Source organism: Rhodococcus sovatensis, from assembly GCF_037327425.1.
GTDB classification, from domain to species: Bacteria; Actinomycetota; Actinomycetes; order Mycobacteriales; family Mycobacteriaceae; genus Rhodococcoides; species Rhodococcoides sovatense.
The window spans coordinates 4,142,448-4,603,820 of record NZ_CP147846.1 but is presented as its reverse complement, the minus strand read 5'-3'; the positions used below and the strand labels follow the sequence as shown (position 1 = coordinate 4,603,820).

Below are 461,373 nucleotides of genomic sequence, written 5' to 3'. Positions count from 1 at the left end.
ACCGAGACGGTCGATACCGGTCCGGTCCAGGTAACTGCATACTGGCCGTCGACGCCGGGTTGGGCGGCTGCGTCGAGGATCGCGGGCGCGTCTGCGTACTGCGTCGGTATCTCGCTCGGCGGCACAGTCCAACATCGAGGCGTCACCGCGGAGACCCCGCCCGCGTCGAGATCGACGAGGAACGCCCGAAGCGCCATTGCGGCCTGGGGGTTGCCAGGTACGTCGCCGACGGCCGGTCCTGGAGCTGGTGCGGTGGTGGTCGGCGACGGCGTAGTGGTTGTGGTTGTAGGTGTGGACGGGGAGTCGGTGGGGATTCCCTGTTGGCCGTCTCCCGCGCACGCGGTGAGCGTCAGGACTGCCCCCAGCAGTCCGACACCCGTGAAAGCGATACTGCGAAGCGAAATCATGTACTTGCGGACCTTCCCCACTTGGTCATCTCCCCGATGCGCATTTAGCGACTACGCTAGCCGACTGTGGAACCCGTCTATCGATCTGTCATCGGCATAGCCCGTGTGGTATTCGCCTTCGAGGGCCTGAAATTCCAGGTGGAGGGCGAGGAGAACATCCCCGCCAGCGGGGGAGCGGTCATCGCCGTCAACCACACCGGGTACCTCGACTTCACCTACGCCGGATTGCCCCCGCGAAGAGTCAAGCGCTACATCCGTTTCATGGCAAAGAAGGAAGTTTTCGACAACAAGATCTCCGGCCCCATCATGCGGTCGTTGAAGCACATTCCCGTCGACCGTGGCGCGGGCGCCGAGTCCTACAAGGCCGCTGTGTCGGATCTGCGAAAAGGTGAGCTCGTCGGTGTATACCCCGAGGCCACCATCAGTCGAAGCTTCGAGATCAAGGAATTCAAGTCGGGTGCGGCGCGCATGGCCATCGAGGCGGGCGTTCCCATCATCCCGACAGTCATCTGGGGTGCGCAGCGAGTGTGGACGAAGGGATTCCCGAAGCGGCTCGGACGCACCAAGACTCCGATCTCGATCGCAGTGGGTGCACCCATCGATCCGGACGGTCCGCCGGATGAACTCACCGAGAAGCTGCACACAACGATGAAAGAAATGCTGCTGAAATTGCAGGAAGGGTACGAGCACGAGCCCGGTGCCTACTGGGTGCCTGCCCGGCTCGGTGGAAGCGCGCCGACGCTGGCGGAAGCCGACAAGCTCGACGCTGCTGACGGTGCTGCCCGAAACGCTGCGCGCGAGGCCAAGAAGGCGGAGTAGTGGAGCTTTGGGGCGAGCTCGTCCGGCTGTCCTCGGTCGCCGAACATCATGTTCCGGAGCTTCGGCGGATCCTGCGCACGCCGGAGGTGTTCGCCCGTTGGGGTGACGAGGGCAGCTCCGAGAACTGGCCGTTCGACGATCTCGAGACGGTCAAGTTCGCCGTCTTGGAAGACGATGCTGTCGTCGGGATGATCCAATACGGCGAAGAATCCGACCCGATGTACCGGCACGCTTCGATCGATGTCTTTCTCGACCCGGCGGTGCACGGGCGCGGCGTCGGACGCGACTCGGTGCGGACAATCGCACGGTACCTCCTGCACGATCTGGGGCATCACCGACTTGTCATCGATCCCGCAGCCGACAACGCCGCAGCCATTGCCTGCTACGCGGCCGTCGGATTCCAGCCTGTTGGCGTCATGCGCGGGTACGAACGCGACGCCGGAGGCGACGATTTTCACGACGGGCTGCTGATGGACCTGTTGCTGGGCGAGCTGCGCTGAACCCCGCGCACACGGCATCGGTGCTGGTAGAAAAACCGCACCGAATGTGGTGTTCGAACGCACCAGGATAAAAGCCGCATTTCAGATGCGCAATAAACTACCGTCGGTTCCATGCAACTGACTCGCTTCAGCGATCTGGCCCTTAGGGCGATGATGTTGCTGGCCGCGGCCGGACCCGACAGACGATCGACGACCGGTTCCATCGCAAAGCAGGTCAATGCGTCGGAACATCACGTCGCGAAGGCGATAACGCGGCTGGTCGGACTCGACTGTGTCCGTGCGGTTCGCGGACGTAGCGGTGGACTGTTTCTCACCGACACCGGACGGTCGATGCAGGTAGGGCAGTTGATCCGCCGGCTCGAAGGTGACCGTGAGGTAGTCGACTGCACTGGCGGACAACCCTGCCCGCTCCTCGCTGCGTGCAGACTCCGCCGGGCGCTGGCCGATGCCCACGAAGCGTTCTACTCCGAACTCGATCGATACACGATCGAGGACCTGGCCGCATCGCCGTTTCTACAGCTGACGATAGCGACTGCTCCGCAGCCCTGACGGGCTCCACCAGCACCAACGAAGGGAACACCCATGTCCGTTTACTATCCCGCAGCACTCGACAGCGACCTCGAACCCGAGCACGCCGACATGATTCGGGCGACTTTGCCCCTGGTCGGCGCAAATATCGACACCATAGCGAGTGCCTTCTACACCCGCATGTTCCAAGCCCGCCCCGAGTTGCTGCGCAATCTCTTCAACCGCGGCAATCAGGCGCAAGGCACGCAGCAGCGAGCGCTGGCGGCGTCGATTGCAACGTTCGCCTCTCATCTGGTCGATCCGGATCTGCCGCATCCCGCCCAGATGCTGTCGAGGATCGGACACCGCCACGTGTCGTTGGGTATCACCGCCGATCAGTACTCGATCGTGCACGAACACCTCTTCGCAGCCATCGTCGAAGTACTCGGCGCCGAGACCGTGACCGCGGAGGTCGCTTCGGCATGGGACCGCGTCTACTGGATGATGGCCGACACGCTCATCGACTTGGAACGTCGGCTCTACGAGGATGCCGGGGTCAGTGCAGGCCAGGTCTTTCACAGGGCCACGGTGTCGAGGCGGGTGGACGACCCGTCGGGCGCAGTCGTGATCGGCGTGATCGCCGACTGGCACCTGAGCGATCAGGATCAACCAGGTCGATATGTCTCCGTCGGAACAACTCTGCCCGACGGTGCCAGGCAGATTCGCCAGTACAGTCTCGTCACTGTCGTTGCGGACAACGAACTGACCTTCGCCGTCAAACCCGTTGCGGCTTCCGAGGGTTGCCCTGCCGGAGAGGTCTCGACGTGGATCGCGGACAACGTGCGTCCCGGCGACAAGCTCGATGTCAGCATCCCGTTCGGAGACCTGCCGACCGCCGAAGTCGGTTCCGTACCAGTGGTGTTGATCTCGGCTGGGATTGGAATCACCCCGATGATCGGTATTCTGGAGCACCTGCGCCACGCGGAATCGGATTGCGACGTAATGGTCCTGCACGCGGATGGCTCGCCGAGTACCCATCCACTGATGCAGCGTCAACGGCAGCTGGTCGACGCTATGCCGAACGCAACGCTGGAGCTGTGGTACGAACAACCGGACCAGGACGAGTCGGCACATCGTGGTCGGATGGATCTATCCGAGGTCGCTGTGCCTGCGGACGCATCGATCTACCTGTGCGGGAGCAGCGGATTCGTCAAGGCGGTCCGTGCACAACTCACCGCGCTCGCAGTCGATCCCGCTCGAATCCATTGCGAACTCTTCGCACCCGACGAGTGGTCGCTGTGCTGAGGTGATTGGTCTGCGGCCCCCCCGGGTGACCGAATGTCTGTTTCGGTCACTTCACGCGCCGAATGCGCACCTTTCAGCCCAGGCGCAAGTTGCAACCCGCGCGCTGGCTGGAACCTGCGCGGGGCCGAGATCGCACCCGGACATCGGTAAGCAAACGAGCAACTACGACGTCGACGCGTGCCACACCAACGCCGCCGCGAGGGCACCGATCCCGTTGAGTGACCAGTGCAGTGCGATGGGCGCGATCAGCGACCCGCTTCGGTTGCGCAACCAGGTGAAGACGAGGCCTGCCGCAGCCGTCGCCAACACCGCAGCGACGATGCCGACGATCTGACCGAACAGGCCGCCACCGAGAAAGTTGCTCAATCCGACGTTGCCTGCGGTCAGACCCAGGGAACTAGCAATGTGCCATAGCCCGAACAGCAGAGAACCGGCCGCGAACACTCCGCGGGCGCCGTAGATGCGGCCCAGGGTGCCGTGCAATACACCGCGAAAGGCGAGTTCCTCGGGTATGACGGTCTGCAGCGGAATGACGATCATCGACGCCACCAGGGCGGCCGAGACCGTCGCGTATCTGTCGGCCATGAAGAACGGCCTTGTGATCGGCAGTAGTGCACCGATCGCAACGACGGTGACGACCAGGCCGACGGCGGCGAGGGCATAGATCGATCCGGTCTTCCACTGTTTCGGTGACAGGCCGAGTTCGGCCCAGCCGAGACCCCGTCGGCGGGTCAGCGCAACGAGGACCATTGCGGCGATCGGTACCGTCGCGACGCTGGCCCACACCGTCGTGAAGTGTGCGATGAGATTGGTCACCACCAGCACCAGTACCACGACGGCAACGTCGAGATAGGCGTGAAAGCCGCGTAGACGGCCCGTCGCAGCGGCGTCCTGTCTCATGAGCATCCGACCTAGTGTACGGCGGAAACCTGAGAGATCAGTTGATCTGCGACCCGGCGGGCACGTGCAGATCGGAAGGCCGGAACAGTCGCTCGGCGCATTCGTCCAGGTGGTGCTGGTCTTGTACGAACTCGTTGCGAAGTGCAGACACAATCTTCGAGACGATCTGGTTCATGGACTCTCTCCTCACTCGTCGTTACCCCTGTATGAGTGCCGGGGGAGGCGAGCAGTAACAACTTTTCAGCGAGGAGGTTCCGGACTCCTGGTCGTGGTGGTGGTAGTCGTGGTGGTGGTCTCGTCGGTGGTCGTGCTCGTGGTCGTCGTAATAGTGGTGACCTGAGTAGTGCTGGTGAGTTGCGTCGTCGTTGCCGTCGCAATGGTCGTGAACTGCGGCACGGGGGTGGTCACGGCCGGCACAGGTTGCACGGGCACAAGGCGAGCGCCGGTCGAAGGCAAAGGCGGTGCGACGGGAGCGAGAGACACACTCGGTGGTTGGACGGCGGAGGACAGGGCCGCGGGTTGGGTAGGGAGGGTCGGAGAAGACATGGGCGCCTCGACGACGTCGAACTGCGCCGGAATCGGTGGAGTGCTCACTGCTGGTTCGATCGCGAGAATCCCGACCCCGGCGCCGACGGCGAGCAGGGCTGCACCAGCCCCGGCGACCCACACCCCGCGCTTCGAGCGTCGAGCTTGCGTTGGGAATCCTGCGCGATCGAGCGGATCGATTCGGGTGGCAAGGGCGACGAGTTCGACGTTCGCGTCCACAGCTCCGGTGATTCGATCGCGCAGCCAGAACGGGGTGATCGCCAATGGGAAGAGGCCGAGGAGGACTGCGGCCTGGAACTTTCGCTCCTTGATATCGCTGCAGGTCGCGCACTTGTCCATGTGCCGGCCGATTCGCTTGCGCCACAGCGGGGTGAACTCTCCGTCCCACGATGCGAGCAGCTCGTCGAGACCGTCGCATGCGTTGCCTCGCTCCTGGGCCACCAGCAGTACGGACAGTGACCGTTCGAGTTGTGCGCGCGCACGGGAGGTCAGCGTGCTTGCCTGGTTCATGCCGACGCCGAGGACGGCAGCGACCTGAGCGTTGTCCAGATCGTGGCGGATGCTCAGCTCGAGCACCTCGCGATCTTTCGGGCTCAGCCCCGCCGCGGCCGCTGCGACCAACGCACGAATGTCGCGTTCCTCGGCGGCAGAGTCGGTCTCGTGCGGCGCCTCGAGGTCGAAACTGTCGTCGAGCGGCACACTTCTCTTGGTCAGGCGGAGATGACGTAAGCACTCGGAGCGGACGATGGCATACAACCACGGCCTGAAACGATCGGGGTCGCGCAGCTGCGTGATGCGCTGCGAAGCGATCAGCAGAGCGTCGTGGACGACGTCCGCGGCGGCATCGGTGTCCCGCAGCATGCCGCAGGCGTAGGTGTACAGGTGTTGGGCATACCGGTCGTAGGCCTCGCCGAGCGCAGAAAGATCTCCTGCGACGAGGGCAGCGACGATCGGGGCATCACCGAACTCCGAGCTGCGCGCGTGCGCACCGTCCATCACCGTCACCTCCAGAACCCGGCTGCTCAGTCTAAACGGGCCGTTGGAAAAAAGTTGTTACTGATTCCCAACCCGCTTACTCCTACCTTCGAACGCGGCAACCGGCCGCAGGAGTAGAAGGACCGACAATGAACATCAACCGCACTGTTGTCTGCAGCGGATTCGCCGGAATCGCCGTCGTACTGATTGCCGGCTGCACGTCGACGGCGTCCACGCAGGACTCCGTGGACGCCGCGGCATCGTCCGTCGCCTCTGCCGCCAACGTGGCTGCCTCGTCGGCGAACCAGGCTGCCGAGCAGGCTCGCACGGCGATCGAGGAGGCCACCGAATCCGCAACCCAACTGCGACCTGACTTGGGCGGAAGCTTGGAAGTCGACGTCGAGGTCGGAGACTGCATTCTGGCGTCGGGAACCTTGGACGACGCGGCCGCACTGCCCGCGCCGTGTGGCACTCCGGCGTCGAACTACCGGGTGATCGGCAAAGCCCCCACCAACGCCGAGTGTGTGTCCGACGCCGACAGCTACTACTACGAGGAACTTGCCATCGGCGGCGAGCAAGGCGCGCTGTGCCTGGACGTGGATTGGGTGATCGGTGAATGCATGGACATCAGCGGGGACATCGCACAGCGCGTTCCGTGTGACGGTGGCACCGCACCGCGCGAGCGCGCGACGGAAATCGTCCTCGACGCGGTGGACGCGGATTCCTGCCCCGACGGCGGCTACGCGCACCCGGAGCGAAAGTTCACCGTCTGCACCGAGACGCTGACCAGCTGAGTTTGCTTCGGCGATGGTGGGGTCGCTCCGCTCCAGTGGCGCACTTAAGTGCACCTGGATGCACTCAACCGTGTCACTGGCGCGGAGCGCCCCCTGAGCCACTGGCGCGGAGCGCCCCTAGTCCACTGGCGCGGAGCGCCTCGACTACCGCGGCACGGTCGCGCGCCGCAGCCCGCGCAAGGCGGGTACGACGGCGACCGCGAAGATGATCGAAGACCAGGCAGCGGCCTTCAGCAGCGATGCACCGGCAGGCTCACCGAGCGAGAGAGCTGTCATCGCCTCGATAGCGCAACTCATCGGCTGGTTCTCCACCAACGGTTGCAGCCAGGTCGGATACGCCGCGAGCGGAACGAAACCGGGGTTGAAGAACATCGCCAGCGAGCACAGCAGCGAAACCGATTCCACAAGTAGGGTTTTGCCCAGCGTGAACGACGCGGCGATGACGGCAGTGGCGAAAGCGATGCCGAACATCAGGGGCACCGCGACGAAGGCGAGAGCGGAGAACAGGGACCCGGAGAACCGGAAGCCCAGCAGCAGACCGAGGCCGGTGATGAGCATCGTCGTGGACAGAATCCGCACTCCTTCCGACGTCACCCGTGTGGCGAGACCCGAGGCGCGGTGGATCGGCAGAACCCAGAACCGCGCGAGAATTCCCGCATCCCATTCTCGTCCGAGCGTCACTGCCCCGGCCACCGCACCGAGCATGGCGCTCAGCAGCGCGGTCATCGGCACTGTGCCGTGCAGCGAGTCGTGGCCTGCGAACGCGGAAACCTGTCGGCCCAGAACGATATCGAGAATCACCAACATCGACGCCGGGTAGACGATCGACTGCACGAGAGACATCGGATTGCGGAACAGATGCAGCAGCATTCTCTGGCTCTGAATCAGAGTTTGCGGAACGAACACCGCTGCAGAGTTTTCCGTCGTTGTCATGAGCGTCTCGCATTCAGCAGCAGGGACAGTGGAATACAGATCACGAGCAGGGTCAGCAGCCACAGCAGCGCAGGGGTCACGCTCGCGCTGGTGGCAGTGCCGTCGGCCAGATCACGCAACGCAGTGGTGAACTGGGACACCGGTTGGTTGCGGACGAAGGGTTGCACCCATGTCGGAAACTGTTCCAACGGTGCGAAACCACTCGACAGCATGCCGAGGACCAGTTGCGGCAGGATCAGGCTCTGGGTTGTCGCCTCGGGGTTCCTGGACGCTGTGCCGATCACGTCCGCACCGAGGATGAGTGTGACAGCGATGATCGCGACGAAGCCGATGAACATCGCTGTGTCCGTGATACTTCCAGCAAATCGGAAGCCGATCACGTAACCGCATCCCAGCGCGAACGTCAACGATACGACGCACTTCGCCATCCCGGACGCAACCCGTGAACCCAACGGCACCAGGCGGGCAATGGGCATCGAAGCGAACCGTCGGTTGATGCCGTCGACGGCGTCGGTTGCGGCGAGAAACGCGACGGATATGGCGGTGAAGGCGATGGCTTGCAACACGATCAACGGCATCAGGAACTGGCCGAAGTTGTCCACCCCGTTCCCGAACATCGAAATCACCTTTTGTAGCGGAACGTAGAAGCTGACGGTGAAGACGATCGGAGCGATGATCGCTGTAATTGCCTCACCCCCTCGGGCGGCGCCTCTCAGAGTCCGCGCGGTCAGAACCCACCACTGTGTCGTACTCGAACGCACCGGCGCAGTCACGACGCCACTGCCGCAACTGCGGGTCGGCCGGTCAGAGAGAGGAAGACTTCGTCGAGGGAGGGGCGTCTCAAGGCGATATCGACCAACTCGATCTCGGAGTCATCGAGCCGTCGGAGTACCTCGGTGAGGGTGCGGGCGCCGTCGGGTGCCGGGATGGACACGCGATCGGTGCCGGACACGACGATCTCGTTGGCGCACATCGACTGCAGCACATCCGCAACGACGGCAAGTTCATGCGGGTGTAGTGGGACCACCTCGCAGAAGCTGCCTCCGGTGCGTGCTTTGAGTTCGGCGGATGTGCCTTCGGCGACGACGGTTCCGTGATCTACGACGACGATGCGGTCGCTGAGGACGTCGGCCTCCTCCAAGTACTGTGTGGTGAGCAAAGTGGTGATGCCCTGGTCCGCGAAGCCGGCCACCAGGTCCCACACGACTTGCCTGCTTCGTGGGTCGAGCCCGGTGGTCGGTTCGTCGAGAAACACGACCTGAGGGGGAACGACGAGCCCGCACGCGATGTCTATCCGGCGTCGCATCCCTCCCGAGTAGCGACCGACCCTGCGGTCCGCGGCGCCTGTCAGGTCGAACTCGCCGAGAAGCTCCTCTGCCCGCCCCTTCGCCACATGCTTCGTCAAGCCCATGAGGCGAGCGAACATGACGAGATTCTCGTAGCCGGTGAGGGTCTCGTCCAGCGACGCATGTTGCCCGGTCAACATGATCGACGCCCGGACGGCGGCGGCTTCGGAGACGACGTCGTGACCTGCCACGCGGACGATGCCTGAATCGGGCGTGACGAGGGTTGCCAGTACACCGACGGTGGTGGTCTTTCCTGCTCCGTTGGGACCGAGAACTGCCAGCACCTCTCCTCGTTGGGCGGCGAAGTCGATGCCGCGCAGGGCTTCGACGGCGCCGAACGACTTGCGCAGCCCTGCTACTTCGATGGACAGTTCGGTGGTCATGCGATTCTCCGTTCTACGGTGGGCGAGAGATGGTTCAGAAGAGCCGACGAAAGTGTCTGCGCAGCAGCAGGTTCCAGCATCCGATCGTGCACGGCGTCGACGGAATGGTTGTCGATGCGGCCAGTGACGAACGGGATCCAGCCCGCTGCCGCGGTGGAGGGCCCTTCCTTGCGCGATGCGCTGAAGAACAGCACGTCGCCGTCGTAGACGGGCGGTCGGTAGCCGCTCAGCAATCGGAGCGCATTGTCATACGACCGGGCGAGGCGTTCGATGTGCTCAGGCTGCACGACGTCCGTTCCGATCGTGTCCCGCACCAGCTGTGTCGCTTCTTCTATCGAGATATCGTCATGCACGGTGTCGAGGCCGAGGACCGGGGCGAACTCTCGAAAGAACTCGACGGGATCGAGCGTCGGAGGCGGTGCGAGTTCGCTGGAGTCGATGTCGGAATCGAGCATCGCCAGCATCGACACGTCCTCGTTGTACTCACGCAGTCTGGCCGCAACGCCGTGCGCCACGAATCCGCCGAAGGACCATCCCAGCAGGTTGTACGGCCCGTGGGGTTGCACCGATTGGATCGCCCGAACGTACAGATCCACCATCTCGTCGAGCGTGGACGGAGGATTCGTCGAATGCCTCAGATCCGGAGACTGAATTCCGTACACGCTGCTACCGCTCCCGAGCGAGGCTGCGAGCCCCGCGTAGCACCAGGCAAGCCCTGAGGTCGGGTGTATGCAGAACAGCGGCGACGCCCCGGGCTCCACTCGCAGTGGGATGATCATGTCGAACGGATGCGCCGACCGTTCGCTCTCGTCCGCGCCGCGAGAGGAGATCCGCGCTGCGAGTCCGGCAGGCGTCGGCGCTTCGAACAGATCACGCAGCGAGACAGTAGATTCCGACGAGATGTTGATTCGCGACACGACGCGAGTGGCGACGAGCGAATTGCCGCCCAGGTCGAAGAACGAATCGTCGATGCCGATGGTGTCGATCGCCAGTACGTCGATGAAAGCGTCGACGATGCAGGCTTCCAGTGACGTCCGCGGAGCGCGGTAGCGACGTCGCCGACCGGAGAAGTCCGGTGCGGGCAGGGCCCGTGTGTCGATCTTGCCGACCGGCGTCAGAGGGATCGTGTCGAGGATTTGAACGAGTGTCGGGACCATGTAGCCGGGCAGCCGTTCGGTAGCGTGCCCGCGCACGAGCTCGGTGTCCAGGGAATCGGAAGACGGCAGCACATAGGACACGAGAACCGTTGCACCGGAGGGTCCGCGAACACCCACGGTGACGGCGAACTCGACGCCAGGTACCTCGGTGATCACCGCATCGACTTCTCCGAGCTCGACGCGGAACCCGCGGATCTTGACCTGGAAGTCGGCGCGGCCGAGGTAGTGCAACCTGTCTGCCTCCCACCGTACGACGTCACCGGTCCGGTACATCCGTGCTCCCGCTTCGCCGGGGTGGGCCACGAAGCGTGACGCGGTCTGCTCGCTTCGGTTGCGATATCCCCGCGCCACAGCAGGTCCCGCGAGATACAGCTCGCCGGCAACACCGTCGGAGACCGGACGCAGCCAGCTGTCGAGCACGAGGATCGACGCGCCGCGTATCGGCACCCCGATATCAGGGTGTGACTTGGGATGCAGCGGAGCTGAACCCGTTGCCCAGATCGTGAATTCGGTCGGCCCGTAGTGGTTGAGCATGATCCGTCCTGCGGACCACCGATCCACGACGTCGTGGCTCACCGCTTCGCCTGCGACCGCGAGGACCCGTACGCAGTCGGCTGGTTCGACGGTGGCCAGGGCTGCCGGCGTGATCACCATGTGCGAGACCTGCTCGGCGACGACGAGTGCGGCGAGGTCGTCGCCCGCCATGACCGTCGGGGGCGCGATGACGAGGGTGGCGCCGTTGCCGAAGGCCATCAGAGCCTCGGAGATGGAGGCGTCGAAGCTCGGTGATGCGAAGTGGAGAACACGTGCGTCGGCCGAGACCCGAAACTCTTCGGTCTGTGCGGCAACGAAGTTCGCCAGCCCGCGATGCGAGACTTCGACGGCCTTGGGGATGCCGGTCGAACCGGACGTGAAGATCAGGTACGCGAGGTTGTCCAGGTGCGGCACGGCGGGTACCGAAGTGCGAACGGCGGGGTGCACCGCTGCGGCGTCGATCCAGATCATGTCGGTCACGAGGGTAGGGAGAACCCCGTCCACCGTCAGTCCGGTACGGGCGCCGCAGTCGACGAGCATGCGAGCGATGCGATCGGCGGGCAGTGACGGATCGATCGGCACGAAAGCGGCTCCGGTCTTGGCAACCGCCCACATCGCGACGATGGACTCGATCGAACGCGGGATCGCAATGGCAACAACCGCTTCCGGCTGGACCCCATGATCGAGGAGAACGTGCGCGAGCCGGTTCGATACGACGTTCAGCTCCCGATACGTCATCGTGACGCCCTGGAATGTCACGGCTGTCCGGTCAGGGTGGCGCAGCGTCGTTGCGCGAAGGATCTCGGAGAGAGTCCTCGGGAGCACGCCGTGCCCACCGTGGACGACGGTGGTCGAACCAGCTGCCTCGAGTGCGGTTACGGAAAGCTCCGGTTCGGCCGAGAGGCGGCTCAACAACGCCACGCAGCGATCGACGAGTGTGTGTGCCCTCTCGTCGTCGATTGCGTCGACGAGATACTTGAGCGTGATCTGGATGGATTCGCCCGGGATGATCAACAGAGACAACGGATACGGGGTGGCATCGGTGCCTTCGGCGTCGAGAACCCGCATACCGGCGAGATCGAGGGATTGGGCCAGCGCGGCGCGGTCGACCGGGTAGGACTCGAATACAGTGATGGTGTCGAACAATTCCGGCAACCCAGCCACCTCGTGGATTTCACTGAGTCCGATGTACTGGTGGTCGAGGAGGGCCGACTGTTCCTGTTGTACGCGGGTCATCAGTTCTGCGACGGTCTCTCGCGGGTCCAGTCGGACACGCACGGGCACGGTGTTGATGAACAACCCGACCATGTCCTCGACGCCGGGCAAGGCAGGCGGGCGACCCGACACCGTCCCACCGAATACGACGTCGGTACTGCCGGTCATCGTCGCCAACATGACGGCCCAGACTGTCTGGATAGCGGTGTTGATCGTGATCCCGTGCGATCGCGCGAGGCCGTGCAGAGCAGCCGTCACTTCGACTCCAAGTGGTCGAGACTGCTCCCCGGCCGCCGCCTCGGCGGTGAGCCGGCCGGACGGCGCGATCAGGGTGGCTGACTCGACCCCGGTCAGTGCAGTCCGCCAGGCGAGACGGGAGGCGGCCCGGTCCTGTTCGGCCAGCCAGCCCAGGTACTCGCGGTACGACCGGGCTGGGCGTAGGCCACCGACTCCGTCGAACGCCGCATACAGGCTCAGGAGTTCCTGCACCAGCAGCGGCGTCGACCACCCGTCGAGCAGAATGTGGTGGTTGGTCATCAACAGTCGGTAGCCGTCGTCGTCGGTGCGGATCAGCGCGAATCGAATCAGCGGGGGATCGCTCATGTGGAAGCGCGTCGAACGGTCGAGTTCGAGAATCTCTGCGACAGCATGCTCTGCATCGTCGACGCTGCGGAGATCTGTTTCGGTCCAGCTGACTTCGAGTCCGTCGAGCACGATTTGCCGAGGTCCCGAATCGGAGTCGCGGAATGCAACTCTGAGATTGTCGTGGCGATCGACGAGTGCCTGCGCAGCGTCGTGCAGCCGCGAAGCATCGACGACGCCTGCGAGCGTGAGCACGGACTGTACGACGTAGCTGTCCGGACCTTCGGCGTCGAACATCGCATGGAACAGCAGGCCCTCTTGCAGCGGTGACAGTGGCCAGATATCCGTCAGGGTAGGAAATTCGCGTTCCCAGGACTCGATGTGCTGCTGAGTGGTCGAGACCAGCGCGAAGTCCGACGGTGAATGCCGAACAGTGTTCTCATCGGCCACATGGGAGGCGAGTGCGGACAATGCACGCAGCCACAGCTGGCCGAATTCGTCGATCTCAGCAGAATCGAAAAGACCTGTTGCATAGGCGAATGTGGCAACCAGTTCGGAAGTCGTGCCGTCCGACTCGGCGATAACGTTGATGTCGATCGCAGCGGGCAGCGCCATGGTCTCGTCCTGGCGCGAGCTGAAGCGTTCCGGCATCCAGGGTGAGTCGGAGGCGGTCTGCACCCGGCCGAGGTAGTTGAACGACAGTTGCGGCGCGATGTCGATGTCGTCGACTCCGGCGAAGTGACGCAGGATCCCGTGGCCGATCCCGTGGTCCGGGATGGACGCCAGTGTCTCCTTGACTGCTTTCAGCGCGGTCCCGGCCGCCGACCCCCCGGCGAACGCGTCGGCGATGTCGATGTCGCCGATGTCGAATGCCACAGGGAAGACCGTGGTGAACCAGCCGACCGTGCGGGCGAGGTCGGAGCCTGGAACGACCTGCTGTTCGCGGCCGTGGCCTTCCAGCGTCACGACGGTCGTGCGCCGTTGACGCCAGACACTGACGGCCATCGCGAGCGCAGTGAGCAGTCCCTCGTTGGGGCCGCAGCGAAAGCGGTCGGGGAGAACGGTCAGCAGGGTTTCGGTCACCTCGGCTGGGACGGTCACCGAGATGTCGGCGCGAGTTGCGGTGACGTCGAGGTCGGGGTCGAGTGCACGGGAGCCGAGCATGGGATCGGAAGTCTGTGCGACGGTGGACCACATGTCGGTTTCCGGAAAACGGTTCGGCGCATGCGCGACGAGTCCGTGAGCCCACCTGCGCAGTGACGTGCCAGTTGGCTGGAGGGTGCCGCCGCTCGCCGCAGTAGCGAAGTCCGGCAGTAAGATTCGCCATGACACCCCGTCCACCGCAACGTGATGCAGGACGATCCACATCTTGTTGCCAATCCTTGCGAACTGGACCACGTGACCCGCCGCAGGGTCGAGACGGTCCGCAGCGCGGTCGAGTGCAGCGTCTAGATCACCGCAGTCGACGGTGTACATGGACGTGGTGTCGACCGATCCGACCGGCAGGATCTCGTGGGATTCGCGGACTCGTGACCGCAGCGCGTCGTGGTGGTCGATCACATGAGCTGCCGCCGCGATCACGGTCTCGTCGGGGATGTTGTGGGGAAGCGTGATCAACACCGCCTGGCTGTAGGTCCGAAAATTCCCGGAGCGCAGCATTTCTGCCACGATCGGAGTGGTGGGGACTGTGCCGGTTCCGCCCCCGGGCAGCTCGACGAGTACCGGTGCCGACTCCGCATCCGTCGCAGCCTCCGCGATTCCAGCGACCGTCTTGCGCTCGAATACGTCGCGAGCGGTGAAGATGAGCCCTGCGGCCCTGCCGCGGGAGACCAGCTGGATGGAGACGATGCTGTCCCCGCCGAGGGCGAAGAAGCTGTCTTCGGCGCCGACCTCGTCGACCCCGAGGACCTGCTGGAACAGGGTTGCGAGTGTGCGTTCGCGTTCTGTCGAGGGGACGCGCGAGGGCGAGTGCGCCGTGAATGTCGGTGTGGGCAGGGCCTTTCGATCGACCTTGCCGACGGGGGTCAGCGGCACCGCGTCGAGAACCATGATCGATGACGGAACCATGTATGCAGGCAATGCGCCGCTGAGGCGGGCCGTCAGCCGCGACGTGTCGAGTGGACGGGTGGAAACGACGTACGACACGAGAACCGTTGCGCCGGAGTCGGTGGTGTGGCCGACCGTCATGACGAAGTCCAGTGGTGCGCCTTCGGACGTGGCAGCGCTCGCCAGGGCCGCGTCGACTTCGCCCAGTTCGATACGGAACCCACGGATCTTGACCTGGAAGTCGCTCCGACCGACGTATTCCAGTTCGTCACCGTTCCACCGCACGAGGTCACCGGTGCGATACAGACGGGCCCCAGGGTCGGCAGGATTGGCGACGAAACGCGTCGACGTCACTGCAGGCCGGTCATGGTAGCCGCGTGCGATGCCGGCGCCCCAGAGGTACAACTCGCCCGTAGTGCCTGCAGGGACAGGTTGCAGCCATCGATCGAGCACGAGGGCGGAGGTACCGCGGATGGGTCCACCGATGCTGACCGGCTTCTCGGCCGTCATCGGTGTACTGAATGTAGAGGTGACGGTCATCTCGGTGGGCCCGTACCCGTTGAACATCTGCCGGTCGCCTGCCCACCGGGCACGAAGCTCCGGCGGGCAGGCGTCGCCACCGACGACTACATGGGTCAGGCCGGGTAGGTCTGTGGGGGTGAGCGTGCCGAGAACAGCAGGGGTGACGTCGATATGCGTGACGCTGTGCCCGCGAAGCAGTTCCGTCAGGTCGTCGCCGCCGAACACTCCGGGCGGAACGACGACGGCGGTGGCCGCGGCACCGAACGTCAGCAGCAGTTCCGACAGTGATGCGTCGAAACTCGGTGAATAGCCATGTGTCATCCGGGATGTCGACGAGAGTGAAAGGCGGTCGATGCCGTCGGATATCAGATCGGCAATACCGCCGTGCGTGACGACGACGCCCTTCGGCGCTCCGGTCGAGCCGGAGGTGTAGATGACGTAGGCCGCGTTGCGCGGGTCGATGGTGCCGCGTCGATCGGAGTCCGTCACCGGATTCGACGAGTAGGGAAGATCCCGATCGACGTATTCGGCATCGACGATCGTTCGTGCGCCCGAGTCCGCCAATAGGTAGTCGATCCGCTCGCGTGGGTACGTCGGGTCGATCGGCACGAACGTCGCTCCGGTCTTGGCGACCGCCCACATCGCGAGGATGGACTCGTAGGATCGCGATATGGATACGGCGACTGCGCTTTCCGGGCGAACACCATGTTCGATCAGTGCCCGTGCGAGGCGGTTGGAACGCTCGTCGAGTTCGCGGTAGGTGTAGTTGCCTGAGTCCGAGACGACAGCGATCCCGTCCGGTCGCAGTGCCGCAGCCTCGCCGAGGATGTGCGGCAGCAGACGCGGCGCACGTGAGGAGGGCCCGCGATGGACCGCTGCGCCGTCGGTCATCGCCAATCGGGATACCGGAGCGTAGGGGTCGGTGAGAAAGCGGTCGAGGAACTTCAGGAACGCGGCGTGGTGCCGGGCCAGTTCGGCGGTCGAGTACAGGGTGGAGTTGGCCTGGAAGTCGATGTGCATCGTGCTGCCACCGATGCCGGGGTAGACGTTGACGAACAGGTCGTCGATGATCCCCGAAGTCATCACGTGGAGTCGACCGACGAAGGTACCGAGCATGATTCGGGTGTCGAACAGCATCATGTTGACCGACGGACCGAATCCGGACGCGTCGACGCCGAGGTCGCGGGCGATGTCCTCCTGGCGGTATCGCTGACGCCGCAGGGCACCGGTGAGTTCGAGTTGCGCGTCACGCACCAGGTCGGCAACCGAGGTGTGCCCGTCGCAGCGCAGCCGGAGCGGAACCACGTTGGCGACCATGCCGCCGGACCTTCGCAGCGCCGCCGTCGTACGCGCCGAGACGGGCAGACTCAGGGTCACCTCGATACTGCCGGTGGCTCGCGCAAGGTACGCGCCGAACGCCGCGACCGTCACCGGTGCGACGCCTGAGTTCAACTCACTCGCGAGCTGCTCTAGCCGTGCTGCTGTGACGGTGTCGAGTTCGCCGCGCTGCAGCAGCGGATGCGCGAGGGCCGGAGCCGAACGCCCGGCGAGGCTGACGGGGTCCGACAAACCGGCGAGGTGGTCGTTCCAGTAGTTGCGATCTGCGGTGAACCGGTCCGAGCCGCGGTACTGCCGGTCGGCGTCGACGATGGCGTGCAGCGGTTCCGCTGTGGACGCCGATGCGTCGGCGCCGCCGGTGTAGAGCTCTGCGCACCGCTTCAGCAGGGTCATCGCGCCGTAGCCGTCGAGTGCGATGTGGTGGATACGCGAGTACCAGTAGACGTGTTCGTCGCCGACCCGCAGCACGGCCATCGTGACCAGACGGTCGGTGAAGAGGTCGATCGGCGCGCTGTACTCCGCGCGCATCCAGGCGTGGGCCGCAGCGATCGGATCAGGCTCGTCGCGCAGGTCCACCGTCGGCATCGATTCGTCGACGTCGGGATCCACAGTCTGCATGGTCACGCCGTCGACCTCGACGAGTCGGAGGTACCCGGTGCCGAACTCGCGGCCGGCCGTCATGGCCGCGTCGACCAGGCGTCGGGTATCCAGATTGCCGTGGACTTCCACGAACTGGGCGATGGAGACCGGGACATCGCCTGCCAGGTGCTGTGCGAACAAGATCCCGCGCTGGGCGGCCGAGAGTGGGAACACGGCGGCTGTGGAGGGGGAGAAGTTCATGCGTATGACGCTCGTCCGTCGAGGCGTCCGAAGACAGGCACCCTCGAGGTGATCGTGAGGCTCCCCGGGTGAGGGGTTGCCCACCCTAGGGTGGTGTGTGCAGGGGTTGCACCTGCCGCCGAGGCACTCTGCTCCGCGAGTCGCACGCCACCTAAGGCACAATGGCGACGATGCCTGACACCGCTCGTACCCAGCCCCGCCTTGTCGCCAGCGACGTCGACGGCACTCTTCTCGATGTACACGAGAGGGTCACCGAGCGAACCCGTCGCGTCGTGCTGTCGCTGGTCGCCGACGGTACCCCGTTCGTCCTGTCCACCGGACGCCCGCCGAGGTGGATCTCACCCGTCGTCGACCAACTCGGCTACGCACCGATGTGTGTCTGCGCCAACGGTGCGGTCATCTACGACAGCGGCACCGACCGAATCCTGGATGCGCAGACACTGTCGAGCGAGACGCTGCACTGGCTCGCCGAGATCGCATACGTCGCGCTCCCCGGGTGCGGACTGGCTGCCGAGCGCGTCGGTGCCAGCGCTCACGACGCCGCGACGCCGCAGTTCGTCAGCTCGCCCGGATACGAGCACGCGTGGCTCAACCCGGACAACACCGAGCTCTCGCAGGAGGAGGTGCTCGACGTCCCGGCCGTCAAGTTGTTGATCAGACTCGCGAGTGCGTCGAGTGGCGCCATGGTGGCCGCTCTGGAACCGCTCATCGGTGGCCGAGCAGATCTGACGTTCTCCACCGACAACGGACTGATCGAGCTGTCTGCGCCTGGCGTGAGCAAGGCGTCGGGACTCGCCATCGTCGCCGAACGGTTGAACGTGGTCCCCGCCGATATAGCCGCATTCGGCGACATGCCGAACGACGTGCCGATGCTGAAGATGGCCGGCCTCGGCGTCGCGATGGGCAATGCGCACCCGGCAGCTATCGCGGCCGCGAACGAAGTCACGACAACCAACGCCGACGACGGAGTGGCTCGGGTCCTCGAACGCTGGTGGTAAATCGCTGGCGCAGCGACACCCGATACAACTAATTTTGCGGAATGCCTATCCGCTTTCACGTCACGTCCGTGGCCAATCGTGAGTCGATCCAGATGCACGGCCTCGACTACCGAAAGATGGGCGCTGCCCGCGGAATCGCCGGTAGCCGACGGGCCGAGCAGAAGGGTTGCTTTCTCTCGAGCGATCCCGGGGAGCGGGACTGGTTCGTCCGGATGAACAACACCGGTGGCCCGGTCGACGTGTGGGAGGTCAGTGGAGTGGAGGACAACGAGCTGACCGTCTCGCCCGAGGGGTTCTACTACCGCCCAGGAATCGTCCCCGTCGATCGAATTCGTCTCGCGCAGCGCGACATTCTCTGAAAAGACGAATCGAGCGGCGCCCCTTGTCGGGCCGCCGCTCGATTCTGTGTTCGAGACGTTACGGTGCCGGTGCGGGCTCAGGTGCCGGTACAGCTTCCGGTGCTGGAGCTGCTTCGACGGGCGCCGCGACTGCGCCGTTCTGCATTTCCTGCTCGTAGGTGTCGTTGTAGGTCTTGATGACCGTGGTGACGATGCCGGTGAGCTCGTTGAAGATCAACGATCCGTTCTCGAAATCGGTCCGCAAGCCCTCGGGTACCGGGTATTCGTCGGTGGTGGGGAGGCCGAGTTCGCCGTTCTCTCCGCCGAGTGTCATGAACTGCTCGAAGATCTTGCCGATCACTGCAACTGCTTGTCCGGCAAGTGAAGTGAAGATCGAACCGTTGGCGAACTGTGCGGCTTCGCCGCCGCCCTTGACCTGGACGAGCCCGCTGACGGGTGTGCCCAATGTTCCTGTTTCGCCGCCGGACGCCAGCCACTTCTGCGCCACCGGGTTCGAGCTGGCGAGACGCACGAGTTCGTCGACGAGGCTCGGAATGTTCTGTCCCGGAGTGTTGCTCGCGTCGGTGCGAGGCGAGGACGGTGTCGAATCGCTCGTCAGGTCGTCGCCTGTCGTGTCCTCGCTGGGCGATGGAGCTGTGTCGACGCTGCCGCCGCCGAGGTTCGCGGCCGCGATCTCGCGGATCTCGCCCATCTTCGCGTAGGCCCCGTCTCCCGGGCATGCGGTGTTGCCGACGTCGCGGTGGGCGAAGATCACGGGAAGGTCGACGCTCTGTCCTTGGCCGACGAAGGTGAAGTCGGTGCCCTCGGAGGTCATCGTCGTTTCACCCTCGGGGTCGAGACCTGCTTTGCCCAAACGCCATCCGAGGAACTTGCCGACGGATTCGAGTGTCTCGTCCGACGGGGACGCCGAGGAGTAGTCACCCATCATCGCGATGCCCATGGTGTTCTCGTTGAATCCACCGGCGTGTGCACCCTGGACGGCCCGGTCGAGTCCACCTGCGCGGCCTTCGAAGATCTGGCCGAACTTGTCGACGAGCACGTTGTACCCGACGTCGCACCAACCGAGGGTCTGAGCGTGGTAGGCGTAGATGGCACGCACGATCTCGGCGGACTCGGACTTGGAGTAATCGTTGCTTCCTGCGGTGTGGTGAACCGTTGCGCCACCGAGGAAGTCGTCGTATGTCGGGGTGGCGCACCGGATGGACTCGTCGGCGCCCCACTGTGCGCGGGAGATGACCTTGGGCCCGGCGTCGCCTGCGACCGGCGTTGCGATGTCCGCCAATGCGGAGTCGGCGGGGGAGCTGCCGGGCTGGATAAGTACCGCGCTGATGTCCGACACGGCCTCTGCGAGAGGGGTTTCCTGCTGGCGCAGCGGCTTGGAGACCGAAGCCGGCGTGTAACCGAGCTCCGGCGCGGGGGCCGGTGCTACCTCAGGCGCGGGGGCCGGTGCTGCCTCGGGCGCGGGGGCCGGTGCTGCCTCGGGTGCCGCGGCAACCTCAGGTGCCGGGGCCGCCACAGTGCGCGGTGTCAGAAGGAGTTGAACGGCCTTGGTGGCGCCGACGAAAATCGGCTCGGTGCCCTGCTTCTCCGCCGTCGGCGCTGCGTCGTTCGCGCCGGTGTCGATGGGTTCCGTCGCGATCCACGGGCCCCAGGAGCCGTCGTCGAGTTGGCGGCGCACTTGCGCCACAGCACCGTCGAGGGCCGTCGATGTCAGAGCGACCATGCTGAACGGCTCGTCCTGCTTCAGCTCCTTGACGACTGCGCCGAGCGGGGCGCCCGGGTCGTCACCGGCAGGCGGAACAACCGGGGCGGCCACATCGGTGCGTTCGAGACCGGGCACCGGCGCCTGAGCCGACGGACTTGTCGGTGACGGGACGGTGATGCCCGGAATCTCGGGGATCTCGAAGGGCGGGATGGTGATGTTCTCCGGCAGTGGCAGGTACTTCAGATCGGACAGACGCAGGTCCGGCAGCGGCAGACCCGTCAGTTCCTGGAGCGGAATGACGATGTCCGGTGCCGCGCTCAGCGCTGTCTCGACGATCTTGGTCGGCACTGTCACAGGGGTGGTCTCGTTGGCCGTTCGAACATCGGTTGACGCGGAGTCGCCGGAGATGCTGTAGACCGCCACGGGACTCGCGACGGCCAGCAAGGCGACAGCGCCGAGAACGATCGACGGCTTCGTTCGACGGTGCAAGGCGGTACTCCCTGGTAGTAGGTGCGGGTTGGCCTGTTGATACCTGGCCGCCCCGCGAAGCATCCTGCGACTGTGCGACGCGAATTGCTTCCGTTCAGTTCTGTGTGTCGGCGAGTTGTGATGCTGTTGTGACGTATGTGACTATCGAGACTGCGTTCGAGTCACACCAGTAACACCAACCCCATCCGACACAAGGCTAAACCTTAGCTTGAGAGTTAGCCATACCGGGGATTGACTGTGAGTGCGGCGAGTCGCGGGGGAGGCATAGGCTTCGTTTTCGTGACTGTCCACTTCATCGGTGCCGGCCCTGGTGCCGCCGACCTTCTCACGCTGCGTGCCGTGGAACATCTCCGCAGCAGTCCGGTCTGCGTCTATGCAGGTACATACATCGACGAAGCGATCCTGGCGCACTGCCCACCGAATGCTCGGCTGGTCGATACCGCACAGCTCGACCTCGACGCCATCACTGCGGAACTCGTCGGCGCCCATGAGCGAGGTGACGACGTCGCGCGTCTGTGCTCGGGTGACCCATCTCTCTACTCGGCGCTCGCGGAGCAGTCTGCACGACTCGATGCGGCAGGCGTTCCATGGGACGTGACGCCTGGAGTCCCCGCCTACGCAGCTGCAGCAGCCACCCTGCGCGTCGAACTGACCGTCCCCGAGGTCGCGCAGTCCGTCGTTCTGACGCGCACGCAGGCGCGCTCCACGGCTATGCCGAGTGGTGAGTCGCTGTCGGCATTCGCAGCAACCGGTTCGACGCTGGTGCTGCACCTCGCGATCACGCGCGTCCGAGTCCTGGCCGAGGAGCTGACGAGTCACTACGGCGCCGACTGCCCGGCGGCCGTCGTGTTCCACGCGAGCAAGCCGGATCAGCTCGTGTTGACGGGAACCCTCGGCGACATCGCCGGACAGGTCGAGTCGGCCGGTCTGCGGCAGGCAGCGGTCATCCTCGTCGGACCTGCTGTCGGCAGAACGCCTGGCGTGGAATCGCATCTGTACGACGCGGAACGAGTTAGAGGGACCCACGCATGAAGATTCACCTGGTGGGGGTCGGTGGTGGGCATCCGGACCAGATCACGGTCCAGGCCGTCGCCATGCTGCATGAGGTCGATGTCTTCCTCGTGGCCGACAAGGGCGGGGATGTCGGTGACCTGGCCGAGGCGCGGGCCGAGATCTTGCGGCGTCACGTCCTGGGTGAACCCAGGGTGATCCAGGTTGCCGATCCCGAGCGTGATCGACGACCCGCCGACTACGGCGCCGCAGTGTTGGACTGGCATGAGGCCAGAGCGCGAGCCTACGAGGAAGTCCTGCTCGGTCTCGCGCCCGACACCACCGTCGGATTCCTGGTCTGGGGTGATCCTGCTCTCTACGACAGCACCATCCGCGTGGTCGAGCGCGTACGAGACTTCGGAAATCTGGACTTCGACTTCGATGTGACTCCGGGCATCAGCAGCGTGTCGATGCTCGCGGCAGCACATCGGATAGTGCTCAATCGGATCGGTGGACCGATCGTGATCACGACCGGTCGGGCTCTTCTGAAGGATGTCGAGGCAGGAGCGGACAACATCGTCGTGATGCTCGACGGGAATGTGACGTGCCGCGAGCTGGTCGGAACCGGTAGATGGGGCATCCACTGGGGCGCCAACCTGGGAACAGGCGATGAACAGTTGGTGTCGGGTCCGCTGGACGAATGCATCGAGGAGATCGAACGCGCGCGTGCGGCGCTCAAGACGAAGCACGGCTGGGTGATGGATACGTACCTGTTGCGACGCCTCGCCGCGGGTGGGTAGTTACGCAGGGCGGCAACTGTCCATGCACGGGCGGGTCGCGCGCACCGTATACCCTGGTTGCCCGTGACTGCCGTAACTGAACCGACTGCTTCTTCCGACCCCTCCGCGACCGGCCGATACGACCTGATCGTGGTCGGTTCGGGGTTCTTCGGGCTGACCGTGGCGGAGCGCTCGGCGTCCCAGCTGGGCAAGCGAGTCCTCGTGCTCGACCGCCGCCACCACCTGGGCGGCAACGCCTACTCCGAGGCCGAGCCGGAGACCGGCATCGAGATCCACAAGTACGGCGCTCACCTGTTTCACACGTCGAATCAGCGGGTCTGGGACTACGTCACCCAGTTCACCGAGTTCACCGGCTACCAGCATCGCGTGTTCGCGCTGCACAACGGCCAGTCGTATCAGTTCCCGATGGGGCTGGGCCTGATCTCGCAGTTCTTCGGCAAGTACTACTCACCCGCCGAGGCACGTGCGCTGATCGAGGAGCAGTCCAGCGAATTCGACGCGAAAGATGCGCAGAACCTCGAGGAGAAGGCGATCTCGCTGATCGGCCGTCCGCTGTACGAGGCGTTCATCCGTGACTACACCGCCAAGCAGTGGCAGACCGATCCGAAGAACCTGCCTGCCGGCAACATCACCCGCCTGCCGGTGCGCTACAACTTCGACAACCGCTACTTCAACGACACCTACGAGGGCCTACCGGTCGACGGGTACACGGCCTGGCTCGAGAAGATGGCGTCGAACGAGAAGATCGAGGTCAGACTCGACACCGACTGGTTCGATGTCAAAGCCGAGCTCGTGGCCGAGAGCCCGAACGCGCCGATCGTCTACACCGGCCCGCTCGATGCGTACTTCGACTACTCCGAAGGCAGACTCGGCTGGCGCACACTCGATTTCGAAACCGAGGTTCTCGAGACCGGTGATTTCCAGGGCACCCCGGTGATGAACTACAACGACGGCGACGTCCCCTACACCCGCATCCACGAGTTCCGTCACTTCCATCCTGAGCGTGACTACCCGGCGGACAAGACGGTCATCATGCGGGAATACAGCCGCGCGGCCGAGTCGGACGACGAGCCGTACTACCCGATCAACACCCCGGACGATCGCGCGAAGCTCGAGGCGTACCGCGACCGCGCCAAGGCCGAAACGGTCGCCAACAACGTCCTGTTCGGTGGGCGTCTCGGCACCTACCAGTACCTGGACATGCATATGGCCATCGCTAGCGCGTTGAACCTGTACGAGAACACGCTCGCACCGCATTTCGAGACCGGCGCTTCGCTGGCGGGAGACAAATGACAGCCAAACACTTGCTCGACGACGGTGTCGCCGACATTGCGCCCGTGCTCGGTAAGTCGCTGCTGCAGCGGGTGCTGCTGCCGCGCTCGGGCGAGCCGCTCGACGTACGAACGCTGTACCTCGAGGAGGCCAAAACCAATGCGCGACGGGCACATTCACTGTCCCGTACGTCGCTGGCCATCGGCGCCGAGTCCGAGGTGTCGTTCTGCACCTACTTCGGTGCGTTTCCCGCGAGCTACTGGCGCCGCTACAGCGTCCTGAAGTCGGTCGTCCTGCGTGTCGAGGTCTCCGGCCACTGCCGTATCGACGTCTATCGGTCCAAAGCCGACAGCTCACGTATCCACGTCGAGGGCCGCGAAGCCGTCGACGGTGACGCCGCGCAGGAATTCGACATCGATCTCGGACCGTTCGAGGACGGCGGCTGGATCTGGTTCGACATCACCTCCGACTCCGAGGTGGTACTCGAGAGCGCGGGTTGGTACGCGCCCGTCGAAGCCCCCGGTGAGGCGACGGTTGCCGTCGGAATCCCGACGTTCAACAGGCCGACCGACGCAGTCAAAGCGCTTGTCGCACTGAGCTCGGACCCACTGGTGCTCGACGTGATCAAGGCCGTCATCATGCCCGACCAGGGCACCCGCAAGGTCAGGGACGAGCCGGGCTTCGCCGAGGCCGAAGCAGGTCTCGGGGGCATACTCGCAATCCACGATCAGGCAAACCTCGGTGGCTCCGGTGGATACAGCCGAATCATGTACGAGGCGCTGAACAACACCGAGTGCCAGCACATTCTGTTCATGGACGACGACATCGAGATCGAGCCGGACTCGATTCTCCGTGCGCTCGCGATGTCGCGATTCGCGAAGGTTCCCACGCTCGTCGGCGGCCAGATGCTGAACCTGCAGGCGCGCAGCCACCTGCACGTCATGGGCGAAGTGATCGACCGGAGCAACTTCATGTGGACCGGTGCTCAGAACGTCGAGTACGACCACGACTTTGCCGAGTACCCACTGCGCTCGAGCAAGCTGCTGCACCGCCGCATCGACGTCGACTACAACGGCTGGTGGATGTGCATGATTCCGCGTGTCGTCGCGGAGGATCTAGGTCAGCCGCTTCCGCTGTTCATCAAGTGGGACGACGCCGAATACGGTTTGCGCGCACGAGTAGCCGGCTACCCGACGGTCACGCTGCCCGGTGCTGCGATCTGGCACATGGCATGGAGTGACAAGGACGATGCCATCGACTGGCAGGCGTACTTCCACCTCCGCAACCGTCTCGTCGTTGCGGCGCTGCACATGCCGGGCAACGGGCGCGGTCTCGTGCTCGACACCGTCAAGGCGACCGTCAAGCACCTGCTGTGTCTCGAGTACTCGACCGTCGCCATCCAGAACAAGGCGATCCGCGACTTCCTCGAAGGACCCGAGCACATCCTCGAGATCCTGCCGACTTCGCTCGGCGAGGTACACGCGTTGCGCAAGACCTACCCCGACGCCGTCGTGGTCGGTTCCTCCACCGAGCTACCGCATCCGTCGGGTGAGGAAGTGGGAGCCGTCGGACTGCCGACGAACCCGCTGTCGAAGATCAAGCGGCTGGCCACCGGCCTGATTCACAACGCGAAGCCCGCGCACACCCGCCACCACGAGCGCCCGCAGCTCAACGTTCCGACGCTCGATGCGCGCTGGTTCCTGCTGTCACAGGTGGACGGCGTCACTGTCACCACCGCCGACGGCCGAGGCGTCGTCTACCGGCAACGTGACCGCGACAAAGCTGCCGCGTTGCTCAAGGAAGCCATGGCATTGCGCGCGGAGTTGTCGCGGCGATTCCCCGAGCTCAAGGGTCGCTACCGCGACGCCGTCCCTCACCTGACCAGTAAGGAAACCTGGGAACGTGTCTTTCGTTACGAGGCGTAAGAACCAGACCGAATCGGCCGCCGAGGTTCGCATCCTGTCGAAGATCCAGTCGACGGTCGGTGCGCAGCCGGGTGCAGTGACGATCGCGAGGGGCATGTCGCATTTCGGTGAGCACGCACTCGGTTGGGTTGCGATCGCAGGTATCGGGGCAGCGCTCGACGCCCCGCGCAGGCGCCAGTGGGCAGGCGTCGCGGTCGGCGCAGTGGGTTCGCACGCCGCATCGATCGTCATCAAGCGGCTTGTGCGTCGGCCGCGTCCGAACGATCCGTCTGTGCGGATCAACGTGTCGACCCCGAGCAAGCTGAGCTTTCCGTCCTCGCATGCCACGTCCACTACGGCGGCCGCCGTACTGCTCGGCCGACTGACCGGGCTACCCTTGCCTGCGGTCCTGGTACCTCCGATGCTGCTCTCGCGGCTCGTTCTCGGAGTGCACTATCCGACAGATGTACTCGCAGGATCCGCGCTCGGCGCCCTGTCCGCAGCCGCCGTGTGCAAGTTCGAAGGAGACAAATGAGCGAGGAAGCCCCCCCAGCCGGAGCACCACCGAAGAACCTGTTCGACGGTGTGATCAAGGCGCTCCGTCCGCGTCAGTGGGTCAAGAACGTACTCGTGCTCGCGGCCCCACTCGCTGCCGGTTCGGTGACCGATCCCGACGTCTTGCTGTCGGTCGGTCTGGCATTCGTCGTCTTCTGTTTCGCCGCGTCGGGCGTCTACCTCGTCAACGACGCAATGGATGTCGACGCCGATCGCGCTCACCCCACCAAACGATTCCGTCCGATCGCTGCAGGGATCCTGCCGGTCAAGCTTGCCTATGCGATGGCTGTCGTCTGTATTGCGTTGGCGGTAGGACTTTCGTTCCTCGCCAACTGGAAACTCGCGCTGGTCATCGGCGTGTACATCGCGATTCAGCTGGCGTACTGCTTCGGTCTCAAGCACCAGGCCGTGCTGGACATCTGCATCGTCTCGTCCGGATTCCTGCTTCGCGCGATCGCCGGTGGAGTGGCCGCGTCGATTCCGCTGTCGCAGTGGTTCCTGCTGATCATGGCATTCGGTTCGCTGTTCATGGCTGCAGGCAAGCGATACGCGGAGTTGCAGCTGGCCGAACGTACCGGCGCGAAGATCAGGAAGTCGCTGGAGAACTACACCACGACATACCTTCGATTCGTCTGGACACTCTCGGCGACCGCTGTCGTGATTTGCTATGGGCTGTGGGCTTTCCAAGAAGACGCTGGGACCAGTTCCAACTGGTTCGCCATCTCGATGATCCCGTTCACGATCGCGATCCTTCGCTATGCGGTGGACGTCGACGGTGGAGAAGCTGGTGAACCCGAAGAGATCGCGCTCGGCGACAGGGTGTTGCAGGTGCTTGCACTCGCGTGGATCGGAGTAGTCGGTGTCGCAGTTTACGTCGCCGGGTAGTGAACACAGGACGCCGGACGACATCACGGACAAGCCTCGACAGGAGCTGACCGGACGTCGAGTCTCGGCGTCGATCTTCGGCGTCGGTGTCGTCGTATCGGCACTGCTGTTTCTGTACGGCGCATGGGAACGACGGTGGATCGCCGACGACGGACTCATCGTGCTGCGGACGGTCCGAAACCTCCTCGCAGGCAACGGCCCGGTGTTCAACGCCGGCGAGCGGGTGGAGACGAACACCAGCACGATCTGGACTTACCTGGTCTACGCGGGCAGCTGGCTCAGCGAGGCCCGCCTCGAATACGTCGTGCTCACGATTGCGCTCGTACTGTCGACCGCTGCCGTCGCCATCGCGATGTTCGGGACCTATGCCCTGCTCGAAGCCCGTGAGCGTGGAACTGAATTCGGCCGAAACGGCGCCCGCGCTGGGCGCGCGGTCATCTACCTCCCCGCCGGAGTCCTGGTCTACATCGCCGTGCCGCCGGCCAGGGACTTCGCGACGTCGGGGCTCGAAACCTGCCTGGTCATCTTCTGGATCGCGGCGCTCTGGCTGCTGATGGTCCGCTGGGCCACCCGAAAGGTCCGCACACCCGAACTGTTGTTGCTTGCGTTCTGGGGAGGCCTTGGGCCGCTGGTCCGTCCGGAACTGGTCATCATCGGCGGTCTCGCGCTCGTCATGATCTTCCTTGCCCCGCAGACGTGGCCCAGCCGCATCGCGGTGTTCGCCGTCGCAGGCGCCACGCCGGTTCTCTACCAGATCTGGCGAATGGGGTACTACGGACTGCCGTACCCCAACACTGCCGTGTCGAAGGACGCCGGTGGCGCCAAGTGGTCGCAGGGCCTGAACTACCTGTGGAACTTGCTCGGCCCCTACATGCTGTGGCTTCCGTTGGTCCTGTTACTGATTGCCGGCATCGCCACTTCTCTTCGATCGACAGCTCATCGCACGACAGGACCGGTGCCCAGGACCGCGGGCGAACTGCAGCGTCGTCTGCGCACACCGAGCGCGGTCGTCGTCTTCGTTTTCGTCAGCGGAATTCTGTCGCTGCTGTACGCGGTGCGCGTGGGTGGCGACTTCATGCACGGCAGGACGCTTCTGCCCGCACTGTTCACACTGTTGCTTCCGGTTGCCGTCATTCCGCTGACAATTCCTTCCAAGAATTCCGATATGCGGCAGATCGTTGGTTTCGCGGTCGGCGCTTTCGTGTGGATCGTGACGGTGATCTGGGCGTTCTTCGCGGCGAACACCACGGGTATGCCGGAGGGCTCGATCGTCGGAAAAACGGGAATTGTCGACGAGCGAGCGTTCTATGCGCTCAATACCGGGCATGCCCATCCGATTCTGGCGTCGGACTACCTCGACTATCCGCGTATTCGTCCGATGGTGGAGACGATCGACAACACTCCCGACGGTGGTCTGCTGTTGCCGAGCGCTCAGTTCACCTACTGGGACGTCGTGCCGCCACCGTTGCCGATCCCCCCTGGTGGGGCCGGTCACACCGTGTTCTTCCTGAATCTGGGCATGACGAGCATGAACGTGGGGCTCGACGTTCGAGTCATCGATCAGATGGGTCTGGCGTACCCGCTCGCTTCGCACACCGAGCGCCTCGAGAACGGGCGAATCGGGCACGACAAGAATCTGTATCCGGACTGGGTGGTCGCGGACCTCGGTTTGGTCGGGGTGCACCCGTACCTGCCCTGGTACATGGACGAGGACTGGGTGACAGAGGCGCGAGCTGCGCTGGCGTGCCCTGACACGCAGGAATTGATTGCCTCGTACCGGGCGCCGCTGACGAAAGAATTGTTCGTCAGAAACGTCAAGCGGTCGCTCTTCTATGCGGGATATCGTTTCGACCGCGTCCCCGAATACGAATTACAGCGATGTGGTCTCGAGCCGCCGATCGTGGAAGGTGATAATTGAGCGCTGCTCTTTCGAATCGCTGCTGTTCCGAAACGCTGCTGTTCCGAAGTTGCGTCGATACCGTTCTGTCTCCAAGATGGGATATCTCGTTTGCGTAACGGAAGTCGCCTTCGGGTCGATGTATGCGAAAGATATGTGTGACTGCTCTGGCTCTCGCGCCGGGTTCATACCGCTGAAACGGGTGCGCTGCAGGTTCTGCGGCGTACCGACACTGCTGAGAGGTCAAATGCATGCTGGGTAGAAAGAACAAGAGTGCCAGGGGGCGCTTCCGCCGGATACTCACGTCTCTGGTGATGGCTGTGGCTCTGCCGCTCGGTCTTGCAGTGGTCGGGACGGGTGCGACGGCCAATGCGGCGTTCGATCCGGGTGCTCAGGACTTCTGGACCGACTCGAGCATGGGTCCGATCAAGAGCCGGATCTGGCGTGCGGCCGACGGCAACACCAACCGTGTCGTGTACCTGCTCGACGGACTGCGTGCCACCAACGACATCTCCGGCTGGGAGCACGAGACCGACGCCGGTGCGTACCTCGCATCCTGGAACATCAACGTCGTTCAGCCTGTCGGTGGACAGTCGAGCTTCTACTCGGACTGGTACGCACCCTCGAACTTCAACGGCCAGCAGACGACGTACAAGTGGGAAACATTCCTCACCCAGGACCTGCGTAACAACCTGCAGAACCGGCTCGGCTTCAACCCGAACCGCAACGGCGTCGTCGGCATCTCGATGGGCGGCAGCGCGGCACTGACTCTGGCTGCCTACCACCCGGAACAGTTCTCGTATGCGGGTTCACTCTCGGGCTACCTGAACATCTCGGCACCGGGCATGCGTGAGGCGATGCGCCTCGCACTCCTCGACTCGGGCCGCTACAACATCGACGCCATGTGGGGACCGCCGTGGAACTCGGCGTGGTTGCGCAACGACCCGTTCGTGTTCGCACCTCGCCTTCGCGACAACGGCACTCGTGTGTGGGTCTTCGCAGGCAGCGGACTGCCCGGTGGCCTCGACCAGCCGCGTAGTTTCATCGACTACTACAACACCGGAAATGCGATGGGCCTCGAGGCAATCGCGCTGGCGAACAGCCGCGCCTTCCAGATCCGGATGGCGAGTATCGGTGCGAACAATGTCACATACGCGTTCCCGAGCGTCGGAACCCATCAGTGGGGTTACTGGCAGGAACAGGCTCACATCATGGCGCCCGACCTGAGCGCCAACATCGGCTGACAGATCCGGCAGATCCCCCGCTTTCCGCACTGTTTGTGAGAATTCACTGGTTTGACAGGGTGGTCTGCGAGGGCCTCTCAGGATATGGTCACAGTCTGGTATCACCCCGAAGCAAGTCTGGGATGTAGATCACAGTTTTGCTTCGGAGTAGTCGGTTGCAATAGCCTCCCTTGTGCGCGTCTTCTGTAGAGCCTCGGCTCTATGGTCTGCGTGGGAAAACTGAAAACACTTCACTACGGCCCGACGGGGCCGAAGACAGCCCTGTTGGAATGCCGGGGGCCGCGAATCGCGGAGACCGCAGAATGACGAGAGAGAGCACGATTTCATGCGATTTGCCGGCCTCATGAGCAAGCCGACACTGTCCCAGCGATGGCGGCAGCGCCTCCTCGGCGTCGGTGCAGCCGCACTCGTCGTTCCTATCGCAGCCGGCGTCGTCGGTGGCGCGGTAGCGGTAGCAGCCCCCAGTGCGATCGTGCACAAGGCTCCCGCCGGTGGACGTGAGGATCTGTTCGTTCCGTCCGAGATGGGTCCGATCAAGGTCCAGGTCCAGTGGGCGGCTCGCGGCGGCAATGCTGCGCTCTACCTACTCGACGGACTGCGTGCCCGCGACGATCGCAATGCGTGGACGTTCGAGACCAACGCACAGGACCAATTCGCCGGCGATGACGTCACACTCGTCATGCCGGTCGGTGGCCAGGCCAGCTTCTACAGCGACTGGTATGCCGCGTCGAACTTGAACGGCCAGGAAGTCACCTACAAGTGGGAGACGTTCCTGACGCAGGATCTGCCCGCATTCCTCGAGGGCTACGGAGTCTCGCGCTCCAACAACGCCGTTCTCGGAATCTCGATGGGCGGTTCCGCGGCACTGACGCTGGCCGCGTACCACCGCGATCAGTTCAAGTTCGCCGGTTCGTTCTCGGGCTACCTCAACATCTCGGCACCCGGCATGCGCGAGGCCATTCGCGTCGCGATGCTGTCGCAGTCCTGGTTCAACGTCGATTCGATGTGGGGACCTCCGTGGAGCCCGGCATGGTTGCGCAACGACCCGTTCGTCTTCGCACCTGATCTTCGCGGTCTGTCGCTGTACGTGTCCGCTGCATCCGGCCTGCCCGGTCAGTACGACAAGCCGCGCGCGCCGATCGACTTCTACAACACCGCCAACGGCATGGCACTCGAGGCATTGGCTCTCGCCAACAGCCGCGCGTTCCAGGTCCGCCTGGCGACGCTCGGAATCCCGGCGACCTTCAGCTTCCCGAGCAACGGAACGCACAGCTGGGCGTACTGGTCGGCCGAGCTGTTCAAGGCTCGCGGTCAGATCCTCGAGGCTCTGAACGCCTGATCTTCACCTGAAATTGCCAGACCCACCGATGCCGCCCTGCTCTCGTGCAGGGCGGCATCGGTGCATTTTGGACATCGGTGCTTTTTGAGCAGCGGTGCATTTCGGACACGGGTTGCGGTAGGCGACGAGCGTGAACCGCCTTCTTTCACAATTGCATCACCTGTCACAGCGAGCCTTGGCCGATACGACGTCGTTGCCGTGTAGAAAGACATCTACAGAGGTCTGCGAAACATCTTCACTCGGCGAGAGAACCCGCAGTAAAAGAAAGAGAGTCACCATCATGCGCACTGGGCTTGCTCGATTCGGCCGGCGCGGCGCGGCTGGAGCAGCCGCCAGGCGGACGGCAACGGCCGCAGTGATCGCCGCAGCACTGATCTCACCCTTCGGTGCGGCGGGTATCGCTCAGGCTGCACCAGTGGCGCTCGCGGCGCCGACACAGACGCAGGCACCGTCCGCGGCCACAGTCACCGCAGTGGACTGGCTGTCGGATCGTCGCGTCGCGCTGTGGATCGAATCGCCGTCGATGGGCACCCCCATCCAGGTTCAGCTCCTGCTCGCTCGGGACTGGAACATCAATCCAGCGGCGGTGTTCCCGTCCGTGTGGATGCTCGACGGTCTGCGCGCGACGGACCAGGAGAGCGGGTGGACGGCCGAGACCGACGCCGAGTCCTACTTCGCGGACAAGAACGTCAACGTCGTTCTTCCGGTAGGCGGACAGTCCAGCTTCTACTCCGACTGGGTCGACCAGGACAACGGCAAGAACTACCAATGGGAGACGTTCCTGACCAAGGAACTGCCCCCCATCCTCGAGAACGACTGGCGTACCAACCAGACCCGCGGAGTCGTAGGTCTGTCGATGGGCGGCACAGCGGCCATGTTCCTCGCCGCACGCAACGAAGGCTTCTTCAAGTTCGCCGGTTCGTTGTCGGGCATGCTGACGACCACTACTCTCGGTATGCCGCAGGCTATTCAGTACGCGATGGCCGACGCGGGCGGATACAACTCCAAGGCAATGTGGGGTGCGCCGACCAACGATCTGTGGGCTCAGCACGATCCATATCTGCTCGCCGAGAAACTGCGGGGCGTCAGCCTCTACGTATCGAGCGGCAACGGCGTCGCCGGACCGTATGATCCGCCGTCGGGAATTCCCGGGGTCAGCTCCAACTACGCGGGCATGGGTCTGGAAATTCTCTCGCGTCTCACGTCGCAGACATTCGCTACCAAGCTCAACAAGCTCGGCATCCCCGCGCAGGTCGTGTACCGCCCCTCGGGACTGCACACGTGGGAGTACTGGCAGTTCGAGCTGAAGCAGCTCTGGCCGCAGCTCGCCAGTTCGCTCGGTGTCGAGGTGGACAAGCCGTCGTGTAGCGTCTCCGGCGCGATCGGGAACGCCTCGGGAGCCAACTCATGGCTCGGTGACTGCTTGACGGCGGAGTACAACGTCGCCGGCGGCCGCGCTCAGGACTTCCGCTTCGGTCGCGTGTTCTTCAATGCCGACGCCGGTGCACAGGCCGTCGCGGGCGCAATCGGTGGCAACTACCAAGGCTCCGGTGGACCCGCAGGGGCGCTCGGATTCCCCACGACCGGTGAGTTCGGAACTCCGGACGGTCGCGGACGTGGCAATGCCTTCCAGAACGGCATGATCTACTTCACCCCGCAGACCGGAGCGCACGCAGTTCGGGGAGCAATTCTCGACGAGTGGGCACGGCAGGGCTACGAGGGCGGTCCGCTCGGCTACCCCGTTCTCGACGAGGTGCCCACGCCGTCCAAGCCTGGTGCGGTGCAAGGCTTCGAGATCGGCGCGATGTATCACAGCCCGGACCTCGGAACCCACGCGGTGCAGGGAATGATCCTCGGCAAGTACGGCCAACTCGGTTGGGAGAACGGCTCACTCGGCTTCCCGAAGACAAGTGAGATCGGACCCATCAAGGACGGCGGCCGGTTCAACGAGTTCGAGGGCGGCAACATCTATTGGAGTCCGCTGACGGGCGCGTGGGCGATCCGCAACGGCGAGATCTTCGACGCGTGGAAGAGCGTCGGCTACGAAGGCGGCCGTCTCGGATACATCACGAGCGACCAGTTCGACATGGACGGTGGCGGAATCCAGCAGAACTTCCAGTTCGGCATCATCACGGTGAAGGACGGGAAGGTGACCATCGCGCCGTGATCGATGAGAGCCCGCTGGGAATCTGCTCAGATTGTTCTCAGCGGGTCGCTGTACCGTCCCCGATGACCTTCGACGCCGAACGACTGGACTGATGATGCGAACTTCTCTTGCCCGGACGCTGTCCCTGGCAGTACTGAGCGTCGCCGCCGGTGGCCTTCTGGTCGCGTGTGGTAGCGACGACTCGACGGCCACAGGATCGCCGTCGACGACGTCGACCACCACCACCGCCGCTGCGACAACGACCGCCGAGTCGACGACGGAAGCGTCGGCCACCTCGTCAGCGCCGACGACGAGCCCGGGGGACGCCGCTACTGCGCCACCCGAGCAGCCTCAGCCGGTGCCCGAGGGCTTCCCGGGGCCGACCGAGGCTCCGGTGGACGACCGTGGCCAGGCCTTCCTGGATGAGCTGGAGAAGAACGGCGTCACCGTTGCAGGCAACGGTGAAATCGCGATCTCCACGGCTACATACATTTGTTCGGCGCAGTCACAGGGTGTTCCAGCAGACGAGATCTCGACGTTCGTGACGGCAAATGTCGGTGTCGAAGCCAGCGCATCAGGCACTCAGATGTCTGCTGAGCAGGCCGGAGAGGCCGCACAGATCTACATCACGGCGGCCCAGAACACCCTGTGCAAAGCTTGATGGTTGTCTGAGATGGCCAACTCCACCAAGAGGAAGCGGCGACTACTACCGAAACTGCTCGCGGTAGTCGTCATACTCGGGCTGATCATCGTGGCGCTGTGGTACCTGCTGGCAGGCCGACTACCCCGCGAGATTCCGTCACCGCTGCCGGGGCCTGGTCCCGACCAGCCGCAGTCGCAGCCCGCCGATTGTGCCGACGTCTCTGTCATCGCGATCCCCGGCACCTGGGAGTCGGCTACCGGAGACGATCCGTACAACCCGACCGCCAATCCGGTGTCTTTGCTACTGAACGTGACCAAGCCACTGCAGGCGCAGTTCGACGCGGGCCGGGCCAGTGTCTACACCGTCCCGTACGTGGCGCAGTTCTCCAATCCCATTGCGCTCCCGCCTGACGGTCAGCAGTCCTACAACAACAGTCGAACCGAGGGCGCGAACGTAGCCAAGGCAGAGTTGGCTCGCGTCAGCGATCGATGCCCACTCACCAACTACGTCCTCGTCGGTTTCTCGCAAGGCGCGGTGATCGCGGGCGACATAGCTGCAGAGATCGGGTCGGGCAACGGACCGGTGGCTGCAGAGAGGGTTCTCGGTGTCACGCTGATCGCCGACGGACGTCGCGACGGTACATCCGGCGTCGACATCGGTCCGCCAGTGGACGGCGTCGGTGCCGAGGTTGCTCTCGGTGGTCTCGATCTGCCCGGCATCACCATGACCGGACCGCGGCAGGGTGGCTTCGGAGCGCTCGACGACAAGGTCAATCAGATATGTGCCGCAGGCGATCTCATCTGTGCTGCACCGTCCGAAGGTCTGTCGCTTCGGAACATCCCGCAGAGCATCGGGATTCTCGCCGGCGCGGCGGGCAACCCAGTGCACGCGTCGTACAACACCTTCGTGGTCGATGACGCCGGGACCACCTCGACCCAGTGGACCGCGGGTTGGGCGGCGGGGCTGATCTCGTCGGCTCCGGAGATTGCACACTCGTAGAGAACACCCATGTAGTTCTCACAAGGTCTCCTCGGAGCAACTGGGTATTGGCCACAAAGGTGCTGTCACTGGACCCCGCGAAGTGTATTCCCACGTGGCGAGCAGATAGAGTGGCGCCTTGACCCAGGCTCGAAAGGCGCTGGAATCCAGCCGCACCTGCACCGAGGAGACCTATTCATGAGTTCCGCCCAGGCCCCCGATCTGCCCGCCGAAGGGCATGTGACGGCGCTGCGTAAGTTCCGTTTCGCCGCAGGCGGGGAGGGCAACGCGGAAGAGGGCGGAGCGCGCAAGTTCATCAAGCTGGCGCAGCAGGCGGAAGAACTCGGCTACGACAGCTTCATGATTCCGGATCATTTGGGTAACCAGGTCGGCCCGATCGCCGCGCTCGGTGCGTTGGCAGTGGCGACGGACAAGATCAGGCTCGGTACCGCGGTTCTCGCCAACGGCTTCCGGCACCCGGCGATTCTGGCGAAGGACGCCGCGACCATCGACGTGCTCTCCGGCGGTCGTTTGGAACTCGGACTGGGCGCAGGCTGGATGCGCGACGAGTACGACAAGGCTGGGATCGAGTACGACCGGCCGGGCATCCGCATCGAGAAGTTGGCCGAAAGCCTCGAGATCCTCGACACGTTGCTGCGTGGCAAGGAATGCAACTTTCAGGGCAAACACTTCACCATCACCGGACTCAAGGGCAGCCCACGCCCGCGGCAGGGACCGCGTCCGCCGATCTGCGTCGGTGGTGGTGGTCCGCGAATGCTGGCGCTCGCCGCCAAGTATGCGGACATAATCTCCGTAGTACCGAGCACCACGAAGGAGGGCAAGCTCCAGCTGTCGGGAATGACGCTGGAGAAGACCCTCGAACGTGTCGAGCTCATCCGTAAGGCTGCAGGCGATCGTTTCGACGAGATCGAGCTGAACTGGGCTATCACGACAATCGTGGTCACCGACGACCGCGAGCAGATGGCGGAAATGGCACTTGCCGCGCTCGACAACGGTTATCCGCCGAACGTCGACGTCGATGTGAAGTTGAGCGTCGAGGACATTTTGACGTCCCCATATCTGGCATTCGGGACATACGAGGAAATTGCCGATCAGATCCGTAACGTTCGCGCGCGTACGACGATGTCCTATGTCGGGGTTTTCCCCACTCAGATGGAAGCGTTCGCTCCGGTCATCGAGCTGTTGAAAGGCGAGTGACCGAAGGACGTGTCGCCGCCGAGTTTCGCCGCAGCACGGTGGAGCATGGTGGAGACAGCTCGAACTGATCATTTGGATAGCTACCAGCTAGTAATATTCACCCCGCTCGGCGCGAACGTGAGTCGAAGAGATGTCGGGGCGCGGGTTCGCTGATCCGGGGCGCCAGCCTCGGAGCGCGGCACAACGCACACCGTCGGAGGAGATTGAACACAATGAGCCACACATTCGATGACTACATCGATGAGAACGGCCACATCACCATTGCCGAGGGCAAAACGCTCGTCCGCCATGTCGAGGTGAACGTTGCAAAGAATGCCGACACGCTGGCCTACCGGTTCATGGATTACTCCCGCGAGCGTGACGGTGAGGCACACGAGCTGACGTGGGCTCAGTTCGGCACACGCCTCCGTGCCGTCGCAGCGCGGCTGCAGCAGGTGACCAAGCCCGGTGATCGGGTCGCGATTCTGGCGCCTCAGGGCCTGGACTACGTCGTCGCATTCTTCGGTGCGATTTACGCGGGCACCATCGCCGTTCCGCTGTTCGATCCCGACGAGCCCGGTCATACCGATCGCCTGCACGCTGTACTCGGCGACTGCGAGCCGACGGCCATCCTCACCGCCACCAGCTCCGCTGCAGGCGTCCGTAACTTCTTCCGGTCGCTCCCCGCGGCACAGCGCCCCCGCGTCATCGCCGTCGACGCGATTCCCGACAGCGTCGGCGAGACCTGGGTCGAACCGATGGCCGGGCTCGACGACATCGCGTACCTGCAGTACACCTCCGGTTCGACGCGCACACCTGCCGGTGTGGAGATCACGCACCGCGCGGTGGGCGTCAACGCCCTGCAGATGGTCGACAGCATGGAGATCAATCACGACTCCCGCGGCGTCACCTGGTTGCCGATGTTCCACGACATGGGCCTGCTCACCGTCATCCTTCCGGCGCTCGGCGGCAAGTACATCACCATCATGAGCCCGCGCGCGTTCGTGCAGCGTCCGTGGCGCTGGATCAAGGAACTCGCCGCAGTCTCCGACGGTGCAGGCACGTTCGCTGCGGCCCCGAACTTCGCCTTCGAGCATGCTGCGCAGCGCGGTTTGCCGAAGAACGGCGAGAGCCTGGATCTGTCGAACGTCATCGGCCTGATCAACGGCAGCGAACCCGTCACCACGACGTCCATGAAGAAGTTCAATGAGGCTTTCGGGCCCTACGGATTGCCGAAGTCCGCCATCAAGCCGTCCTACGGTATGGCTGAGGCGACCTTGTTCGTCTCCACCAGCAAGCACGCCGACGAAGCCAAGGTGGTCTACGTCGATCGGACCGAGCTCAACGCGGGCCGTTTCGTCGTCGTCGACCAGGACGCACCGGGAGCGATCCCGCAGGTGTCGACTGGTCAGGTCGCGCGTAGCCAGTGGGCCGCCATCGTCGATTCCGAGACCGCCACCGAGGCGGCGGACGATCACGTCGGCGAGATCTGGTTGCACGGCGAGAACATCGGCAAGGGCTATTGGGGCCGAGAGACCGAGACCTCGGAGACTTTCCACAACAAGCTGGTCCACCGCAATCCTGAGGGCTCGCATGCCGAAGGTGCTCCCGAGGGCGGCAACTGGATGCGTACCGGCGACTTCGGCGTCTACCACGACGGCGAGCTCTACATCACCGGACGCGTCAAGGACCTCGTCATCGTCGACGGCCGCAACCACTACCCGCAGGATCTGGAGTTCTCGGCTCAGGAGTCGAGCAAGGCCCTGCGCCCAGGCTTCGTCGCTGCGTTCGCCGTCCCGCTCAACCAGCTCCCCGACATCGTGTTCGAGTTCAGTGGAGCTGCGTTGACCAAGGATCCCGAGGACAGTGCGGAGCAGCTGGTCATCGTCGCCGAGCGTGCGCCCGGCGCGGGCAAGGCCGATCCGCAGCCGATCGCCGACGTGGTCCGCACCGCGATCTCCGCGCGCCACGGCGTCACGGTCCGCGATGTCCTGCTCGTCCCGGCCGGTTCGATCCCCCGTACTTCCAGTGGCAAGATCGCGCGCCGCGCGTGCAAGGCCGCCTACATCGAGGGCACCCTGCGCGGCGGTTACCAGCAGACCGCGTTCCCTGACGCGGAACTGCCCGACTGACGTCTGCGCGTCCCGTAATCCTTCGACACGTAACTTGGTGAGTGATGGCTGAACAAGAATCCGACAACATCGAACCTGTCGAAGCCGAGGGCGCGGACATGACCGTCGCCCAGCTCCGCGACTGGCTGCGGAACTGGGTGGCGGAGGCGACCGGCCAATCGGCCGACCTGATTTCCGACGACCGTCCGATGGAGGAGTTCGGACTCTCCTCGCGCGACGCTGTGGCTCTGAGCGGTGAGATCGAGGAACTCGTCGGTGTGACACTGACTGCGACGGTCGTATATCAGCACCCGACCATTGCGTCTCTCTCGAAGATCATCATCGAGGGCGAGCCCGACACTCCAGCCGACGACGTCGACGACGCCTTCTACCTGCGTGGAAACGCTCACGCCGAATCGCACGACATTGCCATCATTGGCATGTCCACGCGGTTCCCGGGCGCAGGCTCGACTCCCGAAGAGATGTGGACCCTCCTCAGCGAGGGCCGTGACGGTATCTCCGATCTGCCCGAGGGGCGTTGGGAGGAGTTCCTATCCGATCCGGCGATCAAAGCGTCCGTCGACAAGATCGTCACCAAGGGCGGCTACCTCGACGACGTCAAGACGTTCGACGCCGAATTCTTCGCGATGTCGCCCAACGAGGTCGTCAACGTCGACCCCCAGCAGCGCCTCGCGCTCGAGCTCACCTGGGAGGCGCTCGAGCACGCGCGCATTCCGGCCAGCTCCGTCAAGGGTGCCCAGGTTGGTGTCTTCATCGGTAGCTCGTCCAACGACTACCAACTCCTTGCGGTCAGCGACCCCAATGCGCATCCGTATGCACTGACCGGAACGTCGACGGCCATCGTCGCCAATCGCGTCTCCTACTTCTACGACTTCCGCGGGCCGTCCATCGCCGTCGACACGGCATGCTCTTCGTCGTTGGTCGCCGTGCACCAGGCTGTGCGCAGCCTGCGCACCGGTGAATCCGATCTCGCCCTGGCCGGTGGGGTCAACATGCTGCTCGCACCACCGATCACTGTCGGATTCGGGCAAATCGGGATGCTGGCCGCGGACGGCAAGATCAAGGCGTTCTCTTCGGACGCGAACGGCATCACACGCTCTGAGGGCGGCGGTCTCGTCGTGCTCAAGCGGCTCGAGGACGCCAAGCGCGACGGCGACAACATTCTCGCCGTGGTGGCCGGCTCTGCTGTCAACCAGGACGGACGGTCCAACGGTCTTCTCGCGCCCAACCCGGACGCGCAGGCCGATGCGCTTCGTACGGCTTACCGAGACGCGGGCATCGCACCCTCGGGCGTGGACTACATCGAAGCGCACGGCACCGGAACCATTCTCGGCGATCCCATCGAGGCAGACGCGCTGGGACGGGTTGTCGGTCGTGGCCGCGACGCGGACAAGCCTGCATTGCTAGGTTCGGCGAAGACCAACTTCGGCCACCTCGAATCTGCCGCTGGCGCAGCAGGTTTGATCAAGATCGTGCTGGCGATGCAGCAGAATCGACTACCGGCGTCGTTGAACTACGCAGGCCCCAACCCGTACATCGACTTCGACAAGGCGCACCTGAAGGTCGTGTCCGAAGGTGCCGAGTGGCCGCGCTACACCGGCAGGGCTGTGGCCGGCGTGTCCGGCTTCGGTTTCGGTGGTACCAACGCCCATGTGGTGGTGCGTGAGTACGTCGCTGATCAGGAACCAGGCGTCGACTCTGATGCGGTGGATCCGGATGCCGTTCTGGTGGAGGGTGTTTCGGAATCTTCGTCGGAACACTTCGTGCCCGAGGTGGAGACGACGGACCCGGTTGCGGAGGCCGAAGCGATTCTCGAGGACGAGCCCGCCGCTCCCGAGACTGTCGTTCTTGCGGTGTCTGCTGCGCTTCCGTCGCGTCGCAAGCGCGCTGCATCGGATCTCGCCGACTGGTTGGAGACCGAAGAAGGCAGCACGACGCCTCTTGCGGACGTCGGTCGTGCGCTCGCCACGCGCAACCACGGTCGTTCGCGCGCTGTGGTTCTCGCGTCGACGAGGGCCGAGGCGATCACCGGGTTGCGTGCCATTGCGGCAGGTAAGCCGGGCCAGGGTGTGTTCTCCGCCGACTCGCCGGCGTCGAACGGTGCAGTCTGGGTCTTTTCCGGCTTCGGTAGCCAGCACCGCAAGATGGCGTCGACGCTGTACCGGACCAACAAGGTCTTCGCTGCTGCTGTCGACGAGGTCGACGAACTGCTGATCGACGAGGCGGGCTACTCCATCAAGGAGATCATCCTCGACGACTCGCAGACGTACGAGTTCGAGAACTCCCAGGTCGGCATCTTCGTCATTCAGATCGCCTTGGCTGCAACGCTTCGCGCGCATGGGGCGGAGCCCACAGCGGTCATCGGGCATTCGATGGGCGAGGTGGCCGCGGCGTACGTCGCCGGCGGGTTGAACCTGGAAGACGCAGTTCGCATCATCTACGCGCGCTCACGACTGTTGGCCGAGGGGCAGGATGGCGTCACCGAGGCTACCGAGGGCGCAATGGCGCTCGTCGAGTACACGGCGGACGAGGTCAAGACTCTCACCGACCAGTTCCCCAACGTCGAGCCGTGCGTCTACGCCGCGCCGACACACACCACCGTCGGTGGACCACGCGCCGAGGTCGAGGCTCTCGTCGAGATGGCCGAGGCCGCAGGCAAAATGGCCCGTCTGCTCGACGTCAAGGGAGCCGGCCATACCGCCGCGGTCGACGTGCTGCTCGGCGAACTGGCCGCCGAACTGGCCGGAATCGAACCGGGCAAGCTCACTGCCGGGGTCTACTCTTCGGTCGATCGCGAGGCGCACTATCGCGTCGGGCATGCGGCGATCCACGGTGTCGATTACTGGACCAAGGGTATGCGTCACCCGGTCTGGTTCACCCAGGCTGTCAATGTCGCTGTGGGCGATGGGCATACGACGTTCGTCGAGCTCGCGCCCAACCCGGTGGCCCTGATGTCGGTCGCTGCCACCGCATGGGCGGCGGGTGTCGCGGACTCGACCCTGATTCCGACGCTCAAGCGTAAGGAAGACGAGTCCGAGACGTTCCTGGCGGCGCTCGCACAGCTCTACGTTCACGGTCACGCGCTCGACCTGACGACCCTGTTCGACGACGGTGGTTACGCGGCAATCCCACGAACGGCTTACCTGCGCAAGGAATTCTGGCTGCAGACGCGCGTCAACTCCAGCGGAGACGGCCGGATCCCCGGTTCTCGCGTTGCCTTGCCGGACGGCAGGCACGTGTGGGAGGTCCAGGCGTCGGCCGTGGAGTCTCTCGATGCTTTGGTGAAAGCTGCTGCTGCACAGGTTTTCTCGGGTGTCGAGCTCGGGGCGTCCGTCACGCACGCCGCGGTTCCCGCCTCTGGCACTTTGGTGACGACGTTGACCTCCCACCTCGGTGGAGCGTCGGTTCAGGTCCATGCACATTCGGGATCGTCGTTCGTCTTGCTGCACGAGGCCGTCATCGCCTCGGATGAGGCGTTGCCGGAACCTGTTGTTGCCCTGGAAGAACGCTCCTCGTCGCCTATGGAGGAGTTGCCGGAGGTCGTCGAAGATTTCGGCGATCGCTGGGATTCCAATGGCAACCAGAAGCTCGAAGATCGGTTGGCCATCATCGTCGCCGAGTCCATGGGGTATGCGCCCGAGGATCTGCCGCCCGAGATTCCGTTGATCGAGCTGGGGCTCGATTCGCTGAGCGCAGTGCGCATCAAGAACCGCGTCGAGTACGAGTTCGACATCCCCACGGTCCAGTTGCAGGCTGTGCGCGACGCCAACTTGCTCGAGGTCGAAAAGTACCTGCGTTACGCGCTGGAGAATCGCGACGAAGTTCAGGCTTTGGCGGACAAGCAGGCCGCGGAGAAGGAAGCCGAGAAGGCCGCCGAGGCCGGTGCTGCTGCGCGAGACCAGGCCTTGGACACCGCGGTCGCTTCACCTGAGGTGACCACGCCGAGTGCGGAATACCAGCCGGCGCCGTCGACAGCTCCTGCTGCCGAACAGACGGACTTGGGCGGCAAGGAAGCGTTCGCCGAGGCTGCCGGCTCGGACGTTCCACCACGTGACAATGCCGAGCGTATGACGTTCGCGACGTGGGCAGTGGTCACCAAGGAGTCGGCGAAGGGAATCTTCAACATCCTGCCGATCCTCGACGACGAGACCGCCGAAAAGTTGGCCGCACGGCTCACCGAGCGGGCCGGCGGCGAGATCACGTTGGACGACGTCCTCGACTCCGAGACCATCGAGCAGTTGGCCGACAAGGTACGTCCGCACCTCGAAGGCGGCGAGATCGACGGTCTTGTGCGCAATCTGCGGCCGCGGCCGGAAGGTTCCACCGCGACACCGGTCTTCGCTTTCCACTCGGCCGGAAGCTCGACCGTCGCGTACGAGCCGCTGCTGCGTAAGTTGCCGGCCGGAACGCCGATGTACGGACTCGAGCGTGTCGAGGGTCCGATATCTGTCAGAGCTGCCGAGTACGTTCCGCTGATCAAGGCTATCCAGCCAGAGGGGCCGTACGTGTTCGTCGGCTGGTCGCTCGGCGGCATCCTCGCGTACGAGGTCGCGCGTCAGATGGAGGAGGAAGGAATCGAGGTGGCATACGTCGGACTGCTGGACACAGTCATGCCGGGTGTCGAGATTCCGGACACCAAGGAAGAAGTACGACGCCGGTGGGAGCGGTACGCGCAGTTCGCCAAGAAGACCTACAACGTCGACTACCCGATTCCGTACGACAAGCTCGTCGAAGCCGACGACGAGGGGCAGATCCGCATCATCACCGATCTGGTCAAGCTCAGTGGGGCCAAGATCCCCGGCGGCATCATCGAGCATCAGCGGACGTCGTGGTTGGACAACCGGGCGATCCAAACCGCTGAGCTCAAGCCCTACGGCGGACATGTGACGTTGTACATGGCCGACAAGTACCACGACGACGCGATCGCACTCGAGCCCGCCTACGGCTCACGCGAGGCGCACGGCGGATGGGCACCCGTTGTGAAAGATCTCGAGATCGTGCAAATCGGAGGCGACCATCTCGCTGTCGTGGATGAGCCGTACATTGGACGGATTGCGGCACACATGACGAAGAAGCTCGATGAGATCGAGTCGCTGAGAACCGGAGTGTAGATCTTGACTGGTACCACCGCCGAAAAGTTGGCCGACCTGCGGACCAACCTCGAACTCGCCAAGGAACCGGCGGGTGAGATCGGCGTCGCCAAGCGCGCCAAGAAGGGGATACCGAGCGCCCGCGAGCGTGTCGACATGTTGCTCGATCCGGGCAGCTTCGTCGAGATCGGTGCTTTGGTGCGTGCACCGAACGATGCATCGGCGTTGTACAGCGACGGTGTGGTCACCGGGCACGGCACAGTCGACGGTCGGCCGGTCGCAGTCTTCTCGCATGATCAGACCGTGTTCGGCGGAACCGTCGGTGAGATGTTCGGGCGCAAGGTCGCCGGGATCATGGACTTCGCCATCAAGGTCGGATGCCCGGTCATCGGCATCAACGATTCGGGCGGTGCCCGGGTGCAGGACGCGGTGACCTCGCTCGCCTGGTACGCCGAGCTCGGGCGTCGCCACGAACCACTGTCCGGCTTCTGCCCGCAGATCTCGGTGATCCTCGGAAAGTGCGCGGGCGGAGCGGTATACGCACCGATCAACACCGATGTCGTCGTCGCCACCGAAGAGGCGTACATGTTCGTCACCGGACCGGACATCATCAAGTCCGTCACCGGTGAAGAAGTCAGCCTGGAAGATCTCGGTAGCGCCCGCAAGCAAGCCCAGTACGGCAATGTGCATCACGTCGCAGTCGACGAGAAGGCCGCGTTCGACTGGGTGCGCAATTACCTGAGCTACATGCCGTCGAGCTGCCAGGAAGAGCCGCCCGTCGTGAACCCGGGTCTCGAACCCGAGGTAACAGAGTCGGATCTGACGCTCGACAAGATCATGCCCGACGCCGACAACGCCGGCTACGACATGCACGACATCATTCTGCGTCTGTTCGACGACGGCGACTTCCTCGAAATGTCCTCGGAGATAGCGCCGAACGTCATCACCGGTCTGACACGAGTCGACGGCACATCGGTCGGCGTCGTCGCCAATCAGCCGATGTTCCTCTCGGGTGCACTCGATGCCGACAGCGCCGACAAGGCAGCGCGTTTCGTGCGAATCTGCGACGCATACGGCATTCCGCTGGTGTTCCTCGTCGATACGCCTGGGTTCCTCCCCGGTGTCGATCAGGAAAAGGTCGGCGTCATCAAGCGCGGTGGCCGATTCCTGTTCTCGTACATCGAGGCATCGGTCCCCAAGGTCACCGTCGTCGTCCGCAAGGCATACGGCGGCGGCTACGCGGTCATGGGTTGCAAGCAGCTCGGTGCGGACATCAACTTCGCTTGGCCCACAGCACGAATCGCGGTCATGGGCGCCGAAGGTGCCGTCAACATCATCGGCCGCAAGCAGATGGCCGAGGCAGGCGAAAACGCACCAGCCGTCCGTCAGCAGCTCATCAACTTCTACAACGAGCACGTTGCGACCCCTTGGGTCGCCGCCGAGCGTGGCTACATCGACGCCGTCATCGAGCCGTCGAGCACGCGCCTCGAGCTCCGGAAGGCGTTGGCACTGCTGAAGGACAAGAAGGTGTTCAAGAATCCTCGGAAGCACCACCTGTTTCCGATCTAGGAATGCCCTGATCGCTCGGGCCCGCCCGCTGGTCGCTTGCCCGCCCCTGATCGCTTGAATGGTCCATTCATACGAACAGATAGCGTGGATGCGTCATTCACGCGGTGGGTCGCTGGACCGGTCATCGCTTGAATGGTCCATCCATACGGTCAGATAGCGTGGATGCGTCATTCAAGCGGGTCCGAGTCGCAGATTGGGGCGCGGTCGGGCGAGCGCGCGCTCGTACCCGGCGCGAAGGTCAGCCAGCACCCCTTGGGGGTCGTCCCTGATCTGCTGCGGAAGGTGCGAGACCATCACCGCTCCCGCGCGTTCCATGTTCGCTCTACATTTCATCGTCTTGGCGTGATCGGGCGGGCTCAGATGGAATGCGAACGAGTCGATCTGCCAACCGAACGCAACCAGATCGATCCATCCGTCGGGGCGCGCGAGGAAGGTGCCGTCCGCGGCGAACACATCCCGATTGTGCACCATCTGGGGCAAACCTGATGTCGCATAGAGCTTCTGGGCTTGGACTTCAGCTGTCGTCTGCCATGAGCATGGGACCAGCTTGACCTGATTTTGCCAGGGTGATGGGACCACCTGGATTGCCAGTTATGGGACCACCGGCGCGCCTTGCCGGTGGTCTCGTCGTTTGCTCGTTCGATCGTCTGTGACAGCACCAAGCACGTCACGGAGGTCGGTGAGCATGGCTTTTCGGGAGATCAGTGTGAACGAAATCAGAGAAGTACTGCGGTTGTGGCTCGGGACGCCAGCATTGCCGGCTCCCGGTTCACGCAAGATCGCCGAGCATGCCGGGGTGGACCGTAAGACCGTCCGTCGGTACGTCGAGGCAGCCCAAGGAGGTGGCCTCAAGAGAACCGACACTGCCGCTGCGGTGAACGATGATCTCATCGCCGCGGTCGTCGATGCTGTCCGTCCCGACCGACCGCACGGTCACGGCGCGGCATGGGAGCAGCTCGTGCCCCATGAAGAGCAGATCACCAAGTGGGTGGCAGGCGATGGTGAACAGAAGCCGCTCACTATCACCAAAATCGAAGTGCTGCTTGCCCGTAAGGGCTGCGTGGTGCCGTATCGGACGTTGCACCGCTTCGCCACCGAGCGGTGCGGTTTCGGCCGCAAGAACCTGACGGTCCGCGTCGTCGACGGTGACCCGGGGATCGAATGCCAGGTCGACTTCGGCTACCTGGGGATGCTCACAGACCCCGAGGACGGTCGCGCTCGCAAGGTCCACGCCCTGATTTTCACCGCGGTCTACAGCCGGCACATGTTCGTGTGGTTGACGTACTCGCAGACGTTGGTGGCGGTGATCGCCGGCTGCGAAGCAGCGTGGAAGTTCTTCGGCGGAGTCTTCGCGGTCCTGATCCCGGACAACCTCAAACCCGTTGTCAACGAGGCGGACCCGATCACTCCGCGATTCACCGATGGCTGGCTCGACTACAGCAATCATGTCGGGTTCATTACCGATCCAGCGCGGGTCCGGTCGCCGAAGGACAAACCGAGGGTCGAACGCACCGTGCAATACGTGCGCGGTAACTTCTGGGCCGGTGAACGATTCACCAGCCTCGCGCAAGCGCAGGAGGCGGTGGTCCGCTGGTGCGCCAGCACCGCGGGCATGCGCATTCACGGCACGACCTGTGCACGGCCGCTGGAAGTGTTCGAGGACTTTGAACTGCCGGTATTGCTGCCGGTTCCGGCGGTCTACGACGTGCCGATCTTCAAGGACGTCAAGGTCCACCGCGATTTCCACGCCGAAGTCGCACGCGCGTTGTATTCGCTGCCGCAGCAGTGGATCGGATCGACCTTGTCGGTGCGCGCGGACACCGAACTGGTGAAGTTCTATCACCGCGGCACCCTGGTCAAGATTCACCCCCGTCAGCCTCCAGGTGGCCGCAGTACCGACCGCGACGATCTCCCCGAACACAAAACCGACTACGCCTTGCGCGATGTCGCCTCACTCATCGCGAAATGCACCTCACACGGGCCGAACATCGGCATCTACGCCGAACGAATACTCGATGACCCACTGCCGTGGACGAGGATCCGCAGTGTCTACCGACTTCAAGGACTGGTCCGCCGCTACGGAGCCGAACGGGTGGAACAGGCCTGCGCGCTTTCGCTCGATCTCGATGTCGTCTCCGTCACCAAGATCGCCTCGATGCTCGAGCGCGCCACCGAATCCACCACGCCGGATCTACCGAAAGCAGTCGGACAATCATCAACGCGGTTCTCCCGCGATCCAACCGAATTTCGTTCTACTGCAACCACTTCACTGTCCGTCGTAGACGGCAGCACCGCACCTTCGGAGGGACGCCCATGACCACCACTCGCACCGCAGGCACGACCGAACCGGTCGGCACCGACCTCGTCCGACTACTCAAAGCCCTCAAACTCGGCGCGCTCGCCGACACCTTGCCCGAACGCGCTGCTCTGGCCCGCCAACACAAGCTCAGTCACATCGGATTCCTCGAAGTACTCCTTGCCGACGAAGTGAATCGCCGCGACTCCCGTTCGGCGATGCTACGGGCGACCAAGGCGGGGCTCGATCCGGCGATGGCCTTCGATTCCTGGAACGCACTCGACGATCTCCGGTACGACCGGACACTGCTCGGCGATCTGACGTCACTGCGCTTTCTCGATGCCCACCAGTCCGCGATCATCCTCGGGCCGGTCGGGGTCGGCAAAACTCATCTGGCAACAGCATTGGGACACATGGCAATCCGAAGACGACACAGTGTGCTGTTCGCTCGATCGGACAAACTGTTCACCAGGCTACGAGCAGCGCGACTCGACAACACCGTCGACGCCGAAATCCGGCGACTGACCGCAATCGAAGTCCTGATCATCGACGACTTCGCGCTGCGACCACTCGACGCCACCGAGACCAGCGACTTCTACGAACTGATCGTCGAGCGCCACCGGAAGAAAACCACGATCGTCACCTCGAACCGCGAGCCATCAGAGTGGCTGACCATGACCGCCGACACCCTCCTCGCCCAGTCAGCCATCGACCGACTGACCTCCGCTGCGCACACCCTCATCATCGAAGGACCGTCCTACCGCCAACGCACCCGCCCCGGAACAGTTGACGAAAACACCGACAACACGCATCCTCAATAACGCGCCACGGTGGTCCCTACCCTCTGGCAATCAGGTGGTCCCATCAACCTGGCAAGCGACATCAGCAACGGAGTGCGCGTCATCGGCGAGCTGGCGCGCTGCCATCCATCCAACGGCGCCATACTGCCGCGGGCCTTCGTTCAGTTCGCGAACGATCGCGTCGAGAGTCGTCGACCCGCGCTGTATCGCTTGAGCGAAGAGGCGTATGCAACTTTCGGTCGACCGCAACGACCGTGCGGTGTCGACGAGCGCACGAGGCAGGGGTGCGACGAGCAACCGAGCGCGGCGTTCTGGATCGGGCAGACGAGTCGTCCGCTCGACACGAACGAACGAGGTGGATGCCCGACGCATCGACGACGGCACGAGGATGTGTACGTCGCTGCCGACCCGATCGAATCCATGCTGCATCACTGCTGTGCCGCCGGTGAGCATGCTTCGCTCGCCCCCATACAGGAGAGCCGCCGAAAGCTGTTGTACTACATTGGGATTGCCGTTCTGCAGTAGAACGACTCCCGGGAGTATTCGACGCCATTTGCCGTCGTCGGCGGTCCTGGCTGTAATCGATCCGTCTGATACCCCGCACTCCCGGAGCGCCTTGCGTGTGATCACCCCGTTCACGGACGCGCCGTCGAGTATCTCTCGCTGTGTTGCCCATTGTCCTCGTTTCATGGGCAGACGGTGTCACGGGTTGTCGCCGATCCGACTTCACCCACCAGGAGAAACAGAATGTCTGTGTACAACGGCTCAGGCTGTGGACAACCTGTGTGAAAACCGCGCGGCAGGTTCAGCGATGTCGGTGCAGAGTGCTAGGGCGATGGCCCGCACGACCCACCGCTTGGATGGACCACCCACGCTATCTGACCGTATGAATGGACCATTCAAGCGGTCAGGGGGCCGGCGACCCACCGCTTGGATGGACCACCCACGCTATCTGGCCGTATGGATGGACCATTCAAGCGGTCAGGGGGCCGGCCGACCCACGCGAACAGGTGGCCGGCCGACCAAACCCGGCGACCTACTGGTCGAACACCCTCAAGTTCCCGGGCGTCCAGAAGCCCGACCTGGTGACTTCACCGGTCTCGATGGTCGCTGGTACTGCCTGGGGGTAGTACGGGTCGTAGCGCTCGAGGGAGCCCCAGTCGCGGGCCCAGTCGCGATTCAGGTACGTCGGCACCGTCACCGGCTTGGCGAGGAGTTCGCTCCAACCGAGGGGGCCGCCGTTGTCGCCGGCCTGCCAGGTGTCGGTGGAGCTGACGGCCAGAGGACGGTCGGGGAGGATGCGGTAGCCCGGAACCTCGGCGACGCCGTACTCGTGGTCGAAGGGACGCTGGCACGGGAACTGCAGTCCCACAGCCCAGTCGAGCAGTACTGGCTGCTCGCTCCCGATCAGGTCGTTCAGCTTCTCCAACTGCGGAACTCGTGGCGGAGTGAATGCGAACCACTGGTCGCCGGTGAGGTTGGGGTCGTTGGCGACGATACGGACGGCATCGGCGTCGTCAGGCAGATCCGCGATCGGGATGCGGAGGTTGCGCCATGACGGTGCCGGGCCGATGTCGCGGGGCAGGTAGGTGCCTTTGACGTCGACCGATCCGTTGGGTTGACGCGTTCCGTACTCGACGAGGAGTGACTGTCCGTAGGTCAGTGCTCCGGTGTCGTCGTACGAGAGGATGCGACCGGCGGCCGAAACCACGATGAGCGGGGCGTCGTCCGAGCGCTCCGGAAGGGAGTACCAGCTCGACGTCGCCGATGCCGGTTCCTGGATTCCGGGCTGGTAGGAGCCGAGGACCGGAGTGGTGGCGGGGTTGAGTCCGAAGGGTAGTGCCGCGGTCGAGCCGTTGACGCCCTGGGCGCCGATGCCACCACCGGTACCCGAATTTTGGCCTTCCTCGAATGCCGGTCCGACGCTCTGCTGGTCGGTATTGCCCTGTCCGGGTTTGACTTCCACCGCGTCTGCGCTGAGGTCGGTGGGGACGCCGTTCGGGGTGAAGTTCGATGGGTCTTCGCCACCGAGTGGTCCGGTTTCGGGGTCGAAGGCCGCAGGAATCGGATCGAGAATGCCTGCATTCGGGTTCGGTTCCACGAGAACATCGTTCGCGAGTCCGCACGAATTGCCGGTCAGGGATTGAATATTCGATCGCGCAAGCGAGTACGCCGGGTACTGCGACACGGCCCCCTTGACCAGCGACAGGATTTCGAACAGCACCATCAGGCCGGCGATGACGGTCAGCGGAGCGGCCGCGAACTTCTTGATCCGCCTGCCCCGTTCGCTGGTAGCGCGCGGTTGTGGTGGAGCGTAACCCTCGCGGAGATACTGCCATCCGGCCAGTGCCAGAGCGGCGGCGAAGAGGATGAGGAACAGTGTGTTGGACTGGTTGCCGCTCAAGGACACCGTCTTGTCGAACCACGGCACGCCGTAGCTGGAGACGTACCAGTATCCGTTGATGCCCGAGAATGCCAGTGCGAGAACGAACATCAGCCCGGCGAGGAATACCGTCCTGTTTCGCCGCGACCTCAGCGCGCTCGCCGATATCGCCACTGCGGTGAGGGCTGCCAGACCGCCCGCGATCCCCGCGTACGACCCGAAGTGGTGTGTCCACTTGGTCGGGTTGAACATCATGAAGAAGATCGTTCCGAATACGACGCCGATCAGCCGCCAAGCCGGTCCGTTCGCGATGCCCGGTACGCGTCTGCGACGCAACAGGATGAACAGCGTCGAGAACAGGCACAGCAACATCACGAGGAACGCGAAGCGACGTGCGACGGATCCGTCGACAGTTTGGACGAAAAGGTAGTAGTAACGCAGGAAGTCTTGGTACCACGCCTCACTCGGCCCGATTGCCGTCCGCACTCGCGTCGACTCGATGACGGTGGCGTAGGTCTGGTCGGCGAACACCACGACCAGAACCAGGAAGCCTGCTGCAGCCAACGGCGCCAGCAACGGGAGGGTGCCGACGAGTCGGTGGCGGCGAACGACGATGCGTGCCATCGGCCGCGCACCTGCCAGGAGGGCGGCGACACACATCAGGCCCGTCGGCGCCGATGCGAGGGTGAAGGCTCCGATCAAGAATGCCGACGCCGCGGGAAGCAGCCTGCCAGTTGCGATTGCGCGCTCGATCGAGCACCACGTCAGAAGCGCGCCGAGAGCCACGATCGGTTCGGGGCGAAGCCCGTTGTTGTAGGGCAGCCAGAACGCCAGGAAGACGAGTCCGCCGGTCCATAGGGCAACATTCGACTTGCGGACGGCGCGGCCGAGGCGCGGGACGACCTCACGGCTGATCACCATCCAGCAGAGCACCCCGGCGATCAGAGCGGGCAGTCTCATCCACGGGCTTGCGGTGGAGACCTTCGCGAACACGGCCAGCACGTCGTAGTACCAGCCGAACGGGGCCTCGGGGACGCCGAACCAGCGGAAGTAGTTGGCCATGTAGCCGGATTGGTCGGACGCCCGTGCCATTGTGAGCAGGTAACCGTCGTCGGACGTGTTGGCTCCGACGAAGTGCCAGCCGATCAAGGCACCGACGACGGTGACGTCGACGCCGGTGAACTTCCACCAGTGCGACGGGAAGAAACGTCGGTGACCGCGCCCGTCGATGCCGTCGAGTCGTCCCAGCGCGCCCATCGCGATGATGGTGCAGACGACCGCGAGGATCATCGCGAGCAGCTTGAGAATCGTCGGGCTCGACGAGAACCGCGAGTCGACGTCGATCGTGACCGACATGCCGGACGGGGCCGCACCGGTGAGGTCGGTGAAGAGTCCGACGATCTGGGGCCGGAGGTCGCCGTCGAGCCGGCCGACGCGCTGAGCGCCCTGCTCGTCCGTCAAGCCGGTGAACTCGGCGGTCGTGTAGTCGATGTTGGAGACGATCTCGATGGAACTACAGCCGGGGCCCTCGACATCGGCACGCGGTGCGGAGGCCACGACCACGTTGCGGTCCAAGACGTCGACCGAGCCTTCGCTGACGCGCACGAACAGACTGTTGAGTGCAGCTCCCTCACCCTGAGACGGCGCGGTCGCGAGCAGTAGTCCACCCTGCGGCGGGAGCTGGGCGACGGCCGAGCACGGGATCGTCGCGGAGAAGTCGATGGGTGCCTGCGACACGAGCGGTGCGTCGACGTCCTCGATGACACCGGCTTCGGGCCACTGAATGGTCGAGGTGGTCTGCACGACCGGAAGAAACGGCGTGAGGATCGCCAGCAGGGCGCCTACAAGGCCCGTGACGATGGCGATCAGTCGTGTCGTGCGCACCTGAGAGCGCAGATCGACCGGTGAACCCTTCGCCGGAGGAACGGAGGGCACGGCGGATGAATCTGTCACGGCGTCGGGCACGATTGTCGATGTTATGCGAGCGTGATCAGAAGAGCACATATGCCTGGTCCAGACCGTCGGCCCGGACCAGGCATGGAAACCGGGCGCTCAGTCGTTTTTGATCGGTCCGGGGCTGAACAAGCCCGAGCGCGTCTCCTCGGTGACGGTCACTTCCGCAGGGGTAGCGTCCGGGTCGAGTGGTGTGTATCTCTCGATCGAGCCCCAGTCGCGGTCGTAATCGTTCTTCAGATAGGACGGCAATGTCTGGGCTCCGAGCAGCTGCTCGGTCCAGCCGAGCGGTCCACCGCCGATCCAGTCCTGCCACGCGTTGGTCGACTCTGCGCCGGTGCGGTCCGGGAGGATGCGGTACTCGGGCACCTCGGCGACGCCGTAGCGATGGTCGAACGGGCGCTGGCAGGGGAAGGCGAGTCCGACGGCCCAGTCGAGCAGGACGGGCGCGTCCGAGCCGACGACGTCGTTCAGCGATTGTGTTTTCGGCACGCGCGGAGGCGTGATGGCGGCCCACTGATTGCCTGCGAGATCGGAATCGTCGACGACGATGCGAATGGCGTCGGCTTCCGGAGGGAGGTCTGCGAGAGGTACGCGCAGATTCCGCCACGACGGCGCAGGACCGATGTCCGACGGCATGACGCGTCCCAACGCCCGGACGTCGGTGCCCTCTCGGACGCCGTACTCGACCTCGACGCTCTGGCCGGGCGTGACGATCCCGTCCGAATCGACCGAGCGGATCCGGCCTGCGGCGGCGATGGTGATCAGGTCACCGTCGCCCGGGAGGCCGTACCAGTCGGTCGTCAGCGATGCCGGTTCTTCGGTGCCGAAGCTGCCGAGGACGGGCGTGGTGGCCGGGTCGAGACCGAACGGCAGCGTCACGGTGCTGCCGTTGATGCCGGCGTTTGCCTCGGTGCCGCCTGCGGTTCCGGAGTTGTTGGTGGAGACGGTGGTGCTGCCGTCGGTCGGCGCGACCGAGTTGGCTGCGCCTTGGGTGGATTCCTCGGCGTCTGCCGTCAGATCGGAGGCGACGCCGTTGGGTGTGAACCCGACGTTTCCGCCGACGCCCAAGGGGTCCGATACATCCGAAAGGGGTTGCAGCAACGATGCATTCGGATCGGTCTCCACCAGAACATCGTTCGCGAGTCCGCACGCGTTTCCGGTAAGGGAGTCGATGTTCGAGCGTGCGATCGAGTAGGCCGGGTACTGCGCCACCGCACCCTTGAGTAAGGAAAGTACCTCGAACAGCACGACACCGCCTGCGACGATGGTCAATGCCGACGGCGCAAACCTTCGGCGCTTCTTGGTGGCGGGTGTTACGTACGGCATCCGAATATGTTGGTACGCAGCGTAGATCAGGGTCAGTACGGTCAGTCCGAGGAAGACGGTCGAGAAGCCCTTCCCTGCGACGGATGGCGGCTTGTCGAACCACGGAACGCCGTAGCTGGAGACGTACCACCAGCCGTTGGAGCCCGTGAAGGCCAGTGCCGTCAGGAACAGCACGGCAGCGGTGAACAGAGTCCGATTGCGCGGTGACCTGATGGTCGCGGCCGTGACACTGACGGCGGCCAATGCTGCGACCGAGCCTGCGAGACCGGCGTAGACACCGAAGTGATGAGTCCACTTGGTGGGGGTGAACATCATCAAAGCCAGTGCGCCGATGATGATTCCGAGAATACGGCGGGACGGTCCGATCGCTGTGCCGGGGATTCGTCCGTTCTTGCGCAGCATCACGAAGACCGATACCGCGACGCACAGCAGCATCACGAACACGCCGAACCGTCGGGCGAGGGAGCCGTCGGGAGTGATCATCATCAGCGAATCCCAGCGGATTCGTTCGTCGAACCACGCCACGTTCGGGCCGACGGCCGAACGAACCCGTGTCGCTTCGAGGACGGAGGCGACGGTTTGGTCGGCGAAGATCGCGATCAGAACTGCGGTTCCCGACGCCAGCAGCGGTGCGATCAGGGCGGCGAACCCAACGAGTTTTGCGCGACGAACGAGGATTTGCACGAGCGGTCGCGCGCCTGCCAGGAGTGCGGCGATGCAGATGAGGCCGGTCGGACCGGCGGCGAGGGAGAAAGCGGCGATCAGTAGCGCTATGGCCGCGGGCAGCAGGCGTCCGGTTGCGATGGCTCGTTCGATGGAGCACCAGGTCAGCAGCGCGCCGAGGGCGATGACCGGTTCCGGGCGAAGGCCGTTGTCGTAGGGCAGCCAGAATGCGAGGAAGACGAGGCCGCCGGTCCACAGTGCGACTTTCGACGAGCGGACGGCACGGCCGAGGCGCGGGACGACCTCACGGCTGATGACCATCCAGCACAGGATTCCGGCGAGCAGGGCAGGCAACCGCATCCAGACGCTGGCTGTGGAGACCTTCGCCAGCGCGGCGAGCATGTCGTAGTACGGCATTCCGAACGGTGCTTCGGGGACTCCGAACCAGCGGAAGTAGTTGGCCATGTATCCGGCGTTCTCGGACACCCTGGCCATGTTGAGCAGGTAACCGTCGTCGGATGTGTTGGCGCCGATGATGTGCCAGAGCAGCAGTGTCCCGATGACGATGGCGTCGACGCCGGTGATCTTCCACCAGCGGGCGGGGAGGAAACCGCGTGCGCGACGACCGTCGATTCCGTCGAGTCGATGCAGCGCGAATAGCGACATGACGATGGCGAGGGCGCCGACGATCATCGCGAGCAGTTTGAACAGGGTCGGGCTGGACGAGAACCGGGAGTCGATCTCGGCGGTGACGCTCAGGCCGGGGGTAGCCTGCTGCAGGTCGGTGAAGATACCGACCATCTGTGGTCTGACGTCGCCGTCGACGGTGGTGGACTCGCCGTCGACGCTGACCACTGTGCGTGCAGAGTTGCTGTCCACCGTAATTGCGCAGTCACCGGTAGCGGGGGTCTCGGCAAGAACCCGGTCCCGGAGAATCACCGCGAGGTTCTGCTCGTCGGTGACTTTGACGACGAGTCCGCGGCTTTCGACCCCCGGCGCCCCTGACGGCAGCGTGGAAACGAGAGTGCCAGGTGCGTCCGTGCATGGGATCGACGCCTCGAGGTTCAGCGGCGTGTAGGACACCAACGGAGACTCGACGCTGCCGAAGCTCTCCGACGGCCATGAGATGGTCGCGGTCGATTCCTCGACGGGAAGAAGCGGCGTCGCGAGGGCAAGGATCACCCCGATCAACCCGGTGAGAAAGGCAACTGTCTTGGCTGTACCGATGCGAGCAGTCGTCAACTCGGGTTTGGAACGCACCCGATCATGTTAGGGGAGGCGGGAGTGGGAGCTTGTCCGAGGGAGTTAGGGAACGAGGGAGCGCACGTCCCAGATCCAGACGCCGTCGTGGTATTCGGCGTCGAAGCCGAGCAGGGCGTTGACCGTGTTGCGCAGTGCGACGCTGTTGCGGCCCGGCTGCAGCACTACGACGTCGGCAGACCAGAACTGGAGATCGGCGCGAGCGTCGGCCTGTTGCTCGGTGGTGATCTCGGGAACTGTTCCCGAGTTGCGGACGGATCCGAGCAGCAATGCGGTCGGGCGGTCCACGGCGCCGTACTTGGCTGTTCTTTCCTCGGTGTCGCTAGGCCCTACGAAGTAGCCGCCTGCGAGTGGGAAGCTCATATTGGCCTCGATCTGCCATCGCAGCGGCCTCGCATCCTCTGGACGCGGCAACGGGACAGTCACGACCGAGCCGTCGTCGACATAGTTCTTCCAGTCACCGCTCGCGAAGAACTGCGGCGTCGCGGTTCTTTCCACTGCCTGCAGCGGTGTCGGAAGCAGCGGGACGAGCGCCAAGGCCAACGCGATGGACCACGCTGCCGGGATCGGTCGCAGCCCGCGCTTGAACGCTGCGTCTGTCGCCAGCACCAGCAGTAGGGCAAGTGCGGGCACTGCGGCGAGCGCGAAACGCGTTTCCAGGACCGACTCGACGAGTGGCGTGTCGGCGAGCCATTGCCAGGGCAGTTCGATCTCGGTGTTCTTCTTGCCGATGATCAGCTCGGATCCGAGCGAGACAACGATGACGGCGGCGGCTGTTGCTGCGGCGGCTCGCGCGCACGCCACGCGCCAGAGCCACACAGCTGCCACGAGCGCGAGCACGAGGAGTGGCCACCCGAAGTACGCATTCTCCTCGGTGGCGTTGATGCGAACGTTCTGACCGGGCGTCGTGACCCCGCCGACCGACTGCGTCGGGAACTGAGTGAGTGCTTTGGCGTCGTTACCCATTGCGCCGTGTTCGAGGAACGAATAGCTTTGCGGCCCGAAGAACTGCCAATACAGCGGGAAGGCGACGAGTGCCAGCGCCAGAACGGCGGCTATCGAGAGACTCTTCCAGGAGTTCTTGACGGCGGGCCAGAAGCTCCGCGGTCGGCCGGCGTAGTAGACAAGCGCGAACAGTCCGAAGGCGATCGCGAAAATCAGCAGTGGTTCCTCGCCGAGCATGATCTGCAGCGCGACGACGAGACCGAGTGCAATGGTCTTCTTGGTCGTCGGACCTGTACGCGCGATGCTGACGACCAACGACGCAATGACGGGCAGCAGGAACAGAACGACGAAGTTCGGGTGTCCGTTCGCGTGAGAGATCATGCCGGGTGCGAAGCCGCACAGTGCGCCGCCCAATGCGGACGCGCCGCGCGATGCGCCCACGGTCCGCGAGAACAGCCAGTACCAGGCATAGGCGGTGCCGGCGAGCCCTATCGTCAGCGCGATTGCCCAGGTGACGGTGGGGCCGAACAGCAGCGTGACGGGCGCCAACGGAATCGACAGCCCGAACATGGCGGTGTTGGCCATGAGATTCACGCCGAGTGGGTAGTTCTGCAGATCGCTCCACAGTGGGTTCTCGAGGTGCACGACCGAGTGCGCGGCAACGGCGAAGAACCACTCCCACATCGCCTGGTCCTGGCCACTGTTGTAGAGGTAGCCGTTCGACAGATTCCGCCACTGTCCCTGCAGGACGAACAGGGCGACGACGGTGAAGGCAGAGGCTGCCGCAACGTCGGCACGGTTGACCCCGCGTACACGTGCCGCAACGGACCCGATTTTCGACGAGGGGGCCGTCCCCGGCTGCTCGAGAATAGTCTGGTCGGTGGTGATCATCGGGTTGAACGTTACGTGAACGTTATGTGATTTGCCTATGTGGAACGAGTGACCAGCGCAAATGGCCCGATGTCGGTCACCTCGAACCGTGGATCCTCGAACAGCGACTCGTCGAAGGTGACGGTGTATCGCCGCACATTGGGATCGTTCGGGTACACATCCTCGGCCAGCCTCAGGGTGTAGCCGTCGGCGCCGCGGCGGAACAGGAAGGCGTCGGGAGCCGGCCACTGGCTGGTATCGAGTGCTTCGATCAGTTCGTCCGGGGTTTCGAGTGCTGCCCATTCGGCGATTGCTGCCGACCGCTGGTCGAACTGAGCGAGTGGATTGGCGTAGTGGGACGTCAAACCCTGGAAGCCGAAGTAGGGGTAGTAGCTCAGGAACGACGTGTCCGCAGTGAGCACGATTGTTTCGTCCCGTTCTCGGCCCAGTTGCTCGGTGATCGCCTGGTCCACTTCGCCGTAGTACGACACGGCGCTCGGTGGACGCTTGTCGGCGCGTACCCCGTCACCGTCTGTGTCCGAGTACGCGACAGTGATCTCCGCTTGCAGTACCTGGGGGATGTTCTGCGCGAATGCCAGTGCGCCGACGGTTGCGAGAACAACTGCTGCGACCTTGAAGCGCGTCGGCTCGTTGATTGCCTGGTATATCGCTTTCGATCCCTCGACGAAGCCGAAAACTCCTGCGGCGCCCAATAATACGATCAGTACCGCTTCGAGTCGGAACGACAGCAGCGTGGTGCCGGCGACGGTGGCCGCCATCGACATCAGCGTCCACAGATACACGGCGACGACGCCAAGTCCGAGTGCCTGCGCACGCCTCGACGTCGCGGACCGGACCGCCAGCCACAGCGTGCCAACCATGCAGAGGGCGCCGAGCAATGAGAACTCGAGCATCGGGAAGGGAAGCGCTGCACCGGCTTCGGGGAGGTAGTGCAGCGCAGTCCCGGAGGTCGACGGGGTGCCCGTCACGAAGTCGACGAGGTACGGAAGCCACACTGTGAGCGCTATGACCCCGGAGATGGCAGCGATGGCGACGAGCCTGACGAGAACCGGAACGGCGGCCCGCCATGTCCCGTGTGCGCGAACGTTGAGTACGGCCGATACGACGGCCATGAGGGTGACCGCGAACGCCGCCATCCCCAGATAGAGGGTGTAGAACGTCGCAGCTAGGCCGAGGAACAATCCGGTACCGACGACCGCGCCCCAGCCCCAGTTGGTGGTTCGCTTGGGTTCGCTCCTACCCCCAGACCGCTTGAATGGTCCATTCATACGATCAGATGGCGTGGATGGACCATTCAAGCGAGCGGAGTAGACGGACACCGGCCTATTCAGCGCACCCCACGCGAGTAGGAGAGCCGGCGCGACGAGCAGGGCGATGACGGCGCTGTATGCCTCTGGAGATGCGTACGCGACGACCAGCGCGGTGGTCACGGCGCTGACCGCGACGGCCAGGTCCGTCCGAACGAGCTGCTTCCAAAGCGTGAACGCCACGACCGCCGTGACTGCGAGGAACCCGATTGCGAACGGCTTGAACACTTCCCAGCCGTCCATGCCCAGGAGATTTCCGACGCGTCCGCCGATCCAGAACCAGCCTGCCGGGTAGAACGGTGGGATGTCGGCGTACGTCATGTCGCGCAGCGCGGCCGAATCTGTCAGTCGCGTCAGGTATTCGGTGCGAAACTCTTGGTCGACCGAAATGCCGAACAGGTACAACTTGGTCGCCGCCAAGGGCATACCGAGTGTGACCGTGACGAATCCGGACAGCCCGAGCCACGTCAGAACCTTCGCCAACCATTCCAAGGTCCCGCGGCGATACAGAACGATCGCCGCGGCGAACGCTATGGCGCAGACGACCTGCCCGAGCGACGTCAGTGCGCGAGTGACGTTGGACGAGTTGAACGCCGGCCACTCGACGAGGGAGAAGGCGTACAACCCGATCGACGCAACAATGGTTGCGACGAGAGCGGCCAGTGCACCGTCGACGGCCGTCCCGAGCGCTCGTTTCATCTAGATAGGGAGTTTGCGGAAGATCGGACGCGGAACGTGCCGCAGTGCGATCATCACGAAGCGGAAAGGTCCCGGTGCCCAGACCAGATCCTTGCCCTTCTGCGATGCGGCCACCGCCAGTTTGGCGATGTCTTCCTTGTCGACCGTCAACGGAGCTTCCTTGACGTGCGCGCTGAACTTGGTGCGCACCATTCCGGGGCGGATCACCGTCACGCGAGGGCCGAACTCGCGCAGAGCTTCTCCGAGGCCGAGGTAGAAACCGTCGAGACCCGCTTTGGTCGATCCGTACACGAAGTTGGAACGACGTACACGCTCACCGGCGACCGAGGACATGACGATGATGCGTCCGGAGGCCTGTGCCTTCATCTTCTCGCCGAGCAGTACGCCCACCGACACCGAAGCGGTGTAGTTGATGTTTGCCGTCAGGACAGCTTTGCGCTGGTCCTGCCACAGCTCCTCGGCGTCGAAGTCCACCGCGAAAGCAACGATGGCGACGTCGACATCGCCCTTGGACCACGCTTCGTCGATGACCTTCGGGTGCGAGGCCGTATCGAGTGCATCGAAGTCGATGACGTCGACGGACTTCGCGCCCTTGGCGGTCAGCTGGGCGACGGCGCTCTCGCGCAGCGGGTCGTTCGGCAGCGCGGCGAGTATGACTCGAGCCGGTGACTTCGACAGGTATTCCTCGGTGATGGCGAGACCGATCTCGCTTGTTCCGCCCAGAACCAGGATCGTCTGGGGGTTGCCGACGGCATCTATCGTCACAGTAATTCCAGCCTTCTTGCCATATCGGAGGCGAAAACGCCTGTGGGGTCGACGGATCGGCGAACCTTGATCCACTCGTCGATCCGTGGGTACATCGAATGGAACGTTTCGGCGGTGGTGCGCGAATCCTTCGCTGTGTACAGACGACCGCCGAATTCGAGGACGCGCTTGTCGAGTTCCCGGACCATCTCGTTGAGGCCTGCTTTGATCGGGAAGTCCATCGCAACATTCCAACCGGCCATCGGAAAGCTCAGTGGCGCTTTGTTTCCCGGACCGAACAACTTGAAGACGTTCAGTGCCGAGTACTGGCCGGAACGCTGGATGAACCGGATGATGTCCTTGAACTCTTCGAGAGCCTCGGTGGGAACGAGGAACTGGTACTGCAGAAATCCCTTGGGCCCGTAGCCGCGGTTCCACTCGCCGATGAGATCGAGGGGGTGGTAGAACTGCGTCAGGTTCTGGACCTTGCCGGTGTAGTTGCCACCCATGCGGTAGTAGGCCTCGCCGATCATGCTCATCGACAGCTTGTTCAGGCCGCTGATCGGGAAGACATCCGGCACTGTCAGCAACTGCGGCGCGTCGAACTTGAGCGGGTCCTTCTGCAACTTCTTAGGGAGCTCGTCGAACTTCGCCAACGAGCCACGGGTGATCGTCGCCCGACCGAGCTTGGGCGGCCCGCTCATGACGTCGAACCACGCACTCGAGTACGTGTAGTTGTCCTCGGTGCCGTCCTGATGAGCCGCGACGGTCTCGTCGAGAGTCTCGGTACGAATGCCGTCGTTGATGAAGTAGGCCGACTCGGTGGCCGTCATCTCGATGGTCGCGCGCAGGATGATGCCGGTCAGACCATTGCCACCGACCGTCGCCCAGAACAGTTTGGCGTTCTTGCCCGACGGTGTCAGATGGCGGATCTGTCCGTCCGCGGTGAGCAGTTCCATCGAGCGCACGTGGTTGCCGAAGCTGCCGGCGCTGTGATGGTTCTTGCCGTGGATATCGCATCCGATTGCGCCGCCGATGGTGACCTGACGCGTACCGGGCAGGACCGGAACCCACAGACCGAACGGCAGCGCGGCCCGCATCAGCTGATCGAGACTGACGCCACCGTCGAGATCGACGATGCGCGTTCCCGCGTCGATGCTGTGGATGCGGTTGAGTGCCGTCATGTCGATGACGAGGCCACCGGAATTCTGAGCGTTGTCACCGTACGAGCGGCCGAGGCCACGTGCGATGACACCGCGCTGCAGGTAGGACGGCTTGCTGTCGTTCTGCTCTGCAACCTGCTTCACCGCGTTCGCAATGAGCTCGGGGTCGGAGGTCGAGAGCACCTCACCGGTCGAAGGCGCGGTGCGCCCGAAACCGGAGATCGTGCGGGTCTGCGTGGGTAGCGGCGCAGTGTTCCGGGCCTGTGGTTCCAGGGGGAAGAGTGCGTCGTCTGCTGTCGTGGACATCGGTGTAGAGGGTACCCGCTGCGCGGCGGGGTCTAAGGGGTGCCCGGTGCGGGTCGACGGCTAGTCTCGATGATCGTGCCCACCTCGCAGAACGACGACTGGTCAGCAGAAGACGAAGAGTTGCAACACCACGTCCCGCTGCCCGTCGAGTTGCCGCTGACGGAAAACATCGCCGACGAAGCCCTCGACCTCAAGACTCAGATCATCCGCTTCTTGGCGACGGGTGTGCTGTCGGCAATCGTCGACCAGGGCGTCAACCTGCTGCTGCATTTCGTGTTCGGCGTCGGCGTCACGCTGGCCAAGGCGATCGGCTTCGTGCTCGGCACCACAACGGCGTACTTGATCAACCGTCGTTGGACGTTCAATGCTGCGCCGTCGCGTGCGCGCTTTGTCGCAGTGGTCGCGTTGTACGGAGTGACCTTTGCCGTCCAGGTCGGCATCTACACATGGCTCTACCAGGCATTACCCGACGGTTTTTGGTACGCCAACGTTGCCTTCGTCATAGCTCAGGGCACCGCGACGGTCATCAACTTCATCGTCCAGCGGTTCGTGATCTTCAAGATTCGCTGATCTGCCTGCCCCAGCGGCCCTGTCGCTGGACCGTGCCCTGTCGCTGGAACGTGCGCAACCAGCCCCGAGCCGCACCGAACGACTCATTCGGTCACCACCACGGCTGATCGCGCACCTTTCAGCCCACGCCCACGTTGCAACCTGCGCCCCGGCTGGAACGTGCGCAACCAGCTCCGAGCTGCACCGAACGACTCATTCGGTCACCACCACGGCTGATCGCGCACCTTTCAGCCCACGCTCACGTTGCAACCTGCGCCCCGGCTGGAACGTGCGCAACCAGCTCCGAGCTGCACCGAACGACTCATTCGGTCACCACCACGGCTGACGCGCACCTTTCAGCCCACGCTCACGTTGCAACCTGCGCCCCGGCTGGAACGTGCGCGGTCAGTCCTGGAACTTCGGCAGATAACCGGCGGCGATGGCGTCGGCGAGTGAGGGTGCCGCACGGTCCTTGTCGGAGAGTTGGTACTCGAGCGGGGATCCGTCGCGTGCGAGGGTCGGCCAGTCGATACCCAGATCAGGATCCAACGGATCGATGTCGCGGTCCAGGGACGGGGTGTACTCGATCGAGCACAGGTACATCACCGTCGATCCGTCCTCGAGCGACAAGATCGCATGCCCCAACCCTTCCGGCAGATACACCGCACGCCGATCGACATCGTCGATGAGCACACTGTCCCACTGCCCGAACGTCGGCGACCCCACCCGCAAGTCGACGATCACATCCAGGAAGGCACCCGTCACCGCAGTGACGTACTTCGCCTGCCCAGGCGGGGTATCGGTGAAATGGATCCCACGCAGCACCCCGGCCGCGGAGACCGAACAATTCGCCTGCTCCAACGTCAAGGGCCGACCGACCGCGTCGGTGAACGCCGAGGATTTGAACCACTCGAAGAACACACCACGATCGTCACCGAACTGACGAGGGGTGTACTCGTACGCACCAGCGATCTTCAATTCACGAAAACTCATTGCTCACTTTTCTCACTGACGGCGGTCGAGGAGGTCGAGCAGGTACTGCCCGTATCCGGATTTGACGAGCTTCTCCGCCCGCTCGCGGAGTTCGTCGTCGCTGATGAACCCTCGACGCCACGACACTTCCTCCGGCGCCCCGATCTTGAGACCCTGACGCTGCTCGATGGTGCGCACGTAATTGGAGGCATCGAGCAGCGAATCGAAGGTACCGGTGTCGAGCCACGCCGTCCCACGCGGCAGCACCTGCACCGCCAACCGGCCCGCATCGAGATAGTGCCGGTTGACGTCGGTGATCTCGTATTCCCCCCGCGCCGACGGCTGCAGATCCCGGGCGATGGCCAGGACATCGTTGTCGTAGAAGTACAGACCCGGCACCGAGTAGTTCGACTTGGGGACCTTCGGCTTCTCCTCCAACGACACCGCCCGCCCGGACGCGTCGAATTCGATGACGCCGTACGCACTGGGGTCCTTGACCTCGTAGGCGAACACCGCGCCGCCCTCGATCGCCTCGAACCTACCCAACTGCGAGCCCAGCCCCGGGCCGTAGAAGATGTTGTCACCGAGCACCAACGCAGCACCCTCGGACCCGATGTGATCGGCACCGAGGACGAACGCCTGAGCGAGACCGTTCGGGGTGTGCTGGACCTTGTAGGTCAGGTTGATGCCGAACTGCGAGCCGTCACCGAGCAGACGTTGGAACTGCTCCGAGTCCTGCGCAGTGGTGATGATCAAGATGTCACGAATGTTCGCCAGAATCAGCGTCGACAGCGGGTAGTAGATCATCGGCTTGTCGTAGACCGGAACAAGCTGCTTGCTCACACCCATCGTGATCGGATGAAGACGCGACCCGGTACCGCCCGCCAAAATGATTCCCCGCATACCCCGCAGTCTCCCAGATCGACCCGAACAGCGCGCGGTCACTGCCATGGCTTGAACAGGACCGAGCTGGCCGCGAGCATCAACAATCTCGTACCGATCCCCATTTGAAGTCCCCCGAAGTCGACGAAACGCCAACACGGTGCTCGGACAAGGACGGCTCGACAGCAAGGTCGGCTCGAAAGCGACCGTGCGGCTAAACTCCACTCCCATGAGACTGCTCGTGACCGGGGGCGCCGGGTTCATCGGCGCGAACTTCGTCCATCTGACCGTCGCCGAGCGTCCTGACGTCGAGATCACCGTCCTCGACGCCCTCACGTACGCGGGCAACCGGGCATCGCTCGCCCCCGTCGCAGACAAGATCGATTTCGTCGAAGGCGACATCGCCGACAAGGACCTGGTCGACGACCTGGTGCAGAAGACGGATCTAGTCGTCCATTTCGCCGCCGAATCACACAACGACAACAGCCTCGCGAACCCTTGGCCGTTCGTGCACACCAACGTCATCGGTACCACGACGTTGCTTCAGGCCGTGCGTGAATATGACGTTCGCTACCACCACATTTCCACCGACGAGGTCTACGGTGACCTCGAACTGGACGATCCGGCGCGCTTCACCGAATCCACCCCGTACAACCCGTCGAGCCCCTATTCCTCGACCAAGGCGTCGAGTGATCTGTTGGTGCGGGCGTGGGCGCGATCGTTCGGCGTACGCGCGACAATCTCCAACTGCTCCAACAACTATGGCCCATATCAGCACGTCGAGAAGTTCATTCCACGGCAGATCACGAACATCTTGTCGGGCCTGCGCCCGAAGCTCTATGGTGCAGGGCAGAACGTACGTGACTGGATCCATGTCGACGACCACAACAGCGCCGTCTGGACCATTATCGACAAGGGCGCGCTCGGCGAGACCTACCTCATCGGCGCCGACGGTGAGAAGAACAACCGTGAGGTTCTCGAGACCATCCTCGAAGAGACCGGGCAGGCCGCCGACGCTTTCGACTTCGTCACCGACCGCCCGGGCCACGACCTTCGATATGCGATCGACTCCACCAAACTGCGCACCGAACTGGGCTGGACCCCGCAGTACGTCGACTTCCGTAGCGGACTGAAAGCGACTGTCGACTGGTACCGAGACAACGAGAACTGGTGGCGGCCGCAGAAGGATGCGACCGAAAGTGGTTACGCCCGAACGGAGTCCGTGCTCTCCTAGCTTTTCGACATACGGTGACGCAGCAGTAGGTAGACTGCGCGGCGCATGAACGAGGTAGCGAGGGCCTTGACGTTGCCGAGTCGAATATCCATCGCGGACAGAAGGCCTGGCTCGGCAGCTCCGAGCGAACGGTGGAAGTCGGCCGCTTGTCGCGCCTGCTGGGTCGCGAGTTCGACGCTCCACTGACCGGAGTTGATGCGGAACGTGGCCAGCGGCCGCTCGATGGCGACAACGTCACCCTGTAGCGCGACGCCGATGAACGTGGCCTGATCGATGAGGTACGGGTGGCTGTTGTCCCACAGGCCGATCTCTCGTAGCGCCGACAACTTCATCATGACGCAGCCTGGCTCGCCGAAGATGTTGGCGCCCGCGCGTACTGCAGTCCGGGCAGCGACGCGCCCCGATACGAGCCCGGACAATCCACCGAGCCCGCGGGCGGCGATCACCGTCTTTCCGTTCGCGTCGATCAACGTGCGTTGTGACGCCACGAGAACGGCCGACGGGTGCTCGTCGAACGCTGCGACCTGAGCTTCGAGCGAACTGGGAAAGATCGTGTCGTCACCGCAGACGAGCTTGACCAATTCGCCTGTCGCCTCGGCAGTGACGCGATCCCAGTTCCGTTTCGCACCACCGCCTGTCTCGGTCGTGAGCACTCGAATGCGCGAATCGTCGTACTTCTCCACAACGGCGAGTGTCTCGTCGGTCGAAGAGTGATCGGCGATGACGAGTTCGAAGTCGGTGAACGTCTGATCGAGAATGGATTCGATTGTCTCCCCGATATATTCCGCGTTGTTGTATGCGGGTACGACGACTGATACACGAGGGCTCATGTGGTTGTCTTTCTACGAAACGAAAAATCCCGATAGCCGAAGAAGCTGGCGACGGCCATGATCGCGGTGACGACCAATTGCGATGGGATCGGTGGGAAGTGCAGAAGCGAAACCGCCACGGTCATCAACGAGATGTTCGCGACGAAGGCGCCGAAGTTGACGATGAAGAATCGCACCAGATCTTTGAAGAAGTGTCCTCTGACTCGGAACACCAGGTATCGGTACATTGCGAAGGCGCACAGTACATTACAGAGGTAGCCGAGGACAATTGCAGCGTGATAGCCGTACTGTTCACCGATCAGCAATTGGAAGACGATGAACCAAGCGGTACCCAGTGCGGTGTTGACGCCGCCAACCAGCAGAAACGCGAGTGCCTGATTCTTGATGATCCGCATCAGCGGGCCGGGTGAGCCGGACATGCCGGCCGGCGGCGGAGGTGTGTGCGATTCGGTCATCGCCCTGCCGCCAAAGCCTGTCGAGTCGCATGCAACGTCGACGCGATACCGGCGGGCAATGTCCTGTGTGTCCGTCGATCGATGTCGGTGAGCACGGTCGACCGCAACCGAAGGTCGCGGCCTTGAAATGCGGCGAGGGGTGACGCGGCGAGGACGACGTTAGGACGTCGACGAAACACGGTGCGGCACGCCCCGAGGATCGATCCGATGGTGACAGCGGAACCCGAGGCGTAGATCTTCGTCATCGGCGACGAGGATCGCGGCGGCGGTAATTCCAGTGTGTCAGCCACCATTTCGGCGGCGTCCGTGACGAAGAGATAGTCGCGGAGAGTGTCCATAGGAACGTAGATCGAAACCGGGGACGCCATCAGATACCCGCGGCACAGATGCGAGATCAGTCCCTGCGGCTTACCGAGGTTCTGTCCAGGACCGTACAAATTCGCGAAGCGTCCGATGACGACGTCGATTCCTGTTCGAACGCCGAAGTCCTGGGCGATCGCCTCGGAGTCGAGCTTCGCTCGGCCGTAGTCGCCGAGCGGAACCGGTTGCGTCGCTTCGTTGTGTGGCGCACCCGTCGAGCCTGCATAGACGCCGCCCGCCGACGATGCGAGAAAGAAGGTACCGTTGCCGCGGCGTTCACCGGCCACGGTGCTCACCTTGGTGAGAATGTCGGTGACGAGTTCGTTTTCGAGTGCGAATTGGTCTGCCGTCGTTCCGTTGACGCCGGCGCCGGCGGCCCACACGATGTTCCACGAGTCTTCACCGGTGACGTCGAAGAAGTCGGTACATTCTTGCAGTAGACGCGATTTCGCCGATTCATGATCTGCCCACGGGATGGCACTCGTTCGGACTCGGTGTCCCCGGCGTCGAAGTTCCCGGGCCACCGAGGAACCGAGAAGCCCTCCGCTTCCGATGACCCAGGTGCAGTGCGTGCTCACGTGGGTGTTGTGTGTTCTGGTGGCTCGGGCCGAGTCGCGGTACGGCCGAGCGGCCCGTCGGCCGGGTCGGCGACGATGAGGTAGGGCGGTTTGCCCATGGCTGTCTTGACGTTGACGCCGACGTATTCCGCGACGACGCCCAGCGAGAACAGGGTCGCTCCGAAGCCGAACAGCAAGATGACCATCGTCGATGCCCAGCCCTGTACTTCCGTGCCCACGTCGAACAGCAGATACGACGCCAGCACCCACAGTACGAGCACGAGACCGAGAATCGCGAAGGCGACGCCGATGAAGCTGACCAGCCGAAGACCCTTGGTGCCGCTGGACAGAACCATGCGCCAGAAGTGCGAGAGCAGTGTGCGTACGTTGTAACCCGAGCGTCGGCCGTGCTCCTCGCGCAGCTCGACCGGACTGGTGGTGACCTCGCCTGCGATCCACCCGAGGGCGACGTCGAGGTAGGCCTCGGAACCTGCGTAGGCGGCGACGGATCGGCCGACCTCACCGAGGACGAGTCGGTAGCTCTGGTAGCTGACCGTGCTGTCGGCGCCCATTGCCGTGGCGATGAGCCACTTCGACCCCCGCGATGCGGCGTTGCGCCACAAGCCGTGCGGTGCGGCGTTGGTCGGCTTCGCGTAGACCACCGACGACTGACGATCGAGGGCTGTGTCGAGTAACCCGCCGATGTCGGCTGGGTCGTGCTGTCCGTCCTCGTCCATCGTGACGATCCACTCGCCGCCGCTCGACGCCATACCGGCGAGGGTTGCGGGATGCTGCCCGAAGTTTCGGCTGAGCCACACTCCCCGCACGAACGAGTGGTCACTCACGAGTTCGCGAATGACGTCGGCCGAGCCGTCGGGTCCATGATCGAACACGAGGAGTACTTCCTCGACGACGAGCGGCCTGCCGGACGGTGAGTACGTGCGTGAGGTCAGCGGAAGGATCTCGTCGATGAGGGCCCGCAGTGTCCGCTCACCCTGGTAGACCGGCACCACGATGGAAATGCGGTGCGCGGCGGGGACAGCGTCGGACGGGTGGGTCACGGGTTGAAAGCCTATCTGTTCGCTGCGGAACTGCTCGATTCCACTGTCACATCTGCGGCAGTGTCCTCGGCCGGAGGGGACTGCGCCGGTCGTGCCGGGCGACGGCGTCGCGCATCCAGTACGACCAACGTGAGCAGTAGCAGAACGCCGCCGGCCATCCCGACGAACCCTAGCTTCTGGCCGGGGGGCCGGAACTCGATCGCCAGGTCTGCGTCCGTCGTGCCCGGCGGGAGGTCGACGTAGAGAAAGATGTCTGCCAGCCCCTTGGTCTGGAGTGGCTCACCGTTGAGAGTCGCGGTGTATCCGGGCCAGGCCAGGCGCGCGAAGACGACGCTTCCGCCATCTATCGAGGTGACGCGAACGTGCTCGGAATCGGCGCTGGACGACTCCGGAACGGCGGTTGCGTCGACCGTCGCGACGATGCGACCGGTGTTGGCCGGTATCAATCCGTTGATACGTTCGAGGACGTACGTCTGACGCGCGGAGTCAGCGGTCGGTGGGGTCACCCACTCCCACCCTGCGGGAGCATCACGCGCGTCGGCCAGCGGGTATTGATTCTTCTGGAGTACGACGCGGTCCAACCGCATCAGGTCGGCGAAGGTCTTGCCGGTGTAGGGCTCGATCAGGAACAGGCGTCGGAACGCGTCTGAACACGTCGAACCCTCGTGCTCGAAGCACAGCAGGTTGGAGAAGTCCTCGTAGCCGACGGGTGTGTAGGCGTTGACGTAATCGAGGCCCATGATCTTTGCAGAGTTTCCGTAGACCTGGGAGTGCCAAGGGAGCTTGGGATCGTCGGCGCTGTCTGCGCTGGTCTCGGTCAGTGTGCGATTGCCGAGTTGGAGCGTCGCTCCCTGCCACTGAGGGAAGCCGGCGTCCGCTTCCGACTGCGAGGTCGGGAGCCACCACTTGTCGAACGGCGGATCGTAGGAGGCCACCTGGTACATCGCGACGGGGGCGATCGTTGCGATGAGCAGGGCGGCAGCAGCCCGCGTCGAAAAGCGGTAGGCAAGAAAGACCACGAGGCCGCCGACGGCGATGATCAGGAGTCCGGACACGACGTGACGGCCGAACAGTTCGGGACCGGACGATCCGGCGCGGAGCACCAGAACGAACGTCAAGAGCGACGCGGCAAGCAGACGCGGGCGCAGACGATCGAGTGTCCCGTAGCGACTGAGAAGGACCACTACGAGGATCAGCGCGACGATCGCAACGAACGGCAGGATGCGCGCAGGCCATCGGATGGGTCCGATATCGCTCGGTCCTGCAGTGAAGACGAGGGCGAACACGAGGAGGATCAGCGGCGCGGTGAGCTCGCGTAATGAATCGGGAACCCGCCGCCACGCGATGAACGCGAGTGCAGGGATCAGAAACCACGCGATGTAGGTGACCGGTGAGGCAGTCGTCTCGCCCGTCCACGACTCGATGCTGGTCACGGACGACGGGATGCTGGCGGTCAAGGTCTCGGACCAGGGAGCCGTCAGGAAGTTGTCGTTGAAGGTGCCTTCTTCACCGCTGCGCCACGTCACCGACGAGGTCAGCAGGCCGGGAAGGAACGTGATAGCCCCGCATGCTGCCGCTGCGATACCGACCGCCGCGACGCGGGCAGCCGGCCGCCACAGTCGCTGGTGAACGTATTCACCGATCGCCACGGCCCCGATCATCACTCCGGCCATGACTGCGGCGTGCACGTAGCCGACGCTGATGGCCAGGTACAGGAACGCGAAGGGAACGATCGGACCCGATCGACCGCGTGCGTAGGAGACCGAACTGGCCCACGCGTTCATGATCCACGCAGTGCCCATCAGCGCAGTGACCCACGAAGTGTTCTCGAAGAACAACGTGAAGCCGACGAAGGGAGCCGAGGCAGCGGCGACCGCCGCCCACGCAGGCCGGGCGCCGTAGACGAGTGCAACGCGGTACACGCCCCACGCGAGCACGATCGAAAATGCCAGTTTGACGACCGTCGCGAGCAAGGTGAGGTTGTCGATCGATGGCGAGATGTAATTGATCGCCATCTGAACCGGATTCCACAGACCACCCTGGCCCTCCACCGGATAGTTGCCTGCCATCCATTGGTCGAGTACCAGCGACGGGAACTGGCCCTCGCGCATGATCCGACCCAGCTGTAGCCAGTTGGGGACCGCGCCCGACTCCGTGTCGTCGATGTAGAAGAACCGCGGATCGACGGCGAGCACGAGGCCGTAACCGATCACTACGACGACGGCGATCAGGGCGCCCCACGCGAGACGCTCCCTGCGGCTGCCGAGCATGAAAACGTGCGTGCGCTCTGTTCGGCTGAGGGTCACTTCTGCTCCGTGAGTATGGATGAAGACACCCGACTGTATCCCGCAGTGCCGTACAGATCCGAAACGACGCGGCGCTGCGTGCGTTGGGGTGTCTCGGCGGCGGCCTGTGCGACCATGGACGGTGGCACGGAGTACGCACGGCTTCGGCGCCGCACTGCACATGGCTCGATTCGAAGAGACTCGAGCGCGAAAGATGGGGTATCTCCAGGTATGGACGGCACTGCACTCAATCGTCGGGACGCGCCGCAGAACGGGCTGACAGGTCGCGGTGCAGCCGGTTCCGACGCGCTGACGGCTCAGCGCTTGCTGTTCGACGGGCCATCTCCTCTGGTCAGCGCCGATATGTACGCAAACGTTGTCAAAGGCAACGCGGAGCGGGCTCGCCATTTCGCAAAGCTCGCCAAGCGGACCGTCGTCGAGACCAACAGTTACTTCGGTCGTTTTCCGGCCAGCTACTGGCAGCGGTGGACCGAGGTCAACGAGGTCAGGTTCGGCGCAACCGTCACCGGTTCGGCACGCATCGACGTCGTTGCCACCGACTTCAAGGGTCGCAAGCGCACGGTCGCGAGCACCACCGTCGACACCGAGGGCCAGGCCAGCCGGATCGTCGTCCCCGCCAAGGTCCAGCAGTTCCTCGACGGCGGGGCGTTGTTCGTGCGGTTCACCACCACGTCGGGTGAGCTGACGGTCGAGGATGCGGATTGGACCGTCGACGCGCCCGCGGCACTCCGTCCTACCTCCGTCGTCATCTGCACGTTCAATCGCGCCGACGACTGTGCCAACACTGTCGCGGCCATGGCCGACGATCCGATCGCACTGCACGGCGTCGACAACGTGTACGTCGTCGACCAGGGCACCGACCAGGTTCAGACGCGGCCGCTGTTCCAGCGCGTGGCCGCCGAACTCGGCGCCAAGCTCGTCTACATCACCCAGCCCAACCTCGGAGGTGCGGGCGGTTTCACGCGCGGACTGTTCGAGGTCCAGGGCAAGGGCGGAGACCCGGCCAACGTCGTGTTCATGGACGACGATGTCCTGTGCGAACCGGAAGCCATCGTTCGGATGAATGCCTTCGCCAACAAGACCGTCGAGCCCGCGATCGTCGGCGCGCAGATGCTGTATCTGCTGCATCCCGATCGAGTACACGTCGGCGCGGAGGTTGCGAACCTGCAGAAGCTCGAAGCTGGTCTGCACGTCAAGAACGCGATCTCCGACAAGAGTGCATTCAAGAAGAAGCAGGACGTCCGCGTCGACGCCGGCTACAACGGATGGTGGTCTTGCCTGATCCCGTCCGAGATCGTCGCGCAGATCGGGTATCCACTGCCGCTGTTCTTTCAGTGGGACGACATCGAGTACGGCTACCGGGCCCGCGCCCACGGTTTCGCGACCGTCACGTTGCCGGGTGCCGCGGTGTGGCACGCGGACTTCGCATGGAAGGACTGGGACGAATGGCACCGGTACTTCAATCTGCGCAACGGAATGATCACTGCCGCACTGCATGCCGGTCTCGACGGTAGGAAGCTGGCGCGCCAGTTGAGCACCGATCTGTTCCGTTACCTGGTGTCGATGCAGTACGGGATGGCGTTCACTTTGATCAAGGCCATCGAGGACTTCCTCGTCGGGCCGAGCAAACTGACCGACGGCGGCATGGATGCGGCGTCGGCGATTCGGCGTGACCGGGCCGCATACAACGAGACAAAGCGCTACAGCGCCAACGCAGTCCCCGATATTCGGCCGGCGGACATGGTCATCACTTCCGCGGGCCCGAATCCGCAGAAGAGTCTCGAATGGGCCGTGCTGGCCAAGCGGGTCGTCAATCAATGGCGAGGCAGGCTTCATCCAGGACCTGTTGCGATCTCGGCCGACGACGCGCATTGGTGGCACGTGTCGCTGTTCGCGCATGCCGTCGTCACCGATCGGTCACAGGAGGGTGTGCGAGTTCGTAAGCGCGACAAGGAGGCTGCGGTCGTTCTGCTCAAGCGCGGCTTGACTGCGCTGCGACGACTGCGCACCGAAACCGAGGTTGTTTCGGAGTCATACCGGTTGGCGACGCCGGAATTGACGAGTCGGGAGAACTGGGCGCGCCTGTACTCCGTCGACGAATAACGTCTCGGTGGGCAGCGGTCGAGTAGGTACGGTCGGGGCGGCAAGTTCGGTCGGAGTCTTCGCGTTCGTCCTCGGTGTGCTGGGCAGTTGGGTTCCGTCCCTCTGGTACGACGAGGTCGCGACGGTGTACTCCAGCCGGAGGTCCATCGGCGAGCTCCTCGATTTCCTGCGGTCCACCGACGCCGTCCACGGGGGCTACTACTTCGGTATCCACCTGTGGGGCAGTGTTTTCGGGTTCTCCGAATTCTCGGTTCGATTGCCGAGCGCGATTGCCGTCGGGGTGGCCGCCGCAGGCGTGGTGACCCTCGCCGCCCGCTTTTCCGATCTCGGTGCGGCGGTGTTCTCCGGCGTGGTCTTTGCGCTGCTCCCGAGGGTGACGTGGGCTGCGGTCGAAGCGCGTAGTTCCGCGCTCACGGCCGCGGCGGCGGTGTGGGTGACAGTTCTTCTGCTCGTGGCGTTGTCGTCACGGTCGCGCCTGTGGTGGGTTGCGTACGCGGTCGTGCTGACGGTGTCGATCGTGTTGTTCGTCTATCTGGCGACAATCGTCGTGGTTCATTTCGCAATCCTGCTCATACTCAGGCGCTTTCGGGTGTCGATGCTGCCCTGGGATTTGGCGGTTCTTGCTGCGCTGGCCGTTGCTCTGCCATTTCTGCGTGTAGTGCAACGCCAGGCGGGCCAGGTCGGGTGGATTCCGCCGCTGGATTCCAACTTCGCTCGCATCGTGTTCGAGTACCAGTGGTTTCTCGGTACACCGATGTTCGGTGTTGTGTTCGGGGTCATTCTCGTTGCTGCGCTGGTGTTCACCGTGCGCAGTCGTGAACGGCCTTCCTCCGAAGGGACCGCGTGCATCGCGATCGCACTCGTGTGGATAGCCGTACCGATGGCGATCATGGTTGCGTACTCGCTCGTGAAGTCGCCGATATATCTGGACAGGTATCTGACGTTCACTACTCCCGCGGTTGCACTCCTCGGCGGGATTGCCCTGGGGCAGCTTCGTGCGGTGCGCTGGCTGCCGTACGTTGCCGTCGCTGCACTCGCGCTCGCGCTGATCCCCGGATATTCGAGTCAGCGTCTCTACGGGGCGAAGCCGCTCGGAATGGACTTCAGCGAGGTGAACGATTTCGCGAAGGCGAACATCGGACCCGGTGACTGCGTGCTCTTCGGCCGAGCCGCATGGAACCCGTCGTCGCAGCGACTCGTCGAAGACGTAGACCCGAGTGCGTTCGCGAACGCGCAGGATGTCGGGCTCGCTATCGACGCGGCCGAATCCGGCCAGCTCTGGGACGTCGAGAAGCCGTTGTCGGACGTGCAACTCGACACGTGCACCGTGCTCTGGTACTTCACCGATCGTGAACGCGACGAGGTCGAGAACCTCAGGCTGACGTCGAACGACAAGTGGGCGCTGCAGCCGTACCACTTCGAAGACTCCAGCGAATACGCGTTGCTGTCCTCGCGTGGCTTCCGAATCGACAGCCCAGTGACCTTCGATGGGACGCAGGTCGTTCGGCTCGTGCGCTAGGGGGCTCCGCCCCCACTGGCGCGGTTAAGTGCACCCAGGTGCACTCAACCATGCCACTACAGCGACGGCGCCTTCCGAATCCGAACCACGACCTGCTCGTTGTCCGCGGTGTATCCGAGGTAGTCGAACTCCGTTCCGGTGCGACCGACGAACTCGGTCCACGCCCGGTACTCGTGGTTTCGCCAACCTGGGAAGTTGAAGTACTCGTCGAACACGATGACCGTACCCACGGCCAGACGATCGGCGACGAGGTCCAGGACCGTCACCGTCGACGAGTACAGGTCGGCATCGAGATGCAGAAACGCCAACTTGTCCTTGCGGCTCTTCAGGAACTGCGGCAGCGACTCCTCGAACATCCCGGGGACTATCTCAGCGCCCGGCACCGTCGGGACGTTCTCCTGCTCGAATAGACCTTTGGGAAACCCGGTACGCCACGTCTCCGGTAGCCCGGAGAAGACGTCGAACCCGGCGACGACCGTGATGTCCTTCTTAGACGCCATCTCCTCGGCGATGATCTCGAGGGTGGTGCCACTGGCGACGCCGAATTCGAGCGCCATTCCCGGAACGGACACCTCGCCGAGTGCGAAGCGCAACGTTGCGTGTGGGCGAAGGAATGTCGGGGCCTTCGGCATGACCTCTTCCGCGAACTCGGCGCTCTGCGCGGCGGCCTCGACATCGGACGCGTACGGGATGTCCCGCCGCATACGCATTTCGAGTCCTCGAATGAACGCGTGGAGATCATCGATCTCGCGTCGTTGGCGTTCTAGGATCTCGAGCAGCTTTTCCTGCTGATGTCCGGTCTGCTCGGCGAGCTGCGCGGTCTGCTTGTCCAGAACCTCACCGATTGCGCGTTGCAACTTCTCCCGCGCCGAATGCCGAATCCGATCCGTCAGCTTCCGAGGTTCCGTCATGCGCACACGGTAGCCGAGGAGTCCGGCGCGCGTCCTAACGGCTCGTTCCGCAGAGGTTCATTGCAGGGTGCGCCTCCGGCGCAGTGGCACGATTGAGTGCACCAGAGGAACCTTAACCGCGCCACTGGGGGCGGAGCGCCCACCTTGCCACTGGGGGGCGGAGCGCCCACCTCAGCGCCGAAAGTGCTCCCGACGCCCGAGCCGGCGAAGCCGCAGCCACTCCGCCAGACCCTTGGGATTGTGAGTGGTCACAAGGAAGAACCAACCGAACCGAATCCACTCCTGCGGGAGGAGCTTTCGCATCCCGGGCTGAGACATGAGATAGCCACGGTTCCGGTAGGTGAAGTAGCGCTTGGTGGGGTCGTCGGGATACTGGGTGTGCATCCGACCCCCGAGGATCGGCTTGAACTCGTCGGCGCCGTTCGGGTGGACGTACGCAGCGGTCAGACAGGTACCGAACTTGAGCCCCGAACGCTGCAGCCGACGATGAACCTCGACCTCGTCGCCGCGCACGAACAGCCGCAGATCCGGTACCCCGACCGCATCGATCGTCGACGCCTTGAACAGGGCACCGTTGAACAACGACGCGATACCTTCGAGCAGATCGTCGTCCGGATTACGCGGATCGATCAGCTCGGATCGCAGCCGACGCCACTCGACGCCGCGTCGCAACGGGAACGCGAGCCGATCCGGGTCGTCGATGTCACAGACGACGGGGGACACCTCGTCGAGGTCGTGCTTCAGCGCGCAGGCATACAGCGTTGCAAGCACATCGGGGCCCTCGGGACGCCCGTCGTCGTCGGCGAGAAAGACCCAGTCCGCGCCGAGCGAGAGCGCGTAGAGGATGCCGAGGGCGAATCCGCCGGCGCCCCCAAGATTGTGATGCGACCCAAGATACGTCGTCGGAAGCTCAGCCGATTCGACGAGTTCGCGAACATCGTCTTCGTGGGCATTGTCGACGACGACGAGGTGGTCGAGCGGCCGGCTCTGGTGCGTGATGACATCGAGCGATCGAGCCAGCAATTCGCGACGCTTGTGCGTCACGATCACCCCGATGATCTTCTCACTCACCCGCGTCATCGCCCGGTCGTGCTGCATTCTCTGGTCGTTCCGCAGGCTCCACTGCTGCATTTTCTGGTCGTTCCGCAGGCTCCACTGCTGCATTTTCTGGTCGTTCCGCAGGCTCCACTGCTGCATTTTCTGGTCGTTCCGCAGGCTCCACTCCCGCATCCCGGGCGAGCTCTTTCAGAATCGTCGCCACATGATCGCCCGCATCGTCACCCTCGTACGCGCGCACGACGTCTTCGATGCCGCCTTCCTGACGGATCTGGCCGTGGTCGATCCACATCGCGCGATCGCACAGCTGGGCGAGGAACTCGTTGGAATGGCTGGCGAAGACGAGGATGCCGGAGCGCTTGACCAGCTCCTGCAGGCGAATACGCGCCTTCTTCATGAATTCGGCGTCGACGGCCCCGATGCCCTCGTCGAGCAGCAGGATCTCGGGATCGATGCTGGTGACGACGCCCATTGCGACGCGCACGCGCATACCCGTCGAGTAGGTCCGAAGCGGCATGTCGAGGTAGTCGCCGAGTTCGGTGAAGTCGGCGATCTCGTCCATCTTCGCGAGCATCTGCTTGCGCGTCTGCCCGAGGAACAGGCCGCGGATGATGATGTTCTCGTAGCCGGAGATCTCGGGGTCCATGCCGACGCCCAGATCGAACACCGGCGCGACGCGGCCGCGAACCGAGGCGCTGCCACGCGTCGGCTCGTAGATGCCCGATAGCAGACGTAGGAGCGTCGACTTGCCTGCGCCATTGTGCCCGACGAGTCCGATGCGGTCGCCGTCCTTCAGGTTCATCGTGATGTCGCGGAGGGCTTCGACGACGACGACGTCGGAGCTGTTCCGGTCGATCGCTCCACCCGCTTTGCCGAGGAAAGCCTTCTTGAGTGAGCGCGTCTTGGCGTCGAAGATCGGAAAGTCGACGCACGCGTTGTGGGTGCTGATGCTGACGGACATGAGATGAGCCCCTAAACCCAGTAGGGCACGCGGGCCCGGTACTTCTTGAGAGCGAGAATGGTCAGCACCCATCCGACAACCGTGCAGCCGATGACGATGTACCAGTGGTACAGCTGCTGCGGCTCACCGATCATCGGTGCGCGCACGATATCCAGGTAGTGGAACAGCGGATTGATCTCGACGATCCTGGCCCGCTCGGCAGCCTGCCCGCCCTGGTTGACCAGGCCCTGCGTCGTCCACACGATTGGGGTCATGAAGAACAGCAACGTGACCATCGACTGGAGAATCGGCGCGATGTCGCGGTAACGGGTGGCCACGATGCCGAAGAGCAGCCCAACCCAGATCGCGTTGACGATCAGCAGCGCGAACGCCGGTATCGCAGACAAATCCGACCAGCTGAACGACGGCCGGAAGATCGCGATGATGATGACGTACACGATCAGGTTGTGCGCAAACAGCAACACTTGACGCCACACCAGTCGATACACATGCACCGACAGCGCCGAGGGCAACTGCTTGATCAGCCCCTCGTTGGCGACGAAGACGTCTCCGCCTTCGAGGATCGCGGCGCTGATGAAGGTCCAGAGGATGAGCCCGACGGCAACGTGCGGTAGGAACGTCTTCAGGTCCATGTTCAGCAGGACGGAGTACAGCAGGCCCATAGCCGTGGCCTGAACTGCTGTGGCGATCGTGATCCAGAACGGTCCGATCACCGACCGGCGGTAGCGCTGCTTGATGTCCTGCCAACCCAGGTGCAGCCACAACTCGCGCTGCGTGAAACCCGTCTTCAGATCGCCGAATGCACGTTTGAAGGTGTACGAGTCCGAAGCGGGAACGGTCACACGCTCTCCTGCTTCGTTCTCGGGATTCTTTGCTGGTGCCGACACGACGGTCGACCTTACCCGCACCCAACACGTCGTTCCGCAGGCTCCACTCCCGAGCTGCCTGGGGTCGTTCCGCAGGCTCCACTCCCGAGCTGCCTGGGGTCGTTCCGCAGGCTCCACTCCCGGCCCTACAGATACTGCCCGGTACCGCTGCCGCCGGTGTGGCCCACACCACCAGGATTGATCGTCACGCCAGGAGGAAGAGCGCCCTGTCTCATCTGCTCCAGCTGGGCGCGCGCGGCCATCTGTTGGGCGAACAGCGCCGTCTGAATTCCGTGGAACACACCTTCGAGCCAGCCGACGAGCTGGGCCTGCGCGATGCGAAGCTCGGCATCCGACGGGATGGAGTCCTCGCCGAACGGAAGTGCTAACCGTTCCAGCTCCTCACGCAGCTCGGGTGCGAGTCCCTGCTCGAGTTCGCGGATCGAGGACTGGTGGATGTCCTTCAACCGGGTCCGGCTTGCGTCGTCGAGAGGAGCTGCGCGAACCTCTTCGAGAAGCTGCTTGATCATGGTCCCGATGCGCATGACCTTCGCTGGCTGTTCGACCATGTCCGAAAGGGAAGTTTCGCCGCTTTCGGCTCCTTCGCTGCCTGCTGCGCGTGCCGCGGCGGCGGTTGCCTCTTCACGGCTGAGTGCGAGAGGCTGTCCGTTCGGGCCGATCACAACGACATGGTCACCGGCTTCGGGATTCGACTGCGAGTCCGATTGCGTCATACCGCCATCCTTGCGTGTTGTGCGGGATTGCGCGACGAGCGGGGCCGATTATCCTGTTCAAGTCGGGTATGGAGGGAAGTTGCGCGTGCTAGACAGCAGTACGGTCGAGCCCAAAAAGGGATGTGGAACACACGCTTACGAAATCGGCGCTTAGAGTGTCCGGCATGGGGTACGACGTCGCACGGGTCCGAGGGTCTATTCCCTCCCTTGGCGACGGCTGGATCCACCTCGATCCGCAGAACGGGATGCAGATCCCCGACCGTGTGTCGACTGCCGTGTCCACAGCGTTTCGTGGAAGTGCGCCGACTCACACTTCCGGTCACATGTCCTCGCGACGCAGTGCGGGCCTACTCGACGCGGCGCGGGCGGCCATCGCCGATCTCGTCGGTGGAGACCCGGCCGGTGTGGTTCTCGGCCCCGACCGCGGGACGTTGCTCGCATGGCTCGCGGAGTCGCTGTCCTCGCGACTCGGCCTCGGAACCGGCCTCGTGCTGTCGAGGCTCGACGAGGAAGCCAACGTCGCCCCATGGCTTCGTATTGCCAGCCGCTACGGCGCACAGGTCCGGTGGGCCGAAGTCGAGATCGATACGTGTGAACTTCCGAGCTGGCAGTTCGAGGAACTGATCACCACCACGACGCGGCTCGTCGCCATGACTGCCGCGTCGTCGATCGTCGGCTCGGCCCCGGATGTACGGGTGGCGGCGGATCGTGTGCACGCTGTCGGCGGCCTCATCGTCGTCGACGCCGGGGGCGCGGCACCGTACGCGCACGTCGACATCGAAGCACTGGCTGCCGACGTCGTGGCCGTCCAGGCGTCGGCGTGGGGTGGGCCTCAGGTGGGTGCATTGGTCTTCCGTGATCCGAGCCTACTCGACCGGATCCCGTCGATGTCGCTCAATCCGCTCGCCAAGGGCGCCGAGAGGCTCGAGATGGCGGGGCACCAGTACGCGTTGCTGGCCGGGGTCGTCTCGTCGGTCGACTACCTTGCCAATCTCGACGACGCCGCGACGGGCACCCGACGCGAGCGACTGCAGCTGTCCATCGGGTCGTTGCAGGACTACCACGATCGACTCTTCGACTACCTGTTGCGTTCGCTCGGCAAACTCGACCACGTCATGGTCCTCGGTGATGCGCCGAGTCGAATCCCGACCCTCAGCTTCACCGTCGCCGATACATCGGCCGAGAAGGTCGCCGAGCATCTCGCACAGAACCGTATCGGCGTCGTCAGCGGAATACACAGCGGCAGCAGGCTTCTCGACGCCTTGGGCGTCAACGAGGAGGGCGGCGCCGTCACCATCGGACTTGCTCCGTACACGACGCGGTACGAAATCGATCAGCTGGTGAAGTGCCTCGCTGCTCTGACGTAGCGGTTACGGCACCCTCAGGATGACCTTCCCGATAGCATCGGCGTCGAGCAGTCTATGTGCCTCTGCCGCTTCGGTTATGGGAAGTTCGGCGTGAACGACCGGGCTTACGACGCCTTCCTCGATCATCGGCCATAGTCGTGCCGTCATGTCGGCGACTATGTCCGCTTTGCTCGACGGACCCGTCTCGGGGCGTCCGCGTAGCCCTGCTGCGTGGATAGTTCCGCGTTTGCCGAGCAGTGCACCGAAGTTCAGTTCGCCCGTCAGTCCGCCCTGCATACCGATGGTGATGAGGGTGCCGTCCATGGCCAATGCTTCGACGTTGCGCGGCAGGTACTTTGCGCCCATGTTGTCCAGAATCAGGTCTGCACCGTGGGTGCTGCCCCGGAGAACCTCGACGAAGTCCTGCTCTTTGTAGTCGATCAGAATGTCGGCACCGAGCGAGGCACAGAAGTCGAGCTTTGCCCTCGAGCCTGCGGTGACGGCAACGGTTGCTCCGAGTGCCTTCGCGACCTGGATTGCGTGTGTGCCGATTCCGCTTCCGCCGCCGTGCAGGAGGACTACATGCCCGGACCGAAGGCCGCCGTACATGACGAGGTTGGACCATACGGTCGACGCGACCTCCGGAAGTGATGCTGCCGCATGGAGATCCAGGGCTCCGGGAATGGGAAAGAGCTGTGTAGCCGGGACGGCCACTTGCTCGGCGTAGCCGCCTCCGGCGAGGAGTGCGCATACGCGATCGCCGACTTTCCAGTCGTAGACACCCTCGCCGAGTTCGGAGATGATCCCGGAACATTCGAGCCCCAGGGTCTCGCTTGCTCCAGGCGGTGGGGGATAGAAGCCCTGGCGCTGCATCAGGTCGGCACGGTTGACCCCCGCGGCGGCGACGTCGACGATGACCTGTCCGCGTTCGGGCCGCAGATCCGGCACCTCGGTCCACCGCATCACGTCGGGGGTTCCGAACTCTGTCAGGGTGATTGCGTGCATACGACCCACCTTATGCGGCGTCGATGCTAGATATCCCAGAGGTTGATCCCGAAGTCCCTGGCGTGCTCGTCGATGGCCGTGAGCTCCTCGGCTGTGAAGTCGAGGTTCTCGAGCGCACCGACATTGTTCTCGAGCTGCCGGACGCTCGACGCACCGATCAGCACGGATGTCACCCGTGGATCACGCAGCGCCCAGCTGAGAGCTAGCTGTGCGAGAGACTGGCCTCGTGCGGAGGCAATGGAGTTCAATCCCCGCAGGTGCTCGACGTGCTCGTCGGTGAACCAGTCAGGGTTCAAGGACTTCCCCTGGGTGGCGCGTGAGCCCTCGGGAATTCCGTCGAGGTACTTGTCGGTGAGCATTCCCTGCGCCAACGGTGAGAACGCGATGGCACCCGCACCGACCTGCTCGAGGGTCTCCAGCAAACCGTCCTCGATCCACCGGTTGACCATCGAGTAACTGGGCTGGTGGATGAGCAGCGGAACGCCTGCGGCTTTCAGGAGTTCCGCCATCTTCGCGGTGTTCTCCGGCGTGTACGAGCTGATGCCGACGTAGAGTGCTTTGCCCTGGTGCACGGCGCTGATCAGTGCGCCCGCGGTCTCTTCGAGTGGGGTGTCGTGGTCGGGGCGGTGGCTGTAGAAGATGTCGACGTAATCCAGCCCCATTCGTCCCAGCGACTGGTCGAGCGAGGACAACAGGTACTTACGCGAGCCGCCGAATCCGTAGGGGCCGGGCCACATGTCCCATCCGGCCTTGCTCGAGATGATCAGTTCGTCGCGGTATCCGGCGAAGTCCTCACGCAGAATCCGACCGAAATTCTTCTCCGCACTGCCGTAGGGCGGGCCGTAGTTGTTGGCCAGATCGAAGTGGGTGATTCCCAGGTCGAACGCTCGCCTGAGCACGGCACGCTGGCCATCGAGGGGAGCGTCGTCGCCGAAGTTGTGCCACAGCCCGAGCGAGATCGCCGGCAGCTTCAGGCCACTACGGCCGGTGCGGCGATACTGCATCGACTCGTAGCGAACATCGGAAGCAACGTACGGGGTATCAATGTGTGGTTCAGGCATATATCGAGACTATGCCGAGCCCGGCGATTGGACGTGGAGGACTCGGAGCTACTCATCGGTAAGCCGAGTGCCTAATATGGTCGGGTGACGGCCGAACGATCCTTTGGTCCAGGGGGGGACCCGCAGTGGCTCGATGCTGCGGAAATGAGAGCGTGGCGTGCCTATGTCGACGGCGGCCAACGACTGATGGGGGTACTCAACAAGGATCTGCAGGATGCGCACAACCTGACGATGGCCGAATATCGCATCCTTGTGATGTTGTCGGAATCGTCGGACGGATCGTTGCGAATGAGCGAGCTGGCCGACGGTGTCCTGTCGTCCCGTAGCCGACTGACGCATCAGATTCGACGGATGGAATCCGACGGCATGGTCGATCGCAGCACATGCGTCGACGACGGGCGAGGCGTGCTGGCGGTCATCACCGCCGAGGGCAGGCGTCGCCTGACGGAAGCAGCTCCGACGCATGTGGTCAGCGTCAGGAAGCATCTGGTCGACCTGCTGACGGAGCGCGAGCTTGCGGTTCTCGGCGACATCTTCGAGAAAGTCGACGCCGCGATGGAGAGATCCGACAACAAGGGCTGATTGGCCTCGCCGTGCGCGGAGCGTTTAGTATCTCCACGTACAAGCGAGACCTGGAAGCGTGGCAGAGCGGCCTAATGCACTCGCCTTGAAAGCGAGAGTGGGTAAAACCACCGTGGGTTCAAATCCCTCCGCTTCCGCCAAAAGTGCTTTATTCGAACCCGATCCGTACGCAAGTACGGGTCGGGTTTGTTCGTTGTGGAGGAACCTGAGCACCACAGCGTCTTCGCGGTCTCGCTGCTCCTGTAAGAACTCACGGACACCGCGAGGTGCAAGTCCCTCGGTGCCGGTGGCCTGCAGCTCTCCAATCGTGCCGCCGAGTGCTCGACCAGCGCGAGCCTTGCGCTTCTCCATTAGGACATCGTCCTGCCGTGCGATCAGCGCGGCGAAGGGCTGTTGAATCTCAGCGTCGCTGACGCTGCCGTCGTCGTCGATGTAGATGCGCCTGAAGAAGCCCTGGTTGAGCATCCGGCGGACAGGAGGCTTCCCAGCTTCGTAGTGACGGTGACACGTCTGTGCGGCGCTCAGAGCCCGTTCGAGGAGGTCGACGATCTCCTTCCGGGATTTCCCGGCAGCTGCCAGTGATTTCTCTGCTGCATTCAGTTCCCGCGTCAGGCGCTGCATCTCTGTCTTGAGCATGTCGAGCGGTATCGCGCCCGCGTAGTGGGCTTCGAGCAATTTCGTCCGTTCTCGGTCGACTTGTGTGACCTTGAGCGTGGCGAGCCGGACATCGTGCTCGGTCGCCTTGATGTGATCATCTAATTCCGATTGCACCAGGCCACGGATCCGATCGGCAGTATCGTCGGAAATCTGCACGTGCTTGTAGTACGTCTCGATGCCGCGCTCAATTGCAACCATCTTGACGTAGCCGCGTGGGCACGGGTTGCGCTTGTCCTTCTTGCCCATGCAGAAGAAGTACTCGTAAGTGCCGCCGCGTCCCGTATTGCGCGAATAGACCATTCTTTCGCCGCAGTGGCTGCACCAGATCGAACCCTTGAGGTAGTGCGGGTGCTTCCTGTCCTTTTCACCCGCGGTGTTGTGCGCGGTCATGACATCTTGGACTCGTAGCCAGGTTTCCATGTCGATCAGCGGCTCGTGCGTTCCCTCGTGATAGATGCCCTTGTAGGCGATGACACCGACGAAGTACGGATTGATCAACAGTTTGTGAAGTGACCCGATTGACACGGGCCGACTCGGAATTTTCGGAGTCGGTTTGGTTCGTAGGCCGCGGGCTTCGAGTGCGTCGGCCAGTGCCGACAAACTCCAGTCACCGGTGGCGTATTCAGTGAATGCCCACCGCATATGCGGTGCTCGATTGGGATCTTGTTCGACCCAGCGAATGTCGGAGATGCCCTCGATGCGACGTTTGTTGAGATACCCGAGCGGAGCACGTCCTGGGGTACCTCCTGTGGCAACTTTGCTAGTCAGCCCTTTCACGACTTCGGTTGCGAGGTTGTTTGAGTAATAGCTGGCCATGCCGCGCTGGATCTGCAGGTTGAGCTTCCCCTGCGGGGTGTCATCGATGTACTCGGAGACGGAGACCAGTGCCGCTCTCGTTGCCTCCAGTCCTGTGTCGACGAAGTAATCCGCCTTCGGGCTACGGCTGAGCCGGTCGAGCTTGTGCACGATGACGTGCGTGACGCCGAGGCTGTCGAGTTCGGCGAACATGCGTTGGAATTCCGGTCGATTGACAGTGGTTGCAGATCGACCAAGTTCGACATATTCGCCGACGACCTGAAGGCCGAGTTCTTCGGCTCGGCGTTTGCAGGCGTCCCGCTGGAACGGGATCGAGTAGCCCTCAGCACCGCCACCGACGCGGGCTTGCTCTTCGGTGCTGACGCGGACGTAGATGACGGCACGGCCACGCTTGACCCGTGACGCCGACACTGCCGGTGTCACTATCTCGCTGTCCGAGGTGGGTCTGTTTGCGCGAAGCTGGTCGACGATCGAGGAACGCGCACCCTTGTAGAGGCTTGCCGAGCGCACTCGCGACAGCGAGCGTTCGGAAACCGTCGACTCCGAATTGAGCCCCTGCTGCGTCTCGTCGTAGGTCGGTAGTCCATCGTCTGGATTCCTACTCATGCGGCTACTCCTGGGAATGCGGTACTGGGCGGTTCGGAAAGGAAGTGACCCGGCAGGGTATCGGGCGCGGGCGTGTCTGGGAAGGCGTCGACATAGTTCAGAACGGAGGGTTCGTCGAGGTCGGTCGGCAGTCCGAGGGCGACCATCCGTCGGCGCATGGCGTTGACGGAGATGTGGAAGGCCATGGCGAGCGATTCGGGGGTTCGCAATCCGTCGCCCCACAGGTGGTAGACGGCGCGTCGGCTCATCAGTAGGTTTGTCGCGAAGTGGTCGCAGACGGATTCGATCTCTGACGGCGTCAGACGTTTGTACACGGTCGTGTGCGCAGCGCCATTGTCGATGATGTGTTTGAGTTCATGCGCCAGCGTAAAACGTTGTCGTGAGGTGGTTTCACTGGGATTGAGCCAGACGACCCACCTACCCCGTTCGTAGCGTGAGACTCCAGATGGGCACTCATTGATCGACGTACCCGGGCACGGTCGACGCAGGATCGTCATTCGTGTGAGGCTTGTGATGTCCGCTTCGCGGATAGCCCGATGTTCGGCTTCCCACGTTCGAGCCAAGCGGCTGGCTTGTCGTTCGGCGACTCGGAGCGCTTGGTAATAGCTGATCGTGAAGCGCGGCATCATGTCTCGCAGCCGCCTCAGTGATGGTGTCGATAGTCTATTGTCCAATTCCCCCTCCCTTCGTTTCGTATTTCTCTCCGATATGCTCGTCTGCTCTAGTGCGTGTGTTCGTCGGCATTCTCGGTGCGCATGGTGTCAACGATGGCTTCGACTTCGGCGATCTGCGCGGGCGTCAGGTCCTGGTACTTACTGCGGAAGTACGTCGGCAGGCTCGGTAGTGGCCGACGGACGGTCAGCCAGTGCGCTTCATAGAAGCGCTCGACGTCGACATCGAGCGCGTCGGCTAGGACGCGCATCTTGTCTTCGGTGATATCAGCGACCGAGCCGTCTTCGATTCGGCGGATATTAGATCGATCGAACCCGCACTTGGCGGCCAACGCGTACTGAGACAGTCCCGCATCGGTGCGGAGTTCTTCGAGAAGCAATGCCAAAGGCGTGCGGGTTGGTGATCGATCTTTCATAGTGATGGTTTCCTTCTCATCATTTTCTCAGGTTCCCGATTTCGGGGCAAGAGCAGACCCGTTGTGGAATAGGCAACGGGCAGTGGTTATCTGGTGAATATGTGCACGCCCTCCTCTCCTTCGATGACGTCCCATTCCATGCGCATGCTCGATTCCAAGTCGCTGTAGTCGATCGACAGGTACGGCCCGAGTCCGGTGCGTTCCCCGAACTTCTCGATTTCCTCCGGCCAGCCCATGTCGTCGACGAACTGATCGACGAAGGCCGTGAGTGTTGCGTACGTGCCTCGGTAGCAATCGTCGAAGGTGTCGAGGCTGGCGTCTTCGGTGCCGACGAGTTCGACGTAGGCGGCATAGGCCTCGCCGTGCTCCTGGATGCCTTCGGCGATGGCGTGCACCGTTTCGATGCGGTCGTACTCGCCGACTTGAAACTGGTAGAAGCCTTCGTAGTCATGGATGGCGTACTCCTCGGCGCCGGGATCCTGCGAGTTGGCGAGCATGACGGCGATCTTCTCGTTGATTTCGTCGATGCCGAGACGGGCGTCGATCCACTGTCCGTGCAGTTCACCGTTGTTGTAGTCGCTCAGTGACGCGACGTAGATCAGGGGCGCGGTGCGAGCCACCCGTTCGGTCTCGGCTACGTCGGATGGGTCGTTAGTATCAGTCTTCGGTGTGATGTTGTGTTCCATGGTTCGTGTGTTCTCCTCTATTCAGTTATGTTGTTATGCTGGGCTATTCGTGTGCGAGCCTGTTCGGCATAGTCGGCGTTCAGCTCGATGCCGACCCAGTCGCGGCGGTGCTTCTGCGCGGCAAGTGCCGTCGTGCCTGAACCCATGAACGGGTCGAGTACGATGCCCGGACGCCACCGCCAGCTGGAGCAGGTACAAGACGGTTGCAGGGCGCCGACGCGCAGCATGCGGCCGTTCACCGGTTGCTGCGTGCGTCGCCACGGCGATCCGCAGGCAACGCAGACTCGTTCGGGGCAGCCAGCGAGGATGGCGCGTTCGGCAAGCGCCAGTGGATAGGTCGCGAAATGCGCACCCTTGTATCCGGCTGTCGGGATCGTCCAGACGTCACCTGGTGACTTGCCGAGTGGGTGTGCGCTGACGCCGCGCCGCTTCATGGCGTCGAGTCCGAGATTCCGGTCGACGCCGCCACCGATCGGCACGGCCGATACGGGTGGATAGCCGACAGTGCTCTTCCGGTGCGCCCGCATCCGCTTGTCCACTGGGGCTACGCGAATGGCGTCGAGGTCGAAGTAGTACGTGGGGGAGCGCACCAGGAGCAGGATCGTCTCGTAGGTGGTGCTGAGCCGATCCGTCACGGACGACGGCATCGGATTCGGCTTGGCCCACACCACGACGTTCCTCACTAGCCAGCCGTCATCGGCGAGTGCAAGCGCCAGTCGCTGCGGGCCAAGCAGCAGGGACTTACGCGCGGCACCCTCCTTCGGGTGCGCCGCGTAGCTGTCCCCGATGTTGAGCCAGAGCGAACCGCTCGGCGTCAGGACGCGTTGCAGCCCCTGGGCGACGATGCGAAGGTTCTTGACCCAGTCGTCGACCGATTGCTCGGCGCCCAGTTGATCGGGATGGCCGTAGTCGCGGAGCCCGATGTACGGCGGTGAGGTCACGATGCAGTCCACGCTCGCGTCGGCAAGCTGGTTGAGCACGTCGCGGACATCGCCGACGATGATCGTATTGGTTTTCATGAGTCGTTGCCTCCTTTCATGGTTGGTGGTGTGGTCTCGATCGGCAGCAACGCGTCGAGCGCATCGGCGTCGGTTGCGACGGCAAAGAGTGCGCGTTCGGATTGCGCCATCCGGCCGACGATCTGGCGGACCCCCTCTGCCCGGCGCTGGTTGGGCACAATCCAAATGACCTTTGGAAAGACGCCGCTGCGGGCTTGTTCGCTCCCCGAGCGCCAGTACGCGACGTACCCCTGGCACTTCGCTCGGAGTGTCACGAGACTCTCTGTGGCCATATCCTGTTCGACGAAGAAGGCATCCTCGTACTCCGCATCGGCAATCCGGAGGAAAGCATCCGGTCGGATGACGACGGTTCCGCCATGCGGTGCCGGATAGCGCCGCCAGCACGTCGGTTCGGGATCGAAGCTCAGTAGCTCATGCCGATCGCTCGGCGTGGTTGCTTCACTGAGTCGTACGTACAGCTCGGTGATGGCCAGGACGTGTGCAACGAACCGTTCCCCCGGTTCGCCTCTGTTGCGGCGGGGTTCGGTGCCGTCGATCCGCGCCAGCACACCCGATCCTCGCCCCCGCAAGCTGTAGACGAAGCCCTGCGATCCGGCATGCAGTCCGCCGATCTGCCGATCCAGCCGCCCGATGTGGCCGTGGTCGGTCAGTCGCTTCAGGACCGATCGGCATCGGCGGGCCCGCGTGACCGGCGACCCGTCAGTGAAGTGGAGGCGACGAACATGCTCACCGGTGGCCAGACGGAAGCTGTCGAGCGTCCGCAGTACGGCGATGTCCCGATCCGACAGTGCCGCCGCCCGATTTCGCCGCCTCGGTGATGGCGCACTCATACCCAACCCCTAGGAGGAGCGCTGAGATTCGCCGCCAGTTTTTGCGCAATGCCGCAGGCCAGCAATGGTTCTGGCTCGACGCGAACGGTAGGCCGACCGGTAGCCCGCTGCGTGGGGCGCCCCGTCGTCATGACGGCCCCCGACGCTGACGTCCAATTCCTGCATCCGGTTCAGGTCCTTGCCATTTGGCGAGGAGTTCGGCATCGACTACCTGACCCGACTGCCCGAATCGGTGGCTGCTCATCTCACGGACAGCGGCAGCAGTGGTGCGCCTGCGTGGCAGCGCGTGGGTCTTGAAATGCGGGCTTCCTGGCTGGGAGCGAATCGATGCGACCGCTTCGTACTCGCCCAGACGCAGCAGATCCTCCGGCGTGACGCTCGGGCTATCGATCCACCCGGCCAGTGTTCTGGCGTCGTCCTTGCTCGGCGCGAACGTGATCTTGCTGCGGGCGTTGGCGGCGACTGCTGCGCGGAGTTGGGGTGAGAGCTGGGTGAGATTCTGGTTTGCCAGTGACAGCCCGGCCACCCCCGCCCCGCGGATCGTCGCCAGAACGTCGGCGAAGTCCAGGCCACCCGTGAACAGTTGCCATTCGTCGACGATGATCGAAGCAAGCCTGCGATCGCTGCCGACGAGTCGGCTCCTCCGCTGGAGTGCACCCCACAGCTGCCCCAGGAGCAGAGATCCAGCTATTGCCGTGGCTTCCGTGCCGAGGACACCCCGGTTGAGAGAGATCAGCACGATTCCGCCGGACTTCAGTGCTTCGTCCCAGCTCCACCCAGGGTCGGCCTGCCCGAGCATTCGGCGGATGCTTGTCCGCGAGGTGAACCCTCGTAGCTTGTTGAGAATCGGCGCGACGACTTGACTCCGTTCCGAATCGCTCAGATTGTCGAACCACGCCAGCCAGGGTGCGAGCACCATGGGATCGCTCACCTGTTGAGCAATTCGTCGCCGGAAGTTCGTGTTCGTCAGCAACGCCGGAACATCGATCAGGGTGCCGCCCGGCATCTTCGCCGCGAGGATCAGCCCGTGGAGCAGTACATCGGCACTCCGGGGCCCGAGCGCAGCGCCGTGCAGCTGATGGAACAGCCCGACGATGTCATCGGCGCGGCGCTCGGCATCGGCAGGATCACCGGCGAGGACGTTGCTGCCGACCGGATGTGCGGTCTCACCCGCGTCGATCGCGACGACGCGGTGGCGGTATGCGGGATCGAGTCGTTCCATGATGGCGTCACACAGTTCGCCCTTGGGTTCGATGACGACCACCGGACGTCCGTTGGCAATGTCCGACAACGCGATGGATGCCAGCAAGTTCGACTTGCCGCTCCCGGTGGGCCCGATGACGAGCAACCCCGTCGGAATGGCGGCGGTCGGGAACATCACCGGAGCGTTCATCGATGCGGCATGGAGACTGCTGCCGAGCAGCCGACCATCTGTTGGGGACGTCGGCGATGCCGGATCGCCGATCGGGAGGGCGCGGTCGGTGCCGTCGATGGGCAGCGCCAACATGACGGCAAGCTCGCTGGCGCTCAGGATGCCGCCCCACAATCCGGTGCGAAGCGAGTTGAGCGCGTCGGCAGTCTGCGCGGTGGCTCGCCCGACGTGGAGGTGTCCCTCGGCGCTATCGGCGAGTTGGACGGCGCGGCGGAGTCCGCCGAGTGCCACTGCTTCGGCCGTCGTGCCGATACGGCCGCGCACCGCAAACAGTGGTTCACTAGCCTTCTTTCGCCACTGTGACGAATCGAGAGCTGACGGAGTACGCCGCTGCGTCAGGCCAAGTTGCTCGGCAATGCTGAACTCACCAGGCTTGACCTGCCGTTGCTGAGCGGGGCCGATGATCCACTGCAGCACCAACGCGTGCTTCTTGGCGCTGCGGGACAATGCTGCGCCCACTGCTCGACTGACCTCGACGGCCATGTCGGTACGAAGTGAGGCAGACGCGCTCCGCAAAGAAATATCCGCAGCGCGAGAAATCGTCGGTCGCTCGATGTCGTCAACCTGTCGGATCACCAGGCCGGGGACGGCATCGGCCTGCTGCCGCGCGAAGCTGGCCGACAGCGGCAGATCGAGTCCCATGAAGTACCGGGTGTCGCCGCCGATCTGCCACTGCTCGATCACGATCAACGGGGTTCGTCGCAGGATGCCGATTCGCGGGCGGGATGCCAGCGGTCGGACGAAGCCGGCGACGGTGTCGATCGTCATGCCGCGCGGCATGAACAGCTCCCACCATTGCAGCTCACGCATGATCGTCCTCCTTGCCGTCCGACGTCGGCTGCGCGTCGGAATTCCGCCGTGTCTGGCGCTCCTCTTCTTCGATCTGCTGACGGGCGATGGCGATGCAGGCCCGGGCGATCTTGCGGAGCGCGGCGGTATTTTCGTCGTTTCGGACGGCACGAATACGGACAGCTTCGTGCCGTTTCGACGGATCTGTGCTCATGGTCTTCTCCTCTCGTATTAGGTTGGTGGAGAGCGCATCCAGCCCGAACCCGGCTGATTTTGGGTGCACGAAAGACACCTCCCGTCGATCTGAAAGATCGCGGAGGAGCTGTTCGTGGTGGGGATGGGGCCCTCACCCGCCGAAGCGGTGTTCGGGCTGGATGCGGTGATGACGATGCTGAACTGGCGGACTGGTCGCTGCTACGACGGTCATTCGTGCACGCTGCGAGGTGTGCGCGAATGCCCTGGTCGAGAGCGAATCTCTCAGTGGCTCAGTCGACACGGGTCATGCTGTGACCCGCTCGTCTCCTGAATCACTATGCGGGGCAGCGTATGACCCGTCAAGGGGCGTTGTCCATTCCGCAATACCGGCCGGTAGGCCACGTCATCTAGAGCGCTGTAAACGCTTTGATGACGAGCAATCCGACAAGCGCGGCCACGACGATGAACATGAGAACCGGCTTGACCTTGTTCAGCGTCACCTCCGCCGCCATGGCGATGACCCACAGGAACGCCAGCCCGACGACGATCCACAGCACGACGTCGTCGAGGTCGGCGGCGGCACTGTCGAGCGACTGGGCAAGCACCGCGGGGGTCATCGGTTCTCTGTCCTACCGCGTGCGGCATCTTCGCGGGCGACACGAAGCATCTCGCGAAGGGCATGTTCCGACACGGCGTGGAGCTGCCGTTCGGCGTTGGCTTCTTCGCGCCGAATACGACGTCGTTCCTCGCGGACGGTCGCCACCCTGTTCCGATGATCTGAGAGGGTGGCTGCCGCCAGCCACACCAGATCGGCGATCAGGAAAACGACGAGCGCCACCACCAGCGAGAGGGTCATTCGCCTGCCCTCCGAATCCGACGGGCGGAGTCGACGAGAATCTCGGCAGTCTGCACGGTGGCGAGGTCGGCAATCGCGGCCAACCGCCCGGAGGCGTGCGGGACCATCTGCGACAACGTGTTCTCCGTCTGACTGAGCTGCGCGGTGGCGACGAGAGCCGAGGTGGCGACGGTGTTCATCGCGCGAATCTGGTCCTGTTGCAGTTCGACCACGGCGTCGACGTGCGCAAGTTCGACCGTGGTCGTGGCGTCGAGCTCGTCGAGCTTGCGCTCGACCCACCGTGCGGTTCGAGCCGAAGGCCGCTGGTTCCTATCTGGTTGAAGCGAAGACATAGTAAAGACTCCTTGTTGTTTGGTGAGATCTGTTAGTCGATGAGTCGGCCGAAGGTTCTGTATTCGTCGATTCCGCCGTCGGCCGCGTAGTAGACCCGGCAAGGCACACCGAGGTCGTGCAAAACGCGATCGAGTTCTTCGGTAGTAGCGACGATCTGTGCTCGCGTCTCGTTACCTAGCACCATCCGCGTGACCCGCGTCTGTTCGATCGACATGCGAAAGACCTTCCTTGTGTAGGTACTGCTCGTGAGCGGTGTATCTCCAGGCGAGGAGGACCTGCTCACACGTCAATCGAAGCAATCGAGAACTTTTAGACCGCAAGTTTTCGCCGCAGTGCGGCGACTCGTGGCCACTACTTGCTCGCGTTTCGCCTGGTCAAGACGGAGAAAAAGAAAAACCCACCTTGAAAGTTTTCAAGGTGGGTGGTGGCGCAACCAGTGTGGATGGTTGTGGGCTAGCTTGAGCGTACGGCGGGTCTGTTCGGGACGCGTGTAACCCGCGAGGGCTATTCGGCTTCCAGTACATCGTCATAAGTTGTCAACGACTCGTACCAGCCCTCTAGCCGGCTTGCCTCAGTTGATTCCTCATAAGGACGCTCATCGGATCTCGCTTTGAAGTCCGCGAAGATGCTTCGTAATGGGCGTGGAATCGTGGGATTGTTTCCTGCCAACCACTCAATGTCCCGCTCGTGATCGAACACCTCAGGCTTTCGCAGGATGAGATCGATCGCGGCAAGCAGAATTTCTGCTCGGAGAGCGACCACTGTTCGCAGCGGCTCCCCAGTGCCCGATAGCTTCGACTGTGCCTTCAGATCCAGGCACCACTCCAAGTAGTACCCAGACAATCCGGCTGAATTCGGAAGGCGCCCGTGAAAGTCGTGTGAATAACGACGGGTCCATGCGAGAAACAGATCACGGTAGCCGACAATAAGTTCGGTGAACTCGACTGTCTGCTCGTTCTGATCGAAATCTCGGGAATTGAAATACTCACTGGTAAAGTTCATGCTTGCACCTACTTCGGATAGTAGGTTGCGCCTTTACTATATAAACATATTCTAGCTAAAATTGCAATAGCATTCTTAGCATTGTAGAATTCGACCGTGATGGCCAACAGTACGCTCGGGCGCGGTGGTATAGAATCGCGTCTGCTCGAAGATTTAAAAACTTTCGTCAAAAGCAAGAATGACAATAGTTTGAATCCAGAGACGGTTGCTCAGTGCGAGGGTATTCTGGGGTTTTTGAGGGACTTCGACTTGCCGGAACAAGATGAAGCGCATGTCGCATGTCTCACGGTCCGAAAAGCACTCATGGTTGACTTGTCAAGTGATATCGGGTTGGTAAAGACCTCGCGATTCACGGATGACCAGCTGAGACTACTCTCGTACACGTTCTTTGGTGCAGATAGTAATGAGAATGTCCCATTTAGGGTGCGTCAAAGGCAATGCCAAGATCTTCTTGAGCAATGGGATTTTGCAGCGGTGAATTTTCATCACCAAGTAAGGTCTGAAAAGTATGCGCGTGTGACGCAGGATCGTCTTGTTGCTTTGGGGAATATACGTCACAAGGACGAAAAGCTCGCCCAGTCCGCTCTGGGTCGTCTTATACGCGAGTCCCAGGATGAGGTACGGCAAGAGCGGTTGCTGGCAGCCAACCCACCCGCTGAGTGCGAAGTCGCAGGCCAGCTCTTAAAATCGTCACCCAAGATGGCTCAGATCTCGATAAGGTATCGCGTGCAGGCCAATTCGGAGAATCTTGGTCCAGTCCGCCTTTTCATTGACTACAACGTTGAGGCTACTGCTGACGGCGACGTGCTATCGGGCCTACGACTCTCCCTTCGCGCTGGCTCGCGAGAGCTGGCCGTCCACGAACTGGAACTTCAACTTAAGGGGGATCCGGCAGGTCTTCGGGTAAAGCATTTCGAGTGGCGAAGCCATGAGGAAGACCCACGGCAGAATCTTCGGATTCACGATGCAGAGCAGGCGTTGCGGCGGCACGGGCTCGTTGTCGCGAATGTGGGTCGCGAAACTGTCGTTGACGGTGTCTTGTATTTGCACCTTGTCATAGCGGCAATAGCAGTCAAGGTGAACACCTTTGTCCGCGTGGCGCAGGCTGATCCTAAGGCCGACTGGAACTTACATATCGACGCAGGGCCCGAGGACCTCCTTCAGATCTTGATCAGAGCGGAGAACCTCAGTGTCGAGACCATGGTCGATATGGTGATTGCGGCAAACCTGCCAAGCTATGTGACGTATGTGCAATCATCAACAATCATTCTAAACGCCAACCACCCGAACGGTATCGATGCTGGTAGTGATAATATCGCAAGGGGTGGAATCAATGTCGGAGCGTACGCGCCAAAGACTGTGTCGTTCGCACTATTCACTGTTAAACTAGATCGGCATGTGCAGTTCGGTAGGTTTGGAAACTATCGGCTGACGTTTGTCGGGGTGGCAAGGCCGTTTGGATTCAACGAAACATATAACACAACCTCTATTGGCGTGCATATTGAAAATCTTGGGCAGAACTGATCTGAACGCGTTTAAATCCGTATCGATGGTTGGAAAAGGGGCACTATATTTCATGGGTAGCTATAGCGCTGTATACCCGTCCGACGGAATCTGTTAGCGAATGTCTACTTCGGACGCCAAAACCCATACAGCTACAACTCCCTGCCCCTTCGTGCACCACCCGTCGAATCCGATGCCTACGCTCTGCTCAGGCACGGAATCCGGCATGCGGTAGTTGCGTACCTTCTTGCTGCTGGAGATGAACGGGATCAGGCGCATCTCCGCGATTCCGCAGTCGCCGTACTCCAGCGTCACGTCGAGACCCTTAGTTGGTTGTTCCGTCTCGACGTGCAGCATGTGCCCGTACTGACGGACGACGGTGCGATAGGTGTACGCGATGGTGACTGGCGCCTGGTCTCGAACTGCATCAGGACCCAGGTTCACTGAGTACGTCTGACTCCCCGTCTTTCCGGTGCGACGGATCGAGCGCTCCTCGCCGTTGATGCTGAACTGCACAAGCTCGAATGCCTCTCGACTCCCGGCGTCGAGGCCGATCTTCGGGTTGATGTGCCAGATCGACGTCGATGTCGAATCGTCGAGCAGTTCTTCGTAGTGCTTCTCGTCGGAGACTGCTGAGAAGCGACGGATCGCGTGAGCGGGAACGACGGTGTACTCATGGCGAGCAGTCAGCACGAAGAGCGGAGGTTGAGACGACGCTCCATGCCCTGTGTCCATAGGTAGAGGTGACAAGTTCATGCTGATGGTGGTGTCACGCCACCGCTCGGTTGACCCGAGAATCGCTTGATCACGGACATCGGCGTAGATGTCTTCGGCGAAGTCCCGGTCGCCCAGACGCAAGGTCAGCGCGTTTCGAGCGAGTTGGTCGAGGAACTCGTCGGTGGCGATGACCGAGAGGTTGTCGATGTTGTCGGCGAACGCCTGGATCACAGAATCGCGCAGCGTTGGCGCCAGGCGTGCCATGACGCGGAGCATGACCTTCTCGATCAACTTCTCCAGCACTGCCCCACGGTCGCCGTCAATCCACCGATCCAGTGCAATGCCGATGATCCCAGCCACCAGGAGCGTGCCGCCGATCTCGCTGAGCGGGAAGAGTGCGAGTAGCCCGAGGCCGGATTGGCCGGCCAAGTAGCTGTCGAGGACCATCAACGCGACACCGAAAACCGCCAGCGCGAATGCGCCGAACAGGAGCTTGAGGTTGACGAGTCGTTGATGAGGATCGCGCATGTACTGCCTGCATTATAGCAAGCATGATCGCGTTTGAGTATACGAAAAAGGCAGAGCGACAACAGAGTTCGTGATGAAACTTGGTACGAACTCTGGAGCGCCCTGCCCTCGCCTAGCAGTTGGATCAGTTGCCGCCGCTGAAGTTTCCTCCGCTCATGAGTGCACCTCCCCTTCTCTTGCAGTACCCATCGACCGGACGGAGCGCCGCTGGAAGCAATATCCTAAATTGGGATATTCGATCCCGCAAGGTGCGCTTGTCCGGTGGAAAAGTCGATCTACTCGGCCGAGTACCAGCAGCTCTGCGCCCTACTCCGCCAGCTGCGGCTCGATGCTGGGCTGACACAGGTTGAGGTCGCGAAACGTCTCGGCGAGCCGCAGTCCTTCGTCAGCAAGTACGAGTCGGGGGAGCGACGGCTCGACGTCGTAGAGTTGCGCTACGTGGCGAAGTCTCTCGGGGCGACTCTTCGCATGATCGTGGAAGCTCTCGACTAAGCGAGTTGGGCCATGAATGACTGGCATCCGAGTCACCAACCGGTGCTGCTGACCTTCTGTCAGCTGGTCTTGTGTGCAACCTCGTCGGCTACTTCGACCGGCATGGTCGGGAATGCAATGTCGAGTGGCAGCCTGTCTTCAAAGCACTACAGTGCCACTTCTCCGTATCGGGAATCCACCGCAGGAATCAACGTCACTCAAAAGTCCATCGATGCGGACGTAATGCTGTGCGTGCCAGGCAAGCGTGCGTTGATGCTTGAGTGTAAGTGGAGTCCCGTCGGCGCGTACGTCGGACGCGACGGGTATCACCAGGCATCTTCCTATCTCGTTGAAGCGAGAGCAGGCATCGCCGCCGATGCTTAGTCGTTCGTAATTGGCCCTGCCGAGGTCGTACCTACTTGCAGTAGCGCGGCACTAGACTGGCCCGGGGGACAGGCAATTGTAGGCTCGGGCAACATCGACCACGTTGCTAAGCTGGTGTGGACTGTCGTGAAACAACCTGCTTTCCGATCGAATTGATCATCCCTTTGGTCTATCAGTATATTGCGCAATTGGCTCGCTAGATTTGAGCGGATCGCAATTTATTCTGCACATGTTCCATAGGCTGAAGAAATCAGCTCTTCGGGCGTGGCTCCATTTGGACAACCTTCAATAATGCGACTAGATCGCGGGGATATATTCTGCATCAGCCCCAGAAGGTGGGTGGAAATTCTTGGCCGCGAATTACTAGTCGTCGTTGGCCTGAATCCTATTTCGTTCAGAATTTCCTCGGACAGCATCTGACCGGAGTTTAAAACCCACGGTGGAATCGATCAGTTTGTAGTGTAGTTTATCCACTGTATCAGTTCTGGAAACCGGGAGATCCAAAATGCGCATCAACTTTCGTAGATCCGCGGCACGAAGATTCGAACTAGAAAGTATGTCGCTTGCCTCATCGCGCGACAATGCTGATTGCAAGGTGGATGCGATTTTGGCTAGCCTAATCGCCACATCGGTATCAGCATTGCCGAGGTCGGTTCCTTCCTTGGAAGGTACAGTATAGTCTACTGCGAGGCGAGCCCGTCCGTCGAGCAGTGCCTTAATGTCACTGTCAGTCAGCTTCTTTAAGAATGTTGCCACGAGATCGATGAGCGTCCGCTCTGCACTTCGTGCCATGTCTAAAGTCCCGCCCGCGTGACTACCTCGTCGACCAATCGGCGTAGTTCGTCGATAACTTCTTCGGTACTCGCATATCCGTCTAGAATAAGCGGCACATTGTCTGCAGCGGCATTCGCAAGTTTTGTTTTGGTGTCGCGGAAGTATGAATCAAAAACATACAATCCCAACTTCTCTGTCTGCGCTATGAACGGACGTTGCGCAGAAATGGGCTGTTCACCATAGAACTGCACCATCGTGAAGATCACACCCAGTATGGCCGGGTCAATGGCCAGGTCCGCGTTCTCTTGGTCGAGGTATTCATTGTGTTCTCTGACGAGTTGACGGAGGCTTCCCACGAGATAGTCGGTACCGAGCGTCGAAAGGTAGTCGGCTTTGGACGGTACGAGAATCTGATCGCTCGCTATTATCGCGGTTTTAGTCACAATGTTAAAGTTTGGCGGGCAGTCGATCAAAATTACATCGTAGTCGGCAAACGCCGGTCGCGCTAGACCTTCAATGAGCCTGCGATGAACTTTGAGATACTTACGCTTAGCCTGAGCTAGATTCGATGCGTTTAGTTCCGTTGCCAGTTCTAGGTCAACATTAATCAAACCGAGGTGGGATGCAATAAAATGGAGAACACCGCCATTCTTCGGAAGTCGTGCGTTCACAGCGGTAGGCTTCAGGATGAGCGATTCGAGGTCGATCGGGGCGCTGCTATCTTCACCGAAAGCGTCGAACCACTGCTTGATCGTTTTATCATGCTGAAGCTTGCTGGACCAGTAGTCAGGTTGCACAAACGAAAACGTTAAACTAGCTTGGGCGTCTAGATCGATAGCTAGTACTTTCATTCCTCGCTGTGCTAGTTCTGCAGCAATATTCGCAGTAAGAGTTGTCTTGCCGACGCCACCCTTATAATTTATGATCGATATCGTCGGCATGTTTCCCTTCCGGACTAAACTCAAGCTGTATGTGTTCGAAAGAGGATCGTACCTCGTCAGACTGCGGGCTGAGTGGGAATCTTGAGCCTGCTTCGGATCGCTTGCCGGGACGGCAGTGGTGACCTCGGACGAGCGTGGCAATTCCTCCCAAGCTTGGGAGCGCCTGGTCGACGTTGATGTCGGTGCTTCGGGCTGTGCTCATTCATTCAAACGGGTGATCGACACGGTAATTGACCGTCCGTACCATCGGTCGATGACATGTATGCCGCAGTCCTTGCCACCGGTTGAGCACCTGACATTCGTGTGCCCAATGACTGTGAGCGTCGCTCGTCGAGCGGTTACACGATGAGTGGGGATCGCCCGGAAGTCAGTCTTGGCGGTCGAATCAAGCTGGCAACAGTGTCATGGGTATTCGCGATCGCGTCGTGCATCGTGGTGGCGTTTGTCGACTTTGGTCTGCTGATATCGATATTTCTCTCCGTACTACTCGCAGGCATTTCTCTTGTATTCTGGATAAAATACTTCCGTGGGTCGATTGACTCCTATATGCGAACACGTGCTGACCATCGAGGGCTTCCACCATTTGTTGCAAACCGGGAATTCCTTGATGGTGTTGCCAAGCTGGACATTTCTGAGCTACAAGCGAGCACTTTCCTTCAAATGGTCGATCCACAATCAGGCCGAATCGAGCGCATATCTGAATCCGTGGAACAGCATGTTCGGTCGGTAACAATCAACACATCCCTGACAGTGTTACTACCTAGCTCTGGTGCGGCGCAGCAATCACACCGTTCGCCTACGGTCGGACAGGAAGATAATGCGCACTTAAAAGTTGCCAATAACAACTACGACGATTTTCGTGAGTATCTTGTCCTTCCTCTCGTTCTCCAGGGGCGCGGAAGACTCTTGGATAATTTCAGAGTTCATGATGCTAACGAAAAGCGAATTTCTACACTGACGTACCAGGATGCCTTGATGTGGCAAGTCGCCATAATTCGCAAATTTGTTCGTGACGGAATAGGGAAGAAAAACTTTGATGCGCATTACGGCGCGATCGAGGCTAAAGTAATAGGGATCTTGTCTAGTCATAATTACTCTAATGCTGACGATGCGTTGGCGGTTGAAAGTTCTTTGATTGCACTGAGCGTTGCATATGACGATAGACGGCGCCTGCTTCTTGCCGCTGCGCGAATCGTGCTTGCCCTTTCTGAGTATTACGCGGGGTGCGTGATGGTCCCCATGAGTTCGAGACCTACCTATGCCAAATTTGCTTTCGAGAGACGAGAAATCCCCCACGTTGTCGAGCAAAGGCCACGAGGAAAGCTTGTCGGCTGGTTCTCTCCTGAGAACCTACGCGACGGCTTTAGGGCGGTTTTGGGAGTTAGGCCCAGCAGCGTCCAGCATCCGCTGTCCTACGTTGACCGCGCGAGAAGCTACCACGTGCAAGTGCGGGGTCCGGATGGAACCTATTTAGGCCGACAGAGAATTGTGGACTCACGCACTGGTAAGACTGCAGCCTTTCCCAACAAAGTCATGCGAGCCAGATATGGACAGCGATACTCGCATCTATATGTGAGGAATTCGTGGCGTGGTTCGCAGTTTTATTATGAAAGCACCTTTTATGAGAGACCGCCTGGGTCCGTTGCGGTGTCAGCCATGTCCTCAGTAGCCGCGACGTTTCTCATCGCGCTGGTTGCTCTTTCGTCGATGGGGATGACGTCTGTTCCTTTTGGCGCGGCTGTTACCACCCTCCTGGCGGTGCCGGCCGCGATTGGAGCATGGTCCGGTCTTGATCAATCCCGAACCATGGTGGGTGGCGTGCTAGCTGCTCGCGTATCTGCGCTGGTGACTATCGCCGCATCGTTCCTTGCCATACTCATCTACTCTCTGTTGCCGCACACTGAGTTTGGTACGGACGCGTCGTTATCCGAGCGGGCCGGTTACGCTTGGTGGGTTGTCGCCTTCTCCATCTCTGGGCTCAACGCGTTAGCGACGAGCGGGTCGTGGTCGTTGAGAACGATCGTCTACAGGCACTTCGTTCGGCGGTAAACTAAGTTAGGCTCGTCGGGTCAGCCTTGTGCAATAAGAGAGGAAAGATTAAAATGGTAACAATAGATAACTCTAAATGGCAACAAGCCAAGGAAAGTTCGGATAACGATATAGATGATCGAGAAAAAGAATTCTATGATAATTTGCCCTCTTCGTGGGTGATTCCTGGGATTGCCACCAGGGATGCTGAGTTGAAGATAAACCCAGTTTCGGAATTTCTACTTCCGCACGACCGGTACGACTCAATCTTTGATTTCCCGGATGCTGAAGACAATGAAGCGGATGAACGTAGATCGGCGATCGAAGGCGATGAAGATCTTCTCTCTGGACTTTCCGACCTAGAGCGAAGCTTTGTGATGCATTGGGCGCAGCTCGGGTCAGCTGAAGCTGCTGTGTCGAAGTTGTCACTGAAGTTTTCGGATGGAGGGCTCGAAGACTTCATTGAACAGATTAGTCAGAAAATGGAACCTATTCTGAGGGAAAAACGCCTGAACCTGTAGGAGCACCAAAAGAGACGGTCAATATCTTATTTGTGCCAATTTGTCGTGAGAACGGAATCTTCGCCGCGACCAGAAAGTTCTGTAGCCCGCCGAGCGCCGCAGAAGCGGCGTCATCCGTAGTCATGCCTATCCGGTCACCGGGCTTTGCATTCGCCCGCCGAGTCGTCGACACGTCCGTCATTGAGGATTTATTCGACGATCGTTTGTACTGCGCCTCGATAGCATTTCTACGGACCATGTCGTCAGCCATCCCTTGGAACCGAGTGATGTGATACCGAACTGTAGAGTGTCTGTCAGCAGCTTCATCCACGAGATTGGAAGATACTAAGTGGCCACACGAACCTTGATTCAGCTTACCGATGACATCGACGACAAAGAGATCCCAGACGGTACCGGAGAGAACATCACGTTCTCTGTGAACGGGGCTGAGTACGAGATCGATCTCAACGACAAGAACGCGAAGGAATTTCACCGGAAGCTCGACTACTACATCGGGTACGGAACGAGGACGGGTGGAAGAAAGGTCCGTAAAGCCTCCAAGGGTGCGGGCGCGAACGCCGTCGCTCCGAAGCGGGACGCTGCTCAGACTCGCGTCATACGGGAATGGGCGCAAGCAAACGGATACGACGTCTCGCCGCGTGGACGCCTACCTTTGAGCGTGGAAGAAGCATTCGACGCTGCCCATTGATTCATAGGTGTGAGCACATCCAACGTCGCGACCGTGAGTCATACCAACTTGCTAATCTGCGCGTAAGCTGCGCCTGACCCGTAACACGCGACGTCTCCTCGCCAGCATCCAGACTATTCAAGATGATCGGTAGATATCGTTATGACAGTCTCATCGGCTCCCACCTTGGACGTGGTCTTCTCCTGCACTGGTACGGCGGCTGACTTCGCTGCTATTGCTGTTACTCACGCGGTGCTTGTCGAAACTGGATCGACAACGCTCGTCGAGGGACACGCGTTTCGACGCAGCGCACTGGTGCGCACTGTGGTGGAAAGCCGGACTCATGATGCGGACCCTCAGCATTCGATCACCATAAAGTTCGCCGATCCAGCAATTGCTGATCTAGTGCTGGAGGGCAATGCTGAAGTGACGTTCCACCTAGCCGACTCAAGTGCAACCTGACGTCAACGTCAGTCCGTACTCCGCTGAGTTCGCTGTTCCAGTCACTGCACTTCGTACCCCAACGCCCGACGGATACCCAACGCCTCGTCCAAACTCGGCTCCTGCACGATTCCATGCAGCTGCAGGAGCATCCCGTCGCCAGTCCGTGTAATTCGAGAGAGATCAGGAAGCTTGGGCTCGTCGATTGCCACCGAATTGGCAAGGTACGTCACCCATCCGACGGGTATCTCCTTGGCCTTGTGGTTGATCTTCTGCGCAGTTCTGAACGAGTGCGTTATCGCTGAGCCGTACTCAGGTTGCCACGCCTCGACGAGTGCCATCAGCGACTGTTGCACGATGTTCTCGTCGATCGCAGCGGGATCCGCACGATTGGGGTGCGGAAACTTCAACAGGATGTGATTGCTGACCCGACTCGACTCAACGCCACACCGAACGCGGTAGTCGATAGGACGATCGCGGTGGAGTCGTGTCAACACCGACGAGAACCCACTGCCAGGCATAGTCGCGCCGCGGTCATTTCGGAGGACACCTGCCCCGAGTAGCGAGGCAAGGGCATCGAGGTCTGTCGGCACAGGCAACAGGTCGTCCGGCCCGTCCGCCCCTCCCTCGGGGTAGAGGTACCAATCCGAGTAGACGTCGGGAAGCGCGGGGATCCTGCTGAGTGAATCAAGCAGGCGTTCAGCGCATCTGGTCGGAGTTTCCTCACGTGGGCCCCACGAAACGGTCACGACGATCTCATCAGGCATCCGGCGGACTCCTCCTGTGTTATTTCGGTGGGGCATAGACAACCTCGATGTCGCCGAAGCCAGCATCTTGGAGCATGTTGCGGATGGTGTCGGCTGCCTTCTCTTCAGCAATCGACCATTCTATTGGCGTGCCATCCGCAGCTAACAGTTGGCGTTCCGCTTGTGCCACGAGTGAATCAGCGCCCTTGAAGTACGGCTTCCATTGGCCGTCCTCATCGATGTGGTGTTCATATCCGGGACCTTTCGCGTCTTTGAGCGTGTCGTCGCCGAATCCATCGAAGGCAACTCCGTCGACAACGTACTCGGTCCCAGGTGGACTGCCGGTCACCTGCTCCTGGTACTCCGCAGCCCGCTCTGACATGTGGTGATTTCTCGGTTACCACTGCCCCGGGCCATCGTCCGAGCGAAACACATCCGGGACCTTGGACAAGATCTCGTCGATGGACGCGATACCACCGAACTTCTCCAGCAGCAGCGCGATCACCGCAGCGCCCGTGATGACGCCGGCTGCAACGAGCGCTGCCGTCGCGGCCTCCACCGCTACCCCCAGGCCGATCAGGGCGAGCGGAGCAAACCCGTACATGCCCTGGTCCGACTGACGAAGCGAGGTCGCGGCTGATTCCACTGCGGCGGCCGACGCACTATCCGCTGCGCCCAGCCCAGCTACTCCGGCCGAAATCGACGACGACCATTCAGCCAGCTTCACTGCCGCATTCTCCGCAGTCGGATCGAGTGGCATGAGCGACCAGTTGTCGGCAACGAGGATGCCGTCGGCTTCGGCCAAGGCGGCAAGATGCAGCAGTCGCAGACGCGCCGTATCGATATTCACGAGGCCGGTCGTCACGGCAGTACGGATTCGTCGGATACCGTCCGCCGCGGCCTGGGCGTCGGTCGAGACAGTAGCGATCTGTGCACTTGCGGCGTCGTGGGCGCCCCCACTCCACGCTCCGCTACCGGCCATACCCACGACCCGGGTACTGAGGCGTTGGTTCTGGTCGGCGAGACGCTCCGCGATGTCATCGAGCAGCTTCGTCTGCGCAGCAGCGGCCGCCGGATCCCACGTCGTGATCGCGGTCCGTCGGTAGTTCATTCGTCGAAGACTTGGAGTGAACGGGCGAATGCGTCGTCGGTCTCTTCGTAGCCCGCCGCTGCAGCCGACACATTCTCGGCGTAGTGCCCCAGTTCGCTAGCGATTCCGGCAAGGGCGACGGCAACCCGTCCGTCCGCAGCGCCCATGGCAGCCGCCAGCAATGAACCCGTGACCAGATCAGCCGCGGGTGCGAGGTGCTCCGCGACGACATCGCGGCTGATCGCCTCACTCACCTGTTCGCACTCAGCCGACACCGCGCGGAGTTCGTCCGGGCGGACGGAAAATTCATCCGACACCGTGACCGCCGGTCTGCCGGAGCGCCCGTTGCCCGCGCACCGGGAGATGTGTACTCATCGCTGCGCAGCGGCTACGACGGACGCTTGCAACGTCATTGCTCATCGAGCACAGATCGTCCCGACGTCCGCTGGAACAGACGTGCCTTGCAAGCACCAAGCGGACACGCACCACCGCAGCGACGACTGCTGGGTCATCTGGGTCGAATCCAGCCTCGATGGCGGCTTCGCGTACCTCGTCCGTACTCAGTTGGACGCAGCAGAGCCGGAGTCGGTTCCATCCGAGTTTGGCGGGGGTCCGTGGCAGCAGACATCTGTCGCGCCGCTCGGACATTCAGTCGGCTCGATACGTGCGTGGATCAGTTCATGGCGGTACGAAACGCTCCCGCGGGGCGCAGCCTGTCCGTCGGCAATTGCCAAGGAATCCAGGCAGAGCGCCTACTTGGCCGGTTCTACGCCCAACTTCTCGGCGATCTTGGGAATCAGCAATACCGAAACAGCCAGTACAATGGATGGGAAGAAGGTAGGCACACCCATGTCAGTAGTCAGCCATGTGCCAGGAGTTGCACTCCACCAGACGATGAAAGCTACAACGGCGATGAAGACTGTCGTTACCGGTTTGTTCTTCATCTTAGCTTTATCGCCAATGGATCGGCGTTTGTGTGCTTCCGTGACGGATAAGTACGCGTATACCACCGTAATCAGGATGCACGCGGCAAGAAGAGTGAATTCGTAATACCAGGCATTCGTGAGTACGTTGGCGAAGCCAGTTCCGAATACGAATAGTGCAATGACTTCAGCCGGAATCCATGCCTCAAGCGACTCGAGAAATTTGGCGCTGCCGCCTACCTGTTTCTTCAGCGTTCCTTCGGGAGCGGCGTCACCGTCGGCTTGGTCGTAGGCAATCGTGTCGACAACCACTGTGGGACGGTGATCTGGGGTACCGCTGCTGTCCTGGACCGTTCGAAGCGCTGCCCTTACGCCCATGGTTGCGAGTGCCATAGCTGTGACCTTCTGTCCTGATCGTGACCGATGTCGGAGTGACCGGGTCTTTTGGTCACCTACTGTCACGACTGGACCGTCAGGCCACCATTGCTGTATCGGACCACAAACTGGGCGATCGGCTCAGCATTTCTGTTGAACACGGGAGCTGATTCATTCAAACGGATTATTGAAAGCAATTTGTGTTGCTGACAAACTTTCGCCAAATCCGGAGATTCCGAAGCGCTTCGTCGCTTTTGGGACTCATCTAGCTCTCTATCGAGTTACGGACCTTCAGAATCCGAGGTCGCGTCGACGAGGCTCGCACTCGATCTGAAGTTGCTCTTCTGCCCGCCCCGAAGTGGCCGACACATCGCCGACGCCTGGTCTAGTGAGGTTGGGTCAGTCAGCTAGGCAGCTCTAAGATGACGCCAGTCTTGGAGTTCGGCAACGTGATTCCTGTTGAAGCCAAATTTCTTAGCGACTTCCGCGGTGCCGCCGTTGCTTCTCACCAGCCAGCTGAACAGGGTGCCGTGCATGGCACGAAAACCGCCAGGCTCGTTCCTGCGCCACTTCGACATCTGGATCTGAAGCGATCGATATCGGGAGTCATCGATGTAGTCGAGTTCGTGTGCGCGATAGATGAGAGCCGCGACGGACACACCCCACGAGGCCTTCAGTGACACAAAATGCCGCATGTTGGGCTTGTCGACCATCGCCGCGTCGAAGTCTGCTCGTGGAAACAACATCGCACCAGCGAATCGGTTGGCCTCGGATTCCACATGGTCGTGACGACTTGTGTGCATCGCAAGGTGCCCGATCTCGTGTGCCAAGCTGAACCGAATTCGGTCACCGGGGACAGAGGGATTGAGGCCGATCACGGGCACACCCTCCACCCAAGACGACAGGCCGTCTACACCGTCCAGGCCAAAGATCGGAATGAGGCAGATCCCTGCCCTCTCCGCCGCGTCGGTCAAGTTCTGAATCGGCCCGGACTCCTCCCTGTCTAGCAGTGACCGAACCTCCGCCGCGACATCTTCCACGGTGTCAACGCTTGTCGGGGCAGCGAGCCTCTGGAGGTTGCTCGCGGGTGCCTGCGGGGTGGCCGCCTGCAGATCGCGGAAAACCTCTCCCGCTAGCCGAATCAGTTCCTTCGCTCGCTTCTTTGAAGCCACGGACGTTGCTGCTCTCGTGCGATGCAGCGGCTCTGACATATCAGGTAGGACCAATCGATCATCGCTGTAGCCGATAGTGTCCAGACTGCCCGTGAACGTGCGACGGCCACTCTCGATTGCTGAGATCATGGCCGTCGAGAGTCCCAGACGTTCAGACATATCTGACTGCGTGATTCGCTCGATTTCCCGGAACGCCTTCAGGCGGTTCATTCATCACTCCCGGCCTCGTCGCCCACGTCGCCGACCTCGTCCCAGTTCGTTTCGCTGCCCTGGTCGAATTCGCCCTCGGTCGGTGTTGAAGCGGCGGCGGACGGCCAGTACCCAATGGCTTCTAGTGCGCCGTCCGGAAGAAGTCGACGGCTGCCCTTCTTCGCGTAAGACTCGCACCACGACAAAGTCAGTCCGGTCTTGCTGAACCTGTATACAAGAAGCTTCACGCCCGACAGGACGCGCCGAACATCAAGGTCCAAAGTCGGATCAAGCTGCTCCTGCTCGATCCGCAGAGCTTTTTCGCTTCGAATCAACAAGTCCGTATTGAGGGTCGTGTCGGTGACGAGGACCCGGCCCATGGAGACGTAGGCATTACTGAGATCGAAGCGGTCCTCCTTCACGACGCGGCTTTGAACGATTGACCTGAACAACTGCGCCTTGGCCAGCACAGTCATGGGCCAATCATGTTCGGTCACAAAGCTCCGGGCATACATCGCGGTCTCGTCGTACGAGTCCAGCATGATTCCCGCCAAGTCGTTGACCTGTGCCATCTCCATGCCAAGAATCTTACATCACGCGTAGAATTTGCACACGCATTGTAACTTTGGGTCGTCTGAACGAATGACAGAACAGGCGAACCCTGGAAGGATCGGCGACACACAGGACCATCGACACACTCGGGACACGTTTCCCGTCAACTGGTCGTTACGGAAGGCACGGCAACCTGCAGGGGAGTGCAGCCTGAGTCTGCATCTCGGACGGCATACCGGGCATCCGTCGCGCCAGCGTCGACAGGGTTGACTGTCACACAGTAACCTCGCCAAATGAGAATCTTTTTCAAAGACCCGAGGTGCGCCGAGTTTGAAGCTTTCGGGTACAACTCGGCACGCTTTTGGTTTCTTGAGGTAAGACGTGAGGTCGAATCCGGATTGTGTCTTGCTATGTCTCACTGTCATGTTCCGTACCGTTCTATGCGCAACGGCTAGCCAAATTGATCTAAAGAGCGCTTTCACCAGGCCCGCAATCATGCGATAATGGAGATAACATGATTACTCGTATCGTGATAAATGGATATCGTCTGTTCCACCAGTTTGAACTTGAACCAAACGCGGGAACAAACATAATCGTAGGCGACAATGAAGCTGGAAAGTCCACGCTGCTCGAAGCAGTATCACTTGGTCTCACCGGCCGGCTAAATGGCCGGTGGGCACAAGATGAACTGAATCCTTACTGGTTCAATCAGACACTCGTGTCCAGATATTTCGAGTCGCTGGGAACTGGTACGCCATTACCTCCTCCAGAGATTTTGATCGAACTGTATCTAACGGACGAAGACGACAATCTGCAATCCTTGCTCGGTGTCCACAACTCACGGCAAGACAAGCTCCCAGGGGTACGTATACACATCTTCCCCGCCCCGGAGTTCAGTGAAGAATTTGCTGATTACATGAAAGCCGAAAACCGCCCTGACATATTACCCACCGAATGGTACACGGTCGAATGGAAGAACTTCTGTGATGAGAAACTGAGTCGGCGCCCAAAGCACCTAGGTGTCGCAGTGGTCGACTCGCGAACAGTTCGCTCTAGTGCCGGTGTCGACTACCATACGCGTGAAATGTTGGCAGATTTCATCGAGCCAAAAGAACGAGCTGCGGTTGCTGTGGCGCACCGAAGTGCTCGTCATCTAATTAGTACTGAGACGCTTCTGCCAGTGAATGAGCGTATAGCCGAGAAGAGCAAGACGCTTCATGACAAAGCTATTGGTCTTCATATGGATCAATCGGCCAATGCGTCGTGGGAAAACAGTATTGTTCCACAGGTCTCCGATGTGCCATTTGCTATGGCTGGTCAAGGTCAGCAGGCAGCGATCAAGGTGGCGCTCGCGATGAACCGATCAGCTGAAACAACGGCGTATGCGCTCATCGAGGAACCTGAAAATCACCTCTCCCACACGAGTCTCACGAAGCTCGTGTCTCGCATCGAGACACTTGCTGGTCAACGGCAGATCTTTCTGACGACGCACAGCTCATTTGTTCTGAATCGCTTGGGCTTAGACAAACTCGTCCTGTTGTATCAAGGCACCAAAGCGACTTTCGACATGCTCCCTGCTGACACTGTGCGGTATTTCAAACGGCTATCTGAATCACCCCGGCGTGTCCGGAGACTTCGTTCTTTGGGAAGGATGGAGTCATGTCGTCAGGATCGCAGAAGAGGTACCCGCCGGAGTTGCGTGAGCGTGCGGTGCGGATGGTCGCCGAAATCCAGCACGAACACACCTCGGAGTGGGCGGCGATCGAGTCGGTCGCGGGCAAGCTCGGCATCGGGACCGCGCAGACCTTGCACAACTGGATCCGGAAGGCTCAGACCGATACCGGCCAGCGCCCCGGCGTGACCAGTGAGATGGCGGCGGAGATGAAGAAGCTCCGTGCAGAGAACCGAGAACTCAAGCGCGCCAACGAAATACTGAAGTCGGCGTCGGTTTTCTTTGCGGCGGAGCTCGACCGCAACAACAAGTGATCATCGACTACATCGAAAACAACAAACAGGAGTACGGCGTCGAGCCGATCTGCAGGGTGCTCACCGAGCACGGCTGCCCGATCGCGCCGTCCACCTACTACGAGGCCCGCAGTCGTGCAGCATCGAAACGAGCCGTACGTGATGAACAGCTGAAGGTCGAAATCAGCCGGATCCATGACGAGAACTACTCGGTCTACGGCGCACGCAAAGTCTGGCTGCAATTACGACGAGAGGACGTCGATGTGGCCCGCTGCACCGTTGAACGACTGATGAGCATGCTCGGCCTCGAAGGGGCGCGACGTGGCAAGAAGAAGCGCACCACCATCGCTGACCCACAGGGGCAGCGGGCGGATGATCTGGTGCAACGCAAGTTCAACCCAATCGGACCAAATGTGTTGTGGGTAGCGGACTTTACGTATGTCTCGACGTGGTCGGGGTGGGTGTATGTGGCGTTCGTGATCGATGCCTACTCCCGGCGAATCCTCGGGTGGCGGACTTCGACCAGGATGACCACCCCTCTGGTTCTCGATGCGATCGAACACGCGATCTGGACGAGACGACGGGACGGCATCACAGACCTGTCGGGACTGATTCACCACCACGACCGCGGCTCGCAATATACCTCGATTGCCTTCACCGAGCGGCTGACTGAGGCCGGCATCGATGCCTCGATCGGAACGACCGGGGACAGCTACGACAACGCCCTCGCGGAGACGATAAACGGCCTGTACAAGACCGAACTGATCAAGCCGCAGGGACCGTGGCGAACGGTCGAACACGTAGAAATCGCCACGTTGGAATGGGTGGACTGGTTCAACCACCGCAGACTGTACGAGCATTGCGGAGACATCCCACCAGCGGAACTCGAGGCCCTCTACTACGGTGAACACGGAACTCAGCGCATCGCGGAGTTCTCAAACTAGAAAGTCTCCGGACACGCCGGGGTGATTCAATCAGGCTACGACACGATGCGGCTTGTGCTGGCCGAGAAGGTCGTGCTGGTTGAAGGTCCATCCGATGAGATGCTGTTCGAGCATGCCTTCCGTATGAAACATAACGGCAAGATCCCTATGGATCTAGGCGTCGACGTTGTCTCTATGGCTGGTGTGTCCCTGAAGCGTGGCCTGCAACTCTCTGCTGCGCTCAAACGCAAGGTCGCCGCGATACGTGACAACGACGGGAAGTCGCCCGAGCATTGGCGTGAACCGTTAAAGGACTTGCTCGAAGATGATGTCCGTGAGGTGTTCATCGGCGATCCGGCTGACGGCAAGACTCTCGAACCACAGTTTCTAAAGCTGAACGTGGATTCAGAATTGCGTACATTATTTGGGATCACGGACGATAACAAAACCACCGGGGACTGGATGTCCTCACACAAGACCGATTGGGCGCTCAAACTCGAAGAGTCCGATCTAACGGTCAACTACCCTCAGTACTTGGCGGATGTGGCAGGTCCCCGATAGTCGGGCCACCGTGTTCTAGAGCCACGGTGTGATTGATTTCAGTCGATCTCGCAACCCTCGACCGGTTGGTGGTTGTGGGTGCATTGGGCAGCGTACTCGGACGGCGTGAGGTAGCCGAGTGATGAGTGCCGGTGTCGATGGTTGTGGTCGTCTTTGAAGTCCTCGATCACCACCCTCGCTTCGAGAAGGCTCGTCCAGTGATTGCGGTTCAGGCACTCCTTCCGTAGTCGGTTGTTGAACGATTCGATGTGTCCGTTGTTCCACGGCGTCCCCGGCGGGATGTAGGAGATACCGACACGGTCGCGACAGAACTGTTGCAGCACATGCGAAATGAACTCCGGACCGTTGTCCATTCTCAGGACCATCGGCGGTCCGTCCCACAGCGCGAACGTCTTGTCGAGCTCGTCGGTCAGTCGTTGCGCGGTGATCGAGCGCTCCACGATGTTCAACAGGGACTGCCGGGTGTGTTCGTCGATCATCGACGCGATCTTGATCGCTTTCCCATCCACCGTGGAGTCGAACTGAAAATCCATAGCCCACACCACTTTCGGCGCATCGGCTTCGATCTGCGGGCAGGAGCTGATGCCGGCGCGTTTGCGGGGATGATAGATCCGAACCTGCAGACCCTCCTCCTTCCAGAGCCGGTGCACCTTCTTCTTGTTCACCGACATGCCCTGGTCGTGCCTCAGATGCGCCCAGGCGCGACGGAAGCCGTGCAGTGGATGCGAGCCTGCGTATGTCCGCAGCGACGCCCTCAGGGCCGCGTCGGGATCCGCGGGTGTGTCGGCGATCGGTGTTCGTGCGTAGGTGGAGCGGGCAAGCCCAACAGCTTTGCACGCCAGACGTTTCGACAGACTCATGGTGTTGACGAGCATGTCGACGGCGCGGCGCTTGGCGGCTGGGCTCAGAATTTTCCCTTCGCTACCTCCCGCAGTGCGTCCTTCTCCAGCTCGGCCTCGGCGAGCAGGCGTTTGAGCTTGCCGTTCTGCTCGCGCAGCTCCTTGAGTTCCTTCGCGGCATCGGTGTCCATCCCGCCGTACTGACGCCGCCAGTTGTACAACGTCGCCGCCGACACCTCGAGCTCCGCCGCGATCTCCTCTTGCGTCTTGCCTGCAGCGGTCAGCTCATCGGCACGGCGCAGTTTGCGCACGATGTCCTCGGCAGAGTTGCGCTTCCGTCCAGCCATGTTCTCCATCGTCCTATCCGCCCACTTCAGGGGCAACAAGACTCTAAAACGAGATGGCCCCGTTCACCGGGGACACGCCACAGTCAGTGTGTAGGTCAGTACGAGTCGGCGGCGGTCACTCCGGCCGTTCTTACACGCATCCACGATCGACTGGGTCTTACCTGATCCGGCTACCGCGAGCGTGGCTATGTTCATGAGACGAAGTCGACCGCATCTGGCGTGTCCCCGGTGAACGGGGCCATCTCGTTTTAGAGTCTTGTTGCCCCTGAAGTGGGCGGATAGGACGATGGAGAACATGGCTGGACGGAAGCGCAACTCTGCCGAGGACATCGTGCGCAAACTGCGCCGTGCCGATGAGCTGACCGCTGCAGGCAAGACGCAAGAGGAGATCGCGGCGGAGCTCGAGGTGTCGGCGGCGACGTTGTACAACTGGCGGCGTCAGTACGGCGGGATGGACACCGATGCCGCGAAGGAACTCAAGGAGCTGCGCGAGCAGAACGGCAAGCTCAAACGCCTGCTCGCCGAGGCCGAGCTGGAGAAGGACGCACTGCGGGAGGTAGCGAAGGGAAAATTCTGAGCCCAGCCGCCAAGCGCCGCGCCGTCGACATGCTCGTCAACACCATGAGTCTGTCGAAACGTCTGGCGTGCAAAGCTGTTGGGCTTGCCCGCTCCACCTACGCACGAACACCGATCGCCGACACACCCGCGGATCCCGACGCGGCCCTGAGGGCGTCGCTGCGGACATACGCAGGCTCGCATCCACTGCACGGCTTCCGTCGCGCCTGGGCGCATCTGAGGCACGACCAGGGCATGTCGGTGAACAAGAAGAAGGTGCACCGGCTCTGGAAGGAGGAGGGTCTGCAGGTTCGGATCTATCATCCCCGCAAACGCGCCGGCATCAGCTCCTGCCCGCAGATCGAAGCCGATGCGCCGAAAGTGGTGTGGGCTATGGATTTTCAGTTCGACTCCACGGTGGATGGGAAAGCGATCAAGATCGCGTCGATGATCGACGAACACACCCGGCAGTCCCTGTTGAACATCGTGGAGCGCTCGATCACCGCGCAACGACTGACCGACGAGCTCGACAAGACGTTCGCGCTGTGGGACGGACCGCCGATGGTCCTGAGAATGGACAACGGTCCGGAGTTCATTTCGCATGTGCTGCAACAGTTCTGTCGCGACCGTGTCGGTATCTCCTACATCCCGCCGGGGACGCCGTGGAACAACGGACACATCGAATCGTTCAACAACCGACTACGGAAGGAGTGCCTGAACCGCAATCACTGGACGAGCCTTCTCGAAGCGAGGGTGGTGATCGAGGACTTCAAAGACGACCACAACCATCGACACCGGCACTCATCACTCGGCTACCTCACGCCGTCCGAGTACGCTGCCCAATGCACCCACAACCACCAACCGGTCGAGGGTTGCGAGATCGACTGAAATCAATCACACCGTGGCTCTAGAACACGGTGGCCCGACTATCGGGGACCTGCCACTGGCGCTGCGTCCAAGAAATTGCCACTTTTGCGGACACCATTTTTGACTCTGCACTTGGTTTCCCGCCCACTGTTTCGAGACAAACTCGCAGCTCCGAGCACGATGGCGTATTCGCCATCGCCCCGGAGCATGTCGATGCGTATGTAGAGACGTACCGCCCTGCAGCGCTACGGCAGACAATCGCCACCGCTATTCCGGGAGGACATGAAGCAGCTAACTTCGGAGTGTCAAAGGGTTTGACTCACGAACGTGTGCTCATCTTCCCGACAGGACCGATCAAGGCGTTCCTCACCAAAGGGACACTCCTCACACCCAAATCTGCATGCGGTCTGTACGTCGGGGTCACGCGTGCAGTCTTCAGCGTCACGTTCGTCACCGACAAACCCGACAAAATCGGATTTCCCGTCTGGACGCCTCTTGGATAGCGGATCGGTTTGTGACGCACAGCCGACCACTTTTCTTGCAGACGAACTCGACGACCGGGCGCTCCGGTTTGTCGCCCGCGCCATCATCATCGCGGAAGGTACCCGTGCGGTCGTCGCTGCCGAGCAGGCCGCAGCAGAGCTGAGCGACCGGCAACGCCCAGCAGCTTAAAGCCGCATTTCAGACCACTTATCCAGCATCCGACGCGTCTGAGTCGACAGGTTTGAATGCCATGCACTTACCTCCGCCAAGTGAAAATCATTTTCAAATAACAGATGTGCGTCGAGTTTGAACTTTTTAAGTCCAACTCGGCGCACTTTTGTTTTCCAGAGGTCAGAGGGGTTCAAATCTCGCTTGGTGTTTTAGAAATTGGCGTCAATTAAACATTGATCTGAGTGGTGGCTCCGATTAGTTCCTGTCGTAGAGGTAATTGACATCTCTTAGAGGTAATGACGTTTTATATAGACCAAATCGATTAGATCTACGCTCGGCAATGAGATGCAAGTTCTTTCGCGCCCGTGAGCTTAAGACATACAAAAGCTTGCTCGCGCTATCCACGGGTCTCGGATCAGCGAAGTGCGGGACGATATCATGGAGCAATCCATAAGCTATGACCGTATCAAACTCCCCTCCCTTAACTCCGTGAATTGTCGAAACTGTGATGCCTGTTCGGTCTCGAAACACTCGACGGAACGCTTTTACATCTTGCACGTAAGCGTTACCCTCGTTAACTAGTCGAGTCACTCTAGCTTCCGAGCTCGCGAAGAATGCTTCATATTGATTTGTGAGCGTTACGAACAGGCTGTAGTCGATGTTCAGTAGCTCCATAATGGACTTGAAGTATTCGCGGAGGTAAGCGATGCCGTTTTCTTCGTTGATGGCAAGCGAGTTTGATGCGCGTAGGTAATCACGCCCGTCTAGGTTGGAAGTGTCTGCACCGCACGCATTAAGGTCTAGAAGTACCTCGTTTGCCCATCTGAGCCTGCGCACGTACATCTCTGGAGACGCGTGAGTGAGTGCAAGTTTGGCGACCTTGTACCAAAAGTTATCTCGGTCCCGGTCAAATGGCACAAGGCCAGGTCCATCAAATTCATACTCTGGTAGGTTTTGAACCAGCGTTCGAGTCATCGAGGCCAAGTGTATCCACCAAGGGGCGAGTATGCAGATCTCGCTTTGGTCGATTCCTAGATCTTTGACGCTATGATTTACTAATCTAGCAATCTCGGCGGCCAGGTCATCGACTTGAACAGTTTGATTGAGGGTAATCTCGCTGGCATAGTCTTTCTCGGGCGATGCAGCTACGATGGTCGTGCTGTTCGTATTGAAGTTTTCAAAGTAAGCTACGATCTTTTCAGACGATCTAAAATTCCTACTCAACTTGAGTGGTGTATAAGGTTTTTGTGTGAGAGTACTCAACTCTACGACGTCCATTGCGTAACCGCCAAGAGACGAAAATATCTCTTGGTTCGGATCGCCCACGATGAAGGAACGGGGCGTGTCCTTCCCGGCGCTTATGACTGCGGCTAGGATCTCGTACTGTATTAACCTTGTGTCTTGATACTCATCAACTGCTATAAACTCAAAAATGTTGCTCAAGATCTTCGCAATTGAAGGATTATCCTGCATTAATTCATGCGCGTATTTCAAGATTGATTCAAAGTCTAGTTGATTCGTCGACTTAAGCTCATCGAAGTACTCCGCTAGAACAGCGTCTATCTTAGAGTGCTTTTTGGAGTCAAGGCATGCGAGCTCATAACCTGCTCCAGTGTAATAGAAGTTACAGTCATAAGTAGTTAATCCCCTGCCGACGCATAGCCTCTTGAGGATCTCTTCAGACTCATAAGAGTTTATTACGCTGAAGCCAGCGACGAGGTCTGGGTGATACACACTGTAAGGCTTGATTATCCACTCAAGACAAAATGAATGAATGGTACCGATCCAAAGTTGCTCAGTGTCTACACCTAGTGTTGCAATCCGATCTTCAATCTCGTTCGCAGCCTTATTGGTGTACGTAATAGCTACGACGAACTTCTTGTGCGAATCCAAATCGCTCAATTCGCTAGCAACCTTGTAAGCAAGGGTTCTAGTCTTCCCGCTACCCGGGCAAGCGACCAGGAACACGTTACCGGGCGTCTCTATTGCTAAAGCTTGTTCGTCTGTCAGTGCACCGGACTCCCATATTAGTGGCATCAGTAAACTCCGAGCAGGTCATTGATTACATCGTTGCTCAAGAACGTCGCCGTGTGTTCCTTTATCTCCTCAAAATCAGTTTCCCCGCTATGAAACGATTCTAGATGAGTTTTATAGGTTTTGCCATCTACGGCAGTGCACGTACCGTTAATCAGTGCGAGCCCAAGTCGGTATTTCAAGATGTTGTACAGGGTTTGCGTTGAGAACTGCGGATGGGCAAACTGCAGTGCTTCGAGAATATATGTAGGGATTTTCGCGTCCTTGTCGACTTGTCCCCCAAGTAAGATCGCAAACCATCCTTTCTTGGCATTAGTAGCCATCCGTAGTATGCGTCGGCCATACTTCGCTACGTCAGCACTTCCTAGTTCAGACTTCGCAAGCGTAATCGTAGTCGGGTCGTCGTATACGTCATTGACCAGCTTCTTCACAAGGTCTGCGTTCCCCGCCTTTACAAGGTCGACTTCGAATGTGTGGTCTGCGTAGAAAGCTTTAATCCACTGATTTCCAGAAGTAAACGCTTCCATTGCCGCATGCCGTTTCTCTCCACTCTTATGAGAAGCTGCAACTTTCAGTTTGTACTTTTTAGTTGGCGCGTCATCGCTCGGATTGGAAGTAGTGTCCAGTATTGCTGCATCTTTATCGGTAATGATTGAGCAATTCTTGCGTACGCGCTTGTCATCGAAGAGTGATGCTACGTTCTCGAAGCCAGTGCTTCGAATATTAATCAAGCTCACGCCAAGCTCGTCGAGGCTTATGCCAAGTACATTTCTAATCAAGACTGGAATCAAAATCTCTTCTGCGTCCCCCTCTACGAGTATGACGCTTTTCGCAAACAATAGGTTGCTGCGTATCGCGTCTAAGTAGCGCTGGAGGTTTCGCACCTGCTTTGTCTCCAGTCCGTTTGCAGGTTGGTATGCCTCGCACGCTTTCCCCTCGCGGCCGAGAATGTTCATGCTACGAATATTGCTCACATCTGATATCTGCGTTGAGTGGGTCGAGTAAATCACTTGCGTATCGGGATAGTTGAGACGGTCAAACAAAGTCCGTTGGATGTGGGTGTGAATATGCGCCTCAGGTTCTTCAACCAGTAAAAAATTTGCGACGGATTGGTTAGCTTTCTGGTACTTGAACTCAAGTAGCTTCAGCGTTAGGTATATGAGATTCGCAGCACCTAAGCTGAGGTCGTGAACTGCACCTTCATGTTCCTCCCCGTGCTCACCGACGAACAGCTTCAGTGATTGAAACAGCCGATCGGCATCACCGGGAAGTTCCGATGATATTGATAACGACGAGGGTGAGTACGCAACACCCACTGTGTCCAGGATCATGTTCTGTACATCGTCACGAACTTCACCGACATCCGGCCACTTTTCGATCTCCTCATTTAATGCGTTCACCTTATCGGTGATTGATTTGAAATCGGTTGGGTCGATTTCTCCACTTTTGTGCTTGAGGAGAGTCTTTAGGGGGTTGGTTCGGTTGTTCTGAAAATCGGAGACAACATCGCGAAGTGCTTGTATATGCGTGAAAGATATTTCTCGTGCTACCGACAACTGCTTCGGCAATTGAACGCCCACTAGGTCGGTATCGATCTCACCGGGAAATTCGGCGAGATCAAAATCGCCCACAATATCTCTGTATACTTGAGGGTCACTGAAGTTTGCCGCACTCCGACCAGTGAAGACTGTTTCGTAATCCTCACTTGTGATGCTCTTACGAATGGCTTGCATGGCCAGTATGTCACCGTCGGACACTTCAGATAGCTTGATGCGGATTTCTTTTTTTGGTCGGTAGATTAAGTTGTATGTGGCCAGCTCGATAGGTGTAGTACCGAGGTTTCCTGCGCCGTGGACGAATAAGGCCTGAATCGACTCATCGGCTGAGACTTCTTCAAATTCGAGGCTGATGATTATCCAGTGGCCTCGCCAATCCGCTAGACCGCGATGAAAGTCGTCATCGTTGATTCGGTAGGCTGATGGCAACATGTTTGCATCTAGCAGGAGTCGTATAGCGCGAAACGCATTACTTTTGCCCGACCCATTCTCGCCGAGAACTGTATTAATCCCAGCATTAAACGTTAGATTGGCGTTGGCGAAGTTTCTGTAGTTTACGAGGCTGAGTTTCGATATGTGCATTTGGTCTCCGGTTATAAGAAGTTGACTTGCGATTGATTTGGAATTGTCTAGTTGAATCGCATGTTATCACGGCTACTGTGGTTCTAATTAGCGTTTCTCTGATTTTACAATGATAGCGAGTGTTCTACAAACGGAACATGCATAAAACGGAGGCATACTATGAACAACCCCAAATATCAAATACCCAATGAAGAGCACCTAGAACAACACCGCAAAGAAGGCCAACTAGCACAAGCGGAGCGCAGTCTCCGCACCATCGCCCGGGCAAACATCGCCATCGCTCGTGAGATGCAAGAGTCGGGCGACCTCGACCAGCTACTACCGACGCCTGTTCCCACCGTCGATCCGACTGTCGAAGCATCGAGTCTTCCGTTTCGCGAACACCAGCGCACTGCACCCTCCACGATGCGACAAACCCCGCAAGCTGACGGGTCAGACATCTACGCCTTCGAGGGTGGCTATCCATTCGCACTGATCACCGATCACGGATACGTCGCCTACCGCATCCCGGTGGAAGACGACCACATCCTCATGATCCCAGGCAAGACCGACTACCTGTACAACAGCTCAGGCGGCCGCATCCCTGCGTGGCGTATCACTCTCTCGTTGGCGCAGAGACCGTTGCTCGCGGCCTTTGACGCTGGTCGTGACACCGTCTCGGCCGAACTGGACGCAATGGAGCAAAGCGACCGGCAAGGCTCAGCAGCTTAAACCTGCAGTTCAGGCCATTTATCCAGCATCCGACGCGTTTCCGCCGACAGGTTTGAATGCCATGCACTTACCTCCGCCAGAAGTGCGTTGTCCAAGCCCGGTCTGCCCGCAAGGGTAGGCCGGGCTTGTTCGTATCTATCCGAGGTTCAGCGATTCAACGCGGTCAGCGAGCGAGTTCGCAGTCGGACGTCGAGAATGTTCGTCATGGCGCAGAGACACCGGGGTCCGGTGAGCAAGCTGAAGACCCGGCTGTGGTCCAATCCACCCTTCGCCAATGTCACGTCACTGGCGGCGGCGGTTGTCGCTGCCAGCGGCGTCCTCGACGCCGTCACGTCGAACCCAGGCGTACTCGGCAGTGCGTGGACGTGGTTGTGGACAGGCGTTGCTGCTGTAGCTGTGTCGATCCCGGCCATGTTGGGTAGCAGGTTCCCGCCGGTGTGCGCCCTCGTGGGTTGTTACTTGTTCATAGCGGTCACGGCCGTGCAGATGGCTGTCTCCACGCAAGGCATCGTCGCGATCAACAATCTGATCTTCTACCCCATGCTTGCGTGCTACCTGGGGTGGTGCTTCAGCCGGCTGATTGCGAGAACTGCCACGGGCGTTGCCATCACGGCATCGGGAGTAGCACTCGCGTTCAACCCGTCCAGCGCGCTCGTGGTGACGTGGATCAATTTGATGCTCGCGTCTCTGTTCTGTCTCGAGGCTGCGAGCTACTTGCATCGGCGGCTACAGCGACAGGTCGAAACGGATCCCCTCACAGGTGCGCTCAACCGCATCGGGTTTCGTCGGATAATCGCCAAACAATTGCGTGATTTCGAAAAGACCGCGGTGTCGCTTGCATTGGTCATAGTCGACTTGGATCACTTCAAACAAGTCAACGATCAGCACGGTCACCACGTCGGCGATCAGGTATTGGCTCAACTCGTCGCCGAGGTGCGCGCCAATGTCCGATCTACTGATGTGGTCGCCCGGATCGGCGGCGACGAATTCGTCATTGTGTTGCCAGGTATCGACGAGCGTGGTGCACGTGCGATCGTCGACCGACTTCACGCCGCTACGACGAGTTCCTGGTCGTCCGGAATTGCCTTCAGTCAACACGGCGACACTGTCGACACCGTTCTTGCGCGCGCGGACCTGGAACTGTTGGTCGCCAAACGTGCGTCGCGCTCTTCCGGTTGAGTTCCGTGGTCGACTTAACTTACGCGCAGTCTTCGATGCGTTTCGCAGAAGTTGCAGCAAACACTAGGTGACCATATTGCAAGACCCAGTCGCTCGATCGCTGCTTTCGTCGACGTTGTGATTTCGATCGACAGGTGTGTCGTCGAATGTCGCACTCGGACAGCGGTAGCCATGTGTACAGTGCCTGGTAGCCTCGCGGCCATGGCCGATGTCGACAACACTTACTTCGGAATTGCAGTATTCGAGCTCGGAAAAACCGACGGAATCGGTAAGTTCTATCGAGAGGATTTTTGCCTGGTTTATGCCGTCGACGAAGTGACCGCGAGATCAAAGCTCGAGGAGTGGGCGCGGGAAATAGAATATCCCGCGGGCATTGCCGGAGATCAGTCCTATGTTCGGTTGGTGCATGTTGTAGATGTGGCTCGAACGTTGCACGACCCGACCGGCGACCGCGATCCGACCCGCGACACTGTGGAACTCTATTCGCGTCACTTTGCGTCTTTGGAGACCTACACCGACCTCGAGATGCTGCTCGGCGGGCGCGATCCTTTGGACTCCGCGTAATCGACTTTCGCTAGTGGCTCGTGTTTGAAGTCGTTTTACGGGTCGCTTTCTTGAGGATTTCCTCCGGGGTTTTGGTCCAGACGAATGGTGTGGCGCGGGTGTTCCAGCCGTTGATGAACGCACGGATTTTCGATGTCAGATCGGTGACGGAGGTGAAGACGCCGCGGCCGAGTGCTTGACGTTGGATGACCCCGAACCACACTTCGACGAGATTGAGCCACGACGCTGATGTCGGAGTGAAATGGACTGCGATGCGGGGGTTCTCGGCTAGCCAGGCTTTGACTTCGGGGGTCTTGTGGGTGGCGTAATTGTCGGCGATCAGGTGCAGCTCCTGGCTGGGGTAGGCCCGTGCGACCTGTTTGAGGAACGCCAGGTATTCGGTACTGCGGTGGCGCGGTTTGCAGGAGGCGGTGACCTTGCCGGTGGCGATATCGAGTGCTGCGAACAGTGTTGTGGTGCCATGTCGTTTGTAGTCGTGGGTGTGCCTCTCGACCGAACCGGGCTGCATCGGGAGCATCGGTTGGGTGCGGTCGAGGGCCTGGATCTGGGACTTTTCGTCCAGTGACAATACGATCGCGTTCTCGGGTGGATCGAGGTACAGACCGACGACATCGTGGACCTTGGCGACGAGCTCCGGGTCGGTGGAATATTTGAACGTCTCCGCCCGCCACGGCTGCACACCGTACTCACGCCAAGCGTTGGCTACAGCGTAGAAACTTATCCCGAGATGGTCGGCTAGCAACCTCGAACTCCAATGTGTGACACCGAGTTTCTTCGGTGGCGGCATCAACGTCGCTGTCACGATCGCCGAGTGATCGAGCGTCCGCGGCCGGCCCGATCGATGCAGGTCCGACAGGCCGTCGATGCCTCGTTCGCCGTACCGTCCACGCCAGGTGATCACCGTCGGACGCGAAACGCCGCACCTGCGTGCGATCTCCGAATTCGACACCCCATCGGCGGCGAGCAACACGATCCTCGCCCGCAACGCCAACCCTGCAGGCGCGGTCGGTGCCCGCAAGATCGCTTCGAGCTTGTCCCTGTCGCCGTCGATCAACCCGAGAGGTGCGATTCGCATCCCTCATTTTCGCATCCCGACACTGTCAAACCAATTCAAACACGCGACACTAGCGCCACCGCTCGAGGGTCCGTTGGGAGTCGAACCGACGAACTTCGCCCGAAAGCGGGTCGGTGAATTCTAAGCCTCGATCCACCGATAGAACTGGAAGGTAGTGGGGTGTCGAACTGAAGAAAGTGCCCTCCGAGCTGGAAAGATTTGAGTTCTCACACAACAAATCGGACCGCTCGAGTAGGACACTTCCAGTGCGATCATCCCACACCTTCCATCCTGATTCCGCGAGATTCGACGACGACCATCTCGTGTCGTGTGCAGGCCTGGTGCCTGTGATGGCTCTCGCGGACCAGACCGGGCTGACCGATCTACTCGCGGAGAGGATCGCGATCACAACAACCAAGGTCTCGTCGGGTGCAGCGAACCTCGCACCGAAGCTGACCACACTGATCGCCGCGATGTGCGCGGGTGCCGACAGTATCGACGACATCGACCTCCTCCGATCCGGAGGCATGAAACATCTCTTCGGATCCGTCTACGCACCGTCAACTGTAGGAACGTTGTTGCGCGAGTTCACTTTCGGTCACAACCGGCAGCTCGAATCAGTCCTTCGTGCACATGTCATCGCTCTCGCCGACCGCACGAATATTCTGCCCGGGATCGCGGATCGGGCGTTCATCGACATCGACTCACTCCTGCGCCCGGTCTACGGGCACGCCAAACAAGGCGCCTCCTACGGTCACAGCAAGATCGCCGGAAAACAGATCCTCCGCAAAGGACTCTCACCGCTCGCCACGGTCATCAGCACCGCCGACTCGGCACCGGTCATCACCGGTATGAGGCTGCGAGCAGGGAAGACCGGGTCCGGTACCGGTGCGCCGCGGATGATCGCGCAAGCCATCGCAACCGCTCGGATGGCCGGCGCTACCGGGAAGATCATGGTCCGTGGCGACTCCGCCTACGGCAACAACCGCGTCGTCCGGACCTGTATCAACGCCGGTGTCGAGTTCTCGTTCGTGCTGATCAAGAACCGGCTCGTCCAGCAGGCCATCGACTCCATCGCCGATCATGCGTGGACGCCTGTGCGGTACCCAGGAGCAGTCCGCGACCCCGACACCGGTGGCTGGATCTCCGACGCCGAAGTCGCCGAAACCACCTTCACCGCTTTCTCTTCCACCGCACACCCCGTCACCGCACGACTGATCGTCCGGCGAGTCAAGGACGCCCGCTATCGTGACGCACTCTTCCCGATCTGGCGGTATCACCCATTTTTCACCAACACCACCCTGCCAACCACCACCGCAGATGTCACCCACCGGGCGCACGCGATCATCGAGACCGTGTTCTCCGACCTGATCGACGGCCCTCTGGCGCACATGCCGTCGGGATCGTTCGGCGCGAACTCCGCGTGGGTGCTGTGCGCGGCGATCGCCCACAACCTGCTCCGGGCGTCCGGGACTGTCGCTGGCGGCACGTTCACGAGGGCTCGAGGTGTGACTCTGCGTCGCAAGATCGTCAACATCCCTGCTCGCTTCGTCAGGCCTCAACGCACACCAACGCTGCATCTACCCCGGCGTTGGCCTTGGCTCGATGCATGGCTTCAACTGTGGCGCAGCATCATCGGGTCCAGGCCACCCACACTCGCGTGACTTCATCAACCCGCCACACCGACCCGAGGACCGACAATCGTGGAAAAGCTGGGCAGACCAGCGGTTCACGCAGCCCCATGGAACACCACAGACCGATCATCCTCCACCGACCGACACCCACTATCTCCGTCCATGGATCGAGGCTAAGGACCAAGAACGACAATGGGATCCCCGACTGCTTCGGCGGACTGTGCAAGATCGCCCGCATTCACACTGGTGTGCCACGCGTTGATCGCTGCTTCCAAGTTCACTCTCATCGCAAGAGTGTATGCGATACGCATATATCTGCTCGGACCAAACGGCGGATTCGAACCGCCTGGAATGCGCTTGCCGCCAAATGGTGTCCTCAGGGATCACCTCGCTGTCAACCGCTATTTCGCCCTATGAGCTTATGGACACGGACGGCAGCTGCGGCTTCATGAAGATCCCTGGGAACGGAGGGAACGCGTCTTGATCAGGAAGAGAGGATGCCCACGCAGTCAGAGTCTCAGCGTCAACGACGTCACATCGGGCCACCAGTGCATAGTCCCCGGGCTCAACACCTTCGAAGGTCGTTGTCCCGGTACCGGGTGACACGCGCACTGCGGCTTCGGACTGAAACGAGAATCCCGGCAAGTTTGTGACAGGTGGTGCTTGACCGTCGACGAAAGCGAACCCTCCTGAAAAGCAGTCGAGATCGACGCCCGCGTTGTTGGTGTATTCGACGGAAACCGTTGTCCCGTCCTGTGTGACAGAAAACGAAACGTCTCCGGCTTCGAAGGTTGCGGCCGACGACGGGGTGGCTACTGCGATGGAAAAGGACACCGCCAACGCTCCTGCGGCTGCTGTGTAAATCAATCTGCGGTTCACTTGCACTCCTCTGTTGTCGAATGTGTTTCGGTCGGCCAGCCTGGGCGAGCACGCTCTGGAGCCAATCCGCGCGGGCAAGTAGATTTCCGAGCGGTGAACGGACTCCCTCAGGTGCTCGGCCAATCGTTCAATGCCGCCTGAACAGCGTTGATTTCTTGGGTGATTCGGTTCCGGGATTCGAGATTAACTCGTTCGAACTGCAGCGCGAGGACGGCATCGGCTTGCTCTGCTGACCAGGAAAACGCAGCAACCAGCCGCCCGCGTGCATCCCTGCGATCACGGGCAGCATTGAGATGTCCGAACACAGTTGAGAGATCGTGCAGTGCGTGCTCGACGGCTTTCAGAACCTCTAGTCGCAGACCGAGGCTCTTTCGCTTGTCATCAGTAGAACCAAGCAGCATCCGTTGCTCCTATATCTGGACTGCGGTACTCACTCTGTGTGAGGCGTACACGAGTCCTGCGGCACCTCGCTCGCATCAGCGTCGATAACCATCAGATTGATCACCGGATGGTGAAATTGCCTGGGACCATATCGATCGAACGGCCATGTTCAGCATGATGCTCCCCGTTCCTCTCGCTTTTGTAGGCCGACAGAACCGAACTGTCGGTTCGTGTCAACTGGAACCATAGCGCGATCGAGCGCAGGAGCGCCACGCCTACTATCAAGCACGGTGAGTCGAATGCGTTGCCGTTAAGGGCGTTTCGAGCGTTCTGCAGTTGACAACTCGGCGCTATGACGAATCGCGGTGAGAATAACGGGACTGGAGTCGGTAACGGAACCGCAGTGTGTCGTTCGATAGAGACAATTTGGTCGAACACACGGGTATCCGCCTGATTGGGGTGCGGAAACTCCAAAAGAATGTGGGTGCATCCGTCTCGTCTTTGTCGAATAATTCGATTGCCTTGAACTTGCCGCGGTCAGATCTTCGTTCTCCAAACCTGGCCGCACGCATGGTTGGTCAGCGTTCTTTTGTGCCGATCCACCTTCGCACGTTCGACATGTCGTCGACACGGTCGATGAGCAACCCGCCTTGTCGGACTGCTTCGAACATTGAGAGGGTGCTGTGCGATTGCAACTACTAGAGATGGCAGTGTTGGCCCCCTTCAGGGCTCCACGGGCAACCGGTGGGCATTGGGGGTTGCGCGTGCGAGGGCATGATGCGACTGCGACTCCGAGAGCGGGTCGATGTTGGTACTCGACCGCCCCCGGGTGTGTATGGCACGTCTGAAGTGCTGTGACGTACGGCACTGTTAGACGTTGCTATTGCAACGTTGCGGATGTCGCGCTAGCTTGGTGACCATCGCTCGGTGTTGCAATAGCAACGCAGTTCATTTCGTCTTCGACGCCAGTGTGACGGCGGGCGCGGCTATAGCTCTGCTCTGGACAACGAAAGCCGTCTATACCCAAGAATGGAACGAGGAGTCCGATGTCCACTTCTGCACCAGCCAGGAAAAGTTATCGCTCCAAATTGATAGTGGTGACTGCGATCGCCGCATTCATGGCCTTTCTTGATGCAACGATTGTCAACGTCGCATTCCCCGACGTCAGAGATCACTTCCCGAGTTCGACCAGTGCAGACCTTTCCTGGATCCTCAACGCGTACAACATTGTATTCGCTGCCTTCCTCGTTCCCAGCGGCCGAATAGCCGACAGATGGGGACGTAAGAGGGTTTTGCTGCTCGGTATGGCACTATTCACCATTGGTTCGGGTGCGTGTGCCGCGGCTCCGTCCGTTGATGTCCTTACAGCTGCACGCGGATTACAGGCCCTCGGCGCAGCGGCAATGGTTCCTTGCGCTCAAGCACTGCTGATTTCGGCATTTCCGCGGGCGCGGATGGGCAGTGCGGTAGCCATCTTCGGGGGCACCGCGGCCTTTGCTGCGGGCGTTGGACCGGCGTGGCAGGTCCCCGATAGTCGGGCCACCGTGTTCTAGAGCCACGGTGTGATTGATTTCAGTCGATCTCGCAACCCTCGACCGGTTGGTGGTTGTGGGTGCATTGGGCAGCGTACTCGGACGGCGTGAGGTAGCCGAGTGATGAGTGCCGGTGTCGATGGTTGTGGTCGTCTTTGAAGTCCTCGATCACCACCCTCGCTTCGAGAAGGCTCGTCCAGTGATTGCGGTTCAGGCACTCCTTCCGTAGTCGGTTGTTGAACGATTCGATGTGTCCGTTGTTCCACGGCGTCCCCGGCGGGATGTAGGAGATACCGACACGGTCGCGACAGAACTGTTGCAGCACATGCGAAATGAACTCCGGACCGTTGTCCATTCTCAGGACCATCGGCGGTCCGTCCCACAGCGCGAACGTCTTGTCGAGCTCGTCGGTCAGTCGTTGCGCGGTGATCGAGCGCTCCACGATGTTCAACAGGGACTGCCGGGTGTGTTCGTCGATCATCGACGCGATCTTGATCGCTTTCCCATCCACCGTGGAGTCGAACTGAAAATCCATAGCCCACACCACTTTCGGCGCATCGGCTTCGATCTGCGGGCAGGAGCTGATGCCGGCGCGTTTGCGGGGATGATAGATCCGAACCTGCAGACCCTCCTCCTTCCAGAGCCGGTGCACCTTCTTCTTGTTCACCGACATGCCCTGGTCGTGCCTCAGATGCGCCCAGGCGCGACGGAAGCCGTGCAGTGGATGCGAGCCTGCGTATGTCCGCAGCGACGCCCTCAGGGCCGCGTCGGGATCCGCGGGTGTGTCGGCGATCGGTGTTCGTGCGTAGGTGGAGCGGGCAAGCCCAACAGCTTTGCACGCCAGACGTTTCGACAGACTCATGGTGTTGACGAGCATGTCGACGGCGCGGCGCTTGGCGGCTGGGCTCAGAATTTTCCCTTCGCTACCTCCCGCAGTGCGTCCTTCTCCAGCTCGGCCTCGGCGAGCAGGCGTTTGAGCTTGCCGTTCTGCTCGCGCAGCTCCTTGAGTTCCTTCGCGGCATCGGTGTCCATCCCGCCGTACTGACGCCGCCAGTTGTACAACGTCGCCGCCGACACCTCGAGCTCCGCCGCGATCTCCTCTTGCGTCTTGCCTGCAGCGGTCAGCTCATCGGCACGGCGCAGTTTGCGCACGATGTCCTCGGCAGAGTTGCGCTTCCGTCCAGCCATGTTCTCCATCGTCCTATCCGCCCACTTCAGGGGCAACAAGACTCTAAAACGAGATGGCCCCGTTCACCGGGGACACGCCAGGCGCTTGGTGGCCTGCTTGTGGACCTCATGGACTGGCGGCTTGTTTTCTTGGTCAACATCCCCGTCGGAATTCTTGCGCTGGGAGCAATTGTCTTCTGGGTTAAGGAGGACGGCGCGGAGGATGGTGCCTCACAGAAGATCCCCGATGTCCTGGGCGCAGTCTTCGCCGCAATATCAGTCGGACTACTTGCATTGGCAGTGACCAAAGCTCCAGAGTGGGAAGTGTTCTCTTGGAAAACCTTCGTTACTTTCGATCTCGCTGTGGTCTTCGGCGTCTGGGTGTACATCAGAAGTCGATCACATCCATCACCTATCATCGAACCGAGCTTGTTCCGGCACCGGTCATTTGCAGTGGGCAACATCGCAACGACCCTCTTCGCTGTCTCGTATTTTGGGACTATCCTCGCCAACGTCCTCTTTCTCACCGAGGTGTGGGGTTACTCGGTGCTCGCCGCCGGACTCGCTGTGTCTGCCCCGCCGGCTGCGGCAGTGGTGGTTGCCGGACCGGCCGGGCGTATCTATGACAAGTTCGGATCACGGGCAGTCTTGTTGCCAGGCGCGATATTCGCGGCGATCGGAACCTGGCTGTACTACCTGTTGGTAGATGCGCAACCGAACTATGCGGGGTCGTGGCTTCCGGCAGCAATCGTGTGCGGTGCAGGATTCGGAATGGTCTGGCCTGCTCTCGGGAGCATGTCCGTGTCGACAATTCCCTCGGCTGAGTATGCAGTTGCTAGCGGAGTCAACAATGCGACCCGCCAGGTCGGCGGCGTCGTGGGTGTTGCTATTGCGATCGCAGTACTGACCGACGCGACTCCGGTCGACGCGCTCAATCTGTTTGGCAATTTGTGGATAGCTTTTGCTGCAGTTGCAGCTGTAGCGGGCGCAGTCGCCGTTTCTACTACTAACGACCGTGTCGGTTCGTTCGCCACTGAATCCGATCAAGTCGAAGGTGTTGCAGGGTGAGTCCTGAGCGTGCGCAGGGCGTCGTAGTTGGCGCGGCGCTCGCGGCCTGTCCTCGACGTACGAGTTGAAGCAGTCCGAGATCGACCTACTCCCGCTCGAGCGATATGGTCTGCGAGTCCGAAACGGGTCAGAGTACGGTCGTTCCACTTCGATTGGGCGTGATCTCGGCGATGCGTCCCTGCGCGGGTAGGATCAGCGCCCTGAGACATTGGAACCAACCGTGCAGGAGATCTCGTGAGCTTCGCCGATCGGCTGAATCGGTTGTTTGCAACGGTTCGCGCGCCGGACGGTAGCTTCTATACCAACACCGAGGTCGCGCAGTGGGTGACGGATGCTGGGGGGCGTTTGTCTGCACCCTATCTTTCCCAGCTTCGTAGCGGTCGCAATCCGCGTCCGGCGTACGACATCGTGTCGGCGTTGTCAGCCTTCTTCGGCGTACGGCCTGAATACTTCAGCAACGAAGCTTACGCGTACCGGGTCGGTCCGAACGGCGCAGTGAGCGCGGAGGGCGCCAAAGCAGAGGGCGCCGTAGAGATTGCGCGGCGAAGCGCGGGTCTCTCGCTGGAGGCACAGTCGCGAGTGCTGAAGTTGGCCGAGCAGCTTGCTCGAGAGGAAACGGAACGTAGATTGCCTGACGAAACCTGACCAATCAAGGGTGCAATGAACGCAATAGCTGCGCTTGTTCATCCGACGGTCTTTGCGTAAGCACCAGATTGACCCAAGCGGCGGCCTGCCAGCCCGGAGGCGGTGCGAGATCGTGGGGATGCAGTGTTCCCTGGTCCCGAGGCAGGCGAAGCTCGAGCCAGTCTGCAATCTTCTTGGCTCGAGCTATCGGTGTCGATTCATTGACCTCATTGGACTTGATGCCGAATTCCTCGGAACCTGTGTCTGTGATCAGTGAACCGTACCGGGTTTCTTGCCGCTTCTACGCTTGCAACATCTCCGGGGGGAGTGCCGATTCTTGACTGTAGTAGACCTCCTCGAATTCGTCTGGTGTGAGGTAATCGAGTGTGCTGTGCAGGCGTCGCTGGTTGAACCAGTCGACCCATCCCATCGTGGCGAACTCGACATCGTCGATCGTCTTCATCGGGCCGTTCAGGAACGGACTCCTCTTCGATACCGCCTCGGTCTTGAACAACCCAATTGTGCTCTCCGCCAACGCATTGTCGTAGGCATCACCGACACTGCCGATCGATGCCGCAATCCCCTCGAGCACAAGCGTTTCCGCGAACGCGATCGACGTGTATTGACTGCCGGCGTCGCTGTGATGGATGAGCCCTGAGCCGACGCGGTGACCACAGTGATCTCGTCGCCACAGTGCCATCTTCAGCGCCGTGGTGACCATATTGGTGTCTTTCACCGTCGAGGCGTGCCAACCCACGATAGCTCGGGAGAAGCAGTCGATGACGAACGCGACGTAGACGAACCCCGCCCATGTTCTGGTGTACGTGAAGTCGGTGACCCATTTCCGATTCGGGGCCTCGGAAGTGAAGTCACGGTCGAGTAGGTCAGGGGCCCGCGTGGCATTCTTGCCACCCTGGATCGTGGTGCGATGCCGTCTGCCTCGAACGACGCCGGACATGTCTTCGTCGCCCATCAGCCGGTCGACCGTGCAGGCAGCGGCGCTATGGCCCTTCCTGCGCAGGTGACGGTACATCTTGCGCCGACCGTACAGCTCTTCCGGTTCGCCGACCGTGTCGCGGAGAGCGTCGGTGAGGTAGGCGTCGGAGATCGTGCGGGCCGATGGTGGTGCGGTTTTCCAGTTGCGATACGTACGTGGGGCGACCTGCACTCCGTGCTCGGTGAGCACGCGGCAGATCGACTCGACCCGGTAGTTCTCTGCACGCATCTGATCGATGAACTGGACTATTTGCGGCGGCGAGGGTCGAGCTCCCTCGCGAAGAAAATCGATGCCGACTTCAGAATCTCGTTGGCTTCCTTGAGATCTCGGTTCTCACGTTCGAGTTCCTTGATACGTTGCTGCTCCTCCGTTGTTGCACCGCGAGCTTGGTCGGCATCGATCTGAGCCTGGCGTGTCCAGAGCCGGAGTGACTCCGCGCCGACACCCAATTTCGGTCCGATCGCCTTGCACGCGCCGTACACGGAGTTGTACTCGTGGAGGTGGTCTAGGACCATCTTCACCGCACGCTCACGTTGCTCGGCCGGGTAACGCTTCGACATATGCTTCATCCTTCACAAAGAACGAAGCGGCATCAAACCCGGTACGGTTCACAGAGTCAGAAAGTCGAGTATTGCCACCGAGCGCGCCTCGGCTCGGCGGGTGACGGACCATCCTGCGACCCGGTCGGCCTGCTTCGTCATATCAGGTGCCACAAGGTCAATCTGCGCAAACAGAGCTTGTGAACGCTTCAAGTACCGCCACGCGCGGACGACAGCACCAGCGCTTTCCCAGGTCAAGCCGATGACGACGAGAACGCACGCCACTGCGGCAATCGCACTGCCAGCGTCGAAGACCGGCCGAACCGACCAATGTTTGTCGACGCGACTCGCCCAGATCAGGGCGGCCCTGGAGAGGGCGTAGCAGGCGAACAGGCCACTGCCAATTGCCAGGAGCAGTAGCTGTGGCCTCCACCGACTGCCGCTGCGCCGAAGTGTCCTGATCGAAATAGTTGTGATAGCGACGCAACCCGTCGCGCCGTAGCCGATAGTCAGCAGAAAGGCGCCGGCGATCCAGCCATCGGCGGAGTATTCGGAGGCGTACTCATACACCGATAGTCGGCTTCTTCTGCCGGCGGCGGCAAAGAGGACTGTCACGAGAACCGCAACTACGAGGCCCAACGCCAGCATGTAGCGCACGATGCGTCCTGGACTGCCTATCTCCGGGATAAGGCCGATGACCACGATCTGGGCTCCTGCTGTGGCGCTGACCAAAAACAGCAACTGAGCGAGGGTCGCCAGATTGGGCCAGCTTGTCACGTTGTCAAGCCACTCGGAGAGCGCCGGTACGTTGAACAAAGTTACGCGTGCAGCCAACGAGGACAGCACTATCGCGGCACCGAGCGATGGGGACAACGCTGGACTAGCTGCCCAGCGCGCAAGACGAACGAATGCCACAACCCAGAGCAGGACCGCAATCGCGATCAGAATCAACCTAAGAGCTCCTGCGTTCCACTGGCGGACAGGTCAGCTATGACTCTCAAGCGGTCCAACAACAGTGCCGCGAATCGTTCGGCCTCGAGTTCGCAGCGCTCGTGTGACGCTGCTCCGCAGGACCGTGACATGACCGTGCTTGGCTCGGATCTCAAGCTCGCAGTAGATCCGATTTCGGAGAAGAGCTTTCCGTGGCCGAGGACCAAGTGTCCAAGCTCGTGTGCGATCGTCCAATCCCGGGAGGGCAATCCGTCGGCTACCTCGAAGACATCCTTGTCCGGATACCGCAACCAGCGACCGAACACGCCCCAGGGCAACCTTGCGTTCCGTACCTCCACCGGCCGCGGCCCCGCGGTCGCTATAGCGACAACCCGTTCGATACTAGGATGACCGTCACCATCGGCGGCTTCACACAAAGCGGCGATTTTGTTCACACTTCTTCGCACTTTGTCCCAGAAGCGCACTTCCCGCACACGGCGTAGGTCCATCCATTTTCTCCTCGAGTGCGCGGGAGATCCGCGCTCTTGCAATTCTCTCGATCACTAGTGGAACTAGATTCTACTCGCTGGCCCCGTAGAGAGCCGCTGCAGTTGCAACGGAATCCAGCTGCGTCCGTCGTCGTTGTGATTTTCGATGGTTCGGTGCGAAATCGAATGTCCTACTCGGACATCGGTAGCCACCGCCTTTGGAGACCTACACCGACCTCGAGATGCTGCTCGGCGGACGCGATCCTTTGGACTCCGCGTAGTCGGCTTCCGCTAGTGCCACCGCTCGAGGGTTCTTCGCGAATCGAACCGACGAATTTCGCCCGAGAGCGGGTCGGTGAATTCGAGGGTCGACGCGAGGAGTTGGAGTGGGGCTGTGAAGTCGTCGACGGGTCGCTCGGTCGGCTGCGGGTAGAGGTCGTCGCCGAGAATCGGGATACCGAGCGAATTCATGTGTAGCCGCAGCTGATGGGTGCGCCCGGTCCGCGGCTGCAGCCGGTAGCGGCCGAGGTCGCCGCGTTGGTCGATGAGTTCGATCTGCGTTTCCGCATTCGGTTCACCGTCGACCTCGCGCGCAGCGAAGTCGAACTTCTCCTTGACGATGCGGCTGCGTACCGTGCACGGAAACTGCAGGGTCGAATCGGTGGGTGCGATCGCCTCGTACACCTTGCGAACTTTTCGGTCCTGAAACAAAGTCTGGTACGCGCCTCGGAGCGCTGGGTCGACGACGAACAGCACCAGCCCGGCAGTCACGCGGTCCAGCCGATGGGCGGGAATCAGATCGGGCAGATTCAGCTCCAGGCGCAGACGTACGAGTGCAGTCTGCAGAATGTGGCCGCCCCGCGGAATGGTCGGCAGGAAGTGCGGCTTGTCGACCACGAGCACGGCATCGTCGCAATGAACGATGGAAATATCGAACGGCACAACGGGTTCCACGGGTAAGTCTCGGTGGAACCACACTGCGTCACCAGGCACGTACGGAGACATGGACGTGAGCGGCCCCTGCATGTCGACGACGGCGCCTTCGTCGAGCATCTCGTCGATGCGGGTCACGGTCATGCGGGGGGAGGGTGTCGATCAGGAACTCGCGGACGGTGTGCCACTCGCCATCCGCAGGCATCCGAATTCTCGCGGGGTCGAGGCCGTGCCTCTTCGGCAGCGGCGGTTGCTGCCGTCGTCTCACCGAGTGAGCTTATCCGGCCGCGGAGTTCGCACTTGTGCAGGTAGAAACCGCGATTTCTCCTGCACAAGTGCGAAGTCGAGGACTACTCGCAGCCGATTCCGTCGTTGTCGCGATCCAGGTGCTGACCGTAGCCGTATTCACCGCGGTACACAGGTGCAGCGCCGGCATCACGGGCCTCGGTGCAGTTCTTGTACTCGAACGCACCAGGAGCCGGGGCAGGCCGCGGGGCAGCCTGAGGTGCTGGAGCGACCTGGGGTGCCGGTGCGATCATAGCCGGGCAGAACTGCGACGATCCGGAAGTGCAGAGGAAGTCGGTGACAGGATCGGCTGCGGCGACGGCGGGCATGGTCGCCATGGCTGCTGCGACGACGAAACCGCCGAGGCCGACACGAACGAGGGAGGACGAGCGAATCATGTGGAGCTCCTGACAATGTTCCCGGATCGCGACGAGATTCTCCGGATCCGAGGAGGGGTGAGGTTCGATCTTGCGGCCGCGGTCGTTGAACAGTCAATTGGTGTCATTCGTCTGAATTAGCGGGTTTGGATCGCACCCGAAGCGCGTATACGAACATATGAGCGAAAACGAGCAGGTCAAGCAGAACCCCGAGAAGGATCCCGAGAAGTGGGTCACCGGCGACGAGCCGATCACCGGACCTCAGGAAAGCTACCTGAACACCCTGGCGCAGGAGGCCGACGAGAAGGTCCCCGACGGCCTGACGAAGGCGGAAGCCTCGGAGATGATCGACAAACTGCAGGCCGAGACGGGCCGGGGATAACCATCCTCGACGGGTGACGACGCGGCGGGCAGGCAGGCCGACAATCGGGATATGACGTCCGCCCTCGACCGCGACTCCCGGCGCAAGCGCGGCAAGACGGCCAGGCGATCTACGCCGCTGGCGTCGCTTGCCGCGCTGACTGTCACCACGCGCGACCCGGTGGCACTGCTCGAGACGCAAGCCGCGACGCGTGTGCCCGAGTTGGTGCCTATTCGGTACGGCAGGATGGCCGCGTCGGAGTTCCCGTTCTTTCGCGGGGCCGCCTTGGTGATGGCCGACGACCTGTCGCGGTCGCCGTCCTCGGGCATCACCACTCAGCTCTGTGGCGACGCGCACCTCAGCAACTTCGGTGTCTACGCGACACCGGAGCGCCGAATGGCGTTCGATATCAACGACTTCGACGAGACCTATCGTGGCCCGTTCGAGTGGGACGTCAAACGCCTCGTCGCAAGTTTGGCCGTGGCAGCCATCTCCCGCGAATTCACCAGAAAGCAGCGAAGGCGAATCACCACTTCGTGTGCGTTGGCATATCGGGAGACCATCAGGCGCCAAGCGGAACTGGGCAATCTCGAGGTCTGGTATTCGCACGTCGAGATCACCGACGAGCTCGAAACCATCCAGCACGAGCTCGATTCCACGATGCGTAAGCGGACGAAAGATCTGATCCGGAAAGCGCGCTCCAAGAACCATATTCAGGCGCTAGACAAACTCACGACGGTGACGGACGGCCGTCGACGCATCATTGCGAACCCGCCGTTGATCGTCCCGGTGGAAGACCTCGTCGACGATGTCGCCGAAACCTACCGGCAGCTCGACCGCAGGTTGCAGTCCTACCGCGAGACCTTCCAACACGATAAGCAGCTTCTGCTCGACGCCTACCGACCGATTCAGCTCGCGCGCAAGGTCGTCGGGGTCGGCAGCGTCGGCACACGCGCGTGGATAATCCTGATGGAGGGCGCCGACGAAGGCGACCCGCTCTTCCTGCAGGCCAAGGAAGCCCAGGCGTCGGTCATCGCGTCGTACGTCGACGGACCGACCTTCGAGAACCAGGGTCGACGCGTTGTCGAGGGGCAACGCCTCATGCAGGCGTCGAGCGACATCTTTCTGGGGTGGGCTAGAGGAATGGATCCCGACGGTGCGACGCGGGATCTCTATCTGCGGCAACTACGCGACGGCAAAGGCTCCGCGGTGATCGAGGTGATGTCGCCGAGGGGGATGGAGTTGTACGGGCGGCTGTGCGGGAGGGTCCTGGCCTACGCTCACGCGAGGGCGGGGGATCGCGTCGAGATCGCGGGTTACCTCGGTTCGAGTTCCGCGTTCGAGAACGCGATGACCGAGTTCGCCGACGCCTATTCCGTCCAGAACACGTCCGACCACCGTGCGCTGGTCGATGCCATCGACAGCGGCCGGGTGGTCGCGCAGGCCGGAGTCTGAGTGCGCTGGAATGAATCGGTGGGCATCAGGCGTGAGTCCGGTGGCTTCGTGATCGGCTCGCTGCTGTTCGGGCTTGCGGCAGTACCTGGATACGGGCAGTGGGTCGGCACAGACCTCGACAACATCACGTACTTCGTCGGGTCGCTGTTCTTCACCGGGGCAGCATTCATTGCCCTGCGACTGAGCGGCCGCCCGGTACCGGACAGCGAGTCGGAGCGAGTCGAGCTGTACGACTGGTGGGCTGCTGCGCTCCAATTTGCCGGCACATTGTTCTTCAACGTCAGCACCGGAATCGCGATGGTCAGTGGTTTGACGTCGTCCGAGGCCGACAAATGGGTCTGGCGGCCCGACGTCTTCGGTTCGGCGGCGTTCCTGGTTGCGAGCGCACTGGCCGTCGTCGCGACGACCGAGACCGACAAACTGTGGGACCCGCACGCGCGGGACTGGCGCAGCACGTGGCTGAATATGATCGGCTCGGTCGCGTTCGGAATCTCCGCAGTCGGAGCCTTCGTCCGTCCCTCGACGGGTCAGCTTGCGGACGCCGAACTCGCGAATGTGGGCACATTCGTCGGTGCTGTCTGTTTTCTTGCTGCAGCCCTGCTCATGCGGCCTTTGGTACGAGTCCCAAACATTCGATAGAACTTTTGGTACGTCATTCGTTGCGACTACTGTGAGCGGTTCCACAGCTTGCGAGGGTCGATCTACTCGTGAGTTAGGTTGGGAAACGCGTGTTGTTCGTGTTGCGCCGGAATCGGCGCGGCGGGGGAGGATGGATAAGTAATGCACCGTCGAGTTATTGCAGCGCTGGGAACCAGCCTTGCGCTGTCGATACTGGGAACCGGTGTGGTGTCGGCCCAGCCGCTCCCCGGAACAGGCAGCTCGGATGGTGCCGCGTCGCCATCTGCGCAGGCAGCTCCGTCCCGGCCGGCCCGCATCGATCATGTCGACATGCTCACGGACCGCCGTGCAGCTGTATTCGTCGACTCGCCCGCGATGAACAAGATCGTCCAGGTTCAGGTTCTTCTCCCGGCCGCGCAGGCAGTGTCCCGGCCGACGTTGTACATGCTCGACGGCGTCAGTGCCGGTAAAGAGTCGAACTACCTCGAAAGCACCTGGACGCAGAAGACCGACATCGTCGACTTCTTCGCCGACAAGAACGTCAACGTGGTTCTTCCCGTCGGAGGTTCCAGTAGCTACTACACCGACTGGAATGTCCCGGATCCGATCCTGGGCATCAACAAGTGGGAAACGTTCCTGACGTCCGAGCTGCCACCCCTGATCGACGCACGGTTCTCCGGAAACGGCACCAACGCCATCGCGGGCGTGTCCATGGGCGCTCAGGGCGCGATGGATCTCATCACCCGTCACCCAAATCTGTACACCGGTGTCGCGGGGCTGAGCGGGTGCTACGACAACTCTCAGAACAACCTCAAGGACGCGGTGCGCGCAACTGTCGCCATGAACGGCGGCAACGCAACCAACATGTGGGGCGAGAACGCAGACTTCGGGTGGGTGGCACACGACCCGTCACGCAACGCCGAAGCACTCCGTGGCAAGGACGTCTACATCTCCGTCGGAACCGGATTGCCCGGTCCCTACGAGCTCGGACCCGGTGGAACTGGCTTGCAGGAAGCAGCTCAGGGCGGCCCGCTCGAGGCTGCGGCGCTGTACTGCACCACGTTGTTCGACACGCGGCTGCGCTCACTCGACATCGATGCCACCGTCGTCTACCGGCCCTACGGCATCCACCAGTGGCCCTACTGGCAGGACGATCTGCGTGAGTCCTGGCCGACGCTCGAACGGGCTCTCGGTATCTGACCTGGGGGCTTACTGCAGGATCGCACGGGTTTCGGCGGTAGCTGCGTACTTCAGGAATGCGTCGTTCTCGTCCGGGTCACCGATGGTGATCCGGACGCCGTCGCCTGTGAAGGCACGCAAAATGATCCCTGCTTCTGCCGCGCCCTCGGTGAAAGGCGTAGAACGATCACCGAGTGGCAGGAAGACGAAGTTCGAGTCGGAATGCGCTACGTCGTAACCCAATTCGATGAGGGCCTCACGTACCCGCTCTCTTTCTACGACGAGAGCGTCGGTGCGGGCCAGCAGTTCGTCCTTGGCTGCCAGTGATGCGAGTGCGGCCCGCTGGGCGACGGAATTGACGGCGAACGCGATGCGCACCTTGCCGAGAGCGGTGATGACCGACGGATCGCCGACGGCGTATCCCACCCGCAGCCCGGCGAGTCCGTACGCCTTCGAGAACGTCCGAAGGACCAGGACGTTGCGACGCCCGCGCGCGAGCTCGACGCCGTCGGTGTACTCGCCCTCGGGGTTCTCGCGGGCGTATTCGAAGTAGGCCTCGTCCAGTACGACGAGCACGTGCGGGGGAACTGCGTCGAGGAACCTCTCGAGGGCGGATCGCCTGACGACCGTGCCGCTCGGGTTGTTGGGGTTGCACACGAACACGACGCGGGTGCGCTCGGTGATCGCGGCGAGCATGGCATCGAGATCGTGGACGTGGTTGTCGTCGAGTGGGACCTCGACAGGAGTGGCACCCGCGACGCGCGCGATGATCGGGTACGCCTCGAACGAGCGCCATGCGTACACGACCTCGTCGCCGGGGCCGCACATGATCTGCACGACCTCCTGGCACAGTGCGACGGACCCGTTACCGGCAGCGACATTGTCGGGTTGGACGTTCAACATCGCGGCGATCTCGGCAACCAACTCGGTGGCGCGAATATCCGGGTAGCGGTTGACGGTTGCGACCGCTTCCGCGATCTTCTCCCGGACGCTCGGCAGCGGTCCCTGAGTGGTCTCGTTGCTGGCCAGTTTCATCGCACCGGGAAAGCTGCGGCCCGGAACGTAGGCGGGGATGGCGTCGAGGTCGGTGCGGATGCGAGCAGTCACAGCTCGTATTATGCGCTTCACCTTCATGTGGGATTGCTGTGCGTCCGGCGGTATTGGTGCGGGGGGCGCCCGACGGCACTATTTTGGATTCATGTCGGGAATCTTCACGGATGTGGCAGTGCTCCGAATCGATGTGGAACCGGGGAACGACCCGGACGACACCGACCAACCTCGCGCGGTGCAACAGAAGGTGCCGCTCACCGCTGTCGCACCCGAGGGCAACGTCCGGGGCGGGATCGTGGTGCTCCACGAGTCCCGGGAGATTCCGCCGTCGCTCGTGGCGCTGCTGCACTCGCTTGCGCTGGAAGGCTGGCTCGCGGTCGCGCCCGATCTTTTCCATCGCGACTCGGTCGCGGACGGCGAGGAGGTGTTCGGTGAGAATCTGTTCGCCGATTTCGACGCGACGTTCGACTGGCTCACCTCCCGCGGCGTGTATCCGGATTGTGTCGGGGTCATCGGGTTCGACGACGCGGGTACCGCGGCTCTGATCGTCGCCACCAACCGTCCGATCGGGGCGGCAGTCAGTGTCGCTGCTGCCGGGATCACCGAGCCACTGAACGCCGATGCCGTCGCGTTGGTCGATGCCGCGCCGTCGCTCCAAGCGCCCTGGCTCGGTCTGTACGGCGAGGATGACCCTCGGGCCCCTGCGGAGCACATCGAGAGGCTTCGTGAGGCAGCCACACGGGCGTCCGTGGCTACCAACGTCGTCAGCTACAGCGGTCGTCATCACCGAGCGGACGCGCCGCCATCACCGGGCAGCGCCGAGGACGGCGATCCGGGGACAGCTGCTCTGATCGAAGCGCAGACGAGGATCTTCGACTGGTTCGACTCATTCCTCAGGTGAACGGCCCCTAGGTCGTTCCGCAGGCTCCACTCCGGCGGTTGACCAGCCGTTTTGCGCTGACGGCTTCGGCGTGTGTAATCTCTTTCATCGGCGGTCCGAGAGGGCCGGCAGCCTAGGAGGCGTGCCAGAGCGGCCGAATGGGAGTCACTGCTAATGACTTGACCCTTCACCGGGTCCGGAGGTTCAAATCCTCTCGCCTCCGCCACGGTTGGTAGAGTTTTACCGGCTAGTTAGATGCTCGACCACAACAGAACACGCGCCCGTAGCTCAACGGATAGAGCACTTGACTACGGATCAAGAGGTTAGGGGTTCGAATCCCTTCGGGCGCACAGTTAAGACCCCTGAACTGCGAGAACGTGCAGTTCAGGGGTCTTTTTGGTGTATACGGTGCTTGGTGGCAACGCTTCGCTGGCAGGTGGGAGCGGGAGCGGAGCATGCTGGATCCGCCATCGCCCACCAGGCTAGGACAAACGCCGACGGCGTGAAGGCGGATGGATGTCTGTGGTCATCGATGCGCTGCCCTTCTCCGGTAGAGGTCGCTGTCTGCCTGCAACAGCAAACCGGTGAGTGCATCCGGTTCTGCCGGGCCGGTGGCAATTCCGAAACTGACTGGAACAGCATGTCCGGTCGTCAGGGGGTGCGCGAGCAGATGGGTCTGACTCCTGGCGCCGCGGACTATGGCGATGAACTCCTTACCGGCCAGACGGGCAAGCACCGCCGACGAGGGCAACAGCGCCCGCCATGCATCGATAAGATCGATCAGCCTTTGTCGTCTTGCCGAGGTGCCGCCGCTCACCTCGGCCATGTCGAGCTCGTTTACATCGAGGATGATGACGGTGACCTCTTCGTCGTGGATTTCCGCCTGTTTGATGAGGTCCGATGCTGCATGTGCGGCGCCTGCTCTATTCCATACCGACGTCAAGGGGTCGCGTAGGACTGCATCGAGCAGGGAACCCGCGAGCGAACCGAAGATCTCGGCTGTGGCGATGATGCAGGCAGGCCACAGAAGAAACCACAGAAATGGAGCTTCCGCCGGGGAAAGGGCAAGAGCTGCAACTGCCAGCGCCGCGATGGTCAGGCACAGACCACGGGCGGTCGATACGGTCGGGCAGACTCCGCGAATGTACATCGACACCATGATCAACGGAATCAACGACCAAGGCAGCGCAGCCAACTGGTCATGGGTCACAGCGGTGATCAGCGGTGCGATCACCAGGCACGCCAACGCAACCGCGTGCTGCCACGGTTGCACACGAGGCGAACACAACGTGACGACACCTAGCAGGCAGACGAGAGCTGCAAGCGCGTCACCTGTCGCACCAGAAGGTTTGCCGTCGTAGACATACGCCACGAATACCGAACTGCAATAGGCGATCAGCATGAACGCCAGAAACGGGAACAGAACCCGACGGTAACTGCGACAAAACTGCCGGTACTTTCTTGCCATCACGTTCAACGGATTGGTTCCACTCAGTCTGACCATCACGGTTTTCAGTGTGACAGTCCAACGGGGTTTGCCCGTCGCGGAATCGGTGCAAGGCCGATGGGCGTCATGTCGATTGTCTGAATGATTCGCGTGCACGAAAGGACTCGATACTTGCTGCAGCAAAACAGATCTCGACCATCTGCTAGAACTGGCCCGTATCTCGAAACGCCCCACAGGGCGCTGAACCAGCGATCCGATCGACCCACTTACTGCTCCTCGATTTCACCCCAGGAATCACCCGGTCGGGTCGAGCTTCACCATGGATTTCATACCGTGATGACCGATCTCGAGCACTCAGCCGGGGTTGGATGAGTTACATAAGTTGCTGATGTGACAAGAGGGGACTTCCATGAAATACCCATGCTGGACCACCCCACCCCGCAGACCAGTCCTTCTCAATGCACAGGTAGTAATTCTGACGGCCTTCGCATTGGTCTTTTCGGCTGGCGCGGCACAGGCGCAGAACACCGACCTGTCGGCCGAGATCGATACCACGACAGAGACGTTGCACATCGGGATCAATGCCGGCGAACCACTGCTGAATCCGACGTTGTCTATCCTGTTCCCCCCTGGAATAGCTGCTCTCGGGGAGCCAGAGATATGCACGGATCGATGGCAGGTCGAGGCGGTCGGGTTGGCATCGGTCGAGGCAGGAGACGGAACCGGTGCCCACATATTTCAGACCCGACGGTTCACCTGCCAACTGGACGGCATTGCCGAAAATTCCGCTGTTTCGGTGGCTGTACCGATCGAACTATCGACCAGCGCGGAGCAACTTCCGGTGACCGCAACGGTCGTCCTACGTGCTGGGACCATCGCACTCGACACCGTCGCCTTCCTGGCGTCGCCAACTGAAGCGGGACTCGTTCCGTGCGATCCAGAGGGTGTGTCGGTGGCAGGGATCCCCGGTCGAGAGGCGACATACAGCCATGCATATGGCGCTATTTCCGGCTCGGTGTCCAGTGAACCGCACAGTGATTCCACGGCGGTGCAACTCACCGGGATCGACTCATGTCATCAGTGGATCGAACGCACTGTGCCCGCTACGACAGAGGGTGAGTACTCGTTCCTTGGACTTCTGCCGGGAACGTACAAGGTCGGTATTCGTGACAGCTCGACCGCCGCAGCGGTAGCGCTCGACACCTCAAATATGACCATTGCGGACCTCGAGCTCTGACCGAGGCAGACCGCAAATCGACGACCGAACTAGAGCGAGGCTACTTCTCATGACCGTTTCCAATCTGGAACTTCCCTTCGACGTCCAACGTCGCGGATACGCTACCCAGCAGGTGCAGGACTACGTTCGTCGTCTGCACACCAAGTTCGAGAGAAATATCTCCAAGATCGACCAACAACAAACGCACATAGACAAACTTGAACGAGAACTCGACGAGCTTCGGTCGCAGCTTGCCGCAGCAACTGTCGAGCGGGACCAAATTTCTTCTGAGTTCGAAGAACTGACACAGAAGTCAACGGACGATCGCGCGGAGGCGAAACTCGCTCGAGAAAAACTCGCAACGGCGTTGGCGTCACCGATGACGGCGCCGCAGATAAGCGCGCGCCTGGAACAGATTCTAATCCTGGCGGAGCAGGAAGCAGCACAGATCTCGTTGCAGGCAGCTGCGGAGCGCAAAGACGCGCAGGCTGAGTCCCAAAAAATCCTGGCCGAGGCAACACGTGCGGCCGCAGAGTGTCACGCTGCCGCCGAAGCGGATGTGCGACAGGTCTACTCCGATCGCGACAAGCTGATGTCCGAGCTGACAACCATCAGTCAGCAACTCAGTGCGCTCGTCGCCGGAGGAGAAGCCAGCACCACAGAAGAGAATGATGTCGAGGAGAAGGCTGACACCAGGGGCCACTGAATCCGCGGGAGTTCAGGCAAGTAGTCCCATATCGCGTGCGGCCGAGAGCGCTTCGTCTCGGGTGTGTGCCTTCAGTTTTTTGTATACCGAGCGCAGTTGACTCTTGACCGTGTTTGTCGAGACGAACAGCTCCTGCGCAATGTGGTTGTGGCCCAAACCCGCCGCCAGTGCATGCAGCACAGCTCGCTCTCGTTCGGTTAGTACAACGAACGTGATCGGGACTCTGAACACCGGTTGGAGCCCAAGCGACAGGACGTACCGCGCTGCAGCGGATTGCTTGGGAGCCAACCGCTCCAGAGTTTCGATGTCGCTGCGAGGCATATACGCCAAACTTCGGTGCAGCTTCATGTGGTCGACAAGGCTGGTGGCGCGGGTCCACGCAGAGACCGCTGCGGCCTCGTCGTGTAGGCAGAGTTGGCTGGACGCCTCGATCAGGAGTGCATCGACCAACAAGCGTGGCGGCACCGAGGCCGCATTCGACAGCGTGCGTGCAGTCGAGATCGCCTGGGTGTGCCGACCGGTGAGGCCGTAGACCCGGGCACGGGCTACGGTCGCCCAGTCGTCGCTTCCCGCTCGCGCAGCAACTGCGTCTGCGTGATTGCCCCATCCACAGGCCAAGAGCAGGTCGATCTCGACGGCGGTGAGTAGCCAGCGCACCAACGAGGGCTTCTCGGTATCGGAGGGGCGGTTCATGTTGTGGCGACGCAGCTGATCGAGCGCGGGAGCTGGAATACCTTGCAGTAAAGCATAGTTCGAACGCACGTAAGATACCAACGGCCACAACTCGTCGCGGCTACCGACGGTGGACAATTGCGCTTCGGTGTATTCGGCGCGTTCGAGATCGAGTGCATCGAGCGCGATGAGCCCTCGGGCTGCCAAACCGGATGTTCGAATGACCGGCTCGAGCCATCCGTGAGTGAAGGGGTGAAGCCTCTTGCGAACCAACCATTCCTGAGCTCGATGGTGTTCACCGATCAGTGCCCAATTCAGGGCAGAGGTGCCAGCGGACCCCCGCGCAACCATGTTCAGCGCATCGGAACCGGAATCTCGATATGCCAGAGCGGCTTCGATGCTCGAATCATGCAGTTGACCCGCCAGCTGGAAGTTGATACTCCACTGGTAGCGGAGCAGGCCAAGTGCATCGATCTCGGTGTCGGGTGCGAGGTCGAGCATCAGTCTGCACAGTATCGACAGTCGGCGTGTAAGCACCTCAGCTGCTGCGTAGTCCCCGCTCATCCTGGCCAGAACCGAGTGCACGGTTCCTGCTACCAGCGTCTCGTGGGCTCCCCTGGACGCAGCCAACGTATGCAATCGGTCGACGGTGGCAGGCAGGACGAACGGTGTCTTTACCGGTAAAGCATCTACACCTGTCAGTAGCTTTCGACCGGCGCTGAGCAACGGTCGACCGGAAAGTCGGTCGACGGGCAGCGCGCGCAACGCAGCCCGCAGTGTCGACACGTCATGCGAGAACAGGACAACCCACTGCGCTTCGATGATGTCCATGGTCAATGTCCAGTCTTGGGCCTGCATGGCATGTCGCAGCGCATCCCGATAGCTGCCGTTGTCGTAATGCCAGCGCGCGACGTAGATCAACCGCGGGGTCGGATCGTTGTTCTCGTCCCGTTGCCGTTTCAGGATTGCCTCGCGCAGCGCCGGCGCGAACATCCACCTCCCGGATTCCGCGGTCGACTTGTCGATCATGAGGAGGCCGCGAGCATGGAGTTCAGCGAGAGCTGCATCTGTTCCGGGGCGCCGCGAGAGTGCATACGCAAGGTCGGCGTCTATCGACTCGGCGGCGGCGATCGCATCGATGAACCCGTGGAGGTGGCTGATTCTGTCGTCCCGGTAGATGCGGGCCTCGACGTAGACATCCAGCGATCGCGATACCGTCCGCAAGTAGTGGTCGCCGCGTGGTGCCGTTGTCACCATAGCGCGGAACGCGTTGGTGGCGAACTTCATCAGGCTGGGGATTCCCAAGGTGACCTTGCGGGCCACTTCGGCATCGTCGTGGCTGTGGTCGATATTTCGTGCCCTCAGGGCTCGTTTGGTGTCGTCGACTGAGAAGACCAAGTCCTGCTCATCGATGACCTCGTAGGAGAATCCCGTCTGCGCGACCTTGCCCAGCCAGTTCCGGCTCGCAGTGATGAGCACGATGTCCACGTCCTGGCAGAGCCCGAGCAGTTGAGTGATCTCTTCGTGCGTGAAGTTGTCTGATATCGGTGCGTCCATTCGGTCATGCAGGACGAGCACGATCGGGTTCTCGAGCCGATTCAACAGGGCAACTACCCCGTAGAACGGCGTGAGTTTTTCGTCTGGCCTGTTTCGGATCGGCCCGGGGACGTACCCTCGCATGTACAGCACCTGGGCGAGTTCGTTCCAGAGATCGGTGGCGCCCGTGGTTCGCGAGTGTGGGGGCATTCTGACTGCTGTTCGTGCGCGCTCGGAGTTCGAGCGAATCCACGCATCGACCAGCGATGTCTTCCCGAAACCCGGAGGTGCACAGATCAAGTGCAAGCGCGCAGGTGCATCCAACAGTGAAACCAGCTGGTGACGGCTGCCCGAATCCTCGGCACTGTCGCATGCCTCTGAGCGGGCCCGTTCTGGACCCGGCATTCGCCCCGCCTGCATTGTTGGTGACAACATCCTTCCGGTACTCCGTGCTGCCAAGTAGTTGAAAACTCAAGCTACCCTTACCGGAGACTCGAAGCTGACCGAAGGCATAATTCGTTGCCTGGTTGACGTACGGCTTCACCATGCTTTTCACCCGACGCCGAATGAACCGTACTCGGCGTTACATATACGCAGTTTTCACCCTGACGTTCATCCTTCGGGATGAACGAAATCCGACCATCCCGGTGGTTGGCTTCGTGTGGACGGAAGGTGGAGAGCGGTACATGAAAGCAAGCATTGGAATGTCGATTTCCGATAACGAGGTTCTCGGGGTGTTGATCGACGCGGACCTGGTGGCAACCGGCATCATCGACAGCGCGACGCATCCTCGATCAGCGAATGCAGTCAACGACATCGGTGAGCTCGCGGCAAGGCTGCGCGTTCGCGCCGAGCGGGCAGGCCTGCGCAGTGAGTCGATCGGACTCGTCGGCCTACATGCGCGTGATGCCGAACTGGCCCCGTCCACGCCAAGTGTCGAACCGATGAACGTCGTCTCTGTTGACATTGCAAGAGCCTTGAACTCGTATCTACTTGGCGTCAAGGCCATCTCGAGGAGATGCCTGTACGTGGTCGCGGTAACCGAGAACACCGGCCAGGTCGTGTACCTGATGGACTCGTCGGTCTCGATTGTTCTGGCAACAGCACGAGTGGTGAACACCGGAACAATGGTCGACGACATTCGCGCAGCATTCGAACGACTACACGACGAGGACATCGACAACATCGAGTGCATCGTCGCTTCGAATCCGACTCGGCACGCGGAAGCTGCGATCAACGAAGTCGCGCGGGGCCTGTCCGTCGAGCTCATCACCCTCGACGAACGAGTCGATCAGCACCGTGCCGTGGGCGCGGCAGTTTACGGATCCGCGAACCGGAGCGCTGCTTTCGCTGCCTCGACGCATGCTGGGGTGGCTGGGGCGCGGCGTCCGAGGCCGCGCTTTCCCCGCTACGCGTCAGTGTGGATCGCGGCCACAGTTCTCCTGGCCGGGGTTGGCGTGAGTGTCGCGCTGATGGGCGCAGCCGAACAGCGGCGGCTCGATATCGTCGCACCGCAGGAGCGCACCGTCGCACACTGCGCACACGGCGGTCCGCTCGGCCATGTGGCTGGCTGGCATCGGTCCGATCCAGACCCTCCTACCGAGGGAGATTCGGACTCGCGTGTTCCTCGACCTTCGGCGCCGCAGCCACCATGCTGACGGAGGGGCACTTGGCTCAGATGTTGCCGCAGTAGATTGCATTTTCCGCAGCGTCTCAACTGAAACGCCGGCTCAGCACAGTTTCGCGCCGCAGTGCCTTCAGCCTCGCGTGATTCGACTCAACTAGTTCGCCTAGCAAAGGTGATGTGTCGTGTCCGAGAGTCTTCGACCCCCTCTTCCGGGGGTAACGAACTATGACGCCGATCACATAGCGTCTGGATTTGTCCCACATCACATGTGTCGGCATCAATCCAAATGGAGAACCCATGACTTCAACTTCACCCCACGACGCGGTAGGTCGTACGGCTTCGGCGCCTTCTGTGGCACCCGGCACCAGCGTTCGCAAAGTAGCGATCGCGAGTGGAATCGGCACGACGATCGAGTTCTACGATTTCTTCATCTACGGAACTGCCGCAGCACTGGTGTTCCCGACGGTCTTCTTCCCCGCCCTGGGAGCGACTGCGGGAACCGTCGCCTCCTTCGCCACATTCGCCGTCGCCTTCATCGCCCGTCCCGCGGGCGCGGTGCTGTTCGGTCACTTCGGTGATCGAATTGGGCGTAAGAAGACGCTGATCTCAACGCTGCTGCTGATGGGTATCTCGACGTTCGCCATCGGCCTGCTTCCGGGTGCGGAGACTATTGGTGTTGCCGCCCCAATCATCCTGGTGCTGTTGCGGTTCGGGCAAGGCTTCGCAGTCGGAGGAGAGTGGGCCGGAGCGACCCTGCTGACGGCGGAGTACGCGCCCGCGAAGAAGCGAGGTTTCTACGGAATGTTCCCGCAGCTGGGACCGTCGGCCGCGTTCATTCTTTCAAGCGCGACGTTCCTCGTGACCGGAGCGGTCTTTGGCGATACCAACGAGGTGTTCCTCGACTTCGGCTGGCGAATTCCGTTCCTGTTCAGTGCGGTTCTCGTTCTCATCGGCCTGTACATGCGGTTGGCGATCGAAGAGACGCCGATCTTCCGTGCCAACAAAGAGGTCGAGAACCGGTCCGCTGCGCCTGCCAGGCTCCCCATCTTCGAAGCCTGGAAGGTCCAGAAGAAGGAAATCCTCCTCGCCGCAGGTGCACTGGCATCGCTGTTCTCCCTGTTTTACATGGGCACTGCCTACCTGACCAGCTACGGCACCAAGACACTCGGGTTCGACCGGCCGTTCGTCCTGTGGACGGGCATCATCGCCGCAGTCGTGTTCGGAATTGCGATAGGCATTTCCGCGACGTACTCCGACCGGGTCGGTCGACGGCGAGTCATTATGACCTCCTGCGCAATTGCTGTTCCGTGGGCACTGGCTCTGTTTCCTTTGCTCGATACCGGCAACGAAGTTGTCTACGTCGTGTCGATGTGCATCACTCTGGGAATCTTCGGGATCGCCTACGGCCCAACAGGTGCCCTGCTGCCGGAGCTGTTCGAGACACGCTTCCGTTACACCGGAGCCGGGTTGGGCTACAACCTCGCCGGCGTTCTCGGTGGCGCGATTTCCGCCGCTGCTCGCGGCGCCGTTGACCGCGCAGTATGGAAGCGTCGCAGTCGGCGTCATGCTCGCTCTCTTGTCGGTTCTAAGCCTCGGATGCACCAAGGCTCTGGTCGAGACCAGAGAAGTGAGCCTGGCCTGACGTTTTCGGACCAGCGGCTCGGGAAGGTGTTTCTCACACTTCCCGAGCCGTTGTTCACTACCCGACTGTTCGACCTCCGCGTGGGGGAGAACCGTTCGGGTCGGTTCGTCGCACCTAGGTGAATAGTTGCTGTCAATAGCCGCGTTCGACCCGCTTACTCTCCTCACCGCGACGAGACAACTTACGGCGATCTTCGTGCTGGCGGTCGGTGACGTGGTGTTCTTGCCAGCTGACGGAGCCATCGAGTCGGGTGAACCAATTTGCGTAGCAACCGATACCAGACAGTGCCGGCGTACCGGCGCAATTGAGAAGTGTGCGCTGGTATACGCATCTGTAGAAAATGGTCCCGTCGTCCACGTCGACTTGTACGTTGCTGATGAGGTGCGCCGAGCACGCTGCCAGGACACAAATACATCGACGTCGCATTGCCGGGGCATCTGTGTTTTTCCGACAGTCATAGTGCGTCGAACATGCCCGTGATTTGCGTCTTGACGAGTGCGGGGTCGTCCAGGGGGACGTCATGGGAGCTGCCCACTGCAGTAACGAGGTGCCGGTTGGGTGCCTGGCCGACGAAGAGCGCAGCGGCGGCGGTCCAGTTGCGTGCATCCGCCGACTCTGCTGGCATCGGTGTCTCCTCGGAAACGATCACCGAAACAGGGATGTCCTGTGGCCAGGTCATGGCGTGGAAGGCGGTGTGTACCGGTCCCCAGTTCTCCGCGGCGGCCAGAAATTGTCGTGACCGCCGCGTCGACGGAGCGGATTTGATTTCGGCGACCTCTTCCTCGTTGGCTGCAACGAGGCGTGCTATCTGGTCCGGTGTGAAAAACGGCGGGAGATTGGCGTCGATCAGGACTGCGCCGTCGACGATGTCTGGGTGAGTGTTCACGAGGGCGTGCGCGACTTCCCCTGCAATCGAGTGTCCGGCCAAGACGATGGGGCCGTCGGGGAGATCGAGGCTTTCGAGGCCGGCAGCCAGATCCTCGCCGGCTGCGGACGGGTCGAATGCCCCCTGTACGTCGTCGCTCTGTCCGGCCCCGGTTCGGTCGTACGTGACGATGGCCGCGCCCGTCGCGGCAGCAAGGTCAGGGACGATACCGTTCCAGTAAGTGGCGTCGTTTCCCCCACCGGCGTCGAGCACGATGGTTCCCCCGGCGCCGGGCGTGAGATAGAAAGCGAGATCGTGGCCGTCGCGTCGCACGATCTCCAGCCGGCCCAACGCTTGCGGGGTTGTGGAGGATGCCGCGCTGGTAGTGGGCGGAGGCGCATCGGACTGGGCCTCGGTGGCGGAACTGCAGCCGGCCACCCCGAGCACGACCACGAGAGCGGCGATGGCGGTAGTGGGGTGCGGGACGAAGGAGGTGTATCTGCGAAGCAAAAGAATCAGCCCATTTCTCGAAAGGTGTCACGCTGCTGCGCGATGGTTCAAGCACACCGCGAACGTTGTCTCGTAAACACGGGGCTAACCCCCTAACTGTCCCGGGTTAGCCCCACTTCTTGCCGCCGGCCGACCGGGTCTGCCCGGGTTCGTATCGGCTGTGGGTCGCTGACTTAGTCTGAGTTCATGACCCGCGACATCGATCAGTGTTCGGCAGTGTCGGATGCACGATGACTCAGCTGTTGCGAAACTGCGCGCGCACCGCCTCGTAGACCGAGGCATCCTGCGGAGTTCGACGTGGCGGGAACTGGCCTTTCACGCACTCCATTTCCCGGTCGCTGTTGCGGGGTTCGCTTGGCTTCTTGTCGCAACCACGATCGGAGTGCTATTCGCTGCCTCCGGCGTGGGTCTGCCCGGCGCGGCGGCATTGTTCGCCAGCATCGGGTGGGTCGCGGCACCGACCCGGGCTCTGAGCGCACAGTACCTTGGGCGCCCGGTAGCAACACCGCCGCAGACCGAGGTCCGTTCGGCCATGTCTGTATTTCGTGATCCGGCGTCGTGGCGCGCATTCGCCTACTCGGGCGTCGGATTCGCGTTGACCGGAACAACGTTTCTTGTCAGCAGCATGTTGCTCGCGATCGCCCTCGCTGCGTTCACGTTCCCGCTATGGCGATCGAATTTCATTGGCTTCGACGGTATAGCGTTCACGTCGAACTCCGCAGGTCCGACATTGTTCGTCGTCGGGGCACTGCTCTTGGTCTTGGTGTGGCCCGTCGTCAATCATGGCCTGGCCCGGGTGCAGTCATTCGTCATCGACGCACTCCTCGGCCCGACCCCGAGTGAACTTAGGCTCGCGGAACTTGCAGCATCGAGAGACGCGACCTTGGAGGGCGCACACACAGTACTGCGAAGCATCGAGCGAGACCTCCATGACGGCACCCAGGCTCGTGTGGTCAATCTTGCGATGATTCTCGGTGATGCGCTGGACCGGGTTCGTTCCGGGGCCGACCCCGCGATTATCGAGTCGCAACTGGCCTCGGCGGTTGAAGTCACGACCGAGACGCTGGCCGAACTCAGAGCACTGGTTCGAGGCATCCACCCGCCGGTCCTCGGCAGCGGCCTCGAGGCTGCTCTGCAATCAGCCGTGGGGAGGGCCGGACTTCCTGTCCGACTGCACGTCGACGTGCCCACACGGCCTTCGCCGATCGTGGAGAGTATCGCGTACTTCGCTGTGCTCGAACTACTTACGAATGTCCAGAAACACTCCAACGCGAGATCAGCGTCCGTCGACATAAGTCGCGGACCGGACGGACTCGTGGCGGAAGTAAACGACGATGGGCAGGGAGGCGCCCGCGTCGACGATCCTGCTGCGGGGAGAGGGACCGGTCTCGCGGGTGTACGTGAGCGAGTGCGCGCAGTGAATGGGCATTTCACGATCGACAGCCCCTCAGGCGGTCCGACGACCGCACGGTTCACCATCCCGGAAACAAGCGGTCGATGAAAATACTCGTTGTCGACGACAACACGATTCTCCGCGAAGGGCTCGCAGCACTCCTGACGGGGAGAGGTCACGACGTCGCCACCGCCGGAACCGGTGATGACGCAATTGCAGCCACAGATCGCGGCGGGGCACACGCCTTCGACGTCGTGGTCATGGACATTCGCATGCCCCCCACACACACGGACGAGGGCGTGCGGGCCGCAGTGAGCATCAAGGCGCTCAGGCCGGATGTGGGCGTTCTTCTTTTCTCGCAATACGCCGAAGTCCATTGGGCGCGAACCCTTCTGGAGGTAGCAACGAGCGGCGTGGGGTACCTGTTGAAAGACCGAGTTGCCGACGTCGGAGGATTTATCGACGCTCTTCAGCAGATCGCCGCAGGCAACGTCGTCTTGGATCCCGAAGTTGCTGCCGCTCTGGTCAATACCCCACGCACCACCGATTCGGACCTCGCACAGCTTTCATTCCGCGAGAGGGACGTACTGCGGCTGATGGCAGAAGGGCGTTCCAACGGAGCGATCGCTACCGCGTTGTTCCTCTCCAACAGCACGGTCGAGAAGCACATCACCACTGTGTTCAACAAGCTCGGCCTCGAGACATCACCCACGGGTCATCGACGAGTTCTGGCAGTCCTTCGATATTTGTCCACGTGATCGAGTGACTCGCAAAGTAAATGAGCTGCGACGGAGTAATGTTCCAGTATCCACGACGCGTGGCTCGCCAAGCGAACCAACTTCCTGCGCCCATCGGAGGCACAGTCCACGTCGGGCGTCGTGTGAGCCCTACCAGCGGTGCGCCCGAGCTGCTCCGATCGTAGATTGAACTTCCTCGCCACCGCGTGCGCAGACTAGAGGAGTCCCCTTTCTGCTTGTCCGCTTCGGAACGTGACGTGTTGCGTGATCGTGTGTAGTGGTCCTCGGCCGACAGGTCGTACCGCTCGGTCCGGATGAACGCCAGGCTTTCGGGGGAGGCGGACACCAGTCGACGTAGAAGGGGCGCGCTGGCAGCGGGCCCGAAGACCGCTTCTTCGAAGATCGAGAATCTCGTCGTCGAGCAACCTTGTGCAGTGATACCCCGATCGGCCAGAAGCGCAGCAATTTTCGGCCGCTACATCATCAGTCAGAAGCCAATCCGAGATGTCTTCTTCAAACCTCAGCAGCGCACAGCTGCGGAGGCCATGTCGACGGGTGACGATCGGGTGCGGGCTCGAGTCTCGATGATCGGCACCGGGAGTATCGGAGTGCACTGTCATGGGACCCCGGTGCTACGGGATCCGTACCTTCGGTGCCGATGCTGCTCTGCACCTGACAAAATGGACACCACTATGTTCTGGAATCTTCGTTGTGAGAGGCAACAGCTGTGAACACTTCCCACTCGCATCACACTGGGCAACGCTTCGCGTCGTTGGCGTGGGAGCTGGCGCAGGAAACTGGATCTGCTCCGACGGCCCAGCGCATAGTCGACCTGGCGGTAAAGACGATCTCCTGTTCCGGAGCCGCTGTGACCACTTTGCGCAGCGACGGGACCGTGAAGATCGTCGCCGGATCCGATTACGCCGTTCTGTCCGCGGCTGCACGCATCGCGGATCGTACCGGTCAATCATCGACCAAGGCCACGCTGAGCTCGAAAGCAACGACCGTCAACAACGATGTCGAGCATGATCCGCGGTGGGATGAGTATCGGCGTCTGATTACTGTAGATACCCCGATCCGTTCGACCGCCAGCTTCTATCTCGCGTTGGTCGGCGTCGAGCTCGGGGTGATGAGCTTCTACTCCCACCGGCCGCGGTTCTTCACCCCGGACGTACTCGACAATTGTGCGATCTACGCCGATCATGCGGCGGTCGCGCTCAAGGCGGCCCGGGCGGAGGACCGCAGCAACCAGCTGGCCCAAGCAGTGGTGTCGAACCGCGAGATCGGTATCGCAACCGGCATTCTCATGTCGCGCTACGCAATTGCCGAAGACGCAGCGTTCGACATGCTGGTGGTTGCGTCCTCGCACACCAACCGCAAATTGCGCGAGATCGCCGCGGAGACCGTCACGACCGGCGACATCCCATCGTGGCGGCCGAAACACACGTCACCGACTGTCGTCGATCCGAGCGCACGCCAGAGACCAGCGTCGACACATGTGCCCGGGTCGGGACAGTGAGCCCTCGAAGGCGGGATGGCGCGCTGCCCGATGTGGTGCTCGCGCAGCAACATTGACCGTCCCGTGGAACGATGCCCGCCACGAGAATTTCTCGAAAAAAAGTTGTACAACCATCTTGGCACTCTCGGCCTGGGAGTGCTAACTTCTGTTTTGCACAGTGAAGAGCAGCCCGCCACAGGGGCGGGTGCATCTGGGAGTTCAGGAGGTGGTTGCTGTGCTTCGCTTCGACCCGTTCCGAGACCTCGATTCGATTACGTCGGCGATGCTGGGTACCTCGAGCGGTTCCGATCGTGCACCTCGGTTCATGCCGATGGACCTGTACAAACTCGACGATCACTACGTGCTCAGTGCCGACCTTCCCGGTGTCGACCCGGGTTCGATCGACGTCGACGTCGACCGCAGTACTCTCACTCTCACCGCCCACCGCACTGCACCTGATACCGATGGGGTGCAGTGGATCTCATCCGAACGGTTCGCCGGAACGTATCGCCGCCAGATCGCCCTCGGGGACGGTGTAGACACCGAACGCATCGCCGCGTCCTACGACAACGGTGTCCTGTCGGTGACCATTCCACTCGCCGAACGCGCGAAACCCCGCAGGGTCGAGATCAGTGCAGGCGATAGCGGCGGTCAGCGGTCGATCGAGACGCAGCAGACCTGACCTGTCAGCCAGCCCCGGCTGATTCGTCGATGTTTCTTCGAAAACGGCACCGGCGACGAAAGGTCGGGCGATGACGACGGCGTCCAGCCGCCCCGGCAGGACAGTAGGCGCCTGCCGGGTCAGGTGGGCGGTGGCAGGTGACGACGTCCCCTCCGCCGCCCCCAGTGCCTCGATGAACCCAAGTACATCGATGAAAGAGTGACGAAAAGTGACGATGGTGGCAGAACGTCCCGGACTCGGGCAGGATAAAGGCAGCAACACTGATCCCGTCTACTGCGAGCGTGATCACACAATGATCGACTATGCGCTTCGGTGGGTGAACCACGGCGGCGGACCGGAAGAGGACATCGAAACCCGTTTCGGCATCGCGGCGCGCGAGTTCCACCGCGCCGTCATCGAAATCCTCGACCGCGAGCCCGGCAGTGTGTTCGGTCACCTCGGACTCAGCCCGGTCATGGTGACACGCATCAAAGCGATTGCGCGACGCCGTATCTGGGTTTGACGGGCTGATTCGCATAGTCGGAACACGTCTGTCGCCCCGCCCGGTCTCGCTGCTGCGGCTTGCTGTGTCTAGTCGTAGATGACGTCGGCTCCCGTTCGCCTCAGTTCTTCCAGGCCAGCTCGGAACTGGTGGAGGTATTCGGGGGAGTGTCCAACCCAGTCGAGCATCTCTCCGACTATTTTCACCGGGTTCGGGCTCCGGAAGGACTGAGTGGGGTTGCCGGGGAACTTCTTGTCGGTGACGTTCGGGTCGTCTTCGACGTCGCCATCCGGTTCGACGATGTACACACGGGGACCGCCCGGACCGGTCGCCATCTCTGCTGCGAGAACCGCGTTGTCCAATACTTTCGTCATGTAGACGTTGTTCGAGATGAGCTCGGAACGGTAGTTGGATCGATACCCCGGGGTGAGGAAGTCCCCGACCCCCAGGTCGGCTTTGGTGCCGTGGAAATAGGCACCTGATTCGTGTACCTGGAACTGTGGGGGTGTGTCCGCTGTGTCTGCCATCGATAGCCCCTTCGTGTGGTGATGTGCCGGGCGATTGTGCACGCCGTAGGGGGTCTTGCCGCAAGCCCCCATCCCGCAGTTACAGTGAAGAGGGATAGAAGCACAGCGCGTGGTGCGCGCCGCCCACCCCGCGCCGTCAGATCAGACCCGCCCGGTGGGCGGCGATCGCCGCCTGGACACGATTGTCTGCGTGGAGCTTGACCAGGATCGCGCTGACATGAGCTTTGACGGTGCCCTCCACCAGGTGCAGCCGCCGCGCGATCTGACCATTGGACAGGCCTTCCCCTAGCAGCGACAGGACGTCTCGCTCGCGGCTCGTCAGTCGCTCGATTCTCGACTCGATCTGCTCGAGGCCTGCCAGGTCGTCACGCACCTGGCCGATAACCCACTGGGCGATGGCCGGGGAGAGGTAGGCACCACCCGCCGCCAGTGCGTGCACCCCGGCTAGTAGCTCACGTGGGTCGCCTGACTTCAGCATGAACCCTTGGATCCCTTCGCCGATCGCCCGCGCGACGTATTGGTTCTCGCCGAACGTGGTGAGGATGCAGGCTGCCGTGTGTGGGACGGTTCGCCCGATCTCTGCGGCAGCGGAGATTCCGTCGAGAGCCGGCATGCGGATGTCGAGTAGGGCTACGTTCGGTTGATGGGCCTGAGCCAAGACAATGGCCTCTCGACCGTCCCGAGCCTGTGCCACAACCTTTACGTCGGGATCAGTCGAGAGAACAGCACGCACGCCCGCCAGAATCATCGGCTCGTCGTCCGCTAGCAGGACGCGGATCATCCTGCGTCTCCGCAGGGGACGCGCGCTATGAGTCGAAACCCTCCGTGGTGAGGCCCGGCGGACAACGTCCCACCGCACGCCCGCAGTCGTTCTTGCAGCGCCACGAATCCTGTCCGTGAGCCGGGACTGCGACGGAGCGTGGTGTCGGGTGGAGTGTTGGTGACCGTCACCTGAGTTTCCTCGGCGCTTCTATCGATCGTCACGGTGACGGCGGATCCGGGGGCGTGGCGTGCGGCGTTGGTGATGCCTTCCTGGACCACGCGGTGGATGCAGCGGGCCACAGGGAGAGCGGTATCTTCCGGACCGTTGCGCTCGAGGGTTACGTCCATGCCGGCTTCAGCCGCTCGCCGGATCAAGTCGGCGATGTCGGGGCTACTAGGTCCCCACGCCACCGGACCATCGCCGCGCAGCATTCCGATGACCGCGGCGAGCTGAGTGATCGCCGACGAGGCGCCAGCCCGAAGCGCCGAAGCCGCAGCTTGATGCGTCGTCGTCAGGGTGGTGTCCATCTCCATCGCACCGGCGCGTAAGGCGAGCAGGTTGAGCTCGTGACCCAGCGAGTCGTGCATGTCCTGCGCGATACGACTGCGTTCCTGCAGGCGAGCTCGCTGAGCCGCCTCATCGGCCAGCTCGTCCTGCTGGTGCAGGTACCGACCGCCGAGCCAAGGGGCGCCGCAAGCCAGGCCGATGACGAGAAGGGCCACGCTCCAGGACGACCCGGTGACAGCGCTGAGCGCGATTCCGCTGACGGCCCCCGCTCCGAGGATTGCCGCCGCCCCGCCGACGTCCCTGGCCCGTCGGCCAGCGACGCCGGCGACCGCCGCGGCAACGACGCACAGCGCGACGGTCCATGGCGGGACCACACCTTTCATGCTCTGCCCAGCGCCAAGACTCAGCATCACGCTTGCCACTAGCCACACCTGTGGGTAGACCCCGGCCGCGAGCACCCGCGTCGGCTGACTGTCATGCCCGCTCATGGCGACGATACTAAGCCCCGAAAACGGCCGATCACCTGAAGAGAGCGGAGCCTCACCGCCACCACGACTACGCCGATCGTGGTCGCGGCCCCAAACCAGATCATCAGGGCCGGCGAGTACAAGAGCAGCTGTTCGTGGGTGAGGTCGCGGCCCCCACCGATCCACGATCCCAGTAGCCGGGGCAGCGCAATCAGCAGTAGCAGCGGTACGAACCACGCGGCGAGTCGAAGCGCGGTCATCCACCACGGGCGACGGGCGGCCCCAGCAGCCCACGTCCCGGCACGTCTTACCGTGTACGCCCCAATTCCGATGCTGATCAGTGTCAGGGCGGCCAGTGCCAGGTCGATGTAGAGACGCGTCGCGGCAATCTGTTGCGGCTCCTTGCCTTCGAGGATCGTGGCGATCCCGTCGGCCAGGAGGTACGGACTCTCGTTGCCCAGGCCCAGGCCACTGTTGCTCATGATCGCGATGCCGTGCCCCGATGGCAGCAGCATCTGGTACGCCGTATACGTGAACCAGACGCCGCTGTGGCCCCATCTGCCCTTCTGGTCCCGATCCCAACCGAGGCCGTACGGTTGATCGTTCGGCGTCGAGCGCATGAGGTCGATGCTCTCCGGCGTCGCGAGACGTTCGCCATCGGTGGCTATCCCCTCGTTGTTCTGCATTATCAGCCACTTCGCCATGTCGTCAGCGGTCGTGATCACGCCGTCGGAGCCACTGACGAACCTCTCGGCCTCGGTCGCAGCGACGGAAATACCGTACAGATAGGTGTGCCCCTCTCTCACCCCTTCTGGCAGGTCATCGGGCGTCGTGTCGATGGAGGTGCTGTCGTTCATGGCAAGCGGATCGAGCACCTTTTTGCGGAGGTAGTCGGTGAACGGTTGCTGGCTCACCACCTCGACCAGACGAGCGGCCAGGTGATAGTTCGTGTTCGTGTAGTGGCGACGGGTCCCAGGCGCCTCCGCCAGGGTCGCGTCGCGGGCCCGCTGCTCCGCAGCCTCGAGACTGTCCGGTTGCGGCAAGCTCTTCTCGCGCAAGGTCTCGTCGCTGATACCCGAGGTCTGGTTCAGCAGCTCGCGGACGGTGATCTTCGAGCTGCCGGGATCGTCGACCTCGAAATCGGGCAGGTACGACTGCACCGGTTCGTCCAGCGCCATGTTCCCAGACTCGACGAGCTGCATGACGGCGAGCGCTGTGAAGGACTTGCTCACCGACGCCACCGGCATCGGGGTGTCCGCCGTCATGTCCGCACCGGTGGAGTCGTGCCCGTAGCCCGCAGCCAGGAGAACTTCTTCACCCTGGGTGATCGCAATCGAGACCCCGGGGTACCCGGACCGGTCGATGTAGTCGGTTACGTATTTCTCGATCTCGGACGGACTGAACGCGACGGGCGCTGCCCGCGCCGATTGCGTCGGTAGCAGGACCAAGGACACCACTAGCGTCGTTCCGAGTATGGCTTGGATGAGTCGAAGTCGCATCTTTTTACGCTACGAATTCGGTAGAGCCCGCACCCGACCCGAAAGTCGGTTGGTACCCCCGACCTTCGTCGGGGGTCGTTCCATGTTGGACGAGACTTCACCACTTCGGTGTCCGCACCGATGCACGGCCCGTTCAATGTGAGACAGATCATTTGGAGGCGAAAAGGGCCTGGTGGGGCGCCCGTTCAATCGGTCGTTGGTGCCCATCGGACATTTTACGGTGGTACGTTCCTGTCGTTGTGACCGAGCACAATTGGTTCGACATTGGAATGTCCATCGGTATCCGGTCGGGGGGTACTTCACATCAGGGAGACAAACTATGGGCTTCATCGCATCGATCATTGCTGACGTCATCTTTCAGCTGATCACCTCGGGCAGCGCCGAGAGTGGAACCACTGCCGCCAGTACCGTTCTCGGGGCCTGAAGTAGGAAGGCTGCGCCGGATGCACGCCGGCGCAGCCTGTTCCGGCACCTCGTGTGAAGATGGCAATGACATCATTCGAGGCTGACGATTGCTGCTTGATGAAACCCAGCGCCGGGCTGCCCTATTGAGTACGCGATTCCAGCTGTAGCCGGACGGTGGGGCTGGCTCTACTCCGAGTACAAGGTTCTGGCCTATGCCTTTGTCATCGTGCTCGGGGTCGAATAGAACTATGAAAAACCACTTCCGAGCAAGTGCGGCAGGAACATTGCTGGCAGCTACATTCCTATTGGCAGGGTGTTCGGTCGATTCGGAGCATCGAGCTGTGTCGTTCGAGTTCAGCGGGTCACGTTTGGACGTTGTGAATTCGAATGCAAACATGCCGGTCACCATCGCGGAGCAAGCAGGCAGTGAGCAGGTCGTCGTCACGGTGCAGACCGAGTCGATGGTCAAGAGTGCGAACACTCCAGCGTGGTCACTCGATGGCACCAGGCTGAACCTGGGGACGCCCTGTGGCGAGGGCATTGTCGGGTACTGCGAGGGCAGCTATTCGATCGTTGTACCGGCGGGGACCGAGGTTCACGTCAATGGTGCACCCGCGAAAACACGTTAGTCAGCCTTGTTCCTGCGCGCGTAGGTAGGCCAGAACTGCAGTAACTCTGCGGTTCTGGTCGCCGTTCGGCGGAATGTCAAGCTTCATCATGATGTTTCCGATGTGTTTGACGACGGCGGCCTCGCTGATGAACAGCGCTCGCGCGATGGCAGCGTTGGAGTGACCTTCCGCGACTACGAGTACGTCGCGTTCCCGTGCTGTGAGGCGCTGCAACGGGTCGTGACGTCGGCTGATCATCTGGCTGATGACAGCGGGATCGATCACGGTGGCACCGGACTGTACTCGGCGAAGCGTATCTGCGAAGTCTCGGACATCGCTGACACGGTCCTTCAGGAGGTAGCCGATCCCGGTCCCGCCTGTCCCGTCGAGCAACTCGGCGACATAGCTCTGCTCGATGTACTGACTGAGGACGACAATTGGCAGATTCGGCTTTTCCTGTCGAAGCTGTGAGGCTGCCGCAAGACCTTCGGAGCCGAAATCCGGTGGCATCCGTACATCTGTGATGACAAGGTCAGGATCATGTCGTCGGCAGGCTGCCAGCAGTTCCTGCGCTGATCCGACGGCCTCAACAGTCATGAATCCGTTGCGCTCCAACAACATCTGTAGACCCTCACGCAGTAGAGCGTTGTCTTCGGCGAGTACGACACGCAACTTTGTTGCGGGATCAAATTCGCTGCGGGACGGTGCAACACGACATCGGCTCGAGTGGCGGCGCTGTGCTTGCGGAGATATCGATTGCGATGCTCATTGGACTACTGCTCGGTGCGCTCGTCGCAACAACTGCGCTGGTCGGGCTTTGGATAGCAACGTTCCGCGTCTACGGCACGCCTGTGGTTGCAATTCCCTGGACACTATTGGGAGGGATCGCGGTGCTGGCGATGACACTTACTGCGGCCACCGCGGCCATCTCCACGCGTTCCGTACTGCGTGAAAGTGCTGTCAGGGCGGTCGGTGCCCCGGACTAGCACTGTTTTCGTCTCCTCAGGATCGGCCTGCTGGTCGAGGAGTGAACTCGACCCTTCCGGAAAAATGTGCCGTATGCCCTGTGTCCTCGGCTGCCGTTCAGCGTCCTCGTGCGAAGCGCGGGCGACGGTGCCTCCGCCGTTGCGTTTCGCCTCGTACATGGCGACGTCCGCCTCGCGGATCGCGTCGAGCAACTGTTCGGTGCTCGGGGGCGCACCACATGCTGGCACAATCGTCGCACCGACACTGAGAGTGACCGGTGGTGCGTCTGCTCGCGGTGACACGCTGGTCGGAAACGAAGTCACGATCTGGTCGACGGCAGTGCGCGGCCCGGTGACGATGGCGGTGAATTCTTCGCCACCGGTGCGCGCCACGATGGCGTCCGGTCCTACATAGCGAGTCAGTTGGTGCGCCACATCGGTAAGTACCGTGTCTCCGACGGCATGGCCGTAGTTGTCGTTCACCGATTTGAAGGAGTCGATATCGACCACCACTGCTGCAACGGTCGGGGCTGCACCGCCGAGGGGGACCAGTCCGCTGGCGAGTTCGTCGAGTCCGTCAGAGAGCCCGCGCCGGTTGTACAGGCCGGTGAGTGCGTCCCGGCGGGCCAGTTGGGATTGTCGAATCATTCGCGACCATAGCGCCTGCAGAGTTGCTGGTCCGCCCAGCGCAACAGTCACCACAATTTGTGCACGAACGACGATGGTCGCGACGGATTCGCTGCCGTCTTTCAGCGCTGCAAGGGTGAGTACTACGACAGTAGCGAGAACCACCCCACTGTGCACCGCCAGGCTTTTTTGGCCGAGCGCGAGCAGCAAGTACAAGCCTGGCGCCATCAGTAGAGGAGCAGCGACGAGCGCCTCCGACGGCGATGCCAGGAGCAGCAGAATCGCTACGATTGCCGCTTCGGCCCAAATACCGAAGAGCAGCGCAGCAAGTGAGCATCGGCGCACCTCGACGGTCATCCAGGCCACAGCCATCGCCGAGTTCAGCACGAGGATCGTTGCGACAACCCAGGCGCTGCCGTTGATGAAGATCTGGCTGTCGGTCAAGGCCACGGCGCCGATGACCGATGCGTTCGCGGTAGAGGCCGCGATCAGCCTTCTGGTCCGGACGCCCAGGAACGTGGCGGGGTTGGCTCGTGCGCGTGCCGTCGAGCTGGTGGGTGACACGGCTCCACCTCGCCGCCCGGTCCCGAATGTCGGGGGTATGAGTGTGATCACGCCCGCTCCGTCTCCTTTGAGCCGAGCTGGAGCTTTCGCCTGTTCGGTGAATGTACTGCTCTTGCTCGATGTGTCTCGATACTAGACTTAAGGCCACAATTGATAGCGTTAACGGGGAAAATGCTTAAACGAGGCACGCGGTACTCTTCACGCGATGGTATCGACCGATGCCGGCGCGCAGCCGGACCCGACCGCCCGGACCGCGGACGTCCCGAGCTCGGACCTCGCCGCGTCCGGCGAGCCGCGAACGAGGTCGAAGCGACCGGGTGGCCGTAGTGCTCGCGTACAGGAGCAGGTGCTTACCGCCACGCTCGCTCTGCTGACCGAGCGCGAGATCGACACCATTTCGGTGGCCGATATCGCGGCTCGTGCGAACGTAGCGGAGACGACGGTCTATCGCCGATGGGGTAGTCGTACCGGGGTGGTCAGCGAAGCGGTGATGAAGCTGGCAGTGGCCAACAATCCTCCCCCGCGAACCGGGAGTCTGGCCGAGGATCTCATGACGCTCGCCAAACAGGTCGCAATGCTGATCGGCCGTCCAGAGGTGCGGCGACTGTTACGTGCGGTCTATGCGCTGTCGGGTGACCCTGAGATCGACGAGGCTCGTACGGCCTTTTACGCTGCGCGTTTCGAGATTGCCCGGCACATCATCGAGCAAGCGCAGCAGCGGAACGAGATCGGTACCGATATCGATTCCGACGATGTGATCGAAAGTCTCGTTGCACCTATGTATTTCCGAATTCTTGTCAGCGGCCGTGAGGTCACCGAGGAGTTCGTGGAGCGGTGTGTTCGCGACACCCTGCTGCTTTTCGCCGGGAAGTAGCTGGCTCCCGTTGTGCCGCGGGTAGTTCGGCAGTTCAGGAGTTCTTTCGCCGATACATGTCGGCGTCGGACTCGACGAGAAGAGATTCAAGTAGTCCTCCACCGGGCGAGTAGGCGGTACCGATGCTTGCGTGCACGGTGCACAGCCGGGCGTCGATGTCGATGGGGCGAGTCATGCTCTCAGCCACCGTGCTCGCGAGCGTGCGCATTCTGGATTCGGCATCTGTTCCCCGAAGTACGATGACGAATTCATCTCCCCCCGTACGGATCACGATGTCGTCCGGGCTGGCCGCGTCGAGTATTCGGTGCGCGGCGGATTGCAGCACTCGGTCACCGAAGAGATGTCCGAAGCGATCGTTGACGCCTTTGAAATTGTCCAAGTCGACGACCACCACCGCAGTCGACTCCTGGGAGGGTCCTTCGGTCAGCTCTTCTTTCAATCGCGCGTGGTTCCAGAGACCTGTCAGCGGATCGTGCCGGGCGGCGTAGCGCGCTTCGGCCTCCCTCTTCTGGATGTCGTCGTGCAGCTGGGCGTGCTCGATGGCGAGTGCTGCGTGATCGGCGAACAACTCGAGGATCTCGCACTGTTCGGGACCGGGTCTGAGGCCATGGACGGGCAAGTCGACTGCGAGCATTCCGAGCCATCGCCCGGTAGACCCGTGTAGCGGCGCGAACAGAAAGTCCATTGGATGCCACGCGTTGGGGCTGTTCGAGTGCTGTCGCGTGCTCGTCCAGATCCCGTTGTCCATTTCCGTGACCGCGGGGTTCTCCGACCCGTCGATGAAGCGCAACCTGCCAAGCGGGCGGGAGGCCGCTGTCATGCGGGTCCAGAATTCCTCGGTTTGCACCGTGTTCATCAACGATCTGCGCGCATCTTCGTCTCCGACGACTGAGACCACCTCTGTGCATCCGTCTGCTCGAACGAAGTTCATTGCTGCAACCTCGAACCCGGCGGCATCGACCACGCCCTGCGTGATCGCGCCGAGTGTCGTAGTCAGGTCGAGACTGTGATGAATCCTCGACGTCACGCCATGCAGCGCACGAAAAGCCGCGACGTGCAGTGACGGCGGTAGACGTGCTGCTTTCCATGGGGACAAAGGGTCGTCTTTTCGTGGTGAACAATCGAGCATGTGCGGCGGACAGACTGAGTCAGCGTCCGAAGGGTTCCGATTGTAGGTGCTGAACCACGTTACGGTTGTGGAAACCCCCTCGCCGTCGACCTTCGGGCGGCCTCAGGCGGCGCCGTCCTCGATAGCGTGCAATACGACGGCTGCGGTCTCGCTGACGAGTTCGTTGTCGAATTGCGCTGTGGGGTTGGTCTTCTCGGTCAGAATTGTAATTACGACGGGTGAGCGTTCTGGCGGCGTGACGACGGCGATGTCGTTGCGAATCGGCCCGGCGCCACCTGATTTGTCGGCGACGGCCCATCCAGCGGGTGCGCCCGCGCGAACAAGGGGATCTCCGGTGGCATTGCCGCTCATCCAGTCGAGCAGAATCGAACGGTTGCTCGCGGTCGAATAGCTGGTTTGTTGCAGCGCAGTCATGCTCTCGGTGAATGCGTCTGCTGCTGTGGTGGTGTCGTCGATCGAGTCGGAGGTGATGGTGTTCAATCTCGGTTCGTAGTTGACGACTTGGGTAGTTGAGTCGCCGAGCCGTTCCAAGGCGTCGTCGAGGCCTTCAGGTCCACCGATACGGTCGAGTACGAGGTTCAGCGCAGTATTGTCGCTCTCGCGGACGGCTGCCTCGGCGAGTTCGGCGGCAGTCAGCCCGGTGTCGAGATGTTCGGTTGTCACCGGTGAGTAGCCCGCGCGGTCGATATCGGATCGAGTCCACCGCACGAGTTCGTCGCGGTCCTCGGTGGTGCTCTGCCGTAGAAACTCGGCAGCTGCGAACGCTTTGAGTGTCGACGCGAACCCGAATCGTTCCCCGCCGCGATAGCTGATCGTCTCTCCGGTCTCGGTATCGAGCGCGCTGACTCCGACTCTCGCGTCGAATCGTTGCTCGAGGTTGTGAATGTCAGTCGAGACATCGATTGGCGCAGGCTGGTACGTCCGAACGGTCGATGACGCCGGAGTAGGGCCGGAGGGTTGCAGTGGGGTGGATTGCGGTTCGGCACATGCAGTGAGCAACAACGCGAATGCGGCCGCCACAGGGGCGAATCGACGACTGGTGGAGCGCATATTCAGCGACTGCTTTCTTCAGGTATGTCGACATCGGCAGTGGGACAACGAAGATGAGGATCGCCTATGTATTGATCCTTCCGGTCGGGTGAAACCCTACCCGCGAATCGGAATGACGACGCTACTGCGTGTTGGAGCTTGATGTACGCATCGCCGGCCGCGAGCGCTGCGTGCATTCCGATCTCGTTCGAGGGCGCCCCGTTGAACCAAATCGATTCCTTGGCGCACTGTTTCCGTGCACGGCTTGTATTCGAACAGGTGTTCGAGTAGTCTTCGTGTTATGGGGATGCCGGGGGGCGATATGGACGAGTGGCGACGCGAGACCGAGTTGGGTGTGTCGAGCTTGCTGGTCGGCTTGTCCGATGCCCGGCGTGCTGAGAATGTTGCGTCGGCGGTCCTTGTGCGTCGGTTGTACGGTCTTGTCGATTTCCGGGTGTGTGCGGAGGCGGAGCTGTTCGATGCCGGTGGGGATGCCGATCTTGCGCGTGCGGAGAGGGCTGCTGAATGTGAAGCAGCGGTGGCGCTGTCGCTGTCTCGGACGGTCACGCGGGAGATGATCGTGGTCGGTAAGCAGTTGGCGTGGCGTCTGCATGGGGTCGATGCTGCGTTCGCTGCGGGTGATCTGGATTATTCGCGGGTGCGGGCGATTGCGTTGACGTTGGTCAAGGCCAGTGATGAGACGGTGCAGGCGATCGAGGCTGATGTGCTGGCTGCAGCGTATCGCTGCAATGCCAAGGCGCTGCGTGAGCGGGTGTGGAGTCGGTGGATCGACCATGACGACGCCGAGGCGAACGCGGCACGAAAGGCTGCCGAATCCGAGGAACGGTGCGCGAGCATCAAGCGATGCGATGACGGTATGGCGAGTTTGTTTGCGAAGATGACGGCGCTCGAGGGCGCCGAATGTGACTCCCTTCTCGAGGAGTTGGCCGGGACTGTGTGTTCGCGTGATCCGCGGAGCAAGAAGCAGTTGCGTGGGTATGCGTTGATTGCGCTGATTCACCGTGAGGATGTGATCGCGTGCCTGTGTGGCCATCAGGGGTGTGCGGTCGGTGGTGCTGCGGATTTGATGAAGCCTCGCCGTACGCATCTGCTGCAGATCATGATCAGTATCGAGTCGCTGCTCGGATTGTCCGGTGACCCGGCCACTCTCGGTGATGGGACCGTCCTCGATCCGGAGACCGCGCGCATGATCGCCGGTGATGCTCGATGGCAGGTCTTTCTCACCGAAGTGCTCGACGCTGCCCGGGCACAGGCGAGCCCCGAACCGGCCCCCGCCCCCGAGTCCGTGACTGAGACTGAGACCAAGCCTGTGCCTGTGCCTGTGGCCGAACCAGAGACCGAAACGGTGCCGGCACCGGAGACGGGAACCGACACTGACACCGCGGGCACTGGCACACCTGATTCAGCTCCCGCGCCTGAGTCTGGTGGTGGTGTCGCCAATTCCGGGTCGGCCGGTGGACCGCGTGCATTCCGGATCATCGCGCGGGGCCGGGTTCGTCCTGCCGCGTCGCTTCCCGATCCGGCACCCGGACAAACTCGTTCACCTGTGGCAGGTGCAGGGCGTGCACGGTCCTCCGCGGGAGGTGAGGTGGCACTGTCGGAGGCTATTGCTGCTTTCCTCGCCGCAGCCGCAGCGGACCCGTCACTGGCGGCGGGGAGTGACCCGGACGGTCACGGCGGTATGACCGAACCACCACCGGGGGCACTGACCTACCGGCCATCGGCAGAACTCGTCGCGCTCACGCGCGCAACATATTGCACGTGCACCTTCCCGGGCTGCAGTGTGCCCGCAGCCCGATGCGACATCGACCACATCGTCCCGTTCGACCACAACGACCCGGTCGCCGGTGGCTGGACGATCCTGTCGAATCTGCAACCACTGTGCCACTACCATCACCAAGCGAAAACACTGAAGCTGTGGGCCGCAGCACGATTGAACGGAGACGGGATCTTCTGGACCTCGTGTTCGGGTCTACGCAGGATCACACCCTCGACGTACGGCTCGGTGATGGTTCCCGACGATTTCGTCCACAACCGGCCCTCGTCACCATCACCGGACCCCGCGACCGATCACTACTACCAACACGTCGCTGACCCATGTGCTCCCGAGACGGCGGCAGCGGGATCTGTTCGCGAGCGACCCGCCGATGACCTCTACGAACCCACATGGTGGGAAACCAACATCGGCGAGAACAGCGAGTGGGGCGATCTGATCGACACCGACAGAGCAGCCTTCGTGCCCTCACTCGGCGACATCGCCCGACTCGAGGACCCCAGAGCCCGCGACGAAGCGATCTTCCTCAGAGAACGGTTCCTCGAACACCGAGCCATCGTCACAGCACGCGACCGCTACCGCTACCCACCATTCTGAACAGCCCCCGAACTCACCCGCCTGCGCCGCGTGCCGCAGCCGGGGAGCGGTGTGGCGTCCCGACTGCGGCACTGTCTACCGTGCGGCACTGTTTGCCGTGCGGCACTGTCTACCGTGGCCTACGTCATGCTGGGCTGGCGACTGAGAGTCGGTTCTCGGAGGCGGCGAGCGGATCGAAACCGTCCTGCTTGAGCAAAGTGTGGATGTTGCGCCGCCTGACCCCCATGTTTCCGCCGTCGTAGACCGGGAAGCAGAGGACATCTTCCATGATTGCGGCTATCGGGGTCAGGTTCGTGTAGGCATCGACACCGACCAAGCGCATGGCGTCGTAGACGACCTGAACCGAAGTTTCTGAGGCAAAGACCTTGACCTGGTTGGCAAGCTCGCGGTCTTTGCCACCGGTGCGGTCGAAGTGATCTGCGGCCTTCCACGCGAAGTAGCGGACGGCTTCGATCCGAGTCTTGATGTCAGCGAGCATGTACCCCGCATTCTGGTAGTCGATGACCGGCACAGGCCCGGAACGATGGTCGGTCTTGGCGAACTCGTAGGCATAGTCGAAGGCTGCGCGCATTCGACCTACGCACGCGGCACCGATCGACGAACAGGTCCAGGAGAAGGCCGTATTGACGATGTCGAGGCCGTCACCCGGGCTGCCGATCATGTTGGTCGCCGGTACTCGCACGTCGGTGAATTCGACGCGGGGAGAGTTGGTTGCGCGGTGCCCGATGGTGTCGATCATGTCGGTGATCTCGACCCCAGGTGTGCCACGTTCGACGACGATGACGGCGAGCGATTCCGACGGTGGCAGGCTGGGATCAGTTCGGCACACAACGCTGATGAGGTCGGCACCGTTTCCGTCCCACCCGGAAGCATTGGTTGTGTAGTGCTTTGCGCCGTTGAGGACCCACTCGTCACCGTCACGCCGGGCGAAGGTTCGAACCCCGACGGAAGGGTCGGGCGAATCGTAGTTGGCTCCGCCTGACACCTCGGTGTAGGCGATTGCTGCGAGTCGGGCAGTGCCGTCGCAGAACATAGGAAGCCAGCGCTGCTTCTGTGCGTGCGTGCCGAAGTTGATGATCGGGTTCAAACCGAGACCGGTACCCAGAAGCGCTGTGGGAACGTTGATGTCGACCCGTGCGAGTTCCTCGGCGGCCAAGCTGAAGGTCAGGTTGTCGAAGTACGCGCCGCCGTACTCGTCGGGAACCAGCCCTTTCACGAATCCGAGTCCTGCGAGCTGCTTGTAGATCGGTTCCAGTGCATAGAAGCGGTCTTCCGGTCGCGTCAGGGACGCGATCGCCGGTGCGACGCCGGAGAGTATGTCGTCGGCCACTTGACGCGCCATCATGCGTACAGCAAGTTGTTCAGGGCTGAGTTCGAAGCTCAAGGTCATCGGGGGCTCCTCGATGCTGTGGAAGAAGTGGACGGGCGACGTTGCCTCGTTCCAAGCATCTCTGGAGACCATCGGCTCGGTCTTGTATCCGACTGCACCGACCTCGGTAGAATCGTGCAGATTACGCGAGCAGCGTCTGTTGCCTGCGACAATCCAGTTGTGGCTGCGAGAACTGCATGGACTTGCGGTAGTCGGTCGGGCTGCAGCCGAATCGAGAGCGGAACGCTTTGGCGAGATGCGCCGAGTCGGAAAATCCCCACGTCGCAGCTATGGACGCGATGGAACGGTCGTTGTGGGCATCGGCCAAGTCCCGACGGCACGCTTCCACCCGGCGCTGGCGAACGAGGGTGCCGAAGGTGGTGTCGGAGCGTTCGAACAGGGCATGTAGGGCGCGCACCGACACTCCCAGGTGTCGCGCGGTATCCGCCGCCGTTACGCGACCGAATGGCAGGTGCGTCTCGATGTAGCGTCCGGCAGCGACCCGCAGCAGGTCGTCGGTGTCGTGGCCGCGTCGACTCTCCTGCTCTACAGCACCACCGAGCACCGCGCGCAATAGATCGACGTGCGCGGCGCCGATCATCTGCCGTTCGACCGAGGCGAACGACGAGTCACTGCGCCACGTCTCGAGCATCAACGCGCTGAGGAGACGAGCCGATCCGAAAGTGCCTCCGAAGCTGCGCGCGGTGGTGGACCTGTCGGGAGCTGTCACATCGGCGAGTTGGGCCTGCGGAAGTCGAAAAGACAGCACCCGCCACAGCGATCCCTCTTCCTCTGGTTCGACGAACTCCAAGCGATACGGGCGGGTTGAATCGACCACGGTGAACTCACCACGTGAGACCATGCACTGTCGGCCGTCCTGAGTGGTCAGACAGTGTCCGTCCAACTGCAAATTGACGAACACGACGTCTTCCGCCGTCCGTGCGACTTCGCGGTGTCCGTGCTCGATCCGTTGAGTGCACGAGGCAATTTCCGCGGCATTGCTACCGCCGACCTGATTCGAACGCACCCATCCAGGTAGTCCGGACGTTACCGAGCTTCGTTCGATGTGATCGCGAGACCTCCACGGTGCCAGCGGAGTGAAGGCCTGGCACAGTACGTCAGCCCAGTAGCTCATCTGATCAGGCATATCTAGATCTCGGGTAGTCCAAAAGGCAGTCACAGAGCGCTCCGCATCCAGTTTCAGGTGAGAAAACACTAGAACGCGGTTGTAAGGAGCGGGATGATTTTGCGTTACAAATTCCTTCCACAAGGCTCACGCCGAGGTGCCGGGCATTGAGAGTACAGATTTGTCCTCGAACGTCGATGACTTTCGGCCCTCACTCGTGACCATTCCGGCGGCGAGGATGGGAGAACGTGCATCGCTCGACCATCGAGCATGGCACTGCTCGAGAATCTGGAGGACATCTCATGAAAGCTGCTGTCGTCACCGAGTTCGGCGGGCCCCTGGTAGTGCAGGACATCCCTATTCCTTCTCCTGGACCGGATCAGGTCTTGGTGAAGATGGAAACCTGCGGAGTGTGTCATACCGATATTCATGCAGCACAGGGCGATTGGCCGGCGAAACCGACTGTTCCCTTCATTCCCGGGCATGAAGGCATCGGTGTTATCGATGCGGTCGGGTCACAGGTGTCGAAAGACCGAATCGGTGAACGTGTCGCAATCGCATGGCTCGGATCGGCCTGCGGCGAGTGTAACCATTGCGTGTCCGGGTGGGAGACGCTGTGTGAGAAGCAGCAGAACAGTGGCTATTCACTGGACGGTGCCTATGCCGAGTACGCAGTCGCCCACGCGCGCTACGTCGTTCGCGTTCCGGACGGAGTCTCCTCCTTCGACGCAGCACCATTGACGTGCGCCGGGGTGACCACATACAAAGCAGTCAAAGTCGGAGGCGTGACGCCTGCGCAACGTGTTGCCATCTTCGGCATTGGCGGACTGGGCCATATGGCTGTGCAGTACGCCAGGATCGCCGGCGGATTCGTCACCGCCGTCGACATCGACGATCAGAAGCTGGATTTGGCTCGCGAACTTGGAGCCGACCACACGGTGAACTCGTCGACCACCGACCCGGTGGAAGCGATCCAGGCGCTGGGCGGGGCCGATGTCGCGATCGTACTGGCCGTGGTCCCCAGCGTATTCGACCAAGCATTCCGGTCGTTGCGGCGAGGTGGGCGCCTGGTGTGCGTGTCGATGCCTGCGCATGGAGTGATCCCCGTGCCGATATTCGAAACGGTGGTGGGGGGCATCTCCATACTCGGCTCGATCGTCGGCACCCGGAAGGACCTACGCGAGGTCTTCGCGTTACACGATGCCGGGCGAACCACAGTCTCGGCTGTGTCGCGCAAGCTCGACGAGGTCAACGAGTGCTTCGACGACCTCCTCGCTGGGCGGGTGACAGCGCGGCTCGTATTCGAGTTCTGAGTTACCGTTGACTCTATGTGACCGAAAGTCGGGCTGTTCACTTCCATCGCCTTCTCGAGGTCTCCGTCCACCACATCACCGGTATGGTCATATCGGCTCCTCGAAACGACGAGCAGGCCGGTACCGCAGCCTGTAGCGCGCCACCGTGTCGTCGATTTCCTGCTGTTTGTGGGCCGTCAGAAGTGCGGGGTCGAGTCCGTGGCTGACCAACCGATGACGCTGGTAGATGGGCTTGAGCGCAATCATGAAGTAGACGAAGGGCAGCAGGAGGATCAGCGACATTCCTGCACGTATGAACAGCGGACCGGGCACGAGCAGACAAGCGCCCAAGAGTGGGAGCAGCGGGACGATGCACCGCGTGGCGTAGTGCCGCGTCGAACCGGGGCCAGTGATGTCGTTGATCACCCAGTCATTGAACTTCTCGGGTAGCGGCCGCCCCGCTATGTAGCGCGCGACCTGCCCACGATTGGGTCGAGGTGCGGGGGTCATCGTGTGGGATTCCTGTCGGACATAGGGGAGTAGTGCATTTCGCGGTGTTCGGCGCCGGTAGCAGCTCCACTCGTGTAGGTGCTCAGGCGCACTTTGAGCCAATTAAGTTCTTGCCGAAGCTCATCGGGGAGTTTGTTGCCACCGATGGTTGCGTACCACTGATCGATGAGGGTGAGTTCCTCGACCATTTCCTCGGACTGGATAGTGAGCGCCTCTTCGAGGTCGTCGTGGTCGAGGCCGAGTCCGGTGAGGTCGAGTGAATCGGATGTGGGGACGAAGCCGAGAGGGGTATGGGTGGCGTCGGCCCGTCCGTCGATTCGGCGCAAAGCCCAGTCGATGACTCGGAGGTTCTCACCGAAGCCCGGCCACAGAAAGTCTCCGTCGCCACCACGGCGAAACCAGTTGACGTAGAAGATCTTCGGAAGGGCTCTGGGGGAATTTGCGTCGGCCCCGATGTCGAGCCAATGCTGGAAGTAGTCACCGACGTGGTATCCGATGAAGGGGAGCATCGCCATGGGGTCGCGGCGGAGCACGCCGACAGTTCCTGTCGAGGCCGCCGTCGTCTCCGACGAGAGGATCGAGGCGAGAAACACCCCGTGCTTCCAGTCGAATGCCTCGGTGATCAAGGGAATGGTTGTGGAGCGTCTGCCGCCGAAGAAGATGGCCGAGATGGGTACTCCCTGAGGGTCGTTCCACTCCGGGGCAGCCGTGGGGCATTGTTCGATGGGCGTGCAGTAGCGGGAATTAGGATGTGCAGCAGCGGTTTTGGTGTCCGGAGTCCAATCATTGCCGCGCCAGTCGATCAGGTGATCGGGTGCCTGTTTCGTCATACCCTCCCACCACACTCCGCCGTCGTCGGTCAGTGCGACGTTGGTGAAGATGGAGTTGCCGCCGGCGATGGTGCGCATTGCGTTCGGGTTCGTCTTCATCCCTGTCCCGGGGGCCACGCCGAAAAAGCCTGCTTCGGGGTTGACGGCGTAGAGCTGCCCGCCCGCACCGAAGCGTAACCAGGCGATGTCGTCGCCGATCGTTTCTGCGGTCCAGCCGTCGAGAGTCGGTTCGAGCATCGCCAGGTTGGTCTTGCCGCAGGACGAGGGAAACGCCGCCGCGATGTAGCGGACATCTTTGGTCGGTGAAGTGAGCTTGAGGATGAGCATGTGTTCCGCCAGCCAGCCCTCGTCCCTGGCCATCGTCGAGGCGATACGAAGGGCAAACGACTTCTTGCCGAGTAGCGCGTTGCCGCCGTAACCGGATCCGTAGCTCCATATGGTCCGGGTCTGCGGGAAGTGGCTGATGTACTTGGTGTGGTCACACGGCCACGGCACGTCCTGCTGGCCGGGTGAGAGGGGGGCGCCTACAGAATGTAGCCCCTTGACGAAACGTGCATCGGTGCCCATGCGTTGCCAGACTGCGGTGCCGGTACGTGCCATCACGCTCATGGACACCGCGACGTACTCGGAATCGGTTATCTCGACTCCGAACTCGGATTCTGCCGAGTCCAAGGGGCCCATGCAGTACGCGACGACATACATCGTGCGTCCTGCCATTGCGCCCCGAAACTGCTCCGTCAACACGGTCGTCATGTCGACCGGGTCCATCCAGTTGTTCGTCGGGCCTGCACCGGATTCGTTGTCCGAGCAAATGAAGGTGCGATCTTCCACGCGCGCCACATCGTCTGGATCGGAGATGCACCGGAAGGAGTTCGCGGGTTCGCTCAGTTCGACGAAGGTGCCACGATCGACGAGAACAGCTGTCAACCGAGTCCATTCTTCGGAACTGCCGTCGCACCATTCGACACGGTCGGGAGTTGTGAGTGCGACGACCTCGTCCACCCATCGCTGCAACTCAGGGTGCGAGGTCGGTCCGCGGCTGAAGTCGAGATCGACGGTGCTCGCTGTAGTCATGGTGTGCTCCATTCGAAGGGGCTGTGGTGTGGATTTCCGGGCGGCGTGGAAGCGGGGACGGCCCGTCTAGGTCGGTAGGACGTCACCGGGAGCCGTCTGCAGCACCAGCGCGCGTGCACACGCAGCGAGTGCCGGTGTATCTATCCGCGAGAACATCTCTTTCCGGAGCGCGACGGACAGTCCCGCCAACGACGCTGCGGCTGCTGACATGACATCGGGACCGGCTGTGATCGCCCACTCGATCTCATCATCGAGGTGCTCCGGAACCCGCAGGTCGACCAGAATGTCGTTGTGTGAGCTCACACGCCTCAGCGAGAAATCCTGGGCGTCACGGGTGTTCCAGCTGGTGATGCTGCCGATTCCGCACTCGAGAAGCACCGGGCCCAGCAACGGTGCGCGTTCTGGGCACGCAATGACCACGCATCCACTGCCTCCAGGAACACCACGATTTGCGAGTGTGGACATCACGGCCGCCGCCAGCGCGACTGTGATCGCACCGACTTCGGTAGTGCACGTCACGTTGTTCGGTCCGTCGACGTCGGGAAGAAGGATTGCGCTCCTGGACGAGACCTCGTCGCGGATATGTGACGTACTCATGCCGCTGACCTCCTGATTGGCCGTAGACCTTCTGTTTTATTACTTTATAACTATACGATCTACTTAATTTCGAAAATTAGCAAGTAAATGGCCTGTGGCGTACCCGTCACAGTGCTGGGTTGCTAAAGTTCGCAAACAGCACAGTCCGTGCGGCCCAGCATGCAGGAGAGAGACCGTGACCCAGAAATTGCGAAAGCCGCTGAACCAGATGAAGGCCGACTTCTTCAAGACGCTCGGCCACCCGGCGCGAATTCGTGTCCTGGAGCTGCTCAGCGAGCGCGAGTATGCGGTGTCGGAGATGCTGCCAGAAGTCGGGATCGAACCCGCGAACCTTTCGCAGCAGCTGTCGATCCTCAAGCGCGCCGGTCTAGTTTCTGCGCGCAGGGAGGGGCTCTCCGTGTCGTACGTGCTCACTTCTCCCGACATCGCCGACCTATTGGCGACGGCGCGATCGATCTTGTCCACTGTTGTAGCCGGCCAGGCCGAGATGTTGGACTAGGGCTAATTGTTCTCTCCGGAACAGGATTGCCGCCGTTGGCGAGGTCATCTCAGAAAGAACGCGTCGACGAGCACGTACGCGGCGACGGCGAAGACCAGGTACGCGAACCAATGTTGAAGTCGGGCGGTATTGACGCGGGTTCCGAAGTGCCCGGCCAATACTGATCCCACAATTGCGGTCCCTGCGAACGCAGCCGTGATGGCCCAGTCGACGCTCGTACCGCTGAGGTGGGAAACCAGCCCGGCCGCGGAGTTGGCAACGATGATGACAAGGGAGGTGCCCACCGCAACGGACATCTCGATGCCGAGCATCAGCACCAGAACTGGGATGATCAGGAACCCGCCTCCCACTCCGAACAGTCCGGTCATGAAACCCACGGCGAGGCCCGCCGGGATGGCGCGAGGCGCGCACCGTCTCCAGTTGATTCCCGATCCTGCTGTGCTGCAGGCTGTTCCGGTACTTCCGCGATCGGCGAGCGTGCGGGCCCCGGCGGCAATCATCACGGCCGCGAATCCAGCCAGCAGAACCGATTCCGGAAGTAGTAACCCCACGGCACTGCCCGCGAAGGTGGCTGGAATGCCGGTCGCAGCGAAGACGCCGGCAAGACGCCATTCAACCTGCTTAGCGCGGAGCTTCGGAATCGCTCCCATCGCGGACGCCGCGCCGACGACGATCAGCGAGATGGGGATTGCTTGTTCCATCCCCATCTCAAGCGCAAACACCAGCACGGGCACCGCCAGGATCGAACCACCGCCGCCGAGCAGGCCGAGCAGTACACCGATCACGGCGCCGAATCCGAGCGCCAGCATCAACGTCATGGGAAAACTCTCCGCTCTTACCGATCTCTCCGAGATACCCCCTAGGGTACTTGACATACCCTAGGGGGTATACGACACTGTGTCTATCGCCCTCGCAGAAACTGGGCCAGCACTACGGAGGAACCATGATTCTCGAGCAGTACTACATCGAATGCCTCTCGCACGCGTCCTACTTGATCGGCGACGAAAGTACCGGACGAGCGATCGTCGTCGATCCGCGCCGCGACATCGCCGAGTACCTGGACGACGCCGTCGAGTACGGTCTCACCATCGAGGGCGTCATCAACACGCACTTCCATGCCGACTTCGTCTCCGGGCATCTCGAGTTGGTCGATGCCACCGGCGCGTGGATCGGTTTCGGTGAGGCCGCCGAAACCGACTACCCCATCCGTCGACTGCGACCTGTCCGAGCGGATCTCGCTCGGACAGGTCGAACTCGAGATCCTCTCCACCCCCGGACACACGTGGGAGTCGATCTCGGTACTGGTGCGTGAGAACCCGAGCGCCACCCCTACCGCCGTGCTCACCGGGGACTCCCTGTTCATCGGCGATGTCGGCCGCCCTGATCTGGTCAACCTCGGTGACGGATCCACAGCTGACCTCGCCAAAGCGATGTACCACACGGTGCACGACAAGCTGCTGACGCTGCCCGATCAGGTCACCGTCATGCCTGCCCACGGCGCTGGCTCGTCGTGCGGAAAGAACCTGTCCACTGATCTGACCTCCACCATCGGTGAGCAGCGTAGGACGAATCCTTCCGTGCAGCCGATGGATGAAGAAGCGTTCGTAGCGTTGGTCACGCACGGCCAACCGGCCGCACCGTCGTACTTCTCCGCGGACGCTGCCATGAACAAGGGCATGCACCCGCTCCTGTCCCGGGACCATGTCGTCCCAGAACTGACGCCTGCAACGGTGCGAGCGGAACTCGCGGCAGGCACCCGCGTACTCGATGCACGCAGCGTCGATGATTTCGCAGCCGGGCATCTACGCACATCCGTCAACGTCGGCTTCGATGGTCGATTCGCCGAGACCGGGGCATGGTTGCCGAGGTCGGCGCGAGGATTGTGCTCATCGCCTATCCGGGTGACGAACAAGAGGCAGCGATGCGTTTGGCCCGAATTGGTTCGGATCATGTGATCGGCTATCTCGGTGTCGATCGTGACGGGTTGTTCCCTGCGGAGCTGGCCGAGCTGGTTCGTAGCGCTCCGCGCACCACGGTTGACGAGCTCGATGAGTTGCTGGCCGTCGACGGAGTGACGTTGGTCGATATCCGTAACCCCGGTGAACGCGAGTTCGGCACCATCGAAGGGGCGGTCCCGATCCCACTGGCGCAGTTGCGAACCAGGCTCGAACAGGTTCCCACCGACAAGCCGATCGTTGTGCACTGCGCAGGCGGATGGCGCTCGAGCGTGGCTGCATCGTTGCTCCGCGCACAGGGTTTCGACCGTGTCTCGGATCTGCTCGGTGGTTACGACGCCTGGTCCGAGGCTCACGTCCCTGCCTGACATGTCCCTGCCTGACATGTCCCTGCCTGACATGTCCCTGCATGAAACCCGCCCTGCCAGAAACCAAGCCTGAGTCATGGTGACTCGCAACCTAGGAGAACTCGAATGTGCTATCCCGTTTCGTGCTCGACATGCGGCAAGACCGGCTGGGACGGCTGCGGCCAACATGTCGACGACGTCATGCGCTCTGTAGCTGTCGCTGACCGCTGTAGCTGCAGCGCGAACAACGTGCCCGACCACGATCGCCGACGAACCGTGAGGACACTGTTCGGTCGACCTAGTCGCTGACCTGGTCGCTGTGGTTCTCGGAGCCGGCTTTCAGAGACCTGCAGATGGTGTCGGCCCAGGCGTCGATGTCGTCGCGTGATCGGTCGTCACCGTCACCGGCGCGAATCATGCGGACAACCAGACGCTCGAACCGCGACAGCGTCGACCTGTCGAGCTTGCCTCCGAATACCCGGTGGTCGATCGCCCATGGTGCTTTGTCCCACTTGGAAGGTCCTGTTTCACTGGTATTCTCGCCGATCGGACCGCTCGAAAACAGCCACACGGGCCTGGTTTCGAGCTCGGTCTGCTCGCGCGCTACCAACGACCGGGCCTCGCGCAACCAGCGACCCATGTAGACGGCACTTCCGATGATGACAGCGTCGTACTCGGCGATACTATCGACATCTGCTGCGTCGCGGACTTCGACCGAAGTGTCATCGCCGACGACTCTGTCGGTGATGGAAGTGCCCAACCAGCGTCCTAGTTCACGTGTGGAACCGTGGCGGCTCGCGGTGGCGATCAGTATGCGCATCAGTGGTTTTCCTCGATGTAGGTCCTGCTATTCATTGCGGCCCGAGACGATCATCACGGGTATGTCGACTGTGTGCAGCACCGCTCGGCTTGTCGAACCCAGCAGTAGCGAAGTGAATCCTCCGCGACCGCGACTGCCCACGACGATCAGTTGCGCCGTTTCGGCGGCCTTGACGAGCTCCCTGACCGGCCTGTCCTTGGCGAGGACACGACGGATGGATACTTCGGGGTATTCTTCCTGCCATCCGGCCATGCTTTGAGCCAGAGCCACATCTTCGTCGTCTTCGATTCCGGCCCAATTGAATTCGATGCCTTGTGTGTATCCAGTGCTGAGATCGAGGTCACTCCAGGCGTGCACGGCCACGAGTGGAACCGAACGCAGTGACGCTTCTTCCAGTGCTGCCCTGATTGCCGGTTCGCTGGTGGCAGCTCCGTCGACACCGACGACGACAGGCCCTTCACGTAAGGGTTGATCAGCGGAGGGTGACCCCTTCACTACGACGACTGGGCACCGGGCGTGAGTGGCAATCGCGGTACTGACCGACCCGAACAATCCACCAGTGAATTCCCCGCGACCGTGGGACCCGACGACAACCATGGCAGCGCTCTCGGAGAGATCCATCAGCGTGTGCGCTGCAGGCCCCTGGCGCAGTGTCGTATCGATGGTCAGTGTTCGGCCCTGCGCCGCTTTGCGAGCGGTCTCGGTCGCTTCGACCAGCACAGCCGTCGCTGCCGATTTCTGGTGGGAGAAGACCCCAGCGCCGAGGTTCATCGCATCGGCGTAGGTCCCTTTGGCTAGAAACATCGAGGTCGCAATCAGTAGCGGTGCCCGGCGACTGATGGCGTCCTCCGCCGCCCAGCGCACCGCCTCCAATGAAGATGCGGACCCGTCGACACCGACGACTATTCGTGTGGCTGCGGTCATGGTCGGCCTCTCGTGTGTTGTTCGATGCGTCTCTTGATTTTCGACACGAGACCTGTATCTCGGCAGGGTCTTTCGTCCCGATTGCCAAGGGCTATCGGGACCGACGTCGGGACGATGGCGTCATCTCATTCCGATGACTCTCGCGCGATGATCATCGGACAGTCGACGAGGTGGGAGAGCGAACGACTGGTGGATCCGAGCAGGAGACCAGTGAAGCCGCCTCGTCCTCGTGACCCGACGACAATCTCCTGCGCTCCCTTCGACAGTTCGAGGAGCTTGCTTACTGCACTGTCCCGCACCACTATCCGCTCAACTTTCACTTCCGGATAGCGCTCCTGCCACCCAGCGAGGCTCTCCGCCAGGACCGTTTGCCCCGCTGCTGTCAGAGCAGACACATCGACGGGTTCGTCGGTGTCGTCGGGAAACTGGCGTAGCAGAACATGGTCTGCCCAGGCATGGACGGCAACGAGTTCGGCGCCGCGAAGCGAGGCCTCTTCGAATGCGACACCGATCGCATACTCGTTTTGCTCGGATCCATCGACACCTACGACGACCGGGCCGGACAGTGAACCGGACACCGGCACCCCGCGGACAATGGCCACCGGACAGTGCGCATGCGTGGAAACGCCGGCGCTCACCGAACCGAGCAACTCCGCGAAGTACTCGCCATTTCCGCGTGAACCCACCACAAGCATCCGCGCTTCCGACGCCCGTTCGAGCAGTACGGGAATCGCGGGGCCTACGATTGCTTCGGCGGTCACCGACAACGCTGCCGGATCGTCGACCGTCGCCGATGCGATCTTGGAGGCGGCCTCCAATATCTTGGTTGTCGCCGCTTTCATCTCGCTGCCCAGATTGGGTGGAATTGCGACGAGCGTCGTGTAGATGTTGGTGTTCTGGTACGCACACACCAGCACCAGTGGTGCCCCACGAAGTTCCGCGGCGCGGGCGGCCCATCGGACGGCGTCCAACGAGCTGCCGGATCCATCGACGCCGACCACTATCGGGGCGTTGCTGGTCATATGGACTCCTTCGTAGGGGCGGCGAATATCAGTGGACGGCGATTACTAGTGGACAACGAGCACAGGACATTCGGCGTGGTGAATGAGGTTTTGACTCACCGAACCGAGAATCGCTCCGGACAGGCGCCCACGCCCTCGACTTCCAACGACGATGATCTGCGCAGATGCGGACAGTGCACGCAGTTCACGTGCGACCGTCGAACCCGAAGATTGGGCTGTCACCTGAACGGATGGATACTTCTCGCGAAGCGGATCGACGATCTTCTGCAACCACGTGCGTTCGGCTTCGTACAGGTGGTGCCAGTCCACCGAGCCGCCGTAGTCGAGTTCGTCTTTCGCTCGGACCGCTCCGACATGCACTGCAATCAGAGCGGCACCGAGCGTATCGGCGAGTTCGAATGCAGCCGCCAATGCGCGCCGGGAAGGTTCGGAACCGTCTACTCCCACCACGATCGGAAGGGATTCTGATGGGTTCTCGTCGGTTCGTGGCCGCCACGCGAGCACGGGACACTGTGCGGCATTGACCATCTCGATGATGGAATAGCCGAAGGCGAAGTCGCGCAACGGTCCGGACTCGACGGAGGTGAGAACCATCATGTTCGCGCTGGCCGAGAGCGACTTCATAAGTTCTACCGACGATGCGTCCGATATGGAACTCTGCACCTCGATATCGGGGTCGAGTTCATTGACGAGTCGGACAGCTTTGTCGAGGTAGCCCTGGCCGACATGGTGAAGTTCGGAATCGAGCCCTTGGCGGGCGGCGAACACTGTGTCACCGAAGACCCACTCGACGCTGGGGAGTGCGTGGACAAGGTGGATACGCGAATGTTGAAGCTGCGCAAGTCGCACCGCCCATCGGACGGCTCCCGCCTCGTCCGGTGATCCGTCGATGCCCACGCAGATGCTGTTCGCGCGGGTCGAGGCTACTGGTTCGTTGCTCAAGATGATCTCCTCGGATCGGATCGCGCTGTCCAGTCCAGTCTGTAGCGCCGTGTGCATCCCGGGCAGAGCACAAAGTCCTCACCTCGCAGAGATATGGAGCGCACATTTCCCGTGCGTGGGCGATACCACCGAACGGGGCTATGTACTCACGGTGTGCGCTCGACGCTCGGTTGCCACTGCGGCAGCTGGAGCAGATACGTCCAGCGGTAGATGACGGTCCCGGCGAGAACGGACAGACAGATGGTCAAGGCAGTGATCATCACTGGCCCTGCACCGTGAATGGTCACATCGAGACCGAAGGCGACGGATGCGGTGATTACTGTTCCGAGGACGATCTCGTGAAGAAGATAGATCGGCAAGGTCAGGGAACCAAGACGTCGGAGCAGAGCCGACGAGCGCCAGTGTTGGATGTGCGTGCACACGACGACGCCGGTGATCACACCGACGACGCTCACAAGCGCTGCCACCGCAGTCGCCTGTGTCGTCGACGACACCACGAAGTAGAACGATACGAACGCGGCCGGCCACAGAATTGCAGACTTGGTCGTAGTTGCCGCCGCCACGCCGTGCACGACCGCGCGAAGGTGGAGTCCGACCAAGAAGAACAATAGGTACGAAACGATCTTGACCCAGGTCCAGCTGACTGCCTCGATCGTGGCGGGACCGAGAATGCTCAGCGCGGTCGCCGCAGCGAGTTGTAGTCGGGGGTCGACGCGCCGGAATGTCCGCGCTACTACTGCATAGACGATCAGAGCGTACAGAAACCACAGACCACTGCTTGGGTTGATCAGCCCGTACAGCAAGTTCATCGCGCTGGACGCCTCGTGAGTGCCGCTGATGTGGGGAAACACCGAAAACAGCGCGAACCGCAGAAGCATCCACAGGACATACAGGTACAGGAGTGGTGCAATCCGTTTGCGCCATAGTTGATTCCACGACAACTCGAGATCCCTGGTGGCGAAGAGGCCCGCCACGACAAAGAAGAGCGGCATGCGGATCGGTTCGAGTACGGCGTTGATATCGAACCACCAGGCGTCGGCGAGACCTCTGGTCGCCATGAAATTCACCGTGTGCAACAGCACTACCAGCGCGATGCACAGGCCGCGCGCGACGTCGATCCAGTCGACGCGGGCGGGCGCCGAACTATCAATGTTCATCGAACCGATTCGCAACCTTCCCTCCGGTGAGAGTAGATTCGCTCGTCGGAGCGGACGCATGCGACAACGCGATCTGCTGTCCCGTCTTCAGCCGTGTACTTGAATGGAGTTCGTCGTGTCCACACCTGCCCAGACGTCTGTCACCGAAGTCGAGGACACCTCGGTACTCAGCGCGTTGCGATCGCCCCGGCGTCTGAAGACGGAGGTGCTGGCTGGTCTTGTCGTCGCACTCGCACTGATTCCGGAGGCTATTTCCTTCTCGATCATTGCCGGCGTCGACCCACGGGTCGGTTTGTTCGCGTCGTTCACGATGGCGGTGACCATCTCGATCGTTGGTGGCCGTCCGGCGATGATCTCGGCTGCTACCGGTGCAATCGCGCTGGTGGTGGCTCCGCTGTCCGTCGAATACGGGCTCGACTACCTCATCGCGGCGGTCATTCTCGGTGGCATCCTGCAGATCGTGCTCAGTGTTCTCGGCGTGGCGAAACTGATGCGGTTCATTCCGCGGAGCGTCATGGTCGGGTTCGTCAACGCCCTGGCAATCTTGATCTTCACCTCGCAGCTGCCGTATTTGATCGGCGTTCCGTGGCTGGTCTATCCGATGGTCGCGGTGGGGTTGGTCATCATGTTCTTCCTGCCCAAGCTGACGACGATCGTTCCGGCTCCGTTGATAGCGATCGTGTTGCTTACGGCGGCCACCATCGTGTTCGCGTTTGGTGTCCCGGACGTCGGCGACGAGGGCGAACTGCCGTCGTCGTTGCCGTCGTTCCTGATCCCGGATGTGCCGTACACTCTCGACACGTTGTCGATCATCGCTCCGTTCGCGCTGGCCATCGCGCTGGTCGGGCTGCTCGAATCGCTGATGACCGCCAAGCTGGTCGACGACATCACCGATTCGCACTCGAACAAGACCCGCGAAGGATGGGGTCAGGGCGTCGCCAACCTCGTCACCGGCTTCACCGGCGGTATGGGCGGCTGCGCGATGATCGGTCAGACAATGATCAACGTGAAGGTTTCCGGCGCACGGACGCGTATCTCGACTTTCCTCGCCGGATTGTTCCTGCTGATCCTCGTCGTCGGACTCGGTGACATCGTCGCACTGATTCCGATGGCCGCGCTGGTCGCGGTCATGATCATGGTCTCGGTCGGGACACTGGACTGGCACAGCATCAACCCGAAGACGCTGCGTCGGATGCCCAAGAGCGAAACCCTCGTGATGGTCGCAACCGTGGCTGTCACCGTCATCACCCACAACCTCGCCTACGGCGTGGTCGTCGGAGTCGTGACCGCGATGGTGCTCTTCGCGCGACGAGTCGCGCACCTGACGGAGGTTGTCGACGTCGCCCACCCGGACGAGGACACCCGCGTCTACGCAGTGAAGGGGGAGCTGTTCTTCGCGTCGAGCAACGATCTGGTCTATCAGTTCGACTACGTCGGCGATCCGAACAACGTCGTCATCGACATGTCCGATTCCCACATCTGGGACGCATCCACCGTGGCCACGCTCGATGCGATCACCACCAAGTATGCAGCGAAGGGGAAGACCGCGACGATCGTCGGCTTGAACGCGTCGTCGACCGAGCGTCACGACCGTCTGAGCGGGAACCTGGGCAACGATCACTGATCGACAGCTCACGCGCTCGACTCGGCCATCGCGGGCTCGCGTACCGGTTCGGGTTGCGTGGTTCGGGACCGTGCCTGAATTACTGCGGCAATCAACAACGCAATGGCAGTTAGGCACTGCGCGCTTCCTGCCACCTGACGAAGTACAAACTCGAACGTTCCAGTGCGTGCGTCGATGCCTTCCAACAAGAAGTACGGGCCCGCTATGAAGACCGCGATCGAGCCCACGAGCATGGGCCGCCACGACCGATACTGCGGAGCGATGGCGAGCGGGATGAGGAGAACGCTGTAGACCCAGTGATGTGAGACCGCGAACGGGGCAGCGAGTAGCGAGGCCAGAGCCACGATGGCGAGAGCAACCATCGGCTCACCCGAGCGTGTGAACTGGCGCGCCGACCACGCGGCCGCGCACACCACGACGGCTGCTGCCGCAGCCCACAGTGCGTCTTTGACTATTCCGTCGGCGCCCAGACGCGCCAAGATCCCTGTGAATGCCTGGTTGCGAACGAAACCGTGCCCGCCGCCTCGTTCGGTGGCGAAGAATTCGGTGAGCCAGAAGTACACCGATGCGCCCGGCAGTAGCCAGAAGCCAAGCGCGGCAATAATTCCGACGGCAGCGACGGCGCGTACTATCGATGTCATATCGCGACGTACCAGGAAGAACAATCCGAACGCTGCTGGAGTGATCTTGATCGATGCGGCAAGCGCGATACCGATTCCGCGAAGACGCCGCGGGATCGCACCGGTGCAGTCTGCGACAACGAGCGCCATCAGGATGACGTTGATCTGGCCGAATCCGAAGTTGGATCGCACTGGTTCGAGCATCAGTGCCCCGCCGAGTGCGGCGGTGGCGATCAGAACGGGCCGGGCGACATCGAGCTTGCGTAACATCGACGCCAGTACCCACCAGACGAGCATGATGTTGACCGACGACCATACGAGCTGAAGGCTGACGCTGTCGAGCAACACCAGCGGAGCGAAAAGGACTGCCGCGATCGGCGCGTAGATGAAGCGCAGCCCGGATCGAGTGGGGAAATCCTCCGAATACAGCGGCATGCCGTCGAGGTAGGCGGCGCCTGCATCCTGAAAGACGGCGAGATCGATTTGGTGGACGGCCACCGCGTCCCACAACAAAGCGGCAGTCAGTACGACCGTGAGGACTATCCCGGCACCGGCGGCACCCGAGATGCGTCGACCAGTAGTGGAAACCCGGGTGGGCTTGGAAGGGGCGGGCTTGGGCACGCAGTCGTCTCCTCGCTGTGGTGTGCACCGGGGTGAATGCGGTCGGCGGTCGTTTGCGATGCCGCAAACAGTACATGTGTTCTCTAACGTAACAGTAGAGTTGCAATGATGCACATCCGCAGCGGGATGTAGTAGTCGGATGCGTCGTGACTAGAGTGGGACGGCCAGGGCAGACGATCGAGCCCTTTGGTAACAACGGCCCGGGGTTCGAACTGATCAGGCAAGAAAGGCAGCACATGGTGGAAGACCGCGATCTGCATATGCAGATCGGTGAAGTGGCGCAGCGAACCGAACTGTCCATTCGCACGGTTCGCCACTATGACGACGTCGGCCTGGTGACACCGTCGGCTCGTAGCGTCGGCGGATTCCGGCTCTACACCGAAACCGACATCGAACGTTTGCTCGTCATCCGACGGATGAAGCCGCTCGATTTCACGCTCGCCGAGATGAAGCAACTGCTCGAATCCTTGGACGCGTTGTCCGACAGTGCATCCGATGTCGACGCCCGTGCTTCCGCAGCTGCATTCGTACGGCAGTGCCACGCCAAGGCTGAGGAGAGCTGCAACAACCTGCGCAGGCAGCTCGCTTACGCCGAAGAGCTCACCGAGCTGCTATCGACGCGCGCTGCTGCCGCGCAGATTTGACGCCTGCCCGGATGTGACGCTCTAGAGCGTGTCTCTTAAATTGGGTCCGTTTTCGTTTTCATCGCCGGGCGGTGGTTGTGGTTGCGGGAGTGCAGAACTGCCGCGCACAGGACAACGCCCCCGAGGAATGTCATGGCGTACTTGTCATATCGAGTGGCCACACCACGCCACTGTTTGAGCCGCCCGAAGCCACGCTCGACGGTGTTGCGGTGCTTGTACATCGTCGGATCGAAACCCGGTGGACGACCACCGGCGGACCCCTTGTCGGCCCGTCGCTGCTTCTGGTCGCTGCGCTCGGGAATGGTGTGTTTGATCTTGCGGCGACGCAGTTCGGTGCGGGTACTGGGATGGGTGTACGCCTTGTCGGCGAGCAATCGGTAGTCCTGGTCCCCACCGGCAGCTCGGTGGGCATCGAGCAACGGCACCAACTGTGGATTGTCCCCGGCTTGCCCACCGGTCAGCAGCATCGTCACCGGCGAGCACGTCAGGTCGGTCAGTGCATGGATCTTCGTGGTGAATCCTCCGCGAGATCGACCCAACGCGTGGTCAGCGGGTTCGTCGACGGATTTCTTGTAATTCGACAAGGCCCCCTGTGAGAGTGTCGGCTCGCGCACCGGCCGCATGCTGATGCGCCCGGACGCTGGTCGAGTCGATCGAGAGCACCGCCCCGATATCGCCGTCGAGTTCTTCCGGGTCGAGACCGAACACCTCGGCCACCGCGGCAAGCATCTCGTCGTAGGTGCCATCGAAGGACCATCGGTGGTGGCGTTTCCACACCGTCTGCCACGGACCGAAGTCCTCCGGCAGATCTCGCCACGGACACCCGGTACGGAATCGGTATGCGATGCCCTCCAGAATTCGCCGGTGCTCGGCGAACCGCCGCCCACGTTTTCCCACGTCGGTGGGTATCACTGGCTCGACGATCTCCCAGAACTCGTCACTGATCACTCCCACGCGCGTCATCGAAATATCATCGCTGACAGCACCTCTCAAATTTGGGAGACACGCTCTAGCCGTCTACGACGACTGGAACGACGAGGGGCTGACGGCCCAGGCTCTGCTTGGCCCAGCGGGCAGCTTCCTGAACAATCCGTCTTTCGATTCTCTCCCTCGACGCAACACTGCTGTCGCTCTCTCGGGTGAGCGCTTTGCCGATCGCAGGCCCGAGCGCTTTGAAAGTGTTTGCGTCGTGGGCGAATCCGCGACCGATGAAATCGACGTCGTCGACCAGCAATCCGGTATCGGGGTCGACGATGGCAATGACAGTCAGGACGCCTTCGCTGCCGAGAAGGCGACGCTCGGCAAGGGAATCCTCGGTCACTCCGCCGACGGAGCTGGCGTCGACGTAGATCAGCTCGATCGGTGTGCGACCGGTGATACTGGCGACGCCGTCGTGCAGATCGATCACGCTACCGTTCTCGGCGATGAGCACACGATCTCGGGGGACTCCGGTGCGGATCGCGAGGTCGGCGTTGGCGCGCAGGTGCCGTGATTCACCGTGCACGGGAAGCACATTGGCGGGCTCGAGGATGTTGTAGCAGTACACGAGCTCACCAGCGCTCGCATGCCCGGAGACGTGCACCTTGGCGTTGCCCTTGTGGACGACGTGCGCACCCTTGTCGACCAGACCGTTGATCACTCGGTAGATGGCGTTTTCGTTGCCGGGGATGAGGCTGCTGGCCATCAGAACGGTATCACCGTCGCCGACCTTGATCTGGTGTTCACCGGAGGCCATGCGCGACAGTGCAGCCAGAGGTTCGCCCTGCGATCCCGTGCAGATGAGTGTAATCTTGTGCGCCGGTAGGCGATTGAGCTTCGGGAGGTCGACCACAAGGCCGTCCGGCACGGTCAGGTAGCCGAGATCTGTTGCAATCTTCATGTTGCGCACCATCGAACGTCCGACGAACGCAACCTTGCGTCCCTGCGCGTGTGCGGCGTCGAGGACCTGTTGGATGCGGTGGACGTGGCTGGCGAAGCTGGAGACGATCACCCGTCCCGACGTTTCGCGGAACACCTTCTCGATGGCCGGGACCAGATCTCGTTCCGAGACCATGAATCCCGGAACTTCGGCGTTGGTGGAATCGATGAGCAGAAGGTCGAGACCCTCCTCGCCGAGTCTGGCGAAGCCCCGCAGGTCCGTGATCCGTCCGTCCAGCGGGAACTGGTCCATCTTGAAGTCGCCGGTATGTAGTACAAGCCCGGCATCGGTGCGGATCGCGATCGCGAGCCCGTCCGGGATGGAGTGATTGACTGCGAGGAATTCGAGTTCGAAGGGGCCTTCCTGACGCGTCTCGCCGGCCGTCACCTCGACCAATTTGGTCGAGACCTTGAATTCTTCGAACTTGGCGGCCAGGAAGTGAAGCGTCAGCCTGGAGCCGATGACGGGTATGTCGCCGCGCTCGCGAAGGAGATAGGGGACACCACCGATGTGGTCCTCGTGGCCGTGCGTCAGCACAATTGCGATGACGTCGTCGAGCCGGTCGCGGATGAAACTCCAGTCAGGGAGGATGACGTCGACGCCCGGTTGATGCTCTTCGGGGAACAGCACTCCGCAATCGACGATGAGCAGTTTGCCCTCGTACTCGAACACAGTCATGTTTCGGCCGATCTCACCGAGACCACCGGTCGCGACGACGCGAAGATGTCCTGGCTTGGGTGCAGCGGTAGGCCGCGGCGCCGACTTGGCCGGTGACTTTCGTGAGCGTGAGGTTCTCGACATGAAACTCACGTTACGGGAGGGTCCGAATGCGACGTCACCCCAGGTCCGTGGACACCGCAATGCCCCATCGGGGCCTGAGGTGCACCCAATGGTGGCACTCGCCACAGTCGGCTAGGCCGATTTGCCTCAACTCTACTCTTGCGTAAGAGTAGTAGGCAGCTTCTACCTAGTCACTCCGCGCGAGCGCGGACCGCGAGATGCCCATCCGGCTCCGCGACACAAGCCCCTGGGCGCCCACCGATACACACCGGCGCCCTGCGCTGTCATGCCTGAAGAATTTTGAGCACGACCAATGATGAATGGAGAATTGTGAGTCACTCAGCAGCGAAAGCCTCACCGGTGCCCAGCCCCACCGAGGAGCGAATTCCGACGGTGATGAGGGCTCTAAGGTCCCCTCGGATGCTCAAGACAGAGGTGCTGGCCGGACTGGTCGTAGCCTTGGCTTTGATTCCTGAGGCCATCGCGTTCTCGATCATCGCCGGTGTCGACCCGCGAGTCGGGCTGTTCGCATCCTTCACGATGGCCGTATCCATCGCCTTCCTCGGCGGTCGTCCCGCAATGATCTCCGCCGCCACGGGCGCCATTGCACTGGTCATAGCACCGGTGGCGAAAGAGTACGGCCTCGACTACTTCATTGCCACAGTCATCCTCGCCGGCGTCTTTCAGGTCGTTTTCGGAGTGCTGGGCGTAGCGAAGCTGATGCGGTTCATTCCCCGCAGCGTCATGGTTGGGTTCGTGAACGCTTTGGCGATTCTGATTTTCACCTCGCAGTTTCCGGTTCTCATCGGCGTGCCGTGGATGGTGTATCCGCTCGTTACCGCCGGTCTGCTGATCATGTTCCTGCTTCCCAAGATCACCTCGGTCGTCCCCGCCCCTTTGGTGGCGATCGTGTTGCTGACGGCCGCCACTGTGGTCTTCGCGTTCAATGTTCCCAACGTCGGCGGTGAGGGTGACTTGCCATCGAGTTTGCCTTCCTTGCTTTTCCCTGATGTCCCGCTGAACCTCGAGACGCTGAGCATCATCGCTCCGTACGCGTTCGCCATGGCCATCGTCGGCTTGTTGGAGTCGCTGCTGACCGCCAAACTCGTCGACGACGTCACTGATACGCACTCGAACAAGACCCGTGAGAGCTGGGGCCAAGGCGTAGCGAACGTCATCACTGGCTTCTTCGGCGGCATGGGGGGATGCGCGATGGTCGGTCAGACGATGATCAACGTCAAGGCCTCCGGCGCCCGCACCCGAATTTCGACCTTCCTCGCGGGCATTTTCCTGCTCGTCCTCGTCGTCGGACTCGGTGACATCGTGGCGTTGATTCCGATGGCCGCACTCGCTGCGGTGATGATCATGGTCGCGATCGGAACGTTGGATTGGCACAGTATTCACCCGAAGACTTTGCAGCGCATGCCCAAGAGTGAAACTGCGGTCATGGTAGCGACGGTCGTGGTGACCGTCGCAACGCACAACCTCGCGTATGGCGTCGTTGTCGGTGTCGTCACCGCGATGGTGCTCTTCGCCCGGCGGGTGGCTCACCTTACGAACGTGACCAAGGTATCGGAGGAAGACACCAACAACGACGGGTTGGTCGATACCCGCGTTTACCTGGTGACCGGTGAACTGTTCTTCGCATCGAGCAACGACCTCATCTACCAATTCGACTACATCGACGATCCGAAGAACGTGGTCATCGATCTCAGTGGCGCCCACATCTGGGACGCATCGACTGTTGCGACGCTCGACGCGATCACCACGAAGTACGAGTCGAAGGGTAAGCACGCGGAGATCATCGGTCTGGACGCAGCCTCGGCCGCTCGCCATGTCCGGTTGACCGGGCGCCTGACCGGCGGGCACTGAAAAGAGACACCCTCAGGTACTGGCGAGTTGGCGGAGCTGAAGTGCGGTGTCGAGGGCGAGCCGGTGCCACGCGTGGCGTGGATCCCTGCCGGTCAGCTCGCGGGCACGACGGAGCCGGTACCGCAGAGTTTGCGGGTGAAGCCGAAGCGCGGACGCCGCGGCCGTGGCAGTCCCGGCGGATATGAACGCCGCCACGCCGTCGAGAATATGACCGTTGGCGGCCTCGGTCAGCGGTCCGAGTACGGCCCGCACTACCGCCGTCGTATCCGCCGTGGGTCGCGCCGTCAGGAGCGCCAGTAGCTGTGCATCCCCCTCGTCGAGCACGGACCGTTCCTGAAACGCATGAGCGGGAGCGGTGTCGAGCGCTTCCGACGCCACTCTGTAGGAGGCGCTGACTTCTCCGAGTGGCCTTCTCTCTACGAGGCACCCGTGCAACAGCAGCGTCCGGCACGCGTCGTCGACACTGCGGAGGGTGACGGTATTGGGAAGCAGCAAAATTGCGCGTCGATCGCGCCGGGTGCAGAGATGTGTCCGCTGTGTTGTTCCGAGCGTTGTCAGCAGCGCGTCGACGGTCTTGTCGGTGATCGGTGAGTCGATCGTCTGTGCGACGAGAAGGTGCGGGTGTGCCGGTAGCTCGATGCCGAGCTCGCGGGAGCGGTCGGCGAGGGCGCCGGGAGAAGTTCGACGGCCGACGACGAGATCGTCGAGCAACGTTGCCTGTGCTTGGTTGCGATTGGATGTAAGTTGTTCGCGCGCAGTGGTGTACGCCTCGGTGATCTCCTCGGAGATCGCGTCGACAGCCTCGAGTACGGTGACGCTGAGTTCGACGACGTCGGAGGGATCGAGGTCATCGAGGTAGGCCTCTCCGACGTGCCGCAAGAACACACTCGACGCGACTCGGTACGCCCGGAGTACGTCGGTCAACGGTCGTCCGTCCGATGCCCGCGCTGCGCCGATCGCGCGGAAGCGGCTCTGATCTCGTTGGTCGACCACCACGGATCCGTCCGACCACAGGGTGATCAGCCGCCGCAGCGACCAGAACGCGATGGCTTCGACATCAGCCAGTTGGGCCCCATGAAGATCTCGATATGCAGGGATCGACTTCCGGATCGCGTCGACGGCCGCCGCGACGACAACCGTCAGGTCTTGTTCGATGTGAGCGACGACGTTCTCGCGAGCACTGGCCATCGAGCTACACCCTGTCGTAACGAGTTTGTCATCTGATGACAAACAGTATCGTCAGTTCACGCCAATTCGTTGAGTTCTCCGTGCACCATGAGCACAGTCGAGGGTGACCGAGTGAAGGAGTGGGGTATGGACGCAGACGTGATCGTGGTGGGAGCGGGACTTGCCGGATTGGTAGCGACCGCGGAGCTCGCTGATGCAGGCAAGCGGGTCCTGTTGCTCGATCAGGAACCGGAGCAGAACCTCGGTGGGCAGGCGTTCTGGTCGCTCGGTGGTCTGTTCATGGTCGATACCCCCGAGCAACGGCGTATGGGGATCAAAGATTCGCCTGAATTGGCGTGGCAGGACTGGCTCGGAAGCGCGACATTCGACCGAGGAATCGACGATCCAGCGGGTGAGGACTACTGGGGACACCAGTGGGCGCAGGCCTACCTGAACTTCGCAGCAGGGGAGAAGCGGTCCTGGCTCCACGCGCAAGGCGTGCGGTGGGTTCCGATCGTCGGCTGGGCCGAGCGAGGCGGCTACCTCGCCGAAGGACACGGAAACTCGGTTCCTCGTTTTCATTTGACCTGGGGTACCGGCCCCGGCGTCGTGGCGCCGTTCGAGCGGAGGGTCCGCGAGGCAGCCGCCAAGGGTCTTGTGCGCTTTGCGTTTCGCCATCGGGTCGACGAATTGACCGACACAGCAGGCGTCGTCGACGGCGTGCGTGGCGCAGTCCTCGAGCCCAGCACGTCCGAGCGTGGCTCGGGGAGTACCCGCGTCGAGGTCGGCGAGTTCGATCTGCGCGCAGGAGCGGTGTTGGTGACAGCAGGTGGAATCGGTTCGAATCATGATCTGGTACGCGAGAATTGGCCTGCGCGATTGGGTGCGGCACCGAAGTCGATGATCTCCGGCGTTCCCGAGCATGTCGACGGCCGGATGCTCGGGATCACCGAGCGTGCAGGCGGTCGGCTCGTCAACAAGGATCGGATGTGGCACTACACCGAGGGCATCAAGAACTGGAACCCGATCTGGAAGAACCACGGAATCCGAATCATTCCTGGGCCTTCGTCGATGTGGTTCGATGCGCGTGGGCAGCGATTCCCGGTTCCGAACTTCCCCGGATTCGACACCCTCGGCACACTGAAAGCCATCCAGGACAGCGGGTACGACTACTCCTGGTTCGTTCTTACGCAGAAGATCGTCGAGAAGGAGTTCGCACTGTCGGGGTCGGAGCAGAACCCCGACATAACCGGCAAGAACCTCAAACTGGTGCTCGGACGAGTTCTGCCGGGCGCCAGCGAACCGGTCGAGGCCTTCAAGAAAAATGGTGAGGACTTCGTCGTCGCGGATTCCCTGCGTGAGCTCGTTGTCGGAATGAATAGGATATCCGGGGACGACCTGATCGACCTCGCCGATCTGCAGCGCCAGATCGTTTCTCGTGACCGTGAAGTCGACAATCCGTTCACCAAGGATCTGCAGATCTCGGCTATCCACAACTCCCGACGATCACGCGGCGAGCGAATCGCTCGTACTGCCGCGCCGCACAAGATCCTCGACCCGAAATCCGGTCCACTGATCGCAGTGCGACTGAACATCATCACCCGGAAAACGTTGGGTGGCATCCAGACCGACCTCGACGGGCGGGTCCTCGATACCGAAGGATCCGCTGTGCCCGGTTTGTGGGCCGCGGGTGAGATCGCTGGATTCGGCGGTGGCGGCGTACACGGCTACCGATCGCTCGAAGGTACCTTCCTGGGTGGCTGCATCTTCGGCGGGCGACAGGCGGGTCGGGCGCTGGCCGCGCAGGCGTGAGTCGCCTGGTCGAAGACTGTCGTCGCTGACGCCGAATTCGATCAGAGGGTTCGCAACGATAGTGCCTGACTGCAGGCGAACGCCGCAACCTCGGCAGAGACGGCGGCGATGAGTATCGACAGTGCTGTGTTCGGAACAACCAGAGCCAAAAGCCCGATCGCTACTGTTCCGACGACGTTGGCCGTCATTACAGTCCATAGCATCGGGCGAAGGGCGAATCGTATCGAGCCGAACCGCAGAATTGCTGCCCACGCGGCAACAACGAGCGCCACGACGACCAGCACGACGGGGCTGGTACCGAGGGGGTCAGCGAGCAGCGGTGCGAACATCGCAACCAAGATCGCGGTCGCCGCGCAATAGGCAGCGTCGAGACGAAGTGACATCGAACCAACCCGTCGACCGTTCATGTGCCCCCACTCCGATTGACCCGAAGACCTGCTCGATAGGTTTCCACGGATCTGCGCGGCATGCTGTTCATTGGACGGAAAAGGAGACCGCACGATGGAAATCGACACGAGTCGGCTCGCTGCACTCCCTGCGACCGCAGCGTGGAGGCATCTCGGACTCCGAGCCGGATTCGAGATCGCGCACTTCTCGACCAGCAACAGAGACGGCATGACCCGGCTGTGGGGAAACAGTCTGATCGTGGAAGACGGGGTCGGCTACGCAGTGACCTACAGCGTCAGCGTCGACGAGAACTGGAAGACCCGCGAGGCCACCATCGAGACACACACCCGCGTGGCGACGCGGACGACCCAACTCCTACGAGACGAGGGAGGCGGTTGGACCGTCGACGGGAGGGCCCGGCCGGATCTCGCGGGCTGCATCGATATCGATCTCGAAGCTTCCCTCGTGACCAATACCCTTCCCATCCATAGGCTCGTCGAGAATCCGGGTACGTACGCGGTGAAGGCGGCGTACGTGCAACTTGACTGCACGGCCGGTGTCTTGGATCAGACCTACGACATCCCGGTCATCGGTGCGTCCCGGTTTTCCTGCGCGTACACCGCACCTCGGTTCGACTTCACAGCCGACTTGCACTACGACGAAACAGGATTGATCCTCGACTATCCCGGACTGGCAACGCGCGAACCGGTTGGAGCCTGACTCAGATCGTCCGCAGATGTCGCTTGCTTCGCTGTTCGGAGATGCGTGCGAGTTCGTCGAGCGCAGACTGTGATCGGGGGTCGGCAGCTCGGTAGATGATGAGGCGAAGATCAGGGTCTCCGAGCGGGTTGAGTACGTCGAAGCTCACGGTGACGGGCCCGACGATAGGGTGGTCCATCGGCTTGTCGCCCTGTGCCCGTACCGAGACTTCGCGTGAGCGCCAGTAGCGCGCGAACTCGTCGCTGCCTTCTTCGAGTTCCTGGATGAGTCGTGCCAACTCGTCGTCGTGCGCATGACCCGCCCAGGCTGCACGCAGATCGGCGACAGCACCCCGGACGACGTCGTCGCGCTGCCCGTAGAAGCCGTCGAAGCGACTGTCCAGGAAACACATTCGCAGGACGTTGCGATCTTGATCGGATTGGTCACCGAGGTCGAGCAACAGCGTGGCCATGACGTCGTTCCAGGCCAGGATGTCGAGGCGATGGTTCAGGACCATGGCGGGCAGGGGGCTGACGTCGAGAACCAGCTGTGCAAGTCCGCTGGGCACGTTCGGGCGGGTGGATCGCTCCGGCAGTCGGTGCCCGGCGAGAGTGAATAGGTATCCGGTCTGATCGGTCGTCAGCTTCAGTGCGACGGACAACGACCGAACTACCTGCGGTGACGGCCGAACCTCGCGTGCCTGCTCCAGTCGAATCAGGTAGTCGACGCTCACTCCCGCGAGCGCTGCTACCTCTTCGCGTCGAAGCCCTGGTGTCCGCGTCGAACTGATGCGCGGCGGGAGCCCCACATCTGCAGGTTGTAGCGCTTCGCGCCGTTTGCGCAGGAATGCCGCCAGCTCCTGACGTGCGATGGATGGCGGCGTCTGATTCACGCTCTCCAGGCTAGGCGAGACTGCGGCAATCAGCCTGGTACTGAACTTCCCAGGATACTCACGCCCTTCCCCGAACATGGCGGAGAGGGCACGGTCGGTGGGACCGACACACCGACGAAAGGGCTGCGATGACAACTTTGGACGAGTACCGGTTGCTAGGACGATCCGGGCTACGCGTTTCACCACTATCGCTGGGAACCATGACATTCGGCGACGCTTGGGGTTGGGGAGCTGACAAGGAAACATCACAGAAGATCTTCGACGCATACGTCGAGGCCGGCGGCAATATGGTCGATACCGCCAGCATCTACACCGACGGCCAGTCCGAGCAGTATCTCGGCGAGTTCGTTCGGGGCCGTCGGGAGTCGGTGGTGATCGCGACGAAATATTCGGGAACACGCAATCCGACCGACCCCAATGCGGGCGGCGGCAATCGCAAGAGTCTGATCGGATCCGTCGAAGCCAGTCTCCGAAACCTCGGAACGGACTACATCGACCTGCTGTATCTCCACGCGTGGGATGGACTCACCCCCGCCGACGAGATCATCGCCGCGATGGGAGAGCTGGTCCGTAGTGGCAAGGTCCTCTACCTGGGCATTTCCGACACACCTGCGTGGGAGGTATCTCGAATGCAGACCATCGCCGAGCTTCGGGGTTGGCCCACGCTTGCGGCCCTGCAAGTCGAGTACAGCCTCATCGAGCGATCGACCGAACGTGACCTGATTCCGATGGCTGCAGAACTGGGTCTCGGCGTGATCCCATGGGCGCCATTGGGCGGCGGCGTGCTCACTGGCAAGTACACCACCGCGGACCTGATAGCTCCTGGGTCCGACGTCCCGGGTGGCACCCGCCGCGAACACGCGGTAGCGAACCGGACATTGACCGCCCGAGGCCTGGGAATATCGGACGTCGTCGCCGAGATCGCACGAGAAACCGGCCAGACCGCAGCGCGAATCGCCCTCGCCTGGACGCTCCAGAATCCGGCGGTGGTCAGTTCGCTGATCGGTGCCCGTACGCCAGAACAGTTGCAGGACAATCTTGGTGCGCTCGAGATCGAATTCGACGACGAGCACCTGCAGCGACTCGACGAAGCCAGCGCCGTGGATCTCGGATTCCCACACGAGTTCCTGATGAGGCCGATGGTGCGCGGCGTCGCGCACGGAGAAACCCGAACCCGTCCGCGTAGCCCGGTTCGCTGGTAGTTCGGTGCTGTCACCGTGTGTGTCGGAACAGATCCATGATCTTTCGTGCGTCGATCGAGTTCGGCCCTTGTCTGCGAAGTAGCGCGTCCAAGAGTAAACCGTCCATCGCTGCAGCGAATTCGGCTGCATCGGCTGCAGCGATACCGGTCTCTTCGATCACGGCGGTGATCAACTGGTCCCGGCCACGAACCAGCTCCGCTGCAAGTTCGGCATCGTGAAAGGAAGCAACAATCAGTTCGTACCGAGCCCGAGTCCGTCCCAGCTCCGGCTCGATCCATCGCGCAATTCGATCCTGCGGTGTCTCTCCGGGGCGAGGACGGTCCCCGCTGAGCAAGTGTCGCACCATGTTCAGAACCAGCCCATGCTGGTTGGCGAAGTGGTGACGCGCTGATCCGTGAGGAACGCCCGCCTCGTCCTCCACGCCCCGCATGGACCATCCGCGGAAACCGACTCGCCCGAGCAGATCGAGCCCGGCATCCAGCAGTGCGTCCCGAGTCGACTTCTCCACGCAGAGAAGATACCGTAGGTCAGAATTCTCCGCGTGGAGAAGTTTCTGGCGATGTCCTTTCGCATGGAGGTGGGATTTGGTAGTGGTCTTCGATGTCTTGCTTGTGCTGTGCATCGGTATGACGGCGTGGTTCGCGGCGTATGTGATCTATCGGCTGATATCCGAGGACTGACACCCTCGAATGTGACTGTCCCGGCCGGTGTGAAGCGCGAACCAGGGCTACCTTCGAGTCATGGCGACCGTGGATTTGATGGGTAAGGCGCTGGCAGCGCTGGCTGCAGCGGACACACCGATGACGATGGACATCGTTCACGGGCTGATCGATCCGGGTGAGGTAACCGATCCTCTCGCTATCTCCGAGGTGGCCGAACTGCTCGATCTTTCACCGCACACGCTGCGCTACTACGAGAGATGCGGTCTGATCGAGGTGGACCGCGATTCGCACGGTCACCGGCAGTACGACGCCGCGGCGGTGCGTAGGCTCGTATTTCTCTCGCGAATGCGCTTGTCGGGCATGCCTATGCGGGACCTGCAGCAATACGTCGATCTCGTCGACCGCGGGGACGTTACTGTCCCGGAACGGCTCGACATCCTCGTCGAACACCGCGACACCATCCGTCGGCAGATACGGGAGCTTCAATTATCCTTGTTGGCAACCGAATACAAGATCGCTACGTACGGGGGCGCCACGGGGCCCTAGCGTCACTCACGAAGCTGTCACTCACGAAGCTGCGAGAACTGCCTTGATGGACGCGTCGAGGATGTCGATTCCGTCGTGTAGTTCGTCCTCACTCGTCGTCAACGGGGGCGCGATTCGGAAGATGCCACCCATACCGGGTAACTGCACGATGTTGAGGTGCAGCCCGCGCTCGAGGCACGCAGTCGTCACAGCTTGGCCCAGGGCGTCGGCGGGGGCCTTGCTTGCCTTGTCGGTGACGAACTCGATCCCTCGCAGCAGTCCGCGGCCTCGGACATCGCCGACGACCTCGTAGGTATCGCGCAAGGCGTCGAGTCGATCCACGAGCTGCTCGCCCAACTTCGCGGCACGTTCGACCAGGCTTTCGCGTTCGATGACGTCGAGAACGGTGTTGGCAACAGTAGCGGCCAGGGGATCGGACGCATGCGTGGTGAGGAACAGGAACCCGCGCTCGCGACACGTCTCCTCGATGCTGTCCCCGGTGACGACGGCCGCCACCGGAAGGCCGGCGCCGAGTGTCTTCGACAGCGTCAGAATGTCCGGGACCACGCCATCACGCTCGAACGCATACATCTGACCGGTCCGCCCGAGACCGGTCTGGGCTTCGTCGAGGATGAGCAGCATCCCACGCTCGACACACAGCTCCTTCAGACGCGCGAGGTAGCCGAGAGGCGGATCGATGATGCCTCCGGACGACAGAATCGGTTCCACCAGGCAGGCCGCGAGAGCGCCGGTCGACTGTCTGTCCACCAATGAGAAGCCATATGCCAGTTCGGTTTCCCAGTCGTACGAGCCGTCGGAATACCGGAATTGTGGGCGATAGGAGTCCGGCGTCGGAAGTGTCAGGTTGCCCGGCATCGTAGGGCCGTACCCGCGGCGGCCGGCTGAGAAGGTTGCTGCTGCGGCACCGGAGGTCATGCCGTGCCAGGACCGGTCGAACGAGACGACCTCGTATCCACCCGTGTAGAGCTTCGCCATCTTGAGTGCAGCTTCGTTGGCCTCGGCACCGGTCGTCAGCAGCAGTGTCCTGCTCAGCTCCGCCGGCAGGGTTGCCGCAAGCTTCTTCGCCAAATCCACCACCGGCCTGCTCAACATTCCGCTGAACAGGTGGTCGAGTGTTGCCACCGACTCGGACACCGCTCTGACGATGTCGGGGTGCGAGTGCCCGAGCACCGCACTCATCTGGCCCGAGGTGAAGTCGAGGATTGCGCGACCCTCACTGTCGTACACGTACGCCCCTGCTGCGCGCTCGATGATGCGTGGGGTGAAGCTAGCGCCGTAGCGAACGAGGTGGCGATCGGCGTCGTCCCAGAAGCTGTCGGTGCTCACGGCGTCTCCTCGGTTGTGGTCGACCGGTGACGGCCGTAGTGCGAACGTCCACAGGATAGACCTGCGCGACGAACCTCGTAGGCACGAACGTCACGCCTCGCCAGACAATTCGGCGACGAGTGCTCGGATCGACGGGCTCGACTCTGCGCTACGACGCCACGCTGCATGAACCTCTCGCGTCGGTGGCCGCTGCAGTGCCAGTGCGACAAGATCATCTCCGAGGGGCGGGCGGGCGAGGCGGGGGATGAGGGCGACGACATTCGCGGATGCGACCAACGAGAGTTGGCTGGAGAAGTCGTCGACGAGATGTCGAACGTCAGGGGCCTCGGGAAGATCCGCGACCAGGCGTCGAAACCATTGGTGGCAAACAGTTCCCGGCGGACTAGTCACCCATTCATTGCCCTGTAGTGCAGCTGGAGTCAGCGGCACAGTGAACTGCGCGAGGGGATGCCGCCGATGCACGACGATGTCGCCGAAGTCGGTGTGTACGAGGCTCCGATCGAGCGAGAAAGGCATCGGTGCGGGCAGACCGTCCGCGTCGTGGACCAGTGCGACATCGGCGGATCCAGTATCGACGCTGTGCACGGCGCGATCGGGATCCTGTTCGCTAATTCGGATTTCGAGATCTGGACACTCGCTCGCCAGCCTGCCCACCGCCGACGCCAGGAGACCGCGAATGGCGGTCGAGAAAGCGACGACGCGCAGGGTGCCCCGCGGAGCGCCTTCGGCGACGGACCGCGCAGCCTCCGCGCACCGCTCCAGGGCGTCGAACACGTCGGGGGATGAGTCGACGAGGGCCTGTCCAGCCGGCGTCAGCACGACTCCTCGACCCGCAGGTGCGAGTACCTCGACTCCGACTTGGCGTTCCAATCGTTTGATTTGCTGCGACACCGCGGACGCGGTGAATCCAAGTTCGTGGGCTGCCCGCGCCATGGTCCCTAGAGCGGCAACCGAGCGCAGAGCGTGCAGTGCGGCAACTTCGATCATCAAGCAAGATTACGCAATATTGCGAAATAAGTATCGCTGGACCAGTGGTTTTAGAGTGCGCACAATCAGCGAATGAACAGTGAACAGCTCTTCGGATCCAACCTCGTCGCCATGGTCACGCCGATGGGTGCCGGGCACGGTCTGGATGAATCCAGCCTGGACCAGCTCGTCGAGCACTTGATTGCCACCCGGTGCGACGGCATCGTCGTGGCAGGCACAGCAGGTGAGGCACCCACGCTCACCGAGACCGAGACGGCGGCGCTGATCGAATCGGTAGCGGCGAAGGCGAACGGCCGAGCACGGGTGATCGCAGGAGTCGGCACCAACGACACTGCATCCAGTGTCGCGCGAGCTCGTCGGGCTCAGTCGGCGGGGGCGGATGCACTGCTGGTCGTCTGCCCGTACTACTCGCGGCCGACGCAGGCCGGAATCGTTGCTCATTGCATGGCGGTGGCGGATGCGACGGATCTGCCGGTGATGCTCTACGACGTCCCCGCGCGCGCTGGGACCGCGATGGACCCGGCGACACTCGTCGAACTTGCGGGACACCCGAACATTCGCGCAGTCAAAGACGCGAAAGGCGATCTGTTCGAGGCTATGTCGATGATGTCTCGGACTTCGCTCGACTATTACTGTGGAATCGACGAGCTGAACTTGCCGTACCTTGCCATCGGTGCGGCGGGGCTCGTCAGCGTCGTGGGAAACATCGTGGCAGAGCAGAACGCCGAACTCATACAACTGGTCCGTGACGGCGATCTCGAATCGGCTCGTCGTCTACAGCGGGGACTGCTGCCGTTCACCGATGCAGTCATGAGGACATCCCAGGGGGCAATCATGGCAAAGGTCGCACTGCACGCGCTCGGTATCATCGACGCTGCGGCAGTGCGACTTCCGCTCCTCGAGTCGCCGCAGGAGCACGTGCAGCGCCTAGCGGCGACACTCCCTCACCTGCCGATGACGTCCAGGCCGGCGCGCACGATCGAATCGGTGTCGATGCCGTGATACCGATAGACCTCGTCGAGCGACCCGACCTGACCGAACATGCTCACACCCAACGATATCGACGCGACACGGTTCACCGTCGACAAGAATGCAAGTGTGTGCGGGTGGCCGTCGAGCACCGTCACCATGGGTGTCGCGCGTTCTGCCGGGAAGAGCTGGTCGAGGATCCAGCTCGGGGCGTCGCCACGTCCGTTTCGTGCCTGCACTGCATCCCACAGAAGTCCGGGGCTCGTGATGCACAGGACGTCGGCCACGACGCCGATTCGGTCGAGTCTCGCCGCTGATTCCAGCGCTTCGGTCATCAGTGCGCCCATCGACACGATGGTGACAACGGCATCGGGTCGGCGAACGAGCGGATACCCGCCCGCGACCACCTGTCGTCGGCGACGTTCTCGCGCAGCAGGATCCGTCGGAACATCGGCCAATGTCTGATCGACCGGCCTCGTGGACAGCCGGAGATACGCGGAGGTGCCGTCGGGACGCCCGAGTCGCGCGATGCTGGCGAGGAGCGCCCACTCGGTATCGATCGCGAAGGCAGGCTCATAGCTGATGCATCCCGGCTGCTCGATTCCGATCGACGGAGTCTTGATCGACTGGTGTGCACCACCTTCCGCAGCAAGTGTCACGCCGGACGGTGTGCCGACGAGGATCGACTGGCCGCCCGCATAGATGCCGTACGACCACGGTTCGAGCGCGCGCTCGACGAACGGGTCGTACATGACGCCGATGGGGAAAAGCGGCTGTCCCCACCGGCTCCAGGTAGCGCCGAGCTCACCCATCAGCCCCACCAGGTTGGTTTCCGCGATACCGAGTTCCATGTGTTGACCGGCTGGATTCTCGCGCCAATGCATGATCGTTTCGGCATCGTCCTCGAACCAGTCGCGCCGCTCGGTGGGTGACCAGACACCGACTTTGTTCACCCATCCGCCGAGGTTCGTCGTCGAACTGACGTCAGGACTGACCGTGACGACGCGCTCTGCCGCGGCGGGCGCTTCGCGGGTCAGGTCCAGCAGCGTGCGGCCGAGCGCCGCTTGGGTCGTTGCCGTGCCTTTCGGTGTGCGGCCGATATCAGTAGGCACGGCAGGGGGCTCCGTCGGCGCAAGAGGATCGCGGTGCAGACGCGCGGCAGCGTCTGCGCAGATTCGTTCCGATGCACTACCGGTCGGGAACTTCGCCCACGGATCGGTTGTGCTCTTGCCGAGAGTGACTGCAAGCGAATCGTATTCGTCGACGGTCAGCAGCGAGGAGTGGTTCTGTGGATGACCTTGCGTCGGCAGGCCGAAACCCTTGACGGTGTACGCGATGATGACAGTCGGGCGACTATCGTCGATCTGGGCGTACGCCGCGCGAAGCGCAGGAAGATCGTGACCGCCGAGATTGCGGATCGCCTCGGTCAATGTTCTGTCGTCGAGATCTGCGATCAGCGCAGTGATCGCCGTCGAACCGGGGCCGTCACCGGGCAGCCTCACGCGTAATTCTTCTGCAGTGCAACGCAGCAGACGCTGATACTCGGGGTTGGGCATGTCCAGAATTCGGGTGCGCAGCGCATCACCTCCGGGGCGAGCGAACAACGCCTCGAGAAGCCCGCCGAACCTGACGGTGATGACCTGCCAGCCTGCGGCGTCGAACATCTTTTCCAACCGCCCCGCGGCGATGTTCGGGACGACCCGGTCCAGTGACTGGCGGTTGAGGTCGATGATCCAGACGATCTCGCCGAGATCCGCGATGCTCGGATCGAGTATGGCTTCCCACACTGCACCCTCGTCGAGTTCGGCGTCGCCGACAAGTGAAAACTGGCGTCCGCTGAACTTGTCGGTCGCTCCACCGAAGCTGGTCTCGACGTAGCGTCGCGACACGGCACCCCAGATGGGGGCAGTGGCGCTCGGATTGTCGTACGACACCCCAGTCGGGCTGTGGGGATACTCCGGTGGCGGTCTCGCGACGTCGTGGGCCGCCGAGATGGCGGAGACATACGCGCCCGAGATCGACATCGTCGGTGCCGCCCTCGGATCACCCGTCGGAGATCCCGCATCGGCCTTCCTGCGGCTCAACGCGACGTTGCATGCGGGCCTGCCCGCGTTGGTCGTCGAAGGTCTTCGGCGTACCTACCCCGATCTGGACCGCGTGGTGCGCGAACACGTCAACGCCGAAGGTCTCGCACTGCTCGAGTCGGTCAACGACCTCACCACCGTCGCCGCGGTCAGGAAGCTCGCGCGACACGATCTCGACAGGTACATCGACATCCCGTTGTCAGACCTGCTGGCCAAGCCCGAAATCCTCGAAGTGTTCGAGGAGATCCAGCCGGGACGTATTGCACCGGCCGTGCCGATGCTCGTAGTCCAGGCGGTCCACGACCAGATCATCGCGGTCGACGACGTCGATGGGCAGGTGGATCGCTACCTCGACAACGGGGCACACGTGACGTACCTGCGTGACCGGCTCAGTGAGCACCTGTCGCTGCATCCACTCTCGGCACCGCTGACGCTCGACTGGCTGCAGGACAGGTTCGACGGTCAGCCGTTACCGCCGTCGGGCATCACGACGGTCTGGTCGACGGCTTCGTCGTTCGGGGCAGTGCGCGATCTGTTCGCGTTGGCATGGTCGGCGACGTTGGCGTTGCTGGGTCGCCCGCTCTGACTCCAGTTGGTCGGGGAGGCTCCGCCTCCAGTGGCACGGTTAAGTGCACTGGGATGCACTTAACCGTGCCACTGCGGCGGAGCCGCACGGCATCACTGGTGCTGAGCACAACTAGGGTTTTCGCATGACCGACAAGACTCGCTCGCCGTGGCTCCTGCTTGTGCTCTCGTTCGGAGCAGGCGCCACCGACGCGTTCGCGTTCCTGGCTCTGGGTGGGATCTTCACCGCCAACATGACCGGCAACCTGGTGCTGGTCGGGCTCGTCGGACGGGACGACTACCTCGCCACATTGGTCGGAGCCGCGGTCTCCATCGCCGTGTTCTTCGTCGTTCTTCTGGTCGGATTTCGATACGCGCACACGACGACTCGATCACCCGTTCGCTCGACGAGAATGCTGCTCGGTGTGGCGGCGGGGGTCCAGGTCGCAAGTCTCGCGGCTTGGTGGATTCTGCACAGTCCGACCGATCCCATCGTCGTCGACGGACTCGTCGCGCTGTCGGCGGCGGCGATGGCACTCCAGACAGTCGTCGCACGCACATCCGCGGTGGGCGGTGGACTGTCGACGACGTTCGTGACCGGAACGATGGTGAACGTCGTCGACGACCTTGCCCGCGGTGACACCGAATACTTGGCGCTGCGGATCGGTGCTATCGCAGCGCTGGTCGCCGGGTCGTTCGCGGGAGCCGTGTCGATCTTTGCCGCACCGCAGCACGGCCCGATCGTGTCCGCGGTGACCGGCTGTATTGCGCTGGGGCTGGCCGTATTCGGAGTTCGCCGGTCGAAGCGCTGGACAAGCTAGCACCATTTTTGCCGAGCTGGCACAGGCGCCAGGACGTGAAAACCCGTGCTAGCTCGGTCGAAGAGGCCAGAACAGATCAGCCTCCGGGCAGCCGATCCGAACCCCAGCTACGTTCGATGTACCCGACCGTCGCCTCGATCTCTGCAGCGGGCACCTTCTCCGGCTCACCATGTTCGAGCGGATCGGTGTGAAAGATGTACAGCCGAGACGCGAACTGCTCGAACGGAAGTGAGCCCTCGCCCGCCCGTTCACCGTTGCTCGCCGTCCCGACGACGACGCCGTCTCCCCAGTCCTGACCGCTGTCGTTGTTCGGATTGAAGAAGTAGACCCGCATGACGGCATCCGGATCGAGTGCGATGCGCAGGATCGTGATGGCATGCCAACCGACGTACCGAGCGGCGCTGTCGGTGACGGCAATGCCCGCCGGTTGCGGGTGGACAAGAGGCTGGCCACCGTTGTAGTCCAAGTGATACGACGCGTAGAAGCCGCGCAGGAACTCGTCGAGATCGATCAGTTTCCCGGTCTCGACATCGACGTTGATGTTGAAGCCGCGCGCCGACCACCACCCGTGGAACTCGGGGTTGACCCAGCGATGCGGATCTCCCGGTCGACCTGCACACTGCCTGATCATCTCGGCGTAGATACGGTCGAGGTGCGGTACCACGAGCTGTGACACGGGATCGAGGTCTACCGGTGAGGACGTCGCGACTCCCCCCGAGCTGTCGTTGGACGAGAGTGGCTGCCCCTCGAAGTGCATCACGATCTCATCGTCGCGCGCGGCCCAGACGACCATCTGCAACAGGTAATCCGGGTCGTTGTACGCCCACATCGACAGTGCCCGTGCGGATTGACACGTCGGATTGTCGCCCTGCCCGATGCCGAGGGGTTGCCCGAGCATCGACAGCAAACCTCCGAGCAGTCTGGCCTCGGGTTCCGGGGTCGGTCCGAAGATGTCGAGCAGGCGCTGACGAACGTCGGGCGCGAGACGGAGAGCCAGTTGGCGCCACAGCGACGGAACGATCGGGGGCTGGTGCAAAATACCGCGGTCGAGTAGTAGCGCGATTCCGTACAGGCACTGCGCGGATTCAGGGTGCACTGCCTCGACGATCAAGCAGTGCACCAGCTCTGGATATCGCTGCAGGCAGGTCCGGCCGGTTTCGGAGACGCCGAGTGCCTCGCCGAGTAGGTAGGTGTTGTGCTCGATCAGGAAGCGAGCAAGCGTTGCGTGGTACGGCGACACGAGGCCGGTGTCGTGCATGGCACGCGCAAAACCGCGCGCCTCGAACTCCAGACCCTCGGCATCCATCGCGCTGAGACGCGAGCGGTAGACGTCGACGCCAGGATCCTCACGGCATGCCTCGGTCGGCCCGAACAGTGCTGAGATCAGACGATCGAGCCCTTGGCCGGATGCGCCGAGATCGACGTCGGGATCTTCTCGGTACACCGCGATGCGAGTGACCATCGCTTTGACGTGATCGACCTGAATAGGCCGCTGGCGCAACACTCGCCAGATCTCGTCGCCGAGTTCTCCGAGCACGCTGTCGTAGCCGATCTGGTCTGCGACGTACGCGAACAGATCACGAATCAGATGCGCTACACGGCCGAGCCGAACCCGCTCCGCCTCCGACGGCGACGAGAACAACACTTCGAGGTTCATCGCCAGAATCTGCGACAGGAAACGCTTGGCGTCCTCGGCGCTGATTGCCGGATGGACGTACTCGCCGGCGGCGATCGCGACCAACCGCAGCTCGCTGGTGGCCTCGAGTACGACCGTGTCGATGACGCCGCTGCGTAAACTCGGTCCGACGAATCCCGGCACTAGGATGTCCGGATGTGCCCAGTCGGTACCGGTGAACAATCCCGCTTCGTCGAGAACAGCAGCCCGGGAACGAACTTCGGCGCAGCCACCCGGTCGCGTCAACACCCGGTGAAGCGAGTCGAGGACTCGTCGCACCTTCGTGCCTTTGGAGAAATCCGGTGCGGCAGCCAATGCGTCGGTGGCGTGATCGAGCTGCGCAAGTCGAGTTACCAGCGCTTGGTCGACGGGCGCATCCAGTGTTTGCGACGGTCCGTTGTCGGCGTCCCCGAGATCTTGCCTCACACGTAGAAGTCCAGTTCTTCCTGGTGCTTCAACAGATCTCGCATTCGGTAGGGGTCGTCGCCGAAGAAGTACAGCAGCCCCCAATGGGTTCCGAACGCGGTCCGCTTGGTGACGGTCTCTTCGACGGGCGCGGACAGATCGTTCGTCTCGTAGTAGTCGTCCTCGGCGGTCGCTTCCGGAATCTCGAGATGGCTGACGACGCGTCGTCGCGGGTAGACGCCGAAGCATCCGGCGTGGCCGGTGGCATCGACGACTTCGCGTGGGAAGAAGGCGTCGATTTCCTCCTCGGTCGTCTTGGGGTCGAACGCCAAGGCGAGACCCTGATAGGCGTTGAATCCGTACGCCCGCTCCAGCAGCTCGAATACCTTGAAACCCGGTGGACGATAAGCAACCTCGCCGAAGTACATTTCACCGTCACTCGTGACGAAGTACTCGGGATGGATGAACCCGAATTCGATGTCGAAGGTCTTGATGAGCTTCTCGATCTGAGCGGTGATCTGCGGTCGGTATCGCTCTAGTTCCGGTGTGGCAGGAACGAACACCGAGTAGCCGAGCGTCACGTACTCGGAGATGTTGAGGAACTTGATCTTTCCGTTGTGGATCCAGGCCTCGACTGCGAATTCCCAACCGTCGAGGTGCGATTCCATCAGCACCGGGAATTCGTCGTCGGGAATCGAGTCGACCTCGTCGGGAGTCCTGATGACACGGTGTCCGAGGCACCCGGCCTTGTCGAAGGCCTTGAGGTGGATGGGGTCGTTGGGATCGCCGTCGAGCTTGAGCAGCGTCTGGTTGACCCGGCGCAGGAATCGGATGACGTCCTCGCGGTCGTGCGCTTCCTCGAAGATTCCGACGCGGATACCGCCCAGCTGCGCGCGTCGCTTCATCAGCGCCTTGTCGCGCAGCAACATTGCCTGGCCGAACAGTCGTGGGTTGCCCAGCAGTACGGAGTTGATCGCCCCCGCCCACTCCACCGTCTCCTCGTACAGCGGGATCGCGACGTCGACGCCTTTGCCCTGCAGCGTTTCGGCGATCTCCAGCGAACGATCGTTGAGGCGTTCGAAGTTCCACGGGAGGAAAGGAATGTCGTGCTCGGTGCAGTAGGGCTCGGCCCATTCGGGGGCCACTACCAGGTATCTACGGTCGAATGCGTCCAGTGCTTCCACTGCCGCCAGGCTCCAGCCCAGCAGTGCGACGTAGCCCTTGTCCGGATTCTTCTCCAGTCGTGTGGGCTGCGGCATACAAGTCCTTTCCGTCGGGGATCTTTCGGTCAGGTCGTCTTGTCCACCGTACAGAGGGGGCGTGAGGGTTCAGCCCAGGGCTCAGCCTCGGTTGATCTCCACGGCGCTCCGCACCAGGTCTTCGAACGCCGCGGTATCGAGGAGGTGACCGTGGTGGATGTCGATCGCTCGCCGCGTGCCTGCATCGAGGCTGGCGTTGAAAATGTTCGACGGATCCTCCAGCGAGGCACCCTTCGCAAAGGTCACCTTGACCTTGTCCTTGTAGGTCTCCACAGTGCAGATCAGGCCGTCGAGACTGAAGGTCGGCACACCGTCGGGATTGGACGCCTTGCGCCACTTGGCTTCCTCGACGACGCCTGGTGCTGCGGCCACGATCGAGTTACGAACCGCATCGACGATGTCGGTGCGCCAGTCTCCGCTCATGAGTTCAGAAGATGGGTCAATGCCTCCACAGGCGTCGAATGACGTATAGATTCGCGGCGAGCAGTGCCACGTAGGGCACGACGAACAAGATCGTGCCGACAGGCGACAGCGCCGCCACCCAGCTGTCGGGATCGGGATCAGCAGGGGGAACGACCAGGTCTGCCGTTCCGGCGTACACGAGGATCGCCATGCTCACTGCCGTCGCGACGTTTCCTGCCGTGGCAATCCATCGTCCGGCCCGAAATCTGGAGATCATCACCAGCGCGCCGATGCACGAGACCACCATGATGGGCGCGAAGATCACGAGACCGAACACGGCGTAGAGGTTCCAGTTGCTCAGTACCTCGGGTAGCAGTCCGTCACGACTACCGAGGATCACAACGGCGGGCGTGGTCAAAGCCAGCAGCAGCAGAGGCGCCAGCCCGACGCCGATCACCCAGCCGACATCCCGGACACCGCGAGTCGCAGGTTGGCGCCCCGTCGGCGTTTCGGGGTGTTTGTCCGCTTCGTGCACCTCACGAGACTGCCATATGCAACGGCGATAGACGTCTCCGTCTGGAACAATCGACGAGTACGGCCACCTCGTCGGCGATCAGGTCCTGGTTGACATCACGGGCCGCGGCAGATCGTCACGCGCCCGATTTCGTCGTCGAGTCGACGGATTCGATGCTGTACGCGCCAAACGCGACGATGGACGCGCCTGGCGAATCACGAAACTCGACTGACACAGTAGTGCGATGCCGAAAACGAGTGCTGGAATTCTCCCGTTCCGTCGCCGAGGCGACGTGGGGGAGGTGCTGATCGGCCATCCGGGCGGCCCGTTCTGGGCGCGGAAGGACGACGGCGCCTGGTCCGTGATCAAAGGCGAATACACGGACGAGGACCCGCTGGCCGCTGCCCGACGTGAGTTTCGCGAGGAGACCGGTATCGAGATTCCCGACGGCGAGGCAGTGGAACTGCCGAAGATCGTCCAGAAGGGCGGGAAAGTGGTGACCGTGTTCGCAGTCCACACCGACGTGGATGCTGCCGGGCTCGACACAGCAGGCTTCGTCAGCAATACGTTCGAGACCGAGTGGCCGCCGAGGTCGGGCCGTATGCAGTCGTTCCCCGAGATCGACAGGATTGCCTGGTTCTCGGTGGCGGAGGCGCGGGTGAAGCTCCTTTCGGCCCAGACAGTCGTGCTCGACGCCCTGCCACCGATCCCCGGGTATTGACGTACGGCGACCGCCCGTGCAAATCTGAAGGCCCGACCGAGCGATCGCTCGGTCGTTCCCCGAAGCCCCGAAGGAGCGCTTCTGTGTCGATCGATCTGACGTATTCGCCCGAGGTTCAGGCTCTGATCGACAAGACGCGAACCTTCGTTCGGAACGAGATCCTGCCGATAGAGGACAAGTTTCTCGGCAACATCGAGGACGCAGGCGGCGACGACCTGCGGGTATCGATGCAGCGCGCAGCCAAGGACGCGGGTGTCTTCGCTCCGCATGCGCCGGTCGAGTACGGGGGAGCGGGCCTGAACATGAGCGACCGCGCGCCTGTGTTCGAGGAGGGTGGCTACTCGCTGTTCGGTCCCGTCGCCCTCAATATCGGCGCGCCCGACGAAGGCAACGTCCACATGCTCGCCCATATCGCCTCGGCCGCGCAGAAGGAGCAATTCCTCGCGCCTCTCGCGGCGGGCGAGGTTCGATCTGCCTTCGCGATGACCGAACCCGCGCCCGGGGCCGGCTCCGACCCGGCGGCGCTGACGACCACTGCGGTCAAGGTCGACGGCGGGTGGAAGATCGACGGCCACAAATGGTTCATCACCGGTGCCGACGGCGCAGGCTTCTTCATCATCATGGCCCGCACGGCAGGCAAGCCCGGCGACCGCGGCGGCGCCACGATGTTCCTCGCTCCCGCCGACACTGCAGGGATCAAGGTCGGCCGCCACATCGGAACCCTCGACAAGGCCATGATCGGTGGCCACTGCGAGGTCTTCTTCGACAACGTGTTCGTGCCCGACGAGAACGTGCTGGGGGCCGCCGACGAGGGCTTCTCCTACGCGCAGGTCCGGCTCGGGCCCGCCCGCATGACCCACGTGATGCGATGGCTCGGTGCGGCTCGACGCGGGCACGACATTGCCGTCGCCCAGGTGGCGCAGCGTGAGGGCTTCGGATCGGTCCTCGGCGACCTCGGCATGGTTCAGAAAATGGTCGCCGACAACGAGATCGACATTGCCGCGACGCGAGCCCTGCTGGTTCAGGCCTGTTTTGCGCTCGATCAAGGTTCGCATGCCGGCAACGAGACCTCGATCGCGAAAACGTATGCAGCCGAGGCGATATTCCGAATCGTCGACCGCAGCATCCAGATGTGTGGCGGACTCGGCGTATCCGACGATCTGCCCCTGGCGCGACTCTCCCGGGAGGTACGTCCGTTTCGGGTCTACGACGGCCCGTCCGAGGTCCATCGATGGGCGATCGCCAAGCGAGTCGTCGGAGCAGCGAAAAAGGCGGCACGATGACCGAGCTCGCCGGAATGAACACGCCGGCGCTGGCGAAGTTCCTCTCCGACAACGGCGTCGTCCTCGTCGGCGACTTACAGGTCGAACTGATCAGCGGCGGACGGTCCAACTTGACCTTCAAAGCGTACGACGAGAAATCTGCGTGGGTGGTTCGCCGCCCCCCGATGAGCGGTCTCACTCCATCCGCGCACGACATGGCTCGCGAATGGGCTGTGACGAGCGCCTTGCAATCGACCGACGTCCCCGTCGCGAAGACCATCGCATTCGACTCCGAGGGTGCGGTATTAGGTGTGCCCACAACGGTTGTCGAGTTCGATCCCGGCAGGGTCGTACGAACGCGCGAGGACCTCGAGGATCTGTCGGATGCCGACATCGAGGCCAACACGAGTGAATTGATCCGCGTCCTCGGCCGACTGCACAGCGTCGACTTCGAGGCGGTCGGGCTCGGATCCTTCGGCAAGCCGGAAGGGTTCGTCGGTCGTCAGGTCAAGACCTGGGCGCGACAGTGGGAAGCCGTCAAGACACGGGAATTGCCTGATGTCGAACGCCTCCGTGACAAGCTCGCTGCCGCTGTACCGGCGCGCTCGGGGTCCTCGATCGTGCACGGCGACTACCGCGTCGACAACGTGATCCTGACCGAGGGAAGTCCGGGTTCGATTGCTGCCGTCGTGGATTGGGAGATGTCGACGCTCGGTGATCCGCTCACCGACGTCGCATTGATGTGTGTGTACCGGCAGCCGATCTTCGACGCTGTGCTGGGCGTGAGTGCCGCGTGGACGAGCAACCGCTATCCGTCTGCTGACGAACTCGCCGAACGCTACAGCCGTGAAACCGGAACCGAGTTGTCGGACTGGAACTTCTACCTCGCGCTGGCGAATTTCAAGCTCGGAGTCATCGGCGAGGGCATCACCCATCGGGCGCTCGCAGGATCCGACACCGGGTCCGGTGCAGCTGCCGCAGCGGAAGCGACCCACGAGTTCATGGCCGCAGGACTCCGAGCGATGGAGGGCAAGAAATGAAATCTGCACTGGTTACCGGTGGATCCCGCGGCATCGGCTACGGAATCGCGATGCGCATGGCCGAACTGGGGTATTCGTTGACGATCACCGCACGGGACTCGACGGCACTCGCCGCCGTCGCCGCGGGGCTCGAGGCTGCGGGTGCTCCGCGAGTGGTGACAGTGGCTGCCGACCTCGCCGATCGTGACGCCGCCGACCGAATCGTCGAGGCACACGCGTCGGCGTTCGGATCGATGGATGCGCTGGTGCTCAATGCCGGTGTAGGAACTGCAGGATCGATCGCCGACTATCCGATGCGCAGGTTCGACAAGACGCTCGACGTCAACTTGCGGGCGCCGTTCCAGGTTCTGCAGAATTCCATTCCGCTGCTGCGGCTCGGCGTCGAAGCGAATCCTGACGGTGGCGCCAAGGTCATCGCGCTCGCTTCCATGGCCGGTGTGTACTCGGAAGCGGGGTTGGCGGTCTACGGCGCGACGAAGGCAGCAATGCTCTCGCTCGTAGAGACCTTGAATGCCGAGGAAAGCGGAAACGGAATCAGCGGAACCTCCATCGCGCCCGGCTATGTCGATACCGATATGAGCGACTGGACGAAGGACAAGATCCCCGCTGACACGATGATTCGCGTCGGGGACATCGTCGAGCTCTCAGCCAGTGTGCTGAGACTGTCCTCGCGGGCCGTCGTACCGCGCCTGGTGGTCACCAGGGCGGGTGCTGGGTTGGGGGCCTGAGCCTTCCATCTACCCTCTCCGTCGGCCCGGGGCGGTGCGCGCAAGTACCGTCACGAGCGCGTCCACCGCCGCGGTGTAAGAACCGTCGCTCGGAGCCGAGAAGCCTACGAGCACTGCATCCGTGATGCTGGACAGCGCGTGCGGATGCCGAAACCACTGCAGTCCTTCCAGCGCAATTCCTACCTCGCCGGCCATCTGCAGAACCGTCTTTTCGGTTCCTTCCGGGAGAGTGAGGACGGCTTGTAATCCGGCCGAGATGCCCACGGTTCCGATGTGCGGAGCGCGCTGAGCGAGAGCGCGTGACAACTCGTCGCGGCGCCTGCGGTACTTCGACCGCATTGCTCGGACGTGGCGATCGTATGCGCCGCTGGTGATGAGCTCTGCGAGCGTCAGTTGATCCACGACGCCTACCGTCGCCTCGCGGACGCCCTTGATTGCGAGGATCGGGTCGTGAAGGTGCTCGGGAACGACCATCCACCCGACGCGGATCGCCGGGGACATACTCTTGGAGACCGATCCCAAGTACAACACCCGATCCGGGTCGAGAGCCTGCATGGCTCCCACAGGGTTTCGGTCGTAGCGGAACTCTCCGTCGTAGTCGTCTTCGATGACGAGGCCGTCGTGTGCACGGGCCCATCTGACGGCTGCCGTCCGCCGCGCAGGGTGCAGCGGAGCGCCCGTCGGAAACTGATGGCTCGGCGTGAGGACGACAGTCCGAGCAGCTGTCGATTCCAGTTGGTCTATGCGACATCCATTCTCGTCCACCGGAACGGCGATCGTCGCCCCGGTCTCCTCGAAGATTCTGCGGTGGAACGGCAGACCGTAGGATTCGAGCGCGATCGGAGCCGTGTTCTGCAGCCGCGTCAGGAACCCCGCTGCCTGTGTGAACCCCGAGCACACGAAAACTCGGCGTGGGTCCGCCACGACGCCTCGAGTCCGTGCGAGATATCCGGCAAGCGCGCGACGTAATTCGATGCGTCCGTGTGGGTCTCCCGGTCCGAAAGCGTCGACGGGCGCATTGCCCACCGCTCGCCTGGCCGCGGCAAGCCAGGCGGTTCGCGGGAAAGACGCTGCGTCGGGACGGCCAGGACGGAAGTCGAACGTCGGTCGCACCTGAGGCGGCACGGTCGAGGTAGGTAGGTCTGCCGTCATCGTTGCCCGGTGCGCGACACGAGTGCCGGATCCCTGTCGGGCTTCGAGCCAGCCTTCCGAAACGAGTTCGGCATACGTCTCTGCGACGGTGTTGCGGGCGATGTGCAGGTCTTTCGCGAGCGTGCGGTACGACGGCAGGGTCGTGCCCGGTTCGAGGCGACCGGATCCGACGGCCTCGCGCAGTGCCCGTCCGAGGGCAGCTTTGCGTGAACCGTCGGCAGCCAGGTTCAGGTGCAGATCGAATCCGGAATTGACCTCGTTTACCGGCATGGAATTGCACCTTACCGAAGGTCAAAGCAGGTCGTAGCGTCCTGTGCATGACAACACGAATCAACTTCGCCGCCGCGTCCCCTGCCGTCAGAAAAGCGCTCATCGCGCTGGATGTTTCGAGCCGGGACGGTATCGACCCCACGCTTGCCGAATTGATCAAGATTCGCGCTTCGCAGATCAACGGATGCGCGTACTGCCTGCACATGCACACCACGGATGCGCGCAAAGCAGGGGAGAGCGAGGAGCGGCTCGCGCTCGTCTCGGTTTGGCGCGATGCACCCAACTTTTTCGACGAGAGAGAGCAGGCCGTTCTGGAGTTGACCGAGGCCGTCACGCTGATCTCCGACGGTGGGGTCTCCGACGAGGTGTACGGGCGCGTCGCGCAGCATTTCGACGAGCACCGGATCGGTCAGCTGATCGCCCAGATCTTCACGATCAATGCCTGGAATCGAATCGGCGTGACGACACACATGATCCCTGGCGTAGGCAACGTCGACGCGTCGTGACAGCACCTCGATGCCGCGTCCTCGTGATGAATCATTGAGCTCAAGATAAGCACGTATTTGTGATCGTATTCTGTGCAGGTTGCACAGTTGAAAATCTATCTATTGCGCTTATTGCTGATTGGGGGTTGTGTCTTAGGTAACAGTGCAACCTGCAAGGAGGTCGACATGGACACAACCTTTTCCGCAGCCGTCGACGACACGCTCATTCAGATCGTCACACCGGAAGGTGTGCGTACCGAGCCGACCATGTACAGCGAGCTGGTCGGCGACATCACCACCGAAAAGCTACGCGACCTGTATGAGGACCTGGTCGTCGTGCGCCGCATCGATGCCGAAGCGACCGCATTGCAGCGCCAGGGCGAACTCGGGCTTTGGGCACCGATGCTTGGCCAGGAGGCCGCGCAGGTCGGTTCGGCCAGGGCGCTCGAGCGCGACGATTTCGTATTCGCCAGCTATCGCGAGCACGGCGTTGCATACTGCCGCGGGGTCGACCCGACGCAGATGCTTCGTTTTTGGCGGGGATCGACGCAATCCGGTTGGGATCCATACGAATACAACATGACGACCCCGGCAATCATCGTCGGCTCCCAGGCTCTGCATGCCACGGGATACGGACTCGGCATGAAGTTCGACGGAGCCGAGGGCGCCGTCATCACTTACTTCGGCGACGGTGCGACCAGTCAGGGAGACATCTCGGAAGCTCTCGGATTTGCGGCGAGCTTCGGAGCGCCGGTGGTCTTCTTCTGCCAGAACAACCAATGGGCGATCTCCGAACCGGTGACGGTGCAGACGCACATCACGATCGCCGAGCGCGGTCGGGGTTTCGGGGTTCCAGCATTGCGCGTGGACGGCAACGACGTTCTTGCCGTACTCGCCGCCACCAGAACTGCACTGGCGCGGGCGCGCGAAGGCAGCGGACCCACCCTCATCGAAGCCGTCACGTATCGGATGGGTCCACACACCACGTCCGACGACCCGTCGCGGTACCGTCCCGCCGCTCTCGACGACGAGTGGCGGCGGAAGGATCCGATCGACCGTATCGAACGGCTCCTCGAACGTGAGGGTGCGATGGACGAGTCCTTCCGTCAGCGCGTCAAGGAACGTGCCGACGCCACCGCAGCGGACCTGCGCCGTGGATGCCTCGGCACCGTGGAACCCGGCCCGATGTCACTGTTCGACCACGTCTACGCCGACCCGCATCCCCTGATCGCCGAGGAGCGTCGAGCGTATGCCGCGTACCTCGCCGGATTCGAAGGAGCCGTGAAGTCATGACCGCCACACTTGCCGCCCCGGCGACACTTTCAGCCTCCGCCGCACTCGCTGCCCCCGTGACGCTTCCGCTCGGCAGAGCCCTCAACGCAGGGCTTCGTCGAGCGATGGAAGACGACCCCAAGGTCGTACTACTCGGCGAGGACATCGGAAAACTGGGTGGCGTCTTCCGCATCACCGACGGGTTGCAGAAGGACTTCGGGCCCACTCGCGTCATCGACACTCCTCTGGCGGAGTCCGGAATCGTCGGCACCGCAGTCGGACTTGCTTTCCGCGGGTATCGGCCGGTGGTCGAAATACAGTTCGACGGTTTCATCTACCCCGCGTTCGACCAGATCGTCTCGCAGGTGGCCAAACTGCACTACCGCACCGGCGGAAACGTCAAGATGCCAATCACCATCCGCGTCCCGTACGGCGGCGGGATCGGTGCTGTCGAGCATCACTCGGAGTCGCCGGAAGGGTATTTCGCGCAGACCGCAGGACTTCGAGTCGTCAGCTGTAGCAACGCCGCCGACGCCAACGTCATGTTGCGGCAGGCAATCGCATCCGACGATCCGGTGCTGTTCTTCGAACCGAAGCGACGGTACTGGCAGAAGGGCGAGGTCGACGTCACCGCCTCGATCGCCGATGCGTATCCGCTGCACAAGGCGCGTGTCGTGCGTGCGGGCACCGACGCCACGGTCATCGCGTACGGGCCACTCGTCGCTACCGCATTGCAGGCTGCCGACGTCGCTGCAGGGGAGGGACGCTCGCTCGAGGTGATCGATCTGAGGTCGCTGTCGCCGCTGGATATGGACACCATCGCGGCGTCGGTACGCAAAACCGGACGCCTCGTCGTCACGCACGAGGCGGCGACGTTCATGGGAATCGGCGCCGAAATCGCTGCCCGCGTTCAGGAACAGTGCTTCTACAGCCTGGAAGCGCCAGTGCAGCGTGTCGGTGGATTCACCATTCCGTACCCGCCGGCAAAGTTGGAGGAGTACTTCCTTCCGGACGCCGACCGGATTCTCGACGCAGTGGACAGGAGCTTTCAGGGATGACGAATAGCTTCAGGCTTCCCGACCTCGGGGAAGGACTCACCGAGGCCGAACTGGTCACCTGGCTCGTCGAAGTCGGTGACACCGTCGAACTGAACCAGGTCATCGCCGAGGTCGAAACCGCAAAAGCCTCCGTCGAATTGCCGTCTCCCTACGCGGGCACAGTGACCGCTCTGCACGCGGAGGAGGGCACCACAATCGAGGTCGGCACCGCAATCATCGACATTGCGGATGGATCCGGCATCGACACTGCGGATGGATCCGACACGGCTGAGCGGGTCCCCGTGCTCGTCGGGTACGGCGTCGTGGGTGAGGGGGCCAGCCGCCGCGGGAGCCGAACTGTGACGTCCGCTCCCGATGCTCCTGTCGCAGAGAAGAGCTCGCGGCCACTGGCGTCGCCTCCGGTCAGGTTCGTCGCCAGACAGGAAGGGATCGACCTTTCCGAGGTACCTGCGACGGGCGCCCACGGAGAGGTGACACGCGACGACATAGCTGCGTTTCTGACTCGCGTCGAGGAGCCGCCGGTTGCGTCCGCCGAAGTCACGAACGAGACCCGCACCCCGATCAAGGGCGTCCGCAAGCACACGGCCGCCGCGATGGTGTCGAGTGCGTTCACGGCCCCTCACGTCACCGAGTTCCTTACTGTCGACGTGACGCCGACTGTCGAACTGCTGGAGAAGTTGCGCGCTACCAAGCACTTCCGCGACATTCGCTTGACGCCACTGGCACTCGTTGCCAAGGCGCTGTTGGTTGCGCTGCGGGCCAACCCGAGCTTGAACTCGGAGTGGGACGAGAAGAACCAGGAGATCGTGACGAAGGGTTACGTGAACCTCGGTATTGCTGCCGCGACTCCGCGAGGGCTGATGGTCCCGAACATCAAGAACGCGCACACACTCGGGTTGAAGGACCTCGCGCACGCCTTGAACGTGTTGACCGCTACGGCCAAGGACGGAAAAACAGGTCAGGAAGACTTGGCCGACGGGACGATCACGATCACCAACGTCGGCGTGTTCGGAGTCGATTCGGGTACGCCCATCCTGAACCCGGGTGAGGCTGCGATCCTGTGCTTCGGCGCGATTCGTCGACAGCCCTGGGAGTTCGAAGGTGAGATCGCTCTGCGTTCCCTGACGACTCTGAGCCTGTCGTTCGATCATCGACTCGTCGACGGCGAACAAGGGTCTCGATTCCTGGCCGATATCGCGTCGCTGTTGTCGGACCCGCTGAACCTGGTGGCACTCGCGTGAGCACCACGCCCGACGTCGTGATTCTGGGTGGCGGTTCGGGCGGCTACTCGGCCGCATTCCGGGCTGCGCAGCTGGGTATGAGCGTGACGCTGATCGAGAAGGACAAAATCGGCGGAACCTGTCTGCATCGCGGATGTATCCCGACCAAAGCGCTGCTGCATGCCGCGGAGGTCGCCGACACCGCACGTGAGAGCGAATCCGTCGGCGTCAAAGCACGTTTCGACGGTATCGATGTCGCCGCGGTACATGCGTACAAGGACGGCGTCGTCGGGAAGCTGTACCGGGGCCTGCAGGGTCTCGTGGCCTCGCACAAGATCGACCTTGTGACCGGATGCGGCCGCTATGTAGGTGGCCGAACCGTCGAGGTCGACGGACGCAGGATCACCGGCAAGACGGTCGTCCTCGCGACCGGTTCGCACTCCAAGGTTCTACCCGGCATCGAACTCGGTCCCCGAGTGCTGACGAGTGACCAGGCGTTGACACTCGACCGCGTCCCAGCCCGTGCGATCGTGCTCGGTGGTGGAGTCATCGGCGTCGAGTTTGCAAGCGTGTGGGCATCGTTCGGCGCCGAGGTGACCATCGTGGAAGCGTTGCCGAGATTGTTGGCGGCCGAGGACGAATGGTCGTCGAAACAGCTGACGCGTGCATTGAAGAAGCGCGGAATCACGGTGAAGACAGCGTCGCCCTTCGTCGGCGTGAAGGAAATGCCCGACGGTGTCACGGTCACACTCGAATCCGGCGAGACCGTGGACGCCGACGTGCTGCTCGTGGCGGTCGGACGAGGACCCAACGTCGAGCACCTCGACGGGGTTGCGCTGGACGGTGAATTCGTTGCAGTGGACTCGTCGTTGACGACAAGCGACGAGGGTGTCTATGCGGTCGGCGACATCGTTCGTGGTCCGCAGTTGGCGCACCGAGGTTTCCAGCAGGGAATCTTTGTGGCCGAGCATAGTGCGGGGCTGCACCCGAAATCTGTTCCCGAATCCTCGATTCCGCGCGTGACGTACTCCAACCCGGAAGTCGCTTCGGTCGGGCTGACGGAAGCGCAGGCCGTCGAACAGTACGGCGCAGCGGACACCGCGGTGTACGACCTCGCAGGCAACGGCAAGAGTCAGATCCTCGGGGCGTCGGGTGGGGTCAAGCTCGTCCGGGCAGGGGGGGGGCCGTCGTCGGGATTCACATGGTCGGTGCGCGGGTAGGTGAGCTGATCGGTGAGGCACAACTGGTCGTGAACTGGGGTGCATACCCGGAGGAAGTCGCTCACCTCATCCACGCACACCCGACGCAGTCCGAGGCGTTCGGGGAGGCTCATCTCGCGCTTGCCGGGAGGCCGCTGCATTCTCACGGGTAGGGGGCTCCGCCCCCAGTGGCACGGTTAAGTGCACTCCAATGCGCTTTACCGTGCCACTGGAGCGCCTACATCTCGAACACCTTGCCCGGATTGAAGATTCCGTGAGGGTCGAGTGATCTCTTCACGGACCTGTGCATGTCGAGAACTACAGGATCGAGTTCCTGCACAAGCCCGTGCATCTTCAGCAGCCCGACGCCGTGTTCGCCGGTGACGGTGCCGTCCAGCTCCAATGCCGCGTCGATGATGTCGGCAAAGGCAGCTTGCGCCCGTGTTCGCGCTTGCTCGTCGTCGTGCGAAGTGATCAGCAGCGGATGCAGGTTGCCGTCGCCGGCGTGCGCAATGTTGGCGATTGTCGTGTCGTATCGAATTCCGATCTGCTCGATCCGCGACAGCATTTCCGGCACATGCCGTTTCGGAACGCACACATCCTCGGTCAATACCGGCCCGAGGCGTTCCATCGCTGGGTACGCCAAACGCCGGGCCGCGAACAGGGCGTCGGCCTCCTCCTGGTCCGTCGACACCGCCGACCACGTTGCGCCCGCCTCGTCGAAGCACGACAGCATCTTCTCGGCCTCTTGGTCACCGACGAGGCCCGGTGTGTCGATCCGGCCGAGAAGCACGACGTTCGCTTCGATGGACAGCCCCATGTTCTTCCACGCGTCAACGGCGATGAGGCACTGTTTGTCGATCAGCTCCAGAGCTGACGGCGTCAAACCCGCTGCGGCAACCGCGGCTACGGCTCGGCCGGCGTCGACAATCGAGTCGAAGTAGCCGGCGATTGTCCGCTGCGGATCCTGCAGTGGGCGCAGCTTGACCGTGACCTCGGTGATGACACCGAGAGTTCCCTCCGACCCGACCATCAGGCCGGCCAGATCATATCCCGCAACCCCTTTCGCGGTTCTGCGGCCGAGTCGGACCAGTTCTCCGGTACCGGTGACGATCTGCATACCCATGACGTAGTCGCGGGTGACACCATACTTGACGCAGCACAGCCCACCGGCGTTGGTTGCGACGTTGCCGCCGATCGTGGACCACGGTGAGCTGGCCGGATCGGGCGGATACCAGAGCCCCTGCTCGGCACAGGCAGCGCGCAGGTCGTCGTTGACGACCCCGGGTTCGACGACGGCGTAGCGCTCGAGCTGGTCTATCTCCTTGATCGAGTTCATTGCGTCGAGCGCGAGAACGACGCACCCTTCGGTTGCATTGGCTCCCCCGGACAGGCCGGTACCAGCGCCCCGGGTGACGACGGCCGCACCGTGCTCCAGGCACGCCCGCACGATTGCCTGAACCTGTTCCGCGGTACGTGGTCTGACCACGGCTACTGGCGTTGCATACGGTGCCCATTCGGCCTCGTCGTGTTGGTAGGACGCGACGATGTCCGGATCGACGACGACCTGGTCGGCGGGCACGGACTTAAGCAATTGTTCGACGATCGGCATGCGCCGAGTTTATCTGTGAGCTACATCTCTACCAATGTAGATTTCCTCCATGAAAGCCGATAGATCATGGATGGATCTTCTGCTCGACGATGCGTCGACCGACGAGCTGGAGGCCCACCGCCGCGCCCACCCCGAATCCGAGTCCGACGCACACGCGGCCTTGCGCCTGCATGCTCAGCTGGACCAACGACGGCAACGCAGCGTCGAACTCGCCGCGCTCAACGACATCGCGGTCAGGTTGACCACGGTCCGGGACGATCGGCAGTTGCTCCAGGAGGTCGTCGACCAGGCACGGCGGTTGCTCGGAGTCGACCTCGCCTATATAGGTTCGGTCTACGAGGACGAATTCGTCATCGAAGTCACCAGCGGGGCGCTGACGCCGAATCTCGTCGGGCTCCGATTGGCTCAGGACGAGGGCCTCGTCGGGCTCATCGTCGGCGGTTCGTCTCCGTCGTGGACGCCGGACTATCAGAGCGAACCGGCGTTCCGCCACATCACCGGTGCCGACAGTGCTGCGCGGTCGGAGAACATGCGTGGCCTGCTGGGCGTGCCGCTACGGGTGGGCGAGCGCGTCATCGGTGCGCTGTTCGCCTGCAAGCGCCAGGAGAGACGATTCGCCGAGAGTGAGATAGCGCTGCTCTCAGCTCTGGCTGCGCATGCTGCGATCGCCATCGAGAACGTCCGGGCCGTCGAACGTCTGGAAGCACTCAACGCACAACTATCTGCGCGCACTGCAGAGTTGGAGCAGACGATGCAGTGGGACCGCACGTTGACGCAAGTCGTTCTGCAGGGTGGGGGAGTGCAGCGGTTGGTGCGGGAGGTGGCGTCGTTGTCGGGCCGGGCGGCGTACTTCGTTTCCGACGCCGCGGGTGTCCCCGGCCCCCTGCTCGAGCTCGCCCCCGATGTCGAACATCTCCTGGACCGGTGCCGCTCCGGCGAGGACATCGTGGTCGGCGACTCCGCGGTGGCGCACCGAGTAGCGGCTGTCGGGAGTTTCCTCGGAACGCTGGTCTCGGCTGGGCCTGACAGCCCTCGAATCCGATCACTGCTGGACCGCGCCGCGCCCGCTGTTGCACTGTCGCTGACCGAGGAGCGCGCAGTCGCCGAGTCTGCGCGACGGGGGCAGGACGCGTTTCTTGTAGACCTGCTCTCCCATCCGGCGTCGTCACCGGAGGACGAACGGCGTCAACTCAGGCTCGCCGGTCTCACTTCCGACGCGAGGTACTGCATCGCGGTCGTTCAAGGCGCGGCGAGCCGCGCCGAGATCACGGCACTCGAGTTCCCGTCGGGGACCGTGGTCGCCGAGCATGGCCAGAGGGTGCTGGTTGTGATACCTGCGGAGCACTCGGCCGCTGTGCGTGCGCCGTTCACGACGGGTGCCACGGTGGGAATCTCGGAACCTGCCCGCGGTTGCACAGGGCTGTCGAAGGCGTACGTGGAAGCCCAGCAGACGGTCGACGTCCTGACGACCCTCGGTCGGACGGGTGAGGTGTCCTCTGCCCGGGGTCTCGGTATCTACCGAATCCTGCTGAGCCACATGGCCCGTGAACACTTGGACGAGTTGACAGCCGAACAGCTGGGTCCGTTGATGGTGGAGCAGAACAAGCGTGGGGTGCCGTTGCTCGAGACCTTGTCGGCGTATCTTGCTCATGGGCGCCATCATTCGGCTACGGCCTCGAGTCTCGGAGTGCACGTCAATACGCTCTATCAGCGGCTCGACTCGGTGGATCGATTGATCGGCACGCAGTGGCGCGACCCGGACGCGGCATTGGATCTGCAGGTTTTGATGCGACTACGGCGAAGCGCCGAGCTACTGGGGAAGTGAGTCGAGGAATTCGATGAGCGCGGCCGAAACGGCCGAGGACGACGAGCCGGCACTGAAAGAATGATCCGGCCGGGTGCCCTATCGCTCCGGCGAAGAACGTTCTCTGAACTCTCGTGGGGTACAGCCGAACCGGGACCGAAACGCGCGGGAGAAGTGCGCCGGATCGGTGAAACCCCACGACGCCGCGAGCGCTCCGATCGTCGTGTGTGCGTTCTGCGACTCACACAGTGACCGTTTGACGCCATCGAGCCGCTGTATCCAGATCCACTCGCTTGCTGTGTACGGCTCACCGGCAAACGCCCGATGCACCGTGCTCAGCGATAGGTGGAGCGCTGCGGCTACCCGCGCCACGGTGAGGTCGGGATCGCGAAGACTCACCACCATCGCCCTCTTGATCTCGTCGAGACGTTGCGAAGCAGCGTACGGCGCGGGCTTCTCGACGCCGGTGAGTCCGACGAGCCCTGCGACGAGGATGTACTCGACGCTCTGCGAAACAGCCTCCGCAGACGCCGCACTCATGTCCACGTCATCCATGATCGACGAAATCATGCTGACCAGAAGCTTACCGGCGCCCTGACGTCCGGAGACCGCTCTCGCCGTCAGCGAACCTGTGTCGTGTACGAGCGTGCGCAACGTCGCGCCGGGTAGCCTGAGGACGTACTGGGCGAACGGGTCGTCGAAGTGCAGGCTGTACGGCCTTGTGCTGTCGTACAACGCGAAGTCACCAGGGGCGAGGATCGCCGTGCGATCGTCCTGCGCGATGATCCCCGTTCCTGACGTCTGCACGCTCACCAGAAAATAGTCCGCACTGGCGCGGGAGATACCGGCGGGCGTCCGCAGCACGTTCTGGGCCGTCGCGGACACTCGTGACAGTCCCAACGTCGCCAGATCGGTCGACTCGATGTGGCCCGAGATCACGGATTCCGCTCCAGGAACAGAACAGTCCAGATCGACGTACGTGCGGCTCACGGCTGCCGTCCAGAAGTCGATGCTGTCTGCCTGGTCGACCGAGTCCGTGCGTACCGCATCCGTCATGATCGGTTCCTTCCTCTACCTACATGGTAGAACGCAACGCGGCCGATCGTAGGAGACCGGTGCGATCGTGGCAGCCGACATACTCGAAGAATTGCTCGTCGGCGGAGGCCACTGTGACCTCGTGGTAGAGCCGAAGCGACGCTGCCGGACCCGTCGTCGACAGATATCTCAGTGCTGCGCCGAAGATATCGACGTGCGTAGGATGCGACTCCGCCCACGCTTCCAACTCCGCGAGCGAGCGCCACCAGCTCATCCCGAACGACTTGTCGGTGTCCTTCCCGTCCCCGTCGACGACCGTCATGTACCGGTTGGCGAAGCATCCGATGCTCAGGCCGTCGTCACGCAGGAAATCCATGCCGGCGCGCAGAACAGGTTCGACGTCTCGCAGATACATCTCTCGTTCGGCGCCCTCGGTGTCTGTCCAGTCCTGACCGGACCGAATCAGGCAGATGTTCTCGTGCGGAACGATGCTGACCTTGTTTCCGCTTCGGCGGATATCGGGCATGCCGACGGGTGTCATGGGATCAGTCTGGGAGAGCGGAATGCGATCCCGAACCCCACCCCAGTACGCATGTTCCTCGATGGTGTCGCTGAGGCAATCTGTCAGCGTGGCAACGCCTTCCATCCGTCCAGTGGAGGAGAAGAGTGTCTCGTATCGATCGACCGTCGGACGGATGATTTCGACGAAGCGGCCATCCTCGGCGGTCCAACCGATTCCCGTCGACTGGTACCAGCGGTCGAAGGCCGTTGTGTCGTCCCAGTAACCGATGAACACCGTTGTTTCGATACCCTCTTCGTCGATGTATCGGGCACGATCGCTGCGAGGTGGGCCGTCGACTCCCCACGGTGCATGACCGGCCGCGCCTTGAATGCCGAAGTACGCCATCACAACTCGTCTCGTGGATACAGGGAAGCGTGCGACATACGATGGGAACGGCGGTTCGTACGAAGCGGGTGTCCGGCGCGGACAGGTGCGCGGAACGACGAGATGGTCGGGGATTGCGGATTCGAGATCAGACATGCGCTGTGTCCTCGTCGCGTGCCAGCTGCTCGACGATTTCGAGTCGAACCTCGGCGGCTGTTTCTTCGGTGAAGTCGTAACGTGCGGTGTCGGCGGCCCCCGACACGACACGGTCACCGGGAGATTTGTTGAGCCACAGACGTGTTACGTCCGGTCGTGAGTAGTGACCGGCGGGATCGGCGGCAGCCTTGGCGATGGAGATCACGCTGGTGTCGATATCGGCGTACACCAGGCCCTCTTCGTCGTGAGCGAGGGGTTCGTGCATCAACTGACCGTCGGGGGCGAAAATGCGAGCGTGGCCGCCGCCCGCGGTGAGCATCGCGCGCTTGGCGTCGTCGGTGCACAACATGTCGATCATCTCGGGAGAGACCGTCGCGCAGGGACTGATGACGAAACAGCCACCTTCGACGGCGTAGATGCGGCTGGCAGCGGTGTTGACCTCGGGCCCGAGGGCGTAGGCGGCGCCGGTGTACAGCGAGAAACTGGGCCAGGCGCCGACATGGACTTGCTCGTTCTGCGCGTACATTGCGTACTTCGACAGCGGCTGGAGATGCTCCCAGCAGCACAGCGCTCCGATGCGTCCGAGGTCGGTGGCGTACACGGACAGGTCGGAACCGTCGCCCTCGCCGTAGACGGTGCGCTCGACGTGCGTCGGCTTGAGTTTGCGACGCATCGCGACGGTCTTGCCGTCGGCGTCGATGATCCACTGGGCGATGTACAGGCTGGCCTTGTACCGCTCGCTCAGGCCCATGACCACCATGATGTGGTTTTCCTTGGCCGCTCGAGCAATGCGCGCAGCTTCGGGCGTGCCGTACTCGAGCGAATTGTCGAAGTAGCGCTGGGTGAACTGGAATCCCCACGCCGGTGCGTCGAGCCAGATGTACCACGGGTATCCCGGCAGGTACGTCTCTGGGAATGCAACGAGCTCGGCACCTGCGCGAGCAGCGTCCTCGACGAGACTGATGGCCTTGTCGATGGATGCGTCGAGATCGAGGAATACGGGAGCTGCCTGGACGGCTGCGGCGCGGAATTCATGGTGGGTCACGGTGGGCCTTTCGATTGAGGAATGCCCTAGTTTTGCCTGCTGAGAGGCCTTCGGATGGCCCGACCGTGTCGAGTAATTTGACTCTCCGTCGCACGCTCCGGCGGCGAAACACGCAGGCAACTGGCACGAAACCTGGGCGATCCATCGCGGTGTGCGCATACGGACAACTTCTGTGCGCTCCACGACAAGTCTTTCGAGGCCGCCCTAGGTCAAGCTATGACCTAGGACACACTCGAAAGAAGGTCAGATGTGACATTGCAAGCAGCAGTTCTCTGGGAAGCCGGCCGCCCTTGGGAAATCGAGGACCTCGTTCTCGACGCCCCGAAGTACGGCGAGGTGAAAGTCGAATTGGCGGCCTCAGGGCTGTGTCACTCGGACGAGCATGTGCGTGACGGCAGCGTGCCGGTCGGGCTGCTGCCGTTCATCGGGGGTCACGAGGGCGCTGGTGTCGTCACCGAGATCGGTCCCGGCGTCAACTCGGTCGCGGTCGGTGACCATGTGGCTCTTGGTTTCATTCCTGCGTGCGGACGCTGCCGTGCCTGCGCGAACGGCCAGTCCAGCATTTGTGATCTCGGCGCTCACCTGCTCGAGGGCTACCAGGTTTCCGACGGGACCGCACGTCACCACGTGCGTGGTCAGGACGCCGGAATCCAATGCCTCCTCGGTACGTTCGCGCCGCAGACCGTCGTCAACGAAGCCTCGTGCGTCAAGATCACCGACGACATTCCTCTCGATAAGGCCGCGCTCGTCGGCTGCGGCGTCACCACCGGATGGGGCTCCGCCGTGTACGCCGCGGGAGTTTCCGCAGGAGAAACCGTCGTGATCCTCGGCATGGGCGGCGTCGGATGCGGCGCTGTTCAGGGCGCGGCACTCGCCGGTGCCCGCCACGTCGTGGTGGTGGATCCGTCGCCGTTCAAACGTGAGCAGGCCAAGATCTTCGGCGCAACGCACACCGCTGCCTCGATCGACGAGGCGCTGCCGCTGGTGAACGACCTGACCTGGGGTGCGCTCGCCGACAAGGTGCTCATCACGATCGACGTGGCGAGCGGGGCCATCATCGCGCCGGCGATGAGTCTGGTCGCGAAGGGTGGGACGTGCGTGAACGTCTCCGTCGGCGACATCGCCGCAACCGATGTGTCGCTGTCTCTGTTCGACCTCACGGCTATGCGCAAGACCCTCAAGGGCGCCTGGTTCGGTAACGCCAACATCCGGTTCGACATCCCGCACCTGCTGCGTCTGTACATGGAGGGCCAGCTGAAGCTCGACGAGATGATCACGCGCACATACACCCTCGATCAGGTGAACGACGGCTACGAGGCGATGCGCAACGCCGAGAACGTCCGTGGCTTGATCCTGTACTAGAAAGGCCCGAGAACATGACTGCAGTACACGAGGCAACGACTTCGCTGCCCCAGAACACCGCGACGCAACTCTTCGTCGCCGGCCAGTGGCGCGGCGCCTCGGACGGCGGCACGTTCACCGATGTGAACCCTACGACCGGACGGCCGCTCGTCGACATCGCCTCGGCAACGGCCCTGGACGTCGATGCTGCGGTTCGCGCGGCACGCGCCCAGCTCGGCGGCGAATGGGGATCGACTCCGGGCGCCACCCGCGGAAAGCTGCTCAATCGAGTGGCCGATCTCATCGAACGCGACGGTGATCTGCTCGCCCGTCTGGAAGCCCACGATGTCGGCAAGCCGGTGGGCCAGCCCACGATGCTCGACATTCCGAATGCTGCAGCGACTTTCCGACACTTTGCGGGTTGGGCCGACAAGGTTCAGGGCGCGACCATCCCGACGGCCGGTTACTTCGGGCAGCCGACGCACTCGTACACCGTCCGCGAGCCTGTCGGTGTCATCGGCGCAATCATCCCGTGGAACACCCCTCTGATGATCGCGGCATGGAAGTTGGCTCCCGCATTGGCGGCGGGGAACACCCTGGTGGTGAAGCCGCCGGAGGACGCGCCGCTGTCGATTCTGCACCTCGCGCGCCTGATCGAGGAGGCAGGTGTTCCCGCAGGCGTCGTCAATGTCGTTCCGGGACTGGGTGAGATCACGGGCGATGCCCTCGTCGAACACCCGGATGTGGACAAGATCAGCTTCACCGGAAGTCCGCGCGTCGGTCGGCTGATCGCCAAGAAAGCAGCCGATACGTTCAAACGCACCACTCTCGAGCTCGGCGGCAAATCGCCGCAGATCATCCTCGAGGATGCCGAGCTGGAGGCGGCGATCAACGGCACCGCGATGGGGTTGTTCTTCAACCAGGGGCAGGTGTGCGCGGCGGGAACTCGCGTGCTGGTGCATCGCTCGCTGTACTCGCAGGTCGTCGACGGGTTGTCGGCGGCAGCATCTGCGCAGGTGCTCGGCGATCCGTTCGACCCGGCGACGACGATGGGTGCTCTGGTCAACGCCAAGCAGCGAGATTCGGTTCTCGGATACATACAGGCCGGACGCGACGGTGGCGCACGCGTCGCAGCCGGTGGTGGACGTCCCGATCGTGACGGTTTCTTCGTCGAGCCGACGATCTTCGCCGACGCACACAACGACATGAAGATCGCCCAGGAGGAGATTTTCGGTCCTGTCGGCACTGTCATCCCGTTCGATACTCCCGAAGAGGCGATCACCATCGCCAACGCGACGGACTACGGACTGGCAGCGAGCATCTGGACACGTGACGTCTCACGTGCACACCTGCTGGCGGCTCAGGTTCGCTCCGGGGCTGTGTGGGTCAATGGGTGGGCAGCCATCGATCCCGCACTCCCATGGGGCGGGATGAAGACCAGCGGCACCGGCCGCGAGCTCGGCTGGGCAGGCATCGAGGCCAACACCGAGGAGAAGGTCGTCACGATAGTGCTCTGAAGACTCTGGCCACCCGTGCACGCTAGGGTGCACGGGTGGCGCGATGGGCGCGGGGTGACATTCCGTAAGCATCTTTGAACAGCTTCGAGAAGCTCGACGAGTCGATCAAACCGTGTCGGGCACAGATCGTTCCGATGCTCTGCTGTTCCAATCGTGGATCCACGAGATCGCGATGGCACTTCTCGAGCCTTCGGGACCGGATCCAACCTGCGACGGTGCAACCGTCGGATTCGAAGAGCTTCTGCAGATAGCGCGTCGAGATATGCAAGTGCGCAGCCATCGTCGCCGTCGTCAGATTCGGTTCCCCTAGCCTGTTCTCGATGACCGATCTTGCTTCCATCAGCAGCGTCGCAGCGGGTCCCTGATGCGGCGCTGCGTCGTCGAGTGCTGCCCGCAGCAGATCGAGCACGGCATCCTCGATCTTCGGACTGGTCGGTAGCGTGTCGGAGACGAGTCCGCGTCGCAGCCCAGCCAGAAATGGCGAGACCAACGCCCCGACCCCTCGATCGCCGTGGATTCTTCGCGCCGACACGGTTGAGAGATCGCGAGATCCCATGCGCAACAGATCTCGCGGAAACATCAGAACGAACATCGAGAACGTCTCGCCGAAGTGGAGGTCGTACGGTTCGCTGGTGTCATAGACGGCGAAGTCGCCCGGTGCGAGAACTGCCTGCCGGTCACGTTGAGCGACGACGCCGTGCCCGGTCACCTGCAGGCCCACCTTGATCAGACCAGGATCGGCGCGCTTGATCGTCGCGCGCGTACGTCGAACGTCGACTTCGCACCCAGCTACCTCGCTCAGTTGCATCGCGCCGAGCGTCGACGAGCACAGCCCACCCTCGAACAACGACGAACCGGTGGAGACGACGTCGAGCGGCACGAACGCCGTCGAAACGGAATCCCGCCAACGCTCGAAGTCCTCTGCCACCTCAGGTCACCTCACGTAGACGGTCGGTTGTCGATCAGGCGTCGCGCCTTGCCGATGGAACGTTCGAGTGCGGCGGGCGCCACGACGTCGACTTGGACGCTGACCCCGATCCGGTCCTTGACCAGCTTCTTCAGTGTTGCTTCGGCAACCGGATGGACCTCTGGTGAGGCACCCGGACGAGCCTCGACGAGTACTGTCAACGAGTCCATTCGGCCCGCGCGGGTGAGCACGCACTGAAATTGAGGGGCCAGTGCGGGAACCGTCAGTATGAGCTCTTCGATCTGCGTGGGGAACAGATTCACCCCACGCAGGATGATCATGTCGTCGGTGCGGCCGGTGACCTTCTGCATGCGACGCATCGTGCGCGCGGTTCCTGGAAGCAAACGCGTCAGGTCGCGGGTCCGGTAGCGGATGATGGGCATCGCTTCCTTCGACAGAGAAGTGAAGACCAACTCACCCTCCTCACCGTCGGGAAGAACTTCTCCGGTCACCGGGTCGATGACCTCCGGGTAGAAATGATCCTCCCAGATGTGCAGTCCGTCCTTGGTTTCGACGCATTCCATTGCGACGCCGGGTCCCATGACCTCGGACAGGCCGTAGATGTCGACGGCGTCCATGTCGAGGGTCTTCTCGATCTCCTTGCGCATCTCCTCGGTCCAGGGCTCGGCACCGAATACTCCGGTCCGCAGTGACGTCTTCGACGGGTCGATGCCCTTCTTGATCATCGCGTCGACGATCGTGAGCATGTACGACGGTGTGACCATGATGGCGTCGGGCTCGAAGTCCTCGATGAGCTGTATCTGGCGATCGGTCATGCCGCCGGACATCGGGATGACGGTGCAGCCCAATCGTTCTGCGCCGTAGTGCGCACCGAGACCACCGGTGAACAAACCGTATCCGTAGGCGACATGCACTTTGTCGGACGGCTTGACGCCACCCGCACGGAGGCTGCGTGCGATGAGATCGGCCCAGTTGCTGATGTCGTTCGCGGTGTAGCCGACGACGGTCGGCCTTCCCGTTGTACCCGAGGACGCATGGATACGCGAGACCTTGTCCTGCGGCACCGCGAACATCCCGAACGGGTAGTTCTCGCGTAGATCCTTCTTCGTGGTGAACGGGAACTTGGCCAGATCCGCGAGATCTTTCAGGTCGGTCGGGTGAACTCCCGCGTCGTCGAACGCTTTTCGGTAGTGCGGCACGTTGTCGTACGCGTGCTTCAGTGACCACTGGAGGCGTTCGAGCTGAAGTGCCGAAATGCGATCTCGCGACGCGAATTCGATGTCGGGTGTGTCGGTGGGGGCGGACAGCACACTGGTCATGGTTGCTCTCTTACGGTCTCAGGCGTCGAAGTCGACGGTGACGGTGTCGCTGAGTGGGAATGTCTGACAGGTGAGGACGAAGCCGGCAGCGACCTCGTTGTCCTCGAGCGCGTAGTTGCGACGCATGTCCACATCGCCGCACGTCACCTTCGCGCGACAGGTGCCGCAGACACCGCCCTTGCACGCGAACGGGAGGTCGGAGCGCAGCATCTCGGCGGAGTCGAGAATCGACTCGTCCTGCGGGAGTGTGCCTGTGACGCTTCGCCCGTCGAGGACGATGGTGACCTCGCTGCTCGGGCCGATGACGCCTGGTTCGCGGTGCTTCTCCTGCGGAGGCGGTATGTCGTCCACGTAGAACAATTCGTGGTGGATGCAGCTCTTGTCGACGCCGAGGTCGCCGAGTACCTGTTGCGCGTCGGTGACCATCCCAAATGGTCCGCACAGCCAGAAGTGGTCGATGTCGGGCGTCGGGACCACGGTGTCGAGGATGTCGCGTAGCCGCGCTGCATCGAGCCTACCGCTGAACAATTCGACCTCGCGAGGCTCACGAGAGAGGACGTGGATGACGTCGAACCTGCTGCCGTACTGGTCTTTCAGGTCTGCGATCTCCTCGGCGAACATCACCGTGCGTGTGCGGCGGTTGCCGTACAGCAGAACGACTTCTGCGTCGGGGTTCGCCAGAACGGACGCAGCGATGGAGAGCATCGGGGTGATGCCGGAACCTGCAGCGATGAGAACGTGCCTGCCGGCCACTGCCGGATCTGCGTGAAAGGTGCCGCTCGGACCCTGGACGTCGATGCGATCGCCGGCTCTGACGTCGTGGACGAGCCAGGAGGAGAAGAGTCCGTCGCTGACTTCACGCACACCGACCCGTGGGCGGGTACCTGCTGGTGCGCAGATGGAGTACGAACGCCGATGTTCGACGCCATCGACCGTGCGGCTGAGCATCAGGGATTGACCCGGGCGGAAATCGAATTCGTGAGTCAGGTGCTCCGGAACGTCGAACGTGACGGCGACGGCGTCGTCGCACAGCGATTCGACGTCGGCGACGGTCAGCGTATGGAACGCCTTCTTTCGGTTCGAGGTGGCGACAGCGTCGGCTGTGACAGTCATCAGATCTCCTTCACATGGTCGAAGGGCTCGAGGCAGCTGCCGCATCGGTATTGGGCTTTGCACAGAGTGGCACCGAATTCCGAGGTCAAGTGTGTTTTCGTCGAACCGCACTGTGGGCACGCGATGTGCCGGGGTTTGACCGTCAGGGTCAACGGGACCGGACCGCTCGTGCGGGTGGGGGCAGGGCCGGGTGTCGAGTAACCGGATTCACGGAGTTTGCGCAGACCCTCCGCGGAAATCCAGTCGGTGCTCCAGGCGGGGGTCAAGCTGGTGACGATTTCGACATCCGAGTAGCCGTTGTCGTGCAGCGTGTGTTCGATGTCGTCACGCATCGTCGCCATCGCCGGGCATCCCGAGTAGGTGGGAGTGATGGTGACGAGAATGCTGCCGTCTGCGCGCTCTTCGACGTCACGCAGGACGCCGAGGTCGTCGAGCGTGAGCAACGGCATCTCGGGATCCATGACCGTGGCAGCGATCTCGCGCGCGGTCCTTTCGAGTGTGGTCACCAGACTCCCTCCGGATGCGCTCGCGCCACGACCTGCATTTCCGCGATCAGCGGCCCGAACGCTTCGGTGTGGATTCCGCGCCGACCGCCGCGGCCGCCGATCGTCCCGACGGCCTTGCCGTCCGGCGCTTCCAATTCTGCCGCGTGCAGAACCTGAGCGAGCACGGAATCGAACTCTTCACGCACATCGCGGGGGTCGACGGCAACGCCCGCCTGCGCGAGCGCGATCTCCTCGTCGGTGGGGACGAACAGCTCGGACACGTACGGCCAGACCCGCGCGATGGCGTCGTGAACCCGTCGTCTCGATTCGTCGGTTCCGCAGCCCAGCGTCACGACCCAGCGAGCCGCGTAGTCGCGGTGGTACGTCAGTTCTTTGACGCCCTTGTCCGCGACGGCGGCGAGGACCGGATCACGTGAGACGCGGAGCCTGGTGAACACGGCCAAGCGCCACGTCGAGAACACCAACAGGCGAACCTGCGACTTTGCGAAGTCGCCGTTGTCGAGTTCGGTGAGACGTACGTTGCGGAAGTCTGCTTCGTCGCGGAAGAACGCAAGTGCGTCCTCCGGCGGTGCGGGGGAGGTCTCGGAGACGTACGGGACCACTGTGCAGTCTGCGGCCGCAGCGCGCGCCAGAAGCAACCGGGCCTGCCCGAGTAGGTCGAGTCCGACGTTCGCCAGCGCGACTTCCTCTTCGAGTTCCGGTGCGCGGGTGCTCCACTGGGCAAGGCGCTGTGAGCTGATCAGCGCATCGTCGCCGAGCATGAGGCAGTACGCAGCCAGGGCCTCGAGGTCGACGTCGTCGGGGACGGTGGTGTCGACGCCGGCAAGTGGGTCGTCGAAGCTCGTCCCGAATGCCCACTGCCCGTGTGTATCTTCGTTGACGAGGCCGTCGTAGGCGTTGTCGTGATCAGTCATGGGTATCAGGCCTTACATGTGGGGAACGTTGTCGGGGATCTCGTAGAACGTCGGGTGTCGGTACACCTTGTCTCCGCTCGGGGCGAAGAACGGGTCCTTCTCCGAGGGCGAGGAGGCGACGATCGAGTTGGACTTCACTACCCAGATGCTGACGCCCTCGTTGCGGCGGGTGTAGACGTCGCGTGCGTGACGCAACGCCATCTTGTCGTCGGCAGCGTGCAGGGATCCGACGTGCACGTGATTCAGTCCGCGCTTGCCGCGCAGGAAGACCTCGTACAGGGGCCAATCAGCCTTTACTGCAAACTTTGTCGGCTCGACGGGCACGTTCTCGGTCGGAACGGCACCGTGGCCGCCCTCGGCAGTGAACTGACTCATGACGCATTCCTTTCGGCAAAAGCGGTCGCGGCCTCGCGCACCCACGTGCCGTCTTCGTGCGCTGCCCGGCGATTGGCAAGACGTTCGACGTTGGATGCGCCGTTACCCTTGATCACCTGCATGAACTCGGACCAGTCGGGTTCGCCGAAGTCGTAGGATTTGCGCTCGTCGTTCCACTTCAGGTCCGGATCGGGGAAGGTGACCCCGAGTGCTTCGGCCTGCGGGATGGACATGTCGACGAAGCGTTGGCGAAGCTCGTCGTTGGTGTGGCGCTTGATGCCCCACTTCATGGACTGCTCGGTGTTGGGGGACTCGTCGTCGGGAGGGCCGAACATCATCAGTGCAGGCCACCACCAGCGGTTCACCGATTCCTGCACCATCGCGCGCTGCTCGTCGGTGCCGCGCATCATCGTCGCGAGCAGCTCGTACCCCTGGCGTTGGTGGAAGGACTCCTCCTTGCAGACGCGGATCATCGCGCGTGCGTAGGGTCCGAAGCTGCTGCGGCACAGGGGCACCTGATTGCAGATCGCGGCGCCGTCGACGAGCCAACCGATGGTGCCGACGTCCGCATAGGTCAGGGTCGGGTAGTTGAAGATCGAGGAGTACTTCTGCTTGCCCTCGATGAGCTTGTCCGTCAAGTCCGCACGATCCGCTCCCAGGGTCTCGGCGGCGGAGTACAGGTACAGGCCGTGGCCCGCTTCGTCCTGGACCTTGGCCATCAGAATTGCCTTGCGGCGCAGCGACGGCGCGCGAGTGAGCCAGTTGCCCTCTGGCTGCATGCCGATGATCTCGGAGTGCGCGTGCTGGGCGATCTGACGGATGAGCGACTTGCGATAGCCGTCCGGCATCCAGTCCCGCGGCTCGACTCGTTGCTCGGAGGCGATGGTCGCGTCGAAAGTTTCCTGTAGTGGTTCCAGGGCATTTGACGTGGTCATAGATCCTACTTTCATTACCGAATGATCGGTTGGTAACAAGTATGCACGGAAGTGACTCGGGGCACAAGGTGGGGGCTCCGCCCCCAGTGGCGCGGTTAAGTGCACAGGGGCGCGCATAACCGTGCCACTGAGGGCGGAGCCCTCGCGTGAGACTGAGGGCGGAGCCCTCGCGCACTACGAGGGCGGCCTAGCGTCCCGAGAACACCGGCTTTTCCTTCGCCAGGAACGCATCGACGGCAGCTTTGTGATCGGCTGTCTGCCCGAGGTGCTTCTGTGCCGCAGATTCCCGATCCAGCGCGTCGAACAGGCCCGACGCCGAGGCGCGGACCAGGGACTTGACCTGGCGATACGCCTCGGTAGGCCCGGCTGCCAGCTTCCTGGCGAGCGTCTCGGCGACGCCGAGGACCTCGTCGTCGGGCACGACGCGATGGACCAGGCCCCATTCCAGCGCCTGCTCGGCGGTCACCTTGTCGCCGAGCAGCATGAGCCCGACGGCTCGGCTGCTGCCCAGCGCCTCGACCAGCGCGTAGCTTAGGCCCGAGTCACTGGCCAACCCGATGCCGGTGAATGCCGTCGCGAACGACGACTTGGTCCCCGCGACGCGAATGTCCGCGGCCAGTGCGATCCCGAGGCCCGCGCCGACGCAGGCTCCCGGCACGGCAACGACGACCGGTACCGAGAGTTCCCGTAGCGAACGGATCAGCGGGTTGTAGTGCACTGCCACGGTGTCCATCGCGGTGGCAGGATCCGCCTCGAGCGCACCGACGTGCTCGCCGAGATCCTGTCCGACGCAGAAGTTCTTGCCCTCGGCTGTGATGAGAACGGCTCGGACCCCCACCGCCCCGTCGATGGCTTCCTGGAAGGCGACCTTGGTCGCGATGTCCAACGCGGAGCGCTGCAGGGTGATGATCGCCAGTCCGTCGGTGATGTTCAGTCGTACTGTCATGCGTTCGTCCAATCGTAGAATCCCTTGCCCGACTTTCGTCCGATCTCACCGCGCGCGACCTTGTCGCGGAGGAGCTGCGGTGGAGCGAATCGATCACCGAGCGTGGAGGCGAGGTGTTCGGCGATGGCCAGGCGTACGTCGAGTCCGACCAGGTCGGTCGACCGGAGTGGACCCATCGGATGCTTGTAGCCGAGTTCCATTGCTCGGTCGATGGATTCGGCGTCGGCGACGCCCTCCTCCAGCATGCGTATTGCTTCCAGTCCGAGACAGACGCCGAGCCGACTCGTCGCGAAGCCGGGGGAGTCGTTGACGAGGACTTCGGTCTTGCCCATCAATGAGACCCAATCCCGAACCTGCTCGACGACGGCCGGCGAGGTCGCAGGTGCTCGCACGATCTCCACCAGTGTCGACACCGGAACGGGATTGAAGAAATGCATCCCGATGAAGCGTGACGGATCCTGCAGTGCCGCTCCGAGTTCGGCGATGGAGATGGAGCTCGTGTTCGAAGCGATCACGGTTTCGGGGCCGACGACCTTCTCGACGAGAGCAAGGACCTCGACCTTGAGCGAGGGAACTTCCGGAACCGCTTCTACGACGAGGGCGAGATCGGCTGGGAGGTCTGTCGGCCCGGCGACGGTGGATACTCGGGCAAGGATCACCGCAGGATCCTCGCTGAGCTTGCCGCGTTCGTGCGCACGGTCGAGTCCCGTCGCAACCCGGCCGAGTGCAGCTTTCTGATCGGCGGCCTCGGCGATGACGACGGTCGAGCCGAGGGCTGCGAACACCTGGGCGATACCGGCACCCATTCGGCCGCCACCGACCACTGCCACCGTGGAAGGAACTGTCATTTCGTCTTCTCCAAGAATGCCGTCATGCGGCGTTGTTTGTCCTCGGTCTCGAACAGCACGGCTTGGGCGATGTCGTCGGCCCACGGATGTGAACCCGGTGCGTCGAGAATGGTCTTGGTCAGCTTCAACGCCAGCGGAGACTGCCTCACGATGCGGTCCGCCAGTGCGTGCGCCGAGTTCAGCGGGTCGTCGACGACCTCCATGGCCAGGCCAGACCGGAGCGCGGCATCGGCGTCGAGCATGCGGCCGCCGAGTAGAACCTGCTTGGCGACGGACACGCCGACGAGTGTCGGGAGTCGGTAGCTCGCGCCCGCCGCTGCCATGATCCCGAGCCCTGGCTCGGGATTGCCGAAAATGGCTGTCGGCGAGACGATTCTGATATCGCACGCGTAGGACAGTTCAGCTCCGCCGCCGAGTGCGTATCCCCGGATCGCTGCGATCGTCGGCAGGGGGAGGGAGGCGACTCGGTCGAACAGGTTGCGGTTGATGCCGCGCAGAGCGTCGTCTCGCGTCCGTGCCCGCAGCTCGTTGATATCGGCACCGCCCGCGAAGTGCTCACCCTTCCCGCTGATCACGAGAACGCGAGGATTCTGCTCGACGAGTCCGCACACCTCGTGTAGTTCGCCGATCATCTCCGCGTCGATGGCATTGCGCTGTTTCTCTCGCGCGAGGGTGACGACCACACGATCGGGGAGCTCCTGAACGACGAGCGTGTTCACGGCGCCTCGTCTGTCACCGGTACTACTCCGCGCACTGTTCGCTCCTTCGTCGGGTCACCCTTCATTAATAACCGAACATTCGGTCGTTGCGCAAGGGTTGGCAGTGTCGGTGCTGTGAAATCGTCCGACGCCTGCCAAGATGATGCTCATGACAACGGCACGCGCCCCGCGCAGAACCGGGCTCCCAGGGCGTCCGGGGTACGACCTGGATTCGTTGCTCGCCGTCGCGGTGAAGGTCTTCAACGACAAGGGGTACGACGGCACGTCGATGGAGGTTCTCGCCGGCCGTCTCGGCATCACGAAGTCGTCGATCTATCACCACGTATCGGGGAAGTCCGAGCTTCTCGAACTCGCGCTCTCGCGTGCATTGAACGCGCTGTTCGCCGTCACCACCGAGGAACGGGCTACCGAGGGACGCTACATCGACCGTCTCGAGTACCTGGTCAGAAGAAGCGTCGAGATCCTGGTCGGCGAGCTGCCCTACGTCACGCTGCTGCTCCGTGTACGGGGAAACACCGAGGTCGAGCGGCGTGCGCTGGCCAGAAGACGGGAGTTCGACGCCTTCGTGTCCGGGCTCGTCGTCGCCGCAGCCGACGAGGGTGACTTGCGCGCCGACATCGATCCGGCGCTGGTCTCGAGGCTGTTGTTCGGCACCGTCAACTCACTCATCGAGTGGTACAAGCCGCGAACGGGCGGGTCGGTGGAGGCACTGGCCGACGCCGTCGTTGCCCTGACGTTCGACGGTCTGCGCAAGGCCTGAGCCGACATCACCGAGCCGCGCAGGAGCGCCACATCGACGTCATCTCGGACCCGGACGCGAGAGCGAACGTCTCCGTGACCACGAAGTCGAACTGCTCGTAGAACGCGATGTTGTCCGGGGAGGTGCAGACGAGGTACGCGTCGACTCCGTCGCGGTCGCATCTGGCGAGTTGGTCCGTCATCAAGGCTGCTGCGAATCCATGCCCCCGCTGAGCCGTCGAACTGCCGAGGTTGGCCAGATACCAGTGCGGACGCGTCGGATGATGAGCATCGAGTGTCGATCTCACGCCGAGTGCGGCGCTGGTCCGTCCGCGAAGTATCGGGAGCAGTGACGGTAGTGCCCTCAGAGTTCGGGCGATCGACTGCTTCGAGCCGGGCGGGTCCCACACCGCTGCCGCTGCGATGTCGCCGGCGTCGGTCACGGCGTATCGAACACCGCCCCCGGCCACGTGAAAATGCCGTAACGACGCGTCGAAGTATCCGCTCAGCGCGGCGTGCCGTCGACCGCGATCGGGCCAGATGGTCGCCATCAGTGGATCCTCGCTGAATGCGTCCGCCAGCACCGAGGCGCAGAGCCTGCTGTCGGAGGCGTTCGCGGACAAGATTCTGCTGGTCACTTCCCCCTCCATCGCGTCATTCCGAACGGTCCGATCCAGTTATGGTGGATCGGGTGAATTCAAGACCAGTACGGGTGCAGGCGCAAGACGACCCCGTACCGCGGTGGATGCTGGTGGAAACCGTGCATCGAGGCCGTGCGTCGCTCGTCTCGCTCGGCGGTCGATCGAGAGACATGTCTTCGCTGCCTCGGGCGATCAAAGCAGTGGTGGGTGGCAGATCCTCGACGCGAGTTTGGGCCGAAGTCGTGCGATCCCTCGAACACGTGCGAGCCAGCGCTCAGAGTCTGGACACGACGGTTCCGACTGGCACGCGACGAACTCGTATCCTTCTTCATCCCGTCGTCGGCCGGGGCGCCCAAGTCCACGGGGTGCATCTGTGGGTCGGCGACTCGGAGTTCGACCCTCCCGGTTACCCGATGTACGACGCCCTTGCGGTGACCTTCGAGGCAGAACGTCGTTCGTTCGTCGCCGATCCGGAACTTCTGCAGCGCGTGGTGGGCGACGCGAGTATCGGCGGGCGCTCCAATTTCACTTCGCCCGAAGTGTTCCGCTACGTCGACGTGGACGACGCCATGGGTGCCATCGGTGCTCTGCTTTCGCCTGCACCCGAGGCCGGGCTCACGTGGAGCGGCCTGGCCACTGCCCCATTCCTCGCGAGGGGTCCGCGGCTGCATCTTGTGTTCACCGCCACCGGAGAGCAGTCGAGCTGGCTCGGGTTGGTGCACGCAGTCGAATCGGACTCCGTGGCCACCCCTCGGTTGGAATCGGCAGCCTTCACCGCGCTCGGCGAGGTGTCGCCGCAGGTAGCGCTGGTATTGATGGATATCACGCACAACCGACTCATCAGGTGGCTCACCGATCCGGTGCCCTCGATTCAGTGGAAGGGCATCGTCGACGACCGGGACACTCCGCACCCTGATGACGTGAAGCGGATCTTCGCGGCAGCATCGGGATTGTTCGCGGGGACGCACACGAGCGGCTCGGTCGACGGCATCCGGCTCCGGCGAATCGGTGGCGGATGGACGGTCGTCGACGCTCGTGGCGCGCTGCTGCCGAGGGAGAAGGGCGGGCCCGGGCTCATGCTGGTTCAGCTGGTGGTCGTCGGAACCAGCGATGATCCGGACCCCGTGCCTGTCGGGGACAGTGGTCACCCGAGTTTGTTGGACTGAATCCCTTCTTGACAATGCACCCCGGTCGGGGCGATGGTAATTACCGACCGAACGTACGGTGAGATGGAGATGCTGTGAGCAGACTGCTGGAAAGCTACGCCCAAGGACGATGGTTTACTGCGAGCGACGAGGGATCCCCGTTGCTCAGCGCACTCGACAGCACCGAGGTCGCTCGGATCTCCTCGACCGGGCTCGATGTCGCAGGCATGATCGAGTACGCACGTAGTGTCGGCGGACCGGCCCTCGCTGCACTGACCTTTCACGAACGCGCGGCCCTGCTCAAGCAGCTGGGCCTGACGCTGATGGCGGGCAAAGACGAGTTCTACGAAATCTCCACGCTGACCGGGGCGACGACGCGTGACTCGGGCGTCGATATCGACGGCGGCTTCGGCACCGTGCTGAGCTACGCCAGCAAAGCGCGTCGGGAACTGCCGAACGACACCGTGTACCTCGACGGCGACATCGAGCAGCTCGGCAAGAAGGGTACGTTCCTCGGACAGCACATCTACACCTCGAGGCGAGGTGTAGCAGTACAGATCAACGCATTCAACTTCCCGGTGTGGGGATTTCTGGAGAAGCTGGCTCCCGCGTTCATCGCCGGGGTGCCGTCGATCGTGAAGCCGGCGAGTCAGAGCGCGTACCTCACCGAGTTGGTGTTCCGACGCATCATCGAGAGTGGAATCCTGCCCGAAGGATCAGTCCAGCTGCTGTGCGGCAGCGCGAGGGGCATCATCGATCATCTCGGTGGCCAGGATTCCGTCGCGTTCACCGGGTCCGCCGACACCGCAGCGGTCCTCCGTGCACACCCGAACGTCGTCGGTGAGGGTGTCCACTTCACCGCCGAAGCGGACTCGCTCAATGCCTCGATCCTCGGTTCCGATGTCGCACAGACTGATCCGGAGTTCGACCTGTTCGTCAAGGGAGTATTCACCGAGATGACCGTCAAGGCGGGGCAGAAGTGCACGGCGATCCGCCGAGTCCTGGTTCCGCAGTCGATGGTCGATCCGGTTGTCGAGGCGTTGTCGGCTCGACTCGAGAAGGTTGTCGTCGGTGATCCCCGCACCGAGGGCGTCACGATGGGAGCGCTCGCCAGCATCGATCAGCGCGACGAAGTTCTGAAGTCCGTTCGTGCGCTGACCAAGTCCGCTTCGGTGGTCTTCGGTGATCCGGAGGCGGTCGACCCGCGCCCCGGTGCATTCATGGCCCCTGTTCTTCTGAAAGCTGGGGACGCGTCGGCTCCCGAACCGCACGAGATCGAGGCGTTCGGACCGGTGTCGACCGTGATCGGGTACGAGAACACATCCGATCTGCTCGACCTCGTTGCGCGCGGAAAAGGTTCGCTCGTCGCATCGTTGGTGACCAAGGATTCTGCGATCGCTCGCGAGGTGGTTCTGGGATCGGCTCCCTATCACGGCCGCATTCTGGTGTTGAACAGCGAGGATGCCAAGGAATCGACCGGTCACGGATCCCCGTTGCCCGTGCTCGTCCACGGCGGACCCGGCCGCGCGGGTGGCGGCGAGGAGCTCGGCGGCATGCGCGGAGTGCTGCATCACATGCAGCGCACAGCAATTCAAGGCACACCTGATGTGCTCACTGCAGTGGGCAACAAATGGGTGGCCGGATCGGCGCGCGTCACCGGCGACGTACATCCCTTCCGGAAGGACCTCGGCGAACTCGCGCTCGGTGACACCATCGTCGGTGGACCCCGTCAGGTGACCCGTGCGGACATCGATCACTTCGCCGAGTTCACCGGCGACACGTTCTACGCGCACACCGATCCTGAAGCGGCGGCAGCCAATCCACTGTTCGGCGGCATCGTTGCTCACGGCTACCTCGTGGTGTCGCTCGCTGCCGGTCTGTTCGTCGATCCAGCGCCGGGCCCGGTTCTCGCGAACTTCGGTGTCGACAACCTTCGGTTCCTGACACCGGTCAAAGCCGAGGATTCCCTGACGGTGACCTTGACGGCCAAGCTGATCACGCCGCGCCAGAGTGCCGATTACGGCGAGGTGCGTTGGGATGCAGTGGTCGTCAACCACGAGGGTGACCCGGTTGCTACCTACGACGTGCTGACGCTCGTCGCGAAGCCGGAGGCTGTGTCATGAGCATTCGAGTGGCCGTCTGTTACGGAGCGCCCGAGGACCCGGGTGCGTTCGATCGTCACTACGCCGATGTGCACGTGCCATTGGCTCGTGCAGTTCCCGGATTGATCGACTTCACCTGGGGCACGTTGGACTCGCTCGACGATGTGCCACCGCCGTACTACGCAATCGCCAGCCTGTACTTCGCGGACGAGGAAGCGCTGAAGGCCGGATTGGCGTCGACCGAGATGAAGGCCGCAGGCAAAGACTTGCGTAACTTCGCGACCGGTGGCGCCGTCATGTTCACCCAGACCGAGCGATCGGTGTTGCAGCCGTGAGCGATTCGACGATTGCTCGGCAGATGTTCGAGGCCGACGCCGCGTCACGCAAGCTCGGGATCGAATTGGTCGAGCTGTCACCGGGTCACGCGAGAATGTCGATGGTCGTCACCGAGGATATGGTCAACGGTTATGCCATCACACACGGCGGATACGTTTTCCTGTTGGCGGACACGACGTTCGCGATGGCGTGCAATTCTCACGACGACTCTGCCGTCGCGGCACGGTGCGACATCCGCTATCTCCGTCCGACGAAGGCCGGTGACGTGCTGGTCGCCGACGCCGTCGAGCGTGCGAGGTTCGGCCGCAACGGCCTGTACGACGTGTCGGTGACATGCCGAGATGAGCTGATCGCGGAATTTCGAGGCGACAGTCGCACCGTAGCGCGGTAGTCGGGTCTCCGGCAGTACGGTGAGTCGATGACCACCGCCGATCTGTCCGCCTTGGCGGACGCAACCGCCACCGCGGTGGGCGGCGCAGTGTCGGTGATGGATCCACATGGCTTCGTCATCGCGTACTCGTCTGTTCCGGGTCAGCCGATCGACGACGTGCGCCGCGACGGGATTCTCGGCAAGCAGGTCCCGGCCGAGTACATGGTGCATCACCTCGACCCAGACTTTCGGCGTAGCTCGAAAGTGCACGTGGTGGACGTTCCCGGAGTGCTACCGCGACTGGCGGTGGCCGTGTCGGGCGATGCCGAGTATCTCGGCTCCATTTGGTGCATCGCTACCGGGGTTTCTCTGCGTCCACCTGATCCCGGTGCAGTGGCGGCAATGACCCGTGCAGCAGCCGCAGCGGTGCCGCTGCTGCTGGCTCGGCGTCATCCGCCCGGAGCCGACAATCCACGGGTGCGTGCGTTACTTACCGATCCAGATACCGTGACCACGCCAGGAAGTCGCTACACGGTGCTGGAGGCGAGGATCGATTCTGTGCAACCGGACGCCCTCCTGGTGCAGCTGGCGGATCTGTTGGAGCTCACGTTCGGCAATGCACCGGATTCGGGCTGCGTCATCGAGGATCGCACTGTCTTGTTGGTGCTGGCGTCGGAGGACGAACGCGGGTTCCTCGACGCCGCCGAGGATGTTCGACGAAAGGCGGAGGCGGCGTTCGGTGTATCGGTGAACTTCGCGATCGGCGGCCCCGATGCCCGGCCCACAGTGGCACGCAGGCAGGCACACTGGGTGCTCGACGCGATCGGCGACGGCGTGACGACGACGACCTTCGAGCAGAATCGCGTGCCGGTCACTCTCCGTAGAGCGGGTGATGCACTCTCGGACCTGCCGTTGGCGATACCGGCCGTCGAGAAGATGCTCGCGTGCGACGCCGCCGAAGGTACCGAGTACGCAGCGACGGTGCTGGCGCTGTTGACGCATGAATCGAATGTTGCCGCCGCATCGGCGTCGTTGTATCTGCACGCCAACACCTTTCGTTACCGACTTCGGCGGACCAAGGACCTGTTCGGTCTCGATCTCGACGACGCGGACACTCGATTACTGGTGTGGATGTCGCTACGGTTCACGACCGGGCGGTGAGGACTTTTCCTGGATTGAGTAGGTAGTGTGGGTCGAGTAGTTCCTTGATGCCGCGCTGCAGTTCCGCTGCGACCGAATCGAGCTCGGTTTCGAGGAGATCCCGTTTGAGCAGTCCGACTCCGTGCTCGCCGGTGATGGTTCCGCCGAGCGAGAGCGCGAATGCTGCGATCTCGTCGAATGCCCGTTGTGCGGCCGTCAACGATGCCGGGTCCGTCGGATTCACGATGACCGTGGGATGAATGTTGCCGTCACCCGCGTGGCCGACGACGCCGATGACGATACCGATGCGCTCGGCAATGTGTCCTACTTCGTCGATCATCGCGGCCAGCTGCGAAATTGGCACGGACACATCGTCGACCAATGGCGAACCCAGACGCTCGAGCGCGGGGTACGCCAAGCGACGGGCCTGAACGAGTTGCTCCGACTCGATCTCGTCCTCGGCGACAGCAACATCCGTCGCGCCGGATTCGGTGCACAGCGCAGCGATGAGTTCCAGCTCCTGCACCGCGCCTGAGCCGACATCGGATTGGGCGATCAGTACGGCTGCGGCGTCGGTCCCGAAGTCCATGCGCGCGTACGCGTCGATCGCGGCGATGGTGGTGCGGTCCATCAGCTCGAACAGGCTCGGCGTGATACCCGCGGCGCGGATGCGCGTCACCGCCTCTCCCGCAGCGACGGTGGACGGAAAGGTCGCGGCCATCGTGAGCGGGGTGGCGGCAGGGAAGTCGAGGCCGACTGTGGCCTCGGTGATGATGCCGAGCGTGCCCTCGGATCCGACGAACAGGTCTGCCAGGGAGAGTCCGGCCACGCCTTTGACCGTGCGTCGACCGACGAAGGTGGCCCGGCCGTCGGCGAGCACGACGCGCAGACCACGGACGAATCGCGCAGTGACGCCGTATTTCACGCAGCACAGACCCCCTGCATTGGTGGCGATGTTGCCACCGATCGTCGACGCCTCCCAGCTGGACGGGTCGGGCAGATACGTCAAGCCTTGCTGTAGGGCAGCCTCCTTGAGCTCCTTGTTGGTGACGCCGGCTTGCACGACTGCAATGCGATTGACGACGTCGAGTTCGATGATCTTGTTCATGCGCCGGGTGTTGAGGGCAATGGCTCCGACGCTGGCATTCGCTGCTCCGGCCAGGCCGGTCAATGCTCCCTGTGGGACGACGGGAATGCGGTGCGACGATGCGATATTCATGATGGCCTGAACATCGGATTCCGTGGTCGGCAGTACCGCGGCCAGTGGCAGGGCAGATTCACAGAGAGCTGCCGAGTCGTGTCGGTAGCTCTCGAGGATGTCCGGGTCGGTCACCACCGCATCGGTGCCAAGCGCACGCATCAGTTCGTCGATGATCGCAGTGTCGAGTTCGGGGATTGCCGGCACAGCCATGAGTTCGAGTATGGCCTTCCGTCACTGTCGCTGTCTGCGTCGTTTCGGACGAATCGAACGGCACCGATCGGTAGTTTCCGACGAAATCGGTCATGCACCCCCGGTCATGATCGGTACCACCTTGACAAACCATCGTGTCGCCGGTCACAGTGATTACCGACCGAATGGACGGTGAGTTTCGGCCGGATTGTCGGTTGCCCGAATTCGTCGTTCTTTTACCCACGTCCCGCCCCACGACACTCCGAATTGCCGCTCTCATGTCCGAGAGCCGGAACCCGAACGAAACGAGACAAGTCGATGTCAACACAGGTCGAGACGCCCACCGGGGTGTCGCGTGAGCATCGCCGCGCCGCGATGGCCAGCATGGTCGGAACCACTGTCGAGTGGTACGACTTCTTCATCTACGCGCAGGCAGCGTCGCTGATCTTCGCCCAGTTGTTCTTCGCACCCATGGGGTCGTCCGGGCAGCTCGTCGCCTACGTCACCATCGGCATCAGCTTCGTCTTCCGCCCCCTCGGGGCCATCGTCGCCGGTTACTTCGGTGACAAGATCGGACGCAAGAAGGTCCTCATCGCGACCCTCACGCTGATGGGTGCTGCCACCGTGGGTATGGGTCTGCTCCCCACGTACGCGACCATCGGCATCTGGGCCCCGATCATCCTGATCGTGCTGCGCATCCTGCAGGGATTCTCCACCGGTGGTGAATGGGGCGGCGCGGCATTGATGGCTCTTCAACTTTAACCGGGCAACTCAGCAGGAAGTCTGAATACTGGCCCGCGCGGAGCGGGTCGTGTGAAACCGTATCCGACGGGCCGAGTTGTCAACGTTCCGGAACCCACATGCGGATCGCTTTACCTGTTTTACCAGTCGGTTGTAGCCTTCCGTTTTGGCGTTGGTGATGCCGGTGGTGATGAACGCGTTGATTTCCGGCCACCACGTGTCGACCATCTTGGCCAACGTGAGCAGCTCCGGGACCTGCGAATCGGCGCACCATGTGAAGAACCGCTGCAACCGATGCGATGTCCGATGCCGATCCCCACCATCGCGGACGGTCGAGAGCAAGGTCCTCAATTCCTCCTTCGCGATATACGCGGACAAGATCTGAGCACTCGGATCCTGCGCGTCGATTTCATTCCACATTCGAGCAAACCCTCTGTCCGACATACGTTCCCGGCCACGCAGAAGTCGACGTCTGTTCGCCCATTCCGGGTCGATCGCCCGCCCACGCCGGGACCGCTGATCCCACGTCACCCGCTGCCGAACCTTGGTGACGGCGTCGTTGGCTTTGGCGACAAGATGGAAATGATCGACCACCAGCACTGCGTTCGGCAACAGGTCCGGGGTGCGGACCGCGGAGGCGTAGACAGCGGCGGGGTCGATCGCGACGTATTCGATGCCGTCCCGAAACTGCGCACTACGAGCACGGAGCCAGCCCACCACTGTCGCCGACGTGCGACCGCTTTGCTGCCCGAGCAAGCCCTGAGAGCCGCTGATGTCGACGAACCCGGTGTCCCACGGATCGGTCCGCACCCATGTGCCTGTCGTGGTGCAGCGGTCCCATCGCGGCTTGCCGCGGCGGGTCTCATCGATTCCCAACACTCTCACCGGGTCGGGTTCGGTCAACATCCGCCCGGCCAGATCGACGAACCCTCGATGCGCAGTCGGCCAGGAGACGCCGTGACTGGTCGCCACTTCGGAGACCGATCGGGCAGCGTCTCCGATAGCCCATCCCATCGCGCGACCGAGCCGGCCGGTCACCCTTGCCCGCGGGGGTAGCTCGTCGACGCTCTCGGTGAACGATCCGCGCTGGCAATACTCCTCCCGGCAACGCCACCGGGTTTTGGTCCACTGCAACAGTATTGATACCTCACCGTACGGAATGTCTTTCGGTCTGGTGACCGCATGCCCCTTCACCGATGTCGACACCACGCCGCAACCCGGGCATGCCGCGGCCCGTTCGTCGTCGGTGAAGAACTCCACCAATCGCACGCCGATATCGTCGGTGGACACACGGTCCACGCGTACTCCGGGCAACCCGAACAGCACTGTCGTACTCTGATCCATGCCCTTGGTTCCTTCTGCAGTCGGAATGTGTCGCAACATCCAGACTTCAGGGGCCAAGGGCTTTCAGCTGGTAGACGCGCCGAACGAGCTCAGGACCAGGGTTGCCCGGTCAAGATCGAAGAGCCGCATTGATGGCCGTCGAACACGCGCCGAAGGGCAAGCGTGGAATCTACGGCGCAGCAACCCAGATGGGTGTCCCGCTCGGCATGCTCATCGCGGTAGGAACGTTGGCACTGTGCACCGGTTTGCTCAGCGAGGAGCAGTTCGAGGCCTGGGGCTGGCGCATTCCGTTCCTCATCAGCTTCGTGCTGATCCTCGTCGGCTTCTACATCAGGCGTCGCGTCGAGGAAACCCCCGTGTTCAAGGAGCTCTCGGAACGCAAGGAGCGCAACCACACTCCAGTCCGTTCGCTGTGGCGCACCAACAAGAAGCAGGTCATGCTGGCTGCACTGTCGTTCATCGGCACCAACGGCAACGGCTACATCATCGTCGGCGGCTTCATCGTGGCGTACTCGACGCGTGAACACGGCCTGGCCCGAGTCGACGTGTTGGTCGCCAGCCTGTTCGCGGCCGTCGTCTGGGGAGTGTTCACTTTGCTCGGGGCGCATCTGTCCGATCGCTACGCCCGGACCACCATCATGAACCTCGGCAACGCGGCAATGGTGTTGTGCGCCATCCCGTTCTTCCTGCTCGTCGACACCGGTGAGCTGCACTGGATCTACCTGGCCCTCGGTCTCTTCGCCGTCGGACTCGGCCTCTCCTACGGACCGCAGCCGGCGCTGTACGCCGAGATGTTCCCCGCTGCCGTCCGGTTCAGCGGCGCGTCCATCGGTTACGCCATCGGCACCGTGCTCGGCGGAGCATTCGTCCCGACCATCTCCGAGGCGCTGTTCAAGGCCACCGGCACCTCGATGTCGATCTCGATCTACCTGATGATCCTGGCGGCCATCTCCTTTGTTGCGACCTCGCGCATAAAGAACCGTAGAGACGAGGATCTGAACGTCTGACGTACAGCGCTACGAAGGCCCCGGAACCATTCACGTTCTTGGGTTTTCGTCGCGAATAAGACCAACTTACTGGGCTACCGGGAGTCGGTCAGTGAGCTGAAGCAGGCTATCGGTAAGTGTCTTCAACGACCACCACGGATCCGAACGACTTCGACGCACCACTGATCTGCATCGACTCCATGAGCCTAGACCGCACCGGTACTGCCCCGAAAACGACCGTATGATCCGCTGATCTGCCGACGTCTCGAGCGTGTCTCCCAAATTTGAGAGGTGCTGTCAGCGATGATATTTCGATGACGCGCGTGGGAGTGATCAGTGACGAGTTCTGGGAGATCGTCGAGCCAGTGATACCCACCGACGTGGGAAAACGTGGGCGGCGGTTCGCCGAGCACCGGCGAATTCTGGAGGGCATCGCATACCGATTCCGTACCGGGTGTCCGTGGCGAGATCTGCCGGAGGACTTCGGTCCGTGGCAGACGGTGTGGAAACGCCACCACCGATGGTCCTTCGATGGCACCTACGACGAGATGCTTGCCGCGGTGGCCGAGGTGTTCGGTCTCGACCCGGAAGAACTCGACGGCGATATCGGGGCGGTGCTCTCGATCGACTCGACCAGCGTCCGGGCGCATCAGCATGCGGCCGGTGCGCGAGCCGACACTCTCACAGGGGGCCTTGTCGAATTACAAGAAATCCGTCGACGAACCCGCTGACCACGCGTTGGGTCGATCTTGTCGCTTGCCAGGTTGATGGGACCACCTGATTGCCAGAGGGTAGGGACCACCGTGGCGCGTTATTGAGGATGCGTGTTGTCGGTGTTTTCGTCAACTGTTCCGGGGCGGGTGCGTTGGCGGTAGGACGGTCCTTCGATGATGAGGGTGTGCGCAGCGGAGGTCAGTCGGTCGATGGCTGACTGGGCGAGGAGGGTGTCGGCGGTCATGGTCAGCCACTCTGATGGCTCGCGGTTCGAGGTGACGATCGTGGTTTTCTTCCGGTGGCGCTCGACGATCAGTTCGTAGAAGTCGCTGGTCTCGGTGGCGTCGAGTGGTCGCAGCGCGAAGTCGTCGATGATCAGGACTTCGATTGCGGTCAGTCGCCGGATTTCGGCGTCGACGGTGTTGTCGAGTCGCGCTGCTCGTAGCCTGGTGAACAGTTTGTCCGATCGAGCGAACAGCACACTGTGTCGTCTTCGGATTGCCATGTGTCCCAATGCTGTTGCCAGATGAGTTTTGCCGACCCCGACCGGCCCGAGGATGATCGCGGACTGGTGGGCATCGAGAAAGCGCAGTGACGTCAGATCGCCGAGCAGTGTCCGGTCGTACCGGAGATCGTCGAGTGCGTTCCAGGAATCGAAGGCCATCGCCGGATCGAGCCCCGCCTTGGTCGCCCGTAGCATCGCCGAACGGGAGTCGCGGCGATTCACTTCGTCGGCAAGGAGTACTTCGAGGAATCCGATGTGACTGAGCTTGTGTTGGCGGGCCAGAGCAGCGCGTTCGGGCAAGGTGTCGGCGAGCGCGCCGAGTTTGAGGGCTTTGAGTAGTCGGACGAGGTCGGTGCCGACCGGTTCGGTCGTGCCTGCGGTGCGAGTGGTGGTCATGGGCGTCCCTCCGAAGGTGCGGTGCTGCCGTCTACGACGGACAGTGAAGTGGTTGCAGTAGAACGAAATTCGGTTGGATCGCGGGAGAACCGCGTTGATGATTGTCCGACTGCTTTCGGTAGATCCGGCGTGGTGGATTCGGTGGCGCGCTCGAGCATCGAGGCGATCTTGGTGACGGAGACGACATCGAGATCGAGCGAAAGCGCGCAGGCCTGTTCCACCCGTTCGGCTCCGTAGCGGCGGACCAGTCCTTGAAGTCGGTAGACACTGCGGATCCTCGTCCACGGCAGTGGGTCATCGAGTATTCGTTCGGCGTAGATGCCGATGTTCGGCCCGTGTGAGGTGCATTTCGCGATGAGTGAGGCGACATCGCGCAAGGCGTAGTCGGTTTTGTGTTCGGGGAGATCGTCGCGGTCGGTACTGCGGCCACCTGGAGGCTGACGGGGGTGAATCTTGACCAGGGTGCCGCGGTGATAGAACTTCACCAGTTCGGTGTCCGCGCGCACCGACAAGGTCGATCCGATCCACTGCTGCGGCAGCGAATACAACGCGCGTGCGACTTCGGCGTGGAAATCGCGGTGGACCTTGACGTCCTTGAAGATCGGCACGTCGTAGACCGCCGGAACCGGCAGCAATACCGGCAGTTCAAAGTCCTCGAACACTTCCAGCGGCCGTGCACAGGTCGTGCCGTGAATGCGCATGCCCGCGGTGCTGGCGCACCAGCGGACCACCGCCTCCTGCGCTTGCGCGAGGCTGGTGAATCGTTCACCGGCCCAGAAGTTACCGCGCACGTATTGCACGGTGCGTTCGACCCTCGGTTTGTCCTTCGGCGACCGGACCCGCGCTGGATCGGTAATGAACCCGACATGATTGCTGTAGTCGAGCCAGCCATCGGTGAATCGCGGAGTGATCGGGTCCGCCTCGTTGACAACGGGTTTGAGGTTGTCCGGGATCAGGACCGCGAAGACTCCGCCGAAGAACTTCCACGCTGCTTCGCAGCCGGCGATCACCGCCACCAACGTCTGCGAGTACGTCAACCACACGAACATGTGCCGGCTGTAGACCGCGGTGAAAATCAGGGCGTGGACCTTGCGAGCGCGACCGTCCTCGGGGTCTGTGAGCATCCCCAGGTAGCCGAAGTCGACCTGGCATTCGATCCCCGGGTCACCGTCGACGACGCGGACCGTCAGGTTCTTGCGGCCGAAACCGCACCGCTCGGTGGCGAAGCGGTGCAACGTCCGATACGGCACCACGCAGCCCTTACGGGCAAGCAGCACTTCGATTTTGGTGATAGTGAGCGGCTTCTGTTCACCATCGCCTGCCACCCACTTGGTGATCTGCTCTTCATGGGGCACGAGCTGCTCCCATGCCGCGCCGTGACCGTGCGGTCGGTCGGGACGGACAGCATCGACGACCGCGGCGATGAGATCATCGTTCACCGCAGCGGCAGTGTCGGTTCTCTTGAGGCCACCTCCTTGGGCTGCCTCGACGTACCGACGGACGGTCTTACGGTCCACCCCGGCATGCTCGGCGATCTTGCGTGAACCGGGAGCCGGCAATGCTGGCGTCCCGAGCCACAACCGCAGTACTTCTCTGATTTCGTTCACACTGATCTCCCGAAAAGCCATGCTCACCGACCTCCGTGACGTGCTTGGTGCTGTCACAGACGATCGAACGAGCAAACGACGAGACCACCGGCAAGGCGCGCCGGTGGTCCCATAACTGGCAATCCAGGTGGTCCCATCACCCTGGCAAAATCAGGTCAAGCTGGTCCCATGCTCATGGCAGACGACAGATCTCGCGGAGGATTCACCACGAAGATCCATGCACTGACCGACCTGACGTGCTCGCCGGTGACGATGCTGCTGACCGGTGGGCAAGCCGGGGACAATCCACAGTTGGTGCCGTTGCTCGATGCCCACCGAGCTGCCGGTGGGGACCAGGACTACCGATTGCTCGCCGACAAGGCGTACACCCATCCCAGTACCCGCACCGAACTGCGTCGCCGCAAGATCAAACACACCATTCCCGAGCGCAGCGACCAGAAGCAGCGACGGGCCGACAAGGGGTCCGCCGGTGGTCGTCCACCGGGTTTCGATCCGACGATGTACAAGCACCGCAACACCGTCGAGCGTGGCTTCGGGCGGCTCAAACAGTGGCGTGGTGTGGCCACTCGATATGACAAGTACGCCATGACATTCCTCGGGGGCGTTGTCCTGTGCGCGGCAGTTCTGCACTCCCGCAACCACAACCACCGCCCGGCGATGAAAACGAAAACGGACCCAATTTAAGAGACACGCTCTAGACGGTAAGCGTCGTTCGCGATTGGCAACCGTCTGCCGAGTGCGTGGGTGCGGCTAAAGCTCGGAAACAATCGAGCTGAATGCAGTCACAGGTCATCTACTTCACTTCTCGTCCACCCGCCGTGAATGGACCCGCCCCGTATCTGCTTCACCATCGAAGCGCACCAAGGTTGCTTGATCTTCCTTGTCTAACGGTTCGAAGCGAACAGACTCCGCAGTCACTTCTGAAACCACACCTCTCATTAGAGCTGCCTGCTTTCCAACTACGTATGTCTGGCCGTCCAACTCAAAGTTGATATCACGAATCAGTCGCAGTTCGGCTTCATCACCCACCTCAAATTTCACCCACTCGGAAGGATCCGAGCTTGGATCTCGGTCCACTTTAAAACCTGACCACGTCGCTGTTACCGATTCGCCAGACATGATCCTGTCGGCTTCCAATATGGCTAACGCCTGTTCCCCGGTGAATACTCTGGGGAACAGCAGGCGATCCGAAGTGTGTTTTTGCAACGAGCGAATGGCCTTAGCTAGCTTGGCGAATCTAGAGAAGTCCGGGTCTTGCTCCCGTTCACTGTCAATAGTTCCAACAGTAAATTTGCGCGGACCAAACGCCTGGGCTAGACCCATGATATTGGACCCGTGCAAATTTGCGAGAAACTCCAGACTGCTTACTATATCGTCAGGGCGCTTACCGCCCACATCCACAGAAATTTTGAAGTTCAGCGTTATTTCAGGATATTTCTTAGAGAGCATTTCAATCTCCACGAATCCTGGAGAATCGATCCATACTGTTCGCCGACCACCCTCTATGCCTTCAGTAACTTCCATTAGGCTTAGTTCCAGTTCTGCAAGAGGTCTACTTTCGGGAGTCAACATCGCGATGATCAATTCTCGCTCGGTCACGTTCTCAAGCCCCGAGGTCGCCGGGGAGAGCCTTAATAATCCATCCATCTCGTGACCGCCGAGTCCTCCAGGGAGATCCAATTTCACCTTAGCGAATCCGGCTGGCAAAGCGACTGGAGTTCCGTATTCGACAAACTTGCGGAAATCGGAAAGCGCGGAATCGTCACCTTGTATGGAAACGGTAAAATGTCCCGTCACCGGCTTTTCGATTGTCGCTGCGAGCGATCTAGCGATTATGCTGACATTAACCCACCCATCGTTTGAACCATATCCCGCTACCGCAACTAAGCCTGGCGGAGATGATTCTGCAATGGATTGACTTGGAGGCTCGGCGGTGAGCGAAAGCTCGTATCGATAGAACGGGTCATATTGGTTGATTAGGCGATACACATCTCTAACGTCGTCGATGATGTCGATGGGGGCCATCGGGTCGCCCTTGCTTCGATCGTGCCGTCCAGAAAGTAGGCCAACAAGACGATCCGTCTGCTCCTGCAGGCGCGCGCGTCCGTCACGCAAGTAATAATCAACCACCTGAGGATGTGACGCTGCCAAAAACTCGATGCGATTAAGGCCTACCCAGTGAGTTTTAAACGGGAGCTCTTTCGTCATCTTTGCAAACCATGCAATATTCCCCGGCGTGGGATTCAAAGGTAGAACCAACCACCACGACGTAATTGTCCAGCCTTGCTTCTTTGCTGTTTCCACAACCTGATTCAGCGACCGGCGAATTTTGCGCTGTTGACTGCTGTTTAAATTCTCTGCGTACCGTTTAACTTGGTATACATCACGACCCGAGAAATTTGGCGCGGTTGGCACGAAGACATCGATGCCACCGTCACCGCGTCCTGGTCGTACCTGGGTAGCTTCGAAGTTTTCACTACACAGAAGCATCGCGACGGCGTCCTCCACCGTTTCACCCGGCAATCGTGTCCACTCGATCAACGACATCCAGAAAGCCTCTCACGTAACCAACGTCATCAAGTGTCGCCAGCTCTCAGAGATCGGTCGTGATGCCGTCTATGTCCACCGAGCCGGGTTCTGGTTCGTTGCCATACACCGCGGGCGGTGTCCAGGAGGCTCGTAGTCGCCGCGCGCCCTGGTGCGATGGGCCGAAGGCGAAGAACGAGACGCGGGATGCGATTTGGTCGCGGATGAGTCGCTCCTCGAACAGCAGTCGTGCTACTGGGCGGAGCACCGCGTCGTCGAGTGCCGACCCGCGAAGCGGGCCCAGCGGGTCGACGGGGGTTTGAACGAAGAAGTGCGTCTGCTCGGATAGCAGTGCTGTGCCGAACAAACCGTCGGACAACGCGCGTCGACTAATCTCGGCAGCGGGGATCCCATTGACAGTCATCCCGCGCATTGTTGATCCGCGATTCTCCTGGATGGTGAGTGCCAGGTTCTCGTGGTGGCCGATGGTTGAGACGGTACGGGTCGACAGGGTATCGACTCGAGTCGTCAGGGCATAACCGGGGATCGCCAAGGGGATTTCCCCGGCTCGACTGTCGCGAAGGCGAACGAGCTCGGAATGAACGGCGTCGCTGTGTACCGAGGCATCGATGGTGACAGTCCTGCCGTCGTTGGTGATCTCGCGGGATCTGAAGACTGCCCGTCCCACTCGCACCCACGGTGCGAGTTCTTCTGCCGCAAGGTCCTGCAGCCGCCGATGGACGCGTTTGCGAAGGTCGTCGGGTTCAGACCACGCACTAGTGGTGTACAGATTGCGGGCACTTTGGACGAGATCGCGTTGATGCCCGTCCATGTCACCGCCCTCTTGCACGAAGAGGCATAGCCTCAGTCCGTGACGCTCAGATTCGAGGAATTCGGCGTGTGTTGCTGAGAACCCGTCGGCCATCCTGACGCCGTAGCGGGGGCCCCACATGCCGACATAGATCGCAGAACTGCGTACCCCAGCGAGATAGGCCTGTTCGGCGGAGATGTCTTGGGCTCCGAGCTCCTCCTCGAACATCACCGGTGTCGCGCCAACATCCTCGATGGCCGCTCGTACAGCTGCGCGTTCGTTTGGCATGTCGGTAATGAGGCTCGAGACGAACACACGTCTGCCGCTCGCCCACGCGCGGACATCTGCGTCTGAGGCAGGCAACGACGCTGATCTCAGGTCCATGAGAAGCGGTTCGTGGTTCATGCGCTCGAGTTGATCACAAATTACTCACTCGCGACAGACCGCATGTGTCCGGTGATAGTCGAGCTGCGCCGATCTGCGGTGGTGCGGCTCTGTCCGTCTTTATCAGGGGCAGTCAACTACCCTGACTCCTAGAGCGTGTCTCTTAAATTGGGTCCGTTTTCGTTTTCATCGCCGGGCGGTGGTTGTGGTTGCGGGAGTGCAGAACTGCCGCGCACAGGACAACGCCCCCGAGGAATGTCATGGCGTACTTGTCATATCGAGTGGCCACACCACGCCACTGTTTGAGCCGCCCGAAGCCACGCTCGACGGTGTTGCGGTGCTTGTACATCGTCGGATCGAAACCCGGTGGACGACCACCGGCGGACCCCTTGTCGGCCCGTCGCTGCTTCTGGTCGCTGCGCTCGGGAATGGTGTGTTTGATCTTGCGGCGACGCAGTTCGGTGCGGGTACTGGGATGGGTGTACGCCTTGTCGGCGAGCAATCGGTAGTCCTGGTCCCCACCGGCAGCTCGGTGGGCATCGAGCAACGGCACCAACTGTGGATTGTCCCCGGCTTGCCCACCGGTCAGCAGCATCGTCACCGGCGAGCACGTCAGGTCGGTCAGTGCATGGATCTTCGTGGTGAATCCTCCGCGAGATCGACCCAGCGCGTGGTCAGCGGGTTCGTCGACGGATTTCTTGTAATTCGACAAGGCCCCCTGTGAGAGTGTCGGCTCGCGCACCGGCCGCATGCTGATGCGCCCGGACGCTGGTCGAGTCGATCGAGAGCACCGCCCCGATATCGCCGTCGAGTTCTTCCGGGTCGAGACCGAACACCTCGGCCACCGCGGCAAGCATCTCGTCGTAGGTGCCATCGAAGGACCATCGGTGGTGGCGTTTCCACACCGTCTGCCACGGACCGAAGTCCTCCGGCAGATCTCGCCACGGACACCCGGTACGGAATCGGTATGCGATGCCCTCCAGAATTCGCCGGTGCTCGGCGAACCGCCGCCCACGTTTTCCCACGTCGGTGGGTATCACTGGCTCGACGATCTCCCAGAACTCGTCACTGATCACTCCCACGCGCGTCATCGAAATATCATCGCTGACAGCACCTCTCAAATTTGGGAGACACGCTCTAGTCCACGGCTGTGTGACCGCAGAGCTCTGAAGGAGGTTGACCTCGTTCGGGTGACTGTCGCCGAAGTAAGATCGGGCAACGCGTTCGCCGACGCCTCGTGTTCAGCTGTGCGCGTGCAACGGCCGTCCGGACAGTGCCATCATCGCTTCACCGAGTGCCTCGTTCTGCGTGGGGTGGGCGTGGACGAAGCTGCCGACCTCCGACGGCAGTGCCTCCCATGCGACCGCGAGTTGCGCCTCGCCGATCAATTCACCCACCCGGTCGCCGACAAGATGGACGCCGACGACCGGGCCGTCCTCGCGTGCGCGGATCACCTTGACTCCGCCTGCGGTGGAGAGAATCCGGCTCTTGCCGTTGCCGCCCAGGTCGTAGACCATCGACGTCACGGTGCCGTACTTCTCCTCCGCTGCCTTCTCGGTGAGTCCCACCGACGCCACCTCCGGATGCGAATAGGTCACGCGTGGAACGAGATCACCGTCGATGCGCGCAGGTGCGAGGCCGGCGATGTGCTCGGCGACGAACATGCCGTGCTGAAAACCGCGATGTGCCAGTTGGTAACCGGGCACAATGTCGCCGACGGCATAGACGCCATCGGCGCTGGTGAGCAGATTGTCGTCGACAGTGACGAAACCGCGCTCGGTGGCGATGCCCTGCTCGGCCAGACCGAGACCCTCGGTGCGGGGTCCGCGTCCGACGGACACCAGCACGAGATCGGCAGTGAGGATGTCCCCGGATGACAGTGCCACCGCGACGTCGTCGAAAGATTCGGTGACGGTCTCGACTTTGGTTCCGGTACGAATGTCGATGCCGCGCTTGCGTAGTGCTTTGGTCAACTGCTTCGAGGACCATTCGTCTTCACCCGGAACGATGCGATCGAGTGCCTCGACGACCGTGACCTTGGCGTCGAACGATGCCCAGATGCTGGCGAACTCGATTCCGATGACTCCGCCGCCCAGTACGACGACCGACTCCGGCACCCGGTCGAGCGACAACGCGTCGTCACTGGTGAATACCCGTGGCCCGAGTTCGATTCCCGGCACGGTGCGCGAATACGACCCAGTCGCGAGGACCAGCGAATCCCCGGTGATGCGTCGACCGTCCACCTCGACGGTACGAGGACCGACCACCTGGCCACGTCCGGAAACGATTTCGATGCCCGGACGCTTCAACAGCCCTTGCAGCCCGGAGTAGAGACCGGCGACGACACTGCGCTGGTAGTCAAGCGCCGCAGGCATATCCACACCGACCAACGATGCAGTGACCCCGACGTGCGCCGAGCCGCGCACCGCGTCGGCGACCTCGGCCGTGTGCAGCAGAGCCTTGGTGGGGATACATCCCCGATGCAGGCAGGTGCCTCCGAGCTTGTCTTCCTCGATCAGCGCTACCGACAGTCCGAGCTGTTCGGCGCGCAGAGCACAGGAGTACCCGCCGGAGCCGCCTCCGAGAACGACGATATCGACATCGCTCATCGGACGGCGCTCAGTGCGAGAACAGGATTTTCGATGTAGTCGGCGACGGTTCGCAGGAACCCGCCCGCCACTCCGCCGTCGCACACGCGGTGATCGAATGCCAACGACAGCTGCGCGACCTTTCGGACGGCGAGTGTGCCGTCGACCACCCATGGCCGGTCGATGATGCGTCCGATACCCAGGATCGCGGCCTCGGGGTGATTGATGATCGCAGCGGAACCGTCGACCCCGAACACTCCGTAGTTGTTCAGTGTGAATGTTCCGCCGCTCAGCCGTGCTGCGGGAAGCGATCCAGTTCGTGCGAGTTCGGTCAGCTCGGCCAACCGCTCGGAGAGTTCCTTCAGATCGGCCTTGTCTGCCTGCGGCACCACCGGAACCATCAGTCCGCGATCTGTCTGCGCGGCAATGCCGAGTCCGACGTTCTCGTAGCGAAGAATTTCGCCGGCGGCGGTATCGACCGTGCTGTTGAGCTCCGGGAACTTGGCCAACGCGATCATCGTCAGCTTCGCCAGCACCGCCAGCAGCGTCACCTTGACCCCGTCGATGGAGGCGTCGAGGTCGCGGCGTGCCTGGACGAGCGCGGTGGCGTCGACGTCGACCCAGACGGTCGCCTCGGGAATTTCCGCACGGCTGCGAGAGAGCTTGTCCGCGATGGTCTTACGAATGCCCGTGATGGGAATGCGGGTGATTCCGGCATTGGTGTGTGCGGGGGTGGCGAGGGCGCGTTCGACGTCGGCTCGGGTGATGATGCCGTGTGTCCCTGCGGTCTCGATGTTCTTCAGCGAGAGCCCGCCGTCCAGCGCCAGCTTGCGAACTATGGGTGAGAGCACTTTGGTTGCGGTGTGGTTCTGGGCCTCCGGCCCAGTGGCACGGTTATGTGCACCCTGGGACGCATTACCGTGCCACTGCGGAGTAGCTGCCTCGGATGCGTGTGCGCGGCGCCGACGCCGTCCTGCGGGCCCGTGGCCGGTGCCGTAACCAATCAGTACATTTCCCGAGCCGGCGCGTTCCTCTTCGCGGTACTGCTCGTGCGCTGTCGGGGTGCTTGCGGCATCAGTGACACTGATCAGCGGTTTCCCGACCGGCACCACGTCCCCCTCCGCGCCGTGCAGCACGGAGACGACACCCTCGAACGGGCAGGGAACCTCGACCGACGCCTTGGCTGTCTCTACCTCGACGACGACCTGATCGATCGTGACGGTATCGCCCGCCTTGACCTTCCATTCGACGACGACGGCGTCGGTGAGACCCTCGCCGAGGTCGGGAAGCATGAAGACCTGCTCGGTCATACCGATACCGCCGTGCTGAGGTCGGGGGTGTCGTTCCACTGCAGGCGCTCGATGGCGTCGAGGACTCGATCGGCAGACGGAAGGTGGAAGTGTTCGAGTTTCGGTGCGGGATAAGGGATGTCCAACCCACCGACCCGTAGAACCGGCGCATGCAGATGATGGAAGCACCGCTCCTGCACCCGTGCTGCGATCTCGGCACCCACTCCGGCGAAACTCTGGGCTTCCTGAACCACGACGCACCGGCCGGTCTTGCGCACCGAAGCGGCAACGGTGGCGTCGTCGAACGGACTGAGCAATCGAAGGTCGACAACCTCGACGCTCCGTCCGTCCTCGGCCGCGAACTCCGCTGCTTGCAACGCAACCGAGACGGTAGGTCCGTAGGCAAGGACTGTCACATCGGTGCCGGGGCGACGAACGACAGCGGTACCGATCGGCTCGTTTTTGGTCAGCTCGATATCGTCCTTGGAGAAGTACAGCCGCTTCGGTTCGAGAAAGATCACCGGGTCCGGATCCGCGATCGCCTCGCGCATCAGTGAGTACGCGTCCGCGACAGTCGACGGAGCCACGACCTTCAGCCCGGGGGTGTGCGCGTAGTACGCCTCTGAGGAGTCGCAGTGATGCTCGACGCCACCGATGCCACCCGCGAACGGAATTCGGATCACCATCGGAGCCGTCAACGATCCACGGGTGCGGTTCCGCAATTTGGCTACGTGCGAGACGATCTGTTCGAAGGCCGGGTACGCGAAGGCGTCGAACTGCATCTCGACGACCGGCTTGTACCCCGACATCGCCATTCCGATCGCAAAACCCACGATGCCCGACTCGGCAAGCGGGGTGTCGAAGCAGCGGTCGTCGCCGAAATCGCGCATCAACCCGTCGGTGACGCGAAAAACGCCGCCGAGTGTTCCGACATCCTCGCCGAACACAACGACCTTCTCGTCCTCGGTCAAGGCGTCGCGCAGGGCGGCGTTGAGCGCTCCCGCCATGGTCAGTGTGGTCATGACAGTTCTCCTGCTGCGATTTCGGCGGCGATCTGCTCGCGCTGGTCGAGCAATGCTGGGGTGGGGGTGGAGTAGACGAACCGGAACAGATCCTCCGGGTCGACGCTCTGTTCGACGTTCATTCCCGCGCGCAGTTCTGCGGCGTCGGCGTCGGCCGAGACCGTGATCTCGGTACGCAGCTCGTCGGTCAGAAGGCCCGCGCCGCCGAGGTAGGCGTCCAGACGGCTGAGTGGATCGCGGGCAAGCCATCCCTCGACCTCGTCGGCCTTGCGGTATCTGGTGGCATCGTCGGCATTGGTGTGTGCGTCCATGCGGTAGGTGTGTGCTTCGACGATCACCGGGCCCCGTTCCGCGCGAACGTAATTCACGGCTTCGTCCATGACGGACATCATCGCGATCGGATCGTTTCCGTCCACCTGTTCGCTGCCGATTCCGTAGCCGACGCCCTTGTGTGCCAGAGACGGCGCGGCGCTCTGCCGGGCCAGCGGAACGCTGATCGCAAACCCGTTGTTCTGCACCAGAAATATCACTGGAGCACGGAAGACGGCAGCAAAGTTGAGGGCTTCGTGGAAGTCGCCCTCACTCGTTGCGCCGTCGCCGCAGAAAGCCAGTGCGACGGTGTCGCGTCCCTGCTTCGCTTCGGCGTATGCGAATCCGGTGGCGTGCAACAGTTGCGTCGCAAGCGGAGTGCATTGAGGCGCAACATGATACTGCTTCGGGTCGTACCCGCAGTGCCAGTAGCCGGCGAGCATTCCGAGGAGTTCGACCTGGTTCACGCCTCGTGCGGCAAGGGCCATCGAGTCGCGGTACGTCGGGAACATCCAATCCTGCGGGCCCAGGCACAGCGCCGCCGCGATCTGGCACGCTTCCTGTCCGCGCGCAGACGGGTAGACCGCCAGTCTTCCCTGCTTGGTCAGCGCGGTTGCCTGCTGATCGAATCGACGGCCGTGCACCATCGAGCGGTACATCTCGAGCAAACGATCATCCGACGTGCGTGCGTATCGTGCTGCGCTCTCGACGTCGGTGCCGTCGGGCGCCAGATACTGCACCGGGTGATCGGCAGGCATGAACCGCTGGTACGACGCGGCCGCGTTCGTCTCGACAGTCGTCATAGAGCACTCTCCTGGTATCGACTTGGTACAGCGATTCTGGCGCAATGGGAGATCGATGAGTCGATTCGACGTAGGATTGCAGACGAATGGCGCAAATCGAGCCGAATTTGTGACAATCGTCGGGTGCAGTGCTGGAATGGGCGGGTAGGAGCGGACGTATGGACGACGTGAAAAATCGGGTCGAACTCGACGACGTGGATCGCCGAATTCTCGCTGAATTGACGGGCGATGGGCGGGTGTCGATGCGAGTACTGGCCGAACGGCTCAATCTGTCTCGCGCGCATACGTATACGAGGGTGGACCGCCTGAGGGATTCAGGAGTCATCGAACGCTTCACCGTTCAGGTCGATCACGCGGTGGCGGGCCTCGGTACGTCGGCGTTCATCGCCATGTCGATCAGGCAGGATTCGTGGCGTTCGGTGTCTGACAGGCTGCGGTCCATGGAGTTCGTGGACCACTTCAGTCTGCTCGGCGGAGATTTCGACGTTCTCGTTCTCGTGCGCACCCCGGACAACGAAACCCTGCGGCACGTGGTGCTCGAAGGACTCCAGGCACTCGACGGGGTGCGCTCGACCCGAACGTGGTTGATCTTCGACGAGGCGCGGGGTGGCTTGGGTTAGCCGACACCCCAGACCGGTTGGCAGTCGGGTCGGTAGTGTCGTCGACTGCGCAGTTCCAGCGATTGCAGAGTGCTCTGCCTATGAAGGGAAGCAACTTATGACAGATGATCGGACGACCGCAGGACCGCTCTGGGCGCTCGAAGGCGGAAGCCCGACGGTCGACCCGGAGGCATGGGTTGCTCCCACCGCGACGGTGGTGGGTCGCGTGCGCGTCGAGGCGTCGTCAGGAATCTGGTACGGCGCCGTGGTGCGAGCGGAGTTCGAGGACATCACGATCGGCGAGGGCAGCAATCTTCAGGACGGCGTGGCGGCGCACGTCGACCCGGGGTTCCCGTTGACGGTCGGCAAGAATGTGAGCGTCGGACACAACGCGGTGCTGCACGGGTGCACCATCGGCGACGGCAGCCTCGTCGGCATGGGCGCGATCGTCATGAACGGCGCTGTCATCGGTGAAGGCAGCTTGGTCGCAGCAGGCGCTCTCGTCCTCGAAGGCACGCAGGTTCCGCCGCGATCTCTGGTTGCGGGTGTGCCTGCCAAGATTCGTCGTGAGCTCACCGAGGACGAGGTGAGCCACAACGGGCTCAACGCTGCGGTGTACCGGGAATTGCTGAAGCAGCACCGATCCGCGAAGCCTGTGCAGTAGCGGCTCCGCCGCAGTGGCGCGGTTGAGTGCACCCCAATGCACTTAACCGTGCCACTGGGCGCGGAGCGCCCCGAAACAGGCCCCTACACGTTCAGGCGAGAATGATGCCGCGAGTAGGTGAAGTACAGGACCGTTGTCAGGGCCAGCCAGATCGCGAACAGCAGCCAGGTCTCCCAGTGCAGCGTCGAGATCAGGTACAGACACGCGAGGATCGATAGAACCGGCAGCACGGGGTACAGCGGCACTCGGAACCCGCGTTCCAGATTGGGTTCACGTCTACGCAGAATGATGACGCCTGCGGACACGACGGTGAACGCGACGAGCGTCCCCATGCTCACCAGGTCGGCGAGGAAGTCGAGCGGCAGCAGCCCCGCCATCAGTGCGACGACGATGGCCACGAGGATAGTGTTGGGGATGGGGCTCAACGTCTTCGGGCTTACGTCGGAGAAGATCTCCGGGATCATGCCGTCCCGACTCATCGCGAACAGCACCCGGGTCTGACCGTAGAGCGTGACGAGCGTGACCGAGAAGATCGACACGACGGCTCCTGCGGACAGAATGATCGATGGCCATTCCGAACCGGTGACGTTCTGCAGGATCTCCGACAGTCCGGCTTCCTGGCCTTCGAATTCGGTGTACTTCTGTGCGCCGATGGCCGCGAACGTGACGACCAGGTAGATGACCGTGACGACGATCAGCGCGGTGATGAGCGCGATCGGCAGTGTCTTTTTCGGATTCTCGACCTCCTCGCCCGCCGTCGACACGGCGTCGAGTCCGATGAAGGTGAAGAAGATCATGCCCGACGCGGCACCGATACCCGCAACACCGAAGGGTGCGAACGGCTCGAGGTTGGAGATGTCGAAGCCGAAAAATGCGATCACGGCGAACATTGCGAGGACACCGATCTTGGTGACCACCATGATGGCGTTGACGCGAGCGGATTCGCTGGTGCCGCGAATGAGCAGCAGGGCGCACAAGGCGACCAGAACGATTGCGGGAACGTTGATCCCGAATCCTAGGCCGTCACCGGGGGCGTGGCTCAGCACGTCCGGAATCTGAAAGCCGAACAGGCGGTTCAACAAATCGTTCAGGTACTGACTCCACAGCACCGACACGGCAGCTGTGGACACGCCGTACTCGAGAATGAGACACGCACCGACCAACAGCGCGACGAACTCACCGAGAATCGTGTACGCGTAGGTGTACGTCGACCCCGACGCCGGGATGCTCGACGCCAATTCCGCATAACAGAGGGCCGTGAGTCCCGCGGTGATCGCGGCGAGGATGAACGAGAAGATCACGGCCGGACCCGCCAACGGCACCGCGTTGCTGAAGATGAAGAAGATACCGGTGCCAACCGTCGAGCCGACGCCGATGCATGTCAGCTGGAACGTGTTCATGCTCCGCTTCAGTTGCGTACCACCGTGGTCGGATTCGAGGGCAGCGATGTCGCCGATCGGTTTGCGCCGCAGCAGTGAACTCATTGATCCTCCGTAGTGGTGCCGGCACGCAGTGAACTGCCGCGGGGTACGACGAGCATCGGCACGCGAGCGTACCGAATGATTTTCGACGCCGAGGAGCCGAGGAAGACGCGGGCCAACGGCCCGAGGCGGGACGAACCGACGACGAGGAGGTCGGTGTCGGTGAAGGCAGCTGCGTCGACGGATGCCTCCCAGCCGTTTCCGGCGACCGTTGCAGTCTCGACGACCAGACCGGGCCTGGACGATTCGAGAGCAGCTCGCGCTTGTCCGAGAAGAGCGTCGGCCTGTTCCTTCCACTGCGCGCTCACCACGTCCTCGGCGCCGTAACCGCCGAGGGGAGGGAACGTGGTGGAGGCGCGGGGTGCGAACGCGATGAGCCGCAGGGGGAGCGACCAGGCATCGGCAAGAGTCGACGCTGTTCGCAACGCGTCCTCCGATTGGGCCGTTCCCACGTAGGCGCAGCTGATGCGATCGAGGGACTTCACCGAATCTCTGGTGCCGATCGGTGCCAGCGCCAACGGCACGGCACAGGAATGCAGCAGTGAATCGGTCGTGCTGCCCGGTGCGAATCGCCCCGGTGTGCCTGTCGTGGAACCCAGTACGACGATGTCCGCGTGGTACTGCTTCGCTGCCTCGTTCAGCCCGGCGCTTTCGGCCGTGTTGCTGGTGTAGAACGCGGCGGGGTCGGCAGGGGTGAGCCCCAACTCGCTGATCGCGCTCTCCGCAGCCTCCACGGCGGCGACGCCCCGCTCGGCGAGCCAGCGCTGGTACTCGGCGTCGACCCTTGCCATCGACGGAAACGGCCATGACTGCGGGAGAACCGTGCAGGCTTGCACGGCGACGTCACCCGAGGCCGCAAGCCTCGCGACGAGCGCAAGTGCGTCGCGTCCCGAGTCATCGGGAACCCACCCGACCATCGCACTGATACCGATCCCCATATGCGCCTTTCGTGGGACGAGCAGCAAGATCAGATCAGTATGAGACCGATGCTTCTCTCGCGCAGCGGAAGCGCCAGAGCATGCGCGACGGGTGTCTTACGTGTTCAGCGTTCGGGTCGAAGAAGGCCGGTCAAGATGTGTGCCTGCTCGAGCAACAGGGTGCCGAGCTCCTTGTGGCGTTCCGGTCGGAATCGTGTCTCGACGCCGGTCAGGCTCAATGCCCACGCGGGCTTGCCGGTGCGATCGAACACCGCCGCTCCGATTCCCCAGCTGCCCTCGACCAGTAGCGCCGGATTGACGGCATATCCGGTTTCGCGGGTCGCGTCGATTCGTCTCGTCAACGCCTCGGGCGAATGCTCCGGTCCCCACTCGGGCTGCAGGTCGGTTCGCTTCAGATAATCGACAATCTCGCGATCGGGGAGGTGCGCAAGTATCACCATTCCCGCTGATGCCACTCCGAGCGGAAATCTGATGCCCTCGTACAGGACGTGGGAGCGCAGTGGGAAGCTCCCGTCTTCGCGAAGCAGACACACTGTCTCGTCGCCGCGGCGCGCCGATAGAAATGCGCTCTCACCGCTGACTGCGGAAAGCGTGTGTACGACGCGTCGCGCCTGGTCGGTGATGTCGTATCGGCCCGCCGCGGCGGCCGATCCGAGCAGGTACATCTCCGGCCCGAGCGTCCATCGACCGCTCGCAGCATCTCGATCGAGAAACCCCTCGTCCGCCAGGGATGTCAGAAGGCGATGCGCCGTCGGACGAGCCAGCTGTGTGGCGCGCGCCAACTCGGTGGTGGATCCGCCATCGGGCTCGGCCGCTCCGACAGCACGCAGAAGCGCCGCAGTGCGGGCTATTACATTCGGGGGAACGTTCGAGGCCACGGCCTGACTGTAGCAAGCGTCCATTCAATGAACGCATCAACTTCGATGGTTCGCCATGCGATCACTTCTGCGTCGATTCTCCGCATCCCCTTCCGGCAATCCACAGTTCAACGTCTACTGAGTGCAGTGATGCAGCGCGTTCGCTGTGTGGACAGAGAAGGAGGCTTCAGTGGCAGGGAAGGTGTACGAGTCAGCGGCATCCGCCGTGGCAGACATCGGTGACGGCTCGAGCGTGGCGGTCGGGGGCTTCGGGCTCTGCGGGATTCCCGACGCCTTGATCCAGGCGATCGGGGAGACCGAGGCAACTGATCTCGAGGTGTTCTCCAACAACTGCGGTGTCGACGACCACGGCCTGGGAATTCTGCTTGCCCTGGGTCGAATCCGACGTGTGACCGCGTCGTACGTGGGGGAGAACAAGGAGTTCGCTCGGCAGTACCTCGCGGGTGAACTCGAAGTCGAATTGACTCCGCAAGGCACGCTGGCGGAGCGTATGCGCGCCGGCGGCACCGGGATTCCGGCGTTCTTCACTCCTGCCGGAGTGGGAAGCCCCATCGCGGACGGGGGAATGCCGTGGCGGTACAACACCGACGGCAGTATCGCGATCTCGTCCCCGCCGAAGGAGACTCGCGTCTTCGGTGCCAAGCGCTACGTGCTCGAAGAAGCGATCAACGCCGACTACGCGCTGGTGCACGCCGAGGTCGGCGACACCGAGGGCAATCTGGTGTTCGACAAGACTGCGATGAACTTCAATCCGCTCGCTGCGATGGCAGGCAAGATCACCATCGCCCAGGTCGAGCGCCTCGTCGAGCCCGGTGAGATCGACCCGGGTGCAGTACATCTACCCGGTGTCTTCGTTCAGCGCATCGTAAGCACCGGACCCCAGGACAAGCGCATCGAGAAGCGCACGGTCAGCGTAGGAGGACAGGCATGACCACAGCGGTAGCAGGCTGGACCCGTGAGCAGATGGCCGAGCGGACAGCGGCCGAGATGGTCGACGGTGAATACGTCAATCTCGGAATCGGTTTGCCCACATTGATTCCCGGATATCTGACGTCCGAAGTCCGAGTCGTCCTGCACTCGGAGAACGGCATCCTCGGAACGGGCCCGTACCCGACCGAGGAGAACATCGACGCGAACCTCATCAACGCGGGCAAGGAAACCGTCACCGTCAACTCCGGTGCGGCATTCTTCGATTCGTCGTTGTCGTTCGGAATGATTCGCGGCGGTCACATCGACACCGCAGTGCTCGGCGGGATGCAGGTATCGCGTGCCGGCGATCTTGCGAACTGGATGGTTCCGGGCAAGATGGTCAAGGGTATGGGCGGTGCGATGGACCTCGTGCACGGTGCGCGCCGCGTCATCGTCGTCATGGAACACACCGACCGTGAGGGCAACCCGAAGATTCTCGACGCCTGCACGTTGCCACTGACGGGTCAGGGCGTCGTGAACCGAATCGTCACCAACCTGGCCGTCATCGACGTCGTGGGCGACGGGACATTGGCGTTGGCCGAGCTCGCGCCTGGCGTGACGAGAGAGCAGGTCGAGGCAGCGACGGGCGTTCCCCTGGCCTGAGGGCCTTGTCTATCGTGCGGGGATCTCGAACGACGGACTCGGTGTATGGGCCGTGTCGGTACTGAAGGTGATGGTGACCGGCCCTGCACCGGTGTCGATGTCGACGTATGGATCGGCCACGTTCGGGCCTTGGAATCGCCAGCTGGCCACCTGGTGAGTGACGGTTCCCGATGTGGGGAACGAGGGATCGTAGTCGGCCGGTGATGAACGAACCGGCCGCTTCTGCCACGATGGCGCAATGGCTGAAGCACCGAGAACCGAAGGTCCGCTGGCAGGGCTCGTCGTCGCTGACTTCTCACGCGTTCTCGCCGGCCCGTACGCGACGATGATGCTCGGCGACATGGGGGCCGAGGTGATCAAGATCGAGCGACCCGGAGCCGGTGACGACACCCGATCCTGGGGTCCTCCGTACGATTCGAGCGGAACCGCAACCTATTTCGCGTCGGTGAACCGAAACAAGAGTTCGAGGTCGATCGATCTGAAGTCCGACGCCGGACTGACCGTGGCTCGCGAGATCATCTCCGGTGCAGACATTCTGATCGAGAACTTTCGATCGGGAACCATGGATCAACTCGGGCTCGGGTATGCGGCGCTGTCGGCCGAGCGGCCCGGTTTGATCTACTGTTCCATCACCGGATTCGGTACCGGGGGAGGGGCCGCGCTACCGGGATACGATCTGCTGGTCCAGGCCGTCGGAGGTCTGATGAGCGTCACCGGGCCCGACTCACAGACTCCGACCAAGGTCGGCGTCGCGATGGTGGACATCGTCACAGGTCTACACGCACTGGCTGGGATACTTGCTGCGCTGCATCATCGTTCGCAGTCAGGCGCCGGCCAACACGTGCACACGAACTTGATGTCGTGCGTGCTGTCCGCGCTCAGCAATCAGTCTGCCGCGTACCTCGGCAGCGGAGACGTGCCGACCGCGATGGGCAACAAGCACCCGTCGGTGGTCCCGTACGAGGTCTTCGAGACTGCGGATCGTCCGCTCGCCCTCGCAGTGGGCAACGACAAGCAGTTCGCCGCTCTTGCGGACGTCGTCTCGCTGCCGTGGTTGGCAAGCGACTCGCGCTTCACCGGCAACTCGGCGCGCGTGCAGAACCGTGATGCCCTGGTCTCGGAGTTGACCGCGCGATTTGCGACCCGATCCGCCGACGACTGGTACCGGGCGCTGTCTGAACGCCACGTTCCGGCCGGCCCCGTCAACTCCCTCGACGAAGCGTTCGCCTTCGCGGAAGCGCTGGGATTGAATCCGCGAGTGCAGGTTCCGGGCGCTGCGAGCGCAGGTGTGCGTAACCCGATCGACTTCTCGGCGACGCCCGTCGGCTACCGTCTGCCGCCACCGACGATGCCTGGCTAGGGTGGAGGCATGTTCGTCAATTCCGCCTCGACCTTCGTTTCCGATGCCGTTCGCGGCTTGATCGCCTCCACCGGCGACATCGCGTGGCACGCAGATCCAGGATTCCTGACGCGACGTGAACCCCTACCTGCAGGGCAGGTCGCACTCCTGTCGGGCGGAGGCAGCGGTCACGAACCGATGCACGCGGGATTCATCGGCGCCGGGATGCTCGCCGGAGTGTGCCCCGGATTGATCTTCACCTCGCCGAACGCGCTGCAGGTTCACCGAGCATCCAGAGCGGTCAGCGTCGGCGGTGGAGTGGTGCACATCGTCAAGAACTACACCGGCGATGTGATGAACTTTCGTATTGCGCGAGAGTTGTTGCACGAGGATGGTATCGAGTCCGATTTCGTTCTGGTCGACGACGATGTCGCCACCGAACGCGCCGACGGTGACGGCCCAGGTCGGCGTGGGACCGCCGCGACCGTGGTCGTCGAGAAGATCTGCGGGGCTGCCGCCGAGCGCGGGGACTCGATGGAGCAGGTGGTCGAGATCGGTCGCCGGGTCGCCGCCAACGCACGAAGCATGGCCGTCGCGCTACAGCCGTCCGTGCTGCCCGGATCCACCGAGTTCTCGTTCGACCTGCCCGACGGTGAAATCGAGATCGGTATCGGAATTCACGGCGAACGAGGTACGACGCGGGTCCCGAAGATGTCTGCCCAGGACATCGTTGCGGCGCTGGCCCAGCCGGTCGTCGACTCGCTCGGCCTCGAACGGGGCGAATCCGTCATCGCCTTCGTGAACGGGCTCGGTGCGACTCATCCGATGGAGCTGCACCTGTTGTATGGAGAGTTGGCAGAGCTGTTGGCCGACAAAGGAATAGACATCGCACGACCGCTCGTAGGAAGCCTGGTCACCGCGCTGAACATGGGTGGTGCGTCCATCACGCTCGTGCGCATCGACGACGAGATGCTCGAGCTGTGGGACGCGACCACCACCGCGCCCGCATGGCCCAATGCTCTCGCTAAAGAGGCGCCGACATTGGGTGCCCGGGAGCGGTTCGGTCCGAGTTTCGCTCCGAGCGACAGTGATTCATCTCAGGACAGGTTCGTATCCTCCTGGATCGCATCGTGGGTCGAGCGAGTGCTCGCCGAAGAACCCGCGCTGACCGAACTGGACCGGCGCGCAGGTGACGGCGACTTCGGCACCAACATGGTCTCGGCCCTGGAACAGCTCGACCTCGCCAGCATCCGCGAAACCTACTCCGCGCAGACGGTATTCGAGGCAGTATCCGAGGCATACCTGGGGCACGCAGGAGGAACCTCCGGCGCACTGTTCGGAATCTGGTTCCGGCAGTTCTACACCTGCCTCGAATCGGTGGACCTCGAATCGATCACCGCCGCCGCTCGCGGCGGTCTGGACACCATCACCGACCTCGGCGGTGCGCGCATCGGCGACAAGACGATGGTCGACGCCATCGCCCCGGCAGTGGAGGCCCTCGAAGCCGCAACAGATCTGGAAAAAGGTCTACGCGACGCAGCCGCTGCCGCGACAGCCGGGGCTCAGGCAACCGAGCAACTTACCGCCAACAGAGGCCGCGCGTCGTACGTAGGTGACGCGGCTCGAGGCGTCGTAGATCCCGGTGCGCTGGTGATGGCGTGGTTCTTCGAGGCGGCCTCAGAGGCCCGGTGACAAGAAGATCCGGGCGATAGCTTCGAGGCCGGCTTGGTCGTCTGCGTCGAAACGGTCCGGGATCGGGCTGTCGAGGTCGAAGACGCCGACGAGGGTGTCACCGTCGTACAGCGGAACGACGAGTTCGGATCGGGTCGCGCCGTCGCACGCGATGTGGCCTTCGAATGCGTGGACGTCGGCAATGCGCTGGGTCTCGCGGGTCGTCGCTGCGGCACCGCACACACCCTTGTCGAGTGCGATGCGCACGCACGCGGGTTGTCCCTGGAACGGCCCGACGACGAGTTCGGTGCCGTCGAACAGATAGAACCCGACCCAGTTGACGTCGGGCAGTGCGTGGTAGACGAGCGCGGAGATATTCGCGGCGTTGGCGATCCGGTTCGGTTCGCCAGCGCTGAGGGCGGCAGCCTGCTGCGTCAGTTGCGCGTACTGCTCGGTCTTCGTGCCCTCGAGGGCGGTAGCGGTGAACGACATATGGGGGAGTCTATTTCTTGACCGGCTTCCGTCGACCACTCAGGCGTCCGGCTGCGAAGCCGACGGCGAACAGCACGAGCAGGATCAGCCACAGTGGCGAGGTGATCCTCAGCCAGAACAGCTCGATGGTTGTGCTGTATCGATTCTCGGCGATGAACACTGCCGCGAGGATCACCAGCAGAATCGGTACCCAATGCGTCTTCAGAAAGCTCAGAATTCGATCTTTACCCGACATACCTCAGGAAATTACCCGGTCAGCGGTACTCTGCGGCTCCGAACTGCCAACCCGAGTACGACGAGATACGCCGACATCCCGGAGACCTGTATGCGCTGCGCGATCCCGAGACCGGACGAGCCGGGCAGGTTGTCGGCGATCATCAGCCAGGCAGTGGCCAGTGACGTGACGGCGAGGACGGTCAGACCCATGGTTCGGAGCAGCGGCAGCGTTCGATAGCGGTATGCCGCAGCGGTGAACGCGATCATCGCGGTGAAGACAGCGAATACCGCGATCGTGCTGGTCAGCGCATGAATGTGGTGTAGCTGCGGGAACAACCCACTCGGCTCGACAGGGCAGGACGGGTCGTTCGCGGCGACACATTCGATCGGAAGCTGTGAGTCAGCGATCGTTGCCGCGCCGAAGATTCCGATCGCGATCCAACCGGTGATCGTCAGTCGTCTGCGCATGAACGCGGTGAGACCCAGGGCCGCCGCTGCGATCAGCATGATTCCGGTCAGCAGGTCCGCGGTGCTGAAGAAGTGACGGTACGGCTGGTCCGCTGCATCGAGCTCGCTGAGAAACGACACCGCCGGATCGAGGCCGGTGTCGAGAAAGAACTCGGCAACCCAAGCGGAGTACAGAACCCCGGCGATGACCAGAAGCACGGTTGCCGTCCACGGTGCCCATGCTCTGCCGGCGCTCCGTTCCTGACCCACCAGCACCACAGTAGTAGGGGTGGTTGGACCGGACGATTCCCATGGTGTGCCCGGGGGCTGCCTGCTGGTGACCGAATGAGACATTCGCTCCGCCCGGGGGTGACCGAATGAGACACTCGCTCCCTGAAGTGACCCAATGAGACATTCGCACACTCAGAGTGACTGAACTAGCCATTCGCTCACCTGAAGTGACCGAAACAGACATTCGGTCACCAATTAGGGCCCGATCACCCAGCCCCCGACCACCCCAGCGCCCGGAGCACCTTGTCTGCTGCATCGGCGACCGGCTCGTGTTCCCACACCCGCACGACCGTCCACCCTTCGGCTTCGAGGCGTTCGTCGGTGTTGCGGTCGCGGGCGACGTTGGCGGCCAGTTTGTCTGCCCACCACTGTGCATTGTTGCGGGGTTTGGTGGCGTGTTCGGGGCAGCTGTGCCAGAAGCACCCGTCCACGTACACGGCCACTTTCCGTCGAGGAAAGACCAGGTCTGCCCGACGCCTCAGGCCCTTGAAGGGTGCGCGGTCCACGAAGTACCGGGGCCCGCGGCGGTGGAGTTCGCGACGAAGCGCGACTTCCGGTTCGGTGTCGCGGCGGCGCTGCTTGCTCAGGCGCGCACTGGTCGCAGCATCGGTCGACGGCCTGGACATAGCGCGAAACTACCCGTCTTCGCTGTCCTCGGGTTCGGACCAGGTCGGTGCGAACTTGTTGCGCCGCTCGACCTCCCCGTGCACTACCGCGGTGAACTCCTCGAACGAGAGCGTTTGGGAGTCGGTCGGTCTGCCGTTGCGGGGAGGGGACTCGTCGACGTCGAAGAACCGGACTTCACCGTCCGTGTCGTAGAGCCCGATGAACACCTTTTCGAACAGGTCGTATCGAGTGTCCTCGGCGCCGAGATCGACCCACATCTTTCCGGTGCCGCCGACGACTGCTCGCTTGCCGCGCCCCGACCTCTTCGACAACGTCGTGACGTGATGGGCGAACGACGACTTACCGATGTCACTGGCCTTGGATGCGTCGCCGTCGTCGCAGGTGAAGAACGGCTCGAACATGACGGCGACGAGCACGCTGTACGGCTGGCGTTGGTGCAGCACCATCGCCTCACCGCGTAGCTCGTGATCGTTGCGGACGATGTTCTTGGTCCAGCGGCCGAATTTGCCGGTGCGGGGGCTGAAATCGCGGAAACTGTACGTTTTTATCGACACGCAGAGAATCAACCCGAGCGTCGGATCCAGTGCTTTGACATCGAGCCTCTTGCGGCCCTTCGCGACGTCGACCTGCGCTTCCTGCCCGACGCCCATCGCGTCGGGAGTGATGTTCGGATAGTGCGGCCGCAGGGCGTCGGCGACGGTTTGTGCGAGGTGATTGGACAACCGCTGCGCGTAGTTCTTCTTGTCGCTGCGATCGGCGTCGGGCGCAGGCTTGACCCCCGCCAGCGCGAGTGGTCTGGCCAGCGCAGGCGGATCGGGGAACAGCTGATCGCTCATGCGGCTCTCGGGTTCGGGTGCCCACCCATGCGGTCGAGGTGCGATTCGACGTCGTCGAGGAACCCGGGCACGAAACGTAGATTGCCCATCTGCGCGCGCTTGAGGAAGCCCGCCGTGGCGCGGGCCGACAGCAGCCGCGAGTCGTCGAGAAAATCGCTGAGGTTCTCGTACGGTTCGTGGACCGGCCATGTCGAACGATGCACCCGGAACGCCTTGCCCTTCGCGCCCCACGCAGCGGCCGGCCACGCCTGGCCGGGGAGAAGCGGGACGTCGTCCGAGTGGTCGTGCGGTTGCGGGTGTTCGAGCTGTGATGCCACCCACGACGCCATGCGCACACTCACTGCGTTCCCGACGAGCTTCCAGCGGTGCCCAGCGCGGACCCCGGGTAGCGACAGTGCCGGTGCGGTCCAATCAGGATCGAAGCCCTGTAGCCGCTCGGCGCCGACGATCCCGGGCGTCACGATCTCCCCGGAAGGAAGCCGAACTGCCGGGGGACTGGCGATGCCGATCGACGAACCTCCTTTGAGCGTCGGGACCGCGTTGACTGCCCAGCCGAGACCACGCGTGCCCTCGGTCCAGTAGAAGCCGCACGGCTGCTCGGACGGGTCGCCGTCGGGAAGAGGTCCCTCGTCCTGAGCGAACAGTATTTCGCGTGGATCCTCGGTACGAGAGGCAAGCATGAGCACCCGCTGGCGGCGCTGTGGCAGCCCGAACGACCGTGCGTCGACGACGCGGTATGCCCACATGTAGCCGAGGTCGGACAAAGCGTCGGTGATGTGCCTCATCGCCGCGCCGCGGCCGAGCTGCAACATGAAGGGAACGTTCTCGATGAGTAGCCACCGCGGGCCGTTGCGGCGTTTGACGAGCCGGAAGACCTCGTCGACCAGTCCTGATCTCGCGCCGGTGATGCCTGCCGTCCGGCCGGCCTGCGACAGGTCCTGACAGGGGAATCCGGCCGCGACGAGTTCGGTGCCCGACGGCAGAGCACGCAGCTTGGTGACATCGCGATGCAGCGGAACATCGGGGAAGCGCGCGCCGAGAACGGCGCCGGCGCCGGGGTCGATTTCGCACAGCAGTTCCGTCGACCAGCCCTGCCCGGAGAGCCCCAACTCGAGCCCGCCGATCCCGGCGAACAGCCCCACCATCGATCGCGAACCCACGCGCATCCTTCTCTCCCGAAGCCAAAACTCTGTGCAGAACGTTACTCGAGAACTCCGACAGGTTTCGCCAACCACGCGGCCAGCCGATCGCCACTATCGGTCAATCGTCTAGGAGGGCCCGTTCGATCTCCGGCGGAAGCCCATGGACAGGACGGTCTGCACGCTGCGGCGGCAGCATATCGGTCCGGTCGTCGCGCAGGCTCGACTCGCGTCGCATCCACTCCCAGGTGTCTTGGACGGTACTGCCGATCGGTCGGCAGTCGAGGCCTGCTCGAGCGGCTTGGGAGGTATCGCTTTCGAGAAAGCCCGCCCATTCGCCCGTCTGTGGAACCCAGCACGGAAGGTGTGTCCACGGTTGCGCTCCAGCGCCAGCCAGACGATCGAAGTCGATCCACACCAGTTCGGCCTCCGACGCCGTGACGTCGATGCACGCCTGGAGCAGCTCGGCAGTCGTGGCGTGCCCGGATGGGCTGATGACGTCGTATGCCCCACAGAGCCCCGACTCCAGTCCGGAGAGAACGAACGACGCAGCATCTCGCGCGTCGACGTACTGCAGCGGTCGGTCCGGGACACCGGGCGCAACGATCCTCCCGCCCGCTGCGATGCGTTGCAACCACCACGGCAGGCGGCCGATGTCCTCGTGCGGTCCGAGGATCAACCCGGCGCGAGCCAGAAGCGCGTCCGGAAACGAGGCCAGCACACCGAGTTCAGCCCCACGCTTGGCAGCGGAGTAGTCGTAGTCGGAGTCGGAGGTCGATTCGGCATCGACGACCGGCGAGCATTCGTCGACGTGCTGCCCCCATCGGTAGACGGACCCACTCGACACGTACGCATACCGGTCGACGTGGTCTTTCAGGACGGCTGCGCTCTCGGTAGCGACGAGCGGAGGACCCGCCCAGGTGTCGACGACGAGGTCCCATCGACGGTCGTCGACGGCATCGGCGAGCGCCACGGGATCGGTGCGGTCGAGGTGGAGTACGTCGGCGCCGGCAGGTGCGACTCCGGTGTGTCCGCGGTGCAGCACGGTCACTTCCCAGCCGCGCGCAAGCGCATCGTCCACGACGACGCGACCGACGAATCGTGTGCCTCCCAGCATCAGCAGCTTCATGGGCGCCATCGTCCAGTCCGCGCAGCGTCCACTGCAACTGTTTCGGCCAGCAGCAGAAGACCCGACCTTGACATCAACATTGGTCGAGGTTCGACGATGGAATGCGACCGAAGGAAAATCGGTTGGTCCAAAGGCTGTCGGGGTGGAACCATGCATTCCACAGCAGATGAGGAGAACGTCAGTGTCCACGGGTGTGCTCGAAGATCGAACGACAACCCTCGATGAGTCGAACCCCGACACCCGGCAACCGAGTTCGCTGGCCCGGCTACTGCCGTTCCTACGGCCGTACCGGTGGCACTTCACGGGATCGATCGTCGTCGCGCTGATCGCCACGCTGACCGGCTTGGTGATCCCACTGGTATTGCAGGGTGTCATCGACGGGCCGATCACCGACGGCAATTTCGCCGGCGTCTGGTGGCCGGCTGCGCTCGTGCTGTTTCTCGGAACGGTCGACGCGGTCGGAATCTGGGTCCGTCGCTATCTGGTGTCGGCTCCGTCGAGTCAGTTCGAAATCTCAGCTCGTGCAGCGGTCTTCGAGAAGTTGCAGAGACTGTCGGTCTCGGCGCACGAGAGCTGGGAGTCGGGGCAGCTGCTCTCTCGGGCTATAGCGGACCTCTCGTCGCTGCGTCGGTTCGTCGCCTTCGTCGGCCCGTTCATCATCATCAACACCGTGACTTTGATTGTCGGCTTGGGTGTTCTGTTCGTGCAATCCTGGCAACTCGGACTGATCATGGCAGTCACGTCGGTCCCGCTTGTGATCGTCTGCACGCGATTCGAAACTCTCTACCGCGTCGTCGCACGTGATGCGCAGGATCAGGCAGGCGACGTCACCACGACCGTCGAGGAGTCCATTCAGGGCATCCGGGTGCTCAAGGCCTTCGGCCGCAGCGCACATCTTTCACGCCGGTTCCTGCGAGAGGCAGCAACGCTCCGCGGTACCGAGATGAAGAAGGTTCGCTACCTCGCCATCGTGTGGGAATTGATCGTCGGCATCCCGCCCGTCGGCATCGGCGTCATGCTGGCATTTGGGGCGTACTCGATCGTGCAGGGCACCATGACTGCCGGAATGCTCGTTGCCGCCATGGCGATCGTGGCGTTCCTACTCTGGCCGATCGAATCGTTCGGATTCCTTCTCGCCGAACTCAACAACGCTCGCACCGCGGCAGATCGCTACTGGGAGATCATGGATACCCCGGAGACGATCACCGAGCCGAAGCAGCCGGTTCCACTGCCCCGTGATATCCGTGGAGTCCTCGAATTTCGAGGCGTCGGTTTCACGTTTCCCGACGCCTCGTCGCCGCTTCTGACCGACGTCGATTTCCGGGTCGAACCGGGTGAGACGGTCGCGTTGGTCGGCGTCACCGGGAGCGGAAAGACCGCGCTGACCAACCTCGTTCCGCGGCTGTTCGACGTGACCTCGGGGTCGGTGACGATCGACGGCGTCGATATCAGGACGCTCGCTCTGGCGGATCTGCGGTCGGTGGTGTCGGTAGCATTCGAGGACCCAGTGCTGTTCTCGGCCAGCGTCCGAGAGAACATCGCACTCGGCCGTCCTGAGGCGACCGACGCCGATGTCGACGAAGCGCTCGGTATCGCACATGCACGCGAATTCGTCGAGACGCTGCCGTGGGGTCTGGACACTCGTATCGGAGAACAGGGAATGAGCCTGTCGGGTGGACAGCGCCAGCGGTTGGCGCTGGCACGTGCGGTACTCGGCAAGCCTCGCATTCTCGTGCTCGACGACCCGCTGTCGGCGCTCGACGTGGGCACCGAAGCGCTCGTCCAGCAGGATCTGCGACGAGTCCTACCGCATTCGACGACAGTGCTCGTCGCGCATCGGCCGTCGACTGCCGCACTCGCAGACCGAGTGCTGTACTTGGAGAACGGAAGAATCGTGGAACAGGGTACGCACGAGCGTCTTCTGGCAACCTCGGCGAAATACCGTCACGTGATGGGATCGATCGATGTCTGAGAAAGAGGTGCCTGAGAAAGAGGTGGCGGAGAAAGAGGTGGCTGAGAAAGATTGGCGTGGAGTAGGAAACGAAGATTCCACCGTCGATGCCACAGGCAACCTGATTCTTGCGGGCAGGTCGAGGCGACTGTTGATGTCGCTCGTTCGGCCGTATCGGAAGCAGGCTCTGCTCGCACTCGCGATCATCCTCGTCGACAACCTCGCTTTCGTCGCGGGACCGTTGTTCATCGCATACGCGCTCGATCACGGCATCTCGGCGGCGGTCGACGGGAATTGGGCACCGCTGGCGTGGACGGTGTTCGGCTACATCGCATTCGGAATCCTCGGAGCGATCACCACGTACACCTTCCTGATGGTGTCGGGCCGCCTCAGTCAGGCGATTCTGTTCGATCTCCGTGGCCGAGTGTTCAGCCATGCCCAGCAGTTGAGCCTCTCGTTCCACGAGAAGTACACCTCGGGACGACTGATCTCGCGGCTCACCAGTGACGTCGAATCGCTGCAGACGCTACTCGAAAGTGCTCTCAACGACGCCTTGTCCGCCATCCTGTCCATCGTCAGCATCGCCATCATCCTGGTGTATCTCGATGTGCCCCTTGCTCTGATCGTGTTGGCGGGTTTCGTGCCGCTGGTGCTCGTCACGCGGTGGTCGCAGCGCCAGCAGCGTGCAGGCTATCGGCGAACACGTGTCGCGATCGCAAAGGTCGTCGTGCATTTCGTCGAGTCGATGGGCGGCATCCGTGCGGTGCAGGTGTTCCGTCGTGAGACGCGGAACAACTCGATTCTTGCCGTCGAGGACACCGAATACCGGGATGCGACGACGTCCGCGCTGCGTGGAATGGCGAGCTACACCGGCATCGTCAGATGGATCGGCAACGTCACGCTCGCGATCATCCTCGTGTTCGGTAGCTATCGAGTGATCAACGGTCACATGGATATCGGTGTTCTCGCGGCCTACGTTCTCTACCTACGGCGGTTCTACGGTCCGCTCGACGAGTTGGCCCAGGTGTTCAACGCCTACCAGTCGGCCGCGGCTGCGCTCGAGAAGATCTCGGGTGTCCTCGAGGAGAAGCCGTCGGTGCAGGCGCCGACGGATCCGACAGTGCTCGACAGCGCGCGAGGCGACATCGACTTCGATGGCGTTCAGTTCGCGTACACCGCCGACCGTGTCGTGCTGCCCGAGTTCTCTCTTCACATTCCGGCCGGCCAAGTGGTGGCGATGGTCGGTGCGACCGGAGCCGGAAAGTCGACTCTGGCGAAACTTCTCGCCCGGTTCTACGACCCGACCTTCGGTTCCGTCAGCCTCGACGGCATCGACCTACGCCGGCTCGACGACGAGAACATGCGTCAGCACATCGTCATGGTGACTCAGGAATCGTTCCTGTTCTCCGGTTCCATCGCCGACAACATCAGGCTCGGCAAGCCGTCGGCGACCGACGCCGAGGTGGCCGCTGCCGCGGAAGCCGTCGGGCTGACGGAGTTCATCGCGACCTTGCCGGACGGAATCGACACCGATGTTCGCAAACGCGGTGGACGGCTCAGCTCGGGTCAACGCCAGCTCGTAGCGTTCGCCAGGGTGTTCCTCGCGGCGCCCGCGGTGATCGTGCTCGACGAGGCAACGTCGAGCCTCGACATTCCAAGCGAACGGCTGGTTCAACGTGCTCTCGAGACGATTCTGCAGGGAAGGACCGCGCTGATCATCGCGCACCGATTGTCGACCGTCGCCATCGCGGACCGTGTGCTGGTGATGGAGGACGGTGCAATCGTCGAGGACGGTTCGCCTGCAGATCTCATCGCGGTGGACGGGCGGTTCGCGGGACTACACGATGCCTGGGAGCTGAGTTCGGCCGGACCCACCGTGAGTGGGTAGTCACGTCGGACGGAACTCCTGCGGGCGTGGATGCGGTTGGCGCATAATTACCTGGCCAGACGGCACAAGCTCAGTTTGTTGCCGCCGTCCCCGGACGCGAGGCCGCGCGAAAGCCGTCGCGAACGCCGCGCCGACCGTCGCCGCTTCCGGTGTGATCCTGGCGTTGACGTTCGCCTCGCTCATGCTGACGGGGCTGGCGAACCTGGCCGAGCTCGGCTTCGGCGTCGCGGTGGGAGTGTCGATCGCAGCTCTGCTGATGGCGCGCTACTCGTGCCGAGCCTGTCGGCGCTGCAGGGTCGGGTGTTCTGGTAGCCGATGCGCCGGTCGCCTGCCGTGTGTGAGTAGTGACGGCGGGCGGTTTCTACCAGGGCTTGATCGGCGGCTTGACCCACATGATTTTCTCGTCCACGTGCTGTGGCGACGCGGACGGGTGCGTCGGGTTGGCCGACGCCCATGCGTTCTTGCTGTCGAGCAGTTCCGCGGCCATCGTCCACGTCTCCATGCTGCTCGGGGGAGTGATGTCGGCTGCCCTCGCGAGCTTGCGTCGCACCGTGTCTGTCAAAGCCAGCAGTTCGGGGCCGTCGATGCCCCGCTCCCAGATGTAGCGCGCGAGTGCCGTCGCCTTGTCCTGTCGACTTTTCGCGGCCTGTTCGGAGTGCGCGAAGTCGAAGCCACCTGCAGTCACACGGCCAGCGTAGTGAGCGTGAGGAGTTCAAGACAGACGTCCACGTGTAACGGACGTCACGATAAACCGGCAAGAAACTCGACGTTTCGCTGTTGAACCCCGCCCAGTCGGGGTAAGCCTGGACCGCTGACAGGAGAAAAGTCAGCACCGCTTGATCTGTCGGCTCTGCTGTCGCTTACCGTAGTCGAGTGACCACTCCAACATCGGGTGTAGAACGCGCCTCCACCCCAGACCCGTCGAGCCTGCCCACAGCGGCTCCAGCTTCGTCGACGCAGTCCTGGCCGGCGATCCTGACGTGGCGAGCGCACGATGCTCCTCGGATGGAGTCGGTTCGCGTCCAGCTCAACGGCAACCGCATCAAGGCCGCCGGGCGGATCATCGGCGCTGCTTGCTCGGAGCACCCGGCGTTCAGCGCGTCGTATGACCTGGTGACGGACGAGAACGGCGTCACCCGACGGCTCTCGCTGCGCACGTCGATCGCGGGCGGCGAGAAGCAGGCATCGGTGAGTCGCGATGACGAGGGCTACTGGATGATCGAGAACTCGGCCAATCACCAGCGCTCCACCTACAACGGTGCACTCGACGTCGACGTCGTGCTGAGCCCGTTCTTCAATACCCTGCCGATCCGCCGCCTCGGGTTGCACACCGATTCGACCGACGTCCAGGTCCCCGTGGTCTACGTGAACCTGCTTGATCTGAGCATTCAGGAAACAGCGCTCACCTACAGCAGCGGCGCCGACGGAATTCATGTTCTCTCGCCGGTATCGAGCTCCTCGGTGACCGTCGACGCCGACGGATTCGTCCTCGATTACCCGGGGCTCGCCGAGCGGATCTGACGCACGACGCCACCTAGTCTCCCGGCCGCCCGGAGCTTCTCCAGCCAGCCGGGTTCGCCCGGCTCGACGTCGATGATGTCGAACCGCTCGTGCTGCTCGTAGCGGGTCCGCGCAGCATGCCCGGCGGTGACGAGTGTCTTCGTAGACCGTTCGGTGACCAGTTCCTCGCGCGCCCTGGTCAACAGCGCCAAGGCGTCGTCCAATGCATCGGTGAGTGCGTCGGCGTTGCCTTCGCACATCGCCCGGACCAACTCGGGTGACGACGACGCCACCCGAGTTCCGTCGCGAAACGAACCTGCGGCCAGCCCCATCGCCAGCGGGCTGACTGCACCGACGGACGCCAGCGCCTCGGCCAGTAGATGAGGCAGATGCGAGATGCGGGCGACGGCTCGGTCGTGCTCGTCGCCGACGGTCGGCACGACGACCGATCCGCAATCCAGCGCCAGAGCGGCGACCTCGCGCCAGACGTCGGGGTCGGCACCGTCGTCGACGGTCACCACCCACACCGCGTCGCGGAACAGATCGGGATCCGCGGCGGACCAGCCTGATCGGTTGGTACCTGCCATCGGATGCCCGCCCACGTACCGGGCCGTGAGCCCGTGCCGTGCCACTGCGTCGCCGACCTCGACCTTGACGCTGACGACGTCGGTGATCGGATTGGTGGGCGCGTGTTCGGCGATGGCGTCGAGAATCGAGTCGACGGCGGGCATCGGCACCGCGATGACGATGAGAGCGCCGGACTCGGCGGCCCGTGTGAGTGCCGCGGTCAGATCGGTGCCGGTGTCGTACCCGGCGTCGGCGGCGCCGGCGATCGCGTCGGCCGAGCGGTTGTATCCCCACGCGGTTCTGCCAGCGCGAACAGCCGCTCGAAGTACGGATCCGCCGATCAGTCCGAGCCCTAGTACACAGACGGGAGCAGTAGTCACCCGACCAGGTTTTCACACGGGCAAGCAGGGTCGAACGCGGTGGACTTCATTTTGAGGTAGTCCGGCGACTACCGTTGCGCGCATGGCTGCACAGCGCGGGAGTAACAACTCCGCCAAGGCGAAGAAGTTCGACGGTCCGGATAGCAACGCATTCGACGACCTGGAAGGCTTCGGCGTCGCAGTGGTCCGTGAAGACGGCAAGTGGAGAGTGACACCACTTCCATCGAGTGCGCTGACGTCTTTGGCGGCCGCCGAGACCGAACTGCGTGAAATGCGGAGTTCGGGAGCCGTCTTCGGTTTGCTGGACGTCGACGACGAGTTCTTCGTCGTCCTTCGGCCTGCACCGTCGGGCACCCGTCTTCTACTGTCCGACGCCAGTCTTGCAGGCGAGTACGACATCGCCGCGGATGTGCTCGACGAACTGAACATCGACATCCCTGATTTCGATCCTGACGAGCTGGACGACGTCGAGCCGTGGCCCGAGGGGGACATGGGCCTGCTGGCCGATCTCGGGCTTCCTGAGGCGGTAATGGGCATCATCGTCGCCGAGACCGACCTCTACCCGGACGAGCAGCTCGGTTCCATCGCGCAGCGCCTCGGATTCCCCGACGAACTCGGAGCTGTCCTGGACAAGCTTCCTCGATAGCGGTGACGGACGTCGAGTTCATCCGTGCCGCTCTGGCCGCTGCGGGCGACGCCTCCGAACTGGATGTACCGGTCGGCGCTGTCGTGTTCGACGCAGACGGCCGTGAACTGGCCAGGGCTGCCAATGCCCGAGAAGCTACGGGCGATCCGACGGCGCACGCCGAGGTCTTGGCACTACGCGCCGCCGCGTCCGTGCACGGTGATGGTTGGCGACTCGAAGGCTGCACGCTCGCCGTGACCCTCGAGCCGTGCACGATGTGTGCTGGTGCGTTGGTCCTGGCCCGCGTCTCCCGAGTCGTGTTCGGCGCATGGGAACCCAAGACCGGCGCCGTGGGTTCGCTGTGGGACCTTGTGCGCGATCGACGACTGGCGCATCGGCCCGAGGTCCGCGGCGGAATTCTCGCCGACGAGTGTGGCGCCGTCTTGCGTGAGTTCTTCGACGCGAAACGCTTATGAATTTCTCATGTTTATCAGTCCTACTCCAGGGTAAGTACCGTGCCAGGGAACGCGAAAACTAGCGTTCTGTACGGCGCATCCTCAGGAGGCAATTATGGGACTCGACGACAAAATTGGTAACAAGGCCGAGGATCTGGGCGGCAAGGCCAAGGAAGCTGCCGGTTCGGCCACAGGTGACAAGGATCTCGAAGCAGAGGGCAAGGGCGATCAGCTCTCGTCCGCAGTGAAGGATGGCGCGGAGAAGGTCAAGGACGCCGCCTCCAACATCAAGGACAAGCTCACCGGAAACTGATTGCCGCGCTCTGAGCAGGCGATTTAGTCTCGGGCCGTCACTGCGGTACAGTTTTCGGCGGTGGCGTGTCCGAGCGGCCTAAGGAGCACGCCTCGAAAGCGTGTGACGGGTAATCCCCGTCCGAGGGTTCAAATCCCTCCGCCACCGCCAAAATCTCCCCACCCGATCCGTCGGGTGGGGAGATTTTTTTGTGCTGGGGGTTGCGGCCCTAGGGACCGAATGTCTCATTCGGTCTCAATTCCCGCCGCCCGCGCAGGTTCCAGCCAGTGCGCAGGTTGCAACGCGTGCCTGGGCTGGAAGGTGCGCGTGGCGCCCCGGGCTGGAGCGAACGACTCATTCGGTCACCCCAGCATTCGGTACCGTCGCAGACGTGGAAATCCGGCCCCGACGAACCGACGACCTTCCTGGCTGTGTACGGATGCTGGCGGAGGTCCACGAGTACGACGGCTACCCGAACCGCTGGCCCGACGAGCCGGCGAAGTGGCTCGCGCCCCCGAACTCCGTCGCAGCGTGGGTTGCTGAGCACGACGGGCGCCTGGTCGGCCACGTGGTCCTTACCGGGCGGGACGAACAATTGTGGGTGTCGCGTCTGTTCGTCGATCCGAGTGCGAGGGGATCGAAAGTCGGAGAGGCCCTACTGCGCCAGGCCCGCAGCCGCGGTGTGCTGATGCTCGACGTCGTCGAATCCTCCGAGCGGGCCATCGCGCTGTACGAGCGCACCGGTTGGACGATGGTCGGCCGACGAGACGCCGACTGGCTCATGTCCGACGGAACCAGACCGACAGAGCGGATCTACACCTCGAATTAAGGCTGCCCTCACGCGGAAGTGACGGCCGTGCGATAAAAGAGTTGGCGCCGACGCCGGGAGACGCCTACCCTTCCTAGGGTGGCTAGGAAATATGCCACTGTCACTAGCAAGGAGGGCAATGGCACGCGCTGGGCTCACGGTTGCTCGTTTGACCGAAGCGGCAGCGGACATGGCCGACGACGTCGGATTCGAGAACGTAACCGTCCTCGCGTTGGCGCGTTCTTTCGGCGTCAAGGACGCAAGTCTGTATTCGCACATAAAGAACCTGCGCGATCTGCGTCAACGGGTCGCGGTCGCATCGCTGTCCGAACTCGCCGATTGCGTGTCCGACGCAGTGGCCGGTCGTGCGGGGAAAGATGCACTGGTGGCTTTCGCCGGTGCGTACCGTGATTACGCACGCGAGCATCCCGGCCGATACGCGTCGACGCAGTTCGAACTCGACTCCGACGCCGTATTGGCCAGTGATGCACGCAGGCACTCGCAGATGTCGAGGGCGATCCTTCGTGCGTACAGGCTGCCCGAGCCCGATGAAACCGATGCAGTTCGATTGTTGGGCAGCACGTTTCATGGATTTATCGCGTTGGAGGCGTCGGGCGGATTCAGTCACAGTCCACCGCGCGAATCCGAACAGTCGTGGCAGCGTGTGCTGGATGTTCTGCATCACGCGCTCGAAAACTGGCCGTCACATTGACTTTCGGCCCAAGGAGGAGAAATGGAACCCGTAACCGAGAAAGAGATCCGATCATCGTTCGTCAACTGTTCGAAGGGTGACGCGAAGCGTCTGAACGTTCCGCGGAATCTCGCTGAAACAGACTGGGAAGAGCTCGATTTCCTCGGCTGGTCCGATCCGTCGTACGCCGGGCGGAGCTACATTGTCGTACCGCGCGAGGGCGAGCTGATCGGTGTCGCACTCAAACATGAAACCGGTGGTTCGGACCGCGCCCAGATGTGCACCATCTGTATGACGACGCATTCACGCGGAAACGTCTCGCTGATGACCGCCAGCAAGGTCGGCGATTCGGGGCGCAAAGGGAATACGGTCGGCACGTACATGTGTACCGACCTCGCGTGCTCGCTTTACGCGCGTGGCAAGAAGACGCCCGCTCTGGGAAATCGCTACCGCGAGAACCTCACTCCCGAAGAGCGGGTCGTCCGCGCCCAGGAAAACCTGAACGCGTTCGTGGAGCGGTTGTACACGTAGAGTTGGAACCATTTTTCTCGAGCTAGTACACCGAATCACGCGTGAATTCCGGTCCAAGCATTGCAAAAACGGTGCTAGCTCGCCGCCTCAGCAGCTCCCTTGCCCGGCGGCGTCGAGGCCGCGCAGGATTTCCTGCTGGTCCTCGGGCGGAAGCGTCGACCAGCTCGAATTGGCTTGCAGCTGAGCGGAGATACCGTCCGCAGACTGCTGTCTCGAGACTGCTCCAGTAGCAGCCAATGCGTCGATCGCGGAGATGAACTGCTCGCACGTCTGCGTGTACAGCTGCTCACCGTGGGGCATATCGGATCCAGTAGGGATTTGCGCCTCGTCCGGTATCGCCGCCGCTTCGGACCCCACCGGCGGTGCAGCGGAGACGGGCGGAACAGCGGAGGTGGACGCAGGAGGTTCGACCGTCGTGGACATAGACGACGTCTCTTGCGTCGATGCGGCGGTGGTCGACGAGCTGTCATCGGTGGTGGACTCGTCGCTGCACCCTGCGAGCAGGGCAGCGACTACGACTCCGACAAAGACCATCCGCTTCATGGGCAACTGTGTACCAGAAGTCATCCGAGGGTGGCCGCGTGGGCTGCGATAACGTCGATGGTCGTCCGCCATGCCATCGATCCTTGATCTGTGAACGCGCTGTGCCCTGCACCCGGCACGATGATCGCTTCGGCGGTGTCGCCAGCAGCGGTCGCGGCGTCCGCGTACGCGGTGCTCTGGTTCACTGACACCGTTCGGTCGGCGTCACCGTGTATCGCAGTCACCTCGACGCCGATCGGCAGGTGCTCGATGGGAGAGGCCAGCTGATATCGGTCGGGAACCTGCTGGGGCATACCGCCGAGAAATGCGGGCACCAACGTGTCCCCGCCGATGTTCGCTGCGCGCGCCATGTCGAACACTCCGGCCATGATGGTCGCGGTGCGAGGCATGATGCGTGGCGTCGCGCCGGGGGCCGACGCATCCAGGGTGTGCCGGCCGGCGAGCCACGCGGCAAGTTGACCGCCCGCAGAGTGCCCCGCAACGTGCACACGATCGAGATCGAGCCTGCCGCCGGCTGCTTCCTGCACCGTGTTTGCAAGCGCCTCGGTCGCATTGTCGACATCGGCGAGAGTGTCGCGGAAATTGCCGGTACCCCGGCGATATTCGATATTCCACACTGCGATTCCGCGGTCCGCCACCGCCTGCGCGATCGGATCGAAATAGGTCATGCCGAACTGCTGCTGCCACCCACCACCGTGGACCATGACGACTACCGGGATCTTGTCGGCTCCGTTGTCCGGCAGGTACAGGTCGCCCACATTGTCTTCGCGATCCGGGCCGTAGAGAAGCCGGATCGGCCGGTCGGACAGCGCCGGGACGAGGGCGGGAGAAGGCGTCGCGATGGGCGGGGGACTCGAATGGACGACGGTGTTGGAGCATCCGAGGAGAACGACGAACGTAGCCAGCAGAACCAGAAAGCGGGTCGATCTCACCGATCGCCACCCGTCCAGGCGAGAAGATCCGTCATGGACCAGGTGTTGATGACACGGTCGGCCGGGACCCCGCGGTCCTCCGCGCGAAGGCAGCCGTACCCCTGCCAGTCCAATTGGCCAGGGGCATGGGCGTCGGTATCGATGGCGAACAGGCAGCCGCGCTCGAGCGCGATGTCGATCAGACGCTCCGGCGGATCCTGGCGTTCCGGCCGGGAGTTGATCTCGACGGCCGTGCCGAACTGTGTGCAGCCTTCGAATACCACCTCGGCGTCGAACTTCGATTCCGGTCTTGTTCCCCGTCCTCCCTCGACGAGCCGGCCCGTGCAGTGGCCGAGCACATCCACGTGTGGGTTCGCCACGGCTTTGACCATTCTTCGCGTCATCGTGTCCGAGTCGGCTCGAAGATTCGAATGCACGCTCGCCACAACGACATCCAGCTCGGCCAGGAGCCCTTCGTCTTGATCGAGAGAACCGTCGTCGAGGATGTCGACCTCGATGCCGGTAAGGATCCGGAACGGTGCGAGTTGCTCGTTGAGCTCGGCGATCACGTCGAGTTGCCGACGCAGACGTTCGGCGGTCAGACCGTTGGCCACCGTCAGCCTGGGGGAGTGGTCGGTGAGCGCGCAGTACTCGTGGCCGAGGCGCTTGGCAGTACGCATCATCTCGTCGATGGGACTGCCGCCGTCGGACCAGTTGGAGTGCGTATGTAGGTCACCTCTCAGCGCGGATCGAAGGTCGTTCTCGCCGATCGGTTGGGCCTCGTCACGCTTCTCGACGAGGTACTCGGGCACATCTCCGGCGAGCGCCTGCCGGATGATCAGTGAAGTCTTGGCGCCGATTCCAGGCAGTGCAGACCAGGAGTCTGTGCGTTGCCGTTCGGATCGTGCTGTCTCGCTGAGGGATTCGACCACATCGGCAGCCCGTCGATACGCCTTGACGCGGTGGGTGTCCGCGCGTGAACGCTCGAGCCAGTAGGCGATCTCGCGGAGAGCTTGGATCGGGTCCATGTACCTATTGTCCAGCAGTGGTGTGTGGGTCGATCAGCGGAGTGTTCGGCTGCCAGTCGTACACCACCGCAGTCCGCAGGACAATGTCCTGTAGCGACCTCCGCCGTCGATCAACCGCAACCCACAACAGGCCGAACGCGAACAGGACGCACAGGAACGCGCGCAGCGCCGCGAGGGGCCACCGCACAAGGCCGTGCCGTGGAGTGACCAGCCGAATACCCATCATGATCGCGCCGACGGTACGGCCGGAGCTCGCCCAGCACACGGTGAGATAGAGCATCGACAGTCCGATCAGGACCGACACGGACAGCTTCACAGCGGGGGATTCGAAGCTGAACGATCCTGGATCGAACAGCAACTGGAGAAACATGGATCCGACGTAGGCGGAGCCCATCAGTGCGCAGACGACGAGCAAGTCGATGACGGCTGCGGCGCCTCGGGTGATGATTCCGGCAGGACGCAACTCGTCGGGCAGCATCTTTTCCGGGTGGGGATTTCTCACGTCGACGCCGGACCCGGTTCGCGGCCGAAGAGCCTCCCGACGAAATGGGACACCGCGTCGTCTGCCTGCATGCCCTGACTTCTGACTCCTCGAACCGCCTCGGCGGACAGCGAACCTGTCGAGTCTCTGATGATGTCAGGGAGGTCGACGCCGTCGATGACGAAGTTCGCGAGTGCGATCAGGTCGACACGTGAGATGGCGGTGTCGAGGTCGACTCTGGACACCTGGCGGTCGAGGTCGACGGTGTCCACGACCGCATCGAGGTCGACTCGCCTGATGACGGCGTCGATGTCGACGCGGCGGACTGCAGCGTCCAGATCTACTCGGGCGACAGCTTTGTCGAGGTCGACTCGCTCGACAGCCCGGTTCAAGTCGACGCCCTCGATGATGGCGTCGATATCGACGTTGTCCCGGATCAGACGCGTCAAGTCGATTTCCTCGAGTGCAGCGGCAACGATCTTCACGACGATTGCGCGCAACAATGCGTCGGCGACGACGGTTGCCGTCGCGATGGTTCGTTCGCCGCGCGCGGCCAATGCACGCAGTGGGGACCCGAGGCCGGGGATTCGTGTGAGTGCGCGGGCAGTGCCTGCAGCTGTGGCGACCACGCCGACGGCCACGTCGAGTAAATGAACTTCTTGGGGCATCGGCCTCACCGCCTTGTCAGGTCAAGTGATCATTCCAGTTCGGCGACTGTCGTGTGCATGCAATTCGGCGGACAAATCTCTCAGCAAAATGCCAGGAGCTGAATCCTGCATGGACTTGAAGGTGCAACTAGCATTGGCGGGCATGACAAGGAAATGGTGGACAGTCGGCGCAATCGTCGTCGTGCTGGTGGCACTGGGAGTTACGGTCGGGCCTTGGGCCTACGGAAAGTTCATCGCCGACAGTGACGCACCTGCGGCAACGGTGTCCACCTCGGGAGCGCAGGCGGCATCGACCGACGACATCGACGGCACTTGGACCATCGCCGAGGGAGATGCGTCGAACATGACTGCGGCGGGATACACCGTCGCCGAGGTTCTCAATGGCGCCGACGTCACGGTCGTCGGGACGACGGCGGATGTCAGCGGTGAGGTCACCATCGAGGGCAACTCGCTTACCGCAGGCGAAGTCACGGTGCAGACCAACTCGATCACCACCGACAGTGACCGTCGCGACAGTCAGTTCCGCGGCAACATCTTCGACACTGCGACATACCCGACCGCGACCTTCACCTTCGACTCGCCCGTCGACCTGTCCTCGCTTCCGAAGGACGGGACGACGACAACGGTGACGGCAGAGGGCACTCTCACGCTCAAGGATCAGACGCGCCCGGTGTCGGTCGAGATCGAGGTCCTGCAGTCCGGTGACACCCTGATTGCGTCGGGAAGCATCCCCACAACGTGGTCGGACTTCGGAATCGAGCCGCCGTCGCTCGGATTCGTCACGGTCGAGGGCTCCGGATCCGTCGACTTCCTGATCAACTTGACCGAAGAGTAGTTTCCGTCGTTCGCTCTCCGCTCGGCGACCACCCCGGTGGACCAAGGACGAATCCACACCGCTCACGCCACGACCGCGATGCCGCTACATCCCTTGCGATGGAGCGGTATTCGTGTGTCTGGAGTGTCCAAATGTTGTAGGTGTCGACCGGCTTGGTCAATCCGTAGTGTGGGCGTTCGATCTCGTCCGCGTAGCTACCGAAGATTCGATCCCAGATGATGAAGATGCCGCCGTAGTTCTTGTCCAGGTACTGCGGATCACGTCCATGGTGAACCCGATGGTGCGACGGGGTGTTGAATACGAATTCGATTGCGCGCGGGAGCTTGTCGATACGCTCGGTGTGTACCCAGAACTGGTAGACGAGGTTGATCGAGAATCCGACGAACACCATCCACGGGGGGATCCCCAGTAGTGGGAGCGGAAGCCACATGATGATCTCGCCGCTGTTGTTCCACTTCTGCCGCAGCGCGGTGCTGAAGTTGAAGTACTCGCTCGAGTGGTGGGCTTGATGTGTCGCCCAGATGATGCGAGTTCGGTGCGCGAGCCGGTGGTACGCGTAGAAGAGGAAGTCGACACCGAGAATCAAGATCACCCACGTGTACCAGGCGTCGGCAGGGAGATGCCATGGTGCGACGTACACATAGAGGGCCGTGTACCCGAAAAGTGCGAGGGTCTTCCATGCCGTTGTCGTCGCGATGGATACGACTCCCATGCCGAGGCTCGCTCGGGCGTCGGCACCCTTGTAGCTGCCCTTCGTCCCTTCCTCCAGCTTGATCGCGGCCAGCCATTCGATGGCCAGCAGCAGAGCGAACGCGGGGATCGCCAGCGCCACCGGATCTCGTAGAGGTTCGGGAAGCGTGTTCCAGGCAGAACCGACCCACTCGACCATCGGACAACTCCTCTGCGTGACACCTGAGGTTCAAGTGTAACGCTCCAGGGGTGTCTGGGGCCACAGTTGGTTGCCGGGTAGTGACAGTCTGTTTGGGTCACCGGGAAAGGGGTCACCCACCGTCAGCGGGCGGCATTCTTGATGAACTCTTCTACCCCGACCGCCGGCGCCGTACCCGCGAACCACCCGCCGCGGACGTGGCGGCGCGTGGCCTTGTCGTCGGTGGCGCGGGCGGCGGAGTGCCAGAGATACGCGTCGTGCAGGATGACGTCGCCTCGCTCCACGTAGACGGCCACCTGGCCGGGGATCTTCTCGAATCCGAGGGGCATCGGGAAGGGTGGAGTCATCGAGGAACGCCCACCGGTGGGGCGAGCGGTGTCGGGAACCGTGACGCCGTTGATGTTGCGGTACGGCGCGGGCGTCGCCCATAGATGACTGCCGGGGACGACGCGAAGGAATCCGTTGGCCGGGCTCGTGCCGTCGATGTGAAACGTGAATGCCGTCGAGGGCCAGACGTCGAGACTCGGGCTTGCCTGCCAATCCGAATGCCAGCCGATCCGGGTGTAGCCGGATTCCTTGCCGGGACGTGCGTCCTGGTAGACGACTCCGAATTGTTCGCTGTCTCGAAGCCAGATCTTCTCACCCAGGACGACTCTCAGCACCTGGAGCAGCTGCGGGTCTTCGGCGGCGGAGCGAACGGCGGGGGACAGTTCGTTGATGTACTCGACGTAGTTTGCGAACTTGTCGGCTTTCGCCACCTCGTCGAGGAAGACCGTCGAGCCGTATCGGCTGGGTAGTTCGCCTGCGACGACTTTCGACTGCGCGTCGACGCACTCGCGTTCCATTGCGTCCTGCTGATCGTCGGTCAGAAGATTTCGTAGGACGGCGTACCCGTGCATCGAGTAGAACCACGCGATGGCTTCGGTGTCGGAAGCGTCGAAGACGCCGTACTCGTTCACGCCGAAGGCGCCATGTAATCGATCATGCACAGAAGCTAGTGCCGAGGCGGCAGTTCCGCAGCGCGAGATTCGCCTATTTCCTATTCAAATGGTAGGAATTAGGGTGCCCATATCGGTCGGAGGAGAACGCTGTGCACATTACCGCCAAGGCGGACTACGCCGTGCGAACTCTGCTCGAGCTCGCGGCTTCGGGTGATGCACCAGGCAAAGCCGAAGCCCTCGCCGCCGCCCAGAACATCCCGCACAAATTCTTGGAATCTGTTCTCTCCGATCTGCGCCGAGCGGATCTCCTGCGTAGTCGCAGGGGTCCCGACGGCGGCTACTGGCTCGCGCGTCCTGCAGCGGAGATTTCCGTCGCCGACGTGATCAGGGCTGTAGAGGGGCCTCTCGCATCGGTGCGGGGTCGGCGGCCCGAGGATGTCGACTATCTCGGCCCGGCCGAACCGCTGCAGTTGGTGTGGTTGGCGGTGCGGGCCAACATGAGGGCGGTGTTGGAGGGTGTGTCGCTGGCAGACATCGTTGCCGATGAGATCCCGGCCTTCATCGCCGAGTTGACCGCCGATCCTGCGGCATGGAGCCGACGCTAGGTGTGATCCGACACCCCGTCGGGACGATTGTGTGACGTAATCGACAAGATTGCACAACCGTGCAACATTGCAGAACTCTGCAAGTTCCGTAGCGTAGAGCGCGTGACCGTCAACCCGTCAGGCCTTCGTGATCTGAAGAAGGCTGCTACGCGCGATGCGCTCGGGCAGGCTGCTGTGAAGCTTGCCAAGGACCGTGGGCTCGATTCCGTCACCGCCGACGCCATCGCCGCCGAGGCGGGGGTCTCCACTCGGACCTTCCACAACTACTTCGCCAACAAAGAAGAAGCAGTTCTGCATCACATCGAGGTCTCGGCGCTGGAGTGGTTCGACATGCTGCGGGCCAGACCCGTCGACGAGCCGATCTGGACATCGCTGCGACACGTGGCGGTCCAGATCGTTACCGATCCGGAGCGCGACCTCGCAGAGACATTCGTTGTCGCACAACTCGTCGAATCGACCCCTGGCGTCATGGCACGCAAACTCGAGGTTCATCACTCGCTGACTCGTGTCCTCGGCGAGGCCATCGCCGAGCGGACTGGTACCGACATCGACACCGACCTGTTTCCGAACCTCGTGCAGGTGGCTGCGGGCAGTGCTGTCACGGCTGCTCTGACGATCTGGACCAACAACCCGTCAGGAGATCGCTCACCCAAACAGCTCGTCGAGGACGCATTCGACCAACTGCAGTCCGGACTTCCCGACCCGCGCGAACAAAAAAGCAGCAAACCGAAAAGCAGTGCGCCGAAAACCAGGCCAACCGAAAACTTACCGAGGAGCTGACCAGTGGCCACCTATTTGTATCGAATCGGAAAGTTCGCCTTCCGGCGAAAAGGCATCGTCCTAGCCCTGTGGCTGGCAATCCTGGTCCTGGCAGGTGTGGGTGCGGCGACGCTCTCCGGCCCGACGGCCAACTCTTTCAACATTCCGGGGACGCCCGCGCAGTCGGCGCTCGACCTGCAGAGCGAACGATTCGGCAACGCCGAGGACCCGCTCACCGCGGTCTCGGCCAACTACGTGTTCGCCGCCCCTGACGGCCAGAGCCTGGACACACCCGCGTACACCGCGGCGATCGACGCCACCATCGCCGAGATCGACAAGATTCCCGACGTCTCACCATCGGTGAAGCCCGATGGCCAGAAGCCGCTTGCCAATCCGGTTGCAGGCAACACGGCCATCGTCGATCAGTACAACAAGCTCGCCGAAGAAGACGGCACGGCGCCCGACGTCGCCGCCGCGAACGCTGCAGCGCTCTCGCCCCTGAGCCCGAACGGCAACATCGGTACTGTGAGCGTGCCCATTTCCGTCGAGGCCGCCGACGTCACCGATGCGCTGCGCACGTCCCTCGACGATGCGGCTCAACCGGCTCGCGACGCGGGTCTTACCGTCGAACTCGGCGGAAGCGTTGCGCAGGACGCCGCTCCACCCGGTGGCACATCTGAGCTCGTCGGGTTGGCCGTGGCTGCGATCGTTCTGTTGATCATGTTCGGATCTGCGGCCGCAGCGAGCCTTCCGCTGATCACCGCGATCGTCGGAATCGGCATCAGTAGCCTCGCCATCACCACCGCGTCCGGCTTCTTCGACCTCTCGACGTTCACACCCGTCCTCGCGGTGATGATCGGCCTGGCCGTCGCGATCGACTATTCACTGTTCATTCTTGCTCGATATCGACACGAGCTGACGCTCACCGATGACCGCGAGGAAGCGGTCGCTCGGTCCGTCGGAACCGCAGGTTCGGCCGTCGTATTCGCGGGCGCAACCGTGCTGATTGCACTCGTCGCGCTCCGCGTCGTCGGGATTCCGTTCCTGTCGCAGATGGGCTTGGCAGCAGGCTTCGCTGTGCTGATTGCTGTTCTCATCGCATTGACGTTCCTGCCTGCGATGCTCGGCCTCTACAAGGGCAAGGCGTTCGCCGGCAAGCTCAAATTCGTCAACACCACCGACCCCGAGGATCCGAACGCGGCGCCGACCAACGGTCTGCGGTGGGCGCGGTTCTTGGTCAAGCGTCCAGCGATCGGCCTCATCGGCGGCATCGTGCTTCTCGGTGTCATCGCAGGCCCGACGACCGGCCTGTCGCTCGCGCTGCCGAGTATCGCCACGTCGGACCCGTCGACGTCCGTTCGCAAGGCCTACGACCTCGAACAGGAAGGCTTCGGGCCGGGCAAGAGCGGACCGCTGCTGACGATCGCCGACGCCACCGATGTGGCCGACGCCGATCGCACCGCAGCGTTCGGCCAGGTCGTCGACGCGATCTACGAACAAGACGACGTCGCCAACGCGCAGATCATCGCTGTCAACGAAGCCGGTGACACCGCGCAGATCCTCGTCACACCGTCCAGTGGTCCCAACAGTCAGGACACCAAAGACCTCGTTGCCAACATGCGGGCCGCGGAGTCCGGCGTCAAAGAAAGCACTGGCGTCTCGTACGGCGTGACGGGCCAGACTGCGCTCGAACTCGACGTGTCCGAGCGACTGCAGGACGCGCTCGTGCCGTACCTGGCCGTCGTTGTCGGACTGGCGTTCGTACTGCTGATGCTGGTGTTCCGATCGATTCTCGTGCCCTTGACGGCGACGATCGGCTTCCTGCTCAGCGTGCTCGCCACGTTCGGTGCGACCGTGTTCATCTTCCAGGAAGGTGGACTCGGACTGATCAGCAATCCGCAGCCGATCGTCAGCTTCATGCCGATCTTCCTCATCGGCGTCGTCTTCGGTCTCGCGATGGATTACCAGGTCTTCCTGGTATCGCGAATGCGTGAGGAGTACGTGCACGGCGCTGCCGCCAAGGACGCAGTCGTGAACGGCTTCAAGTACGGCGCACGCGTCGTGACGTCCGCTGCGGTCATCATGATCTCCGTGTTCGCGGCATTCATGGCCGAGCCCGACTCGTTCATCAAGTCGATCGGATTCGCGTTGGCTGCGGCCGTGTTCTTCGACGCCTTCATCGTCCGCATGGTCATCATCCCGTCGGTGATGGCTCTACTCGGCGACAAGGCCTGGTGGTTGCCGAAGTGGCTGGACAAGATCCTTCCCGATGTCGACATCGAAGGCGCGAAGCTACAGAAGTCGCAACCGAAGCACCGCGAGGACGCTACTGCGCAGGCTTGACCTGCCGCTGATGGCCGGAGATCTCGTATGCCCGACAAATTGTGGAGACTGTTACCCATGTGTACGAGTAATCTTCGGCCATCATGCTGATCCCGCTGCTCAAGACTTATCTGGCCCCGTACAAGCGCGCGATCGCCGTACTCGTCGCGTTGCAGTTCGTGGCCACCGCCGCCGCACTGTATCTACCGAGTCTGAATGCGGACATCATCGACAATGGTGTCACCCGCGGAGACACGAACTACATTCTGACGACCGGCGGCTGGATGCTGTTGGTGTCGTTGGTGCAGATCGTGTGCTCCGTGGCGGCGGTTCTGATCGGAGCCAAAGCTGCGATGGGCGCAGGCCGCGACCTACGCAAAGCCATCCTGCACCGCGTCGGGACGTTCTCTGCGCGGGAAGTCGGACAATTCGGCGCACCGTCGTTGATCACGCGCAACACCAACGACGTTCAACAGGTTCAGCTCCTGATCGTCATGGGATTCACCATCGTCGTGATGGCACCGATCATGTGCATCGGTGGCGTCGTCATGGCCCTGCGCGAAGACCTCGGCCTGTCCTGGATTCTGTTGATCGCAGTACCTGGCCTGGCGATCTCGATGGGCCTCATCGTCATGCGAATGGTTCCCGGATTCCGATCCATGCAGGTTCGGATCGATGCGGTGAACCGCGTTCTGCGTGAGCAGATCACCGGAATCAGAGTCGTGCGCGCCTTCGTGCGCGAGCGGAACGAAATCGACCGATTCGCCGTTGCCAACGACTCTCTCACCGAGGCGGCCCTGCGGGTGGGCCGGCTGATGGCGTTGATGTTCCCGACGGTCATGATGATTTCCAACGTGACCAGCGTCGCCGTCATCTGGTTCGGTGGACACGCGATCAACGACGGCACGATGGAAATCGGCGCCCTCACCGCGCTGCTGAGCTACATCATGCTGATTTTGATGTCGGTGATGATGGCGTCGTTCATCGCCATGATGGTTCCACGAGCATCCGTCTGTGCCGACCGAATCAGCGAGGTCCTCTCGACCGAATCGTCGGTGACTCTGCCGAGCAATCCTGAGCAGTTCGCGACCGATCCGGGAATCGTCGAACTGCGGAATGCCGAATTCTCCTTTCCCGGTGCCGAGTTCCCCGTCCTGTGCGGCGTGAATCTCCGCGCCGAGCCAGGAAAAGTCACCGCGATCATCGGTGGTACCGGATCCGGAAAGTCGACCCTCGTCAATCTGATTCCGCGACTCATCGACGTCACCGCCGGTCAGGTGCTCGTCGGCGGAACCGATATCCGGGATCTCGACATCGACACTCTCCGTAGCCACATCGGATTGATTCCGCAGAAGCCGTTTCTGTTCTCCGGAACTGTCGGCTCCAACCTTCGCTACGGCAAGGCCGACGCCACCGACGACGAACTGTGGGAAGCGCTCGAGATCGCACAGGGCGCAGACTTCGTCCGCAAGATGCCCGAGGGATTGGAAACCGAAGTCGCTCAGGGCGGTACGACTGTGTCCGGCGGCCAGCGACAACGACTGGCGATAGCGCGCGCGCTGGTGCGACGCCCGAGCATCTACCTCTTCGACGACTCGTTCTCCGCTCTCGACCTCACCACCGACTCGAAACTACGGGCCGCGCTGAAGCCGGTCATGAAAGATGCCTGCATGATCGTTGTTGCACAACGTGTCTCGACCATCGTCGATGCCGATCAGATTCTGGTACTCGACGACGGTAAACCGGTCGGCCTCGGAACCCACAGCGAGCTGATCGAAACATGCCCGACGTACGCGGAGATCGTCGACTCGCAGCACGCAGTGGCGGCGTCATGACGCGCCCTGGACCGGGTGCGGCACCTGCCGTCGGAGCGCCGGGTACGAAGGCGCTCAACTTCAAGCCGTCGATGAAGCGCCTACTCGGGCTGCTCAGGCCCGAGAAGGTCCTGCTCGGCATGATGCTCGTGTTCGCGATCGCGAGCGTCGTGCTGTCCGTAGCCGCACCGAACATCCTTGGGCATGCCACCAACCTGATCTTCAACGGCGTCGTCGGAGGGCAGCTGCCGTCGGGAATTTCGAAGGAGCAAGCCGTCGGACAGCTCCGGTCCGAGGGCCAAGGGACCTACGCCGACATGGTGTCCGGGATGGATGTCACACCGGGCGTGGGGATCGACTTCTCGGCCGTCGGAAACGTTCTGCTGTTCGTCTTGGTGCTCTATCTGGTGTCGGCGGCGTTGGCCTGGTCGCAGGGATACATCCTGAACATCGCACTGCAACGCACCATCCGCAACCTCCGCGACAGCGTCGAGCGCAAGGTGCATCGGCTGCCGCTGAAGTACTTCGATTCGCACACTCGCGGTGAACTTCTGAGCCGTGTGACCAACGACGTCGACAACGTCTCGACCAGTTTGCAGCAGACGTTGAGTCAGTTGATCACCGCAGTGCTCACGGTGCTGGGCATTCTGGGCATGATGATCTGGATTTCCCCGTTGCTCGCACTCGTCGCAGTGCTGACGGTCCCGTTGTCGTTTCTCGTCACTGCGGTGATCGCCAAGCGTTCCCAACCGCACTTCGTCAACCAGTGGAAGCACACCGGAAAGCTCAACGGACTGATCGAAGAGACCTACACGGGCCACGAACTGGTCAAGGCGTTCGGTCGTCAGGCCGAGGTCGAGCGCGAATTCGGCGATCGCAACGACAAGCTGTTCGAATCGAGCTATCGCGCGCAGTTCATCTCCGGAATGATCATGCCCGCCATCATGTTTCTCGGAAACATCAACTACGTGATCATCGCGGTCGTCGGTGGCCTGCGGGTGGCGTCGGGAACCCTGAGCCTCGGTGAGGTCCAGGCGTTCATCCAGTACTCGCGTCAGTTCACTCAGCCGCTCACGCAGGTCGGGTCGATGGTGAACCTCGTGCAGTCCGGCGTTGCGTCGGCCGAACGTATCTTCGCGCTGCTCGACGCCGATGACGAGGAACCGGATCCTCCCGTGCCCGCTGTTGCGGAGAAGCACCTCGGTCGTGTGGCCTTCGAGAACGTGTCCTTCCGGTACCGCGAGGACCAGCCGCTCATCGAGAACCTCTCACTCGTCGCCGAACCCGGAAACCTCGTTGCCATCGTCGGTCCGACAGGCGCCGGCAAGACGACGCTCGTGAACCTGATCATGCGGTTCTACGACATCGATGCCGGACGCATCACCGTCGACGGTGTCGAGACGCGAGACATGACACGCGACGAGTTGCGCGAGCAGACCGGCATGGTCCTGCAGGACACCTGGCTGTTCGGTGGCACCATCCGCGACAACATCGCCTACGGGGACCCGAACGCGAGCGAGGAAGAGATCCTCGAGGCTGCCCGGGTCAGCTATGTCGACAAGTTCGTGCACTCGTTGCCCGACGGATACGACACAGTGATCGACGAGGAAGGCAACAACGTCAGCGCAGGTGAGAAGCAGCTCATCACGATCGCACGCGCATTCCTCGCCAAGCCACTGATCCTGATCCTCGACGAGGCGACCAGCTCCGTGGACACGCGCACCGAACTGCTCGTTCAGAAGGCTACGGCTGCTCTGCGCAGCGATCGGACCAGCTTCGTCATCGCCCACCGACTCTCGACCATCCGCGACGCCGATCTCATCGTCGTCATGGAGGACGGGCAGATCGTGGAGCAGGGTGACCACGACTCGCTCGTCGGTGCGGGCGGGGCATATCACCGGTTGTACTCCTCGCAGTTCAGTTAGGGGCTGGCTCCGCCGCCAGTGGCACGGGCGGCTCCGCCGCCAGTGGCACGGTTAAGTGCATTGGGGTGCACCTATTCGTGCCACTGGCGCGGAGCGCCTAGGGTCTACACAGTGAGCGCTCCGAACGACCCCTTCTTCAGCATCGACACCCGGCTCGACGACCGACTCGGCCGCACCGGGACGATCCACACCCCGCACGGCGACATCGCGACTCCAGCGTTCATTGCCGTCGGCACCAAGGCGACGGTCAAAGCGGTCTTGCCCGAGGCGATGAAGGAACTCGGCGCACAGGCTGTGCTCGCCAACGCCTACCACCTCTACCTGCAGCCCGGGTCCGACATCGTGGACGAGGCAGGCGGTCTCGGGAAATTCATGAACTGGAACGGCCCGACGTTCACCGACAGCGGCGGCTTCCAGGTCATGTCGCTCGGCGTCGGATTCAAGAAAGTCATCTCCATGGACGCCACCCGAGTCGAGTCCGACGACGTCATCGCCGAAGGCAAGGAGCGGCTCGCGCACGTCGACGACGACGGGGTCACATTCAAATCGCATCTCGACGGGTCCAGTCACCGGTTCACACCCGAGGTGTCGATGCAGATTCAGCACCAGCTGGGCGCCGACATCATGTTTGCGTTCGACGAGCTGACGACTCTGATGAACACCCGTGGCTACCAGGAGATGTCGGTGGACCGGACACAGGCATGGGCACAAAGGTGCGTCCTCGAGCACGAAAGATTGACCGCCGAACGCGTCGGGAAGCCGTATCAGGCACTGTTCGGCGTGGTGCAGGGCGCTCAGTACGAGGATCTACGACGCAAGGCCGCGCACGATCTGGAGACCATCACCGGTGAGACCGGGCGAGGTTTCGACGGCTACGGCATCGGCGGAGCTCTCGAGAAGCAGAACCTCGGCACGATCACCCGCTGGGTGAACGAGGAACTGCCGGAACACAAACCGCGACACATGCTCGGCATCAGCGAGCCCGACGACTTCTTCACCGCTATCGAGAACGGCGCAGACACCTTCGACTGCGTCAATCCCTCCCGAGTGGCCCGCAATGCGGCGATCTACGTCCCCACCGGACGGTTCAACATCAACACCGCGAAGCATCGACGCGACTTCACTCCGATCGACGAGAACTGCGACTGCTACACGTGTGCTCACTACACCAGGGCGTACATCCATCACTTGTTCAAGGCCAAGGAAATGCTGGCGTCGACACTGTGCACCATTCACAACGAACGTTTCACCGTGAAGCTGGTCGACGACATCCGAGAGTCGATCCAGCAGAACAGTTTCCACGAATTCAAGGACGAGTTTCTCGGTCGCTTCTATTCTGCAAAGCGGTCGTGAGGTAGTCGCCGAGTTCGTTCTGCAGGTTCTCGTCGAGGGTGCGGGCGAGGATCGCGGTGACGGAGTGGACCGCGAGTTCACGCATCTTCACGAGCATGTCCGTGGTTGCGCCGACCTCGTCGTCGCCGGGCAACCAGCCTTCGCCGTGTAGATCGACGATGTGGTTCTTCGCGGTGCCGATCATATCTTTTGCAATACCGTCCACCGCAGCGTGGATTCGCTCGTGAACATCGATGAGTTGCCCGATGGTGAAACCGTACTCGGCCAACGACGAGAAGCCGCTGAGCAGTTTCGGATCGGTGAAGATGCAGGTATCACCGTCGACGCGGGCGAGGCCTAGCGCCTGCAATCTCGTCAACTGGTCACTGCCGGTCAATTGGTCACTGTCGCCCAGGAATTCGTTGACCATGCCCAGCGGAATTTCGACGACCTCGTCGTTGGACCACTGCTGGGTGACGGCGTTCTGGAGGCCGAGTACTTCGGCCAGATCCTTGCCGTTCTCCCAGCCGGTGATGAAGTCGCTGATATGCGAGGTAGTGAAACCACGCTGCAGAAGTAGGTCGATGAGCCGTAGCCTCGCCAGATGAACGTCGTCGTAGATCCCGATGCGTCCGCGCTTTTCGGGCGGAGGTAGCAGTCCGCGTTCGCGGTAGGCGCGCACGTTGCGGGTGGTCGTGCCGGCGGCATGGGCAAGATCGTCGATCCGATACTCCACCGAGATTTCCTTCCGCCGGCACGCCCCTGTCGCTATACGGTAGCGGTCAACTCGATCTGCTCGGCCGGCCGGTACTCGCTGGTGGTGTAGTCGTCGTAATCCACCGACTTCAATTGGCCGACGTACTGGCTGGCGAAGCCGGGGAACATCGTCGCGTTGAACCCGTCTTCGGTGAGATACCAACTCGAACACCCGGAATTCCAGGTCGTCTTCTGCAAGCGTCGTTGTAGATCGACGTTGTACTCGCGCTGGCGGTCCTCACGGACATCGAGGATGGAGTTTCGAGCCAACGCGTAGGAGATGGCGTCAACGAGATAGTCGATTTGCGCCTCCATGTAGACCAACGCCGAGCTGTGTCCCGGCCCCGAATTGGGTCCGAAGGTGAAGTACATGTTCGGGTAGCCGGAGACAGCGATGGACTTGTAGGCCCGTGCGCCTGTACTCCATTCGTCCGCGAGGATGCGGCCATCGCGACCGGAAATCGGGACCGGTGTGCCGGTCTTCGACACGTCGAATCCCGTCGCGAACACGATGACGTCGGCCTGGTGCTCGATTCCTTCCACCGTTCGAATTCCCTTTGGTGAGATCCGCGCAATGGGCCAGGTCACGAGCGTGCAATTGTCCTTCTGCAGAGCCGGGTAGAAGTCACTGGTCATCAGCAGACGCTTGCAGCCGGCCCTGAAATCCGGGGTGAGTTGACGTCGTAACCAGGGGTCCTTGACCTGGCGTCGTAGATGCAGTTTCCCGACGGCTTCCACGACGCGAGTCAGCGGCGAATTCCACACCACACCGAGTGCGACCGATTCGTGGCCCCAGAACCAGGCGTTGCGGGCGAGGGACTGGGTGGCGGGGAAGCGGCGATAGACGTCCTTGGTGGCCTGCCGTGTTGCGAAGTTGGTGCGTGGCAACGCCCATCCGGGGGTGCGCTGGTAGACCTTGACGGACCGGGCCACCTTCACCAGTTCCGGCACGATCTGTACTCCCGAGGCCCCGGTCCCGACGACGGCGACCTTCTTGTCGGTGAAGTCGTAGTCGTGATCCCAACGCGCACTGTGAATCTTGTGGCCCTCGTAGGTGTCGAGGCCACGGATCGACGGGAAGCTCACGTTCGCAAGAGGTCCCGACGCCATGACGACGGCGCGGGCTCGCACCGGAGGATGGCCGTCGAACGATATCTCCCACACCGATGCGTTCTCGTCCCAGCGCACACCGGATACGTTGTGACCGAAGTTGAACAGCGGGCGGAGACCGAAGTCGTCGACCATCCGTTCGATGTACTGCAAGATCTCAGCGCTGCCCGAATATGTATGTGACCAATCAGGGTTCGGCGCGAAGCTGTACGAATACAGCCGCGACGGGATGTCGCATGCCGCGCCGGGATAGGTATTGTCTCGCCACGTTCCGCCCGGCTCACGTCCACGCTCGAAGATGGCGATGCAGTCGATTCGCTTCTGCTTCAAACGGATTGCGGCGCCGATACCGGCGAAGCCGCCACCGATGATGGCTACTGACAGTGGCTCGCTCATGCGACGGGCTCGTAGGTGAGTTCCTTGGACCAGGTCGGCTGGGGTCGTAGCAGCCTCTTCGGGTACCTGGCGGTGACCCTGACCAGGGCGTCGGCGAACTTGTGGTACGGATGTGCCCTGTTGATGACGACGCCCGAGTGCCAACTGATGAACCGGAACATCGGCAGGCGTTTGGGGTATTCGCTTCGCTCGCCGACCTTCTTGAACCGTCGCATCGCTGTGTAGAGACGTTCTTCGTCGACGCCCATCGCGACGATGTTGTCGCGCATCTTGTTGAGCAACGGGATGTAACGCAATGTGCCGATGATCAACGACGGGTTCATCCAGGCGCCGACGGTCTCGACGATGATCTTGCGCATCTTCGCGTGACCGAGAAGTTCGATGACCTGGAAATCAACTGCGAGATGCCGTGATTCGTCGGAGTTGATTCTCTTGAAGACCTCCTGACAGACCGGGTCGTCGATCTCGTCGACGATGAATTTCACCAATGCGCCGTCGAGCGCGACCTCGAGCATCGGGATGACGGTGCCCAGCACCGCGAGTGAGGTCTGGTCCGAATACTTGTCGAGCCAGTCGATCACGAGCTTGACATTGACGTTGGGCTGCGGGATCTCGTCACCGTCGAGCATTCCCCACCTGCGCATCAGGGCGAGTTCGGCATTGGCATGCTTCTGCTCCTCCGCATGGAAGTAGGTGTAGATCTCCTTGAGGGTGTCGGTTGGGGCCTTCTGTGCCATGGCCGCGAAGCCGCGCGCACCGACGTTCTCTATCCACATCAGATCGGACATGAAGGGCTTGAGCTTGGTCCACAGCTCAGGGCCGATTGTCTCGGAACCCGGTGCATCCCAGTCGATGTCGGCCAGTGCCCACTGCTTGTCCTTGATCTTGACGAGCATCTCGTCGAAATCGAATGCCATGTCAGACTCCTACCTTTTCGGTGGTTTCCTGCGGTGCGAGGCGTCCCAGTAGCCCGAGCACTCTGGTGTACAGCGCTGGTGCGACGCGTTTGAGGCGCCACACGAGCTTTGCGTCGATCTGCGGGACGACGTAGAGGCGTCCTCGGTCGTACTTGTTCAGGGTGTCCACGGCGATCTTCTCCGGTGTGAAACCCGTCTTGCGCATGAGAGTTTCGGCCAGCTTCGTACCTGTTTCGGTAATTCGGCCGTCGACTGCGACATTGGTTTTGACGAATGTCGGGCACAACACTGTGACTCTCAGGCCGGTGCCGGAGAGCTCGGCAGCCATGGTCTCGGACAGGGACATGACGCCGGCTTTGCTCACGTTGTAGGGCGCCATGAGGGGAGCGGCGGCGAACCCTGCAGCCGACGCGACGTTGATGAAGCCCCCCTCGCCTGCGGCTTTCATGACCGGGGCGAAGGTTTCACACCCGTGCACGACACCCCAGAGGTTGATACCCAGGGCCCAGTTCCAGTCCTCGAAGCCGATCTCGCCGACCGGCTTACCGCCGATGCCGACGCCCGCGTTGTTGACGACGAGGGTGGGCGCTCTGCCGAAGGTCAATTCGGCGAACAGTGCGAGGTCCTCGACCTGTTCGCGCAGCGCAACGTCGCAGACGACGGGGTGGGCAGTGCCGCCGGTGGCGGTGATGAGCGCGACGGTGTCCTCGGCTCGGGGGAGGGAGATGTCCGCGCAGATCACCTCGCCTCCTCGGCGGGCCAATTCGAGGGCGAACGCGCGGCCGATGCCGCTGCCGGCGCCGGTGACGACCGCGCGAGCGTTGTAGGACGGAGTCATGCAATTAGACTCATGCTGATCGTGCCATTTGTCAATGGCTCAATCGATAACGACTTGGTCGTAGTGGCACGGTTGAGTGCGTTGGCGTGCGCTTAATCGCGCCACTGGCGGCGGAGCCGCGGGCGGACTGCTGGGCTGCGGACCTGGCTGCGCAGGTTCCAGCCCACGCGCAAGTTGCAACTTGCGCGTGGGCTGGAACCTGCGCGAGAGGCCGGGGACGAGACCGAATGAGACATTCGGTCAATAAGTCCCTAGACGGACTCCTGGTACGAGGGCTCGCGCTTCTTGATGTACGAGATGACCCTGTACGTGATCGGCATGACCAGCACCTCGACGAGCGTTTTCCACACGAACCCGACGATGACGTAGTTGACGAAGTCAGCCCACGTCGTGATGCCGATGACGCCTGCGGCGATGGAGCAGAAGATGAGGGTGTCGAAGAATTCGCCGACGATCGTCGAGCCGATCAGTCGGGCCCAGAGGTGCTTTTCCTTGGTCCGTTCCTTGATGGCGACGAGGACGAGCGAATTGAGCATCTGCCCCACGAAGTACCCGGCGAGACCGGCGAGAACCAGCCGAGGGACGACGCCGAGGACGGTCTCGAGGGACTCTTGGTTTTCGTAGAAACCCGCGGACGGCAGCTCGATGGTGATCCAGAAGCACGCTGCGGCGAGAATGATCGAGCCGAAGCCCAGGTAGATCGCGCGGCGCGTGGCCTTGAAGCCGTAGACCTCGCTGAGCACGTCGCCGAGGATGTAGGCGAGAGGGAAGAGGAAGAACGCGCCGTCGGTGTTGATGGGCAGGATTTGTAGCGGTCCGAGCATGACGTCGGACGAGGCGAAGAAGGCGACACCTTTGCTGGCGGCCACATTCGAGATCAGCAGCGTCGCGACGAACAGCGCGACGATGGTGGGGTAGTAACCCCGGCTGATGTGGGCGAACGTGGCCTGCCCAGACTCTGTGCCGCCGTCGGGGGCGGTGTGTTCGGTAGTAGTCACCGCTCGATCCAAGCACCGAGACGACGATGGGCGCGAATTCCGCGAGGGACGCGCGCCCATCGAGGCGGATTGCCGATCAGGCGACGCGGCCGCCCACGGTGACGCGGTAGGCGTAGGTCCCGGCGATGATCGTGACCGGAATGGTCACCAGCAGACCGAGGCCGAGCAGGATCGCACCGACGATGTTGAGGCCGAACAGGGCGAGCGCGAGCACAGTGTGTCCTGTCGCATTGCAACGTGATCTCGATCGGTGAGCAGGTCAGAGATTCGAGGGGTCGAACACCCACGGATCACGGGGCACCTGCGTCGGCCTCCAGTGCTCGAGCAGTTCCTCGGCGTTCTTCGCATCGGGCATACCGAGAGAGGCGGTAATGAGCGCCCATGCGTCGGGTCGTTCGCGCAGCGTCACAGCGCCGTCACGTTTGGCCAGACGCTTCCCTTGGACGTTCAGAGCGAGGGGCACATGGACGTAGGTGGCGGGGGTGAGGCCGAGGAGCTGAGCGAGGTAGCCCTGCCGCGGCGCCGAGGTGAGCAGGTCGTCGCCTCTCACGATCTGGTCGACGCCTTGTGCACCATCGTCGACGACGACGGCCAGGTTGTAGGCGGGGACGCCGTCGGATCGGCGGAGGACGAAGTCGTCGACCTGGCCTCGGAACAGGCCGTGCAACTGATCGACGATGGTGAATTCGGTTACCTGCGAACGCAATCGGATGGCCGGTGGGCGGTTCTTTTTGGCCTTCTGTTCGGCGGTGAGGTCACGGCAGGTTCCTGGGTATGCGCCGTCGGGCGCGTGCGGCGCGGATGCGGCCTGCAGTATTTCCCGACGCGTGCAGAAACACTCGTAGGTCATCCCCGCTGCGGTGAGCGTGCGAATCGTGGCGTCGTAGACCTCCCGACGCTCGGATTGCCGCATGATGGGCCCGTCCCAGTCGAGCCCGATGGCGGCCAGGTCGTCGAGTTGGCGTTGCTCGGATCCGGGTTTCACGCGATCGAGGTCTTCGACGCGCATCACGAACCGACGGCCGGTGGAGCGGGCGAACAGCCAGGCCAACAATCCGGTGCGCAGATTCCCGAGATGCAAGTCGCCCGAGGGACTGGGAGCGAAGCGTCCGGCGGGCATGGGAGCAGCTTAGTTTCACGCTCGTTGGGGGTTTGGATGGTGGGCGGTGCCTGACTGGCGGTCGCCGCGCTCGCCACAAGCTGGGATCTGGGCTCGCCACGACCGACTAGATGTTGGCGTTGCAAACTGTCCTTTTCGTAGCTGAGTGATGTGAGCACGAGCGACGTCACCGGGGCACTAGGAATGCCAACCGCCACGCCCACACGTCCGGCGTCGAGGTGGCTAGTTGCTGCTCGGGCGACATCGCGCGGACCGGGGAGTCGTTGCCGTCGTCGACATCCAGGTCCGCGTCGGGACGGTCCTCGCGCCCAGCAGAGCCGAGTCGATGAACGGCGCTCGCCGCCGTTGCCTTCGTCTGAGTACGGCCAGGCGACACTCCCCGGTGAGTTTTCGCTCTGACCGAGGTCCAATCGAGCATGACGACACAGACGGTTTCCGTTCCCGGTGCCCAACAGTGCTCACTGCGGTAGGCGATCTGTAGGACCGCACGGGCAGCCACCCCGGCTAGCTCGCGCCACCACACCGAACACCTATCGAACCAGGAGCCCTCATGGGCCTCATCACGTTGGAGCTTTTCGCCACCCTCGACCTCGTCGCGCAATCACCCGGAAGCCCCGAGGAAGATCCCGAGAACTTCCCCTACGGTGGTTGGCAGGCTCCTCTGCTCGACCAGGTCTCCGGGGCGCAAGTTGCCGCCGCATACGAGGGCACGGATGCGCTCCTGCTCGGACGGCGAACCTACGACATCTTCGCCGGGTACTGGCCGAACCGAAATGATTCGTTCGCGACGTTGTTCAACGCGATACCCAAATACGTGGCCTCGCGCGGCACACCCGATCTGCTGTGGGACGGTTCGACCCAACTCGGACCGGACCTGGTCGTTGCGGTGCGTGAGATCCGAGATCTACACGACCACATCAAGGTGGTCGGAAGCCTCGATCTGGTTCAGACTCTGTTGCGGGAGAAGCTCTTCGATCGACTCGATCTGTGGGTGCATCCCATCCTTCTCGGAGTGGGAAAGAAAGTGTTCGCCGACGGCACCGTGCCCAGCAACCTGACGTTGCTCGAGCCACCGGCCGTCGGCGGCACAGGCACCGTGTACCTGCGCTACGGCCTCGATGCCGGAACCCCGGGAGCCGGCAACATGGACGACGTCCAGGGCGGCTGATCGTCAGTTCTCGCCTAACAGCGCCGAGCGCTGCGCGTCGACTACCGCGCGAATTGCCTCGACCACCGCCGATACCTCCGGCCGTCGCAGTGTCTCGCTGCGGGTGACGAGCCAGTAGGTCAATCGCACCGCGATGGCGTCGGGCAGAATTCGTTGTAGGTCGGGGTGGCGGTCGGCCATGAAGCACGGAAGCAGTCCGATACCCGCAGACGCTCTGGTGGCCTCGACGTGGACGAATACGTTGGTCGAGGTCACCGATTCGCGCATCGTCGGGGTGAAGTTGGGTGCCAGATCGAGATCGTCGACGTGCAGCATCGAGTCGATGAAGTAGATGAACGGGTGCGAGGACAGGTCGGCCGGGATCTGTGGCGTTCCGTGTTCGTCCAGGTAGGTCCGAGATGCGTACAGGCCGAGGCGATAGTCACCGAGTCGGATCGCCTCGGCGCGGTGCACCTGCGGTTGGCCGACGACGATCTCGATGTCCAAGCCCGATCGCTGCTGCGACGCACGCCGGGTGACGGCGACGATCTCCACCGACACCCGAGGATGCGTTCGCTGCACCCGCGCTGCTGCCGGTGCGGCGATGTAGGCGCTGAAGCCGTCGGTCGCCGAAATGCGCACCACACCCTCCAGCGCACCGGCATCGGTCGAGACCAGCGTGCGCAAGGCGTCCTCGACTGCCTCGGCCGCGGTCAACGCGCCGCGGCCCAACTGTGTGAGCTCCCAGCCTCCACCGGCCCGCGTCAGCACTCGCCCGCCGAGCGTGTCCTCGAGCGCGGCGATGCGTCGGGAAATGGTCGTGTGGTTGATCCCCAGGTCGTCGGCCGCGGAACTGTAGCGACCGGTTCGGCTCACAGCGAGTAGCACCAGTAGGTCGTCTGCACTGGGGGTCTTCACGCCACCGAGGGTCATGTCTGCATTTTTGCAGATCTGATCTGCGTTCATGGCTCTTGCGTCGACAAAGATCTGCACCAATACTCAGGACAACCCGCCAATGTGCGGTCTGTCACAACAACGAACCTGAAGTGCCGAGTAACACAGGAGAATCAATGAGCGTCGATCAGCCGCTGGCAGGACGGTCCGAACCGGACCCCGATGCGACACCCTCAGGCCTCAAGAAGGTCGTCGGTGCCTCGATGGCAGGCACCATCGTCGAGTGGTACGAGTTCTTTCTCTACGGAACCGCCGCGACACTGGTGTTCTCCAAGATCTTCTTCGCCGCCGGAACAAGCGAGCTCGACGCCATCCTGGCCGCATTCGTCACCTACGCCGTCGGCTTCGTCGCACGACCGTTGGGCGGCATCGTATTCGGTCACTACGGTGACAAGTACGGTCGAAAGAAGTTGCTGCAGTTCAGTCTTGTTCTCGTTGGTGGCGCCACCTTCCTCATGGGCTGTCTGCCGACCTTCGAGGCAATCGGCTACTGGGCACCCGCCCTGCTGGTGACCCTGCGGTTCATTCAGGGATTCGCCGTCGGTGGCGAATGGGGAGGCGCGGTTCTCCTTGTCGCAGAACACAGTCCGAACAAGAGTCGAGGCTTCTGGGCCAGCTGGCCGCAGGCCGGCGTCCCCGCAGGCAACCTGTTGGCGACCGTCGCGTTGTTGGTCTTGACGATAACCCTGTCCGACGAGGCCTTCCTGAGCTGGGGTTGGCGCGTCGCGTTCTGGATGTCCGCGGTCATCGTGTTCGTCGGCTACTACATCCGCACCAAGGTCTCCGACGCCCCGATCTTCCTCGAGGCGCACAAGCAGGCCGAGGTCATCAAGGCAGCGTCGTACGGTGTGTTCGAGGTCGTCAAGCGCTACCCGCGTGGCGTCTTCACGGCCATGGGGCTGCGTTTCGGTGAGAACGTCATGTACTACCTCGTCGTCACCTTCTCTATCACGTACCTGAAGGTGGAGGTCGGCACCGACACCTCGACCATCCTGTGGTGGATGCTCATCGCCCACGCTATCCACTTCTGCGCAATTCCGATGGTGGGCAGGCTTGCCGACCGTGTCGGTCGTCGTCCGGTGTACTTCGTCGGTGCCGTCACGGCAGCAACGTGGGGCTTCTTCGCGTTCCCGATGATGAACAGCGGCCACAACGTCGTGATCATGCTGGCCATCATCATCGGCCTGCTGTTCCATGCCTTCATGTACGCCACTCAGCCGGCGATCATGGCAGAGATGTTCCCGACGCGCATGCGGTATTCCGGTGTGTCCCTTGGCTATCAGGTCACCTCGATCGTCGCCGGTTCGCTCGCTCCGATCATCGCGGTGAAGCTGCTCGACATCTACGGATCGTCGGTTCCGATCGCCTGGTACCTCGCAGGCGCCTGCTCCATCACCGTGGTTGCAGTCGTCATCGCCCGTGAGACGAAGGGATTGGCGCTCGAAAGCATCGACATCGCCGACGCCAAGAACCTCGCCACCGAGGCGGAACTGGCGAAGGCCGGCCTGAAGTGACCGATCTGGCGGGGCGCTCCGCGCTCGTGACGGGCGGGGCGTCGGGAATCGGTGCCGCATGCGCCCGCCAGTTGGCTTCTCGCGGCGCGAAGGTCACGATCGCCGACGTCGACGAGGTGGCGGCCAAGGAGTTGGCATCGGAATTGCGCGGTGACGCTTGGGCAGTGGATCTACTCGACGTCTCGGCGTTGGAGGACGTGACGCTCGATGTCGATATCCTGGTCAACAACGCAGGAATTCAGACCGTCGCTCCGATAGTCGATTTCGAGCCGGCTGCGTTTCGTCGGATTCAGACGCTGATGGTGGAGGCCCCGTTCCTGTTGATTCGCGCGACTTTGCCGGGGATGTACGCCCGCGGGTTCGGCAGGGTCATCAATCTGTCGTCCGTGCACGGTCTTCGAGCATCTGAGTACAAGGTTGCGTACGTGACCGCGAAACATGCCCTCGAAGGTCTGTCGAAGGTGACTGCTCTCGAAGGTGGCAAGTACGGCGTGACCAGCAACTGCGTCAACCCCGGCTATGTGCGAACGCCGTTGGTGGAGAAGCAGATCAAGGATCAAGCGGCGGCCCACGGGATCGGCGAGGATGAGGTGCTCGAGAAGGTCATGCTTACCGAGAGTGCGATCAAGCGACTCGTCGAGCCCGAGGAAGTCGGATCGCTCGTCGGGTGGTTGGCCTCCGCTGACGCAGGCATGGTCACGGGTGCGTCCTACACGATGGACGGCGGCTGGTCCGCGCGGTAAGTGCAGCGAGACGAGAATTGCGCACGCACGGGCAGGTCGAGCCCGTGCGTGCGCTTTTCGTCCGGCGGTGATGCAGCAGGGTCAGACCGTTCGACCCAACTGGGCCAGGACCTTCGTCTGCCGGTCGGCGTCGGCCGGGACCTCCGCCGCGGGTCCGCAGACCCCGTCCATCCGGATGTTGTCGCCCATCTCGGCGATGAATGCCTCGACGAAATCGAGGTCGTCGTCGGCAATGGTGTCGTCCAACCCAGCCGGGTGGGCGATGTCCCAGGCATGCACGATCAGGTCGAGGCTGTAGAACGACCGAATCGACGATGCCAAGTCGGTGCGTCCGAAATGCCCGTCGTATTCCAGATTTGCTCGGGCCGGATCGTCGAGAATGTCCTGCATCGCGTCCCGGGTATGCGCCCACGCGGCGACCGGGTCTTCATCGACGGTGGGACCGTCGGGGATGGTCAGCCCGACGGGTGCCAGAGCGCCGCGTTGGGTGTCGAGGATGTGGCGCACGACGTCACGGAGGCTCCATCCGTCGCAGGTCGAGGCGATGTCCCACCTGTCCGAGGGCACAGCGTCGATCCGCATCGTGAGTGTGGCAGCGAGCCTGCGGTAGCGGTCGGCGGTGGATTCTTCGGAAGTCATGCCGCCGATTCTCCCGCACTGCGGCGAATCGAACACGAAAAAGCCCCCGCGACGTATCGCAGGGGCTTTCCCGTTGGCGGAGGATAGGGGATTTGAACCCCTGAGGGCGTTAACCCAACCCGCGTTCCAGGCGAGCGCCATAGGCCACTAGGCGAATCCTCCGTGGGGAAGCATACCGGGTCACCCCCTCCATCTCCCAAACGGGCCGCTCTGTGATCGCTTGAACGGCACATTCATACGATCTGACAGCTTCCGGGGACCTTTCGAGCGGCGGGACCGAGGGGCACCGACCCGTCGGTGTCGCGGGTACGGCTACACTCTTCAATGGATCCCGCGCGGCGCGCATCCTGTGAACTCCCCCAGGGCCGGAAGGCAGCAAGGGTCAATGGGCTCTGCCGGGTGCGCGGGGTCCCCTTTATTTTGTGGGATCAACAATTGTCGAGGGACCAGACACCGAGAGGCCGCTCCGCATGCCAGCGCAAACCCAGTTGGGTCTGATGAACCATGAGGAGCTCGCCTCAGAGCACGAGCGCCAGTCTGTGACGTACGAGCAGCTGAAGGCCGCGAATCTGGCTCTCGACCTCACCCGTGGAAAGCCGTCGCCCGAGCAGCTCGATCTCGCTGCTGGCCTGCTGACGCTCCCCGGTGAGGACTTTCGCGACGGTAATGGCACGGACTGCCGCAACTACGGTGGTTTGGGCGGTCTTTCCGAGCTGCGCGCAATTTTCGGTGAGTTGCTGAACATCCCGGTCAAGAATCTGTTGGCAGGCAACAATGCGAGCCTCGAGATCATGCACGACCTCGTCGTATGGGCGTTGCTGCATGGATTGCCGGACTCGCCCCGCCCCTGGTCGGCCGAGCCGAACATTCGGTTCCTGTGCCCAGCCCCCGGATACGATCGACATTTCGCGATCACCGAGAGCTTCGGCATCGACATGATCTCTATTCCAATGTTGCCCGACGGCCCGGACATCGCCGAGATCACCAGGTTGGTTGCTGCGGATCCGCAGATCAAGGGAATGTGGGCGGTCCCGAACTACTCGAATCCGACCGGGGCTGTGTACTCCGAGGAAATCGTTCGGACGCTGGCGACCATGCCTACCGCGGCTCCGGACTTCCGTCTCTTCTGGGACAACGCGTACGCCGTGCACCCCATCGCAGAAGAGTTCGCCCCGTCGTACGACGTGCTGGGCTGGGCCGCCGATGCGGGGAACGCCAACCGGCCGTTCGTGCTCGCATCGACGTCGAAGATCACCTTCGCCGGTGCCGGCGTCAGCTTCTTCGGTAGCTCGGACGAGAACCTGGCGTGGTACCAGATGCACCTCGGCAAGAAGAGTATCGGACCCGACAAGCTCAATCAGCTTCGCCACCTGCGGTTCTTCGGTGATGCCGAGGGTGTGCGTGCCCACATGAAGAAGCATCGCGACATCCTGGCGCCCAAGTTCGCGTTGGTTCAGCAGATTCTCGACGACCGACTCGGCGCGTCCAAGATCGCATCGTGGACCGAGCCGAAGGGCGGCTACTTCATCTCGCTCGACGTGCTGGACGGAACGGCGGCTCGGTCGATCGAACTGGCGAAGAACGCCGGCATCGCGTTGACGGGCGCAGGGTCTGCGTTCCCGTACAAGAAGGACCCGCTCGACCGGAACATCCGCCTCGCCCCGAGCTTCCCCTCGCTCGACGAGCTGGAGAAGTCGATGAACGGCGTCGCGACCTGCGTTCTGCTGGCCGCGACGGAAAAGCTGCTCCGCAGCTAGTGGCGCGGTTGAGCGCACGGGAGTGCACTTAACCGCGCCACTGGGCGCGGAGCGCCCTCTAGTGCCCGACTACTACCGCACCTTCCGGTGCTGCTGGTAGCAAGCCCGGCTTGACGACGATCGCCGAGATGGCTGCACCCAACAGGAAGATTCCCGTTGCCCACCAGAAGGTCGTGGTGTAGCTGGCGACCTCGGCGTGGGCGGCAAGGGCCTGGGCGCTCGCTGCAGTCGCCATGTTGTCAGTGACGTAGCTCGTCGCAGCAGTTGCCGCAATGGTGCTCAGCAACGCGGTGCCGATCGATCCGCCGATCTGCTGCATCGTGTTGACTGTCGCCGAGGCCACCCCGGAATCGTCGGGGTCGACACCCGAGATCGCGCCCTGCATTGCCGGCGCCATCGTCGCGCCGAGCCCGAGGCCCATGATGATCAGGCCGGGCAGGATGTGCGTCGAATAGCTGGAATCGACGTCGATCTGCGTGAGCAATCCCATGCCGAGTGCCGCGATGAGCAGGCCACCGGTCATCAGGATTCGCGGTCCGAAACGTGGCAGCACGATCGCTGTCGACAGCGTTGCGGTGACGATCAGTGCGCCGATCATCGGCATGAACGCGAAGCCGGTGCTGATCGGAGTGAATCCGAGCGTGTTCTGCAGGTAGTACGTCAGGAACAGGAACACGGCGAACATGCCGGCGCCGGTGATGAATACGGCGAGGAAGGATCCGGCGCGAGTGCGATCGAGGATGATCCGCAGCGGAAGCAATGGATGTTCCACGCGCTGCTGAATTCCGAAGAACACTGCGAGCAATGCGGCGCCGACCACGAGGAATGCGATGGTGACGGTGTCACCCCAACCGTCGGACTCGGCGTGGGCGAAGCCGTAGACGATGGCGAACAGTGCTGCCGAGACGGTCACCGTGCCGGGTATGTCCAAGCGCGGACGCACGTCGACCTCGTGCTTCGCCAGCAGGATGAACCCGGCGACGAATGCGAAAGCTGCGAAGAACAGGTTGACGTAGAGACTCCAGCGCCAGGTGGCCCACTCGGTGAGGATTCCCCCCAGCAGAAGACCGAGTGCGCCGCCTCCACCGGCGATCGCACCGAAGATGCCGAATGCCTTCGCACGTTCCTTGGGGTCGGTGAACGTGGTTGCGAGCAGGGACAGGGCCGCCGGTGCCAGCAGCGCGCCGAACACGCCTTGACCTGCGCGTGCAGCGACGAGCATGCCGAAGTTGACTGCTGCCCCGCCGACTGCGGACATCACGGCGAAGCCGACAAGGCCCACGAGGAAGGTGTTGCGACGACCGAATAGGTCGCTGAGCCGGCCGCCGAGCAAGAGGAGGCTGCCGAAGGCGAGCGCGTAGGCGGTGACGACCCAGGAGCGGTTGCTGTTGTCGAAGCCGAGGTCGAGCTGTGCGGCGGGGAGTGCGATATTCACGACGGTGGCGTCGAGCACCACCATGAGCTGGGCGAGACCTAGCGTGGCCAGGATCAACCAACGATTTCGGTGGGATTTGGCTTCGGTGGTTTCCCCCGTTGCCAGTTCTGACGACGTGGTGTCGTCGGGTGACAATGCGGTCATGGTGTTCCTTCGATCGGCTATGCGGAGGTGTATCCTCCGGATAGAACGAAGGTAGCAGTTAAGTGGAGGTATGTCCTCCGCTTATCGGGTGAAACGGACACGCATTGACTGTGAAAGACGACACATGCATCAAGAAGCCACTGCGGGCCGACGCCGAACGCAATCGCAGACGCATTGTCGATGCGGCGCGTGAGCTGTTCGCCTCTCGCGGGATCGACATCACTCTCGACGACGTCGCGGCTCATGCGAAGGTCGGCGTCGGGACGGTGTATCGGCGGTTCTCCTGCAAGGAAGAACTGATCGACGGAGTGTTCGAGCAACGCCTCGAGGACATGCTGGCGTGTGCAGAAGAATCGTTGCTGGTCGAGGACCCCTGGGATGGTCTGGTCACGTTCCTCGCGAGGCTGTTCGAAGCGATATCGGCAGACAAGGGCCTCGGTGACGTCGTGCTGGGTACCGACGAGGGCTGCAATGGGATCGCCAAGATGCGTGAGCGGATCGAGCCGTTCGTCGAACGAATCGTCGTTCGTGCGAAAGATTCGGGTCGTCTACGAGCTGATGTCGAGGTCAACGATCTTTTCCCGCTGATCGGGATGGTCAGCGCCGCGTCCGAGTTCATGGGCTGCGTGGAGCCGGCGAACTGGAAGCGCTACTTCGCGATCGTCATGGATGGCCTGCGTGCCGATTCGGGCATGTCCACGCTGCCCGGCCGTGCGCTGACGACGGACGAGATCACCACAGCGAAGGCCGAGATGCATCGTCGACGTCGGTGAATTGGGGAATGTCCTGGCCGATCGCGACGAAATCGTATGATCCACCCAACCCGGTCTATTGATATGTGGGCATCATCACGTATGGTCCGTTTCGAAGTCTTACTACCGCTCGGTAAGGAGCGGTCGGACGTACGGGGGGGTCTCACGCATGCGGGTGTCACGGATGTTCAGTTCGGCAATCGGTGCCGCGATAGTGGTATCGGCGGTGATGACGCCACTCGCAACGGCGCAGCCGCCTTCCGGGTCGTCGACGGGCTCGACTGGGGAGTCCGACTTCTACACGCCACCGAGTCCGTTGCCTGCGGCCGCGCCGGGTGACGTCCTACGCACAGAGCCGTCGCCGTTGGCGATCTCGGTGCCCGGAATCGGCGGCACACTGCCGGGTGTCGCCACCCGAATCATGTACCGCAGCAACGATTCCAACGATGCGCCGAACGCAGTGACCGGAACGTACATCGATCCCGCCGCGGACTGGACGGGACCTGGGCCGAGGCCGCTCGTCGTACTGGCTCCCGGCACCCAGGGGCAGGGCGATCAGTGCGCGCCGTCGCGAATGCTGAACCGCCTCATCACCTACACGCCTCCGCTGGGATTCATGGTCGAGTACGAGGTTCTTGCCGCGTACTCTCTGCTGTCTCAGGGCTACGGCGTCGTGATCACCGACTACGAGGGACTGGGTACGCCGGGGGCGCACACCTACGTCAACCGTGCGTCCGAAGCGCATGCGGTACTCGATGCCGCCCGGGCTGCACAGAACTTGCCGGGCACCAAGATCTCTGCGGACGGACCCGTCGCGGCCTACGGTTACTCGCAGGGTGGTGGGGCTGCCGCTGCGGCAGCCGAACTGGCCGGTGAGTACGCGCCCGAACTCGACCTCGTCGGCACCTACGCCGGGGCCCCGCCCGCGGACCTGAAGCAGACGCTCGATCAGGTGGACGGAACCATCTTGACCGGCGTCATCGGGTACACCCTCAACGGACTACTGGAATCGGATCCCGGTCTGCGGCCGATCATCGACGCCAATATCAACGACGCGGGCAGGGCGATGCTGAACCAGGTCGCCAATCAGTGTGTCGGCGAGACGATTCTGACCGTGGGACTGCACCGAACCACCGAATACACCACCACGGGCGAACCGATGTCGGTTGTACTGGACCGGTTGCCCGTAGCGCAGGAAATCCTGTCGAAGAACAAGATCGGTGAACGTACCCCGACGGCTCCGGTGCTGATCCAGTCCGGCACGTCCGACGATATCGTTCCGCACGGACAGGCCGTCGAGCTCGGCGGCGCGTGGTGCAGCAAGGGTGCGACGGTTCAGCTCAGTGCCGCGCAGGTTCCGGCGATCGTCCCCGGATCGGGTGCTGGGCACCTCATCCCGGACATTCTCGGTATCGGGGAGGCTCAGAACTGGATCAAGGATCGCTTCTACGGAGTGCCTGCGCCGAGCAACTGCTGATCATGTACGGCCCGCGGTCAGCGCGGGCCGTACATGATCACGGCGACGCCGGCCAGGCAGATCAATGCGCCGGTGGCGTCCCACCGGTCGGGGCGAAAGCCGTCGGCGACCATCGCCCACGCCAGGGAGCCCGCGACGAAGACGCCGCCGTACGCCGCGAGTATGCGACCGAAGTTGGCATCGGGCTGGAGCGTCGCAACGAAGCCGTACATGCCGAGTGCGATCACCCCCGAACCGATCCAAATCCAGCCGCGGTGTTCACGGACGCCCTGCCAGATCAACCACGCCCCGCCGATTTCGAACACAGCAGCTACACCGAACAACAGAATCGATTTGACGACCGTCACGTCAGCAGGTTCCCACAAATCGCCGAAGTGTAGGAAGATGCAGGCGGGGGTACAAAGCCACGTAGATATCTACGGTAAGGATCGGCGGTACATGAGCACTTTCGGCGAACAGCGCTTTGCCGCGCGCGCAGCCACGGGTCGTGGCCGTCGTGCGTGAGTCCTACAACGAGCAACTCGATTCGGTTCGCTCCGACCTGGCCGACATGTGCAGGATGGCCGAGGAGGCGATGGCGTCGGCGACGACGGCACTGCTCACCGCCGACCTGGCCCTGGCCGAGGAGACCATCGACAGCCGCGGCCAGATCGACCTACTCGCGACCGACTGGGAGCACAAGGCATTCTCGGTACTCGCGCTGCAAGCCCCTGTCGCGCTCGACCTGCGCATCATGGTCAGCGGAATCCACATCGTCGCCGACCTCCAGCGAATGGGTGGACTCGCGATCCATATCGCCGAGCTTGCTCGGCGGCGTCACCCCGCTCACGTGCTTCCTTCCGAAGTCGAGGCGGTGTTCGCCGAGATGGGCCGCGTTGCCGTCTCGCAGGCAGAATCGACGCGTGAGGTTCTGCTGACGCGGGATCCGGAACTCGCGGCCAAGCTGCAGACGGCCGATGAGGAGATGGACCAGCTGCATCGCAGTCTCTTCGTGCTGACCTCGGCGCCCGACTGGCCGCACGGGGTTCCCGCTGCAGTCGACATCACCTTGCTCGGCAGGTTCTACGAGCGCTACAGCGATCACACCGTCGAAGTCGCCAAGCGCGTCATCTTCCTCGCCACCGGAGAGTTTCGCTCCGAAGACTCATGATCTGCACGTTCGTCCGACTGATGGCAGGATCGCAAGAATGAAACGTGACGTCTCGGCCTACCTCGACGTGGATGTCACCGAGGCCAGCACACTCGAATTTCAGATCGCGGTAGCACCGCATCCCGGTGCGGACGTGTGGGAAGCGCTGTCGTTCACGCTCGACGGGCAACCGGTGGACGCGCAGGAGATCAGCGGCGCGCACGGTACGCGCATCCACAAGCTACATGCGGGCGTCGGCAAACTCGAGGTGTCCTACTCGGCCACGATCTACGGCAATACCGACCCGGCGCCGGCGTCGGACTACGATCTGTCGCTGTACCTCAGGCCGAGCCGGTACGCCGAGGCCGACAAGTTCTTCGGCTTCGCCGCAACGGAATTCGGATCCTACGAACCGTCGGAGAAGCTTCTCGCCGAGGTGTCGTCCTGGGTCGGTGCTCGGCTGAGCTACGTGCCGGGAAGCAGTGATCCGATCGACGGCGCCGTCGACACCCTCTTGGCCGGTGCCGGTGTGTGCCGCGACTACACCCACCTCGTCGTGGCGCTCCTACGCGCGGTCAACGTTCCGGCTCGGCTCGTGGCGGTGTACGCCCCAGGATGCGATCCGATGGACTTCCACGCAGTCGCAGAAGCCTTCGTCGATGGTCAGTGGCGGGTCGTCGACGCCACCTGCCTCGCACCCCGTTCGACGCTCGTGCGCATCGCAACCGGGCGGGACGCGGCCGACACGGCCTTCCTCGACAACCACGGCGGGTCGATCACGTTGAACAACGCGGTCGTCGGGGCCGTCGTCGATGGCCCGTTGCCGTTCGACGACATCACGCAGTTGGTGTCCATCACCTAGGTCTCTCCTGCGTGAGAAGATTCGGTTATGGCTCCCACACTGCACCTGACCGGTGACGTCGAAGCCGACGCGCTGCTGGCGGAGGACCCGTTCGCGTTGCTCATCGGCATGCTTCTCGATCAGCAGGTCCCGATGGAATCGGCGTTCGCAGGTCCGAAGAAGCTCGTCGACAGGCTCGGTGATCTGAAGGTCGGCACCATCGCGGAGTCTGATCCCGACGAGTTCGCAGCCGTATGTGCCACGACTCCTGCCGTGCATCGGTTCCCGGGGTCGATGGCCAAGCGCATTCAGGGACTCGCGCAGTACCTGGTCGACAACTACGACGGCAAGCCCGACGAGCTCTGGCGTCGGGACGACCCCAACGGTGCCGAAGTGCTGAAGCGCCTGAAAGCGCTTCCCGGATACGGCGATCAGAAGGCACGAATCTTCCTCGCTCTTCTCGGAAAGCAGATGGGTATCACTCCCGAGGGTTGGCGCACGGCGGCAGGCGCATACGGGGACGACGGATCTCGGCGTTCCATCGCTGACGTCGTCGACGAGAAGTCACTCCTCGAAGTGCGTGAGTTCAAAAAGGCCGCCAAGGCTGCGGCGAAGAAGAAGTGACGTCGCAGCGCGAATGGCTGGAGGGTCTCGACGAGGAAGCACTGACCAGTCTGCTCGCCAACCGCATCGACGTGGCGATCTACCCGCCTCCGCGCACATATGCGGCCCTGGCACACCTCCTGCAGACCCCGCCGTCCGTGGCCGCTGCCGTGCGTTCGCTCGACCACGGAGCGCGAACTGTCCTGGCGGCATTCAAGGGCATTCGGACGCGCTCGGAGCTCGCCGTCAGGTTCGACGAAGGCGGCCAGAACACCGCCGAGGACATCGACCGCGCGCTGGCTGCACTCGTCGACCGCGCGCTCGTGTGGCCGAGCGGTGACGGGTACCGGACATCTCAACTCGGGGGCCACGACCTTCGGAACCACGAACTCGGGGGCGTTCCGAGTCTCGCGTGCCCGTGGCCGGGCGAAGCCCCAGATGTCGACCTCGCGGGACAGCAGCGCGCAATCGCACGCTTCTGCGAGACGGCCGACGCAGTGCTCGACGCGGTCGATTCGGGGAGCGTCTCGACGGTGAAGGCGGGCGGCGTCGGTGTCCGCGAAATGCGAACGCTGACCACAACCGTTGACGCAGAAGATAGTTCGGTCGTGGAACTGGTGCTGGAGCTGAGCCGGTCGATGGGACTGCTCCAGCACGGACACGGAGTCGTGCGGAGCACCACAGACTTCCCCGCGTGGAAGGCGTCGAGCCGCGCGGAGAAGCTGGTGTCGATGATCGCCGAGTGGTGGTGCCTGGACGGTTCGCCGACCAATCTCTCTGGCGCCAAGGTGCTGAGCGTGTATCCGAGCAATGCGTCCACTGCGATGCTTCGGCACGCTGTTCTCGCATCCATGCCGCCGAAGGGCGTCGCCGACGACGCAAAGGCGCTTCGCTATTTCGAGTGGCTACTGCCGGGATTCGTCGACGCAGCCGATCCAGGGGACCTCGAGGCGATCTGGCGTGAACTGTCCTGGCTGGGACTGCTGGCGGGGCACGCGCCGACCGAACTGTCGAGCGCGCTCGGCGGTCTCGGGCGTTGCGGAGTGGGCACTGTCGAGACGGTCATCGCTCCGATCGTGGACCGCATCGTCGACGGATCGGAGTGTGTGCTGCGGCTGTTGCCCGATCTCACCGCCGTCGTGACCGGACCGGTAAGCGAGCGCATCTCGAACCTCCTCTCCGGCGCTGCCATCGCCGAGTCGAAGGATGCGGCGTCGACGTGGCGTTTCTCCCCGGAATCGGTCCGACGGTATTTCGACGACGGCGGCACGGCCGAGAACCTGCGTGCCGAACTGTCCGAGGTCGCCGTCACCGACATACCGCAGTCGCTCGACTACTTGATCAAGGATTGCGCGCGTAGACACGGCCAAATGGTCGTCCGTTCCGCGTCGAGTGTCGTCGTGAGCGACGACGAATCGCTGATTCGAGAGATAGCGTCACTGGCGAAGTTGAAGTCACGCATCGTCGCCCCCACGGTCGTTGTGTCGTCACTTCCTGCCCATCTGGTTCTGGACGTTCTCCGTGAAGCCGGGCATGCGCCGACAGTCGAGGGTTCAGCGGCGGAGGTGAAGGTCTCCAGGGCCAAGGCACCCCACACGGCGTCTAGTCCGGTGTTCGTGATTCGGGCGGGCACCCCACCTGCCGTCCTCGCTGCGGCACTGGCGTCGGGAACTGCAGTCGATGTCGACGTCGATCGAGTGGCCGGGTCGATCCGAGCATGGTGTCAGCTGGGGCCGCGTGATGTCGATGCATTGGCCCGTGCGGTCGCCCTCGGAGGCACGGTCCGGGTGAATTTCCTGGATACCAAGCGCGGCACGATCACGAACGAGCTCAGCGACGTCGTACTCGACGCAGGAGTCGTTCACGGATGGTCGACGCAGTCGAACGCACGACGTAGCATCACCCTGACGCGTATCCGAAGGGTGCAGCCCGCGGAATGACCCGGGTCTTGTATCGGGGCATCGGTGCTTGCGTCGGTGTGCGCCGGTACCCTTCCAGGCGTGGCTCTCTACCGGAAGTACCGTCCTGCGACGTTCGCTGATGTCGTCGGTCAGGAGCACGTCACCGAGCCGTTGAGTGTCGCGCTGAACGCCAATCGGATCAACCACGCCTATCTCTTCTCCGGGCCTCGCGGTTGCGGTAAGACCTCCTCGGCACGCATCCTCGCGCGCTCGCTCAACTGCGCCGAAGGTCCGACCTCGACGCCCTGCGGAGTGTGCAACTCCTGCGTCGCCCTCGCACCGGGTGGTCCCGGCAACCTCGACGTCGTAGAGATGGACGCCGCGAGTCACGGTGGCGTCGACGACGCCCGTGATCTTCGGGACAAGGCCGTCTATGCGCCTGCCGAATCGCGTTACGTCATCTTCATCATCGACGAGGCCCACATGGTCACGACGGCAGGCTTCAACGCGCTGCTCAAGGTCGTCGAAGAGCCGCCAGAACACCTCGTCTTCATCTTCGCGACGACGGAACCGGAAAAGGTCCTACCGACCATCCGGTCGCGAACCCACCACTATCCGTTCCGTCTGCTCCCGCCGTCGACGATGCGTGGGTTGCTGGAGAAGATCTGTGCGCAGGAGAACGTCGAGGTCGAGGCCCCGGTCTTTCCGCTGGTCATCCGCGCTGGTGGCGGTTCTCCGCGTGACTCCCTCAGCGTGCTCGACCAACTGCTTGCCGGTGCTGGGCCCGAAGGAGTCACGTACCCGCGTGCGCTGTCGTTGCTCGGCGTCACCGATGTCGCGCTCATCGACGAGGCCGTCGACGCGCTGGCAGTCGGCGACGGCGGCTCGCTGTTCGGAACCATCGACAAGGTCGTCGACGCCGGTCACGATCCACGTCGATTCGCGACGGACCTCCTCGAGAGACTCCGCGATCTCATTCTGATGCGTGCTGTCCCGGACGCGGGCGAGCGTGGCCTCGTCGACGTCCCCGGCGATGTTCTCGAGCGCTTGCGCGAGGAGTCCGAACGTATCGGCTCGGCAACTCTCGCTCGCTACGCCGAGATCATTCACGCAGGTCTCGGTGAGATGAGAGGTGCTACGGCTCCACGTCTGCTCCTCGAAGTGATGTGCGCTCGCATGCTGCTTCCGTCTGCGTCGGACGCGGAATCGGCTGTGCTGCAGCGCCTCGAGCGGCTGGAGCGACGGCTCGACGTCACCCTTCCTGCGGGTGAGCAAGCCGCTGTCGATCACGCAGCTGTGCAGCGTCGACCTGCGGCTGCACCCGTCGAGGAGGTTGCACCGCCCGTCGAGGAGATTGCACCCAAGTTCGTCCGTCCGTCCCAGCGGCCGGCAGCGGATGCGGCTCCTGCTGCTGCGGCTCCCGTTTCTGCGGCTCCCGTTGAGCCGGTGCCTGCTGCTGTCGTGCCTGCTGAGCCTGCGCGTGTGCCCGCGCCTGAGCCGGCGCCTGAACCCGAGCCGGCGCCGGAACCGGTGCCGACGCCGGAACCAGAGCCCGAACCAGAGCCCGTTTCGGAACCACAGCCCGAGCCCGTTTCAGAACCTGAGCCGGCGCCCGCGCCCGAACCTGAGCCAGCGCCCGCGCCCGCGCCCGAACCTGAACCCGCGCCGGAACCGGTGCCTGTGCCGACGCCCGAACCAGAGCCCGTTTCGGAACCACAGCCGGAACCTGAGCCCGAACCTGTTGCCGCTGCATCCAATCAACCCGATGCCGCGGCGGTGCGAGCGGTGTGGTCCGAGGTCAGGGGCAAGGTCCGCGAACGCAGCCGCACCGTCGAGGTCATGCTCTCCGGAGCGTCGGTACGGGCGGTAGACGCAGGATCGATCACGCTCGGTCACGATTCGGCTCCCCTCGCCAAGCGGCTGCAGGAACCGAGGAATGCCGACGTCATCAGTGATGCTCTGCGTGACGTGTTCGGCGTCGACTGGGCCGTGACCTGTGTCGTCGGAGCAGCCGCACCCGTCGACGACGCGCCGGTCTCCAAGGGCGCGCAGGAAGCTCCCAAAGCCCCGCTGACCAAGTTCTCACGCCCGAGCCAGAGCAAGCCGGCGCGGACGACCGATGACGCCTTCGGTTCAGCAGGAGATGGTTCTGGAGGGGGCGGCGGTTCTGCGTACGACGACATTCCTCCGCCCGAAGCCCCGGATTACCCGGACGATCCCGAGCCGGCCGGACCGCCGCCGCCCGAAACCCCGGAGGACGAGGAAGAGCTGCTCAAGGCCGCTGCCGAACCCGCCGACCCATCGGTTCGACGCGATCCGGAGACCGTAGCGATGGAACTGTTGCAGGCGCAGCTGGGGGCGACTCCGCTCAAGGAGTGAGTCTCGCACCCTGAGCGAAGCTAGAACGACTTTTGCAGAGCTAGCACACCTGCTCGGAGGCGAGCGGGTGTGCTAGCTCTGCATAAATGGTGCTAGGTTGCGGGACCCGACCGTCAGGCCGGCTCCAGATGCTCCGGATCCACGAATACGAGCCGTCCGTCGTCGAGCGCGACAGCGTAGCGACGTGCGAGTGCCCAGCTCCGATCGGTGGCTACGGTGACCTGCTCGCCGAAGTCTTCTTTGATCACGCCCGATTCCTTGCTCCATTGATCTCGGGGCAAAGCAGGGTCGGAGCTGTATCGCACCTTGACGTGCGCGCCGACCGTGAACGGTTCCTGGGTCTCCATGGTCATCATCTCCGTAGCTGGCCAATGTTCCCCCACTGGTGATCTTAGTTCTACCCGTGCCGCGATCGCGACAAACGCACGCACCGGTCACGTACTTCGCTCGTTTCGGTCCTTCACCCGGTCATGTAACGCGTTCTAGGCTGAACGCAGCCGAGGTGTATTCCTCGAGTCCTGTGGCGCCTTACGGCGCTGCCGCCGAATGAGAAGTACGTGGAAGGAACGACCGCCCTGTGACTACAGAAGCGTTCATTTACGAAGCCATCAGAACCCCGCGTGGCAAGGGGAAGAATGGTGCACTGCACTCCGTCAAACCGATCTCGCTGGTCACCGGCCTGATCGACGAGCTGCGTCGACGATTCCCCGACCTCGACGAGAACCGGATTTCCGACCTGATCCTCGGCGTCGTCTCGCCGGTGGGCGACCAGGGCGCCGATATCGCGCGCACCGCGGTCCTCGCTGCAAAGATGCCCGACACCGTCGGCGGTTTCCAGCTCAACCGCTTCTGCGCATCCGGCCTCGAAGCCGTCAACCTGGCCGCACAGAAGGTGCGCTCGGGATGGGACGAGGTCGTCATCGCCGGTGGCGTCGAGTCCATGTCGCGCGTCCCGATGGGTAGCGACGGTGGAGCCTGGGCGATGGATCCGGCCACAAACTACGACACGTACTTCGCGCCGCAGGGCATCGGCGCCGATCTCATCGCGACGATCGAGGGGTTCAGCCGCGAAGACGTCGACGCCTATGCCGTGCAGTCGCAGGAACGTGCAGCGGCAGCGTGGACGGGCGGATACTTCGCCAAGTCGGTCGTTCCGGTGACTGACCAGAACGGTCTGCTCATCCTCGATCACGACGAGCACATGCGTCCGGGCAGCACCGTCGAGTCACTCGGCAAGCTCAACCCCGCGTTCACCGGCATCGCTGCGATGGGCGGATTCGACGACGTCGCGCTGCAGAAGTACCACTGGATCGAGAAGATCGATCACGTGCACACCGGTGGCAACAGCTCCGGCATCGTCGACGGCGCGGCACTCGTCCTCGTCGGCAGCGAGCGGGCAGGCAAGGACCTGAACCTCGTACCGCGCGCCCGCATCGTTGCGACCGCGACGAGCGGCGCCGACACGACGATCATGTTGACCGGCCCCACGCCTGCGTCGAAGAAGGTACTCGCGACTGCAGGACTGACCGTCGACGACATCGATCTCTTCGAACTCAACGAGGCGTTCGCATCCGTCGTGCTCCGGTTCCAGAAGGATCTTCAGATCCCGAACGAGAAGCTCAACGTCAACGGCGGCGCAATCGCAATGGGCCACCCGCTCGGCGCCACCGGCGCCATGATCACCGGAACTGTGCTCGACGAGCTCGAGCGCCGCGGCGGCCGATACGCGCTGATCACCCTGTGCATCGGCGGCGGCATGGGCGTTGCCACCATCATCGAGCGAGTCTGAGGAACAACTGATGTCTGAAAACAACATGATCAAGTGGGACCAGGACGCCGACGGCATCGTCGTACTCACGATGGACGACCCGAACCAGGGCGCCAACACGATGAACCAGCTGTACAAGGAATCGATGGGCGCCACCGTCGACCGCCTCGAAGCGGAGCTGGACAGCATCACCGGTGTTGTCCTCACGTCCGCGAAGAAGACCTTCTTCGCCGGCGGAGACCTGAACAACATCCTGGCTACTCGCCCCGAGGACGCACAGCAGGTCTTCGACGAGGTGCAGGCAGTGAAGGCACAGCTGCGTCGCATCGAGAAGCTCGGTAAGCCGGTCGTGTCCGCCATCAACGGCGCAGCACTCGGCGGCGGACTCGAGATCGCCCTCGCGACGCATCACCGCATCGCGGCCGACGTACCGGGCGTGCAGATCGGTCTGCCCGAGGTCTCGCTCGGCCTGCTGCCCGGTGGTGGTGGCGTTGCCCGCATCACGCGACTCCTCGGCATCCAGAACGGCTTCATGACCGTCCTCGCGCAGGGCACCCGATTCCGTCCGGCGAAGGCTCTCGAGGTCGGTCTGATCCACGAATTGGTCGGCAGCATCGAAGAATTGGTGCCCACCGCAAAGGCGTGGATCAAGGCCAACCCGGAGGGTGGCGTCGCACCGTGGGACGTCAAGGGCTACAAGATCCCCGGCGGCACCCCGTCGAACCCGAAGCTCGCGCAGGTCTTGCCGGCGTTCCCGTCGAACCTGCGCAAGCAGATCAAGGGCGCACCGATGCCGGCTCCGCGCGCGATTCTCGCTGCGGCAGTCGAAGGTGCACAGGTCGACTTCGACAATGCGTGCACCATCGAGTCGCGTTACTTCACCGAGTTGGTCACCGGCCAGGTGTCGAAGAACATGATTCAGGCGTTCTTCTTCGATCTGCAGGCCATCAACGCGGGCAAGTCGCGTCCGGACGGCATCGAGAAGACGACGTTCACCAAGGTCGCAGTTCTCGGCGCAGGAATGATGGGCGCCGGCATCGCGTACGTGTGCGCGAAGGCAGGAATCGAGGTCGTCCTCAAGGACGTGGCGCTCGAGTCTGCGCAGAAGGGTAAAGCGTATTCGGAGGCCATCGAGGCCAAGGCTCTCTCGCGTGGCAAGACCACCCAGGAGAAGTCCGACGCTCTGCTCGCGCGGATTCACCCCACCGCCGACGCCAAAGACGTCGAAGGCGCAGACCTCGTCATCGAGGCAGTGTTCGAGTCCGAGGAGCTCAAGCAGAAGGTCTTCCAGGAGATCGAGGATCTCGTCGATCCGACTGCGCTGCTCGGGTCCAACACCTCGACGCTGCCCATCACGAGTCTGGCTCAGGGTGTGAAGCGTCAGGAAGATTTCATCGGGATCCACTTCTTCTCGCCCGTCGACAAGATGCCGCTCGTGGAGATCATCCGCGGCGACAAGACGTCGGACGCTGCGTTGGCGAAGGCATTCGACCTGGTGCAGATCATCAAGAAGACTCCGATCGTCGTCAACGACAGTCGCGGCTTCTTCACCTCTCGCGTCATCGGCACCTTCATCAACGAGGCTATTGCGATGCTCGGTGAGGGCGTCGAGCCGGCGTCCATCGAGCAGGCAGGTCTGCAGGCCGGATACCCGGCAGCTCCGCTGCAGCTGTCCGACGAGCTGACGCTCAACTTGATGCAGAAGATCCGCAAGGAGACCTACGACGCGCTCGTTGCCGCGGGTCAGACCCCTCCCGAGGATCCGGCGGGTGCCGTCATCGACAAGATGGTCGACGAGTTCGAGCGTCCTTCGAAGGCCAAGGGCGCGGGCTTCTACGAGTACGCAGACGGCAAGCGCACCGGCCTGTGGCCGGGACTGCGCGATGCATTCAAGTCGGGTTCGGCGGACGTTCCGTTCGAAGACCTCATCGAGCGGATGCTGTTCATCGAGGCAATCGAGACCCAGAAGTGCTTCGACGAGGGTGTGCTGAACACCACGGCCGACGCCAACATCGGCTCGATCTTCGGCATCGGATTCCCAGCCTGGACCGGCGGCGTGCACCAGTACGTTGTCGGCTACAAGGGCGGCCAGGCCGGGTTCGTCAAGCGTGCCGACGAGCTAGCAGCGAAGTACGGCGAGCGTTTCACCGCGCCGGATTCCTTGCGCTGAATGCACGTTAGGTAGGGGCGCTCCGCGCCCAGTGGCATGGTTGAGTGCACTCCAATGCACTTAACCGTGCCACTGGCGGCGGAGCCCCCTCTGGCTTTTCTGTGACTAGGCCCCGCGGTGGGCGATGAGCCGCTCGGCCCCATCGGTGAACTGCTGGCGCATCAGCGTGCAGGCCCGCTCGACGTCGCCGATGCGGAGGGCCTCGATCAGCTCCTCGTGATTTCGTACCGCCGCCCGGCCCCACGTCGGATCGGACGCGTAGAGCCGCGTCGGGGTGTATCGGGTCGCGTTGTTGAGGAACCACGCCAGCTTGTTCGCGTCGGTGAGTCGGTTGAGCACTCGGTGGAACTCGAACTCACTGAACTCGACTTCCTCGGCCTGCCCCTTCTCGACCGCGGCGGCCAGCGATGCATTGAACGATTCGAGCTTCGAAATCACCTCGGCAGTAATTTTCGGGGCCGCTCGCCGCACGAGTTCGACGGCAATCTGCCCCTGCAACCAGAAGATGTCGACGATGTCCTCCGGGGTCAGCGGCGACACGACGTAGCCACGGTGGGGGACCAGCTCGACCATTCCCTCGCCGCGCAGTGTCAGGAGCGCCTCCCGCACCGGGGTGACGCTGACCCCGAGCTCGGCGGCAGTCTCGTCGAGCCTGATGTAGCTACCCGGAAGAACTTCGCCGGACATGACCATGTGCCGAACATGGTTTGCGACGTCCTCGGACAGCTGCGGGCGTCGGCGCAGCGCGGATTCGCCTTCCGATGAAGATCGACGCCGCGGAGTCATGTCGGTCAGCAAATCACACGGTGGGGTTACCGTGCTGGCGGCACCCCGAGAGGGCCGGACTACGGTCACCGCGACTCTCACTCACAGGGCGGGCTTTCGACCGATGGTTGTCCGGGCCAGCGGCTCCACCACGCGCGCTGCCACCGGACCCAGGATCGCCATCAGCAGCACGTAGGCGGTGGCCAATGCCGCCAGTTCGCCTTCGACCGCCCCTGCGGCGACCGCGAGCCCTGCGATGACGATGGAGAACTCGCCGCGCGCGACGAGCGCTGCGCCCGCTCGCAGACGACCAGGCCACCCGATGCCCTGACGCCCCGCAGCCCACGCACCCGTCACCACCTTGGTGCACGTGGTGACGACAGCGAGCACGACCGCCCAGCCCAGCACCGGGGGAATCGTCGCCGGGTCGGTTGCCAGGCCGAACACAACGAAGAACATCGCCGCGAACAAGTCACGCAGTGGTTCGAGCACACGGGTGGCGTTCATCGCCGTCGACCCGGAAATCGCGATTCCGAGGAGGAACGCACCCACCGCCGCGGACACCTGTAGTTCGGACGCGATGCCGGCGACGAGCAGCGCCGCGCCGAGGACATTGAGCAGCATCACTTCTCGGTCTTGGCAGTCCAGCACGGCCGAGACGAACCCTCCGTACCGCAGCGCCACCACCAACACGATGGTGACCACCAGCAGAGATACAGCGAGGGCTTCGAGCCCACCGAGAAGACCTGCCCCCATCAGCACGGTCGTCAGAATCGGTAGGTACACGGCCATCGCCAGGTCCTCGAACACGAGGATCGACAGCACCACCGGGGTTTCACGGTTGCCGAGCCGCCCGAGGTCGGTGAGGACCTTGGCGACGATGCCGGAGGACGAGATGTACGTGACGCCGCCGAGAACGAGCGCTCCGACGCCACCCCACCCGAGTATCAGGCCGACGGCGGCTCCCGGCGCGAAATTGAGAACGAGGTCGACGATGCCCGCCATCCACGATCGCCGTAGGCCAGTGACGAGTTCTGTGGCGGTGTATTCGAGCCCAAGTAGCAACAGGAGCAGCACGACACCGATTTCGCTGGCGAGTTCGGTGAATTCGTCGATGCCGCCGAGTGTGAGGACGCCACCGTTTCCGAACGCAAGTCCTCCGAGAAGGTAGAACGGAATCGGGGAGACGCCGAACTTGCCTGCAACGCGCGCGAGAAGTCCGAGTGCGAAGAACACTGCGCCGAGCTCGGTCAACGCGAGTGCGCTTTCCGCCATCGGTCGACCCCGTCTCTTCTCGCCCCGTCCGTCTCAGTTGTTGCCGAGAAGTTTGGTGGCTGCGTCGAGACCGTCGGCGGTGCCGACAGCGACCAGCAAGTCGCCCGCAGTGAGAGTGAAGTCCGGCGTGGGTGACGGTTGCACCTGGCCGGCACGCATCACCGCAACGATGGACACGCCTGTTTTGGTGCGCATCGTGGTGTCGCCGAGAGCTCGACCGTCGTACCGCGAACCTTCGCGGATCGGGAGCTGGCGAGTGTTGATGCCGGGGAGATCGCGATGCTCTTCCCCGAGTTGAGCAATGAGTTGCGGCGTGCCGAGCAGATTGCCCAGCGCCGCCGCTTCCTCATTGCTCAACGTGATCGACGCCTGTGTTGCGTCGGGGTCATCTTTGCGCGAGACGATGAGCTCGTTCGCGCCGTCTTTGCGGGTGATGACTCCGATGCGGCGCCCGGATGCGAGGGCGAAGTCTTTCCGCACCCCGATCCCGGGCAGCAGGGTCACTTCGACGTTCATGGGGGAAATGCTAGCCCCGTCGAGTGTGACCCGTACCGCACAAGCCCTGTATCAGGACGCGACGGCCGCCAGCAGCGCTTCACGCTGGTTTGCGCCGAGGCCGCCGATGCGGCGGGTATCTGCGATGGACAGCTGCTCGAGCAGCTGTGCGGCGCGCACCGAACCGACACCCGGAAGTGCCTTGATCAGGGCGGACACCTTGGTCTTCTTGACGATTTCGTCGTTCTCGGCCTTCGCGAGAACGTCAGCGACGCTGAGCTCGCCGGACTTGACGGCGGCCAGCAGCTTCGACCGGGCGGTGCGCGCCTCGGCAGCCTTGGCCAGAGCCGCGGTGCGCTGTTCCGGAGTCAATACTGGTAAAGCCATGGCCTTATCTCCTCGATAGTGGTGACCCGTCGCTTTGGTGACATGGTCGGGACCCTCTTGCATCGTGCCTGGTGGCTCCGACAATCTTTTCGAACGACACGCGTGTCATTCGAACTGGAGCCACCGTACCTTCTCAGTCAGGCTACGTGCTTTGTGATTGGGGGTGTGCCCCGACCAGCACTTCGGCCTTCGTGGCCGGCCTGCGATCATGTCAATGTCCGCTCTCGCGGCTATCTCACCGAGGCTCCGCTGAGGCAAGTAACCATCGATCACCGGAGCGCTCGAGACCGATCACCATGCGCGAGGAATCGGTGCGACCGCCCGGTACCGACAGGTTGCGAACCTCCTGATCGAGGAACACCGCGACGAGCGCATTCCGGTCGTCGATTTCGACGATTCCTGCGGTGACGACGTGGCCCGTCGACGAGCCCTGCCCACTCGTCAGCAATCCCTGCAGTTTCCCGGATACGTCGCGATACGTCTGGGCGAACTCCTCGGTGGATGCGGCGGTGACGCGGTCGAGGTTCGCACCCGAGTCGTCGAAGTCGTACGTCGCGAGTTCCTCGGTGTACTGCGTCGCCGACGCCAATGCCGTCGTCCGTAGGTCGTCGAGCTTGCGGTCGCCCAGGTGGAGGTAGCCGAGTACGGCCACACCGGTTGCGAGAGCGAGGATCACGAGCGCGGCCGCACTCTTGCGTACTGTCACTTCTGCACTCCTTCCAGGAGCTTCTTCCAGTAGTCGAGCGCCTCCACCCCGGTCGGGATGAGAAGGGGATCGTCGACGATCGGTGGGCCCGTGACGTTGCCCGGCGAGGTCGCGCCCGACAGGCCGAGGTCGTTCGGCCGTGGGGCGTTTGCAGAACCTCGCTGCGCAAGGTCTTCACCGGGTGGGCAGTACAGCGACAGGTCTGGACTACGCGGAGATTCGTCGCCGACGGTTCGCCGTTCGCTGTCGTACCAGCAGACCGGGCCCTGGGTGGCGACGAGCGTGAAATCGCCGCGGTCGCCGTGCACGATGGAGGTCAGCTTTTCCAGCGTTTCGGGCGTGGTCGACAGGAATGCCGACAGCGCGGGCGTGCGGTCCCCGAGAACATCGGTGACGGTCACGAGGTTGGTCATCAACGCGCCGACGGTGCCGCGCGTGTCGTCGAGGAGCCTGCTGGTTCTCTCGAGCGCGTCGGGTGATCGATCCACGAGATAGATCAACGACGGCTCCTGCGCGAGCAGCTGCTGAGTGACCTCTCGTGCCGCTGCGGCCGCACCGGTGACGCCGTCCGCCTGTGCCGCCGCCGCGTCGAGCATCGGTAGCGAGGAATCGACGATGTTCGCCAGCGCCGGGGCGTGGGACTCGAGCAGCAGACTGAGCGTGTCCACGTCGTCGAGCAGCTGATTCAGCGCGGTTCCGGTGCCGGCGAGCGCGGTTCCGGCGGTCTCGCTCAGCGTCGTGATGGACGCGGGGTCGATCGAGTCGGCGAGCGCCGCCATCTGCGTCAGCAATTCGTCCAGCTGTAGCGGGTGGAGCTCGGGTGGGACGTCGAGGGTGTCGCCGTCCGAGAGAAATGGGCCGTCCGCAGTGCTTGGCATGATGTCCAGGCTCATGATCCCCAGTGCGCTGCTGGTGGTGACCTTCGCGGTCGATCCGACTGGTATCGAAGTGCCTGGATCCAGCGCGAGATGGGCGTTCGCACCGTGTGGCGCAACGGAGATGTCGGTGATCGTGCCGACCGCGACACCCCGATACGTGACGCCCGCACCGACACCGAGGTTCATCGCGTCGGTCATCGGTGCCTCGAGGTCGATCGATCCGCGAAGGTACTGCGAGCCGAGCGCATAGTTGCTGCCGACGACCACAGCGAGGACAGCGGTGACGACGAACAGCACCAGCTGAATCCGCACGCCCCTGCTCATGGGTGTCCTCCCGGCACGAGCAATTCCTGCAGTGTCGCGGGAACGTCGGCGACGCGGCCGCCCGTCATCAGTTCTCCCACGGTCTCCGGCAGGTCGAGCGCGCCGTCGAACACGAGATAGTCACCATGAACTGCGCCGTTGAAACCGTCGATGAACCGGTTCATGTTGGCGAGCGTCGGAGTCACCGAATCGTTGAATCCCTGAATCGAACTCACGATGTCGGCGAGATCATGGACACCCGTCGTGAGTCGATCTTGATCGTCGACGAACAGAGCCTGCGCCGATGATGCCAAGGCCGAGGTGGAATCGAGGATCGAGGCAATGTGGTCTCGCTGGCGTACGAGCAACTCCATCGTCGGCGCAGCCACAGTGAGACCGGTGTCGAGCGCAGCCCTGTTGTCCGCAAGCGTCGCCGATACCGTCCCGGCTGCGGCCGGTACCCGATCGAATTCGACCTGGTGGTCAACTGCGTTCGCGGCGATTCTGTCGGCGCTGTGCAGGAGTTCGCGAATCTCCGGCCCGCGGCCGCCGAAAGCGTCGTTCATCTCGGTCATGATCGTCTGCAGCTGGTCGAGTCCGCTGCCGTTGAGAACCAGACCGAGAGTGGCGAGTGATGATTCGAGTTCCGGTCCGATGGAGGTGTTGTCGAGGACAGCGCCGTCGGTCAACGCATTCTGCGAGGGATCCTGCGGAAGCGTCAACCGTACGTAGGGTTCTCCCAACGCCGACGGGAGTTCGAGCGAGGCGGTCACGTCGGCGGGTAGTGGAACCGACTGGGACAGACTCAGTTCCACTAGCGCGTGAATGCCGTCGGTGGACAGGTCGTGCACTCGTCCCACCAGCTGCTGGCCGACCCTGACCTCGGTGCCGAGTCGGATTCGGTCGGCGCGAGGGAAGTTCGCGACGACGAGGTAGTTCTCTCCCTCGACCGAGCGACCGAGCGACCGATGGGCAGTTGGCCGAGCCCGAGGCTGCATCCGCTGAGCAGGAGGCAACTCGCAACCAGTGGAATCAACGGTTTCATCGCCCTCCTCCCAACAGCTGCGCGAGCCCGAGTGGATTCGAGGTGCTGATCGGAACGGGGATCGGATTGGTGATACCCGCTCCGGTGCAGATCGGCAGCGCCAGTTCCCGACACAGCGGGACGGCGACGGCGAACTGGTCCAGGTCGGTCGAGACGTTCAACCGGATTCGCGCGCGCTGGTCCTCGCCGATGGTGTTGCCGATGTTCTCCATCATGAGCGGAAGCAGGTCCACGAGTTCGGCGAACTGTGCGTCGTGGGCGGCGAACTGCCCGGTCAGTGTGCTGGCGTTCTGCAGCACCGCGCGAAGGCCGTCGCCGCGGTCGACCAACAGACGGTCGAGGTGGTCGAACATCGAGCGCAGCTGTGCGATGGGTTCGCCGATGTCGAGGTCTTGCTGCTGTATTTCCGCGCCGAGCTGCGCGAGGGAATCGGTCACCGACTGAACTGCGCCTTGACGGGATGCGACGGCACCGATGAATCGGTCGATGTTCTCGATGAGGGTGCCGAGTTCCTCGCTGTTGCCGCCGACCACCGCTGTTGCCCGTGAGATGTTGCCGATTGCATCGTTGATCTCCGGTCCGAGGCCCGCGGTGCCGTCGGCGACGATGTCCAATGCGGACCCGATCCCGCTCGCGCCTGCGGAGGATTGTGTGCCGAGTGCGCTGGCGACGGTGTTGACGCTGTCCAGGAGCTGATCCCAGTTGATCGGTGAGCGGTTGCGCTCGACGGGGATCACCGCCTCGTCCAGGGTCGGACCGCCTCGGTATGCAGGCCCGAGTTCGACGAAACGGTCACTGATGACCGAAGGATTCATAACGAACGCGCCCGCGTCCGCCGGGATGTCGACTCCGGATTCCACCCTCATCGTCACTCGTACCGACGTGCCCTGCGGGCTGACTGCGTCCACCGTGCCGACCGGAACACCGAGAACATGCACGGGACTGCCCGGGTAGATTCCGTTGATGTAGGAGAAATCCGCTGTGACGGTGGTGCTGTCGTCGGAGGCGAAGAAGACGAACCAGGCGCCGACAACGGACCCGATGGCGACGAGCGCTGCGAGGATCTTCATCCGCTGCACCCCTGCATACCGGGCACTTCGCCCGCAGCATGGTCGTCGAAGATGCCCAGTGCGCAGAGCAGGTTGTCGGGCAGCGGGCCTGCAGGGGCCGAGACATCGACCCAGTTGCCGTTTCCGGTGGCATCGGTGACGGCGCGGAGCCCAGCGGGAAGAGTCGTCAGTAGAGTGTCGATGTTGCGTCCGTTTCGGTCGAGTGTGTCGGTGACAGAGCGCATGTCGATGAGAAGCTGATCGAGTTCGGTGGCATTGCCGTCGAGAAAGGCCGACGCCGACTCGATGACCGTGCGAAGATCGGTCACCACGCCGCTGATGGCGGTTCGCCTGTCCGACAGCGTGTCCAGAACCAACTGAGCATTCCCGGGGAGTGTGCCGATCGACTCGCTCTCGGTCGCTACCGACCGTGTAAGTGACTGTGCGGCGTCGAGCAGTCCGGCAATCTTTTCGTCGTTGCGTGCAAGCACCGCCGAGGCCGTGCTGACGCCAGTGAGCGCGTCGGACACGACGGCGCGATCCGCGGGCACTGTCTCGCGCAGCGTGGACACCATCGATGCGAGTGCGGTGACGTCGAGTTCGGTGGCGACGGACTGAACCTCTGTGCCGATATCGTCGAGCGAGTAGGGGACGGAGGTGCGCTCGGTTGGAATGGTCCTGTCGTCGCCGACTGATCCGGTGCCGTCGGGAACGACGTCGAGATACCGCTTACCGAGGATGGTTCTGAGCTTCACGGCGGCGGTTGTTCGGTCGCCGAGCTCGCGGTCGCGGTCGAGACGGAAGTGTACGTCGACGTGGTCACCCGCAAGATCGATGCTGTCGACCCGACCCGCAGGGACACCGGCGACGAACACCGGATCGGATTCCGTCAATCCACCTGCATGAGCGAATTGAGCTGTGTAGGAACTGGTTCGAACTAGATACCAACCTTGCGGAATGACGAGGGCAGAGGCGAGTACTGCGATGACAGCCACAATTCCGATCGACCCGAGGCGTGCGGTGCTCATCGGCAGATCTCCGTGTGCGTTCCGCCGAAGATATTCACCTCGGCATCACCTGCCTTCAGGGTGAAATTGCAGGTGTACAGGTTCAGCCAGCCGCCGTAGTCACCGATATGGTTGATCGACTGTGCCAGTTCGGGAAGTACCGTCATGGTTCGGTCGAATTGTTCGGTCTCCGGAATCCACGATTGGGTGGTTGCGGTCAGATCGGTAACGGTCCGGTCGAGGGAACCGGATGCGCTCGTCAGCAGCTCGGCAAGTGCATGGATCGCTCCGGAGCCCTCGTCGAGCACGGTGATCACAGCGGTATTTCGGTCGGCGACGACCTGACTCATGTCGGTCAATCCGGTGATCAGTCGGGTGATGTCGGCGCCGCGCGAATTCATCGTCTGCAACACCGAATCGAGGTCGGTGATCAGTTCGGTCAGAACTTGCTCGTTGTCCGACAGGGCATTCGTGACGGACGCGATATGGCGAAGCAGCGAGTCGACCGTCCCTGACTCGCCGCTGAACGCATCCGTGATCGAGCGAGCCAGCGCATTGACCTGCGCTGGGTCGATGGCGTCGAACAGTGGTTTGAATCCGTTCACCAGTGCGGTCAGGTCTACCGGCGGTGACGTTCGATCGATCGGAATGCTGTCTCCGTCATCGAGTGTTCCGGTTGGATCGTCCGGGGCCACCAAAGCGAGGTACCGTGCGCCGAGCATGTCTCCGTACCGAATTGCGGCGGTGACATTGGCAGCGATCGGAACCGACTCCTGGACGTCGAACGTGACTACGGCGGTCGATCGTGAACCGTCGGTGGTGAATTCCACGCCTTCGACCTTGCCGATCCTGACACCCGCGAGGGTGACATCGTTGCCGGCACGTAATCCTTCGACGCCGGTGAACTCGGCGGTGTGCGTCGTCGTGTCCCCGGCTACCGGGACGCTGAGTGTGTTGGCGACGACGATCGTGGACAGAATCCCGGCCGTCGTGAACGCCGTGAGTGCGAACAGTGGGCGTCGTAGCGAGGTCATCGGATGCTCACTTCCGTCCCTCGGAGCAGGGGAGCAAGCAAGATCGTCGTGGCCGGGTTCAGTGGCTGCGGCGTTGTGGTTACGGTGTCCTGAATGTCGGCCAACGCACAGTTCGGTCCGTCGAGTCCGGGGTACTTCGGGCACTGCGCAGCCGTGTACGGCAGTGGCGAGGAGAAATCGGGAACGGCCGTGATGTCGAACCGTCCGCTCGCGAAGATCTTCGCACCAGCCGCTCCGAACGGCTCGAACATGTCGAGGGTCGCGGCCAGCCCCGAGGAGTACTCCGAAGTTGTCCGCAGCACAGGTGCACCGCTGTGGATCACGGTGATCGACTTCGAGGTGTTCTCCTCGGCGGCAATCGATGCCGTACTGCCAAGGACTGCTGCATTGGTCAACAGATTCTCGACGCCTCGTGACCGATCGAGCATGGTCTGCGAGAGCGTCGTCGTCGCCTCGACAGTGGCGAGGACGTCGGGGGATGCTGCGGCAAGGGCGTCGGCGACCGCGCGCGTCTGCGGAGTGTGATCCAGCACCGACTGTGCGCGAGGTTCGAGCATCGCGGTGAGCGCGGAAAGCCGATCGATCGTGGCGCCGAGACTGTCTCCGCGGCCTTGCAGGGCAGTGCTGATCTCGGTGAGGGCGATCTGCGCTTTGGCCGGTTCGAGGCTGTCCAGCAGACCGGTGACGCGGCGGTAGACCTCGCCCAGCTGGACTGCCTCGGCCGATGTATCCATCGCCAGGTGGTCACCGGAAGCGAGTTGGGACGGATCGGATCCGTCGTCGACCAGCCGTAAGTACACATCTCCGAACAGAGTTCGAGGCACGACCCGCACCGCCGTGGACGCGGGCACACCTGTGGCGTCGATCCGCATCGTCACCGTCGATCGTTCGATTCCGCTGTCGATATCGACAACTGTTCCGACCTGAACCCCGTTGTACTGCACTCCGATCTCGCCGATCAGCAAGCCCGCAGAGGCTGGGATATCGACGTGCACCGCGGTGCCACGGTCGAAAGCGCCACCCCCGTACGCAACTGCGGCGACAGCGGCCGCGACGATCACCACGCTTGCCGCAATTCCGCGAACGACGAGTGAAGCCCGGCTCGGTCCGAGCCTGCGCGGGGTAGCTGTCACGATGCACCGAGTCCAGGGACGGTGGGAACGATTCCCCATAGGACGAATGTCAGGAAGACGTCCGTGATTCCGATGGCGAGGATGGAGGTGCGCAGAGCTCGCCCTGCAGCCCTGCCGACTCCCTCTGGACCACCGGAAGCGTGAAAACCGTAGGAGCAGTGCACGAGTGCAACGATGACAGCGAACACAGCGGCTTTGACGACCGAGTAGGTCAGGTCCGCCGGAGTCAATGCCAGGTGAAAGTAGTAGTCGTAGGTTCCTGCCGAACTGCCGCCGAACGTGACGACGACCAAGCGTGTTGCGACGAACGTCGAGATCAGGCCGACCATGTAGATCGGCACGATGCAGACGACGGCTGCGATTACGCGTGTCGTGGCCAGAAACGGAATCGGGCGTACGGCCATCGAGTCGAGTGCGTCGATCTCGTCGGAGATGCGCATTGCTCCGAGCTGCGCGGTGAACCCGGTGCCGACCTTGGCGGCAAGGGCGATACTGGCGATGACGGGTGCGAGTTCGCGGGTGTTCGCGATGGCAGAGAGCAAGCCGGACAACGACGTCAACCCGATCAGCTCGAGGCCGCGGTACGTCTCGACACCGACCATCATTGCGGCGACGGCAGACATCGCAAAGACGATTCCGATTGTCCCACCGCCCGCGAGCAGCGAGGCGTACCCGAAGCTGACTTCACCTACATGCTGCGCCACGTGCTTGGAGTACCGCCGCAGCGTGAAGGGAATGGCTGCGACGGTCTCGGCGAAGAACGTCATGTGACGGCCCAGTTCGGCGAATGCCGTAGCAGCCGCGCGGCTTCGAATCTTCAAGCGATGAAGACTGTCGGAGCCTCTCAGGACGTAGGCCATCAGTAGGTCCCCACCGCTGGCACGACGACCGCATAGAGCTGAGAGAGCACAGTATTGACGACGAAGACCATGACGAACGCGAGCACGACGGCCTCGTTGACGGCGTCGGCGACACCACTCGGGCCACCCTTGGCGTGTAGACCTTTGAACGACGCGATCAGAGTCGACGTCACCGCAAAGCACACCGACTTGACCATTGCCATCGCGAAGTCGGAGACCCGCCCGTACTCACTGAACGTGGCGAGAAACGCGCCCGCGGATTGATCGGCGACGAAGACCTGATAGAAGAAGCAGGCGCCGACGCCCACGGCCGTGACCATTCCGCACACGACCACCGCGACGAACATCGATGCGATGAGCCTGGGCACGACGAGACGCGCCACGACGTCGAGGCCCATCACCTCCATTGCCGCTATTTCCTCGCGGATGGTTCGCGAACCCAAGTCCGCGCAGATTGCCGAGCCCGCCACTCCGGCCAGCATCAACGCACAGACGAGCGCTGCAGCCTGACCGACGACCACGAACGCGACGACAGCACCGGAATAGGCACCAGCGCCTAGTCTTCCAGCGAGTGAGCCGACCGACACTGCGATCAGCACGCCGATCGGGAGCATCAGCAACAGTGCCGGCACGGTGCACACCCGTGCGACGAACGACGCTTGCGTGACCGTCTCTTCGAGAGACAACCGTCGTCGTAGAATCGTCGTGACAGTCCGCGACAGTGCAGTCACCGAGAACGCGAGTAGGCCGCCGACCTGGTTCGCGAGATCGCGCGCCGGCGATGCGGCGGCGGGGAGTTCGAAACTCACCGGTCAGGCAGGCGTGGTCGAATGTGACTGGCGCAGAGCGACCTTGACGACCTTGCCGCTTGCGTTTCGGGGAAGTGCATCGAGGATGACGAGCTCCCGCGGGTGCTTGTAGCGGGCCAGGTGATCACCGAGCCACACGACGAGCTCGTCCAGGGTGAGGTCCTCGGAATCCTTCAGTGCGACAACGGCGACCGGTACTTCACCCCACCTGTCGTCGGGACGTCCGATGACGGCAGCTTCGAGAATGCGTGGGTGCCCGAACAGGACGTTCTCAACCTCGGCGCAGTAGATGTTCTCACCGCCCGAGATGATCATGTCCTTCTTGCGATCGACCACGAACACGAAACCCTCGTCGTCTTGACGGACCAGGTCGCCGGAGTGGAACCAGCCGCCGTGGAATGCGTCGGCCGTGGCCTCCGGGTTCTCCCAGTATCCCTGCATCAGAGTCGGTCCGCGATAGACGATTTCACCGATCTCACCGCGCGGGACATCGTTCATGTCGTCGTCGACGACGCGCGCCGCGATCGTCGGGATGACGCGCCCTACCGAACCCAGCTTGCGCAGAGCATCCTCGCCGTCGAGCACGCAGGTGATGGGCGACATCTCGGTCTGGCCGAACACCGCCACGTTCTGTGCATTCGGGAACGTTGCGGCCATGGCCTCCAATACGGTGTCCGACGCCGGTGCCGCACCCCACGAAATGACCCTCAGGTTCAGATCTCGTGGGTTGCGTGATTGCTCGGCGCACATGGCCTGCCACTGCACCGGAACGAGGAACAGGGTGGTGACCCGTTCGGCGGCAAGTACGTCCAGGAGGGTCGCCGGATCGAATGCTCCGACCGGATACACGACGGTCGGGATGCCCAGTTGCAGACTCGGCGCCAAGCTGCCGAGCGCGGCGATGTGGAACATCGGTGACGCGCAGAATCCAACCTCGTCGACACCGTGCATCTGCAGGGCCCGAATACAGGTCAATGCCTGGGCCTGCATGTTGGCGTGCGTCAGCACGGCGCCTTTCGGCCTGCCGGTGGTACCTGAGGTGTACATGATGAGCGCGGGGGCGTCGTCCGGGACGTCGACGGGCTCCGCACGCTCGGAGTCGGCAAGAAGTGCCTCGTACTCCTCACCGACGACGATCTTCTCGGTCAGGGAATCCACCTGTGCGACTACGGCATCGGCGAGCGGTGACAATGTCTCGTCGGTGACGAGAAGGTGTGAGCCACTGTTCTGTGCCAGGAACGCAACCTCGGGCGGTGTCATACGGAAGTTCACCGGAACCGCCAGTGCACCCAAAGCATTGATGGCCAGCACTGCTTCGAGGTACTCGGGGCGATTGAGCATCAGGATCAGTACTCGGTCGCCTGAGTCGACCCCTCGTCGGCTCAGGACGCCGGCACATCCATCGACACGATCGGACAACTCCGCCCAGGATGTCGACGCGCCCTGAAAGCGCAGCGCGATGGCATCCGGCTGCATCAGCGCGTGTCGTCGGACCTGGTTGTTCCAGTTGTTGCGGCGAGAGCGCTGTGGTTCGTCCAACACGGTCATGCCCCTTTCTTCTGTGGCGACTTCTTCTGCGGCGAGGCGAGTGCAGCGACGCGCCGAATGAACTCAGGTGATGTCAGCAATTCGATCTGCCCCTCGGTCTCTCGGCGCAGCGCATCGTCGAGCAACGCCAGCGTCGAATCTGTGATGGATCTCTTGGTCAGTTCGAGGGCTCGCCGAGGCAATCGGACCAACCTTGTGGCCACCGCGTCGACGCGGGCCCCGAGCTCGGCGCCGGGCAGGACGTCGTTGATCAGGCCGACTGCGAACGCCTCCTCTGCCGGCATCCGCTCCGCCAGCAGCATGAGCGCGTTGGTTCGCGCGCGTCCGATCGCCGCCGGAACCAGCACGCTGCTCGCCCCGTCGGGCATGAGACCGATCTTGCTGAAAGCGAACAGAAAATATGCGTCCTCGCTCGCGTAGATCAAGTCGGATGCCAATGCCATCGACGCGCCGATGCCAACTGCAGGGCCATTGACCTGCGCAATAACGGGCACCGGGCAGTCGGTGATCGCCCGGACAAGCGCCCCCGCACGATGCATCGCGTGCTCGGCTGCCTGCCGCGCCTCGGCATCGCTGGCGGGTCTTGCGGTGGCCAGTTCGACGACGTCGGCGCCGGCACTGAACGAGCCTCCGCTCCCGGTGAGCACAACGACGCGAACGTCGTCCTCGCCGAACTCGAATGCCGAAATCAGTGCTCCGCACGTGGCGTCATCGAGCGCATTCATATACGACGGCCGATCGACGGTGACGCGGAGAATGCCGTCGGAGAGTTCGGTTCGAAGTCCTGGAGCTGTCATGGTGCAGCCGTTTCGGTCGGAGTTGTGCGATGTTGTGCGATCAACGCGAACACGAGCGATATGCGAATCGTCGCTAACTTAGCACTCGAATCATCTTTGATGTCAAGGAATCCATGACAATCATCGAAGTCGCGCGAGTACCTTTGCCGAGACGTACCGTTGGTCGACGATGGGGCAACAGTCTGCGGGTAACCTGGCGGGGGCGCAGATGGCGAACGAGAGAGGTGGAACCATGACCGACACAGGACGTGGAACGACCTCCAGTACGGTTCAGCCTGGTCATTCCGCAGGCTCCACTCCTGCAAAATCTGGTCATTCCGCAGGCTCCACTCCTGCCCCTGCCCCCCGACGACGGCCCAAGGATCGCAAAGCTCAAATCCTGACCGCCGCGGCCGAGGCATTCAGTGCGCGCGGCTACCACGCCGTGGGGATCGACGACATCGCCGCAACGCTCGACATCTCAGGACCTGCTCTCTACAGGCACTTCCCGACGAAGTACGCCCTGTTCGTGCACACGGTCATGGGTCTCTCCGGAACATTGCTCTCTGCAACAGATCTCGACGCGGACGCCGAGGATCCGCGCGAACAGCTCGACGCCGTCATGACGGCCATCATCGACACAACCATCGACAATCGACGAACCGGTGGGTTGTATCGATGGGAGGGGCGCTACCTTGCTCCGGCGGACCGGCTCGCGCTGCGTCGCTCGGTCACGGTACTGAATCAGCGTGTTCGGACTCCGCTGATGTACGTGCGTCCGGAACTATCGGAGGCTGACGCGTCGACCATAGCGGCCGCGGCGATCAGTGTGGTCGCGAGTATCACTGCACACCGATCGGTGTTGTCCGTCAAGCAGATCGAATCGCTGCTGCTGTCCACGGTTCGCAGTGTTCTAGCAGTAGATCTGCCGGAGCTCACCGATGATCAGCCATCTGTCATTACCGTCGGCGGGTACGGGTCGAAGAGAGAAGAGTTGCTTCACGAGGCAATTCGGCTGTTCTACCGCCACGGTTACCACAGCGTGAGTATCGAGGATATCGGTGCTGCCGCAGGAATAAACGCGTCGAGCGTCTACCGGTACTTCGCCAGCAAATCCGATCTCCTTGCCGCTGCGTTCCAACGTGCGAGCGATGGGTTGACGGTCGCGCTCGACGAGGCGTTCGCCCAGTCGACGACCACCGAGGATGCGATCGAGACTCTCGTCGATCTGTATCTCGAGTTGTCTTTCGAGCGAAGCGAACTCATGGCCGTGTACTTCGCAGAAATCGGCAATCTGCCCAAGGAACAGCGCTCCGCGCTGCGTAATCTGCAGCGGTTGAACATCGAGAAATGGGCACAACTGCTCAGCGAGGCGCGCCCCGATCTCGCCGCGGTGCAGGCGAGATTTCTGGTGCACGCGGCCCTGGGGTTGGTCTTCGACATGGGCCGCCTCGTGCACTTCGATCTCTCGCCTGGCCCGGCAGGTCGGGTGCGTCAGCTGATGCTCACAACACTGTTGGGTCAGTGAGCAGTAGCTTTTCGCTTGTCGAGCACCTTGGTTACACCTAGCTGCGCGAGAACGACCAGAGCGCCGACGAGCAAACCCAGCAGAGCCGACGCCAGCGTGTTGACTATCCACGCGAGGATGGAACCGATTCCGGCGATGCCTCGAACAGCTTCTTCCCCGTGGTGGACCAATTCGTAGAGCGGATGGAATCCGAGTTCGTCGATCCCGACGAGAAGGATATGGCCACCCACCCACAGCATCGCTGCGGTGCCGACGACACTGAGGACCGACATGACCTTCGGCATTGCCTTGACCAGGCCGCGACCGAACTTCTCGACGAAACCCGAAGAATTCTCCGCGAGCCGCAGTCCGATGTCGTCCATCTTCACGATCAACCCGACGACGCCGTACACGATGATGGTGATGACGACCGCGACGACCGCAAGAATGATCAGCCGGTTCCAAAAGCCCTCGGACGCAATCGTGTCCAGCGCGATCACCATGATCTCGGCAGACAGAATCAGGTCGGTGCGCACTGCGCCGGAGACGACACTGTCCTCGTCCTTCGGCTCGTCGGCAGCCTCGGCATGGTGTTCGCCGTGCCCGAATACGACACCCCAGATCTTGTGGACCGCCTCGTACGCGAGGTAGCAGCCGCCGAGCATCAGGATCGGTGTCAAGAGCCAGGGGAGGAACTGACTCAGGAGCAGTGCGATCGGAAGGATGATCAGCAACTTGTTGCGAAGCGAGCCGATCGCGATGCGTTTGATGATCGGGAGTTCCCGTTCGGCGGCGAGTCCGCGCACGTACTGCGGCGTCACCGCGGCGTCATCGATCACGACGCCCGCAGCCTTGGCCGTCGCCCTGCCCGTAGCTGCCCCGACGTCGTCGATCGAGGCCGCCGCGAGTCGCGCGAGCGCGGCAACGTCGTCCAACAAGGCAACGAGTCCACCCGCCATCACTGGCCTCCTTCAATGTGTTCCGAGCGTGTGAATGAACGATACCGCTTGCTTAGGTAATGCTTTGGTCAAGTCGAATTGTTAGCATGCGTCACATGATGCTGACCCGAAAGAAGATTCTTGGTCTGTCCGTGTCGTTGCTCGTATCGGTGGGAGGGGCGACGGCACATGCTGCTCCGATCAACGTGCCCTGGTCACCGGACGCATCGGCCGACACCGAGATCGAATTCGAGTCCGACGGGACCACGTACTACGGAAGTGTTCGCGAAGCGGTCGGCGAACGCCGAGGCGCCGCGCTGATTCTTCCGGGCAGTGGGCCGATCGATCGCAACGGGAACTACGTCGACGGCGGCATCACTCCGAACACTCTTGCGTACGTCGCCGAGGTACTGGCCGAGCGCGGCGTCACCACGTTGCGGTTCGACAAGATCGGAAGCGGCCGAACCAGCATCGACCCGGCCGACCCGCCCAGTTTCACCGAGCAGGTCGATGGAGCCCAAGCCGCAGCCGAGTTTCTCACCGACCACACCGGACTTCGCGGTGACGACTTCGCTGTTGTGGGCCACAGCGAAGGTGGCCTCACCGCGCTCGCGCTGACCGAACGCATCCCCGACATCGGGAAGCTCGGACTGCTGGCGCCGCTGTCTCTCCGATACTTCGATCTGCTGCACGCGCAGCTGAACCGCAATTTCGACGCGGCCGTCGCCTCGGGGCAGATCCTTCCGGCCGACGCCGATGCACTGCGTAGCCGTCTGGACGAGACGATCGCCGAGTTGCGTGCGGGGCGTTCGCTGCCCTACCCCGACGACGAGGTGTTGGCCGCGGTCGGGTTCAGTGGAAGCAACGCGCAGTTCCTCGCCGAAGCGGACGCGGTGGACCCTGCCGCCGTGGCCCAGACTCTTCCAGCGGATACCGATGTGCTGCTGACGTGCTCCGAGAAGGACCTCAACGTCTCCTGCGGGCAGACTGATCGATTGTTCGACGCACTGGCCGGAACCGACGTCGACTACGCACGGCTGATCAACGCGTCGCACATGCTTGCCGAGTTGGGGCCGTTGCCGGCCACCGGTCTCGACATCAACGTTCCGCTGCCCCTGTCGTCAGAGTTTCGAGGGGTGCTCGACGGCTGGGCGGGGAAGGCTTTCGCCTGATTTCTCCGACGAGTACGGACAGTTCAGTGCACCCAGGTCCTTCGGCCTGTAGTTGCCCGGGTAGCCGGGGTAGGTCTTGTTTCCGGCGTCGTCGGTGCTGCGGGAGCGTTTGCGTGTAGGCAGGAAACGCTCGCTGCGGGCCCGCAGACGCAAGCTTGCCTCGGCAACGCGCCTCAGACCGGGGGAGCCCGCGGGGAAGCCGAACGCGGACGCCATCCTGTCGTCCATCAGCGCGTAGACACCCCGTCGTACCGCCGGATGCACGGCGGCGGGGAACCACGAGCAGAACAGTTCGAGGGTATACGTACCGACCTTGTGGTTGTCCTCGGTGAAGCGGAACGTGTGCTCCTCGTAGTCGAGCTTGAACTTCGCGAACTCGGTGAAAGATTCCGGAATGTTCTTGATACCCATGCGAATTCCGACTTCGCGGTAGAAGTGGAAAGCCGCGAGGCGCTCCTTGGGGTGCAATCTGCGCCACCCGTAGTTGTCGATCCAGTCGATGGGTTCGTAGATGAACGTGGTCAGCACGTACAACATGTCGTCGTTGTCGATGGTGTACTTTCCGTGCATTCGATTGACTGTGCGAAGCGCCTCGCGTCCACGTTCGGAGTCGTACCCGTGTTCGAGCATCTCGGCCATCAGGAGCGAGGTGTCGTCGTACCGCTTCTGTGGGCGGTCCCGAAATTCGCCGGTCTTCTCTAGAAGCTTGGAGATGCTGGGCACGCAATAGGTTCGGAACAATGCGAATTCGAGTGCTCGCGTGTAGTCCCAAGGGAATTCGTAGCCGGCGGTGATGCGGTGGATGGTGTGGCAGTCCGTCACCGGGTCCAGCTCTTCGATGCGTCGAAGCCAGCCGAAGCGGCCTCTTTTCGGGGTGATGTCCATGCCCTCAGCTCCGGCCGTGGCGAAGCTTCAGCATCAGCGCGGAAATTTTCAGATCACGTGCCTTGCGCTGCATGGTCAATAAATTCAGGGGTGCCGCGAACTTCTGCACGGTAAGGGATTTGACGGTGCTGAATTCGCGGAGACCGTCGGCGCCGTGAATTCGACCGAACCCGGAGTCGCCGGTACCACCGAACGGAAGGGCGGGGATCCCAGCGAATCCGAGAACGGAGTTGACGGTGACGACACCGCAATCGAGCTTGGCTGCTGCACGACGACCCGCTGCGGTGTCCTTGGTGAACACCGACGCGCCGAGGCCGTACGACGACGCGTTTGCACGTTCGATGCCTTCGTCGAGGTCGCGCACCTTGTTCACCACCACGGTGGGCCCGAACGTTTCCTCGGTGATGGCCGTCGAATCCTCCGGCACATCCGTCAGGATGACCGGGTCGATGTACGGACCGTGCAGAGATTCCAAGCCGCCCAATACCGCGCGCCCGCCCTTGGCAAGGGCGTCCTCGATCTGCGACCGCACGATCTCGCTCTGCTTGCCGAGCGTCATCGGGCCGTACGACGAGGTGGCCGCGCCGCCGGGTTTCAGTGCTTTCACCGACGTCGTGAGCTTGTTCACGAAGGCGTCGTACACCGGGGCTGCGACGTAGATGCGTTCCACTCCGGCGCATGTCTGGCCGGCGTTGCCCATGGCGCCGAACGTCGCGAACTCGACGGCTGCGTCGATGTCGGCGTCAGCGCCGACGAGCATCGCATCCTTGCCTCCGCATTCTGCGACGAGTGGAGTCAGCGATGCAGCACACGTCGCCATGACTTTCTTCGCCGTCGCGGTCGAACCGGTGAATGCGATCTTGTCGACGCCTGAGGTGCACAGTGCCGTTCCGGTCGATCCGTCGCCGGTGACGGTTTGGAAGACCGGATGTGCTGCGGCGAGCGAATTCCATTTCTCGGCAAGCCAGACACCGACGCCGGGAGTGAGCTCACTCGGCTTGAACACCACGGTGTTTCCCGCCGCGAGCGAGTACGCGATGGACCCCATCGGGGTGTAGAGCGGGTAGTTCCACGGTCCGATCACGCCCACGACTCCGAAGGGTCGGTAGCCGACGAAGGCCTGCTGGTTCGCGCTGATGAGGCCGGAGGACACCTTGCGCTGTTTCAGTACCTTCTCTGCATTGCGGGCAGCCCAGTCGATGTGCTCGACGCCCAACATGATCTCGAGCATCGCGTCCTCGGCCGGCTTGCCGCTCTCGGCGGCGATGACGTCGGCGAGGCTCTTTGCGTCCTTGGCGATGGCGCTCTTGAACTCGAGAAGCCACCGCTTGCGACCGGTGAAGCCCTGGACGTCCCACCATCTGGCCGCGGATCGGGCGCGCTCGACTGCCGCGCGAACTTCGGTCTCGCCGTCGATGGGGTAGCTGGCGAGCACTGTGCCCGTCCGTGGATCGAGGCTGTCGAAGGTGCGGCCTTCTATCTCTACGACCTGGTCCGTCATGGGTGTACATCCTCCGCAGGCTCGGTTTTCGGATCAGTGCGGTAAATCGCATCACATATATTTGATGTGATTTACTGTTGTGAAGCTCACACTATGCGTCGTGACCTGTCGATGACAACCTCTCGGAGCACCGACCGGATCCCTCTACCGTCTGGAGCAACCATGAGTACGGACTTCACCCCGGAACAAGCGTCGTTCGCCAAGGCCATCGCAGCATTCTGCGCGCGGGAGACAGGGAGCCGCGAACAGCGCGATGCGCTCACCGAGCACGGCAAACACACGCACAACCAGGACCTTTACGAGAAGATGGCCGAGCTGGGGTGGCTCGGGGCGACCATCGGGGAGGAGTTCGGGGGCGCCGATGGCAGCACGGTCGACATGTGCATTCTTCTCGAAGAGGCGGCCAAGGGAATGGCCCCGATCGGTGGAATCGGACCCACGCTCATCACCGGAGCTGCGTACGAGAAATTCGGTACACCCACACAGAAAGCGGTAGTGCTCGGCGGAATCGTCGCAGGCAGGAGCTACTCGATCTCGATGTCCGAACCGGAGGCCGGATCGGACGTCGGAAATCTGAGCTGTCGGGCCGAGAAGACCAGCGACGGGTGGCTGATCAACGGCCAGAAGACATGGTGCTCCAATGCGCACTTCGCGGACCGGATCTTGCTGGTAGCCCGAACCAGCCGCGGTGAAGGCAAGCATGGGGGCATGACGATGTTCGATGTGCCCGCCGATGTGGACGGCCTCAACATCGTCGGGATCGACACGATGGGTGGCAAGGAGGTCAACGACCTCTACTTCACCGACTGCGTGCTGCCCGAGGAAGCGGTTGTCGGAGTCGAGGGTCAAGGGTGGTCGCAGCTCATGACCGGGCTCAACATCGAGCGATTGATCCTGGCGGCGATGATGCTCGGTACCGCGCAGAGAGCATTCGACGACACCCTCCAGTTCATCACCCAACGTAAGCAGTTCGGTCGGCCCGTCGGAACTTTTCAAGCCCTCAGGCACCGAGTGGCGGACCTCGCGACCGAGATCGAATGCGGTCGATTGCTGGTCTACCACGTCGCCCGGCTCGTGGACGAGAACCCCGGCAAGTTGTTCCCTCGGGAAGCCTCGATGGCAAAGCTGAAGCTCACCGAGACGGCCAAGAAGGTTGCGCTCGAGGGTATGCAGATGATGGGTGGGTACGGCTACGCCACCGAGTTCGACATGGAGAAGCATGTCCGAACCACCCTCGTCTCATCGATCTACGGCGGTACCAACGAGATTCAGCGCGACATCATCGGCAAGACGTACGGGCTGTGACTGCACCGGAATTGGCGACGACGGGTCCGGCGGTGAAAGGGCTGGCGGTGAAAGGATTGCGGCGTCGACCGCAGTTGTCCGAAGACGTTGCCGCGCATATCCGCAGTCAGATCATGTCGGGGGTGCTACGGCCCGGCGTGTTCGTGCGGATCGACGACGCTGCAGCGGAGTTGGGGGTCAGTGCCACTCCGGTGCGGGAGGCGCTGGTGTCCCTGCGTGGGGAGGGGCTCGTCGAGCAGGTGCCCAACCGCGGCTACCGCGTCGGAGAGCTGGACCGTGACGACATCGAGGACATCTTCTGGCTGCAGGGTGCCATCGCGAGCAAGCTGGCTCGCCGGGCGGCACGCGTCATCACAGAGGCGCAGATCGAGGAACTGACGGGCCTCAATGCTCGGCTTCGTGACGCCGTCGCACGCGCGAATCCCGATGCAGTCGAGACGGGAGTTTTCGAATTCCACCGGTTCGTCAACAGAGTCGCGGGCGGACGAAAGCTCGCTTGGTTCCTCTACGGAGCGATCCGCTACACGCCGACCAAGCTGTACTCGGCGTCGGAGTCGTGGGGTCGAGAGGCCGTTGCCGGTCACGACGCGTTGATCGACGCCTTCGCGCGCGGAGACGTCGAAGCGGCCGGTGAGCTGATGGGTCGGCAGTTCGCGGACGGGGCGGAGCATTTGGTTGCCTACCGAGAGAGGATGGCGCCTAGATCGTAGCGGGGCCTCCGGCCCCAGTGGCGCGGTTGAGTGCACCAGAGCGCGCATCGCCGCACCACTAGGGCGCCGCATAGGGAGCGGCGGCCAGTAGCAGATCCGTGCATTGGGTGACTACGGCACTCTCGTCGAGATCGAGTTCGCCGCCGAGCCACGCCGTCAGGACCTGCGCGAAACCACCGACGACGAAATGTGTTGTAAGAACTTGCTTCCGGTTCGCAGAGGTGCCGTAGAACTGGTTTGCCTGTGCTGCGAGAAGGGCCGCGAACATCTTCGTCGACTCGGCTCGCTTCGCGGCGAGGACATCGTTGCTCAACGTCGCCGAGAACAACACACGCCCGCGGCGTGGATCCTCGGCGACCGATCGGACTATGGCATGGACTGCGGCGTGGACGCGTTCGCGTTCGCTGTTGGACGACGCCGAGACTGCAGCGAGTGCGGTCGTCGTGATGTCGCCGATCACCCGGTCGTACACGGCTTCCATCAGCGCGTTCTTGTCGGCGAAGCTCTCGTAGAAATACCGTGAAGCGACTCCGGATCGACGGCACACGCCTCGCACGCTCAGCTCGGGCTCGGTCGTTCCCAGCAGGTCGAGACCCGCTTCGACGAGCATGCGACGTCGTTCGGCGACCCGGGCCGAGCCGTCGACTCCGCCGTAGGTCCGGGGTGATTCGGGCATGAACAACATCTTGACACTCTTCGTCGGCCTCGCCTAACGTTATCTGCACACGAACGTATGCAGATCAGAACAGAAGGATTTCGCCATGGCAGTCGACAACGAACTACTCCGGAAATCGATGACGGGTGTCGGTCTGCTGGCAGGCGGTGCCAACGTGATCATGCAGCTGGCGCATCCGGCGGTCGGGTATGGGGTGTACGAAAGCAAGGTCGAGAGCGGCCAGATCAATCGGCATCCGGTGAAGAGGACTCGCACGACGCTGTCCTACCTGGCGGTGGCGGGGATGGGCGAGGACGACGTCAAAGCCGCGTACCGCAAGGCAACCAATCGGTCTCACGCCGCGGTGAAGTCCACAGCCGACAGCCCGGTGAAGTACAACGCATTCGATCCGAACCTGCAGCTGTGGGTCGCGGCATGTCTGTACCGAGGGTTCGAGGACGTCTACAACGCGTTGTACGGCGAACCGGACGCGGGGACTCTCGACGAGATGTATCAGCGATGCCATGTGCTGGGATCGACACTGCAGATGCCGCGCGACATGTGGCCGTCCGACCGTGTCACCTTCGAAAAATACTGGAACACAGCGCTGAACGACGTGCACATCGACCCGACCATTCGAAAGTACCTCTACGGCATCGCCTCGGCGACGTTCGCCAAGCCGGCAATCCTGCATCCGTTCATCGGCCCGTTCATGCGTTTCGTGACGACGGGATTTCTGCCCGAGCGGTTCCGCGACGAGATGGAGCTGCCGTGGGACCCGGTCAAGCAGAGGCGTTTCGATCGGCTGCTGGGCAGCCTCGCGGTAGTGAACAGGTTGACGCCCCAGGTGATCCGGAACATGCCGTTCAACATCCTGCTGTGGGATGTGAGGACCAGGATCAAGCAGGGTCGTTCGCTTGTTTGAACTTCTCTGATCAGTGGCACGGTTGAGTGCACCAGGGTGCACTCAACCGTGCCACTGGGTCCAACTGCGCTGGGCCTAGCTGAGATGATGCGGCTGCGGATGCTTCTTGTGGACTTCGTCCGAACGCATCTCGTCCTGGTGCCCGTGGTTGTCGACGGCCGTCGTGGTCCCGGCGGGAACCAGTTGGATCACAACGGACTTCGACGTCGGGCAGTTGCTGTCCGTCGCCGTCGAGTCGAGCGGCACGAGAGGATTGGTCTCCGGGTAGTACGCCGCGGCGCACCCACGCGGGGTGTCGTACTCGACGATGCGGAAGTTCGATGCACTCCGGTCGATATCGTCGTCGTCCCACTTCGTCACCAGGTCGACGAAGTCGCCGTCACGGTAGCCGAGCGCCGCGATGTCCTCACGATGGACGAAGACGACGCGTCGGCCACCCTCGATTCCGCGATACCGGTCGCTCAGTCCGTAGATGGTCGTATTGAACTGATCGTGACTGCGGAGGGTCTGCAGCAAGAGATGCCCGTCGGGAACGTGCAGGACGTCGATGGGCGAGGATGTGAATTCTGCTTTGCCCGAAGGGGTCTCGAACTTCCTCGAGTCCCGTGGCGGGTGCGGGAGAATGAAGCCGCCGGGCCGGCGGACATTGACCTCGTACCCGTCGCAACCGCTGACGACGCGGGCGATGTGGGTGCGAATGTTGCGGTAGTCCTCCCGCATGGCCCTCCAGTCGATGCCGTAGCGGTCTCCCAGTGTCGCCTCCGCGATGCCCGTCAGAATCGCGATCTCCGAGCGCAGGTACTCGCTGGCGGGCTTCAGCGGCCCGCGGGATGAGTGGACCGAACATGTCGAGTCCTCGACCGAAATCCACTGCGGCCCAGACTTCTGGACGTCCTTCTCGGTGCGCCCCAACGTCGGCAGGATCAGTGCTATATCGCCGGTGACCAGGTGTGAACGGTTGATCTTGGTGGAGATGTGCACGGTCATGCGCATCCTGCGCAGTGCTTCGAACGTTACTTCGGAGTCGGGCGTCGCTTGAGCGAAATTGCCGCCGAGGCCGAGGAAGAAGTGCGCCTTGCCGTCGCGCATCGCGCGGATGGAATCGATGGTGTCGAGACCGTGTTTACGAGGCGGATCGAAGCCGAACTCGCTCTCGATGGCGTCGAGGAAGAGCTCTGGAACCCTCTCCCAGATCCCCATCGTACGATCGCCCTGCACGTTGGAGTGTCCACGGACCGGTAACAGTCCGGCGCCACGCTTGCCGATATTTCCCTGAGCGAGAGCTAGATTGGTGACTTCTTTGATGGTGGCGACGGCATTGCGGTGCTGCGTCAGTCCCATCGCCCAGCAGAACACGGTGGCCTTGGAGTCGCGCAGCATCTCTGCGGCCTTGGTGATCTGTTGGACGGTCAAGCCTGTCGCGTCGGTGACCACATTCCAGTCCACCGATGCGACATGCTCGCGCCATTCGTCGAATCCTGCGGTGTACGACTCGACGAATTCGTGGTCGATGCTGTCCCACTTCAGCAGCAGCGATCCGATGGCTTGGAACAGCGCAAGGTCGCCATTGATCTTGATCGGCAGGTGGTAGTCCGACAGGTCGGTCCCGGGTCCCACCATGCCGCGTGCGGTCTGGGGGTTCTTGAAGTTCAGTAGACCCGCTTCCCGGAGCGGGTTGATCGAGATGATCTTCGCGCCGTTCTGCTTGGCCTTCTCCAGTGCGGAGAGCATCCTGGGATGGTTGGTGCCGGGGTTCTGACCGGCCAGGATGATGAGCTCGGCGTCGTACACATCGTCGAGGGTGACGCTGGCCTTGCCGATACCGATGGTCTCCTGCAGCGCGAACGACGTCGACTCGTGGCACATGTTGGAACAATCGGGAAGATTGTTGGTCCCGAACGCACGCGCGAACAATTGGTAGACGAACGCAGCCTCGTTGGAGGCGCGCCCGGACGTGTAGAAGAGAGCCTCGTCGGGACTGGCGAGAGAATTCAGCTCGTCCCCGATGAGGCGGAAGGCGTCGTCCCACTCGATGGGTTCGTAGTGCGTTGCGCCGGGAAGTCTGACCATCGGGTGCGTGATGCGGCCTTGCTGGCCGAGCCAGTGCTCGGAGCGGGCGTCGAGTTCGGCGATGCTGTGCCGAGCGAAGAACTCCGGGGTGGCACGTGTGGTCGTTGCCTCTTCGGCAACGGCTTTGGCGCCGTTCTCGCAGAACTCCGCGGCATGGCGGTGGCCGGGGTCGGGATCCGGCCACGCGCAGCTCATGCAGTCGAAGCCCTCGGCCTGATTGAGGTCGAGGAGCGTCTTCGCGGTGCGTACCGCGCCCATGTGCCCGAGTGCTCGTTTCATCGACACTGCGACAGCGACCGGTCCCGCCGCATGAGTCTTCGGCTTCTCGATGTGCAGATCTGCCTCGTCGTAGTCGCTCACACGGTCCCTCTCATGTGGATGAGTTACTTGCCCAGAAGTCGAGAAACCAAGTCTACGTACGATTGCTTCGCCGAATCCTGACCAGTGCCTTCGAGTTTTGCCCATGCGTCGTACTTGGCGCGGTTCACCATGTCCAGCCTGCCTGGTCGCTTGCCATCGACGTCGCCCTTCGAGCCCTGCTTGTACAACGAATACAGGCTCAGCAGATCATCGTTGCTCGGCTTGGTCGTGAGGGTCTTGACGTCGACCTGGGCTTGCTGGAACGACTCGTCGAGATCGGACATCGTGTGAGCTCCTTGGTTATCGGAATGTGGTCGGTTCGATCATGGCATGTTCCGACGCCCCGGAGACGAGCCTGACGCAGTGCGCAACGAATTTCTCGCGGGGCGTCGTGATGGAGCCGTCGAGGTAGCCGACGAACAGCGCGGTCAGTGCCCCGACCACGCCGACGGCGATCAGGCGCTTGTCATCGGGGTCCTCGCTGGTCAACTGGGCTTGCACGAGCTCGACGAAACTGGGTAGCAACGCTGCGCCACTTCCGCCGATCGCCGACTCCGAGAGCGGGGCGAGCAGCAGAACTCGTCCGACGCTCGGGCTGTCCAGAACCAGCTCGACGAACGCGCGGACAGGTGCCTCGACTCTGTCGCGTTCGTCCGAGGATTCGACGGCATGGACGATTGCTTGTCGGGCCTGCTCGCCGACGTGGGCGTAGACCGCTCGTACGAATGCATCGCGATCGTCGAAGCTCTCGTAGAAGTAGCGCTCGGTGAGACCTGCCGAGCGGCAGACACCGCGAACACTGACGGCGGGTCCATCCGGGGAGCCGAGCAACTCGATTCCTGCAGCCAGAAGTGACTCGTGGCGGTGGCGTCGGCGTTCGTCGATGGTCATCGGCTCTCTCCGAAGTATTGACTACGCATGTTGTCAGATCCTAGTCTGACAACATGCGTAGTCAGTCGGGCGACGAGCGACCGGTTCCACTGGGACCGGATTCGCTGACATGGAAGTACTTCGGTGATTGGCGCGGAATGCTGCAGGGTGTATGGGCAGGGTCCATGCAGAACATGCACCCTGGCCTCGGCGCGGGAGTCGAGGAACACTCGATCTTCTTCGACGAACGGTGGCAACGTCTGTATCGCTCGCTCTATCCCATCGGGGGAGTGGTGTTCGACGGCGATCGAGCCGAGGCGACTGCCCTGCAGGTCCGCGGATATCACGAGAGCATCAAGGGTGTCGACGCCAAAGGGCGCCGCTACCACGCGCTCGACCCCGACACGTTCTACTGGGCGCATGCGACGTTCTTCATGGGGACGATTCTCACGGCGGACAACTTCATGGGCGGAGTGAGCGAAGCCCAGAAGCGGCAGCTGTTCACCGAGCACATCCAGTGGTACCGGCTCTACGGCATGAGCATGAAACCGGTGCCGGAGACGTGGGAGGACTTCCAGCTGTACTGGAAACGCATGTGCCACGAGGTACTGGAGGACAACAAGGCAACACGCGACGTGCTCGACCTGTCGAAGCTCGGGCCACCGCCGTATGCAGCGTGGATTCCGAGCCCGGTGTGGTCGGTTCTGCGGGTACCGATCACTCGCGGGTTCGTCTGGCTCACCATCGGGTTGTACGACGAGCCGGTGCGAGAGTTGTTGGGTTACACCTGGTCCGAGCGCGACGAGCGCGTCTTCAGATGGGTGGGTAAGGCGGTGAACCTGTCGTTCGCGTTGGTTCCGCGCCGCTACCGGTTGCACCCGCGCGGGCGGGCAGGATGGGACCGTGCACGTGGCCGCCTGTCTGCCGACGCTGCGCTACCGCAGACCCCTCCGCGCAATCTGCCGCCGTTGGAAGCGCGCGACGATCCGAAGCACTACAGCCCCAAGGTGTAGTCGCGGTCCCCGCTAGTGGCGCGGTTGAGTGTGCTGCCGTGCACGTGGCCGCGCCACTGGAGGGCTAGCCCTCCCACCACGGACGGAGCGGAACATTCGCCTCGCCCTTGGGGCCGAGCTTGACGCCCAGTACCTGGTGCAGCTGAACGACATTGCGCTCGAACCCGAGCCGAGATCCGGCCATGTACAAGCCCCAGACGCGGGCAGTTCCCTCGCCCGCCTCGGCTACGCAGGCGTCCCAGTTGTCGACGAGATTCTTGCACCAGGCTTTGAGAGTGAGTGCATAGTGCTCGCGCAGGTTCTCTTCGTGGCGTACCTCTAGACCGACATCCTGCATCTCGGTGATGATGCGCCCGGAACCCGTCAGTTCACCGTCCGGGAAGACGTAGCGGTCGATGAACGATCCTGCGCGCGCATGACTTCGATTGTCCGGCCTGGTGATGCTGTGGTTGAGTACTCGTCCGCCGACGCGAAGCTTGGACTTGATCGCGTCGAAGTACGACGGATAGTTGTGGACGCCGATGTGCTCGGTGAGTCCGATGGACGACACTGCGTCGAAGTTCGATTCGGTGATGTCCCGGTAGTCGGAGAAGCGCACCTCGGCGAGATCGGACAGGCCCTCTTCGGCGATTGCCTTCTGCGCCCAGGCGGCCTGCTCTTTGGACAGGGTCGCGCCGATGGTCTTGACGCCCCGTCGGGCCGCGAAGCGAACCATTCCGCCCCAGCCGCAGCCGATGTCGAGCAGTCGATCGCCTTCCTTCAAGCCGAGCTTCTCGAACACGAGACGATACTTGTTCTCCTGCGCCGCCTCCAGCGTGTCGTTCTCCGAGGTGTAGGCAGCGCAGGTGTACGTCATGGATGGCCCGAGCACGTACTCGTAGAACGTGTTGGACACGTCGTAGTGGTGCGAGATCGAATCGGCGTCACGCGTTTTCGAATGACGGAGCCCTTCGGCGATCCGACGCCACCGCGGGACGACCTCCTGCGGCGGAGGGGCGATGGGACGCAACAGATCCCAGCCGAGAGACCGCGTGATCGATGCCAAGGTGAGGGCGCTCGGGCGTCGAAAGTGCAGTTCGTCCCCCATGATCCGGAGCAGGTCGTACGGGTCGCCCGGATGGACGCCGACGGCATCGAGGTCACCGGAGACGTACGCGCGCGCCATCCCGAGATCGCCGGGAGCGGTTGCCAGATAGGTGGTTCCGCGCGGGCTCTTGAGAGTCAGGCCGATTTCGGCATCCTCGGGCCCCGCCGCACTTCCGTCGTAGGCGGTGAATCGGAGCGGAATGTTGCCGTCGGAGACCAGCTCGAGGATCTCCGAGATGGTCAGCTTATGGGTTCGGGTCTCGCGTGTCGTGGGTTCTTTGAACGTTGTCATTTTCTTTGCACCGCCTTCGAGTACATATCCAACAAACGTGAATCAGGGTCGTGACGCTTCTTCAATTCGACGAACCTTTCGCCGCCGTACAACGCGGCGAACTCCGACTCGGTGTAGTACGCATCCGAGTAGAGAGACTTGTGCCCTTGGAAATCGGTCACCTTGTGTTCGATCGCCCGGTTGGCTGCACCTTCGGGGGCTCCTGGAACAATCGGAACCGACGACCAGAACCCGATGTTGACGTAGGTCCTCTTCGGCTCGAGCGGATACAGCGGCCAGGGGCGAGCTGCGTCGGCGCCGGGTGGTGCCGGTTCGCGAAGACGCAACGGACACAACCACAGCGGTTCGATGGGGATGTCGTTCAAGAACCAGCGCAGGAACGCCGCAGTGTTCTCGATGGGTACTTCGACGTCCTGAACGACGCGTTCCCGCGGCGGGTTGCCCTTGCGTGCCTCCAGGCGATCGGCGATGTCGTATTTTCGGTCGAGCGCAATGAGCTTCCAGTAGAAACTGGAACGACGGTATTTCTTCGGCCAGAATCGTCGGATTCTCGGATTCTGTGTACCGAATGCGCGTGAGCACCAAAACCAGTCGGTGTCCCAGCGCCAGAGGTAGTCGTGGATCGTCAGTCGGTCGGTTTTCGGTGTCGCGCTCCCGTGTTGGATCGAGCGGTAGAAGATGTCAGGCCCGGAGTGGTAGTCGCTGACAGGCCCCGGTTCGGCCGTCTGAATACCGAGGGTCAGGTAGCTTTCCTCGGCCGAGAAGACGACGCCGTCGAGATACTGCACTTCGGTGCCGTCGTAGACACGGTCACGGACGATCTCGTCCATGACGCGTTGCATCACGTCGAGATCGTCGAAGCGGACGTGGCGCAGGGCGACGAACGGCAGTACCGGCTCCAGCTGAATTTTCAACCGAGTCGCGTATCCGAGAGTTCCGTACGAATTGGGAAAGCCCCAGAACAGGTCTGAATGTTCACCGTCGGGAGTTGCGGTGACGATCTCACCGCGACCGGTGAGGATGTCCATTTCCAACACCGACTCATGCGGCAGACCGCTACGGAACGACGTGCTCTCGATGCCGAGTCCGGTGACCGCACCTCCGAGAGTGATCGTCTTGAGCTGCGGGACGACGAGCGGCGCCAAGCCGTACGGGAGAGTGGCCGCTACCAGGTCCTCGTAGGTACACATGCCTGCGACATCGGCGGTCTTGTTCTGCGGGTCGACCGAGATGACGCTCGTCAGGCCGGACACGTCCAAACCGGGTGCGCTCGTCGTCGAGCGTGCCCGGAACAGGTTCGACGTCTTCTTTGCCAGCCGAACTGTCGCGTTCGCGGGTATCGCCCGATAGCTGTCCAGCAAGAGATTCACCCCTGCGCGGTGCGCGGCGAATCCGCTCTCGCGGGGTGCGGGCCTTCGTCTCGGGAGTGCTATCGCGTAAGCCACATGGAGACGCTATCTCCACTGCTCGCACTGGGCCACCGAGAATGGCACCCGGAGCGCGAAACTTCACGCAAATGTTGTCGTTGATATGCGCAAATCGGTCAAATGCATGGTGCAACCATCTTGATTTCACAGCTGAGACGGTCAGCGGTGAGGCGCATCACATCCATGACGTTGTTCTTTCTCGATCGGTCGCCCCGGAGTGCAGGATGGGACCAGAGGCATCAACGATCCAAGGAGACGTACACGTGGCACAGGTAAGCGCGAGCAGTTCGATCACCATCGCTCAGGCGCCCGATCAGGTTCTGGCGGCACTCGCCGACTACGAGACCGTCCGTCCGCGGATTCTTCCCGAGCAGTACCTCGACTACATCGTCGTCGAAGGCGGCCAGGGGAACGGCACTGTTGCGCAGTGGACGTTGCAGGCTACGTCGAAGCGATCGCGCAACGTCAAGGCAACCGTCACCGTCGACGGATCGAGCATCGTCGAACGCGACGCCAACTCCTCGATGGTCACGACCTGGACCGTCGCCCCGTCCGGAACCGGTAGCGAGGTGACGACCACAACCGAGTGGAAGGGTGCGGGCGGAATCGGCGGGTTCTTCGAGAAGACCTTCGCTCCGCTGGGATTGAAGAAGATCCAGGCGCAGACGCTGGCGAATCTGGAACGTGAAGTGCGTTAGTCGGCAAGGCTGAATTACCCACTACTCTGGCTCTGGAGTACCCGAACCGAGAGGACACCACTGTGCAACCCGGTGAGCAGCCCGACATTGCGTCGATCATGCAGCAGGCCCAGCAGATGCAGCAGCAGCTGATGGCTGCGCAAGCCGAGATCGCCGAAGCCGAGGTGACCGGCCAGGCGGGCGGAGGGCTCGTCACGGCGACGGTCAAGGGGACGGGTGAGCTGGTTTCCCTGGTGATCGATCCGAAGATCGTCGACCCCGAGGATGTCGAGACTCTTCAGGATCTGATCATCGGGGCCATCGCCGACGCGTCGAAATCTGCGTCGGCTGTTGCTGCCGAGAAGCTCGGACCGCTGGCGGGTGGGCTCGGCGGCGGATCGCTCGGGCTCCCCGGCTTCTAAGAGAGTTCGCGCGTGTACGAAGGTCCTGTTCAGGATCTGATCGACGAGCTCGGCAAGATGCCGGGAGTCGGCCCGAAAAGCGCTCAGCGCATCGCATTTCACCTGCTGGGCGTCGAACCGCCCGAGGTGGACCGGTTCATCAATGCACTGCAGCGGGTCCGCGACGGCGTCCAATTTTGCACTGTGTGCGGGACGGTCTCCGACAAGGAGTTGTGCCGGATCTGCGCCGATCCCCGGCGTGATCGCAGCATAATCTGCGTCGTCGAGGAACCGAAAGACGTTCAGGCCGTGGAGCGCACTCGGGAGTTCAAAGGCAGGTACCACGTCCTCGGTGGTGCGCTCGATCCGTTGAACGGCGTCGGGCCTGATCAGTTGCGGATTCGCGAGTTGTTGGTGCGCGTCGGGAATCAGGAGGACGGCGTCGATGTCGCCGAGGTCATCATCGCGACCGATCCGAACACCGAGGGCGAAGCGACCGCGACTTATCTCGTCCGGATGATGCGTGATTTTCCAGGCCTCTCGATCACCCGGCTGGCCTCGGGCCTGCCGATGGGCGGGGATCTGGAGTTCGCGGACGAACTCACGCTCGGCCGCGCGCTCACCGGACGGCGGGTTCTGTAGGGCTCTGATTTGGTTGGTCGGCTCCGCCTCCAGTGGCGCGGTTAAGTGTCCTGACGTGCACTCAACCGCGCCACTGAAGTTATCCACACCCTGTGCATAACCCGCCTGTTTTCGGCACTCGCCTTGACCGTCGTTGTGCATCATTTCCAAGCATGAATTCGAAGCGGCCGACGCTGGCTCAGGAGATTCTCGATCCGCAGCACGGTCTTGTGACTACGGTCCAGTTGCGGTCGTGCGGGTTCACGCCGCAGGCCGTCCGGCATCAGGTCGAGTCGGGGGCGTGGCTTCGAGTGTTCCGGAACGTCATAGCGGTCACCAATGGGCCGCTGAGCCGCGAGATGACACTGCGCGCAGCCGTGCTGTACGGAGGCCGTGGCGCGATGATCAGTCACGACACGGCAGCGTTCGAATGGGGCATGACGCGCATGGACGACGGCCCGGTCCACATCACCGTGCCGCGCGGGTGCTCCGCAATCCATCAGCCTGCTGTGGTCCGGCGTAACTCGGCCCGGCCGACGTCATCGCACAACGCCGAGATCCATCCTGGCGTCGTGATGCATCGTTCGTTGGCTATCGAGCACATCGGTGTCGATTTCGATCCACCGCGAACGAGTAAGCCCGATACGGCAATGGATCTGGCTGTCGCAGCTGCGTCCGCTCGTGAGGCGTCGGCGATTCTGGTCAGTGCGCTCTCTGCCGGCGCAGTGTCGATAGGAACGATGCGCCGGAAGATCGAGCTGAGGCGTCCCAGGCGATATCGGCAGGCCTTGCTCGACACGTTGAGCCTGCTCGCCGACGGAGTGCAGTCGGTGCTCGAATACAGGTATGCCGTCGACGTCGAGAAGGCCCACGGACTACCGACCGGCCGACGGCAGGCACCGGTCCACGTCGGCGGACGAATTCTCTTCGAGGACGTCGAATACGGGCCGGGTGGGCTGATAGTCCGGCTGGACGGTCAGCAGTTCCATTCGGCCAAGCAGACGCGCTTCCGAGATCGCCGTCGAGACAACGCCGCCGAACTCGCCGGGCGTGCGAGCCTGGGGTTCGGCTGGGACGATGTGGCCCACGATCCGTGCGGCGTGTATCGGGATGTGCGAGACGTCCTGGTCCGAGATGGCTGGGACGACGCATCGTACCCGTGCGAGAACTGCGCAGTGGCACGGAAAAACGCATCGGAGTGCACTTAACCGTGCCACTGGCGGCGGAGCCGCCACAGCCACAAGCCCGCCGGGCACTACCGTCTCAGGCGCTCGCGCCTCAGCTGGGCGACCTCGGGCAGATCCAGCGGCTCCAGTGTCCTGCCGATCGCCTTCTCCAGCAGATAGTCCGCAAGCTCCGGGTTCCTGGCGAGGACCGGCCCGTGCATGTATGTCCCGATCACAGAACCTTGTACGACGCCTTCTCGGCTGTCACCGACTCCGTTTCCGATGCCCGAGGTGACTCGTGCCAGCGCGTGCGCGTCGGAACCCAATGTCGTTCCTCCGCGGTGATTCTCGAACCCGGACAGCTTCTGAGTCAAACCATCCAGGAGTGGTTCGGTGATGACCTCGCCGATCGATCGGGTCTCCTGAGGTGACGTCGTCACGTCGAAAAGGGATACCCCGTCGACTTTTTCGCCGGAGGACGTCTCGTACCAGTGGCCGAGGACCTGAATCGCCGCACAGATAGCCAGCACTGGAACCCCACGTGCGGCCGCTTTCTGCAGTCCGGGATATTGCGTCAGGTGCCGGGTCGCCAAGCGCTGCGCCGAATCCTCGGCGCCGCCGAGGGTGTACACATCGAGCGAGTCGGGGACCGGATCGTTCAGGGTGATATGCACGACCTCGGCGTCGATGTCACGCATCCGAAGCCGTTGTCGCAGAATCAATGCGTTGCCGTTGTCGCCGTAGGTGCCCATGACGTCGGGCAGGACCAAGCCGATGCGGACGGTGGACTCAGACATCGTTCACCTCGCGTGCGAGCGCGCGCCCCAGATCGCGAAACGCGGTGTAGTTGGCCAGGACCTCGACGCGCCCCGGAGGGCAGGATTCGATGGCTTTCAACGGATCTGCGACGGTTGTGTGCTGCGAACCGGCGTAGAGCAACCGGACTCCCAGATCGGTGGCACGCTCACCGGCAGCGACGACAGCAACGTTCTCGAAATGCTCGAACCGTACGTCCCACAGCCAGGAAAGGTCCTCACCGTCGGGAACTTGACCGTTGACCGCGATGACGAGCCCGTCCACGGTCGGGTCGATCATCGACAGGGCTTCCTGCCAGCCGGCGGGGTTCTTCGCGAGAAGCATTCGGACGGAATGCGATCCATGTTGGACGGTGGAGTACCGTCCGGCGACCTCGTTCACTCCGGACGCGGCGAGGACGGCATCGGTGGGGTCCGCTCCCAGCGTTACTGCGGCTGCGACAGCTTGCGCTGCGTTGCCGCGGTTGGCCTTACCGGGGAGTGCGAGCGTCATCGGGATGGTCAGACCGTCGGGACCGTACAGGTTTTCGTCGTCGAGCCACCAATCAGGCGTCGGACGCTTGAAGTCACTTCCGGTGCTGTACCAGTGCTCACCGTCCCAGACGATGGGTTCACCGGTCCGAGGGCAGCTGACGGAGTCGCCCGCCCAACCGCCGCCTGCCGCCACCCACACAACGTTCGGGGCGTCGAATGCAGCGGATGTGACGAGCACGTCGTCGCAGTTGGCGATCACGACGGTGTCCGGGTGACGGGCCAGGCCTGCGCGTAGTTTTCGTTCGATCATGTTGATCTCACCGACGCGGTCGAGCTGGTCGCGGCTGAGATTGAGCAACACCACCGCAGCAGGGGACACGGCGTCGCACACGTGCGGTACGTGAAGTTCGTCGACCTCGAGCGCTGCCAGTGGGGCGTCGAAATGAGCGTGCAGGGCAGCAACGATGCCTGCGTCCATGTTGGCGCCGTCTGCCTGTGTCGCGACGTCGCCGAGGGTGGCCAGTGCGGCGGCCGCCATGCGTGTCGTCGTCGATTTTCCGTTGGTGCCCGTCACTACCACTGTGCGACGACCGGAGCCGAGTCCCGTCAGGATGTCCGGGTCGATCTTGAGAGCGACGAGCCCGCCGATCATCGAACCCTTACCGCGACCTGCCTTGCGTGACGCCCACGTCGCGGCCTCGGCCGCTCGTAGTGCCAGCCGGCCCCGCGCGCCGATTGCCGCTCTGCGCTCACCCGCTCGAACCATGCGCCGAGTCTGGCACAAACATACGGCTCGACTCTCCTCGGAATGTGGCTCCACGCGCTATGTTGACTGAAACAGGTTCTAGAAAGGAACTCGTATGGCTCCATCTGCCGATGTCGTCCGCAAGACCGTCGACGCCTACGTCGAGGCCGTTGCGCATGGCACCGTCGACGACATTCTTGCCCTGTACGCCGAGGGAGCGACTGTGGAAGATCCGGTCGGCACCGAGGTCAGGGTGACCGAAGAGTCGATCAGAGAGTTCTACGCGGTGCTGGAGCCCTTGGAGCAGTCAGCGGAACTCCTCACGTGCAAGATCGCGTCCAACTCGGCGGCCTTCCACTTCAGGCTGGTGTCCAAGTTCGGCGAGAACACGTTCGAAGTATCACCCATAGACGTGATGGAATTCGACGACGACGGAAGAATCACATCGATGCGTGCCTACTGGGCGCCCGAGGATCTGGTTCAGACCTCTGGAAACTGACGCCGGTCTCGCAGTCACCGATGTCACACCCGCAGCGGTTCCGCCAGCGGCGTAGCTGACGAGGCCCGCCGCGCGGTGGCCATCCCGCCGAGGCAGCCGGCGATGACGACCGCGGCTCCGACCAGCGCTATGACGCTCGGGGTTTCGTTCAGGAAGATCCACGCGCCGGCGATCCCGACCACCGGTACCAGCAACGAAAACGGCGCGACGACGCCGGCCGGGTGACGGCTGATCAGTACTGTCCACAGGCCGGAGCCCGCGATGGTTCCCAGTAGCACGATGTACGCGAGGCCTGCGAGTGCAGGCCAGCCGTCGATGCTGAACGAGTCCGCGAGCGCCCGCCAGCCCGTCGATGGGCCCTCGACCGCGGCAGACAGGACGAGCATCGGCAGTGGCGGGACGACGCACATCCACAACATCAGGCGCATCGGCTCGGTGGACTTGGCCAATCGGTTGCCCAGATTGCCGACCGCCCAACCCAGTCCGGCCAGCAAGGTCAGCACGACCGGTATCAGTGACGCGGCTTGGCTCCGGTCGTATCCGATGAGGGTCATCCCGGCTACGGCGACAGTGATCCCGATGATCTGACGCCGGCTCACCTTCTCACGGAGCAGCAGCGCGCCGAGAACGATCGTGAACGGCGCAGACGACTGCAGTACGAGCGAGGCCAACCCAGTGGGCATTCCGGCGTTCATGGCTGCGAACAGGAAGGCGAACTGCAGGAAGCCGAAGCCGAAGCCGTAGAGCAGAAGCCACTTCAGCGGAACGTTCGGGCGGCGGACGAACAACACGACGGGTACGGCGATGACCAGGAATCGCAGTCCAGCGAAGAAGAACGGGGGGAAGTGGTCGAGGCCGACACGGATGGCGAGGAAGTTCAATCCCCACAGCACGGCGACGGTCAGTCCGAGGAGGCGGTCGCGAGTGGTCATGGCTCCAATCGTGGCGGGCATCAACCATCAGCACAATCGAATATATCCGCATTAACAGTTAAGGTTTTCTACATGAATGCGGAGCGCCTCAGGATACTCAGGGAGCTCGCCGATCGCGGTACCGTCGGAGCGGTCGCGACCGCGCTGTCGCTGACGCCGTCGGCAGTGTCACAGCAACTCAAACTGCTCGCCAGGGAGGCGGGCGTCCCGCTACTCGAACCCGATGGTCGACGCCTGCGCCTGACCGACGCCGGCGCCGCTCTCGTGCTTCGCGCCGACGAGGTGCTGGCGGCTCTCGATCGCGCGAGTGCCGAGATGGCGTCCTACAGCGCGTCGCCTAGGGGTCGCGTGCGTGTGGCTCTGTTTCCGTCCGGTGCCGCGTTGCTGTTGCCGGGCGTTCTGGACAGGATGCGCGAGAGCGGAACTCGAGTGGACGCGAGCGACGAGGACTTGCCTGCCTCGTCCGTTCCGGCGCTGCTGGCGGATTACGACGTCGTTCTGACGCATAGAGACGAGCGAGCGGCCGCGACGGCAGCGCCGCGTATCGAGGTTCGCGCGTTGATGCGCGAGCCGATCGATTTGGTCCTACCGCCCGAACATGCTTTGGCAAAACAGGATTCGGTCGATCTGCGCCAGCTTGCCGACGAACAGTGGATCAGTGTCAGGGGCGGATTTCCGGTCGACGACGTCCTGCTCTCGGTTGCGGCCGCCACGGGGGTTCGTCCCCGAGTGATTCAGCGCATCAACGACTTCCGTGTCACCGAGGAGCTCGTCGCCCGCGGACACGGCGTCGCGCTGATGCCGCGCTTCGCCGTCGTCCATCCAGGCTTGGTTCGTCTCCCGCTCTCGGGTGTGCGGGCTGGGCGAATCTACGAGCTCGCAACGCGCCCAGGCGCCCACGCACTGGCGGCTGTCGCCGCAGTGGTGGACGCCTTCGTCGAGGAGGCCGCTGGTGTGAGCGGAGATGCAGTGTGAGACTTAGGCAAGGGCCTTCGACTTGAGTTGGTTGAACTCGTCTTCAGTGATCGTGCCAGCGTCGAGCAGTGCCTTGGCGTGCGCGATCTCCTCGGCGGATGTCCGGCCGGCGACCTGCTTGATGTACTGCTCCTGCTCGTCTCTCGCGTGCTGCACGGCCCTGACCTGACGCTTGGTCATGTCACCGCCCTTGGCGATCAGATAGACCAAGGCGGTCAGGAACGGTGCAACGATCAGGAAGAACACCCAGATCGCCTTGACCCAGCCGGAGGTCTTGTGGTCCCTGAAGAGGTCGCCGATGATCGAGAACAGCACCATGAGATACGCGATGAACGCGAAACTCACGATGATCAGCCACAGAAAATCCCAGAACGAGTCCACGTTCGGTGCCCCATTTCATCGGTGTCGAAAACCTATGAACAATCCTGGCATCCGGCGCAAAGCAAGATCATCATCCGAAACAGGTGAGATCACCCGCGCCGGATGATGTGCGCGCGTGAACATCACGGGAAAACTGTGCATACGCCGACGAGTGAAAGTCTCGCGTTCTCAGCCCGGGGGCAGTGGGAACCACGCGGGCCCCTTTCCCAGCACCGAGGAGCGGGAAAGGGGCCTGAGTGGACTGCGTCCTACTTCAGTGTGGCGCTTACTTCAGGGCGCGGTTCACTGCCGACACGACGGCGCGTAGTGATGCGGTCGTGATGGAGGTGGCGATTCCGGCGCCCCACACGGTGACTGCACTTCCCGTGGGGCCGGTGACGGATGCTTCGACGTAGGCGGCGGCCTGCGCGTCGTCACCTGCGGACATCGCGTGCTCCGAATAGTCGAGGACGCTGACGTCGTAGCCGACGGTGGAGAGAGCGTCGACGAAGGCGGCAAGTGGCCCGTTGCCGGAACCGCTGATGTCCTGCTCCACGCCGTCCAGCTTGACCGTAGCGACGATGTTGTCCGTACCGCCGTCGGTCTCGGCAGCGATGACGCGCTGCTTGATGCGTTCGAGTGGCCGGATCGGACTGAGGTACTCCTGCGCGAAGACGTCCCACATTTCCTTCGGTGAGACCTCGCCACCTTCGCCGTCGGTGATGCGCTGCACGGCTTGAGAAAACTCGATCTGCAGCCGACGCGGCAGCGCCAGGCCATGATCGGCCTTCATGATGTACGCGACGCCACCCTTGCCGGACTGCGAATTGACCCGGATGACGGCCTCGTAGGTGCGACCTACGTCCTTCGGGTCGATCGGCAGGTACGGAACCTGCCAGGTGATTTCGCCGATGTCCGAGCCCTGTTCGTCCGCAGTGACTTTCATCGCGTCGAGGCCCTTGTTGATGGCGTCCTGGTGGCTTCCCGAGAAAGCGGTGTAGACCAGGTCGCCGCCGTACGGATGACGCTCGTGCACGGGGAGCTGGTTGCAGTACTCGACGGTACGGCGGATCTCGTCGATGTTCGAGAAGTCGATCTGTGGGTCGACACCGCGGGTGAACATGTTGAGCCCGAGCGTCACCAGACATACGTTGCCGGTGCGCTCCCCGTTACCGAACAGGCACCCTTCGATGCGGTCGGCGCCGGCTTGATAGCCGAGTTCTGCTGCGGCGACGCCTGTTCCGCGGTCGTTGTGCGGGTGCAGTGACAGAATCACGCTGTCGCGTCGGTTCAGGTTGCGGCTCATCCACTCGATCGAGTCGGCATAGACGTTCGGTGTCGCCATCTCGACCGTCGCCGGCAGATTCAGGATGATCGGCTTCGCGGGCGTCGGATCGATGATCTCGACGACGGCGTCGCACACCTCTTTTGCGTATGCCAGTTCGGTTCCGGTGTAGGACTCGGGCGAGTACTCGTAGCGCCAGTCGGTGTCCGGGTAGTTCGCGGCGACCTCGAGGCACTTGCGTGCACCGTCCGTGGCGATCTTCTTGATGACGTCCCGATCGGCCTTGAACACCACGCGACGCTGCAGAATGGAGGTGGAGTTGTAGAAGTGCACGATGACGTTGCGTGCGCCTTCACAGGCCAAGTAGGTCCGCTCGATGAGTTCGGCACGGCACTGCGTCAGAACCTGGATGGTGACGTCGTCGGGGATGGCGCCGTCTTCGATGATTTCCCGAACGAAATCGAAGTCCGTCTGGCTGGCGGACGGGAACCCGACCTCGATCTGCTTGTAGCCCATCCGGACCAGTAGATCGAACATGCGACGCTTGCGCGCCGGACTCATCGGATCGATGAGCGCCTGGTTGCCGTCGCGTAGATCCACGGCACACCACTGCGGCGTGCGGTCGATGACCTTGTCGGGCCACGTACGGTCCGGCAGCGTGATCGGCTCGACCTCTTCGGCGAACGGGCGGTACCGATAGGTCGGCATCGCAGAATTCTTCTGGGTGTTCCATGCGGGCTGGTCGCTCGGTCCAGGACGGGAGGGCGGGGTGATGGTGCGCGATCCGGATGTGTATGCGTCGGCTGGTGACATTGCTCTGATCTCCGAGGTTACTTCGCTGAAGTGGATTTCGACCGGCGCGATGAAACCCCGCGACGGGAAGCCAGTCTGATTCAGACCCCGTCGCGGCGATCGAGAAGAAGCGCGCGCTGCATGTCTGCGAGTGTACTACCGACCATGGTGGTTTCACGTCGGGGTTGGCAGAACCTCAGTCCGGAAGCCTGCGTAGTTCGACGATGGTGAGACCGAGCGCATCGAAGCGTGCAAGCATTCCGCGCAGCGCCGTTTCGTCGTCGATGGGTCCGAACAGGCGCGTGAAAGTGGTCGGAATCCGGGCGACGGAGAGGTCGGGGAATGCGGCCTTCGCACGCTCGGAGAGGTCGCCCTCGACGGTGAACTCGTAGCGGATTCCGTGCGAATGCACGTCGGCGGGTCGAGCCATGGCGGTCGCTCCTGCACTTGGTTCCACCAGGGGCGTTCTGCAGGTTCCACTCCCGGAAAAGGGGGGTTGTTCTGCAGGTTCCGCTCCCGGGTTTGCTTGTCGGTGTGTTCAGTACCAGCGTCCGCGTCGGACCGGGCTGCGGCATCACCCGCAGGTGATGAACCCGTGACACCGGGTCATGAAGTTCCTACAACAGACCCAGCTCGTGCGCGGCCGCAATGGCGTCCCGTCTGGAGCGGACCTCGAGCTTTCGGTAGATCCCGCGGAGGTGCGTCTTGATGGTGTTGACCGAGACGAAGTGATCGGCGGCGATCTGCTCCGCGGTCCGCCACGAAGGGAGCTCGCGAAGCAACTCGAGTTCGCGGCGGGTGAGCGTGCCGGTAGCGGGCCGATCGATCGTCCGAGCTTCGTGGGGGACACAGGCACGCGCGCGATCGGCGAACGGCTCGAGCAGGCCGAATCGTCCGTGATTGTGGTTGAGAATATCGCGTATCGGGGTCCCTGCCTCGACGAACGGCAACAGCATCGACTCCGGTGCCGCCGCGGTGAGAGCGTGGACGACCATGTCGAACGCCCGAATCGGGTGCTTTCTGGCCGCAGCGACGCTCGCGGCCGCCAGGAACGCCCGAACGGTGTTGACCGGATTGATGCATCGCTTGGTGCCGTCGACGATCGAGCTCAGCTCGTTGTCCGCGGCGTCGAGCCGCCCGTGCAACCGGTGGATCTCGGCGGCGAGCAGGCCGACGTCGCCGATCTTGCCGAGTCGTCTTCCGGTGACGTCGACGAGTTCGGTGGCGCGATGAATCTCACCAGAGGTCAGGTAGCGCCGTTGGACCATCGGAGCGAGCAGGGCCTCGAACCCGGGGATGACCGGCCGGTCGAAATCCAACCACTCGCGGTCGTGGTGGCCGGGCTGGTCGCCAGGGGTCTGCAATGCCCACCTGGCTCGGCGCCCGTAGTCGGCGACGGCCGGATCCGGCGACTGGCCGATGGCGACCCAGACGTCCTCCGGAACGGGTGCTTGGGCGGGGACAGCGCGAATCGTCGCCACCAGTAGTTCCAGGGATAGCGCCACGGCGTAGAGGGGAGTGTCGGTGAGCCCGTGCCGATCGGCGATCTCGCGAGCCTCGTGGACCATACCGAGGGAATCATCCAATTGTCCTGCGAGGAAGTGAGATCCAGCGACGATGGACAGGCAGCTGAGGGCTGTCAGATGCAGATTGCCGGCCCGGGCGTTGGCCGTTGCGTCCATGAGGTGGTGGACGGCTTCGGTGACGAGGCCCAGGTGCAATTCGGCCAGGCCGACGACCATCAGGGTGTAGGAATCGAGTTCGGGTGAGCCGGAATTTCCGATGTCGAGCTGCTTCGCCCGAGCGAGCGGCGCCGCGATGTTGCCGGTGCGAATCGCAGCGTGGACTTCGAGAGCGCGCCGCAGCATTTCGGCGTCGAGATCCTTGCGTGAGGTCCGATCGGTGACCGGCGTCGTCACCGATCGGCGAAGTGCAGACAATATCGACACTGCCGGAGCGGTATTTCCATCCATGAGGAACGCTGCCGCGTTGACGAGGTGAGCGATTGCATGTCGTCTGACTTGAACCGGGCTTCGATCGATGGCGGTGAGCACCTGGGTGCCGTTCCCGCGCAGCACCATTCCGAGACCGGATTCGGCGAGGATCTCGACGATCGTCGGAGAGTCTCCCGCGTGGACGCTGTGTTGGAGGGCTTGAAGCGGCTGCCGGTAGTCGTTGAACCACGACGCCGCGACGCGTTCGAGATTTCTGATCTGGCCCGCTCCGAGGCGGGCTATCTCGGCTCGGAGATACCCGCGCATCAGCGGGTGGTAGCGGTACGCCGGCTCCGGACCTGGGATCTGATCGATCAGGAAGTTCTGTGCGAGAAGGCCGTCGATGATGTCCTGGGCGTGATTCTCGCCGGTGAGGCGCTCGGCGAGATCGGTTGTGAACCAATCGGGTACGGCCGTCTCGACGAGAAACGTCCGCACGTTCGCGGGGAGGTAGGACAGCACCTCGCCCACCAGATAGTCCGCGACCGTGTGCTCGGTTCCAGTGAAGTCCTCGATCAACTCGGAAGGTCGGCGGGAGCCTACGAGCGTCATGCCCGCGAGTCGAAGACCAGCCGCCCAGCCTTCGGTCCGGTTCATCAATTTCGCCAGATCGTGCTCGTCCAGAACGGTCCCGGAACGCGCGAGCATCTCTGCTGCTTCGTCCGAGGTGAAGGCGATGGTGGAGGCCGAGATGTCGTGCACGAGGCCGTCGAGGCGCAGTTTCTGGAGCGCAAGTGGAGGTTCGTACCTCCCCGCGAGAATGACCCGCACGTTGCGAGGCGGATAACGGAGAAAATTGCCGAGGAGGGCAAGGATCTCTGGGTCATGCAGCAGATGGCTGTCGTCGAGGATGAACGTGATGTGCTCGTCCACCGACTCGAGCGCTTCGACGAGCAGAGCGCCGAAGTCGGCGTACGCCGGGTCGCCAGTGGAGAGGAGAATCGTGATAGCCGAATCCCAGGCGGGGGAGCCTGCTTGCGCGAAAGCAGAGGCAACACGCGAACGCAGGCCGGCGAGGTCGTTGTCGGTCTCGTCGACCGTCAGCCAGGCGATCGAACCGCCGTCGGAGACCCGCCTGGACTCGATCCAGTCCACGAGGAGCATGGTCTTGCCGGACCCGGCGGGTGCGGTCAACAACGTGACCGTATTGGTCCGCCCGCCACGATCGAGATCGTCGAGCAACCGTTGTCGCCGAATGGTCGCCTCGGCGAGCGCCGGAATGCGACTTCGGGGTGTGGGCACAGACAAGGGCAACGTGGTCATACACGACCCTCTCCCGACGAAGGCGCAGGCGATGCGATGGACGTGCCAATGGTATTCCCTTCCTTGCCATTTCGGGTGCCGAAAGCTGAATGTGCGGGCCGGTCGGTACGGTTCGAACGGTCGGCGGCAACGACGGGTTGCAGTTACGTTCCGAATTCGAGTCCGGCTCCCCGATCCAGGCCGAGAAACCAGATGCCGGACCGGATCGGTGTCGGGCGCGTCGACACCGATCTCGCCGACGCCTGCCCGCCGGTCTCGTTCACGGGTGATCGACCGCGATCGCCCGTCGGCTGTCGCTGTCGAGATCGGATCAGCGCAGGTGAGAGGCATCGCCGTCGTACCCGCAGCGCCTCGCGGACGGACAACTCGGTAAGGTAGTCAAGCCAGTCACACCACAATGCAGCGGAGGTACACACGCGTGGCTCTCATCGTCCAGAAGTACGGTGGATCGTCGGTGGGTACCGCCGAACGCATCCGACGCGTCGCTGAACGAATCGTCGAGACGAAGAAGGCGGGCAACGACGTCGTAGTGGTTGTCTCCGCTATGGGCGACACCACCGACGAGCTGCTCGACCTGGCCCAACAGGTGTGCCCAGCTCCGCCTGCCCGCGAGATGGACATGCTGCTCACCTCCGGCGAGCGCATCTCCAACGCGCTGGTGGCGATGGCCATTCATTCCTACGGCGCCGAGGCCAGGTCCTTCACCGGTTCGCAGGCAGGCGTCGTCACCACGAGCGTGCACGGCAACGCCAAGATCATCGACGTCACACCCGGTCGCGTTCGCAGCGCACTCGACGAAGGCTCGATCGTCCTCGTAGCTGGTTTCCAGGGCGTCAGTCAGGACAGCAAGGACGTCACGACGCTCGGACGCGGCGGCTCTGACACCACGGCCGTTGCGCTCGCCGCCGCGTTGAATGCAGATGTCTGCGAGATCTACACCGACGTGGACGGAATTTTCACCGCCGATCCGCGCATCGTGCCCAATGCCCGACATCTCGACACCGTCTCGTTCGAGGAAATGCTCGAGATGGCGGCATGCGGGGCGAAGGTTCTGATGCTGCGGTGCGTCGAGTACGCGCGCCGCTACGACGTTCCAGTGCACGTCCGTTCGTCGTACACCACGAAACCCGGAACCATCGTCTCCGGATCTATGGAGGACATCCCAGTGGAAGAAGCCATTCTCACCGGCGTCGCACACGATCGCAGCGAAGCGAAGGTCACCGTCGTCGGCTTGTCCGATGCTCCTGGCTACGCCGCCAAGGTGTTCCGAGCTGTCGCCGATGCCGAGATCAACATCGACATGGTGCTGCAGAACGTCTCCAAGATCGACACCGGCAAGACGGACATCACCTTCACATGCCCCAAGTCCGACGGCCCGACGGCAGTGGAGAAGCTGACCAAGCTCCAGTCCGAAATCGGCTTCGCTCAGGTTCTCTACGACGATCACATCGGCAAGGTCTCACTCGTCGGCGCCGGAATGAAGAGTCATCCAGGCGTCACTGCGACGTTCTGTGAGGCGCTCGCCGACGCGGGTATCAACATCGATCTGATCAGCACCTCCGAGATTCGAATCTCGGTGTTGTGCAGCGACACACAGCTCGACGAGGCAGTGCGCGTTCTGCACGCGGCCTTCGATCTCGGCGGCGAGGAAGAAGCCGTCGTACACGCAGGAACAGGACGGTAGTCATGACCGTAGTAGCAGTCGTAGGAGCCACCGGCCAGGTCGGCGCCGTCATGCGAACCTTGTTGGAGGAACGTAACTTTCCGGCCGAGACCGTGCGGTTCTTCGCATCCGCTCGATCGGCGGGCAAGAAGCTTCCGTTCCGCGGCGAGGAGATCATCGTCGAGGACGCGTCCACCGCGGATCTCGCTGGAATCGACATCGCGTTGTTCTCGGCCGGTGCGACTCTCTCGCGCGAGCAGGCGCCCCGCTTCGCCGCGGCCGGTGCCGTCGTCATCGACAACTCGTCGGCGTTCCGTAAGGACTCCGACGTACCGCTGGTCGTCAGCGAGGTCAACCCCGAGGCTGCGAAGAATCCGCCCAGGGGAATCATCGCGAACCCCAACTGCACGACGATGGCTGCGATGCCGGTTTTGAAGGCGCTGCACGACGAGGCAGGCCTGCAGCGCTTGATCGTCTCCAGCTACCAGGCGGTCTCCGGCAGCGGCCTTGCCGGCGTCGAAGAACTCGCCACCCAGGCGCGCACTGTCATCGATGACGTCGAAAAGCTCGTGCACGACGGATCCTCGGTCGACTTCCCCGCGCCGAACAAGTACGTCGCACCCATCGCGTTCAACGTCCTGCCCCTCGCCGGTGCGCTCGTCGACGACGGTTCCGGCGAGACCGACGAGGACCAGAAGCTCCGCAACGAGTCGCGCAAGATTCTGGGGTTGCCGGATCTGCTGGTCAGTGGAACGTGCGTCCGCGTCCCGGTGTTCACCGGTCACTCTCTGTCGATCAACGCGGAGTTCGCTCAGCCTCTCTCTGCCGAGCGCGCCAGGGAGATCCTGGGCTCGGCTGCCGGCGTCGAGCTGGTGGATGTTCCGACGCCGCTGGAGGCCGCAGGCAAGGACGTTTCTCTGGTCGGCCGGATCCGACAGGACCCGGGCGTTCCCGACGGGCGCGGGCTTGCGCTCTTCGTCTCGGGCGACAACCTGCGTAAGGGTGCCGCGCTGAACACGATTCAGATCGCAGAATTGCTGGTGTAGGCGGCTCCGCCGCCAGTGGCACGGTGAAGTGCGTTGGGGTGCACTCAACCGTGCCACTGGGCGCGGAGCGCCCCGCCACTGGCGCGGAGCGCCCCGCGGTCAGCCGAGGCGCAGGCCGTCACCTGATCCGTCGAAGATGTGAGCATGGGCGTCGTCGAACCGAATGCCGACGACGTCGCCCTTCTGCGGCGGATCACGCCAGTCGGCGCGCGCGACGATCGTCTGAGAAGTGCCGTTGATGTCGGCGCGGCCAAACACGAACGCCTCCGAGCCCAGTTCCTCGACGACGTCGATCTCCAGTTTCAATCCCGAGGACACGATCTCGACGTGCTCCGGGCGGATCCCGAAGACGACCTCGGACCCCGAGGACGCCGAAAGGGTCCCACGCGGGATCGGGACTACTTGGTCGCCGATTCGCACGCCACCATCGGTGACCGGCACGCGGAACAGGTTCATCGACGGTGAGCCCATGAATCCAGCGACGAACACATTCGCCGGCGTCCGGTAGAGCTCGCGCGGGGACGCGCACTGTTGCAGAATGCCGCCCTTCAACACGGCCACTCGGTCACCCATCGTCATCGCCTCGACCTGATCGTGCGTCACGTACACCGTGGTGGTGGCAAGGCGACGTTGGAGCTGCGCGATCTGGGTACGCGTCTGGACGCGGAGCTTCGCGTCGAGATTGGACAGTGGCTCGTCCATCAGGAACACCTGAGGTTGCCGAACGATGGCGCGCCCCATGGCAACTCGTTGACGCTGTCCTCCGGACAATGCCTTCGGCTTGCGGTCCAGATACTGCTCCAGGTCGAGCAGTTTGGCAGCTTCGAGCACCCGGGTGCGGATTTCCTCCTTGCTCGCCTTCGCGAGCTTGAGTGCGAAGCCCATGTTCTCGGCGACGCTCATGTGCGGGTACAGCGCGTAGTTCTGGAACACCATCGCGATATCGCGGTCTTTGGGTTCGGCGTCGGTGACGTCTGTGCCGCCGATGAGAATGCGGCCGCTGTCGACTTCTTCCAGGCCCGCCAGCATTCGGAGCGAGGTCGACTTTCCGCAGCCCGAGGGGCCGACGAGTACCAGGAATTCGCCGTCGGCGATTTCCAGGTCGAGCGAGTTGACGGCTGGGACGTCGGAGCCTGGGAAAAGCCTGGTGGCGCGGTCGAACGTGATCGATGCCATGACGAAGAAAATCCCTCCACCGGCAGGAACGTGCCGGACGATCCGAGTGTGGGGTGTCGACGGGTGTCGACGAGGCCCCATAGTATGGGCTCGATCACACCGATGGACGGGAGGGTGCGCGTGGATGCAGTGTCTCGTCGATCGGCGTTCCGTGCGGCCGGGTTGACCGCGCTGGCTGTCGGAGCGGCAGCGCTGCCATCGAGTACGGCGCCCCGTCGGGCACTGGCCGACGACATTTTCGGAGGCAACAGTCCGCTGCTCTTCCACTCGCCGCCGTTGCAGCCGTTTCGTGACGAGTTGCCCAGGCTGCCGGTCCTGTCGGGTAGTGCGGTGGAGCTCGATGCCCATAGCGGCGCGCATTCCTTCCATGCCGATCTCGCGCCGGCGCCCACCTTCGGATACGGCGAACTCGACTACCTCGGCCCGACGATCGAGAGCGAGCAGGGCCAGCCGTGGACGCTGAGGTACACCAACTCGACCGAAGGCAATCCTCTCGCCGCCGATATCGACACCTCGCTGCACGGGATGAGTGAGCACGACCGTCATCTGACGCCGACGTCGTTGCACCTGCACGGAGGCATCACTCCACCGGACAGTGACGGGCACTCCGAGATGCTGGTGAGGCCCGGGGAGTCCCTGACGCACAGCTTCCCAGGACTCAACGATGCTGCTGGTCTGTGGTACCACGATCATGCGATGTCGATGACGCGTATCAACGTCTACGCCGGGCTCGTCGGCACGAACTTGGTTCGTGATCAGTTCGATTCGGGACTGGCCGACAATTCGCTCGGACTTCCGTCGGGCGAGTTCGAGATACCGTTGGTGTTGCAGGAAAAGATCATGAATCCCGACGGTTCGATGAGCATCCGCTCGAATATTACGGTGCCGCAGGGCAAATGGGAGGGTGGCGGGACCGGAGACGTCGGAGTCGTCAACGGAAAGATCTGGCCGACGATGGAAGTCGCGCGCGGCCTCTACAGGTTCCGCATCGTCAACGCCGGTTCGTACAGTGTGTGGAACCTGTTCTTCTCGAACAGAATGAAGTTCTGGGTGATCGGGAACGACGGGGGATTGCTCGACGCCCCCGTCCAGACCGACGGCATCCGGTTGGCGCCGGCAGAGCGAGTCGATGTGCTCGTCGATTTCGGTGCCGTGGAGCCCGGTGAAGTCATCGAACTTCGCAACGACGAACCGCCACCCGCGCAGGCCGCCTCGCTGGGAGCGGTGCCCATGCCGCTGTTCTGCCAGTTCAGGGTCGCGTCGGCCCGTGGGTTCGCAGGCGAGGTCATGACGATGTATCGCGGTGGCAAAGGCCAGCCTGCGTTGTTGCCTCCGATGCCGACTCCCACATTCACTCGGACCGTCACGGTCAACCAGCCGTCGGCCGGGCTGTCGCTGGCGCCTCCGATGATGACTTTGAACAATCTGCGGTACAGCGATCCCGATATCGAAATGCCCGCGCAGGGGGTCGTCGAGCAGTGGAACATTGTCAATACGACACTCGAACCGCATCCGATCCATCTACATCTCGTGCATTTTCGTACCCTCGGTCGGGCACCGGTCGATCTCGCGGCCTACCAGCGTGACAACCCCCGACCGGGCATCGGCGTGAAGTGGGCACCCGACGTCGAGCGCTACTGCACCGGGCCGCTGGTTGCGCCCGCCCCGTGGGAAGCCGGCGCCAAGGACACCGTCAACACCTACCCGGGCACCGTGACGCGAATCCTCGTGCGGTTCCCTCTCGCCGACGAACTCGGATTCGACCCCGACGCAACGTTTTCCACCATCTCCAACCATCATGCATCGAGCCAGCACGCATCTCGGCATGGAAGTGGCTCGGAGTTGCGGGGCTACATGTGGCACTGCCACATGCTCGACCACGAGGATCACGAGATGATGCTGCGATATCGGGTGTTGGGCTGACCGCACGAACCTCGCACTCATTACTTTGCGCAAATATCTACATGGCGGCGAATTCGACGGAACCCCAGCCTGAGTCGAGTATCGGTACCTGCCCTGGACATTCCCTTTGTCATAGAAACGAAAGGAAAGCACGGTAATCGATAACGGTTGGAATTCGATTGGACTACGGGTCTGCACGATTCGGGAAGGTGTGGCTCAATTGATTCCTCTGTGCTGTCGGGGCCGAAGGTGGAGGGTTGTGTGGACTACAAGCTGCTCGGCCCACTGCGAGTCCTGCGCGACGGTGAGCCCTTGCCTCTGGGAGGGCCGAAACAACGCGCGGTTCTAGCGGTTCTGCTTCTTTCCCACGGGCATGTCGTGGAGTTCGGCGCGGTGATCGAGGCGGTGTGGAACGGGAGCCCACCCGTCAAAGCGATCAGTTCGGTTCGTGCTTATGTGGCCAATCTGCGGCGGGTGCTTGGCCCCGAATCGTTGGTGACGACGTCGTACGGCTACCGGCTCGACCTGGGGACAGGAGAGCTGGATGTCGACTGCTTCGAGTCCCTGGCCGCGGCTGGGCGCATCGAATCTCGGAACGGAGATCATGCTCGTGCGTGTGAATTGCTGAGCGAGGCGTTGGATGTCTGGACCGGGCAACCGCTGGAGGACTTGCGCGATCTGGCCGTCTCGGTGCACGAGACGCACCGCCTGGACGAGCTCCGCGCCGATATCGTCGAAGCGTACTTCGACTGCAGACTCATGCTCGGACACCACGTCGACATCGTCGGACAGCTAGAAGACCAGATCGTGATATCTCCTCTGCGAGAGCGGTTGTGGTGGCAGCTGATGCTCGCGTTGTATCGAGCGAACCGGCGAGCCGACGCATTGCGTGCGTTCGGTCGCGCGGAACTGCTGCTGAACGACGAGCTGGGTATCGAGCCCGGTGCGGCCTTGGTCTCGCTCGAAGCGGAGATCAGGCGGCAGTCCGCGACGCTGGGGTGGCGTGAACCAGCCCACCCCCTTGTTGTCGTCGACCGACCCGACTCCTGCTTGTTCGGTCGGGACGCGGAGATGCAGAGGATCGACGATGCCCTCGTCGGCGCCGAATGCGGTGAGGGGCGTGTGTTCGTCTTGGCCGGAGAAGCGGGTATCGGAAAGACCGCTATGGCCAGTGAAGCGGTCGTGCGGGCCGAGTCCGTCGGGTTCACCGCAGCGTGGTCGTGCCCGCCCGAAGGGATTCGACAACCGCAACTGTGGTCGTGGGTGCAGGTGTTGCGCTCACTGGGAGACAACGCCGGACGAGGGCAGCTGGCGCGTGCGGCCGAGGTGATCGCGCCGCAGCTACTGGAGCTTCTGCCGGGGTGGCCGCTGCCGTCGAACGTCCTTCCGTCGAATATCAAGGAGAACTACCGCGCCGACTTCCTGATTCTGGACAGCGTCGTACTTGCACTTCATCGTCTCGTCGAGGGGCACCCCACCCTGGTTGTGCTCGACGATCTCGATCGGGCCGATCGCGCCAGCCGCGAGGTGCTCCAGCTCGTAGTCGGCAATCTACGTCAGCTTCCACTCGTCGTCGTCGCGACCTGGCAGGACAACGGTGACGAGAACCGTTCTCGGCGTAGCTCTTTGATTCGATTGACGAACAAGTGCGACACGACGATGTTGCGGATCAACGCGCTCGACGTCGACGCTACCGCGCGGATGGTTGCTCATGCCGGGATCCAGGAGCAGACGCTCCAGCTTGCCGAGTTCATCCATCGTCGGACAGGCGGAAATCCCTACTACACAGCAGAAGTGATACGCGAGATTCGGATCGACCCGACGCGCCGAGATTTCGTACCCGATTCCGTTGCCGCGGTGATCCGCTCCCGCACTTCGACACTTCCACCGGAAACGCGGAAAGATCTGAGAATTGCAGCAGCGCGGCCAGACGCTCTTATCGCGAGGCCGTCGACACATCTCGAACCAGCGGTTGCAGCAGGGCTTCTCGTGCAACTACCGAACTCGAACGCTGTGCGCTTCCTCTGTCCGCTGGTTCGTGATGCGCTTGCCGCGCAGCGCACGCGCGCCGAACTCGCGGACGCGGTACGCGTCGATGCCACCCGCCTGGTGCGGGTGGCATCGACCTCCACCGACAATCTGTGGCAGCAGCTGACCAGCTAGCTACGGCGTGATGGTTGTTTCCTCGTCCACTACCTGCGTTGCGCTGGCCAGCAGATCGATCTGGTCGGGTGTGCCGTCGACGTTGATCTGCATGATGTAGAGCCCGTCCGCGGCGGGGATGACGGCTGTCTTCTGCGCCGAGACGAGTTCCGTTCCATCCTCGCTCGTGTACGTACCGGAGATCTGGTACGCCGGGAATCCGGCCAGCGTCGAGGTCCTGCCCTCGCCCATCGGCGCGAAGTCGGGCAGATTCTGCACCTCTCCCGCCGCATAGTCGATGAGAAGTTGCGGATCGACATTGCCCTCGAGCTTGGACACGATCGCGATCATCGACGGCGTGTAGTCCGCACTCTCGGGTCCGGTGTAGATGATGGCTCCGTATGCCCAGTCCGGCGTCTGCTCACCTGCATCTTCCCAGCCTTCCGGGAACGGCAACACGATCTGAGGTGCGTCGGGATCGCCCATATAGATCGGGGTCTCGACGATTCCCTCGTCGACGATGTAGTCCGCGATGGTGTAGTTCGGACCCGCCGGTGCTGCGGTCGTGGTCGCCGGGGCGAGCTTGTTCACGCTGCTCGTCGTCGATGCAGACTCGGTGGTCGTGGTCGCGGCGGCCGACGTGGATTCGCCCGTTGCCGAACCCTCGGAGTCACTGCTGCACGATGCGGCGAGACCGACCACCACAGCCAAGGTTGCGGCGGCCGCAGCACAGCGTGCGCCTCTACTCGAACGGTTCATGTGTCCTCGATTCTTTCAAACACTCCCGGTGGCCCGACTTCGATGGAAGGCAGAGCCTAGGGCGGCAGTGTTGGAAATCGATTGGAACGCAGTGATCCAATCGAACTCCAATCGCCGCTGTTTACGGTCACCGCCGAACGCGCGAAAAGAGGAAACGGCATCTGAGGGGTTCCGCCTCAGTTTTCGCTGCGCGTAGCGACGCCAAGAACCAACTTACAAGCAGTCTGGACTGTTTGTTGAATTGCAGCTATGGTCGTCGGTGTGACCCAGAGCACCGATGCCCCAGAACGGCGAACTCAAGCCGAACGCACCGCAGGAACCCAGGCGAAACTCCTGGACGCTGCCATCGAATGCCTCGTCGAGATCGGCTTCGCAAAGACCAGTACTCAGGAAATCGCGCGCCGGGCAGGTGTCTCGCGAGGCGCGCAGCTACACCACTTCCCGACGAAGGAATCTCTGGTGATCGCGGCTGTCGAGCATCTCGTCGACCGGCGTCTCTCCGAGATTCTCGCAACCGACCCTGACCCGGAGCGCGGCGTGGAGGTGCTCAGCGAGGCGTTCTCGGGCCCGCTGTTCCATGCGGCCCTCGAGCTGTGGGTCGCGGCCAGAACCGATCCAGCGCTGTACGAGGCGATGGTTCCGCTCGAACGACGGGTCTCCGAGGCGATCATGGGAGGTGCGACCGCGATCATGGGTAGTCGAATGTCGACCGAATCGATCGAGCTCAGTATCGAACTCGCGCGCGGGCTCGCTGTGTCCGCACTGTTCAGGACTGCGGAGGCCGATGCGGCACTGCGCAGTCGGTTGTTGCCTACATGGGAAGCGATGGTGTCGCAATGATGAAACTCCCCGAGTCTGTTCGGGTTCTGGTAGTCGGCGCGGGATTCGCCGGTATCGCGGCGGCGTCGAAAATTCTTGCCGAGGATCCCGGTGCCGATGTCGTGATCATCGAACGAGCCGGCGACGTAGGCGGAACGTGGCGAGACAACACCTACCCGGGCTGCGCGTGCGATGTGCCTACCTCGCTGTACTCGTTCTCTTTCGCCCCGAGTCCGGACTGGACGCACACCTTCGCCCGGCAGCCGGAGATCTACCGCTACCTTCGAGGTGCGGTCGACTCCACCGGACTTCGACAGCGAATCGTCACGGACTGCGAACTGCTCTCTGCCACCTGGAATTCCGCAGCATCGCACTGGATGGTCGAGACGTCGAAGGGATCGCTGACGGCGGACGTCCTGGTTGCCGCGACGGGTGCATTGTCGACGCCCAAGCTTCCCGACGTGCCAGGGATCGAGTCTTTCCGTGGCACGATGTTCCATTCGGCGACGTGGAATCACGAGCACGATGTGACCGGTGAACGTGTCGCGGTCATCGGAACCGGCGCATCGGCGGTGCAGTTCGTCCCCGAAATCGTTGACCAGGCAGCTCGACTCACCGTCTTCCAGCGGACGCCTGCCTGGGTGGTCCCGCGACTCGATCGCACGCTCGGGCGCCTCGAGAAGGCGCTGTATCGGCGGATTCCTGTGTCGCAGAAACTGGTTCGCGGTGTCATCTACGGCTATCGCGAGGCTTACGTCACTGCACTCGCTCACCATCCGAGGGTGCTCCCTGCTGTCACCACCGTAGCGAAGGTCCATCTTCGTCGTCAGGTGAAGAACAAGGCCAAGCGTGCTGCGTTGACTCCCGACTTCATGCTTGGCTGCAAGCGCATCCTTCTGTCCAACGATTGGCTGAAGACGTTGGATCGTCCGGACGTCGACCTCGTGCCGAGCAGATTGTCCGGCGTCACCGAAGACGCCGTTGTCGATGCCGACGGCCACTCCTACCCGGTGGACACGATCATCTTCGCGACGGGTTTCACTCCGACCGAGCCTCCCGTGTCCCATGCGCTCGTCGGCACCGACGGACGAACGCTCGCCGAGCACTGGGATGGAAGCCCCAACGCGTTCCGCGGGACCACCGTTCACGGCTTTCCCAACCTGTTCCTGATGTACGGGCCGAACACCAACCTCGGCCACAGCTCCATCGTCTACATGCTCGAGTCTCAGGCGACCTACGTCGCGGAGGCCCTGCGGCAGATGACCGAACGTCGATTGTCGTCGGTAGAGGTGACGGAACACTCTCAGCAGCAGTACAACTCATGGATCCACGACTCGCTTGCTGGCACGGTGTGGAACTCGGGTGGGTGCTCGAGTTGGTACCTCGACTCGGAGGGGCGCAATCCCGTGATGTGGCCGACCTACACGTTCACCTTCCGTAACTCGACTCGAACGTTCGATGTATCCCACTATCGGGGAATTCCGGCCAAGGAAGGGCAGCAGGTATGAGCGACTTCGACGTACTGGTGATCGGTTCCGGATTCGGTGGGAGCGTTGCTGCCCTTCGGGCTACCGAAAAAGGCTACAGCGTAGGCGTTCTCGAATCCGGACGCCGCTTCGCCGACCACGAGCTCCCGAAAACGAGTTGGCGGCTGCGAAAGTACCTGTGGGCGCCGGCGATCGGCTGTTACGGAGTGCAACGCATCCATCTACTTCCCGACGTCCTCGTGATGGCCGGTGCCGGAGTGGGCGGTGGGTCGCTCAACTACGCGAACACGCTCTACCAACCACCGAAACGCTTCTTCGAGGACCCGCAGTGGGGTGACATCACCGACTGGCACCGCGAGTTGAGCCCGTACTACAACCAGGCCAAACGCATGCTGGGTGTCGAAACGAACCCGACGATCACACCGTCGGACAAGGTGATGAAAGAAGTAGCCGAGGACATGGGCGTCGGCGACACCTTTACAAGTACCCCGGTGGGCGTGTTCTTCGGAACGCCGGGCGCCGAGTCGGCCGACCCGTTCTTCGGCGGTGTCGGACCGACGCGTACCGGGTGCACCGAGTGCGGGTCCTGCATGACTGGATGCCGCGTCGGCGCCAAGAACACCCTGGTGAAGAACTATCTCTATCTGGCAGAACAGGCAGGGGCCGAGGTGTTTCCGCTCACCACGGTCACCGCGGTGCGGCCCCGAGCCGGCGGCGGTTACGAGGTGGTGACGCGCAGAACCGGGGGAAAGCTCAGGCGCGCCGACACCGTCATGACGGCAGATCAGGTGGTCTTTGCGGCCGGCACCTACGGCACCCAGAAGCTCATGCTGGCGATGAAGGAGACCGGTCAGCTGCCAGCGCTGTCGGACCGGATCGGTTCTCTGGTGCGTACCAACTCCGAAGCCGTGCTCGCCGCTACTGCGCGCGGGCGGGAGATCGACTACACCGAGGGAGTGGCAATCACCTCCTCGTTCCATCCGGACGATCACACCCATATCGAGCCTGTCCGATACGGCAAGGGCAGCAACGCAATCGGTCTGCTCCAGACCGTCCTCAGTGACGGTGGTGGACGAACGCCTCGGGTCCTCAAAACGCTCGGCGTGGCACTGCGTCATCCCGGTGCGGCCCTGCGTAGCTTGTCGGTGCGGCGCTGGTCCGAGCGCACGGTCATCGCGCTCGTAATGCAGACCGACGACAACTCCCTCGAGCTGGGCTCGAAGAAGGGATACTTCGGCCGGCGCCTCACCAGCCGTCCCGGACAGGGGGATCCGCCGCCCCAGTGGATTCCACAGGGACATGAAGCAATTCGACTGCTCGCGGACAAGATCGGCGGTGACCCGGGAGGATCGCTAGCCGAGATCGTCAACATCCCCATGACGGCCCACTTCCTCGGTGGATGTGCGATCGGGGCAGGCCCGGACAGAGGCGTCGTCGACGCGTATCACCGGGTCTTCGGGCACGACGGCTTGCATGTGGTCGACGGGTCGGCGGTGAGCGCCAACCTCGGAGTCAACCCGTCCCTGACCATCACTGCGCAGGCTGAGCGAGCCATGGCGCTGTGGCCGAACAAGGGGGAGCAGGACAAGCGGGCGCCGCTCGGTGCCGGCTACCGCGAGATCGTGCCGACCCAGCCCAGGCGTCCCGTCGTCCCCACCAGTGCTCCTGGTGCGTTGCGGCTTCCCCTGACAGTGCGAGGATCCTAGAACTATGTGGAGTGTGAGCGAGTCCGAAACCACCCGCACCGACTGGCCCAAGAGCCCGCCTCCTCCGTGGCCCGCAGACGTGCGAGCAACCATCTGGTGGCACCGCGCCACGCCGTCGGGACGTGCTCTGCTGCCGCAGAAGAACGTGCCTGTGACGTTGGTGATGGTCGTCGACTATCTGAGCTCCCCGGTAGGGCCGTACCGCGAGATCCTGGCGAGCCCGGTCCTGCGACGTCCTGGCCATGGGTTGGGCGCGATGCCGAGGATGTCGGTTCCGTTCATCGCCGTCGACTCGGACGTGTCCGTGCACGGCGGCCGCACGCATTGGCAGCTGCCGAAGGTCCTTGCACATTTCGGAGGCGACGTCCTCGCTCGTTCCTCGGCGTCGGGTGATGGCTGGGCAGTGCACGCCGACGCCAAGGCTCTCGGGCCCGCGTTTCCCATGAAGGGCGCGCTCGGGTTCGCGCAGCCGGTGGACGAAGAACTGGCTCTGGCCGGCGCGAAGCTGACAGGGAAAGCGCGTCTGTGCCGTGTCGAGGTAGACGCGCACGGTCCGTCGCTCGGTTCGTGGCTCCGTTCGGGCACCCATTTCGGCCTACAGATCGTCTCCGGAAAGATGTCCACAGGCCCGGCGCTGCTGGTCAACGACGTCGAGGCATAGCCGCCGGCCTCCTTTTCTTGACTTACTCCAGAAAAGGGGCATACTCGAGTCATGCCACTGGACAACGTGACGACGGACCCGGTAGCGCAATTGCGCTCCGTGGGTCTGCGTGTCACGGGTCCGCGTGTGGCGGTTCTGAATGCGGTCACAGCCCGACCGCATTCAGATGCCGACGACGTGGCAGCGGTGGTACGAGCCGAGGCAGGTTCGGTGTCGATGCAGGCGGTGTACGACGTGTTGCGCGCGTGCGTCAACGCTGGTCTGCTGCGTCGGATCGAACCGGCCGGCTCGCCGGCGCTGTACGAAACTCGCACAGGCGACAACCATCACCACCTGGTCTGTCGTGGATGCCGGAAAGTGGTCGACGTCGATTGTGTCGTCGGCGCAGCGCCGTGCCTCGAATCGTCCGAATCCGCAGGGTTCGTCGTCGAGGAAGCCGAAATCGTGTTCTGGGGATTGTGCGCCGACTGTGCGTCGGCCAGAGATTCAACTGTGCCGGTTCCGGCTATATCCGCTACCTAGACAACCGTTACATGCCTTCCGCGGCCAGCCCCTCGGAAGGCGACCACCTTTTCATCTCTCAGGAGGCTTTGTATATGACCGAGCCAGCCACAACCAGCAACTCTGGAATTCCAGTACCCAGTGACGACCAGTCGCTGACCGCGGGCACGCAGGGACCGATTCTTCTTCACGACCACTACCTCATCGAGAAGATGGCGCAGTTCAACCGTGAGCGAGTCCCGGAGCGCGTCGTACACGCCAAGGGCGCGGGCGCATTCGGTGAACTCGAAATCACCGGCGACATAAGCAAGTTCACCAAAGCGAAGGCGCTGCAGCCCGGTGCCAAGACCGAGATGCTGGCGCGTTTCTCCACCGTCGCAGGCGAGCAGGGCAGCCCCGACACCTGGCGTGACCCGCGCGGCTTCTCGTTGAAGTTCTACACCGAGGAAGGCAACTGGGACCTGGTCGGAAACAACACCCCGATCTTCTTTGTCAAGGACCCGATCAAGTTCCAGGACTTCATCCGAAGCCAGAAACGCATGCCCGACTCCGGTCTGCGCGATCACAACATGCAGTGGGACTTCTGGACTCTGTCTCCTGAGACTGCACACCAGGTCACATGGCTGATGGGCGACCGCGGCATCCCGAAGTCGTACCGGCATATGGACGGATTCGGTTCGCACACGTTCCAGCTGATCAACGATGCGGGCGAGCGCAACTGGGTCAAGTTCCACTTCAAGACCGACCAGGGCGTCGAATTCCTGACACAGGAGAAGGCCGACGAGCTGGCCGGAACCTCACCCGATCACCACCGGCAGGATCTCTTCGGCTCGATCAAGGAAGGTAACTTCCCGAGCTGGACCCTGAAGGTGCAGATCATGCCCTACGACGACGCGGAGAACTACAAGTTCAACCCGTTCGACCTCACCAAGGTCTGGTCACAGAAGGACTACCCGCTGATCGAGGTCGGCAAGATGACCTTGAACCGTAATCCGGAGAACTTCCACGCCCAGATCGAGCAGAGCTCGTTCGAGCCGTCGAACCTCGTACCCGGAATCGGTGCAAGCCCGGACAAGATGCTGTTGGGGCGCATTTTCTCCTACGCCGACGCGCACCGCTACCGGATCGGCGCGAACTACGCCCAGCTTCCCGTCAATGCGCCCAAGTCCCCGGTCAACTCGTACTCCAAAGACGGTGCGATGCGGTACTCGTTCAACTCGGCGGATACTCCTGTCTACGCGCCCAACTCGTACGGCGGTCCGCACGCGAACACCGAGAAGTACGGCGACGACGGTTCGTGGGACTTCGAGCCTCGTTTCGTGCGTACCGGCTACATCGAGCACCCGGAGGACGGCGACTTCGTGCAAGCCGGCACCCTGGTTCGCGAAGTCATGGACGATGCTCAGCGAGAGCGATTGGCGGGCAACATCATCGGACACGCTCTCAATGGCGTGACCGAGGAAGTCCTGGTGCGAGTATTCGAATACTGGAAGAATGTCGACGCCGACCTCGGTAAGAAGGTCGAAGAGGGTGTGCGCGCAGGCCAGTCCGACTCCGCGCCGACCACCAGTCAGTCGCCGACCACTCCCGGCGACGAAGCCGAGAAGGTATGACCATGAGTAATCCGATCTCGAGCACCCTCGACGCAGGCCAACAGAAGATCGCTGGAGATGCGTTGCAGGGCACTGTAGTCGACTTGATCGACCTGTCGTTGATCGCAAAGCAGGCGCACTGGAACGTCATCGGACGGAACTTCCGGTCGGTGCACCTCGGCCTCGACGAACTGGTTGCGGCGGCCCGTGATTTCACCGATGAGGCGGCCGAACGTGCCACGGCAATCGGTGTCAGCCCCGACGGCCGCGCTGCAACCGTCAGCGCGTCGGCTGGAACCAAGGGATTCGGCGAGGGTTGGACCAAGGACGAGCAGGTCACTGCTGCAATCGTGGACAATCTCGCTGCAGTGATCGATCGGCTGCGCGCTCGCATCGCCGATACCGAGGCGGCCGATCCGGTTACCCAGGACTTGCTGATTTCCATCACGGCTCGCTTGGAGCAGCTGCACTGGATGTGGCAAGCCCAGATCGACTGAGTAGTCGAGCGAAGGCCTCTCCCGACAGGGAGGGGCCTTTCGTGTTTCGTGAGCCGATAGGCCGGGTAGCCGTCGACCATGACATCGACCGCAGGCGCAGTTCTGTTCGACATCGACGGCACACTGGTCGATTCGAACTATGTGCACGTCGACACCTGGTCGCGTGCGTTCGCCGATGTTGGTGTGGAGGTGCCTTCGTGGAGGATTCACCGCTGCATCGGCATGGACGGCGACAAGTTGCTCGAAGCGCTCGTCGGCTCTGCCGACAGTGCTGCCGCGCTCGAAGCGAAGGATCTGCACAGCCGCTATTACAGTGAAGCGAGCGGACGCCTCCAAGTACTTCCGGGCGCTCGGGAACTGTTGCAGCGCACGAGTAGTACTGGGTTGACCGTAGTGCTCGCTACCTCTGCGCCCGAGAGTGAACTCGCTCACCTGCGCGATCTCCTGGACGTCGAGGACATCGTGTCGGTCGTAACCTCCTCGGAGGACGCGGATGTTGCGAAGCCGAGCCCCGAAATCGTCGAGGTCGCACTGGATCGTGCGGGTGTCGAGCCCGCGCACGCAGTCATGATCGGTGACAGTGTCTGGGACATGAAGGCCTCGCGCACAGTGGGAGTCACTGGAATCGGCGTGCTCAGTGGGGGCATTTCGGATGCCGAGTTGCGCTCGGCAGGAGCAGAAGCCGTATTCGACGACCCCGCCGATCTAGTCGAACGCTTCGGTGAGAGTCCCATTGCGAGGCTCGCCGATCTGTCCACGATCAAGAACTCAGGAGCCAATGCATGACGAATTTCGGCTACACACTCATGACCGAGCAGTCCGGTCCGAAAGAACTGGTGAAGTACGCGGCCGGCGCCGAGGATGTCGGTTTCGACTTCGAGGTGATGAGCGATCACTACTCGCCGTGGTTGTCCTCGATGGGCCACTCGCCGTATGCCTGGACCACATTGGGCGCCGTCGCGCAGGTCACCGAACGTGTCGAATTGATGACCTTCGTGACGTGTCCGATCATGCGGTACCACCCTGCTGTCGTCGCGCAGAAAGCTGCCACGCTCCAGATTCTCGCCGACGGTCGGTTCACACTCGGTCTCGGCAGCGGTGAGAACCTCAACGAGCACGTCGTCGGTGAGGGGTGGCCGTCGGTCGACAAGCGTCAGGACATGTTCGTCGAGGCGCTGGAGATCATCGAGCAGCTGTTCGAGGGCGGACTGGTCACGTACGAAGGCAAACACTTCCGTGTCGACTCGGCACGAATCTGGGACATGCCCGAGGCAGGTGTCCCCATCGGCATCGCGGCCGGCGGGGAGAAGGCGATCGCGCGTTTCGCGGACTACGGCCATCACTTGATCGCCACCGAGCCGGATCCCGACCTGGTGAAGGCATGGGCGGACAACCATCGGGGACCGGCGAGGGCGATCGGACAGATCCCGATTTCGTGGGACCCGGACAGGGACGCCGCTATCGAGCGCGCGCATGATCGGTTCCGTTGGTTCGCTGGTGGTTGGGCGGTCAACGCGGATCTGCCGACGACTGCGGGGTTCGCCGGCGCCACGAAGTTCGTCAGGAAAGAGGATGTGGCAGAGACTATTCCGTGTGGACCCGACCTCGATGCGATCGTCGAGGCCGTCAAACCGTACTGGGAGGCCGGCTACACCGATATCGCGCTCGTTCAGGTCGGCGACGAGACACAGGAGAGATTCCTTGCCGAGGCAGCGGGGCCGCTGCTCGAGAAGCTGCGAGCCGAATCAGCAGGCTGAAAGTACGCTCCACCTGCAATAGTGGACGCCGGTAGTAGCTTCGTCGGCGTCCAGGAGCGAGATGAACCGTGGGACACGAGCTCGAACAGCGGGCAGTCCGGAGGCACTCGGGCTGTGGCGGCTGTGCGCGGTGGCGAGCATCTGCGGAGTGGTGATCGGGTTCGTCGGAGGAGCGTTCAGATGGTGCCTTCGGCAAGCGGACGAGTTGCGGCTCGAGCTTCTGCAGTGGGCTCACGCCGCGCCGGCGCCCGCACTGTTGATCCCCATCGCCATCACTGCCAGTGGAGCCGGCCTTGCCGCGTTGATCGTGAAGTGGACCCCTCTGGCCGCCGGCAGCGGTATTCAACACGTCGAGGCCGTCGCCAGGGGAGAGGCTCAGTCCCCGCCTCTTCGAGTAATCCCGGCGAAGTTCTTCGGGGGATTGCTCTCGATCGGTTCTGGACTGGTACTGGGCCGTGAAGGACCCACCGTGCACATGGGAGCGGCGGTCGGGGCGGAGGCGGGTCGTCGCGCGCGACTGAACAGCGCGGATTCTGTGTCGATGCAATCCTCGGTTGCCGGCGCCGGTCTCGCCGTAGCTTTCAACGCTCCCATCGGGGGAGCCGTGTTCGTCTTCGAGGAAGTAACGAAGTCGTTCCGCATGCGGACCGTGCTCCCCACCCTGATTGCGGTTGCCGTCGGGACAGGCTGTTCGCGAATCATCAACGGGGACAGACCGGATTTCTTCGTCGGCGGCGTCGACACACCGTCGATCGCGCTACTGCCGTACTTCGTCGTCTTCGGATTGACCGCAGGAATCCTCGGGGTTCTGTACAACAAGATGATACTCGGATCGCTCGAGGTCGCCGAGAGCTTCGACGACGTGCCGCCCACGGTCCGCGCAGTACTCATCGGCGCAGTCGTCGGCGCGCTGATGACGATGGACCAGGCCTACGCCGGTGGCGGTGACGCACTGGTGCAGTCGCTGATCGGGGGCGGAAATCCAGCGGTGGCGATACTCGTCGGGTTCCTGGCCATCCGCTTGATCACTGGGCCGCTGTCCTACGCTTCGGCGACGCCAGGCGGATTGTTCGCGCCACTGCTCGCACTCGGTGCCCTCTGGGGTGCCCTGATCGCGGGGATCACCGACGCAGTCGTGCCGGAGCTGTACACCCCGTCCCTCCCCGCGATGATCGTCGTCGGAATGGCCGCGCTGTTCGGTGCGGTGGTGCGAGCCCCGATCACCGGCATCGTCATCGTCATGGAGATGACCGCGGTGACGTCGGTGGCCGTGCCGATGATCGCCGCGACCGCTGCTGCCGTCCTCGTCGCGCAGCTCGCTGGATCACCGCCGATCTACGACAGTCTGCGTCACCGAATGCTGGGCGACGGGTGAATTCTGCACGACGCGCCCTCGAAGCTCTCGGTCATGGCGCCATTGTCTTACGAAACCGCAAAAAAAGACCCGCCTGATTGATCAGGCGGGTCTTTTTCGATGCTGTCGGGGTGGCGGGATTCGAACCCACGACCTCTTCGTCCCGAACGAAGCGCGCTACCAAGCTGCGCCACACCCCGTGTACCGCGTGCAGAAGTCTAGCTTACGACTGCCTCGGAACGCGAAACGCCCTCGTCCGAGCCCTCTTTTGGGCCAGTACGTGGTGCTGGGGTGAGCGTCAGGAGAGTCGCTTCCGGTCGGCAGCAGAAACGCGCGGGAGCGTACGGCGACGTACCGATACCGGCCGACACGTGTAGCTGCGTGTGCGTGCCCCACTTGGACGGACCTTTGACCCGCGAGCGATCGATGTCGCAATTGGTCACCAGCGCACCGTAGAACGGCAGACACAGTTGACCGCCGTGGGTGTGCCCGGCGAGAACGAGGTCGTAGCCGTCGTCGGCGAACTTGTCGAGCACCCGAGGCTCCGGCGAATGCGTGATGCCCAGACGTAGATCGGCCAGTGGATTCGGCTGACCCGCGATGGTGTCGTAGCGGTCGCGCTTCAAGTGAGGATCGTCGACGCCTGCCGACGCGATGCGGACACCGGCGACTTCCAGTTCGCGACGTACGTGCGTCACATCGTGCCAACCGCGCTCGGTGAACGCCGCACGTAGATCCCGCCAGGGGAGGGATTCGCCGAGGACGCGTGTGTGGTCCTTCTTGAAGTACTTCAGCGGATTCTTCGGCTTCGGGGCGAAGTAGTCGTTGCTGCCGAAGACGAACAGCCCGGGTCGCGACAGGAGTGGACCGAGCGACTGTACGACGGCAGGCACCGATTTCGGATGCGACAGGTTGTCGCCCGTGTTGACCACGAGATCGGGTTCCAGACGATCGAGCTCGCGGAGCCAGTTCTGCTTGAGGCGCTGACCGGGCATCATGTGCAAGTCGCTGATATGCAGTACGCGGAGAGAAGCAGAGCCCGGCTCCAGTACCGCCATGGACGCCTCACGCAGCGTGAAAGCGTTGCGTTCGATCAGAGTGGCGTATCCGAGTCCAAGTGCCGCAGCTCCTGCGGTAGCCAGGGCGGCGGTCTGTACGGGAGCGTGCGCGGCACTGCTCCGGGCTCGCGACGCTGCCGCGAGAAGACCCGCCGAGAGAAGCGGTGATGCATTCTTTTTCACGGACACATCGACAACGATACGGCAGGACCGGTAATCGACGTGCGCGCTCGATCCGAGTCCGCGTAGCGTTCCGTTACATGTCCGAACTCAAGTCTCAGCTTCGATCCGACCTCACCACGTCCATGAAGGCGAGGGACAAGCTGCGTACCGCCACGATTCGCATGCTGCTCGCTGCGATTCAGACCGAAGAAGTTTCCGGCAAGGAAGCTCACGACCTGACCGACGAGCAAGTGCTGAAGGTGCTCGCGAAGGAATCGAAGAAGCGTGGGGAATCGGCAGAAATCTACACCGAGAACGGTCGCGGCGAGCTGGCTGCGAACGAACGCGCCGAGGCTCAGATCATCGACGAGTACCTTCCGACCCCGCTGACCGATGCCGAACTGGCCGATGTTGCCGATACCGCTATCGCACAGGTAGCCGAGGAAATCGGACAGCGTCCGGGCATGAAGCAGATGGGCCAGGTCATGAAGGCTGCATCGGCTCTCGCCGCGGGCAAGGCCGACGGTACCCGAGTCTCGAAGGCTGTGAAGGATCGTCTGTAGCGCTAGCGCTACGCGCAGTGGCACGGTTAAGTGCGCTGGGATGCACTTAGCCGTGCCACTGGCGGCGGAGCCGCCAGTAGTTAGCGCGGCGCCGTCAGACCCGGGATTGCCGGGATCTGGATGTTCGGCGGCAACGCCGGTATCTCGATGTTCGGTCGTGCCGGGGCGGCCGGGGCCGGGGGAGCTTCCCGGACCGAACCGTCGCTGACATAGATCGTGATGGTCGATCCCGGTATTGCGGAGCCCGACGGAGATACACCCGTCACAGTCCCGCGTGCTGCCGAGTTGGCAGTGGTCGCCACAGTCACTTGGAAACCTGCGCCCTGCAGCGTCGAGGTGGCGCTGCTCTGGCTCTGCCCGGTCACGTCCGGAACCTGACCGTTGGCCGAACCCCGCACGTACTTCTGGTCCACCGGCGGCAACTCGATGGGACCGAAATTGTTGGCTACCGGGTCCATTGCCTGGAACCAGGTACGGGCAGGTTCGTTGCCGCCGAAGAGGTTTCCGGAACCACACGGGCGGAGTGGGAACGAGCAGATTTCACCAGGGGTGGGGGAGTCGCCGTAGGTGTACACGGCGGCCGCGTAGCGGTTGGTGTATCCGAGGAACCCGGACGACATGTGCGACTCGGTGGTTCCTGTCTTTCCGCCCATGGGGAGCGTCCAACCGACCGAGCCTGCGGCCGCCGCGGAGGTGCCGCCGGCTTGATCGTCCTTGCTCATCGCGTTGGCGAGAGTGTTGGCCAGACCTGGTTCCACGACCTGCTCGCATGCTTGCTGGGTGACCGGAACCTGCTTACCTTCGCGGTCGAAGACGGCGTCGATCGGTGTGGGTGGGCACCACTTGCCACTGGACGCGAGCGTCGCCGCGACGTTGGACAACTCCAGGGGGTTCACCCAGGTCGGTCCGAGCGTGTACGAACCGAGGTTCTGCGACTTCTGGAAGTCCGCCATGCTCTGCTCATCGAAACCGGATGTGCTGGGATTTGCGTAGGAGCGCAGGCCGAGGCGAACCGACATGTCGACGGTCGGCGTGACACCGACCGACTCGATCAGCTTCACGAACGCCGTGTTGGGCGACTGAGCGAGCGCGTCGGTGATGGACAGCGACGCCGGGTAATTGCCCGCGTTCTCGACGCAGTAGGTGTTGGCCGGGCAGCCACGCGCGCCGCCGTCGCCGAGTCCCCTGACCTCCGCGCGACGCGGGACCTGAAGCGTCGCACTCGTACCGAGACCGCGTTCCATCGCCGCAGCGGTGGTGAACACCTTGAAGATCGATCCGGCGCCGTGTCCGACGAGCGAGTAAGGCTGCGGTTGGACCGTCTGATCGGCGTCTGCGTCGAGGCCGTACGTACGGCTGCTTCCCATCGCGAGGATGCGGTGGGAGTCTTGACCGGGCGCGATGACGTTCATGACGGTGGCGACGCCGTCGAGACTTGGGTTCGTGTTCGACACGAGCGCAGCCTTGGTCGAATTCTGGACGGCGGGATCGAGCGTTGTGCGAATCAGGTAGCCGCCCTTGTCGATCTGCTCGCGGCTGATACCGGCATCGGCCAGGTACTGCAACGCGTAGTCACAGAAGAACCCGCGGTCTCCTGCCGCAATACAACCGCGGGGGAGAGTCTGTGGCACCGGGAGAACGCCGAGTGGTTCGGTCTTGGCCTGACGGAATTCGTCGGCGCGGTCGGGGATGTTCTGGATCATCGTGTCCAGCACGATGTTGCGGCGTTCCGTGACGCCCTCTTCGTTGGTGTACGGATTCAGGGCAGAGCTGGACTGCACCATGCCCGCAAGCATCGCTGCCTGCTTGGCGTCCAGCTGACTCGCGTCGATTCCGAAGTAGGTCTGCGCGGCGTCCTGGATGCCGAACGAGGAATTTCCGAACGGAACCAGGTTGAGGTACCGGGTGAGGATTTCGTCCTTGGTCAGTTCCTTGTCGAGCGTCAACGCCATCCGGATCTCGCGGATCTTACGGGCGGGCGTCGTCTCGATGGCGGCGCGGCGTTCGGCGTCCGTCTTGGCGACCACGAGGAGCTGGTAGTTCTTGACGTACTGCTGATCGAGCGTCGACGCACCCTGTTCGACCTGGCCGCTGGTGGTGTTCGTCAGGAAGGCACGAAGCGTGCCCTGCCAGTCGACGCCCTGGTGCTCGGCGAAGCGCTTGTCCTCGATGGAGACGATGGCGAGCTTCATCTCGTTGGAGATCTGGTCGCTCGGCACCTCGAAGCGACGCTGCTCGTACAGCCACGCGATGGGGTTGCCCGCGGAGTCGACCATCGTGGAGACAGCGGGAACCGCGCCCTCGACGAGTTCGGCCGAGACATTGTCGACGGTGTCGGCTGCGCGGTTCGAGGCGTAGCCGAACCCACCTGCCAACGGGAACATCACTCCGGCCAACAGCGCACCTGCAAGTGCGGAACATCCGGCGAGCTTCGCCACGGTTTTTCCAACGGACACGAAGCACAGCGTACGTGGACGACGGCGGCAGTCCCAGCAGTCGTGAGCGGAAGTGCCGACTTCGAACCGGCCCGAGCGGTGTAGGCGATATGCGGAACCGCAGGTCGGGACGTCCGTACCAGAAAGTTGTCCCGCTCGTCTTGCGTTCGACGCCGGATTTACCTAAATTATGAGCACGGTGTGATTCACATAACACTTGTATATGAATGTGGGGCAGCTCCTAGATCCGTGTGCTTCGAGCAGTGGAGATAAAGGTCGAAGAGCTTCTGGAGCGTTCAGCGAGGACGTTCGTACTGCGAAGGGGTATCCGGAATGCATATGACAGCAGCGCCGACGCGGCTAGATGTAGAAGAAGCAGAAGCACGTATCGCTTGGGTTGCGCAGGCGAGGTGCAAGGGGGCGGATCCAGACCAACTCTTCGTTCGAGGTGCGGCGCAGCGCAAAGCGGCGACCATCTGCCGGCACTGCCCGGTACTCATGCAGTGCGGAGCGGACGCACTCGACAACCGTGTCGAGTTCGGGGTCTGGGGCGGAATGACCGAGCGTCAGCGGCGTGCGCTGCTCAAGCAGCACCCGGAGGTCGACTCCTGGTCGGAGTTCTTCGAGTCGCAGCGTCAGCAGCAGGCTGCGATCTGAGCCGACGTCGACCGGCCGACCAGGGCTCCACGCCCTAGGTCGACCGGCGGCGCTCGAGGCCCCAACGTCGACCTGGCTCTAGGTCGACCGGGCTTTAGGCCGACCTGGTGAGCTGATCCGCCACGGCACGTAGCGCGTGCAGATCCGACACTTCGAACGGCAGCGACGGAACGCCCACAATCGGGACCCGGGGGTGCGCCGAGGTGAAGCGTCGGAGCAATCGAAGCTCCCGCGCCGCTGTCACAGCGCGAGCAGCATGAATTCGTAGCACCGCAGCGGTGAGTACCGCAGCGTCGTCCTCCGATCCGCCGAGTTGATCGGCTGCAGTAGCCGCGTGATCGGCAGGCAACGAGGACAGCGTCGGATGGGTTCGGTTGAGAACCAGACCTGCCAACGGCATCCCTTCGCCGCTCAGCCGGTCCACGAAGAATGCTGCCTCGCGTAGGGCATCAGGTTCGGCAGCGGCTACGACGATGAAGCTTGTGCCGCTCTCCCTCAGCAGTTGGTAGGTACGCGTCGCGCGTTCTCTGAATCCGCCGAACATCGAATCGAGAGACTGGACGAACGCCGAGGCGTCGTTGAGCATTTGGCTGCCGATCACCGTCGAGACGCCGCGCAGCGCAAGTCCCATCGCGCTCGTCACCATGCGGGTGAGGCCGCGGCCGGGTGCCATCAGCAGTCGAATGAAGCGGCCGTCGAGGAACGACCCGAGCCGCTGCGGGGCGTCGAGGAAATCGAGTGCATTACGCGACGGTGGGGTGTCGACGACGATCAGATCCCACGTCGAGTCCGCCGCCAACTGCCCGAGCTTCTCCATCGCCATGTACTCCTGTGTGCCGGAGAACGACGACGCGACGGTTTGGTAGAAGGGGTTGGACAGGACCTGTTCGGCCTTCTCCGGAGTCGAATGCTCGATGACCATCTCGTCGAACGTCCGGCGCATGTTCAGCATCATTGCGTGCAGTTCACCGGTCGCCCCGGCCGGTAGCTTCACCGGTTGCGGCGAATTGTCGAGCTCGTCGACGCCGAGGGCCTGCGCAAGCCGTCGAGCCGGATCGATGGTCAGAACGACGACCTTTCGGCCCTGTTCGGCCGCGCGCAGTGCCATGGATGCCGCAGTGGTCGTCTTTCCGACGCCGCCGGCTCCGCACACCACGACGATGCGCGACGACGCGTCGAGCAAGATCTTTTCGATGTCGAGGATCGGGGCTGCCTTCGGCGTCATTTCACACCCTGTTCTCTGAGTTCTGCAGCAAGTTCGTAGAGGCCGCCGAGGTCGACGCCGTCGGCAAGCATCGGCAAGTGCATTCGCGCGGTATCGAGTTCGTCCAGTTGAGTGCCGCTCTCTACCTGCGCGGCCAGCGTCGACGCATGTTCGATCGTCTCGGTGAGCAGTCCCGCGAAATCACTGTCCGACAACGTGATTCCAGCCTTGTCCAGCCCGGACCTCAGCGCGTTCGCGTCGATGTTTCCCTGCGCTGCATCCTGCAGCGACTCGGGCGTGAGGTAGGTCGGTTCGGTTCGGTTGACGATGACGGTGCCCAGGTTGAGATCGGCTGCCTCCAGTTCGCGCACTGCGTCTGCGGTTTCCTGCACCGGCAGTGCTTCGAGCAACGTCACCAGATGCACGACGGTGTCCGCCGAATGCAGGAGTCGTACGACCCCTTCGCTCTGGGAGCGCACCGGACCACCCTTGGCGAGATCGGCCATTGCCTTGGTGACGTCGAGGAAATTTCCGATTCGGCCGGTCGGCGGTGAGTCGACGACGATCTCGTCGTACACGCGTTTCCCGTTCTTGTCGGCGCGCACGACGCACTCTTTGACCTTGCCGGTCAACAGCACGTCACGCAGGCCCGGGGCGATAGTGGTCGCAAACTCGATGGCGCCGATCTTGCGCATTGCGCGGCCGGCGAACCCGAGGTTGTAGAACATGTCGAGGTATTCGAGGAACGCTGTTTCGATGTCGATCGCGAGCGCGTACACCTCGCCACCGCCGTCTGCGCTTGCGACGCGTGTCTCCACCGGTGGCAACGGAGGGACGTCGAACAGCTGCGCGATGCCCTGCCTGCCCTCGACTTCGACCAACAGCACTCGTCTGCCGTCCGAGGCGAGAGCGAGTGCCAGTGCGGCAGCGACCGTCGACTTGCCGGTCCCACCCTTACCGGAGACGAAGTGCAGTCGCGCCCTGTCCGCCTTGCTCGGCCAGCCCTCAAAACTCGATGTGCCCACAACACGACCATATAGACGAATCGTGCACGACCTCCGAGGAACCATCGATCGCGCACGCTCGCGTCGTGTCCGACTAGGCTCACGCCCATGAGCGAAAAGATCACCTGGGAGTACTTCACCGCGCCTGTCCTGATCCATGCAACCAAGCAGATCCTCGACAACTACGGCGCCGAGGGCTGGGAACTCGTCACAATCATGTCCGGCCCCAACGGCGGCGACACACTCGTGGCCTACTTCAAGCGTCCGAAGGGCTGAGCGGAGTGGCTGCATGGAGTGAGCGCCTCGCCGAGCTCGGCATCGAGCTGCCTCCCGTCGTTCCACCGCTTGCGGCGTACGTTCCCGCGGTGCAGACGGGAAACCTGGTCTACACCGCTGGCCAGCTGCCGCTCGTGTCCGGTGAGCTGACGGCGACCGGCAAAGTCGGCGCCGAGGTAACGCCGGAACACGCGAACGAGGCCGCGAGAGTGTGTGCGTTGAACGCTTTGGCTGCCATCAATTCACTCGTCGGAGTGGACGCGATCAAACGCGTGGTCAAGGTCGTCGGGTTCGTGGCGTCGGCGCCCGGTTTCACCGGTCAGCCCGTCGTGATCAACGGAGCTTCGAATGTCCTGGGCGAGATCTTCGGTGACGCGGGCGTGCACGCACGCTCGGCCGTCGGGGTGTCCGAGCTGCCGCTCGGCGCGCCAGTCGAGGTCGAGCTGATCGTCGAGGTCTAGAGCAGAAGAAGGCGGCTCCGCCCCCAGTGGCACGGTTGAGTGCACCCCCACGCACTTAACCGCGCCACTGGGCGCGGAGCGCCCTCGAACAGCAGAGCGCTACCGGGCCGCCCGAGCGCCCTCGAGCACCTTCTGCAGGTGTAGGCCCCGATTTACCGAGCACGGATGCTCGGTGCCGGCCGCCACGGATTCGACAAACTCGTCGAGTAGGACTCGAAAGCACTCGGTCGCACTCGTGGACCTGTCCGCCAGCGACGCCACCCCGTCGATGCCGCTGAGTTCGACCCGAAACACCGAAGGCCGGACCGGCGTCGCCAACGACAGCTGCGAGGTGCTCAGCGTGCCACTGTTGTGCTCGAGCACCACCGTCCACGTGTCCGAGGCGTCGTCACGACGACACAGAACGACGTCGACGATCTCTCCGAGCGTGATGTCGAGCAGATCGAATACGTGTGGACCGACATCGAACAGAGCGCCCTCGCGGTGACGCCAAGCCGAGTTCGAGTACTCCCCACCGAGTACGGCACCCGACAGCCACGTGCCCGCCCCCGCGCTCCACTGCTTCGCGGCGGCTTCGCCCAGGAACGCCCGTGTTTCCGGTGCGAACCGGCGAGTCAACGCAACGATCGATCCGACACCGGCATGACCGATCGCCTCGGCCAGTTCGGTGGCGTCGTCGAGTGTCCCGGCGATCGGCTTGTCCAGGAGCACATGCTTTCCTGCGCGTGCCGCAGCAACAGCCATTCCCGATTGCACTTCGGGTGGTACGGCGAACGCCACTGCGTCCACATTCGCCAGAAGCTCGTCGTAGTTTTCGAAGACCGCGGCGCCCATGTCGGCGGCCGCGTCGGGTCGCCGAGCCCACACTCCCGCGAACTCGACGCCGGGATGAGCTGCCAACGACGGCGCATGTGTGGCACGTGCCCATGGACCCGCGCCTACCAGACCGATTCTCATGCTCCTAAGGTACGACTATGACTCTCGCGCATCCGGCTTACGGTCAGCTTCGACAGGTCACGCCGACGGCGGCGGTTCTGCTCGCGAACAACCCGGGCAAGATGACGCTCGACGGTACGAACACGTGGATTCTGCGAGCACCGGGCAGCGACGATCTTGTGGTCGTCGACCCGGGCCCCAAGGATTCCGAGCATCTCGATGCGGTGGCTGAGATCGGCAACGTCGTTCTGGCGTTGGTGACGCACCGCCACCGCGACCACACAGCGGGGCTGAAGAGGTTCCACAAGAAGACGGGTGCACCGATTCGGGCAATGTCGGACGAGTACGTGTACGGCAGTACGACTCTCACCGACGGCGAGGTGATCGAGGCCGCGGGACTGAAGGTCACCGTGCTGGCGACGCCCGGGCATACGGCGGATTCGCTGAGTTTCGTGCTCGACGACGCGATACTGACGGGCGACACGATCCTCGGGCGCGGCACGACCGTGCTCGATCCCACGGACGGCACATTGGCCGATTACCTGACGACGTTGGACCGCCTCGAAGCCGTCGGCGCCGGCAAGATCGCGCTACCCGGGCACGGAGCCGAAGTCGCCGACACCGCCGAGGTGGCCAGGTTCTACCGTCAGCATCGGCACGAGCGGTTGGCGCAGGTGAAAGCAGCGCTCGACGAGATCGGGCACGATGCCAAGCCGAGGCATGTTGTCAAGCATGTCTACTCGGACGTGGACAAGAAGTTGTGGCCAGCTGCGCGTATGTCCGTCAAGGCGCAGCTGGCCTACCTTCGAGAGAACTAACGAGCCCGTCGAGCCAAGCGCTCGGAGTCGGAGATCAGCACACTCTTGCCTTCGAGCCGCAGCCATCCGCGGTGCGCGAAGTCGGCAAGCGCCTTGTTGACCGTCTCACGGGAGGCGCCGACGAGCTGGGCGATCTCTTCCTGAGTCAGGTCGTGGGTGACGCGGAGTGATCCTGCTTCCTGAGTGCCGAAGCGCTGAGCGAGCTGCAGCAGAGCCTTCGCGACACGCCCGGGAACGTCGGTGAAGATGAGGTCCGCGAGGTTGTTGTTGGTGCGGCGCAAACGGCGGGCCAACACACGAAGCAACTGCTCGGCGATCTCCGGCCGCTGATCGATCCAGGCCTTGAGCGCGTCGCGGTCCATGCTGACCGCGCGGACCTCGGTGACCGTCGTGGCCGTGGACGTACGCGGGCCGGGGTCGAAGATGGAAAGCTCACCGAACATGTCCGACGGACCCATGATGGTCAGCAGGTTCTCACGTCCGTCCGGGGAGCGACGGCCGAGCTTGATCTTTCCGGAGACGATGATGTAGAGCCGATCACCTGGCTCGCCCTCATTGAAGACCACGTGTCCCCGAGGGAAATCGACCGGTTGCAGCTGCTTGGTCAGCGCTGCTACCGCAGAGGGTTCGACTCCTTGGAAGATGCCGGCCCGTGCCAGGACGTCGTCCACTTGCGCTCCTTTTGGGATGTCGCCGATACGGTCACCCGCGTCGACGAAAGGCGTTTCTCGCTTCCGTGCCTCGTGGGGCCTCGCGGCCCACCGACTCACGTAAGTAATCAAACATGACAATTATCTCGGTGAAGTCTACTTCGCCGAGATCCAAACCGAGTGATCGACGCCACCGCAACGCCGTGAAGGAATCGTACGTAAGTCGCTGTTCACCGGATATTCACGTTGAATGGGACATTTCGGTCCGCGGTGGTGTCAGCTCGCGCGTTGGTCGGCCATCTCCTCGGCGAGAGGAGTGCGACGCCTCCGACTGTTGAAACGGGCCAGTGCGTGCGGCATGCCCTCGTTGGCTAGCGTCGCGACCTCGGACGTACTGGCTTGATCCAGAAACTCCTGCACCTCTTGTTCGCGGACGCCCAGCTTGCTCAGACGGAACTCCACGCGCTCCATGGCAAGCGCGAACAGCATCAGGAGCACAGGAAAGAGCACTACGGCGAGTCCTTGCATACCGAGCAGTAAACACCGGAAAGGTCTCGATAAGAACACAGGACTGATTCGTTGCTGATTCTTGTCCGTACAGTTGTGGAGTGAAATCGACAGCCTCTCCCGCGCTCGACGTGCGCAAACGCGAAGAGACGAAATTAGGGCTCACGCGGCGAGCGCGACGCATGAATCGGGAGCTGGCCGTGGCGTTTCCGCACGTCTACTGCGAACTCGACTTCACGAATCCGCTGGAGCTCGCCGTCGCGACCATCCTGTCAGCGCAATGCACCGACAAGCGCGTCAATATCGTCACGCCCGGTCTGTTCGTGAGATATCGCACTGCGCGGGACTACGCCGAAGCCGACCGGACGGAGCTCGAGGAATACATCCGAACGACGGGCTTCTACCGGAACAAGGCGAACTCGCTCATCGGACTCGGCTCTGCACTTCTCGAGAGGTTCGACGGGGAGGTGCCCGCGAATCTGAAGGATCTCGTCACGCTGCCCGGAATCGGTCGCAAAACCGCCAACGTCGTCCTCGGCAACGCGTTCGACGTGCCCGGCATCACCGTCGACACGCACTTCGGCCGGTTGGTACGGCGCTGGCAGTGGACCGAGGAGGAAGACCCGGTCAAGGTCGAACACGCAGTAGGTGCACTCATCGAGCGCAAGGAGTGGACCTTGCTGTCCCATCGGGTGATCTTTCACGGCAGGCGTGTCTGTCACGCGCGCAAACCGGCCTGCGGTGTCTGCATCCTCGCCAAGGACTGCCCGTCGTACGGCCTCGGTCCGACCGACAAGGCCGCGGCAGCAGCGTTGGTGAAGGGTCCTGAAACCGAGCACTTGCTGTCCATTGCCGGAATCGACTCGTGACCGGATCGGCAGCTCGGTGGTCGTTGGCGGCTCTTCTCGTCGTCGTCGCCTTGGTATTTGCGATCTGGCCGCGCGGGGAGGATCCAAGTCCGTCGGCCGACCGGCCCGGCCAGGGTGCACCGATCGCCGAGGAGCGTCGGTCGGCCGACACAGACGAAGCGTTGGCCCCACTCCGCGCGCGCGCCGGGCTCGACGGATGTCCGACGCCTGAGCCGGCTCCTGAATCTTCCGGTCCCCTGAGTGGCCTCGTTCTCGAGTGCATCGGTGACGGCAGCCGGGTCGACGTGGGGCAGGCGCTCGCGGGCACACCCACGCTGATCAATCTGTGGGCGTACTGGTGCGGACCGTGTGCACAAGAACTTCCGCACTTGCAGGACTACGCCACTGCGATGGAAGGCCGAATCGGCGTCCTGACAGTGCACCAGGACCGCAACGAAGCGAACGGGTTGACCAAACTGGCCGACTACGGCGTCACATTGCCCGGTGTCCAGGACGGGGCAGGACGTATAGCAGCCGCCGTCGGCGCGCCGAGTGTCCTCCCGGTCTCGATTCTGATCGACGCGGATGGCAATGTCGCCAGGGTGCTGCCACAACCCTTCAGCAGTGTCGACGAGATCGACGACGCAGTCCGTTCGACACTCGGCATTGCCCGATGACTTCCGCGCCTGTGCCTCCTCCGTGGCTGAGCCGTGTCGTCGATGCTGCCGGCGGTAGGGGCCTGACCGAGTCGGCGGGCACCAACCCGGTACTGGAACGAACCTCGCCCGACGGGGTGATCACCCGACAGGCGTCGGTGCTCGTTCTGTTCGGTGGACCCGAGGAATCCGATCCGACCAGTCGTGGCGGCCTGCCGGCCGCCGCGGACGTCCTGCTCACGCAGCGGGCCGCGACGTTGCGTCAACACAGCGGGCAGGTCGCGTTTCCGGGCGGGGCAACAGACCCTGGCGACGAGTCGCCCATCGCCACTGCGCTTCGCGAAGCCGAGGAGGAGACCGGCTTGGATCCGGCTGGCGTACAGCCGCTCGCGACGCTCCCCGGGATCTACGTTCCACCGTCGAAGTTCGACGTCGTACCGGTGCTCGCCTATTGGCGCGCACCCAGTGTCGTCGGTGTGGTCGACACCGCCGAGGCTGCGCGTGTGGTGCGCGTTCCTCTTCGCTCCTTGCTCGATCCGGACAACCGCTTCCAGGTCAGACACCCCGCGGGCTACCAGGGCCCTGCCTTCGCCGTCGACGGAATGCTGGTGTGGGGCTTCACCGGCGGTATTCTGGCAGGCCTGCTCGCGGTTTCCGGCTGGGAAACCGAATGGGACACGAGCGACATCCGCGATCTGGAGGCGAGCTTGGCTGCTGTGGGCGCGAGTACCGACGGTCATTCCGCAGGCTCCACTCCTGCGCGCACCGACGGTCATTCCGCAGGCTCCACTCCTGCGCGCACCGACGGTCATTCCGCAGGCTCCACTCCTGTGAGGATGGATCGGTGAGCGGCTCGACTTGGGTCGACATCGTCGTCGTCGGCGTCGCTCTTCTGGCGGCGACCTCGGGATGGCGGCAGGGCGCGGTGGCGTCGGCGATGGCGTTTCTCGGTGTGGTGCTCGGCGCGGTGGCCGGAATTCTCATCGCCCCACACGTCCTCGAACATGTCGACGGAGCACGCCTGCGGGTGTTCGTCGGAATCGCTCTTATCGTGGTGCTGGTCATTGTCGGTGAAGTGTCCGGCATGGTTCTCGGCCGAGCGCTGCGCAGCGGAATGCACTCGCGCGGAGCACGATCGGTCGACAGTGTCATCGGCGCCGCCCTGCAGGCCGCCGCAGTACTCGCGGCGGCTTGGTTGCTCGCCATCCCGCTGACCTCGTCCTCGCAGCCAGAGGTCGCCAGCGCGGTCCGTGGGTCGCAGGTGCTGGGCAAAGTCGACGAGGTTGCCCCGCAGTGGCTTCGCGAGGTGCCGAAGGAATTCTCTGCACTCCTGGACACGTCGGGTCTTCCGGATGTCATCGGGCCCTTCGGCCGGACCCCGGTGGCCACCGTCGAGGTGCCAGACCCAGCGCTGCAGGCCAGCCCGGTCGTCGAACAGCTGCACCAGAGCGTCCTCAAGATCAGCGGCGTCGCACCGAGCTGCCAGAAGGCGCTCGAAGGATCCGGCTTCGTGGTCGCCCCCGAGATGGTGATGACCAACGCTCACGTCGTCGCAGGCACCGACGGTGTCACGGTCGATTCGCTGGGAACCGTGCTCGACGCAGATGTCGTCCTCTTCGATCCCGAGGAAGACGTTGCGATACTGCGTGTTCCGGGTCTGCAGGCACCAGTTCTGAACTTCGCCGGGTCTCCAGCAGTCTCCGGCGAGAGCGCGATCGTTCTGGGCTACCCAGGCGGCGGACCGTACACCGCAAGCCCGGCGAGGGTTCGTGAGACCCTCAACCTCAGCGGGCCGGACATCTACCGCACCGGCACCGTCGAGCGTGAGGTGTACACAGTCCGGGGCACTGTGCGGCAAGGTAATTCGGGTGGCCCACTGGTCGCCAAGGATGGCCAAGTACTCGGACTCGTGTTCGGTGCAGCCGTCGACGATCCGGACACCGGCTTCGTCCTCACCGCCAGCGAGGTCGCCGACGAGTTGCAGCAGAGCACGGGCACCGCCGTCGCCGTCGGGACCGGTGCCTGCATCGTCTAGTCGGTCGTGTCCGCCAGCGCTTTCAGCTGTTCGGTGACCTCGTCGGGGGCTTCCTGATGTGCGTAGTGTCCTGCGCCGAGCACAGTGTGCAGGCGTCGCTCGGGCGCCCAGCGGACATCGCCGTCGACGGTGCGGGGCAGGACGTACGGGTCCAGTTCTCCGCGAATCTGCACGACGGGGATCGTCAGACGAACGTCCATCGCCTGCATGAACCGTCGACCGTCCGAGCGGAACTGACTCCGGAACGCCCAGCGCTGGTATTCCAGCGCGCTGTGCGCGGCACCCTTGATGCGAATCGCCGACCGCATCTGCTTGGCCGCGTCGGCAAAATCTTCGGTCCCCTGCCACGCCGGACCTGAACGCATCCGCAGGATCTGCTCGGCGGCGGATCCACCGTTCTTGGTGAGAGCCCGCTCGGGAAAGAGTGGGACCTGGTACCGCAGAAAGTACGGAAGAAGAGCCTGCCGCTGGGCCTTGTTTCGAAGAACCGCCTGCCGCAGTGCAATCGGATGCGGCGAGCCGACCAGCGCTATGGACCCGACCATGCGCGGGTGTAGCGCCGCCGTTGCCCAGCACACCAGACCACCGTCGGCGTGCCCCACCAACGTGGCCTGGGCGTACCCGAGCGCGCGAATCAGGCCGACGACGTCGCCGGCCAGAGTCCACCCGTCGTAACCGCGTGGGGGTTTGTCGGAGTCGCCGTAACCGCGTAGATCGACGGCGACTGCCCGATATCCCGCAGCTGTCAGTGCAGTCAGTTGATGCCGCCACGACCACCAGAAGTCGGCGAAGCCGTGCAGGAGTACGACGAGCGGACCGTCGCTGGGAGCGTTGTCCGCCTCGACGACGTGGAACCGAATTCCGTTCGCGTGAATGTCCCGATGTGTCCACGGACCAGCGAAACGCACGGTGGACGGGTCTGGCTGGCTCATCTCTTCGGTCCGCGGGTGGCGCGGTTACTTCTTGTAGCCGGGGAGGCCCGGGGTGGAATCGTGCTGGTTCGGAAACACCGTCGATGCCTGCTTGAGCGAGTCGATGGTCTTCTCCGGCTTCCGCAGCTTCTTCACGCGCAGATAGCCGAGCAGGGCGAGCAGCCCGGCCATGAGCAGCATGAACACGAAGACGATGAGGAACGACGCCCAGCGGGGCAGCCAGATATCGAGCGTCTCGGCCGCGAAGAAGAAGAAGAAGAAGGCGCTGAAGATGAGCACGGCAAGCGCGAGCACGAAGAAAAGACTGCCCTGCAAACCCTTCTTGATTTCACCGGTGACTTCGGCCTTCGCCAGCTCGACCTCGGCACGAACCAGCGTGGAGACCTGCGTCGTCGCGTCCTTGACGAGATTGCCTATGCTCCCGGTTCCCGGCGCGCGGTAGTCGACATCCGACAGCGGGATCGACGAGATGGTGTTCGGTACTCCGTCCGAGTAGCCGGTACCGCTCCTACCATTGCCGCGATTGGTCTCGCTCAACTTCTCGACCCCTCCACTTGCTGGTTCTCCATTGCACTTCGTCCGATCTTCGCAGTAACACTAGTGCCGATCGACGGCGCCATGCTCGATGGCCGTCCGATCGGTGACTTCCGGCGTGGGGACACGGCACGCGAACGGCCCATCCCTCGGAACTTCTTAGCTGTCCTCAGGTAACTTTCCCTGCGCGTACATACCCCTTTTCCCCAAGTGCAATCGCCAGGAGCACCACCGTGAGTACTACCTCGGCCGTCCCCGGAGACGGCTCGACTGCAGCGGCCCCGGAGGTGCCACGATCTCGTATCGTCGTTGCTTCCATGGTCGGCACATCGATCGAGTTCTTCGACTTCTACATCTACGCGACGGCAGCCGTTCTCGTTTTCCCCAAGCTGTTCTTCCCTGCGGGCAACGACACGACTGCGCTGCTGGCGTCGTTCGCGACGTTTGGGCTTGCGTTCGTCGCACGGCCCATCGGTTCGATCCTGTTCGGCCACTTCGGCGACCGGATCGGACGCAAGGCAACTCTCGTCGGCTCCCTGCTGACGATGGGCGTCGCGACGTTCCTGATCGGTCTGCTGCCGACCTACGACTCGGTCGGCCTGCTGGCGCCGGCGCTGTTGGCGGTCATGCGCTTCACCCAGGGTGTCGGCCTGGGCGGCGAGTGGAGCGGCGCCGCATTGTTGGCCACCGAGACCGCCAAGCCGGGCAAGCGCGCCTGGGCCGCGATGTATCCGCAGCTGGGTGCTCCGATCGGCTTCTTCTTCGCCAACGGGATCTTTCTTCTCATCGTCGTGATCACCGGCTACGACGCGGCAACATCCGGTACCGACCATGCGTTCCTCACGTGGGGTTGGCGTGTTCCGTTCCTGCTCAGTGCCGTCATGGTTCTCATCGGCCTGTATGTGCGTCTCAAGCTGGAGGAGACGCCGGTGTTCAAGCTCGCCGTCGAGCGCGGCCAGAAGGTCAAGACGCCGCTCGCCGAGGTCTTCAAGACCAGCTGGCGTCAGCTGATCATCGGCACGTTCGTCATGCTCGCGACGTACACGCTCTTCTACATCATGACGACATGGGTGGTCAGCTACGGAACGGGCAAGGTCGCCGACGTGGGCGGCCCGAAGATCACCATCGCCTACACGGACTTCCTGGAGCTGCAGCTGATCGCGGTGCTCTTCTTCGCCGTGCTCATTCCGGTTGCCGGTCTGCTTGCCGACAAATACGGGCGACGTCCGACGCTGATCGTCATCACGAGCGCGATCGTGCTGTTCGGACTCTCGTTCCACTGGTTCGCGGCTCCCGAGAACGCGAGCGCGGGACGCATGCTGGTCTTCATGTGCGTCGGGCTCGGGCTGATGGGTCTGACGTTCGGTCCGATGAGTGCGGTTCTGCCGGAACTGTTCCCGACGAATGTGCGCTACACCGGCTCCGGAATCTCGTACAACACGTCGTCGATCCTCGGTGCAGCGGTTGCACCGTTCATCGCGACGTGGCTCGTCAGCTCCTACGGCGTCGGGTGGGTGGGCGTGTATCTCGCCATCGTCGCCGCCCTGACGCTGATCGCGTTGCTCGTCATGAAGGAAACGCGGGATCAGCAGCTCGAGGACGTCTGAGGGCCTCCGGCCCCAGTGGCACGGTTAAGTGTGTTGGAGTGCACTTAACCGCGCCACTGGGCGCGGAGCGCCCCTATTGCCTGGAGCGTCAGCGACCCTTCTTTATCGACTCGAAGACCTTCGGGTCGACAAGGGTGGAGACGTCGCCCAGTTCGCGGCCTTCGGCGACGTCACGGAGCAGGCGTCGCATGATCTTTCCGGAGCGGGTCTTCGGGAGTTCGGGGACGATGGAGATTTCGCGGGGGCGAGCGATCGGTGAGATCTCCTTGGATACTTGAGCTTTGAGCTCCTTGATGAGGTCGTCGCCGGTGTTCTCGACGCCTGCGCGCAGGATGACGAATGCGACGATGCCCTGTCCGGTGGTCTCGTCCGCAGCGCCGACGACTGCTGCTTCGGCGACACCGTGGTGGCTGACGAGCGCCGACTCGACCTCGGAGGTGGAGATGCGGTGGCCGGAGACGTTCATGACGTCGTCGACGCGTCCGAGAACCCACAGTGCGCCGTCGTCGTCGTACTTGGCGCCGTCACCGGCGAAGTACCAGCCCTCTTCGGCGTACCGCGACCAGTAGGTGTCCTTGTAGCGGTCCATGTCGCCCCAGATGCCGCGGAGCATCGACGGCCACGGCTTGTCGAGGACGAGATATCCGTTGCCGCCGTTGCCGAGTGGCTTGGCGTCGTCGTCGACGATCTTCGCCGAGATTCCGGGAAGCGGAGTCATCGCAGAGCCGGGCTTGGTGGCGGTGACGCCGGGGAGCGGGGAGATCATGATCGCGCCGGTCTCGGTCTGCCACCAGGTGTCGACGATCGGTGCGCTGCCGCCGCCGACGACGTCACGGAACCAGCGCCACGCCTCGGGGTTGATCGGCTCGCCGACGGATCCAAGCAGGCGGATCGAGCTGAGGTCGTGCGCCTCGGGAATCTCTTTGCCCCACTTCATGAACGTGCGCACCAGAGTGGGGGAGGTGTAGTAGATCGAGACCTTGTACTTTTCGATGACGTTCCAATGCCGGTGCTCGTCAGGCGAATTGGGGGTGCCTTCGTATACGACCTGCGTCGCCCGGTTGGAAAGGGGGCCGTAGACGATGTAGGAGTGTCCGGTGACCCAGCCGATGTCGGCGGTGCACCAGTAGACGTCCTTGCCTGCCTTGTGGTCGAAGACGTTGTGGTGGGTGTACGAGGTCTGGGTCAGGTAGCCACCGGAGGTATGGATGATGCCCTTGGGCTTGCCCGTGGTGCCGGAGGTGTAGAGGATGAACAGTGGATGTTCGGCCGGGAACGGCTGGGCCTCATGGTTTTTCGACGCCTGCGCGACGGTCTCGTGCCACCACAGGTCGCGTCCTTCGGTCCAGGAGACCTCGGAGTCGGTGCGCTTGACCACCAGGACGTTCTGGATGGATGCGGCTCCGTCGACTGCTTCGTCGACGGTGGCCTTGATGGGAGCGGGCTTGCCGCGTCGCCATTGTCCGTCGGTGGTGATGACGAGTTTGGCTTCGGCGTCGTCGATGCGCGAGCGCAGTGCGGTTGCGGAGAATCCGGCGAAGACAACCGAGTGGGTCAGGCCGAGGCGGGCGCACGCGAGGATGGAGACGATGGCCTCGGGGATCATCGGCATGTAGATGGCGACGCGGTCGCCGGCGACGAGCCCGAGATCGGTGAGGGTGTTCGCCGCCTGGGAAACTTCGGCGAGTAGGTCGGCGTAGGTGACGTCGCGGCTGTCGCCGGGTTCGCCTTCCCAGTGGATGGCGACCTGGTCGCCGTAGCCGTCGAGGACGTGGCGGTCGACGCAGTTGTAGGCGACGTTGAGTTCACCGTCGCCGAACCATTTCGCGACGGGGGCGTCGGACCAGTCGAGTACCTCGGTGAACGGGGTGTGCCAGTGGAGCCGGCGGGCCTGTTCGGCCCAGAACGCGAGAAAGTCCTTCTCGGCTTCGTCGTAGAGATCCGCCTGCGCGTTCGCTTGCGCCGCGAATTCGGCCGAGGGCGGGTACGCGTCTTCCGTGATCTCGGGGGCTCCAGAGGTACTGGTCGTCATCTCGAATAGCTCGCTTTCGTCCGTCAAATACCGTGCTGTTGCGGCCCTAGTGAGGGTAGTCACATGTGAGCGCGGTCGCACCGTTGCAGCGCTGTGCAACCCGCTGATCTGCGGTGATCGGTTGGTTTGGCGCGGTGGGCGGTACCACGGTAGGTCGCCGCTGACAGGTATGACCGAGGTGGGTCTCACACTCCGGGAAATGACTTGCCGAAAAGTTTCGAGCATGTTTCGTGCTTACTCGGCAGTCAGCTCAATTCCGGGGGAGTGCGCATGTTCCTTTGCGGATGTGTCTAAAGTCCTCGTTATTGAGATCGTTGCCACCTCCCGACAACCTCGGGTAGTGGCCGGCGGTCGCCCCACATGAACCCCGTGGGCGTGACGCCCGCGGGTCGACCACGGCAAACCCGTGGTCACACTAGGAGAGGATTTGTTTTGCGTAGAACACGCATTGCGGCAGCTGCGGTAGCGGTTGTCGTAGGAGCGGCGCTGGTCACAGCGTGCTCATCGAGCGACTCGTCCAGCGGCGGAGGATCCGGCGACGGTTCGGCCATCATCAACGCGTGGAGCGGCGAGCCCCAGAATCCGCTTGTTCCTACGAACACCAGCGAGAACACCGGTGGACGAGTCGTCGACTCGATCTTTGCCGGTCTGGTCTCGTACACGCCGGAAGGCGGGGTGGAGAACGAGGTCGCCGAGTCCATCGACACCACCGACGGCCAGAACTACACCGTCACGTTGAAGGACGGCTGGACGTTCACCGACGGCACTCCCGTCACCGCAAAGTCGTTCGTCGACGCCTGGAACTACGGCGCACTCTCGACCAACGCGCAGCTCCAGGGCTCGTTCTTCGATCCCATCCAGGGCTACGACGAGGTCGCTGCCGAGACGCCGACCGCTCAGACAATGTCCGGCCTGAAGGTCGTCGACGACAAGACGTTCACCATCGAGCTCAAGCAGCCCGAGGCAGCATTCCCCGATCGTCTCGGCTACGCCGCGTACTATCCGCTGCCCGAGGTCGCGTACGCCGACATCGCAGCATTCGGTGAGAACCCGATCGGAAACGGACCGTACAAGTTCGCGTCCGAAGGTGCGTGGCAGCACAACGTGCGCATCGACTTGATCACCAACCCGGACTACGACGGAAACCGTAAGCCGGCCAACGGTGGCGTCAGCTTCATCCTGTACAGCAACCTCGACACCGCGTACACGGACTTGCTCTCGAACAACGTCGACGTCCTCGACAACGTTCCGTCGTCGGCCGTCACGACGTTCGAGACGGATCTGCCGGGCCGCACCGTCAACCAGCCGTCCGCGACCATCGAGACTTTCACCATTCCGGGGCGCCTTGCGCACTTCAGCGGTGAAGAGGGCGTTCTGCGTCGCCAGGCGATCTCCAACGCGATCAACCGCGACCAGATCACCGAGCAGATCTTCAACAACACTCGTACACCGGCAAAGGACTTCACCAGCCCGGCCATCGACGGCTGGACCGGCGACCTCAGCGACGTTGCCAACGTCGAGTACGACCCGGAAAGGGCCAAGGAACTGTGGGCTCAGGCCGACGCCATCGCGCCGTGGACCGGGACCTTCGCCATCGCGTACAACTCCGATGGTGGACACCAGGAATGGGTCGACGCGGTAGCAAACAGCATCCGCAACACCCTCGGCATCGAGGCACAGGGCGCTCCTTACCCGACGTTCGCGCAGCTGCGCACCGAAGCCACCGACCGCACCATCCCGACGGCATTCCGCTCGGGTTGGCAGGGTGACTACCCGCAGCTCTACGGCTTCCTGGCGCAGAACTACCAGACTGGCGGCAGCTCCAACGACGGGGACTACTCGAACCCCGAGTTCGACCGTCTGCTCCGCGAGTCGGCCGGCGAGACCGACTCCGCAGCAGCACAGGAACTGATCAACCAGGCGCAGGAAATCCTGCTGAACGACCTGCCTGCAGTGCCCACCTGGTACCGCAACGCAGCGAGCGGCTGGTCCGAGAACGTGACCAACGTGAAGATCGGTTGGGACGGTATCCCGATCTACAACGAGATCGAGAAGAACTGATCCCTCTCTTCACATCTTCACGAGACCGAGCAGGGCGGTAGGTCTTCACACCTACCGCCCTGCTCGTGTCCTCTTCCTTCGTGTCTCGTACGACGCCACACTGCGCTCGAGTTCGACGCGGCGATGATGTCCACCTTCCTCCAAAGGAGGTGATCCGATGCTCTGGTACATCGGACGCCGAATACTTCAGATGATCCCCGTTTTCATCGGGGCGACATTCTTGATCTACGCCATGGTCTTTCTGCTTCCCGGCGACCCGATCGCCGCGCTCGCCGGAGACAAAGCCATCAGCCCGGCCGTCGCAGATCAGCTGCGCGCCCGCTACAACCTCGACCAACCGTTCATCGTGCAGTACTTGCTGTACATGAAGGGCATCTTCACTCTCGACTTCGGAATGTCGTTCTCCGGCAGGCCGGTCAGTGAAGTTCTTGCACAAGCCTTTCCGATCACGATCAAGCTCGCCGCCATGGCACTCGTGATCGAGGGGATCCTCGGCATCGGCTTCGGCCTCATCGCCGGCCTGCGCAAGGGCAAGCTGTTCGACAGCACAGTACTCGTGTTCAGTCTCGTGCTGATCGCAGTGCCGATCTTCGTCATCGGCTTCCTCGCGCAGTTCTTCATCGGAATCAAATGGGGCATCGTGCCGCCGACGGTGGGCGGTAATACGAGCTTCGTGAACCTACTGCTGCCGGCTTTCGTTCTGGCGTCGACATCGTTCGCGTATATCGTTCGCCTCACCCGCACGTCCGTGGCCGAGAATCTCAGCGCCGACTTCGTCAGAACCGCGACGGCGAAAGGTCTCTCGCGTCAGCGCGTGGTCAACACGCACGTACTCCGCAACTCGTTGATCCCGGTCGTGACGTTCCTCGGCACCGATCTCGCAGGTCTGATGGCCGGCGCAATCATCACCGAGGGCATCTTCAACATCAACGGCGTCGGTGGAACGATCTACCAGGCCGTCATCCGAGGCGAGGCACCGACGGTCGTATCGTTCGTGACCGTTCTGATCGTGGTGTATCTCGTCGCCAACCTCGTCGTCGACCTCCTCTACGCAGCGCTCGACCCAAGGATCCGCTATGCCTGAGCCCACCACACCCGTTACCGGACGCACGGTTCGGCAAGCGCGCTTCGTCGAACAGGACGAGGTCATCGATGTCAGTCAGACCGACGCCGTCAACATCGACGAAGCACCAGCCAGTATCTGGAAGGACGCCTGGCACAGTCTCCGCAAGCGTCCGATTTTCATCATCTCGGCTCTGATCATCCTCGCGGTCATCGTCGTCGCGGCGGTGCCGAGCTTGTTCACGAGCGCCGATCCTCGGTACTGCAACCTCGACTTCAGCATGCAGGGACCGCAGCCCGGTCACATCTTCGGATTCGACCGTCAGGGCTGCGACATCTACGCCCGTACGATCTACGGCGCCAGGGCGTCCGTGGTGACCGGTGTCGGAACAACGTTTCTCGTGCTCGTCATCGGAGTGTTGTTCGGTGCATTCGCTGGGTTCTACGGTGGATGGGCCGACTCGTTGCTCTCGAGGCTGACGGACATCTTCTTCGGTGTTCCGCTGATCCTGGCCGCGATCGTGCTGATGCAGCTGTTCACCGACCGCACCATCTGGACGGTCATTCTCGTGCTCGCACTGTTCGGCTGGCCACAGATGGCCCGCATCTCGCGTGGTGCAGTGTTGTCGGCGAAGAACAACGACTACGTCATGGCGTCGCGCGCACTGGGAGTGTCCAAGGTGCGCACGCTGATTCGACATGTCCTTCCCAACTCGATGGCACCGATCATCGTCGTCACGACCATCTCGCTCGGAACGTTCATCGTCGTCGAGGCGACGCTGTCGTTCCTCGGTATCGGACTCCCGCCGACCGAGGTCTCGTGGGGCGGCGACATCAGTGCCGCTCAGGTCACGCTGCGCCAAGGATCGACCATCCTGTTCTATCCCGCTGCGGCACTGGCGATCACGGTGTTGGGATTCATCATGATGGGCGACGCGCTACGTGACGCTCTCGACCCGAAAGCGAGAAAGCGATGAGCATCGAGCACGACGAGCACGAGCTGCCGCTCCTCGACATCAAGAATCTCGAGGTGTCGTTCCAGTCCAACTCCGGACCTGTGCCTGCTGTTCGAGGTGTGAGCCTGACGGTGTATCCGGGCCAGACCGTCGCTATCGTCGGCGAGTCAGGTTCCGGCAAGTCGACGACGGCACATGCCATCATCAATCTGCTTCCCGGTACCGGCACTGTGACGGCGGGCGAGATCTGGTTCGATGGCAAGGATCTGGCCAACGCCAAGGAGAAGGAGTTCGTCGACGTCCGTGGAAGCCAGATCGGTCTGGTCCCGCAGGATCCGATGTCCAATCTGAACCCGGTCTGGAAGATCGGATATCAGATCGAGGAAGCGTTGGCAGCCAACGGCATCGCCAAGGGCAAGGCCGCAAAGGCACGGGCGATCGAACTCCTCGACGAGGCGGGTCTGACGGACTCGGAGAAGCGCGTCAACCAGTACCCGCACGAGTTCTCGGGCGGTATGCGCCAGCGCGCACTCATCGCGATCGGGCTTGCAGCACGCCCGAAGCTGCTGATCGCCGACGAGCCGACCTCGGCTCTCGACGTGACGGTCCAGCGTCAGATCCTCGATCATCTCGAGGGTTTGACGAAGGAACTCGGCACCGCCGTTCTCCTCATCACTCACGATCTCGGTCTCGCCGCCGAGCGCGCCGAGCATCTGGCGGTCATGAGCAAGGGCAGGATCGTCGAATCCGGTCCGGCACTGGAGATTCTGCAGGACCCACAGCATCCCTACACCAGGAAGCTGGTATCCGCGGCGCCGTCGCTGGCCTCGCAGCGGTTGAAATCTTCGGTTGTGCGCAAGGATATCGTCGCGCATGCCAAGGAAGTGGCCGAGGAGGCAATCCCCGCGGAGACTTCCGACGGTTTCGAACCGAAAGACACCGTCCTCGTGGTCGACAAGCTTACGAAGCAGTTCACACTTCGTGGCTCGAGCCCGTTCAAGTCGACGGTGTTCACCGCCGTCAAGGACGTGTCGTTCGAAGTCGAACGCGGAACGACGACGGCGATCGTCGGTGAATCGGGGTCAGGTAAATCGACAGTGGCTCAGATGGTGCTGGGTCTGTTGGAGCCGACGGCAGGCTCGGTTCTGTTCGACGGCCGCGATGTCGTCGGTCTGAACCGCAAGGAAGCGTTCGCGTTTCGGCGTCGGGTGCAGCCGATCTTCCAGAACCCGTACGGTTCGCTCGATCCGATGTACTCGATCTATCGGACCATCGAGGAGCCTCTGCGGACCCATGGGGTCGGGACCAAAGCCGAACGCGAAGCTCGCGTCAGGGATCTGCTGGACAAGGTGTCGTTGCCGGCGTCGGTCATGCGGCGATTCCCAAACGAGTTGTCGGGCGGCCAGCGCCAGCGTGTTGCGATTGCTCGCGCGCTTGCATTGCAGCCGGAGGTCGTCATCTGCGACGAGGCCGTGTCCGCGCTCGACGTGCTCGTGCAGGCTCAGATCCTCTCGTTGCTGAACGATCTGCAGGCCGAGTTGGGACTGACGTACCTGTTCATCACGCACGACCTCGCCGTCGTACGGCAGATCGCCGACGACGTCCTCGTCATGCGCTCCGGTGAGATCGTCGAGGCTGCGAAGACCGACGAGGTCTTCGACAACCCGAAAGAGGAGTACACGCAGCGGTTGCTGTCGGCCATCCCAGGTGGATCCATTCCGCTGGGTGCCTGAGCGGGGCGAGGGGGTAGCGTCGACGTCCGTGACGGACCCCCTCGCACCGCTTCTGGAATTGCCCGGCATCCTCGACGCTGCTGAGCGCGCACGTGACGCTCTCGGCGGCGTTCACCGTCACAAAGCAAACCGCCGCGGATGGCCTGCCACTGCCGCGGAAGCCGCCGTTCGTGCGGCGAGGTCGTCGTCGGTGCTCGAGGGCGGTTCGATGGATTTCCCTCGCGAAGGTGAGGACGGCGATCCCATTCTGGCGGGATGCCTCCGTGTCGGTGCCGCACTGGACGGTGACGCGTTGCAGAACATGTTGCCGGTGTGGAAGCGTGCTCCGCTGCAGGCGCTCGCCCGGCTACATTTGCTTGCCGCGGCAGACCTGGTCGAGGATCACACGCTTCTCGGCCGCCCACGCGAGGCCGACGGCGTCGGCGAACGTCTCGACCTTCTGGCGCAGCTCGTCACCGGGGGAACATCCGCCCCGGCTCCAGTGATCGCGGCCATCGTCCACGGTGAGTTGTTGACCTTGAAGCCATTCGGCAGTGCTGACGGAGTCGTCGCGCGCGCCGCATCGCGGTTGGTGGCAACCTCGTCGGGACTCGATCCGCACAACCTCGGTGTCCCCGAGGTCAGCTGGATGCGCCGTCCGCAGATCTACCGCAGCGGTGCGGAGGGCTTCGCATCCGGGACCGCATCCGGGGTCGGCAGCTGGATCATGTACTGCTGCGGCGCGATCGAGGCCGGTGCAGTGGAAGCCACCTCGATTGCCGAAGCTGCAGGCGCTGACAAGTAAAAGTGTGACAAGTAAAAGGGCGGCGCCGCCGACCTGAGTCGACTTCGCCGCCCGTTAGCACGGACTATCCGGTTACCAAGCGTGCAAAGGTGGGCTGTGGCGATCTTACGATCGCGAGGCCTCGGCGTAGGTCCGGTGGAGTGGGAGGTCATCCCTGCAACCGGTGCAGGGTTCTTGCTGCCACTTCCCGGAACTCGCAGGCCCACAGCGCTTCTGCCCTGTCAGCGGCGCGCTCCGCGTGGGTGCCTGATGTCCGTGCTGGGAATCCTGGTCGGGAGAAACGAACCTTCTCTTCCGGTTCGAACTTGGCCTTCCGTTCTTCCGTACGTCCTTTGTACCCCGTGACGCCGCTCACATCAAGGGGGTGGGGGTCAGTGTTTTCTACGGAGTAGTCCGTAGGTGACCGCACCTGCGACCAGAGCGCTGAAACCGACTGCGGCACTAGCGGCTACGGTCGTACCGGACGGTGCCTGAATTCGTGAACGTAACGACACCGGGTTGGAGAACGTCAGAATCGGCCACCCGGCCGACGCTGCTTCCTTGCGTAGCGCTCGGTCGGGATTGACCGCGGTGGGGTGGCCGACCGCACCTAACATGGGTAGATCGGTGATGGAGTCCGAGTACGCAAAGCACTGCGTGAGGTCGTAATTACGGGCCTCGGCGAGGATGTTCATCGCCTCGACCTTTCCTTCGGCGTAACAGTAGAACTCGACGTTCCCGTTGTATCGACCGTTCTCGACTTCCATCCGGGTCGCCGTACTGATGTCGGCACCGAGGGCATCGGCAATGGGCCCGACGATCTCCTCGCCGGACGCCGACACGACGACTACGTCGTGGCCTCGAAGCTTGTGGTCTGCGATGAGGTCCGCAGCCTCGGCGAATACGAGTGGATCGACTATGTCGTGCAACGTTTCTGCAACGATCGAACGGACTTGTTCGACGTCCCATCCCGCGCACATGTTTGCGATGTGCGCGCGCATTCGCTCCATCTGATCGTGATCGGCACCGGAGAGCAGGAAAAGAAACTGTGCGTAGCTGCTCTTCAGGACGGCCCGACGGTTTATGAGGCCTTGATCAAAAAACGGCTTGCTGAAAGCGAGTGTGCTCGACTTGGCGATAATTGTCTTGTCCAAGTCGAAGAACGCTGCAATTCTTCCGGCCGGACGGGCGGATTCTCCGTCATCGATGCTGGCGCTGGTGGTCACGGTCTACAGGATAGAGGCCCGAGATGTCGCCCCGGGGCCGTGGCATGCAGAACAATGCGTGAATTGCCGAAAGTTGAACTTGCAAACGGTGCGTGCAGCGGGTGTAGTATCGATGCAGTCCGATTCGTTCGGACGTGTTCAGCCCGACCCCCCGGGGCTGAACCAGACGACCCTCGCCTCCTCCCCCCCTGGCGAGGGTCGTCCTCTTTTCTGGGTAAGCAATCTGGTACGCCCGTCCAGTAATTCATCCACATCCCTTCGGTTCATCCACATTTCGCAAATGCGTCTCGCATCGAGGCGAGGGCACGCCGAAGCTCTTGTGCATGGACATCGACCGAACCGAGCCGGGCAACGACCGACCATGCCTACTACTGACTGGTGACGCGCAGCTGCGGGCCGAGGTCTTCAGGGTGGCCGCAGCTGCGGATTGTGTTGTGCAAGAGCAGAACCTACCAGTCGGTAACCTCGATCGCGTAGACGCGACGTTGCGTCTGGACTGGGAGGATGCACGAATCGTCCTGCTCGACGCCGGTGCTGCCCGACATATAGAGACTCTCGGGCTGCCGCGCCGCAGCGGCGTCGTCGTGCTGGCCTCCGAGGACGCGACCGTCGATCACTGGCGCTCGGCCACTGCCGTCGGCGCGTCGCACGTCCTCGAACTGCCGGGTGACGAAGAGGCCCTGATTCGCCTTCTCGGAACCGACCTCGACGATGCTGCCACGGGCGGAGGTGTCATCGCGGTGGTCGGGGCGAAGGGTGGTGCCGGAGCATCGACCCTCGCCGCCGCCCTTGCATTGTCGGCGGCCTCGGCATCGGTCCGAACGCTGCTCGTCGACGGTGATTACTACGGTGGGGGCCTCGATCTGCTACTCGGATGGGAAGACACTCCTGGGTTGAGGTGGCCCGGACTCATCGTCGAAGCCGGCCGAATTTCAGGTGATGCTCTGCATCGGGCGCTGCCATCGCACGGCGACGCGGCGGTGTTGTCGGCTGGACGGGCCGCGGCGGGGCCATTCGCGGGCGGTTCGCGCGTCGTGTCGAGTGCTGCAGTCGTCGACGCAGGCCGCAGAGCCGGTGATCTGGTGGTCTGCGACGTTCCGCGGACACCTGGTCCCGAAACCGACGTCTTCCACGACGCTGCCGATCTCATTGTGCTCGTCGTGCCCGCGGATCTCGGCTCCGTGGCGGCTGGAGAGAACATCGCCGGGTATCTGACGTCCAGGAACTCGAACGTGGGTCTCGTCGTCAGGGGGCCCGCACCGGGAGGACTGAAGGTGGACGACATCGTCGAGGCACTGCAACTGCCGCTACTGGCAAGTATGCGGCCCGAACCCGGCCTTGCACGACGAGTGGAGAAGAGCGGCCTTCGGCTGGGTCGGCGTTCGCCACTGAAGTCGGCGGCCTCGGCCGTCCTCGACACATTCGCTCGCAAACCGCAGGTCGGACGGTGGGCAGCATGAGTGCGGTTGTCACCGGAGAACTCCTGGATCGGGTCCGAGATCGGCTTGCGGGTTCGATCGACGATCCGACGCCGAACATGGTTGCCGCCGCCATCCGCATCGAAGCAGGCGGAGTGCTCAGCGATTCGGACCTGCTCGGCGCACTACGGGTGCTTCAGACGGAACTGACCGGTGCCGGCCCGCTCGAACCGTTGCTCAGCGATCCCTCGGTCGCTGACGTTCTGGTCACCGCACCCGACGAAGTCTGGGTCGATCGGGGTGTCGGTCTGGAACGCACCGGAATACGGTTCGCCGACGAATCGTCGGTACGCAGACTGTGTCAGAGGCTAGCGCTCTCTGCCGGTCGTCGACTCGACGACGCGCAACCCTGGGTCGACGGGCAGCTGCCGGGCGTCGGGGACGGCACGTTCGGTGTCCGGTTGCACGCAGTCCTCGCCCCGGTCTCCCGAGGGGGCACCTGTCTGTCACTGCGTGTCCTCCGGCCGACAACGCAGGGTCTCGACGCACTTGCCCGTCGGGGAGCGATCGAACCGGAGGCGTTGGACCTGCTTCGTCGAATCATCGACGCGCGACTTGCCTTCCTCGTCGTCGGCGGGACGGGGGCGGGGAAGACGACGCTCCTCGCGGCGCTTCTGGGAGAGGTTCGCCCCACCGAACGAATCGTTTGCGTCGAGGACGCTGCCGAGTTGGCGCCGTCGCATCCACACGTCGTACGGATGGTTGCGCGCGCTCCCAACGTCGAAGGGGTGGGCGAGGTGACCGTTCGACAACTCGTCCGTCAGGCTCTTCGAATGCGGCCTGACCGGTTGGTCGTCGGTGAGGTGCGCGGCGCGGAAGTAGTAGACCTGTTGACCGCCCTCAACACCGGGCATGATGGCGGTGCCGGTACCATCCATGCCAATTCGCCCGCCGAAGTGCCTGCTCGCCTCGAAGCCCTTGCGGCACTCGGCGGAATGAGCCGAGAGGCTCTGCACAGTCAGCTCGGTGCAGCCGTGCAAGTCGTGCTTCACGTACACCGGGGCACCGACGGCCAGCGGCGACTCCGTGAGATCGCGGTCGTCGTTCCGGACGAGTCGGGCAGGGTTCGAGTCGCACCTGCGTGGACGTCGAGCGGCGTCACGCACTCGGAGAGAAAGCGGCTCGATGAACTGCTCGACCGTCGTACGGAGAACATATGACGGCGCTCGGGGTGCTTCTGTGGGCGACTGCGTTGCTGGCGTTGCCGGGGCGGAAGGTGCGGCTGTCGAGTCTGCGCAAGAAAAGGGTTGCACTTCGTATGGGAAAGCGCTCTCACACAGCGGTTCTTCTCCTGGGTGCGGCCGCGATCGCAATTGTTTTCGCGTCGATTTCAGGTGTGTACCTGATGTCGGCTGCGGGCATCGTGGCGGCAACGGTTTCTTTCAGGCGCCGTGCAGTCCGCCACCGCCGCGCACACGACACGGAAGTGGACTCGCTCGTCGCCGGGTTGGAGACAGTGGTCGGTGAGCTCGGCGCGGGGGCGCATCCGGCCGTCGCTGCGGGTGTCGCCGCGTCCGAGTGCTCGGGAACGGTAGCGACCGCTTTCGGAAGAGCCTGCGGCCGAGCACGTCTCGGCGGGACAGCGCACGACGGTTTGCGCGTTGCCGATTCGCCGGTGTCCGGAGAGCTCATGATCGTCGCTGCCGCCTGGCGTATCGCCGACGACCATGGGCTCGGCCTCATGGGTCTGCTCTCCGCAGCGCGAAGCGACATGCTTGCGCGCAGGCGATTCCGCACTCGAACACAGGCATCGCTGGCGGGCGCACGGGCGACGGGAACAGTCCTGGCGTGTCTGCCCGTCGTGGGCGTCGGACTGGGCCAGGCAATGGGGGCGTCGCCCGTACGGGTGCTGCTCGGTGGCGGCCTCGGCGGTGTTCTCCTCGTGATCGGAACCGCACTCGTCTGTGCAGGACTGCTGTGGACGGATGCAATCACCGACAGAGTGTGTCGATGATCGGGGTCGCGCTGATGTGTGTGGCAGCGGCGCTCGTTCTCGTCCCGCTCGGGACCGGTCCGCTCGACCGGGTGTTCGGTGCACGTCTGGCAGGGCCACGAGCCGAAGATCAGATACAGGTGAACGCCGATCCGCACGCCACCGCAACCACATTCGACATGATGGCCGCATGCCTGCGCGGCGGGCTTCCTGCCGGTGCGGCCGCGAGTGCGGTGTCCGCCATCGCCACTGGAACGGCGTCGATCGCCCTGCGCACAACAGCTGACCTACTGACTCTCGGTGCAACCCCGGACGCGGCGTGGGCGCCTGTAGCAGCGACGCCTGAGATCGAGTCACTTGCGCGTATGGCAGCCCGTTCGGCCCGATCGGGAGCGTCGTTCGCCGACGCGGTAGCCGAACTCGCCGAAGCCGAAAGGGCGCGGGCCGAGGACTCGGCAGCTGCAGCGGCCGAACGGGCAGGAGTGCTCATCAGCGGGCCGCTGGGACTGTGCTTTCTGCCGGCATTCATCTGCCTCGGAATCGTGCCGGTGGTAGTGGGATTGGCGGGGAACGTCCTGGGTGGGGGACTGCTGTGACGGTTCGACGATGCTTCCGGGGCGGGGCCGCCGTCTCGGAGAACGAGGAGGGGAAAAACAATGAGCACTGCGATTTCTCGGGTGAAGACTCGACTTCTGCTGGCAGTAGTGGAGGACGACGGGATGTCGACTGCCGAGTACGCGATCGGCACCATCGCCGCCGCCGCGTTCGGGGCGATTCTATACACCGTCGTGACCGGGAGTTCGATTGTCGATGCGTTGACGGGCATCATCGATCGAGCGCTCGCCACGTCTGTATAGCGGACGACGGTTCGGTGACGGTGGAGGCCGCGATCGCCTTGGCGTCCATCGTCACCGTCGTTGTCACGTGTATCGGGGCGATCTTGGCAGTGACGCAACATGTTCGGTGTGTCGACGCTGCGCGTGAGGCTGCCCGGTTGGTGGCTCGCGGGGGAGAGGTATCGGAGTTCTTGATGCCTGAAGGGGCTGTTGTCAGTGTCTCGGAGCGAGACGGTTTCGTGCTGGCGAGAGTGGAAGTGGGCACGGCGCTGCCGGGACTGACGGTGAGTGCGGAAGCGGTGGCGGCGGTCGAACCCGAGGCCGTGGAGTGAGCGCGAACGACGACGGAAGTGTGAGTGTCCTTGCAGCGTGCGCGTTGACGGCGCTGCTCGTCGTTGTGATCGCGGTGTTGCAGGTCGGTTCGGCGGTGAGCGGACGGCATCGGGCGCAGTCCACTGCGGATCTGGCCGCACTGGCCGCGGCGGGTGCGTTGGACCGAGGGGTGCCTGACGCGTGTGCCACTGCCGATACGATCGCCGAGCGGATGGGCGCTGCCATCACCTCGTGTGCGGTCGAGGACTGGGACGTTGTCGTCGAGGTGTCGATCACGCTGCCGCTCGGTCGATTCGGTGTCCGTGATGCAGTGGCGTCGGCGAGGGCGGGGCCGTAGTGGTTGCTGGTCGCCGGGAGCCGGTTTTCTGGAGCTAGGACCGTTTCTGCAAAGCTTGGACACCGGCTCGCGTCATAGCCGGTGTGCTAGCTCGGCAAAAGTGGTGCTAGCTCCCCCGCTGGCCGAACCTACTCGGTCATGAAGCGGCAGATCGAGACGACGCCGCATCGAGCACTATCTGCAGGACGATCACAGCCCCTCCCTTGTCCAGAGGGTCGTTGCCGTTCCCGCATTTGGGGGACTGCACACACGAGGGGCACCCGGTCGGACACTCGCACGAGGTGATCGCGTCCCTCGTGGCCTCCAACCACTCCACGATCGCTCGGTGGCCCCGGTCCGCGAAGCCCGCACCGCCGTCGTAACCGTCGTAGACGAACACCGTCGGGAGTCCTGTGTCTGGGTGCAGGGCGGTCGAGACGCCGCCGATGTCCCAGCGGTCGCATGTGGCGACGAGCGGAAGCAGGCCGATCGCAGCATGTTCGGCAGCATGCAGGGACCCCGGAAACCGCTCGGTGGGGATTCCGCGGTCGAGGAGCGTCTCCGGCGTGATCGTGTACATGACGGCGCGTGTGTCCAATGTCTGCTCCGGCATGTCGAGCTCGATCGAATCGAGAACTTCACCCGAATGCAGACGACGAAGGTACCCGACGACCTGGTGCGTGACGTTCACCTGCACAAGAGCGACCGTGACGTCGCCGAGAACTCGACTGGAATGAACTTCGGTGATCGCAATGTCGGTGGTCTCGCGTGCGGATGTGTGCCAGTCGGGGTGTTCGGCGTGAACGAGCGCAAGACCGGATTCCAGGTCCAGTTCGTCGACGACGAAGCTCTCGCCTTGATGAATGTGGACCGCGCCCGGATGGACTGTGGCCGGTGCCTTTCCAGAGTCGACTGTTCCGAGCATGCGTCCGGATTCACCGTCGACGATGGCGACCTGCGTGCCTGTTCCGCCGCGAATGTTCACCGATGCGTGCGGAGCATACTTCTGTCCCTCCGGCGTGATGAACCAGCCGTGCGGTCGCTTGCGTACGAGGCCGTCGGCTGCCAAGTTCTCGAGCACGACCTGTGCTTCGAGTTCCCCGGCCTCGTCATTGGTGATCGGTAGTTCCGCAGCAGCGCAGAGTAATTGGGGACCGAGCAGATACGGATTTTTCGGGTCGGTAACTGTCGCCTCGATCGGTTTGTCGAGCAGCGCCGACGGATGATGGACGAGGTAGGTATCGAGTGGATCGTCCCTCGCGACTAGCGTCACCAGCGAGCCTTCGCCGCGCCTACCCGAACGGCCGGCCTGCTGCCAGAAGGATGAAACCGTGCCGGGAAATCCTGCGACGACGACGGCGTCGAGACCCGCGATGTCGACCCCGAGTTCGAGTGCGTTGGTCGTCGCGACGCCGAGGAGCGTGCCGTCGGACAGGTTTCTTTCCAAGGTTCTTCGGTCCTCGGCCAGATATCCGGCGCGGTAGGCGGCAACTCGTGTCGCCAGATCACGATCGACGTCCGCGAGCAGTCGTTGCGTGCCGAGGGCGGTCACCTCCGCGCCGCGCCTCGAACGCACGAATGTCAGTGTGCGAGCGCCCTCGATCATCAGATCGGCCATGATGCGCGAGGCTTCCGCGCCCGCCGAGCGTCGCACCGGAGCACCGTTCTCGCCGGTGATCTCCTTCAGTAGCGGCGGTTCCCAGAGCGCGACGGTTCGCGGCCCGTGGGGCGAACCGTCGTCGGTGACCTCCTCGCACGGAGCTCCGACGAGTCGGGACGCGGCGAGGCCCGGGTTCGACGTCGTCGCACTTGCGAGGACGAACGTCGGATTCGCACCGTAGCGAGCGCAGATGCGACGCAGGCGCCGAAGTATCAGCGCGACATTGGAGCCGAAGACACCGCGGTAGTAGTGGCACTCGTCGACGACGACGAATCTCAGATTGCGCAGGAATCGTGCCCATCTCTCGTGCGCACCCAGAATTCCGATGTGAATCATGTCGGGGTTGGTGAATATCCATCGTGCATTCGCGCGCGCCCATTGACGAATCTCGGTCGGGGTGTCTCCGTCGTAGGCGCTCGGAAACACCTCGGCCAGTTCCGGTGCATCGCCGCGCAACTCGTCGGTGATCGAGATCGTACTGCGGAGTTGATCGGCGCCGAGCGCTTTGGTCGGGGCGAGATAGAGAGCGGTTGCGCGGGCGTCACCGAGCAAGCTGGAGAGGATCGGCATCTGGTATGCCAGAGACTTTCCCGACGCCGTTCCTGTTGACAGGACAACGTGATGACCGTCGTTGGCGAGAGTGGCTGCTTGGGCCTGGTGGCTCCACGGCACCGAAATTCCGCGAGACTGAAGTACGGCTCGTACTTCCGGCTTCAACCATGTTGGCCAGTCGGTGAATTGGGCCATGCGCGCCGGCAGCTCTGCAACGTGGGTGAGTGGGTGTTCACCGGAAGGGGTGCCAGCGAGTACACGGCCCAGAAGCGATCGTCCGTAGCTGGTGACGTGACCCTCGCTCGACGGATCCGGTTGGGTCACTGCTGCTCTCCATGATTCTGCTGACGTTGCCACGTGCTCTGGCGGGGGCCGCGACCTGCAGTTTTCATGCTATCGGTCCACCGGGTGCGCGGGCACAGCGGCCGGGTATCGACGCTGGCGGGGACGGGTGAACGATGCAACAGTCGTTGTCGCGATGTTTCAAGATCAACCGAATGTGCCGAAAACTCACTTTTCGACTGTTGGAAACGCCCAAGTCGTGGTTGACTTGAACTGGTCGCAGCTTCTGTGTTCGTTCTCACGCTCGCAGGATCTATTGTTGCGAGCGGTGTGCTTTTGGAGCGTTTCCTGAAGGGGTCTTGCTTTCCGGCGGTTCAGTCGGAGTGGGGTTCCGCCTGAGGGGGAATTCAGGAAGTACAACGGTCGGAACCGGCCCGGTGGACTGTAAGTGCTGCCCACCGCATCCGGTGTTAGAAAGAGAAGGAAAAGCATGGCACAGGGAACTGTGAAGTGGTTCAACGCCGAAAAGGGCTTTGGATTCATCGCACCAGAAGACGGCTCCGCTGACGTTTTCGTTCACTACTCCGAGATTCAGGGCAGCGGTTTCCGCACCCTCGAGGAGAACCAGCGCGTCGAGTTCGAGGTTGGCCAGGGAACCAAGGGGCCCCAGGCGACCGGAGTTCGCGCAGTCTGATCCACGCAGTCTGATCAAGTTTCCTCCCATTTGTGTGTGAGGAACCGACAACCTCATCCCCCTCTGTATCCGGGCTTGCCCGGTTTGCGGAGGGGGATGAGTCGTTTCCGGGTATCCGTCGCAGACACAGGACTCGGACGGGGGACGTTTGCCACAAGATGTCCTACTGTCCACCTTGTGAACCAGTTGTCCTTTTTCTCTGCCGAGTCGTTGCCGCCGTCGGTGACGGACTTGAGTGGGCTGCTGGCGTCCACCGGCCAGGTAGTTCTGTCGGCGTCCGGCGCTCGTATCTCGGTCGTCGTCGAACAGCTCTGGCGTGCCGAGGCGATCTCGGATCTGATCGCCGAGTGCGGTTTGGTCTCCGAGCTCGGTCGGTCGGAAGAAAATCGACCACTCGTACGAACCGCTTCCGTGCCCGAACTGTCCGCTTTGGCATCCCAGTGGACCAAGGGCGCAGTCAAGGCGATGCCGCCTGGGTGGGTGCCCGGTCCGCGCGAGTTGCGCGCGTGGGTACTCGCAGCCGGGCGGCCGGAAGCAGAGGGTGAACGGTATGTTCTCGGTCTGGACCCGCATGCACCGGAAACCCACGCGCCCCTCGCTCAAGCTCTGATGCGCGCGGGAATCGCCCCGACGTTGATCGGTACGAGGGGGTCGATGCCGGGACTGCGGATCACAGGTCGCAGACGGATGTTGCGGCTGGTGGAGAACGTCGGCCCCGCTCCGCAGAATCCGGACGCGCGTACCAGTTGGCCGACTGCCGAGTAGGGAGGTAAGCAGCTGATCTGCGAGTATTTTGGCGGCGTATGCCACTCTGTTACCAGGCAGATCGGCAAAAATGTCGGTTTCGGCGGGTAGGAAGTACCTGCGAAGGGCCTGTCGAGAGCAGTAGACGGCTATCGGGAACGCAACGAGGGAAGGTTCGGCAGCAAGGTGGCAGCACGCAATAACGGCACGGGGGACACCACCACCGGCGGATCTGTCGAGCCGCGGCGCCTTGTCATCGTCGAGTCCCCGACCAAAGCCAAGAAGATCGCCCCGTACCTGGGCAAGAACTACGTCGTCGAGGCGTCGGTGGGTCACATCCGCGACTTGCCTCGCGGCGCCGCGGACGTACCGGCCAAGTACAAAGGTGAGGCCTGGGCGCGGCTCGGCGTGGACGTCGATCACGACTTCGAGGCGCTCTATGTCGTCTCACCGGAGAAGAAGAGCAAGGTCGCCGAGCTCAAGAGTCTGCTCAAGGACGCCGACGAACTCTTCCTCGCCACTGACCCTGACCGCGAGGGCGAGGCCATCGCATGGCATCTCCTCGAGACCCTGAACCCCAAGATTCCCGTCCGACGGATGGTCTTCCACGAGATCACCAAGCCAGCGATCCTCGCTGCTGCTGCGGACACCCGCGAGCTCGACCAGGATCTCGTCGACGCACAGGAAACACGTCGCATCCTCGACCGCCTCTACGGCTACGAGGTCAGTCCCGTGCTGTGGAAAAAGGTCATGCCGAAGCTGTCGGCGGGACGCGTCCAATCCGTCGCCACCAGGATCGTCGTTCAGCGTGAACGCGACCGCATGGCCTTCCGCAGCGCCGAGTACTGGGACATTTCCGCCACCCTCGACGCCGGTGCCGACGCCTCACCGCGCAGTTTCGGAGCGCGTCTGGTCAACGTCGACGGTTCCCGAGTCGCCTCGGGTCGTGACTTCGGGGCCGACGGCAAATTGAAGTCCGACGGCGTCACCGTCATCGACGAGCCACGTGCCAGGCGCCTTGCCGAGGCGCTCGAAGGCGTCGACCTCACTGTTGCGTCCGCCGAGGACAAGCCGTACACACGCAAGCCGTACCCGCCGTTCATGACGTCTACGCTGCAGCAGGAAGCCGGACGCAAGCTGCGGTTTTCCTCGGAGCGGACCATGCGCGTCGCGCAGCGTCTGTACGAGAACGGTTACATCACCTACATGCGTACCGACTCGACGACGCTGTCGGAGTCGGCCATCGCTGCTGCCCGCGCGCAGGCAACGGAGCTGTACGGTCCCGAGTACGTGCATCCGTCACCGCGGCAGTACACGCGCAAGGTGAAGAACGCACAGGAGGCGCACGAGGCGATCAGGCCTTCCGGTGACGTCTTCCAGACCCCGGGGCAGCTGCATTCGGCATTGCAGACCGACGAGTTCCGGTTGTACGAGCTCATCTGGCAGCGGACCGTCGCCTCGCAGATGGCAGATCTCCGCGGAACGACGCTGACGCTGCGCATCACCGGCACGGCCGGTACCGGCGAAGAGTGCACCTTCTCCGCCTCGGGCCGGACGATTACCTTCGCAGGCTTCCTCAAGGCGTATGTGGAAAGCGTCGACGACGAAGCGGGCGGGCAGTCCGACGACGCCGAGTCGCGCCTTCCAGCATTGAAGGCCGGCGCCGCGGTTGTCGCCACCAAGCTCGATCCCGACGGCCACACGACCAATCCACCTGCGCGCTACACCGAAGCGTCGCTGATCAAGACGCTCGAAGAACTCGGCATCGGCCGCCCGTCGACGTACGCCTCGATCATCAAGACGATTCTCGATCGCGGATATGTCTACAAACGTGGCAGTGCCCTCGTGCCGTCGTGGGTCGCGTTCTCGGTCATCGCTCTCCTCGAGGCTCACTTCGGTCGACTCGTGGACTTCGACTTCACCGCAGGCATGGAAGACGATCTCGACGCCATCGCCGGAGGCCGTGAGCGACGAGGCAACTGGCTGCAGAACTTCTACTTCGGTGGGGACACCGGCGCCGAGGGGTCCGTGGCACGCTCGGGTGGCCTGAAGAAGATGGTCGGCACCAACCTCGAGGACATCGACGCTCGTGTCATCAACTCGATCAGGCTGTTCGACGACGATCAGGGCCGCGAGATCCACGTCCGTGTCGGTCGCTACGGTCCATACCTCGAACGGATGGTCAAGAACGACGATGATCCCGACGGGGATCCGATCTCACAGCGTGCCAATCTGCCCGACGATCTCCCACCGGACGAGCTCACCATCGAGTTCGCCGAGAAGCTGTTCGCCACCCCGCAGGAGGGCCGCAAGCTCGGCGCCGACCCGCTGACCGGCAACGAGATCGTCGCCAAGGAAGGGCGATTCGGGCCGTACGTCACCGAGATCCTGCCCGAACCGGAGCCGGAACCGACTCCGCCCGAGCCGGACATCGTCCCCATCCCCACCGGCGACAGTGGTGATGGCGGCGGTGGTACCAAAACGGCGGTCAAGAAGGCTGCGGCGAAGAAGGCCCCTGCCAAGAAGGCCGCGAAGAAGGCCACCGGCCCCAAGCCGCGTACCGGTTCGCTGCTCAAGTCGATGGACCTCGCGACCATCACGCTCGAGGATGCCCTCAAGCTGCTGTCGCTGCCACGTGTCGTCGGCATCGATCCCGAATCCAAGGAAGAGATCACGGCGCAGAACGGCCGCTACGGTCCATACCTGAAGAAGGGCACCGACTCTCGCTCGCTGGCAGACGAAGAGCAGCTCTTCACCGTCACTCTCGAAGAGGCGTTGAAGATCTACTCCGAACCGAAGCGACGTGGACGACAAGGTGAGGCGAAGCCGCCGCTGCGCGAACTGGGCACCGACCCGATCAGCGAGCAGCCGATGGTGATCAAGGACGGTCGCTTCGGTCCGTACGTCACCGACGGTGAAACCAACGCCAGCTTGCGCAAGGACGACGACGTCGCAACCATCACCGACGACCGTGCGTCGGAGCTGTTGGCAGACCGGCGTGCACGCGGGCCGGTGAAGAAGAAGGCCACCAAGAAGGCAGCCACGAAGAAGGCGACGGCTAGCAAGACGGCGACCAAGAAGGCGCCGGCGAAGAAGGCTGCGGCGAAGAAGACCGCCGCCAAGAAGGCGCCGGCGAAAAAGGCTCCCGCCAAGAAGGCTGCGGCGAAGAAGGCTCCGCCGGCCGAGTAGGTTCGCGTGAGTAGGCCTGGGTGGGTTGGCCCGGGTGGGTTGGCCCGCCCCCTTATCGCTTGAATGGTCCATCCATGCTGTCTGGCAGCATGAATGAACCTTTCAAGCGGTCGGAAATAGGGCGGCGGGAACCGATGGCGGCTCCGGCGCGTCCAAGTCCATGTGGGAAAGAAACTGACGATAGCCCTGTGTGTACTGGCGCTGACGGGGTGCGCCCAGACGGTCGAGGGCAAGGCCGTCGTCGAGGACTCGTGGCAGGGCCTAGGGGTGAGCGAGAGTCAGTCGAGTGCACCCACTTCGAGCACGCGTCCGCGCGCTACGGCCCCGTCACCGTCCGCGTCGAATGCAGCGTCGTTCGATCCGTGCGAATTGGACGACATCTCGCTGAGAGTATTCGTGGGCGTCGACCCGGAGACGAGATCGGATATCCCGGGAGGAGGTGGATGTACGTGGACCGGTGATGGCCTGCGGTTCACCGCGGGAATCAACGGCGAGGTGAATCGGGAGTCGATCGCGACTACCCCTGGCGTCACCGACTTGGTTGAATTCGAGGCCTACGGTCAGATGGTCCAGCTGTTCGTGTTCAAGGGAGACCAGTGCATCTCGCTGTCCGAGATCGACAATCGGACGGTGCAATTCACGATGTCCGAAGTGCAGTTCGACTCCTACTGCTTCAATTTGAGAATCACCACCAGACTGCTCCTAGGTGACGCGTAGATGCGCGCCTCGACCGCACTTCTAGGCGGTATCATCGTCGCATTCTCGGTGGCCGTTCTCGGCTGCTCGACGGATGTTCAGGGGAACGCTATTGCCGCAAAACCGGATTCGGCCTTGTCGAGATCGACGCCGGTGAAGTTCGATCCCTGTGACCTTCCCGCGGACTTGTTGGAGGATCTCGACCTGCCCGGTGTTGGGGCTACCGAGTTGTCGGGGACCCCTGGATGCTTGTGGGCAAACGATTCCTTCGCGATCGGGATCCTTCTCATCGAGGACACCACGTTCATCGAGAACCCGTATGCGAACCCCGAGGTGTCTGATGTCGAGATGCTGCCCTACGGGGACTACACGACGTACCTGTATGTCCTCGACGACGACATGTACGCGACGCAAACTATGACCGAGGCAGGCGCGGTCTCGATGTACATCAGCGAAGCCGGCAATGCCTCTCTGGCCGATGAGCGTCAGTCGTTGTTGGAGAGGTTCGACGTGATCGCGCCCTACTTCCCGCCACCTCGCTGAGAATCCGAGTCGGACCCGCCGACTAAGCTGCTCAGTCATGGCTGGAGTATTCGATCGACTGATCGGCCAAGAGGACGTCGAAGCGGAACTGACGGGCGCAGCCGTGGGAGCCCGCTCCGGCGCGCCCGGATCGGCGATGACGCACTCCTGGCTGTTCACCGGCCCTCCTGGATCGGGACGATCGATCGCTGCTCTGTGTTTCGCGGCAGCACTTCAGTGCACTACCGAGGGTGTGCCTGGGTGCGGCGAGTGCCACGCGTGTACGACGACGATGGCAGGCACTCACGGCGATGTTCGACGCATCATCCCGCAGGGACTGAGCATCAGCGTCAAGGAAATGCGCGAGATCGTGCAGATCGCTGCCCGCCGGCCGAGCACCGGGCGCTGGCAGATCGTCGTGATCGAGGATGCGGATCGACTCAGCGAGGCCGCAGCCAATGCGCTGTTGAAGGTCGTCGAGGAACCGCCCGTGCGGACCGTCATGCTGCTGTGTGCACCGTCGACCGATCCCGAGGACATGTCGGTGACGCTCCGGTCCAGGTGCCGTCACATCCATCTCGTCACGCCGACGGCGTCGGCGATCTCCCAGGTGTTGCAGACCAGGGACCAACTCGACGAGAAGACCGCGCAGTGGGCGGCGTCGGTCAGCGGTGGTCACGTCGGCCGCGCCCGCCGACTGGCGACAGACGAAGACGCGCGTGCCCGACGCATCCGCGCGCTCGGCCTCGCTTCCGCTGCAGCCCGGCCGAACCAGGCGTACCTCGCGGCCGAGGAGATGGTGAAGGCTGCCGAGACGGAGGCCGCTGAGATCAGTGCCGCGCTCGACGGCGTCGAGATGGAAGAACTGCGGACCGCTCTCGGGGCAGGCGGTACAGGTAAGGGTGCGGCAGGAGCGCTGCGCGGGTCGGCGGGTGTGATCAAGGAATTGGAAGCTCGGCAGAAGTCGCGGCGCACCCGAAATCTTCGAGATTCCTTCGACCGCGCGTTGATCGACCTTGCGGGACTGTATCGAGACGCACTGGCCCGGTCGTACGGATCGACCGCCGTCCTGAATCACCCGGACATGGCCGAGCAGATCGAACGTATGGCGCGGGGTGCATCGCCGGAGGCGTTGCTGAAGAGTATCGAGGCGATCCTCGTGTGCCGTGAAGCGTTGGCGCTCAACGCCAAGCCGAAGTTCGCGGTGTACGCGATGGTCGCGCAGCTGGGTGCGGCGCTGCGCTGACTCGGGCCGCCAGGTCACTATCGCTTGAATGGTCCATTCATACGGTCAGATGCCGTCGTCGGTCCATCCAAGCGATGGGCGGCAACGTCATTCGGACCGCCTCCTTGCCCGGGATGCCCTCAGGTTCGCCGTATTCCCACAGGTCTTGACGTCGTGCCAGACTCCACTGTTGTTGCGGGATCGGTCGTAGAACGCTGTGCCGCACAGTTCGTTTCGACATCGCTTGAGTCGTCGCCACGTATCGGTCTGCTGGGCGAGTAGAACCTCCGCCCACACTTGTGATGCCACGTACTCCCAGCCGCCTCCCGAGGGCGATAGCCGGACCACGCCCGTGGCGTCGACGCTCAGTTCCGCGCCGACAGGATTGATGGACGGTGACGTACCTGCGATCAGCTCCTCGAGTGCGGTACGAAGGCCGCGAAGTTCGCGCGCATCGGCGTCGGTGAGATCGGCATCGAGAGACTGTGACGCCGCCACCCCGTCGGCGAGAAGGTCGGGGAAGCCCTTGGCAGCCAGTGCGCGCGTGTTGAGCAAGTCCTGGACGCGGTGCAACCCGACTGGTGCGGGTGCGATGCGGAACCGTGCAGTAGGACGCGTTGACATAAGTAAACACTATTTGACTATGTCCGCCGGAGCAAGTATGACTGACATAGTCAAAAGCATTACATCTATGTCAAGGAGAGTTTCATGGTGGCAATCGAGGGTGCAGTGGTGCTGGTGACCGGCGGGCAGCGTGGATTGGGGAAGTCGATCGTCGACGAGTTGCTGGCACGCGGTGCCGCGACGATCTACGCGACGGCTCGGGTGCCCAAGGCGTCGGATGACCCGCGAGTAGTGGCAAAGGCACTTGACGTCGATGACTCGGATTCCGTTGCTGCACTTGCCGAGGAGCTGAGCGATGTAGCTATCGTCGTCAACAATGCAGGTGCTCCCGGGGCTGGTCCGTTGCTGGACTCGTCGATCGAGGATGTCCGCGCAATTTTCGAGACCAACTTCTTCGGCGCATTGCGGATCGTTCAGGCATTCGCGCCGATACTCGCTCGCAACGGTGGCGGCGCGTTGGTCGATGTCCACTCGGTGCTGTCCTGGGTCAGTGGAGCAGGCGGCTACGGAGCGTCGAAGGCTGCGCTGTGGTCTGCGACGAACTCCCTGAGGCTCGAACTCGCGCCCCAGGGCACCCTCGTCACCGGTGTCCACCTCGGGTACACCGACACCGACATGATCGCAGAGCTGGACGTGCCGAAGAACGACCCGAAGGATGTCGCAAAGGCCATCGTCGACGCCGTCGAATCGGGTGAGACGGAAGTGCTCGCCGACGACGTGACCAGGTACTTCAAGTCGGTTCTTGCAGGTCCGGTCGAGGGGTTGGCCATCACAGCCTGAGCCCCGGGGTGGGCGATTTCAGTTTCGATGGGAGGCTCCGTTAGACTCATCAACGCCGAAAGGCACGCCGCCTTAGCTCAGTCGGTAGAGCATTTCACTCGTAATGAAAAGGTCAAGAGTTCGATTCTCTTAGGCGGCTCAGTTAGGCCCGCGACAGCGGCTATGCCCACGGCATAGCCGCTGTCGCTGTTTCGCACGCGTCTCAGCCGACACCCGTCATCCACACCGTTGCCGCCGAGCCGCGCGTGGCGCCGCCTTCGCCGACAGCGATGAGACAGTCACTCGACGCCATCGAACTGATCGAGCCCGAGGACGCCGACCCTGAGACGACGACGCGCGAACCAAGACGCCGGCCGAGGCGGAACTGCATCATTCCTGGGCGCCCGGCGATCGTGGGGGAGTCCAGCACCACCTCAGAGGTCGGGCGGTCGACGGTGTCGCAGCCCAGCGCGCCCCGGACGAACGGGCGGACGAACAGTTCGTAGGACACGAATGCGGCCACCGGGTTGCCCGGCAGGGAAATGATCGGAACGCCGTCGAAGCGGCCTGCTCCCTGGGGTTTTCCAGGTTTCATCGCAACCGACACGAACTCCGCATGCCCGTCGTCGAGCGCCGACCGAACCACATCCTCGGTGCCGGCGCTGACTCCGCCTGTGGTGACGATGAGGTCTGCCCAGTCGGCACATCGGCCGGGTGTCGCGCGCAGCGATTCGACGTCGTCGCCCACGACGTCCTCGCGACGGACCTCTGCTCCGCACCGTGCCAGGTCGGCGACGATCATGGGAGCGTTCGACTCGTGGATCTGTCCGGGCAGTAGCGGTTCGCCCGGCCGAACCAGTTCGTTTCCGGTGGGGACGACTGCAACCCGCAGGCAGGATCGGATCTGGACTCGGGTCAGTCCGAGCGCGGATAGTGCACCGATGTGGTTGTGAGACAGCGTTGTTCCCGCGTGAAGGAGGATCTCGTGTGCACCGATGTCGCTAGCGCGTGCACGAATGTTCGCGCCCCGCTTCGGTGAGGTTCGGATTCGCACCCGAGCAGTTGCAAAATTGTCGACGAAACCACTGGTGTCCTCGACCGGTACGACAGTGTCGGCGCCCGGTGGCACAGGGGCACCCGTCATGATCTGCACGGCCTGGCCCGGTGACACCGAGATCGCCGTCGCGATCGGGCCGGCAACGCACGTTCCCGGTACCGACAGCTCGGCGTCGACGCCGAGGTCACCCTGACGAACAGCGAATCCGTCGACGGCGGCGACGTCGAATGCCGGAAGCGGCCCGGACGTTCGCACTGCCTCGCCGAGCACAGCTCCTATCGCGGCGGTCAGGTCGACGGAGCGCGACCGAGCGGTGATACCGAGCGCCTCGATCCGTCGACGGTGTTCGGCTATCGATCTCATTCACCCTCCAATGTAGGACATTTCGACCTTCTCGCCTCGCGACGGACCGTCGGATCGCGATCGCAGTTCCGAGTAGCGGTCCACTCGCACGGACCAGAGACGCCGCAGGGTGTCTTCGACGGTTGCGTCGTCGGCACCGGACCGCATCAGGCCCCTCAGGTCGGTACCTGATCCGGCGAACAGACATGTGTAGATCTGTCCGTCGGCCGACAACCGGGCGCGTGTGCAATCGCCACAGAACGGACGGGTGACCGAAGCGATGATCCCGATTTCGCCGCCGCCGTCGCGGTAGCGGTACCGCCGCGCGACCTCACCGTCGTACCGCGGGGGCAGTGGTTCGAGTGGGTACACAGCATCGATCGTCGACGCTATTTCCGCTGCGCCGATCACCTGATCGAGCTGCCATCGATTTGTGGATCCGACATCCATGTACTCGATGAATCGGACCGTCACCGGCGAGTCACGGAACGTGCGAGCCAGGTCGAGCACCGAGGCGTCGTTCACGCCGCGCCGCACGACGACGTTGACCTTGACTGGACCCAGGCCGGCGGTCGTCGCAGATTCGATGCCGTCGAGCACCCGCTTCACCGGAACTCTGGTGTCACTCATTCGGCGAAAAGTCTCGGGATCGGTGGAATCGAGACTCACGGTGACCCGATCAAGTCCTGCGCGGGCGAGGCCATCGGCGTGTGTACCGAGCAGCGCACCATTGGTCGTCATCGCGACCTCGAGACCGTCGAGAGACTTCAGTGAGGAGATCAGGGCATCGACCCCGTCGCGCAGTAGCGGTTCACCACCGGTCAATCGCACTTTGCGCACACCGAGACGCATCGCCGCACGAGTCACCCGTTCGATCTCGTCGAAGCTGAGCAGGTGCTCGGTGGGGAGGAACGCATGGTCAGGGCCGAACATCTCCCGCGGCATGCAGTAGACGCACCGAAAGTTGCACCGGTCCGTCAGCGAGATCCGCAGATCGCGTAGTGGACGTCCCCTGGCGTCGAGGAGGGCGGTCATAGGGCACCGTCGGGTTTGGCCATGAGACCAACAATGCGGGTCGCGGTCCGTGTCGGGTTGGCGTGCAGCGACCAATAGTTGACTCCCGGCGACCACCGAGTCCGGCCGGATCAGCCAGACCGACAAATTCTCCACGGCGTCACGATTTCTCAACATCGGCGAAATAATCGGGGATATGTTCTACCGAGAGGAGGAAATCCATGCTGAACCGATCTGGGTTTGCCCTGCCGGCTCGTACGACCAGCGCTGTCGACTGGGCCGATATGCTGCAAGAGCATTTCGTCGCGCTCGACGTTGCAGATATCGGGGACAGTCGCTTCACCGGGTCGGTGCGTTCACAGTCGATTGCACACCTTCAGGTCTCCTGCGTCGATGCGACCAGCCAGCGGATCGAACGCAACAGCACGTTGATCGGCTCCGACGGTCGCGACTTCCTGCAGCTCGGGTTGATCCGGAGGGGTGAGGCCATCGTCCGTCAGGATGATCGCGAATGTGTGCTCGGCCGAGGTGATTTCGCTATCTACGACACCTCTCGCCCGTTCGATTGGATCGTCAACGGTGATCCCAACGACGATCAGTGGTCGTTGGAGGTCTTCACGTGGCCGCGGACGTTGATTTCGCTCACCGAGCACGAAGCGGCTGGGCTCACCGCGGTGCGGTTCGACGGTCGCAGCGGAATGAGCGGCGTGTTGGGCCGGTTCCTCCATGACCTGGCGACCGCGCGATCGGCTTTCGACTCGGGCGGAGCGTGTGCGGTCGCCGACGAGGTGGGCGACCTGGTCAGCGTCATCGCGCGTACCACTCTGGGCTCTGCTCCCGCTGCAAGCGGCCGCAGTCTGATGCCCGAAATCGACCGGTTCATCGAGGATAACCTCGCCGACCCCGACTTGTCCCCGACCGCGATCGCTACCGCAATGCTCATATCCACTCGGCAACTGCACCGATTGTTCGCAGAGAGTCGAACGACGTTCTCTCGGTCGATCCGTGTGCGCCGACTGGAGAAGTGCCGCCGCGACATCATCGCCAGCGTGGCCGTCGACCGATCTCTCGGACAGATCGCGCGGCGTTGGGGCTTCACCGATCTCACGGTCTTCAGTAGAGCGTTCAAAGAACAGTACGGCGTCAGCCCGAGGCAGTACCGCGCCGCAGCGGCGGAGCGGTCGGGTGACGTCCACGCCGTCACCCGACCTCAACGGCCCAGCGACCAGGAGTGAAGCGGATCAGACCTGGTCGCTGGAATGTCCGGGTGTGACCTGCTCGCCGGAATTGATCAGAGCTGCAATGTGATTGACTGCCACGGCCGCTTCTGCGAAGCCCACCGCAATGAGTTTGACCTTGTTGTCGTGTCCGGCAACATCACCGGCGGCGAACACTCGGGATCGGTTGGTGCGCATGGAACGATCGATCGCGATGTCGCGTCCGTGTTTGTCCAAACCCCAGGTTCCGATCGGGCCCAGCGCTGCCTTGAATCCCAGCGCTGCCACCACGCTGGTAGCAGGCAACTCTCGGGCCTCGCCGGTGTCGGCCTCCACGATGGTGACCGATCGGGCCGTGTCTTCGCCTGATATCTGCTGTACCTCGAAGGGGGTCAGGACCGAGACCGAGGAATCCTCGAGCAGCTTCAGGCTGTGCTCGTGTGCGCGAAAGCTGTGCCGTCGGTGGACGAGAGAAACCGAAGCCGCGACGGGCTCGAGGCTCAGCGCCCAGTCCACCGCCGAATCACCGCCGCCGACGACCAGCACGTCGTGTCCGGCCAGATCGTCGAGGCGGGGAACGAAGTATCGCAGTCCGCGTTCGAGGAACTCCGATCCAGCCGGCAGCGGGCGCGGCGTGAACTTGCCGATGCCCGCCGCGATCAACATGGCCTTTCCGGTGACGGTGGCGTCGCGGTCCGTCGTCACCACCACGTGCTCGTCGCTTTCGACGGCCGTCATCGCGACGTGCTCCATCAGGTAGACGGGGTCCGCCTGCGATGCCTGTTCCACCAACGCATCGACGAGGCTCTGCGCGCGGACTGCGGGATATCCGGCGACGTCGAAGACGAGCTTTTCGGGATAGAGGGCAGTCATTTGGCCGCCGGGATGTGGGAGGGCGTCGATGACGGCCACCCGCATCCCGCGGAATCCCGCGTAGTAGGCGCCGTAGAGCCCTACCGGTCCAGCGCCGACGATGATGAGGTCGCAGTCGATGTCGATCGGATCAGTTTTCACCGGTACTCATCTCCGCAATCGTCGGGTGATCTCGGCCGATCGGTCTGAAATCCTCTGCGCCTCCTGATGCTTCGGTTTCGTCGAAGAACACGGTCGCAATGTCGACGAACACGCTCTTGTCCTCCGGTAGCTTGTGCTCCCAATAGATCGCGTCGTTGGGGCACGCTGGAACGCACTTGCCGCAGTCGACGCACTCGTCGGGGTTGATGTACACCATGCGGGCGCCCTCGTAGATGCAATCGACGGGGCATTCTTCGACGCAGGACTTGTCGAGTTCGTCGACACAGGCGTCGGTCACGACATAGCTCATGCGAGGACTCCCTCGACCAGAGCGACCTCGACGAGTGTGTCCGAGAAGGTGGGGGCGTTGCCGAGGTCGGCGAAGACAGTGGGATTCAGCGATGCCGGCGTCGACAGTGAGAGAGAGTTCTTCCGCCAGTAGCCCATCGAACAGACGGTCACACCCGCCATGACGGACTTGTCCACCTTGGCTAAGACGACGAACTCACCACGCTCGTTGAATACCCGGACCTGCGCGCCCGACTCGATGCCGCGTGCCTCTGCATCGACTGGGTTGATCAGAAGCGAGGGTTCACGCTGCACCTTGCGGTGTACTTCGATGTTGCCGAAGCTGGAGTTGAGGTACGCGTGCGATTTCGGGGTCAGTAGATTCAGTGGAAACTTTTCGGCGAGTGCAGGATTCGTACGAGTGGACTCGCGCGGGGCGATGTAGTGCGGGAGCGGGTCGACCGGCTGGCCGGGCTGGTGATCGTTCGATCCCTGGCGGAACAGCGGGAGTACGAAGTTTCCGCCCGCCGCTGCCGAGGATACGAATTCGGTTTTGCCGGAGGGAGTTTTGAAGTTGCCCTCGGCGTGCGGCGCATACTCGTCGGGCGCCGGAAGATTGAGTCGCTGCCAGCCTTTCTCTTTCAGCGATTCGATGGTGATGCCTTCCATGGCAGGTGATTCCCAGTCGTATGCCTCGGCGATCAGCTCCTCGTCGGTGCGTGTGAACGCAGGCTCGGTGAAGCCCATGGCCGCGGCCAATCGGCGGAACAGCTCGGAGTTCGGTATGGACTCTCCACGCGGCTCGATCGACTTGTTGTTGTATGTGACGAACAGGTGACCCCAGGAGAAGTTGATGTCGTCCTGTTCGAGCTGGGTGGTGGCAGGCAGGACGATGTCGGCGTACGTTGCGGTATCGGTGAGGAAGTGGTCACTGACGACGGTGAACAGGTCCTCACGTGACAGGCCCGCGATCATCCGATCCTGATCGGGGCACACCACGACCGGGTTGGAGTTGTAGACCATCAACGCCTTCAGCGGTGGATCGAGTTCGAGGCCGCCAGTCAGTGCTTCGCCGAGTTGGTACAGGTTGACCACCCGAGTTCCCGGGGTCTGCAGTTCGGTGTGCAGGAACGCCGGCCAGTTGACCGGAAACGCCCAGAGGGGAAGTTGTAGCAGTCCGCCACCTGGGCGTCGCCACGCCCCGACAAGCGCTGGCAGGCATGAAATCGCGCGAACCGACTGTCCGCCACCGGCACTCCGCTCGATCGCTACGCCGATGCGGATGACAGAAGGTTGGGACTGCGCGTATTCGCGGGCAAGGGTGTAGATGTCGTCGACCGGGATTCCGGTCTCGTCTGCGGCCCACTCGGGCGTGTATCCGGCGACACGTTCGACGAGTTCGTCGTATCCGATCGTGTGATCGGCGATGTAGGCATCGTCGGTGAGTCCCTCCGCGATGATCACGTTCATCATGGCCAGCGCGAGCGCGCCGTCGGTGCCCGGCCGAATCGGGATGTACTGACTGGCTGCTTTTGCCGTGCGCGTCTTGACCGGGTCGACCACGACGACTTTGGCGCCGCGCTTCTTGGCCTCGGCGATGTACGGCCAGAGATGCAGATTGGTGCTCATGACATTGGAAGCCCAGATGAGGATGAACTTGGAATGGACGAAGCTCTCCGGATCGACGCCTGCGGTGTCACCGACGGTCATCGCGTATGCGGTGCAGGAGCCTGCATCGCAGTAGGTGCGCTCGGCGACGGTAGCGCCGAGCCGGTTGAAGAACGCATCGCCGACATTCAAGCCCTGGGTGATCCCTTGGGTTCCGAGGTAGTTGCACGGCATGATTGCCTCAGGTCCGAACTCCGCGCTGACGGCGGTGAACTTCTCGGCGATCGTGGCGATGGCCTCGTCCCACGAGATCTGTTCGAATTGGCCACTTCCCTTGGGGCCGGACCGTTTCATGGGGTACAGAAGACGATCGGGGCTGTACACCTTGTCGAGGTAGTTATCGACCTTCACGCACAGACCGCCGTTGGTGTAGGGCATCGACTTGCTGCCGCTGACACTGGTGGCCACTCCGTCGGAGACGGTGACGACCATTGCGCACGAGTCCGGACAGTCCTGCGGACAGGCGCCGAGAACTGTCAACTCAGCGGGCTCGGACCGCTCCAGTGGCGGTGTTGACACAGCATTGGCAGGTGTGTCGGAGACGATCGACATATGTGGACCCCCATGGGACGTGGGTTGATGGTCCTTGAATGCTCGCTCGAATCGATGTGCGCGAGATGATCCTCAGTGCCAAGTTCTTGGCGTCGGGCGCCGCTGGGGAGGTCTGTTACGATACGAGCCGTGCCGTATCGAAAAGGAACAGAGCCCGACATGGTCGTCGGCAGCGGTGGGCGTCCTCGCGACGACGAACGCGAGTCCGAGATATTGGACGTCGTGAACGCTCAATTGGGCGAGGGTGGCTACGACAGTGTCACATTCGAGGGGGTCGCACGCCGAGCAGGCGCATCCAAGGCGACACTGTATCGTCGTTGGAAAACGAAGCGGGACATGGTGATTGCCGCGGTTAAAGCCGGCCCCGCGCGAGACGGGGCGGGTGCCGACATCGACACCGGCAGTCTTCGCAGTGATCTGCTTGCCCTCTGTCGACGATTGAGGGCGACCATGGCTGCTGCAGACGGTCGCATGCCGCTGCTTCTGCTCCAAGCAGGCCTCGAGGATCCCGAGCTTTGTGACGAGATCGAGCGATCCACTGGCCCGACCGGTGCCCGGCTTCCGGACTCTGTGATCGAGGCAGCAGTTCGCCGCGGCGAACTACCCGATGGAATCGATCCCTTCCCGTTCGAGGAGGTCGTTGGTTCCGTCGTTCTCCTCCGGCAGCTCAACGGGTTGCAAATCGACGACCACTATCTGGAAGCACTCATCGACTCGGTAGTGATTCCCGCCCTCCGCGCAACGGCATTCGGAAAGGCCGCTCTACCAGCAGGTATCTTCTCCGGCCGCCCCGCCCATCGAGCAGTGAAGGACACACGATGAACGCAATGACAATCGATGGATTTCAGTATCGGACCTTGACCGGCGACGGGGGCGTGGAACTGAGCGTTGCCGTCGCTGGAAGCGGGCCGGCCCTCGTATTGCTTCATGGCTTTCCCCAGACGCACTTCATGTGGCGGTATGTCGCGCACGAGCTCGCAGATCGACACACGGTCATCGTCCCTGACCTTCGTGGATACGGGTCAAGTGCCAAACCGGCCGACACCGATTCGGCGACCTACTCGAAGCGGACCATGGCCAATGACGTCGTGCGGGTCGCCGCAGCGCTCGGATTCGCCCGCTTCGGCGTGGTCGGTCATGACCGGGGCGCCCTAGAGCGTGTCTCCCAAATTTGAGAGGTGCTGTCAGCGATGATATTTCGATGACGCGCGTGGGAGTGATCAGTGACGAGTTCTGGGAGATCGTCGAGCCAGTGATACCCACCGACGTGGGAAAACGTGGGCGGCGGTTCGCCGAGCACCGGCGAATTCTGGAGGGCATCGCATACCGATTCCGTACCGGGTGTCCGTGGCGAGATCTGCCGGAGGACTTCGGTCCGTGGCAGACGGTGTGGAAACGCCACCACCGATGGTCCTTCGATGGCACCTACGACGAGATGCTTGCCGCGGTGGCCGAGGTGTTCGGTCTCGACCCGGAAGAACTCGACGGCGATATCGGGGCGGTGCTCTCGATCGACTCGACCAGCGTCCGGGCGCATCAGCATGCGGCCGGTGCGCGAGCCGACACTCTCACAGGGGGCCTTGTCGAATTACAAGAAATCCGTCGACGAACCCGCTGACCACGCGCTGGGTCGATCTCGCGGAGGATTCACCACGAAGATCCATGCACTGACCGACCTGACGTGCTCGCCGGTGACGATGCTGCTGACCGGTGGGCAAGCCGGGGACAATCCACAGTTGGTGCCGTTGCTCGATGCCCACCGAGCTGCCGGTGGGGACCAGGACTACCGATTGCTCGCCGACAAGGCGTACACCCATCCCAGTACCCGCACCGAACTGCGTCGCCGCAAGATCAAACACACCATTCCCGAGCGCAGCGACCAGAAGCAGCGACGGGCCGACAAGGGGTCCGCCGGTGGTCGTCCACCGGGTTTCGATCCGACGATGTACAAGCACCGCAACACCGTCGAGCGTGGCTTCGGGCGGCTCAAACAGTGGCGTGGTGTGGCCACTCGATATGACAAGTACGCCATGACATTCCTCGGGGGCGTTGTCCTGTGCGCGGCAGTTCTGCACTCCCGCAACCACAACCACCGCCCGGCGATGAAAACGAAAACGGACCCAATTTAAGAGACACGCTCTAGTCGGTGTTCGTGCGGGGCTGGACCATCCGGAAGCCGTCCAGTATCTCGGGATACTGGACGTGCTCCCGACTGCAGATACATGGGACGTTCTGCGTGGTCTCGATGCAAAGGTGGCATGGCATCTGTACCTCATGGCTCAGCCCGCAGGACTGCCGGAGAAGATGATCAGGGCCGTCGGCCCTGAGTTCTTCGGGTCGTTCCTGGACTCGTGGGATCCCGATGGATCGACATTCACCCCTGCCGTCAGAGAGCACTACGTCGAGAGCTCCGTTGCGGCAGTGGATTCCATAGTCGCCGACTACAGAGCTACGGCGGGAATCGACCTCGCCATGGACCTGGTGGACCGTGATGCCGGTGCACGCCTCACGATGCCGGTAGGGGTGATCTCGCAGGACTGGGGATCGCAGCTAGGCTTCGATGCTGCCGCGCTCTGGGGTGTGTGGGCCACGGATCTGACCTACGAGCCCATTCAAGCGGGCCACTTCATGGCAGAAGAGAAGCCGGCCGAGATCGCACGATTCATCACCGCGTTGGCCGAACGGGGAGAAAGCGCGACAACCCGAGCCACTGCGGATTCGTGCTGAGCCAATGCGGTCCACGCCGTGACCTCACTCCCGATCGAGATCCACCGCATCTCGCAGGTGCTCCGCGAACGCCCGGGCGGAGGTGACGTCGTCCTCGTCGGGCCGTCCTTTGCGAATCCCGCCCACGAGCTTGAAGGGCAGGAACGTGTCGAAGCCTCGGCACGAGAAACCCCCGACAACATCGAACCCCGTGTCCTCCAGGAGTTCGATGAGGCGGCCGGAGAAGCGCGTCAGGCGAGTCTCCGGCAGTCCACTGGTCGCGAACAGAAATGCTTTGCGCCCGTCCTGTTGCGGTAGCGACTCGACGAAGGCCCGCAAGTCGGAGTGGAACGACCCGAAGTAGATCCCCGACCCGAACCCGACCATGTCGTAGCCGGCGAGATCAGCAGCGGCGGGTGCGACGACCGGGGCGTCGAGCACGCCGCCTATGGCGTCGGCGATCTTCTTGGTGTTTCCGTGTGAGACGGACGTGCACACGATGATCGATTTCGCCATACGGATGAGCTTAGTGACACCCTGTCCACACTTTTCGTGCAGAGTTACTCACAGGCGTGTAATTCAACGGCAGGGCGTCTGAACAGCTAGTTCTCAGTTGCGACGGATCTTTATCCACAGCCCATCCACAAGGGGCCGACAATGGTCCTCGAGTTATCCACAGATCCTTCCACAGCCTGTTAGTGCATATGTTCGAATGGGATGCGGCCCCTTCTCACCCGCGATATCACCCTCACTCGGCTCTGTTCGTCCGGCAGCCGGACCTATGCTCCTGAGGTCCTCCCAGCCCGAGGGGTGCCGATGTTCTCTGTTGCTCGCAGAGGTGCGGTGTGTGTAGTTGTCGCACTGCTCGTGGCGTCGTGCGCGCAGGAGGCACCCACGTCTACGGGATCGAACTACGCGGATCAAGGGGCTGTCGCGCAGTACACCGAACCGGTGAAGCTCTCCAGTGAAAACGGCGTGCTCGAAGTCCGACTGTCGGCTCATCAGGGCAGGGTTGTGCTCGACACCGCGTCGGCTCCGGTGGAGAATTTTCTGCTCTACGGCTACGAAGTAATCCAAGGCACGGCCTCGGACGGATCGACGAGCGGACAGGACATCTACCCGGCACCCACGCTGCGGGTCGACCCAGGCGAGCAACTGATCGTCCATTACGACAACGATCTGCAGGGCCTGACCATCGAGGACTTCTACGATCCGGCGTTCACTCCGGCTGGCGGCGACGTGCCGATCGTTCCACCTACGCTGGCCCAAGCCCCGCTCAACTTGCACACTCACGGATTGCACGTGAGTCCGGACGGCAACGCCGACAACGTACTACTGGACATCCCTGCCGGTATGGGCAACCGCTACGACTACGCGGTGCCCGATGACATGCCGAACGGAATGTACTGGTACCACAGTCATTTCCACACACTGACCGCCCAGCAGACGTACGCCGGACTTGCCGGACTTCTCGAAATCGGCCGTCCCGACGGTGATCTGCCGATAGTCACCGAGAACGACCTCCCGATTCGAGATATGGCGTTGCAGTACAACTTCGTCTTCGACCGAAAGGGAAGCGGCACCCAGCTGAACGATCCCAACTGGCCGCAGTACGTCAGTACCCTCGAACCTCCCACCGAGCAACAACTGTCCGACGGCACCTACCGTCCAAGCCTCGCGCCGGTCAACTTCGCCGAAACGAGCGAAGGCGCTCAGTACATGACCAACTGGTACACCGGACCGCTGAGCCCGGACAATCACCGCGGCCAAAACCAGTTCATCCCGGGCAATCTGCAGAGCTTCAGCAGCGACACCGTCGATGTGCCCGCCGACCCGTCGCTGCCGGACAATCAGCGTGACGTTCAGTTCACCGTCAATGGTGGATTCCAACCCGAGCTGACTGCGAAACCGGGTCAAACCGAGATCTGGGTGCTGGCAAATATCAGCGACTTTGCCTATATGCCTGTGCAGCTCACCGAAACCGCTACCGGAAACCATCCAGAGTTCGCTCTGGTCGGACAGGACGGCAACCCGTTCGGTGAGGTCCAACGTCCGGTCGATGGGGACGGTACGCGGCTGGTGATACCGCCGGGGTCGCGCTATTCGATCGCAGTCACGATGCCCGAGGACGGTGAGCTCATTCTCGAGATGCCTCCGCTCGACGGCGCGAAGCCAGTGGTCAACGATGGCATTCTCTACACCAACAACGGGACCGACAATCCACCTGCGACGCTCGGGACGGTGACGGTCGACCCGTCCATCATCAGCTACGCCGACGGATTCTTCACCTTCCCGACCCAGAAGCTGCTTCAGGTCACGCCCGAGCCGGGCGACGGCGTGACCGTCCCGTTCGAGCCCGGTCAGAAGCTCGACGCCTACACCTCGTTCGTCGATACCGCCGCCATGCCCGTCGACGTCACGCGCGAACTCGTCGTATCCGGAGGATTCTCCAACGACAAGGCAAGCACCAGCGACCCGAAGGCGTTCACGTACGAGTTCGCCGCCAACACCTTCCCCAACATTCCGCTGATCCAGCCCCGACTCGACTCTGTCGAGGAATGGAAGATCACCAATCTCAACAACGACGAACACCCGATGCACATCCACGTCAACGACTTTCAGGTCACCGAAATCGTGGATCCGGTCGCGGGGACGGTGACAGGTGTACAGCCGTGGGGACAGGACAATGTCAACGTTCCAGCTCCCGTCACCGACGATCAAGAGAACGCGCTCGAGCCCGCGTCGGTCACGCTTCGGACGAAGTTCACCGACTACACCGGCACGTTCGTCATCCATTGCCACCGTCTTAATCACGAGGACAACGGTTTGATGGCGCTGGTCAGCGTCATTCCGGCAGTGTCGAGTTATGCTGTCGCACTTCCTGGTTCAGCAGGAATCGACGCAACAGTCCAGGTCTACGACGCGGCGGGCGATCGGCCGATTGCCACGGTGACACCGTTCCCGGGCTTCGAGGGCACACCGTCGGTTGCGATGGGGGACGTCGACGGCGACATGGTGCTCGACCTCGTCGTCGGAACCGGACCGGGCGCCGTCCCTGAAGTCGTGGGCTACAACGGCGCTGGTGCGGCACCGTTCTCCGAAGAACTGACCCGATTTGCACCTGCCGACGATCCAGTCGACGGTGGCATCGTAGTAGCTACTGCCGACATCGACGGGAATGCGCTGCGCGAGAACATCATCGTAGGAACCGGGCCGGGTACCGAGGCCGAGGTGACGGTGTACTCGTCGAGCCTGCCTGCAGAGAACGGCACCGCCCCCGACGTCTTCGACGCCTTCACCCCGTACCCCGGCTCGGACCGCGGCGTCACCATCGTCACCGGCATGGTCGACGCGTCGTCCGGCCGCAAGAGCATCGTCACCGTACCGGGAGCAGGGGATGCACCACTGGTGAAGACCTTCCGGTACGACCTCTTCCAGCCGACCGCCGCCAGTTCCGACTCCAGCGAACACGCACACGGTGAGGGCCCGACGCTGACCTCGGAGTTCATGGCATTCGAGGAGACCTACACCGATGGGGTGTCACTGTCGACGGGCTGGGTGGCCGGCGTGGAAGGCGGTGCTCAGTCGATCGTCGCAGGCATGGCAGGGGGAGATGGCACCGTCCGTACGTTCTCGTCCGGGTCGAGGCTCGACGGCGGCCCTGCGATGTACCTCGAATCGCCGAATCATCATGGTGGTGCAGTCGATTTCGCGCAGACGTCGTCGTTCGTTCCCTTCCCCGGGTCGCCGGGCGTGACGATCGCGACGACGGCAACCACGTCCGGAGCTGATCTGCTCGTCTCCGGTGTCGGCGGCGAGGTACGCAAGTACAACCTGGTCCGTCCCGAATCATTCGCGGACACCCTGGTTCCGACCGAGGTGGGCCGTCTCGTTCCACGACCGGGCAGCGAAGTTGCACTCCAACTCGGTGGTCGCTGAATTCAACAGGAGGACTGATGTCGAAGGTGGCGCAATGAATCTCGGTACGATCAGTGAGGTCAAACGGCCCACGTCACTCGATCAGATCGACGGGTGGCGTGATGGCTACGCCTGGTTGGCCGGGGGTACCTGGCTGTTCTCCGAGCCCCAGGTCGCGAGCGACACGTTGATCGATCTGGACAGTCTCGGGTGGCCGTCCCTGTCCGTGTCCGACGACGGGTTGGAGATTGCGGCGACATGCCGGATCGCCGAACTGTTCGACTTCGTCGCCCCAACCGAGTGGATTGCGAACCCGCTGTTTCGTGATTGCTGCAGATCGTTGCTGGCGTCGTTCAAGATCTGGAACGCGGCGACGGTCGGCGGGAACATCTGCATGTCACTGCCCGCGGGGGCGATGATCGCGCTGACAGCTGCACTGGAAGGTACCTACACCCTCGTGCCGCGCTCCGGGGCGCCGCGTGAGGTTGCGGCAACTGACTTCGTCACCGGCGACCATGCGAACATTCTTGGACGTGGGGAGCTGCTGCGGTCAGTCTTGCTGCCCGCGAGCGCTCTTACCAAGCGCTATGCGTGGCGACAGCAGTCGCTCGTTCACGCGGGCCGATCGGCGGCGCTCGTCATCGGGACGTGCGCGGCGGACGGTTCGGACTTCCGACTGACGGTGACGGCTGCGACGCCGCGGCCGGTGCAGGTTGCGTACGAACGTATTCCGAGTGCGCAGGACCTTCGCTCAGGGATCGAATCCGCGACTGCCGCCGACGGGTTCTTCGACGATGTCAACGGCTCCGCGCCGTACAAGCAGCATCTGACCTACTACTTCGCCGAGCAGATCCGTACGGAGTTGTCATGAGTGAATTCGAGGTCGACGGAAAGCTCTTCTCAGCCGAACCCGAAGCGGGGCAGTGTCTTCGCACGTTCTTGCGTGACCGTGAGGTGTACGGGGTCAAGAAGGGCTGTGACGCAGGGGATTGCGGTGCGTGCACGGTATGGCTGGACGGTACGCCGTTCCATTCGTGTCTGGTCCCGGCGTTCCGGGCCGCAGGGAAGAAGGTCACCACAGTGCAGGGCCTCGCGAACGGCGACGGTCTGCACCCGATGCAGCAGTCGTTTCACGACGCCCAGTCGTTCCAGTGTGGATTCTGTGCGGCCGGGATGATCATGACGGCGGCATCGCTGACAGACGAACAGAAGGAAGATCTGCCGAGGTCGTTGAAGGGAAACCTGTGCCGCTGCACCGGATACAGGTCCATTTCCGACGCCCTTCACGGTCTGACCGAAGCCGAGCCGGACGTCGCAGGCAAGGCGTGCGGGGCCAGCCTCGCCAACCCGTTCACCGAGGACATCGTGACCGGGCACGCGCGATACACGATGGATGTCGCCGTCCCGAACCTGTTGCACTTGAAAGTCCTGAGATCACCGCACGCGCACGCACGCATCACCGACATCGACCGCAGCGCAGCGATGGCGGTTCCGGGTGTGGTCCAGGTTTTCACCCACGAGGACGTTCCGCAGCGGCTCTACAGCACAGCACTGCACGAAGACCATCTGGTGGATCCGGACGACACGCTGATCCTCGACGACGTCATTCGGTTCGTCGGCCAGCGGATAGCCGCCGTCGTCGCCGAAACCGAAGCGGCGGCGGAGGCGGGGTGTCGTGCGCTGAAGGTCACCTACGACGAGCTGCCTGCCGTCTTCGACCCGTTCGTCGCAATGGAGCCGGATGCTCCGTTGTTGCACGACAAAGGTTTCGAGGAGAACGGCAACGTCTTCGTCGACATCCACGGCGAGGTCGGCAGTGTCGACGCAGGGTTCGCCACGGCCGATGCTGTGCACGAGCGGACGTACTCGACCTCGAGAGTCCAGCACGCCCACCTCGAGACCCACGGCTCGATCGCGTGGCGTGGAGACGACGGCCGTTGGCATGTCCGGACGAGTACGCAGGGGCCGTTCATCGTGCAGGCCAAGCTCTGCTATCTACTGGGATTGCGGGCACGCGACGTGCACGTGTTCACCGAACGGGTCGGGGGCGGTTTCGGCGGCAAACAGGAGATGATCTCCGAGGACCTGGTGCTGTGGGCGACGATGAAGCTCGGTCGTCCGGTCAAGTGGGAGTGGACCCGCGAGGAAGAATTCATCGGCTCGACCACTCGGCATCAGATGACCACGCGCGTGAAGCTCGGCGCAACGCGGGACGGAACGCTGACGGCACTCGACGTATACGTGGTCTCCAACACGGGCGCTTACGCCAACCATGCAAGCGAAACCCTTGCCGCTGCGCTGGGCAGTCCCCTGGCCGCGTACCGCTGTCCGAACAAGAAGGCTCTGGGCTACGCGGTCTACACCAATGTCATTCCAGGAGGCGGGTTCCGCGGATACGGCGCCTCTCAGACCACGTTCGCCATCGAATGCGCGATGGACGAACTGGCGCACCTGCTCGGAATGAGTCCGCTGGAGCTTCGTCGCAAGAACATGGTGGGGCCGACGGATCTCGTCGAATCGGTTTGGGACGGCCCGAGCGACGCGAGTTTCGGAAGCTACGGGCTCGATCAATGCCTCGACCACGTCGAGGCATCCCTCGCGCGAGGCAACGGGGTGGAGAAGCCGGACGGCGAGGATTGGCTCGTCGGAACGGGCGTCGCATTGGCTCTACTCGAGTGCGGACCTCCTACCGAGCACCGATCGGGTGCCGAGTTGACGCTGCTCGAGGACGGCACGTACCACCTCGCTGTCGGGTCCTCGGAGATGGGCAACGGAATAACCAACGCACACAGGCAAATTGCGGCCGGAATTCTCGGAACACGTGCCGCCGAGGTGGCAATCGTCAACGCAGACACGGACCGGACGCTCTACGACACCGGCACCTTCGCGAGTACTGGAACCGTCGTGGCGGGCAAAGCCGTCCATCTGACGGCTCTGGCACTGAGGGACGACATTGCGAAGTTCGCCAGCGAATACAGCGGTGTCCCCCTCGACGACTGTGTTCTCGACAACGATGCCGTGGTGTGTGGGGATCGGCGGGTGAAGCTGGCTGAGTTGTACGCAGCGCGCGCCGAGTCGGGACGGAAGCTGCATGCGACGAGGAAGGCGTATCTGACTCCGAGGACCATCGCGTCCAACGTCCAGGGTGTCCGGCTGGCCGTGCATCGGGTGACCGGCGAGATCCGGATCTTGCAGAGTGTGCACGGCGCCGACATCGGCCGTCCGATCAATCCGCTTCAGTGTCGCGGCCAGATCGACGGCGCTGTCGGAATGGCGTTCGGCTGGGCGCTGACCGAGAACATGGTCCACGGCAGCAGTGGTGCGGTGGTGAATCCGAACTTCCGCAACTATCGGATTCCTGCGTTCGCGGATCTGCCACGGACCGAGGTGTTCTTCGCCGACACCTACGACACGATCGGCCCGATGGGTGCGAAGTCGCAGGGCGAGTGTGCGATCAACCCGGTAGCCCCGGCGGTATCGAACGCCCTTCTCGATGCGACCGGAATCCGATTCGAGTCTCTACCGTTCACTCCGGACCGCCTGTTCTCGAAGTTGACTGCCTTGTGAAAGGTCGCCGCCGACACGGACAGCACCGGAAGTCGAGTGATTCGTTTTCGCCGGAACCGGGCATGCGCCGAGCATGACGAAATTACTCTTTGCTGTCACGGCTGCCGACCACTGGACGTTGAACGACGGTTCCCAGCACCCGACCGGGTTCTGGGCGGAGGAGCTCGTCGAGTCGCATCGGACGTTCGTCGAAGCAGGATGGGACGTCGTTGTGGCCACGCCGGGAGGCAAGGCGCCGGTGGTCGACGAGGGCTCACTGTCCGTGGATGCCAACGGTGGCGATGAGGGCAAGGTGGCGGATCAGAAGAAGTACCTGGACTCGATCGAGTCGATTCTGCAGAATCCCGCCTCGCTCGAGGAACAGCTGGCCACGGACTTCGACGCACTCTTCGTCCCGGGCGGACACGGTCCGATGCAGGACCTGGCGGTATCGGATCAGTTCGGTGCTCTGGTGTCCGACTTCCTCGACGGGGGCAAGCTGGTCTCGGCGGTGTGTCATGCGCCTGCAGCGCTGCTGCCCGCGACCCGGTCCGACGGCGTTTGGGCATTCGACGGCTACGAGATGACGGGCTTCACGAACGAGGAGGAGACGCAGGCGGGCCTAGCGGACAAGGCGCCGTGGTTGCTCGAGACTCGTCTACGCGAATCGGGAGCGCAGTTCTCCAACACCGATGCGTGGACTCCGCACGTCGTCGTCGACCGCAACGTCTACACCGGCCAGAATCCCGCGTCGACGAAGCCACTAGCAGATCGCGTCGTACAGGCGTTGTCCTGAGGTTCGCGCGGTTACCTGGTCCAGTCGAACTCGTCGGCGCCGCGCGCAAGCACGATACGATTTCGTCCCTTGCGCTTGGCGTCGTACAGCGCTCGGTCAGCGGCCACGACCAGATTCTCCACCGTGTCGGATCCAGTCGCGATTCCGATACTGACCGTGACTCCGTGGCCCGTCAGAGACTCGGTGGCGCGGTTGTACTGACCGACTCTGATCGAGTCGGCGAGCGCGAACGCGTCGTGGTCCGAAGTATCACGAAGGTAGATGGCGAACTCCTCGCCGCCGAGTCGGGCGAACAGGTGGCCTCCGCGCAGCTGTGATCGAACGTCGTCGGCGAAGCGTTCGAGTGCAGCGTCGCCGGCGCTGTGGCCGTGCGTGTCGTTCAGCGACTTGAAGTGGTCGAGGTCCATCATCATGATCGTGGCGGACCCTGCGCCCCAGTCTCGCGTCAGGTTCTGCACGCGCCGATAGAACTCGTCCCGCCGCAGCGCCCCGGTGAGATCGTCGTGAGCCACAGCTCGACGCAACGCGGCCAGCGCAGTGCGGCGCTCGTTCGTCACGCACGCCACCGCGACCGGGGCGATGGCCAGGAACGATAGTCCGATGCTCACCGACAGGGTCACCGGCATCGCAGGATCGAGGCCGGGTATTCCGAGGTGGCCGTCCGCAGTGAGGATCAGCATCCACACCGTCGTGGTCAGGATGAACATCGAGGTGACGAAGACGCCCGTCATCAGGGCCGCCACGACGAGCGCTGGTGTCGCGAAAGTGATGGCGCCGGCGCCGCCGACGAACCACACCAGAATCAACCCGAGCGCAAGCAGTGCCGCCGCAGGGACGGTGCGCCGGAGGCGAGCACTCATCTCGCGCAGACCTCGTATGCGGCGCAGCGAGCTCAGCGTAGGGGCGGTCAGTACTGCCGGCATGACTGACATGAAGTTCAGGAACTCACCGACGAACCAACGGGTCGCGCCTTCCTCCCAAGATTGTCCTTGGAGCACGGCGTTGGCGAACCCTCCCGCGATTCCGGCGGCGGTAGAGGCGGCAACGATCAGGACGGCGAGCAGGGTGAGGGATTGGACGCGTTCGAGCCACGGACGCGACTGCCCGATGAAGCGGTACAAGGCGAAGCCGGCCGAAACACCAACCAAGTTGCACAGGGTGAGCACGAGGTTCGCGACGAGGGGACTGCCGGTGACAGCGTCGGCGAGAACAAATCCGAGTGCTGCACAACTCCAGGTCGCGGGGGTGGCCGAACGGGGACTACGTAGCAGAATCCCGAGAAGAAGTGCGTTGGCGGGCCAGAAAACCGCGAGCGTTTCCGGCAATCGTGTGGCGATTCCGAACAGACAGGCGACGAGTACCGCTACCCCGATCAGCGCCGACCGACGGGCTGCGTCGACGGCTTCGGGGGAGAGTCGACTAGCGGCCACAACTGCTCGTACCCGAAAAATCCAACGTGAAACCCAATTTGAGCCGCCAATGCATCGTGAAGGATGTTCAGTGTGTCAGAACCGACGCCGAAACCGCATTCCGATCGGTCGGCCGTCGGGGTCCACGAACAGGCGATATGCCACGGCGGCCGCTCGTTGCTGCCACTGAGGGGGTACGTCGATGTTGTGCCGGCGGACCCGACCGGACGGCCTCGGCGACCTGGAGGGCGCGCGGTGCCAGGCGTCGAGACGGTCAGCGCTACTGCCCACGGCGTCGAAGAAAGACGCGGGATCGATCAGGTCCGCGTCGTCATCGGTGGTGCGTCCGAGATGCTCCCGGGCCAATTCGAGCCGTAGTTCGCGCGCGAACACCCGAGCGCCGTCACCGAGGCCACCGGGATCTGCCGGTGCGCGTTCGTCGCGTTCGGAGTCGATGATGGCTGCCGTCAGTTCCGAGTCGTGAGTCCATGAGCGCCGGTTGAAGTTGTCCGAACCGACCGCAGCCCAGACATCGTCGACGATGCAGACCTTCGAGTGCACGTACACGGGGATCCCTCGATCGTTCTCCAGATCGAGAACCAGGACGCGGTCGCCACCCGCGTCGCGGATCACGTCGAGCGCAACCGAGTGGCCGAGAAGCGCCGATGGGATGGTGATGGCACTGTCGTCGTCGAGATGCTTCGGAACGACGATGACCAGTCGCAGATCGGGCGAACGTCGCAGAGCTGCCGCGAACACGCGCGCGACGTCCACCGACCACAGGTACTGGTCCTCGACGTAGATGAGTTGACGCGCGCGGCGAAGCACCTTCGCGTAGGCCCGAGCGGCGCTGCGCTCGCCCCTCGTCGCAAACGGATACGCCGGACGTCGACGCGGATAGGTCCGCAGCAGCTGTACTGCGCACGTCCCGGCAGGCTCGGGCGCGTCGACCTGGACGGGCAGTTCGGTCGGCTCACGCGTGACTCCGCGGAGTATGTCGGGGATGGCATGCCACGGTAGCCGTGACAGTGCGGCCGGATCCTCCCAGCGCTCACGGAACACGTCCTCGATGTCGCGGACGGTCGGGCCCTCGAGCCGGACCTGCATGTCGTGCCATGCCGGGATCTCGCCGTACTCGGGAGGGAAGGGCCTGCTGACCGGGTCGCCGAAATGGTCGGCGTCGTCGCGGCGTGCGCGCGCGAGATCGATGCCACCGACGAATGCGACGTCGGGCTTCGCGGGATTCAGATATCGGACTACGACGAATTTCTGGTGATGACTTCCGAGCGCGAGGACACGCTGATCCAGGACGACCTCGCCGCCGGCGTCTTCGAGGCGTTGGGCCAGCTTTCGGTTCTTCGGGCCGGTGAAACCGAGTGTGTCGATGTGCGAGCGCCAGACCATGCCCTTGACGATGCCGCCACGGCCGGCGACATCGGCAAGGGCTTGTTCGACGGTGACACCGTCGTCGGTCAGCAGCTGCTCGGGATCACCGCGCCAGTCGGTGAACAACACGAGATCCCCGGCGCCCGCCTCGACGAGTGCAGCGGCCAGCGCCGCGAAGTACGGCTTCCCGTGGACGAGGGGTACGACGCGGTTGCCCTCGGTCCACGCCGCGATCCGGGTGTCGGGGTTGCCGCGCTCCTCCGAGCTGAGAAACCACGGGTGCGCGGAGTCGAACTTCTGGACCTGATCGTTCAGGGCGGCGCTGCTGCGGCCGAGGCGCTGCGCGAGCGCATCGACAGTACGGCGTAGCCGCTGGGGTATCACGAATGAAAATAATGTCAGAGGTTCGGCGAAGACGCTCAGGTGGTCGGGTTGAACTCGGGCTGATCGATGATTCGCAGCCACGATCCGTCCGGCTGGCGCCTGACAACCTGCGCGCGTGCGCCCGCGTCGTCTCGGGGAGCCGTCGAGGTCAGCGCGATGTCGCCGTGAACGAGCGTCGGGAGGCCTTCCTCGAGTTCGAAGCGGGGTCCGTGTGCCAGTACCGATGCCCACAGCTCCCTGATCGCGGCGCGTCCGACCGTCGTTCGGCCAGCGGGATAGGCCATGACGGCGTTCTCGTCGTACAGGGCGGCCACACCGTCGGCGTCTCCGGCATTGGAGCGCTCGACGAACAATCGGGTGATGTCCTCCGGGGTCATTGCTTTGTCCTGTGTCATGTCTTCAGACTCCGCGCCGATGTATCAGAAGTCCAACAGATTGTTCTTCTCAAAACTAGAATCTCTGATTATGGAACTTCGTCAGCTCGAGTACTTCGTCGCGGTCGCCGAGGAAGCGAACTTCACCCGCGCCGCCGAGCGAGTGAGGATCAGCCAATCCGGCGTCAGCGCGCAGATCAGGGCGCTCGAGCGTGAACTCGGAACCGAGCTGATCGACCGCAGTGCCCGGGTCGCAGCACTGACCGCCGCCGGAGCAGCGGCCCTCGAGCACGCGCGCGCTGCCTTGAACTCCGCTGCGGCGCTGCAGCGTTCGGTGGACGACATCAACTCGCTGGTACGCGGAAAGATCGCGATCGGGATGGTCACCGCCTGCACCGTCACCCCGCTGTTCGACGCCCTGGCGGACTTCCATACCGATCATCCTGGCGTCGAACTTTCACTGGCCGAGGGCAATTCGGACGATCTGGTGGCTCGGGTGTGTGCGGGGACGCTCGACGTGGCACTCGTCGGCGTGGCCGGCGGGCCACCGGACGGCCTGGAGTCCGTAGTCATCGTGCGCGAGGGTCTGGCCGCGTGCGTTCCGGCAGGCCATCCGGTCGCGTCTTCGTCCTCGATGAGTGTCCGTCAGGTCAGCGACTATCCGGTGGTGTGTCTGCCTGTGGGCACCGGGATCAGAACGGTGTTCGACGACGCCGTGTCGGTGCAGGGACTCGTCGTCGACGTCGCTTTCGTGGCCAGCGCTCCTGGAGCCGTCGCCGACCTCGCCGCGCGTTCGATGGGCGTGGCGATCCTGAGCGAGTCGATGGCGACTGACTACGCCGACCGGCTGGTAGCCGTACCGATCACCGATGTCGGCATCGATGCGACCCTTGCGCTCGTATGGTCGAACCGGCCGAACGCGGCCGTCGACGAGTTGGTGTCGAGAGTACGTCGACGGTTCTTCGGCTGATTCACGCCACCCGAGATTGGCTAGTGCAGTGTTGTGATGTGATCGCGGGAAAACGCGATTCGGTCGTCGAGACGGCCTGCCTGCACCTTGTGCACCCACTCCGGATCAGCCAGGAGAGCGCGTCCGACGGCGACGATGTCGAACTCCTCGCGTTCGAACTGCTCCAGCAGTGGTTCCAGACCGGTCGTACCAGACGCGGCGTCGTCACCCCAGGCACCGTCGAACACCTTGTCCAGCCCGACGGATCCGACGGTGATCGTAGGCAGGCCAGTGATCTCCTTGGTCCATCCCGCAAGTCCGCGAACACCTTCCGTTCCGCTCAGCTCCGGGAACTCTGGTCCGCGTGAACGGCGTCGACCACGCCCTTCCAGCCGTCGAGACTCTCGCTGCCGTGGATGTGGGGGACGCGAGTATCGGGGCCGGCTGCCGGATCTGGGATCAGAGTGCCCTCGGTGATGATCAGCCCGGTGCCACCTGCGGCACGCTTGCGGTAGTACTCGGCGACGTTCTCCCGCGGCACCCCGCCCGGCGAGAACGCGCGCGTCATCGGTGCCATCGCGAAGCGGTTGCGCAATTTCAAGGACTTCACCTCGAACGGAGTGAAGAGTCCGGCGGTCAGAGTTGTCGATGTGTTCGATGCTGTTTCGGTCACGTCAGAGTCGAACCCGTAGGCGTCCGACGGTATTCCTCCGCGTGCTATACCTGGGTGATGAAGGTTACAGGCAAGGTTGCCGTCATTACCGGAGGTGGTGGTGGAATCGGAGGAGCGCTTGCCGAACGGCTCGTCGCCTCCGGTGCCAAGGTCGTCGTATCCGACCTCGACCCCGTGTCGGCATCGAGAGTCGTCGAGCGCCTCGACTCCGGAACCGCAGTGTCCCTCGGCGGCGACGCATCGAAAACCGAGGACATCACCGCGTTGATCGCACTTGCCGAGGACACATTCGGGCCGGTGGACCTGTACTTCGCAAACGCGGGTATCAGCGGCGCGCCCGGACTCGAGGCGAGCGAGGCGGACTGGGATCTGTCCATCGACGTCAATCTCCGCGCGCACATCAGGGCAGCGCAGATTCTGGTTCCGCAGTGGCTCGAACGCGGCGAAGGATATTTCGTCAGTACCGCGTCGGCGGCCGGTCTGCTGACCCAAATCGGTTCTGCCACATACGCGACGACCAAACACGCTGCGGTCGGGTTCGCGGAGTGGCTCAATGTCACATACGGAGACCGCGGAATTCGCGTCAGTTGTCTGTGCCCGATGGGCGTCAACACCAAGCTGCTGTACGAGGGCCAGGAATCCGGGAACGCGCTCGGGGCTGCCGCGACGAAGGCTGTGCTGTCGGCAGGAGATGTGCTCGAGCCGTCCGAAGTTGCGGAAATAGTACTCGCAGCGATGGACGCCGAGCAGTTCCTCATCCTCCCGCACGCCACTGTGCTGGACATGTACCGCAACAAGGGAGCGGACTACGACCGGTGGTTGCGCGGCATGCGTCGCTACCAGAAAGCCCTACTGGGCGAAACCGACTGAGGAGACAAGCCAAGTGTCGTTCTTCGAAACCACCGACCGCGGCAAGAAGTACGAAGCCGACCTACTCGAATTCATGGATTCGCATGTCTATCCAGCGGAGTCGGTGTACGAGCAGCAGATGCGTGAGCTCGGGGACCCGCACGGGCAGCCCCAGATCATCGAGGATCTGAAGAAGGAAGCCAGGTCCCGGGGCTTGTGGAACCTCTTTCATCCGCATCCCGAATGGGGACCTGGACTCACCAACCTGGAGTATGCGCCGCTCGCCGAGATCATGGGGCGCAGCCTCCTCGCGCCCGAGGCGTGCAACTGCAACGCGCCGGACACCGGGAACATGGAGGTCTTCACGCTCTTCGGCACCGACGAGCACAAGGAGAAGTACCTGAAGCCGTTGCTGGACGGCACGATTCGCTCGGCGTTCGCAATGACCGAGCCGGATGTGGCGAGCTCGGACGCCACCAACATCGCGATGAAGATGGAACGCGACGGTGACGACTACATCCTCAACGGGCGCAAGTGGTGGACATCGAACGCGCTACACAAGAACTGCAAGGTTCTTATCGTCATGGGCAAGACCGAACCGGATGCTGCGAGTCATCGTCAGCAGTCGATGCTCGTCGTCCCCATCGATGCGCCCGGAGTCACGATCGTGCGCAACCTTCCGGTATTCGGCTACGTCGACCGTGAGGGCCACGCCGAGGTCTTGTTCGAAGACGTGCGGGTGCCGTCGAAGGACGTTCTGAAAGGGCCGGGCGAGGGCTTCGCGATCAGCCAAGCCCGGCTCGGTCCAGGGCGAATCCACCACGCTATGCGCACCATCGGCGTCGCCGAGCGCGCCCTCGAATTGCTTTGTCGGCGTGCGGTATCGAGAGTCACCTTCGGCAAGCCGATCGCAATGCGTGCCAACATTCAGGATTGGATCGCTGAATCGCGAATCGAGATCGAGAAGACGCGCCTGCTGACCCTCAAGGCCGCCTACCTGATGGACACCGTCGGGAACAAGGAAGCGCGTACGGAGATCGCGGCCATCAAGGTCGCAGCACCCCAGATGGCGTTGACGATCATCGATCGAGCCATCCAGGTACATGGCGGCGGCGGGGTGAGCAACGACTTCCCACTCGCGATGATGTACGCCCACATCCGCACTCTCCGACTCGCCGACGGCCCCGATGAGGTGCACAAGATGTCGATCGCGCGGATGGAGCTGAAGAAGTACCTCTAGGAGCGCGGCGGCTCCGCCGCCAGTGGCATTGTGGCGGCTCCGCCGCCAGTGGCACGGTTAAGTGCATCGGGATGCACTCAACCGTGCCACTAGGTGCATGAGGCAAGGCTATGCTAACTTCACGCCCATGAAGCGGACTCTTACGCGCGTACTCGTTGCGGGTTGTGTTGTGGCGGGCCTGGTCGCCTGCAGCAGTGATTCGGGAGACTCGGCGAGCTCCGCCGAGGATTCCAGGTCTGTCACCATCGATCACGTCGCGGGATCGGCGACCATCGAGGGAACCCCCGAGCGCATCGTGGCGCTCGGTCAGCAGTGGGTCGACGCGCTGGCCGAATTCGACGTCGCCCCCGCCGGATACATCTCGGCGGGATCCCAGGGCGATGACCGCAAATTGTTCCCGTGGCAGACGGGCCTGTCCGAGGATTCGGTGATGCTGGATTCGACATCGATAGACACGATGAATCCAGCGCCACCGGTCGAGGAGATCGCGGCACTCGATCCCGACCTGATCCTGGTTGCCGGCATCGCCTCCGCCGAACCTTTCCAGTCTTTGAGCGAGATCGCGCCGACGGTGTTCCCCGAGGCCGCAACCGTAGACCGCTGGCAGTGGCAGATCGAAACGCTCGGCGAGATCCTCGACCGCCAGGACGACGCGGAGAAGATCATCGCCGAGGGAGAGGCATTCGCCGACAGTATTGCCGCTGAGTACCCGGGTCTCGACGGTAAGACCGCCGTCCTGTCCCAGTACATCGTGTCGACTCAGCAGTTGGTGGCCGTCGTCGACCCCAACGACGGTGCCGCGCAGGTATTCGACAGCATCGGACTGACGATTCCGGCCGACCTCGCGTCGTCGCCCGACGCGGTGAGCGGTCGCTTGGTCTTCAGCCCCGAGCGCATCAACGAGCTGACCGCAGACCTCGTCGTGATGCTGCCCAACGGCGGCACCGTTGCCGATCTCGAGGCGTTGCCCGGATTCAATTCCTTGCCTGCGGTGACTGGCGGCGGCCTGTCGGTTCAGGACTACGCCACGGTCGTCGGATTCAACCTGCCATCCAAGGCATCGGTCGAATACTCGGTAGACAAGATCCGTCCGCAGCTCGAGGCGATCGGCAGCTGAACGTCAGTGGCACGGTTAAGTGCATTGGGGTGCACTCAACCGTGCCACTTGGCGCGGAGCGCCTGAGCAGTAAGGCGCGGAGCCTAGAGGTGAATCACTCCGCGCATGTTCTTCCCGTCGCGCAGATCCTGGTAGCCCTCGTTCACCTGCTCGAGCGAGTAGGTGTTGGTGATCAGTTCATCGAGCTTGAGTTGGCCTGCATCGTAGAGGCGCAGAAGCCGCACGATGTCGTACTGCGGGTTGGCGGATCCGAACAGCGTGCCCTTGATGGTCTTCTGGTTCAGCGTCAGATCCGTCCCGGATACGTGGACGGTCAGTGCTTCGGGATCGGCGAGTCCGGTGATGACGACGGTTCCGCCCTTGCCGATTGCCGCGGTCGCTGCCTGCACCACCTCCTCGTCCACAGTTCCGACGAGAATCAGCGCCTGGTCCGCACCCTGCCCCCACGTCAGTTCGGTGAGCTTCTCCTGAGCTGATGCTGCGTCAGCAAACGCATGCGTCGCACCGAATTTGAGAGCTTGGTTGCGCTTGAATTCCAGTGGGTCGACGACGAGGACATGCTTGGCGCCGGCGTGGACCGCGCCCTGGACCGCGTTGATGCCGAGCCCGCCGATGCCGTAGATGATCACCGAATCACCGGCTCGAACACCACCTGCGTATACCGATGTGCCCCAACCCGACGGCACACCGCAGCCGACGAGAACCGCTGTCTCCAAGGGCAACCAGTCGTCGATCTTGACGACGGAATGCTGTGAGATCGTTGCCCGCTCGGCGAACGTGCCGAGCATGCACATAGCACCGAATTCGGTTCCCTTGCTGTCTCGGCGACGGAAGGAACCGTCGGGCATGCAGCCTTCGAGAATCGTTGCGCCCATGTCACACAAGTTTTGTCGCCCCGTCGAGCAGTATCGACAGGTACCGCAGTTGGGGATGAACGAGCAGACGACGTGATCACCAGGCTTGACTTTTGTGACGCCGGGGCCGACCTCTTCGATGATGCCCGACCCCTCGTGTCCGCCGACGATCGGGAAGCGCGGGGGTAGGTCACCGTCGAGTAGATGGAGATCCGAGTGACACAGTCCCGCAGCCACATACTTGATCAGGACTTCGCCGGGACCTGGCCCATCGAGTTCGAGTTCGAGGATTTCGAAGGGCTTGTGCGGCTCGAACAGTACTGCTGCTTTCGTCTTCATGGAGATTCTCCTATCGGTAGATGGACTTGATGTTCTGGAAGTTGCGGAGAGCGTCGGGACCGAGTTCGCGGCCGATGCCGCTGTCCTTGACGCCGCCGAACGGTGAACCCGGATCGACCAGGTAGCGATTGATGCCGATGGTTCCGGTGCGGATCTGCTTGGCGACGCCATAGCCTCGCTCGTCGTCGGAGGTCCACACGGTGCCGCCGAGACCGAAGTCGGTGTCGTTGGCGATCCGGATTGCGTCGGCCTCGTCGCTGTACGGGATCACCGACAGGACCGGTCCGAAGATCTCCTCCTGTGCGATGGCGTGGTTGTTCTCGACGTCGGCGAATACCGTCGGCGACACGAACCAGCCATGGTCGAGATCACTCGGACGGCCGCCTCCGGCGACCAGCCGCGCTCCGTCGCCGCTGCCTTTGGCGATGTATCCTTCGACCCGATCTCGTTGTCGCTCACTGGCCATCGGCCCGATCTGTGTCGCGGGATCGAGCGCGTCGCCGACGGCGAGGGAATTGGCGAATGCCTCGAACACCCCGACGACCTCGTCGTAGCGGCTACGCGGTGCCAGCACTCTGGTCCCGAGAAAACAGGTTTGTCCGTTGTTGAGAAAGGTTGCACCGAAAAGGTCTTCGCCGATCTTGGACAGATCGAGGTCTGCA

409 protein-coding genes, 7 tRNA genes, 1 other RNA gene, 17 pseudogenes and 1 other annotated feature (2 of these 435 running past the window's edge) are annotated in these 461,373 nt (G+C 62.8%); of the genes and pseudogenes, 212 read left to right on the top strand and 222 right to left on the bottom strand.

Translation table 11 applies throughout. From position 1 onward, the window contains the following. Window positions 1–407 carry the 5' portion of a hypothetical protein gene (locus WDS16_RS21450; RefSeq protein ID WP_338887520.1) on the bottom strand. It extends 415 nt beyond the left edge of the window, so 407 of the gene's 822 nt are visible here — the first part of the coding sequence; its start codon is at window positions 405–407; the stop codon falls past the left edge of the window. Between the two features lie 66 nt (window positions 408–473). Here WDS16_RS21450 and WDS16_RS21445 point away from each other — a divergent pair, with 66 nt between their 5' ends. The 4 genes from WDS16_RS21445 to WDS16_RS21430 all read left to right on the top strand — a co-directional run bounded on the left by WDS16_RS21445 (window position 474) and on the right by WDS16_RS21430 (window position 3,538). After that, window positions 474–1,226 (top strand): lysophospholipid acyltransferase family protein, encoded by a 753-nt coding sequence (locus WDS16_RS21445; RefSeq protein WP_338887519.1) that lies wholly within the window; start codon window positions 474–476, stop codon window positions 1,224–1,226. Then, the gene (locus tag WDS16_RS21440; protein ID WP_338887518.1) at window positions 1,226–1,726 is read left to right on the top strand and encodes a GNAT family protein; all 501 of its coding nucleotides are present in this window, start codon (window positions 1,226–1,228) and stop codon (window positions 1,724–1,726) included. The genes WDS16_RS21445 and WDS16_RS21440 overlap by 1 nt, the downstream gene beginning before the upstream one ends. Before the next feature lie 111 nt (window positions 1,727–1,837). Further along, window positions 1,838–2,275 (top strand): Rrf2 family transcriptional regulator, encoded by a 438-nt coding sequence (locus tag WDS16_RS21435; protein WP_338887517.1) that lies wholly within the window; start codon window positions 1,838–1,840, stop codon window positions 2,273–2,275. A 33-nt stretch (window positions 2,276–2,308) separates the two neighbouring features. Further along, window positions 2,309–3,538, top strand: coding sequence for a globin domain-containing protein (locus tag WDS16_RS21430; RefSeq protein WP_338887515.1), 1,230 nt, complete (start codon window positions 2,309–2,311; stop codon window positions 3,536–3,538). Window positions 3,539–3,700: 162 nt separating this feature from the next. Here the strand turns inward: WDS16_RS21430 and WDS16_RS21425 are convergent, their stop codons facing one another. The 3 genes from WDS16_RS21425 to WDS16_RS21415 all read right to left on the bottom strand — a co-directional run bounded on the left by WDS16_RS21425 (window position 3,701) and on the right by WDS16_RS21415 (window position 5,980). Then, a complete protein-coding gene (locus WDS16_RS21425; protein WP_338887513.1) occupies window positions 3,701–4,444 on the bottom strand; it encodes a CPBP family intramembrane glutamic endopeptidase in 744 nt (247 codons plus the stop codon). 31 nt (window positions 4,445–4,475) lie between these two features. Continuing rightward, on the bottom strand, window positions 4,476–4,613 hold the full coding sequence (locus WDS16_RS21420; protein ID WP_338887511.1) for a hypothetical protein: 138 nt from the start codon (window positions 4,611–4,613) through the stop codon (window positions 4,476–4,478). Between the two features lie 65 nt (window positions 4,614–4,678). Further along, window positions 4,679–5,980 (bottom strand): sigma-70 family RNA polymerase sigma factor, encoded by a 1,302-nt coding sequence (locus WDS16_RS21415; RefSeq protein ID WP_338887510.1) that lies wholly within the window; start codon window positions 5,978–5,980, stop codon window positions 4,679–4,681. Window positions 5,981–6,108: 128 nt separating this feature from the next. On the opposite strand from WDS16_RS21415, the gene lppU reads away from it, so the two are divergent. Continuing rightward, on the top strand, window positions 6,109–6,753 hold the full coding sequence (gene lppU, locus WDS16_RS21410; protein WP_338887509.1) for an LppU family putative lipoprotein: 645 nt from the start codon (window positions 6,109–6,111) through the stop codon (window positions 6,751–6,753). A gap of 144 nt (window positions 6,754–6,897) precedes the next feature. On the opposite strand, the gene WDS16_RS21405 is transcribed toward lppU, so the two are convergent. The 4 genes from WDS16_RS21405 to WDS16_RS21390 are packed head-to-tail and all read right to left on the bottom strand — an operon-like array spanning window position 6,898 to window position 17,649. Further along, a complete protein-coding gene (locus tag WDS16_RS21405) occupies window positions 6,898–7,686 on the bottom strand; it encodes an ABC transporter permease (RefSeq protein WP_338887508.1) in 789 nt (262 codons plus the stop codon). Then, window positions 7,683–8,459, bottom strand: coding sequence for an ABC transporter permease (locus WDS16_RS21400; RefSeq protein ID WP_338887507.1), 777 nt, complete (start codon window positions 8,457–8,459; stop codon window positions 7,683–7,685). Before WDS16_RS21400 ends, WDS16_RS21405 begins: the two co-directional genes overlap by 4 nt. After that, window positions 8,456–9,415 carry an ATP-binding cassette domain-containing protein gene (locus WDS16_RS21395; protein ID WP_338887505.1) on the bottom strand — a complete coding sequence of 320 codons (960 nt, stop codon included), beginning with the start codon at window positions 9,413–9,415 and terminating at the stop codon, window positions 8,456–8,458. The genes WDS16_RS21400 and WDS16_RS21395 overlap by 4 nt, the downstream gene beginning before the upstream one ends. Further along, on the bottom strand, window positions 9,412–17,649 hold the full coding sequence (locus WDS16_RS21390) for an amino acid adenylation domain-containing protein (RefSeq protein ID WP_338887504.1): 8,238 nt from the start codon (window positions 17,647–17,649) through the stop codon (window positions 9,412–9,414). Before WDS16_RS21390 ends, WDS16_RS21395 begins: the two co-directional genes overlap by 4 nt. Window positions 17,650–17,810: 161 nt before the next feature. Between WDS16_RS21390 and WDS16_RS21385 the strand changes: the two genes are divergently transcribed. Both WDS16_RS21385 and WDS16_RS21380 read left to right on the top strand, forming a co-directional pair. After that, on the top strand, window positions 17,811–18,647 hold the full coding sequence (locus WDS16_RS21385) for an HAD family hydrolase (protein ID WP_338887502.1): 837 nt from the start codon (window positions 17,811–17,813) through the stop codon (window positions 18,645–18,647). A gap of 41 nt (window positions 18,648–18,688) precedes the next feature. Further along, entirely contained in the window at window positions 18,689–19,006 is a 318-nt protein-coding gene (locus tag WDS16_RS21380) for a hypothetical protein (RefSeq protein ID WP_338887500.1), read from the top strand. Between the two features lie 58 nt (window positions 19,007–19,064). Here WDS16_RS21380 and WDS16_RS21375 read toward each other — a convergent pair whose 3' ends face one another. Continuing rightward, window positions 19,065–21,200, bottom strand: a complete 2,136-nt coding sequence (locus WDS16_RS21375) for an N-acetylmuramoyl-L-alanine amidase (protein WP_338887498.1) — start codon at window positions 21,198–21,200, stop codon at window positions 19,065–19,067. 279 nt (window positions 21,201–21,479) lie between these two features. On the opposite strand from WDS16_RS21375, the gene cobM reads away from it, so the two are divergent. From cobM to WDS16_RS21295, 16 genes are all read left to right on the top strand, one after another. Next, window positions 21,480–22,232, top strand: coding sequence for a precorrin-4 C(11)-methyltransferase (gene cobM, locus WDS16_RS21370; protein WP_338887496.1), 753 nt, complete (start codon window positions 21,480–21,482; stop codon window positions 22,230–22,232). After that, a complete protein-coding gene (cobF, locus tag WDS16_RS21365; RefSeq protein WP_338887494.1) occupies window positions 22,229–22,990 on the top strand; it encodes a precorrin-6A synthase (deacetylating) in 762 nt (253 codons plus the stop codon). Before cobM ends, cobF begins: the two co-directional genes overlap by 4 nt. Window positions 22,991–23,053: 63 nt before the next feature. Next, complete coding sequence (glf, locus tag WDS16_RS21360) at window positions 23,054–24,283, top strand: UDP-galactopyranose mutase (protein ID WP_338887492.1); 1,230 nt, start codon at window positions 23,054–23,056, stop codon at window positions 24,281–24,283. Next, on the top strand, window positions 24,280–26,187 hold the full coding sequence (locus WDS16_RS21355) for a glycosyltransferase (protein ID WP_338887491.1): 1,908 nt from the start codon (window positions 24,280–24,282) through the stop codon (window positions 26,185–26,187). Before glf ends, WDS16_RS21355 begins: the two co-directional genes overlap by 4 nt. A 31-nt stretch (window positions 26,188–26,218) precedes the next feature. Then, the gene (locus WDS16_RS21350) at window positions 26,219–26,701 is read left to right on the top strand and encodes a phosphatase PAP2 family protein (RefSeq protein ID WP_422395850.1); all 483 of its coding nucleotides are present in this window, start codon (window positions 26,219–26,221) and stop codon (window positions 26,699–26,701) included. Next, window positions 26,698–27,606 carry a decaprenyl-phosphate phosphoribosyltransferase gene (locus WDS16_RS21345; protein WP_338887489.1) on the top strand — a complete coding sequence of 303 codons (909 nt, stop codon included), beginning with the start codon at window positions 26,698–26,700 and terminating at the stop codon, window positions 27,604–27,606. The genes WDS16_RS21350 and WDS16_RS21345 overlap by 4 nt, the downstream gene beginning before the upstream one ends. A 46-nt stretch (window positions 27,607–27,652) precedes the next feature. Continuing rightward, window positions 27,653–29,524, top strand: coding sequence for a flagellar motor control protein ZomB (zomB, locus tag WDS16_RS21340; RefSeq protein ID WP_338893562.1), 1,872 nt, complete (start codon window positions 27,653–27,655; stop codon window positions 29,522–29,524). A gap of 293 nt (window positions 29,525–29,817) precedes the next feature. Further along, a complete protein-coding gene (locus WDS16_RS21335) occupies window positions 29,818–30,747 on the top strand; it encodes an alpha/beta hydrolase (RefSeq protein WP_422395849.1) in 930 nt (309 codons plus the stop codon). Between the two features lie 325 nt (window positions 30,748–31,072). Continuing rightward, window positions 31,073–32,086 carry an alpha/beta hydrolase family protein gene (locus WDS16_RS21330; protein ID WP_338887485.1) on the top strand — a complete coding sequence of 338 codons (1,014 nt, stop codon included), beginning with the start codon at window positions 31,073–31,075 and terminating at the stop codon, window positions 32,084–32,086. A gap of 280 nt (window positions 32,087–32,366) precedes the next feature. After that, window positions 32,367–34,253, top strand: a complete 1,887-nt coding sequence (locus WDS16_RS21325; protein WP_338887483.1) for an alpha/beta hydrolase-fold protein — start codon at window positions 32,367–32,369, stop codon at window positions 34,251–34,253. 94 nt (window positions 34,254–34,347) lie between these two features. Then, a complete protein-coding gene (locus WDS16_RS21320) occupies window positions 34,348–34,893 on the top strand; it encodes a DUF732 domain-containing protein (RefSeq protein WP_338893561.1) in 546 nt (181 codons plus the stop codon). A 12-nt stretch (window positions 34,894–34,905) separates the two neighbouring features. After that, window positions 34,906–35,874: a cutinase family protein gene (locus WDS16_RS21315; protein WP_338887481.1), complete on the top strand. Its 969-nt coding sequence runs from the start codon at window positions 34,906–34,908 to the stop codon at window positions 35,872–35,874. A 177-nt stretch (window positions 35,875–36,051) separates the two neighbouring features. Then, window positions 36,052–37,071, top strand: coding sequence for an LLM class F420-dependent oxidoreductase (locus tag WDS16_RS21310; RefSeq protein WP_338887479.1), 1,020 nt, complete (start codon window positions 36,052–36,054; stop codon window positions 37,069–37,071). A 212-nt stretch (window positions 37,072–37,283) separates the two neighbouring features. Beyond that, window positions 37,284–39,182 carry a long-chain-fatty-acid--AMP ligase FadD32 gene (fadD32, locus tag WDS16_RS21305; protein WP_338887478.1) on the top strand — a complete coding sequence of 633 codons (1,899 nt, stop codon included), beginning with the start codon at window positions 37,284–37,286 and terminating at the stop codon, window positions 39,180–39,182. A 44-nt stretch (window positions 39,183–39,226) separates the two neighbouring features. Next, window positions 39,227–44,293 (top strand): polyketide synthase Pks13, encoded by a 5,067-nt coding sequence (gene pks13 / locus WDS16_RS21300; RefSeq protein ID WP_338887476.1) that lies wholly within the window; start codon window positions 39,227–39,229, stop codon window positions 44,291–44,293. A 3-nt stretch (window positions 44,294–44,296) separates the two neighbouring features. After that, on the top strand, window positions 44,297–45,841 hold the full coding sequence (locus WDS16_RS21295) for an acyl-CoA carboxylase subunit beta (RefSeq protein WP_338887474.1): 1,545 nt from the start codon (window positions 44,297–44,299) through the stop codon (window positions 45,839–45,841). 171 nt (window positions 45,842–46,012) lie between these two features. Here WDS16_RS21295 and WDS16_RS21290 read toward each other — a convergent pair whose 3' ends face one another. Continuing rightward, window positions 46,013–46,312, bottom strand: coding sequence for a hypothetical protein (locus tag WDS16_RS21290; RefSeq protein WP_338887472.1), 300 nt, complete (start codon window positions 46,310–46,312; stop codon window positions 46,013–46,015). Between the two features lie 214 nt (window positions 46,313–46,526). On the opposite strand from WDS16_RS21290, the gene istA (WDS16_RS21285) reads away from it, so the two are divergent. Together istA (WDS16_RS21285) and istB (WDS16_RS21280) are read left to right on the top strand one after the other, a co-directional pair. Continuing rightward, window positions 46,527–48,158: an IS21 family transposase gene (istA, locus tag WDS16_RS21285; protein WP_338887198.1), complete on the top strand. Its 1,632-nt coding sequence runs from the start codon at window positions 46,527–46,529 to the stop codon at window positions 48,156–48,158. Continuing rightward, a complete protein-coding gene (gene istB, locus WDS16_RS21280; protein WP_338887200.1) occupies window positions 48,155–48,958 on the top strand; it encodes an IS21-like element helper ATPase IstB in 804 nt (267 codons plus the stop codon). Before istA (WDS16_RS21285) ends, istB (WDS16_RS21280) begins: the two co-directional genes overlap by 4 nt. 30 nt (window positions 48,959–48,988) lie before the next feature. Here the strand turns inward: istB (WDS16_RS21280) and WDS16_RS21275 are convergent, their stop codons facing one another. From WDS16_RS21275 to WDS16_RS21245, 7 genes are all read right to left on the bottom strand, one after another. Next, entirely contained in the window at window positions 48,989–49,627 is a 639-nt protein-coding gene (locus tag WDS16_RS21275) for a hypothetical protein (protein WP_338887470.1), read from the bottom strand. Window positions 49,628–49,973: 346 nt separating this feature from the next. Beyond that, window positions 49,974–53,285, bottom strand: a complete 3,312-nt coding sequence (locus tag WDS16_RS21270) for an arabinosyltransferase domain-containing protein (protein ID WP_338887468.1) — start codon at window positions 53,283–53,285, stop codon at window positions 49,974–49,976. 87 nt (window positions 53,286–53,372) lie between these two features. Further along, a complete protein-coding gene (locus tag WDS16_RS21265) occupies window positions 53,373–56,525 on the bottom strand; it encodes an arabinosyltransferase domain-containing protein (RefSeq protein ID WP_338887467.1) in 3,153 nt (1,050 codons plus the stop codon). Between the two features lie 45 nt (window positions 56,526–56,570). Further along, on the bottom strand, window positions 56,571–58,361 hold the full coding sequence (locus WDS16_RS21260) for a glycosyl transferase (protein ID WP_338887465.1): 1,791 nt from the start codon (window positions 58,359–58,361) through the stop codon (window positions 56,571–56,573). A 35-nt stretch (window positions 58,362–58,396) separates the two neighbouring features. Next, a complete protein-coding gene (locus WDS16_RS21255) occupies window positions 58,397–60,367 on the bottom strand; it encodes a galactan 5-O-arabinofuranosyltransferase (protein WP_338887463.1) in 1,971 nt (656 codons plus the stop codon). Further along, window positions 60,368–61,132 carry a decaprenylphospho-beta-D-erythro-pentofuranosid-2-ulose 2-reductase gene (locus WDS16_RS21250; protein ID WP_338887462.1) on the bottom strand — a complete coding sequence of 255 codons (765 nt, stop codon included), beginning with the start codon at window positions 61,130–61,132 and terminating at the stop codon, window positions 60,368–60,370. Continuing rightward, window positions 61,129–62,580 carry an FAD-binding oxidoreductase gene (locus WDS16_RS21245; RefSeq protein ID WP_338887460.1) on the bottom strand — a complete coding sequence of 484 codons (1,452 nt, stop codon included), beginning with the start codon at window positions 62,578–62,580 and terminating at the stop codon, window positions 61,129–61,131. The genes WDS16_RS21250 and WDS16_RS21245 overlap by 4 nt, the downstream gene beginning before the upstream one ends. A 69-nt stretch (window positions 62,581–62,649) precedes the next feature. Here WDS16_RS21245 and WDS16_RS21240 point away from each other — a divergent pair, with 69 nt between their 5' ends. Continuing rightward, on the top strand, window positions 62,650–63,150 hold the full coding sequence (locus tag WDS16_RS21240) for a GtrA family protein (protein WP_338887459.1): 501 nt from the start codon (window positions 62,650–62,652) through the stop codon (window positions 63,148–63,150). Between the two features lie 384 nt (window positions 63,151–63,534). On the opposite strand, the gene WDS16_RS21235 is transcribed toward WDS16_RS21240, so the two are convergent. Both WDS16_RS21235 and rfbA read right to left on the bottom strand, forming a co-directional pair. After that, window positions 63,535–64,122 carry a dTDP-4-dehydrorhamnose 3,5-epimerase gene (locus WDS16_RS21235; RefSeq protein WP_338887457.1) on the bottom strand — a complete coding sequence of 196 codons (588 nt, stop codon included), beginning with the start codon at window positions 64,120–64,122 and terminating at the stop codon, window positions 63,535–63,537. 12 nt (window positions 64,123–64,134) lie between these two features. Further along, on the bottom strand, window positions 64,135–65,004 hold the full coding sequence (gene rfbA / locus WDS16_RS21230; protein WP_338887455.1) for a glucose-1-phosphate thymidylyltransferase RfbA: 870 nt from the start codon (window positions 65,002–65,004) through the stop codon (window positions 64,135–64,137). 208 nt (window positions 65,005–65,212) lie between these two features. On the opposite strand from rfbA, the gene rfbB reads away from it, so the two are divergent. Further along, window positions 65,213–66,217: a dTDP-glucose 4,6-dehydratase gene (gene rfbB, locus WDS16_RS21225; protein ID WP_338887453.1), complete on the top strand. Its 1,005-nt coding sequence runs from the start codon at window positions 65,213–65,215 to the stop codon at window positions 66,215–66,217. Here rfbB and WDS16_RS21220 read toward each other — a convergent pair. The 5 genes from WDS16_RS21220 to WDS16_RS21200 are packed head-to-tail and all read right to left on the bottom strand — an operon-like array spanning window position 66,214 to window position 71,786. Beyond that, window positions 66,214–67,047 (bottom strand): glycosyltransferase family A protein, encoded by an 834-nt coding sequence (locus WDS16_RS21220; RefSeq protein ID WP_338887450.1) that lies wholly within the window; start codon window positions 67,045–67,047, stop codon window positions 66,214–66,216. The genes rfbB and WDS16_RS21220 overlap by 4 nt on opposite strands. Then, complete coding sequence (locus tag WDS16_RS21215; protein ID WP_338887448.1) at window positions 67,044–67,502, bottom strand: GtrA family protein; 459 nt, start codon at window positions 67,500–67,502, stop codon at window positions 67,044–67,046. The genes WDS16_RS21220 and WDS16_RS21215 overlap by 4 nt, the downstream gene beginning before the upstream one ends. Continuing rightward, window positions 67,499–68,440: an NAD(P)-dependent oxidoreductase gene (locus tag WDS16_RS21210; RefSeq protein WP_338887446.1), complete on the bottom strand. Its 942-nt coding sequence runs from the start codon at window positions 68,438–68,440 to the stop codon at window positions 67,499–67,501. Before WDS16_RS21210 ends, WDS16_RS21215 begins: the two co-directional genes overlap by 4 nt. Continuing rightward, window positions 68,437–69,441: a glycosyltransferase gene (locus tag WDS16_RS21205; protein WP_338893560.1), complete on the bottom strand. Its 1,005-nt coding sequence runs from the start codon at window positions 69,439–69,441 to the stop codon at window positions 68,437–68,439. The genes WDS16_RS21210 and WDS16_RS21205 overlap by 4 nt, the downstream gene beginning before the upstream one ends. A gap of 50 nt (window positions 69,442–69,491) precedes the next feature. Continuing rightward, complete coding sequence (locus tag WDS16_RS21200; protein WP_338887444.1) at window positions 69,492–71,786, bottom strand: hypothetical protein; 2,295 nt, start codon at window positions 71,784–71,786, stop codon at window positions 69,492–69,494. A 210-nt stretch (window positions 71,787–71,996) separates the two neighbouring features. Between WDS16_RS21200 and WDS16_RS21195 the strand changes: the two genes are divergently transcribed. Beyond that, entirely contained in the window at window positions 71,997–73,889 is a 1,893-nt protein-coding gene (locus WDS16_RS21195; protein ID WP_338887442.1) for a glycosyltransferase, read from the top strand. Between the two features lie 7 nt (window positions 73,890–73,896). After that, complete coding sequence (locus WDS16_RS21190) at window positions 73,897–75,408, top strand: glycosyltransferase family 39 protein (RefSeq protein WP_338887441.1); 1,512 nt, start codon at window positions 73,897–73,899, stop codon at window positions 75,406–75,408. Window positions 75,409–75,464: 56 nt separating this feature from the next. On the opposite strand, the gene WDS16_RS21185 is transcribed toward WDS16_RS21190, so the two are convergent. The 5 genes and pseudogenes from WDS16_RS21185 to WDS16_RS21165 form a co-directional block, all read right to left on the bottom strand. Continuing rightward, window positions 75,465–76,319, bottom strand: coding sequence for a TylF/MycF/NovP-related O-methyltransferase (locus WDS16_RS21185; protein WP_338887440.1), 855 nt, complete (start codon window positions 76,317–76,319; stop codon window positions 75,465–75,467). A gap of 171 nt (window positions 76,320–76,490) precedes the next feature. Next, window positions 76,491–77,399: a glycosyltransferase family 2 protein gene (locus tag WDS16_RS21180; RefSeq protein ID WP_338887439.1), complete on the bottom strand. Its 909-nt coding sequence runs from the start codon at window positions 77,397–77,399 to the stop codon at window positions 76,491–76,493. A gap of 148 nt (window positions 77,400–77,547) precedes the next feature. Beyond that, window positions 77,548–78,336 (bottom strand): annotated as a pseudogene (locus WDS16_RS21175) (ABC transporter ATP-binding protein); the annotation flags it as partial. An 11-nt stretch (window positions 78,337–78,347) separates the two neighbouring features. After that, entirely contained in the window at window positions 78,348–79,223 is an 876-nt protein-coding gene (locus tag WDS16_RS21170; RefSeq protein ID WP_338887437.1) for an ABC transporter permease, read from the bottom strand. 125 nt (window positions 79,224–79,348) lie between these two features. Continuing rightward, window positions 79,349–79,936: a bacterial proteasome activator family protein gene (locus tag WDS16_RS21165; protein WP_338887436.1), complete on the bottom strand. Its 588-nt coding sequence runs from the start codon at window positions 79,934–79,936 to the stop codon at window positions 79,349–79,351. A 164-nt stretch (window positions 79,937–80,100) separates the two neighbouring features. On the opposite strand from WDS16_RS21165, the gene WDS16_RS21160 reads away from it, so the two are divergent. Then, complete coding sequence (locus WDS16_RS21160; protein WP_338887435.1) at window positions 80,101–81,303, top strand: cysteine desulfurase-like protein; 1,203 nt, start codon at window positions 80,101–80,103, stop codon at window positions 81,301–81,303. A 3-nt stretch (window positions 81,304–81,306) separates the two neighbouring features. On the opposite strand, the gene WDS16_RS21155 is transcribed toward WDS16_RS21160, so the two are convergent. Further along, entirely contained in the window at window positions 81,307–82,287 is a 981-nt protein-coding gene (locus WDS16_RS21155) for an NAD(P)H-quinone oxidoreductase (protein ID WP_338887434.1), read from the bottom strand. Between the two features lie 26 nt (window positions 82,288–82,313). Continuing rightward, the gene (gene mgrA / locus WDS16_RS21150; protein WP_338887433.1) at window positions 82,314–83,348 is read right to left on the bottom strand and encodes an L-glyceraldehyde 3-phosphate reductase; all 1,035 of its coding nucleotides are present in this window, start codon (window positions 83,346–83,348) and stop codon (window positions 82,314–82,316) included. 84 nt (window positions 83,349–83,432) lie between these two features. On the opposite strand from mgrA, the gene WDS16_RS21145 reads away from it, so the two are divergent. After that, entirely contained in the window at window positions 83,433–83,930 is a 498-nt protein-coding gene (locus tag WDS16_RS21145; protein ID WP_422395691.1) for a MarR family winged helix-turn-helix transcriptional regulator, read from the top strand. Between the two features lie 52 nt (window positions 83,931–83,982). Continuing rightward, window positions 83,983–84,070, top strand: a tRNA-Ser gene (locus WDS16_RS21140). A gap of 694 nt (window positions 84,071–84,764) precedes the next feature. Here WDS16_RS21140 and WDS16_RS28250 read toward each other — a convergent pair. From WDS16_RS28250 to WDS16_RS21075, 13 genes and pseudogenes are all read right to left on the bottom strand, one after another. Continuing rightward, window positions 84,765–86,009, bottom strand: a pseudogene (locus WDS16_RS28250) (recombinase family protein); the annotation flags it as partial. After that, window positions 86,006–86,506, bottom strand: a complete 501-nt coding sequence (locus WDS16_RS21130; protein WP_338893559.1) for an ImmA/IrrE family metallo-endopeptidase — start codon at window positions 86,504–86,506, stop codon at window positions 86,006–86,008. The gene WDS16_RS21130 and the pseudogene WDS16_RS28250, both read right to left, overlap by 4 nt. Window positions 86,507–86,730: 224 nt before the next feature. Continuing rightward, entirely contained in the window at window positions 86,731–87,096 is a 366-nt protein-coding gene (locus tag WDS16_RS21125; RefSeq protein WP_338887428.1) for a helix-turn-helix transcriptional regulator, read from the bottom strand. Between the two features lie 86 nt (window positions 87,097–87,182). Beyond that, a complete protein-coding gene (locus WDS16_RS21120; RefSeq protein ID WP_338887426.1) occupies window positions 87,183–87,782 on the bottom strand; it encodes an antirestriction protein ArdA in 600 nt (199 codons plus the stop codon). A gap of 17 nt (window positions 87,783–87,799) precedes the next feature. After that, complete coding sequence (locus WDS16_RS21115) at window positions 87,800–88,801, bottom strand: site-specific DNA-methyltransferase (RefSeq protein WP_338887424.1); 1,002 nt, start codon at window positions 88,799–88,801, stop codon at window positions 87,800–87,802. Then, the gene (locus WDS16_RS21110) at window positions 88,798–89,631 is read right to left on the bottom strand and encodes a replication-relaxation family protein (RefSeq protein WP_338887422.1); all 834 of its coding nucleotides are present in this window, start codon (window positions 89,629–89,631) and stop codon (window positions 88,798–88,800) included. The genes WDS16_RS21115 and WDS16_RS21110 overlap by 4 nt, the downstream gene beginning before the upstream one ends. A 127-nt stretch (window positions 89,632–89,758) precedes the next feature. Continuing rightward, complete coding sequence (locus WDS16_RS21105) at window positions 89,759–91,873, bottom strand: hypothetical protein (protein WP_338887420.1); 2,115 nt, start codon at window positions 91,871–91,873, stop codon at window positions 89,759–89,761. Next, window positions 91,866–92,066, bottom strand: a complete 201-nt coding sequence (locus WDS16_RS21100) for a hypothetical protein (protein ID WP_338887418.1) — start codon at window positions 92,064–92,066, stop codon at window positions 91,866–91,868. The genes WDS16_RS21105 and WDS16_RS21100 overlap by 8 nt, the downstream gene beginning before the upstream one ends. 388 nt (window positions 92,067–92,454) lie before the next feature. Further along, window positions 92,455–92,664, bottom strand: coding sequence for a hypothetical protein (locus WDS16_RS21095; protein ID WP_338887416.1), 210 nt, complete (start codon window positions 92,662–92,664; stop codon window positions 92,455–92,457). After that, a complete protein-coding gene (locus tag WDS16_RS21090) occupies window positions 92,661–92,903 on the bottom strand; it encodes a hypothetical protein (RefSeq protein WP_338887414.1) in 243 nt (80 codons plus the stop codon). The genes WDS16_RS21095 and WDS16_RS21090 overlap by 4 nt, the downstream gene beginning before the upstream one ends. Beyond that, on the bottom strand, window positions 92,900–93,235 hold the full coding sequence (locus WDS16_RS21085) for a hypothetical protein (protein ID WP_338887413.1): 336 nt from the start codon (window positions 93,233–93,235) through the stop codon (window positions 92,900–92,902). The genes WDS16_RS21090 and WDS16_RS21085 overlap by 4 nt, the downstream gene beginning before the upstream one ends. A gap of 32 nt (window positions 93,236–93,267) precedes the next feature. Next, the gene (locus WDS16_RS21080; RefSeq protein ID WP_338887411.1) at window positions 93,268–93,450 is read right to left on the bottom strand and encodes a hypothetical protein; all 183 of its coding nucleotides are present in this window, start codon (window positions 93,448–93,450) and stop codon (window positions 93,268–93,270) included. Window positions 93,451–93,740: 290 nt separating this feature from the next. Next, the gene (locus tag WDS16_RS21075; protein WP_338887410.1) at window positions 93,741–94,238 is read right to left on the bottom strand and encodes a hypothetical protein; all 498 of its coding nucleotides are present in this window, start codon (window positions 94,236–94,238) and stop codon (window positions 93,741–93,743) included. A 96-nt stretch (window positions 94,239–94,334) separates the two neighbouring features. Between WDS16_RS21075 and WDS16_RS21070 the strand changes: the two genes are divergently transcribed. Next, on the top strand, window positions 94,335–95,762 hold the full coding sequence (locus tag WDS16_RS21070; RefSeq protein ID WP_338887408.1) for a hypothetical protein: 1,428 nt from the start codon (window positions 94,335–94,337) through the stop codon (window positions 95,760–95,762). A 93-nt stretch (window positions 95,763–95,855) separates the two neighbouring features. On the opposite strand, the gene WDS16_RS21065 is transcribed toward WDS16_RS21070, so the two are convergent. After that, window positions 95,856–96,986 (bottom strand): hypothetical protein, encoded by a 1,131-nt coding sequence (locus WDS16_RS21065; protein ID WP_338887406.1) that lies wholly within the window; start codon window positions 96,984–96,986, stop codon window positions 95,856–95,858. Window positions 96,987–97,247: 261 nt separating this feature from the next. Between WDS16_RS21065 and WDS16_RS21060 the strand changes: the two genes are divergently transcribed. After that, window positions 97,248–97,478, top strand: a complete 231-nt coding sequence (locus tag WDS16_RS21060; RefSeq protein WP_338887405.1) for a helix-turn-helix transcriptional regulator — start codon at window positions 97,248–97,250, stop codon at window positions 97,476–97,478. Window positions 97,479–98,204: 726 nt separating this feature from the next. Here the strand turns inward: WDS16_RS21060 and WDS16_RS21055 are convergent. Continuing rightward, a complete protein-coding gene (locus WDS16_RS21055) occupies window positions 98,205–98,633 on the bottom strand; it encodes a hypothetical protein (protein ID WP_338887404.1) in 429 nt (142 codons plus the stop codon). A gap of 2 nt (window positions 98,634–98,635) precedes the next feature. Then, window positions 98,636–99,556, bottom strand: a complete 921-nt coding sequence (locus WDS16_RS21050; protein WP_338887402.1) for a ParA family protein — start codon at window positions 99,554–99,556, stop codon at window positions 98,636–98,638. A gap of 345 nt (window positions 99,557–99,901) precedes the next feature. Here WDS16_RS21050 and WDS16_RS21045 point away from each other — a divergent pair, with 345 nt between their 5' ends. The 3 genes from WDS16_RS21045 (at window position 99,902) to WDS16_RS21035 (ending at window position 102,793) form a co-directional block, all read left to right on the top strand. Next, a complete protein-coding gene (locus WDS16_RS21045; RefSeq protein WP_338887401.1) occupies window positions 99,902–101,605 on the top strand; it encodes a hypothetical protein in 1,704 nt (567 codons plus the stop codon). Window positions 101,606–101,658: 53 nt separating this feature from the next. After that, entirely contained in the window at window positions 101,659–102,105 is a 447-nt protein-coding gene (locus tag WDS16_RS21040) for a hypothetical protein (RefSeq protein WP_338887400.1), read from the top strand. Window positions 102,106–102,433: 328 nt separating this feature from the next. Then, entirely contained in the window at window positions 102,434–102,793 is a 360-nt protein-coding gene (locus tag WDS16_RS21035) for an Lsr2 family protein (RefSeq protein ID WP_338887399.1), read from the top strand. Between the two features lie 482 nt (window positions 102,794–103,275). On the opposite strand, the gene WDS16_RS21030 is transcribed toward WDS16_RS21035, so the two are convergent. From WDS16_RS21030 to WDS16_RS20995, 8 genes and pseudogenes are all read right to left on the bottom strand, one after another. Next, window positions 103,276–103,980 carry an Imm52 family immunity protein gene (locus WDS16_RS21030; RefSeq protein ID WP_338887398.1) on the bottom strand — a complete coding sequence of 235 codons (705 nt, stop codon included), beginning with the start codon at window positions 103,978–103,980 and terminating at the stop codon, window positions 103,276–103,278. A 19-nt stretch (window positions 103,981–103,999) separates the two neighbouring features. After that, window positions 104,000–104,341 (bottom strand): Tox-REase-5 domain-containing protein, encoded by a 342-nt coding sequence (locus WDS16_RS21025; RefSeq protein WP_338887396.1) that lies wholly within the window; start codon window positions 104,339–104,341, stop codon window positions 104,000–104,002. Between the two features lie 15 nt (window positions 104,342–104,356). Continuing rightward, window positions 104,357–105,070: a hypothetical protein gene (locus WDS16_RS21020; protein WP_338887394.1), complete on the bottom strand. Its 714-nt coding sequence runs from the start codon at window positions 105,068–105,070 to the stop codon at window positions 104,357–104,359. Further along, window positions 105,067–105,366: a type VII secretion target gene (locus WDS16_RS21015; protein WP_338887393.1), complete on the bottom strand. Its 300-nt coding sequence runs from the start codon at window positions 105,364–105,366 to the stop codon at window positions 105,067–105,069. Before WDS16_RS21015 ends, WDS16_RS21020 begins: the two co-directional genes overlap by 4 nt. Window positions 105,367–105,801: 435 nt before the next feature. After that, window positions 105,802–106,365: a hypothetical protein gene (locus WDS16_RS21010; protein WP_338887392.1), complete on the bottom strand. Its 564-nt coding sequence runs from the start codon at window positions 106,363–106,365 to the stop codon at window positions 105,802–105,804. A 389-nt stretch (window positions 106,366–106,754) separates the two neighbouring features. After that, entirely contained in the window at window positions 106,755–107,519 is a 765-nt protein-coding gene (locus WDS16_RS21005; protein WP_338893558.1) for an ImmA/IrrE family metallo-endopeptidase, read from the bottom strand. A 102-nt stretch (window positions 107,520–107,621) separates the two neighbouring features. Then, a pseudogene (locus WDS16_RS21000) lies at window positions 107,622–107,729 on the bottom strand (helix-turn-helix domain-containing protein); the annotation flags it as partial. Beyond that, the gene (locus WDS16_RS20995) at window positions 107,726–108,286 is read right to left on the bottom strand and encodes a hypothetical protein (RefSeq protein ID WP_338887390.1); all 561 of its coding nucleotides are present in this window, start codon (window positions 108,284–108,286) and stop codon (window positions 107,726–107,728) included. The gene WDS16_RS20995 and the pseudogene WDS16_RS21000, both read right to left, overlap by 4 nt. 488 nt (window positions 108,287–108,774) lie before the next feature. Here WDS16_RS20995 and WDS16_RS20990 point away from each other — a divergent pair. From WDS16_RS20990 to WDS16_RS20980, 3 genes and pseudogenes are all read left to right on the top strand, one after another. Beyond that, window positions 108,775–109,758: pseudogene (locus WDS16_RS20990) on the top strand (ATP-dependent nuclease); the annotation flags it as partial. 161 nt (window positions 109,759–109,919) lie between these two features. Next, window positions 109,920–111,169, top strand: a protein-coding gene (locus WDS16_RS20985) for an IS3 family transposase (protein ID WP_338887388.1) whose coding sequence is annotated in 2 segments (ribosomal slippage) — window positions 109,920–110,208 and window positions 110,208–111,169 — 1,251 coding nt in all. Because the reading frame shifts where the segments join, the coding sequence is not laid out codon by codon here. Beyond that, window positions 110,207–110,335: a sequence feature (AL1L pseudoknot), on the top strand. (Overlaps the previous gene by 129 nt.) A gap of 54 nt (window positions 111,170–111,223) precedes the next feature. Beyond that, entirely contained in the window at window positions 111,224–111,709 is a 486-nt protein-coding gene (locus WDS16_RS20980) for an ATP-dependent endonuclease (protein ID WP_338887387.1), read from the top strand. A 38-nt stretch (window positions 111,710–111,747) separates the two neighbouring features. Here WDS16_RS20980 and WDS16_RS20975 read toward each other — a convergent pair. Continuing rightward, window positions 111,748–112,895 (bottom strand): IS3 family transposase gene (locus WDS16_RS20975; protein ID WP_422395690.1). Its coding sequence is split into 2 segments (ribosomal slippage): window positions 111,748–112,628 and window positions 112,628–112,895, totalling 1,149 coding nucleotides; the frame shifts between segments, so codons are not numbered across the junction. A 295-nt stretch (window positions 112,896–113,190) separates the two neighbouring features. Between WDS16_RS20975 and WDS16_RS20970 the strand changes: the two genes are divergently transcribed. The 3 genes from WDS16_RS20970 to WDS16_RS20960 all read left to right on the top strand — a co-directional run bounded on the left by WDS16_RS20970 (window position 113,191) and on the right by WDS16_RS20960 (window position 114,989). Then, a protein-coding gene (locus tag WDS16_RS20970; RefSeq protein ID WP_422395690.1) for an IS3 family transposase occupies window positions 113,191–114,338 on the top strand; the annotation gives its coding sequence in 2 pieces (ribosomal slippage) (window positions 113,191–113,458 and window positions 113,458–114,338; 1,149 coding nt in all). A gap of 293 nt (window positions 114,339–114,631) precedes the next feature. Then, window positions 114,632–114,820 carry a hypothetical protein gene (locus WDS16_RS20965; protein ID WP_338887385.1) on the top strand — a complete coding sequence of 63 codons (189 nt, stop codon included), beginning with the start codon at window positions 114,632–114,634 and terminating at the stop codon, window positions 114,818–114,820. Then, window positions 114,813–114,989, top strand: a complete 177-nt coding sequence (locus WDS16_RS20960) for a hypothetical protein (RefSeq protein WP_338887383.1) — start codon at window positions 114,813–114,815, stop codon at window positions 114,987–114,989. The genes WDS16_RS20965 and WDS16_RS20960 overlap by 8 nt, the downstream gene beginning before the upstream one ends. A 237-nt stretch (window positions 114,990–115,226) precedes the next feature. On the opposite strand, the gene WDS16_RS20955 is transcribed toward WDS16_RS20960, so the two are convergent. Next, entirely contained in the window at window positions 115,227–117,008 is a 1,782-nt protein-coding gene (locus WDS16_RS20955) for an ATP-dependent helicase (RefSeq protein ID WP_338887381.1), read from the bottom strand. After that, window positions 117,008–119,143 (bottom strand): ATP-dependent nuclease, encoded by a 2,136-nt coding sequence (locus tag WDS16_RS20950; protein ID WP_338887379.1) that lies wholly within the window; start codon window positions 119,141–119,143, stop codon window positions 117,008–117,010. The genes WDS16_RS20955 and WDS16_RS20950 overlap by 1 nt, the downstream gene beginning before the upstream one ends. Before the next feature lie 159 nt (window positions 119,144–119,302). Here WDS16_RS20950 and WDS16_RS20945 point away from each other — a divergent pair, with 159 nt between their 5' ends. The 3 genes from WDS16_RS20945 to WDS16_RS20935 all read left to right on the top strand — a co-directional run bounded on the left by WDS16_RS20945 (window position 119,303) and on the right by WDS16_RS20935 (window position 121,597). Further along, complete coding sequence (locus tag WDS16_RS20945; protein WP_338887377.1) at window positions 119,303–119,854, top strand: hypothetical protein; 552 nt, start codon at window positions 119,303–119,305, stop codon at window positions 119,852–119,854. 204 nt (window positions 119,855–120,058) lie between these two features. Continuing rightward, on the top strand, window positions 120,059–121,033 hold the full coding sequence (locus WDS16_RS20940) for a GGDEF domain-containing protein (RefSeq protein ID WP_338887375.1): 975 nt from the start codon (window positions 120,059–120,061) through the stop codon (window positions 121,031–121,033). Window positions 121,034–121,234: 201 nt separating this feature from the next. Further along, the gene (locus tag WDS16_RS20935; RefSeq protein ID WP_338887373.1) at window positions 121,235–121,597 is read left to right on the top strand and encodes a DUF4288 domain-containing protein; all 363 of its coding nucleotides are present in this window, start codon (window positions 121,235–121,237) and stop codon (window positions 121,595–121,597) included. Window positions 121,598–121,607: 10 nt separating this feature from the next. Here the strand turns inward: WDS16_RS20935 and WDS16_RS20930 are convergent, their stop codons facing one another. Then, on the bottom strand, window positions 121,608–122,672 hold the full coding sequence (locus WDS16_RS20930; RefSeq protein WP_338885902.1) for an IS630 family transposase: 1,065 nt from the start codon (window positions 122,670–122,672) through the stop codon (window positions 121,608–121,610). A 245-nt stretch (window positions 122,673–122,917) separates the two neighbouring features. Between WDS16_RS20930 and WDS16_RS20925 the strand changes: the two genes are divergently transcribed. Then, a complete protein-coding gene (locus WDS16_RS20925) occupies window positions 122,918–124,315 on the top strand; it encodes an IS1380 family transposase (protein WP_338887371.1) in 1,398 nt (465 codons plus the stop codon). 956 nt (window positions 124,316–125,271) lie between these two features. On the opposite strand, the gene WDS16_RS20920 is transcribed toward WDS16_RS20925, so the two are convergent. Next, window positions 125,272–125,565, bottom strand: coding sequence for a hypothetical protein (locus WDS16_RS20920; RefSeq protein WP_338887369.1), 294 nt, complete (start codon window positions 125,563–125,565; stop codon window positions 125,272–125,274). Between the two features lie 1,077 nt (window positions 125,566–126,642). On the opposite strand from WDS16_RS20920, the gene WDS16_RS20915 reads away from it, so the two are divergent. Then, the gene (locus WDS16_RS20915) at window positions 126,643–127,098 is read left to right on the top strand and encodes an MFS transporter (RefSeq protein WP_338887367.1); all 456 of its coding nucleotides are present in this window, start codon (window positions 126,643–126,645) and stop codon (window positions 127,096–127,098) included. Between the two features lie 19 nt (window positions 127,099–127,117). Here the strand turns inward: WDS16_RS20915 and WDS16_RS20910 are convergent. After that, a protein-coding gene (locus tag WDS16_RS20910; protein WP_422395690.1) for an IS3 family transposase occupies window positions 127,118–128,265 on the bottom strand; the annotation gives its coding sequence in 2 pieces (ribosomal slippage) (window positions 127,118–127,998 and window positions 127,998–128,265; 1,149 coding nt in all). On the opposite strand from WDS16_RS20910, the gene WDS16_RS20905 reads away from it, so the two are divergent. Together WDS16_RS20905 and WDS16_RS20900 are read left to right on the top strand one after the other, a co-directional pair. Then, on the top strand, window positions 128,179–129,312 hold the full coding sequence (locus WDS16_RS20905; protein ID WP_338887363.1) for an MFS transporter: 1,134 nt from the start codon (window positions 128,179–128,181) through the stop codon (window positions 129,310–129,312). The two genes, WDS16_RS20910 and WDS16_RS20905, sit on opposite strands and share 87 nt — an antisense overlap. A gap of 234 nt (window positions 129,313–129,546) precedes the next feature. Next, window positions 129,547–129,957 carry a transcriptional regulator gene (locus WDS16_RS20900; RefSeq protein WP_338887362.1) on the top strand — a complete coding sequence of 137 codons (411 nt, stop codon included), beginning with the start codon at window positions 129,547–129,549 and terminating at the stop codon, window positions 129,955–129,957. Between the two features lie 280 nt (window positions 129,958–130,237). On the opposite strand, the gene WDS16_RS20895 is transcribed toward WDS16_RS20900, so the two are convergent. From WDS16_RS20895 to WDS16_RS20880, 5 genes and pseudogenes are all read right to left on the bottom strand, one after another. Continuing rightward, a protein-coding gene (locus tag WDS16_RS20895) for an IS3 family transposase (RefSeq protein ID WP_338887361.1) occupies window positions 130,238–131,493 on the bottom strand; the annotation gives its coding sequence in 2 pieces (ribosomal slippage) (window positions 130,238–131,220 and window positions 131,220–131,493; 1,257 coding nt in all). A 48-nt stretch (window positions 131,494–131,541) separates the two neighbouring features. Beyond that, window positions 131,542–132,423 carry a hypothetical protein gene (locus tag WDS16_RS20890; protein WP_338887359.1) on the bottom strand — a complete coding sequence of 294 codons (882 nt, stop codon included), beginning with the start codon at window positions 132,421–132,423 and terminating at the stop codon, window positions 131,542–131,544. After that, a complete protein-coding gene (locus WDS16_RS28245) occupies window positions 132,420–132,911 on the bottom strand; it encodes an ImmA/IrrE family metallo-endopeptidase (RefSeq protein ID WP_422395689.1) in 492 nt (163 codons plus the stop codon). The genes WDS16_RS20890 and WDS16_RS28245 overlap by 4 nt, the downstream gene beginning before the upstream one ends. Window positions 132,912–133,181: 270 nt before the next feature. Continuing rightward, a pseudogene (locus WDS16_RS20885) lies at window positions 133,182–134,091 on the bottom strand (RluA family pseudouridine synthase). Window positions 134,092–134,173: 82 nt separating this feature from the next. Then, on the bottom strand, window positions 134,174–134,506 hold the full coding sequence (locus tag WDS16_RS20880; RefSeq protein ID WP_338887357.1) for an excalibur calcium-binding domain-containing protein: 333 nt from the start codon (window positions 134,504–134,506) through the stop codon (window positions 134,174–134,176). A 157-nt stretch (window positions 134,507–134,663) separates the two neighbouring features. Here WDS16_RS20880 and WDS16_RS20875 point away from each other — a divergent pair, with 157 nt between their 5' ends. The 4 genes from WDS16_RS20875 (at window position 134,664) to WDS16_RS20860 (ending at window position 138,119) form a co-directional block, all read left to right on the top strand. Beyond that, window positions 134,664–134,867 (top strand): DUF3072 domain-containing protein, encoded by a 204-nt coding sequence (locus tag WDS16_RS20875; RefSeq protein ID WP_338887356.1) that lies wholly within the window; start codon window positions 134,664–134,666, stop codon window positions 134,865–134,867. A gap of 51 nt (window positions 134,868–134,918) precedes the next feature. Then, entirely contained in the window at window positions 134,919–136,301 is a 1,383-nt protein-coding gene (locus tag WDS16_RS20870) for a DUF2252 domain-containing protein (RefSeq protein WP_338887355.1), read from the top strand. Further along, window positions 136,302–136,940 carry a hypothetical protein gene (locus tag WDS16_RS20865; protein ID WP_338887354.1) on the top strand — a complete coding sequence of 213 codons (639 nt, stop codon included), beginning with the start codon at window positions 136,302–136,304 and terminating at the stop codon, window positions 136,938–136,940. Window positions 136,941–137,081: 141 nt separating this feature from the next. After that, the gene (locus WDS16_RS20860) at window positions 137,082–138,119 is read left to right on the top strand and encodes an alpha/beta hydrolase family protein (RefSeq protein ID WP_338887353.1); all 1,038 of its coding nucleotides are present in this window, start codon (window positions 137,082–137,084) and stop codon (window positions 138,117–138,119) included. Between the two features lie 9 nt (window positions 138,120–138,128). Here WDS16_RS20860 and hisC read toward each other — a convergent pair whose 3' ends face one another. Next, complete coding sequence (gene hisC / locus WDS16_RS20855; protein WP_338887351.1) at window positions 138,129–139,205, bottom strand: histidinol-phosphate transaminase; 1,077 nt, start codon at window positions 139,203–139,205, stop codon at window positions 138,129–138,131. 91 nt (window positions 139,206–139,296) lie between these two features. Between hisC and WDS16_RS20850 the strand changes: the two genes are divergently transcribed. The 3 genes from WDS16_RS20850 to WDS16_RS20840 all read left to right on the top strand — a co-directional run bounded on the left by WDS16_RS20850 (window position 139,297) and on the right by WDS16_RS20840 (window position 140,378). Next, on the top strand, window positions 139,297–140,049 hold the full coding sequence (locus WDS16_RS20850) for a dienelactone hydrolase family protein (protein WP_338887349.1): 753 nt from the start codon (window positions 139,297–139,299) through the stop codon (window positions 140,047–140,049). A 115-nt stretch (window positions 140,050–140,164) separates the two neighbouring features. After that, a tRNA-Ser gene (locus tag WDS16_RS20845) sits at window positions 140,165–140,254 on the top strand. 51 nt (window positions 140,255–140,305) lie between these two features. After that, window positions 140,306–140,378 (top strand) — tRNA-Arg (locus tag WDS16_RS20840). Between the two features lie 176 nt (window positions 140,379–140,554). On the opposite strand, the gene WDS16_RS20835 is transcribed toward WDS16_RS20840, so the two are convergent. Continuing rightward, window positions 140,555–141,532, bottom strand: coding sequence for a diguanylate cyclase domain-containing protein (locus WDS16_RS20835; RefSeq protein WP_338893557.1), 978 nt, complete (start codon window positions 141,530–141,532; stop codon window positions 140,555–140,557). 352 nt (window positions 141,533–141,884) lie between these two features. Between WDS16_RS20835 and WDS16_RS20830 the strand changes: the two genes are divergently transcribed. Next, entirely contained in the window at window positions 141,885–142,712 is an 828-nt protein-coding gene (locus tag WDS16_RS20830) for a hypothetical protein (RefSeq protein WP_338887347.1), read from the top strand. Between the two features lie 49 nt (window positions 142,713–142,761). Further along, the gene (locus tag WDS16_RS20825; protein ID WP_338887346.1) at window positions 142,762–143,397 is read left to right on the top strand and encodes a hypothetical protein; all 636 of its coding nucleotides are present in this window, start codon (window positions 142,762–142,764) and stop codon (window positions 143,395–143,397) included. A 12-nt stretch (window positions 143,398–143,409) separates the two neighbouring features. Here WDS16_RS20825 and WDS16_RS20820 read toward each other — a convergent pair whose 3' ends face one another. Beyond that, entirely contained in the window at window positions 143,410–145,815 is a 2,406-nt protein-coding gene (locus tag WDS16_RS20820) for a helix-turn-helix transcriptional regulator (RefSeq protein WP_338887344.1), read from the bottom strand. 476 nt (window positions 145,816–146,291) lie between these two features. Here WDS16_RS20820 and WDS16_RS20815 point away from each other — a divergent pair, with 476 nt between their 5' ends. Beyond that, the gene (locus tag WDS16_RS20815; RefSeq protein WP_338887343.1) at window positions 146,292–147,263 is read left to right on the top strand and encodes a hypothetical protein; all 972 of its coding nucleotides are present in this window, start codon (window positions 146,292–146,294) and stop codon (window positions 147,261–147,263) included. A gap of 266 nt (window positions 147,264–147,529) precedes the next feature. Then, a pseudogene (locus WDS16_RS20810) lies at window positions 147,530–148,874 on the top strand (MFS transporter). Window positions 148,875–149,328: 454 nt separating this feature from the next. On the opposite strand, the gene WDS16_RS20805 reads toward WDS16_RS20810, so the two are convergent. Beyond that, the gene (locus WDS16_RS20805) at window positions 149,329–150,249 is read right to left on the bottom strand and encodes an alpha/beta hydrolase (RefSeq protein ID WP_338887342.1); all 921 of its coding nucleotides are present in this window, start codon (window positions 150,247–150,249) and stop codon (window positions 149,329–149,331) included. 223 nt (window positions 150,250–150,472) lie between these two features. Here WDS16_RS20805 and WDS16_RS20800 point away from each other — a divergent pair, with 223 nt between their 5' ends. The 5 genes from WDS16_RS20800 to WDS16_RS20780 all read left to right on the top strand — a co-directional run bounded on the left by WDS16_RS20800 (window position 150,473) and on the right by WDS16_RS20780 (window position 155,061). Further along, window positions 150,473–151,750 carry a sensor histidine kinase gene (locus tag WDS16_RS20800; protein ID WP_338887339.1) on the top strand — a complete coding sequence of 426 codons (1,278 nt, stop codon included), beginning with the start codon at window positions 150,473–150,475 and terminating at the stop codon, window positions 151,748–151,750. After that, complete coding sequence (locus WDS16_RS20795; protein ID WP_338887338.1) at window positions 151,747–152,400, top strand: response regulator transcription factor; 654 nt, start codon at window positions 151,747–151,749, stop codon at window positions 152,398–152,400. Before WDS16_RS20800 ends, WDS16_RS20795 begins: the two co-directional genes overlap by 4 nt. A 706-nt stretch (window positions 152,401–153,106) precedes the next feature. Continuing rightward, entirely contained in the window at window positions 153,107–153,898 is a 792-nt protein-coding gene (locus WDS16_RS20790) for a GAF and ANTAR domain-containing protein (RefSeq protein WP_338887336.1), read from the top strand. A gap of 214 nt (window positions 153,899–154,112) precedes the next feature. Continuing rightward, a complete protein-coding gene (locus WDS16_RS20785) occupies window positions 154,113–154,559 on the top strand; it encodes an Hsp20/alpha crystallin family protein (protein WP_338887334.1) in 447 nt (148 codons plus the stop codon). 214 nt (window positions 154,560–154,773) lie between these two features. Then, window positions 154,774–155,061: a DUF3263 domain-containing protein gene (locus WDS16_RS20780; RefSeq protein ID WP_338893556.1), complete on the top strand. Its 288-nt coding sequence runs from the start codon at window positions 154,774–154,776 to the stop codon at window positions 155,059–155,061. Between the two features lie 68 nt (window positions 155,062–155,129). Here WDS16_RS20780 and arr read toward each other — a convergent pair whose 3' ends face one another. From arr to WDS16_RS20760, 4 genes are all read right to left on the bottom strand, one after another. Next, window positions 155,130–155,567, bottom strand: a complete 438-nt coding sequence (gene arr / locus WDS16_RS20775) for an NAD(+)--rifampin ADP-ribosyltransferase (protein WP_338887332.1) — start codon at window positions 155,565–155,567, stop codon at window positions 155,130–155,132. Between the two features lie 136 nt (window positions 155,568–155,703). Beyond that, entirely contained in the window at window positions 155,704–156,348 is a 645-nt protein-coding gene (locus WDS16_RS20770) for a response regulator transcription factor (RefSeq protein ID WP_338887330.1), read from the bottom strand. Continuing rightward, a complete protein-coding gene (locus tag WDS16_RS20765) occupies window positions 156,345–157,325 on the bottom strand; it encodes a sensor histidine kinase (protein ID WP_338887328.1) in 981 nt (326 codons plus the stop codon). The genes WDS16_RS20770 and WDS16_RS20765 overlap by 4 nt, the downstream gene beginning before the upstream one ends. Further along, on the bottom strand, window positions 157,322–158,803 hold the full coding sequence (locus WDS16_RS20760) for a serine hydrolase domain-containing protein (RefSeq protein WP_338887327.1): 1,482 nt from the start codon (window positions 158,801–158,803) through the stop codon (window positions 157,322–157,324). Before WDS16_RS20760 ends, WDS16_RS20765 begins: the two co-directional genes overlap by 4 nt. Window positions 158,804–159,585: 782 nt before the next feature. On the opposite strand from WDS16_RS20760, the gene WDS16_RS20755 reads away from it, so the two are divergent. Then, entirely contained in the window at window positions 159,586–159,837 is a 252-nt protein-coding gene (locus WDS16_RS20755) for a hypothetical protein (protein ID WP_338887326.1), read from the top strand. Here WDS16_RS20755 and WDS16_RS20750 read toward each other — a convergent pair whose 3' ends face one another. Both WDS16_RS20750 and WDS16_RS20745 read right to left on the bottom strand, forming a co-directional pair. Then, window positions 159,838–160,488 carry a response regulator transcription factor gene (locus WDS16_RS20750; RefSeq protein WP_338887324.1) on the bottom strand — a complete coding sequence of 217 codons (651 nt, stop codon included), beginning with the start codon at window positions 160,486–160,488 and terminating at the stop codon, window positions 159,838–159,840. Between the two features lie 200 nt (window positions 160,489–160,688). After that, window positions 160,689–161,972: a GGDEF domain-containing protein gene (locus WDS16_RS20745; RefSeq protein WP_338887322.1), complete on the bottom strand. Its 1,284-nt coding sequence runs from the start codon at window positions 161,970–161,972 to the stop codon at window positions 160,689–160,691. Between the two features lie 205 nt (window positions 161,973–162,177). Here WDS16_RS20745 and WDS16_RS20740 point away from each other — a divergent pair, with 205 nt between their 5' ends. After that, the gene (locus WDS16_RS20740; protein ID WP_338887320.1) at window positions 162,178–162,846 is read left to right on the top strand and encodes a TetR/AcrR family transcriptional regulator; all 669 of its coding nucleotides are present in this window, start codon (window positions 162,178–162,180) and stop codon (window positions 162,844–162,846) included. Between the two features lie 34 nt (window positions 162,847–162,880). Here the strand turns inward: WDS16_RS20740 and WDS16_RS20735 are convergent, their stop codons facing one another. Both WDS16_RS20735 and bla read right to left on the bottom strand, forming a co-directional pair. Continuing rightward, window positions 162,881–163,942, bottom strand: coding sequence for a sensor domain-containing diguanylate cyclase (locus WDS16_RS20735; RefSeq protein ID WP_338887318.1), 1,062 nt, complete (start codon window positions 163,940–163,942; stop codon window positions 162,881–162,883). 135 nt (window positions 163,943–164,077) lie between these two features. Further along, a complete protein-coding gene (gene bla / locus WDS16_RS20730; RefSeq protein ID WP_338887316.1) occupies window positions 164,078–165,025 on the bottom strand; it encodes a class A beta-lactamase in 948 nt (315 codons plus the stop codon). 280 nt (window positions 165,026–165,305) lie between these two features. On the opposite strand from bla, the gene WDS16_RS20725 reads away from it, so the two are divergent. Beyond that, window positions 165,306–167,396: an HNH endonuclease signature motif containing protein gene (locus WDS16_RS20725; RefSeq protein ID WP_338887314.1), complete on the top strand. Its 2,091-nt coding sequence runs from the start codon at window positions 165,306–165,308 to the stop codon at window positions 167,394–167,396. A gap of 124 nt (window positions 167,397–167,520) precedes the next feature. On the opposite strand, the gene WDS16_RS20720 is transcribed toward WDS16_RS20725, so the two are convergent. Both WDS16_RS20720 and WDS16_RS20715 read right to left on the bottom strand, forming a co-directional pair. Next, a complete protein-coding gene (locus WDS16_RS20720; protein ID WP_338887312.1) occupies window positions 167,521–168,786 on the bottom strand; it encodes an acyl-CoA dehydrogenase family protein in 1,266 nt (421 codons plus the stop codon). Between the two features lie 121 nt (window positions 168,787–168,907). Next, window positions 168,908–169,900 (bottom strand): helix-turn-helix domain-containing protein, encoded by a 993-nt coding sequence (locus WDS16_RS20715; protein WP_338887310.1) that lies wholly within the window; start codon window positions 169,898–169,900, stop codon window positions 168,908–168,910. Between the two features lie 293 nt (window positions 169,901–170,193). Here WDS16_RS20715 and WDS16_RS20710 point away from each other — a divergent pair, with 293 nt between their 5' ends. Beyond that, window positions 170,194–171,204 (top strand): zinc-dependent alcohol dehydrogenase, encoded by a 1,011-nt coding sequence (locus tag WDS16_RS20710; RefSeq protein WP_338887309.1) that lies wholly within the window; start codon window positions 170,194–170,196, stop codon window positions 171,202–171,204. 87 nt (window positions 171,205–171,291) lie between these two features. Here the strand turns inward: WDS16_RS20710 and WDS16_RS20705 are convergent, their stop codons facing one another. The 3 genes from WDS16_RS20705 to WDS16_RS20695 all read right to left on the bottom strand — a co-directional run bounded on the left by WDS16_RS20705 (window position 171,292) and on the right by WDS16_RS20695 (window position 174,194). Next, window positions 171,292–171,693: a DUF5313 family protein gene (locus WDS16_RS20705; RefSeq protein ID WP_338887307.1), complete on the bottom strand. Its 402-nt coding sequence runs from the start codon at window positions 171,691–171,693 to the stop codon at window positions 171,292–171,294. Further along, window positions 171,690–173,597 (bottom strand): phosphoenolpyruvate carboxykinase (GTP), encoded by a 1,908-nt coding sequence (locus tag WDS16_RS20700; protein WP_338887305.1) that lies wholly within the window; start codon window positions 173,595–173,597, stop codon window positions 171,690–171,692. Before WDS16_RS20700 ends, WDS16_RS20705 begins: the two co-directional genes overlap by 4 nt. A gap of 66 nt (window positions 173,598–173,663) precedes the next feature. After that, window positions 173,664–174,194 (bottom strand): hypothetical protein, encoded by a 531-nt coding sequence (locus WDS16_RS20695; protein WP_338887303.1) that lies wholly within the window; start codon window positions 174,192–174,194, stop codon window positions 173,664–173,666. A 208-nt stretch (window positions 174,195–174,402) separates the two neighbouring features. Here WDS16_RS20695 and WDS16_RS20690 point away from each other — a divergent pair, with 208 nt between their 5' ends. Beyond that, the gene (locus WDS16_RS20690; protein WP_422395848.1) at window positions 174,403–174,693 is read left to right on the top strand and encodes an ArsR/SmtB family transcription factor; all 291 of its coding nucleotides are present in this window, start codon (window positions 174,403–174,405) and stop codon (window positions 174,691–174,693) included. Between the two features lie 44 nt (window positions 174,694–174,737). On the opposite strand, the gene WDS16_RS20685 is transcribed toward WDS16_RS20690, so the two are convergent. Next, window positions 174,738–175,511 (bottom strand): sulfite exporter TauE/SafE family protein, encoded by a 774-nt coding sequence (locus tag WDS16_RS20685; RefSeq protein ID WP_338887300.1) that lies wholly within the window; start codon window positions 175,509–175,511, stop codon window positions 174,738–174,740. A gap of 125 nt (window positions 175,512–175,636) precedes the next feature. Between WDS16_RS20685 and WDS16_RS20680 the strand changes: the two are divergent. Both WDS16_RS20680 and WDS16_RS20675 read left to right on the top strand, forming a co-directional pair. Further along, window positions 175,637–177,016, top strand: a pseudogene (locus tag WDS16_RS20680) (MBL fold metallo-hydrolase). Window positions 177,017–177,121: 105 nt separating this feature from the next. Continuing rightward, complete coding sequence (locus WDS16_RS20675; protein WP_338887298.1) at window positions 177,122–177,304, top strand: hypothetical protein; 183 nt, start codon at window positions 177,122–177,124, stop codon at window positions 177,302–177,304. Here WDS16_RS20675 and WDS16_RS20670 read toward each other — a convergent pair. The 5 genes from WDS16_RS20670 to WDS16_RS20650 all read right to left on the bottom strand — a co-directional run bounded on the left by WDS16_RS20670 (window position 177,294) and on the right by WDS16_RS20650 (window position 181,860). After that, complete coding sequence (locus tag WDS16_RS20670) at window positions 177,294–177,815, bottom strand: flavodoxin domain-containing protein (RefSeq protein ID WP_338887297.1); 522 nt, start codon at window positions 177,813–177,815, stop codon at window positions 177,294–177,296. The two genes, WDS16_RS20675 and WDS16_RS20670, sit on opposite strands and share 11 nt — an antisense overlap. A gap of 27 nt (window positions 177,816–177,842) precedes the next feature. Further along, the gene (locus tag WDS16_RS20665; protein WP_338887295.1) at window positions 177,843–178,739 is read right to left on the bottom strand and encodes a universal stress protein; all 897 of its coding nucleotides are present in this window, start codon (window positions 178,737–178,739) and stop codon (window positions 177,843–177,845) included. Window positions 178,740–178,864: 125 nt separating this feature from the next. Continuing rightward, the gene (locus WDS16_RS20660) at window positions 178,865–179,761 is read right to left on the bottom strand and encodes a universal stress protein (RefSeq protein ID WP_338887294.1); all 897 of its coding nucleotides are present in this window, start codon (window positions 179,759–179,761) and stop codon (window positions 178,865–178,867) included. 45 nt (window positions 179,762–179,806) lie between these two features. After that, complete coding sequence (locus WDS16_RS20655) at window positions 179,807–180,703, bottom strand: universal stress protein (RefSeq protein WP_338887292.1); 897 nt, start codon at window positions 180,701–180,703, stop codon at window positions 179,807–179,809. A 146-nt stretch (window positions 180,704–180,849) separates the two neighbouring features. Then, window positions 180,850–181,860: an acyltransferase family protein gene (locus WDS16_RS20650; protein WP_338887291.1), complete on the bottom strand. Its 1,011-nt coding sequence runs from the start codon at window positions 181,858–181,860 to the stop codon at window positions 180,850–180,852. A 115-nt stretch (window positions 181,861–181,975) separates the two neighbouring features. Between WDS16_RS20650 and WDS16_RS20645 the strand changes: the two genes are divergently transcribed. Further along, window positions 181,976–183,484 carry a SulP family inorganic anion transporter gene (locus WDS16_RS20645; protein ID WP_338887290.1) on the top strand — a complete coding sequence of 503 codons (1,509 nt, stop codon included), beginning with the start codon at window positions 181,976–181,978 and terminating at the stop codon, window positions 183,482–183,484. 8 nt (window positions 183,485–183,492) lie between these two features. Here the strand turns inward: WDS16_RS20645 and WDS16_RS20640 are convergent, their stop codons facing one another. After that, window positions 183,493–184,725, bottom strand: coding sequence for a glycosyltransferase family 87 protein (locus WDS16_RS20640; RefSeq protein WP_338887289.1), 1,233 nt, complete (start codon window positions 184,723–184,725; stop codon window positions 183,493–183,495). Window positions 184,726–184,961: 236 nt separating this feature from the next. Between WDS16_RS20640 and WDS16_RS20635 the strand changes: the two genes are divergently transcribed. Continuing rightward, window positions 184,962–185,369 (top strand): MerR family transcriptional regulator, encoded by a 408-nt coding sequence (locus tag WDS16_RS20635; protein WP_338893555.1) that lies wholly within the window; start codon window positions 184,962–184,964, stop codon window positions 185,367–185,369. A gap of 35 nt (window positions 185,370–185,404) precedes the next feature. Here the strand turns inward: WDS16_RS20635 and WDS16_RS20630 are convergent. Together WDS16_RS20630 and WDS16_RS20625 are read right to left on the bottom strand one after the other, a co-directional pair. Further along, window positions 185,405–186,332 (bottom strand): annotated as a pseudogene (locus WDS16_RS20630) (IS5 family transposase). Between the two features lie 46 nt (window positions 186,333–186,378). Continuing rightward, window positions 186,379–188,088: a ribonuclease J gene (locus tag WDS16_RS20625; RefSeq protein ID WP_338887288.1), complete on the bottom strand. Its 1,710-nt coding sequence runs from the start codon at window positions 188,086–188,088 to the stop codon at window positions 186,379–186,381. 375 nt (window positions 188,089–188,463) lie between these two features. On the opposite strand from WDS16_RS20625, the gene WDS16_RS20620 reads away from it, so the two are divergent. Beyond that, entirely contained in the window at window positions 188,464–189,939 is a 1,476-nt protein-coding gene (locus WDS16_RS20620) for a SulP family inorganic anion transporter (RefSeq protein WP_338893554.1), read from the top strand. Window positions 189,940–189,951: 12 nt separating this feature from the next. Here WDS16_RS20620 and WDS16_RS20615 read toward each other — a convergent pair whose 3' ends face one another. Continuing rightward, window positions 189,952–191,127 carry a helix-turn-helix domain-containing protein gene (locus tag WDS16_RS20615; protein ID WP_338887286.1) on the bottom strand — a complete coding sequence of 392 codons (1,176 nt, stop codon included), beginning with the start codon at window positions 191,125–191,127 and terminating at the stop codon, window positions 189,952–189,954. 126 nt (window positions 191,128–191,253) lie between these two features. On the opposite strand from WDS16_RS20615, the gene WDS16_RS20610 reads away from it, so the two are divergent. Beyond that, window positions 191,254–192,918, top strand: coding sequence for an FAD-binding dehydrogenase (locus WDS16_RS20610; protein ID WP_338887284.1), 1,665 nt, complete (start codon window positions 191,254–191,256; stop codon window positions 192,916–192,918). A 41-nt stretch (window positions 192,919–192,959) separates the two neighbouring features. Here WDS16_RS20610 and WDS16_RS20605 read toward each other — a convergent pair whose 3' ends face one another. After that, entirely contained in the window at window positions 192,960–193,301 is a 342-nt protein-coding gene (locus WDS16_RS20605) for a hypothetical protein (protein WP_338887282.1), read from the bottom strand. Between the two features lie 118 nt (window positions 193,302–193,419). Here WDS16_RS20605 and WDS16_RS20600 point away from each other — a divergent pair, with 118 nt between their 5' ends. Continuing rightward, a complete protein-coding gene (locus tag WDS16_RS20600) occupies window positions 193,420–194,025 on the top strand; it encodes a putative glycolipid-binding domain-containing protein (RefSeq protein WP_338887281.1) in 606 nt (201 codons plus the stop codon). 1 nt (window position 194,026) lies between these two features. Here the strand turns inward: WDS16_RS20600 and WDS16_RS20595 are convergent, their stop codons facing one another. Beyond that, the gene (locus WDS16_RS20595) at window positions 194,027–194,896 is read right to left on the bottom strand and encodes a helix-turn-helix transcriptional regulator (protein ID WP_338887280.1); all 870 of its coding nucleotides are present in this window, start codon (window positions 194,894–194,896) and stop codon (window positions 194,027–194,029) included. A gap of 128 nt (window positions 194,897–195,024) precedes the next feature. Here WDS16_RS20595 and WDS16_RS20590 point away from each other — a divergent pair, with 128 nt between their 5' ends. Further along, window positions 195,025–196,098: an aldo/keto reductase gene (locus tag WDS16_RS20590; protein ID WP_338887278.1), complete on the top strand. Its 1,074-nt coding sequence runs from the start codon at window positions 195,025–195,027 to the stop codon at window positions 196,096–196,098. A 10-nt stretch (window positions 196,099–196,108) separates the two neighbouring features. Here WDS16_RS20590 and WDS16_RS20585 read toward each other — a convergent pair whose 3' ends face one another. Further along, a complete protein-coding gene (locus tag WDS16_RS20585; protein ID WP_338887276.1) occupies window positions 196,109–196,606 on the bottom strand; it encodes a TetR/AcrR family transcriptional regulator in 498 nt (165 codons plus the stop codon). 232 nt (window positions 196,607–196,838) lie between these two features. On the opposite strand from WDS16_RS20585, the gene WDS16_RS20580 reads away from it, so the two are divergent. Next, window positions 196,839–197,306, top strand: coding sequence for a MerR family transcriptional regulator (locus WDS16_RS20580; protein ID WP_338887274.1), 468 nt, complete (start codon window positions 196,839–196,841; stop codon window positions 197,304–197,306). A gap of 21 nt (window positions 197,307–197,327) precedes the next feature. On the opposite strand, the gene WDS16_RS20575 is transcribed toward WDS16_RS20580, so the two are convergent. Continuing rightward, a complete protein-coding gene (locus WDS16_RS20575; protein ID WP_338887272.1) occupies window positions 197,328–198,632 on the bottom strand; it encodes an aspartate aminotransferase family protein in 1,305 nt (434 codons plus the stop codon). 90 nt (window positions 198,633–198,722) lie between these two features. Then, entirely contained in the window at window positions 198,723–199,619 is an 897-nt protein-coding gene (locus WDS16_RS20570; protein WP_338887270.1) for a LysR family transcriptional regulator, read from the bottom strand. A gap of 72 nt (window positions 199,620–199,691) precedes the next feature. Here WDS16_RS20570 and dapA point away from each other — a divergent pair, with 72 nt between their 5' ends. Continuing rightward, window positions 199,692–200,621, top strand: coding sequence for a 4-hydroxy-tetrahydrodipicolinate synthase (gene dapA / locus WDS16_RS20565; RefSeq protein ID WP_338887268.1), 930 nt, complete (start codon window positions 199,692–199,694; stop codon window positions 200,619–200,621). Here dapA and WDS16_RS20560 read toward each other — a convergent pair. Next, a pseudogene (locus WDS16_RS20560) lies at window positions 200,564–202,501 on the bottom strand (pyruvate dehydrogenase); the annotation flags it as partial. The gene dapA and the pseudogene WDS16_RS20560 overlap by 58 nt on opposite strands. Between WDS16_RS20560 and WDS16_RS20555 the strand changes: the two are divergent. Continuing rightward, window positions 202,488–203,258 carry a lipase family protein gene (locus tag WDS16_RS20555; protein WP_338887266.1) on the top strand — a complete coding sequence of 257 codons (771 nt, stop codon included), beginning with the start codon at window positions 202,488–202,490 and terminating at the stop codon, window positions 203,256–203,258. The pseudogene WDS16_RS20560 and the gene WDS16_RS20555 overlap by 14 nt on opposite strands. 124 nt (window positions 203,259–203,382) lie before the next feature. Continuing rightward, entirely contained in the window at window positions 203,383–204,057 is a 675-nt protein-coding gene (locus WDS16_RS20550; RefSeq protein WP_338887265.1) for a YoaK family protein, read from the top strand. A gap of 76 nt (window positions 204,058–204,133) precedes the next feature. Here WDS16_RS20550 and WDS16_RS20545 read toward each other — a convergent pair whose 3' ends face one another. The 4 genes from WDS16_RS20545 to WDS16_RS20530 all read right to left on the bottom strand — a co-directional run bounded on the left by WDS16_RS20545 (window position 204,134) and on the right by WDS16_RS20530 (window position 208,333). Then, window positions 204,134–206,113, bottom strand: a complete 1,980-nt coding sequence (locus tag WDS16_RS20545) for a hypothetical protein (protein ID WP_338893553.1) — start codon at window positions 206,111–206,113, stop codon at window positions 204,134–204,136. Between the two features lie 41 nt (window positions 206,114–206,154). Beyond that, window positions 206,155–207,396 carry a carboxylate--amine ligase gene (locus tag WDS16_RS20540; RefSeq protein ID WP_338887264.1) on the bottom strand — a complete coding sequence of 414 codons (1,242 nt, stop codon included), beginning with the start codon at window positions 207,394–207,396 and terminating at the stop codon, window positions 206,155–206,157. 81 nt (window positions 207,397–207,477) lie between these two features. Then, window positions 207,478–207,819, bottom strand: coding sequence for a DUF1801 domain-containing protein (locus tag WDS16_RS20535; protein ID WP_338887262.1), 342 nt, complete (start codon window positions 207,817–207,819; stop codon window positions 207,478–207,480). Between the two features lie 16 nt (window positions 207,820–207,835). After that, a complete protein-coding gene (locus tag WDS16_RS20530) occupies window positions 207,836–208,333 on the bottom strand; it encodes a hypothetical protein (protein WP_338887260.1) in 498 nt (165 codons plus the stop codon). A 223-nt stretch (window positions 208,334–208,556) separates the two neighbouring features. Between WDS16_RS20530 and WDS16_RS20525 the strand changes: the two genes are divergently transcribed. From WDS16_RS20525 to WDS16_RS20510, 4 genes are all read left to right on the top strand, one after another. Beyond that, window positions 208,557–209,033: an NUDIX domain-containing protein gene (locus tag WDS16_RS20525; RefSeq protein ID WP_338887258.1), complete on the top strand. Its 477-nt coding sequence runs from the start codon at window positions 208,557–208,559 to the stop codon at window positions 209,031–209,033. A gap of 83 nt (window positions 209,034–209,116) precedes the next feature. Then, window positions 209,117–210,316 (top strand): acyl-CoA dehydrogenase family protein, encoded by a 1,200-nt coding sequence (locus tag WDS16_RS20520; protein WP_338887256.1) that lies wholly within the window; start codon window positions 209,117–209,119, stop codon window positions 210,314–210,316. Further along, window positions 210,313–211,335 (top strand): phosphotransferase family protein, encoded by a 1,023-nt coding sequence (locus WDS16_RS20515; protein WP_338887254.1) that lies wholly within the window; start codon window positions 210,313–210,315, stop codon window positions 211,333–211,335. The genes WDS16_RS20520 and WDS16_RS20515 overlap by 4 nt, the downstream gene beginning before the upstream one ends. Then, window positions 211,332–212,063: an SDR family oxidoreductase gene (locus WDS16_RS20510; RefSeq protein ID WP_338887253.1), complete on the top strand. Its 732-nt coding sequence runs from the start codon at window positions 211,332–211,334 to the stop codon at window positions 212,061–212,063. Before WDS16_RS20515 ends, WDS16_RS20510 begins: the two co-directional genes overlap by 4 nt. Before the next feature lie 9 nt (window positions 212,064–212,072). Here WDS16_RS20510 and WDS16_RS20505 read toward each other — a convergent pair whose 3' ends face one another. Continuing rightward, window positions 212,073–213,485 (bottom strand): PLP-dependent aminotransferase family protein, encoded by a 1,413-nt coding sequence (locus tag WDS16_RS20505; RefSeq protein ID WP_338887251.1) that lies wholly within the window; start codon window positions 213,483–213,485, stop codon window positions 212,073–212,075. 47 nt (window positions 213,486–213,532) lie between these two features. Between WDS16_RS20505 and WDS16_RS20500 the strand changes: the two genes are divergently transcribed. The 5 genes and pseudogenes from WDS16_RS20500 (at window position 213,533) to lpdA (WDS16_RS20480) (ending at window position 218,892) form a co-directional block, all read left to right on the top strand. Continuing rightward, on the top strand, window positions 213,533–213,991 hold the full coding sequence (locus WDS16_RS20500; protein ID WP_338887249.1) for a carboxymuconolactone decarboxylase family protein: 459 nt from the start codon (window positions 213,533–213,535) through the stop codon (window positions 213,989–213,991). Between the two features lie 165 nt (window positions 213,992–214,156). Beyond that, a complete protein-coding gene (pdhA, locus tag WDS16_RS20495) occupies window positions 214,157–215,263 on the top strand; it encodes a pyruvate dehydrogenase (acetyl-transferring) E1 component subunit alpha (protein ID WP_338887247.1) in 1,107 nt (368 codons plus the stop codon). Further along, entirely contained in the window at window positions 215,260–216,300 is a 1,041-nt protein-coding gene (locus WDS16_RS20490; RefSeq protein ID WP_338887245.1) for an alpha-ketoacid dehydrogenase subunit beta, read from the top strand. Before pdhA ends, WDS16_RS20490 begins: the two co-directional genes overlap by 4 nt. Then, a complete protein-coding gene (locus WDS16_RS20485) occupies window positions 216,297–217,541 on the top strand; it encodes a dihydrolipoamide acetyltransferase family protein (protein ID WP_338887243.1) in 1,245 nt (414 codons plus the stop codon). The genes WDS16_RS20490 and WDS16_RS20485 overlap by 4 nt, the downstream gene beginning before the upstream one ends. Next, window positions 217,538–218,892, top strand: a pseudogene (gene lpdA / locus WDS16_RS20480) (dihydrolipoyl dehydrogenase). Before WDS16_RS20485 ends, lpdA (WDS16_RS20480) begins: the two are co-directional and overlap by 4 nt. A 65-nt stretch (window positions 218,893–218,957) precedes the next feature. Here the strand turns inward: lpdA (WDS16_RS20480) and WDS16_RS20475 are convergent. Beyond that, window positions 218,958–220,331 carry an FAD-binding oxidoreductase gene (locus WDS16_RS20475; protein WP_338887241.1) on the bottom strand — a complete coding sequence of 458 codons (1,374 nt, stop codon included), beginning with the start codon at window positions 220,329–220,331 and terminating at the stop codon, window positions 218,958–218,960. 70 nt (window positions 220,332–220,401) lie between these two features. Here WDS16_RS20475 and WDS16_RS20470 point away from each other — a divergent pair, with 70 nt between their 5' ends. Beyond that, on the top strand, window positions 220,402–222,156 hold the full coding sequence (locus WDS16_RS20470; RefSeq protein WP_338893552.1) for a helix-turn-helix domain-containing protein: 1,755 nt from the start codon (window positions 220,402–220,404) through the stop codon (window positions 222,154–222,156). 78 nt (window positions 222,157–222,234) lie between these two features. On the opposite strand, the gene WDS16_RS20465 is transcribed toward WDS16_RS20470, so the two are convergent. The 3 genes from WDS16_RS20465 to WDS16_RS20455 are packed head-to-tail and all read right to left on the bottom strand — an operon-like array spanning window position 222,235 to window position 225,257. Continuing rightward, entirely contained in the window at window positions 222,235–223,191 is a 957-nt protein-coding gene (locus tag WDS16_RS20465) for a helix-turn-helix domain-containing protein (protein WP_338887239.1), read from the bottom strand. Window positions 223,192–223,210: 19 nt separating this feature from the next. After that, complete coding sequence (locus WDS16_RS20460; protein ID WP_338887237.1) at window positions 223,211–224,212, bottom strand: phenylacetaldoxime dehydratase family protein; 1,002 nt, start codon at window positions 224,210–224,212, stop codon at window positions 223,211–223,213. After that, complete coding sequence (locus WDS16_RS20455; protein ID WP_338887235.1) at window positions 224,205–225,257, bottom strand: carbon-nitrogen hydrolase family protein; 1,053 nt, start codon at window positions 225,255–225,257, stop codon at window positions 224,205–224,207. The genes WDS16_RS20460 and WDS16_RS20455 overlap by 8 nt, the downstream gene beginning before the upstream one ends. Window positions 225,258–225,506: 249 nt before the next feature. Between WDS16_RS20455 and WDS16_RS20450 the strand changes: the two genes are divergently transcribed. Further along, the gene (locus WDS16_RS20450; RefSeq protein ID WP_338887233.1) at window positions 225,507–226,619 is read left to right on the top strand and encodes an NDMA-dependent alcohol dehydrogenase; all 1,113 of its coding nucleotides are present in this window, start codon (window positions 225,507–225,509) and stop codon (window positions 226,617–226,619) included. A 14-nt stretch (window positions 226,620–226,633) separates the two neighbouring features. Beyond that, entirely contained in the window at window positions 226,634–228,115 is a 1,482-nt protein-coding gene (gene styD, locus WDS16_RS20445) for a phenylacetaldehyde dehydrogenase StyD (RefSeq protein ID WP_338887232.1), read from the top strand. 22 nt (window positions 228,116–228,137) lie between these two features. On the opposite strand, the gene WDS16_RS20440 is transcribed toward styD, so the two are convergent. The 10 genes from WDS16_RS20440 to WDS16_RS20395 form a co-directional block, all read right to left on the bottom strand. Next, window positions 228,138–229,043, bottom strand: a complete 906-nt coding sequence (locus WDS16_RS20440; RefSeq protein WP_338887231.1) for a helix-turn-helix domain-containing protein — start codon at window positions 229,041–229,043, stop codon at window positions 228,138–228,140. A gap of 11 nt (window positions 229,044–229,054) precedes the next feature. Further along, window positions 229,055–230,362, bottom strand: coding sequence for a phenylacetate--CoA ligase PaaK (paaK, locus tag WDS16_RS20435; protein ID WP_338887229.1), 1,308 nt, complete (start codon window positions 230,360–230,362; stop codon window positions 229,055–229,057). A gap of 18 nt (window positions 230,363–230,380) precedes the next feature. Continuing rightward, complete coding sequence (gene paaE, locus WDS16_RS20430; RefSeq protein WP_338887227.1) at window positions 230,381–231,475, bottom strand: 1,2-phenylacetyl-CoA epoxidase subunit PaaE; 1,095 nt, start codon at window positions 231,473–231,475, stop codon at window positions 230,381–230,383. Next, the gene (gene paaD, locus WDS16_RS20425) at window positions 231,475–231,936 is read right to left on the bottom strand and encodes a 1,2-phenylacetyl-CoA epoxidase subunit PaaD (protein WP_338893551.1); all 462 of its coding nucleotides are present in this window, start codon (window positions 231,934–231,936) and stop codon (window positions 231,475–231,477) included. Before paaD ends, paaE begins: the two co-directional genes overlap by 1 nt. Before the next feature lie 41 nt (window positions 231,937–231,977). Further along, window positions 231,978–232,895, bottom strand: coding sequence for a 1,2-phenylacetyl-CoA epoxidase subunit PaaC (gene paaC, locus WDS16_RS20420; RefSeq protein ID WP_338887225.1), 918 nt, complete (start codon window positions 232,893–232,895; stop codon window positions 231,978–231,980). 12 nt (window positions 232,896–232,907) lie between these two features. Further along, window positions 232,908–233,270, bottom strand: coding sequence for a 1,2-phenylacetyl-CoA epoxidase subunit PaaB (paaB, locus tag WDS16_RS20415; protein ID WP_338887222.1), 363 nt, complete (start codon window positions 233,268–233,270; stop codon window positions 232,908–232,910). Then, window positions 233,267–234,205 (bottom strand): 1,2-phenylacetyl-CoA epoxidase subunit PaaA, encoded by a 939-nt coding sequence (gene paaA / locus WDS16_RS20410; protein ID WP_338887220.1) that lies wholly within the window; start codon window positions 234,203–234,205, stop codon window positions 233,267–233,269. Before paaA ends, paaB begins: the two co-directional genes overlap by 4 nt. A gap of 187 nt (window positions 234,206–234,392) precedes the next feature. Beyond that, on the bottom strand, window positions 234,393–235,151 hold the full coding sequence (locus WDS16_RS20405; RefSeq protein ID WP_338887218.1) for an enoyl-CoA hydratase-related protein: 759 nt from the start codon (window positions 235,149–235,151) through the stop codon (window positions 234,393–234,395). Beyond that, window positions 235,148–235,999, bottom strand: coding sequence for a 3-hydroxyacyl-CoA dehydrogenase family protein (locus WDS16_RS20400; protein WP_338887217.1), 852 nt, complete (start codon window positions 235,997–235,999; stop codon window positions 235,148–235,150). Before WDS16_RS20400 ends, WDS16_RS20405 begins: the two co-directional genes overlap by 4 nt. After that, entirely contained in the window at window positions 235,996–236,718 is a 723-nt protein-coding gene (locus WDS16_RS20395; protein ID WP_338887216.1) for an enoyl-CoA hydratase/isomerase family protein, read from the bottom strand. The genes WDS16_RS20400 and WDS16_RS20395 overlap by 4 nt, the downstream gene beginning before the upstream one ends. 148 nt (window positions 236,719–236,866) lie before the next feature. Here WDS16_RS20395 and WDS16_RS20390 point away from each other — a divergent pair, with 148 nt between their 5' ends. Beyond that, window positions 236,867–237,478 carry a TetR/AcrR family transcriptional regulator gene (locus WDS16_RS20390; RefSeq protein WP_338887215.1) on the top strand — a complete coding sequence of 204 codons (612 nt, stop codon included), beginning with the start codon at window positions 236,867–236,869 and terminating at the stop codon, window positions 237,476–237,478. 7 nt (window positions 237,479–237,485) lie between these two features. Here the strand turns inward: WDS16_RS20390 and WDS16_RS20385 are convergent, their stop codons facing one another. Continuing rightward, a complete protein-coding gene (locus tag WDS16_RS20385) occupies window positions 237,486–238,094 on the bottom strand; it encodes a GNAT family N-acetyltransferase (RefSeq protein ID WP_338887213.1) in 609 nt (202 codons plus the stop codon). A gap of 53 nt (window positions 238,095–238,147) precedes the next feature. On the opposite strand from WDS16_RS20385, the gene WDS16_RS20380 reads away from it, so the two are divergent. The 5 genes from WDS16_RS20380 to WDS16_RS20360 all read left to right on the top strand — a co-directional run bounded on the left by WDS16_RS20380 (window position 238,148) and on the right by WDS16_RS20360 (window position 243,211). Then, window positions 238,148–239,263, top strand: a complete 1,116-nt coding sequence (locus WDS16_RS20380) for a GAF domain-containing protein (protein ID WP_338887211.1) — start codon at window positions 238,148–238,150, stop codon at window positions 239,261–239,263. A gap of 74 nt (window positions 239,264–239,337) precedes the next feature. Continuing rightward, window positions 239,338–241,365 carry a phenylacetic acid degradation bifunctional protein PaaZ gene (gene paaZ / locus WDS16_RS20375; protein WP_338887210.1) on the top strand — a complete coding sequence of 676 codons (2,028 nt, stop codon included), beginning with the start codon at window positions 239,338–239,340 and terminating at the stop codon, window positions 241,363–241,365. Next, window positions 241,362–241,679, top strand: a complete 318-nt coding sequence (locus WDS16_RS20370; protein ID WP_338887208.1) for an EthD family reductase — start codon at window positions 241,362–241,364, stop codon at window positions 241,677–241,679. Before paaZ ends, WDS16_RS20370 begins: the two co-directional genes overlap by 4 nt. A 23-nt stretch (window positions 241,680–241,702) precedes the next feature. Further along, the gene (gene paaI, locus WDS16_RS20365; protein ID WP_338893550.1) at window positions 241,703–242,071 is read left to right on the top strand and encodes a hydroxyphenylacetyl-CoA thioesterase PaaI; all 369 of its coding nucleotides are present in this window, start codon (window positions 241,703–241,705) and stop codon (window positions 242,069–242,071) included. Window positions 242,072–242,098: 27 nt separating this feature from the next. Next, window positions 242,099–243,211: a helix-turn-helix domain-containing protein gene (locus WDS16_RS20360; protein WP_338887206.1), complete on the top strand. Its 1,113-nt coding sequence runs from the start codon at window positions 242,099–242,101 to the stop codon at window positions 243,209–243,211. On the opposite strand, the gene WDS16_RS20355 is transcribed toward WDS16_RS20360, so the two are convergent. Further along, window positions 243,195–244,601, bottom strand: coding sequence for an FAD-binding oxidoreductase (locus tag WDS16_RS20355; protein WP_338887204.1), 1,407 nt, complete (start codon window positions 244,599–244,601; stop codon window positions 243,195–243,197). The two genes, WDS16_RS20360 and WDS16_RS20355, sit on opposite strands and share 17 nt — an antisense overlap. 297 nt (window positions 244,602–244,898) lie before the next feature. Between WDS16_RS20355 and WDS16_RS20350 the strand changes: the two are divergent. Then, window positions 244,899–245,336: pseudogene (locus WDS16_RS20350) on the top strand (MFS transporter); the annotation flags it as partial. Between the two features lie 15 nt (window positions 245,337–245,351). Here the strand turns inward: WDS16_RS20350 and WDS16_RS20345 are convergent. Next, entirely contained in the window at window positions 245,352–246,665 is a 1,314-nt protein-coding gene (locus WDS16_RS20345; RefSeq protein WP_338886703.1) for an ISL3 family transposase, read from the bottom strand. 131 nt (window positions 246,666–246,796) lie between these two features. On the opposite strand from WDS16_RS20345, the gene WDS16_RS20340 reads away from it, so the two are divergent. Then, a complete protein-coding gene (locus WDS16_RS20340) occupies window positions 246,797–247,672 on the top strand; it encodes an MFS transporter (RefSeq protein ID WP_338887202.1) in 876 nt (291 codons plus the stop codon). Window positions 247,673–247,965: 293 nt separating this feature from the next. Beyond that, window positions 247,966–248,401, top strand: a pseudogene (locus WDS16_RS20335) (IS5 family transposase); the annotation flags it as partial. Window positions 248,402–248,462: 61 nt separating this feature from the next. On the opposite strand, the gene istB (WDS16_RS20330) reads toward WDS16_RS20335, so the two are convergent. Then, window positions 248,463–249,266, bottom strand: coding sequence for an IS21-like element helper ATPase IstB (gene istB / locus WDS16_RS20330; protein WP_338887200.1), 804 nt, complete (start codon window positions 249,264–249,266; stop codon window positions 248,463–248,465). Beyond that, entirely contained in the window at window positions 249,263–250,894 is a 1,632-nt protein-coding gene (istA, locus tag WDS16_RS20325; RefSeq protein WP_338887198.1) for an IS21 family transposase, read from the bottom strand. Before istA (WDS16_RS20325) ends, istB (WDS16_RS20330) begins: the two co-directional genes overlap by 4 nt. Before the next feature lie 78 nt (window positions 250,895–250,972). Here istA (WDS16_RS20325) and WDS16_RS20320 point away from each other — a divergent pair. Continuing rightward, window positions 250,973–251,557 (top strand): annotated as a pseudogene (locus WDS16_RS20320) (IS5 family transposase); the annotation flags it as partial. 114 nt (window positions 251,558–251,671) lie between these two features. On the opposite strand, the gene WDS16_RS20315 reads toward WDS16_RS20320, so the two are convergent. The 7 genes and pseudogenes from WDS16_RS20315 to WDS16_RS20285 all read right to left on the bottom strand — a co-directional run bounded on the left by WDS16_RS20315 (window position 251,672) and on the right by WDS16_RS20285 (window position 260,605). Continuing rightward, window positions 251,672–253,420, bottom strand: a complete 1,749-nt coding sequence (locus WDS16_RS20315; protein WP_338887196.1) for a restriction endonuclease — start codon at window positions 253,418–253,420, stop codon at window positions 251,672–251,674. Between the two features lie 46 nt (window positions 253,421–253,466). Further along, window positions 253,467–254,615: a DUF4062 domain-containing protein gene (locus WDS16_RS20310; protein ID WP_338887194.1), complete on the bottom strand. Its 1,149-nt coding sequence runs from the start codon at window positions 254,613–254,615 to the stop codon at window positions 253,467–253,469. Between the two features lie 142 nt (window positions 254,616–254,757). Continuing rightward, a pseudogene (locus WDS16_RS20305) lies at window positions 254,758–255,685 on the bottom strand (IS5 family transposase). A gap of 150 nt (window positions 255,686–255,835) precedes the next feature. Further along, entirely contained in the window at window positions 255,836–257,203 is a 1,368-nt protein-coding gene (lpdA, locus tag WDS16_RS20300; protein ID WP_338887192.1) for a dihydrolipoyl dehydrogenase, read from the bottom strand. Further along, complete coding sequence (locus WDS16_RS20295) at window positions 257,200–258,492, bottom strand: dihydrolipoamide acetyltransferase family protein (RefSeq protein WP_338887190.1); 1,293 nt, start codon at window positions 258,490–258,492, stop codon at window positions 257,200–257,202. The genes lpdA (WDS16_RS20300) and WDS16_RS20295 overlap by 4 nt, the downstream gene beginning before the upstream one ends. After that, a complete protein-coding gene (locus WDS16_RS20290; protein ID WP_338887188.1) occupies window positions 258,489–259,493 on the bottom strand; it encodes an alpha-ketoacid dehydrogenase subunit beta in 1,005 nt (334 codons plus the stop codon). The genes WDS16_RS20295 and WDS16_RS20290 overlap by 4 nt, the downstream gene beginning before the upstream one ends. After that, window positions 259,490–260,605, bottom strand: coding sequence for a thiamine pyrophosphate-dependent dehydrogenase E1 component subunit alpha (locus WDS16_RS20285; protein WP_338887185.1), 1,116 nt, complete (start codon window positions 260,603–260,605; stop codon window positions 259,490–259,492). The genes WDS16_RS20290 and WDS16_RS20285 overlap by 4 nt, the downstream gene beginning before the upstream one ends. A gap of 158 nt (window positions 260,606–260,763) precedes the next feature. Between WDS16_RS20285 and WDS16_RS20280 the strand changes: the two genes are divergently transcribed. Further along, complete coding sequence (locus tag WDS16_RS20280) at window positions 260,764–261,225, top strand: Lrp/AsnC family transcriptional regulator (RefSeq protein ID WP_338887183.1); 462 nt, start codon at window positions 260,764–260,766, stop codon at window positions 261,223–261,225. Between the two features lie 97 nt (window positions 261,226–261,322). Further along, the gene (locus tag WDS16_RS20275) at window positions 261,323–261,868 is read left to right on the top strand and encodes a gamma carbonic anhydrase family protein (RefSeq protein ID WP_338887182.1); all 546 of its coding nucleotides are present in this window, start codon (window positions 261,323–261,325) and stop codon (window positions 261,866–261,868) included. Between the two features lie 83 nt (window positions 261,869–261,951). Here WDS16_RS20275 and WDS16_RS20270 read toward each other — a convergent pair whose 3' ends face one another. The 3 genes from WDS16_RS20270 to WDS16_RS20260 form a co-directional block, all read right to left on the bottom strand. Continuing rightward, complete coding sequence (locus tag WDS16_RS20270; RefSeq protein ID WP_338887180.1) at window positions 261,952–263,352, bottom strand: amino acid permease; 1,401 nt, start codon at window positions 263,350–263,352, stop codon at window positions 261,952–261,954. Then, a complete protein-coding gene (locus tag WDS16_RS20265; RefSeq protein WP_338887178.1) occupies window positions 263,349–264,287 on the bottom strand; it encodes a universal stress protein in 939 nt (312 codons plus the stop codon). The genes WDS16_RS20270 and WDS16_RS20265 overlap by 4 nt, the downstream gene beginning before the upstream one ends. A 104-nt stretch (window positions 264,288–264,391) precedes the next feature. Then, window positions 264,392–265,165, bottom strand: a complete 774-nt coding sequence (locus tag WDS16_RS20260) for an IclR family transcriptional regulator (protein ID WP_338887176.1) — start codon at window positions 265,163–265,165, stop codon at window positions 264,392–264,394. Window positions 265,166–265,334: 169 nt separating this feature from the next. Between WDS16_RS20260 and WDS16_RS20255 the strand changes: the two genes are divergently transcribed. The 4 genes from WDS16_RS20255 to WDS16_RS20240 all read left to right on the top strand — a co-directional run bounded on the left by WDS16_RS20255 (window position 265,335) and on the right by WDS16_RS20240 (window position 269,768). Then, window positions 265,335–266,096: a CoA transferase subunit A gene (locus WDS16_RS20255; protein ID WP_338887175.1), complete on the top strand. Its 762-nt coding sequence runs from the start codon at window positions 265,335–265,337 to the stop codon at window positions 266,094–266,096. Continuing rightward, window positions 266,093–266,737, top strand: a complete 645-nt coding sequence (locus WDS16_RS20250) for a 3-oxoacid CoA-transferase subunit B (protein WP_338887173.1) — start codon at window positions 266,093–266,095, stop codon at window positions 266,735–266,737. Before WDS16_RS20255 ends, WDS16_RS20250 begins: the two co-directional genes overlap by 4 nt. A gap of 238 nt (window positions 266,738–266,975) precedes the next feature. Then, window positions 266,976–268,097 (top strand): CaiB/BaiF CoA-transferase family protein, encoded by a 1,122-nt coding sequence (locus tag WDS16_RS20245; RefSeq protein WP_338887172.1) that lies wholly within the window; start codon window positions 266,976–266,978, stop codon window positions 268,095–268,097. A 9-nt stretch (window positions 268,098–268,106) separates the two neighbouring features. After that, entirely contained in the window at window positions 268,107–269,768 is a 1,662-nt protein-coding gene (locus WDS16_RS20240; protein ID WP_338887170.1) for a dihydroxyacetone kinase family protein, read from the top strand. Here the strand turns inward: WDS16_RS20240 and WDS16_RS20235 are convergent. The 7 genes from WDS16_RS20235 to WDS16_RS20205 all read right to left on the bottom strand — a co-directional run bounded on the left by WDS16_RS20235 (window position 269,754) and on the right by WDS16_RS20205 (window position 274,924). Further along, complete coding sequence (locus tag WDS16_RS20235; protein ID WP_338887169.1) at window positions 269,754–270,239, bottom strand: GAF domain-containing protein; 486 nt, start codon at window positions 270,237–270,239, stop codon at window positions 269,754–269,756. The genes WDS16_RS20240 and WDS16_RS20235 overlap by 15 nt on opposite strands. 10 nt (window positions 270,240–270,249) lie before the next feature. After that, window positions 270,250–270,474 (bottom strand): hypothetical protein, encoded by a 225-nt coding sequence (locus tag WDS16_RS20230; RefSeq protein WP_068375132.1) that lies wholly within the window; start codon window positions 270,472–270,474, stop codon window positions 270,250–270,252. Window positions 270,475–270,485: 11 nt separating this feature from the next. After that, the gene (locus tag WDS16_RS20225) at window positions 270,486–271,172 is read right to left on the bottom strand and encodes a DUF998 domain-containing protein (protein ID WP_338887166.1); all 687 of its coding nucleotides are present in this window, start codon (window positions 271,170–271,172) and stop codon (window positions 270,486–270,488) included. A 227-nt stretch (window positions 271,173–271,399) separates the two neighbouring features. Beyond that, the gene (locus WDS16_RS20220; RefSeq protein ID WP_338887165.1) at window positions 271,400–271,819 is read right to left on the bottom strand and encodes a very short patch repair endonuclease; all 420 of its coding nucleotides are present in this window, start codon (window positions 271,817–271,819) and stop codon (window positions 271,400–271,402) included. A 9-nt stretch (window positions 271,820–271,828) separates the two neighbouring features. Then, complete coding sequence (locus WDS16_RS20215; RefSeq protein WP_338887164.1) at window positions 271,829–272,656, bottom strand: hypothetical protein; 828 nt, start codon at window positions 272,654–272,656, stop codon at window positions 271,829–271,831. Beyond that, window positions 272,653–273,801, bottom strand: coding sequence for a DNA cytosine methyltransferase (locus WDS16_RS20210; RefSeq protein WP_422395847.1), 1,149 nt, complete (start codon window positions 273,799–273,801; stop codon window positions 272,653–272,655). The genes WDS16_RS20215 and WDS16_RS20210 overlap by 4 nt, the downstream gene beginning before the upstream one ends. A gap of 115 nt (window positions 273,802–273,916) precedes the next feature. After that, window positions 273,917–274,924, bottom strand: coding sequence for an NAD-dependent epimerase/dehydratase family protein (locus WDS16_RS20205; RefSeq protein WP_338887160.1), 1,008 nt, complete (start codon window positions 274,922–274,924; stop codon window positions 273,917–273,919). Between the two features lie 181 nt (window positions 274,925–275,105). On the opposite strand from WDS16_RS20205, the gene WDS16_RS20200 reads away from it, so the two are divergent. From WDS16_RS20200 to WDS16_RS20190, 3 genes and pseudogenes are all read left to right on the top strand, one after another. Continuing rightward, complete coding sequence (locus tag WDS16_RS20200; protein WP_338887158.1) at window positions 275,106–276,896, top strand: ABC transporter ATP-binding protein; 1,791 nt, start codon at window positions 275,106–275,108, stop codon at window positions 276,894–276,896. Next, window positions 276,889–278,763, top strand: coding sequence for an ABC transporter ATP-binding protein (locus WDS16_RS20195; RefSeq protein WP_338887157.1), 1,875 nt, complete (start codon window positions 276,889–276,891; stop codon window positions 278,761–278,763). The genes WDS16_RS20200 and WDS16_RS20195 overlap by 8 nt, the downstream gene beginning before the upstream one ends. Next, window positions 278,756–278,962: pseudogene (locus tag WDS16_RS20190) on the top strand (hypothetical protein); the annotation flags it as partial. The gene WDS16_RS20195 and the pseudogene WDS16_RS20190, both read left to right, overlap by 8 nt. Before the next feature lie 162 nt (window positions 278,963–279,124). On the opposite strand, the gene WDS16_RS20185 reads toward WDS16_RS20190, so the two are convergent. Further along, a complete protein-coding gene (locus WDS16_RS20185; protein ID WP_338887156.1) occupies window positions 279,125–279,448 on the bottom strand; it encodes a hypothetical protein in 324 nt (107 codons plus the stop codon). Window positions 279,449–279,768: 320 nt separating this feature from the next. Here WDS16_RS20185 and WDS16_RS20180 point away from each other — a divergent pair, with 320 nt between their 5' ends. Further along, window positions 279,769–280,284, top strand: a complete 516-nt coding sequence (locus WDS16_RS20180) for a putative glycolipid-binding domain-containing protein (RefSeq protein WP_338893549.1) — start codon at window positions 279,769–279,771, stop codon at window positions 280,282–280,284. Here the strand turns inward: WDS16_RS20180 and WDS16_RS20175 are convergent. Next, the gene (locus WDS16_RS20175) at window positions 280,257–281,210 is read right to left on the bottom strand and encodes a prephenate dehydrogenase (RefSeq protein WP_338887155.1); all 954 of its coding nucleotides are present in this window, start codon (window positions 281,208–281,210) and stop codon (window positions 280,257–280,259) included. The genes WDS16_RS20180 and WDS16_RS20175 overlap by 28 nt on opposite strands. A gap of 82 nt (window positions 281,211–281,292) precedes the next feature. Here WDS16_RS20175 and WDS16_RS20170 point away from each other — a divergent pair, with 82 nt between their 5' ends. The 7 genes from WDS16_RS20170 (at window position 281,293) to WDS16_RS20140 (ending at window position 284,612) form a co-directional block, all read left to right on the top strand. Beyond that, window positions 281,293–281,856 (top strand): tRNA adenosine deaminase-associated protein, encoded by a 564-nt coding sequence (locus WDS16_RS20170; RefSeq protein WP_338887153.1) that lies wholly within the window; start codon window positions 281,293–281,295, stop codon window positions 281,854–281,856. A 2-nt stretch (window positions 281,857–281,858) separates the two neighbouring features. After that, window positions 281,859–282,311, top strand: coding sequence for a nucleoside deaminase (locus WDS16_RS20165; protein ID WP_338887151.1), 453 nt, complete (start codon window positions 281,859–281,861; stop codon window positions 282,309–282,311). Between the two features lie 94 nt (window positions 282,312–282,405). Further along, window positions 282,406–282,603: a CsbD family protein gene (locus WDS16_RS20160; RefSeq protein ID WP_338887149.1), complete on the top strand. Its 198-nt coding sequence runs from the start codon at window positions 282,406–282,408 to the stop codon at window positions 282,601–282,603. A gap of 59 nt (window positions 282,604–282,662) precedes the next feature. After that, window positions 282,663–282,753: transfer RNA gene (locus WDS16_RS20155), tRNA-Ser, on the top strand. Window positions 282,754–282,973: 220 nt separating this feature from the next. Continuing rightward, on the top strand, window positions 282,974–283,411 hold the full coding sequence (locus tag WDS16_RS20150; protein ID WP_338887147.1) for a GNAT family N-acetyltransferase: 438 nt from the start codon (window positions 282,974–282,976) through the stop codon (window positions 283,409–283,411). 118 nt (window positions 283,412–283,529) lie between these two features. After that, window positions 283,530–284,102: a TetR/AcrR family transcriptional regulator gene (locus WDS16_RS20145; protein ID WP_338887144.1), complete on the top strand. Its 573-nt coding sequence runs from the start codon at window positions 283,530–283,532 to the stop codon at window positions 284,100–284,102. Window positions 284,103–284,123: 21 nt separating this feature from the next. Then, window positions 284,124–284,612 carry an FBP domain-containing protein gene (locus tag WDS16_RS20140; RefSeq protein ID WP_338887142.1) on the top strand — a complete coding sequence of 163 codons (489 nt, stop codon included), beginning with the start codon at window positions 284,124–284,126 and terminating at the stop codon, window positions 284,610–284,612. An 87-nt stretch (window positions 284,613–284,699) separates the two neighbouring features. Here WDS16_RS20140 and WDS16_RS20135 read toward each other — a convergent pair whose 3' ends face one another. Genes WDS16_RS20135 through WDS16_RS20115 form a run of 5 tightly spaced genes read right to left on the bottom strand, consistent with a single transcriptional unit; the run spans window position 284,700 to window position 288,243 of the window. Then, window positions 284,700–285,155 (bottom strand): hypothetical protein, encoded by a 456-nt coding sequence (locus tag WDS16_RS20135; protein WP_338887141.1) that lies wholly within the window; start codon window positions 285,153–285,155, stop codon window positions 284,700–284,702. Between the two features lie 20 nt (window positions 285,156–285,175). Beyond that, complete coding sequence (locus WDS16_RS20130; RefSeq protein WP_338887139.1) at window positions 285,176–286,087, bottom strand: alpha/beta hydrolase family protein; 912 nt, start codon at window positions 286,085–286,087, stop codon at window positions 285,176–285,178. Continuing rightward, window positions 286,084–287,094, bottom strand: coding sequence for a PHP domain-containing protein (locus WDS16_RS20125; RefSeq protein WP_338887137.1), 1,011 nt, complete (start codon window positions 287,092–287,094; stop codon window positions 286,084–286,086). The genes WDS16_RS20130 and WDS16_RS20125 overlap by 4 nt, the downstream gene beginning before the upstream one ends. Before the next feature lie 4 nt (window positions 287,095–287,098). Next, entirely contained in the window at window positions 287,099–287,572 is a 474-nt protein-coding gene (locus tag WDS16_RS20120) for an RDD family protein (RefSeq protein WP_338893548.1), read from the bottom strand. A 20-nt stretch (window positions 287,573–287,592) separates the two neighbouring features. Continuing rightward, a complete protein-coding gene (locus tag WDS16_RS20115; protein WP_338887135.1) occupies window positions 287,593–288,243 on the bottom strand; it encodes a hypothetical protein in 651 nt (216 codons plus the stop codon). 142 nt (window positions 288,244–288,385) lie between these two features. Between WDS16_RS20115 and WDS16_RS20110 the strand changes: the two genes are divergently transcribed. Next, window positions 288,386–289,078, top strand: coding sequence for a YceI family protein (locus tag WDS16_RS20110; RefSeq protein WP_338887133.1), 693 nt, complete (start codon window positions 288,386–288,388; stop codon window positions 289,076–289,078). On the opposite strand, the gene WDS16_RS20105 is transcribed toward WDS16_RS20110, so the two are convergent. After that, window positions 289,059–289,967, bottom strand: a complete 909-nt coding sequence (locus tag WDS16_RS20105; protein ID WP_338887131.1) for a sterol desaturase family protein — start codon at window positions 289,965–289,967, stop codon at window positions 289,059–289,061. The genes WDS16_RS20110 and WDS16_RS20105 overlap by 20 nt on opposite strands. 122 nt (window positions 289,968–290,089) lie before the next feature. After that, the gene (locus WDS16_RS20100; protein ID WP_338887129.1) at window positions 290,090–290,926 is read right to left on the bottom strand and encodes a phytanoyl-CoA dioxygenase family protein; all 837 of its coding nucleotides are present in this window, start codon (window positions 290,924–290,926) and stop codon (window positions 290,090–290,092) included. Window positions 290,927–291,057: 131 nt separating this feature from the next. On the opposite strand from WDS16_RS20100, the gene WDS16_RS20095 reads away from it, so the two are divergent. The 6 genes from WDS16_RS20095 (at window position 291,058) to tgt (ending at window position 299,686) form a co-directional block, all read left to right on the top strand. Further along, complete coding sequence (locus tag WDS16_RS20095; RefSeq protein WP_338887128.1) at window positions 291,058–291,513, top strand: Rrf2 family transcriptional regulator; 456 nt, start codon at window positions 291,058–291,060, stop codon at window positions 291,511–291,513. A gap of 102 nt (window positions 291,514–291,615) precedes the next feature. Continuing rightward, entirely contained in the window at window positions 291,616–292,293 is a 678-nt protein-coding gene (locus WDS16_RS20090; protein WP_338887126.1) for a TetR/AcrR family transcriptional regulator, read from the top strand. A 3-nt stretch (window positions 292,294–292,296) separates the two neighbouring features. After that, window positions 292,297–294,615, top strand: a complete 2,319-nt coding sequence (locus WDS16_RS20085) for an MMPL family transporter (RefSeq protein ID WP_338887124.1) — start codon at window positions 292,297–292,299, stop codon at window positions 294,613–294,615. A gap of 83 nt (window positions 294,616–294,698) precedes the next feature. Then, the gene (locus WDS16_RS20080; RefSeq protein ID WP_338887123.1) at window positions 294,699–296,429 is read left to right on the top strand and encodes an ABC transporter ATP-binding protein; all 1,731 of its coding nucleotides are present in this window, start codon (window positions 294,699–294,701) and stop codon (window positions 296,427–296,429) included. Continuing rightward, window positions 296,426–298,333, top strand: coding sequence for an ABC transporter ATP-binding protein (locus tag WDS16_RS20075; RefSeq protein ID WP_338893547.1), 1,908 nt, complete (start codon window positions 296,426–296,428; stop codon window positions 298,331–298,333). Before WDS16_RS20080 ends, WDS16_RS20075 begins: the two co-directional genes overlap by 4 nt. A gap of 111 nt (window positions 298,334–298,444) precedes the next feature. Then, complete coding sequence (gene tgt, locus WDS16_RS20070) at window positions 298,445–299,686, top strand: tRNA guanosine(34) transglycosylase Tgt (protein ID WP_338887121.1); 1,242 nt, start codon at window positions 298,445–298,447, stop codon at window positions 299,684–299,686. Here the strand turns inward: tgt and WDS16_RS20065 are convergent. From WDS16_RS20065 to WDS16_RS20030, 8 genes are all read right to left on the bottom strand, one after another. Next, a complete protein-coding gene (locus tag WDS16_RS20065) occupies window positions 299,640–300,401 on the bottom strand; it encodes a MerR family transcriptional regulator (protein WP_338887120.1) in 762 nt (253 codons plus the stop codon). The genes tgt and WDS16_RS20065 overlap by 47 nt on opposite strands. A 32-nt stretch (window positions 300,402–300,433) precedes the next feature. Beyond that, window positions 300,434–301,927, bottom strand: coding sequence for an NAD(P)/FAD-dependent oxidoreductase (locus tag WDS16_RS20060; protein WP_338887118.1), 1,494 nt, complete (start codon window positions 301,925–301,927; stop codon window positions 300,434–300,436). Then, the gene (locus tag WDS16_RS20055; protein WP_338887117.1) at window positions 301,924–302,844 is read right to left on the bottom strand and encodes a ferritin-like domain-containing protein; all 921 of its coding nucleotides are present in this window, start codon (window positions 302,842–302,844) and stop codon (window positions 301,924–301,926) included. Before WDS16_RS20055 ends, WDS16_RS20060 begins: the two co-directional genes overlap by 4 nt. Window position 302,845: 1 nt before the next feature. Next, complete coding sequence (locus WDS16_RS20050) at window positions 302,846–303,682, bottom strand: SDR family NAD(P)-dependent oxidoreductase (RefSeq protein WP_338887116.1); 837 nt, start codon at window positions 303,680–303,682, stop codon at window positions 302,846–302,848. 251 nt (window positions 303,683–303,933) lie between these two features. Beyond that, entirely contained in the window at window positions 303,934–304,680 is a 747-nt protein-coding gene (locus tag WDS16_RS20045; RefSeq protein WP_338887114.1) for a queuosine precursor transporter, read from the bottom strand. Window positions 304,681–304,756: 76 nt separating this feature from the next. Then, window positions 304,757–304,894 (bottom strand): hypothetical protein, encoded by a 138-nt coding sequence (locus WDS16_RS20040; RefSeq protein ID WP_338887113.1) that lies wholly within the window; start codon window positions 304,892–304,894, stop codon window positions 304,757–304,759. A 45-nt stretch (window positions 304,895–304,939) separates the two neighbouring features. Next, complete coding sequence (gene gluQRS, locus WDS16_RS20035) at window positions 304,940–305,800, bottom strand: tRNA glutamyl-Q(34) synthetase GluQRS (protein WP_338887112.1); 861 nt, start codon at window positions 305,798–305,800, stop codon at window positions 304,940–304,942. A 166-nt stretch (window positions 305,801–305,966) separates the two neighbouring features. Next, on the bottom strand, window positions 305,967–306,323 hold the full coding sequence (locus tag WDS16_RS20030) for a hypothetical protein (protein WP_338887111.1): 357 nt from the start codon (window positions 306,321–306,323) through the stop codon (window positions 305,967–305,969). 27 nt (window positions 306,324–306,350) lie between these two features. Between WDS16_RS20030 and WDS16_RS20025 the strand changes: the two genes are divergently transcribed. After that, window positions 306,351–306,968 (top strand): dihydrofolate reductase family protein, encoded by a 618-nt coding sequence (locus WDS16_RS20025; RefSeq protein ID WP_338887110.1) that lies wholly within the window; start codon window positions 306,351–306,353, stop codon window positions 306,966–306,968. Between the two features lie 3 nt (window positions 306,969–306,971). Here WDS16_RS20025 and WDS16_RS20020 read toward each other — a convergent pair whose 3' ends face one another. Next, the gene (locus tag WDS16_RS20020) at window positions 306,972–307,913 is read right to left on the bottom strand and encodes a LysR family transcriptional regulator (protein WP_338887108.1); all 942 of its coding nucleotides are present in this window, start codon (window positions 307,911–307,913) and stop codon (window positions 306,972–306,974) included. 104 nt (window positions 307,914–308,017) lie between these two features. Here WDS16_RS20020 and WDS16_RS20015 point away from each other — a divergent pair, with 104 nt between their 5' ends. Both WDS16_RS20015 and WDS16_RS20010 read left to right on the top strand, forming a co-directional pair. Next, window positions 308,018–309,415, top strand: a complete 1,398-nt coding sequence (locus WDS16_RS20015) for an MFS transporter (protein WP_338887106.1) — start codon at window positions 308,018–308,020, stop codon at window positions 309,413–309,415. After that, entirely contained in the window at window positions 309,412–310,158 is a 747-nt protein-coding gene (locus WDS16_RS20010; protein WP_338887104.1) for a 3-hydroxybutyrate dehydrogenase, read from the top strand. Before WDS16_RS20015 ends, WDS16_RS20010 begins: the two co-directional genes overlap by 4 nt. Before the next feature lie 81 nt (window positions 310,159–310,239). On the opposite strand, the gene WDS16_RS20005 is transcribed toward WDS16_RS20010, so the two are convergent. Then, entirely contained in the window at window positions 310,240–310,797 is a 558-nt protein-coding gene (locus tag WDS16_RS20005; RefSeq protein WP_338887102.1) for a TIGR03086 family metal-binding protein, read from the bottom strand. A gap of 74 nt (window positions 310,798–310,871) precedes the next feature. Beyond that, window positions 310,872–310,959: transfer RNA gene (locus WDS16_RS20000), tRNA-Ser, on the bottom strand. A 161-nt stretch (window positions 310,960–311,120) separates the two neighbouring features. On the opposite strand from WDS16_RS20000, the gene ffs reads away from it, so the two are divergent. Next, window positions 311,121–311,215, top strand: an RNA gene (gene ffs / locus WDS16_RS19995) — signal recognition particle sRNA small type. A gap of 52 nt (window positions 311,216–311,267) precedes the next feature. After that, entirely contained in the window at window positions 311,268–312,554 is a 1,287-nt protein-coding gene (locus tag WDS16_RS19990; RefSeq protein ID WP_338887100.1) for an aminotransferase class I/II-fold pyridoxal phosphate-dependent enzyme, read from the top strand. A 58-nt stretch (window positions 312,555–312,612) separates the two neighbouring features. On the opposite strand, the gene WDS16_RS19985 is transcribed toward WDS16_RS19990, so the two are convergent. Next, window positions 312,613–314,133: an MFS transporter gene (locus tag WDS16_RS19985; RefSeq protein WP_338887098.1), complete on the bottom strand. Its 1,521-nt coding sequence runs from the start codon at window positions 314,131–314,133 to the stop codon at window positions 312,613–312,615. A 128-nt stretch (window positions 314,134–314,261) separates the two neighbouring features. Here WDS16_RS19985 and WDS16_RS19980 point away from each other — a divergent pair, with 128 nt between their 5' ends. Continuing rightward, window positions 314,262–314,906, top strand: coding sequence for a TetR/AcrR family transcriptional regulator (locus tag WDS16_RS19980; RefSeq protein WP_338893546.1), 645 nt, complete (start codon window positions 314,262–314,264; stop codon window positions 314,904–314,906). Between the two features lie 163 nt (window positions 314,907–315,069). Continuing rightward, window positions 315,070–316,362: a lipase family protein gene (locus tag WDS16_RS19975; protein WP_338887097.1), complete on the top strand. Its 1,293-nt coding sequence runs from the start codon at window positions 315,070–315,072 to the stop codon at window positions 316,360–316,362. A gap of 17 nt (window positions 316,363–316,379) precedes the next feature. Here the strand turns inward: WDS16_RS19975 and WDS16_RS19970 are convergent, their stop codons facing one another. Beyond that, on the bottom strand, window positions 316,380–316,709 hold the full coding sequence (locus WDS16_RS19970) for a YnfA family protein (protein ID WP_338887095.1): 330 nt from the start codon (window positions 316,707–316,709) through the stop codon (window positions 316,380–316,382). A gap of 149 nt (window positions 316,710–316,858) precedes the next feature. On the opposite strand from WDS16_RS19970, the gene phoU reads away from it, so the two are divergent. The 5 genes from phoU to WDS16_RS19945 are packed head-to-tail and all read left to right on the top strand — an operon-like array spanning window position 316,859 to window position 323,215. Next, window positions 316,859–317,512 carry a phosphate signaling complex protein PhoU gene (phoU, locus tag WDS16_RS19965; RefSeq protein WP_338893545.1) on the top strand — a complete coding sequence of 218 codons (654 nt, stop codon included), beginning with the start codon at window positions 316,859–316,861 and terminating at the stop codon, window positions 317,510–317,512. Window positions 317,513–317,549: 37 nt separating this feature from the next. Next, window positions 317,550–318,353, top strand: a complete 804-nt coding sequence (locus WDS16_RS19960) for a transglutaminase family protein (protein WP_338887094.1) — start codon at window positions 317,550–317,552, stop codon at window positions 318,351–318,353. Between the two features lie 27 nt (window positions 318,354–318,380). Next, complete coding sequence (locus WDS16_RS19955) at window positions 318,381–318,956, top strand: HhH-GPD-type base excision DNA repair protein (protein ID WP_338887093.1); 576 nt, start codon at window positions 318,381–318,383, stop codon at window positions 318,954–318,956. Further along, a complete protein-coding gene (locus WDS16_RS19950; protein ID WP_338887092.1) occupies window positions 318,953–320,875 on the top strand; it encodes a helicase-associated domain-containing protein in 1,923 nt (640 codons plus the stop codon). The genes WDS16_RS19955 and WDS16_RS19950 overlap by 4 nt, the downstream gene beginning before the upstream one ends. A gap of 60 nt (window positions 320,876–320,935) precedes the next feature. Then, window positions 320,936–323,215: a DNA polymerase III subunit gamma and tau gene (locus WDS16_RS19945; RefSeq protein ID WP_338887091.1), complete on the top strand. Its 2,280-nt coding sequence runs from the start codon at window positions 320,936–320,938 to the stop codon at window positions 323,213–323,215. A 113-nt stretch (window positions 323,216–323,328) separates the two neighbouring features. Here WDS16_RS19945 and WDS16_RS19940 read toward each other — a convergent pair whose 3' ends face one another. Further along, a complete protein-coding gene (locus WDS16_RS19940; RefSeq protein ID WP_338887090.1) occupies window positions 323,329–323,562 on the bottom strand; it encodes a hypothetical protein in 234 nt (77 codons plus the stop codon). A gap of 230 nt (window positions 323,563–323,792) precedes the next feature. Here WDS16_RS19940 and WDS16_RS19935 point away from each other — a divergent pair, with 230 nt between their 5' ends. Both WDS16_RS19935 and WDS16_RS19930 read left to right on the top strand, forming a co-directional pair. Beyond that, entirely contained in the window at window positions 323,793–325,004 is a 1,212-nt protein-coding gene (locus WDS16_RS19935) for an acetyl-CoA C-acetyltransferase (protein ID WP_338887089.1), read from the top strand. A 10-nt stretch (window positions 325,005–325,014) separates the two neighbouring features. Continuing rightward, on the top strand, window positions 325,015–327,153 hold the full coding sequence (locus tag WDS16_RS19930) for a 3-hydroxyacyl-CoA dehydrogenase NAD-binding domain-containing protein (protein ID WP_338887088.1): 2,139 nt from the start codon (window positions 325,015–325,017) through the stop codon (window positions 327,151–327,153). 105 nt (window positions 327,154–327,258) lie between these two features. Here WDS16_RS19930 and WDS16_RS19925 read toward each other — a convergent pair whose 3' ends face one another. From WDS16_RS19925 to WDS16_RS19855, 15 genes are all read right to left on the bottom strand, one after another. Then, window positions 327,259–327,939, bottom strand: a complete 681-nt coding sequence (locus WDS16_RS19925) for a GntR family transcriptional regulator (protein ID WP_338887087.1) — start codon at window positions 327,937–327,939, stop codon at window positions 327,259–327,261. Between the two features lie 81 nt (window positions 327,940–328,020). Further along, a complete protein-coding gene (locus WDS16_RS19920) occupies window positions 328,021–329,193 on the bottom strand; it encodes a cation:proton antiporter (RefSeq protein ID WP_338887086.1) in 1,173 nt (390 codons plus the stop codon). Between the two features lie 33 nt (window positions 329,194–329,226). Further along, window positions 329,227–329,709 (bottom strand): cation:proton antiporter regulatory subunit, encoded by a 483-nt coding sequence (locus WDS16_RS19915; RefSeq protein WP_338887085.1) that lies wholly within the window; start codon window positions 329,707–329,709, stop codon window positions 329,227–329,229. Between the two features lie 51 nt (window positions 329,710–329,760). After that, entirely contained in the window at window positions 329,761–330,075 is a 315-nt protein-coding gene (mihF, locus tag WDS16_RS19910) for an integration host factor, actinobacterial type (RefSeq protein WP_026347388.1), read from the bottom strand. A gap of 235 nt (window positions 330,076–330,310) precedes the next feature. After that, on the bottom strand, window positions 330,311–330,781 hold the full coding sequence (locus WDS16_RS19905; RefSeq protein ID WP_338887078.1) for a hypothetical protein: 471 nt from the start codon (window positions 330,779–330,781) through the stop codon (window positions 330,311–330,313). Beyond that, entirely contained in the window at window positions 330,778–331,983 is a 1,206-nt protein-coding gene (locus WDS16_RS19900) for an MCE family protein (protein WP_338887076.1), read from the bottom strand. Before WDS16_RS19900 ends, WDS16_RS19905 begins: the two co-directional genes overlap by 4 nt. Continuing rightward, window positions 331,980–332,960: an MCE family protein gene (locus WDS16_RS19895; RefSeq protein ID WP_338887074.1), complete on the bottom strand. Its 981-nt coding sequence runs from the start codon at window positions 332,958–332,960 to the stop codon at window positions 331,980–331,982. The genes WDS16_RS19900 and WDS16_RS19895 overlap by 4 nt, the downstream gene beginning before the upstream one ends. Window positions 332,961–333,003: 43 nt before the next feature. Further along, window positions 333,004–334,077 carry an MCE family protein gene (locus tag WDS16_RS19890; protein WP_338887072.1) on the bottom strand — a complete coding sequence of 358 codons (1,074 nt, stop codon included), beginning with the start codon at window positions 334,075–334,077 and terminating at the stop codon, window positions 333,004–333,006. Continuing rightward, on the bottom strand, window positions 334,074–335,084 hold the full coding sequence (locus WDS16_RS19885; RefSeq protein ID WP_338887070.1) for an MCE family protein: 1,011 nt from the start codon (window positions 335,082–335,084) through the stop codon (window positions 334,074–334,076). The genes WDS16_RS19890 and WDS16_RS19885 overlap by 4 nt, the downstream gene beginning before the upstream one ends. Beyond that, entirely contained in the window at window positions 335,081–336,097 is a 1,017-nt protein-coding gene (locus WDS16_RS19880; protein ID WP_338887068.1) for an MlaD family protein, read from the bottom strand. Before WDS16_RS19880 ends, WDS16_RS19885 begins: the two co-directional genes overlap by 4 nt. Continuing rightward, the gene (locus tag WDS16_RS19875) at window positions 336,094–337,230 is read right to left on the bottom strand and encodes an MCE family protein (RefSeq protein ID WP_338887066.1); all 1,137 of its coding nucleotides are present in this window, start codon (window positions 337,228–337,230) and stop codon (window positions 336,094–336,096) included. Before WDS16_RS19875 ends, WDS16_RS19880 begins: the two co-directional genes overlap by 4 nt. Then, a complete protein-coding gene (locus tag WDS16_RS19870; RefSeq protein WP_338893544.1) occupies window positions 337,227–337,997 on the bottom strand; it encodes an ABC transporter permease in 771 nt (256 codons plus the stop codon). Before WDS16_RS19870 ends, WDS16_RS19875 begins: the two co-directional genes overlap by 4 nt. A 92-nt stretch (window positions 337,998–338,089) precedes the next feature. Then, on the bottom strand, window positions 338,090–338,899 hold the full coding sequence (locus WDS16_RS19865) for an ABC transporter permease (protein WP_338887065.1): 810 nt from the start codon (window positions 338,897–338,899) through the stop codon (window positions 338,090–338,092). Between the two features lie 3 nt (window positions 338,900–338,902). Continuing rightward, the gene (fadD5, locus tag WDS16_RS19860; RefSeq protein ID WP_338887063.1) at window positions 338,903–340,447 is read right to left on the bottom strand and encodes a fatty-acid--CoA ligase FadD5; all 1,545 of its coding nucleotides are present in this window, start codon (window positions 340,445–340,447) and stop codon (window positions 338,903–338,905) included. Next, entirely contained in the window at window positions 340,444–341,244 is an 801-nt protein-coding gene (locus WDS16_RS19855) for an enoyl-CoA hydratase (protein ID WP_338887061.1), read from the bottom strand. The genes fadD5 and WDS16_RS19855 overlap by 4 nt, the downstream gene beginning before the upstream one ends. A 232-nt stretch (window positions 341,245–341,476) precedes the next feature. Between WDS16_RS19855 and WDS16_RS19850 the strand changes: the two genes are divergently transcribed. After that, window positions 341,477–342,751, top strand: coding sequence for a TetR/AcrR family transcriptional regulator (locus WDS16_RS19850; protein ID WP_338887060.1), 1,275 nt, complete (start codon window positions 341,477–341,479; stop codon window positions 342,749–342,751). Here WDS16_RS19850 and WDS16_RS19845 read toward each other — a convergent pair. Beyond that, window positions 342,745–343,689: a DUF808 domain-containing protein gene (locus WDS16_RS19845; RefSeq protein WP_338887058.1), complete on the bottom strand. Its 945-nt coding sequence runs from the start codon at window positions 343,687–343,689 to the stop codon at window positions 342,745–342,747. The genes WDS16_RS19850 and WDS16_RS19845 overlap by 7 nt on opposite strands. 95 nt (window positions 343,690–343,784) lie before the next feature. Between WDS16_RS19845 and WDS16_RS19840 the strand changes: the two genes are divergently transcribed. After that, on the top strand, window positions 343,785–344,840 hold the full coding sequence (locus tag WDS16_RS19840) for an alpha/beta fold hydrolase (protein WP_338887057.1): 1,056 nt from the start codon (window positions 343,785–343,787) through the stop codon (window positions 344,838–344,840). Here WDS16_RS19840 and WDS16_RS19835 read toward each other — a convergent pair. Then, a complete protein-coding gene (locus WDS16_RS19835; protein WP_338887055.1) occupies window positions 344,790–345,725 on the bottom strand; it encodes an oxygenase MpaB family protein in 936 nt (311 codons plus the stop codon). The genes WDS16_RS19840 and WDS16_RS19835 overlap by 51 nt on opposite strands. A gap of 4 nt (window positions 345,726–345,729) precedes the next feature. After that, on the bottom strand, window positions 345,730–347,226 hold the full coding sequence (locus tag WDS16_RS19830; RefSeq protein WP_338887054.1) for an aldehyde dehydrogenase family protein: 1,497 nt from the start codon (window positions 347,224–347,226) through the stop codon (window positions 345,730–345,732). Between the two features lie 162 nt (window positions 347,227–347,388). Here WDS16_RS19830 and WDS16_RS19825 point away from each other — a divergent pair, with 162 nt between their 5' ends. After that, window positions 347,389–348,531 (top strand): acyl-CoA dehydrogenase family protein, encoded by a 1,143-nt coding sequence (locus tag WDS16_RS19825; RefSeq protein WP_338887052.1) that lies wholly within the window; start codon window positions 347,389–347,391, stop codon window positions 348,529–348,531. Then, entirely contained in the window at window positions 348,528–349,241 is a 714-nt protein-coding gene (locus tag WDS16_RS19820) for a GntR family transcriptional regulator (protein ID WP_338887050.1), read from the top strand. Before WDS16_RS19825 ends, WDS16_RS19820 begins: the two co-directional genes overlap by 4 nt. 58 nt (window positions 349,242–349,299) lie before the next feature. Here WDS16_RS19820 and WDS16_RS19815 read toward each other — a convergent pair whose 3' ends face one another. Next, entirely contained in the window at window positions 349,300–349,917 is a 618-nt protein-coding gene (locus WDS16_RS19815; protein ID WP_338887048.1) for a TetR/AcrR family transcriptional regulator, read from the bottom strand. A gap of 85 nt (window positions 349,918–350,002) precedes the next feature. Here WDS16_RS19815 and WDS16_RS19810 point away from each other — a divergent pair, with 85 nt between their 5' ends. Beyond that, window positions 350,003–350,821 (top strand): oxygenase MpaB family protein, encoded by an 819-nt coding sequence (locus WDS16_RS19810; protein WP_338887046.1) that lies wholly within the window; start codon window positions 350,003–350,005, stop codon window positions 350,819–350,821. A 75-nt stretch (window positions 350,822–350,896) separates the two neighbouring features. Here WDS16_RS19810 and WDS16_RS19805 read toward each other — a convergent pair whose 3' ends face one another. The 3 genes from WDS16_RS19805 to WDS16_RS19795 are packed head-to-tail and all read right to left on the bottom strand — an operon-like array spanning window position 350,897 to window position 354,142. Beyond that, entirely contained in the window at window positions 350,897–353,251 is a 2,355-nt protein-coding gene (locus tag WDS16_RS19805; RefSeq protein WP_338887044.1) for an FdhF/YdeP family oxidoreductase, read from the bottom strand. A gap of 23 nt (window positions 353,252–353,274) precedes the next feature. Further along, window positions 353,275–353,535: an acyl-CoA-binding protein gene (locus WDS16_RS19800; protein WP_338887043.1), complete on the bottom strand. Its 261-nt coding sequence runs from the start codon at window positions 353,533–353,535 to the stop codon at window positions 353,275–353,277. 16 nt (window positions 353,536–353,551) lie between these two features. Next, complete coding sequence (locus WDS16_RS19795; RefSeq protein WP_338887042.1) at window positions 353,552–354,142, bottom strand: TetR/AcrR family transcriptional regulator; 591 nt, start codon at window positions 354,140–354,142, stop codon at window positions 353,552–353,554. Between the two features lie 53 nt (window positions 354,143–354,195). Between WDS16_RS19795 and WDS16_RS19790 the strand changes: the two genes are divergently transcribed. Further along, window positions 354,196–355,134 (top strand): oxygenase MpaB family protein, encoded by a 939-nt coding sequence (locus WDS16_RS19790; RefSeq protein WP_338887041.1) that lies wholly within the window; start codon window positions 354,196–354,198, stop codon window positions 355,132–355,134. Between the two features lie 64 nt (window positions 355,135–355,198). On the opposite strand, the gene WDS16_RS19785 is transcribed toward WDS16_RS19790, so the two are convergent. Then, a complete protein-coding gene (locus tag WDS16_RS19785) occupies window positions 355,199–356,512 on the bottom strand; it encodes a class I SAM-dependent methyltransferase (RefSeq protein ID WP_338887040.1) in 1,314 nt (437 codons plus the stop codon). Then, complete coding sequence (locus WDS16_RS19780) at window positions 356,509–357,957, bottom strand: FAD-binding oxidoreductase (RefSeq protein ID WP_338887038.1); 1,449 nt, start codon at window positions 357,955–357,957, stop codon at window positions 356,509–356,511. Before WDS16_RS19780 ends, WDS16_RS19785 begins: the two co-directional genes overlap by 4 nt. A 245-nt stretch (window positions 357,958–358,202) precedes the next feature. Here WDS16_RS19780 and WDS16_RS19775 point away from each other — a divergent pair, with 245 nt between their 5' ends. The 4 genes from WDS16_RS19775 (at window position 358,203) to WDS16_RS19760 (ending at window position 360,846) form a co-directional block, all read left to right on the top strand. Beyond that, window positions 358,203–358,637: an SRPBCC family protein gene (locus WDS16_RS19775; protein WP_338887036.1), complete on the top strand. Its 435-nt coding sequence runs from the start codon at window positions 358,203–358,205 to the stop codon at window positions 358,635–358,637. Between the two features lie 62 nt (window positions 358,638–358,699). Then, window positions 358,700–359,038 carry a YbaB/EbfC family nucleoid-associated protein gene (locus WDS16_RS19770; protein ID WP_338887034.1) on the top strand — a complete coding sequence of 113 codons (339 nt, stop codon included), beginning with the start codon at window positions 358,700–358,702 and terminating at the stop codon, window positions 359,036–359,038. Window positions 359,039–359,050: 12 nt separating this feature from the next. Further along, window positions 359,051–359,659, top strand: coding sequence for a recombination mediator RecR (recR, locus tag WDS16_RS19765; protein WP_338887032.1), 609 nt, complete (start codon window positions 359,051–359,053; stop codon window positions 359,657–359,659). A gap of 152 nt (window positions 359,660–359,811) precedes the next feature. Then, complete coding sequence (locus tag WDS16_RS19760) at window positions 359,812–360,846, top strand: type IV toxin-antitoxin system AbiEi family antitoxin domain-containing protein (RefSeq protein ID WP_338887031.1); 1,035 nt, start codon at window positions 359,812–359,814, stop codon at window positions 360,844–360,846. A gap of 47 nt (window positions 360,847–360,893) precedes the next feature. Here the strand turns inward: WDS16_RS19760 and WDS16_RS19755 are convergent, their stop codons facing one another. After that, window positions 360,894–361,601 (bottom strand): glutamine amidotransferase, encoded by a 708-nt coding sequence (locus WDS16_RS19755; RefSeq protein ID WP_338887029.1) that lies wholly within the window; start codon window positions 361,599–361,601, stop codon window positions 360,894–360,896. Then, the gene (locus WDS16_RS19750; protein ID WP_338887027.1) at window positions 361,594–362,859 is read right to left on the bottom strand and encodes a Mur ligase family protein; all 1,266 of its coding nucleotides are present in this window, start codon (window positions 362,857–362,859) and stop codon (window positions 361,594–361,596) included. The genes WDS16_RS19755 and WDS16_RS19750 overlap by 8 nt, the downstream gene beginning before the upstream one ends. Before the next feature lie 94 nt (window positions 362,860–362,953). Here WDS16_RS19750 and WDS16_RS19745 point away from each other — a divergent pair, with 94 nt between their 5' ends. Further along, window positions 362,954–363,337 (top strand): nuclear transport factor 2 family protein, encoded by a 384-nt coding sequence (locus WDS16_RS19745; protein WP_338887025.1) that lies wholly within the window; start codon window positions 362,954–362,956, stop codon window positions 363,335–363,337. 23 nt (window positions 363,338–363,360) lie between these two features. On the opposite strand, the gene WDS16_RS19740 is transcribed toward WDS16_RS19745, so the two are convergent. Then, window positions 363,361–364,269 (bottom strand): EamA family transporter, encoded by a 909-nt coding sequence (locus WDS16_RS19740; RefSeq protein WP_338887024.1) that lies wholly within the window; start codon window positions 364,267–364,269, stop codon window positions 363,361–363,363. Between the two features lie 72 nt (window positions 364,270–364,341). On the opposite strand from WDS16_RS19740, the gene WDS16_RS19735 reads away from it, so the two are divergent. Beyond that, window positions 364,342–365,244 carry a LysR family transcriptional regulator gene (locus WDS16_RS19735; RefSeq protein ID WP_338887022.1) on the top strand — a complete coding sequence of 301 codons (903 nt, stop codon included), beginning with the start codon at window positions 364,342–364,344 and terminating at the stop codon, window positions 365,242–365,244. Window positions 365,245–365,247: 3 nt separating this feature from the next. On the opposite strand, the gene WDS16_RS19730 is transcribed toward WDS16_RS19735, so the two are convergent. The 4 genes from WDS16_RS19730 to WDS16_RS19715 form a co-directional block, all read right to left on the bottom strand. After that, the gene (locus WDS16_RS19730; RefSeq protein WP_338887020.1) at window positions 365,248–365,625 is read right to left on the bottom strand and encodes an SHOCT domain-containing protein; all 378 of its coding nucleotides are present in this window, start codon (window positions 365,623–365,625) and stop codon (window positions 365,248–365,250) included. Between the two features lie 265 nt (window positions 365,626–365,890). Next, window positions 365,891–367,702 carry a 2-isopropylmalate synthase gene (gene leuA / locus WDS16_RS19725; protein ID WP_338887018.1) on the bottom strand — a complete coding sequence of 604 codons (1,812 nt, stop codon included), beginning with the start codon at window positions 367,700–367,702 and terminating at the stop codon, window positions 365,891–365,893. A gap of 175 nt (window positions 367,703–367,877) precedes the next feature. Further along, window positions 367,878–368,111, bottom strand: coding sequence for a hypothetical protein (locus tag WDS16_RS19720; protein ID WP_338887016.1), 234 nt, complete (start codon window positions 368,109–368,111; stop codon window positions 367,878–367,880). A 187-nt stretch (window positions 368,112–368,298) separates the two neighbouring features. Next, complete coding sequence (locus WDS16_RS19715) at window positions 368,299–370,938, bottom strand: LuxR C-terminal-related transcriptional regulator (RefSeq protein WP_338887015.1); 2,640 nt, start codon at window positions 370,936–370,938, stop codon at window positions 368,299–368,301. 418 nt (window positions 370,939–371,356) lie between these two features. On the opposite strand from WDS16_RS19715, the gene WDS16_RS19710 reads away from it, so the two are divergent. After that, entirely contained in the window at window positions 371,357–372,622 is a 1,266-nt protein-coding gene (locus tag WDS16_RS19710; RefSeq protein ID WP_338887014.1) for an aspartate kinase, read from the top strand. Window positions 372,623–372,624: 2 nt separating this feature from the next. Then, entirely contained in the window at window positions 372,625–373,647 is a 1,023-nt protein-coding gene (locus WDS16_RS19705) for an aspartate-semialdehyde dehydrogenase (RefSeq protein ID WP_338887013.1), read from the top strand. 99 nt (window positions 373,648–373,746) lie between these two features. On the opposite strand, the gene WDS16_RS19700 is transcribed toward WDS16_RS19705, so the two are convergent. Continuing rightward, window positions 373,747–374,823 (bottom strand): sn-glycerol-3-phosphate ABC transporter ATP-binding protein UgpC, encoded by a 1,077-nt coding sequence (locus WDS16_RS19700; protein ID WP_338887012.1) that lies wholly within the window; start codon window positions 374,821–374,823, stop codon window positions 373,747–373,749. A gap of 102 nt (window positions 374,824–374,925) precedes the next feature. Here WDS16_RS19700 and WDS16_RS19695 point away from each other — a divergent pair, with 102 nt between their 5' ends. After that, window positions 374,926–376,746, top strand: coding sequence for a multicopper oxidase family protein (locus WDS16_RS19695; RefSeq protein ID WP_338893543.1), 1,821 nt, complete (start codon window positions 374,926–374,928; stop codon window positions 376,744–376,746). 240 nt (window positions 376,747–376,986) lie between these two features. Then, complete coding sequence (locus WDS16_RS19690) at window positions 376,987–378,888, top strand: BTAD domain-containing putative transcriptional regulator (protein ID WP_338887011.1); 1,902 nt, start codon at window positions 376,987–376,989, stop codon at window positions 378,886–378,888. Here WDS16_RS19690 and WDS16_RS19685 read toward each other — a convergent pair whose 3' ends face one another. Further along, entirely contained in the window at window positions 378,889–379,626 is a 738-nt protein-coding gene (locus WDS16_RS19685) for an LpqN/LpqT family lipoprotein (RefSeq protein ID WP_338887009.1), read from the bottom strand. A 249-nt stretch (window positions 379,627–379,875) separates the two neighbouring features. Between WDS16_RS19685 and WDS16_RS19680 the strand changes: the two genes are divergently transcribed. From WDS16_RS19680 to WDS16_RS19635, 10 genes are all read left to right on the top strand, one after another. Further along, entirely contained in the window at window positions 379,876–380,466 is a 591-nt protein-coding gene (locus WDS16_RS19680; protein WP_422395688.1) for a TetR/AcrR family transcriptional regulator, read from the top strand. After that, the gene (locus WDS16_RS19675) at window positions 380,466–381,953 is read left to right on the top strand and encodes an NAD(P)/FAD-dependent oxidoreductase (protein WP_338893542.1); all 1,488 of its coding nucleotides are present in this window, start codon (window positions 380,466–380,468) and stop codon (window positions 381,951–381,953) included. The genes WDS16_RS19680 and WDS16_RS19675 overlap by 1 nt, the downstream gene beginning before the upstream one ends. Further along, complete coding sequence (locus tag WDS16_RS19670) at window positions 381,950–383,638, top strand: GMC family oxidoreductase (RefSeq protein ID WP_338887005.1); 1,689 nt, start codon at window positions 381,950–381,952, stop codon at window positions 383,636–383,638. The genes WDS16_RS19675 and WDS16_RS19670 overlap by 4 nt, the downstream gene beginning before the upstream one ends. 4 nt (window positions 383,639–383,642) lie before the next feature. Next, complete coding sequence (locus tag WDS16_RS19665; RefSeq protein ID WP_338887003.1) at window positions 383,643–384,299, top strand: hypothetical protein; 657 nt, start codon at window positions 383,643–383,645, stop codon at window positions 384,297–384,299. A 51-nt stretch (window positions 384,300–384,350) separates the two neighbouring features. Then, window positions 384,351–384,821, top strand: a complete 471-nt coding sequence (locus WDS16_RS19660; RefSeq protein WP_338887001.1) for a Fur family transcriptional regulator — start codon at window positions 384,351–384,353, stop codon at window positions 384,819–384,821. A 74-nt stretch (window positions 384,822–384,895) separates the two neighbouring features. After that, window positions 384,896–386,413 carry a catalase gene (locus WDS16_RS19655; RefSeq protein WP_338886999.1) on the top strand — a complete coding sequence of 506 codons (1,518 nt, stop codon included), beginning with the start codon at window positions 384,896–384,898 and terminating at the stop codon, window positions 386,411–386,413. A 2-nt stretch (window positions 386,414–386,415) separates the two neighbouring features. Beyond that, on the top strand, window positions 386,416–386,889 hold the full coding sequence (locus WDS16_RS19650; RefSeq protein ID WP_338886997.1) for a DNA starvation/stationary phase protection protein: 474 nt from the start codon (window positions 386,416–386,418) through the stop codon (window positions 386,887–386,889). Between the two features lie 78 nt (window positions 386,890–386,967). Then, entirely contained in the window at window positions 386,968–387,675 is a 708-nt protein-coding gene (locus tag WDS16_RS19645; RefSeq protein WP_338886995.1) for an HAD family hydrolase, read from the top strand. Then, window positions 387,672–388,646 carry an LLM class F420-dependent oxidoreductase gene (locus tag WDS16_RS19640; protein WP_338886993.1) on the top strand — a complete coding sequence of 325 codons (975 nt, stop codon included), beginning with the start codon at window positions 387,672–387,674 and terminating at the stop codon, window positions 388,644–388,646. The genes WDS16_RS19645 and WDS16_RS19640 overlap by 4 nt, the downstream gene beginning before the upstream one ends. 61 nt (window positions 388,647–388,707) lie before the next feature. Beyond that, entirely contained in the window at window positions 388,708–390,021 is a 1,314-nt protein-coding gene (locus WDS16_RS19635) for a ClC family H(+)/Cl(-) exchange transporter (RefSeq protein WP_338886991.1), read from the top strand. Between the two features lie 105 nt (window positions 390,022–390,126). Here the strand turns inward: WDS16_RS19635 and WDS16_RS19630 are convergent. Together WDS16_RS19630 and WDS16_RS19625 are read right to left on the bottom strand one after the other, a co-directional pair. Then, window positions 390,127–390,200 (bottom strand) — tRNA-Pro (locus tag WDS16_RS19630). An 18-nt stretch (window positions 390,201–390,218) separates the two neighbouring features. Then, entirely contained in the window at window positions 390,219–391,142 is a 924-nt protein-coding gene (locus WDS16_RS19625) for a metallophosphoesterase (RefSeq protein ID WP_338893541.1), read from the bottom strand. A gap of 176 nt (window positions 391,143–391,318) precedes the next feature. Between WDS16_RS19625 and WDS16_RS19620 the strand changes: the two genes are divergently transcribed. Then, on the top strand, window positions 391,319–391,783 hold the full coding sequence (locus WDS16_RS19620; RefSeq protein WP_338886990.1) for a GatB/YqeY domain-containing protein: 465 nt from the start codon (window positions 391,319–391,321) through the stop codon (window positions 391,781–391,783). Between the two features lie 80 nt (window positions 391,784–391,863). On the opposite strand, the gene WDS16_RS19615 is transcribed toward WDS16_RS19620, so the two are convergent. After that, entirely contained in the window at window positions 391,864–394,221 is a 2,358-nt protein-coding gene (locus WDS16_RS19615) for a penicillin-binding protein (RefSeq protein WP_338893540.1), read from the bottom strand. Window positions 394,222–394,551: 330 nt separating this feature from the next. On the opposite strand from WDS16_RS19615, the gene WDS16_RS19610 reads away from it, so the two are divergent. Next, window positions 394,552–394,875: a WhiB family transcriptional regulator gene (locus tag WDS16_RS19610; protein ID WP_068379139.1), complete on the top strand. Its 324-nt coding sequence runs from the start codon at window positions 394,552–394,554 to the stop codon at window positions 394,873–394,875. A 94-nt stretch (window positions 394,876–394,969) separates the two neighbouring features. Here WDS16_RS19610 and WDS16_RS19605 read toward each other — a convergent pair whose 3' ends face one another. Beyond that, a complete protein-coding gene (locus tag WDS16_RS19605; protein WP_338886988.1) occupies window positions 394,970–396,100 on the bottom strand; it encodes an ArsA family ATPase in 1,131 nt (376 codons plus the stop codon). Beyond that, window positions 396,097–397,104: an ArsA family ATPase gene (locus WDS16_RS19600; RefSeq protein WP_338886986.1), complete on the bottom strand. Its 1,008-nt coding sequence runs from the start codon at window positions 397,102–397,104 to the stop codon at window positions 396,097–396,099. The genes WDS16_RS19605 and WDS16_RS19600 overlap by 4 nt, the downstream gene beginning before the upstream one ends. 87 nt (window positions 397,105–397,191) lie before the next feature. On the opposite strand from WDS16_RS19600, the gene WDS16_RS19595 reads away from it, so the two are divergent. Together WDS16_RS19595 and WDS16_RS19590 are read left to right on the top strand one after the other, a co-directional pair. Then, window positions 397,192–397,359: a DUF4177 domain-containing protein gene (locus tag WDS16_RS19595; protein WP_089244091.1), complete on the top strand. Its 168-nt coding sequence runs from the start codon at window positions 397,192–397,194 to the stop codon at window positions 397,357–397,359. Window positions 397,360–397,364: 5 nt separating this feature from the next. Continuing rightward, on the top strand, window positions 397,365–397,820 hold the full coding sequence (locus WDS16_RS19590; RefSeq protein WP_338886982.1) for a RidA family protein: 456 nt from the start codon (window positions 397,365–397,367) through the stop codon (window positions 397,818–397,820). Between the two features lie 99 nt (window positions 397,821–397,919). Here WDS16_RS19590 and WDS16_RS19585 read toward each other — a convergent pair whose 3' ends face one another. Further along, window positions 397,920–398,777, bottom strand: a complete 858-nt coding sequence (locus tag WDS16_RS19585; RefSeq protein WP_338886981.1) for a Gfo/Idh/MocA family oxidoreductase — start codon at window positions 398,775–398,777, stop codon at window positions 397,920–397,922. Between the two features lie 17 nt (window positions 398,778–398,794). Between WDS16_RS19585 and WDS16_RS19580 the strand changes: the two genes are divergently transcribed. Continuing rightward, the gene (locus tag WDS16_RS19580; protein WP_338886979.1) at window positions 398,795–399,574 is read left to right on the top strand and encodes an MBL fold metallo-hydrolase; all 780 of its coding nucleotides are present in this window, start codon (window positions 398,795–398,797) and stop codon (window positions 399,572–399,574) included. Here WDS16_RS19580 and WDS16_RS19575 read toward each other — a convergent pair. Together WDS16_RS19575 and WDS16_RS19570 are read right to left on the bottom strand one after the other, a co-directional pair. Next, window positions 399,571–400,245: a Crp/Fnr family transcriptional regulator gene (locus tag WDS16_RS19575; protein ID WP_019662947.1), complete on the bottom strand. Its 675-nt coding sequence runs from the start codon at window positions 400,243–400,245 to the stop codon at window positions 399,571–399,573. The genes WDS16_RS19580 and WDS16_RS19575 overlap by 4 nt on opposite strands. A 255-nt stretch (window positions 400,246–400,500) precedes the next feature. Continuing rightward, a complete protein-coding gene (locus tag WDS16_RS19570) occupies window positions 400,501–400,752 on the bottom strand; it encodes a hypothetical protein (protein WP_068379114.1) in 252 nt (83 codons plus the stop codon). Between the two features lie 161 nt (window positions 400,753–400,913). Between WDS16_RS19570 and nth the strand changes: the two genes are divergently transcribed. The 4 genes from nth to marP are packed head-to-tail and all read left to right on the top strand — an operon-like array spanning window position 400,914 to window position 404,270. Next, a complete protein-coding gene (nth, locus tag WDS16_RS19565; protein ID WP_338893539.1) occupies window positions 400,914–401,600 on the top strand; it encodes an endonuclease III in 687 nt (228 codons plus the stop codon). Continuing rightward, window positions 401,597–402,256 carry a TlpA disulfide reductase family protein gene (locus tag WDS16_RS19560; protein ID WP_338886974.1) on the top strand — a complete coding sequence of 220 codons (660 nt, stop codon included), beginning with the start codon at window positions 401,597–401,599 and terminating at the stop codon, window positions 402,254–402,256. The genes nth and WDS16_RS19560 overlap by 4 nt, the downstream gene beginning before the upstream one ends. Beyond that, window positions 402,253–403,083 carry a CoA pyrophosphatase gene (locus tag WDS16_RS19555; RefSeq protein ID WP_338886973.1) on the top strand — a complete coding sequence of 277 codons (831 nt, stop codon included), beginning with the start codon at window positions 402,253–402,255 and terminating at the stop codon, window positions 403,081–403,083. Before WDS16_RS19560 ends, WDS16_RS19555 begins: the two co-directional genes overlap by 4 nt. Continuing rightward, complete coding sequence (gene marP, locus WDS16_RS19550; protein WP_338886972.1) at window positions 403,080–404,270, top strand: acid resistance serine protease MarP; 1,191 nt, start codon at window positions 403,080–403,082, stop codon at window positions 404,268–404,270. Before WDS16_RS19555 ends, marP begins: the two co-directional genes overlap by 4 nt. Here the strand turns inward: marP and WDS16_RS19545 are convergent. Further along, the gene (locus WDS16_RS19545; RefSeq protein WP_338886971.1) at window positions 404,267–405,202 is read right to left on the bottom strand and encodes an alpha/beta hydrolase; all 936 of its coding nucleotides are present in this window, start codon (window positions 405,200–405,202) and stop codon (window positions 404,267–404,269) included. The genes marP and WDS16_RS19545 overlap by 4 nt on opposite strands. 24 nt (window positions 405,203–405,226) lie before the next feature. Then, window positions 405,227–405,739, bottom strand: a complete 513-nt coding sequence (locus WDS16_RS19540; protein WP_338886969.1) for a phage holin family protein — start codon at window positions 405,737–405,739, stop codon at window positions 405,227–405,229. 230 nt (window positions 405,740–405,969) lie between these two features. Between WDS16_RS19540 and WDS16_RS19535 the strand changes: the two genes are divergently transcribed. Further along, window positions 405,970–407,343, top strand: a complete 1,374-nt coding sequence (locus WDS16_RS19535; protein ID WP_338886968.1) for an MFS transporter — start codon at window positions 405,970–405,972, stop codon at window positions 407,341–407,343. 88 nt (window positions 407,344–407,431) lie between these two features. Here the strand turns inward: WDS16_RS19535 and acs are convergent, their stop codons facing one another. Next, window positions 407,432–409,375: an acetate--CoA ligase gene (gene acs, locus WDS16_RS19530; RefSeq protein WP_338886966.1), complete on the bottom strand. Its 1,944-nt coding sequence runs from the start codon at window positions 409,373–409,375 to the stop codon at window positions 407,432–407,434. A gap of 432 nt (window positions 409,376–409,807) precedes the next feature. Here acs and WDS16_RS19525 point away from each other — a divergent pair, with 432 nt between their 5' ends. The 5 genes from WDS16_RS19525 to WDS16_RS19505 all read left to right on the top strand — a co-directional run bounded on the left by WDS16_RS19525 (window position 409,808) and on the right by WDS16_RS19505 (window position 415,971). Beyond that, window positions 409,808–411,436 (top strand): ABC transporter substrate-binding protein, encoded by a 1,629-nt coding sequence (locus WDS16_RS19525; RefSeq protein WP_338886965.1) that lies wholly within the window; start codon window positions 409,808–409,810, stop codon window positions 411,434–411,436. Between the two features lie 157 nt (window positions 411,437–411,593). Beyond that, the gene (locus WDS16_RS19520; protein ID WP_068379091.1) at window positions 411,594–412,520 is read left to right on the top strand and encodes an ABC transporter permease; all 927 of its coding nucleotides are present in this window, start codon (window positions 411,594–411,596) and stop codon (window positions 412,518–412,520) included. Further along, window positions 412,513–413,475: an ABC transporter permease gene (locus WDS16_RS19515; RefSeq protein ID WP_338886961.1), complete on the top strand. Its 963-nt coding sequence runs from the start codon at window positions 412,513–412,515 to the stop codon at window positions 413,473–413,475. The genes WDS16_RS19520 and WDS16_RS19515 overlap by 8 nt, the downstream gene beginning before the upstream one ends. Further along, on the top strand, window positions 413,472–415,187 hold the full coding sequence (locus WDS16_RS19510) for an ABC transporter ATP-binding protein (RefSeq protein ID WP_338886959.1): 1,716 nt from the start codon (window positions 413,472–413,474) through the stop codon (window positions 415,185–415,187). Before WDS16_RS19515 ends, WDS16_RS19510 begins: the two co-directional genes overlap by 4 nt. Window positions 415,188–415,215: 28 nt before the next feature. Continuing rightward, window positions 415,216–415,971, top strand: coding sequence for an oxidoreductase (locus tag WDS16_RS19505; RefSeq protein ID WP_338886957.1), 756 nt, complete (start codon window positions 415,216–415,218; stop codon window positions 415,969–415,971). 371 nt (window positions 415,972–416,342) lie between these two features. Here WDS16_RS19505 and WDS16_RS19500 read toward each other — a convergent pair whose 3' ends face one another. Next, on the bottom strand, window positions 416,343–417,176 hold the full coding sequence (locus WDS16_RS19500; protein WP_338886955.1) for an HAD-IB family hydrolase: 834 nt from the start codon (window positions 417,174–417,176) through the stop codon (window positions 416,343–416,345). Window positions 417,177–417,499: 323 nt separating this feature from the next. Here WDS16_RS19500 and ssd point away from each other — a divergent pair, with 323 nt between their 5' ends. The 7 genes from ssd to WDS16_RS19465 are packed head-to-tail and all read left to right on the top strand — an operon-like array spanning window position 417,500 to window position 422,093. Beyond that, window positions 417,500–418,636 carry a septum site-determining protein Ssd gene (gene ssd, locus WDS16_RS19495; RefSeq protein WP_338886953.1) on the top strand — a complete coding sequence of 379 codons (1,137 nt, stop codon included), beginning with the start codon at window positions 417,500–417,502 and terminating at the stop codon, window positions 418,634–418,636. Beyond that, window positions 418,633–419,814, top strand: a complete 1,182-nt coding sequence (locus WDS16_RS19490) for a TadA family conjugal transfer-associated ATPase (RefSeq protein WP_338886951.1) — start codon at window positions 418,633–418,635, stop codon at window positions 419,812–419,814. The genes ssd and WDS16_RS19490 overlap by 4 nt, the downstream gene beginning before the upstream one ends. Further along, window positions 419,811–420,608, top strand: coding sequence for a type ii secretion system integral membrane subunit (locus WDS16_RS19485; RefSeq protein WP_338886949.1), 798 nt, complete (start codon window positions 419,811–419,813; stop codon window positions 420,606–420,608). The genes WDS16_RS19490 and WDS16_RS19485 overlap by 4 nt, the downstream gene beginning before the upstream one ends. After that, on the top strand, window positions 420,605–421,183 hold the full coding sequence (locus WDS16_RS19480; protein ID WP_338886947.1) for a type II secretion system F family protein: 579 nt from the start codon (window positions 420,605–420,607) through the stop codon (window positions 421,181–421,183). The genes WDS16_RS19485 and WDS16_RS19480 overlap by 4 nt, the downstream gene beginning before the upstream one ends. 60 nt (window positions 421,184–421,243) lie before the next feature. Continuing rightward, window positions 421,244–421,444: a DUF4244 domain-containing protein gene (locus WDS16_RS19475; protein WP_338886945.1), complete on the top strand. Its 201-nt coding sequence runs from the start codon at window positions 421,244–421,246 to the stop codon at window positions 421,442–421,444. Window positions 421,445–421,464: 20 nt separating this feature from the next. Then, on the top strand, window positions 421,465–421,755 hold the full coding sequence (locus tag WDS16_RS19470; RefSeq protein WP_338893538.1) for a TadE family type IV pilus minor pilin: 291 nt from the start codon (window positions 421,465–421,467) through the stop codon (window positions 421,753–421,755). Then, window positions 421,752–422,093, top strand: a complete 342-nt coding sequence (locus WDS16_RS19465; RefSeq protein WP_338886943.1) for an Rv3654c family TadE-like protein — start codon at window positions 421,752–421,754, stop codon at window positions 422,091–422,093. The genes WDS16_RS19470 and WDS16_RS19465 overlap by 4 nt, the downstream gene beginning before the upstream one ends. A gap of 136 nt (window positions 422,094–422,229) precedes the next feature. Here the strand turns inward: WDS16_RS19465 and WDS16_RS19460 are convergent, their stop codons facing one another. Beyond that, window positions 422,230–424,608 (bottom strand): DEAD/DEAH box helicase, encoded by a 2,379-nt coding sequence (locus WDS16_RS19460; protein ID WP_338886941.1) that lies wholly within the window; start codon window positions 424,606–424,608, stop codon window positions 422,230–422,232. A gap of 448 nt (window positions 424,609–425,056) precedes the next feature. On the opposite strand from WDS16_RS19460, the gene WDS16_RS19455 reads away from it, so the two are divergent. From WDS16_RS19455 to WDS16_RS19430, 6 genes are all read left to right on the top strand, one after another. Beyond that, window positions 425,057–425,260: a cold-shock protein gene (locus WDS16_RS19455; protein ID WP_005248460.1), complete on the top strand. Its 204-nt coding sequence runs from the start codon at window positions 425,057–425,059 to the stop codon at window positions 425,258–425,260. Between the two features lie 177 nt (window positions 425,261–425,437). Then, window positions 425,438–426,025 carry a hypothetical protein gene (locus WDS16_RS19450; RefSeq protein ID WP_338886938.1) on the top strand — a complete coding sequence of 196 codons (588 nt, stop codon included), beginning with the start codon at window positions 425,438–425,440 and terminating at the stop codon, window positions 426,023–426,025. A 165-nt stretch (window positions 426,026–426,190) separates the two neighbouring features. After that, window positions 426,191–429,193 carry a type I DNA topoisomerase gene (topA, locus tag WDS16_RS19445; RefSeq protein WP_338886936.1) on the top strand — a complete coding sequence of 1,001 codons (3,003 nt, stop codon included), beginning with the start codon at window positions 426,191–426,193 and terminating at the stop codon, window positions 429,191–429,193. A gap of 162 nt (window positions 429,194–429,355) precedes the next feature. Beyond that, the gene (locus WDS16_RS19440; RefSeq protein ID WP_338886934.1) at window positions 429,356–429,910 is read left to right on the top strand and encodes a DUF3558 family protein; all 555 of its coding nucleotides are present in this window, start codon (window positions 429,356–429,358) and stop codon (window positions 429,908–429,910) included. Next, a complete protein-coding gene (locus tag WDS16_RS19435) occupies window positions 429,911–430,432 on the top strand; it encodes a hypothetical protein (protein ID WP_338886932.1) in 522 nt (173 codons plus the stop codon). It begins immediately after the preceding gene. 37 nt (window positions 430,433–430,469) lie between these two features. Continuing rightward, a complete protein-coding gene (locus WDS16_RS19430; protein ID WP_338886930.1) occupies window positions 430,470–431,657 on the top strand; it encodes a DNA polymerase III subunit delta' in 1,188 nt (395 codons plus the stop codon). 87 nt (window positions 431,658–431,744) lie between these two features. Here WDS16_RS19430 and WDS16_RS19425 read toward each other — a convergent pair whose 3' ends face one another. Then, a complete protein-coding gene (locus WDS16_RS19425) occupies window positions 431,745–432,260 on the bottom strand; it encodes a CGNR zinc finger domain-containing protein (protein ID WP_338886928.1) in 516 nt (171 codons plus the stop codon). A gap of 84 nt (window positions 432,261–432,344) precedes the next feature. Between WDS16_RS19425 and WDS16_RS19420 the strand changes: the two genes are divergently transcribed. Further along, window positions 432,345–433,040: an SDR family oxidoreductase gene (locus WDS16_RS19420; RefSeq protein WP_338886926.1), complete on the top strand. Its 696-nt coding sequence runs from the start codon at window positions 432,345–432,347 to the stop codon at window positions 433,038–433,040. Between the two features lie 66 nt (window positions 433,041–433,106). Beyond that, window positions 433,107–433,179, top strand: a tRNA-Thr gene (locus WDS16_RS19415). A 63-nt stretch (window positions 433,180–433,242) separates the two neighbouring features. On the opposite strand, the gene glp is transcribed toward WDS16_RS19415, so the two are convergent. Both glp and moaA read right to left on the bottom strand, forming a co-directional pair. Then, a complete protein-coding gene (gene glp / locus WDS16_RS19410) occupies window positions 433,243–434,439 on the bottom strand; it encodes a gephyrin-like molybdotransferase Glp (protein WP_338886924.1) in 1,197 nt (398 codons plus the stop codon). Next, window positions 434,440–435,453, bottom strand: a complete 1,014-nt coding sequence (gene moaA, locus WDS16_RS19405; protein ID WP_338886922.1) for a GTP 3',8-cyclase MoaA — start codon at window positions 435,451–435,453, stop codon at window positions 434,440–434,442. Window positions 435,454–435,653: 200 nt separating this feature from the next. Here moaA and WDS16_RS19400 point away from each other — a divergent pair, with 200 nt between their 5' ends. Continuing rightward, window positions 435,654–436,667, top strand: a complete 1,014-nt coding sequence (locus WDS16_RS19400) for a helix-turn-helix domain-containing protein (protein WP_338886921.1) — start codon at window positions 435,654–435,656, stop codon at window positions 436,665–436,667. A gap of 6 nt (window positions 436,668–436,673) precedes the next feature. Here WDS16_RS19400 and WDS16_RS19395 read toward each other — a convergent pair whose 3' ends face one another. From WDS16_RS19395 to WDS16_RS19385, 3 genes are read right to left on the bottom strand one after another with little or no spacing between them, the layout of a single operon-like run. Continuing rightward, window positions 436,674–437,663 (bottom strand): NAD(P)/FAD-dependent oxidoreductase, encoded by a 990-nt coding sequence (locus WDS16_RS19395; RefSeq protein ID WP_338886919.1) that lies wholly within the window; start codon window positions 437,661–437,663, stop codon window positions 436,674–436,676. Next, window positions 437,653–437,973: a ferredoxin gene (gene fdxA, locus WDS16_RS19390; RefSeq protein WP_338886917.1), complete on the bottom strand. Its 321-nt coding sequence runs from the start codon at window positions 437,971–437,973 to the stop codon at window positions 437,653–437,655. The genes WDS16_RS19395 and fdxA overlap by 11 nt, the downstream gene beginning before the upstream one ends. Then, window positions 437,970–440,171 carry a molybdopterin-dependent oxidoreductase gene (locus WDS16_RS19385; RefSeq protein WP_338886915.1) on the bottom strand — a complete coding sequence of 734 codons (2,202 nt, stop codon included), beginning with the start codon at window positions 440,169–440,171 and terminating at the stop codon, window positions 437,970–437,972. The genes fdxA and WDS16_RS19385 overlap by 4 nt, the downstream gene beginning before the upstream one ends. A 129-nt stretch (window positions 440,172–440,300) precedes the next feature. Between WDS16_RS19385 and WDS16_RS19380 the strand changes: the two genes are divergently transcribed. The 4 genes and pseudogenes from WDS16_RS19380 to WDS16_RS19365 all read left to right on the top strand — a co-directional run bounded on the left by WDS16_RS19380 (window position 440,301) and on the right by WDS16_RS19365 (window position 442,898). Beyond that, entirely contained in the window at window positions 440,301–440,993 is a 693-nt protein-coding gene (locus WDS16_RS19380) for a TetR/AcrR family transcriptional regulator (RefSeq protein ID WP_338886913.1), read from the top strand. Then, on the top strand, window positions 440,990–441,346 hold the full coding sequence (locus WDS16_RS19375; protein ID WP_422395687.1) for an alpha/beta fold hydrolase: 357 nt from the start codon (window positions 440,990–440,992) through the stop codon (window positions 441,344–441,346). The genes WDS16_RS19380 and WDS16_RS19375 overlap by 4 nt, the downstream gene beginning before the upstream one ends. A 26-nt stretch (window positions 441,347–441,372) precedes the next feature. After that, window positions 441,373–442,300 (top strand): annotated as a pseudogene (locus WDS16_RS19370) (IS5 family transposase). A 73-nt stretch (window positions 442,301–442,373) separates the two neighbouring features. Further along, window positions 442,374–442,898, top strand: coding sequence for a hypothetical protein (locus tag WDS16_RS19365; protein WP_338886911.1), 525 nt, complete (start codon window positions 442,374–442,376; stop codon window positions 442,896–442,898). Between the two features lie 24 nt (window positions 442,899–442,922). Here the strand turns inward: WDS16_RS19365 and WDS16_RS19360 are convergent, their stop codons facing one another. Further along, window positions 442,923–443,393, bottom strand: coding sequence for a flavodoxin family protein (locus tag WDS16_RS19360; protein ID WP_338886909.1), 471 nt, complete (start codon window positions 443,391–443,393; stop codon window positions 442,923–442,925). Between the two features lie 300 nt (window positions 443,394–443,693). On the opposite strand from WDS16_RS19360, the gene WDS16_RS19355 reads away from it, so the two are divergent. The 4 genes from WDS16_RS19355 (at window position 443,694) to WDS16_RS19340 (ending at window position 451,137) form a co-directional block, all read left to right on the top strand. Next, window positions 443,694–446,816 (top strand): multicopper oxidase family protein, encoded by a 3,123-nt coding sequence (locus tag WDS16_RS19355; RefSeq protein ID WP_338886907.1) that lies wholly within the window; start codon window positions 443,694–443,696, stop codon window positions 446,814–446,816. A 34-nt stretch (window positions 446,817–446,850) separates the two neighbouring features. Then, on the top strand, window positions 446,851–447,666 hold the full coding sequence (locus WDS16_RS19350) for an FAD binding domain-containing protein (protein ID WP_338886905.1): 816 nt from the start codon (window positions 446,851–446,853) through the stop codon (window positions 447,664–447,666). Further along, on the top strand, window positions 447,663–450,362 hold the full coding sequence (locus WDS16_RS19345; protein ID WP_338886903.1) for a molybdopterin-dependent oxidoreductase: 2,700 nt from the start codon (window positions 447,663–447,665) through the stop codon (window positions 450,360–450,362). The genes WDS16_RS19350 and WDS16_RS19345 overlap by 4 nt, the downstream gene beginning before the upstream one ends. 73 nt (window positions 450,363–450,435) lie before the next feature. Then, window positions 450,436–451,137, top strand: a complete 702-nt coding sequence (locus tag WDS16_RS19340; RefSeq protein ID WP_338886901.1) for a type 1 glutamine amidotransferase domain-containing protein — start codon at window positions 450,436–450,438, stop codon at window positions 451,135–451,137. An 11-nt stretch (window positions 451,138–451,148) separates the two neighbouring features. Here the strand turns inward: WDS16_RS19340 and WDS16_RS19335 are convergent, their stop codons facing one another. The 3 genes from WDS16_RS19335 to WDS16_RS19325 all read right to left on the bottom strand — a co-directional run bounded on the left by WDS16_RS19335 (window position 451,149) and on the right by WDS16_RS19325 (window position 454,711). Then, window positions 451,149–452,567: a diguanylate cyclase gene (locus WDS16_RS19335; protein ID WP_338886900.1), complete on the bottom strand. Its 1,419-nt coding sequence runs from the start codon at window positions 452,565–452,567 to the stop codon at window positions 451,149–451,151. Window positions 452,568–452,642: 75 nt separating this feature from the next. After that, window positions 452,643–454,316, bottom strand: a complete 1,674-nt coding sequence (locus tag WDS16_RS19330; RefSeq protein WP_338886899.1) for a phospholipase D family protein — start codon at window positions 454,314–454,316, stop codon at window positions 452,643–452,645. Between the two features lie 35 nt (window positions 454,317–454,351). Then, a complete protein-coding gene (locus tag WDS16_RS19325; protein WP_338886898.1) occupies window positions 454,352–454,711 on the bottom strand; it encodes a YybH family protein in 360 nt (119 codons plus the stop codon). A gap of 70 nt (window positions 454,712–454,781) precedes the next feature. Between WDS16_RS19325 and WDS16_RS19320 the strand changes: the two genes are divergently transcribed. Further along, window positions 454,782–455,660, top strand: a complete 879-nt coding sequence (locus WDS16_RS19320) for a LysR family transcriptional regulator (RefSeq protein WP_338886896.1) — start codon at window positions 454,782–454,784, stop codon at window positions 455,658–455,660. 20 nt (window positions 455,661–455,680) lie between these two features. On the opposite strand, the pseudogene WDS16_RS19315 reads toward WDS16_RS19320, so the two are convergent. Beyond that, window positions 455,681–456,312 (bottom strand): annotated as a pseudogene (locus WDS16_RS19315) (hypothetical protein). Window positions 456,313–456,369: 57 nt separating this feature from the next. On the opposite strand from WDS16_RS19315, the gene WDS16_RS19310 reads away from it, so the two are divergent. The 3 genes from WDS16_RS19310 (at window position 456,370) to WDS16_RS19300 (ending at window position 459,518) form a co-directional block, all read left to right on the top strand. Next, entirely contained in the window at window positions 456,370–457,182 is an 813-nt protein-coding gene (locus tag WDS16_RS19310; RefSeq protein ID WP_338886894.1) for an SDR family oxidoreductase, read from the top strand. Window positions 457,183–457,255: 73 nt separating this feature from the next. Continuing rightward, entirely contained in the window at window positions 457,256–458,401 is a 1,146-nt protein-coding gene (locus tag WDS16_RS19305; RefSeq protein ID WP_422395846.1) for an acyl-CoA dehydrogenase family protein, read from the top strand. A gap of 127 nt (window positions 458,402–458,528) precedes the next feature. After that, complete coding sequence (locus WDS16_RS19300; RefSeq protein ID WP_338886891.1) at window positions 458,529–459,518, top strand: ABC transporter substrate-binding protein; 990 nt, start codon at window positions 458,529–458,531, stop codon at window positions 459,516–459,518. Window positions 459,519–459,601: 83 nt separating this feature from the next. Here WDS16_RS19300 and WDS16_RS19295 read toward each other — a convergent pair whose 3' ends face one another. Together WDS16_RS19295 and WDS16_RS19290 are read right to left on the bottom strand one after the other, a co-directional pair. Next, on the bottom strand, window positions 459,602–460,711 hold the full coding sequence (locus tag WDS16_RS19295; protein WP_338886889.1) for an NDMA-dependent alcohol dehydrogenase: 1,110 nt from the start codon (window positions 460,709–460,711) through the stop codon (window positions 459,602–459,604). A gap of 10 nt (window positions 460,712–460,721) precedes the next feature. Further along, a protein-coding gene (locus WDS16_RS19290; protein ID WP_338886887.1) for an aldehyde dehydrogenase crosses the window boundary here: on the bottom strand, window positions 460,722–461,373 show its end. The gene runs 806 nt beyond the window's last position; 652 of the gene's 1,458 nt are visible here — the last part of the coding sequence; its start codon lies beyond the right edge, outside the window — the gene reads right to left on this strand; its stop codon occupies window positions 460,722–460,724.

Bases quoted from the DNA above. Each gene is read 5' to 3' on its own strand.
- WDS16_RS19930 (WP_338887088.1), top strand. From the start codon at position 325,015: ATGTCTGAAAACAACATGATCAAGTGGGACCAGGACGCCGACGGCATC.
- WDS16_RS21275 (WP_338887470.1), bottom strand. From the start codon at position 49,627: ATGAAACGAGGACAATGGGCAACACAGCGAGAGATACTCGACGGCGCG.
- WDS16_RS19555 (WP_338886973.1), top strand. From the start codon at position 402,253: ATGACTTCCGCGCCTGTGCCTCCTCCGTGGCTGAGCCGTGTCGTCGAT.
- WDS16_RS19895 (WP_338887074.1), bottom strand. From the start codon at position 332,960: ATGCAGCCTCGGGCTCGGCCAACTGCCCATCGGTCGCTCGGTCGCTCG.
- WDS16_RS19795 (WP_338887042.1), bottom strand. From the start codon at position 354,142: ATGACCATCGACGAACGCCGACGCCACCGCCACGAGTCACTTCTGGCT.
- WDS16_RS19340 (WP_338886901.1), top strand. From the start codon at position 450,436: ATGACGAAATTACTCTTTGCTGTCACGGCTGCCGACCACTGGACGTTG.
- WDS16_RS19520 (WP_068379091.1), top strand. From the start codon at position 411,594: ATGCTCTGGTACATCGGACGCCGAATACTTCAGATGATCCCCGTTTTC.
- WDS16_RS19300 (WP_338886891.1), top strand. From the start codon at position 458,529: ATGAAGCGGACTCTTACGCGCGTACTCGTTGCGGGTTGTGTTGTGGCG.
- WDS16_RS21010 (WP_338887392.1), bottom strand. From the start codon at position 106,365: ATGGCACTCGCAACCATGGGCGTAAGGGCAGCGCTTCGAACGGTCCAG.
- ssd (WP_338886953.1), top strand. From the start codon at position 417,500: ATGGACATCGACCGAACCGAGCCGGGCAACGACCGACCATGCCTACTA.
- WDS16_RS19920 (WP_338887086.1), bottom strand. From the start codon at position 329,193: ATGGCGGAAAGCGCACTCGCGTTGACCGAGCTCGGCGCAGTGTTCTTC.
- WDS16_RS21380 (WP_338887500.1), top strand. From the start codon at position 18,689: ATGCCTATCCGCTTTCACGTCACGTCCGTGGCCAATCGTGAGTCGATC.
- WDS16_RS20340 (WP_338887202.1), top strand. From the start codon at position 246,797: ATGGCCGTCGAACACGCGCCGAAGGGCAAGCGTGGAATCTACGGCGCA.
- WDS16_RS19685 (WP_338887009.1), bottom strand. From the start codon at position 379,626: ATGAACCGTTCGAGTAGAGGCGCACGCTGTGCTGCGGCCGCCGCAACC.
- WDS16_RS20685 (WP_338887300.1), bottom strand. From the start codon at position 175,511: ATGACGTTGATGCTGGCGCTCGGATTCGGCGCCGTGATCGGTGTACTG.
- WDS16_RS19735 (WP_338887022.1), top strand. From the start codon at position 364,342: ATGAATGCGGAGCGCCTCAGGATACTCAGGGAGCTCGCCGATCGCGGT.
- paaK (WP_338887229.1), bottom strand. From the start codon at position 230,362: ATGACCAGTGTGCTGTCCGCCCCCACCGACACACCCGACATCGAATTC.
- WDS16_RS21430 (WP_338887515.1), top strand. From the start codon at position 2,309: ATGTCCGTTTACTATCCCGCAGCACTCGACAGCGACCTCGAACCCGAG.
- WDS16_RS20080 (WP_338887123.1), top strand. From the start codon at position 294,699: ATGCTGATCCCGCTGCTCAAGACTTATCTGGCCCCGTACAAGCGCGCG.
- WDS16_RS21220 (WP_338887450.1), bottom strand. From the start codon at position 67,047: ATGAGCCCTCGTGTATCAGTCGTCGTACCCGCATACAACAACGCGGAA.
- WDS16_RS21245 (WP_338887460.1), bottom strand. From the start codon at position 62,580: ATGTCCACGACAGCAGACGACGCACTCTTCCCCCTGGAACCACAGGCC.
- WDS16_RS20145 (WP_338887144.1), top strand. From the start codon at position 283,530: ATGGCACGCGCTGGGCTCACGGTTGCTCGTTTGACCGAAGCGGCAGCG.
- WDS16_RS20670 (WP_338887297.1), bottom strand. From the start codon at position 177,815: ATGCGCATACTGATCGCCACCGCGAGCCGCCACGGTTCCACACGTGAA.
- WDS16_RS21050 (WP_338887402.1), bottom strand. From the start codon at position 99,556: ATGCCGACGATATCGATCATAAATTATAAGGGTGGCGTCGGCAAGACA.
- paaC (WP_338887225.1), bottom strand. From the start codon at position 232,895: ATGACTGATCACGACAACGCCTACGACGGCCTCGTCAACGAAGATACA.
- WDS16_RS20590 (WP_338887278.1), top strand. From the start codon at position 195,025: ATGACAACTTTGGACGAGTACCGGTTGCTAGGACGATCCGGGCTACGC.
- WDS16_RS20820 (WP_338887344.1), bottom strand. From the start codon at position 145,815: ATGCCCCCACACTCGCGAACCACGGGCGCCACCGATCTCTGGAACGAA.
- nth (WP_338893539.1), top strand. From the start codon at position 400,914: ATGAATCGGGAGCTGGCCGTGGCGTTTCCGCACGTCTACTGCGAACTC.
- WDS16_RS19490 (WP_338886951.1), top strand. From the start codon at position 418,633: ATGAGTGCGGTTGTCACCGGAGAACTCCTGGATCGGGTCCGAGATCGG.
- WDS16_RS19515 (WP_338886961.1), top strand. From the start codon at position 412,513: ATGCCTGAGCCCACCACACCCGTTACCGGACGCACGGTTCGGCAAGCG.
- WDS16_RS21330 (WP_338887485.1), top strand. From the start codon at position 31,073: ATGCGATTTGCCGGCCTCATGAGCAAGCCGACACTGTCCCAGCGATGG.
- WDS16_RS19940 (WP_338887090.1), bottom strand. From the start codon at position 323,562: ATGGAGACCCAGGAACCGTTCACGGTCGGCGCGCACGTCAAGGTGCGA.
- lppU (WP_338887509.1), top strand. From the start codon at position 6,109: ATGAACATCAACCGCACTGTTGTCTGCAGCGGATTCGCCGGAATCGCC.
- WDS16_RS19715 (WP_338887015.1), bottom strand. From the start codon at position 370,938: ATGACCACGTTGCCCTTGTCTGTGCCCACACCCCGAAGTCGCATTCCG.
- istA (WP_338887198.1), top strand. From the start codon at position 46,527: ATGGCTTTTCGGGAGATCAGTGTGAACGAAATCAGAGAAGTACTGCGG.
- WDS16_RS20050 (WP_338887116.1), bottom strand. From the start codon at position 303,682: ATGACTCCGTCCTACAACGCTCGCGCGGTCGTCACCGGCGCCGGCAGC.
- WDS16_RS20405 (WP_338887218.1), bottom strand. From the start codon at position 235,151: ATGACAGTACGACTGAACATCACCGACGGACTGGCGATCATCACCCTG.
- WDS16_RS20360 (WP_338887206.1), top strand. From the start codon at position 242,099: ATGACCACCGCCGATCTGTCCGCCTTGGCGGACGCAACCGCCACCGCG.
- WDS16_RS21215 (WP_338887448.1), bottom strand. From the start codon at position 67,502: ATGACCGAATCGCACACACCTCCGCCGCCGGCCGGCATGTCCGGCTCA.
- WDS16_RS20490 (WP_338887245.1), top strand. From the start codon at position 215,260: ATGACCGCCACACTTGCCGCCCCGGCGACACTTTCAGCCTCCGCCGCA.
- WDS16_RS21115 (WP_338887424.1), bottom strand. From the start codon at position 88,801: ATGAAAACCAATACGATCATCGTCGGCGATGTCCGCGACGTGCTCAAC.
- cobF (WP_338887494.1), top strand. From the start codon at position 22,229: ATGAAGATTCACCTGGTGGGGGTCGGTGGTGGGCATCCGGACCAGATC.
- mgrA (WP_338887433.1), bottom strand. From the start codon at position 83,348: ATGCCTGAACCACACATTGATACCCCGTACGTTGCTTCCGATGTTCGC.
- WDS16_RS21155 (WP_338887434.1), bottom strand. From the start codon at position 82,287: ATGCACGCAATCACCCTGACAGAGTTCGGAACCCCCGACGTGATGCGG.
- WDS16_RS20205 (WP_338887160.1), bottom strand. From the start codon at position 274,924: ATGAAGCTGCTGATGCTGGGAGGCACACGATTCGTCGGTCGCGTCGTC.
- WDS16_RS20510 (WP_338887253.1), top strand. From the start codon at position 211,332: ATGAAATCTGCACTGGTTACCGGTGGATCCCGCGGCATCGGCTACGGA.
- WDS16_RS20400 (WP_338887217.1), bottom strand. From the start codon at position 235,999: ATGACAGTTCCTTCCACGGTGGCAGTGGTCGGTGGCGGCCGAATGGGT.
- WDS16_RS20635 (WP_338893555.1), top strand. From the start codon at position 184,962: ATGGTGGAAGACCGCGATCTGCATATGCAGATCGGTGAAGTGGCGCAG.
- WDS16_RS19850 (WP_338887060.1), top strand. From the start codon at position 341,477: ATGACCGACACAGGACGTGGAACGACCTCCAGTACGGTTCAGCCTGGT.
- WDS16_RS19975 (WP_338887097.1), top strand. From the start codon at position 315,070: ATGTTCAGTTCGGCAATCGGTGCCGCGATAGTGGTATCGGCGGTGATG.
- WDS16_RS21415 (WP_338887510.1), bottom strand. From the start codon at position 5,980: ATGGACGGTGCGCACGCGCGCAGCTCGGAGTTCGGTGATGCCCCGATC.
- WDS16_RS20610 (WP_338887284.1), top strand. From the start codon at position 191,254: ATGGACGCAGACGTGATCGTGGTGGGAGCGGGACTTGCCGGATTGGTA.
- WDS16_RS20280 (WP_338887183.1), top strand. From the start codon at position 260,764: ATGGACGACGTGAAAAATCGGGTCGAACTCGACGACGTGGATCGCCGA.
- WDS16_RS20765 (WP_338887328.1), bottom strand. From the start codon at position 157,325: ATGAGCGGGCATGACAGTCAGCCGACGCGGGTGCTCGCGGCCGGGGTC.
- WDS16_RS20570 (WP_338887270.1), bottom strand. From the start codon at position 199,619: ATGATCGAAGTTGCCGCACTGCACGCTCTGCGCTCGGTTGCCGCTCTA.
- WDS16_RS21055 (WP_338887404.1), bottom strand. From the start codon at position 98,633: ATGGCACGAAGTGCAGAGCGGACGCTCATCGATCTCGTGGCAACATTC.
- WDS16_RS20180 (WP_338893549.1), top strand. From the start codon at position 279,769: ATGGAGTCGGTTCGCGTCCAGCTCAACGGCAACCGCATCAAGGCCGCC.
- WDS16_RS19880 (WP_338887068.1), bottom strand. From the start codon at position 336,097: ATGACCTCGCTACGACGCCCACTGTTCGCACTCACGGCGTTCACGACG.
- WDS16_RS21080 (WP_338887411.1), bottom strand. From the start codon at position 93,450: ATGTCGATCGAACAGACGCGGGTCACGCGGATGGTGCTAGGTAACGAG.
- paaI (WP_338893550.1), top strand. From the start codon at position 241,703: ATGTTCGAGGCCGACGCCGCGTCACGCAAGCTCGGGATCGAATTGGTC.
- WDS16_RS20465 (WP_338887239.1), bottom strand. From the start codon at position 223,191: ATGACGGATGCGGTACGCACGGACTCGGTCGACCAGGCAGACAGCATC.
- WDS16_RS20245 (WP_338887172.1), top strand. From the start codon at position 266,976: ATGGCTGAAGCACCGAGAACCGAAGGTCCGCTGGCAGGGCTCGTCGTC.
- WDS16_RS21105 (WP_338887420.1), bottom strand. From the start codon at position 91,873: ATGCGTGAGCTGCAATGGTGGGAGCTGTTCATGCCGCGCGGCATGACG.
- WDS16_RS21120 (WP_338887426.1), bottom strand. From the start codon at position 87,782: ATGGAACACAACATCACACCGAAGACTGATACTAACGACCCATCCGAC.
- WDS16_RS20475 (WP_338887241.1), bottom strand. From the start codon at position 220,331: ATGCCGATCGTCGAACAATTGCTTAAGTCCGTGCCCGCCGACCAGGTC.
- WDS16_RS19660 (WP_338887001.1), top strand. From the start codon at position 384,351: ATGCCACTGGACAACGTGACGACGGACCCGGTAGCGCAATTGCGCTCC.
- WDS16_RS20515 (WP_338887254.1), top strand. From the start codon at position 210,313: ATGACCGAGCTCGCCGGAATGAACACGCCGGCGCTGGCGAAGTTCCTC.
- WDS16_RS20920 (WP_338887369.1), bottom strand. From the start codon at position 125,565: ATGCTGCTTGGTTCTACTGATGACAAGCGAAAGAGCCTCGGTCTGCGA.
- WDS16_RS20795 (WP_338887338.1), top strand. From the start codon at position 151,747: ATGAAAATACTCGTTGTCGACGACAACACGATTCTCCGCGAAGGGCTC.
- moaA (WP_338886922.1), bottom strand. From the start codon at position 435,453: ATGACCGCCCTCCTCGACGCCAGGGGACGTCCACTACGCGATCTGCGG.
- WDS16_RS21385 (WP_338887502.1), top strand. From the start codon at position 17,811: ATGGCGACGATGCCTGACACCGCTCGTACCCAGCCCCGCCTTGTCGCC.
- WDS16_RS20720 (WP_338887312.1), bottom strand. From the start codon at position 168,786: ATGACCTTGAGCTTCGAACTCAGCCCTGAACAACTTGCTGTACGCATG.
- WDS16_RS19635 (WP_338886991.1), top strand. From the start codon at position 388,708: ATGAACCGTGGGACACGAGCTCGAACAGCGGGCAGTCCGGAGGCACTC.
- WDS16_RS21030 (WP_338887398.1), bottom strand. From the start codon at position 103,980: ATGCCTGATGAGATCGTCGTGACCGTTTCGTGGGGCCCACGTGAGGAA.
- WDS16_RS19325 (WP_338886898.1), bottom strand. From the start codon at position 454,711: ATGACACAGGACAAAGCAATGACCCCGGAGGACATCACCCGATTGTTC.
- WDS16_RS19810 (WP_338887046.1), top strand. From the start codon at position 350,003: ATGGCAGTCGACAACGAACTACTCCGGAAATCGATGACGGGTGTCGGT.
- WDS16_RS21100 (WP_338887418.1), bottom strand. From the start codon at position 92,066: ATGAGCACAGATCCGTCGAAACGGCACGAAGCTGTCCGTATTCGTGCC.
- WDS16_RS21255 (WP_338887463.1), bottom strand. From the start codon at position 60,367: ATGAAACGAGCGCTCGGGACGGCCGTCGACGGTGCACTGGCCGCTCTC.
- WDS16_RS19695 (WP_338893543.1), top strand. From the start codon at position 374,926: ATGGACGGGAGGGTGCGCGTGGATGCAGTGTCTCGTCGATCGGCGTTC.
- WDS16_RS19960 (WP_338887094.1), top strand. From the start codon at position 317,550: ATGAAACGTGACGTCTCGGCCTACCTCGACGTGGATGTCACCGAGGCC.
- WDS16_RS20110 (WP_338887133.1), top strand. From the start codon at position 288,386: ATGACAAGGAAATGGTGGACAGTCGGCGCAATCGTCGTCGTGCTGGTG.
- WDS16_RS20060 (WP_338887118.1), bottom strand. From the start codon at position 301,927: ATGAGCGAGCCACTGTCAGTAGCCATCATCGGTGGCGGCTTCGCCGGT.
- WDS16_RS20740 (WP_338887320.1), top strand. From the start codon at position 162,178: ATGGTATCGACCGATGCCGGCGCGCAGCCGGACCCGACCGCCCGGACC.
- WDS16_RS19955 (WP_338887093.1), top strand. From the start codon at position 318,381: ATGGCTCCCACACTGCACCTGACCGGTGACGTCGAAGCCGACGCGCTG.
- WDS16_RS20555 (WP_338887266.1), top strand. From the start codon at position 202,488: ATGGGGGCAGTGGCGCTCGGATTGTCGTACGACACCCCAGTCGGGCTG.
- WDS16_RS19740 (WP_338887024.1), bottom strand. From the start codon at position 364,269: ATGACCACTCGCGACCGCCTCCTCGGACTGACCGTCGCCGTGCTGTGG.
- WDS16_RS20290 (WP_338887188.1), bottom strand. From the start codon at position 259,493: ATGACCACACTGACCATGGCGGGAGCGCTCAACGCCGCCCTGCGCGAC.
- WDS16_RS21390 (WP_338887504.1), bottom strand. From the start codon at position 17,649: ATGAACTTCTCCCCCTCCACAGCCGCCGTGTTCCCACTCTCGGCCGCC.
- WDS16_RS20705 (WP_338887307.1), bottom strand. From the start codon at position 171,693: ATGACCCCCGCACCTCGACCCAATCGTGGGCAGGTCGCGCGCTACATA.
- WDS16_RS20295 (WP_338887190.1), bottom strand. From the start codon at position 258,492: ATGACCGAGCAGGTCTTCATGCTTCCCGACCTCGGCGAGGGTCTCACC.
- WDS16_RS20285 (WP_338887185.1), bottom strand. From the start codon at position 260,605: ATGACGACTGTCGAGACGAACGCGGCCGCGTCGTACCAGCGGTTCATG.
- WDS16_RS21290 (WP_338887472.1), bottom strand. From the start codon at position 46,312: ATGGTGCACAATCGGGATGTGTTCGCCGCGGACGGCACCTTCCTCGCG.
- WDS16_RS19645 (WP_338886995.1), top strand. From the start codon at position 386,968: ATGACATCGACCGCAGGCGCAGTTCTGTTCGACATCGACGGCACACTG.
- WDS16_RS19990 (WP_338887100.1), top strand. From the start codon at position 311,268: ATGCCAGCGCAAACCCAGTTGGGTCTGATGAACCATGAGGAGCTCGCC.
- mihF (WP_026347388.1), bottom strand. From the start codon at position 330,075: ATGGCTTTACCAGTATTGACTCCGGAACAGCGCACCGCGGCTCTGGCC.
- WDS16_RS19925 (WP_338887087.1), bottom strand. From the start codon at position 327,939: ATGACTCCGCGGCGTCGATCTTCATCGGAAGGCGAATCCGCGCTGCGC.
- WDS16_RS19985 (WP_338887098.1), bottom strand. From the start codon at position 314,133: ATGACCGCATTGTCACCCGACGACACCACGTCGTCAGAACTGGCAACG.
- WDS16_RS21025 (WP_338887396.1), bottom strand. From the start codon at position 104,341: ATGTCAGAGCGGGCTGCGGAGTACCAGGAGCAGGTGACCGGCAGTCCA.
- WDS16_RS19830 (WP_338887054.1), bottom strand. From the start codon at position 347,226: ATGACGGACCAGGTCGTAGAGATAGAAGGCCGCACCTTCGACAGCCTC.
- WDS16_RS20665 (WP_338887295.1), bottom strand. From the start codon at position 178,739: ATGACCGCAGCCACACGAATAGTCGTCGGTGTCGACGGGTCCGCATCT.
- WDS16_RS20460 (WP_338887237.1), bottom strand. From the start codon at position 224,212: ATGTCTGATCTCGAATCCGCAATCCCCGACCATCTCGTCGTTCCGCGC.
- WDS16_RS20620 (WP_338893554.1), top strand. From the start codon at position 188,464: ATGAGGGCTCTAAGGTCCCCTCGGATGCTCAAGACAGAGGTGCTGGCC.
- WDS16_RS19900 (WP_338887076.1), bottom strand. From the start codon at position 331,983: ATGAGCAGGGGCGTGCGGATTCAGCTGGTGCTGTTCGTCGTCACCGCT.
- WDS16_RS20850 (WP_338887349.1), top strand. From the start codon at position 139,297: ATGTCGGGAATCTTCACGGATGTGGCAGTGCTCCGAATCGATGTGGAA.
- WDS16_RS19480 (WP_338886947.1), top strand. From the start codon at position 420,605: ATGATCGGGGTCGCGCTGATGTGTGTGGCAGCGGCGCTCGTTCTCGTC.
- WDS16_RS19700 (WP_338887012.1), bottom strand. From the start codon at position 374,823: ATGGCATCGATCACGTTCGACCGCGCCACCAGGCTTTTCCCAGGCTCC.
- WDS16_RS19320 (WP_338886896.1), top strand. From the start codon at position 454,782: ATGGAACTTCGTCAGCTCGAGTACTTCGTCGCGGTCGCCGAGGAAGCG.
- WDS16_RS19475 (WP_338886945.1), top strand. From the start codon at position 421,244: ATGAGCACTGCGATTTCTCGGGTGAAGACTCGACTTCTGCTGGCAGTA.
- WDS16_RS21345 (WP_338887489.1), top strand. From the start codon at position 26,698: ATGAGCGAGGAAGCCCCCCCAGCCGGAGCACCACCGAAGAACCTGTTC.
- WDS16_RS20690 (WP_422395848.1), top strand. From the start codon at position 174,403: ATGAAGGCCGACTTCTTCAAGACGCTCGGCCACCCGGCGCGAATTCGT.
- WDS16_RS20710 (WP_338887309.1), top strand. From the start codon at position 170,194: ATGAAAGCTGCTGTCGTCACCGAGTTCGGCGGGCCCCTGGTAGTGCAG.
- WDS16_RS20725 (WP_338887314.1), top strand. From the start codon at position 165,306: ATGGGGATGCCGGGGGGCGATATGGACGAGTGGCGACGCGAGACCGAG.
- WDS16_RS19680 (WP_422395688.1), top strand. From the start codon at position 379,876: ATGGTCGTCGGTGTGACCCAGAGCACCGATGCCCCAGAACGGCGAACT.
- WDS16_RS19825 (WP_338887052.1), top strand. From the start codon at position 347,389: ATGAGTACGGACTTCACCCCGGAACAAGCGTCGTTCGCCAAGGCCATC.
- WDS16_RS21160 (WP_338887435.1), top strand. From the start codon at position 80,101: ATGGGGTACGACGTCGCACGGGTCCGAGGGTCTATTCCCTCCCTTGGC.
- paaB (WP_338887222.1), bottom strand. From the start codon at position 233,270: ATGAGTCAGTTCACTGCCGAGGGCGGCCACGGTGCCGTTCCGACCGAG.
- paaA (WP_338887220.1), bottom strand. From the start codon at position 234,205: ATGACCACGTCAAATGCCCTGGAACCACTACAGGAAACTTTCGACGCG.
- WDS16_RS19605 (WP_338886988.1), bottom strand. From the start codon at position 396,100: ATGACGCCGAAGGCAGCCCCGATCCTCGACATCGAAAAGATCTTGCTC.
- WDS16_RS20950 (WP_338887379.1), bottom strand. From the start codon at position 119,143: ATGCACATATCGAAACTCAGCCTCGTAAACTACAGAAACTTCGCCAAC.
- WDS16_RS20650 (WP_338887291.1), bottom strand. From the start codon at position 181,860: ATGAACATTGATAGTTCGGCGCCCGCCCGCGTCGACTGGATCGACGTC.
- WDS16_RS20675 (WP_338887298.1), top strand. From the start codon at position 177,122: ATGTGCTATCCCGTTTCGTGCTCGACATGCGGCAAGACCGGCTGGGAC.
- paaD (WP_338893551.1), bottom strand. From the start codon at position 231,936: ATGGATCCCGAGATGCCGTTGCTCACGCTCGACGACCTCGGCGTCCTG.
- WDS16_RS21320 (WP_338893561.1), top strand. From the start codon at position 34,348: ATGCGAACTTCTCTTGCCCGGACGCTGTCCCTGGCAGTACTGAGCGTC.
- WDS16_RS21395 (WP_338887505.1), bottom strand. From the start codon at position 9,415: ATGACCACCGAACTGTCCATCGAAGTAGCAGGGCTGCGCAAGTCGTTC.
- WDS16_RS20270 (WP_338887180.1), bottom strand. From the start codon at position 263,352: ATGAGTTCACTGCTGCGGCGCAAACCGATCGGCGACATCGCTGCCCTC.
- WDS16_RS19595 (WP_089244091.1), top strand. From the start codon at position 397,192: ATGAGCGAAAAGATCACCTGGGAGTACTTCACCGCGCCTGTCCTGATC.
- WDS16_RS19455 (WP_005248460.1), top strand. From the start codon at position 425,057: ATGGCACAGGGAACTGTGAAGTGGTTCAACGCCGAAAAGGGCTTTGGA.
- WDS16_RS19650 (WP_338886997.1), top strand. From the start codon at position 386,416: ATGAGTAATCCGATCTCGAGCACCCTCGACGCAGGCCAACAGAAGATC.
- WDS16_RS20875 (WP_338887356.1), top strand. From the start codon at position 134,664: ATGAGCGAAAACGAGCAGGTCAAGCAGAACCCCGAGAAGGATCCCGAG.
- WDS16_RS20695 (WP_338887303.1), bottom strand. From the start codon at position 174,194: ATGAGTACGTCACATATCCGCGACGAGGTCTCGTCCAGGAGCGCAATC.
- WDS16_RS19510 (WP_338886959.1), top strand. From the start codon at position 413,472: ATGAGCATCGAGCACGACGAGCACGAGCTGCCGCTCCTCGACATCAAG.
- WDS16_RS20025 (WP_338887110.1), top strand. From the start codon at position 306,351: ATGGGCCTCATCACGTTGGAGCTTTTCGCCACCCTCGACCTCGTCGCG.
- WDS16_RS19665 (WP_338887003.1), top strand. From the start codon at position 383,643: ATGTGGAGTGTGAGCGAGTCCGAAACCACCCGCACCGACTGGCCCAAG.
- WDS16_RS20075 (WP_338893547.1), top strand. From the start codon at position 296,426: ATGACGCGCCCTGGACCGGGTGCGGCACCTGCCGTCGGAGCGCCGGGT.
- WDS16_RS21095 (WP_338887416.1), bottom strand. From the start codon at position 92,664: ATGACCCCCGCGGTGCTTGCCCAGTCGCTCGACAGTGCCGCCGCCGAC.
- WDS16_RS21065 (WP_338887406.1), bottom strand. From the start codon at position 96,986: ATGCGCGATCCTCATCAACGACTCGTCAACCTCAAGCTCCTGTTCGGC.
- pks13 (WP_338887476.1), top strand. From the start codon at position 39,227: ATGGCTGAACAAGAATCCGACAACATCGAACCTGTCGAAGCCGAGGGC.
- WDS16_RS20870 (WP_338887355.1), top strand. From the start codon at position 134,919: ATGACGTCCGCCCTCGACCGCGACTCCCGGCGCAAGCGCGGCAAGACG.
- WDS16_RS19295 (WP_338886889.1), bottom strand. From the start codon at position 460,711: ATGAAGACGAAAGCAGCAGTACTGTTCGAGCCGCACAAGCCCTTCGAA.
- WDS16_RS21130 (WP_338893559.1), bottom strand. From the start codon at position 86,506: ATGACGATCCTGCGTCGACCGTGCCCGGGTACGTCGATCAATGAGTGC.
- WDS16_RS19785 (WP_338887040.1), bottom strand. From the start codon at position 356,512: ATGACAACGTTCAAAGAACCCACGACACGCGAGACCCGAACCCATAAG.
- WDS16_RS19620 (WP_338886990.1), top strand. From the start codon at position 391,319: ATGTCCGAACTCAAGTCTCAGCTTCGATCCGACCTCACCACGTCCATG.
- WDS16_RS19855 (WP_338887061.1), bottom strand. From the start codon at position 341,244: ATGACAGCTCCAGGACTTCGAACCGAACTCTCCGACGGCATTCTCCGC.
- WDS16_RS19845 (WP_338887058.1), bottom strand. From the start codon at position 343,689: ATGGCGGGTGGACTCGTTGCCTTGTTGGACGACGTTGCCGCGCTCGCG.
- WDS16_RS21085 (WP_338887413.1), bottom strand. From the start codon at position 93,235: ATGTCTTCGCTTCAACCAGATAGGAACCAGCGGCCTTCGGCTCGAACC.
- WDS16_RS19310 (WP_338886894.1), top strand. From the start codon at position 456,370: ATGAAGGTTACAGGCAAGGTTGCCGTCATTACCGGAGGTGGTGGTGGA.
- WDS16_RS19545 (WP_338886971.1), bottom strand. From the start codon at position 405,202: ATGAGCCAGCCAGACCCGTCCACCGTGCGTTTCGCTGGTCCGTGGACA.
- WDS16_RS20540 (WP_338887264.1), bottom strand. From the start codon at position 207,396: ATGCCGCAGCCCACACGACTGGAGAAGAATCCGGACAAGGGCTACGTC.
- WDS16_RS20275 (WP_338887182.1), top strand. From the start codon at position 261,323: ATGACAGATGATCGGACGACCGCAGGACCGCTCTGGGCGCTCGAAGGC.
- WDS16_RS19720 (WP_338887016.1), bottom strand. From the start codon at position 368,111: ATGGCTCGACCCGCCGACGTGCATTCGCACGGAATCCGCTACGAGTTC.
- WDS16_RS19425 (WP_338886928.1), bottom strand. From the start codon at position 432,260: ATGTCAACGCGTCCTACTGCACGGTTCCGCATCGCACCCGCACCAGTC.
- WDS16_RS21090 (WP_338887414.1), bottom strand. From the start codon at position 92,903: ATGACCCTCTCGCTGGTGGTGGCGCTCGTCGTTTTCCTGATCGCCGAT.
- WDS16_RS20470 (WP_338893552.1), top strand. From the start codon at position 220,402: ATGGATCTTCTGCTCGACGATGCGTCGACCGACGAGCTGGAGGCCCAC.
- WDS16_RS21435 (WP_338887517.1), top strand. From the start codon at position 1,838: ATGCAACTGACTCGCTTCAGCGATCTGGCCCTTAGGGCGATGATGTTG.
- WDS16_RS20390 (WP_338887215.1), top strand. From the start codon at position 236,867: ATGACAACGGCACGCGCCCCGCGCAGAACCGGGCTCCCAGGGCGTCCG.
- WDS16_RS20995 (WP_338887390.1), bottom strand. From the start codon at position 108,286: ATGGAGATGGCACAGGTCAACGACTTGGCGGGAATCATGCTGGACTCG.
- WDS16_RS21125 (WP_338887428.1), bottom strand. From the start codon at position 87,096: ATGAAAGATCGATCACCAACCCGCACGCCTTTGGCATTGCTTCTCGAA.
- fadD32 (WP_338887478.1), top strand. From the start codon at position 37,284: ATGAGCCACACATTCGATGACTACATCGATGAGAACGGCCACATCACC.
- WDS16_RS19610 (WP_068379139.1), top strand. From the start codon at position 394,552: ATGCATATGACAGCAGCGCCGACGCGGCTAGATGTAGAAGAAGCAGAA.
- WDS16_RS21075 (WP_338887410.1), bottom strand. From the start codon at position 94,238: ATGAACTTTACCAGTGAGTATTTCAATTCCCGAGATTTCGATCAGAAC.
- WDS16_RS21355 (WP_338887491.1), top strand. From the start codon at position 24,280: ATGACAGCCAAACACTTGCTCGACGACGGTGTCGCCGACATTGCGCCC.
- WDS16_RS19800 (WP_338887043.1), bottom strand. From the start codon at position 353,535: ATGTCCGATCTCGACGAGTCGTTCCAGCAAGCCCAGGTCGACGTCAAG.
- WDS16_RS20770 (WP_338887330.1), bottom strand. From the start codon at position 156,348: ATGATCCGCGTCCTGCTAGCGGACGACGAGCCGATGATTCTGGCGGGC.
- WDS16_RS20135 (WP_338887141.1), bottom strand. From the start codon at position 285,155: ATGAAGCGGATGGTCTTTGTCGGAGTCGTAGTCGCTGCCCTGCTCGCA.
- WDS16_RS20140 (WP_338887142.1), top strand. From the start codon at position 284,124: ATGGAACCCGTAACCGAGAAAGAGATCCGATCATCGTTCGTCAACTGT.
- WDS16_RS20600 (WP_338887281.1), top strand. From the start codon at position 193,420: ATGGAAATCGACACGAGTCGGCTCGCTGCACTCCCTGCGACCGCAGCG.
- WDS16_RS20945 (WP_338887377.1), top strand. From the start codon at position 119,303: ATGAACAACCCCAAATATCAAATACCCAATGAAGAGCACCTAGAACAA.
- WDS16_RS20235 (WP_338887169.1), bottom strand. From the start codon at position 270,239: ATGTCGTTCACCGCTACCGCCCTCGAGGGCACGAAGACCGAGCAGTAC.
- WDS16_RS21185 (WP_338887440.1), bottom strand. From the start codon at position 76,319: ATGACGGAACCTCGGAAGCTGACGGATCGGATTCGGCATTCGGCGCGG.
- WDS16_RS20880 (WP_338887357.1), bottom strand. From the start codon at position 134,506: ATGATTCGCTCGTCCTCCCTCGTTCGTGTCGGCCTCGGCGGTTTCGTC.
- WDS16_RS28245 (WP_422395689.1), bottom strand. From the start codon at position 132,911: ATGGACCTACGCCGTGTGCGGGAAGTGCGCTTCTGGGACAAAGTGCGA.
- WDS16_RS20825 (WP_338887346.1), top strand. From the start codon at position 142,762: ATGACCGTTTCCAATCTGGAACTTCCCTTCGACGTCCAACGTCGCGGA.
- arr (WP_338887332.1), bottom strand. From the start codon at position 155,567: ATGGCAGACACAGCGGACACACCCCCACAGTTCCAGGTACACGAATCA.
- WDS16_RS19675 (WP_338893542.1), top strand. From the start codon at position 380,466: ATGAAACTCCCCGAGTCTGTTCGGGTTCTGGTAGTCGGCGCGGGATTC.
- rfbA (WP_338887455.1), bottom strand. From the start codon at position 65,004: ATGCGGGGAATCATTTTGGCGGGCGGTACCGGGTCGCGTCTTCATCCG.
- WDS16_RS20550 (WP_338887265.1), top strand. From the start codon at position 203,383: ATGACCGACAAGACTCGCTCGCCGTGGCTCCTGCTTGTGCTCTCGTTC.
- WDS16_RS21260 (WP_338887465.1), bottom strand. From the start codon at position 58,361: ATGATCACCACCGACCAGACTATTCTCGAGCAGCCGGGGACGGCCCCC.
- WDS16_RS20310 (WP_338887194.1), bottom strand. From the start codon at position 254,615: ATGAACCACGAACCGCTTCTCATGGACCTGAGATCAGCGTCGTTGCCT.
- WDS16_RS19585 (WP_338886981.1), bottom strand. From the start codon at position 398,777: ATGAGAATCGGTCTGGTAGGCGCGGGTCCATGGGCACGTGCCACACAT.
- WDS16_RS19360 (WP_338886909.1), bottom strand. From the start codon at position 443,393: ATGGCGAAATCGATCATCGTGTGCACGTCCGTCTCACACGGAAACACC.
- WDS16_RS19890 (WP_338887072.1), bottom strand. From the start codon at position 334,077: ATGAAGATCCTCGCAGCGCTCGTCGCCATCGGGTCCGTTGTCGGCGCC.
- WDS16_RS19760 (WP_338887031.1), top strand. From the start codon at position 359,812: ATGAATTCGAAGCGGCCGACGCTGGCTCAGGAGATTCTCGATCCGCAG.
- WDS16_RS20860 (WP_338887353.1), top strand. From the start codon at position 137,082: ATGCACCGTCGAGTTATTGCAGCGCTGGGAACCAGCCTTGCGCTGTCG.
- WDS16_RS20215 (WP_338887164.1), bottom strand. From the start codon at position 272,656: ATGAGCGATCAGCTGTTCCCCGATCCGCCTGCGCTGGCCAGACCACTC.
- WDS16_RS19755 (WP_338887029.1), bottom strand. From the start codon at position 361,601: ATGTCTGAGTCCACCGTCCGCATCGGCTTGGTCCTGCCCGACGTCATG.
- WDS16_RS19345 (WP_338886903.1), top strand. From the start codon at position 447,663: ATGAGTGAATTCGAGGTCGACGGAAAGCTCTTCTCAGCCGAACCCGAA.
- WDS16_RS21110 (WP_338887422.1), bottom strand. From the start codon at position 89,631: ATGAGTGCGCCATCACCGAGGCGGCGAAATCGGGCGGCGGCACTGTCG.
- WDS16_RS20615 (WP_338887286.1), bottom strand. From the start codon at position 191,127: ATGGCCAGTGCTCGCGAGAACGTCGTCGCTCACATCGAACAAGACCTG.
- WDS16_RS21180 (WP_338887439.1), bottom strand. From the start codon at position 77,399: ATGACGCGGGTGAGTGAGAAGATCATCGGGGTGATCGTGACGCACAAG.
- WDS16_RS21425 (WP_338887513.1), bottom strand. From the start codon at position 4,444: ATGCTCATGAGACAGGACGCCGCTGCGACGGGCCGTCTACGCGGCTTT.
- WDS16_RS20715 (WP_338887310.1), bottom strand. From the start codon at position 169,900: ATGAGCTACTGGGCTGACGTACTGTGCCAGGCCTTCACTCCGCTGGCA.
- WDS16_RS20370 (WP_338887208.1), top strand. From the start codon at position 241,362: ATGAGCATTCGAGTGGCCGTCTGTTACGGAGCGCCCGAGGACCCGGGT.
- WDS16_RS20500 (WP_338887249.1), top strand. From the start codon at position 213,533: ATGACAACACGAATCAACTTCGCCGCCGCGTCCCCTGCCGTCAGAAAA.
- WDS16_RS21045 (WP_338887401.1), top strand. From the start codon at position 99,902: ATGAGTGGGGATCGCCCGGAAGTCAGTCTTGGCGGTCGAATCAAGCTG.
- WDS16_RS20625 (WP_338887288.1), bottom strand. From the start codon at position 188,088: ATGTCGAGAACCTCACGCTCACGAAAGTCACCGGCCAAGTCGGCGCCG.
- pdhA (WP_338887247.1), top strand. From the start codon at position 214,157: ATGGACACAACCTTTTCCGCAGCCGTCGACGACACGCTCATTCAGATC.
- WDS16_RS21315 (WP_338887481.1), top strand. From the start codon at position 34,906: ATGGCCAACTCCACCAAGAGGAAGCGGCGACTACTACCGAAACTGCTC.
- WDS16_RS19870 (WP_338893544.1), bottom strand. From the start codon at position 337,997: ATGACGTTCTTCGCCGAGACCGTCGCAGCCATTCCCTTCACGCTGCGG.
- WDS16_RS19375 (WP_422395687.1), top strand. From the start codon at position 440,990: ATGAACGCAATGACAATCGATGGATTTCAGTATCGGACCTTGACCGGC.
- WDS16_RS21195 (WP_338887442.1), top strand. From the start codon at position 71,997: ATGGACGGCACTGCACTCAATCGTCGGGACGCGCCGCAGAACGGGCTG.
- dapA (WP_338887268.1), top strand. From the start codon at position 199,692: ATGAACAGTGAACAGCTCTTCGGATCCAACCTCGTCGCCATGGTCACG.
- WDS16_RS19485 (WP_338886949.1), top strand. From the start codon at position 419,811: ATGACGGCGCTCGGGGTGCTTCTGTGGGCGACTGCGTTGCTGGCGTTG.
- WDS16_RS21325 (WP_338887483.1), top strand. From the start codon at position 32,367: ATGCGCACTGGGCTTGCTCGATTCGGCCGGCGCGGCGCGGCTGGAGCA.
- WDS16_RS19885 (WP_338887070.1), bottom strand. From the start codon at position 335,084: ATGAGCACCGCACGCCTCGGGTCGATCGGAATTGTGGCTGTCATCGCA.
- WDS16_RS20015 (WP_338887106.1), top strand. From the start codon at position 308,018: ATGAGCGTCGATCAGCCGCTGGCAGGACGGTCCGAACCGGACCCCGAT.
- styD (WP_338887232.1), top strand. From the start codon at position 226,634: ATGACTGCAGTACACGAGGCAACGACTTCGCTGCCCCAGAACACCGCG.
- WDS16_RS19385 (WP_338886915.1), bottom strand. From the start codon at position 440,171: ATGTCGATCGTCTCCGACACACCTGCCAATGCTGTGTCAACACCGCCA.
- WDS16_RS21420 (WP_338887511.1), bottom strand. From the start codon at position 4,613: ATGAACCAGATCGTCTCGAAGATTGTGTCTGCACTTCGCAACGAGTTC.
- istB (WP_338887200.1), bottom strand. From the start codon at position 249,266: ATGACCACCACTCGCACCGCAGGCACGACCGAACCGGTCGGCACCGAC.
- WDS16_RS20485 (WP_338887243.1), top strand. From the start codon at position 216,297: ATGACGAATAGCTTCAGGCTTCCCGACCTCGGGGAAGGACTCACCGAG.
- WDS16_RS19750 (WP_338887027.1), bottom strand. From the start codon at position 362,859: ATGGTTCGAGCGGGTGAGCGCAGAGCGGCAATCGGCGCGCGGGGCCGG.
- istB (WP_338887200.1), top strand. From the start codon at position 48,155: ATGACCACCACTCGCACCGCAGGCACGACCGAACCGGTCGGCACCGAC.
- bla (WP_338887316.1), bottom strand. From the start codon at position 165,025: ATGCGCTCCACCAGTCGTCGATTCGCCCCTGTGGCGGCCGCATTCGCG.
- glp (WP_338886924.1), bottom strand. From the start codon at position 434,439: ATGAGATCGATAGCCGAACACCGTCGACGGATCGAGGCGCTCGGTATC.
- WDS16_RS21405 (WP_338887508.1), bottom strand. From the start codon at position 7,686: ATGACAACGACGGAAAACTCTGCAGCGGTGTTCGTTCCGCAAACTCTG.
- rfbB (WP_338887453.1), top strand. From the start codon at position 65,213: ATGAGACTGCTCGTGACCGGGGGCGCCGGGTTCATCGGCGCGAACTTC.
- WDS16_RS19915 (WP_338887085.1), bottom strand. From the start codon at position 329,709: ATGAACGTCGAAGTGACCCTGCTGCCCGGGATCGGGGTGCGGAAAGAC.
- WDS16_RS19435 (WP_338886932.1), top strand. From the start codon at position 429,911: ATGCGCGCCTCGACCGCACTTCTAGGCGGTATCATCGTCGCATTCTCG.
- WDS16_RS20660 (WP_338887294.1), bottom strand. From the start codon at position 179,761: ATGACCAGCAACGCCCCGATAGTGGTCGGCGTCGATGGATCCGGCAGC.
- WDS16_RS20105 (WP_338887131.1), bottom strand. From the start codon at position 289,967: ATGGTCGAGTGGGTCGGTTCTGCCTGGAACACGCTTCCCGAACCTCTA.
- WDS16_RS20700 (WP_338887305.1), bottom strand. From the start codon at position 173,597: ATGACTACAGCGAGCACCGTCGATCTCGACTTCAGCCGCGGACCGACC.
- WDS16_RS19655 (WP_338886999.1), top strand. From the start codon at position 384,896: ATGACCGAGCCAGCCACAACCAGCAACTCTGGAATTCCAGTACCCAGT.
- fdxA (WP_338886917.1), bottom strand. From the start codon at position 437,973: ATGAGCTATGTCGTGACCGACGCCTGTGTCGACGAACTCGACAAGTCC.
- WDS16_RS21310 (WP_338887479.1), top strand. From the start codon at position 36,052: ATGAGTTCCGCCCAGGCCCCCGATCTGCCCGCCGAAGGGCATGTGACG.
- WDS16_RS20815 (WP_338887343.1), top strand. From the start codon at position 146,292: ATGAAAGCAAGCATTGGAATGTCGATTTCCGATAACGAGGTTCTCGGG.
- WDS16_RS19420 (WP_338886926.1), top strand. From the start codon at position 432,345: ATGGTGGCAATCGAGGGTGCAGTGGTGCTGGTGACCGGCGGGCAGCGT.
- WDS16_RS20230 (WP_068375132.1), bottom strand. From the start codon at position 270,474: ATGTCGGGTAAAGATCGAATTCTGAGCTTTCTGAAGACGCATTGGGTA.
- WDS16_RS20605 (WP_338887282.1), bottom strand. From the start codon at position 193,301: ATGTCACTTCGTCTCGACGCTGCCTATTGCGCGGCGACCGCGATCTTG.
- fadD5 (WP_338887063.1), bottom strand. From the start codon at position 340,447: ATGACCGTGTTGGACGAACCACAGCGCTCTCGCCGCAACAACTGGAAC.
- WDS16_RS20800 (WP_338887339.1), top strand. From the start codon at position 150,473: ATGCACGATGACTCAGCTGTTGCGAAACTGCGCGCGCACCGCCTCGTA.
- WDS16_RS21235 (WP_338887457.1), bottom strand. From the start codon at position 64,122: ATGAGTTTTCGTGAATTGAAGATCGCTGGTGCGTACGAGTACACCCCT.
- acs (WP_338886966.1), bottom strand. From the start codon at position 409,375: ATGACGACCAGTACCTCTGGAGCCCCCGAGATCACGGAAGACGCGTAC.
- WDS16_RS19815 (WP_338887048.1), bottom strand. From the start codon at position 349,917: ATGCCCGAATCACCCCGGACCTACGGCGGAGTCGACGGCTCGGCCCGG.
- WDS16_RS20525 (WP_338887258.1), top strand. From the start codon at position 208,557: ATGCCGAAAACGAGTGCTGGAATTCTCCCGTTCCGTCGCCGAGGCGAC.
- WDS16_RS20955 (WP_338887381.1), bottom strand. From the start codon at position 117,008: ATGCCACTAATATGGGAGTCCGGTGCACTGACAGACGAACAAGCTTTA.
- WDS16_RS20930 (WP_338885902.1), bottom strand. From the start codon at position 122,672: ATGCGAATCGCACCTCTCGGGTTGATCGACGGCGACAGGGACAAGCTC.
- WDS16_RS20195 (WP_338887157.1), top strand. From the start codon at position 276,889: ATGTCTGAGAAAGAGGTGCCTGAGAAAGAGGTGGCGGAGAAAGAGGTG.
- WDS16_RS20120 (WP_338893548.1), bottom strand. From the start codon at position 287,572: ATGCTGCCCGACGAGTTGCGTCCTGCCGGAATCATCACCCGAGGCGCC.
- WDS16_RS20170 (WP_338887153.1), top strand. From the start codon at position 281,293: ATGGCTGCACAGCGCGGGAGTAACAACTCCGCCAAGGCGAAGAAGTTC.
- WDS16_RS19305 (WP_422395846.1), top strand. From the start codon at position 457,256: ATGGATTCGCATGTCTATCCAGCGGAGTCGGTGTACGAGCAGCAGATG.
- WDS16_RS19835 (WP_338887055.1), bottom strand. From the start codon at position 345,725: ATGGACATCACCCCGAAAAGAGGCCGCTTCGGCTGGCTTCGACGCATC.
- WDS16_RS21240 (WP_338887459.1), top strand. From the start codon at position 62,650: ATGATCGTGCCCACCTCGCAGAACGACGACTGGTCAGCAGAAGACGAA.
- gluQRS (WP_338887112.1), bottom strand. From the start codon at position 305,800: ATGCCCGCCGGACGCTTCGCTCCCAGTCCCTCGGGCGACTTGCATCTC.
- WDS16_RS20535 (WP_338887262.1), bottom strand. From the start codon at position 207,819: ATGAGCGGAGACTGGCGCACCGACATCGTCGATGCGGTTCGTAACTCG.
- WDS16_RS19355 (WP_338886907.1), top strand. From the start codon at position 443,694: ATGTTCTCTGTTGCTCGCAGAGGTGCGGTGTGTGTAGTTGTCGCACTG.
- WDS16_RS20005 (WP_338887102.1), bottom strand. From the start codon at position 310,797: ATGACTTCCGAAGAATCCACCGCCGACCGCTACCGCAGGCTCGCTGCC.
- WDS16_RS20020 (WP_338887108.1), bottom strand. From the start codon at position 307,913: ATGAACGCAGATCAGATCTGCAAAAATGCAGACATGACCCTCGGTGGC.
- WDS16_RS20355 (WP_338887204.1), bottom strand. From the start codon at position 244,601: ATGGCTGTGCCGGCAATCCCCGAACTCGACACTGCGATCATCGACGAA.
- WDS16_RS21335 (WP_422395849.1), top strand. From the start codon at position 29,818: ATGGCTGTGGCTCTGCCGCTCGGTCTTGCAGTGGTCGGGACGGGTGCG.
- WDS16_RS20760 (WP_338887327.1), bottom strand. From the start codon at position 158,803: ATGCGACTTCGACTCATCCAAGCCATACTCGGAACGACGCTAGTGGTG.
- WDS16_RS19790 (WP_338887041.1), top strand. From the start codon at position 354,196: ATGCGTAGTCAGTCGGGCGACGAGCGACCGGTTCCACTGGGACCGGAT.
- WDS16_RS20935 (WP_338887373.1), top strand. From the start codon at position 121,235: ATGGCCGATGTCGACAACACTTACTTCGGAATTGCAGTATTCGAGCTC.
- WDS16_RS19580 (WP_338886979.1), top strand. From the start codon at position 398,795: ATGACTCTCGCGCATCCGGCTTACGGTCAGCTTCGACAGGTCACGCCG.
- WDS16_RS19430 (WP_338886930.1), top strand. From the start codon at position 430,470: ATGGCTGGAGTATTCGATCGACTGATCGGCCAAGAGGACGTCGAAGCG.
- WDS16_RS19840 (WP_338887057.1), top strand. From the start codon at position 343,785: ATGATGCTGACCCGAAAGAAGATTCTTGGTCTGTCCGTGTCGTTGCTC.
- WDS16_RS20125 (WP_338887137.1), bottom strand. From the start codon at position 287,094: ATGGACCCGATCCAAGCTCTCCGCGAGATCGCCTACTGGCTCGAGCGT.
- WDS16_RS20505 (WP_338887251.1), bottom strand. From the start codon at position 213,485: ATGCCGGTAAACGAGGTCAATTCCGGATTCGATCTGCACCTGAACCTG.
- WDS16_RS19705 (WP_338887013.1), top strand. From the start codon at position 372,625: ATGACCGTAGTAGCAGTCGTAGGAGCCACCGGCCAGGTCGGCGCCGTC.
- WDS16_RS19400 (WP_338886921.1), top strand. From the start codon at position 435,654: ATGCTGAACCGATCTGGGTTTGCCCTGCCGGCTCGTACGACCAGCGCT.
- WDS16_RS20220 (WP_338887165.1), bottom strand. From the start codon at position 271,819: ATGTCCAGGCCGTCGACCGATGCTGCGACCAGTGCGCGCCTGAGCAAG.
- WDS16_RS20160 (WP_338887149.1), top strand. From the start codon at position 282,406: ATGGGACTCGACGACAAAATTGGTAACAAGGCCGAGGATCTGGGCGGC.
- WDS16_RS20315 (WP_338887196.1), bottom strand. From the start codon at position 253,420: ATGTCGTTGATCGAGTGGACACGATTGCCGGGTGAAACGGTGGAGGAC.
- WDS16_RS20265 (WP_338887178.1), bottom strand. From the start codon at position 264,287: ATGGGGATCGGTATCAGTGCGATGGTCGGGTGGGTTCCCGATGACTCG.
- lpdA (WP_338887192.1), bottom strand. From the start codon at position 257,203: ATGAGCGATGTCGATATCGTCGTTCTCGGAGGCGGCTCCGGCGGGTAC.
- WDS16_RS20835 (WP_338893557.1), bottom strand. From the start codon at position 141,532: ATGGTCAGACTGAGTGGAACCAATCCGTTGAACGTGATGGCAAGAAAG.
- WDS16_RS20940 (WP_338887375.1), top strand. From the start codon at position 120,059: ATGGCGCAGAGACACCGGGGTCCGGTGAGCAAGCTGAAGACCCGGCTG.
- leuA (WP_338887018.1), bottom strand. From the start codon at position 367,702: ATGTCACCAGCCGACGCATACACATCCGGATCGCGCACCATCACCCCG.
- paaE (WP_338887227.1), bottom strand. From the start codon at position 231,475: ATGACTGTCACAGCCGACGCTGTCGCCACCTCGAACCGAAAGAAGGCG.
- WDS16_RS19570 (WP_068379114.1), bottom strand. From the start codon at position 400,752: ATGCAAGGACTCGCCGTAGTGCTCTTTCCTGTGCTCCTGATGCTGTTC.
- WDS16_RS19350 (WP_338886905.1), top strand. From the start codon at position 446,851: ATGAATCTCGGTACGATCAGTGAGGTCAAACGGCCCACGTCACTCGAT.
- WDS16_RS20115 (WP_338887135.1), bottom strand. From the start codon at position 288,243: ATGCCCCAAGAAGTTCATTTACTCGACGTGGCCGTCGGCGTGGTCGCC.
- WDS16_RS20055 (WP_338887117.1), bottom strand. From the start codon at position 302,844: ATGGCATTCGATTTCGACGAGATGCTCGTCAAGATCAAGGACAAGCAG.
- WDS16_RS20240 (WP_338887170.1), top strand. From the start codon at position 268,107: ATGTTCGTCAATTCCGCCTCGACCTTCGTTTCCGATGCCGTTCGCGGC.
- WDS16_RS20830 (WP_338887347.1), top strand. From the start codon at position 141,885: ATGAAATACCCATGCTGGACCACCCCACCCCGCAGACCAGTCCTTCTC.
- WDS16_RS20345 (WP_338886703.1), bottom strand. From the start codon at position 246,665: ATGGATCAGAGTACGACAGTGCTGTTCGGGTTGCCCGGAGTACGCGTG.
- istA (WP_338887198.1), bottom strand. From the start codon at position 250,894: ATGGCTTTTCGGGAGATCAGTGTGAACGAAATCAGAGAAGTACTGCGG.
- WDS16_RS21040 (WP_338887400.1), top strand. From the start codon at position 101,659: ATGGTAACAATAGATAACTCTAAATGGCAACAAGCCAAGGAAAGTTCG.
- WDS16_RS20580 (WP_338887274.1), top strand. From the start codon at position 196,839: ATGGCGACCGTGGATTTGATGGGTAAGGCGCTGGCAGCGCTGGCTGCA.
- WDS16_RS20250 (WP_338887173.1), top strand. From the start codon at position 266,093: ATGACCACAGCGGTAGCAGGCTGGACCCGTGAGCAGATGGCCGAGCGG.
- WDS16_RS19745 (WP_338887025.1), top strand. From the start codon at position 362,954: ATGGCTCCATCTGCCGATGTCGTCCGCAAGACCGTCGACGCCTACGTC.
- WDS16_RS21165 (WP_338887436.1), bottom strand. From the start codon at position 79,936: ATGACGCAATCGGACTCGCAGTCGAATCCCGAAGCCGGTGACCATGTC.
- WDS16_RS21020 (WP_338887394.1), bottom strand. From the start codon at position 105,070: ATGAACTACCGACGGACCGCGATCACGACGTGGGATCCGGCGGCCGCT.
- WDS16_RS19670 (WP_338887005.1), top strand. From the start codon at position 381,950: ATGAGCGACTTCGACGTACTGGTGATCGGTTCCGGATTCGGTGGGAGC.
- WDS16_RS19640 (WP_338886993.1), top strand. From the start codon at position 387,672: ATGACGAATTTCGGCTACACACTCATGACCGAGCAGTCCGGTCCGAAA.
- WDS16_RS20210 (WP_422395847.1), bottom strand. From the start codon at position 273,801: ATGGTGGGGCTGTTCGCCGGGATCGGCGGGCTCGAGTTGGGGCTCTCC.
- WDS16_RS20780 (WP_338893556.1), top strand. From the start codon at position 154,774: ATGGTGGCAGAACGTCCCGGACTCGGGCAGGATAAAGGCAGCAACACT.